Source organism: Wolbachia endosymbiont (group B) of Melanargia galathea (assembly GCF_964030625.1).
In the GTDB taxonomy this organism is placed as follows: domain Bacteria; phylum Pseudomonadota; class Alphaproteobacteria; order Rickettsiales; family Anaplasmataceae; genus Wolbachia.
Genome location: NZ_OZ034910.1, coordinates 1,153,430 through 1,550,695, shown reverse-complemented (window position 1 = coordinate 1,550,695; position 397,266 = coordinate 1,153,430). Strand labels below are relative to the sequence as shown.

Below are 397,266 nucleotides of genomic sequence, written 5' to 3'. Positions count from 1 at the left end.
AAAATGCGAGTTTCCAATTTTTCTTTTCTCTCACTATTATTCATAAAAACCTCCAAGGTCAACATTATATACAAATTCAGCGCCAGCTTTCTGACGCAATAGTTCTCGAGGAATAACCCTTTTGAACTCTAAATTTGCAATGTTGTCCTTGTTGCTTTTACAACAGATTTACTACAATCCGAACTCCTCATTGATTTTATCGACTATCGTCTGTGGTGGATCATCTCCCCATCCTGAATATAAAATCTCTCCATAATCTGCAACATCTATAGAGCCAGTTCTACTTTTTGCCAGAAACATTTCTCTTTTATCTTTATCAACTAATACATAGTGCCAAGCTGATCTTCCTCGATCTTTACCACGAACTAGATATATGAGATCTGATCTACTTCTTCTTGTTGCATCAGCAAAGGATCTTTCATTGATAGTTCTGCTTTTACTCTTTATGCCGCCACTTTCAGAAAAAGCTTCCTTGGCTTCAGCTTTTTTGTTTGCCAATTCAGAAATTTTTCCTTTTGCTCCTAGTGCATGTTCTTTGGTATTTTGAGATGAATACTTACTGGAAAAACCTCCTCTTGTCTCATTAGAAGTCCTATTTGTAAAACGCTTAGTAAACGAGTTATCGTTATCATTTTCTGCCATAAAAGTCTCCAAATTTTAGATTGTAGAATCCAAATTTTTACTACACCCTATCATAGGTTAGTTAAATTAATATAAATGAAAGATAATATAGTAATTATTACAGGAATTACAGCCTCAGGTAAATCAGAATTATGCGATAACTTGATAAAAAAGTATAAAAACATTAGCATAATAAACTGTGACTCAAAGCAGTTATACAAAGAGATTCCCGTAATTACTGCTCAACCACCAAAGCAGAAAGAATTTTATAGGCTATACGGTTATGTTTCAGCAAGAGAAAATTATTCCGTAGGTTTATGGCTAGAGGATTTAAAGAGGGAAGTTAACAACGCGCTGAAAAATTCACGAATACCCATCATCACTGGAGGAAGTGGGCTTTACATTAGCAGCTTAATCAAGGGATTATCATCGATTCCACAAATAAGCCAGGAAGTGAGAGAAAACGTAAATGAACTTAGGAAAAATTTAAGTAAAGAGGAATTCTACAAATTAGTGCTAAGCAAAGATCCAAGGATTCAAGGTAAAATATTTATTAATGACTCACATCGCCTCTCAAGAGCACTTGAAGTTATCACTGAAACTGGCAAGACAATCTTTGTATGGCAAGAAAATAGACAGCCTCCTTTGTTCAATAATTTTAAGGTATATACAATTCTACCTAAACGTGAAGATATATACCGAAAAATAAATTCTCGTTTTATTGAAATGGTTGAAAATGGAGCAATTGATGAAGTAAAAAACCTACTTAGCATGAACCCATCTCCACATTTGCCAGCTATGAAAGCACATGGAGTACCAGAAATTATAAGATACTTAAAAGGGGAGATTACTTTAGACGAAGCAATACAGATTGCTCAAACAAACACAAGGCATTATGCAAAACGCCAGTACACTTGGTTTAAAAATCAATTTCCGAATTCTCAAGTGATTGACTGTGCAAATAAATTGACAGAATTTGGAATATTTTGATTATTATGTATTATATTGCTATGCCTATGCAAACTTTTCTTGATAGTATTAAACTTTTTTCTTAAAGAACTTTCATCATTGCCTAAATTGTGATTATTAAATTCTTTGTAAAAATATTCTTACTTATGAAGCGCTACTATACCTGTAAGAGCCTTTATCACTAAATGAACTATATCACGCAATATTTCATCCTAAATTTTTCTATATTCTCTCACTAATCTTGTAACCACAATCTCCACTTTCATATCCTTGTATAGCTCTTCTCATAATAGTAGGAACAAGATAAGATAGTGATTTAGTGTAACAAGAAGGTAAAAATGCCAGCAGCGTACAGTTATGACTTAAGGAAAAAAGCCATTCAGGCGTTGGATGAAGGAGAGAGCAAAACAGCAGTAGCAAATTTTTGGCCCTCTCTAATAACTTCAACATCACTAAATTCAAGGGATTGGCCTTCTATTATTTGGAATCTTTCATGTCCTTTTCCTGCAACTAGCAGAATCATATTTTCATCATGTGCTATATTTATACCTTTCTCTATAGCTTTTTTTCTATCTCCTATCTCCAGTGCATCAGGGCAATGTAACAAAATATCGTGACGAATTTTCCCCGGATCTTCATCGCGCGGATTGTCATCTGTGACTATAACTTTACCTGCAAGCATTTGTGCTATTTTACCCATCTCTGCACGTTTTGTTTGATCACGATTCCCGCCACAACCGAACACTAGAACTATCTTTTTATTGAAGTGCCATTTTAAAGACAACAGAGCTTGTTTGAGTGCACTTGGAGTATGAGCGTAATCGACAAATGCAAAAGTGTTCACTTTTTCCATTCTTCCAGATGGAGAAGCGAGTTTATCTATACACATTCTTTGATAGTCCATACCAGATGAAATAACTATACCGATTGCACACAACAAATTATATGCTTGAAATTGCCCAAAAATCGGAAAAAATGCGTTATAAATTTCATCACCGATTTGAATTGTCAGGTATTGACCATTGGCAGTGGGTATCTGCTTTAATAAAGTAATGTCAGAGTTTTTTTTTCCATAGGTTATAACTTTGTTGCCACGCTTTTCAGCTATGTTGAGCAACTCTCCATATTCGCCTATATCTGCATTTAAAATCGCTGTTTTTTCTTTTGGCAATACCTCATCAAACAACCTTTTCTTGGCCTCAAAATACTCATCGATACTTTTGTGATAGTCCAAATGATCTTGAGAGAAATTAGTAAAAGCTGCAGCATTGAGCCTGAGTCCATGGATTCTGTATTGATCGATTCCATGGCTTGAAGCTTCTAATGCTAAGTGTTCTACGTTCTTATTATTTATGTCACGCAATGTGGAATAAAGATCATCTGCACTTGGCGTTGTAAGGCTATTATCTTTTCTATTATTATTGACACATGTTCCCAGTGTTCCTATAGACGCTACATTATCTTGCCAAATCTGGCGACAAAATTCCACCACTGAAGTTTTACCATTCGTACCAGTTACAGCAGCAACATATTTAGGTTGTTTGAATTGATAAAACCTGCTGACTATTTCACTGTATATTCCTTGAGGGTCCGAGTGGTAAAGCACTGCAAAACTTGGAGTACTTGTCATTCGAGTAGCGGACACTGGAATCCAGTTTTCATTATACAATTGTCTAGTATGCTTGTTTACAATTAAATTTTCTGGATCCCAGTGTCTGAGCACTGGGATGACATCTTTCTTGGCCCCTTGTATTACAACGTCTACACAGTTGTGTACACATCCATTAGGAAGACATGTTACGTGTTCTTTACTCCTTTCTGACACACAAACAAAAAGGTAACCTTCTTTAACTCTCTTAGGATTACATGTGACGCCTTTGATTTCAATATCAAAGTCAGCATTTACAATGTTATGCAGTAGCTCTTTCAGTCTCACAATCATCTTTAACACTTGAACATGGCAGTCTTATTAATGCAGTATTCAAGTCAAAAATCAAATCTTCAGGATCTTCTAGTCCGCAAAATATTCGCACAAAACTTCCACCATAATCTGAATTCATTACAGATCTTGACATAGATCTATGTTCTATTGGTAATATCAAACTGTCACATCCTCCCCAAGAAGCACCGATGCCAAAAATTTTCATGTGATCAACCATGCAGCTTAGTTCCTCACATGAATATTCTCTATCGAGTACTATACTAAATACGCTACTTGCCCCTTTGAAATAACTTTTCCATAAATCATGCTGAGAATAGGAAAAAAGTGCGGGGTATAAGACTTTTTTGATTTTTGGATGTTTTTCCAGCCACTTTGCTACTTGCATTGCTGTACTTTGATGCTTCCTCATGCGTGTTTGCAGTGTTCTAAGTCCCCTGTGTGCAAGGTAACAGTCATGCGATTGAATGGTGACTCCATAATTTTTATAGCTCTCATAAAGCAATTTAAAAATTTTACCTTCAGCAACCATAGCTCCCATCACTAAATCTGAGTGACCGGCTAGATACTTTGTCACCGCATATAGTGCAATATCAATTCCATAATCAAGCGGCTTAAACAACAAAGGAGTGGCCCATGAATTGTCACAAACGGTTACAATTCCACGTTCTTTAGCAACTTTTACTATATGCTCTACATTCGAAATCTCAAACGTTATAGAACCAGGCGTCTCAATCATGATGAGTGAAGTGTTACTCTGAACTAAATCAGTTATATCCTGTGTCGGATCATAAAAAGTTACTTCTACTCCTCTTTTTGGTAGTTCATTTTCGGCAAATCTCTTTAGCCTATAATAACTATTATCTTGTATCAGAACATGCGAACCTGCTGTAGTGAAAGTCAAAATAGCAAAAGTAAGTGCAAATAATCCAGAAGGGTAGATGAGTGCTTGTCCCCTACCCTCAATTTCAGCCAGTGCATTTGAAAAATAATGAACAGTAGGCGTACCAACATTACTATAGCTGTAATCCCTTGCAACACCATCATTGATCACATCATATATACTCTCCCCATTCGCTGCACTTAAGTAATCCTTGTAAGTAGGAAATAATATGGTAGAAGAATGATAAACTGGTGGGTTCATCGATCCTTTATAATCATTAAATTTTCTTCCTGCTTTAACTAATAAAGACTCTTCTCTCACGTTTCTACTATTTATTTTTTAGATTGTATTCGCTTTGCATATACAAGTGAAGAGAAATCGCATGTAATCGCTCTATTTCACTCTTTAATAATTCATAGATCAATTTATGCCTCTTTAAAGAGCTCATTCCAGAAAAGTCGTTAGATATTAATACTAATTTGATATGTGAAGGTAGTGTCGAAGAAGAAACAAAATAATGATCTACATGCTTTGCTGATTCATCGATAATATTAATATCAATTACACCTATTGAATCGCGTAATTTTTCTTCTATTGTCTTAATAATATCCACAATAGTTCCTTTAAGCAACAATACGCTCCTCTTGTCATCCCACAGTATCTGGGCACTGGGATGACAATCGAATTACTTATTCTCTTCTTTATTATCCATGTCTTGATAATCAGAATCTACTACTTTTTCTTCCTCATTATTTGTTGTGGATGAGCTTTCTCCACCTTGTTGTTGTTGAGATTCCTTATACATAGCTTCTCCAAGCTTCATAGAAAGTTGAGAAAGATTAGTAACCTTCTGTTGTATTGAATCAGCATCATCAATATTATCAGACTTACTAACTTCCTTTAATTCATTAACTGCATTCTCAATAGCAGATTTATCTTCTGGAGAAATTTTATCACCATATTCTGTCAAAGATTTTTCTGTAGAATGAACTAAACTATCCGCTTGATTCTTCACTTCAATAAATTTCTTACGCTTTTCATCTTCTTGTGCTTTTTCCTCAGCTTCTCTCACCATCCGATTTATTTCATCCTCCGATAAACCACCTGAAGACTGAATACGTATTTTTTGCTCTTTTCCAGTAGCTTTATCCTTTGCAGAAACATGCGCTATTCCATTTGCATCTATATCAAATGTCACCTCAATTTGAGGAACCCCGCGAGGAGCAGGTGGTATTCCTTCTAAACTAAACTGACCAAGCAGCTTATTATCAATCGCCAATTTTCTTTCACCTTGATGTACCTTAATTGTAACGGCTGTTTGGTTATCTTCTGCAGTTGAAAACACCTGAGATTTTTTTGTGGGAATAGTAGTATTACGTTCAATAAGTGGAGTGAATACTCCACCTAGAGTTTCAATACCAAGAGAAAGTGGAGTTACGTCAAGTAGTAATACATCTCTTACATCACCTTGAATGATTCCCGCCTGTATTGCAGCTCCAATTGCTACAACTTCATCAGGGTTAACCCCTCTGTGTGGATCTTTGCCAAAGAATTCTTTAACTTTCTCTATGACTTTTGGCATACGAGTCATGCCACCAACAAGAACTACTTCACCAATTTGACTAGCAGACAAACCAGCATCTTCAAGAGCTTTTTTGCAAGGAATTATAGTCCTTTCAATTAAATCATTCACTAAACTTTCAAGCTTTGCTCTTGTTAGCTTCATATTTAAGTGTTTTGGGCCACTTGCATCAGCTGTAACAAACGGTAGATTTACTTCTGTTTCCATTGCACTTGACAATTCTACCTTTGCTTTTTCTGCAGCTTCTTTGATTCTTTGCATAGCCATTGGATCGTTTTTCAAATCAATGCCATTACTTTTCTTGAATTCACCCAGTAAATAATTTACTACTGCATTATCGAAGTCTTCCCCTCCAAGGTGAGTATCACCATTTGTAGCCTTTACTTCAAAAACTCCGTCACCTATTTCAAGAACTGAAACATCAAATGTACCACCACCAAGATCATACACTACTATTGTGTGTCCGTGCTTTTTATCAAGACCATAAGCAAGTGCTGCAGCAGTTGGTTCGTTAATTATTCTGAGGACATTTAATCCAGCAATTTTTCCTGCATCTTTTGTTGCTTGACGTTGAGAATCATTGAAGTACGCCGGCACTGTTATCACAGCATCCTTTACTTCTTCCCCAAGATAAGCCTCAGCTGCTTCTTTCAGGTTTTGTAGTATAAATGCACCAATTTGACTAGGAGAGTATTCTTTACCATCAGTTGTTTTAACCCATGCATCACCATTTTTTGCTGCAAATACCTTATACGGTACACCTAGATTCTTCATTTCAGGATCGCTATATTGGCGACCTATCAATCTCTTAGTTGCAAAAAAAGTATTATTTGCATTGGTAGTTGCTTGCCTTTTTGCTGGAGCGCCAATCAACCTTTCTCCAGATGAAGTAAATGCAACTATAGATGGAGTAGTTCTTGCTCCTTCTTTATTCTCAATTACTTTTGTATCCTTGCCTTGCATTATTGCAACACAAGAATTTGTTGTTCCAAGATCTATACCTATTGCTCTTCCCATAATGAATACTCCCTTTTAAATATTATCTGATGTAAAATATATAAGTATAAAACTCGTTAATTACAAGTCCCGTTTAGTTGTTAGAGCCCAAAAGGCGCGAAAGCCATTTAGTTAACCAAAAGTTGCCCGGTAGTTTACCAGCTTCTTTATCCCTGCTATTCACAATTTGACATCCAGAATTCTGCAATGGCTTATAATCATTAAAATTAATATGGTCTCCTTGCTTTAAAATAAATGTATCTGCATCTAAACTATTATCAATACTAACATTTAATGTAATATTGAACTCTTTTTCGATTGTAGAAACCATATCACGCTTATTATTAAAAATGTGCGCTATAACTGCACTGCGTGCTATTAAATCAAAGGACTTATTTTGATTTTTATTAGCAATATGTTGCAAATCCCTTAGTATCGATGCAACAACCACTTCGTTTGATTTCACTCTTCCAATACCTTTACAGCGTAAGCACTCTGTAGTATTAATTTCCTGTATATTTGGTTTAATTCTTTGTCTTGAAAAGACCATTAAACCAAAGTCATTGATAAAGCTAAATTGAACTTTAGCTTTATCATCTTTAAACGCCTGCTTGATAGCAAATTCAACATTTTTGCAATACTCAAGTTTCAACATGTCAATAAAATCAACAACTATTAACCCTGATAAGCCCCTGAGATTCGCTTGCCTTGATATTTCAGATAATGCCTCCATATTAGTTCTATAAGCTGTTTCTTCTATGTTATCTTCTCCTGTCATTTTCCCTGAATTTACGTCTATTGAAACAAATGCCTCAGTTAAGGTTATCACCAAAGACCCACCAGATGGCAATTCTACTCTATTGCTATATAATTCAGAAATTTGATCTTCGACTCGATAGTAAGTAAAGATTGGAACAGAACCTCTATATAATCTAGGACGCAATTTTCCTTGTAACACATTTTTAGTGTATTTTCTTACCGCTTCACAAACTTCTCTATCAGATACTATAATTTCTGTATCATTACTACAAAAGTCACGTACAGATCTCATAACTACATCTGCTTCGTTGTAAATTAATGATGGAACATTTAAAGAAGAGAAGTTTTGCTGGATATTTTGCCATAATAAGGTCAAATTATTGTAATCTTGCTCAATTTCTTTCTTACTTTTTCCTGCACCAACAGTTCTTACTATTAAACCTGAGCCTTTTGGTAAATTTATTGAATTTAATATATCCTTTAACTGTTTTCTAACGTTGGTATCTTCAATTCTGCGAGATACTCCACCCCTACTTATGGAATTGGGCATGAAAACACAGTATCTACCGACCAAAGTTACGTATGTTGTAAATGAAGCTCCTTTATTTCCTCGTTCTTCTTTAGTTAATTGAACCAATAACTTTTGATTTACTGAAATCACATCTTGTAACTTATATTTTCTATGTAAAGGTACCTCCCTCACAAAACCACTGCTGGATTCATTACTAGCTGTAGAATCTAGGCCTTCTTCTGTGCAATTATCATTTGAACAGTCCACACCGCTCGAATAGTCTTCATCAGGGAAAATTTCCTTCTCTTTTTCTGGAATATTAAAATAATTTAGAGATATCTCAGAAAAAGACAAAAAACCTTGCTTATTTTTTCCATACTCAATGAACACGGCCTGCAAAGCAGGCTCTATACGCTTTACATAAGCAACGTATATATTACCTCTTAATTGTTTTTTTTCCTTGAATTCTTGTTCAAACTCTACAACCCTACCATTAACTAGTAGGGCAACCCTTACCTCGTTAGAACAGGTAGTACTTTCTATCAACAATAACCTTTTGCCATCACTCACCACTTATTTACCGTCTACTTTTCATTCTGAAATGTTCTTATACTACTTAATATATTATTGATTGTCAAGAATTTTGCGATCTGCATTATTGGGTTGACTTTCAGTGTTTTGCGTAATAAACTTGCATAGAGTTTATTATGTCACTAACAATTATGGCGAAAAAAAATGCTTCTTTGCTTGTCAAGCTAGTTAGCACTGCAACTAAAACAACAAAAACTGGAGAAGAGAAACTAACAGGCTATTTTTGTGTAAAAAAACGTAATCCTAAGAACCTTCCCAAGAAGCTCGAGTTTAGGAAGTATGACCCAGTGGTCAGAAGACACGTATTATTTAAAGAAGAAAAATTAAAGTAAGTATATTATCATGCAAAGCTTACAGCTAAAAGGAGTGTAGCTTATTGCTCACTAGTTATACTGTTTTGCATTAGAGAAAGTCTGTTTGAGGTTTTGAAAGATTACGGTAACTTATATAAGTTACGGGAAATTGAGCCACCTGAATAAGGGCTGAAAATGGTAGCGTTTTTGTCCTGATCTGGTCTTTTTATTGCTTAAATGGGACTTGATCTGACACTTTAAATGATCCAGATAGTCTATATACCATCACACTCTGGGACCATACACTTAGAGGTTGTTCACAAACTTTTGAATTCTTTTGTTAAACTTTTACAGAAAAAAATTGCTTGCGCATATTTTAAATCTGACTATAATCATAGTAAAAGATATTTTAAGAGCTCAAAATTTATCTTTATCTGCAGACTTTTTTCATTAAATTCATTAAAAAATGTGGCGTATCTTCTTCAGCGTACGTAGGTGCACACACATACTTAATCTCTGTCGTATGTGCGCCGCACTTTTTTTCTAATCTTTTTTACACAGGAGGATTTTATGTCCAGAATTCCAGATACTTGATCTTTACTTTAGCTAAAAACCAATAGGCGCCTATGGTTTTTATAAAGAAAGTTTAGAAAATAACCAAAAACCACTTGCCATAAAAAGTAACTATATTAGTATAATATTCACATTTATATGTTAATATAGATATAATAAGATTAAGGATTATATTATGGTAAAATTTACACAAGATTCTGCTTCATTGACATTGCATGGTGTTGATTTACTTAATTTGTGCCACAGACAGTGTGAAAATAAATACGAGGGTAATGATTTATTGACAAAAATTAATAGATCTTGGTGTAAGGCTGACTGTAATAGAAATATTAAAGCTCCTGAACACCATTCACCAGAAAAAGTAACACTTAGTGAACAGTTAACAGATATTGCAAGTAATCTCCGTTTTGAGAGCATAAAATTATCGCTTATATCAGATGAAATAGACAATTACAATTCAATGTCTTTTTAATTAGAGTAAAAGAAGATATTGGTTATCTTCTTTTTTTTGTTTCTATGATTAACTACTTGAATTTAAGTTCGTTCAGGCAAGATAATTATGAGTAAAAATAGCAGATGCAAGTAGCTGGCACACAGCTGTACGAGCATTCATTTTTGAGGGCATAGCAAATGGTGTCATTCAAGTAGCTGACATTGGCTTGCCCTAATCTCATCAAGAACGTTGTGCTTTAACATAATATTTTTATGCTTACCAACTTAACTGAATCCCAGACTGGGATGATATACTTCTGGTAGATAATGTCGGTATAGTTGTGATTGGAATAGAAAGCACTAAGTTTGCAATGCTATCTGAATAGATAAAAGAACTCATTACTCAGTGAAACAAGACTTGAAATTTTGTGCAATGCTGCTGATTATATCTAGATATGCATCCTTTCCAGGCTCTACATCTGATCCAATAGGATCAAGAATCACCATTTTTACGTCACTAGAAAAGACATTAGGCTTTATGCTATCCTCTCGTGAATGAGAAACAATACATTTAACGTTTTCCTCTTTCATTACCTTTTTTAATTTCATTAAACTCTTCATACCTATGTAAGAATCTTCTTCTATAGAAAGAATGGCGCTTGGGTAACTTAAATCAAAATATTTTTCGAAATATTGATAAGCATCGTGAGTAACTATGTATTTTTGATTTTTTAACTCATCCAATTCTTTCGTAATTTTTTCTACTTCTTGGTCTATCTTTCTTATAGCCTCCTCTGCGTTAGTATTGTATCGATAGGCATTTTCTTTATCTATATTAGATAATGTTGCACTGATAGAAAGTATCATACTTTTTGCATTTTCAGGATTCAGCCAAATATGCAAATCTTTTTCATCTTGAATGTGACTAGAAAATGAATGTGTTCGAGCAGGAAGTAGATCGATTGCACTTGATAGCGGTATTAACTTCTTATTTTCTTTAGCGAAAGTTTTAATGAATGTTTCCAAAGAATCATCGATATAAAATATAATATTGCTAGATTCTAATTTACTTGCGTCTGAAGGCCTGAGCATGTAGTTATGTTCAGACACTACTTCGTACATTAGTAGTTCTGGCTTTGAAATTCCATCTGTAACAGAAGCTACAAGTGAGTGTATAGGTTTGATTGTAGCTACAATTTTTAAATTGGATGAAAAGGCACTATTGTAGTATAATGTAAATGAAAGTAATAGAAAAAAAAACAGTAAATGTCTCATATAAATGTTGAGAAGAAGTCAATTTTTGCCAAAAAATTAAGTAGTGTCAATAACTGCATTCTAAAAATAGAAAACCTTACTCTTTCATACGGTAACAAAAAAGTTCTTGATAATATCAACATATCAGTACAAAGAGGAGATATAGTTACAATACTTGGTCCAAATGGCGGAGGTAAAACCTCTTTAGTGAAAGCAGTTGCTGGTATAAATAAAGGTTTTATTGGCAGTATTGTATTCGCTGACAATATAAAAATTAGCTATATGCCACAAAATTTTAGTATTGGTAATTTGATGCCAATAACAGTTGAGTCTTTCCTTTTCAATAGCTCCTCGAAGAAATTGAAGAAAAATCAACCCATTGTTACAGAAGCAATAGAATTGGTTGGTATCGGTAACATCCTAAAAAATCAAGTATTAGAAATCTCTGCAGGACAAACACAATTACTGCTGCTTGCACGCTGTTTAATTTCAGAATCTGATTTGATCATTTTAGATGAGCCAGTCAGTGCAATGGATATTAACGCACGATCTAAATTTTATGATATTATAAATAAAATCGCAAAAGAACGATCAGTGTCGATTCTCATGACTTCTCATGACCTTAACTCTGCTCTACCATCCTCAGATTACATAATTTGCATAAATAATACTATCTATTATCAAGGTAAACCTGATGAAATTATGGAGATAAATGAAATATTTGGCAGTTACGCAGCGAAATGATTCAAAATATTCTACGTCTTCTGCAAATAACTACAGTGCTAACACGCTACAATGTGTTACCTTATTTACTTCCACCATCAAAAAAATCAATAAATAAAATACAAGGTCATAAACTAAAGCGTGCTCTTGAAAGATTAGGTCCGGTGTTCATTAAATTTGGGCAATCCATTTCATCACGCACTGATATTTTAAATGAGGACATAACAAATAACTTGCTATTGATATGTGATAGATTGCCATCATTTTCGTATAAAATAGCAGTTAAAACTATAGAAAGTGAGTTTAATTGTAAATTAAGCGATATTTTTTCAAGTTTTTCTGAAAAGCCAATTGCAGCAGCATCAATTTCTCAGGTGCATAGAGCAGTTACAATTGAGGGTAAGGAAGTTGCTGTAAAGGTTTTGAGGCCAAATATTGAGAAAACATTCTCAAGGGATATAAAAATGCTTTCTTGGCTTGCAGAAATTGCAGAAAAATTTAGTGAACAATCAAAAAGGCTGAAGCCAGTTGAATTAGTCAAAACTTTTGCTGAAATTTGCCGATTAGAGTTAGATCTACGCTTTGAGGCTGCCCACTCTTCGGAACTGAAGGAAAATACTAAACATGACAGAGGTTTCTACGTACCTGAAATAGATTGGAGTAGAACTTCAAAAAAGGTTTTAACATTAGAATGGATGGAAGCTATACCAATATACGAAGTTGAAAAGCTGAATAACCGAAAGCAAATAGCTATCAATCTTATAGAATCTTTTTGTAATCAGGTATATAGGGATTGTTTTTTTCATGCTGATATGCATCCTGGAAATTTAATGATCGATAGTAATAACAATATTATTGCCCTGGATTGTGGAATCATGGGTAGAATAGATCGTGAGACATGCTATTACGTTATAGAGATACTCAAAGGCTTTTTAAATAGGGATTATGATCACGTTGCAAAAATGCACTTTAGAGCCGGTTATGTTCCATCACAGCATAGAAATTTTGTTACAGCTTGCAGAGCAATAGGTGAACCCATTGTTGGACAGCCTATACAGAAGATTTCATTTGCTCGATTACTTACTCAGCTACTAAAAATAACTGGTGATTTTGATATGAAAGTTCAAACACAATTGTTATTGCTGCAGAAAACTATGATTTTATTAGAAGGAACATGTAGGAAAGTCTATCCAGAAATCAATATGTGGAAAGTAGTTGAAACATGGATAAACAATCAACATGAAAGTAAAATAGGGTATAGGGAAAAAATTAAAAGCTCTTATCCCATAAAAGCAATTCAGGGAATATTTAGCCTTATAGAAAAATTAAACCTAATAGCTGACAAAAAATTACAGGTGAAAAATAAATCAAATGGAAAAGCCTACTTTTTACTTTGGTCTGTAATTATAATTCTCATCGTTAAACTTTTAATTTCTTGAACTAAAAGATAATAGAAGCAAGTTTACAACAACTATTTCAGTCTTGAAACCACTCAGGTTTACATTCACTCGAATTATCAAGGTATTTTCAGGATGTACAAAAATTTTCAGAAGAGTTTAGACAAGAAGTAAAAACCTTAACTCTATCTTAAACTGATAACATTACCAAATTCAGTGCTTATCACATCACTCAGTACTGTACTTGCTTTATATGAACAGTAGCATCCAATTGTAAGGAAGACAAATGCAGCTACAGCAAGTGAAATACATATTTCTAAATTCGATATTGTTAAACATGCACCAATAGCAAACGCTCCAGATAACACAAAAGAGGCAGAGGCATAGTTACTTTGCCTTCTATTATAAATGCTTGCTTCTGAAAGTTTTCTGTTTTTGTTATTTAAGTCTTGATTTTGAGTTTGAAGTTCTGATCTCTGTTGACTAAAATCCCTTTTTAACTGTGAAATTTTGTTAGTGTCTCTTTCACTTACAACCCTATCCAACTCTTGCTCTTTTTTTCTAAGTTGAGTTTTTGTTCTTTCAAGCTCATCTCTAAGGTTTTTAAGTTGACTTTTTTCTCTAGTAAGTCGAGCTACTTGATCAGTGAGAGTGTGAATTCTTTCCTGATTACCCTGCCTTACTTGTCTCAACTCCTTTTCTAACTGTGAAATTTTGTCAGTGTCTCTTGTTCTTTCATCTACGGTCCTATTCAACTCTTGCTCTTTTTCTGCAAGTTGAGCCTTTGTTCTTTCAAGTTCACCTTCCAGGTTTTCAAGTCGCTGCAATTCTTGAGCAATAAACTCATCGTTTATTTCTGATTGAACATTATGTGTATTTGCTACAGGTTGCTCTGCACTTGCAGGAAATTTCTCATTGAGATAATTTTTAATAGATTCACTTGGATTATTAACATTCCCCAACACAGCGTTGACAATTGCACGATTTATGAAGCAGTGATCTTCTACTAATTCTTTTACATCACCCAAATCTTTTCTATTAATAGCATCAGTTAATCGCTCTTTCATAGCTTGTTCAATGATTTGCTTCAATCTTGAATTTTGCTCTATAGCTGGTATTGGTTTTATTTGACTAAAATCTAGCTCTTTATGTTTTAAAAGTTTAGTCAATACTTCCTCGTTATCTTCTGTTATTCCTTGTAAACATGATTTGATAATCAGGCTAAGTGGTGTTTCTATTTCTTCATTTGAATTTCTTTTCCAACAATTAGGGTTGAGTTCTTGATTTAATAGTCTTTTTGCTCGGTCAATATTTCTGTTAGAAAGAACATCTAATAATTCTTTTCCTGTTTGTGCTTTTTGTATTTCTATCGTAAGGTGCGAAAAATTTTTATCCTGTACATACTGTAATTGCTATTGAATGATGGAGAGACATACTCCATTATTTTAGCACGAAGTAACAAATTCAATGAATTAGTTCTTCAAGAATAATTTAAACTTTTACAGTAGGAGTAGTCTCATGAAACATTATAGCGGGTTAGATGTCTCACTCAAAGAAACTTTTATTAGTATCATTGATGAGAAAGGAAAAATTGTTAAAGAAGGGGTTGTTGCAAGTGAAAGCAGTGCAATAGCTGAGTTTCTGCTTGGTCAAAACAAAAAATACGAGTCCATAGGAATAGAAAGCGGGCAATTATCAATATCGATGTGCAAAGAGTTGAGGAATCTTGGATTACCAGTAACTTGTGTAGATGCAAGGCATATGGCAGCAGCATTATCTGCGAGAATCAATAAGAATGATAAAAATGATGCAAGAGGCATAGCACAAATGATGAGAGTTGGGCTATTTAAGGAGGTATTAGTAAAATCAGACGAAGCTTGTCAGGTTAAAATAATACTTGGAAGCAGAAGACAATTAATACGTTGCAGAGAGCAAATTGCGGGAACAATAAGGGGATTACTGAAAATATACGGGATAAAAGTTAATCAACGTCTTAGTTCTGCAAACTTTGCTTTAAAAGTGCAAGAAATGGTTAATAATCTAGATGAAATTAGCCAAACCTCAATTGAATCATTAGTACATAGTTTAGAAATAATAGAAGAATCAATAAGAAAACTTGATAAAATGCTCTCAGAACAAAGCAAAAAAGATGAGGATTGTAAATTATTAACTACTGTTCCAGGAGTTGGTATTATAGTAGCAATGACATATAAAGCTGCAATAGATGATCTGCATAGGTTTGAAACATCTTATACAGTTGGAGCCTATATGGGATTAAGTCCAAGACAGTACGCTTCTGGTGAGATTGATCGACACGGAAGTATATCAAAAATGGGACCAGTGGACTGTAGGAATATGTTATATGAAGCCGCGCAGGTCTTACTGGTAAAATGTAAAAGGATATTTAAATTAAGAAGCTGGGGATTGAAGCTTAAAAAGAAAAAGGGCATGAAAAAAGCAATTGTTGCAGTAGCAAGAAAATTAGCCGTGATTATGCATAAGATGCTAATCGATAGAAAAGAGTTTTGCTATCAATAAACACTAAAGAAGTATAAAACAATAATTTTACTGAAAGTAAAGATAGCAATGCCGATGGAAGGGATAAGCAAGAGGATAAGTTGAAGCATAGACTTCGTGGCGTACATGTTGCCGTCCACTTCCGCCTAACAAGTATAGTGCGGCTTGGCTACAATATGAATTAGCCATATTAGACCGCGGAGAGAACAATGGAAGCATGCTACTTTTAACTTATGTAAAATCATTAAGACTATAGAGGAAAAGAATGATACCTTAGTTTTTATAAGCTTAATGAATATGTGGATAAATACTTTAAGTTTGTGTGGACGTATTTATCCACATATTCATTGGCTACATAGTTTAAAAGAGATTAATTGGAAATTAGTGTTGATGTTTTTATTGCCAATAAAACCTCTTTTGATTGAATAAGATAATACAATAATAAATAAAAGGTTGTATTAGAGCTGAATTTTACATCAAAAAATATTTTTCATGATACAAAAAATTATTGTTGACTTTTATGCAATTAGAGAACTTGTCCAATTTTTCTAATATATTCTTCAGGAGTATGAGAGAAATTACCTTGAAAATCTATACGATGAATATTTTTAATATTCACATTCAAACCAGTATGTCTAAGTAAAATCTGTACAAAATTTCTATTTTCCATGCGCAAGGCTAGATGTAGAGCTGTATTGTTTTCTTTAGTTTCTTGAGCATTAATCTTTAAACTTTGATGTTGCAAAAGCAACGTCATCATTTTCAAGTGTGTAGGACTATCATCACCATTCATGATAATAGTCATTAATGGTGTATATCCCTTATCAAACGCATTAACATTCGCACCTTCTGCTAGAGCTCGCTCAAAATCTCCTAGATTTTCATCATCAATAGCTTCAAATAATTTTGTTGTTGATTGTCCTGAAGTTGTTTGGTTTTGAGCTCGTCCATTAACAAACCTTCTTTCAAAAGTTACATTACTTCCCGAAAGCATACTAAATTCTCCAATTTATTGACATAATTATAAAAAAAACAAAGAAAATTGCAAGTAGTTTAGTTAAAAATTTTAGAATTAATTATGATTCCAAAAACTTTTCCGCATCAAGTGCAGCCATGCACCCTGTTCCTGCAGCAACTACTGCCTGGCGATATACCTTATCTTGAACATCACCAGCAGCAAATACCCCTGCCCTACTGGTTAGAGTTGTTCCAGGTTTCGTAATTATATAACCTTGCTGATCCATTTCAACAAAGCCCTTAAAAATACCTGTATTTGGTGCATGCCCAATTGCAATGAACACTCCATCTACTTTCAATTCCTGGGTTTTATTGATGTCTGTCGATTTAATTGTAATGCCAGTAACTTTTTTAGGATTTTCTTCTCCAAGAATCTGCTCTACGGTATGATTCCATATTACCTTTATCTTATCATTTTTAAAGAGCCTGTCTTGCATTACTTTCTCTGCTCTTAACTTATCACGCCTGTGTATCAGTATAACTTCCTTAGCAAATCGAGTTAAAAATATTGCTTCTTCAACAGCAGTATTTCCACCACCAACCACAGCTACAACTTTATTTCTAAAAAATGCACCATCACAAGTTGCGCATGCCGAAACTCCGTAACCTTGAAATTTCTTTTCACTCTCCAGGCCAAGCCACTTCGCTTGCGCACCAGCTGCGATTATAATTGCATTCGAATAGTAGTCACTAGCATTACCACAAGATCTAAATCTATACTCATTAGAATCCTCAAGTTGTTCTACACTTTTTATCTCATCGTCTATTATTCTTGCTCCCGCCTTCTCTGCATGCAACCTCTTTTGTTCCATGAGTTCTGGACCTTGTATAGAAATAAAACCTGGATAGTTTTCAACATCCGTAGTAATTGTAAGCTGACCACCAGGTTGCATTCCTGTTACTACAATTGGCTCTAAATTTGCACGTGCTGCATATATAGCAGCAGCATAACCCGCTGCTCCAGATCCAATAATAAGAACTTTTGTACTCAATTTATAATTCTGCACTGTGTGAGTTTAGATAATCAGCCACTCCTTCATCGCTTGCCTGCATCGCAGGCTTGCCTTTTTTCCACCCTGCTGGACATACTTCACCATGCTCTTCATTATGTTTTATTGCATCAATGATTCTAATGAATTCATCGATATTACGCCCTAAAGGAAAATCATTTATCGATTGATGACGTACAACAAATTTATCATCAATAACAAAAGTTGCTCTTAGTGCAATTGAGTCATCATATAAGACCCCATAGTCTCTTGATATAGACTTTTTGATATCAGACACTAAATTGTAGCTAACCTCTCCAATACCACCATCATTAACTGGAGTGTTTCGCCATTTATAGTGTGAAAATTTTGAATCTATACTTATTCCTATCACTTCAACATCACGTTTTGAAAAATCTTCTATTTTGTTGCTAAATGATATCAACTCAGTTGGACAGACAAAAGTAAAATCAAGTGGATAGAAAAAAAGGACAGCATACTTATCCTTTATATGTTTACTTAAACAGAAATCATCAACTATTTTTCCACTAGCAAGAACAGCCGAAGCAGTAAAATCGATAGCGGATTTTGTTACAAGATTCATAACTAACCTATTCATTCTTAATATTTATAATTTTATACCTTGATACATTTACATGCAAGTTTTCTTTAGCCCCAATCTTATAAAAACTTCCTCTTATGGCTGTGAAAATGTTATGATAAGAGCTAATTTTCATGAGTAGGGAAATACCCAAATATTACTATCTTTCACCTTTTCTCCCTTCAAATTTTTTAACCATTTCTTTTACACTTACATTCGTGGAAGGTAAATTTTTGCTGGCAAGATGGTTGATCGAAGATTTTTTATTCCCTACTGGAAATGAACGAGATTGTTTTCTCTTCACACTGATATCCGTTTGTGTTACTGAAGCAGTTTTGTTTTCAGCAGGCAACACGTTCTTTACTTGATTTCGCTCAAATCTTTCTTTTAATGCCTTTACTTTACTACTCTCGCGAGTCACTTCTTTTTTCATAGCAACTACTAGTACTTTTGGTCCATCAGCTTTTTTTGCTGATTCTTTACCATCTTGATTTTCAGATTTTAGTGGTAGTGTAGGGTTACTCTCAGCTGATTTTTCCACTACTATTTTTTGCTCTGTGCTTACTTTTTCGCCTAAATCTTTAGGCTTTGGTGGTACTGCAGGTTTATCTTTTTTCGGTTCTTGTCTAATTTTTTGATTGATAGTAAACATTTTCTCTGGTACTGGTGGTACTCTTGGTGGTTTTGGTGGTGCAAGAGATTGAAGTTGTTGTTTCTTCCTATTTTCTCTTTTTGCTTCTATATGTTCTTTAGGAATTGTTGCATAAATCGGCTCCTCTTTAATTGATTGTAGATTACGCAAATCTTTTGTTAAAGATTTGCTCTTTTCCTCTTGATAATTTGATATTTCTTCATACTCAGGATCTTCGTTTAATGAACCTCCATAACCTGAATCTTCTCGCTCATATAAGAGATTTTTCTTTTGCTGTCTATTTTCTAAATTTATTCCATATGACCTATATTTATCTTGACTTCTTTCTATTCGCTCTAAATCTGAAATTTTTTGAATAACATCTGTATATTCGATTGCTGTTCTAGCAGTTGAAGGAGGCAATTTATCTTTTATAAAATTACTTATATTCCTAATCGAAACATCTCTTCCTAATATTCTATTGAATATCCTAAGAATTAATGGCTTTTTATTTGCCTTCTTTACACAATTATTCAAGTCATCACGTATAACAAGTTTAGCTACATCTTCTGCCTTATCTGTAAAACCCTCTAAAGCATGAGATAAATCTGTTACTGTTTTACCATATTGTTTCTCTGAATTCCCTAGCTTTATAGCTTTGATCAGAGAATCGAGATTTTTTTTATAATCCTCACTTTTAAATGGATCATTCATACTAATTGTAATATTTTATTGAAATATAGATCTAAAATATTAAGATCTAGTGAATATTACTTTTTTAGTTCATATATAGCTATAGTTATACGGCGATAATGCGTAGCAGAATAACGATTTCGTCATTCTAGTATCTGCTTTTACCCCTTATCTAGGTGTGTAAAAGTGAAATCTAGTTTCGCTATATAACACAGTCTCATACAAGTAGCTTCTCGATTGAGAGTTGTCTTCTGCATTGAGCTCAACATTATTTACTACTTTTTCAGTAATAATTTCGGCAAACTCAGGAGAAAGTTCTTTTGCAGAAAATGCAGCATGTACATCATTTTTAACAAAGAAACACGTAGCAAGTGCAAATACTGCTGTTGGTACATAGCACCAATATACTAAAAAAAGTTGTAGAAGCTACTAAAGTAAATATTGCTTGAAGCATAATATACTGTTTATCAATGCCAACATATTCAGCCATCAATTTTCTAACTTTGTTATTGCTGCCATATGGCAAAAAATATCTTAATAAAAGCTGTTACACTATTACTAGCAAGATATCAATCACGCTCTATTGGATCTACATTTTGATTTAAAATCGCCTATTTTCTTGCACCTTTTTGCCATTCATAGAATGTTAACTTTAAACCTCTTGGCTACAAATGCTCTACTTTCCCCTACATCCAATGCTTTTTTCCTTAAATCATAACTATATGCTGCTGGCATTCACATCTCCTCACTACTTTACCTATTCCATCATGTTCCGACTATTAGGAAAAGAGCTATAATTTTCAACACTAACAAAACTACTTCCTAATCTTTTACACAGCAACCTATAAAACTTAATGCTGTGAATATATGATCAACAAAAAAAACTTTGAGAAAAGGAAGAATAGACTTCTTCCTTTTACTTAACTACGCTGTTATACTTGACCCTATACTAACTCCTTGCTCTACATTAGCTCCATCTAGATTCTTACTAGAATTTGACATTACATATGTAATACCACCAGCAACAAGTCCAGTGAGTACAGCAGCAGCCATAGCTATGCCAATCATAGTCAATACCGGTAATGCAGCACCAAAATACAATCCTAACCCAACTGCCAATGCAGCTATGGCACCACAAACACTACCAATGATTATTGGTTTATTAGTAGTTTTTACTGTATCTTTAGTTATATTTCCTTCAGTTTTAGGAACGATGCTTTCAGCCATTGAAGACTGTTCATTATTTTCACAATCGGACATAATACTTATTTCAGATGTACTACTTTCATCAGTTATATTTCCTTCAGTTTTAGGAACGATGCTTTCAGCCATTGAAGACTGTTCACTACTTTCACAATCGGGCATAATACTTTTAAACATTATACTTTTTAACATTTGTACCACATCATCATCGTGCTGTGGATTTTTTGATATTGAGTATAAAATCGCTCCAATTATGCTGTTACTATCTTTACTTTCCCAATTAGGTACGACCCTTTTAAGTGTTGTTAGAACATCATCACTAGAACTTATGCTCTTTTTAAGTATATCTAGCCAACCACTAATTTTAGTTTTTTCCTTTTCATCTTGTTCTTGATTTTTTAATATTTCTAAAATCTTACTGGTTTCGTTAAGATAATCTTTTCTTACACTAGCGAAAACTTTTTCTAACATATTATTCTTTTCAGCTACATCTAGAATATTTTTAATAGCTTCCTGATTACAAAGAATTGTAGCATGGGCAAGCAGTGTTATATCATGTTCCGCACCGTTTTTGAACTTCAAACTTATATTCGCAGTAGTAAGAACTTCTTCTAATATCGCTTTATCTTTAATTACATCTAAAATATTTTTAATAACTTCCTGGTTACTAAAACCCATAGCATAGGCAAGCGGTGTTAGAGTATGTTCTTCACCATCCTCGAACTCTATACATCTCACAGTAGTAAAAATTTCCAGCAAATCCTCTTTTGACGATCTTGGAAGATCAATAATATTATCAAATTATTATATATTTAAGCAAACAAGTCAATAAATTAATAAAATGCTGTGGTGCCAAAAACACTCAAACAAGAAAAAGTGCTCTGGTGCTCATTCTTTGTTTATAAATAATATTCTTGATTCAATCCTTTGCTTTCTTCTCAATATATCTACATATCAGAATAGACAGCTCATATAATACCAACATTGGAATTGCAAGCCCTACTTGGCTTAGTACATCAGGTGGAGTTAAGATTGCAGCAATAATGAAAATTACCACTATCGCAATTCTCCGTTTATTTGACAAACTTTGTGCAGTGATTAGCCCTACTCTCACCATTAAGGTTAGTATGACTGGAATTTGAAATGCAGTACCAAAAGCGAACGCGAATTGAAGAACAAGGTCTAAATATTCACTAACTGATGGCATAAACTCTATTGGTATACCGAAAGATTTACCGCTATGTTCAAAAGCAATAAAAAATTTCCAGGCTAAGGGAAATATGTAGTAGTAAACTACAGCGGCTCCCGTTACAAACAAAACCGGTGTTGCAATTAAGTATGGCAATAACACCGCCCTTTCTCTTTTATATAAGCCAGGTGCTAGAAACATATAGAATTGCCATGCAAACACAGGAAAAGAAAACAACAGTGCACTCATTATTGCAACCCTGAGATATACAAAAAACGCTTCTGTTAAGTCTGTATAGATTAGAGAAAAATCATTGCTATCTTTTGTAACTTCTATTAAAGGTGCAAGTAAAAAGCGGTATATATTTTCTTTAAAGTAGTAACAAAACCCGAAGGTAACACAAAAAAATAGAAAGCAAAAAATAACCCTTTTTCTAAGTTCCGCAAAGTGCTCATAAAATGAAGCATATTTTTGTGAGTTTTCGTTCATACTTTACAATAAAGCTATATCTAACATTCTCAGTGAAAAAGCCCATTCATTATCGTACCACGCTGCAACTCTACAGATATCACCTGTGACATATGTACCAGCTAAATCCACAATTGCACTATAAGGGTTATGGACAAAGTCTATTGAAACTAAAGGCTCGTTACATACGGAAAGCACATGATTTGCTGAATTCTTAAACATTTCATTTATTTCTCCAGCTGTTACCTTCTTATCAGTCGTAAATTTAAAATCAACCATAGAAACGTTGCTAACCGGAACTCTAATAGCAGTACCATCTAGCTTACCCTTTAACTGAGGAATGACAGAACCAATTGTTTTTGCTGCTCCAGTTGTAGTTGGCACCATAGAAAGGCCACAAGCTCTTGCCCTACGTAAGTCTCTATGGTTGCCATCAAGAATATTTTGATCATTCGTATAGGCATGTATAGTGGTCATAAAACCGCTTTTTATACCTAAATTGGAGTGTAAAACGTGTACAATCGGAGCCAGACAGTTTGTAGTACAAGAACCTGCTGAGATCACTTTATGCTCCTTTTTTAGCATATCGTTATTTACGCCGTAAACTACAGTTACATCAGCATCTGAAACTGGAGCAGAGACAATTACTCTCTCTGCATTATGCTTTGCTGCTTCCGCACGCTTGTTGAATGCACCAGTGCATTCAAGCACTACATCAACATTCCAAGGAATATTTTCAGGGCTACGTTCTCTATATAAAGAAAATTTCCTGCCATTTATAGATAGCCAATTTTCAGACTCGTTAAAATCAATATCGCCGTTAAATTTGCCATGAACAGAGTCATATTTAATCAAATGTGCATGCTGCTCAGCACTGAGCGACCCATTTACCGCCACAACTTCTATTTGCTCGCTATAGTTTTCTACTTCAAAAATAGCACGCAATACACTTCTGCCTATTCTACCAAGACCATTAATTCCTACACGAATTGTCATTTTTCCATCTTAAAAGTTTAATTATACGGAATATTGCCTGATATTTCATTCTATTCTTTTAGTTGTTAATCCTAATGTTATAATATATTGATTGACTAAAGAAACTGTATCACTTAATTAATAATGTCTAAATTTTAACTTGGAGTAGGTTATGCATGGATTACCAATGACAAATTCAGATAATCAGTATCAGCAAAGAAAAATAGAAGCATTGCAAAAAGAAAATAAAGGACTGTCAGAAAAAGTGAAAACACTACAGAAAATGTCAGTGCTGCAAAATGAAATGCTAGTAATGCTACAGTGGAAATCAATAACAGAGAAACTGCGCACAGAAATATTAAAAAAACTGCTAGAAGCACCTCAAGAAGCAGCAGCATTTCAATTAGAAGAAAGAGATGAAGATCAGCAAGTAATAGAAGACATACTGGATATGCAAGAAGAATTTGAATCTTTACAAAATTTGGAAAGTACTACTATTGAACAAACAAATATTCAAGGACAGAGCATATAAACTTGTAATAGTTTTAAACTATTACATATAACTTTCTCTACTTCCTTCTTTATCGTTATCCAGTGTTGTGGCACTGGGTGCTCCGCTCTTTTTGTATTTTACGACTAAGGATATCATTTTTTAGTGCTTATTTCTTAATATATTAATATAAATCTTAATTAAGTAATTATAGTACTATATTATTTAACTCAATATTAATGATAATTATTATGGATTTAAAAAACTTACAACTAGAGTTGCTTAGAATAATTTTTCTCATACTTGCACCAGCTAGTGCAGAAGAAGAAAGAGATATGAAGGAGCGAGCATTAGAGATTATAAGTATATTAAAAGATCATATTAATGATGATATAGAAATGAATAATCTGAGAATGACAATTTTAGACTACATTGTCTTTTGTGATAGTCAAGATAACGTAAGGTTAAATAACAGATCGTTATTAGACTTAGAAGATGCCGTCAAAAGTATTGGAGGGAAAACTTCACAAGAGTTAGGGCGAGTAAATCAGATTCCACAGCAACCAAATAGTATTGGGTTAGCGGTAGCAGAAGCTACAATACAATATGAGGCGCATGTGAGAGAAATGGAAGAGAGAAATGTAAGGATTATCACCTCAATTGGAGTATTAGGTATAACAGCCTTAGGAGTTAATCTAGGAGTTAATCTTGGAAAATCAAAAGTGAGTGAAATTATTGGTGCAACACTTGGAGGACTATTATCCATGCCAATAATGGTCATGTTACCAGCATCAATAGCAGTAGCGTTAAAAAACAGTAATTCAGAGCTTAGAGAAGTAGTACAATATTCTCTTGATGCAACAAGTAAACCGTCAAGGATTGGGTTAGTAGCAGCTTTAGGAGCAGGCGCGATGATGTTAATTAACAATATAACTAGCAGCAGCACTGAAACAAATATGGAATTATTAGGCCCTGGTTTTATAGCTGCAACTGGAGCTGGAATTGGTGCTGCATTGTCAACGGCTTTAGCGAGAAGGATGTTTGCTACTATCTCCACAAATTTGGAAAGTACTACTATTGAACAAACAAATATTCAAGGACAGAGCATATAAACTTGTAATAGCTTCAAACTATTATAAATAACTTTCCCTACTTCCTTCTTTATCGTTACCCCGGGTGTTGTAAAACTGGGGTAATACCTTCCGCTACGCAAATCACCTACAAAACACAATCTTTTTATTCCCCCAAATAATTAGTTGTGAATTTAAGCAATCATATTAATATAGTAAATATTTACTTAATATACTAGTATTTACCTTGACTAAACAATTATAGTGCTGTATAATTTGTACTTAAGCTTTAATAGTGAGGTGTTGATGGACGCACAAGAATTAGAAAACTTACAGAAAAGTTCATCAACAAAATCCCAAGATGCTGGGGAGAAAACATCAGAAGAGTTGGGAAGAAATTTAAACCCGAATGAAGCCAATAATGATATATTCTAAAATCTATCAAGAATACGAGGGAGAAACATGGACAGAGTCATTAATGAATGGTTTTATAGCCGCTGTTTCATTGGGATTTGGCTTCCTTCTAGGAAAAGCTACAAACGAAGCTGTTTCTACAAATCTGGAAAACGCTGCTGTTGAACAACCCAATGTGCAACAAACCCTACCCTTATGTATATAAAATGACAAATTTTATAACTAAAAAAGTACTTCCACATTTTCAAAGCACTGCATACAATAGAATTATATTGTAGTGCCTTATACTCATCCTGAGATATAGGAAAACAATCTATACAACATTTTAAGCTGGCTCAGAGCGCTGGCAAACCCAATACCATAATTTACAAGGAGGACTTATGAATAAGAAATTTCTCTATTCACCATTATCAATAAAAAGCATAGAAGAAAACGGAGTATTTTCTGGCTATGCGAGCGTTTTTAATATAGTTGATAAGCAAAATGATCTGATATTACCAGGAGCATTTAAGAATAACTTAAATAAAAGTCAGATAAAACTTCTTTGGCAGCACAATCCGAGCGAGCCTATAGGTAATATTACGGATATTTGCGAAAATGATATTGGCCTATATATAACTGCACATTTGCTTTTTGGTATTCAAAAAGCAGAGGAAGCATATTTAATGCTCAAAACTGGAACTATTAACGGGCTTTCGATTGGCTATATACCAATAGAGTATGATGTTGATCATGAAAGCGGAGCTCGAGTGTTAAAACAAGTGGAGCTATGGGAAGTTAGTTTGGTCACTTTCCCTGCAAATTTGGCAGCTCAGGTAATCAACGTGAAAAATCAGCACAATGAACAAGAAATGTTAGCAAGAGCAATAGAAAAAGCAAATTCTGTGCTTACGAACATGTGTATTTCTACTTAAAATCTATAAAAATTTTCACACAATTTAACATTTATATTATTATTTATTTAATAATTATATTAATATATATAACTTCAATACTTTAAAAATTAGGTAATTTTATGCTAAATGCTAACAATAAGGTTAATTACGAACCTAAACAAAAGGAAAAAAAATATAGCTTATCCACTGTGCTTGCTTGGCTATATCTAAAAACAATTGGACGAATGTTGCCAGAAAAGTGGAATCAATGGGCAAAGAGTATCCTACATTACAATATTGCAGATAATGTGGTTCAGACTGATGATCTTTTAAATTCTAACAGAGAAAAGGAATTGAAGGATGAAAATGAGAGATTAAAAGAAAAGTTGAAAGAAGGTAGTAAGAAGGAGGAAAATCAGTCAAATTTAAATCAGGAATTAACTAAAAAAGAGAAAGAAATTACTAAACTTAAAGAACAAGTAAAATCATTAGGAGAGGAAAAAGAAATATTTGCTAAATTTTTTGCAGCACAAGCACAGCAGATTGAAGACTTAGAATTAGAAAATGAAGAGTTAAAGTCTAAACTTGCAGGACTTAAAAAGAACTATAGTGAATTGGTAAAAATTGCACAAAAAAGAGGAGAAGAATTTTTAGCACAGTTCAAGGAAAAGTCTGAGGAGATATTACATTTGCAGAAAGAATTAATTGAGTGCAGCAAAGAATTTGCAAATAAAATAGAAATGCTCTCAGTAAGGATAGAAGAAAAAGATGGGGAAATAGGTAGTTTAACGGAATTAAATAAAACATTAGAACAAGAGAAAAAGGAAATGGAGAATAAAAATAATGCACAACAGCAAACTATATTTACAAAAGACCAAAAAATAAAAGAGCAAGACGATTTGATAAATTCATTTCGTGAAAATAAAGATATAAATCAAACTGTGAAGAAAGAGAATAAAAGCCTAAGAGCGCAAAACACAGAACTTAAGAGTAAATTTAGTAAGTTAAACAACGAGTCTGATACTAAAATAAAGGAATTAAAAAATCAACTTGAGGAGAAACAAGCAGAATTAGAACAAGCTAAGAAAAAAAATACTGAATTAGAGGATCTTAAACAACAATTAGAGCAAAACAAAAGTGATTCAAGTAATAAACTAAGTGCTGCTGAAATAAAGAAAAAAGACTTAGAAAGTGAAGTTACTAAGTTACAAGAACAAGCTAAGGAAAAAGGTGCTGAATTACAGAGTCTTAAACAACAATTAGAGAAAGAAAAGACTAATCTAAATACCATTGAAAAAGAGAAAAAAGAATTAGAAAGTGAAGTTGACAAATTGCAGGAAAAATCACAGAAATTAGAAAAAAGTAACGTTGAAATAAAGAAACAAAAGGCAGATTTGGAGGGAAAATTAAAATCTTCACAAGAAGAGAATAAAAAGTTACAAGAACAAGTTGAACATCTGAGTCAAGAACGAGAAAAAGCAACAAGTATCGCAATATCTTCTGTTGAAAATAATGTAGAAACACTTAGTGAAACATTAAAAAATCAACAGATTGAAAGTTCAATAGCTGAAGGTGGACAACAAAAGTTAAAAAATGAGCTAAAAGATGCTGGTAAAAAGTCAGAAGGTATGAATAAAAAAACTAAAGCAGATACAAAGAGTATTTTTTCTACTTCTGGTTCTGTGAAGTCAAAATTTTCAAATACTTTATCTAAGCTTCGCGGGAATGACAGTCTCGATAAATTTTTATCTGATCAAAATACAAAGTTGAAAAAAAGTTTTCCTGAATTTAAAGGAGAACACTTTTGCCATAACGTGCTTAAGGAAACTATACAATCTCTAGTATATCAAAATGGTTATAAATTTAAAAGTGATAAGTTACTTGCACTGTTGAAAGAGAATTTGGTTCAATCTGGAAGAGCGATCATAGAAACTAATGTTAACAAAGTTGTTACAGAAGTTGGTAAAAAACATTCCATTAAAAATGGAGATTTTGTTAAAAATTGTGTAAACAAGTTGTATTTCAATGAAAAAGATAGTGAAGCAATAATAAGTTCTTTCACAAAATTTTTGGCTCAGGGAAATGATAGCAATAATGATTCAGTCAAAAAATTTGTTGTGCAGAAGTTAACGGAAGCTCAAATAAAATGTTTTTCAGATAAGGTTCAACAACTGGCATCAAGTATAAGAGATAAATTTTTATCCCCAGATCAGGGAATGTGTAATCAGACTCAAGGAGGAGTAAACGAGTATCAATTAACAGATAAAGCTAAAAAAGAATACAAATTAACACTTAATTCTTCCATGAGTCACACTACTACATCAAACATTCAGGAATTAGTTAGATAACTAGAGTAGGCTCTTAGCATAAAGTATCAGCTCCTCTTTTGTTAAACTGTAGGAGCTGTCTTCCCAGTGTTGTCGTAGCAATTCTAAGTTTCTACCTAAACTTTTTCCTGGTTGGTGACCTATGATTATTAAATCATCCCCAGATAAAGGAAATTTTGGAACATTGAATATATTGGCAAATAAAATATACTCATCAACATTTGTTCCAGACTCAATACCACAAATCTTCATTAAGTCACAATATAATTCCTTACCAAATAAAGATATGTATTTCTTTTGCTCTTTTTCTGAAAGCTCTGTTTTAATATTGTTTGATAATAAAAATAATAGCTTTTTCTTTTGCTTATTTGAAAGACGTAAAAACTTGCTCACTTCTTCTCCAAGACTAACTCTATCTTCGGCAGTCCTAAGAAGCAAAGCTAATTTTGTTAGTGCATCGATTGTGGGATCTAGGAAAGGCGTATGGACATACGCTGAGGGTTTTATAGGAGGTTTAGTGTTGATAAGAAGTGGTGAAGATAAAATTTCGCATTTTACTTCTTTTGGAATAATTTTTTGTAAAACATCAGATTTTTGCATGCTCTTAAGTGTTGGAGCAGGATCATTGCATTCCAAGAGTTTAAATATTTCTTCTCTTATTCTCTCTCCAGAGAGGTTTTGAATCATGTGCGAATGCTTTTTGCACACATCCAATATTTCATCACTTAAATCTCCTATGCATATTTTAGCGTGAAAACGAAACGCTCTTAAAATACGTAGATAGTCTTCCTTAATCCTATCTTCAGCGTTACCTATAAAGTTTAACTTTCGTGTTTTTAAGTCCTGAATGCCACCAAAGTAGTCGTATATATGGCCATGCTTGTCCGCATAAAGAGCATTAAACGTAAAGTCGCGCCTTGAAGCATCAGCTTGCCAATCATTAGTAAATTCTACCTTCGCATGTCTACCGTCACACTTTACATCATGCCTTAGCGTTGTAATCTCAAAGGATCTTTTATTTAAAATCGCAGTAATAGTTCCATGTTTTAAGCCAGTTGGAATAGTTTTTATATTACGGAGTTTTAACGCTTTAACTGCTTGATTAGGCAGCAGATTAGTAGCAAGATCAATGTCGTGAATTTCACGCTGCAAAATTGAATCTCTAACACATCCACCAACAAGTCTTGCCTCACCACCAAATTTCTCTATGGCCTCAATAATTACACTAGTTTCGTGATCAATTTGCATTTAGGTTACACATACTGAAAATCATGTTACAAAAAATGCGAAACTTTTGCAAAAATCCTCATATAAAAATATATAGGCAGGAGAGTGGTAAAATAAGAGGGTAAAGTGATAGAGTAAGTCTACAACAAATCCAGTGCCTAGAAACTTATAAGTATAAAAGTAATGTTAAAATACAATGTTTTCGATGATTATAAAAAAGCTGGATGAGCCACTTGCATGACACCTTTGTAGCCTTCTCTTGTCATCCCAATACCTGCTCAAGTAACTGACACTGGTTCCCTTTATGATGGTGTTATCCGAGTAGCTCATCCAGATTTTTATCAGGAACGTTGATTACTCTTTATTCTTCGCCCTTCCTGCACGTTTACGTTCATTTGGATCGAGGAACTTCTTACGCAAACGTATAGATTTTGGAGTTACTTCTACCAATTCATCATCGTCTATATATGCTATCATATCCTCCAGTGTCATTATTTTTGGTGGAGTAAGCTTTATAGCTTCATCGCTACCTGAAGCTCTTACGTTTGTTAATTGCTTACCTTTAAGTACATTTATTTCTAAATCATTGTCACGACTATGCTGACCGACAATCATACCACAATATACCTTATCTTGTGGCTTAACAAACATAATTCCCCTATCTTGCAGATTGAAAATTGCATACGCTACTGCTTCGCCTTTGTCTGTTGAAATTAAAACCCCATTACGCCTTCCGGAAATTGAACCTTTATGTGGAGCATAACTGTGAAATAAACGGTTGATTATACCAGTGCCGCGAGAATCAGTTAAAAATTCTCCTTGATAGCCAATTAATCCCCTTGATGGCACTAAAAATGTCAACCTAGTTCTGCCACTACCAGAAGGTCTCATGTCAGTTACTTCACCTTTTCGAAAGCTAAGTTTTTCCATGATGATTCCACTATACTCATCATCTACATCAATTACTACTTCCTCTATAGGTTCAAGTTTTTTGCCATCTTCTTCTTTAAACAGCACTCGAGGCCGTGAAACTGAAAGTTCAAAACCTTCCCTTCTCATATTTTCAATCAGTACCCCAAGCTGCAACTCACCACGTCCACCTACTTCAAATGCTTCACCACTTGGAGCCAAAGTTACAGTAATTGCAACGTTTGTTTCTGCTTCTGCATATAAACGATCTTTTATAACAGTTGAGGTAAGTTTTGTTCCCTCTTGCCCAGCAAAAGGTGAGTCATTCACGCTTATAGTAATCGCCATTGTTGGCGGGTCAACTGGAGTTGAGCTGATCGCAGTTGTAACTTCTGGTGCTGCTATAGTGTCTGAAACTGAAGCTTTCTCAAGTCCTGCAATGGCAATGATATCACCAGCTACAGCTTGCTCTACTGGAACGCGTTTTAAGCCAGAAAATGAGAGTAACTTAGTTAATCTCCCTCGCTCAACCACTTGACCATCAAGATCAATTACCTTAAGATCTGAGTTAACTTGCGCGATTCCTTGGTAAATCTTTCCTGTCAATATTCTGCCAAGAAATTTATCAGATTCAAGTAAAGTAACTAGCATAGCAAAAGGTGCATTTTGATCATAAACGGAAGGTTTTATGTAATCTATCACCGTTGAAAATAATGGGCTTAAATCTTTTCTCTCATCAGATAGCTCCTTAGCACACCAACCATTTCTACCTGAAGCATAGAGTACTGGAAAATCTAGTTGCTCGTTGGTTGCATCAAGGTTAAAAAATAACTCATATATTTCATTTAGTACTTCATCAATTCTGCTGTCTGGTCGATCAACCTTATTGATTATCACAATCGGTTTTAAATTTGCCTTTAGTGCTTTTGACAACACAAACTTAGTCTGTGGCATTGGACCTTCTGCAGCATCAACCAGTAGTAATACACCATCTGCCATGCAGAGCACCCTTTCCACTTCTCCACCAAAATCCGCATGTCCTGGTGTATCAATGATATTGATTTTCTCATCACCCCACATTATTGACGTACATTTTGCAAGTATTGTAATCCCACGTTCACGTTCTTGATCACCACTATCCATCACTCGTTCTTGAACTTCTTGATTCTCACGAAACGTGCCACTTTGTTTTAACATGTTATCAAGTAAAGTAGTTTTTCCGTGGTCAACGTGTGCAATTATTGCAATATTGCGGATTGATTTAAATTCACTCATTTCTTATCATTTCAAATTTAATTTAATAACAAGTATACGTATAATATATTTAGAGTAAATAACTAAAGCCGTGCTTTCAGAGTATTTTAGGCAGATCATGGAACTCTAACAAAAAGGTTTCATGTTCGCTGTACTTTGTAGCAACTAACACCAAGACAAAGAAGAATCTTGCTTTAGCAGTACATTTATATAAAATTAAAATAAACTAAAGTAATCATTTAAATGCTAACAAGATTCGCTCCAAGCCCAACTGGCTACCTACATGTAGGAAACATACGCACTGCACTCATTTGTTGGATGTACACACGTAATCAAAATGGAAAATTTTTACTACGTTTTGATGATACTGATCTTGAGCGTTCAGATATCAAATATGTAGATAATATCATAGAAGACCTAAAATGGATTGGCATAAATTGGAATTCAAGTTTTAAGCAATCAGAGCGTTTTGAGCGCTATAACGAGGTGTTCTTACAGTTAATGAAAGAAGGTCATATTTATGCATGTTATGAAACAAGAGAAGAATTAGACACTAAACGAAAATTGCAATTAAAACAAGGTCTTCCCCCTGTTTACGATAAAGGTGCGTTGCTTTTAACTGAGCAAGAGAAAATTCGTTATGAGCAAGAAGGACGAAAACCACATTTCAGATTTAAATTGGATAGAAATAAAACTGTAAAATGGAATGATGAAGTTAAAGGCGAAATAAATATTGCAACAATTCATATCAGCGATCCTGTAGTAAAAAGAGAAGATGGAATTTATACGTACATGCTACCTTCTGTTATTGATGACATTGACTTTAATGTAACCCATGTTGTACGTGGGGAAGATCATGTAACTAATACCGCAGTTCAGATTCAAATGATTCAAGCATTAAAAGCGAAAATTCCTATCTTTGCCCACCTTCCCTTACTACACTTTGATGATAGCAAAATATCGAAACGGAAAGGCGGGCTGGATATTAAGTCCATAAGAGAAGATGAGATTGAATCAATGGCGCTAACTAGCTATTTAGCAAAGCTTGGAACATCTGATCCGATAGAAGCTTATATTGATATGCAGTCTTTAATTGACTCATTTGATATCAAAAAATTTAGTTCAGCATCTTTACAATTCAGCTTGAGTGAAATGTATAAGCTAAATAGCAAAGTGCTACAACAAATGCCATTTGAAATGGTGCAAGATCGTTTAAGTCAAATTGGCTCAGAGTTTTGGTATTTTATAAGGAGTAATATAGAAAAGTTTTCTGAAGTGGCCAAATGGTGGAAAATATGCAAATTTGGTATAGAACCTGTGGTTCTTAATAAAGAGTTTATAAAAATAGCGCTAAGCACATTACCTCAAGGTGATTGTAATGAAAACACATTATCAGAGTGGGTTAAAAATATTCGACAGACAATTGATATAAAGGCAAAAGATCTATTTATGCAGTTGCGCCTCGCTTTAACAGGAACAGAAACAGGTCCAGAACTCGCTAAATTATTAATTTTTATCGGTAGAGAGAGCATTATTGCAAGGTTAGAAGAAAGCCAAAGAATTATACAAAAGGTTTAAATGCACCGAATGTATTTTGAATGACACCAATAAGCATTGTTCAGGAAATGTGAAAATATTAGATTTCTTGTCATTCCAGTTTCTGCTCCTGTCATTCAAGTAGCTAACACTGGAATCCATAATCTCGCCAAAACGTTGTATTTTAAAATAACTTCTATACATATCCCATATTTCTGGATCCCAGTGGGCTTTGTTGCATAACACTTCATGTAGTGGTGATTTACGACAAATTCATGTAACTATTTCAAATTTAGCCATACCAAAATCAGTAAATTTGTTAAGCAAATAACACTTGAGTAGCAGTTCCTTTTCACGATTAACCTCAGATTTGTTACGAAAATTAAATCCGAATATTTGTTTCAGTCGCGAGAAAAAACTTTCTATATAAGATCTTTTTCCGTAGTTTATTTGCCTTTTCCACATCTTTATATTATCTTTATCATATGACTTTATTAGTCTAATTGCAGCATTTCTCTCTGCCATATAGTCTAACTTTGGATGCTCTACTGCATTATTTTGCAGAGGAATTTTTGTCTTTATCCCAAGTTCATTGCACAATTTATATAATTTCTTTCGGTTATATGCCCTATCTCCATACAGTGTGCTTATATTGAGCTTCAACTCTTTCAATAAGATCACAGGTTCCGTAATGATCAGAATAAACTCCTCTACTATATTTTGCAGCTATGACTTTTTTGCTACCTATCTCCAGCATTACATGCAGCTTTCTTACCTGTTTATAACTGCGATACTTCGCTATTTTCCTTACTGTGACCAGGGGTATTATCTGATACTTGTACTATCTATGGCAATTTCAATACCTTCCGTATCATTTTTGTTAACTCTACAGTCACTGATCTTAATATTGAGTTTTCTAAACCTCCTTGAAGCTTGTGAATAGCTGATAATCTGCAAATTTTTTCCTATTTGCTGCAAATACCCTTCTATAAACCCTACCGTTTGTCTTAAGCCAATTCTAAAGAGATTAGCGACTATATGCACTAAAATCACAACTTTATCGCTATAAATATAGTTGCCACCAGCCATTTTTGGACCTTTTTCGTACCAATTCTCAATTGCTTCATTAATAAAATGAAAAATATTTCCCCTCTCTTGGAGAAATTTGTTATATTCATGGCAGTTACTGACTCTCATTTTTTGTGACATATTTTTCTTTCGTAGGTTAAATGCTTGTCTTATAGTGAATTTTGTCAGTAACTGCTAGCTCTTTTTACTTGAGTGATGCAACAAAGCCATCCCAGTGTCAGCTACTTTCATGACAACATTTAGTTGTTTTTTCTCGTCTACCTTATTTTACTACTCTGCTGAACGAATAACACCAATAGTTAATCTCATGCTGAAAGATCATTTTATGGTCCAAGTCAGTTCTTTTACAAGTCACTTCCAAGCTCATCAAATTTTCTAAGATCTTCTTAAGTTCTGAAAGTTGCAAACTTTTCAAATGAGATTTAAAACTCTGCAATTGTTTGAAGAACAATGGAGGACTCAGCTGGTCAATTGCAGCTTGTTCATTCATTCCATTTTGTATTAACAGCAAAACGCTTTCTAGCCGTAGAAAATAATTTGATATAATACGGATTAATGCTATCGGTGAAAAATTCTCTTGTAATATCAATACATCGGAAATTTTGATGAATTGTCCCATGTCTTTACTCACTATTGCAGAGCACAGATTATCAAGTGTAACATAATCATTGCCGGAGGTTGAAAAGCATAGATCTATATCAGCAAGTTTAAGATCTTTTCTTTTTCCTAGATATAAAACTAATTTTTCAAGCTCTGAATATATAGGCAGTTTGCTATGATTAAAATAAGACTGCAAGTGGTAGATTATCTCACTTGTGCACTCTATATCATTTTGTTTCAAGTAACTTGATATAATATCACAAAGATTACTACCGCTGTCCTTATAGCAGGTAATGACACCGAAAATTTTTGAGCTTTCCATATAACTTTTAGTTGTAGAACTATATGGAAGATCATTTGCTATCATTACTATATAATGATCGCCTATATTATGATCCAATATGTTTCTTAACTCTTTAGATATACTTCCACTGACATTTATCAGCTTAACTAACCTTTTTTTAGTAAACATCGAAATGTTTGCCAACTCGGAAAATAACAAGCCAGGCGACTTATTCACTACTGCAAAATCCATCACCTGAACTGAATACTCATTCAAGTTGGCAATTATTTCCTGTACAAAAATATCGACCTTACTATTGTCACTCCCATGAATTAATACACCACTTAAAGTATCGGGTTTCTCAAGGAATTTTTTAACTTTAGATGGCGTGATTCTCATGCCATCTATATTATATTATCACTATTTGGTGGTACATCATTTGATTGCACATCAGTTTCCAACAATTCTGAGCTTTCTTGATTTGCTGTATTCTGCATATCATCAGACACTTCTTTCTTTCCCGTAACATAATTATAAAAATTTTTTATAGGCTGTCCTATATATCTAGAAAAAAATCCTTCGGCCATATCTTTCACTCCACAAATTAACAATTAGCACATAAAAACAACGTAGCAAAAACTACTTTACGCTCAGATAGTTACACTCATTTGTTAATGAATTATGAACTTCCGAGACCAAAATTAAGTCAATCTACTTAACACCAATCTTATAAAATAAGCAATGATTAAATACACAGCTGCGATAAGTATAATTGCAGGTCCAGTTAATAAGTCAAAACTTGCAGATAATATCAAACCTGATACTCCAGAAATCACAGAAAAAACTGTTGCAACAATAATCATTTGCATTGGAGTTTTTGAAATGAGTCTTGCTGATGCAGCAGGTATTAACAAAAATGCAGCAATGAGTAATATTCCTATTAATTGAGCAGAAATTGCAATAAAGATAGCGAGTATAATCAAAAATTCTAGCCTAACAAAATTAACATTTACTTTCTCAACTGTTGCCAAATCTTGATTAATCGAAATCATCAGCCAATAGCGCCATCTAAATATTAATATCAAAGTAACTATTACGGAGGTTAGAAAAATTGATATTATATTACTTTGGTCAATCATTAATATGTCACCAAAAAGTGAGCTAATAATACTATTATTACCTGATGGAAGAAAAGACATAAGTATTAAACTCGATGATAAAACTACATTGGTAACTATGTTCAATATCGTATCAGCAGAGTATAATTTATTAAAATTAAGAGAAAGTAGTATAGCAAACATAATTGCAATGAGCATTATACTTACCGATGGGCTGATATTAAAGATCAAAGCAAGTGCAATACCAAGCAATGAAGAATGGGACAAACTATCACCCAAATACGATAACCTTTGCCATATCATAAATGACCCTAGAGCTCCTGTGACTAGGCTAATCATAATTACCGCAATTAGACTGTTTATAAAAAAACTCTGTGTAAATATCTCTAACATGCTATCAGATAACTGACAACAAATCTATCTTCAGATATTAAAACGTTATGGGTTCTGCATGCAGAACCCGTCGTCATAAATTCAAAATTTAAATTCTTTTGCTCCATAAGATAAGACTTCATTGAACAATCGCGTATCTTACCAGTACCTATTATCAAAATCTCTATTTCCTCTGTTAAAAAAGATTTAAAATACTCCTTGTTATTTATATCACTTTCTTTCAATTCAATCACCTTTTCAGGAAAAATTATAATTGAGCCATGATATTCTTGATTATTTACCCAAAATCTTTCTTCCCTGTAACCATCTATAAGATTTTTCTTCTTGGAAATTAAGGGCATAAATCAAACCATTAATTCCGTGTCGCACACCCACCATTCTGGATATTCCTTTTTGATATTTGCCGCTGCAGCTTTTGCACTTTCTTCACTATCAAACATTCCAAAACACCCTACACCACTACCTGACATACGAGAAAGTATAGAGCCTTCTTGTGACTCTAGTGTTGATATTACATTCTGAATTTCAGGTACAAGACTTATTGCTGCTTCTTGCAGGTCATTTTTTGTCTCTTTAAGAAGCTCTAACAAATTCTCCTCAGTGTTATCACTCCACTTAATTGGCTGAGAGAAATCCTCTTTATACTTGGAAAATACTTCTGATGTATTCAAAAACTTTTTTTTCGGTTTCACAAGTACCAGACTTGTGGGTAAAGAGCATTGTTTAATGGGGCATAATTCCTCACCAACACCTCTGACAAAAACTGGCTTACTATCTATACTTGCAGGTACATCAGCACCAACGCTTAAAGCTATATCATTTAAAAATTGCCTATCAATGTTCCAAAGCTCTCCCAGCATGCGTATCACAGCTCCAGCATCTGAGGAACCACTACCAAATCCCGCAGCAATTGGTACATTTTTTACAACCTTCACAGTGACTTTAGTGCGTACAGGAGCATGCCTAAGCAGTAGACTCACTGCTCTCGTTATAGTATTATATCGATAATTTATTCTAAACTCAGAATTTACAAATTCAACTGTAGAGTTATCATATCTAAAGTTTTTTTCTCCTACTTTTATCTCTAAAAAATTAGAAAGTTTAGCAAAGACAACCAAACTTTCAATTAAATGATACCCTCTTTCTTCTCTATTTATAATATGTAAAAAAAGATTGATCTTTGCAGGAGCCTTTACACAAAAACTTTCCATCTGTATATCTTCACTAACACTATCTTATTTACTATACTTGAAATGCCACTTCAGTCAAACTTTATACACTCCTAATGAGATCAAATGCCATAAATCCTAACTTCTCTGTATGGGTAAGTGCATCAGCTGGTACAGGTAAAACAAAGATCTTAATAGACAGAGTATTAAGACTTCTATTAGAGAATAAGAGAAATATTCTCTGCTTAACATTCACCAATGCTGCAGCAAATGAAATGGAGGATCGCATTTACAGTACACTTAGTAAGTGGGCAATATATCCAGAGGGTATATTGGTCGCAGATTTAGAACAATTAGCCCAGTGTGTAACCAGAGAAAATAAAGATTATTTAACAAGAGCAAGAAGGCTTTTTTCTGAACTGGAAAATCTTGGTCTTAATATTCAAACTATACACGCCTTTTGTTACAAATTAATCTCCAGCTTTCCTACAGAAGCTGGTATCGCTCCAAATTGTACGTTGAGCGAATGTAAAGAATTGCATTCCATCATATTTGAAAAAACGCTTCATAATGAAACTGTGCAGGACGATATAAATATCATTGCAGCTGAATTTGATGAAAACAAGCTGAGTGATTTGCTCTATACCTTATGTATAAAGAGATCAGCTCTAGAAAATAATTTAGGGTATATCAAAGATAAACTAAGTGCCCCAGATAAGATTCACGATTTACAGAGTGAAACGATTGAGCAGATAAAAAGATTAGCTAAAATATTAAGTGAGGGCAGCAAAAGAGATCAGAGTTACAGTGCGATACTTTATGATTGGTGTAATAGCAGAAAATCGTCCGTACCAAATGTTGTCATCCAAGTAGCTGACACTGGGATCCAGAAAAAAAGAAATATGGATCCCAGTGTCAGCTACTTGGATGACAACAAGATAGAGAACTTAGCTAAAGTATTTCTCAAATCAGAATCGTACGAAAAAAAGAGCATATCATCCATTATAACAAAGGGTGCTTTGGAAAAATTTGAAGACGTAGAGCAAATGATAGAAAGCATTCAAAATGCATTGTTTACCCATGTAAAGGACATAAATTCTTATCAAATATTCGCAAGAACCAGTAGTTTACTTAGTATATTTAAAGTATATGTTGATCTATATAATAGTGAAAAATCAAAGAATGCACTGCTTGATTATGATGATATCATCAATTTAGCAACAAATCTCCTTAGCAATCCAGGCTATAAAGATTGGATATTGTTTAATCTAGATCAAAAAATAGACCACATTCTTGTTGATGAGGCGCAAGACAATAGTATCAGTCAATGGAAAATTATAACAAATCTCTGCAATGAATTTTTTACCGGTGGTGACGAAAAGAGAACTTTATTCGTTGTTGGGGATGTAAAACAATCCATTTACAGATTTCAAGGAGCAAATCCCCATCTATTTAATTACATGCAGCAATATTTTCACACGAAAACCGGTGGCAGAGATTGGGTATCATGTCAACTTGAAAAGTCATTTCGCTCAACTCCAGAAGTTTTGATGCTTGTAGACAGAATATTTAACAATTTTCGTGAAGAAATATCTTTCAATGATAACAAGATAAAACATATTCCATATAGAGAAAACGATCAAGGATACATTGAAATTTGGCCGTTACTGCCAGGATATGAAGAGGAAGAGCAGCAAGCCTTACAAATTCATTTAACACAGAGGAAAGATTATGTAGTAAAGGATCGATTACTTGCTCAGGCAATAGCCCAAAGAATTCACAATTGGTTAAACGAAGGGCGGATTTTAGTCGCCAAAGATCGTCATATAGAACCAAGGGATATTATGATTTTGGTACGGCAGCGAAATGTGTTAGTTGATTACATAATAAGTGAACTAAAAAAAGTAAATGTACCAGTTATAGGCCGAGATTATTTTAGAATTATGGATTACATAGCTGTGCAGGACTTAATAGCTTTAGCTGAATTTTTGCTCCTCCAGGCAAATGATCTTGCTCTTGCAAATGTTTTAAAATCACCGCTATTTAACTTCACTGAGGATGATTTATTCAATATTGCATACGATCGTAAAGAACAGTCGTTGTGGGAAAAACTTCAAGATTATCAGGAGATTATCTCTAATGAATTAAACTATCTAATTAATTTATCTCAGACAAAATCCCCCCTTACACTATTCACTCATATATTGCGCACAGGCAGGAAGAAATTTGCTGCAAGGCTAGGTCTTGAGTGCTTCGAGATTCTAGACGAATTTATGAACCTCGTATTGCAATTTGAGCACCCATCTCTTCAAGCATTTGTTCAGTGGATCAAAGAAAATAATCCTGAGATTAAAAACGATATGCAATCAAAACTCAATGCTGTACGAATAATGACAATTCATAAATCAAAAGGTCTACAAGCTCCAATAGTGTTTTTAGTTGACACAAATACGGTACCAAGAAACAGCGAAAATATTTTGTTTGATGCAACGGAAGCACCATTTTGGTGTGGCAAAAATAGTAATGCTTATTGTAATCAAGTAAAAAGAGAGAAAAAACTAGAGGATTATAACGAATATTTGCGTTTGCTGTACGTGGCACTTACGCGTGCTGAAGATGAGTTATACATTTTAGGCAAAGAGCCAGTGCAAAAGGGCTCTTGGTATGATCTAGTTATTCAATATGGAGCATTATATGAGAGGAAAAAACTATACTTACAGCCGATATTTAAAGAAAAAGTTGAAGTGCTATGCATGAATGCAAACTACCCTTCTATTTATAAAAAACGTGATTATTTTGATGTTCCAGTGATTTCACCTCCATCAAACCTATCAATGTCATTGCAGCACGTAACGCTGGAACCTGGAGAAAAAAAGCCAGTGTCAAGCACTGGGATAACAGATGAGAATGCTGGAATGACAAAAAGGAGCATTGGGACGACAGACAGCTATGCAAGAGGCTTAATAATTCACAGTATATTGCAATATATGCCCAAGATAGAGAAAGACAGGAGAAAAAATTGGGTTAGGAAATATCTTGATAGCATAAACACTAGTGAAGATAAGGATGAAATTTACAGCAAAATATTAACCTTTAATGAAAAATATGATTACCTGTTCGACTTGGAGGGCAAATCAGAAATTCCACTTAGTGGAACAATTGACGGAAAACCAGTATTAGTGCGGCTAGACAGACTGTGCATAACAGAAGACAAAGCAATCATAATTGACTATAAATCACACCATAACGTTTCTATTTCCTCATCAAATGAAATAAAAAAGCAAATGTTGATCTATAAAACCTTAGTGCAAGAAGTCTACCCAGATAAGCAGGTAGAGTGCGTGGTTATTTGGATGGAAGATTTAACCTTACAATCTTTGATCTAAACTCAAATGTTCGTATAGTAGCTACTTGCATTTGTTGTAAACTCACTTTTACTCTATAGTTATCTTTTTACTACTTTATCTATTTTCTGAACTGATTTTCGTACTAGAAAACATCCAATAAGAAGAATTATAAAAGGAGTAAACCATAAAATGTAGGTACTAGATTTTACAGGTGGTACAATGATAATTGAATCTCCATAAGAATTTTTTAACTCTGAAACTATTTGCTCGTTAGTATATCCATCACTGATCTTCTTGCGAATTGTCTTACGCACACCATATGCAACTTGAGACTCAGATTCGGATAATAATTCACCAGAGCATACTGGACACTTTATTACTGCAAATAAGCTACTTGCTCGCTCTTCCATGCTTTCGTCTCTTAGTTTATCATCCAAAGTAAAAGCATTTATGCTTAAATGGAATATCAATGTAAAAAGTAAGCTAATTACTATTCTCATTCTTGGTGAATTGAGTGATAAAATCAGTAGTGGATAATTTTCCAATAAAGCCTGAACCTACATTATTGTCGTACTTTATTGAAAATTGAATGTCGTTATTAGTGATTTTTTCTGATAAGGAAGATATTGATTTTTCCAATTTATCTGCAGTCTTTGAATCATTAGTCACAAACGAAATTAATTCTTTATAATTTGATATGGCTACATTGATTTTATCTTCAAATGAAGATGTAACTAAATTGTAATTACTTACTCCACCATTCGCAGCAATAGAAAAGTTATTACTCTCAATCAAAAATTTTTCTATGTTGAAATTAATCTTAGAAGCTGAAATATGGTTTACAAATTCATAATCTAATTTAGCGTCGACACTAAGGTAATTTTCAGGACTTGCAGTATGTTTATAACGGTAAGTATAAAAATCAAATTCTAGTTTAGTATTTTCATTCAGTTCTTTATCAAAGTGAAATTGAATGTAATTACTTTTATCATTCACTTCAGTTATAACACTTTGCTGATTTTCTAAAACATCACATTTTAATCCATAATCTTCGTAACGAAATGTATCTATATAGTCTATTACAGTGCTATTTCTGTTGAATTTTAATGAAGATAGTAAATCATTTAGTTTAACAACAAAGTGGCTACTCACGTGTGTGTGACACTTTATATTCTTTTTCTCATCACTACGGACAGCAATGTTTACTTTATTGCTTGGTATATAGATATATACTGACTTATCAAATAATCTGTTTTTTATCATTAAAGCTTCAGATGAAACAGTTAATTGCTCATTAGAAAATTTTGGATTCGTTACACGAAAAACTAGGTTAAAAGGAAACCCCTTAAAATCATGTGAAATATCAACTTTTTCGTCATTAATGTAATCAGTTAAAAGACTTTTTACCTTAAATGCAGAAAAATACCAAAAACCACTATAAGCTAGAGGAATAAACAAAGGTAAGGAGATAAGAATATAGATAAAAATTTTACGCATTATCCTCTTATTTATCTAATGATATATTTCTTGTACCTCTGGGCACGGTTACGCACAAACCGTCAATATCTTTTGTGATTTTTATTTGGCATCCAAGCCTCGATGTCTCTGTTAAACCGAAAGCTAGGTCCAGCATATCATTTTCCTCATCAGATATAGGGTTATGTGTTTCTACAACATCATAAAATTTTGAATCAACAATCACATGGCATGTAGAACAAGCAAGAGAGCCTTCACATGCACCTTCAAGCAGATCTGGATCACTTCTGTGGGCTAAATTAAGCAGAGTTTCTCCTTCTGCAGCTTCATAGCTTTTCTTACTTCCATCAGGTAAAATAAAAGTAACGGATGGCATACTATTAAAATCTCTATTAACTTTTCTATATTCTACAAATAATAACTATTATTTGCAAACTCTTTGAAATTCCATCGCCTATCTCTTGTAATCTGTATTCCTATCAAGAAAGTAAGATAGATACCACCAGCATCTCACAGAGTTGCAAGTATAGAATTTTCTTAGTTTTAGATTTTACTAAATATATTACTGAATTAACATTATTAAACTTGATCTGCCATTTCTTCTGATCTTAAGTTATAATTTTACTAATGCCATTTGATTAATTGCAACTTCAGCATTGCTATCTTTCAATAAATTTGCAGGACTATTACAATGGTATGTGATTGCAGCAACAACAAGACAACAAACTCCAATTCCTATCCCTAACGCTAACATTCCTGAGTAGACTGCAATAGCTACTTCTAAAGCAACTCCTACTACTGCTAACGTAGAAGCAACTATGATAGAAGTATTACGACACTTAATACGAAGCTCATTTAGTTTATCTAATGCAGGAGTACCATCTTTATATTTTAGCTCTCTTAGTACATCTTTATTTTCACATTTGTTAAACAACTTCCAAGCATAACTTAACCTTGACGCTTGACCATAAAACCCCTTCTCAACATATTCAACCAAGAGATCAAACGGAGTTTCACCTTGGTCATTGTTAACATCAAATCTCGCACCTGCACTCACAAGTGATTCAACTTTGCGAAGCATTGACGTATAGGGCTGTAAGTTTCTTAAAGCATGATGTAGAGGTGTATTCCCATTTTCATCCTGAAAATTATATTTCTTTCTATGTAAAAAGCAATCAAAAATCTCTTTTTTCCAATTGTGTTTAACAATACCTTCTAAAATAGTACTTGAAATCTTTATGTTATTTTCAACTAGAAGATCTAGAGCTTTTTTATGCTTATATCTAACAATAGTATCTACTAGTTCATTCAACGCAGAAGTACCTTCTAGCTTCTTTAGCTCATCGGTTTTACAACCACTAAGCACCACCGAAAGATTATTTAATTTTTCTACTACTTTTTCCTTACGAGAGAAGTATGTAGCATAATTGACCAAGAGATCAAATGGAGTTTCATCTTTGCTATTTTTAACATCAAGCCTTGCACCTTTACTAAGAAGTGACTTGACAAAACCTTGGTATTTCGATTTACCCAAATCCAACCATTTTAATGTATGATGTAAAGCTGTATTTCCTTCTTTATCTCTATAGTTGATATCTAATTTATCTAAGTACTTATTAAAAAAATAATCCAAAAACTCTTCAGATTGGTATTCATAAGCATAGCTTAAGATTTCATTTCGTGATATTTCTATCCTTCCTTCAAAGAGCTTGAAAAATGCCACACGATCGTACATAATAGCAATTTGCACTAGAAATGTAATGTCACCAGCATCAATTGTAACTTTCTTTATTATATCATCACACTCTTCATACTTATTTGACTGGATATGTAACAACAATCCCAGAATAGTTCTTACATATTCGGATTCAGTTGGTTCTTCAGTCTCTTTAGCTTTGCCCATCTTGCCTATTTCTTTTAAACTCTTCTTTAGCCTTTCTATTTTCTCTTCGATTAATTTTTGACTTTTCGAACAATACATAATATATATTTCATTAAAAAATTTTTCTCTTTTCTCTTCTTGTTTAAGTTTACTCATCTCTTCCCGCAACAACTCCAGTTCATCACTACAATCCCCATACTCATACTTTCCTCTATCGTACTGGCTTTTTTTTGTTGGGTCAGATAACACTTTGCGTGCTACTGATATTTCCTTGAACTTTGTCAATTTCTCTTCAAGTTGAGCCCGTTGATCTTCTTCCGACTGTGATAGTAGCCTTCCGTCCTTCTTCTTTCCTTCTAGCCTATCTAGCTCTTTCACTTCCTCAAGCAATTTATCTGGATGAAGCTTCAATGCTAATTTGCGATATGCTTTTTTTATCTCACCATGAGTAGCATCTCTTTTTACTCCTAATATTTCATAATAATCAGGCATTTTTTTCTCCACTATTTTGATACATTTTTTATAACATTAGTAATACTATGTCTTTAAAAGAATTGGTACTATATAAGTATTTTAGCAAAGATTATAATATTTGTTAATTTATCAACAAATTGAGTGAAAATTTAAAGAGTTGTTTATGGTAATTGAGGAGCTACAACCGCATGACGTCTGCCATTAATCACTATTTCACTTATTGCAACTGCTGCAAAAACAAAACAATAATATACTTTTGTTAGTACGATGATAGGTGACAGAGAGGCAATGCTGCTTGCTAGTAATACGTGAGAACCATAAGGTAAGATACTTTTTGTGATAGAAGTAAATATTTCTAATAAATACGCACTACGGTGTGGTGCAATGTTATATCTTTGTGCAAGTCTTTTCGCAATATTACTAGTTAATAAAATAGCAACAACATTGCTGGAAACTAAAATAGTAAACAGAGATGATATTCCCGCAATCATAAATTCAGCTTGAGTTTTTGTCATATTCACCTTATCGGTGAATATATCTATCTTTTTCTGACTGTATTCGTACATTAAGTGGCTTAATCCACTACTGAAGAGAATAAATATCATTACTTCATTCATCTTATAAAAACCCCTATATATGTCACGAGAATATTCAATAAGAGAATAATCAAAAAAAGCTATTCCTAATATCCCAGCAATAACCATATTAATAGCTAATGTTACTAGAGTGTTTATTTCAAATAAACCCATAATTATTAAAGATATATAAGGGATAATTTTGACTATGGATAAATAATTCAGACTTGAGATAGAAACAACTTCTGTACTATTTGAAATTATTACTAGATAAATAAGTATTATAAGACCTGTAACAGATCCTGTCTTGAAAGTGAGTTTTATTTTATCCTTTACTGAAGCTCCTTGTGAAGAAGTAGCAGCAATAGTAGTGTCAGATATCATTGAAAGGTTGCTGCCAAACATAGACCCACCTATCACAGCTCCAACACCCACTGCACAATCAAAAGCTCCATTTTGTGCTAAATTAACAGCTATTGGTGTTATAAGTGCAATAACTCCGATTGATGTGCCGATTGCACTTGAAATAAAAGTAGAAAGTAAAAACATTCCAGGAAGTAATAATCTTGCTGGAAGAAATCGAATAGTTAAGTTAGTAATAACATTTATACTACCAAGCGATTCAGTAACAGTAGAAAATGCTCCAGCAAATAGAAAAATCAAACATACGGTAAGAGTAGTTTTATTACCCATACCTTTTATAAGAGTATCAATACTATGTTGAATTTTGTTTTTATTGAATAGAACAGCAAAAAATAATGCTGGTAATAAGCAAACTAACGGTGAAATTTGATGAAGAGGATTACCAAGTCCGATAAAAGAAAAATAAATACCACTTCCAAGGTATAAGGCTAGAAAGATAATAAGAGGAAGAAATGAAAACACTTATCGTAGTTGAACAAACCAGAAATATACTAGAATAAGCTATTTTAAGCAAATACTAATACAGTGTTTTTCTAATAATTTTGAACATCTTAAGCCATCTACTTTTGAATAAATTCCATTTGCATTTCTTGTATACTATCCTCTATTTGCTTTATTTGTTCTATTAGCCTTTCCTCTAAGTCAAAATTACCGCCCAGCCTTGCTTTAATTTTTTCTTCTTGTAATACATTTAATTCTTTCCGTAATACTATGTTATTCCAGACAGTTTCTGCCGATCTCTTCTCACTTAATTGACTATTTAGTACGCTAGTTTTTTCAAATATAAACTTTATAACACTAGACTCCTGTAGCAGAATTTCTTTATTAAAGTTGCTCTCATTAGTTACCATATTAATTACGCACTGTTGTAATTTTTTCATCTCATTAGTAAATTCGAAATGAGAAAATTGCTCAAAAAATATAGGACGGTTCAAGATTTCAGGAAATTCTACGGCTATACGCAAAATTATGGCCTGATTTTGCTCTGCTTCAATTAGCTCTGGAGATTTATTGTAAAGATACTCACCTTTTGTTGCTTTGCTATTAAAAATCAGCTTTTTAAAGTTTCTTCTTAATTCACTGACCTTATTGTAAAAATAATCTCTATAATACCTTCTAATACTGCTGTTACCGATAGCATTGACATATTTCATGAACTTGTGCTCAAGAATTGAATATTTTTCCGGAGCAAATTTTTCATAATTTTGCAAATTGCTACCAATTATGTGATGCCATAAATATTCAGAGTGCAGTTCTGTTGAGTGGTTAAAAGCAGAGAGTACGTCTTCTGTCTTATATTCTAGCTCATTGCATATATCGTATGGGTCCTTATTGTTTGGCAAAGTTACGAACTTCAATGTGTATCCAGGCTCCAGTATCGGTAGAACAAGTTCTGCAATTCGAATAGCAGCATGACGTCCGGCACTATCGCCATCCATACAGATGGAAATTTCTTTAGCAAATTTCCATAGATTTTTTATCTGCTCTGCAGAAATTGCGGTACCAAGCGGAGCAACTGTATTGCTAATTCCCGCTTGATGTAGTGCTATTACATCCATATATCCTTCAACAACAAATAGATGCTGTTTTTTGCGTATTTCACTCAAAGCAAAGTTTAATCCATATAAATTTTCTCTTTTCTTAAAGAGCTGACTCTCTGGGCTGTTTAGATACTTCGGCTGTTGCTCAGAGTTCAGCGCACGTCCGCCAAAACCAATAACTTTGCCCGTGATGTTGTGTATAGGAAATATCAGCCGATCATAGAAATAATCACGAGAATTCTTATTTATTAACCCAACATCGATCAAAATCTCGTCTTTAATACCAGAGGAGTTCAAATATTCCTTCAAGCCAGAACTTGGTGCATAACCTATTCTAAATTTATCTATGATTTTGAGTGAGATCTTGCGCTGCCTTAAATAAGCCATAACACCTCGATTTTTCTGCGCGAACCAACTTGCAGCTAAATTCAGTGCTGAAAACAGTTTGTCATTTTCTTTAGCAAAGCTGAGGTTTTTGGGTAACTCAACACCTGCAACAGATGCCAAATTTTCCAACGCTTCCTTAAAACTTAAGCCCTCAGTTTGTGAAATAAATTCAAACGCATCACCATGAGCTGAGCAACCGAAACAGTAATATAAGCCCTTAACATTGCTGACCGAAAAAGATGGAGTTTTTTCGTTATGAAATGGGCAGAGTCCAACAAAACTATCTCCTCTTTTTATTAACCTAACTTTTTTTCCTACTATGTCGGACAACAATAATTTTGACTTTATAATATCTATATGATCCATTTTACCGAATGAGTAGTGGTAGGATAAAAATTATATAGAATTTATGCATATCTGACTCGAAATTTATTCAGAAAGATCAGGAGAGCTTGACAAAAAGCTCAAAATAAATTACCCATATAAATACCCTTAAGTTGCAATTTCTTATATGTCAGATGTGATATCAGTTGCTTCAGACCACGCAGGTTATGAACTAAAATCAGAAATAAAGGCTTACTTGGAAACTTTAGATTATACAGTGATAGACCGTGGCTGCACTGCTGAACAAAAGAGTGTAGACTACCCTGACTATGCTGCTGAAGTTGTAGAAGATATAACAAACAAAAAAGCAAATTATGGAATATTAATTTGCGGTACAGGTTTGGGCATGAGTACTGTGGCAAATCGTTTTGAAGGAATCTACGCTGCTTTATGTAATAGTGTTGAGATCGCAAAATTAGCTCGCGAGCATGGCAACGCGAATATACTTTGTCTTGGTGCAGGGTTTACTGCGAGTGGATTAGCAAAAGACATAGTCAAACAATTCCTCGAAACAGAATTTTCAAAAGAAAGTAGACATAAAGAACGCCTTGATAAACTTAGCAATATTAGCAAGAAAAAAACCACAAAAACTTATAACGAAGATGAAATATCAAAATTCGCTAAAATAGCAGGTGAATGGTGGAATGAGAATGGCAAATTCAAGCCATTGCACATGATGAATCCTGTGAGAGTATCATACATCGTTGAGAAAATAAAAGAATTAAAAAAATGCGATTTAAAAGAACTATCATTGCTCGATGTTGGTTGTGGTGGTGGCATTTTGTCAGAGTCAATGGCGCGTATTGGTATTAGCGTTGCAGGAATAGATGTATGTGAGGAAAACATAAAAGTGGCACAGTTGCATGCGAAGAAAGTAGGGTTAAATATAGAATACACACACACTAGCATTGAAGAGCTAAGCAATGACAAGAAGTATGACGTGGTTTTGTTGATGGAAGTGGTTGAACATGTCGATAATTTAGAGTTTTTCATGAAAAAAGCAATAGAGCTGTTGAAGCCAGAAGGGCTAATTTTTATATCGACGATAAATAGAACTATTAAATCCTTCTGTCTTGCAATAGTCGGCGCAGAGTACATATTAAACTGGCTGCCAAAAGGCACACATAATTGGAATAAATTTCTCAAGCCATCAGAAATTGCAAATCATCTAAGAGAGAACAATGTAACACTACAAGATATGACTGGTATGGAATATAATGTAATAAAGCGTGAATGGAACTTGACCAAAGGTGTGGATGTTAATTATATACTTTGTGGAAACGTTGTAATTTGAAATCTCATTCAAGTACTAGAAGGTAATGCAAATATTCTAGGCAGTTTTACTTTACTTAGCAGCTAATTTATCATATGTATTTCCATAGGGTATCGCTATATTAGAATATGTTACAATTACTAACCTTACTTGCTGTTATCACTTCGGTTGTATTCTTTGGTCATCTAGTTCCAATGGAAGTGAAAACCTTCTTGTATTCAATAAGCCTTAGTATAAAAGAGATCTTACTATTTATAATGCCTTTTATTGTTTTTGCATTAATCTTTAGTAGTGTTAACAATCTTAAGCAGTCGGCTATAAAGTTTATATTGTTACTTATTATAACGATTTTCTTGTCGAATCTAGCTTCAAGTTTAATAGCTTATTCTGTTGGGCATTTCATCACACAAAACACTTATTCAATACAAGATATAACATATGAAGAAACAATTGTTCCTTTATGGTCATTTAGGATACCTGCATTGCTTTCTAATTTTTATGCCCTTGCTTGTGGATTTGTGTTAAGCATATTAGTGTCCACAATATTACCAAAAAAAAGCAAAGAGCTCTCGAACAAAATGTTAGATTTAACTCTCTTTATTTTGAAGACATTTTTGACGCCAATTATTCCAATGTTTGTACTTGGTCTTGCTTTAAAAATGGAACATGATCAGGTTTTACCCATAATATTTAAGGATTACTCAATAATTTTTATTATTATATCATCTGCAACCTACCTTTATGTTTTTCTCTTATATGGAGCAGCAAATTCGTTCAAGATCACAAGCTGGATAGCTAGTATAGGTAATATGATACCAGCATTTATTACTGCAATGAGCACAATGTCTAGTAATGCAGCTATGCCGCTTACTCTTGAAGGAAGCAAAAAAAATGTAAAGCAGCATGATATAGCATCGTCTGTTGTGCCAATAACCGCTAGCTTTCATTTAGTAGGTGATTGCTTTTTTATTATAATACTATCAATGATAATGACTTTTGGTGGTGCATTGTCTGCAACAGACTATGTGACTTTCCTTCTCTACTTTCTGTTATTTAAATTTGCTATTGTTGCAGTTCCAGCGGGAGGGATTATGGTAATGTTGCCCGTTCTTGAGAAGTATCTTAAATTCTCCCCAGAGATGCTTTCATTAATTACAGCATTGTATATAGTGTTTGACCCAATAATAACTTCAGCAAATGTTATGGGTAACGGTGCGTTCACTATGATGTTTACAAAGCTCTATGATAAGCTTAAGTGATGTCCATTCTAGCAATTAATACTGTAGGTGCTGGTAGTTCAATAGCAGTAATTGATTACGATGGTAATTGTTTTGTAGAACGCAATTCTGCAAACAATAGTCATGCAGAATCATTTTTTCAAATACTGAATACTTTGTTTGATAAGCATAATTACAGCTACGATAAAATAGACCATTTAGCAGTGATAGTTGGACCAGGAAGTTTTACTGGAATCAGAGTTGGTATATCAACTGCACAAGGTATAAATCTTGCTACAAATAAGCCGTTATATGGGGTTAGTGCCCTGGAAGCTCAAGCATATGCAATATCGCTACTTTGTACAAATAGCAAAAAAAATATTAAAGCTATAATCGAAGATGATCAAAAGTTTTATACGCAGTTATTTGATTTCAATTTGTTACCGCTATCAAATCCTGCTGTAGTAAGTGAACTCCAGCCTGAAACGCACTGCATTACATATATGGATTGCAGTTTACCAAAGTTGGATGCTAGCCATGCAGGGCTATTAGTCCGTTATAGACTAAAAAATAAACAAAAATTAAATGGAGTTGAGGCTCTATATTTAAATGAGCCTCAGTATATGAAATCGTTGCCTATTGCGTAAACACTATTAATTTGGCCAAGTTTGTACATCTGACTTACTATTTCTTCTGCTACTTCTTTTATACTCATATTTGAATTTTCTACCTCTATAGCATTTTGTGGTACAAATAAATCTTCCTCCCTAAATTTAATACTATTTATATTAGTAACCTTCCTATTTTTTCTTTGCTTTTTTGATATAGTACGCTCTTGTAATATCAATGGATTGGTGCGACCTGAAAGTCTTCGGTCATATTGTTTAAAAGGAGAGGAATTCATTCAGAAAGAAACTGAAAGGATTCTAAAACTTATTAAACCAGATGTTTTGCCGTCTGAGTCTACGCATCAGTGCGAATCGGGCAACCGGTTGGTGCCAAGCGATGCGGACAATGAACCTCCTCTTGAAAAAGAAGATGCTCAATCGTGAGAGGGGCATAAACTGCAAGCATCATGTGGTTGGAGGGCTAGGCTAGTGGTATGGTGAACGTAAGTGAAGCTTTATAAGTACCGATACGATGAAAGAGCTAAAGATGCTGATAAGCTCTGACCAAAAGGTAATGTGGATAAGTTACATTTTTCATTTCTAGATGTACGCAAATAATAACTCCACCGGTATAGAGAAGCCACCTAACCCACTGTTGTATGACTGGAGAAACAGGGTAAGCCTGTATTTTCGCCTACATGGCAAGCAAACCGCAAGGAATGCTGATGGAAGTGCAGGTAAAGGAGAATGGAGAAAGCGAATGCCATTTTGTAACGAAATGGATAGAATTTGTAACATTAATTCGCGTGAAAACGAGCAGACTTCCATTTGGTCCCTCGTGACAAGAAACTTTGTTAACCACTTAAGGTAGGAAAGCAGATGATTACAAGTAAACCTGTAAGTGCATCTACCGAAAGCTTTGAAGCATGGAAGCAATTGCCATGGAAGAAATGCCAGAAAGTTATTGTGAGGCTACAAAGACGTATTGTTAAGGCTGTCCAAGAAGGAAGATGGGGTAAGGTAAAAGCTTTACAACATCTTCTCACACGCTCTTTTAGCGGAAAAGCTTTGGCTGTTAAGAGAGTAACTGAAAACCAAGGAAAAACCACAGCAGGTGTAGATCGTCAACTATGGTCAACTTGCAATGCTAAATTTCAAGGAATAAAGCTGTTAAAACAAAGAGGATATAAACCTTCTCCGCTCAAACGAATTTATATCAGTAAATCTAATGGCAAAAGAAGGCCTCTCGGTATACCCACGATAAAAGATAGAGCGATGCAAGCATTATATCTGTTTGCTCTGGAACCGATAGCTGAAACGATCAGTGATCGTCACTCCTATGGCTTTAGACCTAAAAGATCCTGCGCGGATGCTATTGCTGCTTGTCACTTATTACTGGCAAGACGCAATCGACCACAATGGATACTAGAAGGTGATATCAAAGGGTGCTTTGACAACATTAACCATGAATGGCTTATGAAGCATATTCCTATGGAAAAGAAAATTCTTCATAGATGGTTAAAAGCTGGTTTCCTAGAATCGAAAACTCTGTATCCCACAACTGCTGGCACTCCGCAAGGAAGTATAATTTCTCCAATACTAGCTAACTTTACCTTAGATGGTCTTGAACAGTTATTAGAAAGTCGCTTTGGTAAATTAGGTAGCAAAAGAAGAGGAAAAATCAGAAGTGGAGTGAATGTAATCAGGTACGCAGACGACTTTATTATTTCAGGTTTCACACATGAAGTACTGGAAAAGGAAGTTAAGCCTTTAGTATCATCTTTTCTTCATGAGCGAGGTTTAATTCTGTCAGAAGAGAAGACAAAGATTACATCTATTACAACAGGGTTTGACTTTCTTGGTTGTAATGTACGTAGATATAATAAGAAGTTAATTATTAAACCTTCGAAAGAAAGTATTAAAAGACTTCTTAATAAAGCACGTACATTGATAAAAGCAAATATAGCGAACACTCAGGCTATAGTAATTAAGTCACTCAACTCTCTACTGAGAGGATGGGGAAATTACTATCACCATGTGTGTGCTAAAAAAGCGTTTAGAAAGATCGACAATGAAATTTGGCATAGTTTATGGAAATGGGCAAAGAAAAGACATCCTCGTAAAGGATTACGTTGGATAAAGAATCGTTACTTCAAAGTAATGGGTCAACGCCAATGGGTTTTTGCTGCACCCATATGCAAGAACAAACCAAAAGAGATACGATATTTAAGACTGCTTAAGCTGATTGATATACCTATCAGACGACATGTTAAAATCAGAGCGGATGCAAATCCCCTTGACTTAAAATGGAAAAAGTATTTTGATGAGAGAGTGAAACGAACAAGAATGTTAGCAAGCTCCTTTTCAAGAGAAGGTTCTCTACTGTTGGTGTCACCATTAAGAATGATGTTTCCTGAGGAATCATGAAGGACAAGCCGGTTCTAGAAAAGAAGAACTTAGATAAGGGGCTCAAGCGTAGTGTGGGGAAACCTGCATGCTGCGTTTCTAAGGGAGGGGGTAGTAGTAATACTGCTTCCTTACCTGACCACCTAAGTACTATAGGGAGGATTTTTGTGCTCATTTTTTTACTAAGTTCTACTACTGAGTTATATATTCTTATGTTGTAATCATTATTTTTAATTAATTCATCAACAAATATATAATTTTTTGAGTCAATAGGATAGGCTTCTATTGCCTGAAACATAACATGTGTAGTGTTATATATTCTATCTCGAGCTTCTTTGGAAGTTTGATTATATTCAAGTCCACTTACAATTACTGCATTTATCATACTAGATAATACTATTGCTGTAGAAAGTTTACCACTTCCTGGAAGACCAGTGATATATATGAAAAATTTTGTTAGCTGTTTTTTTATCTCAACGTTTATCATATTATTTTTAATATTAAAACCTACAATTATAATAACATAAAAACAAGGCTTTAAAACATATGAAACATTACATAAAAAGTCGCTTTTATAGTTAAAATACTATGTAATCTAGAAATGTAAACTCTAATCACCTAAGGCAAGTAAAAGTGCTTAGTATTTTAACGTAGGTTCACCTTTTAGTTTGTAATAAACTTTTTTTTACGTATAAATCTTTAGAAAATTTTAGTCAAGAGCTATGTTATTAACAAATAGTGAGTTGAAAAGAGACCTAGTTAACGCCTATCAAATTTTATCTTATCTTAAATTAGATGATCATACGTATACTCATCTCTCTGTACGTTCTGAAGATAAAAAGTCATTTTATGTTTATCCGTTTGGTATACGTTTTTATGAAGTAGATGAAAGTTCATTGATGAAAGTATCGTTTGATGGGAATATAATTGAAGGCAAAGAATATCAATATAATAAAACTGGCTATGTAATCCATGGCTTCATTTATCAAGCAAGGAAAGATATTCAAGCAATTTTTCATCTACATACACCTTCTATTGTAGCAGTTTCTTCTCTCAAGGATGGATTACTCCCAATAAGTCAGTGGGCGCTGCACTTTTATAATAAGGTATCTTACCATGATTATAATTCCCTGGCACTTGATGATACAGAAGGAAAAAGATTAATAGCTGATTTGAAAGAAAATTTTGTGATGTTAATGCGCAATCATGGATCTATAACATGTGGTCAGACTATACAAGAAGCAATGTTTTATACGTATCACTTAGAACAAGCTTGTAAAACTCAATGCCTGATGCTAGCAATGAATAGGGAGTTGTCAATTCCAAGTGAAGAAATTTGCTCAAAAGCCGTAAAGGATCTTCTGTCTTTCGAAAGCAATCTTGGTGAGAGAGATTGGCACGCATGGGTTAGGTTGATTAAAGGTAAGTTATAAAAGTTTCTGACTCTTCGATAGATATTAGATTTCTTGCATAACCAGCCAGTCTGAAATCCAATAATGGTTTCACACGCTGTAATTCATGCAAGAAGTCTAATGTCTCCATCTCTACTTAAGTTAACACCCTTAACTAAGCAGATACAAGTAAATATAGCCCTTCCCATAATAGTCCAAAAAGGTCATAAGAAAGAAGAATCGACAGCATGACGAAAAGATTTGAATAAAGGAATGTTTTTTCTGGTTCTGTTTTTTATAGCAAACCAATAATGCTCAATTTTGTTGAAATCTGGAGAATATGGAGGAAGATATAAAATTTCTGCACCAACTCCTTTAGCAAATCTTATTAGACTTATGAAAAGTAGCATTATCAAGGATAACAGTTTGTCCAGGTTCCAAAATCGGTGTCAGAAACTGCTCAAACCATTTATTAAAGATATCCATATTGCAGTGGCCTTTAAAGGTTAACGGAGCAATTATTTTTCTTCCACTTAAGGCTGCAACCATGCTAATTCGTTGAGTTTTCTTTCCAGATTTTAGGGCATAAAACCGCTGTCCTTTCTGGCAATACCCATAGGTTCAGTGTTATCAATGCCAGACTCATCTATATACACTAATTCTTTAGGTTCTTTTGTTGCTATAACCTTTGAAAATTGAGCTCGCTTTTCTTCATTTCTTTCTTTATATCCGTAGGTCTTTTTTTTCTTGTGAATCCTATATTTTTAAGTGCTCGATGAATTGTTTGTCTACTAATATTGCCCCAGCATCTCTGACTGAGTTTTGCCACCTTGCTCATTTGCAAATTCGGCAAATGCATTCCAGTCGGTAATTTTATGCCACGCTTCCAAGCTTTTTTGATTGAAAATCTCCCGTTTTCTCACGTCTTTTCTTCCACTCATATAAAGTTGTTTTTCCGATCTTAAATCTCTTGGCAACAGTTTCTCCACTCTCTCCTTCATCCAATGCTTCCATTACCTTTTTTCTTAAGTCATCACTATTTGCTACTGGCATCCTTACCTTCCACTACTATCAATCCATATCTTACTCTTTTTGGACTATTATGAGAAGGGCTATAACTAGTAAGTTTTTTCAATCCTGCTCCACAGCAAATTTTAATGCTATGTGAGTAGTTATAGTGCTGTTAACAATTAAAATGACAAAAACTAAGATGGTGATTAGTAGTGTATAAATATTCAAGGATAAATTTTCAAATTGAGTTAGCAATTTGAAATATACAAAAGTTGGCATTATCATTGGCAAAACAAGAATTTGCGACACTCCTGATGCTAAGTTATTTCGACCAATCATCAATGCATTTCCAGTAGCTGAAATATTAATGATTATCAGCGTATTAAATAATAAAGACACTCCAACTGCTATTGAATGTTCAATATTATTGCCTAGAATTGCAAAGCTGAACATGAAAGAAATCACTGAAATCGGTAACCCAAATAACAACCAGTGAGCGAAGATTTTATAAGCAACTATCAGCCTAGAAGAGAGTGGCTGTAAAAAGATTTGCTCTAATATTCCATCATGATAATCAGATGTAAATAAATTATTTGTAGAGATCTGCAAAACAAATGTAGCACATATCCATGTTAATGTTAATATGACTTCTTGTTTACTGTTGTTTTCAAGTGTATATGAAGATAAACTTAACATTATAATAAAAATACATACTATATAAGTAAGATTATTATCATTTATTACTAATTTTTTTACCAAACTAATCATACCAGGATTTTAAATGTTTATTATAAATTATAGTGTTTACTTTGAGGGTAGTATAATTTTTTGTGTTTACAAGTTATATAAGTTTTAATATATTTTATTGATAATGCTATGGAAAAATTAATAAAAATAAAGTTACCGGAAGATTACGTTCCTTCAGAAAATGAAGAATATATGAACGTAAAACAACTGGAATACTTTAGCTTAAAGTTACAATCAATACTCTCTGAACTGGAGAAACAAGATCTAGAAGATAGTAGTATTTATTCTGATAGTGAAAATGGAGAATTAATTAAGCGCCGAAAAGATAGAAAAGAAAAAATTAAGGAGGCGTTGGAAAAAATAAAATTAGGCATTTATGGTTACTGCGATGGAACGGGAGAAGAAATAGGAGTCGAAAGACTTAAAGCTAATCCGCTTGCTATGTATTGTATTGAAGAACAAGAGAGAATAGAAAAAGAAAAGAACGTGTATAACATTAATGATTAGAACTTGTTCGCGAATTCAAGCATATTTCTCTCCTTAACATAACTCTACTCATAGCCAGATATATGAAATTTTCAGTGAGTAAATCTTATTCTTTCGATAGTCTTCTATTCCTAAAGCAAAAGTCCTTTCTACAACCCACCTTCTTGGCTGTACTTTAAACCCCTCATTGGTAGTAGCTAAGGCGGTGTGTCTTTGTTGACTTAGAACCTACATGAAGGCCTTTTGACAATCTCAATATCCATACCATATTCTTCCTTTATATGATTTTTAAATTTTCTCCTTGGTATCCCATCACATTTTTTTAACTATAGTATATTTTTTTCTTACTTTCCTGTATGATACTCTGGAATAGCTTTCTATTCTTGTCCATTCCCTTTGACTTAGGTCTGCTGGGTGCTTTTTTCTCGTCTTTACCCAGTACTAAAACTTTAGATATTATAGCCTCTTTTACTAATCTCTGGACAAGCTCTAGCTTCGGTAAACTCAGTAGAAGGTTCTTTTGCAAAAAATGCAGCATGTACAGCATTTTTAATAAAAAAACATGCAGCAAGTGCAAATATTGCTGTCGGTACATAGCGCACAGGAGAAGCTATACTAAAAAAAGTAGCAGAAGCGACTATTAAGCAACAACAAGTCAGTATCGTTTGATCACGTAGATAACGTCTATCAACTCCACCGTACTCAGCCATCAACCTTTTAACTTTATCATTGTTACCGTATGGCAGAGTAAGCGTTTTAATCAAATTCATTACACCATTATTAGTGAAATATGGAGCACACTCTATAACTCTGGAGCCATTAACCTTCTGATTAGGATCAGCACCATACTTTAGAAGCAACTCTACATATTTTTCGCGTTTATCGTTGTCACAATTGATTGCTTGATATAATGGAACTCGACCATTTTTATCTAACATATTAGGATTAGCACCATATTTCAAAAGTATTTCCATAGTATGATCATCATCACACAAAAACGCTTTAAACAACGGATTTTTACCATTTTTATCTAACATATTAGGATCAGCACCATATTGTAACAATAACTCTACAATTCTGCTGTCATCGATAACCCTACAATAGTATAACGAAGCTTCATTATGTAATAGCTTTATATTAGGATCAGCACCATTTTCTAAAAGAAGTTTCAAAATACTATAATTTCTTGAATCTTTAGCTTGCATTAAAGCAATAGATAATGGAAAGTAAATATAAATAAGTTTTTCATTGATGTAATCACCAAATCTTCCATCTTTACTGCTTTTGAATTTGGAAAAAAGCTTTTCAAGAAACTTTATATCCTGATTATATAGAGCCCTACTTAAGTAAAACCTCAAATCTCCAGGCGAATTAATTTCATTTAAATTTTCGTCAGTTAGATTTGTAACCTCTTCTATGCTTTCCTTAGTAAGAAATTCATATGCAGAACCTAGCTGCTTAAATTTTTCTTCATTTTGTTTCTTCACAACCTCATTTTTACCTGAATGTTTATCAGGATGATATTTCAAGGCTAATTTTCTATACGCTGATTTAATTTCTTGTTCACTGGGCGCATCGCTTGATTGAAAACCTAATATTTTTAAAGCTTCCTTTCTACCTACAATAAATTCCCCACTGAAATATGTTAAATTAAACGTAACCCAAAATTTCAAAAAGTAAAGCTTTTTATGTCAAATTACGTCTATTTCATAACTGTACAAATATTGTAGATCAGGAAACTTCAGTCCTTGATACTGGAATAACATCTCTATACTACTTAGAGTCAATCTCAATATTAAAAAATTTCTCAAATAGAAAAAAGGCAAAAGGAACCCTGTCAGATACTATCTAGTTTTTAAATTGGCGTTCTTTATTGTCTAATTTGACATCCACTCAATAGATACCATTTTTGCATTTAATTTACAGAATGTAGTCTAAGTACAAACTTGTGAAAGGCTTATGTGTAATGCTTCTCCACATAATCACTAATAATTTCCTTAAATTCTTCAAAAATATTATCACCTTGTAAAGTTTTGAAATATTTGCCGTCTTTGTAGACTGCTGAAACAGGTTTTTCTCCATACCCAGGCAGGCTGATCCCCAGATTTGCATGTTTGCTCTCTCCAGGACCATTTACTATGCATCCCATAACAGCAACGTTCATATACTCTACACCAGGATTCTTTTTCTTCCATACCGGCATATGAGTTTTTATGTAGCCATTTACTTCCTCAGTTAATATACGAAAACGATCGCTACTTGTGCGTCCACAACCAGGACATGAACTCACCTGAGGGTTAAAGTAGCGCAAACCTATAGACTGCAGTATTTCCTGACATACTACCACCTCATTAGTGCGTGATTCACCAGGGCGCTGAGTTAAAGAAGCCCGGATAGTGTCTCCAATACCATTTTGCAATAAATAAGTAAGCCCTGCTGTGGTATTTACTACGCCTTTGTTACCCATACCAGCTTCGGTTAAACCCAAATGCAGCGCATAATTGGAAGATTGTGCAAGTGCCGTATAAACTAAAATTAAATCTTGCACTCTACTGACTTTACATGAAATGATTATTTTCTCTGCATTAAGGCCAATCTTTTCAGCTTTTTTTGCACTACCAAGAGCAGACATTACAAGCGTCTTACGTAATATAACATCAGAAGTTTTTGGATTACTAGATAAGGAGTTTTCATCCATTAATTTTTGTGAAAGGTACTTATCAAGACTACCCCAATTTACTCCAATTCTGACAGGAAGATCATGCGTTATTGCATACTCTATAATTTTTTCGAATTTTTCATCACGTTTATCACCAAAGCCTATATTACCTGGATTTATCCTAATTTTACCCAGAATTTTAATGTTGTCTGGATAATCCTGAATCAGCCTGTAGAGCTCATATTGTCCACAGCCTACTAATATCTTACCATCAAAGCCTTCTTTATTTATTTCCTCTACTATATAAGGTATTGCTTTTGCTACTTCCTCTGAGTTCAAAGCAATTCGCACCAATTCTGAACCTGCATGCGCTAGTTCTATTACTTCTTTTGCATATTTCTGAGCACTGCTTTTTATGTTGTCAGAATCTATATGTGCACCAAGTGCCATGGATTGAACAACTATAGGATTATTTCCACCTATCTTCACTTGTCCAACTTTTACAGTATGAGTTTTATGCCTGGAAACCGGCGATGACTCATATGCATCATCACTCAATGTCAGGTCTCTATCTAGCATATTATTAATCGTGACACTATTTTACTGTGTCAACTACACTGCCAAATGAACTTGAACCATTTAAACTATGCTGTGGTGTTCTATTTAGATCAGTAATAGAATCATGAGAGCACGTTCTTCTTGATGGAGTTTCTTTTATAGTAACATTTATAGGGGAAACTTTTTTTTCTCGTGTTGAAGTAACTTTTTTCCCTTTTTGTTGTTCACTTTTTTTATGCTGCTTACTTTCATACTGAGAAACTGGCTCTTGATCTATAAATACAGCACCCTTTAAACGTGCAAGATTAATACCATGCTGATTGATCATAGCATCCTCCCCATCTTCAACTATGCAAGCTCCCACGTTGTTTGGCTCGTTATCAAGGCTAGCAATTTTTTTTTCTTTTAATTTTTTGATTAGATCTTCTTTATTCATAGCTAGATCTTGTAACTTTTTTTTCTTGAGGAGCTCCCTACGCTTCTCATACAGTTTATATGACTCAGCAAAATCCTCGTCTGCATGAAAGTTTGCACCACCAGGGTTACCAGGAGGTATGTACCTCTTACTGAACTTTACCTTAGACTTCGCTTCAACATTATGTACAGTAAAGAAACTAGAAACCAAAAGTATTAATATAAATAAAACTTTAGAAAAGATCTTAAGCATACTATAGTGAATATTGTGCTTTAAAAGATACCAATTAACAAACTTCAAGTAAATCAGAATCTCTACCAACTTTATAATACAAACATCTTTCTAAAAAATTTACTACCAAAACCTACATAATCTAAAGGAAATTTAAGGTGTTACAAATTTTACGTAACACCCTTTCAAGAAGAGCATTACACTCTTCCTTGCTGTAAGTTATTCTTCAGTTTTTCGGTATCATTCACATTATTAAACTTTCCGCTTGGCATATCTTGAGACAAGTCGTTTTTCTTCTCTTTATCAAGCTTAACTCCCTGATAGATACAGAATGCAACAAAACTAGTTACAGCTATTGCAGCAACAGCACTGACTATGGCACAAGTTAGTATTGCTTGTTCTTGTCCCCCTACCATGTCTGCAAATGTTTCTACTTTTTCTTCTAAGCCTGTAAATTTTTCTTGCAAGCCGCTTAAGTGCTCTTGCATAGCTTGAAACTGCTCAGTACCAATCTTGTCTTCTAATGCACCAAAAACTTTTTCAAACTGCTCAACATCTATCTTTTGAGCTTCTTGCCACTCTTTTAATGCACTAAATACCTCTTCAAACTGTTTAGCATCTATCTTTTGAGCTTCTTGCCATTCTTTTAATGCGCTAAATACTTCTTGAAACTTTTTAGCATCAATATTTTGACTTTCCTGCAATGCTGTTACATCCGATTTATCAAAACCGAATACAAATTTGGTTATACCCATTTTTAACCCCCTAGCTAATTAATATATTACTATTGTACGTTTTTAGTAGTTAATTTAGTATTAAACACTATACAACTGGGATCCAATAAGAAATATCTGGTCATGCGCTGGAACTTTTGAATTCCAGTTATGCAAGAGATCTATTGATCTTAAAATAACTTTCTTTGGTTTAAGTTAAGGGTTATTCTACCAATATCTCTCTCTTTCCTGAGTAACTCGGAGCACTGACAATACCTTCTTTCTCCATTCTTTCAACAATATTTGCAGCTCTGTTATAGCCTATTCTAAGTTGCCTTTGAATGTAACTAGTTGAAACCTTTTGATCTCTCTGAATGATGGCCACTGCTTGCTTGTATAGATCGTTCTCTTCATCTTCTGTTTCACCTTCTGATTCCGCGAAAGAATTTTCATCTTCTTGAGTGATTTCCTCCATGTAGTTTGGCTCACCTTGCGTTTTCAGATGATCAACTATATTTTGCACCTCATCATCACTTACAAATGGACCGTGCACTCGAATAATCTTACCACCAGAGGCCATATAAAGCATATCACCCATACCGAGTAACTGTTCGGCCCCTTGTTCACCAAGTATTGTACGGCTATCTATCTTAGAAGTAACAGCAAAACTAATTCTCGTTGGAAAGTTTGCTTTTATCACACCTGTTATCACATCTACAGATGGGCGTTGTGTTGCCATTATGATGTGTATTCCTGCAGCACGAGCCATCTGAGCTAAACGTTGAATAGAGCATTCTATATCTTTGCCAGCAACAAGCATTAAATCTGCCATTTCATCTACGATCACCACAATATACGGAAATGTCTCCATTTTAAGTGGTATTTTTTCAAATAAAGGTTTACCCGTTGTTGAGTTAAAGCCAATCTGTACAACGCGCTCCAACTCTATTCCGCTATTCATCGCTTCTGTAATTTTTTGATTATAGTTTATTACATTGCGCACATTTAAATATGACATCATGCGATAGCGATTTTCCATCTCTTTCACTATCCACTTAAGAGCAATAACAGCTTTTTTTGGCTCTGTTACCACTGGCGTTATTAGATGCGGTATTGCATCATATATTGAAAGCTCGAGCATTTTGGGGTCGATCATTATCATCTTGCATTCATCAGGACTTAGTCGATAAACAAGCGACAGAATCATCGTGTTAATTGCAACCGACTTACCTGACCCTGTAGTTCCGGCAACAAGCAAGTGGGGCATTTTAGTCAGATCTGCAATAACTGGTTTTCCGCTTATTTCCTTGCCAAGCGCAATTGGAAGATTTAAGTTTGCATTTTGGTATTCTGGCGATTCAAGTAAATCACGCAGCATTACAATCTCTCGCTCCTTGTTTGGCAATTCTATTCCCATGGCATTTTGTCCACGAATTATTGAAATACGTGCAGAAAGTGCACTCATTGAACGTGCAATATCATCTGCAAGACCAATCACTCTTGCAGATTTTGTACCTGCTTGTGGTTCAAGTTTGTATAAAGTCACAACCGGTCCATAACATACACTTATAATTTTTCCTTGCACGCCAAAATCACTCAGAACCTGTTCGAGCAGAGATAAATTCTTATTGCTCTCTAATGCATTCAACTGTTTTCTCTGCAAAGATTCTTCTGCTTTGGAAAGTAAGTGAATGCTTGGAAACTCAAACTCGCTAGAAGGTGGTTTAACAATTTCTTCGGCAGCTTTTTTCTTTCTTTCTTTCGGTTGTTGTTTAGTGGTTATATATTTTTCCTCTACTACTAATGGTGCTATTGAATAATCAGTAGTTTTACGTAACCTGAAAAACAGAACCTTTGTAAAAAGGGAAAATATTTTTTTACATAGGAAAAGCAAAGAATAAACCGTTCTCTTCCAACCAATCAATCCTACAATACCTATTGATGCTACTACTGTGAATATGTAAAACGGGCAGTGGTCAATTAGAGCATTACCGACTATTCCACCGTGCATGTATCTAGCAGTAATGCCAAGCGAAAGTTGCGACAATATAGCATATATTGCTACATTGATTAACGTTAGGTAGATAATTTTCAGCAATGATGCTCTGAAAATTAAAAAGTAAACTATGGTTGTAGCTATTGTAATACTAGCGAGTCCAAGAAATTGAACCAATATATCAGCTAAATATGAACCTACTACTCCGCCCAAATTTGTTACTTCCTGATTTGTAGCTGTATTTAAGGATGGATCTTTATAATTATAGCTAAAAACCGATATATATATATACATTAATAGTGACAAGTATATCGCTGATTTTAGCTGTTTTTTTAACATCTACTTAAAGTAATAAGTAATTGTATATTTTACAAAGTGAATTGCTATTATCAATATCATCACGGATAAATCTAATCCATTGAATGGTTGTATATACCTTCTGATAACCTTTAGTGGAGGATAAGTGAGTCTGTTTAAAGTTTGCATTATGCTGCTTACAATCTCATTATACATGTTAACTACATTCAATTTAATCAACAAATCGAGAGCAATTGAGCATATTAGAACGAAGCTGTAAAGATCAAGTAACAGGTTAAGTAAGTATATGATTGGATGCATATTACTAATTTACACTAAAACCTATTATGTGTAGTGATATGTATAAAATCAAGCCCCACAATAATTTTTATGCTGAAATAGGTGTAAACAATAAGCTATAAGATATTATACCCTTTGATTCCACGTGGATAAAAAACTTATTGATAAATTAACGGAGAGATGTGTACTGTATGAATAGCTTTTTGATCATGTTTATTACATGCAGGATAAGTGTTCAGGTACGTATGAAACCAGCGCTTCTTTTCTTGTCACCTCTTGTTACCTAAATAGCCTCTGTTCAAGTAGCCCCTTTGTTGTCATCCCAGTGCCCAGACACTGGGATCCAGATTGGCACTAAGTTGGTAAACATGAAAGCGCTTTATAACGTTTTTTATGTGAAAGCTAATGTCAGCTACTCAAATGATACCATTTGTTATAAACTCACTTTTACTCTATGGTCTTGTCGATATCCTGAACAGATACAATATTTTTTATTTATAAAATTAAGCAACTACTTATCGTAAAGTTGATCTATAGATATAATACTACCATTTGATGATTTTTCAGCACATTTTTCACTTTCGTATTCTTTATCAGAATCAACGCTAAATACTAAAATATCTCCTGAAATTTTATCATGAAACTCACTAATAGCAAAAAACGGTACAGTGACTTGTTCTTGTTTTCCACGAAAGCTCAAACTGACGCTAAACTTATCTTCAAGAACTTTTAGACCAAAAAATTGATGCTGTAATATAATAAGCATTTGAGTAGGGTATGATTCTTTCAAGTAGTCTGGTATGACAACACCATTAAAGCGCGTAAAAAATACTATTTCTAAGTGAGGAGTAAAAACATTATCTAATATAGTATTCAAAGCCTTTTTGATAACTTGAAATTTAGCATAACTAAGCGACTTCTGATAATCTGTTTTATCCATATAACCCTTACATGTTTGGGGGAACTTCTGTTACCCGGCGTTCCCTAAACCGTGCTTATAGCAATGAAGTTATAGTGCCTAAATTAAGCAGCTAATGCAACATTGTCTTCGGCAGCAAAGTTATCGTTTGCATCTAAATTATGAACTCTTAGCGGTGGTATCTAACCGAGCAAAGGTACCATCTTTACTATGCATGTCGATCCTTATTCGCCCCCGTATCAAAAATATGGTGGAGGCGCCGAGTACTGCCCTCGGGTCCAATACACCTATTACAAGGTAATTTTATTGCCATAGTGTATAAAAAATACACATGTTTATTATACAGTAGTATTGAATAAATGTCAAGTTATTGAACTCCAAATTGATTGGCAACTAAAAAACTAATATAAAAATTACTTCGCCTATTTATCTAATCTTAGTATAATCAAAGTAGAGGTATTTTTAGAGCTCAAAATCTATCTTCGTCTGCAGACTTTTCTATCAAATAATCAAACTAAGTAAAGAATGTAGCGTATCTTCTTCAGCGCAAATGGGTGCACACATATGCTTAATCTCTGTCGCATGTGCGTTACATTTTTTCTGTTCTTTATTAATAAATATGGGGGATTCTATGCCTAATTCTTAACAAAAAACTACTCAAATGCTTTTGTAGCTATTGAATTTCTGAGTTCAAGAAAGCAAGAGACAGTGTGAGAAATGGCACAAGCCGAAAAAAAGATAAGTTGTGGAACAAAAAATGCAGACAAATGTGGAAAATTACCCACTGGAATCCAGACTTTGATTGTCAAATAAAAAATTCACATCTTAAAAGGATCATATACATTAATTTCCTTAATTTTCACTTTTTCATTTAATAATCTTAAGATGGGCTGTAAATCATCGTCGATTGATAAGCACAGTACTTCTCTATCAAGATAATTGGCTAAATGATTCTTCTTCTCAAGAATTTCTGTTTCTTCCAATAAGTCACATTTATTTAACACTACAATTTCCTCTTTTTCAACAAGATCGCTATTGTAAAGCTTCAGTTCATTATGCGTACAATTATAAGCTGAAATAATGTCATCGTGAGTTACATCAATTAAATGCAGTAAAATTTTGCACCTTTCTATGTGCTTTAAAAATTTGTGTCCGAGCCCAACTCCAAGATGAGCATCAGAGATTATTCCAGGAATATCTGCTATTACAATTTCGCTATAATCCACTTTTGCTACACCTAAATGTGGTCTTATAGTAGTAAATTCATAATCGCCTACTTTCGTATCAGAATTCGAGCAGCGGGTTAAAAATTTAGATTTACCTACATTTGGCATACCAATAATGCCAACATCAGATAAAACTTTTAGCTTCAATACTATGTTTCTTTCCTCACCAGGCTGACCATGAGTAAAATGCCTTGGTGCCCTATTGGTGGAAGATTTAAAGTTAGTATTTCCAAGTCCACCTTTTCCACCTTGTACTACTTGAAATTCCATGTCGGGTTTATCAAGATCTACTATCACTTCCTCACTTTCTTCATCGATTATTTGTGTACCAACTGGAACTTTAAGTATAATATCTTTTCCTGCCGTGCCAGATCTATCTCTACTCGTACCACTTTTTCCACTACTTGCTTTAATATGTCTTCGACAACGAAAATTAAGCAAAGTGTTGAGATTTGCATCACTGATGAAAATTATGTCTCCTCCCTTGCCCCCATTACCACCGTTTGGGCCACCAAATTCAACGAATTTTTCTCGACGAAAACTTGCGCAGCCATCGCCACCATCACCTGCTTTTAAATATAATTTAACTTCGTCTATGAAGTCCATGCTAACCCACAATAATATTTAGCATTTTCTCCTAATGAACTTTCTATTCTCATTAATTCATTATACTTTGCAAGCCTATCAGAACGCGACAGCGAGCCAGTCTTGATTTGTCCACAATTCGATGCAACCGCTATGTGGGATATCGTTGTATCTTCTGTTTCACCTGAGCGATGCGAAATAATAGCCCTGTAGCCATTTAATTTTGCCATTTCAATAGCAGCAAAAGTTTCCGTAAGTGTTCCTATCTGATTTGGCTTGATTAGTACAGCATTTGCCATTTTCTCCTCTATTCCTTTACTTATTAGTTTACAATTTGTAACAAATAAATCATCTCCAACCAATTGAACTTTATTCCCAAGTTTTACAGTAAGTAATTTCCAACCTTCATAGTCGTCTTCATTCATTGCATCTTCTATAGAAATTATTGGATATTTGCCTACAAGGTCAAAATAATACTGAACCAATTCCTCTGAAGTGAGTTCTCTGTTTTCAAATTTATAAACTCCATCTTCATAAAAAGTAGATGCAGCAACATCAAGACCCAGTGCAAAGTGATTTTTCATCGAATAACCGGCAGATTCAACAGCCTGAATTATCAAATTAAGAGCTTCTTCAGTGCTTCCAATGTTTGGTGCAAAACCACCTTCATCTCCTACGTTTGTACTATAACCTTTTTTCTTAAGAATGCTGCGCAAGTTATGAAATACCTCTGCAGATATTCTTATTGCTTCACTGAAAGTTTCAGCACCAACAGGAAGAATCATAAATTCTTGAAAATCGAGTTTATTATCCGCATGTACTCCACCATTAATGACGTTAATTAGCGGAACTGGCATCTGCTTCTCCCCTACGCCCAAATATTTATATAACGGTGTTTTGAAACTGTTTGCTGCTGCTTTTGCAACAGCAAGAGACACACCCAAAGTTGCATTTGCTCCAAGTTTAGATTTATTTTTTGTTCCATCTAGTTCAATTAAAACTTTATCAATTGCACTCTGGTTTGCTGCATCCATGCCAATGATTTTATTTGCTATCACTTCACTCACAGATTGAACAGCTTTCAGCACTCCTTTACCACAATACCTTTTTTCATCTTGATCTCTCAGCTCCAATGCTTCTAGTTTACCGGTCGAAGCCCCAGAAGGGACAGCCGCTCTACCTGTTGCTCCATCACATAGTTCTATTTCTACCTCAATTGTTGGGTAACCCCTGCTATCTAAAATTTCTCTTGCAAATACACTGCTGATCGTCTTTTTCATCATGCTAAACCTCCACTAGATTCACAATTGTGTTCACGTTCGGGAAATGTCACCCCAGCGCTGTAACATTTCAGTGTACGAACATTGTAACCTACAGATAAACAGATAATTTGAGTAGCAGATGGTGTCATTCCAGTGCTTGACACTGGAATCCAGTTTTTATTATACAGCCACTTATTTAAAGTTAAGTCTTCTGGATCCCAGTGTCTGGGCACTGGGATGACACCATTCTTAATGGAAGCTATCCCCATATCGCAATGTCTGTACAGTTGTTTGCCTAGACACTGGGATCCAGTTTTACTACACAATTTTATCATATAAATCACCAATGCTTAAGTTTATTTTACTAGCAGCAGCTTTGCAGTTTCTTTCGCTAGTTTAGCTATATTACTACCAGCACCAATAAATAATACTACATCTCCTGAACTTGTCGAATTACTAATAAAATGTGAAATGAGTAAAGCATCATTCATAATCTTCACATCATTAAACCCATTACTGATCAAGGCTTTTTGTATATCATCAATTCCACAGCCAGAAATAGGCCTATCTTCTGGAGGATGGACAGGAGTGAGAATTACATAATCAAACATCATGAAAATTCGTACGAACTCATCAAAAAAATTACGAATACGAGCAAAACGAAGCGGCTCGATAATTCCTGTTACCTTTCCTTTAGTGGTCAAACGTGCTGCTGCCAGGGTTGCTTGTATTTCATTTGGATGATGAGCATAGTCCTCAATTAACTTAACACCTTTAATATCGGCAATTAAAGAAAATCTCCTTGCTACTCCTTTAAATTCCAAAAGACCTTTTTTAATCTCTTCATCACTAATTCCAAGTTTCACTGCAACTGATATTGCAGCCAGGGCATTGCTAACTTTATGCATTCCTATTGCATTTGATAGCACTACATTCTTTATAATTCTGGTACAAGGTTGAATATCTTCTTTTTGTCTTTCGAGAGCGAGTTCTTTTAATCGAAACACTATATGTACATTATCATCATCAATTTCAATGCGTTGAACTAATTTTCTAATTATATTAAGTTTAGTCTCCCAATCTGCCTCTGATAAATCACACTTTTCCTTCGTTATGTGCTCTCTTACCATCTTAACTTCTTCCCATACTACCTCTTCTAGTATATCCGCGCGTATTGATTTGCTGTTACATTCACCAAAACGTTTTCCAGGACAACGATAGTAACTTCTTCCTCCCTTAGCATTACTCATTCCATAATAAACGGATTTGCAACACTGACATATCACTAACCCTTGTAATAAGTATTTTCTTCCACTTTGTTGCATTTTTTCTATTTGTAGCTTTTCTTTTTCCACACTGTATCTCTACGACTTATATATATTTTGCCTATAGTAAAATACGCACATAATGAGCCAAATCAAGGAAAGTGCAAACCAAGTAATTGCGTATTCAAGATGCTTTATTGGCTGTATAGTCAATTTGCCACCAAAATTATCTTGCCACAATATACATTTCTCTAGCTTAATACCTAGATCATTGGAGATTTCTTCTGTACTTAAGGTAAACCATGTATTTGAAGCAATATCATTTTTGATAAACCAATTTTTGCTACCATCACAATACAAAACGCCATCAGCAGCTACTTTTTCAATTTTTGCTTTTTCTTCTTTTTTTTCTCTGACTATTCCTTTATTTATTAACATGTAATGTCCATTGATAAGCAACATAGGAGACAGCACATGATAGCCACGTTGACCTGCGAAAACATATAGTTCTATATCACTTAAAATTCCGTCGATTTTAACGTTTCTGTAGTTAAACTTTGAAAGATTATCACTAGGCAGTAGATGAATAACTGGAAGATCCATATTTTTGATAATATTATTCTTCCAGCTCAATCTAAATAACTGCCATAACCCGAGTGAAAAAAGAAGTAAAAAAGGTATAATGAAAATAAATACTGTTTTTCTTAACACTCTATATTTGTGTTCTCAAGTAATTTTCAATACCCATAAGCTCAATAAGGTCAATCTGTTCTTTGATCCAATGTAAGTGCTCTTCCTCATTTTTCAGTAGTCCTTCTAATAACATTACACTCACGAAATCCTTTTCTTTTTCAGCAACGGAAATTGCCTCTTTGATGCCCTTAATACCTTCTTCTTCTAAGTTAGAATTATCTTCTAAGATTTTCTGCATTGTATCTTTTGTGAACTTTCCTTCATACTTTGAGATTTTATTTGTATCTTGAAAATTTGGCATGCCCTTAAGCAGTAAAATTCTTTCTGCTAGCCTATTTGCATGCTCAAGTTCTTCATTAAGCTCGTTTTTCATCTTTTCTGCAAGTTTATTAATTCCGCTATCTTTAAGAATCGCAAAATGCAAAAGATACTGGCGTACAGAAGTCAGCTCATTTGTAAGTAATTTATTTAAATGTTCTACTATTTCTTTATTCATAACCTTTCTTTAGCTAATATACCAATGTAATCTACATAACAATCAAGGTCACATCAATTTATTTTTCTCACAACAATCGTATCAAATAGCACATCATGAAATGCCTGTTTCCTCTGAGAGAAGCAAGCAACTAAATACCAACTGAAGGTAAGCATCACTATAATCACTTCTAGTGTACTTAAAGCATTTACTGATGTTTGAAAAAGTTTGATAAAGGTGATAATTGAATTATTTAGCATAGGAAGAAAAAACTGAGAGATAGTGCGATCAAATGCTAAGCTCAAACCTATTTTAGAACTATCTAAAGTGATAGTATATATATTCATTAACTGTTGACCAGGAGTTGCTTGAGCTGTTGAAGATATAAAATATGTAAAGTAGCCACAATTTATACACATGTATGACAGGTGTAAAATTAATGGAAAATCCCCTAATGACAACACAATTAGTAAGGTTGGAATTAATAAAATTGCTACATCTATTAAATATGCGCAAAAGCGCCTGTGTACACTAGCGATCTCTGTCATTACCACCTATCTTTCAAATACTTTACTATGAATTCTGTAAGTTTATTAAAATGTTGAAAATATAACAAATCTTCATAACCTCTTATTGATTGTCCGTATACAATAGGTAAGCAATTTGCATTTTGTGCACATAGAATGTCTGTGATGCTGTCACCAACAAAAAACACATTTTCTCTATTTACAGGTAGCGTACTCTCCTCTAGTGCAAATAGCAGTGGAGTTGCAGATGGTTTATCTTCTGCAGTATCACATGATCCAACTATTCTTTCAAAGTAAGAATCTAGTTTAAAGTAGGCAACTTCTTGACGTAAATTAGTATTTTTCTTATTGCTAACTATCGCTAGGTAAATATTGTGGCTTTTCAGCGTCTGGAGCATTCCCTCTACTCCCTCGTTCAGAGTAATATTTTGTAACAGTGCACTATCTAGGTATTTTTGATATATCTGGTTCGCTTTTTTCCACTGATCACCAAACAAATTGACCATGTAGCTCTTTCTTGATTCATGAGAATTTCTATCAACAACTTTACTGCCAGATCCCATCAAATCTAAAGTATGCTTAATAGCATTAGAAATATTATCTTGAGTGTCAACTAAGGTATTATCCCAATCGAATACTACTGCTAACGGGCTATTTTTCATTTTTATATTGTGACGTATTTTAAGTTAATAAGTAAATGATATTTTGATGAAAAAAGCATAAATGAGGTGCTCCTTGTGTCTTAACCATTTTTACATAATTAACTAATATACTGATTTTAGTATAAGCTTTTATTTAGTTGGGTATGACACAGCTTAAAGATACACAAGATATTGAGAAGAAATTCAAGGATGTCTTTGCTGGTGCTTTTCCAGAAGGTACGTCGCTGGAAGATAAAGTGAAGATTATCAATGATTTCCGCCAGGAACTTAAAGCTTACAAAAGGCAAGTAACCAAAGAAAATCCCGGGAAAAGGTTAAAAGATATTTCTGCAGCAGATAATTCTTCACTGGGAGATAAAATCAAGACTATTGCAAAATTAAATCGTAGTCTTAGAGATCGAATGAACCGTGCAGCTAAAAAAGTAGCTAAAGATTTTGAAAAGATCGTCGAATTGAATCGGGAACTTAAAGATGTTTTTCCAGAAAATTCTTCATTGGAAGATAAAGTAAAAATTATTGTTGAATTGCACCGGGAGCTTAAAGCTCAAAAAGGGCGTAAAGATGAAGTGAAGATTATTAAAAAATTGATTCATAATCTTGAAGGTCGAATGGATCGTGCAGCCAAAAAAATAGCTGAAGATTTTAAAAAGATTGCTGGATTTAAACAAAAATTCGAAGGAAAAGACGTTTTTACAAGTAAAAAAGTTGCAGAGTTTGAAAGTAATAAAAAATCTCAAACTACATTAGAAGGCAAAATTTCTGATCAAAATAAACAAGAAAAGATTTCTGTGCAAACAGACAAAATTCGTGACTCAGTTAGCGAAATAAATACTTCTGGAAGATCTGTTTCAGAAGATAGAAACTTTCAACAAGAAAAGATTTCTGTTCAAACAGATACAGTAACTAAGTTACAACCTTCAGTAAGCAAAGATCCTATAAAAGATAAACCGAGCGATAAAAAGCCTAAAATTTCGTTAAAACAAGTCTCAGTGGATAGGAATGCTACAGAAAAAAAATCTAATAATAAAAAATCTCAGTTGAGTGAAAAGAAAAATATAGCTCAACCGAAAGAAAATCAAAAAGAAGAAGGCTTTTTGGTACGTTTTCTGAAGAAAATATTCAAAAAACTTTTTGGTGAAGATAAAAAGAGTGTAGAGGATATAAAAGGAACTACTCAAAAAAGCACTTCAAATGATGAAGGGCAACAACAAAATAAGCTCCTTTCAAATCAAGACCAAAGCGCAAGTGAAGGTTTAAAGCAAATTGATAATCCATTGGTAACTCCTGTCACGAAAGTAGAACAAACAAAGACAGACCATGAAAGATAATTCGCCTTAGATTTCTTGCATAGTCTGGGGTCTAATTTGTCATCCTATGGCTTGACCATAGCTAAAAATCTGGATTCCAGTGGGCTTTGTTGCACAGCTCTTCGGATAGTGGGTAATGTATAATAAATTCATGAAGCTATATCAAACTTAGCCATGCCTATTTCAGTAAATTTGTTAAGCAAATAACACTTGAGTAGCAGTTCCTTCTCACGATTAATCTCAGATTTATTCCTAAAACTAAATCCAAATATTTGCTTCAGTCGCGAGAAAAAACTTTCTATATAAGATCTCTTCCAATAATTTATCTCTTTTTTCCACCTCTTCATACCATCTTCATCATATGACTTTATGAGCTTGATTGTAGAATTTCTCTCATTCATATAATCCAACTTTGGATGCTCTACTGCATTATTTTGCGGAGGAATCCTTGTCTTTATGTCAAGCTCATCGCACAGTTTGTATAACTTCTTTCGATTATATGCCCTATCTGCATATATCGTGCTTATGTTATACTTGGTATCCACTCTTTCAATAAGATCACAGGCTCCATAGTGGTCGGAATAAACTCCACTACTGTATTTTGCAGCTATAACTTTTTTACTACCTATCTCTAGCATTACATGTAGCTTTCTTGTTTGCTCATAGCGGCGATACTTTCTATCTGTACCATTTGCCTTACTATGGCCTGGAATATTATTGTAGATGCTGATACCTGTACTATCTATAGCAATTTCAATATCTTCCATATCGTTCTTATCAACTCTGCAGTCGTTGATTTTGATATTAAGCTTTTTAAACCTTCTTGAAGCCTGCGAATAGCTGATAATTTGCAAAATTTTCCCTATTTGCTCAAGATATTTCTCTATAAATCCCACTGTTTGCCTAAGACCAATCCTGAATAGATAGGTTATTATGTGAATTAGAATCACTACTTTGTCGCTGTAGACATTGTTGCCACCTGCTACTTTTGGACTATTTTCGTACCAATTTTCAATGGCATCGTTGATATAATGAAAAACATTTCCCCTTTCTTGAAGAAATTTGTTATATTCATTGCAGTTACTGACTTTCATTCTTATTGGCATATTTTTCCTTTGTCGGCTAAATATCTATTTTATAACAAATTCCATCAGTAACTGCCTGTTCTTTCCTTGAGTGGTGCAACAAAGCCATTCCAGCTTCACGCGCTAACTTAAATTATTTATAAAATTTGTTCCGGTAAACCTAATTTGGGTTAGCTATAGAAAGCAAAACAGACACAAATCAGGAAAAAAATTAATAGAATTCCTGTTTTTATAATAAAAATAATTAATTTTTAAAAATTTTATATTGATTTTATCATTAAATCTCATATAATATTAATATATTAACTTTGATGGTGGTAAAGAAATGCATGGTAGTATAAGCAACGAAGTGGTGAAAAATTTAAACAAGTTAATTAACTCTCACCAAACAAATAAACTTAGAAAGGCATTTAATAACCTTAGCACTAACCATAAAATGAATATATAGAGCATGTTAAAGCAAAGCCTCAAGGCTCTAAAGCTATGTCCGGCATACTAAATGCACTAGACAAGGAAGAAGCACCTTCTATCTTTAATCAGTTACCTCAAGAGTTTGCTTTCAATACACTCGATTGTATTAATCCCACATCGACTTTATTTAAAATTCTATTTAATCAACTGAATCCCCAACAAAAAGAAGATTATAAAGTAAATTTAGAGACAAAATCAACTGTCAAAGCTAAGCTTGTCCTAAAGAATTTTTACTTAAGCAATAAAGAGAGTTCAAGCAACTTAAGTACTGAAAACTCCAATGAACCGTTAGTACAAAACAGAGATGATTTGCCAGCAGCACATTTCTCTCTTATATCTCCTGCGTTCGAGGAAACAGTTGTTGAACATACATTTGATACTAGACTAGAACTTTCTTCTGACAAAGAGAATCAATCATGTAGCCAAACAGTAATTCCATTTCTGGGTTTTGCTGAATTCGATAATCAATTCTGCAATACTGTAACAGAAAATTCGACAGTTAGTAGTAGTTTAACGTCGAATGAGCATATATCAGATAGCCTAGAAGGTGAGCAATTATCCCCAGAGTATTATAACTATTTGATAAATGGAGTAACTAGTCTGCAATCCTCAAATGTGAATCCATTGCCAGAGTTCAGTTTCTCTCTAAGCTCTGTTACGCTAGATGAGATGGTTAAGAGATATGGCTTTAATCACAATGACCACGCTCTAAGTGATTTAGAAGAGGTATATGTAGAGCAACCAGCAAAGTTCCATACATATTACCACAATTAACTAGGGACAAAAAAAGGTGGTAGTTTAACCTACCATCTCCTCTGGTTTCACTATCCTTTCAAACTCCTCCTCAGTGAGCAGTTGAAGTTTTGCTGCTGCTTCCTTTAGAGTGATATTTTCTTTATAAGCAAGCTTCGCTATTTTTGCTGCATTGTCATATCCTATATGCGTATTTAATATAGTAACTAGCATTAACGACTGATTTAGTAAATCCTTTATTCTTTCTTCGTTTGCTTTAATATCAACTACGCATTTCTCTGCAAAATTTAAACTTGTATCAGCTAAAAGTCTTATAGACTGCAAAACATTGTAAATTATCACCGGCTTAAACACGTTCAATTCAAAGTGACCATTTGAGCCACCAATTGTCACGGCAACATGATTTCCCATAACTTGAGCACATACCATAGTCACTGCTTCGCATTGAGTTGGATTCACCTTACCCGGCATGATTGAAGAGCCAGGCTCATTTTCTGGTAACATTATTTCTCCAATCCCGCATCTTGGACCAGAACCAAGTAGCCTTATATCATTTGCAATTTTCATCAAGCTTACTGCTACTGTATTGAGTGCTCCACTGAGCTCAACTAAAGCATCATTTGCTGCTAGTGCTTCAAACTTATTTTTTGCTGAAATAAATGGAAAATTAGTGATTTTTGCCACTTCTTTAGCAAAATCCTCAGCAAAACCCTTTTTAGTATTGATTCCCGTGCCAACCGCGGTACCACCTTGTGCAAGTTCATATACATTGCTTAGAGTTGACTTTACTCTCTCTATTCCCTTTTTAATCTGAACTGCATAGCCAGAAAATTCCTGCCCAAGTGTTAGAGGAGTTGCATCTTGCAGATGAGTACGCCCTACTTTTATTATATCTTTAAATTCATGAACCTTATTATTTAGCGCTTTATATAATTCTTCAAGATTGGGAATAAGCAAGCGGTTTATTTGCTCTGCTACTGCTATATGCATTGCTGTTGGAAAAGTGTCATTTGATGACTGACCACAGTTTACATGATCATTTGGATGCACTGGAGACTTACTACCTAAATCACCGCCCAAAATTTCTATTGCACGATTGCTGATCACTTCATTCACATTCATATTGGTCTGCGTTCCAGAACCGGTTTGCCAAACAACAAGCGGAAATTGATTATTAAATTTACCGTCTATTACCTCCTGTGCCGCTGTGCAGATTGCATCCCCTACTCTATTATCTATGCTACCCTGTTTCATGTTAACACGTGCTGCTGCAAGTTTTACTATTGCTAGCGCTTTAATCAGGGGCTCTGGCATTTTCTCTGTACCAATTTTGAAATTTTCCAAAGAACGCTGAGTCTGAGCTCCCCAGTAACGTTCACTTGGTACTTTTACTTCTCCTAAGCTATCTGATTCTATCCTAATTTTTTTATCCATATTTCCTCCTTCTAGTGCTTGACGTTACCTACATATATGAATTAATTAAATCAAATTGTATTTCAGTGTCAAGTTGAGACATTTTTAGTGAAGACCTTAGAAAATTTTCAAGCCATATCTTTTGCTTCTATTATTTTTTTATTGTTATTAAGGCAATCATGCAACCTTAAGCATTCAACCACTATGGATTAAAATCCAAAGATTGAGAGAGAGCATAGAATGCTAACTTTCGACTTGAAAGTCACCAAATTTATCTTCTTTTTTAGAGTGATTTTCAATATAATTTTTTATCATTTCGTCAGTTACATTTCCGCTAGTCCTGACAAAGTAGCCTACTGCCCACAACCCAATATCTCTTTTTTAGCTCTGGAAAGTTTTGCTGGATTTTTCTGGAACTTTTTCCTTTTATTAACTGCACTAACTTACTAATACTTAAGTATGGGGGTACAGAAACGTATACGTGTACATGACTTGACGCAACTCTACCTCTGATAATTTCTACTTGATTATTTGCACATACTTCTTGTACAACTTCTTTAGCTTTCTTTCCAATATCTCCAACTAGTACTGGATATCGATATTTTGTTATCCACACTATGTGATATATATACAGAGTGACTGCTTTTTCTATAATATTCCACATTCTTTCAGATTTTTCACCTTAAAATTATATTCTTAAAAAGATGGACTTCAAGTCCAGGGTTTTTCTCCCAAATTTGGGACAATAAACCTACTTTCACTCTCTATAAGGCTATTCTACTTAGAGCTTGAATAGTGAAAACATCTTTAAGCGCAGAAGCTATACCTTTGTTTGCTTTCTCTTTTTTTACTTCTACAATCATATAACCCAACATTGCACCTAACGCTAGACTAACGGTCGCTGATGCTGCACAAACTGTAATCACTGCTCCCGCAGAACATGATATTGTCATACCTGCAACATAACCTACTATACCACTAACACCAATGCAGACGTATTTCTTCCGTAGCTCTTTTTGTATATGACTTTTCAGATATTCTTTTACATCTAAATGCCCGTTTCTAGTAGCATAATTCAGAGCAGTGTTTTCATAGCCATCTTTCACATTAACATTTGCTTTTGCTGTTTCTATCAGGTACTTTACTACCTCTAAATAGCCACTTCCAGCAGCCCACATTAGAGCAGTTCTTCCATAGTGATCTGTTGAATTAATATCTTCTTTCTGTTTTTCTATCAGGTATCTTACTGTTTCTAATTGACCATTTTTGGCAGCTGAAAATAATCCTGCATGATTGTTAATCATTTGTGCAAATGATAATGTTTTTAGTTTAGGGGGTTGTAACTCTTGAGTATTAAAGTTTAATTGTGCTGGAACAATTTCTACTTCAAGCTCTACATGTTCTCTTGTGAAACGATCAAGTAGCCTTTTTACCTGATCAATTGTTTGAATTCTTACCTTATAATACCACGATAAAGAATTGATTATTTCCCTGTTGTTAAGAAAAAATATCACTAATTCTATTTTACCTGTTAAATCTTTAGCATAGATTGAGTATTCTATATTTAATCTATCTTGTGCAATATTTCGTATTGTCTCACTCTCTGTCCAAATTCTTACCTGTTCATTAATTCTCTTACTTACAAGAAAATTATATAATTCACTATCTTCTTCCTTCATTTTATTGAGCTTATCCTTACAGTCATACCAATAAGATGATAACTCTGGTATACAAGTAGGAAGAGGCAAGCGAGGTATTGACATATCAAGATTAGCTATTAAATGATATCTAGTTAGAAGCTTTGCTATCTCCGTATGGCCATTTACAATAGCATATGTTAGGGCAGAGAATTGACCTTTACGTTTCACATTTAAATCAGCTCCATTTGCTATTAGAAGTTGTACTACCTCAAGATGACCATGGGCAGCAGCATGAATTAGAGCAGTTATGTTTCCCGGAGATTCTGCATTAACATTTGCTCCCTCTTCTATCAAGTATTGTAATATCTCTAGTTGACCATTGTCAGCAGCCCATATTAAAGCAGTTCTCCCATAATCATCATCTATTGTATTAATAATTGCTCCACCCTGTATAGCTTGCTGAACAAAATCTAGCTGTCCTTTTTTAGCAGCATCAATTAGCTGCGCATTTAGCTGTTTTTGTGATGGCATATACCCCTCTAAAAAAATATACAATTTAAAGCTATTTTAGCCACTATTCAAGTTTTAATGGCTAAAATTGATTGAATCACTTTTTAGTGTTTTTTTATGGTTGTTTGAGTCTAGCAAAGATGAGTCTATATCACAATCTAGTAATTCTCCTACTGCACTTAGTAAACCATCTGTACAACCAGCTATTTTGATCTGGATGAGAGGAGATATAATTTATAACCACTCCCCTATCCTTTCTAGTTGTTTGTAGATGTTAAATCTCAGGAATTTATCAAAATAAGGAGAGGCAATGAAGGGAGTAGTATCTCTTAAATAATTAGATAAGAAATCTGGTAGAATATTCTGAAATTCATGCATTTTTTGTCTATAATCTTTCAAAGCAATAACCTTTATTTTATCATAATCAAGTTTCCAATAAGCAAGCTCCGAGACTTCTTTTTTTGTTGTGTATTCCACTGCTAAAGCTTGTAAAATTAATTGCGGGAAAAATCCTGACATAACTTCCTCATTGGAAGGTGGTGAACCAAGTTTATAGTCTATAATTGCTACTTGCCCACCTGGTAGATACTCAACTCTATCACATCTTGCTGTCAATAAAATTTCCTCTGTCATTCGAGTATCTGACCAGCTCTTATTACACAATTGTCTGGTGTGTTCATTTGCAATCAAATTTTCTGGATCCAAGTAGTCAAGCACTGGGATGACACCCTTATTCTTAGTGGAAGTTGTACAGCATCCGCGCAGTTGTGTGTCACGCGCTGGAATATGAAATATCGGATAGGAAAAGCTCTTCTCCAACTCAACTTGATTGTTTCCAGTCCTATCAAACTCAACAAAAGATTGAATTATCCTCTGCAACCTTACCCACCACATATTTGAAAAGTGGAATCGATTAGACGAGAATATTTCTCGTGCAATACTCATCAGCGACTTTTCGTTGCGTAAATATCTTGCAAGAATATTGTGTACCATAGTGCCAAACTCCAATATCGATGGCTTAAAATTTAAGTCTTTCAACTGTCTAAGGTTCAGTATGTATTCAACATAAAATGAATAAGGGTTACGAATCAGTTTTTCTACCGCACTGCAAGACATCACTTGCATTTTTTCTTCTCTGACTTTGGCTTGAGGTTTTGGCATAGGCTGAGTACATGAAACAATGCACTCAGGTGTATTTAATATTCTTAGCCAATTGCGATAAGGATATTTTGGTTCTTGTAACAGAACTTCCAAACGGCGCAATAGAATTGATTTTCTATCACTCACTAGCCTCGTAATATAAACCTTGCCGGCACCAAATAAATTGCGCAAAGTATACAAAAAGTACCCTTGCTCTTCTTGCACAGAAGGAAGGTTAAATTTTTCCCTATTCAGTGCACTCAAAAACGGATTCTGAAAATTTGGTATATCATTAAATCCAGCAAGTATTACAACTTTATTTTGATATAAGCTAAATTTATCAAAGTTATTTTCTGGAGAAAAAAACTTCCTTTTTAAAAATAATATCAGGATTTGGCTATATAACTCTAAGGAGCATTTTATTGCTACATCTTCACATGCATTTAAGAAATCACGAGTAAAATTACCTATTTCACCATTTAGCTCTAAAAAATTGATATTAGAAAGGACATTAACACACTGCAAATGAGCTGATGCCACATCAAAAATGGGATAATTTACAAGATACAGTAAAGGATTAAATATAATCTTTAACTTACTGATAATAATTAATATATCTTCTTTATGTCTTAGCTTTTTACAAGTATTAATAGCGTTAATAATATCCTTAAGACCATTTGTATTAAAGCTACGCAATACTTCTATCTCAAACTCAGATAAAATACGAGTGTACTCTTCTTGAGCGTAACCAAAAGTCACTAGCCTATGTTTAAGAAGAGAAAGCAATGCCACACCGTTCCATTTTGAGTTCAAAATCTCAATACTATAAAGCAGAAGCGTCACATAAGAATAGTTTTCCGATATGGTACACGCCATACGATCTGCAAGTAATTTATCAAAGACAAACAAAGAAGCGTTTTCATAACCTTCATTCTTTATAATTAGTGACGTCACTTGTGCTTCTTCCTCCCTTGAATCACAAGTGATGACTTCAATATTTTCAATTGATCCGCCACCAACTTCACTTAGATCAGCAGTTGTATCGAAGATATAATCAAGATATTCCTCAGGACTTCCTGTTATCCCAGCCCTTTCTTCTGTCATCCCAGTGCTTGACACTGGGATGACACCAGAACACGCTTCTGACAGAAAACTAACATCCCTTCTATCCACTTTTAAATAATCGAGTAAATCTTTCAGGCAATGTTGATAGTGTTTTTTATCAAGTGATTTCCAATCTTTTTCGTTCATTTTCAAATTCAGGTTAGGTAGAATTATCTTTCCAAATGGCAGGTCATATATAGCCTTAATCAATAACTTGTAGATTTCACCCTTTCCAATTCCAATAAAGATCATATGCTGATCTTTCTGCAGGAAGTTTATCATATTGTTTATGTAGTCATTCTTATGCTTTAGTATATCTATTACTCCCAAACCTTTTAAAGTTTTACTCCAAGTTTTGATAAGTAAATTTATGAAATTCCCTACTTTTTTTGAGTGCTCATCAAGTTGATAATCACCCTCTATTTGGGTATATTGAAGCAATGACGGCAAACTGTAAACCAGATCGATTGGAAAATTATCATTGTTTTTTTTATTCCACTCCAATATAAATTGAATGAGTAGCAGTGTTCTTTTTGTTGGGTTGATAACTTTAACTCTATCAAGATTTAATATTAAATCTTCTTCATCAATGTTTTCTAGTGAAACTATCTCTGGCAAAATTATAGTTCTGTAATTCTTGAATGCACTCAGCAATGCTATAACATCCCTCTTGCAGGGAAGTATGATCTTTATCTCGGGAATTTTTTCTCTTTCATATTCAGAAAATATGTGCTGAACCAGCACATCAAAAAGGGACTCATTCACATTAACAGTAAAAACTCTTCCCACTAACAGTAACAATTAATACAACACTTTTATTGTATAGAAATTATTTAAAATATAAATGTGCTCGCAGTTTCTTATGCTATGATATATTAAAGTCTTTCACAATATTACATGGCAAACATCAGAATAGAAGTTTTTAATAAATGTGAACAAGTTAGCCGCAGAAGGGTAGTTAATGTTTACTTGATTTACATAAGCAAAGAATTACCATCAAAATTACATGAAGAAATTTGTGGGCTATTTTATAATAAAGCCATACAAAACTGCCGTTATTATTCCTACAATGAAAACCTTGAAGAAGTTCAATATAACTTCATAGAATCACAAGCAAAGTGGGGCTTGGAGATAAGCTTTTTACCTGGCATGACCGATAACGTAGGAAACACGGCAAAACAAATTGTTAGAGAATATCTAATGAGCAAACGCCACATTGATGAAAGTGTTTCTATCAAGGCAAGAAGTTCAAAATTGATTCTAAGTCAAGGAGGTTTTCCAACCGAAGATGACATAAAACAGGAATTCAATCCTATTACTGAATATTGCACACTTTTCCATAAAGAAAACGGCAATTGCCATTGGAAGTATTACAGTAAACAAAATACCCCAGTTGGTGTCATTACAGCGCGTGACCAGGAAAAAAAAGAATGGATTCCAGTGTCAAGCACTGGGATGACACCAGGTAATAATGGAGCAAAATCTGTCAAACTCAATGTAAGTGACCAAGAGCTTGAAAAAATCAGCAGAGATGGAATCGATGGTAATGGCACTTTAGGGCTCTCGCTGGCAGCAATGAAAGCTATAAAGGATTACTTTAAAAAACTCGGTAGAAATCCATATGATATTGAACTTGAGTCTCTGGCACAGACTTGGTCTGAACATTGTAAACACAATATTTTTTGCTCCCCTATTGATGAAATAAAAGATGGTCTATATGCTCATTATATTAAGCGTGCAACGCGTGAGATAAATTCTAACATATGCGTGTCAGTTTTCTCCGACAACGCAGGAGGAATAATTTTTGATGACGATTACTTGATTGTAGATAAAGTTGAAACTCACAATAGTCCTTCAGCTCTCGATCCGTTCGGTGGAGCAATGACTGGAGTGCTTGGAGTTAATCGAGATATAGTCGGTTTTGGCAAAGGTGCAGAACCTATCATGAATACTTATTACTTTTGCTTTGCCAAAGAATCAAAAGGCAAACTTTATAGAGATAAAGAGCGTACTGATGAGATCTTACCACCAAAATATATAATGAAAGAAGTGATTCACGGTGTTAATGTTGCTGGTAATTGCTCCGGTATTCCAACGCAACTTGGATCGGTATACTTTGACGATAGATTCTGTGGAAAGCCATTAGTTTTTGTTGGAAGCATCGGAATTATTCCACGGAATATAAATAATGCACCTTCACACATAAAAGAACCCAAAAACGGTGATAAAATCGTAATTATTGGTGGAAGAGTTGGAAGGGACGGAATTCACGGTGCAACTTTTTCTTCAGAGGCATTGTCGGGAAACAGCCCTTCAACAATTGTGCAAATTGGTGATCCTATAACACAAAAAAAATTATCCAACGCCGTCGTAAAAGCAAGAGATCTTGGTCTTTATAATGCAATAACGGATAATGGAGCAGGCGGTCTATCATCGTCCATTGGTGAAATGGGAAAAGACGGATTTGAAGTTGATTTGAGCAAGGTTCTCCTTAAAAACGATGGTATGGCTCCGTGGGAAATATGGATATCAGAATCACAAGAGAGAATGACCTTAGCAGTGCCAGAAGAAAATCTTCCTGCGTTTAAGCAAATCATGAAAACACATGATGTGGAGGTCTGTGTAATTGGAGAATTCAACAAAAGTGGCAAAGCCGTTGTTAAATGTCCCCCAGGAGAAGTAATAATGGACATCGAAACTGAATTTCTGCATGACGGTAATCCCAAAGTGCATTTACAGACGAAACCGTGGTCTAAGGAGTCTGCTGTATCCTTTCCTGTCATCCCAGTGCTTGACACTGGGATCCAGCAGGTAAAGCCTGCAAACATTTTACGCCAAAACCCATACGATGGTAGAGCTGAGCGTGAAATGGATTCCAGTCTCAGCTACTTGCATGACACCTTTGAACTAAAAGAAATGCTAAGCAGACCAAACATACGCAGCAAAGAGTTTATAGTGGTGCAATATGACCATGAGGTTCAAGGATCGTCAATACTGAAACCACTGCAAGGCAAGGGAAGAGTGTGCAGCGAAGCTGTTGTCTCGAGGCCAGTCCTTTCTTCAAACAAAGGTGTTGTAAAATCGCAGGGATTTGGCTCAAGTTATGGAGAAATTGACACTTATCACATGGCAGCATGTGCGATTGACACTGCCATACGCAACTACGTAGCTGCAGGAGGAAATATAAATCATCTAGCGTTGCTCGATAATTTTTGCTGGTGTGATGCTTATAATCCAGAAAGATTGTGGCAACTAAAGAGAGCTGCAGAGGCTTGTTACGACTTTGCAACTGCATTTAAAACACCATTCATATCCGGAAAAGACAGTATGTTCAATGACTTCAAGGGATATGATGAAAATGGCGAGAAAGTGATGATATCTGCACCACCTTCACTACTCATTTCAGCAATTGGAATTATAGACAATATTGAAAATGCGGTATCGCTTGATGTGAAAATGCCAGGGGACTTGATATATGTGCTTGGTACAACCCACGATGAGCTTGGTAGATCTGAATATCAGTTATATAGTGGAATAGATAATAACAACGTGCCAAAAGTTAATGCAAAGAGCGCTAGGAAGTTGTATGAACGTTACAACCAGGCAATAAAAGATGGCATAATTGTCTCTGCAATTGCACCAAACTTAGGCGGCTTAATTATTGCTTTGGCAAAATCGCTAATTGCAGGAGACCTTGGTGCTGAAATTGATCTTTCACTAGTACCAATAGGAAAAACACAAAATACAGACATAATAAACAAGATAATAATGTTTTCTGAATCGCAAAGTAGAATATTAGTAACCATTGCCCCGCAAAATCAGCGGAAGTTTGAAGAATTGTTTAAAGGTATAGTTTTTTCATGTATTGGAAAAGTGACAGAGGAGAAAGCTCTCAATATAAAGGATATTATAAGAATAGATTTGAAAGACTTAGGTACTAGTTTAAATAACTTTTGATTACGCTAGACAAATTTTTCATTATGTGTAATGTCTGATTAAAATAAATGCATATTATTAAATTTGGGTAGGTGATTATGTCCATTTTATCAATACTCTTGCTTATCAGTCTTTCTTTACTTAACACTTCAAATAAATTAATGATATGTGCTGCCTTATTTGTGGGAGCTACTTTAGTTGTAAACTCAATGGTTGAGTTTTATGGTAGAAGCAAAGCTACTTACAGCTTAATAGTGTGTACAGTGATATGCTGTCTTTTTAAATTGCAAAATTTTAGTTTTATGATACTGGTTCTATATACTCCAATTTTAATCTCTCTTCTCTCAAGCATAGTTGTTTTTGAAGAATTAAAGTCGAAATTGAATTTTCATATGGCAAATTTCATCACTTTAATTATAGCATCGGTCATTGATAGTACGATTATTTGTGTTGGACTACTATACAAAATTTCTGCAGGTAAATGCTTATCAATATATATTAAAGATTTAATTTTCAAGTTTTCCTATGCATCGATATTGAGTATCTGCTTGTTTGTAGGAATGTATTTATTCTCCTTGGCAAGCAAGAAGTATTTTAAGGTTTCTGCATAACCCGTCTTCTGATATAGCCAAAATAGTTTAGATTTAACTATAACCGTCATTCCGCTATTTGTTAGCAGCTTGGCAGTATAATGTGAAAAGCTCTTATTCGGATAGCGGTTCTAAAATCAAAGTAATTGGAAACTGTTAACTTAAGTTATCCTTTAAGAGAGCTAGTACAATTTTTTACAGGTTTCATACATGATAAGAGTTTTATTTTTAGCTAAACCAATTGAAATAAGCTATAAAATCTGTTAAAGTCAGCTTTGTGCAAGCACCCTTAGCTCAGTTGGATTAGAGCATTTGACTACGGATCAAAAGGTCGGGCGTTCAAGTCGCTCAGGGTGCACCATATTTTATAGGAAATAGAGGTCATACTTGAAATTCATATATGTAATACCTATCTTTAAAGGTAAAATACTGAGCTATTATATATGAACAAAAAAGACTACTATGATCTGCTAGAAGTGAGCAGAAATGCTAGTACTGACGAGATAAAAAAAGCATATAAAAAACTAGCATTAAAATATCATCCTGACAGAAATCCTGGTAATAAGGAAGCAGAGGAAAAATTTAAAGAAGTAACAGCTGCATATGAAGTTCTATCTGACTCTGAAAAAAGAGCAGGTTATGATCGTTATGGTCACGATGGTGCTTCCGGTGGATTTGATTTCAGCCAAGCTGGAGGGGATTTTAGTGATATATTTAACGATTTTTTTGGTGGAGGATTCGGCGGCAGTACAAGTAGGTCAAGAACAAAAAGAAATACAACAGGAGTATCTGGAGCAGATCTGCGCTACGACCTTAAAATTACCTTGGAAGATGCATTTAAAGGAATACAAGCACCTATACATTATGTGACAAATATAAAATGTAATACATGCCAAGGCACAGGTAGCGAAGGAGCAATCAAACCAGTTCAGTGCAACACATGCCAGGGAAGCGGTAGAATTAGAACTCAACAGGGCTTTTTTACCATTGAAAGAACGTGTACTACATGCTATGGGGAAGGAGAAATAATACAAAATAAATGTAAGAAATGCGGTGGAAGTGGACGTAAAAGAGATGAAGTAAATATCTCCGTTTCAATTCCAAAAGGCATAGAAGAAGGAGCTAAGGTAAGGGTCAGTGGTAAAGGAGAAGCTGGAGCAAGAGGTGGAAAAAGCGGAGATTTATACGTATGTGTGAAAATAGCTACTCATCAGATCTTCACTCGCAATAGAGCAGATTTACACTGTAAAGTGCCTATAAGAATGACACTAGCAGTACTTGGTGGTGAAATCGATATTCAATCAATTGATGGAGCTAAAATAAAAGTAAAGGTCCCTGAAGGCACTCAAACTGGTACCAAACTACGTTGTAGGGAAAAGGGTATGCCATATATGAACTCACATGCTCGTGGTGATTTATACGTACAGGTAATAGTTGAGACTTTAAATCCAAAGAATTTAACCCAAAAGCAGATTGAGCTATTAAAAGCGCTTGAGGAAGAGGAACATGAAAGTGTAGAGCAGAAATCTGAAGGATTCTTTGGAAAAGTAAAAAAAAAGTGAGAAATTTGCTAAGTGATATAAAGAGGTAGCTGTCTACATTTAATTCTTTTTACCAATTTGAAAGCCTTCTCTTTTAGTGAAAAGATTTTTTAAGTTATGCAAAAGTGATAAATTCCTTTATTTAAGGTCGAAGTTTTGCTATTCTCACATTTTAATAATTTAAAATTAATGAACATAAACAAAAATGAGTTTTTATTTCTTCCTCTTGGAGGAGTAGGAAGAATTGGGATGAACGTTAGCCTATATCATTATCAAGGTAAGTGGATTATGATCGACCTTGGTATCGGTTTTGCAGATGAAACTATGCCAGGTGTTGAGCTGCTCATTGCTGATGTAGATTTTATTGCTCAAAGAAAAAAAGATTTGCTTGGAATAATAATTACACATGCACATGAAGACCACTGCGGTGCAGTGCCTCATCTGTGGGAAGAATTAGAATGTCCCATATATACAACAAAGTTTACGGTTAATTTTCTCAAAGAAAAATTGAAGGAATTTCGATTAGAAGGTATAGTACCTGTGAAAGAGGTTGACATAAATGGCAGTATAAATTTGGGTCCTTTTACCGTTGAGTTTATAAATGTAACTCACTCAATTCCTGAAGCAAATTCAATATTAATTAGCACTGAAGTAGGTAGTGCACTTCATACTGGAGACTGGAAATTTGATCCAAAACCTGTTGTTGGATTAATTTCTAATATAGAGCGTTTAAAAGAAATTGGCGATAAAGGTGATCTACTTGCAGCAATTTGCGATTCAACTAATATATTAAGCAAGCATCACCCTGAGTCAGAAAGTGCAATTTATAATAATATTTACAATATAATAAAGCGGTCTAAAAAATTGGTTGCTGTCTCGCTATTTGCCTCGAATGTGGCGCGAATTGAAACAATAAGCCAAGCTGCAAAAGCACTAAATAGAAAAGTGGTTTTACTTGGCAGATCTTTATGGAGAATAGTGAAAGTTGCTCAGGATAGTGGTTATTTAACTGATTCTCCTGAGTTTCTAGAAGCAAAGGAGGCAGTAAATTTTCCAAGGGAAAAGCTGGTGCTACTTTGCACAGGTTGTCAAGGTGAGCCACTGGCAGCTACCGCAAGACTTGCCGCTAAGAGTCATCAAGCATTTAAAATGCAGCAAGGTGATACCATGATCTTTTCATCAAAAATCATTCCTGGCAATGAAACTCGTGCACATAACATGCTCAATGCCTTTATTGAGATGGGAGTGGAAGTTATTACTGAAAAAACAGAGAATGTTCATGCTTCCGGTCATCCAGTAAAAGCAGAGCTAAGGGAAATGTATTCTTTGATAAAACCTAAGATGTCTATTCCGGTTCATGGTGAGTATATTCATACGGATGCACATGTAAAGTTTGCTAAAGAGTGCGGTGTGAAAAAAGCAATAATGATTGCACCAGGTGATATTGTTAATTTGGAAAATGGGGAAAAAGTTAGCTCCATTGATGTCGACTACTTTGGTATTGATGGTATGTTACTCCGTCATCCAGAATGCAGCGTTATAAAAATGCGTGAGAGAATGAGAGATGCCGGAGCTATCGTAGTGACAGCAATTGTAAACAAGAAAAATAAACTGCTTGCTAAGCCAAAAGTATTTGCACCTGGTGTTTTCGAAGCGCAAAAAGATGCAGCCATTATGCAAAAGATCATAGAGAAGGTTGAGTCAGCATTTAGTCCACAACCGATAAAAAAAATAAGAAATAAGATTGAAAGTTCAATATTTAGTATCTTAAAGGAATATTTACTAAAAAGACCTATAATTGAAGTCCAAATAGAACAGGTATAGAAATATACCTCTTTTTATTAACCATTATTTGAGTAAGAAGTTAACAATGTATTCTTTGATGTTATTTCAGCATGCAATACTGGAATCCGTAAAAAAAAATCAGTGTCAGATCACACAACTATACAAACATTGTGATTTGAATCTACCAGAAGGGTGCCATCTCAACGCCCAGGCAAACATTGTAGTTTTAGAGCAATCTCCACCAGTAGAGTGTCATCCCAGTGCTCTGACACTGGAATCCAGTTTTTCATGCAACCTTGTCAAAGACGTTTATTTTAGAATAAAACAGCTACTTTTATGCTTGCCACCTCAGTGCACTTACTTGCAGTCAAATTTCTGGATTCCAGTGTCAAGTACTGCAGAAATTGATTTACTCTACTGTCATGCAGTTTAACTTCAAAAGTAAGCTATTTGCTGAGATGAAAGGAGGTAATGCAAGAAATCTAATGAAGCTATTCGTTCAACTGGTGTTATTTATTTCGTTATTTATTCCTTATTCCACAAAAGCTGTTTTATATGTTGATATAAAAAAAAGCAATATTGGTAATATTGATCTTGTTGTATCTAAATGTGCATGCAAGACAGAAGTGGAAAATGAGCTAAGTGAAAGCATCACAAAAGTAATTGAAACAAATCTATCTAATTGTGGCTTATTTAATGTGAAACGTGACGCGAAAGTTGAGTCTTGGAAAAGCGATACTGTAGTCACAATAAGTTTAAGTGAAGTATCAAACAGAAATTTAGAGCTATCTTTTCGTTTATCTGACAGCTTTACAAACAGAGAATTACTTACTCAGTCGGTTGTTTTTCTAGCAAAAGACTGGAGGAAAATTAGTCATCTTGTTTCAGATGTGATACATGATAGATTGATTGGTGAGAAAGGGCATTTCAATACAAAAATTACATATATCGCTGAAGAAAAAGATAGCAATTACAAATCCGTCCGTAAAATTGCTGTGATGAATCAAGATGGAAGTAATATAAAGTACTTAACAAATGGTGAGAAATTTGTGTCAACACCAAGATTTTCACCAAATGGAAAGGGTATTGTTTATATCTCATACACAAATGGTAAAAGTTATATAATATTAAAAAATTTAAAAGATAACACTGAATCAATAATCAGCGCATTTGAAGGAGTTATTTCTGCACCAAGATTTTCTCCTGATGGTAAATCTCTTTTTATTTCCCACTCATTGAGTGGTGAAACAAATATATTATCTCTAGACTTAAGCAGTAAACGAACAAAAAAAATTACTAAAGGTTCAGCTATAAGTACTTCTCCCTCTTTGTCTCCAGATCAAAAGTACATGGTTTTTAGTTCTGATATAAGTGGAAGTCAGCAACTATATATCATAGATTTCACTAAAAAAAGCAAAAAACCCAAGAGAATTAGTTTTGGAAATGGAAGATATGCTACACCTGTTTGGTCGCCAAAAGGAGATCTGATAGCTTTTACAAAAATTCAGTCAGGAAAATTTTACATAGGAGTTATGAAGCCAGATGGCAAAGAAGAGCGCTTGCTTTCAGAGGGACATAAAATTGAATCTCCGGCATGGCTACCAAATGGCAGAGAAATTATCTTTACTAACGCAGAATCACCAAGCAACTCTAAATTATATTTAGTAGATTTAGTAAAGAAAAATCAAAAAATGGTTTTTACTCCAACGAATGCTTCTTTACCAGATTGGTCTTATTTCTGAAAGTAGATCTATAAAATCGTTATAAATCTTGCTTTATCTTAATCGTTTATAACCTTCGGTACTACGAAATACCCATGCTCTGATTTTGTATTGGATAATATTTCTTCTTTAATGTTTTGAGAATTTATAATATCATCGCGTACATGGACATCCTTATCTATAGTTCCATAACGCATAGGAGAAACACCTTCAGTATTAACTTTCAACAAAGTATCATGTATCCAATCCAGCATTGTCAGTTCTTTTGAGTAGTATTTAATCTCATCATCGGATAACTTAATCCTCACAAGCTGTGCAGTTTTAAGCATTTCTTCCTTAGTAATTGTTATTTTTCTCTTATTTGCAAATTCTATTAACGAAGTGATAACATCTTCTGTTGATCTAGCTGGCACTTTTACCTCCTTGCATAAAGCAAATTAAAATATTTGCAATTGAAACAACCTCTATCTTATCATTTTTTTCAAATTTGTGAAATACGGTGTCCGTAATTACTAATTTATCCAGAGAAGAGGAAGAGATTTTCTCAACTGCATTTCCTGAAAGTATTCCATGTGTAATGCACGAAACTACAGACTTTGCTCCTCGGTTTTTTAAAGCAAGAGCTGCATTACATAATGTTCCGCCAGAGTCAACTATATCATCAACAATGACGCAATTTTTGTTTGCAACTTCTCCGATTACATTCATTACCTCAGATGTACCTGCTTTTTCTCTATATTTATCTACTACAACAATATCATTATCCAACTTGTGTTTTTCCTCTAAAATCTTTGCAAAAGCACGAGCTCTGCCAATTGCTCCAACATCAGGCGCAACTATTGCCAAATTCTCCTTGTATATAGAGTTAACAAATACTTTAAAACAGTTTAAATTAGTAACTGGTATATCAAAAAAACCTTCAATTTGACTTGAATGCAAATCAATAGCAGCAACGCTATTTGCACCAGCTGTTTGAATAAGATTTGCAGTTAATTTAGCACTTAAAGCAGATTGCATATTATTGTTTTTAATAACCCTATCCTGCCTACTGTATCCGTAATAAGGAATAATAGCTGTTATTCTCTTGGCTCCAGATCTCTTTGCTGCATCAATTGTAAGCAGAAGCTCCATAAGGTTATCATTTACAGGGGAAGAAAGAGATTGTACTATATATACTTCTTGATTACGTAGATCATTTGCTACTTCTACATTTACCTCACCATCGGCAAATCTTGACACCTGATTGGGGAATAGCTGAGCATTTAGCCCACTTGCTATTGAATCTCCTAATCGTTTACTAGCGCTACCTATTATTACCTTCATATATACCAATTAAGTTTTGAAAATTATACAGAAACCATGGAATGATTAAAACTTTATTCTTGCCGTCAAGTAGCTCATAGAAAAGAAAAAGTTATTCGAAACATTTCACTAGCTTTCTTATCATAATAACGGTACTGGCTGAGTTCATTAAGTAATTTTATGCGCAGCGTAATGACAAAAAGTGTTATTCACAAACACATTTTACTACATAATCAGCGCTAATATTAAAATGCTTATAAAGAGCTTCATAAGGTGCTGATTCTCCAAAATTTTTCATGCCAATAAATATACCGTTTGAGCCTACATATTTATGCCAACCCATTTCACTTCCAGCCTCAATTGCAACTTTAATGCTGTCATTATTTAATATTGCCCCTTTATATTCATCACTTTGCTCGTCAAAAAGCCTCCAACACGGCATAGAAATGACCCTTGTACCTACACCTTTTTCCTGTAATTTTTCTCTTGCCTCAACTGCAATTTCAACTTCAGATCCGGTAGCAAATATCGTCACTTCTAGCTTCCCTGAATATTCGCATAGTATATATGCACCAAATTTTGATAGGTTGGCCAATTGGTCAGTATAAGAGTGCATGTAATTAATATTTTGCCTTGAAAGTGCAAATAACGATGGAGATTCTTTTTTTTCCAATGCAATGCTAATGCACTCCAAAGTTTCAATTGCATCTGCTGGCCTAAAAACATACAGATTTGGTATAGCTCTCAGAGAAGCTAAATGCTCTATTGGCTGGTGAGTTGGACCATCCTCCCCTACTCCAATTGAGTCATGAGTCATTACATATATAACCTGCTGTTTCATCAAAGCTGAAAGACGTATAGCAGGGCGGCAGTAATCGGAAAATACTAAAAAAGTTCCACCATAAGGAATAATTCCACCATGAAGAGCCATACCATTCATACAAGCTGCCATAGCGTGCTCTCTCACTCCATAGTGTACATAAGAGCCACTATAATTATTACTATCTATTGCCTGCATGTGCTTATATTTAGTACAATTTGAACCGGTAAGATCAGCAGAGCCACCAATTAGTTCTGGCATAGACTTAGTCAATAGTTCCATTACTCTGCCGAAAGAAGACCTAGTCGCTTCTTTTGGCATTAGCTCACATATTTGTTTCTTCAGGTTAGCTAAGTCATTTTCGATATTGTCTGGCAAACGTTTCTCAAGTCTTCTTTGTAGTTCTTCATTGATCAAGGATGTATAGTTTTGCTTTGCCCTCTTAACTGTTTCTATCCAAGCGTTTCTCACATCTTCTGGTACATGAAATGGTTCATAGTCCCAATTTAATTTTTCTCTCATCTGTTTTACATCTTCCTCTGTAAAGGTACCACTATGAGCAGAAGATGTGCCAGCACGGCTCGAAAATTTTCCGATAATAGTTTTGCAACAGATTAGTGTAGGTTTATCAGACTTTTGTGCCTGTTCTATTGCAAGGGATATGGAATCAAAATCATGCCCATCGATTTTGTCAACATTCCATCCATACGCTGAAAAACGCTTTTCTACATCATCAGAACAAGAGAGGCTAGTAGAGCCGTCTATAGAGATGTCATTGTCGTCAAAAAGTGCTATCAGCTTATTTAATTTAAGATGCCCAGCAAGGGACGCTGCTTCATGGCTTATACCTTCCATAAGACAGCCATCTCCTAGCATTACATAAGTGTAGTGACTGATTTCAAACTGCTTTTCAAGAATCGATTCAGCAAGTGCCATGCCAACAGCAGTGGCAAATCCTTGACCAAGCGGGCCTGTTGTTGCTTCTATACCAGAAGTTAAGCCAAATTCTGGGTGACCTGGAGTTTTTGATGTAAGTTGCCTGAAGTTTTTTAGTTCATCTATACTAATGTAGCCTGTCAGATATAATATAGAGTATTGCAACATTGAACCGTGACCATTTGATAGGACGAAACGATCTCTACTGATCCATTGAGAATCATCAGGGTTATGGTTTAGGTATTTAGCAAATAATACAGTGGCAACATCTGCCATGCCAAGTGGCATACCTGGATGTCCAGAATTTGCTTTTTGTACTGCATCAATTGATAAAAAGCGGACAGCATTTGCCATGGATTTTAGTAGTAGATGATTCATGTATTAATAGGAAAACTTAAAAGTGAAGTATACTATATCATAGTGGCAAAAACAAGTTGACACTTAATGTTAAAATCATTAATAATTTATAGTTAGATTGTGAGAATTTTTGTATGACAACTGTTATCAATAGAAAGTATAGAATCAGTCGCAGGCTTGGTGTAAACTTATGGGGTAGAGCAAAAGATTCGGTCAATAAAAGAAAATACCCTCCAGGTCAGCATGGTATTCTTGGATTTAAGAAGTTATCTGATTTTGGTAAGCAGTTTGCTGCACATAAAAAATTTAAGTTCTACTATGCAATTTCAAGTAAGCAGCTTAGACGTACATTTTTAGATGCCTACAAAAGAAAGGGTTATACGGCTGATAATTTTATTGGTGCCTTAGAATCAAGGTTAAGCTCTGTTTTATATCACTCTGGTTTTGTGCCAACAATTTACTCGGCAAAACAGCTTATATCTCATAAACATGTTACAGTTAATGATAAGGTGGTTAACATATCAAGTTATAGAGTGAAGCCTGGTGATATAGTAAAAATAAGGGAAAGAGCAGCAAAAATTCCTATATTAATAGAGGCTGAACAAAAACAAGAACGTAAGGCTCCAGATTATTTAGAGGCAGATAGCAAAGCACTTTCAGTGAAGTATTTGAGAGCGCCTCAATATTCCGAAGTCCCCTATTCAGCAGACATGGAAGTCAATTTAGTAGTAGAATTTTACTCTAGATAAACAACATAAGGCCCGTGTGGCGGAATCGGTAGACGCAGCGGACTTAAAATCCGTGGGTTTTGCGACCTTGGGAGTTCAAGTCTCCCCATGGGCACCAGTTTAATTTATCAAAAAAGTATGAAATGGCTTGATATAGAAGATATTGCAGAAGCTCTAGAAGAGAAGTTTCCCAATAAGGATATAATTAGTATTAGATTCACTGAACTTAAGAAAAAGATCTTGGGTTTGAAGGAGTTTGATGATGATGAAAAGTATTGTAATGAAAAAATATTAGAGGCCATTCAAGCAGCTTGGATTGCAGAAAGATCTTAAAAAACAGATAGCTATAAGAAAATTACTGCATACAGTAAAAAGATAATTTTCTTGGAAATACTATACTTTACCCGAATTTTAATTAGCTTCATAATAATTTAACAAATTAAAATTAAAAATGATTACAAGGTAGGAAACACAAAATTCTGGCAAATGCTAGATATACAAATACTGCTTTTTATGTGTGAGGCCGAGGATCATGAAAACAATAAGTTAGTTTTTTGTATAAGAAAGTTGTAATATAATTTAATTTTAAGCACTGGAAAGATGTTTAAATATAGCGGGCCAAAGAAATTAAAATCTATAATAGAAAACTATGCATTAAAATGCATGAAAAATAAGATCAGCAAAAATGAAATACGTCTTATTTTAAACTGGAAAAGTATAGTTGGAGAGGAATTAGCAGAATGTACAAAACCACAAAAGATCTCATACGCACAAAACGTAAATTCTGGTGTTCTGCATCTGTTAGTAACAAATGGCAGTAAAGCATTAGAAATGCAGCATATGGTTTCTCTTGTAATAGAAAAAATTACAGTGTTTTTTGGCTATAAAGCAGTATACGGTATAAAAATCAAGCAAGGGAGTTGACTATTTAACTATATCAGGTTAACCTGGTTGAATAGGATAAATTGGTATATTGAAGTGAGTAGAATTTGTGAATTAACAAATAGAAAAAAGTCTTTTGGTAATAAGGTATCGCATTCAAATCGTAAAACAAAGCGTACCTTTCTCTTAAATTTACATAAAGTTACATTGACGAGTAATATATTAGAAAAAAAGTTTAGCTTTCGTATAGCAACAAGAACTTTAAGAACTATAGACTATAAAGGTGATCTTGATGCTTTCTTGCTCAATACAAAAACAATTAAACTAAGCAAAGAAGCGCAAAAGATAAAAAGAAGATTAAAGAAAGTTTTAGCAAAACAAGAGGTAGAGCTAGCTGTTTCAAATGCATAGTAAGCCTACATGGCTCAGAGCAAAAGCTCCAGCTGGTAAAGTATTCAATGAAACCTTAAATACTGTTAAGCTACATAACTTACATACAGTATGCGAAGAAGCTGCGTGTCCAAATATTGGTGAATGTTGGAATAAACGTCATGCTACTGTGATGATTCTCGGTTCTGTTTGTACTCGTGCTTGTGCGTTTTGCAACGTTGCAACTGGCATTCCTGATAAGCTCGATCCTCATGAACCAGAAAATTTAGCAAAAGCAATAAAAAAGTTAAATTTAAAGCACGTTGTCATTACCTCTGTTGACCGTGACGATTTACCAGATGGTGGTGCAAATCAGTTTATAAGGTGTATAGAAGAAATTAGAAAGATAACTTCGGAAACAACAATAGAGATCCTCACTCCTGATTTTTTAAATAAGAAAGGAGCGTTTGAAGCAATAGCTATTGCATCACCTGATGTTTATAACCACAACATCGAAACAGTGCCAAGGCTGTATGCAAAAATAAGACCAAGAGCTCGTTATTTTCATTCACTATATTTGCTAAAGATGGTGAAACAGATTAATTCTAAACTTTTCACGAAGTCAGGGCTTATGGTTGGTCTTGGAGAAACAAAAGAAGAAATCTTTCAGGTTATGGATGATTTACGTAGCGCCGAAGTTGACTTCATTACAATTGGTCAATATTTGCAACCAACTCCAAAGCATGCAAAAATTGATAGATATGTTACTCCAGAAGAGTTTGAGCATTATAAATATATTGCTTATTCTAAAGGCTTCTTGGTAGTTGCATCAAGTCCATTAACCCGTTCATCATATCACGCTGAAGAAGATTTTAACAGGCTCAAGTCCTGTAATTGACATCTCGATTTTATTGTCCCAAATTTGGGACAATAAATCAGAAAAGCTTAGTGAGTTGCCCTAGGCTTGACTTTTTACTTAGCTGATCACAAAAAGTATGAATTTTACAGCACCTAAACCAGCTGTTTAAGATCTTATATAAGCAATTGACAGCTACTGAGATGCCAGTTAAAATATTTACATAGTATATTAACAGAGGGTAAGGTGGGTTTTAGTGGATATGTACATGATAAAGCTTTAACAATATCAGATGTAAGTGCTAAAATTGATATAAGAGAGCTAGCAAACTTTCTACAGAGTAAAAAAGGCATTAACGAGCTTAATTTAATAAATGTAGAGATTGATAGTAAAGATGTAAAAGAGTTAAGTAAACTTACACATCTTACTTCGCTCACTCTAAGGAACAATAAACTCGGTTTTGAAAGTGCAGGATATATAGGTCAAGGCAATCTAAAAAACCTTACTTTACTTGAAATAAGTAATAACAATATTGGAGACAGAGGTTTTGCATTTTTGATTGGCAGCAAACGTCTCCCAAATCTTACTTTATTAAATGTAGAAAACAACAACATTGTTGGAGTGTGGCGCCACCACTATGGAGGAGATATAGCACTCAAAAATCTCACCTCACTTTATGTAGAAGGTAACGGTAAAAAATTCTTAAATGATAAAGAAGTTATCCTTGATAGTATAAAAAAAAGCTCAATAACCGAAGCGCCTGGACACTCTAGAGTAAAAGATGGTGAAGGTGCTACAAAAAAATTAGTAGCTAAAAGAAAAAAAACGATACAAGCTGCCAATAGTCAGTCAGATCCTAGTAGTAGGTTAAGTATAGAACTTTCCAAACAAGATGGGCTGCGTGAAATAGTACTTTACACTGAAACTACAGGTCTTGATGTCAATAGCCATCGAATTATCGAAATAGGGTGTGTAGAACTAATTAATCATATTCCAACAGGCAAAGTATTCCATCGATACATCAACCCAGAAAGGAGCATAGACAAAGGTGCATTTAAAGTTCACGGTATCAGCGAAGAATTTCTAAAGGATAAGCCATTATTTTCAGAGATTGCATCTGAATTTCTTAATTTTATATCTAGCGATACTTTGGTAATTCACAATGCTGGATTTGACATTAAATTTTTGAACATGGAACTTGGTAAACTGAATGCCAAATTAATCTCTTCAGACAGAGTGTTAGATACATTACCGCTTGCAAGAAAGAAATTTGGACCACCGGCTTCTTTAAGTGCATTGTGTGAGCGTTTTGGTATATCACTAGAGAGTAGGGAGTTACATGGAGCGCTAATTGACGCTGAGTTGCTAGCAAAAGTATATGTTGAGCGATTACAAACTCCTTTGGATCGATGTCAGCATGCAGTACGTAACTTATCTCTTAGAGGACACTTGCCAAGTAATGAAGAAGTTAGTGAGCAGTTAGATGAGATTAACGTATCTGTTCATGAGGGAGTAGTAGATAGAAGATTATAAAAACGCCTTTTGCTTTCAGTAGCGAAATTATTCTCTCAATGAATGTGTTTTCTAGCTTTAAAAATGCGAATCTCAATATCTTATCTTGAATTACTTAACTGTTGGTTCAAGTTTAAGTTCTTATCATGGTATGTATTTACATCTTTTAACACTTTAAGTGGTTCACCTAGACTATGTTCCACTTTTGTCTCAAATTTAAATCCCAAATTTCCAAAAAATTCTTGAAAATACTCAATAGTAATGTCACACAAACTTCTACCACTTGCTTTATAATTTTTCAGCTCTTTCGGAATAATAAGAGACACTTTACCATCTTCATATGTTACATTTCTACCCTTACAGTTCAGTTTAAATTCTACTGAACTGTAAAAACCTGGTGTTTTGATATCACTAGCAAGATCACTGCTAAGTACCCTTATACATTCCATGCTAAAACTGAGTTTTAGACAATTGGAACTATGGCAATCCATACTATAAGTTATTATTATATCAGAATCTAACACAAGCAAGCCAAGTGGAAAAAGAGCCTTTAATAAATGCAGAAACAAAAAATGATTATATCCTTCTTGATGATAACTAGTTATCAATTCTTCTATAATAGAGTCATTTGGAACTGTTGCACCAACACGTATAAACATTTCCATAAAGACTACTTTAAGAAACAAACAATAGTTTCTTTTCCCTTTTTCATTCCCTAAAATGAGATCTTTATGTTTTGAATATAGCTCCTCGATAAGCTCATTGGTTATTTTTTGTTTGTTGATAGTAAGGTTGTGTGATCTATCAAGGTCAATATATGTGTTGTAACCAGAGTTTATGCTACTCCAACCACCTGATTTCATTGGTATAGATTTTAAATCAGAATACTTGAGCTTTTTTACTTCAGATTTCAATGCGTTAACTATTTTTTTTGACATATCACAATCTTATATTATATACGTATTACGTACTTTTCATCATAAGTAAAGGTTTTCTGTAAAACTTGATTTACTTTTTATTATACTCACCTTATTAAAAAAAGCGGAGATTTCAATATCTTATTTTAAATTCTTCAAGTTTAGATTCTTGTCTTTGGTTGTATTTATATCACTTAATACTCCAAGTGGCTTATCCAGATTATACTCAAAATTTTCCTCAAAAAAGTGAAATCCAAATTTTTCGCAAAATTTCTGAAAATACTCAATAATAACGTCAAACAAATTCTTATCATTTGCTTTGTAATTTTTCAGCTCCTTAGGAATAGTGAGAGAAACCTTACCTTCTTCATATATCACATTTTCACCTTCACATTTTAGTTTAAACTCCACTGAGTTTTGTAAATCACATACTAAAATTTTATTACCGTTATATATACCATCATTTACGCTAAAACTGAACTTCAGATAATTTGGATCTTCACAACTTATATAGGTCCTTTCTCTGTAAGAAGGAATTAAATAGTGGAATGAATACATGCACAATCCAAAAGAACGAAGTGCTTGACTTTGAGAAGAAAAGAATTGCTTGTACCCAGACCTGTTATAATAAGTTATCAATTCTTCCATAATAGAGTCATTTGGAACTGCTGTACCGGCGTGTACAAATATTTCCGTGAAGATTTGCTTAAGAAACAGACGATAACTCCCTTTTTTGTCCTTATCTTCTGTAATGAGATTTTCATGTTTTAAATATAAATTTTTAATGAGATCATTAGTTATTGCCTTCCCATTAATAACAAGGTCACAAACAAATTCATATTCACTATTGAAGTCCATATCTAAATCCTTATATGTTCTATAATCAGAACTTTCTGTAGACTTCAAATCAGCATATCTCCTCTCCCTCGCCTTATCTTTCAACTCATTAATCATTTTTTTTGACATATATACTATTAATAGCTCTTATACTATAATATATATATAACTATTAACCTTTTAATAATATAGACTATCAACTGTAACCTGAGTTACTTTCCGGTTTACACTTGATTACTCTAACGATAGATTTTCCAATTCCATCTGATCTACTTGTACTTTTTCTAACTCACTTTTTACCTGTTTATGGTATAAGTTTGCTCCTCTAGCCCAAGATAGGTCACCATTTATTGTACAAACGTAATTGCCATTGTCCTCTTCGAAGCAAAACAGCTTCAGTTTACTTTCGTCTTGACCAATTAATTCACTACGAATTACTTCTACAGTATAAAATTGACCCAAATTCATACTTACTTCAGGATGTTGCATATACCTTAACACCCGTGGCTCATATAATTTTCTTATCTCACCATTTTTGAGATCACCTATTGTACACTCTATCTTCTTTAATCCGTATTTAATAACTCTCACTAATCTCTTCGTCTCATAATCCCACAGCTGTTCTTCTTCCAATCTTTTACATGCGGTAAAAAATTGTGATTCTTCTCTTTGCATAAACCGAGATAAACGTTCTGCCAACTCATAGCACATTTTTTCTTGACTCAGTATTTCTCTTTTATATTGAGCTAAAATATTAATCGCTATACTTGGACAACTTACTGCAATCAAGTCATTATTTAAATCCGTTTTAATAATTTTGCCGCTCTCTTGATTAACATGTACAGTAACTTGCCCTAACAAAATTCCCTTAGAAATCGTTATGTCTTTTCCTATATGAGTGTCAATGGCTTTTAAAGAATCAAAGTCTATATATATTGCACCTTTCTCTCCTGTCATTTTTTCTGAAAGAGCAAGAGCAATCAATCTAAAGGTATCTATTTCAACAGCAAAATACATCCTTTGCTCCTCTGACATATTATACATATTCTTAAAGAAATCCTTTATGCTAATGTCTTCACCATCTACCTTCCATCCTGTATCTATTTCGCTCCAGTCGTATTGGTGTAAATCTACAACATGCACTCCTTCCATTCCTTTCAGTTCACGCTTTAAATCATCTATTTGATTTTCTTCAAATCCAGGACCGTTGATAATCAAATATATATCCCTCTCTTCTTTATTTATTAATTTATGATTTTTTATTATATCTAAGTAATTAAAGTCACTGTTTTTACCATCAGGTAAAGATGCACCATATACTCTTGGTACCCATTGTTAGTATTATTGGCGCTTCATTTGATAATTTTTTTACATTACCGATCATTATTTTACCTCAACACATTAACATACTCATATTATAATGAAATTTTAGCGGCGTACAAATAAAATCTCCTAGGGGCTTAAACATTCTCGTTTCTATATGTAGGTGACTGTTTCGAAGAAAATTATTTTTCAGCTAATATTTTAACTACTTTACTGAATTTTCTAGCACCGAATCGACGATACTAGAAAGTTCTTTAATCAATGCTATATAAGTGATAGCTCTCCCATTGCTACCCTGTCTACTTCTGCTCCTTCCAGCTTATTATCTACTCGTTCACGGTATAGATCTTTTCCTTTCATCCAGGATACATCACTATTTACTAGACCCATAGAATAGTTACCATTGTTCTCTCCAAAAGCAAATGACTTCCATTTGCTTTCTTCTTGACCAATTAATTTATCATGCACTATCCTCACAACATTTCGTTGACCTAAATTTTCTCCAAATTGGGTAAGGAAGGGAAAAAAAGCTTGTTCATATAACGTCGCTATTCTACCATTGCTTAAATCTTCTACACACCTTTCTGCATACTCTTTCTGATTCTTCACTTCTTTGATAATCCTTTTTATTTCATCTTTCTCTTCTTCCTTTTTCATCTCTTCCTCTTTTTCAAGCATACTGATGCAATCACCTAGTTTAATTATAGCTGAAGGTAAATACTCTACTAATTTACCGCACATTTCTTTTTGACTTAGTATTTCACTTTTATACTTAGATAAGATATCAACTGCTATGCTTAAATCATTTATCGCAATTAAGTCATTATTTAACTGTGTATAAACGATTTTTCCACTATCGTTAATACCTACAACAATCGGTCCCAACAATATTCCCTCAGGGATTGTTATATCCTTCCCTATATGAGTGTCAATGGCTTTTAAAGAATCAAAGTCTATATATATTCCACCTTCATGTTCCGTAAACTGCTTTAAGAGTGCCAGAGCAACTAATCTAAAAGTATCTATTTCAACAGCAAAGTATGTTCTTTGTTCACCTGTCATGTTATACATATCTCTAAAGAAATCTTTGATACTAGTATCTTTACCATCTATCTTCCATCCTTGATCTATTTCGCTCCAGTCATACTGATGCAAGTCTATAACATGTACTCCTTCAATTCCTTTCAGTTCACATTTTAAATCATCTATTTGATTTTCTTTGAATCCAGGACCGTTGATAATCAAATATATATCCCTCTCTTCTTTATTTATTAATTTATGATTTTTTATTATATCTAAGTAATTAAGGTCACTGTTTTTACCATCAGGTAAAGATGCACCATGTACTCTTGGCACCCATGTTAGTATTATTGGCGCTTCATTTGATAATTTTTTTACATTACCGATCATTATTTTACCTTACTATATTGCTATATTTATAATATAGTGGATTTTTTAATAAAATGCAAGTAGACATTAAGATTTCACTTACGCTCTCTCAGTTTACAATTTTTGTTTCCGTATTATCTAATGAATCACCGTAAGTGACTGCCTTAAGATAAAACTTTCTCCCTTTTTGCACTTCAAAAGAAATTATTGAATCATCAAGTAGAATAAATTTTTCACCTGCAGTGTGTTCATATTTCTTAGTCCCTTCTTGACCTCTAATTAGGTTGCTAAGCTTATATTTATTTTTATCTATAAGCTTGGCATCTTGGAATTTTATTACCTCTTTTCCAACCAGCGCTAACACAGTTGGATTCATGACGTCTAGCTTACCAAAACGTAGCACTACTGTAATTCCCTCATCGGTAGATTCGATTACATATCCGTAAGTAGATTGTATATTTGCGCTCGCGATGGGCTTATAATTTTTATCATCATACGAAATAAAAAGTGTTGCTCCTTTCCAACCTTCCTCTTCACTAATTAAAGTAAAACTTGCGATATTACCTTTAATATGCGGTAAATCTATCATTTCTACGATAGATTTACTGATGTGAGAAGGAGGGTATTCTTTAAGCATAAGTGATCTTGTTGAAGGAAAGGAGAGCTTGTATATAGAGGGATCATAACCAACTCCCATTACTTGAATGGACATGCTTTCAAACTTTGTTTTTATAATTCTCATCGTATGTCTTTTCTCGCCATCTGAAATTGCTATGACATCACTTGGTAAAAGCCATGCATATTTTATCGGGAGCTTAAAGTTGTATACATTTCTCTCTTGCCACGAAGAATAAAGTAAAACTTCAGCTATATTTTGCGCCTCCCCTTCCTCCATAATGAGAGGTATTTCAACTGTTGCAGCATTGCCCTGCTTTGGCAGTTCAGCATATTTCACATCAATTGGATAGCCAAAATTGCGGTTAAAATAAACGATGTTAATCCTATTGTTTAAATCTAATTGACTAAGCTGTATCAGCTTGGGATTGTGATTGAAAACAGTTTCGTCAACTGGTATACCAGTTGTCACTCCCCTGCCCTTTTGAATAAATTTCAGTTTTGAGTTCTGTTCAACCACATCAAAAAAATAGCACCTTCGCAGCATTTTAATAATTGAGCGTACGGGTTGCTGATCATTTATTACATACCCAGATAGTAATCCTTTAACATCACTTGTATCAAACTGATCGCCTTTGAGACCTACCTTTTGCAACAGATCAGACAAAACATCGGAAACATTAAGTTGTGAAATTTTTCCCTGAATCCAGTGCCCGGTCTGCCAGTTATGGCAGTCAGCCCACATGTCACATAAATTGGGGAAATAAGGAAATGGCCTTGCATCCCACGCCCAGAGGAACATTTTCTCCACCATTTCTGAGCTTTGCCACTTTTTTAATGTTCCTTCGATTGCAGTTTTCTGCAAAAGAAAGCTCACCTCTCCGTTTGAGTATCGTGGATATTTACTCTCTATACTACCTTTATCAACAAACACATTGGGCTCATTAGTGCAGCCGTTCATACTGGGAAATCCATATTCGGTAAACCATATTTTCTTCATTTTTGGTTGCCATTTTGTTTTACTACCACCTGGATTTACATGAACTTCACTCCACCATTTCTCGATATTTTTCCACGCATATTCGCTGTCATTATACTTTATTTTCTCAGGATCACTTTTTGAGTAATCGTAAAAATAATCATACCCTACCCCACTGCTCCAACCACCCGTTACATCTTTCGCGGAATAGCCAAAAGGAGGTTCTGGGCCATCGGTGAGTGGAAAGTAAGCATCTATGCCAACAACATCGATAAACTCTGAAGACCATAGTTCATCCATATTATACCAACCATCATATGAATGATACTCACTCCAATCGGCAGCGTAAGTTACGTTTACTTCTTTTCCAAGCTGAAATTTTACTTGCTTTGCAACTTTAACTAGCTCTGCTACTGCAGGATAATTGCCTTTCGCATCTTTTACTCTGGTAAGCTGAGCAAACTCAGAACCAATAATAAACCCTTCCACTTTAGTTTGTTTGGCAATGCTTGTGTAATGCTCTATGAATTTGCTATACTGATTCTCAAAAAAATCACTTATATCCTGAGGAGTACCGCTCAATTTTCCTCGCCACTCTTTGTTTTTTGTGTCAAGCAAGAGCATTGGATAGAGCATCACCTTATAACCTCTGCTATGCAGCTCTTCTATATATCTTATTAGTGCTGCATCGCTAACTGTACCACCATATCTTGGATTGCCATGATTATCTTTTGAAATGAGCTGGGCATTATCCCTGGTTATATTTCCCACTTGCCAATCATCAGGCACTATAGCAGAATCGTCTTGAAATTCAACTGCAGGATATATTTTACAATCTTTGATATTCAAACTGCTTGCAAACCAATTAACCACTACCGATGCCCATTCAACATTTGGTAAACTTTCCTTCAATTGGTCCAAAGAAAGCATAGCATCGCTCTTTTTTGTGTGATTATTGTGATTTACTCTTTGTACCGGTCCATAGGGAATATATTGACTACTGCTTATTTTTTCTCGTGCAATTTTCTTCTGTATTTTCGTATCATACACAAACTCCCCTGAACCTGGTATGATATTGATATTTTTAATGTTTTCTGCTACTGAGAATCCATTGAGCTTCAGTGCAGTTTGCACTTCAAATGTAAACACCGGAACACGATTACTATAGTCTGCCAAAGGGAAATTTTTGATGACTATGTAAGATATTCCTCTATAAGCTGGTACATTCTTCTCACCTTCGATTGATAACATAAACGGATCAGGGTTTTGGTCTTCTCTGCCGTGGTAAAAAGTATAATCTATTTCATCAAAACTAAGCGATTTTATATCCGCCCAGATTCTATTTAATTTTTCTACTTTCCCCTTGCAAATTGCAATTGCGAGTGTTGCATAGTAGTTATATGTAATATTTATACCTCTTCCTGTTTTATTTTGAGTGGTTATCGCCTCCTCTTTTATTGGCTGTGACCAAATAATGTTTCCAGCAATGCGAGCAGTGCCATAGATAATTGGAATTGCTTTGCCATAAGTTGAGGTTTGAACTTGCAGATTTTTCAGCCTCGCCCCATGCGTTATCTTTTGGTCGGCATCAAGACCAAATATTGCATTATCAAGCTGTGCACCAAGCAGAGCACCGAGTTCTGAGCCAACAATCTGGCCAATTGGCCCAAAAATACTGCCCGCTTTACTTAAAATTGATGATAAAATTATTGTAGACATAATATTCTCCTTTTTAATAGATTGTTTTGAATTTTTGAAAGAAGATCCCAGACTGGGATAAAATTGGGACCTACTATATAGTAGTGTCATGCGACTGGTATCCAGGAAAAAAAGGATGTAATCCGAGTAGCCCTTTTCCTGTCATCCGAGTAGCTGACACTGGGATCCATTGTTCTTTATTTCTGAATTCCAGCGGGCTTTGTTGCACCACTCAAGGAAAGAACAGGCAGTTACTGATGGAATTTGTTATAAAATAGATATTTAGCCGACAAAGGAAAAATATGCCAATAAGAATGAAAGTCAGTAACTGCAATGAATATAACAAATTTCTTCAAGAAAGGGGAAATGTTTTTCATTATATCAACGATGCCATTGAAAATTGGTACGAAAATAGTCCAAAAGTAGCAGGTGGCAACAATGTCTACAGCGACAAAGTAGTGATTCTAATTCACATAATAACCTATCTATTCAGGATTGGTCTTAGGCAAACAGTGGGATTTATAGAGAAATATCTTGAGCAAATAGGGAAAATTTTGCAAATTATCAGCTATTCGCAGGCTTCAAGAAGGTTTAAAAAGCTTAATATCAAAATCAACGACTGCAGAGTTGATAAGAACGATATGGAAGATATTGAAATTGCTATAGATAGTACAGGTATCAGCATCTACAATAATATTCCAGGCCATAGTAAGGCAAATGGTACAGATAGAAAGTATCGCCGCTATGAGCAAACAAGAAAGCTACATGTAATGCTAGAGATAGGTAGTAAAAAAGTTATAGCTGCAAAATACAGTAGTGGAGTTTATTCCGACCACTATGGAGCCTGTGATCTTATTGAAAGAGTGGATACCAAGTATAACATAAGCACGATATATGCAGATAGGGCATATAATCGAAAGAAGTTATACAAACTGTGCGATGAGCTTGACATAAAGACAAGGATTCCTCCGCAAAATAATGCAGTAGAGCATCCAAAGTTGGATTATATGAATGAGAGAAATTCTACAATCAAGCTCATAAAGTCATATGATGAAGATGGTATGAAGAGGTGGAAAAAAGAGATAAATTATTGGAAGAGATCTTATATAGAAAGTTTTTTCTCGCGACTGAAGCAAATATTTGGATTTAGTTTTAGGAATAAATCTGAGATTAATCGTGAGAAGGAACTGCTACTCAAGTGTTATTTGCTTAACAAATTTACTGAAATAGGCATGGCTAAGTTTGATATAGCTTCATGAATTTATTATACATTACCCACTATCCGAAGAGCTGTGCAACAAAGCCATTCCAGCGTCACGCGCTGGAATGACATTAAATGATTTTTCTTTGAATTTGAGTTATGCAAGCAAGCCCCTTTGTTGTCATGCAAGTAGCCCCTTCGATGTCACCCGAGTAGCCCTCTTCCTGTCATCCCAGTACTGGGATCCAGCCTTTCTTACCAACAAAAAACTTGGCATAACTTGCGTGCTCAAAAAATTCCTGGATTTCAGTACTGGAATGACACCCTTTTAGAAGTTCCTTCTGGATAAAAACTATTGTCAAGCAATGGAATGACATGATTCGACTTGCATGACCAGACTGTGTAGTAATTCTCTTTATTCCTCGATTTGCCACTTACTTCCTCGAGAAGATACATCACTCAATGAAGAGCTTACTGATGAACTTCTAGATAAGCTTCCAGATGATAGCCTTGTATCCTTGTTTTTAGTTTTTCCGTTACTATGTTTCTCATTCTTCTTATCTTCAATGTTATGTTCCTTCTTAAATCTTTCACATAAAGTGAAAATAGGAGTGCTTTTGCCTTTACTTTTCTCCTCTCGTATATACTTGGCTAAACCAATCAGATTTGCTGGTGAAAAACCATTAGTACTCTTTACAATAGTTTCAATATTTAGAGGGCTTAATTCTTTGAGATATTCTTTTAGTATTCCCCTACGCGTACTTTCTTTATCCAGCCCAGGAACCTCAATACACTCCAAACGACCACCCCTAGTAAACGCAGGATCTAAATGATCCTTATGATTAGTTGCAGCAATCACCATTATATTTTTTGAGGATAAAAACTCTTTATCCAATTTAGTGAGTAAATAAGTTAAAGGCCCTGCATCCTCATTAACAGTTCGCTTTTTACCAACTCCGTCAATCTCATCTATAAAAATCATACAAGGACTGTTTGTCTCTGCTTTCTCAAAAACTTGATCTATATTCCTTTGACTAGACAAGCAAGACGCAGAAACAGACATAAACGCAAACAGAGATTTAGTTTGATTTGCAATTGCCTTACTAATACTAGTCTTACCAGTTCCTGGTGGACCGTACAAGAGATATCCTCCGCTTTTTGACTCACAAATTCCTCTCAACTTTTCTTTTATGTCATTTGGTAATATAATATCACTAAATGTTGTATTCCACCCTTGTATCTTGTAAAAAGCATCTAATGTTTTAAGCTTAAGCATTAGGTGGAGGAGGGAAGAACTCTGTTTCCCCTCTTAGATATAAAATCTGTAAGAAAGATAAGAGTTCCCTCCTCAAAAGTATAGGCTGGACGGTATCGTAGAAAGACCTAAATGGCTCTAATTCTGTATCCACAAGGTTAGCCTTACTTTTCGTTTTAAATGGTAACGTATGGGGTTATATATGATCAACAACTTTCTTGGAATTGATGTATCAAAAGATCGCTTTGATGTTTTTCTTTCATTCATAAGTAAAAAAGAAAAGCGTGAAACTAGGAAAAGAAGCTTTAAGAACGATGATCTTGGGTTTCAAGGTCTGCTGAGTTTTCTACAAAAGCATAATGTGGAAGAAGTAAAGTCATGCATGGAGGCTACTGGTTGTTATAGCGAAGCTTTGGCTGAATTTCTGCACAATGCTGGACATTTTGTTAGTGTTGTAAATCCTTATTGTATTAAATCTTATACAAGGAGTAAACTCGTAAGACAAAAGAATGATCAGACTGATGCAGAAATTATTGCTGATTATTGCCAAAGACAGGAACCAACTCGTTGGACACCACCTTCTTCTGAAATGAAAAAATTAAAACATCTTTATCGTTGCTCAGTTGCGTTAAAAGATGAATTAGCATTAGTAAATAACCACCTAGAAAAAAAAGAGAGACTGCCTAAAGAAGTTGCAAATGCTTGGGAAGACCTTGCAATGAATATAGCTCAAAAAATAGAAACAATAAAAAACTCCGTACGTGAACTATTAAAGCAACACAAAGAGTTGTTGGAAAATTTTCAACTTCTACTGACTATTCCAGGCATAGGAGAGGAATCAGCAGTAGCTATTTTAGCTGAAATCCCTGACATAAAAGCTTTTAGAGATGCCAGGCAATTGGCAGCATATACAGGAGTTATACCGAAAAATATAACATCAGGTTCATCTGTACATTCTAAACCAAGATTAAGTAAATCAGGTTCACAAACATTACGTAAGGCCCTTTTCTTTCCTGCCATAGTAGCCAAGAATCACAATCCTATCATTGTGAGTTTTTGCCAAAGACTAAAGAAGAAGGGTAAGCATAATATGGCAATTGTGGGAGCTGCAATGCGTAAGCTACTCCATATCATTTTCGGTATCCTGACATCCAAAAGTGCTTTTGATCCAAATCATATCAAGAATTACAGAACTAGGATGTTGACTGTAGTTTAAAATCAAAAAATGCTTCCAATCCATTCAACATATTCACTAACTGTAATCTGTGTACTGTTACACAATCAGAAGTATTTTTTGATTTTATGATACAGCTTGAGTAATTTTTTTGTTGACTAGCAAGACAGTATCTTTCTTCATCTTTTGCGTAAAATTCCATATTCAGCTTTGCTTCTACTTCATTTTTTGTTGCAGGACTATTAATTAACCTTGCAGAAAGATCACTAACCTCTTTTTTTAACCCATTCACTTCATCTTTCGTTACAAAATTCTCTAAAATTCTATGAACTTTTTCTTCTAGACCACTAAACCCGTATTTATTTTCTTTATCCTTTCCATCTTCTAATTCTTCTTTAATTGGAGTTAGCTTATTTTCTTCTTTCCTTAACCCTTTATTCGGCTCTTCGACTTCAGCTTTCGAGTTTTCTTGAGATTTTTTATTTTGTTTAATCATTTTATATGAAAACACAATTACTACTGCAGAAAGCGCAAATAAAATAAAAATAACAGGGGGAGCTATATTTAAAGCTGCAACTGAAGATAAAAATGCAACGTAAGGAGCTACAGCAAAAACTCCAGATGTAATTAATGTAAGGGAAGCAATAGCACCAGCTATAAAAAAAGTTATATTAGCTCTATTAGACATATTTTAGCTTATAAACAGTTAATTTATAAATAATACATTTAAAGAGTACAAGCTTTTCATAGTAAAGCAAGACTAATTAAAGAGATAACTCAAGGTGTCCTTAATCAATCTATGATCGAGGTATTATGCAGTATTAAGATATAAGATGGTATGTTGTATTTTTAATTCAGTGTTCTTTTTCTGTCATTCCAGGGTACTGGAATGACAGATGCTATGATAAGAAATTCAATAACTTAAAGTAGGTAATTAAAGCCTCTAATTAAAATATGAATCTATAGTTATCATAAGCAACACTAAAGAAGTGCGGAAGTAAAAATTTACGAAAGAGCATTATGTATACGTATGCTTTGTAGATCTACACTTTGCCACCCTTCTGTTAAGCTTTGCCTCCCTTCCATTACGTTTTGTCGCTCTTTTATTTCTTTTATTTCGTTATCGAATTTTGACATTAGATATTTAACATAACCAGATGTTAATGCTGTTGATGCAGATACAGCTATTGCTGCCGTAACAGATGTTAATGTAATTTCCATTGTCTCGGTTATAAAAAGCGTCGATGTTACAAAATTCCCTAACATGGCAACTAAGCCACCAACAACTACACTACCTTGAACTACTTTATTTTTTAAAAACCCTTTTATACTCTCTACCGTATCTTCTTGGTGATTTATAATGGCATAATACAAAGGAGTTTTCTGCAAACTATCTTTTTTATAAACATCTGCACCTCTGTCTAGTAGAGCATCTACTATCTCTAAATAGCCATTTTTAGCAGCATAATGCAAAGGAGTACTACCATTTCTATCTTTTACATGAACACTTGCGCCTTCAGCTAACAGAGCATCTACTACCTCTACATGGTTACTTAAAGTAGCATAATGCAAAGGAGCACTACCATTTTCATCTTTTACATTAATATCTGCACCTGTTTTTAGTAGAACATTTACTACATCTATGAATTTATATATAGTAGCATAATGTAAAGGAGTACGACCATTTCCATCTTTTATATTAACACCTGCACCTCTCTTTAGTAGAGCATTTACTACATCTATGAGTTCATATATAGTAGCATAATGCAAAGGAGTACTACCACTTCTGTCTTTTACATTAACATCAGCACCTTTTTTTAGTAGAGCATTTACTACACCTACACATCTACTATAAACGGCATGATGCAAAGCAGTCTCTCTATTTTCATCTTCTACATGAACATCCGCATGCCTATCTAATAAAACATTCACTAAATCCTTACAGCTAGATGCTGCAGCTGCAATTAATAATGTAAATTCGGCATCAGGATCACTTTGGATGAATGTATGATTTATACTAAAATTTTTATTTTCCCACTCTTGATACGCTATTGTATCTTCCCTTCGCAATACCTCTTTTATTTTATTAATTACGTTATCTTTATTTACACTTGCATCTTTATCAATTGCACTTAATATCTTTTTCAGATTTTCAAAATTCATCTTTACCTCCTATAACTTTACGTTGCAGTTACTACACAATTACAAACAAAAGTAAACACATTTTTGTAAATTATTTAGAAAAAGAATCCATTAAAAAAGTCAGTGATTTGCAATAAATAACTGATCCATTTAATTGAAAGAAATATGTGATGTAACTATAGTCATTATAAACAACAATAGAAAAAACACGGAAGTAAAAAATTTATACTGATCTTATCATATTTATTATTAGCATAATTATAAACATGGGAAAGCAAATACAAGTCAACTTATCTAAAAAAATAGTGAGAGGGTCTTATCTGGCGCAAAATGGATGGCCAACCTTAGTGAAAATTATTTTGCATCATTGAATAATAACAGCATTAAACCAGCCAGCTCTATAAGAAAACTAATAGAGGCTTTTTTACTTGTTCCAATTATTACATCCAGTGCTATTACACTAGCATGTACCTATTTTTTTCTGAATGCAGTGAGTATTCAAAAATATGATTGCAGCTTTGAATAAGGGAAAAATTATGGCGCCTATGATTTTTGAAGGCTATTGCGATACAGACGTTTTTAATAGCTAGTTCAAGCTTTTTGCTGGGTGATTTTGGATAATGCAACTTTTCATAGAAAATAAGTGACTTTGTTAAAAGTGTCGGTGCTGAAGTTATATATCTGCCTCCATATTCTCCTGATTTTAATCAAACCATTGGTTTGTTATAAAAAATTTAGCCAGAAAGAATATTCAGCTATTCGAACTATTAGAAAAAGAGCTATAATTATAGACTCCGTATACACTATAACTAGACTTTTTTTTAAGAGGAATGATACACAAGTTAGTACTAAGACACTAAACAGTTTTCAAAAATGAAAATTATACCTTAAAGCTGATTTTCATACAGTTCTTGCAAGCGATAGCACTCTCACTTCTCTGGCACCAGAGTTTAAAATTTCCTGAGAGCAAGACCTTGCGGTTGCGCCAGTTGTTACTACATCATCAACCAATATCACGATTTTGTTTTTGATAATTTCGCTGTTACTTACTTTAAAAGTATTTTTCAAATTTTTTTCACGCTGTTTAAGTGAAAGACCAGCTTGAGGTTTGGTGTGACGAATACGTTTTATTGCAAATGGTGTATAAGATAAATTAGATAACTTACTTAATTCCTTCGCGAGCAATGCTGCTTGATTATATTTACGTTTAAATAAGCGTATTTTATGTAGCGGTATAGGAACTATGACCTCTGCATTTTGAAACATGTCTTTGTTAGCTTTGTACATCCACTTTGCATAGACTTTCACATAATTTAAATTATCAAAAAATTTAAAATTTATAATCATATTTTTGCTATGTTCATCATAAGCAAAAACTGATCTTAATACTTTAAATGGTGAAGGGTTACTGATGCATTTACCACATGTATCAATGTTATCTGGAATTACTACACCACAAACATTACAGTAATGCTTAGTTAAAAAATTGATTTTTTTATTGCATTCACTACATAAATCATAACTTTTATCAATTATACGTTCACAACTTACGCATACGTTTGGAAATATGAGATCTGTAGCTTTTTTTAATAAGAGAAGATTCATGAATTAAATATGTTAGGTATACCTTTTAAAATGCTCCTCATAACCTAATTATTAAGAAATAGTCGATACTTGATCCAATAAATATGTTTTAAGATACTTGCCTGTAACGCTTTTTGGAGTCTGTGCAACTTTTTCTGGAGTTCCTACAGCAACCACTTCGCCACCTTTTACTCCACCCTCTGGACCAATATCTATTATGTAATCAGCAGTTTTTATAACATGTAAATTGTGCTCAATAACTATAACAGTATTTCCTAAATCAACTAGCCTATGGAGTATTTTCAGTAAATTATTTACATCTTCAAAATGTAACCCAGTTGTTGGCTCATCGAGAATATACAATGTTTTCCCGGTAAATCGCTTTGATAGTTCCTTAGACAGCTTTATTCGTTGTGCTTCACCCCCGGACAACGTTGTTGACGACTGTCCAAGCGTTATATAGCCAAGCCCTACTTCCTGTAAAGAAATCAACTTTTCCTTTATCATTGGAAGATTTTCAAAAAAGTCACATGCTTGATCTATTGTCATATCAAGCACATCAGAAATTGATTTTCCCTTGTAAGTAACTTCCAATGTTTCTCGGTTATACCTCTGTCCTCTACATTGCTCACATTTCACATAAACATCCGGTAGGAAATGCATCTCGATCTTTAAATGCCCATCACCTTTACAAGCTTCACATCTTCCTCCCCTGGTATTAAATGAAAATCGGCCTATATTGTAACCTCGTGCCTTCGACTCTGGGAGACCTGCAAACCAATTTCTGATGTGAGTAAACATACCAACATATGTTGCTGGATTTGATGCTGGGGTCCTACCAATTGGCGATTGATCAACTTCTATAATTTTATCTATATACTCAAGGCCTTCTATTTTGTCGCATTGACCATGCCTTGCAGATGAATGATTTATCTTGTGTGCTGAGTATTTATATAATGTTTCTATCACTAAACTTGATTTCCCTCCTCCTGATATTCCAGTAACACAAATAAAATTCCCTATAGGAAATTCAACATTTATATTTTTTAAGTTGTTCTCACAAGCATTAACTACCTTTATGAACTGAGTTGTTTGCTTTCTTCTTTTTGAAATTGAAATTTCCTTCTTTCCACTTAAATACTGTCCTGTTATGCTCTCTGAATTTTTTTGTAACTGATCTGGTGTTCCTTCTGCAACAACTTTTCCTCCGTTTACACCAGCTCCAGGACCAATATCAATCACATAATCAGCAGCCATTATTGTGTCTTCATCATGTTCAACAACAATCACAGTATTACCCATGTCTCTCAGATTTTTAAGTGTGGCAATTAATCGATCATTATCACATTGATGAAGGCCAATTGAGGGTTCGTCAAGCACGTATAGCACTCCTGTTAAACCAGAGCCAATTTGCGAAGCAAGCCTGATCCTCTGGCTTTCACCACCAGAGAGAGTGCTAGATTCACGGTCAAGTGTAAGGTAATTTAGCCCTACATTCTTTAAAAATGTCAGCCTTTTGATTATTTCGTTTAATATTTTATTTGAAATTTGCTTATGTTGTTCTGTGAGCTTGTCTGGCAAATTTTCAAACCAATCAAGGGATTCATCGACGCTGAGCCCTGATATTTCACCTATGTGTTTTTCATCAATTTTCACTGTAAGTGCTTCTTTTCTCAATCTATAGCCAGCACATTCTTTGCAGTCAGTAACAGAACAATACCTATCAATAAGTGATGCATCGTAATCCATCTGGCGTTCTAGGATACTGACCAAACCTTGAAATTTCATTTCTCTAGAGCCAAAAAGTATTAAATCCTTCACTTTTTGGTCTATATTCTTCCACGGAACATCAAGACTAAATTTGCAATTTTCAGCCAGTGACAGAATTGCATTTTTTAGCAATCCATAGTTTGTATGCACTTGACGGAATATTGATCCAATTGGCTTTAAAGCACCTTCAGATATCGAGAGCGTTTCATCTGGCACTATTAGCTTTGCATCAACACTTAGCTTTTTACCGAGCCCATTGCATGAACTGCATGCACCGTAGGGGCTGTTAAAAGAAAACAATCTTGGCTCTATTTCTTCAAGAGTAAAGCCAGACTCAGGACATGCAAAATTCTCTGAGAAAGTTAAAGTTTGACCATTTTTATACTCGGAATTGTGGTTATCAGGTAAGTTAACTATTTCTGCATACATTAAGCCATGGGCAAGTCTCAATGCTGATTCTATACTGCTTGGTAGTCGATTTCCTATATCATCTGATATGGACACTCTATCTGCAATCACAAAAATATCATGTTTCTTGTTTTTATCGAGCTTAGGCAAGTCATCTATATCACATATTTCACCGTTTATTTTTAGTCTTACGTAACCCTGCTTTTTAATTTCCAGTATCTCTTTTAGATGCTCTCCCTTTCTACCACGTACAATAGGAGCAATTATATATACTTTAGTTTCTAAAGGTAATGCTGTAATAGTATCTACAATTTGAGATACAGTCTGTTTCGTTATTGGCAATCCAGTTGCGGGTGAGTAAGGAATGCCTATTCGCGCATATATTAAGCGTAGATAGTCATAAATTTCAGTAACGGTTCCAACAGTTGATCTTGGATTTTTTGAGATCGATTTTTGGTTAATTGATATTGCAGGAGAGAGGCCTGTGATCGATTCAACGTCAGGTTTATCTTGAATATTAAGAAATTGACGTGCATAAGCCGATAGACTTTCGACGTATCGGCGTTGGCCTTCTGCATAAATCGTATCGAATGCGAGGCTAGACTTACCAGAACCACTTAGTCCAGTTATAACAACTAACTTATTTTTTGGTATATTGACATCAATACCCTGCAAATTATGCTCTCTTGCACCTTTAACTCTGATCATACTTCATGTACCTTTGACCATTACAGCCTCAAAATACATAAACTTACAACAACTTTCTACTAATTTTTTCAACTATTACGGAAAACGAAGTAGCACAACTAGTGCAAAACATTTTGCCATACAACTATATAAACATCTGTTTTCGCCAAGTTAGTTCGTACAACAAATGGTGTCATAAAAGTATGTTTTCTACAATCTCATCAAAAACATGCTTACCAATTTTTGGAAACAGGAAATTTTATTTTATATAAAATATAGAATTTTGATAAATTTAACTTTTTTGTGAGATTATGCAGCGATAAAAATAAATTTAGAGGGAAAGGTTATGGTAATAGAGAAGGAGAAGTTTTTTGAAATAATAAATGAGGTAAGTGAAAGTAGCGATTTGGATGAAGATAATTTACTTGAAAAAATAAAGAATGAGTTAAAAGGAAAAGATGCAGGAGAGTACAACAAGTTTAGTAAAAATTTTAGTAAAGAACATCAATTTAGTATAAAAATTTCAGAAGAAGCTGCAGAAGATTGGACGTTGTTACATCTTGCTACAGCATGCAACAATATGTTAATAGTGGAACTTTTACTAAAAAAGAAAGCAAGTGTTAACGCTCGAGTAAAAGATGGTTCTAAAAATGATGGGCCAACTGCTTTGCATATTGCTACTTCTTGTAGACATGAAAGCATGGTAAAACAACTACTAAGTGATGATCGAGTGAATCCTTCATTAAAAAGCAAAAATAAGACTCCAAGAGAGGTGGTAGGCAATACAGAAAATAAGGAAGCAATATTACAAATGTTAGAGGAAGCAGAAGAAAATTTTTATGCAAAGCATAAGAAAAAAACTGATATATCAGCAGATGTTATAAATTCTGTGAAACAATATAATACCATACGTAGTGGTGAACAGGCTCCTGTTACGTGCGAAAGTAGTGACAGTATAGTAAGTGAGCAATACTTACATGCTGGTGTTAAGAATATGGTAGAAAAATTTGAGTCACCGCAAAGAGGAAGTGTTACATGTAGTGGTAAACAGACTCCTATTGGTGAAAGCGTTAGTAGTGACGACAGCGGTCTAGAGTCTGAGGCTACATTTGATACTTCTTTCTGCTCCGAAATAAATCACGACGGGACAGCTAATGAAGTTGATGACCAAATTTTAGAAAGTCTGCAACCTCAAATTCAGCTGCAAGATAGACAAATTCGGAAGTTAGAAAAGCCAGGTAAAGAATTAAAACATGTTGAGAAAGAACTAGAAAAGTTAAAGAGTGACTTAGCTGGACATGAGACTCGGTTAGAAATAGTTGATAAGCTCAGTAAAGAGAATCAATCACTAAAGCAAAAAATAAAAGATCTGGAAAACGAGAATACAACACTTAATAGTGAATTAAGCAAAACCAAAGCAAATAAAGTATTACTAGAAAAAACAGAAAAAAGACAACTGTCTTTCTTAAAAATTGCTTCTGTAAACTTTACAATCATGTTGACAGTAGGTGTTGCCTTTAGTATAGCCTTCCAATTACCAATTCTATTGATGATTGCAACTTCTGTGATGTCTTCATTGATAGTCGGTGGAGTTACATACGCACTATCACCGCAACCTACTGAATTAAAAGAAGTAAGTATTCAATGCTCAGTGCAACATGATGCTTGTAAAACTTAACTTGTGCGCTTCCTGGTAATTTTGATATAGTTATTTCAGTTGAAATCTACAGGTTTACAAATGGCAATCTTAAGTGTAAGAGAAGCTTTATGCACAGCGATCAGAGAAGAAATGCAAAATGACCCTGATATATTTATCATGGGTGAAGAAGTTGCAGAGTATGATGGTGCTTATAAAGTAACGAAAGGATTACTGAAAGAGTTTGGAGAAAATAGGGTAGTTGATATACCCATTACTGAACATGGATTTGCTGGTCTTGCTGTTGGAGCAGCATTTGCTGGACTGAGGCCAATAGTCGAGTTTATGACTTTTAATTTTTCTATGCAGGCTATCGACCAAATTGTGAATTCCGCAGCAAAAACAAATTATATGTCGGGTGGACAACTTGGATGCCCTATAGTATTTCGTGGACCAAATGGAGCTGCAGCAAGAGTTGCCGCACAACATTCTCAGTGCTTTGCATCTTGGTATTCGCATGTTCCAGGTTTGAAAGTAATAGCACCTTACTTTGCCTCCGATTGCAGAGGTCTGCTTAAAGCTGCAATTCGTGACCCTAATCCGGTAATATTTCTAGAAAACGAGATCGCTTATGGACATGAGCATGAAGTTCCTGACTCTGAGCTATCAAATAAAGATTATCTACTTGAGATAGGCAAAGCTGCTGTTATACGGGAAGGAAAGGATGTAACTATCACTGCTTTTTCATTGAAACTAATGGATGCGTTAAATGCGGCAGATTTACTCTCTAGTGAAGGAATAGAAGCTGAAGTTATCGACCTCAGAACCTTAAGACCACTTGACACTGAAACAGTTATTAACTCTATTAAGAAGACCAATAGATTAGTAAGCATAGAAGAAGGTTGGCCATTTGCAGGAATAGGAGCAGAACTCTCAGCCATGATTATGGAACAAGGATTTGACTACCTTGACGCTCCGGTTGTACGGGTAACCGGCAAGGATGTCCCCTTACCTTATGCTGCAAACCTAGAAAAGAAAGCATTACCACAAGTGGAAGATATAGTTGAAGCTGTGCACCAAGTCTGCTTTAGAAAGAAATAGTCCTATTGACTCTTTTTTTTATCTCCCGTTCCACATTCTTCCATAAAAGAGGCATTTGTAGAGTTTATACCACCCATTACTTTTATGACAATAGTTTTAGCGCCAAAAAACACAGCGCAAAATACACCGAGGGCGAAAAGAGCAGGCCACGGCATTCTACCAAATATTGCAAGTAAAGCTGCTCCTATTATCACTACGGTCATAAGCGGTCCACCTATTCCCCAAACGTAGCCAATAATATTACATATTACTTGAGCAGTTGTATCGTCATTAGAGTTAGCAGCACTTCCAACATGAGAAAAAGAAATAAATAATACTATAAGTAGAATACAAAAAACCTTTCTAATTGTAGGGTTCATCCCTATACCTTAAGTTTAAATACTATAATTATATCTAAAATAGTATAATTTTTAGTAAAACTAGCATTGTGATTTATACAATATTGCATAGCAAATGATGTCTATTGGTTATCAATCACTGTCAATTACTTGAGAGCTTATTTCGACTTTCGAAAAAGAGCAATAACACCCATGAGTAAAATTTCACATTACCACTTTTATGTGTTATGATAAGCTTAAATTTATAAAGAAAATAAAATTGAAAGAATTGAGAGAGAACCGGATAGCAAGAACGAGAAAGTTTTTATCTTCACTGTTTTTTTTGCTACTAATTGCGCTATCAATACGTAGTTTTTTATTTGAGCCATTTCATATTCCTTCTGGTTCAATGAAAAGCACTCTACTTGAGGGAGATTATATTTTTACTAGTAAATATTCATATGGTTATAGTAAACACTCTTTTCCATTTTCTCCAAACATCTTTAGCGGTAGAATCTTTTATACCCCTCCGGAGCGTGGTGATATAATAGTTTTCAAGCCTACAAGAAATGACAGCATTAGATTTGTTAAGCGGGTAATAGGAATACCGGGCGATAAAGTGCAAATGATAGAGGGGGAGTTATATTTAAATGATCAGAAAGTAAAACGAAGACAAATTGAAAATTTTTTTGATTATGAGTCAAAGCGTAATATAGCAAGATACATCGAAACACTCCCGAGCGGCAAGGAGCATGAAATTCTAATAGATAATCTTTCTAATAAGTTATCATACAATACTCCAGTTTATTATGTGCCTGATGATCAATTTTTTGTTATGGGAGACAATAGAAATAATTCTTTTGATAGCAGGTTTTCTGAAATTGGGTTAATACCAACTGAAAATATAGTTGGACGCGTAAGCATGGTTGGTTTATCGTTTAAATTAGGCAAAGTTGATTGGTTGCCGTTTGATTTTAGGTTACCTATTGCTCTGAGATTTGACAGGGTACTTCACAAAGTTGTATGAACTCTATCTGTCTGCTGATTCGCATAATTCTAAAGCAGAGTTTTCTAACTCAGAGATAGCATTATTAATGTTGTCTAAGTCATTTTCCTGTAAAGCGTCTTTTGCGTTCTGTAGTAAAATTTTTAACTTTTGCTCAGTGGAAACATTTTCAACTAGATGTATGAGCTTGTTACCGTTAATTTTAGCCTCTGCAAGGGAACGAGCCTTCATGTCTTCATCAAAGTTACTTACTGACTGATTGACCATATCTTGAATATCTTCTTCATTTAAGCCAGAGCTTGAATTTATTTTAACTGTCTGTTCGACTCCAGTAGTTTTTTCTCTTGCAGTGACAGTCAATATTCCATCAATGCTAACTGTAAATCCTATTTCAACTTTTGCAGAACCTGCAGGCAATTGTGGTATACCTTTGAGTTCAAATCGTGCTAGAGATTTATTATCTTTTATCATTTCACGTTCTCCTTGACAAACGTGAATTTTCATTGCTGTTTGCCCGTTAGCGTAAGTTGTAAACTCTTTTATTTCTGAAACTGGTAGTGGTGTATTTCTTGGTATAATTTTTTCAACTATTCCCCCCATAGTTTCTATGCCAAGTGATAAAGGCAGCACATCAAGGAGAATATTCCTATCTTTTGAGTTTGAAGTTAAATAATGAGCCTGCAAAGCTGCCCCATTGGCAACTGCTTTGTCCGGATCCACATCATTCAGCACTTTATTGCCAAAGAGTTTGATTAGTGAATTTTGCACTAATGGCACTCTAGTTGCGCCACCAACTAAAATTACCCCTTTTATATCATCGATTTTAAGATCTATGTTGCTTATAGTACGAGTAACTATATTTATAGTCTTATTAACCAAAGGACTGATTGCTTGCTCGAATTCTTCTTTGGTAATTTTGCACTTAAATAATTCACCATTGATGCTGAATTCAAAAGTGCCAGAGGTATCTTCACTTAGGTACTCTTTTATAGCACGTATATTGCAGATACCAGTTTTAGTGTATGAATGTTGTAATTTGTAGGTAGTTGTATCAGATGGTGCAGTGCTTGACACTGGAATCCAGTTCTTATTATATAACTTTCTGGTGTGTTCACTTGCAATCAAACTTTCTGGATCCCAGTGTCGGAGCACTGGGATGACACTAGAGCATTTTTTATTTAAACCTACCTGTTCTCTATACTTTTCAAGCACGATTAAACTAAGTAGATGATCAAAATCATCACCACCAAGTTTAGTATCACCACCAACTGCAAGAACTTGAAACACTCCTTGATGTAATTTTAATATTGAAATGTCAAATGTTCCACCACCGAGGTCATAAACTGCATATATGCCACTGTTATTGTTCTTTTCAATGGAGTAAGAAAGTGCTGCAGCGGTTGGTTCATTAATGAGGCGAAGAACATCTATGCCAGCTAATTTTGCTGCATATTTGGTTGCGTTACGTGCTGAATCATCAAAATAAGCTGGTACAGTAATCACTGCTTTGTTAACTTTCATCCCTGTGAATTTTTTTACCCTCTTGCATAGAGTTTTTAGTATCTCAGCAGAGATCTCAATAGGAGTGAGATACTTTTCTTCTGAGCATTTTACCCTAATAACTTTTTCACTTTCGTTATCTATTTCACAATTGATACCTTCTTTATGCAAGTCTTTAACACTTTTACCCATTAAGCGTTTTATAGAGCAGATAGCGTTTTCGCCAACATCGTAGCCTACTTTTAGTACATCCTTTTCATATGAAATGACAGAAGGTAATAGTTCACGACCTTGCTCATCTTTAAATATTTCTACATTGCCAGCTTTATTTACCATGGCAATTAAAGAGTTAGTAGTTCCAAGATCTATACCAAAAACTACCTCATTTAAACTTGGTTCAGAAATTTGAACTGGCCGCATTTTCCTTTATCTCCTCAAATGACTTATATAAATATCTCAATCTAAAAACTTGCGTAGCAGCTTCATCAAAATTTTTTGTAGCAAAAGCATTAATTAGGTTTTTAGTACAATCTTTTACCTTTTCATCAATCATCCTACTTGCAAATTGTAAATCATCGCAGTCTAGAAAGTATTCTCTTATTTCCATTGATTCATTTAATATTTCAGGATCAAGATGCTCTTTTTTGCTTTTTACGTCAAAAAGATCCAACAAATGTTCGGCACGCTTTAGCGGTGACTTCAGTACCTGATAAGCTTTGTTGATATTTTCCATACTTTTGGACTCTCTTTCATTTATATCAGTTTTGCTTAGCTCAATATATTTTTTCTCCAGCTCATCAAAGCTGATGTTAAAAGCCGGTTCAATTCCAAATAATGTGAAATGGTTGCTAGACATGAAAACTCTCTCCACAACCACATTTTCCTTTCTCATTAGGATTTTTGAAAATAAAACCTGATGAGAATTTTTCCTCTACATAATCCATTTCAGAGCCAAGGATAAACATGATAGATTTTGGATCGATCAGCACCTTGACTTTTTGATCATCACTGCAGCTTTCTTCAATTACCGACTCCAAAGGACGAACATCATATGCATACTCAATATCATATTTTAAACCAGAGCATCCTTTTTGCTTAATTAGAACTCTTATTCCTATTGCTTCTTCAAGGTTAGCATGCTTCTTTTTGTCCAATAAAAACCTTACCCTCTCTACTGCATTTGCAGTTAGAGTGATAGGTTTTTTAACAGAATTTACTCCTTGAAATTCACTCATATTCCTCAATGTTTTTGTTTATTTTGATAATCATGAATAGCAGCTTTTATAGCATCCTCAGCAAGTACTGAACAGTGTATCTTTACTGGCGGCAAAGACAATTCTTCCACTATTTGAGTATTCTTTATCTTTGTTACATTCTCAATAGTTTTTCCTTTGATCATTTCTGTAAGCAAAGAACTTGAAGCTATAGCAGAACCACAACCAAAAGTTTTAAATTTTGCGTCTTCAATAACACCTTTATCGTTGACCTTTATTTGCAGTTTCATTACATCTCCGCATGATGGTGCACCAACTAAACCAGTACCAACATTTGGATCATTTTTATCCAGAGAACCAACATTCCTTGGATTTTCGTAATGATCTAAAATTTTCTCATTATAACTCATAGATTACCCGTAAACCATTACTTACATTATAACATATTTAGGTTAAAAACTAAAGTAAAATACACTAGCAAGCAGTACATTTTACTCACAAAATATATAGGTTACGAGTGTATTTACTTTACAAATACATATAGTGCATGTCATTCTTTATATGGTAATTTTGAAAGGAGTATTTCTTGAGTTTATTCAGTAATCTTTATCAAGGACTATTAAAAACCTCCTCCCGTTTTAGTGATGGAGTAAAAAATATTTTTTCTGGCAAAAAAAAATTAGATCAGTCGCTTTTAGATGATCTGGAAGAGCTGCTGATTAGCATGGATATAGGTCATAAAACTTCTAGATTGCTTATTGATAAGCTCGCAAGTATCAAATTTGAATCAGAAGTTGAACATAACATTATCACACAGCAGTTAATGAGCGAAATAGAAACAATATTAAACCCTGTTGTGCAGCCGCTCATTTTGAATAAAAAACCACACATAATAATGGTGTGCGGAGTGAATGGTAATGGAAAAACTACAACTATAGGTAAACTTGCCTATAAATATAAGGAAAAAGGAAAATCCGTTATGCTTGTTGCGTGCGACACATTCAGAGCTGCTGCGAGTGAGCAATTAAATATTTGGGCAGAACGTTCTGATTGCTCTATTGTTACTGGAGAACACGGTAGCGATTCTGCAAGTGTGGCATATAGAGCTGTAAATCAAGCGATAAAAGATAGCGTTGATGTTGTTTTAATTGATACAGCAGGAAGGCTACAAAACAATGTAAATCTCATGCAAGAGCTGTCAAAAATACATAGAACGATAAAGAAATTGGATGATACTGCTCCTCATGATGTTATTTTGGTTCTTGATGCAACTACTGGCCAAAATGCTTATAGCCAATTAGAGGCCTTTAGTAAAATGGTTGGTGTTACCGGGTTAATTGTAACAAAGCTAGATGGTACTGCCAAAGGTGGAGTAGTGATTGGGCTTGCAGAAGCTTATAAGGTGAAATTACACGCTATAGGAATTGGTGAAAGTATAGAAGACCTGAGGGAATTTACTGGCAAAGAGTTTGCTGAAGCGCTGTTTAAATGTGATTGAAGATCTCTTTAATTTTCTCATATGACCAAGCTTAATTATCATGAGAAGCCGTTTTTAGATGGTCTCATTCCAGCATGTGACGCTGGTTGCAAGTGATTATTGGGTTGGGTGAGCCGTTAACGTATAAAAATTACTTCCGCATATTTTCAATCTCATTATAATTACAAATAGAGATATTTTAAGAGCTCAAAATCTATCTTTAGTCTGCAGACTTTTTAATCAAACTTATTAAAAAATGTATTCTTCAGTGTATATCTGTCGTATGTGCACTGCATTTTTTTTCTAACTCTTTTTTACACAGGAGGATTTTATGTCCAGAATTCCAGATACTTGACCTTTACTTTAGCTAATAATGGGCGCCTATGGTTTTAGAAAGTGTAGGAAATAGAAACGTTTCTGTTTTTTGAGTAATTAAAAACCACTTCAGCTTGTCACTCATGCCTAAAAAGCAATTATATTAATGTAATATTGATACTTGTATACCAACATAAATATATTTTAAAAATTTAAGGAGTATATTATGACAATGTCTACCACAAATTAGTGAGAAATTAGCAGCTAGCGCAAAAAGTCTCTTTGATGAGAGCGAAAAATTATTGCTTATAGCAGAGGAAATATATAATCAAGATCCAATGAATTTTTAATTACAGTAAAAACAGTAAAAAAAGAAGCCAGTGTCACCTACTCAGATGACATTATGGAAGCTGGGATGACACCCTTCCCACAAGCAAAATGTTCATGCAGATAATATTTAATTGTGATTGAAGACCTCTTTTAACTCTTTTATATGACCAAGCTTAATTATCTCAATATCATGAGAAGAATAATTGCCATTTTTAGGCATAATCGCTTTTTTAAATCCTAACTTTTGTGCTTCCCTTAGTCTGAGATCAGCATGCGAAACATTTCTAATTTCTCCTGAAAGTGCAACTTCACCGCAGATTATTGAAGAAGTTAGTAGCGGTAAATTTACTAAACTTGAAATAAGGGAAGCAGCAACAGCAAGATCAGCTGATGGTTCCTGTATTTTGAGTCCTCCCGCAATGTTTAGGTATACTTCTTTATCATGCAAAAACATTTTACAACGAGCACTTAGAACCGCGATTATCATAGCTAATCTATTAATATCCCAACCAACTACTGCTCTTCTTGGAGTTGCCATATTAGTCCTTGCTATTAATGCTTGCACTTCCATTAAGATTGGTCTTGAGCCTTCAACTCCTGCAAATACGGCGCTGCCAACTACTTCTCTATCATGTACGGTCAAGAATAATGATGATGGATTATCAACAGGCATGAGTCCTGCTTCAGACATCTCAAAAACACCAATTTCATTTGCAGGGCCAAATCTATTTTTAATAGTGCGTAAAATGCGATATTGATTACTATTTTCACCCTCAAAATATAGTACTGTATCTACCATATGCTCCAGGGTTTTAGGTCCTGCTATTTGTCCATCTTTCGTTATATGGCCAACTATTAAGAGAGAAACACTATATTGCTTTGCAAGAACAGTCAATTCATGAGCGCAGGTACGGACTTGAGTTACAGTTCCTGGTGCTGATGTGACTTTGCTATCATACATAGTTTGTATAGAATCAATTATCAAGAACTTAATACTTTTATTTTTCCTTATTGTTGCTACTACATCAGTTAAAGATACTGTAGATAAAAGCTTAATTTTAGGTTCATTTATCTTAAGACGCTTTGCTCTGAGGCTCACTTGCTCTAAAGATTCCTCGCCAGATACATAAAGACATTCAAAAGAGGAAAGTTGTACAACATTAGCTGCAATCCTAAGCAAAAGAGTAGATTTGCCAATTCCAGGTTCACCACCAATTAAAATGCTAGCACCTTGAACGATACCTCCACCAAAAACTCTATCTAACTCTTCTATTCCTGTTAAAAAACGATCGGGGGTAATAATTTCACTATCTGATAACGCTTTTATTGAAATTGGTGCAGATGTACTTCTCGTTTCTGTTTTTAGTACTATTTCTTCGACAACCGTATCCCAACTGTCACATGCAATACACCTTCCTACCCACCTTCCAGTGCTATGACCGCAGAATTGACATACGTATGCAGTTTTCATAAAAGCCAAAATTATAATTCTAATAAAAATTAGCTAAATAAGTGAAATAAATTTAAATAGAGAAAATTACCAATCACACTTTTTATCTTGTGGTTTTATTTGCAATATTGCTACTAAGCTGACTAATAAGCAAAAAATTACATAAAGCCCAGCAGCAAAGTCTATTTTAGGAAACATTATAGTAAACCCAGTGCATATCATAGGAGTAAATCCACCATGCAGGGCATAAGAAATGTTACGTGATAAACTCACACCACTAAATCTAACATTAGTAGGAAAAAGCTCAGCAGTAACTATCCCTATAGGATTAATACCCCTCTCGATTATAGAAAGAGCCATAACACTCAACATGATTATAAGATAGCTTTTATAGTAATATGCAATAGATAACATAGGACAACATAATACCATTGTTATCACTATAAATAAGATTGCAGTGCGTTCTCTTCCTGTTTTATCAGCTAAAATTCCAAGCATTATTGAAGATATCGGCATTAATATACTGGTTATAATGAGTACAACTTCGTTGACATACGTTGTTACATAAGTTTCAACAGACACTATTTCTTTTGCAATTGTTCTAAGAAATATGGTAAATCCAACAGCAACATTAACAGGTACAGATATTAAAATGGCAAGTATCAGGGCTCTTTTATAGCGTTTTGTAAGCTCTATTATTGGTAAATTAGGTAAATTTCTTTGTTCTCGATTTTTTTCATACACTGGAGTTTCTCCTAGTGTATATATACTATATGCGCTTATTAATCCTAAAATGGCTGAAAAAATAAACGGCAGCCTCCAACCCCAAGCGTTAAAATCAGTGGTTTTTTTACAGATGATCACTGCAACCACAGAGAGCAATATGCCAATAGAGCGACCAAAACTTATTATTCCAAAAAACATTCCTAGTTTTTTCTTATTAGGTAAATGCTCTATGAGATAAACAGAGCTACCTCCTTGCTCAGCGCCAAGTGCAACCCCTTGTATCAGATGGATTGTAAGAAGCAACATAGTAGAGGTTATTCCTATTTTACTATAACTTGGAATAAACGCAACGAGACTAGAAGGAATCGATATTAGCAAGATAGCAATCGTTAACGCCATTCTCCTTCCATACCTATCACCAATGTGACCAAATACAGATGCACCAAGTGGTCTTACCATTGCACCCAGTCCTGCAATTCCAAACAATTGCAATATGCTGTAGTAGATATCTTTTGCATAACAAAATTCTCTACTAATTATATTAACCAGATCAATAAAGAGCATATGGTCATACCATATTGCGATTCTACAGAGTATTGTTGCAATCAATACTCTTGTTTGTTGATTGTACACTTAGTTTAATTTGTAAATGTCTACTTATTTTTATTTTGGCTGCTTTTTAGAACTTTGCAACTCAAGCGTATGGCTTATATGTAAATATTATTAAAATTGGAACTTGCATAACCAGCCAGTCTGGGATCAAATAAAAAAATCTGGTCATCCGCTGGAATGACATGGTGGAATGTGTCATTCCAGTACTCCTTTTCTTGTCATCCCAGTGCTCCGACACTGGGATGACACCTCTCTTAAATTACTTTAGCTACAAATATCAAGAAATTTACCAAGTAGAAAAAAGACAAAAGAAACCCCCTATTAGCTAGCTCTAATCCTGAAAATTGGCCTGTCTTAAACAGCCCGTTTCAGCTTATATGGTTAAAAAACTGGAAGTTTTGTAAAGAAATAAGATGCACATAGTGCAAAAAATTAAAAATAAGACGACAACTGCGTTATGCTTTTGTCGTTTAATCTGCACAGACGAAGATAAATAGTATAGCGTTATCCTTATGGTAAGGGAGTTGAAAAAATTTATAAAGCAGGTTCTTTCATTAGTTTTTTTGCGAACATCAAACAATTACTTAGAAAAATTGGAAAGACCATTAAAATATTTTTTTACTTTTTATTCTATATATTTCAACATATTACCTTTAAGTACTAATAATTATGGCATTATTAATAGTTGAGTCGCCAGCAAAGGCAAAGACGATAGGTAAATATTTGAGTAAAGAATTCAAAGTAGCTGCATCTTTTGGCCACGTCAGAGATCTGCCAGCGAAGAATGGTTCTGTTGATCCTGATAATGACTTTGCCATGAAGTATGAGATTATTGAAAAAGCAGAAAAGTATGTAAAAGAGTTAGTCAAGGAAGCTAGTAAAACATCAGATATATACCTTGCAACAGATCCAGACAGAGAAGGGGAAGCAATAGCTTGGAATGTGATAGAGGCACTAAAGGAAAGAAAAGCAATCAATGATGAAAGTAACATTCATAGAGTAGTCTTTAACGAAATAACAAAAAGAGCAGTGCAAGAAGCTATAAAAAATCCACGTGAAATTAATATGGACTTAGTGCGTGCACAGCAAGCACGCAGAGCTTTGGATTATCTAGTTGGATTTAGCTTGTCACCGCTGCTGTGGACAAAATTGTCGGGAAGCAAATCTGCAGGGCGAGTGCAGTCTGTTGCATTAAAGCTTATATGCGAACGAGAAGATGAAATTAGTAAATTTATAACACAGGAGTATTGGAGCATAAAGGCAGAAATGCAAAATAGCAAAGATGAGGCTTTTTTTGCTATGCTAAGCCACTATGACAATAAAAAGCTAGAAAAATTTGATATTAAGAATGAAGAAGAGGCAAAGAACTTAGTCAGGGAGATCGAGTCAAGGCAGTATGCTGTAAGCACAGTAGAACGCAAGCAAGTTAAGAGAAACCCGCTTCCTCCATTTATCACCTCAAGTCTTCAGCAAGATGCAGTGAATAAACTGTATTTTAATGTGAAAAATGTTATGCGAGTAGCGCAAAATTTATATGAAGGTATCAATATTGGTGGTGAAACCGTAGGGTTGATAACTTACATGCGTACAGATGGGTTTCATATTGCAGATGAGGCTATAAACTCAATCAGGGGATCAATTAAGTCATTATATGGTGATAAATATTTACCGCATTCTCCTCGTAAATATGTAAAAAAGGTCAAAAATGCTCAAGAAGCACATGAAGCAATCCGGCCAACTGATATTAATAGAACACCGGGTAGTATTAAGGATTACTTAACGCCAGAGCAATTTAAATTATACGATTTAATCTGGAAAAGAACCATCGCAAGTCAAATGGAATCGGCGATTCTTGATCAAGTGGTAGTTGAAATTAGTTCTATTGACCAGAAAGTGATTCTGCGAGCAAGTGGATCAAGTATATTCTTTGATGGTTTTTATAAAGTTTATCAAGATAACATAGAAGCCGAAAATGAAGGCCTGCTACCTGCCATGAAGGAAGAGGAAGCGTGCAAGTTGATTTCTGTTGATCCGAAACAGCATTTTACTCAACCGCCACCTCGTTATAGTGAAGCGAGTATAGTAAAAAAAATGGAAGAAGTCGGTATAGGTCGCCCATCAACTTATGCAACAATTATTTCGGTATTACAAGATCGTGAATATGTTTCATTGGATAACAAAAGATTTATTCCAAGCAGCCGCGGTAAGATCGTGACTATATTTTTGGAAACTTTTTTTCAGCGTTGTGTAGAGTATGACTTTACAGCACAAATGGAAGAAAGGCTTGATTCAATCTCAAATGGACATGGAGATTGGAAAAAAGAACTAGGCTATTTTTGGGTGCCATTTTTTAATCATGTAAATTCTGTTAAGCAAATGACACATGATGAGATTTTTAGTGGTATTCATGATTTGGTAGTCAATTGGTTTTGCTCAGAGGAAGGAAAGGAAGAAATAGGTAAAAAATGTCCTAATTGCTCTGGTGGTATATTGAAATTAAATTTTGGAAAAGCCGGTGTGTTTCTTGGATGTTCTAACTATCCTGCATGCAATCATACAAAAGAAATTACGGGCAGTAATGACAATTCAGAATATCCAAAAAGTTTGGGTATAGATGATGTGACAGGCCAAGAGATAATGATCAAAAAAGGTCCTTTTGGACTTTATCTGGAGTTTAATAGTGAGTCAGAAAAGAAAAAAAAGATTTCTGTACCAAAAGATATAAATGTTAATGATATTGATCTAAATACCGCCACTCGATTACTTTCCCTGCCGAAAATAATCGGAGAACACCCAGAAACTGGAAAGGAAGTAAAAATAGGTCTTGGACGATTTGGGTACTATATTCTCTATGATGGTCGATACTTTTCTCTTAAAAAAAGCTCTAAGGAGGTATTAGACACACAATTAAACGAAGCTATACAAATTATTGAGAGCAGCCCACGCAAAGAGCTAAAATCTCTTGGTTTTAATGAAAAGGGAAAAGAAGTTTTTATCTGCAACGGTAGGTACGGATTCTATATAAAATGCGGTAAAACAAACGTTGCTTTGGGCAAGAATGCAGATATTGAAAGTATAGATCTGAAGAAGGCTTTAGAGTTAATTAAGAATAAAAAGTAGACTTCTTGCATAACCATTCTTTATATGTTCTTTATTGTTGTTCCAGCCCTACACGCTGGAACTGAGAAAAAAAGAGACTGAATGACAGGAAAGAAGTTACTGCGGCCGCTACTAAGTCAGCAGCTGCAGTAGTGTGACGCAGACGTGCTACCAGGAAAATAGTCTCTATCAGAGTTAAGCTTTGCTTGCAAAATGAAAAGTAAGACCAGCTTCTATACCGTGTGTGTGAAACACTTGATTGCCTATACTGATACTTTCTTTGTGTAACTTCTGGTCCGATGGTTTTTGACTTTTATTCAATTCTAATATCTTTTTTCCATCTGGGTTTACCGGTTGCTTTGCTTTCATTTCTCCTAACACCTCTGCTTCAAAATCAACATTACTACCAAGAACACCAAAACCTCTATATCCGATGTGCATATTTACATCTTCGTTTATACGATAATCAAAGCCAGCTTTCAATTGACCTGCAGGTCTTATTGACGATTTTTCAAACATTGTCATTCTTGTTGCACCGACTCCAACCCCAACATAAGGAGAAAAAGATAAACTATCACTTTTCCAATAATGATAAACATTTGCCATTACAGATGCGTTTTCTACTTGGTCATGATTAATTACAGTTTTATACATATAAGTTTTTTTATTAGCACTCTCACTAACGTCTTTTAGATACGAAACAGTTACTTGATTACTTGATAAACCAATATTATCTACTTTTACAGAAGAGTACATCCCTTCCAATTCAGCTCTATAGCTATTATTGCCTAGTTCTCCTGTGTAACCAAACGTTACATTTGCAGCAAAAGGTGGGTTATAATCTCCTTTATACTTACTTATTAACTGACCTTCTGTTCTCTGAGCGTCTATGTCATTTATAGATACACGGTTATCATCTTTAGCATCTTTGCCTCCAATTTTTGCTTTCAACTTACCCAAGTTCAAATATTGACCGTAATATCCACCACCAAAGTAAAATCCTTCTGTTTCACTTGCAAAAGATTGTTGTGACAACAATAAAGCAAGTGCTGTAACTGCTAATGTTTTTTTACTCATCATGACTATTCCTCTAGTTAAAATAGCTAATCTAGTACTAATTAATTAAAAATGATTTAATATGAAAAAACTAATTATTTTCTAAGCTAAAAATAGGTAAAATTAACCTCTATCCTCGATTTTATTGCCGTCTAGTTTGTCCTCATCTTCAAATTCATCATCATCGTCAAATTCATCCTTACTGTCTTCATCATCAAACCCATCATCGTCTTCCTCATCATCAAACCCATTACCACCTTCAAACTTATCATCAATATCCTCGTCTTCAAATCCATCTTCAATCTCTGGCTCATCGTATATTGCATCTTCAGTTTTAGCTTCAACAGGATAATCAGCAGCTTCAATAGCATTACTCTCTTCTTCATTACTAATCTTATCTTTGTTAGCAGCAGAAAAGACCTTGTTTGGATCATATGGCTCTTGTGTAGGCACACGTGTTGGTTTAATCAGCCTTCTTGTGAATGTGCTATCACTATAGTACAAAATTTTCTTTGACTTAATTGGATAAGTCGATTCTATCAAAATTATCTGATCATCACGTGGCAGCATAATAATTTCTTGAGGTAAGAGCAATGCTCTCTGTGTTTCAGAGATATGCAATGATCTTGATGCAGGATTCAAGTCTAAAAATTTAGGTTTGTTTAATGATTCTTGTTGTACAGTTTTGTTTCCTATAAGCTGAGATATCAAATTAGCCGTTTCAATATTATTGGCTGCAAAAGTTATTCTATAGGTTGAGTTTGATAAAAAGGAGTTCATTCCTGCTTCTTCATATATTCCTTTAAGCTGTTCAGTATCTTGAACAATTAAAAATAACCTTACTCGATAGCCACGAAAGTATGCGATGCCCGTTTGAAATTGCTCCATTTTTCCAAGTGTTGGAAACTCATCCATTAAAAATAATACGCCGTAAGGCTCGTCATCCGATGGCAATTTTCTACATAAAAACTCAGTTGCCTGTTGGTAAAACACCTGCATTAAAGGCCTGAGCCTAGTTAAGTTATCAGGAGTTAAACCAACATAAACTGTAGTTTTCTTCTTTTTAAAATCCAAAATATTAAAATCACTTGATGCAGTTGCAGTATCGATCAATGGGTTTGCCCACAATTCAAGCGACGAGTTCATAGTTGACACAACACCTGATCTTTCTTTGTCAGCCTTTTGCAAAAAAGCTGCAATGTTCATATACGCTACCGGATGTATTATTTTACCCATTGTGTCCAAAACTACAGCAAGATTGTAAACTACGTCATCGCTACGCATCGTACGCACAACCTCACCAAAAGATTTAACTTTCTCTGGTGCAGCAAGTAAATATAGTACCACCCCAACAAATAAGCTTCTTGCTTCGTTTTGCCAAAAATCTTGTTCAGGCATGATTAGGTTAGCTATTTTTTGCACATCGTCAACCATCTGTCCAGGTTTTTCACTAATCCATTCCAGTGGATTATAACAATGGCTTACCCCATCTGGCTGAGCTGGGTTCCATACATATACTTTTTGTCCTTGTCGCTCTCGCCAACCACTTGTTATTTCATAGTTTTCTAATTTTATATCATGCACAATTACCGAATCATTCCAAAATAACAAATTAGGAATTACAAAACCAACACCTTTACCAGAGCCTGTAGGTGCAAAGAGCAATGCATGCTGAAACCCATCAGCAATAAAATATCCTCTCTTATCTTTACCAAGCAATAGACCTTTTTTGCTTCTTAATCCCGCTTTTCGTATGTCTTTCTCTGATGCCCACTGTGAATCTCCATGAAGTGATTCTTTCTTTTTAAATGGCCGCCACTCAATTAGTCTTTCTCTCACATTCCACAAAATAATCATCAAAACAATTTTAGGCAGTACAGAAGATACAACTAATTTAATTTTGAGCTCAAAGCTATATAGCTCTGGATGATGCCAACAATATTGTATATGATCAAAAATTGTCGGCCAGAGAGCTTGAGGAAAAGGTGTCAAGCTAGGATTAATTGCTCTAAAATCTACACCATCTGGACCGTCAACAAACAGGTAGAATAATATACCAGACAAATAGAAGCAAAATTCAAGTATGCTAAAAGATACTACACCTCCTATGAGAATATTGCGTAGGTGATTTCCATTACTCATAAACTACTTTTTCTTAACTTACGTATAAATTTAAGTATTTTCATTTGAAGATCTAGTAAATAATATTTCAGAAATGCTTCTTTTTCCACCACTGGTCCTTTTGAGTTGAATAACAATGTCAATTACATTTCTAATGTATGGTATGATCTGATCTGGGGGAATTCCAAGATTTGCTTGCATAACCATAAGTTTTATTTGCTCAAGAGCCATTGCCGGACTATCCGCATGAAGAGTTGATATTGACCCTGGGTGGCCAGTGTTTATTGCTCTAAGAAAACTAAAAGCTTCTGCTCCACGCAGCTCACCAACTATTATTCTATCTGGTCTTAAACGTAAACATGCCTCTATCAAATCTTGAGTGGTCACTTTTGCCCTACCCTGACCTCCTTTAGAAGCAATAAGATGTACTCTATTCGGATGATCATTCAAAACTATCTCTCTTGCATCTTCAACAGTAATAATTCTTTCTTCAGATGGAATAGCACGCAAAGTAGCATTAGTAAAAGTGGTTTTACCAGTGGAAGTTCCACCACTAATTATGATATTTTTCTTACTTATTACAGCATATTCTAAAAACTCTTTTATTTTTTTTTGTTTCAGTAGCAAATCTAGGTGACGATCTACTGAATTATCGGTCACTCCTATAACAGTTTCAGAAAAAGCCCCCATTTTTTCATAATCATCCAATGCCAATTGCATAGAAGAAGGTTTACGAATTGAAATGACTACTTTATCAGGCTCACATGCTGGAGGAAACACTATCTGTATACGATAACCATTTGGTAATGTAGCTGAAAGCAGCGGTGTCTCTTCGCTCAGTTTTTGTTCTGTAGCTTGAGCAATCAACCTGCTAAGAGATTTTAAATGATTAAGATCAAATATTTCTAACTTTTCGCATCTTATTTCACCGCGATTTTCAATCCATACTTCCTTCGGTTTATTTATTGATATTTCATTTACACCTTCCTCTTGAAATATCCCTTGTAATGGCTCCAAGTATGTATCAAGTGCAGCATAGTTCATTTCAGTTATTTAATATTGACTGTGGAGGAAATACTATATCTTGGTTAACAAATACTTTCAATGCAGTTCCTTGATTAACATAAATAGTTGGTTTTTTATCTACACTCCTATCAACTATATCTCGCATGTCTTTGGAAAAATCATTGATTGACTTCCCGATTGCTTCATCATAAACAGATTTGCTTCTTTTCTGAGTTTGCCTCAACAGTTGACGTACATCGTCTAAAGTTATACCGATATTGTCACTAGTAATTGTATCAACTCCACTAGCTCCAGAACTTTTTATCACACTTACTATTTCTTCCTTTATTATTCTCAGCAAATCCTGATCACTTTTAGCATTTCGAATTTTTTCAATAGCCCTAATACCCAATTTCCATTTTTCGTCTCCTACCTTCCCAACTTCAGTTTTTATAGAATTCTCCAATCTCTCAACAATAGCCCCTTTGAGAGAAGAAATATCTATTTCAGTTGCAGTAATAGACTTCACTGCATCCATGGCAGTTAGCGCATCGATAAGATTAGAGGCTTTTTGTCCTACAACAGCTGAACCAATCGAAACACCAGCAAGTGCCACTGAAGAGAATAATGCACTTGCTATTTTATTATCAACTATTCCAGCTATCCCTGCCCTTCCAAGCTCATCGGTACCAGATGATGCAATAGCAACATCTATACCATGAGGAAGAATGATCCTATTCCAATTTATGTTCACGCGGGCTTTTGCAACATTTGAGTCGAATGAATAACCACCTATTAACCTTGAACCTTTTGGTATTAAAATTGTATCACCAGTTTCTGCATAAACGTCTCTACTAACAACAGCACGGAGCATTCCTTTTAAGTCAGAACTTATTGCAGTTTCAAGAATAGCGTCAATAACTTTACCTTGAATAATCATTAAACCAAGCTTTCCAGCTTTGGTAGCTTTGCTCGACTGTGCTGAGGTATTGGATAAAACAGCATCTGTAGCTTTACCTTCCCCACTACTACCTGAAATTGCTAACATTTGTGCACTACGTCTGTCTCTAGGATAACCGCCACCCCCTATTGTAGGAAATGAAGTAGGCAAATTGCTAATAACATTACCAGAAGGAAAATTTTGCTTTGGTAAAACAGGTATATTTGACAAGGGAATTTCTTTTAGTTGCTCTTCTTTTTTTGTCACTTCCTCTTTTTTGATTTGTTTTACTTCTGGTATGACTTGTGGGATAGGAAGAGGAGGTAAGGGTGGCAAGAGATCAGTTGCTATCCTCTCGGAAACTACTACATTATCTGGAACTTGTTCTAACTTTCCTTTCAATTCTTGAATGTTTTGCTTTGTTTCCTCTTTTTTAACAATCTCTGGACCCTCTTTATTAGAAGGACTAAAATAAAGATAGTACACTCCACCAACTAAGAGCGCTACCATAACTATCATCAATGCCTTATAACCTTGATTAGAGCCAACTGTTACTACCTTGCTTTCTATCTCTGATTCATCTTCTACACTATTATGCCTTTCTTTACTCATATTATATGTACCAGAACTAAAGTGACCTATTTATAACTTCAACTTCACTACCTTCATAACGCATTAATAGCTTTTTATGTACTCCTTTTATTACAACATAATCATCAAATAACAGCCTTTTACAGGATTCGCCTTCTATAAAAATCTGAGGAATTTTATTACTATTTCTAAACTTTAAATAGGTTAAATAACCATCATCGAATAACTCAATTGGAACTATATCTATGTTACCACCTTCATCAATATATGTATAGTTGTACCTCGTATTATTTTCTTGTATTATTTTTTCTGGCTTTTCTGTAATGTATTGCATTTGAGTAGGTAAAGAAACCTCATCTAAATCAACATCAAATTCATCTTCTTCTTGAGGATAATAAAAACGTATTACGTAAGATATATCCTTTTCAACGGAATAATCATGATCCACTTTTTTAGCATCAGTATCTGGGTATTTATCGTAATTTGGTCTTGAAATTAGATCAAAAATGTAATTTCTCTTTTTAGTTGTCGTAATAATCATGTTAGTGCGACTACTGACTTCAAATGGCATGACAAGCAGTTTATTATCATAAGGATTAATTTTCCAACTTGATGCATCACCAACAGCAATATTTTTGACTTTTTCCCCTTCTGCAAACTCAATATAAGAATAGTAACCTTGACTAAAAATTACTGTAAACACCTCATTAGGGCTATATACAAAAGTCTTTATTCTACTATCTACAGAAATAGGTTTATTATTAATAGATGCATTTAAGTTGCCACTTATTAGTAAAGCTAAAACTAACAATATCCTACACATATTCATCATCTACTCTATATGAAATAACTTGAAACCCTAACGGGTTAATATATCTTTGCTGATCATTCATTTCAAGCGATGCATATTTATACGACATCACAACTATCTTATTTTTCCTTGAGGAATTTCCATCTTTTCGTGTAAATTCTATAGAAAATCTCACTTGAAGAGCATCATTACCTAATTTTTGAATTGAACGAATTTTCAACTCACCTTTAGCATCTGAATATAAATTAAAAAGGTCATTCATATTCTGCGATTTTATATAATTGCTAAATTCACTATATACACTAGGCGAAGAAAACAACCTTACTTTTGTATAATAATTATAATTATAATTATATGGGTCAAAAACCTCCCTTGCTTTTATATACTCTGAAATAAAATAATCGTTCAGCGTTTCATTTGCAGAATATTGTTTTACTGTAACAGGATCAACCAATTGCACTATTCCTGACTTTTTATCAATTTCTATAACGAATGGCTCAATAGTGCTACTTGTGCTAATTTTAAATATAGCTAATATGCTTATAGAAATTGCAACTAGTAATATTAATGTAAATAAAAGTAAAGTATTTCTCTGAGCAACAACTGTGCTATAGCGACTTGAATTCCAATTTATATCCTTATCCAATGACTCATTACTTTTTTCTTGTTTTAAAAATTTCAGCATCTCAATATTCTTAAAAATCTTAACTTATATTAATTAACATAGCAAGCTAACAAAGTAGTTATAACAAAAAAGCTAATAAACCCTTAATCCATGGCCTAACTTGCCAAATTTTGTTTCCATATATGAATCATTATATTCATTGCGTTCCATAATAAGTGGTATACACTTTGTAACTTCTATACCGTTATTTTTCAACTCTGATAACTTTCTACCATTGTTTGTAAGTAATTGTATTTTGTTAATGTTCAATTTCTTAAGTATTTTAGCTGCAACAGCAAAGCTCCTTTCATCATCTTCAAAACCCAATACTCTATTTGCATCAACAGTATCAAGATTATATTTTCTTTGCATACTGTATGCTCTTAACTTATTAGTTAAACCAATGCCTCTCCCATCTTGCATCAAGTATAATATAATGCCATTCCCAAAGTCGGTCATTATTTGAATCGCTTGATGTAACTGGCTTCTGCAATCACATGATAAGCTGTCTAATAAGTCTCCTGTATAGCATGAAGAATGAATTCTCACTAATGGCTCATTATCTTCATCTGGATTGCCAATGATAATTGCATAATGTTCTCTTCCGCCACTTTTGGTTCTATAAGATATGATATCTACTTCTTGAGTCTGTTTTAAAAATAATGATGTTTTGCACACTTCATACACACTATGATTTTGTTGAAAATCATTCACAAGTAACGTATTTAGTGCAATAATGTCATTTTCTTCACACCAATTTCGCATTTCATGTTTATTCTCAAAAGTCATATCAGCCACTAACGCGTATGGCAATAATTCTGAGAACTTAAGCAAGGCAACAGCATACGCATCTATTGTCTTTGAGCATTGCAACTCTTTTATCCAATCTTCCTTTGAACAGTTTATTAAATGGAGCAGTTCATCAAAATTGCTTATCAACAGACGTTTGCTACTATGTTCTTTACTCTGACATATGTATTTTACCTTACTTGCAGTCAAAGTAACATACACATTACCTGATATAAGCTTATATTGACTAAATAAATTTTTTTCTAAAGTTTCAGCAGCAGCAAGCAATAGATAGTTATTTTCATCATCATATATTAAAATTGGAAGACCACGCCTGACTTCACTGATGGCCCTTTCTACTTTATTTCTACTTTGATTTCCTATAAACATTTCACCTACACCAAACAACTTGGTGCGGTCGAGAAGACTTGAACTTCCAAGGCTTTGTGAGCCACAGCGACCTCAACGCTGCGTGTCTACCAATTCCACCACGACCGCACTTTATTCTAGTTTCTATATAATTACTTTAAATTACTTAATCATTTTAGGGTTTTTCATCTAAAGTGTCAATCTGATACTAGGATAATTTAGGAAATGCCTGTATAATTTAGCTATGAATTTTATGGTTACAAACTTTAATCATTTAAGATAATCTTAATACTAATTCTTAATTTAGGTCTTTATACAAATGAAAGTAGCTAATATCTTCATTTTTTTAATTCTATCTCTTACAATTAGCTTTCACTCCACTCATGCACAAATATTGTACACATGGTCTCAAATCATTCCAGAAAATAAATTAAGCATACGTGCGATTATAGACAATAACATGTGTCCCATTGCTTACGTCGATAATAAGGAAGTAGAAATGCTAAGTCGCAGCTCAATTAACAATACCGAAACAGTTTGTGAACTGATAGTAGAAACAAATGCTCAAAACATTAGTATTGACAATATAAAAGTTCCCGTATTAGCGGAAAAGATCAGCAAAATTGCCTTCATTGGCGATACAGGATGTAGAATAAATATGTTATTTCAGCAAGAATGTAATTCTGTAGATAGCTGGCCTTTGAAAAAAAATTTAGATTCAATCGCTTTTCATAAACCAGATTTAATTATCCATGTTGGTGATTATCATTATAGACAAACAAAATGTAGAAACACAAAAAAGTGCGGCGATATTTATGGATATAGCAAAGAAGCTTGGTACGCTGATTGGTTTGAGCCTGCAAAAGATATTTTAACACAATCTCCTTTTCTTTTTGTTCGTGGAAATCATGAGAGTTGTAATAGAGCTTATGAAGGATGGTTCAGATATTTAGATTCATACCCCTTTTCCCCTCAAAAATGTGAAGATCTTATTTCCAGTTGGTTCTTAGATGCTGGGCCGATGAAGTTTTTTATCTTCGACTCTTCATCCGGTGAGGAAATTTTTACAACCCAAAGCACAGTTGATGCTTTTGAGAGGCAGTTTGATAAATTGATACAAGATAAGCCCACGTGGTTTTTGACTCATAAACCACTTTGGAGATCTCCAAAAAAAGAATTTTTGACATTAAAAAGCCATGGTAATCTTACACAAATTGAAGCTTTTGGAGATAAATTTCCAAGCAATGTTACTACCATAGTTTCTGGCCACATTCATATAGCCCAGATTTTATTAATGGATAATGTTCCAGATCAGATTATAGTTGGAAACGGCGGTGCATTATTACACGCTCAAGATCAAGAACCTGTTTATCAAAACGTAGAATTTAACTATCCAAATAGTAGAAATTACTTAGCACACGAAGTTAGAAACTTTTTCGGCTTTGGCTTTGCAATATTAGGTTTAGACGATCACAAATTTACTTTCTATAACCAAGATAATAAGGAAATGTATTCTGCAAACCTAACGAAAGACTTTAAACTTAAAACAAATTAAAATTAGGACTATTTGTTGTTATCGATTACTGACCTTACCGAGAAAAAGTAGAGAAGTAGAAATGTGAGTTGACAAAATAAGAGAAATATAGTATATTAATGGTAGTAAGAGTATTTAAAATTAATTATGCCAGTAGCAGTAAATACACCAGATAACATACAAAGAATGTCGAAATTTAAAAAGGCAAGAGATATTTTACTAGCCCCTGTGAGATGGCTAGTCATTGGTTTAGCTGTAGTATTACTCATAGCATTTATTGTTTTTGTCATAGCGTTAATTCTAGTTGCTCAAGCATTGGGTAAGCTATATCTTCTTGCAGGAAGCAAATTACCAGAATGGTTAGAGCAAAGAACTGAAGCATTTATGGAGGCAGTGCGTGTCCCACAAACAACGCATGATACTAATGTAAATGATGCAATTAATATTAACGTTCAAAAGCTAAAAGAAAACTATGGCGAGCCTGATGTTGATGATAAGTTTATAGAGGAAATAGAAGGATTTATTGATCAGTTAGAGTGTATAGCAAATGGTACACAAAAAGCTGTGGATAAAGATCAACTCACAGAAGATGAGAAAAAACATGCACTTAAGTGCTTGGAGCGTATAAAAAACAACCCTGATACACATAGTGGAAGCGGATTAACATTGAAGCAAGTTTTTAATTTGGTTTGGAAAGCTTGTAAAGATGAAAATAAAAAAAGTGCTGATGATAATATAGATATTAATACCCGCATATCACAGAGAAAATATCAACTGGTTAAACATTTAGTAGAATCGCAAACAGAATATGGAGTACTTGTTGGCAGTGCATGTTTTACTGGTACCTTTAACAGTATTGTCTCTTCCTTGTACACTTTTGAAGAATTTTTCTTCTTGCAAAGAGCGGATAAGGCTACTGTAAAACAAGAGTTTGAAAATGATCTACAAAAAAAAGGTGAAGAATTATTTAATCGGCTTTCCAATGATAAAGAAAAAAAAGAAGTTGCAGAAGCTTTAAGTAATCCTTCTACAAATTTCTTTATTAGATTTATAGAATCATTTAAAAATCACTCTGCACGTGCAGTTTTAGGCGATAAAAGATGTGATGAACTAATAAAAGAGCATTTTGGTAATCTTCAATATAAACCAACAATATCTTGCTTTATAAAGTAATCACTTAACTAACGGCAAAGTGATACCATGTTGATTCATATATTTTCCTTTCATATCATCATATGACTTCTCACACTCACTTTCGCCGCTTAAAAACACAAATTGGCATGCTCCTTCATTAGCGTAAATTTTTGCAGGAAGTGGAGTAGTGTTAGAGAATTCAAGTGTGACGTGACCTTCCCATCCAGGTTCTAAAGGTGTGACGTTCACTATGATACCACATCTTGCATAAGTTGATTTGCCAACACAAATTACTAGTACATTCCTTGGTATACGAAAATACTCCACTGTGCTGGCAAGCACAAAACTATTTGGTGGAATTATACATACATCTGTTTCCTTATCTATGAAACTATTCTCAGAAAAATTCTTTGGGTCTACAATAGCTGAATTAACATTAGTAAAAATCTTAAACTTATTACTAACTCTTGCATCATAGCCATAAGATGATAATCCGAAAGATACAACACCCTTACTGCTTTTATGATTCACAAAAGGCTCTATCATTCTAGAGTTTTCAGCCTTTTCCCTTATCCATTTATCTGGCATAACTGCCATAATTGTCCTTTAAAGTTTTGTAATACTTATAATAATATGTAATAGAATTTAAATGTAAACCTGAATTAGCGTTACACTCTGGAATGGCAAAGTTTCCAGTATAAACTACCTATACAAAAATAAATTGGCAATATTTCAAGCCTGCCAAGCAGCATCAAAAACGATAGAAATAGCTTTACTCCACCACTAAAGGAGGAATAATTACCTGAAGGACCTATTAGGTTACTAAATCCTGGGCCAGAATTTGTAAGCATTGCAGAAACAGAGCTGATGCTAGTTATAAAGTCCGCATTGCTCAAGTAAGACATCACTATTGATGATATAGTGAACGTTAACATGTAAATCGCAAAAAACGTAAAGACGGATTGAACTTCATCATTTTCCAGTATTTTACCATTGAGTTTTACTCTATCGCTTTCACTTGGATTTAATAAAGAGCTAAAGTAATTCCTTATAGATTTTAGAAAAATGACTAAACGGAAGATTTTGATTCCACCACTAGCAGAACCACCACATCCACCAATAAAGGCTAAAAAGAAAGCTAAGACTGAAATAAAGCTCCAATTCAAGTAGTTGCACATTATATAGCCAGTTGATGTGATAAAGGAGGTAATGGTGAATGTGCTGTACCTAAATAATAAAAATACTCCTAAGTCAAAATTTTTATATAACCAAAAACAAGCAAGCAAAGATGAAATAACAACTATCTTAATAAAGTAAGAGACCTGTTCATCATAACAAACGTCTAATCGTCTTACAATTTTTAAATAGCTCAGAAAAGGTAAAGAGCCTAAAATCATAAAGATAATTGTTATTACCTCCAATATAGGGTTATTGTAGTAGCCTATAGAATCGTTATAGTTAGCAAATCCACCAGTTGATACAGCGGACATTCCGTGACATACTGCGTCAAATAATGGCATGCCAGCTAGATAGTAGGAAAATATGCACAATAAAATTAGGCAGTAATATATTTCTGCAATATGTATTACTACGCTTCGCGTATGTGGTAACTTTCTTTTAAGAGCATCTGAGTACTCAGAATAGAGTAAATTATTTAAGCTCAAAACCTTAAATATGGGAAAAATTGCAATTCCTACTGTAATTACTCCAAAACCACCTATACCGTGCAGCATTGCTCTCCACAGTAGCATCCCCGGAGATTGTTGCTCGATGTAACTTAGAACAGTTGCTCCTGTGGTTGTAATCCCAGATACTGCTTCAAACAGTGCATCAATGTAGCTTAAACTATCAAGATAAAATGGAATAGCTGCAAATAGAGATAATGCAATCCAGGTACAACTGGTAATCGCAAAAATTGCCGGCATTCCATGTACCCTATTTAGTTTACCCAGTAGAATAAAAATCGCACTAAATGTGCAGGTAACTATAAATCCAACCAGAAAATTTTTCCATTCGTAACCTAGATAATTATTAGTAATAGCAGGAATAAGCATTGCTACGCCAAACAACAATAGAAAAATTCCCACAATAAACGCAATTGAACGTAAAACTTGCAGACTTTCCATAGACAGTACTGTGAAAGCTATATGTTATTAAAACTTCAACCGCTTTGCTAATTTTTTCTCTTGACTTGATTATAAATACGTATAATTATAGCGCTAAATTTGCCATAAGAGATAGAGGTAAGGTATGTTATTAACTGACAGACAAAAAAACATTCGAGATTCATTAATTAGTGAAGCTATACAAGGCAACTTTGAGAATATAAAAAATAATTACGATAGCGATATACAAGAAGTTTTGAAAAGCGAATTACCTAGTAATATACAAAAAGAGTTTAAAGACGATCTACCTAACCCTTGTACCACTTCACAGTTGATTATATTCAAAAAAAATCAAAAGGAAATTAATCAATGTATACAGAAAATGGAGCAAAAAATTGAGAGTATTTCGTGTGATATAGCTATGCAAGAAGCGAAAGGAAATGATGATTCGCATATGCAAAAAGTGAAAAACTTAAAGAGAACAAGTGATCTTCACCACAAATTACGTCAAGCAATAGATTATTTAGATGTTAAAAAAGTTAAAGCAGTATTAGAAGATTGTGATACAAATCTAGCAATGATTTTAAATAGACCTATACATTCACAGAGCAAAACTACCCTTTTACTTTATCCTCTGCAAGTTGGTCTTAATAAACGATATATAGGTGATGGTAAAAGATTGAAACAAGAAGATCTGAGAAATATAAAAGAAATTACTAAACTTCTTTGGGATAAAGCTTCTCCTGATATTCGCAATTTCTGGTTTAAATTCCATCAAGATCAACAAGAAGAAAGTACAAAAGACACAAAAGCAACCTTTGAAGCTCATTTGAAAAAAGCTCCTCCTGATATTCGTGACTTGTGGCTTAAATATCAAAGAGTGCCTGAAAATCAAGATGCAGCTGTAATAAAACTTCTTAAAGGTGAGCAACAACGACATGCCAAGATAGGTAGTGAGAAGTGGCTTGAAGATTTCATTCAAGAAGTTAAAGATTACAGAGAACAAAAAACCATAGAAGAAAACCTTGAAATAGCTACAGAGAAACCTACAACAAAATCTGTTCTACAAGACGCACAACTTTCTCAAATAAATAGAACTTGTTGTATTTTGTAGTAAATAAGTTCTTAGGAAATCTAAGTATGATAACAATAAAAACAAGAAATTTAAACGTTCTATTTTTAACCTAGTATCCAGAATAAAAAAATATCAAAGTCATCATATTATATCACGAACCTTTTCCAAGACTTTTTTTATATTTTCGCTTGAAAGTGGAATTAAGCCAAGCCTAGATAAATATCCACCTTCAGTACTAATAGAGTCTACAACTTCTCTAATGAATTCCCTTAATCCATCAACAGTATCTAAGTGTTCTTTCTTTATATAAAGATATAAAGGCCTTGCTAACATATACTCCCCCGATGATATATTTTTATAAGTTGGCTCAATTCCTGCGATTGTGCTTCCTTGAATCTCATCTTGGTTTTTCGCTAAAAAGCTGAAGCTAAATATTCCTAAAGCATTTTTATTGCTCTTCAATTTTTGTATTATTATGTTTTCATTAATTCCAACTTCTATATATCTTCCATCATCTCTGATATTACTACATGCTTTCTTTCTTTTTTCTTGGTCTTGATAATTCTCTTTGAAAATCCTTGAGTTCATACATGAATATTGATCAAGCATAATAAAATTAATCAAAGTTTCATGTGTACCTGTATTTTGATGTGGGCCATAGATTTTAATTTCTGTTTTTGGTAGAGCTTGATTTACATCAGACCAAAATTTCTTGTTATTCTTTACTAATCTATCATTGTCTTCAGAATATGAAGATAAAGTTTCAAACAGGTCATTTTTTGTAAAATCAAATCTATGGCTTTGATTTGAATTTGCAATAACAATTCCATCATAGCCAATTATTATCTCTATTACTTCATTCACTTTATTTCTTTTACATAATTCTCTCTCTACTTCCTTCATAGGGCGAGATGAAGTAGTGATATCTGGTGTGCCTTCCCCTATTCCTGAACAAAACATTTTGAACCCTGATCCACTTCCTATCGATTCTACAACTGGAGTTTTAAAGGAAAATATACGGCTGAATTCTTCAGATATAAATGAGATAAAAGGAAAAACAGTTGAAGATCCAACAATTCTGATATATCTTCTGGCATCAACATTTGACAGTGGGATGAGTAATACAAATGCAAAAATAAGGAAAAGGCGTTTCAGCATCGTTTTCGCTCAAGAGTGTAAACTTAATTATCGTAATAAAAAATCAAACTGAAAAGCTTTTTTTCTAGATTTCAAAAGGTATAACGATCAAATGTGTGCGTAATGATGAGATCTGAATCACAGCATTCATACAACTGTATCTATATCGAATCCTCTTATGTTTTTCAATACTGAAAAATTCTTTCATATTAACTTAATGATGCAATATATCCTTTTCTTTAATAGATAAGTCATCATCGACTTTTTTTACATTATCATCAGTAATGTTTTGTATTTCCTTTTTGGCAACATGAAAATCATCTTCTGAGATTTCCTTATTTTTCTTCATTTCCTCTATTTCTTCCATAACATCTCTGCGTATATTTCTAATTGCAACTCGTGCATTTTCAGAAAATTGATGCAATAGTTTCACTAATTTTTCACGAGTTTCTTGTGTTAAGTCTGGAAGAACTATACGTATAGTATTTCCTTCAACAACAGGATTTAAATTTAGGTTAGCATTGATTATCGCATTTTTCACTTCACCGACAACAGTAGCATCCCAAACTTTAACTGATAGAGTTTTGTTATCTATAGCTGAAACGCCTGCAACTTGGTTCAGTTTTTGATGTCCACCATAGATATTTACAACTATACCATCAAGTAATGATGAGTTAGCTCTACCAGTACGTACACCTTTCATATCATCATGAAAAGACTGAATAGTTTTTAGCATTCTTTCTTTTGTTTTAGCTTTTATTTCGTTTAACATAAATTACCTAATGTTTATAATCTGAGACTATAGTATAAGTACCTTGACCTTTAATAATATTGACCATTTTTTCACTTTTCAAAGAAAAAACTACAATTGGAATAGAATTTTCACGAGCAAGTGAAATTGCTGACGCATCCATAACCTTCAAATCACGAGTTAACAAATCTGTGTAAGAAAGCCTATCGTACATTACAGCATTCTCATTTTTTTTTGGATCAGCAGAATACACGCCACTTACTTGCGTACCTTTTAAAATAACATTACAATTCATTTCAACAGCGCGTAAAGCTGCAGCTGTATCCGTAGTAAAAAATGGATTACCCGTTCCTGCTGCAAAAATTATCACCCTGCCCTCTTCTAAATGATGAATAGCCTTCCTTCTTATATAAGGTTCACATATAGTAGTCATAGGTATAGCAGACAACACCCTAGAGACTATAGAGCTTTTTTCTAAAAAATTTTGCAAAATTAAAGCATTAATAACAGTACCAAGCATTCCAATATAATCACTGCTTGCTCTTTCACAGCCACTTAAAGATGCTGATGCACCACGAAAAATATTCCCACCACCAACAACAATACAAACTTGAACTCCGAGATTACAAACTTCAACTATGTCTTTGGATAGTTTATCTATAACTTCCATATCATGGCCAAATAGCTTTGATCCCATCAAAGCCTCCCCAGAGATTTTGAATAACACTCTGGGGTACTTTACTTCTGAAGTTTTGTTACTTATTTGCACCATCCAAAGTAAGTAACTTATAATTAGCTAATTTAACAGCACTTGATTCTATAAAATCAGCAATCTTCATTTTATCATCTTTTATAAACTTCTGCTCTAGTAGAACAACTTCTTCATAGTATTTAGCCATTCGTCCATCTACTATTTTTTTCGCTACCTCTTCAGGTTTATTTAAGCTCTTTACTTGCTCCTCAATTATAGAACGCTCATTGTTTAATTTTTCTTGATCTAAATCATCTATAGATAAAGCTTCAGGTTTCATAGCAACTACATGCATAGCTATTTGCTTTCCAATCTCTTGTTTATCACCAGATGATTGCAATGCTACTAAAGCACCAATCTTACCTAAGCCATGCATATCACCATGTACATAGCCAGCAATAATCCCATCCTTAGTCTCTAGGTAGCAAAGATTGCTTAACTCTAACTTCTCACCAAGAACCGATGTACCACTCATAATAGCTTCCTGTACTGTACCAACATCTTCATATTTGGCATTTTTTAACTCATCAAGACTAGTACAACGTTCTTGACAAGCAATTGATGCTAAATTTGAAACTAATGCTATGAACTTCTCATTTCTAGCAACAAAATCAGTTTCACAATTGACTTTAACCAATACACCATAATTTTTAGCCAAGCACATAGCAATAAGCCCATCTGAAGCTACTCTATCAGACTTTTTGTCAGCTTTAGCAAATCCTATTGTACGTAACCTATCAACGGCTTTCTTAATATCACCATCACACTCTTCTAACGCTTTCTTACAATCGCTTAAGCCAAGCCCTGTTCTATCGCGTAATTCCCTTATACTACTTGAATCCATCTTCATTTACTTACTATTACCTCCCTTTCTGTTTCATCCTTCATACGCTTCTTTTTAGTTTGCACAATACCCCCTTCTTTTTCTTGAATAAGCTCATCATCCTTAACTCTAGACCTTGTCAAACTAGACTCTATTCCAGCTAATATAGAATCAGCAGCTAATTTACAGTAGAGCTCTATTGATTTTCTTGAATCATCATTTCCTGATATAGGATAGGCAATATCATCTGGGTCAGAATTGGTATCAAGTACTCCAACTACAGGAATACCCAGTTTTTTAGCCTCTTTAACCGCTATATGCTCTTTGTTAGTATCAATAATGAATAAAATATCAGGAACTGCTCCCATTTCTCTAATGCCACCCAATTCTTTATCAAGCTTTTTTCTTTTCTTTTCAATATTTCCTAATTCTTTTTTTGTTAAGATACTATCTTCATCATTTAATATTTTCTCATATTGTATCAAAGTTTTTATCGAAGAAGAAACAGTGTTCCAATTAGTAAGCATACCACCAAGCCATCGATCATTTACATAATATTGACCACAACGAACCGCTTCACTTGCAACAATATCTAAAGCTTGAAATTTCGTACCAACAAATAAAATGCGACCATCTTGAGATGCAACATCGTATAAAGCTTTCATTGCCGCCTCTAACAATGGTAATGTTTTTCGTAAGTCTATTATGTGTATACGATTCTGTTGATGTACACCATATATATATGGGGCCATTTTCGCATTCCAGCGACTAACTTTATGGCCAAAATGCACACCAGATTCAGCTAAATCACGTATAGTGACTTTAGGCAAATTTGTCATATTTACTCCTCCAAATAGTTTATCCTCCATGGCATAACCCTAACGGGACTACTTGCATAAGCCATGTGTGAAATTAAGTTATTTACATAGTAATAAAAAAGACAAAAAAGCGCAAACAAAAAATATTGACAAGTAGCAACACGTTGATTAGCTTTAAGATTGCAAACGTTAAAAAGCAATGGGGGGTGTAGCTCAGTTGGTTAGAGCGCATGCCTGTCACGCATGAGGTCGTGAGTTCAAGTCTCATCACTCCCGCCATTACAGCAGAAACACCTTAAAATTCCTTAAGTTTCTTATTAATTTGAATTAATTTCTTTCAGAGACTTGACATGATATTGTAATTGCTGCTTAATCTATTTAACTTTATCGTTAATAATTGGGATTAAATATGTTCATTTCTGAGGTTTTTGCGGCAGATGCGACTAACAATGTATCAGCATCTGTTGCTAGCTTTATTCCACTCATTTTAATATTTGTAGTATTTTATTTTCTCATTATTCGTCCCAATCACAAAAAACTAAAAGAACATAGAAGGATGATAGATCAAATAAAACGTGGTGATACGGTTATTACTTCTAGTGGAATAATAGGTGAAGTAAACAAAGTTGACGAAGTAAATGCACAACTAATACTAGAAATAGCACCAAAAATTGAAATAAAAATCCTAAAGTCTGCTATATCTGAAATCTTAAATAAAGAAATTCAAAAGCCAGTAGCTAAATCTATTGAAAAAAGCAAAGTTGAAAAGAATGGCAAGAAAAATAAACTAGAGGAAAGTAAAAAAGACAAAAATGCTTCATAATTTAAGAAGTGTGTGGAATATTAGGTATAGTAAGTAGCGGTGATTCAGTAATACCAACTTTACTAACCGCGTTGCAAAAATTGGAATACAGAGGTTATGACTCTTCAGGTATAGCAATTATAAATAATAGAGGTAAGATAGAAGTAAAAAAATCAGAAGGTAAAGTTGAAAGATTGTGTGAAGTTGTTCATGAGAGCAAGATATCTAGTAGCAAAGTTGGTATAGCACATACTCGTTGGGCTACACATGGAGCTCCAAATCTTAAAAATGCTCATCCCATTTATATAAATAATGTTGTTGTTGCTCATAATGGCATAATTGAAAATTACAATATATTAAAAAAGGATCTGGAAGAAAAGGGAGTATCTTTCCACACCGATACTGATACAGAAGTGATACCAAACATATTAACTTCATATCTTGATGAAGGGTTATCACCAATTGATTCTATATTACAGTGTCTAAACAATTTACAAGGTTCACTTGCTTTGGCTTTATTATTTGCAGAATATCCAGATACTTTATTTGTTGCAAAAAGAAATTTGCCTTTAGCAATAGGATATAACTGTAATAAAGTGTTTGCTGCTTCTGATACTAATACTTTGAATTCATTTGTAGAAAAAATATTGCATTTAGAAGATAATGATATTGCAGTAATAAAATCTAACGAATTCAGTATATATAATAATGGTATACAAGTTAAACGCAGAACAGAAAATAGCAGTCCAAGAAATTTTCTAATTAGTAAAAATGGTTACCCTAGCTTTATGCTAAAAGAAATTTTTGAGCAACCGTATGCATTAAACAAAACAATAAATCAATTTTATAAACAATATAAAGAAATCAACAAAGAATTATTTTCTGAACTAGGTTACATTACTATAGTTGGATGCGGTTCATCCTATTTTGCTGGACTAATAGCAAAGTGTTGGCTGGAAAGTATTGCTCAAATTCGGGTATATCTAGAAATCTCGTCAGAATTTAGGTATAGCAGCGTCAAGCTCGAAGAAGGTAGTATTGGCTTATTCATTTCTCAATCTGGTGAAACTGCAGATACTATGGAAGCACTACGTTATGCGAGATTGCAGAAACAAATGATCATTAGCATAATTAATACATTTAATAGCAGCATAGAAAAAGCCTCAGATATTGTATTGCATACTCTTGCTGGACCTGAGATTGGTGTTGCTTCGACAAAAACCTTTTCTACGCAGCTTGCAATTTTAGCATGCTTTGCTGTAGAGCTTGGAAAAATAAAAGGTATACTGGGTAGAGAGAGGATAAAGGAACTAAGCGGTGCTATTAATTCCATTCCCGAACATGTAGAGCATGTTTTGAATGTGATGGAAATACAACATATATCAGGCAGTATATTAGAGCACAATAATATAATTATAATTGGGAGAGGAAGCTCATATGGAGTTGCAATGGAAGGTGCATTGAAGATAAAAGAGCTTTCATATATCAACACAATTGGTATTGCAGCGGGAGAAATGAAGCACGGTTCTATCGCCTTGATAGACTCTACTGTACTTGTTATCGCAATTATTCCTTACGATAATTTATTCTTTAAAACGCTATCCAATATACAAGAGATTATTGCAAGAAAAGGTAAAGTAATTGCCTTTAGTGATAAGCAAGGAGCACCGCTCTTAAAGGGAATTTGCATAGATGTGGTGCAACTTCCAGAAGTTGACAATTTTGTTTCTCCAATTATCTACAGTGTTGCTATGCAATTTCTTGCTTATTCTATTGCAGAAAAAAAAGGGTTAGATGTAGATTGTCCGAGAAATTTAGCTAAATCTGTCACAGTTGAGTAACTTATTTAAAGTGAGTTGCTAATTAACAGCTCTAATTGTCAGTTATAAATTACTGAATTTTACTAATAAATTCATTGCTATCATTAGCCCTCTGCGAAAGAATATGTAACTAATGTAAGGATGAGAGAGGCTAAAATCCACGCCTCAAATTAACAAGATTTGCCATTATGGTTACCAGACACAACTTAACCTAGCAAGCAAGAATTAACTAACAGAAAAATTGAAAACTAATATCAGTCTCTTATGTAATGCTACTAATATTTTTCTAATATGTTTTCTATTCAGGAAAGTCTACATCGCCATAACAATATTTACTAGAATGAGGTCTTGTCTCATTGTAAAAACACAACCAATGATCAACGTCTATCTGAAGATCTTCTAATGAATTGTAGATTGTTTTACAAAAAAAGAGGAGTAAATGAGAGTTCAGTAACTTGATTATAGAGTTGTACTGCCTTTCCATATTTGAAGCAAGTTGTTATTCTATCTCAAACCGTAGCACAAAGTAAATATGGCAATTTACACTAAAATTTTCTGTTTATGATTTATATTATGTAAAGATACTATTTGACCTTGAGCTTTAAAGATATTATGTAATAGCATTATTTAATATGCGAGGTTTATTATGGCTAAAGTAAGTGCTGGTGAAAACTCAAAAAAGCTTAAAGATGGTAAAAATCAGCCCATATCACCAAAAAAGTTCAAAGGCAGTCAGTCTATGTCACCAAAACGGAGTCAGAATTCTGGTGAAAAGCTATGGAATGCATTAGAATCATTAGAAGAAGCAAAATCAGAGTTGAAAAAAAGAAAATTTGAAATAGAACTAAAAAAAGACACTGAAATATCAGACGAAGGAATAGAAAAAGTAGTGGAATTGGAAAGGAAAACAGAAAAAGAGATAGAAGAAATAGCAATGCCAATATCAACGTTACTACTTAAGGAAACAATAATAAAATTACAAGGAACAAAAATAATAAATTTTTTAAAAAAATTAGAAAAACAAGTAAAAGAAATGCAAGAATTATGTAAGAAACTAGAATTAAATGCTAAAATAGAAGAAGAAGATCTAAATAAGCTCGAGGATATAAAGAAAGAATCAGAAAAGTGTTGCAGAGAGTTAGTGAGCTATATGCCTAATTCAAATAATCCTAGAATGTTGTACACTGCTGTTATTGGTGTTGGTCTTGCTGTTGGGCTGGTAGCAAGTACTATACTTGAACATACAACTAGACTAAGTATATTAGCAATAATTGGCATAGCTACAGCATCTGCACTCGTAGCTGGTGGTGCTACATATGAAGCACTAAGACCTAATACTAAAATAGATGAATCAAAAGAAGTCCAAATAAAGAGTTCTCATCACTCACTTTCCTAATCACACTTTAATTCAAACTTTATCAGTTTTATTCAAGTTGCTTCTAAAAGGAGAATATCAATGGTGTTCTCCTTACTGATTTGGTTAAAATGCAGAAAACGCCTATGTCAAAATTTACACAGATGTTAAGTGCTGCCACTAATTCCCAGTTAGTACAATTTGTGTATCTTATTGACATATTTAATTTATTCTGTTACAATTTTTAGTAATTAGGTTGGGGTAAAACAATGAAGAGTTTTAAATGGCTACTTAATCAAGTCAGACTTTCATGGATTAGCTTAATATCAAAAGTAAAGAGCTTTTTTCAAACTAACGATACACATCATCAAACAACTGCTAGCAATGGAAATGATCATACAAGAAAAATAAGTGTAGAAAATACAATAGAGGAGAAAGTTAATGAAGAGGATGTATGGTATGATTCTCTGAAAGAACAAGAGCCAGGTGAAAAAGAAAGAGATCTGGATGAAGAAGAATTTTTTGATGCTATTGAAAATTTGGATGAAGAGGAAGTGAGTGCTAACATAGAAGGAAAAGAGTATGAAAAAAATAAGTACTATAGTCTACAAGATGGTCTACAAGAAAAAAATGAACTTGATCACACAACGCACACTCTTACACTTGCTTTTGAAATTGAAAAGCCATTTCCAGACTCTGACCTTAGTAAATTTAAGTTATGCGAACTTAAGCAAAATGGTGATAAATATACGTTTATCTTAGAAAATGATCAGAAAAGTCGAATAGAATTACACTCTGAATATCTCAATATTTATTTTCCTAAGTATTTTGAGAAACACAGTAAAAAAGGAGCTTACACCGAACTTTTTTCTCAAGAAGAAAATAGAATTAGCAATGATATTATAATACCGCTACAAGTTCCAAAAGAAGCAAGCATATTTACCAAAGAGTGCAATTGGTTAATAAGAAAGGTTGTAGGTGAAATACCAGATTATCCAGTGGGCAAATCGCTTGAATACTGCAGGAGTCGTGTAAATTTCTTTCTTAACTCAAACAATACTATATCTCTTTTTCTAACGTCAGCATGGACAAAATGTGCAGCTAAATCATCAGGTACTCAGATAGAAACAAACTGGCCAGTAAAGGATATTCTAGTCAGAGGTAGTTTTATTAATCAGCATATTCCTAGAGTTGAAGAAGCTTATATTGATAAGCATTATATAGTTGAAGAAACTTTTGAAGTAGTTAACGTAGAATGTGCATCAGAGCTGAAGATTTCTCAACCTAGCATATAGCCTTATATTCTTTCATCAGCATGATATAATTTTGTGCAGATTGTGTAATATGTTTTATTTCCTCATCTGACATTTTTTTGAAGAATTGTGCTGGCCTGCCAGCCCATACTTCACCACTTTTTATCACTTTTCCATGTGTCACCAGTGAGCCAGCAGCTACCATAGCTCCAGACTCGACAATCGCATGATCCATTATAACAGAGCCCATACCAATAAATGCTTTATCATGTATCGTGCATGCATGTAACACACAAAAATGTCCAACCGTCACTATACTACCAATAATCGTGTCACCGCCTGGATTTCTATCTACATGAATTACGGTGCCATCTTGAATATTCGTTTCATCACCTATTTTGATTGATCCAACATCTCCTCTGATCACACAATTAAACCAGATACTCGCATTCCTTCCTATTTCAACGTTACCTATGATACGCACACCATCTGCGATAAAAGAACTTTCATCCATTTTTGGTTCATAATCTTTGTATTTTAAAATTTGATAGCTCATAATTTAAATAAGGTTTAATACATACTTGGGTTCCAGTAGTCAAGTTACTCGGGTAAAGATATTCTTGACTTATGATCCTTATGCTCCTAAAATCTTTATTTTTAGCTCTATTCATAATGTCAGTAACAGTACTTAGTGTACTTCAAATAATATTAGTTGTTGTATTGGTAATTTTAGTACTCCTGCAGCCACCTGGAAGTAGTTCATTAAGTGGCTTTAGTAATTCACAACAGCAAATGAATTCAATAATTCCGGTAAAGTCTTCTGAAAATCCACTCAGTAGAATAACTTCTATAGTTGCTGGATTGTTCATTATAAATACACTGTTACTATCAGGATTATGTTCAAAAGATGTACATAAAAAATCAATTGCAGAGAAGATTATATCAGAAAAGAAGCAAGAAGGCCAATCAACTTCTGTTCCATTTGAAAATTAATGAAAGAAACCAAGTTTATCTTTGTTACAGGTGGAGTTGTTTCATCACTTGGTAAGGGTTTAGTTGCTTCAAGTGTGGGAGCACTTCTTCAAGCTCATGGATTCAATGTTCGCATCAGAAAGCTTGACCCATATCTCAACATTGATCCTGGAACAATGAGCCCAGCTCAGCACGGGGAAGTATTTGTTACTGAGGATGGTGCTGAAACTGATTTAGACCTTGGACATTACGAGCGTTTTACTAAAATTAAAGCAACCAAGGACGACAATATAACAACTGGTAAAGTATATAATAAATTATTAAAGAAGGAAAGGTGTGGTGATTATCTAGGCAAAACTGTGCAAATCATTCCTCATGTGACAGATTTAATCAAATCTTTCATTTTTAATGGTACAGAAGATTTAGATTTTGTAATATGCGAAATAGGCGGAACCGTAGGTGATATTGAAAGCCAACCGTTTTTGGAAGCTATACGCCAAGTTAATTATAAACTAGGAAAGCAAAAAGTTATCCTTATTCACTTAACTTTAATACCATATCTCACTGCAGCACAAGAATTAAAGACAAAACCGACACAGCATTCAGTTCGAGAGTTAAACTCTGCGGGGTTACAACCAGATATTATATTATGTCGCAGTGAAAAAGAAATTTCCGATAATCAAAAAGAAAAGATAGCCAATCTTTGCAATGTTTCTTTATCTAACGTAATACCTGCTCCTGATGTAAACCATATATACGAGTTACCGTCCTTGTATAATCAATGTGGGCTCGGGGCACAAATTTTGGATCACTTTCACTTAAGTAAGCCAAAACCAAGCTTACCTGAATGGGACCAAATAGTACACTCTATGAAACATCCAACACAAGAAGTTATCGTTTCCATAGTAGGAAAATATACTGAATTTCCTGACGCATATAAATCACTGATTGAAGCATTAAACCATGGTGCAATTAGTAATAAAGCTAGAGTGAAGATAAATTGGGTCAACTCAAGAGAAGAGAATGGAAAATCTATAGATGCAAAGTTTATCAGAGAAAAATTACAAAGCTCTAATTCAGTCCTTGTTCCAGGAGGATTTGGTGATAATGGAATAGAAGGTAAAATATTAGCAATAAACTATGCCCGTGTAAATAACATTCCTTTTTTAGGAATATGTCTTGGTATGCAGCTTGCAGTGATTGAATTTGCTCGTAACGTTATTAAGCTTGAAGATGTACACTCTGAAGAATTTTATACTTGCAAACACCCAATCATCAAGCTCGCTGATGGTAAGAACGTTGATCTTGGTGGAACCATGAGACTTGGAACATACAAGTGTAATGTAAATCCAAATTCAAAAATGGCAAATGTGTATAGTAGTGTCACTATTTCAGAAAGACACAGACACAGATATATAGTTAATTTAGATTATAAAAATAACTTAGAAGAGAATGGAATGATATGCAGTGGTATATCAGAAGATAAAACATGCATAGAGGCAGTGGAGCTAAAAAATCACTCATGGTTTATTGGTGTGCAATTTCATCCAGAATTTCAATCAAGACCATTTTCTCCTCATCCTCTCTTTACATCATTTATTAAGGCAACTATTGACAATAGAGTTTAATAGAACTTAATAAACTCTATTCTAATAGAGAGGTAAAAATGTTACTAAGAAATAGTAAAGATAGCATTACATATGGATCTGCGACCTTCGAGGAATTGAATAGGCATGTAGAACAAATAATATATAAATTAGAGGAGGATCAAATTATAGAGGATATAATGGAAGAAGTAGTTGTAGCTATAAACGAACTAAAATCGGTAGAAGAAATAAAAAAATATTTAAAGCGAGAAATAGATAGCCTTGTAAAAAGGACAATAGTCCTTAGTGAATTCTATAACCTAGAAAAAATAGAAAAGCCAAGAAAAGAAAATTATATTTACCCAAGCACCTAATGTTTAAGTACCAATACATGGAACTTGCCATAGAGCAAGCAAAACTTGCTCAGAAAGATGGCGAAGTGCCAATAGGCGCTGTAATAGTTAATGGAAACAATATCATCTCCTCTGCACACAATATATCTAATGATCCAACTGCACATGCAGAAATGTTAACAATTAGACAAGCATTTTCAACTTCCACGCTTTATGAAGCTGAAATGTACGTAACGTTAGAGCCGTGCCCGATGTGCGCTCAAGCTATCTCTTTTGCAAAAATTAAACGTCTGTACTTCGGGGCTTACAATCCCAAAGGTGGAGGAGTTGAAAACGGCACTAGAATATTTCAATTCTGTAACCACATACCTGAAGTTTATGGTGGAATATTAGAAACAAAATGTTCTCTTTTATTAAAAGATTTCTTTGAGAAATTGAGAACTTAGTTTAAGATGTGTGAGATTGTTTCAATATTTTTTGAGTAAAATCTGTATTATAACTCTTTCGTATATTTGACCAATCTGCTCATGCAACGTACATAAGGGATGTTATTACGATAACTCCGTTGCAGAAAAGTTTACTCAAAAGGGAGCTTCTTATTGATACTTCTCAACGTTCTGTTCAGCAAACTAGAACTTCCATATTTGAATACGTAGAAATTAGATTTCTTGCACTACTGGAATTTAAAGAGTTTCAGCGCGTAACGCTGGAATCTAGATTTTCTTGCTAAATCCCAGACTGGCTGGTTATGCAAAAAATCTATTTTTTATCATAAATAACTTAAATATTATATTATAAACTCTGCTAAATTTATTCTCACAACAAAAACTTCTTCTCTACTTTTTTTTGAGTAAGGTCACCAACTCTATTTTTCTACAAAAGTGTTCTCTGAACTAAAAAATCCAGAGAACATTCTCTCTTATATCAACTCATTATCAATGGGAAAAGAACCAACCTCATTATCATAAGAGTAAGGAGTTGTTCTTTGCACATTATTAAAGACAGCTTTTAATAGTACTTCCTTATCACTATCCCATGCAACTTTCTCCATAATTGCATTATAATCTTTACACTTTTGATCATTTCCACAGTCCCTGATTTTACCATTAAGCTTTAGATAAGGCTTTAATGAATTATAGTGTACTTGAGTATTATTGCCCTCTTTATCTATCATATTCCCTGCGTTATTAACAATTATCAATGGTGCAACTTGTTTCGCTTTCACAATACTTGCTCCACCGGGGTCTTTGATGAGATCAGGACATGATTCTCTAGAAAAAAAATTCTTGTTTAATTCTTTATTAGCATAATCATTGCCAGATTGGCAGAAACTCTTAACCTTCTCGTCCTGACAAGCTAACTCTCGTGGACTATCAATACATTTAAGACATTTCGTATTACCAAAGTTGGCTGCTGAACTAATAGTATCAGTAAAGGCAAATTTAAAATTTACTACACTATAAATACCCTCTGATCCCTTTTCTATATATGGCAAAATTTTAGAATTACTATACATCTCAGGATAGAGTTCTTTTAATAAATCAGATGTATTAAAACCTTGACAACCTATCTTATTATTCGATTTATACAAAGTAGCCTTAGGCCCACAAATTCCTGGCAGGCTAAGATCTGGTGTTATTTCTCGAGATGTAATTTCTCCACTTTCATTCCCTACTTCATTGGTAACATGTTTGCCTCTATCATTTTCATTCCCTACTTCATTGGTAACATGTTTGCCTCTATCATTTTCATTCCCTACTTCATTGGTAACATGTTTGCCTCTATCATTTTCATTCCCTACTTCATTGGTAACATGTTTGCCTCTATCATTTTCATTCCCTACCTTAATACTAGGTTTATCTGTACCGATTCTTTTCTCATTTTTACATTCTTCAGCTGCTTTTTTATACCACTCAGTCTCTGCTTTTGCCATGTTAATTTTACACTTTAAAAGTTCTTCTTTTACTCCTTCAATCTTACTCTGCATCACTTCTTCTTTCTCCTGTTCAATTTTGTACCTCAAAACTTCCTCTTTTGCTGCCTCAGCTTCATTCTTAGTTTGTTCTACCTTCTCTCTTTCTTCTTGAACCTGTAATTTTAACTCATCAACTTCTGCTTTTGCTGCCTCAGCTTCATTCTTAGTTTGTTCTACCTTCTCTCTTTCTTCTTGAACCTGTAATTTTAACTTATCAACTTCTGCTTTTGCTTCATTCTTAGTTTGTTCTACCTTCTCTCTTTCTTCTTGAACCTGTAATTTTAACTTATCAACTTCTGCTTTTGCTTCATTCTTAGTTTGTTCTACCTTCTCTCTTTCTTCTTGAACCTGTAATTTTAACTCATCAACTTCTGCTTTTGCTGCCTCAGCTTCATTCTTAGTTTGTTCTACCTTCCCTTTCTCTTCTTGAATCTGTAATTTTAACTTATCAACTTCTGCTTTTGCTTCATTCTTAGTTTGTTCTACCTTCCCTTTCTCTTCTTGAATCTGTAATTTTAACTCATCAACTTCTGCTTTTGCTGCCTCAGCTTCATTCTTAGTTTGTTCTACCTTCCCTTTCTCTTCTTGAATCTGTAATTTTAACTCATCAACTTCTGCTTTTGCTTCATTCTTAGTTTGTTCTACCTTCTCTCTTTCTTCTTGAACCTGTAATTTTAACTCATCAACTTCTGCTTTTGCTGCCTCAGCTTCATTCTTAGTTTGTTCTACCTTCCCTTTCTCTTCTTGAATCTGTAATTTTAACTCATCAACTTCTGCTTTTGCTTCATTCTTAGTTTGTTCTACCTTCCCTTTCTCTTCTTGAACCTGTAATTTTAACTTATCAACTTTTGCCTCAGCTTCATTCTTAGTTTGTTCTACCTTCTCTCTTTCTTCTTGAACCTGTGACTTTAATTCACTAGCTTCTGCTTCTAATTTTGTAATTTCTCTTTGTGATTCCACAGCATCTTTTTTACACTGTATTAACTTATCTTTTGCCTTCTTAGTTTCATCTCTACAGTCACGAAGTAAATCTTCTTCTGATTTATCATCCTCTTTTTCCGCAACCTGATCTCCTAGATTTTCGACTTGCTCACCCTCTTCACCATAAAAAAGTTTGTTGGCATATAAATTACTATTATTAACTTGATCGCTATAGATATTGTTTGACATTGTGACCTCCTATATAGTCAAAACTGGAATTAAATTAGAGTATAAAAGCTAGGAATTCAACATGGGTAAAAGAAACCACAGCTCAGGAAATCTAAGGTTAACTCAGAAATTATTATAAGCCAAAATGATTAAAAATTTTATAACTTATATTGTAGATCTAGCATGATAACCAACAATTATTCAATTTCCACCTTACTCACCAGCTTGACACAGTCCATCTTTATTCATTAGAGAGCCGTGATTCCTCTACTCTCCAATGATTAATCACTTGTCAGTTTTGAGTGTAGTAGTTGATAGCCTGTACGTAAATACGTTGCTTTTGTCCTTTAGAAATTTTTAGTCTACTATCTTTATCCAGAAAAAAATTGTAAAATTTCTATAGTTATGGTATAATTGTAAATACCGCTTGCCAATAAGCTGAGTATAAAAATGCCGTTCGGACAAATCATTACATATAGCACGATATTACTTGCTATAATTGCAGTATCTCTCTTTTTGAGAAAAATATACAAAAATCATATTAGGAAAATTATATTTCCTCTAAAAGTTCTCAAAGAAGAGTGGGAAGAAAATAGAAGATTTAATGAATTGTATCAAAAAAATAAGCAAAAAGAGTTGATGAAACAACAGGAAATGCTAAGGGAGAAACAAAAGAATATGCAAGTTTACAAAGAAGATCTAGAAATAGTTGATATAGCAAAACCGTTAGGTAAATGGACAAAGATGGTTATGATGGGTAATAGTTTAATGAAACATTTTGCACAATTGATACACAGAGAAGGTGATAAGAAAGGATTTTGGGAGCTATTTATAAAAGCTCAGTCTTCAACTAAGGGTAAATATAAAGGAAAAGGCAGATAATCCATGCTTGAATGTAAAAATCTATCCTGTGCTCGTAATAACAAAGTATTATTTAAAAACCTCAATTTTAAAGCTGAGCCAAAATCAAAAATCTTAATCACTGGTCCAAATGGTAGCGGCAAAACCAGCTTAATCAGAAGTTTATCTGGACTCTTACCGCCAGTATCAGGCAATATAAGATACTACGGAAAAGACATATATGATGATCCAAAATCCTTTATATCTTCCATGGTTTACGTAGGACATAAAAACGCCTGTAAAGATAGCTTAACAATTGGTGAAAACATAGAATTCTGGGCAAGAATACGGAACACTAGAGAATCAGTTATGGCAGCTGCTTATTGTTTAGAGTTGCAACCTGTATTTAACATTAGATATGGTGAACTTTCTGCAGGCTGGAAAAGAAGAGTTGCGCTTGCCCGCCTTTTAATTTCTAATGCAAATATCTGGCTGATAGATGAACCTTTCTGTAATCTTGATAGCACAACATGTGAATTAGTATTGAACCTAATCTCAATACGCTCTGAGCAGAACGGTACAGTAATTATTACAGGACATAGCTCTACAGAACAATTGTGTGACTTCAAGACAATCGACATACGTGATTTTAACAGACCTCTTGTATAATTTTTGGCCTTATTGTACTTACATCAATAATTTATTATCACATTTAATATTACGCATTAAAATTAACTCATCTCTTTCAAAGGCTCTATATTAAAAATCGAAAGTCCAGAAGCAATGACGTGTGCTAAGGCTTGGACGAGAAACATTCTTGCAGCGGTGAGATTTAAGTTATTCTCCAGTATAAACCTCATATTTAAATCACTTTTGCCATATCCCCATAAAACGTGAAACGCTTCTGCAACTTCAAGTAAGTAGAAAGTAATTCTATGTGGCTCACAAAGCCTTGCCGCTATTTCTACCACATCTGGCCACTTTGCTAAGATTTTTATGAGGAAGAGCTCCCCATCGGTCTTTAAAAGTGAAGGATCTGCTGTTGGGAGCTCTTTTGGAGCATTACGCATTAACGAATGAGCACGGGCGTGCGCATATTGCACATAAAAAATAGGGTTGTCTTTTGATTGTTCTTTAACTTTAGCAAAATCAAAGTCCAAGACCATATCATTCTTGCGTGTCAGCATTATAAAACGAGTGATATCCCTGCCAACTTCCTCCACTACATCTCTTGCTGTTAGGAAGTTTCCTGATCTTTTGGACATCTTAACAGGTTTTTCATTCTCGAAAAAATTCACAATATTATGCAGTTTTACCTCTATTTTTGCTTGATCATCACTGAGCGCAGAGACGACTGCTTTTAGCCTTTTGACATAACCACCGTGGTCACTACCAAGCTCTACGATCATATTGTTAAAACCACGCGATATCTTATCAAAATGGTAAGCGATATCTGAGGCAAAATAAGTCCAACTGCCGTCCTCTTTCTTCAATGCGCGGTCAACATCATCGCCAAATTTTGTAGAGCGAAATAACATTTCTTTTCTGGAAGTCCAATTTTCACTTTCTTTGCCTTTTGGTTTCTCCAGGTACCCTTCATACACTAGACCCTTGTCAGATAATATCTTTATACTCTCTTCGATTTTGCCACGTAGCTCATACTCTGAAGTAAAGACATCATGATTTACTCCAAGCAAGCTCATGTCCTCCTTTATGAGTTCTAAAATAGAACTTAAAGTATATTCTCTAATTATCTGGTTATCTTCCTCTGCTCTAAGCTCCTTGCCATATTTTTTAGCTAATCCCTCTCCTATTGGCTTTAAATATTCACCTGGGTATAAACCCTTTTCAATGCTAATTTTTTCTCCCAGAGCTTCCTTATACCGCAAATATACTGACCGAATTAGCGTATCTATCTGTGCTCCAGCATCATTGATATAGTACTCCTTAGTAACATTATAGCCAACTTTCTTTAGTAAATTTGCCAGAACATCACCAAACACTGCTCCTCTTGCATGACCAATATGCAGAGGGCCTGTTGGATTTGCCGATACAAATTCAACATTGACAGCTTGATTATTTCCAATATTTAGAGTGCCAAACTCTGTTTTTAGCTCATTTATTTGTTTCAAAATCCCATGCCACACTTCTATTTTTAAGTGCATATTGATAAAACCGGGGCTTGCTATTTCCACTTCTGCAACTTCATCAAAAGGTTTAAATTCTCTTGCTAAGATCCCTGCAATCTCAATTGGATTCTTTTTTTCATGCTTTGCAAGCACCATAGCAACATTTGTGTAAATATCACCATGTGCTCTATTGCTTGGAGGTTCCACAATAAAATTTTCTGCACTTGTATTTATGACACCCCTTTGTTTCAACTCATTTAATTTGCTGGAAATTAGAGAGGAAATCTGCTTGAAAATGTTCATTCACTATACTGCTATAAAATCTATAGCAGTATAGCAAATAAGTGGGGCTAGTTGAAGTTATGATTTTCTCTCTACTCTTTGTTTGGTGTAAGGCAACCTTTTCTGGGTCTTTTGAAACCCAGAAAAATTATAGTTTACATTAAGTCGTTGCTGTCACTATAGTGACGGAAAGCCATACTTTCGCTTTCACTAAAATAAGCATTCCCTGTACCTTCATTCCCTGTACCTCCATTTTTCTCTTTCTCCAGTTCATTCTTAATACTTTCTTTTAGCTCATTCTTAGTCTTACCACTAATCTCAAACTTAAGACCTTTTTCTAGTTCATTCTTAATATTTTCTATCAGTTCATTTTTAGTCTTATCATCAATCTCAAACTTAAGACTTTTCTCTAGTTCATTCTTAATACTTTCTTTTAGATCATTCTTAGTCTTATCACTAATCTCAAACTTAATACTTTTCTCTAGTTCATTCTTAATATTTTCTTTCAGTTCATTTTTAGTCTTATCATCAATCTCAAACTTAAAACATTTTTTCAGTTCATTCATAGTCCTGTCATTAATCTTACACTTAAGATCTTTACCACATTTATCATGAATCAACTTACTCTTATTGACTTTACAATCATCCAACTTTGTAAACAAATTAACTCTTACCATATCATTTACAAAACATGTATTAGTTGGCATTGGATGAGCATAGGCGCTTTTAAACATAAAATAACTCCATCAATAAATAAATTTATCAAACAATTAAACATAGAATAATGTGTGTACTAACAATACACACATTATATTACTTTTATAGAAAATAAATATTCGAGTCTGCCGCTTGTGTATTGTGATCAGTAGCAAGAACCATGATTATGCTAGAGTTCAATGCATCCACACATTTATCACATTCAGTATTGTCGTAACATTTACCCACAATTTTGCCATCTGAAATCCTAAGGTCATTTCTAGTACTCGCAATAATTTCCCCACATTCCTTAGAACTCATACCTGTTTCATCAGAGGTTTTCAAATTGAGAATCTTATCCGTTCCTGGCAAGGTTGATATTGCAAGCTTTTTTATGTCAAATGGTATCGATTTATCATCATCTTTAGATTCAGGCTTAGGTTCAGGCTTAAGTTCCGGACAAGGTGGACAAGCAGGAGCAGGTGGACAATATGATATTATTATAAGTTAAAATAATTAAAGATTTAATAGTTTTAGTTATCAATCTAGCATAACAACCAACAAGTATGACTCAAATTTTCTTTCAACTTCTACTATATCTTCACCAATTTTGCATACAGCCCATCTTTACTCATTAGAGAGTCATGAGTTCCTACTTCCTCTACTCTTCCATGATTGATCACTATAATCTTGTCAGTTTTGAGTGCGGTTGATAGTCTGTGTGTGATTATAATTGTTGTTCTGTTTTGCATCAACTTGCTAAGTGCTTTTTGCACTAGGCTTTCACTTTTATAGTCGAGGGCGGAAGTTGCTTCATCCAGTATTAAAACCTGAGGATTTTTCAGTATTGCTCTTGCTATTATAATACGTTGTTTTTGTCCTTCAGAAAGTTTCAGTCCTCTTTTTCCTACAAATGTATCAAATTTATCCGGTAGCTTATCAATAAATTCCATCGCATAAGCGCTGATAGCAGCTCGCCTGACTTCCTCATATTCAGCACCCGGTTTGCCGTATAGTATATTTTCCATTATTGAGCAAGAAAATATCATGTGATCTTGTGGTACTAAGCCAAACAGCGATCTTAGATCATTTAGCGCAATTGTCTTAATATTCTGTCCATCGATAGTAATACTGCCTTCACTTGGATCGTGAAAACGGAGCAAAAGCTTTAAAATGGTGCTCTTGCCACTGCCAGATGGTCCAACAATTGATACTGATTGGCCTGCCTCTATAGAAAATGATACGTTATTTAATGCTGGCTTATCAGCATAAAAAAATGTTACATCGTTAAACGAAATTCCTTTTTGAACACTATTGATCCTTATAGGATTATCATTATCTAATATAGAGCTTTTCATGTTCATAAATTCAAATAAACGCTCTACAATTCCAAGACCTCGTTGCAAATCACTGATGTTATCGCTTAGATTGTTTACAGCCCCTGCAGCAAGTGCTGAATAAAACACAAATGAGGAGAGTTCTCCAATGGTCATATTATTACTTAAGACTTCTTTTATTCCCAAAAAAAGCAAAACAACTAGCGAACCTATCACACACGTGATAACTAGAGTTACTAAAATAGCACGCAAGAGTACTAATTTTACGTATGATTTTGATACTGAGTTTAGATGTTTCTGAAAATGGATTTTTTCATTTTCTTCGAGTACAAACGATTTGATAGTTACTATAGATCTAAAATTTTCCTCACTAAATGATGCAAGCTCACTTAATTTATCCTGAGCAAAGCGTGCATAATTGCGTACTTTTTTCCCAAGTGAAGTCATGACAATGAGCAGTATAGGTATTATTGCAGCTGCATATGCGGTTAAATGTAGATTTGTGTATAACAGCATTGCAACACTACCAGTTAGTACCACTGCATTCCTCAATATTGTCAATAAGCTGCTGTTTATTATCGATTGCAATGCAGAGGTATCAGTAATGAGTGCTGAGATAACATCTTGCACACCTGTATTCTCAAAGAAACTTGGTTGTAAATCAGTAATACTGCTATATAAGTCATATCTGATTCTTGCGATAACTTTTTCGCTTCCAATGCCAATGAAATATAACCGAATAAATGCAGTGAGAGAGATGCCTAAAACTATCAGTATTGCAACTAATAGATTAGTAGTAAAATTATGCTCTGCGCCAGAATCAATTATGTTGCTTAAGCCCCTACCAAAAAGAAGAATCGTTAAAGCTGAAAATAGAACTGCAATAAACGCTACGGTAAAATAATGTAAACTAGGTTTTATATAGTAAAATAACTGCTTAATGTTAGATTGCATTTTATTTTAAAGTTAAGTATTTAGCTTCAGGAAAAAGTTACAGCATTAGTCTACAGTGTACTTCCTTAGAACAATACGTTCAAGAAACTTTAGCTTCTGAAGGAAAAACGCTGCGAAATTACAGAAAGTTAGCAAAAAAACTACTGAATAGACCAGAGTTTATTTTGTTCCAATATGTAATGCTACTATTCCATAACTCATATTGTGGAACTCAACATTCTTAAAGCCTACCTCTTCAATTTCCATTTTAAAGTTAGTCTGAGTTGGAAATTCTCTTATGCTTTTTACTAGATATTCATAAGAACCCTTATCTTTAGCAACTATGCTGCCAATTTTAGGAATTACTTTAAATGAGTATAAGTCATAAAATTTGGTGAATATCTCATTTTGATAATGCATAGGGGCAAATTCCAAGCAGACAAATTGTCCATTTTGCTTCAATACCCTATATGCTTCACTTAAAGCCTTTTTACGGTCAGAAAAGTTTCGAATACCAAAAGCTACTGTATAATAATCAAATTCAGAATCTTCAAATGGTAAGCTCTCTGCATTTGCACATACCCAATTGAAATTTAGCTGATTTGAATTTATTGCTTTATCACGCCCTTTGTCCAGCATGTTTTGATTTATATCACATACTGTAACTTGAGCACTTGGTTCACCTCTTGCTATTCTTATAGCTATATCTCCGGTTCCTCCAGCAATATCCAAAACCTTGGAGTTCTTTTTAAAATGCACACTACTTACCATCTTCTCTTTCCATAGCCTGTGCATTCCAAGACTCATTATATCATTCATGATGTCGTAGCAATTTGCTACAGAATCGAAAACCTCTTTAACTAGTTGTGATTTATCCATATTTTATATAGAGATTGCTTACATAATTATTTTAAACTTTAGCAGTTAAATTAATATACTAATGAGAAAAATATACTACAATTAAACATATTTAATCCAGTAAATCATTAGTGTCGACAGCTTTTTCACAAAATATCATCTCTCTTATTATGATATTATCTGTAGCAGTTGTTGATATGGCAACAGACTTATACTCAGTTGCATTGCCAAGTATTGCCAACTATTTTAAGGTGAAAGGTAATATAGCGCAGCTTACGATCAGTTTAAATTTATTAGGAATTGCAATATCTGGATTAATTTATGGCCCATTGTCAGACTATTATGGTAGGCGCCTAATAATGCTTATTGGTATGACAATTTTTACTTTGGCAAGTATTGTATGTTGCATAGCTGATAATATTATACTTTTAATATTAATCCGTTTTATACAAGGAGCTGGAGCTGGTGTTGCAGGCGTTGTCGGATATGCAGCAATCAGGGATATGTACTCAGGTAGTGAATACTCAAGAGTAATCTCAAAGTTAAATATGGTAGTAGCGCTTTCACCTGGAATAGCTCCAGTGGTAGGCAGTTATATAATTTCACATGGTTATAGTTGGAAATTTTTGTTTTTTATCATATCACTTGCTGCAATTATTATGCTCATTTTTATTTACTCGAAACTACAAGAAACGGTGACCGTAAATAAAAGTAAAGCCAGCATTAATATCTTCAAGCAGTATATATTAATATTTAAGAATTATCGTTTTCTTGGGTTTTCAGCCATTCATGGATTAACTTTCATGTGGCTTTGGGCATACATTGCTAACTATCCGTTCATATTTGAATCAATGGGTATTGAAGTACAATATTTTGGCTATCTCATATCAATCATAGTCATATTTTACGTAATCGGCACTTTAATTAACAGAAGGTACGTACCAAAAATAGGAGTGAGCAAGATGCTAATCATAGGTTTGGTATTACCAATAATATCTGATGGTTTATTGGTATATTTTTATTTCATGAACAAATTGAACGTACTTATTCTTCAAGTTCTTTGGATTCCAAGCAATATAGGACTTGCACTCGTAATCAGCAATAACGTAACTTCTGCTTTAGAAACGGTCAAAAGTATAGGGCTTGGTAGTGCAGTTCTCTCATTTTGCAATATGATGTTTGGGGCTGTTGGAATATACATAGTAGGAAAATTCTTTTCTTATGGCATTTTACCAAATTTACTATTAACAGTTGTATGTTCTATAATTGCAATTCTTATATATAGTTTACTTAAATATACTGAAAAACACGAAGGATAATCATTATTTCTACAACCCAGATTTCATGAATTATTAATTACCTTACTATAGTAATGCAATTTTATAGAGAAGTGTTAAATGAATTATTCAATCAGAAATATAGATGCTGCTTTACTTGATGCTGCTAAAAGAGGTGATCTTAATGAAGCAAAGCGCCTAATAATTGAAGAAGCTGATGTTAATGCATATGATGGATCTCAAGGTAATTCTCTATATTGGGCTGTTAAAAATAATCATTCTTATATAGCAAAAGTTCTATTAGATAATGGAGCAGATTTTATTGCTTATGACTCTTCTCGAGAACGCCACGTGTTAAATAAATACGAAGAAGTAAAAGCTGAGCATTGTAAGGTTTCTCTACATCTGGCTGCCAGACTTGGCGACTTGAAAGCAGTAGAAGACCTATTAAAGAAAGAAGCAAATGTTAATACAAAAAATGATAAAGGACAGACTCCTTTAGATTTAGCTAAGACAGAAGAAATAAAAAATCTATTACAAAGCATAAAAGATGCCAATGACAAATTGCTTGAAGCTGCTAAAAGCGGTAATATTGATGATGTAGAAAATCTGTTAAATAGAGAAGAAAAAGTACAGGTTAACGCAGAAAATGAATTTGAAGAGACCCCTCTACACTTATCTGCTCAAAATGGACATAAAGACGTAGTGGAATTTCTACTCAGCAAAGGAGCAAAAATTGATGCAAAAAATGAATTTGAAGAGACTCCTCTACATTTGGCTGCTCAAAATGGACATAAAGGTGTAGTAGAATTTCTATTCAGTAAAGGAGCAAAGGTTGATGCACAAAGTGATGATCTAAGCACCCCTTTACATTTTGCTGCTAAATATGGACATAAAGACGTAGTAGAATTTCTACTCAGCAAAGGAGCAAAGGTTGATGCACAAAGTGATGATCTAAGTACCCCTTTACATTTTGCTGCTAAAAGTAGATATAAAGATACAGAAAAGATAGTAAAATTTCTACTTGATAAAGGAGCAGACGTTAATGCACAAAATAATGCAGGAGAAACCCCTTTACATTTAATTCTTCAAAAAATAGACCTAGATATAGATACAGATAAATTCTATACTCTACTGAACAAAAAAGGCATCAATGTTAATCTAACAGATAAAAATAAAGAGACTCCTTTGCATTTTTTTTTAAAAAAGAAAGCGATGGAGATACCTGAATTGGACGATCTACTGAAAGTAGAAAGTATCAATGTTAATTTACAAAATATAGATGGAAAGACTCCTTTACACCTGGTAATTGAAAAAAACAACTGGAATACATTGCCTAATGTATCGTGGAGCCGTGAAAAGATGGTCGATATTCTAATAGGAATGAAGGCAAATGTTAATGCAGTAGATAAGGATGAGAGGACTCCTTTACATTGGGCTGCAGGATATGGTAGAAAAGAGATAGTAAAAGCTCTAATAAACGCAGAAGTAAATGTTAACGCAGTAGATAAGGATGAGAGGACTCCTTTACATTGGGCTGCAAACTATGATAGAAAAGAGATAGTAGAAGCTCTAATAAACGCAGAAGCAAATGTTAATGCACAAGATAAATATGGAAAGACTCCTTTAGATTTAGCTAGCACAGAAGAAATAAAAACTCTATTACTAAAACCCCCCAAAAAAATTGATGACAGTATAGCATCAAAAGATAATGAAGTAGGTCAAGAGGAAGATGCTGAGCAAGAAGGTAATGCCCAACTAAGTTTACAAGAACAAGAGGAAGAATCACAGGAGATCAGTGCAGAAGAAGAAAGTGATGTAAAAATTGAAGCTGCTGATAATGGACATCTTCCTTATGCAGAACCTACACAAAATAGAGTATCGACAAATGAAGAGCAACCGAGCTCTTTTTTCGATAATTTGCTTAATATAATTATGAAGCCCTTTTCTTTAATTGCATCATTTTTTGGTGGCTTTTTTTCATGGTTGTTTGGATCTGATGAACCATCAACTGAATATGATCAAATAATTGCACCAAGTAACTCAGGAGGAGAGGAGCTAACAAACTATCAAGAGGGTGACAATAATATTATATAATAGATTTCTTGCATAACTGGCATTCAAAGGAAAATCAGTTGATGTCATGAAAGTAGCTGACACTGGCACCCAGTTAAATTTACGGAGTATAATGGATTCCAGTGTCAAGCACTGGAATGACAAGAAAGGGAGCACTGACTTGAACATTCCCCTGAACAGATACCTTGATACATTAAAGTTTCTAGGTTTGAGTAGTGAAATCCGATTCAGTGTGAAAATTAGCAAACTCCTTTTTAAGCTGTAGAATAAAATTTTTTATTTTAATGAAAAAATTGCTTCCGCATACTCAAGATGCCATTATAATGATGGTAGAGATATTTAGAGAGCTCAAAATTTATCTTGGTCTGCAGACCTTTTAACCAATTTTTCAATAAAAATTCAGCTACATCTGTTGTGTGTACATTCTGAATCTTTTTTATACAGGAGGATTTTATGTCCAGAATTCCAGATATTTGACCTTTACTTTAGCTAACAACAGGCGCCTGTAGTTTTTAGAATTAGTGTTAACACGGTTTTTCTACTTTTTTTTTCTTAATGTTTTAACTCAATACACACCATCATCATTTACTGCTTCTAAATATATCATTGCTAAACACACGCCGCTGTGTATTTCTATAGATAACTCATTGCCTAGACTTCGATTAAAGCAAGAATTCTTTCCTGGAAAAGCAAGGTTACTATGGCATAGTTCCCATTGTAATCCTTTAGTTGATATTTGAGCTTTCGGTATACCAAGTAAGGATATTTTAGTATTTTTTAGCAAAGAGGAAAAATAGCTAATACCTTTTTGTAAGGCGTACCCCACCATGGAAGGCGAAGGCATATAAAAGATACTATCTGTACTTGAAAAAATGTTGATATTTTGTAGTATATGATCAATTGCTCCTCCAGTAATACCCGTTACTATTGATGGCAATAACTTTACTGTTTTTAAGTGAGCCATTGCTTTAGAAAAGTCGCAATAATCTTGATCAGGTAGATATACTGTATTTAAGTTAGCACGTAAATTCGGATTTATACTATCCAAATCTCCTATTACAAGATCAGGTTTTACGCCAATTGATAGAAGCTTATTTGCTCCTCCATCTACAGCAATAACAGGTATATCTTGTTTAAAAAACGATGAATCAGGTATTTCTCCATTTAGTACTACAATAGAACGATATTCTTGCTCCACGCTACAATGTAGCATATGGTTATAAAACGCTTCGTGCAGTTTTTGCATCGTAGTAACATTTTTGAACAATTGATATTATACTGATCACTAATCCAGCAATATTACTGAGTATCATAAAAGTTAAACCCTGACAAATACCGTAAATAAGCCAAGATGATGAAAAAATAAGATAATTCACCAACATTAGCATCGATACGTCACGAGTAAGTTTTGTGATATATGCTCTATATACTTGAGGCAATAACCCAATGAGAGATGTAATGAACGCGATGAAGCCAAAGCATTCTTCAATATTTATATACATACATTTTCCTACGTTTGTTTTAACAAGATCAGGTTCAAAGGGTTGTACTTTATGTACTCTCAGCTTTTTTAGAGCACCCCTAATGCGTGTAATTTATAACATCATTTAGTCTATTAATCAAGAAATTAACAGTGACTTGCATTCATGAAACCCAATCGGCTTCTATGCTAATTATTATCCAAACTAATAGTCGGCTGTGCATCCTGCTCAGAGATCAGAGCAACTAGCAAATTGTTTATCAATTGAACCTTTTGTTTTCCATCCAATTGTAAGCTTTTATTTTTTTCAAAATGGGCTATTACTTCTTCGATAATTCCTATTGCATTTTGCACTATATGCTTTCTTGCAGAGGTGATGGCATGTGCTTGTTGACGCCTCAGCATTGCTTGTGCAATCTCAGATGAATAGGCCAAATGCGATATTCTTGCTTCTGCAATTTCAATTCCAGCAATATTCAATCTTTGTTGTAGCATTGACCGCAATTCATTTGAAATTTTGTCAGAGTTTTTACGCAAAGATTCTTCATCGTTTTCGCTATCATACGGATAATTACTTGCCAGTTCTCTAATTACCGAGTCACTTTGCACAAAAACAAAATCATGATAATTATTAACATTATAATATGCCTTCGCAGGACTGCTCACTCTCCAAACAATTACTACTGAAATCTCTATCGGACTTCCATTAGCATCATTAACTTTAATTTTTTCTGTATTGATATTCTGAAATTTCAAAGAAACTCTATATTTACTCGAAAACGGAAGCGTTACGCATATTCCAGACTTAAAATAAGTTCCAATATAATGACCAAAAAACTCTATCACTCTTGCTTCATTAGGATCATTAACGAAAAATCCTTGAGAAAAAGTCAATATTGAAACAGCAGCAACTCCAAGTGCAATTGTGCTGTCATACACAAAAAGTACCAATAAAATTAACCCTAGCGCTATTAGTACAGGAAAAGCCCGAATTTTACTTAGATTTCTATCATTTATTGTATTTTTATCTGTACTGTCTTCATCAGATTGCTTTTTCACTTGCACCCTCTCTGCTGATTATTTCATCTACCTTACTTACAAATAATTTAAACTCTCTTAATTCACAATCAGGCAACTTTATCTCATTGCCATGAGCTATCGTAAGCGGATCAATATGTTTACCATTATATATAACTTCATAATGTAAATGAGGTCCTGTTGCAACACCAGTGCTGCCAACATAAGCAATGATTTGTCCCTGCTTTACTTTAGAGCCTAACTTTACATCGCTACTAAATTTGCTTATATGTGCGTAACAAGTTGAATATTTATTGTTGTGCTTTATTTTGATGTAATTCCCATAGCCACCATTCTTTCCTATATATTCTATTACACCTTCTGCAGTGGCGTGTATAGGAGTGCCAAGTTTAGCTGCATAATCTACTCCTTTATGAAAAGCAATTTTACCATGAATGGGATGCTTTCTATTACCAAAATTCGAGGATATACGAAAATCTCCGTTTAAAGGACTTACGAAACTCTTTAAGCTTATCCCCTCTTTATTAAAATACTCTTCTTTGCCGTTTTGTGACTCATAATAATATAAACTTATAGCTTTATTGCTTGTTGTTAGTGAAGTATATAAAATTTTTTCTTCAGCCTTCTGATCACTCTCACACAGAACTTCCAACTTGCTTTTGGGCACAATGTCTTTTTTAAAATCTACACCATAACCTTTATATATGTCGATTAATCTCATTACTGTATTTGGCGCCAAACCTTCTGCGTCAAAAAAAGAGGATTTTATGTCACTGGATATGAATAACAACTTTCTATCACTTTCTGTCACCAAAGCAGCTTTTTTTTTTCTGATCCCGTGCTGAAGTAACGCTGGAAAGTGGTTTAGGTTGCTTTCTGTTATTCCAGTGCTTGAACAGTTTTTTAATCGAAAATGTTGTATAGCGTGCTGTTTACAATCAATTTCCAGTGTCTGGGCACTGGAATGACAATAGTATTTCTGCGCAAATGTTTCAGTTGCATATGCTGGTAAAATACAAAGCAGTGGAAGTATTACCAGCCTCATAGTTTATCAGCAAAAATAAAATTACCTTCAACATACTGCACATCATCATTATCTTCTAGCTCTTCAACTAATATAGATAATTTATCAATTAATTCTTTGTCGCTAACTTCAATCAGGTCCTTTGGTTGCCATGAAAGACGAGCAAGTTCTGGTTCTCCAAATTTTGTATAGAAAGCATCACGCACTCTACCAAAATCTTTCACTTCACAAGTTATAACATATAATTCTTCCTTGTTATTTTCCTCAACATTCAATACTTCTAATTCAATTCCATAGTTAAATAAATCTTCAAAATTTATACCCTCTGCTTTATAGACAATTAAGCCTACATGATCGAAAAGGTAACTCACACATCCTGTTTCTCCCAAATTACCGCCTTTGCGAGAAAAGATATAACGTATCTCAGAAGCAGTTCGGTTGCGATTATTTGTCAGAGCATGGACAATAAGTGCAGCACCAGAAGGTCCGCAGCCTTCATATTGTATTTCTTCATAACTTTCTCCAGCAACGTTACCAGCTGCATTTTTTATTGCTGTTTCTATTTTATCTTTTGGTAGATTTTCCTTTCGCGCAGAAAAGATAGCAGAGCGAAGACGTGGATTAAGCTCGGGATCAGTTAGCCCTTGTTTTGCAGCAACTGTTATTTCCCTAATGAGCTTCGTAAATTTTTGCGAGCGCTTTGCATCCTGAGCACCTTTTCGATGTTTTATATTTGAAAACTGTGAATGACCAGCCATAAGAAAACTAATTCACCCCTTCTACTAACATATTTTCATACTGCTCAGCTTCTAAGTCAAGGCCAAGAGCTAAGTGAGCTGTTATTAAATAACTAATAACTCTAGAAGAATATTTAGAATCTTTATTGCTTATCATATCTTGAAAACGCTTAATTGCTGCTAAATATTCACCACGCTTTAGGTAAAATTCACCAATAGAATACTCTTTTTTTGATATATGTTCTGTGATTAATTTTTCTTTTTCTTTGATCTCTTCTATATATTCGCTATTCGGAAAAAGATTAATATATTCAGTAGCTAGCTCTAAAGTTTTATATGCAATTTGTTGCCCAAGCTGCACTTTATTAATTTGCATGTAATAAGATAATACTCTTAAGTAATATACATATGGCAAATCTTCACCATTTGGATAAACGTATATATAATCATCTATATCACTTGCAGCACTGCTGTAGTTACCCATATTATAGTAAGAAACTCCAGATAATAATTTTGCTTTCATTGCCCAATAAGATAAAGGATACAAATCCTCTATCTTTTGAAATGCTCTAATAGCTTGCTTATATTTTTTCTGATCATAAAGCTTAACTGCCTCCTCATATAGTTCAGTTTCAGTGTGTTCAAGATCATTCGCATATAACTGCGTGAAGGGGCAAGTCAGAAGAAAAAAGCATATGATTAAAGTCTTATACATAAGATTTTTTTTGATCAAAATAAAGTATAGACTAAATATTACCTAAATAAACAAATTTTTGGCATTATCATCGAACGAAAAGCGTCTCTTGGCCACCATTACCTATATTGCTCGCACCACCACCTATTGCAACACCCTTTCCACTCACTTCTACGTTCTCTAGCTTTCTACTATAAGAATGTGTGATCAATCCACTTCCTACCATCAAAAGAGCAATACCTACCAGACCTAAAGCAGGCCCAACAGCAGATGATGCTAATGCTACTCCAGAAATCAATATTATTTTCCTGATTAGTAATAAAGAAGAACCAGCGAGCATTAACTTAGCTGAAGACATATTGCTTGTCTTTTTTTCAAACTTCTCATCAAAGTCTTGCTCTTTTTCTACTTCATATTTTTTACTTTTCTTGTACTCGCGATAGCAGAAAGTAGCACTCGCTACAAAGTAAAATAGACTAGAAATTGAAAAAGCTACGTCTCCTATTATTCCTTGCTCCAATGCTTCACCTACTATGCTAGCCACAATAACTAATGTAACTAAAGCAGCATCAGCATAGTTAAAGTAATCATCAACGGTACAAGGAAGGTCTCTCTTTTCTTTTTCTACTGTTTTCCCACTTTCAATATTCTCCAATTCTCGTTCTTTTTGTGCTATTTTTCTATTATTATAAATTAAATATAGCGTGCAAATAAGGGATAAGACTGTGAAAGGTAATATAGTATGGCCTAATGAGCTGCTTATAAGGCCAAGTAATACCTGATCGCTACATGTTTTTTCGAGCTCAATTGCCATCAATAATGCAAATGGAACCATTGTTACCAATGATACACATTTCCTATGTAGCTCTCTTTTTTTTAGTGTTAATAGTTCTTGTTCGAGCTTTTTGCTTTTTTCTTCCTCTCTTGTATCTTGTAAAAAGCATCTAATGTTTTAAGCTTAAGCATTAGGTGGAGGAGGGAAGAACTCTGTTTCCCCTCTTAGATATAAAATCTGTAAGAAAGATAAGAGTTCCCTCCTCAAAAGTATAGGCTGGACGGTATCGTAGAAAGACCTAAATGGCTCTAATTCTGTATCCACAAGGTTAGCCTTACTTTTCGTTTTAAATGGTAACGTATGGGGTTATATATGATCAACAACTTTCTTGGAATTGATGTATCAAAAGATCGCTTTGATGTTTTTCTTTCATTCATAAGTAAAAAAGAAAAGCGTGAAACTAGGAAAAGAAGCTTTAAGAACGATGATCTTGGGTTTCAAGGTCTGCTGAGTTTTCTACAAAAGCATAATGTGGAAGAAGTAAAGTCATGCATGGAGGCTACTGGTTGTTATAGCGAAGCTTTGGCTGAATTTCTGCACAATGCTGGACATTTTGTTAGTGTTGTAAATCCTTATTGTATTAAATCTTATACAAGGAGTAAACTCGTAAGACAAAAGAATGATCAGACTGATGCAGAAATTATTGCTGATTATTGCCAAAGACAGGAACCAACTCGTTGGACACCACCTTCTTCTGAAATGAAAAAATTAAAACATCTTTATCGTTGCTCAGTTGCGTTAAAAGATGAATTAGCATTAGTAAATAACCACCTAGAAAAAAAAGAGAGACTGCCTAAAGAAGTTGCAAATGCTTGGGAAGACCTTGCAATGAATATAGCTCAAAAAATAGAAACAATAAAAAACTCCGTACGTGAACTATTAAAGCAACACAAAGAGTTGTTGGAAAATTTTCAACTTCTACTGACTATTCCAGGCATAGGAGAGGAATCAGCAGTAGCTATTTTAGCTGAAATCCCTGACATAAAAGCTTTTAGAGATGCCAGGCAATTGGCAGCATATACAGGAGTTATACCGAAAAATATAACATCAGGTTCATCTGTACATTCTAAACCAAGATTAAGTAAATCAGGTTCACAAACATTACGTAAGGCCCTTTTCTTTCCTGCCATAGTAGCCAAGAATCACAATCCTATCATTGTGAGTTTTTGCCAAAGACTAAAGAAGAAGGGTAAGCATAATATGGCAATTGTGGGAGCTGCAATGCGTAAGCTACTCCATATCATTTTCGGTATCCTGACATCCAAAAGTGCTTTTGATCCAAATCATATCAAGAATTACAGAACTAGGATGTTGACTGTAGTTTAAAATCAAAAAATGCTTCCAATCCATTCAACATATTCACTAACTGTAATCTGTGTACTGTTACACAATCAGAAGTATTTTTTGATTTTATGATACAGCTTGAGTAATTTTTTTGTTGACTAGCAAGACAGTATCTTTCTTTTCTGACTTCTTCATCAACTGTTGGCCAAAAATCCCAGAAAAAATCTTCCATTTTAGCACCTTTTTTACCTTTGGATCTTTTTAAAAAAAACTTAGTGCCTGTAATACTAGTCATATGAACAGACCAACTTATGAACTAATACATTATATAGGATTTTAATTACTAAGTCAATGTTATGAAATTATTAACTTTCTTTGTATACTCTTAAGCAATTTAGTCAATCTGTTTGATGCCAGCTAGAACGTAATTATAGCCTGACCACATAGTCATAACAGCCGCAGCCCATAAGCAAACCACACCTATATATTTAGTTGCTTCATAATCACTCATTATTAACGCTACTATAGCAACCATCTGCAAAAATGTTTTAATTTTCCCAGCCTTACTCACAGGTAAACTAACGTTTGTAGCTATCAAGAACTCCCGCAAGCCTGAAACTAATATCTCCCTACAAACAATTATAACTGACGGTATAATTGTAATATCATCTATCTTATGCTTATAAACTAGCATGATTATTGTTGAAGCTACTACTAACTTGTCGGCAATTGGATCAAATAATTTGCCAAAATTCGATTGGACTTTCCATGCACGCGCTAAATAACCATCAAAAAAATCTGTAATGCACGCAAACATAAAGATCAATATTGTTATTAGACTTGCATACTTACTCTCTATATAAAAGCTTGATATTATTGCCGGTATTGCGAGCGCACGAGAAATTGTTAGCAAATTAGGCACGTTTTTCTTAAGCATGTCACATCACCCTACGTAGTAGATAAATTTATACAGAAGTACAATAGAGTTCACAAGCTAATAGTTGAACATTCATAAAAACCCCATATACTTAGGAAATTACTAACAATAAGCTCAAAGCATGAATAATGATTTAGATAACACCACAAAACAAGAAGCACTTAAGTACCATAATAAAAGTGGTAAACCTGGTAAGGTATCAGTTATACCAACAAAACCCTTATCCACACAGCATGACCTATCACTTGCTTATTCCCCTGGTGTTGCAGCCCCATGCCTTGCAATAGCTAAAAATCCTAAAGCTGTTTATGATTACACGGCAAAAAGCAATTATGTGGCTGTCATTTCAAATGGCACCGCAGTGCTGGGACTTGGCAATATCGGTCCTCTTGCTTCAAAACCCGTCATGGAAGGCAAAGCTGTTTTATTTAAGCGTTTTGCTGACATTGATGCAATTGATATAGAAGTTGACACAGAAAACATAGAAGATTTCATCAATGCAGTAAGGTATCTTGGTCCAAGTTGGGGGGGAATAAATCTAGAAGATATAAGATCTCCTGATTGTTTTATAATAGAGAAACGTCTAAATGAGTTGATGGATATTCCGGTGTTCCACGATGATCAACATGGCACTGCAGTAGTTGTTGCAGCTGGTATAGAAAATGCCCTCGATATTGCTGAAAAGAAATTAGAGAATGTCAAGATCATCATGAATGGTGCTGGAGCAGCTGGTATTGCGTGTTTGGAAATACTAAAGTCCATGGGCGCTAAGAACATAGTGCTATGTGACAAACAAGGAGTAATACACAAAGACAGAAAAGAGGACATGAATAAGTGGAAGGAAAAATATGCAATTGACACTAAAGAACGTTCTCTACTTGATGCCATAAAAGGCGCTGATGTATTCATCGGACTCTCTGCAAAGGATGTGCTCAGCGAAGAGATGTTAAAAAGCATGGGTAAAGACCCGATCATTTTTGCTCTTGCTAATCCTGATCCAGAAATAAGGCCTGAGTTTGCAAAGTCTGTAAGGCCAGATGCAATAATTGCAACTGGTAGGTCAGACTATAACAACCAAGTCAATAACGTAATGGGGTTTCCTTATATATTCAGAGGAGCACTTGATGTACATGCAACGACAATAAATGAAGAAATGAAAATTGCAGCTGCAGATGCAATAGCGAAGCTTGCCCGTGAGCCAGTGCCAAATGAGATATCTGCAGCCTATGGCGGTCGTAAAATGAGCTATGGACGTGAATATATAATACCTACTCCATTTGATCCAAGATTAATTTCTATGGTATCTCCTGCTGTTGCAAAAGCTGCCGTTACCTCAGGTGTGGCAAGAAAGGAAATAGAGGACTGGAATGAGTATGCAAGTCAATTAAAATCTCGCCTCGCTAAGGCTCTCAGCACGCTCAATTTATTGTCTTCACATACGTAATTGGATAAATTTAAAAGCGATAAACCAATCCAAACTCTAAGCCATATATGCCAAACCTATTGGTAATTGTTGTAGTTGTTGATTGCATACGTGCAGTTTCATCAACTTCATTGCTTTTACCAGCAGGAATATATTTTTCGCCAGCTAGTATCTTTGCTACTGGCAGAATACCTTTAAATTCGTTACCAAGAATACCAAAATAGCGTAAACCAGCAAACGCTTGAGTGTTTGTTGTAAGTGGATAATTAACACCAAGCTTTGCTTGGTAAGCCAAAGCATATCTGGTTTTTCCTAAAAATTTAACCTTAGTTACACCTGCACCAACTCCAAAATATGGAATGCAGAGCATTTCTCCGACGTTAAAATCATTATACACATTGATCATTCCAGCCAAATTATTAAAACCTTCATTTTTCATCTTAAATGCAGCTTTGAACTTTACTTGAACATTAGGCGGCTTTTCTTGAATTTCAATATCAACTTTTCCACTTCTCCAAGGTGATTTACGTTCTGTTCCAACAGAAACATCATCATTACGACGAAGTTCAATATATCTTGCTTTTCCTTTATCTGAGTAATCTTCATCATCTAAGTTAGTCTGAGAATATAGAACTTCAAGATCAACTCTCATATTTTTGAATACATATCCTATTGAAGCACCACCTGCAAGTCCTGGAACGTATTTAGGACTATATCCAGCCTCAATCCTCTCCTCCTCATTAAAGCTAAAAACACCTTCCGTTACATTTTCACCTGCATCTTCTTTTCCTTTTAGAGAACCTATTGCATTGAAAAATGCTCCAAAATAGTTAGCTTGAATATAAAAATTCTTTAAATTATTTATTTCACTATCATAAGATAAGCACCTAAATGAAAAAGTGAGCAAAGTTAGTAGGTATGTAAATTTAAATCTTTTATTCGCCATATAAACCTCACATAATTTCACTTTTATGCTAACATACTTCTATTTTTTATGTAGCAATTTTTTATTGCGCTCAGTTGTTTTAGATTTAGAATAAGAGTATTGTAATTTAAAGTGAATCAATGGTTGTTGCAGTTCATGAATTAGAGAAAATTATCAAACAGTCATTCCCTGGTGCCGATATAAAGATTAAGGATCTTGCTGGAGATGATGATCACTACCATTTAAAAATAACTTCCCAGTGTTTTTCTGGAAGGACAAAAATAGAACAACATAGAATGGTATATAAGGCTCTTGAAGGTCAATCTATACATGCATTGCAACTAGAAACTGGAGCTTAAAATTAAGGTGATATTTATGAACAACTTTGAACAAATAAAAAAAGACATAGCAGAAAACGATGTAGTGCTGTATATGAAAGGCACCTCTGACTTTCCTCAATGCGGATTCTCTGGGCTCGTCGTATCAATTCTCAAAAATTTGAATGTAAAGTTTAAATGCATCAACGTACTTGAGAATGATGAAATACGTCAGTCCATAAAAAGTTTTTCTGATTGGCCAACAATTCCACAAATATATATAAAGGGAGAGTTTATTGGTGGCTGTGACATAATCCGCGAGATGTATGAAAAAGGTGAATTACAGAGTTTATTGAAAGAAAAACAGATTGTTTAGTAAGGAAATAAGCAAGAAAAAAATAGGCGTGCCTCACACCTAGCCTGATTAAAAACTTTAGTTTTTTGACTTTTGTACACTATTTGTACATAAGACATTCTCTTTAAGAAATGTACCAGGCCAAGTAATATTTGCCTGTACATCACTAATAGCGCGTGCCATATTTACATTTTGTTTAGCCTTTTTTATTAGAGAACTTAATGACGTACTGATTTTATCAATAATGCGCAGATCAGCTTTAGGAACACTTGCTTCAATTGCTTTCAGACCACTTTGCACTTTATCAAGACTATCACTTCTTATGGCAGCAGCAATATCTATAAACAATCGCTTTAGCTCTCGAGGTTGATCTTTTATAGTAAAAAGATAGTCTGGAACGATTTCGTAATCACCATTATCATTTTTTGTGCAATATTCTTCAATAGCCTCTTTTGCATCGTAGTAATCTTGTGGATTATCAGAACAAGAATATGCTGCACAAGATTCATTTCTATAATAAGGGCTCCCATTACTCTCAATGTTTTCTATTCTCTTCTTTACACTAGAAACTAAACCTTTTCCAGATACGATAGTATCGTCTCTGTCTGATTTTGAAACAGCCTCTAATAGAGTAGGTATTGCGTCTTGTCTGTAACTAAAGATAAATTCTATGTATGGAATATTACCCAAACTATTTCTAGGGCCTTCTCCACACAAAAATTTACTTGGAACATGTTGTATAAAAAAGTTAACTACATCACTTGAACTACTGTCTCCTAGCATAAGTAAAAATTTGGGAAAGCTAGGATATTTATTCAAAAATAATGCACCATATATTTCATCGTCAATTGACTCCAATTCATTGTCAAAAATAATACTCCTTATCTTATTATAATCTAGCTCATTTATAGCTTCTTTTAACTTTTTATTTAAGTCAAGGTTATTCAACTCACGATAACGCTTATACTTTTCTTCACTAATACGTGGCATATAATACACTCTTTTTTTATAAAACATTTATACAACTAGCTTTCTTGTTAATAATTGTCAATACTTAGATAAGTATATTAGTAAGTATTTTTATAATTATTGCTAACACGGAATTTTATCTGATTTTTACTAAAAGTGTATATACAAGCTAAACCTTATCACCAGGCTTAACAAATAGATGACCCAATGTTATTAACTTTATAGGCTTACTTTCATTATTTGCGACTACCCAAACTCCATCGTCTTCATAATCAACAATTTCTATTGCTGTAAATACTACATAATTATTATCATCAACAATCTTTATTCCAAGAATACCATCGTCATTTAAGCTTAAGGCCGAAGAAGGAATTTTATATGCAAATCTTTCACCTGAAGGGAGGCTTACACTAGCAGTCAGTCCTTGCAAAGATATAATCTCATTATCAGTTACCTTTACCTCCACTCTATAAGATCCAGTTTTAGGCTCAGCAATTTTACTAATAAAACTCACTTCACCTACTAATTCCCTTCCGTCTAGCAAATTAATTTGCGCTGTGCTACCTAGCTTTATTTTATTTACTTCATTTTCTGAAACATATAACACCACAAGAACCTGATCAAAATTAACTATGTCAGTTATCTTATGTCCAAGATTAACAAAATCCCCTTCATTTACGTTGATCTTATCTACATAACCATCAATAGGGGATTTAATCGCAGTATTTTCTAAATCCAACTCTAGCCTTTTTAGGTCAGCTTTTGCACTCTGCAATGCAGTAAAAGCTGATTCCACTCTTATCTGTGCTCCATACCCTTTTGTATTCAATTTTCGAGAGGAATCATACTCAATTTCACGCTGATTTAATAAAGCTTTGGCTTTTTCAACTTGCTCAACTCTGTCATAATCTTCTATCTTTAAAATTACATCGCCTCTTTTTACTTTTTCACCATCAGACAAATAAATAGCAATAACTTGACCACTTGTTCTTGAGACAAGGCTGACCCTATGCAAGGGATTTACCGTACCAGAAAAATTTAAATATACAGTGCGATTTTGTGGAGTATAATCCTGAGTTTTTAATGAAAAACTACTAATTGGATTATCACTATGAACCGCCTGATCTTTTTTTAAAAATGTACTGTTGATAAAAAACAGTAGAATAAGAGCAATACCGGAAACGATGATTACTTTGTTTCTCATCCTTAAACAGTAAAATTTATTGACCAATCTTGTTAGAAATAACTGCATAAATTTTCGAATCAGAAGTGTAAGTATAACACAGCTATTGTCACTCTATAAATAGTTTTATATGAGCAAGTTTTCTTACAATAAATAAGTTTTTATTGCAAAAATGCAATTTTTAATCAAATAAAAAAGTTGTGCATAAAATTTCCATCATATTATATGATGAAAATAAGAATATTGTAACAAAACTAAATATATATTTAAACAGAGCTTTAGCCCATCACTAAACCAACACCCAATTGCTCAACACTATCAATTTTAATTTGTAAAGTGCCCTTTATAAATTTATTAGCCTGGTCTGTACTCATAAAAACTGCATGTTTATTGGGCATTAATTTTTCCATATCTGCTCTATTTTTTTTATCTTGCAAATGAGGTTCGCAAATATAGCTATACTTTTTAAAATCTAGAAGTTTAGCAAAGCCATCACGATCATTCTCATGGTGAAAAGCAACATTTATACCTACTATTTCGTCCGTTTCTTGCAGCTTTCCATCTTTATCTATTACCTGTGCCTTAGCAAGCGCAACTGTAGGCTTATGGCCATAATTTGCTCCAATAACCCTTCTTATTGAATGTTCTATTGCTATTTTTTGCACTTCAGGACTTTCATCAAACTCTTTCAAAAAATTAAGGTGTAAGTTAATATATTCAGAGTATTTCAATCTGTGTTTTTTATGTATAGTTGGTTTGTAGGACAGTTCATTTGTAGGTGACTTATAGTTTGCAAGAAGGAATTTTTGTTCATATTGCTCATTAAATTTCTTTATCTTTTCAAAATGTCTTTTATATTGAGTCAATCCATCTTTCCCTTTTTTCTCCATCCTTTTCAAGAATTCCTCTACTGGCTCTCGTTTGGCTAGATTAATTTTGCGTATAAGCGGAATTTGTTTTTTCAAGCTAATCCAATATGGTAAGCAAACAACTTTCGCATCTTTCGAAAATAGACCTTCTAACTTTTTCACTGCATTGTATAAGTTTGCTGATTCTGGTTTATAATGCCCGCTATTATTGTCTATATAAGTTATTTTACCATTTACCACTTTCATTAAACCAGAACATAAAATCGGCTTACCGCCTGCAAGAGTTGAATGACGATAAGCCCATTCGCTTTTGTTAACATTAATATGTTCATGAGTTACTAATTTTCCATCAAGCGTGATAACATAAGCTACACAACCTTTTTTACCCTTACTAATTTTATCAGTTGTATCATATAATTTGCCCTCTAAGTTGTATAACTTAAGTTCCCCATCTTGCTCGCCAATAAATTTTCTTTGATCAAATTGTTCATCAGAGTTAAAATACTTAACCCTTGTATTAGTTCCAGGAATTTTTCTTCCTTCAACTCCAACTTCTGGAAACAAATTATATCGTGGAAAAAAATAAGTAAAATTATTCTCTATCCAATACAGAATCTTATTTATGATACCAAAAACTTTTCTATTACCTAAATCAATAGAGAGTTGCTGTTCCTTTGGTACTGCTAGATGATTGGACTTTGTACCAGACTTGCCAAATTCTTTGGCAGCATATTTAAACTTTTCTAGTAAATATTCCTTACGTTCTTTTGATATTGACATTTTTACCTCACTCACTATTATTTTATCCTATATTTATTATTTTAGACAAAAAGTCAATCTTTCTTAAGATATTAAGAAAAGAAAAAGCAGCAGCAAAATAGCTAAACTGACTTAGATTTATCGACAATTTGAAAAATCATCATTCCGCTACTTGTTAGCCGAATCTATGTTCGCACAGTTAGTTATCGCTATTTACCCAACAAACTTATGCTAAGCTGTGCTGCCACTAATTTTGCAACCAGTACTCTATAAGGCGAGCATGACACATAATCAACCCCTGATTTGATGAAAAACTCTATGGACTGTGGATTCGCTCCATGCTCTCCACATATACCAAGTTTAATTTCTTTTCTGGTTTTTTTGCCCCTTTCGATAGCTATTCTGATTAATTCCCCTACCCCTTCGACATCTAGCACCTCAAAGGGATCGTTTTTGAATATGTTGTTTTCCTTATAAGAATCGAGGAAATTAACTGAATCATCTCGTGAAAGTCCCATAGTTGTTTGTGTTAAATCATTAGTGCCAAAACTAAAAAATTCTGCGTGTTTTGCGAGTTTGTCAGCAATAAGTGCTGCTCTTGGCAGTTCTATCATCGTTCCAATTGAATAGTTCACATCGAAATTTTCGGCTTCTTTCTTTATTAACTCGCATATCAGAATAAACTCTTTCTCACTCATGATAAAAGGAATCATGATTTCAGGTTTCACTTCTATCTTCTTTTCTTTCCTTAATTCACTTGCAGCACTGAGTATTGCCCTAATTTGCATGCCATATATTTCAGGATGAGAAATAGCAAGTCTACAACCTCGATGGCCAAGCATTGGATTTTTTTCTGATAACTGTGCTATTTTATTTTTTACTGATTCAACTGACTTATTCAGTGATTTGGCAATTTTCTCTATAATAGATTGATTGTGGGGCAAAAACTCATGTAGAGGTGGATCAAGTAAACGTATAGTAACCTCCCTGCCCTCCATAATAGAAAATATTTCTTTGAAATCAGACTTTTGCATTTCTTCGAGTTTATTTAATGCATTTGTCCTTTCATTTTCATCATCAGCTATTATCAACTTTTGAATGAATTCGATTCTATCACTAGCAAAAAACATATGTTCTGTGCGACATAATCCTATACCTTCTGAACCGAATTCTTTTGCAATTTTTGCATCTTTTGGAGTATCAGCATTCGCTCTCACCTTCACTGTTTTGATTTCATCTACCCAGTTAATTATCGTTTTGAATTCTTGAGATAATTCAGGCAAAATTGTAGGAAGAATACCAAGCATAACCTCTCCTGTTCCTCCATTGATGGTGATTGATTCACCTTTATTTACTTTTATATCCCCCATAGAAAGAAATTTTTCATCTTTATCAATATAAAGTCCATTTAGACTACAAATGCATGGTTTACCCATTCCACGAGTTACAACAGCGGCATGCGAGGTCATACCTCCTCGCGCTGTTACTATTCCACTTGCAGCATTCATTCCATTAATATCTTCAGGGCTCGTCTCTGATCTTACCAAAATTACTTTTTTACCCTGCTCTGCAGCTTTTTCAGCATCACTTGCACTGAATACTACATATCCAGAAGCAACACCTGGAGAAGCTGGCAGTCCTTTGCCTATTACTTCTTGATCGATTTTAACATCAAGAACTGGATGCAATAAATTGTCAAAAGTTTTTGGATCAATTCTCAATATTCCTTCCTCTTTTGTAATCACTCCTTCGTTTACCATATCAACTATTATGCGAATAGCAGCTTCGGCTGTGCGCTTGCCAGACCTAGTCTGCAAAATCCATAACTTACCGTCCTGTACAGTAAATTCGATATCCTGCATGTCCTTATTATGCCTTTCAAGTTTTTCACATACCGCGCATAATTCTCGGTAGACACTTGGTAGCAACTTCTCCATGGTACTTTCTTGCTCCCCGTCAATTGGCATAGGAGTATAAACACCAGAAACCACATCCTCACCCTGAGCATTAACTAAAAACTCACCGAAAAGCTTTTTTTCTCCAGTTGAAGGATTACGTGTAAATATCACGCCGGTTGCAGAATTATCATTTAAATTACCAAAAACCATTGCTTGCACGTTGACCGCTGTTCCAAGGTTTTCAGGAATATTATGTATTCTTCTATAGGAAACAGCCCTATCATTTTTCCAAGAGGCAAATACTGCATTAACTGAGTTTAACAATTGCTCTTCAACGTTCTGCGGGAAATTTTTTCCTACTTTCTCACATACTATCTCTTTAAAATCATTAACAATTTTCTTTAAAACATTAATATCAAGATCAGCTAAGCTTTTTGCTCCACTCTTTTGCTGCTCATTATCAATAACATCTTGAAATAGGTGATGATCAAGCTGTAGTACAACATTGGAGTACATCATGATGAAACGGCAGTAGCTATCGTAAGCAAAACGTTCGCCACTTTTTTTTGCAAGACCAACAACGGTTTCATCATTGAGACCAACATTTAAAATAGTATCAAGCATGCCCGGCATTGAACTAACACTACCAGAGCGTATGGAAACTAATAAGGGATTATTTAAATCCCCAAATTTACAACCGATGTCATTTTCGAGCATCGTCATGTAGTTTTTTATCTCGTTACGTAGATCACAAGACAATTCATTATCCTGACAATAGGCCTGACAAACAGCAGTGGAAATTGTAAAACCAGGTGGAACAGGAATGCCAATGTTACACATCTCTGCCAGATTTGCTCCCTTCCCTCCTAGTAGATTTCTCATTGCTGCATTACCTTCACAGTTGCTTTGGCTAAAGTAATATATTAACTTTTCTTGCATTTTTTTCGGATTTTCACTAATAAACATACTATACATACTATTCTAATAAATTTGTCAGGCAGGAGTAATAAATTTTGTAAAATTCAGCACAATTAAATAGCCTCTTTTCCTTTCATTCCAGTACTCTTTTCTGTCATCTCAATGACCTCTATGATGTCATTCCAGCGCATGACGCTGGAATCCAGTTCGTCCATAATCTCAACAAAAACGTTGTGTTTTAGCATAATTTTGTGCTCAATATGCTTATTTATAGTAAAGACTTCTGGATTCCAGCAGGCTTTGTTGCACAGCTCTTCGGATAGTGGGTAATGTATAATAAATTCATGAAGCTATATCAAACTTAGCCATGCCTATTTCAGTAAATTTGTTAAGCAAATAACACTTGAGTAGCAGTTCCTTCTCACGATTAATCTCAGATTTATTCCTAAAACTAAATCCAAATATTTGCTTCAGTCGCGAGAAAAAACTTTCTATATAAGATCTCTTCCAATAATTTATCTCTTTTTTCCACCTCTTCATACCATCTTCATCATATGACTTTATGAGCTTGATTGTAGAATTTCTCTCATTCATATAATCCAACTTTGGATGCTCTACTGCATTATTTTGCGGAGGAATCCTTGTCTTTATGTCAAGCTCATCGCACAGTTTGTATAACTTCTTTCGATTATATGCCCTATCTGCATATATCGTGCTTATGTTATACTTGGTATCCACTCTTTCAATAAGATCACAGGCTCCATAGTGGTCGGAATAAACTCCACTACTGTATTTTGCAGCTATAACTTTTTTACTACCTATCTCTAGCATTACATGTAGCTTTCTTGTTTGCTCATAGCGGCGATACTTTCTATCTGTACCATTTGCCTTACTATGGCCTGGAATATTATTGTAGATGCTGATACCTGTACTATCTATAGCAATTTCAATATCTTCCATATCGTTCTTATCAACTCTGCAGTCGTTGATTTTGATATTAAGCTTTTTAAACCTTCTTGAAGCCTGCGAATAGCTGATAATTTGCAAAATTTTCCCTATTTGCTCAAGATATTTCTCTATAAATCCCACTGTTTGCCTAAGACCAATCCTGAATAGATAGGTTATTATGTGAATTAGAATCACTACTTTGTCGCTGTAGACATTGTTGCCACCTGCTACTTTTGGACTATTTTCGTACCAATTTTCAATGGCATCGTTGATATAATGAAAAACATTTCCCCTTTCTTGAAGAAATTTGTTATATTCATTGCAGTTACTGACTTTCATTCTTATTGGCATATTTTTCCTTTGTCGGCTAAATATCTATTTTATAACAAATTCCATCAGTAACTGCCTGTTCTTTCCTTGAGTGGTGCAACAAAGCCCACTGGGATCCAGAAAAATTTACAAGTAATAAGAACTAGTCACGCGCTGGCTCTCTTAAATTACTTTAGCTATAAGTGTTAAGAAATTTACCAATCAAAAAAAGGCAAAAGAATCCACATGGTGCTGATTTTATTACTGTAATTGATAATGTGCTAACGCTTAAACGAAGCGTGTTTAGGCTGAATAGAAAAAAATAAAAAAAGGCATGCAGCCGCCATAATTTCGCCAATAAACACAAGATTTATCAAGAAGCTTCTATTAAATGAAAGTTATGCAAAAAATCTATTGCAAGTCTTTTAATATTCTGTTAAGAGCTGGAACAAATAAAAATTATTATGTTTGGATTAGAGAATAAGAAATTTCTGATTACTGGTGCATCAGGCGGAATAGGCCAGGCAATTGTAGAAATTATGTATAAGGCCAGAGCAACTTTATGTATTTCTAGTACAAAAAAAGAAGTACTCGAAGAAGTTGCTAAAAAATATGAAAAAAACATTCACGTACTTCCTTGCGACTTATCAAATTCTGAAGAGGTAAATCAACTAATAAATAAAGCAAGTGAGTTGATGAAAGGCTTTGATGGACTCATATGCAATGCAGGCATTACACAAGACAGTTTGGCGTTGAGAATGACAGATGAAGAATGGCAAAAGGTGATTGATATTAATTTGACCTCCACATTTAAGCTAAATAGAGAAGCATGCAAGAAATTAATTAAAAATAATTGGGGAAGAATCATAAATATTTCTTCAATAGTAGGATTGACAGGAAATGCCGGGCAAGTAAATTATGCAGCATCAAAAGCTGGAATAATAGCTATGAGCAAATCTATAGCAAAAGAAGTTGCAAGTCGCGGTGTAACAGTAAATTGCATTGCTCCTGGATTTATAGATACTAAAATGACTGAAGTTTTAAATGAAGGACAAAAGGAAAAAATATTAGATCACATCCCAATGAAAAGAATGGGAACAGGAAAAGAAATAGCAGCAGGAGTATTGTTTTTAGCAAGCGATGAGGCAAAATATATAACGGGACATGTGCTTAACATCAATGGTGGGCTATTTATGTAGCAACACTTATTTATGGACAAATTATAAGTTTTACTTTACAATAAGTATATATATAAATTTATTTTCGCGTTAGTTTATTACTTGGAGGCAAAAGAATGAGCTATATAATAAAAAAATTTTTTAATGCTTTGTGTATAGTGCTGTTTCTCTCTTTTTCAGATTACGCAAATGCTGCTACTGATATAGATGATACAACTGCCCAAGTAATATGCAATATTATTGGTTATATTTGGGGAATAGGTGGGCCACTTATGACTGTAGTCATAATAGGTGCAGCTTTGCTTGCAATATTTGGTAGAATGCCATGGCCAGCTCTCTTTGCCCTAGGTATGTTTTGTGGTGTATTTTTTGGTGCCAAAGCGATTATAATGAAAATTATACCCGATAGCATTAAACAAGATAGTATGTTGAGCAAGTGTGGGGAAAAATAACTTAAAAATCAGGATGTTTTTGTGTGTATTGTTCCTTCATGTCTTCAATCTGTAACAAATAATGACTGTCTTTCGGTAAAGTTTTAATAGCTAACTCAGCGTACTTCATAAATTTGTCTAAATTACCTTCAATACAAGCCTTTTTCGTCAAAGCAAAATAATACATTGCCATATCAGCGCTACGTTTATATGCAATACTTAAATACTTCCAGACAAAGGCGTTATTTGTTTCTACGTTTGCAACCTGCTCTAGGTAAAAAATTGCCTTCTCTATTTCACCGTGTAATAATAAAGTATGAGATAACGCAAGTTTCACTAAATAGTTATTCTTCTCAGATAAATATCTAAGTGATTCTTCATACATTTTTATTGCTTCACTTAAATTTCCAGCTTTGTATAACATCTCCGCTTTTAATTCATATAAATAAGGATCATTGCGTGACTCTTGAATCAATGAATTAACTTTAGTAATAGCCTCTTCTATCTTTCCTTGCCTATAGTGAATTACAGCATTTACATACTTAGAACTACCTTCATATTTATTAGATAACACATGAATAGGAGCAAAAAAAGAGTCTAGCTTTGCAACCATACGCTCAAACTTCAGCAATTTATCTGCAAGGATTGGTTTTATATTGTTTTTAACCTTATAATTCTGTACAGCAAATATACGCTTATCACTAAGTGGGTGAGTGCGGAAATACTCTTCAGTGTTTTCATGCTCAATACTCTTAAAATAGTCAAAAATCTCTTTCATACCCAAATTATCATAGCCAGATTCATCTAGGTATCTTAAAGCATAGCTATCTGCTACACTCTCTTGCTCTTGAGAATAGTTAAAAAACAACCTTGAACTAAGCGTTACACCACTAAGCAAGATTGCACTCGCAACCTGAGGGTTAATGACAATACTAGAAACTAATCCTACCATATAACTAATCATTGCTATTGATTGAAAATAACCTACAGCACTACTCATTTGTAATACATGACCAGCAGATATATGAGCAATTTCATGTGCTAATATACCAAGTAAGACATAAGGTTCAGTCGAATATTGTAAAAGCCCTAAATGAATGAAAATGCTATTATTGTTAATTACAAAAGCATTAATCGATCTATCATCAACTATAAAAACTTTTATTTTATCATTATCAATATCCGCAGCAGAAAATAAAGGTTGCGCTAGATCCTTAACTACCGCTTCCACTTCACTATCTCTAATAATACTAACAGAGTAAGCGCTATTACAGTATACGAAAAAAAATAGTAAAACAAAAAGCTTAGACATGGAAATTCCTTGTTTGTATAACTTTGAGGAATTTTGTATTTTAACACTTAAACTATACGAATCTATAAACGCTAGTTTAAATTTTGAACGTAACTGATAAGTTTATCAATGGTAGTTAACTTAATATTATGTTGTTCAGCAAATTCAAGCAACTGGGGTAAGCGCATCATAGAGCCATCATCATTCACTAATTCACAAATAACTGCAGAATGATTACATCCCACTAACTTAGCTATCTCAACACTTGCTTCAGTATGACCAGCACGTTGCTCTACTCCACCCTCATGTGCAATCACAGGAAAAATATGACCGGGAGTTATAATGTCATCCTGAGTTCTATTTTTATCAATAGCAACATGTATAGTTTTTGTTCTATCCTCAGCTGAAACACCCGTAGTAATACCATAACGTGCATCAATTGATGTAGTAAAAGCAGTATGATTTTCACCAACATTTTTTTTTTCCATGAAACTAAGGCCTAACCTTTTCATGTGAACTTTAGTCATTGCTAAACAAACAATCCCTGTACCGTATCTAACCATAAAAGCCACATGTTCTGGCTCTAATTTCTCAGCTAATACAATCAGATCACCTTCATTCTCTCTGTTTTCATCGTCAACTAAAATGAATAATTTACCAGAACTAGCATCCCTCAATACATCTTCCACAGAAGAAATACCGGGTAGACTAATTGAAGGATAAGTTACTTGTACCATGATTTACTTAAACTCAATCTTAACTATTTTATACAATTTCTCTCCATTTGGCACTATCACTTCCACATACTCACCAACTTTTTTGCCAATTAAAGCACTACCGAGTGGTGAATCCGTAGAGATCAATTGCTTTGAAGCATCAGCTTCATATCCACCTACAATCTTATAAACATATTCAATTTCACTGTTATCATCACCGAGCATGCTTACCGTAACAGTTGCACCAAACATTACTGTATCACCAGACAAATTTTTTACTTCTATCACTTCTGCATGTGAAAGTTTACTTTCTACCTCAATTATACGGCCTTCAATAAAACTTAATCTCTCCCGTGCTGCATGATATTCTGCATTTTCTGATAAATCGCCTTGATCACGAGCATCAGAAATAGCCTGTATGATAGAAGGTTTTTCTTCCTTTAATTTCTCAAGTTCGACTTGCATACTCTCAAAACCTTCCCTTGTAATAGGAAACTTGTTAACAATGGATGAAGTCATAATCACCGCCTAAACGCAATTAAATTGAGTGACAAAATCACTCACAATACCAAGAATATCATCTTTTATATCATCATTCATGTCACCTGACAACTTTTTTAAAACTCCAGGGTGAACAGTTTGAAAATAATTGATAAGATCACACTCGAACCTATTGATGTTGCTCACCTGTACCTTATTTAATTGACCATACAGATTAGAAAAGATATACATAAGCAATACTTGCTCTTCTATTTGCATAGGTGAATACTGTTTTTGCTTTAATAATTCAATAAGGTATTTACCTTTGTTTAAGGACAATTGAACAGTAGCATCAAGATCAGAACCAAATTTAGCAAAGTCTTCCAGTTCTCTATATTGGGCCAAACTCAGCTTTATAGAACCAGCAACTTTTTTCACAGATTTCAATTGTGCAGCAGAGCCAACCCGAGAAACCGATAAACCTATATTCACTGCAGGGCGAAATCCTTTGTGAAACAATTCAGACTCAAGAAAAATTTGTCCATCGGTAATTGAAATCACATTAGTTGGAACATATGCAGATACATCGCCAGCCTGAGTCTCAATAATCGGCAAAGCAGTCAAAGATCCCTGTCCTTTTTCATCAGACATTTTGGCAGCTCTTTCAAGCAAGCGAGAGTGTACATAGAATATATCTCCAGGATAAGCTTCACGACCAGGAGGACGTCTAAGCAATAAGGACATCTGCCTATATGCCACAGCATGCTTAGATAAATCATCATATACCACCAAGCAATGCATTCCATTATCACGGAAAAATTCTCCAATAGTGCAACCGGTATAAGGTGCTAAAAATTGCATAGGCGCGCAGTCAGATGCGCTAGCCACAACTACGGTTGTATACTCTAATGCTCCACTTTCTTTTAGCTTATTCACCACTTTTGCTACTGTCGAAATTTTTTGTCCAATAGCAACATAAACACAGTAAATTTTTTGATTTTCGTTTACCTCATCATTAATCTTCTTCTGATTGATAATAGTATCAATCGCAATAGTGGTTTTACCAATTTGTCTATCGCCAATAATTAATTCACGTTGCCCTCTACCTATAGGAATCAACAAATCTATAATTTTAATTCCTGTCTGCAGAGGTTCATGCACAGATTTACGGTCAATAATACCTGGCGCTTTAGATTCTATATACATTTTGTTCTTGGCTCTAATTTCTCCGCCATCGTCTATAGGATCGCCTAATGCATTTACAACTCTCCCTAATAATTCATGACCTACAGGCACCTGTACAACATCACCACTACATTTTACAACGTCCCCTTCTTTTACATCACGGTCATTGCCAAGCACAACTATTCCAGCTGTATCATGATCTAAATCAAGAACTATTCCTTCTACACCGCTTGCAAAAGATACCTTTTCACCAAACTTTGCTTTTTCCAGCCCATAGACCAATGTGATACCATCCGTTACTGAAATTACTTCACCTATATTTTCTCGTTTTATAGGATTATCAAATGTCTCAACCTTCTCTTTTATTATGTTTACTACTTCAGAGGCATTTATGCTATTCTTCATATACAATTCCTTATTTTCAACATTTCCATTTTACTCAAATCAACCAATCTATCCAAATAACTCTTAAGCGAAGCATCAATCACGTTAAAACCATACCTAACTACAAAGCCACCTAGTATAGAAGGATCAACCACATGACTGACTTTTATTATTTTACCAAGAAAGTTCAAAGATTCAGTAATTATTTTTATATCAGGTTTCTTTAAAATCTCTGCTGATTTTATAGTAATTTCCAATTCATTTTCACTTTCCCTTACAAGATTTAAGAATTTTTCTAATATAAGGATTAATAAACGGGAGCGCTTGTTTGCAAGTGTAACCATAATAAATTTGACTAAGTTTTCACTCAAGTTCTCCTTTATAGAAAGTATCGCTTCTTTTTTGTGCAAAAGAGAAACCATAGGATGAGATAGATACACAAAAACATCTTGATCTTTAAAAAAAGCTAACAAAAATTCTACTTCTTTTCTTATAATACCTAATCTGCTTCCTGAGACATGAAACAGTGCTCTAGCATAAGATGAAACTAAATTATTGTTTTTCATATTCAATTACCTGTTCTAGTAAATCTAAATTATTTTAGCTACCATTGTTCAATCCAAGCATTTTTTATATAAATAGGTCTTCTCCTTAAGGAAAGAAAACATAAATCATATCTGACTGAATAATCTAAAAAATCAAGATTTTTACTTAAGAAATATTTAGAAGAATTTATAATAGACTGACACTGAAAATGAGATATCGGTACTTCTTTTCCAAATAAACTTGTTTTAACTTCTATAAAAATCAGCTCCCTTTTTTTAGATACAATTAAGTCAATTTCACCCAACTTACAACGGAAGCGACGTTTTATAACATTATAGAATTTCAGCTTTAAATATATCGAAACTAACAATTCTCCAAAGTAACCTACAAAATAGCGTAACCTACTTACCATAAAAAGAATAATTAGCTTTGTGTAACTACTTTGCTTCCTTTTTTATTTTTACTATAAATCTCACCTTTTGCTGAAATATCTCTATCAACTAGCTCTATCACTGCCATTGGAGCGCAATCACCCTTTCGAGTACCAAATTTTATTATTCTAGAATATCCACCTTTACGGTCTTGATAACGATTAGCTAGAACGCTTAATAATTTATCAACTACTAACTTACTATTATGAAGACGTGAAAGCAAAAGCCTTCTACCATGTAAAGAATCGTTATTCTTAGCAATTGTAATAAACTTTTCCACATATGGACGAAGTGCTTTAGCCTTTGGTAAAGTAGTTACAATCTGCTCATGATTAATTAACGAGATAGATAGATTCTTTAACATTGATAACCTATGCTCGGTACAACGAGACAGTTTATTTTTCTTTATTCCATGTTTCATATACTACCTAATCCTCATCAGTATGTTGTTTAGCCAGTTCATCTATATCCTTAGGCGGCCAATTTGGTATATTCATACCCAAAGACAAACCTGAATTATTTAAAATTGCCTTGATTTCATTCAAAGACTTTCGGCCAAAATTAGCAGTTCTTAACATTTCAACTTCCGTCTTTTGCACAAGATCACCTATATAAGTGATATTTTCATTTTTCAGACAGTTATGAGATCTAACAGATAATTCCATTTCATCTACTTTACGCAATAGAACAGGATCATAGCCCAAATCTTTAGCACCACTAGACAAAGAAACTTGCGATTTTTTATAACTCATATCAGAACTAATAAAAGGCTGAAATTGCTCCTGTAATATTCTTGCAGCATAGTCAACAGCTTGACTTGGAGAGATTGTACCATCAGTTTCAATTGACAATATCAGCTTATCTTTATCAGTAACTTGACCAACACGACTATTCTCTACTCTATACGAAACCCTCTCAACAGGACTATATAAAGCATTAACTGGAATAAAACCAATTAAATCTTGTTCATTCATAGACTTTAAAAATTCATTTTCTTTATATTTATTTACAGAAAGATAACCTTTTCCACTAGCAATATATATAGTAATGTTAAGCTCCACATCTTGACCTAGTGTACATATCACCAAATCTTTATTAACAATAGAGCATTGGTCATCAGTTTCTATCATTCCAGCTAATACTTGACAAGGCCCTTTAGCGCTCAAATTTAAGCACTTATTAGACGTGTTATTTAACTTACATCTCAACATGCCCATATTTAATGCTATATCAGTTATGTCTTCCCTAACTCCTTGGATCGAAGTAAATTCATGATTCACGCCTTCAATTTTTATTCCATAAACAGCACTACCGCGAAGAGAAGACAACATTACACGCCTTAATGCATGACCCAACGTTAAAGCAAAACCACTTTCCAAAGGTTCTAGAACTATATCACTTTTTTTACTTGAATCACCTGATATTACCTTAATCGCATTAGGCTTAGTTAATCTATCTAAATTTCCACAGAAAGAGACATTATCACTATAATACATACAAAAACCTTCCAAATATCCTATACTCTTCTTTTTTTCCTTAGTCTACACCCATTATGAGGTATCGCCGTTTTATCTGCAATTGAAGTGACAGTCAATCCACAATTCCGAAGTGCTTTAACTGCAGCTTCTGCACCAAAACCAGGACCACGAATTATTACAGAAACAACCTTCATACCAAATCTCTCTATTACTTTCTTCGCAGCAGAATCGGCAACCTTACCTGCAGCATAAGGTGTGGATTTTCTCGAACCAGAAAAACCACATGCACCAACAGAAGTCTGGTAAAGCGTATTACCACAAACATCAGTCACATTTACAAAAGTATTATTAAAAGTTGCACGAATATGGACAATACCAGTAATAAACCTTTTTGTATTCTTACCAACCGTTTTAACTTTTTTCATAAAAACTCACGATAATAACAAATTTTATTTTTTTCCAGCAATAGGCAATTTAGATCTGCCTTTACGAGTTTTAGCATTAGTATGGGTTCTTTGTCCCCTCACAGGCAAACCTTTTCTATGCCTTAATCCTCTATAGCAACCGATTTCCATTAAAGATTTTATATCCATAGCTACTTTTTTTCTGAGCTCACCCTCTATGACATATTTTTGCCTAATAAAACTACTAATTTTCTCTATATCTTCATCTTGTAATTCTAAAACACGCTTACGCTCATCAATTTTACAGCTACGACAAATTATATTCGCAGTAGTAATACCTATACCATGTATATAAGTTAATGCAAAAGGAACACACTTCTTCACTGGAACATTTATGCCTGCAATACGTGCCACTGATACCTCGATACTTTATTAATAATAACTCTTAATTTATACCATAAAACAACTTATAGTCAAATCAAATTACAAGAAATTTTACTTTCAATCTCTTGCATTACTCTATCAACACTCAAATTAGCGTTAATTGTTAACAACTTGTCCTTATAATACTCGCGCAAACCCTCTATCTGAGAATGATATTCTCTTATCCTCTTATTAATTGCAAGCATATTAGCATCATCAATTCTCTTCTCCAATCTCGTACTTTTACATTTAGCACAAGTAGTATTCTTAAAAGAAGATATACTATATATACTTTTACAATCCAAACAAGTAAGACGATCTTTTAATCTATCAATTGCAATATTATCGTCAAGCTGCAACTCAATTACAAGATCAACATCCCTATTGCATCTTTTTTGCAAAACTTGAGTTAAAAAATGAGCTTGATTTAAATTTCTTGGAAAACCATCTAACAAAAAATCACCATCTATTAATGCAAGCTGGTCACACAATAATTTACATATAACTTCATCTTGAATTAAATTACCAGATTCAACAGTATCCTTTATTCCTTTACCTAATTTACTCCCACTAGATATAATATTCCTTAATAAGTCTCCTACTGAAACTAATTTAAAATTATACTTTGCTATTAACAAACTGGACTGAGTACCCTTACCAGAGCCAGGAGGACCAAAAATTGTAATAATCACTTTAGCTTCCTTGTTTTAGACTCATATTTCTTTATCCAACTATCGTACCTATTTGAAAAAACATAAGATTGTACTTGCATAATAGTATCAGTAATAACGTTAACTATAATCAGCAAGCTCGTCCCACCAAAAATAAATGGTATATCATAATGATACCTCATAATTTCAGGTATAGTACATATTACCACCAAATACGCAGACCCAATAAATGTTAATTTAAAAACTATATCTTGAAGATAATCAGAAGTATGTTTTCCAGGCCCTCTACCAGGAATAAAACCACCATTTTTCCTAAGAAAATCAGCATTTTCCTCTGGATTAAATATAAAATTGGTATAGAAAAAATTAAAAAGTACTATGAGTATTAAGTAAGTTATAATGTACATCACTTTATTTTCCATAAAGCAGTTTAAAATAAAATCAGCAATGGCATGACCCTTATAGAAATTTGCAATTGAAATAGGCGTTAATAAAATTGCGTTAGCAAAAATAGTTGGTATTACACCAGATAAATTGATCTTCAATGGAATGTAAGTAAAATCATCATTATGTAATTTTTTAAACTGTTTTTTGGGATATTGAACAATTACCTTTCTATAAGAAGATTCTGTAAAAATGACTAAAAGGAGCAGTAAAAAAAACAATGCTATAACAAAAAGGGTAATGAAAAACGACATACTACCATTTTTATTTAATGTTAGCAGAGATGATAAAGCATTATGTAATTCAGATGTTATGCCAGTAAAAATGATTAATGAGATACCATTGCCTATACCGCTCACACTGATCCGCTCACCAAGCCATATTAAAAATATAGTTCCACCTAAAAGGCTAAAGACACCTATAGTACGAAACATAATACCAGGTTGAACTACAACTAATACCCCTTCTATATTCATTCTTTCTAACCCTATTAAGATCGTAATTGATTGAAAGATACAAAACACTATAGTCATATAGCGTATATAAGAGTTCATCTTTCGACGTCCCAACTCTCCGTCATTTTTAATTTCATTGATTCCTTTAACGGCAGAAGATAATAATTGCATAACTATGGATGCAACTATGTATGGCATAACGTTTAACGCCAAGATCGTCATTCTAGCTAAAGCGCCACCAGAAAATAAATTAAATACTCCAAAAACACCAGAACTCTCTTTTGGAAATATATCATTGATTATATCAAGATTAATTCCAGGAATAGGAACATAAGTGCCTAAACGATAACAAACTAAAGCCATTAGAGTAAAAAATATACGCTTTAGTAAATCACTTTTATATAACAGCGTAGAATCCAAACTATTAAATGCAAATTTACTGTTCATGATTTACGATAGTATTTCTACACTACCACCAACTGAAGCTACAGATCTTTTTGCAGCTTCTGATGCAAAATCAACATGAAACACAAATTTTTCGCTTAATTTACCCTTATTAAGAAGTTTGATTTTACTTTTAACAGATCTGATAAAACCTAACTTATGCAGTAGCTCCTTATCTATGATAGAATCCTTGACTATTTTTTTAGCTTCCATTAAGCACTGTACATCCCCAACATTAAATATAGAGTATAAGTTTTTGCGTATAGGCTTAAAACCTCTTTTAGGTAAACGAGTATATATAGACTGCTGTCCACCTTCAAAACCATTTATAGAAACGCCACTTCTCGCTTTCTGCCCTTTATGCCCCCTACCGGATGTTTTACCTTTACCACAACCAATACCTCTACCTAATAATTTAGGCTTCTTTTTCTTAGATAATTTGGTAAATATAGAATTTAATTTTACAGCATCATTCATAGTTTACCTATTTCCAACTATCTCACTAATCTTTTTACCCCTCTTACCTGCCACTTGGCGAGGAGATAACATAACATCAAAAGCCTTAAATACTGCACATATAATATTATGAGGATCATTTGATCTAGTAGACTTAGCTACCACATCCTTTATACCTAATACCTCAAAAACCGACCTCATTGCTCCACCAGCAATAATACCTGTTCCAGCTCTTGCAGCTCTTAAAACTATCTCACCAGAACAGAATTTAGCTTTAATATCATGATGTAAAGTTCTACCTTCACGTAAGTACACCCTAATCATCGACTTCTTTGCAGCATTTAAAGCTTTCACTCTTGCTTCAGCAACCTCTGCGTGTTTACCTATTCCACATCCTACCCTACCCTTACCATCACCAACAACAACCAAAGTTGAAAATGAAAATCTTCTACCACCTTTAGTAACCGTTGTTACCCTTCGGACTGAAACCAAAAGTTCTGATAAATCATTATTATTTTGTAAATTCTTTACAGCCATACTTCAAACCTTCTAAAATTCAAATCCAGAGCTTCTTAAAGCTTCAGCAAATTGAGAAATCAATCCTGTATACTTATATGCCCCCCGATCAAAGACGAACCGCTGCTGCAATTTTGTACTAGGGAGACGCTCAATCAATAAAGAAGAAACCTGTTTTATAGTTTCAGCATTAACCCTACCTTTACATACATTCCTAATTTTATCATCCAAAGTAGAAGCAGAAGCTAGGGTTGTTCCTTTTGCATCGTTAATCAACTGAACATAGAAATGTTTATTAGACTTAAATATGGATATACGTAAACGCCCAGCGCTCTTATCGAGCTTCGCTCTATTACGAAGTTTCCTTTTTTCATAGCTACTTAAAAAATTATACAATCTTTTCATTTTAATTACTTCTTTTTATTTACAACCTTACGCAGCATAAATTTGCCTTTTATTACAATACCCTTACCTTTATAAGGATCATATTTTCTAATTTTGCATATATCAGAAGCCACCATATAGACTTTTTGCTTATCCATACCGCGAATCACTAAATGAGTTGGCTTTATACACTTAATCTCAACGTCTTTAGGCACTTTATACTTAATATTATGACTATAACCAAGATATAAAGTCAAATACTTATCATCACATTCTGCTTTATACCCCACACCATTGATCTCAAGATCAACAGAAAAATCATTAACCATACCGTTAATCATGTTATTAATATTACTTCTATAAGTGCCCCATATAGATTTTATTTTATCATAATCATCCCTGCCTTGATCAACAGAAAGTAACAATTGATTATCAACTATCTGACACAGAATGCCACTACACAAGTTCAGCTCTTTTTCTGCCCTAACACTTCTTATTAATACCCTACCATTATTATATTCAACTGAAAGATCAGCAGGAATATTGATAGGTGCGGCACCTATACGAGACATACATTTCTCCTATCATTTAAAATACACGACACAAAACTTCTCCACCAACTTTTAATCTACGTGCATTATAATCGGTCATCACTCCTTTCGGTGTAGATATAATAAAAATTCCAAGACCATTATACGCTTTAGAAATGTCCTTACACTTAGAATAATAACGACAACCGGGCTTTGATACCCTAGCTATATCATTAATCACAGGTGATTTATCATAATACTTCAACTGCACAACAAGGGAAGGGATACTATCACTCTCTTGCTTTTCATAATTAAGAATATACCCTTCCTCTTTTAAGATCTTCAATATAGAAGAATTCACTTTAGAGAATAGGACTCTTGTTTCCCTATGCATTGCCAATTGAGCATTACGTATTCTTGTTAAAAAATCACCAATACCATCAGATAACGACACTATTACACTCCTTATATCACATTTACCAACTAGATTTTGTAACCCCTGGAACTTGTCCAAAAGAACACAAATCACGTAAAACAATCCTACATAAACCAAATTTTCTATATACTCCTCTCGGCCTACCAGTTAAAGCGCATCTATTCCTAATTCTGATTTTAGAAGAATCTCTAGGCAATTTTTTAATCAGCTTACTTTGAGCTGCAAACCTTTTTGCAATAGATAAATCCTTATTATTCATTATAGATTTTAATTCTTCCCTTCTCTCCCTATATTGATCGCATAACTTTATTCTACGAAGATTCTTCTGTATCATGGATTTTTTTGCCATATATATTTTCTCTCAATTATCAAAAAAAGGGAATTTAAGAGCCAGTAATAATTCCTTTGCTTCCTTATCACTAACTGCACTTGTTATAATATTAATATCCATACCTCTAATTTTACTTATTTTATCATAGTCTATTTCTAAAAATGATATATGCTCCTTGATACCAAAGGAAAAATTACCATGACCATCAAATTGCTTCACACTAAACCCTCTAAAATCTTTTTCCCTTGGCAAAGCAATATATATTAATCTTTCTAAGAATTCATACATTTTATTTCTACGCAAAGTCACTTTACAACCTACAGTTGCACCTTTTCTAATTTTGAAACCAGAAATAGATTTTTTTGCAAAGGTTAACACAGGCTTTTGCCCAGCAATCAAATGTAGATTATCAAATGGCTCATTTATCGCTTTATTGTCCGTAGCAGCATCTCCAACGCCCATATTGATACACACCTTGACAAGTTTAGGCACTTGCATTACATTGCTGTAATTAAACTTATCCTTTAAGGATTTTACTATATTATCTTTATACAACTGTTTAAACATATCAACCTAATCTATCACTTCTCCAGAAACTTTTGCAAAACGCACTTTTCTACCATCTATAATCTTAAATCCTACTTTAGTTGGAGTTTTACACTTAGGATCCAATATTGCAACATTGGATACATCAATAGCTAACTCTTTATTCAATATACCACCACCACTACCAGCTCTTGGTTTAGTATGTCTCTTACACACATTTACGCCAGAAACAACTACTTTCTTTTTAGCATCACGTATTATAACTTTGATTACCTTACCAATTTTTCTCTTATCTTTACCAGTTAAAACTATAATATCATCACCACTTTTTATTTTAGCACTCATTATAAAACCTCATCAGCTAATGACATTATTTTCATAAAAGAACCAGATAACAACTTTTTTACTGGACCAAACACCCGAGTGCCAAGTGGTTCACCTTGATCATTAATTAAAACCACAGCATTGCTAGAAAAACGAATTACAGAACCATCAGATTTCTTAACACTATTTTTTACTCTAACAACAACTGCTTTATATACTTTTCCTTTTTCAACTTTACCTTTTGGATTAATAGACTTAGTAGATATAATAATCGTATCACCTACAGATGCAGATTTCCTACCACCTAACAAGCCAATACAAAGCACTGCACGCGCACCAGAATTATCAGCTACTTCTAACAATGTATTTTTTTGAATCATATAAATACCTATTCCTTTTTAGCTATTGATAACAACCCATTTTTTAGTAACAGAAATAGGCTTATGTTCCTGTATTAAAACCCTATCTCCCTTTTTGCAACTATTATTCTCATCATGTGCTGTATACTTCTTGTATTTTTTAATAACTTTTTTATACAGCCTATCCTTATACACTTGTAACACCGAAACCTTTACAGTCTTATCAGACTCAGCATTAGTTACGACACCACAAAAAACCTTCTTAGGCATTTTTTCCCTCTCTCTTTCTTCTATTTAATACAGTTAGACTACGAGCTATGCTCTTTCTTATTAAGCTAAAACGCGAAAAATTGTTGCACTGGCCCAGCTTTTTTTGAAAAGCCAAATTAACAAATTCTTTCCTCAAACTCACAAGAAGTTCATGTAATCCTTGTGAAGATTCTGATTCAAATTTAACTATATCCATTGCAACTCCATTCAATTATGATTAGATATAAATTTACACTTCATAGGAAGCTTAGCAGTCGCTTTTTCAAGCGCCAATCTTGCTAAATGCATGGGAACATCACTACTAATTTCAAACAAAATCCTACCGGGCTTAGCTTTAAATACCCAAAATTCAACACTACCTTTCCCTTTACCCATACGTACATCTGCTGGCTTTTTACTAACCGGAGTATCAGGAAAAATTCTTATCCATACTTTACCAGAGCGTTTTAACGTTCTAGATATTACGCGCCTTGCAGTTTCAATATGCTTGGACTGAACCTTACCTACTTCCATAGCTTTTAATCCATAATCTCCAAAAGACAGCGTGCTACCACCCTTAGCATTACCCTTTATTCTCCCCTTAAATACCTTTTTATATTTACTCTTTTTGGGAACAAACATCTCAATATACCTTAACTACCAACATAAACCCAAACTTTAACTCCTATAATACCACATATAGTCTTCGCTTCACAAAAAGCATAATCTATATTAGCACGCAAAGTGTGTAAAGGCAAACGACCTTCTTTGTACCATTCAGTACGAGCTATTTCAGCTCCGCCAAGACGCCCAGAGCAACTTACTTTAATACCCTCAGCACCCATCTTCAAACAATTTTGAATAGCTTTTTTCATCGCTCTTCTACATGAAATCCTTTTTTCTAGCTGATGTGTAATATTCCTTGATATTAAAACTGCATCTATTTCAGACTTTTTAACTCCTACTACATTCACTTCGACACTACTTTCTACTTTTTTAGCTATTTTTTGCTTTATCTTCTCAACATCCAAACCTTTCTTACCTATTATAACTCCAGGCTTAGAAGAATGTATTATTACAGACACTAAAGTAACTGTACGCTCTACAGTTACTTTAGAAATACCAGCATGCTTAAAGGATTCATTTATATAACTGCGAATAAATAGATCTTGATGCAATTTCTGTTTATAATCGTCCGTAGCACACCAAACAGAATCCCAGGTATTACTATTTATTTGCAATCTAAATACTTTAGGATTAACCTTCTGTCCCATATTTTTACACTTTCCTTATTAATTTTCCATTTCTATAAATCATACAATTTCTTTCAATTTTATAGTTATATTACTATAAAATTTGCTCATTCTATTAGCCCTACCCATAGCTTTTGGATATACTCTACGCAAAGTAAGTGACTTACCTATTAAAATTTCCTTTATATATAAATTATCAACGTTCAATCCATAATTATTTTGAGCATTAGCAATTGCAGAATTCAACACCTTCATTATAAAACCGGCAGCCTTTTTTTCACAAAATCTTAATTGTACATTAGCAAAAGAAACTTTTTTATTACGCACTAAATCAGCAACCAAATTTAATTTGCGAGGAGTTGATCTTAAAACCTTAGAACCAGCCTCAACTATTATATCCCTATTTTTCATATCAATTGCCTACCTTCTTGTTGCCTTTTTATCACCACCATGCCCAGTAAATTTACGAGTAGGTGAAAATTCACCGAATTTATGACCTATCATATTCTGATTATCAACACTAACAGGAATGTAATCTTTACCATTATAAACAGCAAATTTTAAACCCAAACAATTAGGAAGAATTACAGAAGCCCTGGAATGAATTTTTATCACCTTATTAATAGAACCCTCTTTTAAAGCCCTCTGAACTAATCTTAGTACAGATGGATGTAAAAAAGGTGGTTTCCATACAGATCTACTCATAAATTAACCTTTCAATTTTTTTATATACTTATCACTAGATTTATTTTTTTTCCTAGTTTTCTTTCCTTTTGTTGCAACACCCCAAGGAGTAACAGGATGACGACCGCCAGAAGTTTTTCCCTCTCCACCTCCATGAGGGTGATCAATCGGATTCATTGCAACTCCACGCACAGCAGGTCTAATTCCAAGCCACCTACTTCTCCCAGCCTTACCCAGCTTTCTATTTTTATGATCAAGATTAGACACTACACCAATAGTAGCTTTACAAGAAGATAAAATCAACCTAACTTGACCAGATCTAAGCCGCAATAAAACATATTGACCATCACGACCAACAATTTGCGCACAACAACCCGCAGCTCTAGCAATTACAGCACCACCACCTGGCTTCAATTCAACATTATGAACAAAAGAACCAACAGGTATATATTTCAACAACAAACAATTACCTGGCAGAATATCAGCATCATCTCCAGCTGTCACAACATCACCAGGCTTCATACCCTGAGGAGCTAATATATAAGATTTAGTATCATCTTCCTTATATGATATTAATGCTAAGAACCCACTTCTATTTGGATCATACTCTATTTTCTCAACCATACCCTGATCACTTCTATTACGTTTAAAATCTATAACTCTATACTTCTTCTTGTGACCACCACCCCTGTGACGAGTTGTAATTCTACCATGATTATTTCTTCCACCACTGGATTTCTTACCAAATACAAGAGACTTCTCCGGCTTATCTTTTGATAAACCAATTTTACTTATTAATATAGTCCCACGAGAAGACGGAGTAACAGGATTAAAAAATTTCATACCCATATTAAACGCTCATTATATCTAATTTTTGACCATCTATCAAAGAAAAATAGACCTTTTTTCTCTGTTTTTTACAACCAACCACACCCCTGAAACGTCTATATTTAGGTTTAACTCTAATAACATTTATAGAAGAAATTCTGACATTAAATAAAGACTCTATTGCCGATTTTATTTGACGCTTATTTACATTTACAAAAACATACAAAGAGTATTTATTAAACTTCTCTCTTAAAAGAGAAGCCTTTTCTGTGATTACAGGAGATTTTATTATATTATTATATTTAATCATAACAATCTACCTTCAAGATGCTTTAAAGTGTCTTTTGTTAACATCACGCATTCATGATTCAATATATCAAAAACATTTAACCCAATAGGTTTGATTAAATCTACATAATGCAAATTTTTAGCAGCACGTAACAAATCATCTCCATAATCACCAACTATTAAAAAAGAAGAAAATTTAAAATTTTTAATATATTCACACATTTTAGATGTTTTCTTCACATCAACATTTAAACTATCAAGAACAACAACTTGATTATTTAAATATTTTAGAGATAAAGCAATTTTCAAACCAAATTTACGTACTTTTTTATTAAGAGAATAAGCATGACTCCTCACAACAGGACCAAAAATAATTCCACCACCTCTAAACTGAGGAGATCGCAAGCTCCCCTGTCTCGCCCTACCGGTACGTTTTTGACCATACGGCTTAGCTGTTGTACCAGAAACATCACTGATACCCTTTGTTTTATGAGCACCAACTCTTCTCTTTGCTAATTGCCATCTCACTATATCATGCAAAATACTCAATTTTTGCTTGGCAGAAAATATCAAGGGATTAAGCTCAACACTACCTACATTATTATTAGATAGATCAACTAATTCACATTCCATAACTAACTCACCAAATTATTAGCATCATCACTCATATTCAACAGCAGACCTGCTGGAAAAGGAACATCTTTATGTAAAGGCTTTTTAACTGCATCTCTCACAAAAACATAAGAGTTTTTAAACCCAGGAACATTATTACCCTTTACAGCAATTATGCTATTTTCATAATCAATGGATAATATTTTCATATTCTGTACAGTCACTCTGCTATTACCTAAATGACCAGCCATTTTCTTCCCCTTGAATACTCTACCAGGATCTTGACATTGACCAGTAGAACCTTGTGATCTATGAGCAATAGAAACGCCATGAGATGCCCTAAGCCCACTGAAGTTATGCCGCTTCATCACACCAGCAAACCCTTTGCCTAAAGAATAACCCGTAATGTCAAGATATTGACCAACTACAAAATGATTAACCCCCACCTTTTTACCACATTCTATTCCGAATAGATCAGTTAATCTACTTTCGTATAATTTACATTTACTATTTATACCCTTTTTCTTTAAATATTCCAACTGAGGTTTTGCTATTTTTTTTAAATCCCCTGTGCCTAAAATGACTGAATTGTAGCCACATTTATCTTGTCCTTTTATATCGATAATATAAGTTTCGCTGAGATGCAATAAGGTTACAGCCATGCGACTATTATCAAAATACATAGCAGTATGGCCAACATTGGTCATTAACAAACCAATTCTCCTAAGCGAATTTATTCTCTTCATTTCCTTTTCCTAAATATTGACTTCCTTAACCTTTAAATCCACTTCTACACCAGCAGAAAAAGATAAATCTGCAAGCATCTTCATCATAGTAGAAGTAGGATTATGTACAATAATTAACCGCTTAGAAATTCTCATTTCAAATTGCTCACGAGATTTTTTATCAACATGAGGAGACCTATTAACAGTAAATTTAGAATCTTTTCTTGGCAACGCAATCGGACCAGATAAATCTGCATTAAACTGCTTTAATTGATCAATAAACTCGCGAATACACTTTTCCAACAAAGAACAATCGAAAGCTTTGATTCTAATATATATATCTTGCTTCATCTTAGTTATTATACTCATTCTAAAATTTCCGAAACAACGCCAGAACCAACAGTTCTACCACCTTCTCTTATCGCAAAACGTAATCCTTTATCCATTGCTATTGGTACTTGCAACTCCACTTCTATACTTACATTGTCCCCTGGCATTACCATCTCCTTTCCATCTAGCAATTTTATGCTCCCAGTTACATCCGTTGTCCTTAAATAAAACTGTGGCTGATAATTTCCAAAAAATGGTGTATGCCTTCCTCCTTCTTCTTTCTTCAATATATACACCTCCGCATTAAATTTCTTATGCGGGGTTATTGTCCCTGGTTTTGCCAATACTTGCCCTCTCTCCACTTCTTCTCTCTTTGTTCCTCTTAGTAGTATTCCTACATTGAGTCCTGCACTTCCCTTATCTAGCAACTTCTTAAACATCTCAACACCAGTACATATCGTCTTTTGCGTCGCTTTCAGACCTATTATCTCTATCTCATCCCCTGTCTTTATCTCCCCCTTCTCTATTCTTCCTGTTACTACCGTCCCTCGGCCCGATATTGAAAATACATCTTCTATTGGCAACAAAAACGGCAAATCTATAGGCCTTGGAGGTACTGCCACATACTCATCTAACTTCTCCATCAATTTATCTATTGATTTCTTTCCATACTCACTACTATCATCCTCTAATGCTTTTAACGCAGACCCAACTATCATAGGCACTTCATCACCTGGAAATCCATACTTACTCAGCAACTCTCTCACTTCCATCTCTACCAAATCTATCATATCAGCATCAGCAACATCAGCTTTATTTATATATACCACGATATATCCAACACCCACCTGTTTTGCCAGCAATATATGCTCTCTCGTTTGTGGCATCGGCCCATCAACCCCTGACACTACCAATATCGCTGCATCCATCTGTGCTGCACCTACTATCATATTCTTTACATAATCAGCATGTCCAGGGCAATCAACGTGTGCATAGTGTCTCTTTTCTGTTTGATATTCAACATGCGCTGTTGCTATTGTTATCCCTCTCTTTCTTTCTTCTGGCGCTTTATCTATTTGATCATATGCTACAAAATTACCATAATGCTTTGTTATCGCCGCTGTTAACGTTGTCTTCCCATGATCCACATGTCCTATCGTTCCCACGTTTACATGCGGCTTTCCAAATGCTTCTACTATCGCTGTCATAATTTTAACTCTTCTACCTAAAATATAAATACATCAACAAATAATATGTTGATTTTATATAAATACAACAAAAAAAAGAGCGGATAGTGGGAATCGAACCCACGTCACTAGCTTGGAAGGCTAGAGCTCTACCATTGAGCTATACCCGCACAATGGAGGAGGTAGGATTCGAACCTACGTACGCAATGCGGACAGATTTACAGTCTGTTACCTTTAACCACTCGGTCACTCCTCCACAAAAATCTGTTAAGAGAACACTACCTTAACTTAAGTTTTATTATTCCTAATATTAAACATCCAAATCCAAAAGATCAAGTAATAAAAGCTAATCTAACTGATTTCAGTTAGATTTTACTTTTATATAACAAAATATTGTCAATAAAACGCCCAAATAAGTAATGTGAATCATGTGTACCTGGCGCTTCTTCTGGATGGTATTGAGTAGAAAAGACTGGGTAATCCTTCATCATTATCCCCTCTACACTATTATCAAATAGAGAAATATGAGTAACTTCAACGTTACTTGGAAGAGAAGCTGAATCAACAACAAAACCATGATTTTGGCTAGTTATCTCAACTTTTTTACTCTCCAGATCATAAACTGGATGATTACTCCCTCGATGACCAATATCCATCTTGACAGTCTTTGCTCCCAAAGTAACTGCAAGTAATTGATGGCCCAGGCATATGCCAAAAACTGGTATTTTAGATTTCACAATAATTTCTATTTCTGAAGTTACACTCTCTCCTATCTCTTGTGGATCACCAGGGCCATTTGAAAGCACTATACCATCTGGATTCATGCTTAATATTTTGTGAGCAAAACCTGTATCTGGTTTGACTAATTCAACCGTACAATCAAGTTCTACTAAGCGTGAGATTATACTATTTTTTACACCGAAATCAACAATTACAACCCTATATTTTGCATTAAGAACGCTTTGAAAGTTATTACTTAAACTGACTTTCTTAGTTATTTCTATTCCATTTACAGATTTGTATTTCTTCAATTCATCTAATATATGTACCTCACTTGACGGACATATCATTCCATTTTGAGATCCATGTTTTCTCAAATATCTCGTCAAAGCTCTAGTATCAATTCCCGATATCCCAACTACATTATTTTTCTCCAACCAATCATTTAAACTAATATATGAAGAAGAGTGAGACATAGGAGAAAGTTCACGCATAACCACACCACTTGCAAAAACTTTTTCTCCTTCATTATCTTTGTGATTTATTCCAACATTACCAATATGAGGAAAAGTGAACGCTATTATTTGATCAGCAAAAGAAGGATCTGTTATAGTATGCTGATAACCTGTCATACCAGTGGTAAAACAAACTTCACCTATACATTTGCCTCTTTTACCTACCGATTTTCCCAAAAAGTACTTGCCATCTTGTAAAACTAAAGCTGCATCCTGCATTTAATTCTCTCAACTCATTTAAAATATTATATAAGAATTTTAAATTACAAGTAAGCAAATACTAAATTTCCCTTTAAGTTTATATAAAATTCAAAATTATAAGTAGCTTTCTTTTTTTATTATTTAGGAAAATTATAGCAAACTTAACTTGTGTGAATAGGCAATAGTCATTACATTCATACTTCATGTTATATAAATTCACATGGATAGAAAAACTTGTCTCATTACAGGAGCATCATCTGGCATTGGAGAAAGTCTAGCACGGTTGCTCATTAAAGATCGATGGTTTGTGGTTGGCATTGCAAGGCGCACTGAAAAACTGGAAAAATTAAAAGAAGAATTAGGTAGTAATTTTTTACCTATAACATGTGATGTAAGCAAAAGTGAAAATATTAAAAACTCGTCTGATTTTTTAAAAAAGCAAAATATTATACCAAATCTCTTTTTTCTTAATGCAGGATGTGGCGAAATAGAAGATAAGTTTCATACCAACATTCATAGAAAAACATTTGAAACCAATTATTTTGGCGTTATCAACTGGATTGAAGAATGGATTCATCATAATTCCTTGGCAACTTTTGCGGTTATATCTTCTCTTGTTGCTATGCATGCAACACCACATGCTTCTGCATACTGTGCCAGCAAAGCAGCACTAAAAAGTTGTTTTCAATCACTAAAAATCCAATATTCTAACAGTAGCACAAAGTTTATCACCATAATGCCAGGGCCAGTAAAAACAGATATGTTTAAGTCTAATAAACCACTTCCCTTCATATGGGAGCCAGAAAAAGCTGCAGCATATATTTTAAAAAGTATATTTAAAGGAAAGAAAGTTATAGCGTTTCCAATTTTCTGGCGGTTATTTTTTCATATTTTACAAATTCTTCCCACTAAAATGACTGCAAGAATCTTACGATAATCACCAAATCTACCATCTTGTAAAGCTAAAGCTCTTCAAAACTCAATCGCAAGCTTCTCCACACAAAAACATCTTGACTATCGCATGTTTCATATTATATGAATAAACTGTTAATGAAAGTGGAGGGTTGCAATGCCTAATAATACAGATCAGTCTAAAAAAATAAATGAGAAATGGTTATTTATAGGAGGTGCTTCACTGTTTCTTGTAATAATGCTACCATCAATTTTTCTCTTAGCAAAAATAGCTATGATGTTTGTTATAATCTCAACTACAGCAATAGCAATAAAAATTGCCTCAAAAGCAATATCAAACGTTTTAGAGGATAAAGAGAATCAATCAACACAAAATAAAATTATAAACCTAGCTATTGGAGCAGTGTCCATACTTGCAGGTGGGCTATCATTACTTATTACAGCAAAAGTTGGTTTCATCGCAATATGTTCAACTATAGCTATTTTAGCTCTGTATGAATATATTAAAGATGAAAAAATAGGTAAGGATATAAATGATAAATTCGATGAAATAGCTAATAATACAACTGAGTTTTGCGTCAACAGCATTGAAAAACTTATTCCATCACAAAGTTGTGAAGTGTAATCTTTTGTTTATAAATTTTTAGATGCATGGCTAACGTATAAACACTGAAATCAGCACTTCCTTTCTTGTTATACTAGTAATGGCTTCCATCATCAAAAATGTTGTATTACTTTTATACTCGCAAATCTAACTGGATTCCAATGCTGGAATAACATTACCTTGAATGGAAATCGGTGCGTGATGTACATCTGTATAGAGATTAAATATGTCATTCAGTTTGTTATCATTCTAGTACTGCCATTCTATAGGTAACAGCTGTACCTGGAGCTCCTCTCTTGTCATTCCAGCACTGGAATCCAGAAAACTTAATTTCAAACCAGTACTTTCCCTCTTTTCATCCCAATTTCCAAAATGTTACTCCAGTACTGAAATCCAGCTTTTTTATAACTATCGAAAACACTGTATTACTTTACAAATTTAACTAAATATAATTACTGGCATGGCACGTTCGTAAAATTACGATAAAAAATTACTTGACAAACTCTAATAGTTTTGTTACCATGCACGGTGAAGGTGTTCTAGAGCTCGGAATCTATCTTCGTCTGCAGACTTTTCAATTCAATTAATCTATAATCTTCAGTTAAAATATATTTTAGCTATACTTCGGTCGTAGCTGTATACATTTTTCTCAATCTTTTTTATTAGTGGAGGACTATCATGTTTAAAACACTGAATTACGCATATCATTGACCTACATGTCTTTAAAGGACAGATGGTACCTATGTCCTTTTTATATAAATTATTGTGTTTTTATGTCTTTTTTAGCAATGTCATTTATTGTTTTACGCCCCAGTCTTTTTCAAATATTGCGAGCCCTTGATCAGTAAGTGGATGATTAATTAACTGTCTAAGTATTTTTGCTGGCACAGTAATTGAATGAGCACCAAGCCGTGCAGCTTCTATTACATGTGCTGGACTTCTTACTGATGCAACAAGAACTTTTGTCTTAAAATTATAATTAGAATATATAGTGCATATATCTTCTATTAGCGATAAGCCATCATAGCTTATATCATCAAGGCGACCAACAAAGGGAGAAATAAAACAAGCACCGGCCTTAGCGGCAAACAGTGCTTGTCCAGGAGAAAAACATAATGTAATGTTAGCAGGTATTTTATGTTCTGTCCACAACTTTTTACAAGAAATTAATCCTTCATGTGTAAGAGGTAACTTTACTACGATATTACTAGCGATTTTCGCTAACTTAAGGCCTTCCTTAACCATATCTTCATGGCTATCTGCAACAACTTCAACACTAACAGGTCCTTTTATAATAGAACATATTTCGCTTACTAAATCTTCGTACTTATCTTTATGTCCAGATTTTGCTATTAAAGAAGGATTAGTTGTTATACCATCAATGAACTCTTTTAGCTCCTTAATTTCATTCAAATCAACACTATCAAGAAAAATTTCCATATTATTGTCCTATTAAAAACCTATTTTTACAAAATATTGTCATCTTTGAAAAGTATTAAATAAAATCGGATTTTTAACTCAACTCAATTTTCAGTCCGTTAGGAAAGAAAATATTGCACTGAGACACAGTATAGCGCTTTCCTTAATTGGTTGCATTTTATTAACAAAATTAGCATAACCAATTTCTGAAGTTTACTAGCTTTACGTTCAATAGAAATTCTTGCATAGCCTAAAACTTAGTGCTACTATTAGTATAGTAACACAAATAGATAGTGGGGAACAATAAACAAAATGACTAAGATCTAGTTTAACGCTCGCAATTAAATTCAACTAAAAAGGTTAATACAAAAGGAGTTAATCACTCCCAAAGTAAATATATTATCAAAACAATAGTAATAGGGGGTATACTATGTCAACAAATTTCCTGACATTGAAAAACATATTAGCAGAACTGAAAAGAAAAAATAGCATTACTGTTTTAGAAGAATACTATCAGGACAAATGGGAGATTTATGACTTGCTCATGGATTTGACAAATGATGAAAATTTTAAGCAAGCATATATAGATCTATCTTTCAACAAGAGCTTTAAAAAAAACTTTATAGAATTAGCAAATCAGGCAAAAAAAGCTGTAAGTAAGTATTTTAGAGACAAAGACATAGACCTTCAAGCTTTTTATGTAGAAACTAACAATTCTGATAAAGTGTTAAACATTAATCTTATTAATTACAATAGAAGTGAGCCAATAAGAATTAGTGATATCTTACAGCAAGAAAGGGATATTAGCACATTGAATATTTATTGCAATAAAAAGCATGACATATACGCTTACCGAAAAGGTAAGGAAAGACATTATGAATTTAAAGAGGGTGCATATTATGAAATGACAAGCACTTGGCCTGTGCAGGACAAGGATGGGAAAACTTTTACCTGTACTATGGTTATGAATGTAAGTAATTCTGGTATAACTAAAGTACTACAGTTTAATGGTAAAGATTTTGAATCGCCACCTGAGGAGTTTTGGGAATTAATAAGACAAAATGAGGAATTATATATTCAAGACCTCTCTCTACATGATGCTGTAAAAGCATTATTGAAAAAGAACAAAAATGCTAACATTGCACCGGCTGTTAGTAATCTGCAAAATAACGAACATATCGTAATCAATCAAGACGAAAAGATGAAAGATCTTGAAAATGATGCTAAAAGCAATCCTATTCTTTCTTTCACTAGCAACAATGTATCAGAGGTTAATCCACAGCAGATTGCAACTCAGGCAATTGCAACTCAAACAGAAGTTAATTCACAGCACACTGAAACTCAAACAGAGGTCTCTGTGCAACACGTTAAGACTCAAACAGAAATTGGCTCTCAACAGACTGAAACTCAGACAAAAGTTGATTTACAAGAGGTTGCAATTCAAACAGGAATTAGTTTACAGCACACTGAAACTCAAACGAAAATTGGCTCTCAACAGGCTGAAATTCAAAGTTTACAAGAAGTTGCAACTCAAACAGAAGTTAATTTACAGCACACTGAAACTCAAACAGAGGTCTCTGTGCAACACGTTAAGACTCAAACAGGAATTGGCTCTCAAGAAACTGAAACTCAGACAGAAGTTAATTTGCAAGAAGCTGCAGCGCAAACAGAAGTTAACTCACAACAACTAGATCAAAAGCTTACAAAAGCTGAACAAGAAATTAGAGAATTAAATGAGCAGAGGAACGAATTACGATATAGGTTCGACAAGGCTGAACAAGAACTTGAAGAGTTAGAAAAGCACAATAGTGACTTACAGAATGAACTTGGAGAAGAAAAGCAAGAAATTAGAGAATTAAACGAGCAAAAGAATAAATTACAATATAGGCTCGATGAGGCTGAGCAAGAAATTAGAGAGTTAAATCAGCAGAGAAACAACTTACAATGTAGACTCGAAGATGCTGAGCAAAAATTTGAAGAGTTAAAAAAGCATAATAGTGATTTACAGAATAAACTTGGAGAAGAAAAGCAAAAAAATGCAAAATTACAAACTGAACTGACACAAAAAGATGAAAAACTAGCAAATATGTCAACAGAGCTGCAAGAAAGAGCGCAAGAACTTGAAGGTGCATATGAAGAAAAGAAAGACCTGAAGAAAAAGCTGGAAGTTGCCAATGTAAAAAATAAGAAACTGGAAGATACATTGCAGATAGAGAGCGAGCAAGCAGAACGTATAATGATCGAAGAGAATGAGCGCTTAACGAATTTAAAATATAGGCTCGACAAGGCTGAGCAAGAATTTGAAAAGCATAATAGTGATTTACAGAATGAACTTGGAGAGGAAAAGCAAAAAAATGCAAAATTGCAAGCTGAACTGACACAAAAAAATGAAAAGCTAGCAAATATGTCAACAGAGCTGGAAGAAAGAGCGCAAAAACTTGAGAGTGTGTATGAAGAAGAAAAAGAAGATCTAAAGAAGAGGCTGGAAGTTGCTAATGCAGAAAAAGAAGAGTTGACAAGTGAGGTAAGAAAATTGCAAGAGGAATTAGACCAGCTGTTAAGTAATTGCATAATAAAGCAAAAAAAATCAGAACAGGAACTCATGGAGGCTAAGCAAGAAATTGAAGAATTAGAGAAGTGCAATAGTGATTTACAGAATAAACTTGAAGAAGAAAAGCAAAAAAACGTAAAATTGCAAATTGGACTAACACAAAAAGATGAGAAGCTAGAAAATATATCAACAGAGCTGCAAGAGAAAATACAAGAACTTGAAAGTGCACATGAAGGAAAGAAAGATCTAGAGAAAAAGTTAACAATTGCTAATGCAAAAAATGAAAAACTGGAAGATAAATTGAAACAGTTTAAAAAAGCGGAAGAGGAAGCAGGAGATATATTAGATGAAAATTGGAAAGATATACAGAATTTAAAATCTACAATTCAATGCTTAGATTATAAGTACAACACAAATCTGGAATCTTATAAACAAGAGGTAGATCAGCTAAAGTGGAAATATGAAGAGTTAAAGAACGAGGTAGAGCTTAAAAATAAGCAGATTAAGAGTCAAGAAGAACAGTTACGGCAGGATGAACGTTTAACGAATTTAAAACCTCAAATGCAAAATTTGCAAAGTGAGCATAACGCACATTTAGAATCTGATGAACAAGAGGTAAGTGAGCTAGAGTGGGATGAAAAGTGGGATTTTAAATCGTCAGAGGGAGAGCTAGAGACTAAAGATGAGCAAATTGAGAGGCAAAGAGAACAGTTACGGCAGGAGATGGAAGAAGAAATAATGGATCAATACCGTTCATTTATAGAACCAAAGTTTGAAGAGTATGAGAATGAGATTGAAATATTGAAAGAAAAGATTAAAGATATGGAAATTGAAAGAATAACGGGAGAAAGAGAAGAGCTAAACGGTAAAGAGCAACATCTAAATAACCAAGTAGAAATGTTAAGTACAGAGATTTCTCAACAGGAACCTTTGAACAATCGTGCAAAAATATCTGATCAGCTTGTAGGGGAAGTTGATAATGCAGAAAGAAAATCTAGATCTTCAAGCTCTGATAGTGCATTTTATAGTGATGATGATTGTTGTAATTCACTTCTAGACTTCATCAGCAGTCCCTCAAAGGTGTGTAGCCAAAGTCAGCACGGAAGTGTTTAATAAACATACTTATTTAGATGCATGTAAAATCAGTGCTTTTTTTCCTGTCATTCAACTCTTGTCATTCCAGTGCGTGACACTGGATAAAAACATTTGTGAATTACGCAATGGACAACAAATTCTAGGAACATATGTTAAAATAATATCCACGATTAAAATAAGATAGATCCCGTGTCACGCACTGGGATGACACTATTTTTTGTACTTTTACCTTCAAAGCTGCAACTTTTGCACAATTGTAGTCTTGACCATACGATCCTAGTTGTAAAAATTTCTAGATTTCAGTGTCTGAGCACTGGGATGATATCCTTCTAATGTTCGTACAGTTGTGTGTCAGCTACTTGAACGACAAACATTGAGATGACAAGAGTAAACCCATTTCTTGAACAAAAAAAGAGCCCCTAAAGAGATTTGACATCAAGATAACTTAAATATATACCAACTCTCTTATTTTTTAATGATTCCTCATCATGAGTCAAATGATCAAAAACCTGAATTTGATTTGTTACAATGTTACAATTATTATTTGCAACCTCCAATATACCATTATCAATTACAATTTTTTCCTTTGTCTGGTTACTCATTTGAGCAGTAATTATACCAGGCAATAAATAAATTAAATAAGGGGAATGGTAGGCTAAAATCATCAATTCCCCTTTAAGCCCGTTCACTGAAAGAGAAACTACTTCATCGAATGAAATTCGATTATCAGGAGAAAAAAATTGCACCTTAAAAGTGTTCATAATCTTTAATGTCCGGCTCCAACTTCAGCTTTTATTGATTCAGCCTTTTCTATTGCTTCACTTATACTTCCCACCATATAAAAAGCAGCTTCTGGCAGATGATCATATTTACCTTCAATAATTCCTTTAAAACTAGAAATAGTATCAGAAAGTGAAACAAATTTGCCAGACATGCCAGTAAATACCTCCGCAACATGAAAAGGTTGAGAAAGAAACTTCTGAATTTTACGAGCTCTATCAACAATAATTTTATCTTCATCAGATAGTTCATCCATACCAAGTATTGCGATAATATCTTGCAGCGACTTATAAGTTTGCAATATACGTTTCACCTCAGAAGCCACATTATAATGTTCTTCACCAATGATTTCAGCAGATAAAGACTGAGAAGTTGAGTCAAGTGGATCAACAGCAGGATATATACCCATTTCAGCTATCTGCCTTGACAACACTGTGGTTGCATCAAGATGAGAGAATGTCGTTGCTGGAGCTGGATCGGTCAAATCGTCTGCAGGAACATATATAGCCTGTACAGAAGTAATAGAACCAGCAGTAGTTGAGGCTATTCTCTCTTGCATAGCGCCCATATCAGTCGCAAGAGTTGGCTGATAACCAACAGCCGACGGTATTCTTCCAAGCAAAGCAGAAATTTCAGAGCCAGCTTGAGTAAAACGGAAGATATTATCTACAAAAAATAGAACATCTTGATTTTCATGATCACGAAAATACTCCGCCATAGTTAGTGCTGTTAAAGCAACCCTAGCCCTTGCTCCAGGAGGTTCATTCATTTGACCATAAACCAAAACGGCTTGAGATTTTTCGTGCTCACTTATATCTATTACATTCGAAGTAATCATCTCGTTATAAAGATCATTACCTTCACGCGTTCTCTCTCCTACTCCAGCAAACACAGAAAATCCTTTATGAGCTTTTGCTATGTTGTTAATCAGCTCCATTATCAGAACTGTTTTACCAACACCAGCTCCACCAAATAAGCCAATTTTTCCTCCTTTAAGATAAGGAGCAAGAAGATCTATAACCTTTATTCCTGTAACTAAAACTTCTTCCTGTATCTTCTGCTCAGTAAAGCTTGGAGGTGATCTATGTATAGGTTCTAAATCATACTTTCCTTTTAGCGGACCACACTCATCTATAAGCTCCCCTACAACATTAAAAATCCTTCCTAAAGTTGAGCGTCCAACCGGAACTGATATTGGTGCACCTGTATCAACAAACTCATCACCTCTTGACATACCATCTGTGCTATCCATAGCAATGCAACGAACTATATTGTCACCTATATGCTGTGAAACCTCTAAAACTAGCTCCTTGCCCTTATATTTTAGTTTGCTTTTTAAAGCATTAAATATCTTAGGCAACCCGTCTTCAAATTTTAAATCAACAACTGCTTGAGTTATTTTAACTACTTTACCTGTACTCATCTCTTTCATCACCTAACACTACAATTCTATAAAAGAACTTCTAAAGAAAATAAATCTTATATTATTAACAGAAATTTTGCAATATTAAAACACTTACTAGTTACGTTTCATTATAAACAATGCAAATGCATTCAATAGCCAAGTAATAACAAACAGCACCAAACTAAGCGCATAAGCAGCAAGAGTTTGCACACTATTGAAATCCTGATCTCCGGTAAGTAATGTAGCAATTTGTACAGTGATAGTAGTAACTGAATTGAGAGGATTAAAGGTCAAATTTGCATTGATTCCCACAGCCATTAGTACAATCATTGTTTCACCTATTACTCTTGAAATTGATAATAAAATTGCACTTAAAATTGTAGGCATTGCATAAGGTATTGTTATATGCCATATAGTTTCCGCTGGTGTTGCGCCAAGCGCCATAAAACCATAACGTAAACTTTTTGGAACAGATCTTATAGCATCTTCAAGCAAAGAAATAATAAAAGGAAGAATCATTACCCCGATCGATAAACCAGCAATCAAAGCACTTTCTGAGTGTATACTTAAATTAAAAAAATTTGCTACCTGCTTTATAAAAAAAGACAAAAATATAACTGAGAAGTATCCATATACAACAGTAGGAATAGCAGACAAAACCTGTAAGGCTGTATTAATAACATAACGCACTTTTTCACTCGCATACTCACTAATATATATTGCAGAAAATAAACCAAGCGGCACCGCAACTAACATTGCTACAATAGTTATAAGTAATGTCCCCACTAAAAGTGGCGCTATACCAAAACACCCCACCTCTCCTTCACCAATAATAGCTACATTATGCTTCCATTTTAAGCAAAATAAGAATTCTGAAATAGCTACTTTATTAAAAAAAGAAATGGACTGAACAAAAATAGATAGCATTATAAATAAAGTGATAAAAAGTGATATTGCTAAAGCCATAAATAACAAAAATTTTACCATCTTATTTCTTTTACCTTTAAGGATAAAAATCAGCATAAAAAAAAGTAACGCTATAGAAATAGAAGTTATAAAATAACCATCATAGAATGCTAACAAACAAGGTAGCATCCACATACAACTCAAATATATATAAGACTTAACTTTACTTACTGCTTGAAACTTACTCAAACAAAATAAAAGGACTAGTAAAACAAGTACGCCTATAATTAAATTCATTTTTCCATATATCAAATTTTATTCAACAAGAATGCCACAGAAGTTGACCATTATTTGACAATAGAGCAAAATAGTTTAAAATAAATAGTCATATTAATATAAAAACAATGAAAAGAACATTTCAACCAAAAAATTTTAAAAAAAAGCACAAACATGGATTTCGTTCACGTATGTCAACAAAAGCTGGAAGAAAAATTCTTAATAAGCGTCGCTCATTAGGGTGTAATAAATTATGCGCATAGTAAGCATAAAAAAAAAGAGTTTTCCTTTGCTTTTAAAAACAGATTAGCATCTTACAGTCTTTTTTATCGAGGGGTATATATATCACTATATGCTATAAAAGAAAGAGAACCTGAAAAGTATATTCATGTTATTAGAGTAGGTCTGGCTATCAGTAAAAAAGTCGGAAAAGCAGCAAAAAGAAATAAAATAAAAAGGCAATTACGAATGCTAGCTAAAGTTAGCATTTCTAATATAAGTAATGTAGGATACTATTACATAATACTAACCCATCAAAACATTATGCAAGCAGGCTATAAAAATTTACAAAAAGACCTCAATATTTGCTTAAAGAAAGATAAAATAAGAAGGAATTTTCACTAAAGTATTTACAGCTATATTTTTTATGATAAGATAAGTGAGGTTTTTAAAATAAATTAATAGATGTGGGTGCTTGAGGTAGAAAGTATAAAAAAACAAGATAAAAAGCTCGATACAAATAATGCTGAAGAGAGTTTTTATGAATATAGAAAGTCTAGCTATCGTACACAATGGGGAATGGCATTTGAACAAAGCCAATATTTAGAACAAAATAAAGATAATCCTAGAGGGAAATTGCTAAATTTTAATATAGAAGCAACTCATTACAATAAGAGAATAGTTTGATAAAAGTACCCGTTCAGGGAAGTGGTTGAAGAAACGATAGGTAGGAGATTGTATAGTTCTCTTTGTTTCCATGTTAAGTATAATGAAATTATCCTTTCAAGTTCCTAGCTCTGATTACGTAAAATATGAGCTTTTACAGTAAACGATATAATGCCTAATTTGCTGTTCAGCGTGATAGTGGAATACTTTCTGGTTTACTTAAAAAATTTCACATCATTCTTTCAGATTTTAAAATATTTTTCGCAACTTGAGAAGCTCCAGTTGCTTCAGATAGGTAGCTTCAAGTAATACCTTATACGTTTTGCAACTTTCTTACACTTCTGTTTCATTTTTTAATAAAGCTTTTTTTAGCATAAATAATTCAGTGGATGCGTTTTTTAAGTAACAGCCCAGAATTTTAACTTCAATAGTCCAGCTATGTTTCAAAGTACCTTTCAGCGACTATTACGATTGCAACATACACTGTCTTTTAAATCTTCTTTCCCTTTAAAACTTGCAGTATTGCTTCAGCACTAACCAAGTTTACCTTTATTATAACACGTTGATGCGCAAAACCTCACTTTTCTTATTCGATTTGCTCATACACCTTTTTGCATTTGAGGGAATTCTATATTCACTATTTGATACGCTTTCAATTCACATTAAAAACATCACTTATAATTTTCACGTTTTGAATTTTTATAAGATCCACTGAGTGCTACAATTATCACCTAACTATTGGACCAAATGTATCTGCTTTTTGGTAGTTTGCTACTTCTTCTTTCTCCTCATCTCCAACAACTTAATTAATATTCAATTATATAAAGTTTGATTTTCGGAAGATCAATTGTTTGATGATTTGTTAAATGTTGCTATCTCTCCTCCTAATTTGGAAATAAGTGACAAATTCTACTTTTAAATTTTCTACTTTTATCTTAAAGTTTTCGCAGAGTTCTAAAAGATCAGTTATATTACCTCACAGCTACTCTATGTTTACCTTGTTTCATCGCTCTACTGAAAAGATATAAATAAGAAGAAATTTTTATAAACTTGGCAACGACCTACTTTCCCTTTTTAAGTATCATCGGCGCTAAAAAGTTTCACTTCCGAGTTCGAAATGAGATCGGGTGGTTCATTTTTGCTATAGCCACCAAGTCAACAAAAATTTCTGACTTAATAAATTTTAATTTAATATTTAACACTGCATATGCACATATAGAAAGCAAATAAATCAATCAGGCTATTAGTACCAGTTAGCTTCACATGTTACCATGCTTCTACACCTAGCCTATCAACGTGGTAGTCTCCCACGGCCTTAATTGGGAAATTTTTTTGAAGAGGGTTTCTTGCTTATATGCTTTCAGCAATTATCCCATCTATACATAGCTACCCAGCGATGCTATTGGCATAACAGCTGGTACACCAGAGGTATATACATCTCGGTCCTCTCGTACTAGAGTCAGATCTTCTCAAATTTCCTTCACCCACGGCAGATAGAAACCGAACTGTCTCACGACGTTCTAAACCCAACTCACGTAACACTTTAATCGGCGAACAGCCGAACCCTTGGGACCTTCTCCAGCCCCAGGATGTGATGAGTCGACATCGAGGTGCCAAACGGTGTCGTCGATATGAACTCTCGAACACCATCAGCCTGTTATCCCCGGCGTACCTTTTATCCGTTGAGCGATAACCCTTCCATACAGAATTACCGGATCACTATGACCGACTTTCGTCTCTGCTTGGCTTGTCAGCCTCGCAGTCAGGCAAGCTTATGCCATTGTACTATCAAGCTGATTTCCGACCAGCTCTAGCTTACCTTCGCACGCCTCCGTTACTTTTTAGGAGGCGACCGCCCCAGTCAAACTACCCACCATACAATGTCCTAGTTCCAGATAATGAAACATAGTTAGATATCAAAAGTGTAAAGGGTGGTATCTCAAGGTTAACTCCATTATAGCTAGCGCCATAACTTCAAAGTCTCCCACCTATCCTGCACATCACACTTTTAATAGCAATGTAAAGCTATAGTAAAGGTGCACGGGGTCTCTTCGTCTAACCGCGGGTACCCCGCATCTGCACGGGGAATTCAATTTCGCTGAAGTGATGTTGGAGACAGTGGAGAAATCGTTACGCCATTCGTGCGGGTCGGAACTTACCCGACAAGGAATTTCGCTACCTTAGGACCGTCAGTGTTACGGCCGCCGTTTACTGGGGCTTCAATTCAGAGCTTGCACCCCTCCTATTAACCTTCCAGCACCGGGCAGGCGTCAGACCCTATACTTCCACTTACGTGTTTGCAGAGTCCTGTGTTTTTAGTAAACAGTCGCTACTCCCTATTTTGTGCCACCTACTTATAGTTGCCTAAAAGCAGGTTACCCTTCTTCCGAAGTTACAGGTATAATTTGCCGAGTTCCTTCAACATCATTCTTTCAACACCTTAGTATACTCTACTCATCCACCAGTGTCGGTTTACGGTACGGCCTCATAAATATAAGTGCTATTTCCTGGAGCTTCTTTTAAGCATAGATCAATCCAATCAGACCTATACGAATACAAAACCCGTCACACTTAAGAGGTTTAGGAATATTAACCTAATTGCCATCGACTACTCCTTTACGGACTCGCCTTAGGAACCGACTAACCCTACGTAGATTAACTTAACGTAGGAACCCTTAGATTTTTGGTGAGAGTGTTTTTCACACTCTTTTACGCTACTTATGTCAGCATTCTCACTTCCGATATCTCCAGCAGTTTTTACAAACCACCTTCACAGACTTACGGAACGCTCCGCTACCGCACCTATTAATCGAAATCAATAAGCACCCACACCTTCGGTATACAGCTTTAGCCCCGGTACATTTTCGGCGCAGAAAAACTTATTTAGACAAGTGAGCTGTTACGCTTTCTTTAAAGGATGGCTGCTTCCAAGCCAACCTCCTAGCTGTAATGGTTTTTCTACTTCCTTTCCCACTTAGCTGTAATTTTGGGACCTTAGATAGTGATCTGGGCTGTTTCCCTTTCCACCACGGACTTAGCACCCATAGTGTGTCTGCTGTATAATTAATTATTGGTATTCGGAGTTTGGTTAGATTTGGTAAGATGATGAATCCCCCTAGTCTATCCAGTGCTCTACCCCCAACAACATAAATACAACGCTCTACCTAAATAGATTTCGCGGAGAACCAGCTATTTCCAAGTTTGATTGGCCTTTCACCCCTAATCACAACTCATCCAATAATGTTGCAACATTAACTGGTTCGATCCTTCAGTATGTTTTACCATACCTTCAATCTGGTCATGACTAGATCACTTGGTTTCGGGTCTAATCCATAAAACTAAACGCCCTATTCAGACTTGCTTTCGCTACGCTTACACCTATCGGCTTAAGCTTGCTTCATAGATTAACTCGCTGACCCATTATGCAAAAGGTACGCTGTCACTCTAAATATCAATAAATTGATATAGAGCTCCAACTGTTTGTAAGCACTTGATTTCAGATTCTATTTCACTCCCCTCCCGGGGTTCTTTTCACCTTTCCCTCACGGTACTTGTTCACTATCGGTCGTTAAGGAGTATTTAGGCTTGGAGGATGGTCCCCCCATATTCAAACAGGATTTCACGTGCCCCGCTCTACTCAAGGATTTAAAAACTTTCTATTTGTACAGGACTATCACCTTCTATGGTTACCATTTCCAGAGTATTCTAATTCTTATTTTTAAATCACTAGCCTTTTCCGCTTTCGCTCGTCACTACTAACAGAATCTCGGTTGATTTCTTTTCCTTTGGCTACTTAGATATTTCAGTTCACCAAGTTTGCTTTATATACTTAGTATATAATAACTAGCTAAGCTAGTTGGGTTTCCCCATTCGGAAATCTGCGGATCAAAATTTGTTGACAATTTCCCACAGCTTATCGCAGCCTGCCACGTCCTTCATCGCCTCTTAACGCCAAGGCATCCATCAAGTGCTCTTAATAATTTATTTATCTGACTATATGTAGAATATGCAGAGTTAAATATTAACTTACAATTGAATTGAGATTAAATAATCTCTACCATAAAACTTTTCAAACATCTAAAAACTAATCTTTTATATGTTACAATCTGATAAATCATATGTCAACGCCTTTTTACACAAAACATTTACCTATTATTATCAACAACAATATACCAGCAATCTTAAACATTATAATCTAAGAAATATTTGACAAATTGATATGTACAGAAAAATTAATGAAAAAGATATTTTGTAAGATAAAATGTGTTAAAATTAGTTACCTAAAAATGAAAATGAACATTTGGAGTATTTCTAATGTATGAAAAGTAATCTATCTTTTATAAAAAACTTTGCTTTAAATTGTATATCCAAGCTCACTGGCTTATTAAATAGTAAAAAAGTAAAAAATTTCATTATGGATAAATACAGTACTCTCCATAAAGAAATTGTAGTGTTTCTTGAAAAATCTAAAAACCTGTTAAATACCAACACTGAAATCGGGTTATATCACTTCTATAAAGGTAATATATCAGATGCAAAGTTAAGATTTTGGTTAATTAGCATATTCTACCCTAATTTACCTCTAGTCTGGTATAATATCGGAAGATGTCATTTTGCAGTAGGCAATACTAACAAAGCTTATAATTATTTAACAAAAACCCTAAAATTAGATAGTAGTCATAAAGAAGCTTCTTACTATATAAAGAAAATAACAAACACATCAGATATTGTGGAATTGCCTGAAAATCTCATAAAACAATATTTTGATTACACAGGTGAATATTTTGTTGAGCATTGGCTAATTGCCAAACAATACAGAGGGCATGAACTCGTACACATGATAATTACAAAAGTCTTTAACAACTCCACTTCTAAACTGAATATACTCGACCTTGGTTGCGGTACTGGAATATGTGGTCACTTCCTAAAAATAAGTAATATTAGAAGTCGCATAACAGGAGTTGACATCTCAAATAGAATGCTCAATATTGCAAGAGGATGCCTTATAAAAGGTAAACCTGTTTACGATGAGTTAATACATACAGAAATGAAAGAGTTTCTTAAACAAGAGAAGAACCAGCAGTATGATGTAATTATCTTTGCTGAAGTGCTACACTATCTACATGATTTTCTAGCAGAATTGGAACTAGCAAAAGGATTGACAAACAAAAAAGGGGTTATTGTATGTTTAGTAAGAAGAAAGGAAGGTAAAGGTATTGACTTTGTAAACAAAGGAGATTATTTTCGTCACTCAGAAGATTATATTCAGCATGTTGCAAAAGAAACAAATATGCAAATAAGTCAAATGAGTTACTGTAAAATATATGGCAGCCAAGTTGATGGTATCTTGTTTGCATTACAGTATCCACAAAAAAATTTAACAACTTAATCGAGAAATCGCTCAAATAAATGTCTATATTATCATAAAGGGAGTCTTATGAATTACATTGCTATTAACTACGCAAAGGATAGTAAATTAACTGATTTTGGAAAAGCAGTTCTATTGGACAGGTATTTAATAGAAAATGAAAGTTATCAAGATCTCTTTATACGTATTGCCAATTACTACTCTGATAATAAAGAGCATGCACAGCGTCTTTATGATTACATGAGCAATTTATGGTTCATGCCTTCAACTCCAATACTTAGTAATGGTGGTACCAAGAGAGGATTGCCTATTTCCTGCTTTCTTAACGAAACTGAAGATAGCTTGCAGGGAATAGTTGATTTATGGAATGAAAATGTTTGGCTCGCTGCACGTGGTGGTGGAATAGGTAGTTATTGGGGAAATTTACGTTCAATTGGTGAAAGTGTCAAAGGTAGCGGTAAAACATCAGGAATTGTGCCATTTATCGTAGTACAAAATGCTCTGACGCTTGCAATCAGCCAAGGATCCTTAAGAAGAGGAAGCTCAGCAGTTTATCTTCCTGTATGGCATCCAGAAATAGAAGAGTTTCTAGATTTACGTAAGCCAACTGGTGGTGACCCAAATCGCAAAGCATTAAATATACATCATGCTGTAATAGTAACAGATAAGTTTATGCAAGCTGTTGAAGATGATCAAGAATGGGATTTAATAAGCCCTCATAACAATAAAGTTATTTCAACAGTAAAAGCACGGGATATATGGATTAAAATATTAACAGCAAGAGTTGAAACTGGAGAACCTTACATTATTTTCCTTGATGCAACAAATAACAATAAGCCAGAATCTTACAAAAAACTCAACTTAGACATCAAAATGTCAAACCTATGCAGTGAAATAACTTTAACTACAGGTTACGATCACCTGAAAAAGTCACGCACTGCTGTATGTTGTTTATCATCCGTAAATCTTGAATACTACGAAGAATGGAAAGATAATGAGCTTTTCATAGAAGATATAATGCGTTTTCTTGATAATGTATTAGAGGATTTCATAAACCAAGCACCAAATGAAATACAGCGAGCAAAATATTCCGCAATAAGAGAGCGTAGTATCGGTCTTGGCGTGATGGGTTTTCATTCATTTTTACAAAGTAAAATGGTTCCTTTTGAATCAGTAACAGCCCAACAATGGAATAAAAAAGTATTTAAGCATTTGCGCGAGCAAGCAGATGTAGTTTCTAAAAAATTAGCAGAAGAAAAAGGGCCATGTCTTGATGCTAAAGAAATCGATCTAATGGAAAGGTTTACACATAAGCTCGCTATTGCTCCAACTGCCTCAATTTCGATTATCGCAGGCAACACTTCCCCTGGAATAGAGCCATATGCAGCAAACGTATTTATACAGAAGACACTTACAGGTTCATTTGTAGTACGAAATAAATTCTTGCAAAAACTACTAGCAGAAAAAAATCAAGACAATGATGAAATATGGTCCTCAATTTCAACAAATGAGGGTTCTGTTCAGCATTTAGATTTTCTTAGCAAGCATGAAAAACTGACATTTAAAACAGCATACGAACTTGATCAACAATGGATCATAGAACATGCAAGTGATAGAACTCCTTATATTTGTCAATCTCAATCAGTAAATCTGTTCTTACCTGCCAATGTGCATAAACGTTACTTACACAAAATACATATGCTTGCTTGGAAAAAAGGATTAAAAAGCTTGTATTATTGCAGATCACAATCAATGCAGAGAGCTGACAAGGTCTCACATGACATATTCAAAAAAAGTGAAATATTGCAACAAAAAACAGATATTAATTATGATGAATGTCTATCATGCCAGTAGACTGTACATAACTTACTGTCACAAAAATACAATTGTACAAAAGTTATGTTTTCATAGATGCTACATAGAAATCCAGATGAATTTCTAAAGTCTATTCCAAGAGATAAACGTATAATGTGCCTTGATATGGGAGAAAAACAAATAGGCATAGCATTTAGTGATAAAACACAGCTTATAGCTACAGCTCATAGTATATATTATAGAAGAAATATGAGCAAAGATTTAGGTTATCTAAATAGAGTGCTTAAAGAAAATGAAGCTGGATCAATGGTAATAGGACTACCATTCAAAATAGATGACCAAGAGACTGAATGGTGTAAAGCAATAATCCAGTTTGCAAATAAAATAATAAAAAAATGTAAAGTACACATATACCTACAAGACGAAAGTCTATCAACATCTCTTGCAACTCACGCACTAAAAATTACTGGAATATCAATCACAAAATCAAAAAAAATAGATGATAAAATTGCTGCATGTATTATTCTGCAACGAACGTTAGATAAGATAAATACCATCAAATAGTTTTTTCAACTGAATTCATGTAAAACTATTCAATAAAACAAGAACTTCTCGTATAAGCATGACAAATTGCTGTAGCAAGAGCATCAGCAGTATGATGACATTTTATATTTAAGTTTTTAACTATTTGCTTCACCATAAATATAATCTGATCCTTATCAGCATGACCATTTCCAGTAATGCTCTTTTTTATATAGTTTGCATCATATTCATTCATGGGTAAATCCGTCATTCGTAATATTAAAATTGCAATCGCTCTTGCATATCCTAAAGTTAGCGAAGATTTTGGGTTCTTATTAACAAAAATTTTCTCTACTGCAGCTTCATTTGGAGAGTATAGAGAAATTACTTTCTTTAATTCTTCAAAAATTATATGTAAACGCTCACCTGTACCCAACTTACTATCAGTTGATATGGCACCACCACCCAAAAATTCAATACTATTTTTTTCTTCCAGATTGATAATTGCCCAACCAGTTTTGCTTATTCCTGGATCTAGACCTATTATCTTAATCACTTAATAAATGCTGAGCCAATAAACAAACAAAAATAAAAATATCCAAACTACATCAACGAAGTGCCAATACCAAGAAGCAAACTCAAAACATAAATGATCTTGAGGTGTAATCTGATTTTTTCGAGCTCTAAATAAACATACTGACAAGAATATTATCCCTATTATAACATGTACACAATGAAAACCAGTAATCATGTAAAAGTTGGATGTATAGATAAGTTTCTCTCCCGCTTCTTGTAGAGAAAAACTTGCTTCATAATACTCAATTGCTTGCACTATTATAAAGAACATCCCAAGCAATATAGTTATAGACAGCATTTTAATCATGCTCTTTTGATCATTTTCAAGTAAAAAATGATGTGCTGAAGTAATCGTTGTACCAGAAAGTAATAATATTAGTGTATTCATAAATGGTAACGACCACGGATCCGGTGGTAAAATCCCTTCAGGGGGCCATTCAACTTTTTTTGTAGGAGAAAACGCTTCAAATAAAAAAACCGGATCAAGCCAGGCTTTAAAGAATGAACAAAAGAACGCTATAAAAAACACAACTTCCGAGAGGATAAATAAGTACATTGCAAGCTTGAGTCCATGTTTTACAATGGCAGTATGGCATTTATCATAAATTGCTTCTCTTATTACATCTCTCCACCAATAAAACAGCACTCCTGATACCGCAGAGATTCCCAAAACTAAACCAAATATTCCAGAAATTTGTTTATGGAGTGTACCAACTAATCCAAGTGCAAGAACAAGAATTGCTGCTGATATAGCAATTGGCCAGGGACTTGGGTCCACTAAATGAAAATCATGTTCTTTACTTTTCATATCACCTTCAAAAATACATATCAAGCATACAAATTAGCTTAAAATTGTCAATATTTCTTAAAATCTTGATCAAATTTTGAAAAATTATATGCGCTATTCCAAAAGTCTAACTCAAATTGTGCAGTTATTTTAAATAATTCAAGCATTCTGGTTCTTTCACTTTCTCCTACTTTGTTACAATATTCGTCAACAATATCTTCCAAAGCAACACATCCAGATTCCATCAAACTACCGCCAAAAAAATCAAGCCAATCCTTATACCTATTATTTTTTTTAATTTTATTTCTCATATTATCAACAACAATTTTATATATGAAATGGCAAGAGTAAAGAACTGTTACAGCTTCATAAACATCGCTATATGAAGTAGACAAAAGAAAGTTAGTAAAATTGAAACACTCAAGCGACTTTTCTCCACGATTTATGGAATACACAGCAAAGTAGTGGTTGTATAACACTTTCATAATCTCTATTACCCCTTTAGCCACCTCAATAAATGGAACAATGTTGTTACAACTCTCCATTTTTGATGCAATCATTAAAACAGTACGAATATAATCAGCTAAAAAGAATGCATCTTGTTGTATATAAAATTTGAAGTTTTCTATGTTTAAAGTATTATTTGCTAATTCAACATTAAAAGGATGCTCAATAATATCCTTTAAAAGATTTGACCCATAATAGCTCTTAATTATACCACTGAACATCACATAAACTAGAATATAATTTAGTGTTAATACTACAGACTATGCTAGAGAATACATCTCATCCCAAAACAATATTTCTAGCTCTAAACCTCTCTTAAAAAACTCATGCATCCTTCTTTTTTCACAATCGCCAGCTTTCTCATAAAATTTATTCGTAACATTAGTAAACTCATCAATTGCAGCATTCATTGCTTTGCTATTGTAAATATTGACCCATCCTTCGTACTTGCTATTTTTAACCTCATCGGGTGTTAGCTCACTCATCATATTATGTAGAATGATTTGGTATATGTTAAAGCAAGGGTAAGATGCTGATAAAGCTTCAGCAACAGAACTGTGATATGCAGCGCGCATGAAAAAGTCAGTAAAGGCAGAACAGGATCTTGATTTTTTGTGATTATCAGATAAATCACAATCTCCAAAATGTTCTTTATATTGCCTCCGAACATCAAATGTTCCTCTTGCCACATTTATTAAGCTGCTCATTATTTCAATGTCATGAACTTTAGCTGCAATAATCAATAAAGCACGAGTACAGTCCACTAAATATAAAAAATCCTGCTGAAGATAAAATTTGAACTTTTCATAATCTAGCGTATTATTCATCAACTCAACATTGAAAGGATGTCCTTTTATTTTTTCAATAAGACCAGATGATTCTTTTATAGCAATATCATAAAATTCTTCTTTTGGTTTGTCGGACATCTTGTAAGCCTCATAAATATTAAAACTGGTATAATTACTAAAAAGTTACTTACAATTTAATAATAAGTTATTATATCAGTATCAAGCTAGAAATAAAAGAGTTTAATAGTTTAAAGAAATTCTCTCTTTTTTTCTTCTATATTAAATTCTTTACAAAAATCAGTAGATAAGTCCACACCTTCCCAAGAAAATCCACCATCACTTTCTAACTTTTTACCAAAATGCCCATAGCAGGCTGTACGTTTATATATAGGACGATTAAGTGATAAATGTCTTATTATGCCTTTAGTTGATAAATCTATGTTACCTTCAATAAACCCTTTAATCCTCTCTTCATCTATTGTATTCGTGCCAAATGTATCAATGTAAAATGAAGTAGGTTTTGAGACACCAATTGCATAAGAAAGCTGCACAAGACAACGTTCAGCTAAACCTGCAAAGACAATATTTTTAGCAAGGTATCTCGCCATATAAGCTGCGGATCTATCAACTTTTGTTGCATCTTTTCCAGAAAACGCTCCTCCACCGTGTGGAATATAGCCTCCATAAGTATCAACCATAACTTTTCGTCCGGTTAATCCACAATCACCAACTGGTCCACCAATAACAAATCTACCTGTTGGATTGACTAAGAGATTTTCTTTAGGGCACATCCACCCTTCAGGTAAAGATGAAGCTATGTAAGGATAAATTATTTCCTTCACTTTCGATTGACTCAGATCCTCAAGATGCTGTATTGAAACAACAATACTTTCAGCACGCACTGGAAGGTTATTCTCATACGCCAAAGTGATTTGCGATTTTGCATCCGGACCAAGCTTTACCTCTTTGACCATACTCATGATATTTCTCAGAATCGAGTGTGCATAAAAAATGGGTGCTGGCATGAGGCTTTCTGTCTCTATTGTTGCATAGCCATACATTATGCCCTGATCCCCAGCACCTTGATCCACACCTATTGCAATGTCATTTGATTGTTCATGTAGTAATATATTTACTTTCACTGTTTCCCAGTGGAAACCATCATGCTCATAACCAATATCTTTTATTGTATTCCGTACAATACTTTCAATCTTGCTATTTTCAATGTTCGGCCCAAATACTTCCCCAGCTATAATAACATTATCTTTAGTAACTAAAGTCTCTATTGCAGTACGAGAGGAAGAGTCATTAAAAAGGTATTCGTCAAGTATTGCATCTGAAATTTGGTCTGCTACTTTGTCTGGATGACCGGCTGCTACTGATTCACTGGTTACTGAATTCTTATGTAAAACCATCGCTTAGTTACACGATATCAAAACTATTGCAAATTTAAATGGTGGGTCTGGGAAGAGTTGAACCTCCGACCTCACGCTTATCAGGCGTGCGCTCTAACCACCTGAGCTACAGACCCGTATCTATTCAAGCCAAGGCTTGCATATCATCTGTAGGCACAACATCAATAAACGTCTTTTTATTTGCTGATTTTCTAAAACTCACCCAGCCTTTCGTTTTAGCAAAAATCGTATGATCTTTACCCATACCAACATTCTTTCCAGGATGAAATTTTGTACCTCTTTGACGTACAATTATGTTACCTGGAATAACCTCACCATTCTTCTTTATCCCGAGTCGACGCCCTGCCGAATCTCTACCATTACAGGAACTACCACCTGATTTTTTAGTTGCCATATCTTACCTCTTACTTTTGAAGACTAATTTCATTGATACGAAGAACAGTAATATACTGCCTATGACCATTTTTCCTACGGTAATTTTTTCTTCTCTTTTTCTTAAAGATTATAATTTTTTTATCTCTACACTGCTCCAGTACTTCAGCTTTAACAACAGCATTAGATGAACAAGATAAGCCATTGTTTGAAACACAAATCACTTTATTGATTTCCACTTCCTCTTTTTCTTCAGCTTGTAATCTTTCTACTTTAATTATGCTGCCTTTTTTTACTAAATACTGCTTTCCACCAGTTTCGATTACTGCAAACATGACAAATATCAATTATTGTTATTAACACTAATCGTAAATGATGTTACACATACTGTCAATATAAATAAAAACATGAAATACTTCTACCTTTATCTGCTTTTCCTCGTGGAGAGTAGTCAAGTTTTAAAACTTGACTACTCTCAAATTCTCTTAGTCTCATGAAAACTTTACGACGTTAACAAAAACTCAAGCTTTCACTAAAAACATTCAATCGGAGCTTATAAATTAAAACTCATTCCAAGTTCAAACCCATGAGAAAAATTACTGAACTTGTGAAGTTTATAGCCAGCGAAAACATTCGTTCTCTCAGAAAGTGGAAGATTAATACCAGCACCTATCTGGTAGGAAAAAAACTTTTTTACGTCTGGCTGTTGACCTTGCTGTGCTGGTTGAGATACTTTAGCTCCACCTCCTACACCAAAAGTAACATAAGGGGTAATATCCGTACTTTCAAATTGATGATGATAATGAAGCTTTGCCATAAGTCCCACCTCTAGTCCAGTAAGGTTATACTGACTATTGAGAGTAGGTTTAACTACAGAACCAACCGAAATTTTAACACTATCTGTATAATGATAGCCAAGATCATAATTAACACCAAGATTGCCATATGACGACGAAGTATAGATTCTATCTCTAATCCAATCAACTCCAAAAGACGGTGCTGACAGAGAACAGCAGACTACTAAAGTAAGTAATTTTTTCATTTTTACCCTCTAACCATGAATATACGCATATATACTCACAGAAAAGTTAAAAATTATATAACTTATATAATAAAATCGGAATCACTTTCTTAGCTACTTGCCTTTCTCTCGCAATTGCCAAACTTCTCTTTGTCACATTTTGTTACCTACTGCAATCATCATTTTAGCCTATATCACTTGCTTTTTTTCAACAAAAATTCAAACCAGACTTCACTAAAAACATTCAATCGGAGCTTACAAATTAAAACTCATTCCAAATTCAACCCCATGCGAAAGTTCATGAAACTTCTGCAGCTTGTAGCCAGCAAAAACACTTGTTCTCTCAGAAAGTGGAAGATTAATACCAGAACCTATTTGATAAGAAAAAAATTCTTCTACGTCTGGCCCTTGATTTTCTGAAAGAGGAATTTTAGCAACTCCTCCTATACCAAAAGTAACATAAGGAGTAATATCTGTATTTTCAAATTTATAATGATAATGAAGCTTTGTCATAAGTCCCGCGTCTAAAATCCCTTCACTCATAACAAGTTTAACTGCAGGACCAAATGAAATTTTAATGCTATCTGTACAATGATAGCCAAGATCATAATTAACACCAAGCATGCCATATGACGAAGAGGTGTAGGTTCTATCTTTAACCCAATCAACTCCAAAAGACGGTGCTGACAAAGAACAGCAAGCCAACAAAGTAAGTAACTTTTTCATTTTTATCCTCCAAAGATTAATATATGCATATACAAGCATATAAATATTAAAAATAGTATAAATTGCAAGTAAAAAATTGGAATTATTTTATTTTTTTTGTTATTTGTCTTTCTCTTGCAATTGCCAGACTTCCCTTTGGCACATCTTTGACTACAACGCTACCTGCTGCAACTAGAGAGTCATCATGAACATTAAGCGGTGCAATTAATGAACTATTGGCACCAATAAAACAATTGCTTCCAATATTTGTTCTATGTTTCTTTTTCCCATCATAATTACAAATAACGGTACCTGCACCTATGTTACTCCCCTGCCCTACCTGAGTATTTCCTATATAACTTAAATGCTTTATCTTAGTATTTATACCTATATCACTTGCTTTTGTTTCAACAAAATTACCTATGATTGCACCATCACCTATTGTTGTATTTTCACATTTGGCAAATGGACCAACCCTAACACCAGATCCTATTTTTACTCCAGGACCAAAAAAAACGTATGGGTAAACAATCGAATCCATACCAATTTGCGTATCAAGAGAGAAGAAAACAGTTTCTGGAGCAACAAGCGTTACTCCAGAGTTAGTGAAAAACTTTCTTTTTTCTTCTTGAAAGTAAAACTCGGCCGTTGCAAGGTCATTCCTATTATTTATGCCAGTTGCCTCCTCCTCATCAGCAATAACATAGCCGACATTTAAATTACTCTTTACTGCAATGGCAACGATATCGGTCAAGTAATATTCATGAGCTTGGTTATTACACTCTATTTTCTCCACCAATTCACGTAGATTCTTTTCACGTGCAACCATTATTCCGGCATTAGCAAGAAATTCCTCATCATTATTTCTACCATTTTGTGCTTCTACGATTTCTCTTAGGGAACCGTTCTCAATAATTAGTCTACCGTATCCTTTATTATTAGTTTTAAACCCAAGACAAACTAAAGCATTGCTCTCTCCTAAGCAGCTTATCATTTTAGTTATTGTGCTGCTTTTTATTAGTGGAGTATCCCCATACTGCACAACAACTATATCTGACAATTCTTTCAGGTTCCTCATTGCAATTTTGACTGCATCTCCCGTGCCGAGCGTTGACTCTTGTGTAATTAGTTTTATACCCTCAAAGCATTTCAGCCTTTGAGTTAAAGGCAAATCGACTACAATAACTATTTTTTCAGGATTCAGCTGCTTTGCATTGTAAATGACATGCTCAAGCATGGAGAAATTACCTATTTTGTGCAGAACCTTAGGCAAGCTTGAATTCATTCGTTCACTATGCCCAGCAGCAAGTACAACAAATGTATAAGATTTATTTGTCACTTATCTTAAAGACGAAAAATGAAAACCATAATGGTTGAGCCAACTAACTCTATTGTCGTAAAAGCTCCTTAGATCACTAATTTGATATTTCAGCATTGCTAGCCTTTCTATACCAATCCCAAATGCAAAGCCACTGTATTTAGTATGGTCTATTCCAACATTTTTAAAGACATTTGGATGCACCATACCACATCCAAGTACTTCAATCCATTTACTATCTTTATAGCTTATGTCCACTTCCGCAGAAGGTTCAGTAAAAGGGAAAAAACTATTACGAAAGCGTATTCTTAGACCCTTATCTCCGAAAAATTTACTAAGGAAGCAATGAATAGTAAATTTTAATTGGCCCATATTGACATTTTCATTAACATAAAGTCCTTCTATCTGATGAAACATAGGAGTGTGAGTTGCATCAAAGTCATTTCTGTATACCCTGCCTGCAGCCACTATTTTAATTGGAAAAGTTTTTGTCTTTTCCATGGTTCTAATCTGCACAGATGAGGTATGAGTGCGCAGCACCATTCTTTTATCATTTATTTTATTCCTTAAATAGAAGGTATCTTGCTCCTCTCGTGCAGGGTGGTGACTTGGAGTATTTAATGCATCAAATACGTGAAATTCATCTTCAATATCAGGACCATCAACTGCTTTAAAGCCCATATGCGCAAAAATGAGCTTCACTTCACTTATAACTTTACTGAGTGGATGAATCTTGCCAATTCTTTCTGGTCTGACAGGCAGTGTGATATCAACTGCTTCATTTTGCAGTTTTAACTTAACTTCTTTATCTTTCAGTTCATTTTCTTTGCTTGTTATAAGCTGGTCTATCTTATTGCGTAAAACATTAATCACTGCACCTAGGTCGCGTTTCTCTCCTGCATCATCTATATTCTTTAAGTCATCGAAATAAGCTTTTACTACACCCTTTCTCCCCAAGTATGACAACCTAACTTTTTCTAAATCCTTCAAAGAAGCAGCATTTTCAATCTCAGAAACTGCCTTATCTTCAAGTAAAGGTATTTCACTTATTAGCTCTTTATTCACCTTAAAAACGCTAGCTTAAACTTTCATTATAGTGCAATCTTTAATATCATCAATAAAACTATTTGGATAAAAAGTTGTCATCAGAGTAGCTGATCTCTATGATGGTATCATTAAAATTGCCCCTATCCGAGTGTTTCCTTCTTCTGTCATTCCAGTGCTCCGACACTGGAATGGCTTTGTTGCACAGCTCTTCGGATAGTGGGTAATGTATAATAAATTCATGAAGCTATATCAAACTTAGCCATGCCTATTTCAGTAAATTTGTTAAGCAAATAACACTTGAGTAGCAGTTCCTTCTCACGATTAATCTCAGATTTATTCCTAAAACTAAATCCAAATATTTGCTTCAGTCGCGAGAAAAAACTTTCTATATAAGATCTCTTCCAATAATTTATCTCTTTTTTCCACCTCTTCATACCATCTTCATCATATGACTTTATGAGCTTGATTGTAGAATTTCTCTCATTCATATAATCCAACTTTGGATGCTCTACTGCATTATTTTGCGGAGGAATCCTTGTCTTTATGTCAAGCTCATCGCACAGTTTGTATAACTTCTTTCGATTATATGCCCTATCTGCATATATCGTGCTTATGTTATACTTGGTATCCACTCTTTCAATAAGATCACAGGCTCCATAGTGGTCGGAATAAACTCCACTACTGTATTTTGCAGCTATAACTTTTTTACTACCTATCTCTAGCATTACATGTAGCTTTCTTGTTTGCTCATAGCGGCGATACTTTCTATCTGTACCATTTGCCTTACTATGGCCTGGAATATTATTGTAGATGCTGATACCTGTACTATCTATAGCAATTTCAATATCTTCCATATCGTTCTTATCAACTCTGCAGTCGTTGATTTTGATATTAAGCTTTTTAAACCTTCTTGAAGCCTGCGAATAGCTGATAATTTGCAAAATTTTCCCTATTTGCTCAAGATATTTCTCTATAAATCCCACTGTTTGCCTAAGACCAATCCTGAATAGATAGGTTATTATGTGAATTAGAATCACTACTTTGTCGCTGTAGACATTGTTGCCACCTGCTACTTTTGGACTATTTTCGTACCAATTTTCAATGGCATCGTTGATATAATGAAAAACATTTCCCCTTTCTTGAAGAAATTTGTTATATTCATTGCAGTTACTGACTTTCATTCTTATTGGCATATTTTTCCTTTGTCGGCTAAATATCTATTTTATAACAAATTCCATCAGTAACTGCCTGTTCTTTCCTTGAGTGGTGCAACAAAGCCCACTGGAATCCAGCCTTTACTTAACAATAAAAACTTAGCATAACTTTCGTGCTCAAAAAATTCCTGAATTCCAGCATCAAGTGCTATCTCTATAGGACTCCTAACTAATCCAGAATATTAAAAAATTCACCAAGCAAAAAAAAAGGCAAAAGAATCCCCCAGTAGTGAGTTTTGACCCTATAATAATGTAAATCGGCATTGTAATAATGTGCTAACGCTTATTTAAAGCGCGTTTTGGCTGAATGTAGAAAAAATAAAAAAGACATGCAGCCGCTATAATTTTATGTAATCTGCCAATATATACCTGAGTTTTTTACTGAATTTTGTTGTTAAATCTGCAGAGATTAAAAACAAGGATAAACACTCTTATTGTTATGATAAGAAGATTGATGAGATTTGTAAAGTAACTTTTTCTGCTCTTATTGAATCCAACACGCCGCTGTTATGCAAGGGTGCTATAATTATTAATTTATTGGCTAATTATATTTTTTTGTTAATATTATATTAATAAATTAAAAAATTAGAAACATGCACAGTAATGATACCACAACTCCGTGGGAGCAAAGAAAAAATTCATTTAAGTCTTTTATGGATAAGGCTAAAAAAACCATACATATAGCAGCTTCCGAAATTCAAAATAAGGTAACACATAAAATAGAAGATTTCTCTAAGTCCTTTAAAAAAGATTGTAAAAACATAAAGGAAGATGTTACTAACCTTAATACCACACTGCAGAAACAAGCAAAGAATTTATTTAAAAATAAAGCTCAAGACACAGAAAAAAATCTCACCAAAGTTGGAGCTGAGAAAAAATATGAGGTAGAAGATTTACCTAAATTTTTCAAAGATAAATCTAAAGAGATAGGCAAAGTATTTTCCGATGAAGTAGTAGAAATCAGCACTATTCGCTCAAGAAGTGTTACAAGTGACACACAAGAGTTTTCATTTAAGATCAAACTGCTGACAGAGGTAAACCCTAATACAATATTACCTCAAATAAAACATTTGATTGACTTTTTTGAAACCAGCCTTTCTCAGGAGAAAAACTTCACAGCCAATATAAAAGCAGCAAAAGAAAGCGAAGAACTATACAACAACTACCATAAAGCTAATAAAACTGTAGAAGAATTCATAAATAATGCTCCAATTCAAATCCTCATGCAGGGCATAACGATAACGCTACAAACAAACGTTAAAAACATCAACCTCAATAGCTTGCAAAAAATCGAGATATTCTTGAATAAGCAGCTAAAACATGTAGAAAAAGCCAAAAGTGAGGAGCAAAGTCAAGATACATTACAAATAGAAGAAACTGAAAATAAAAACGAAAATGTGATTGAAAAAAGAAACACGCAAGATAAACAAATTGTGCAAGGTCCGTTTGGCTACAATATAGCAAGTAACAGAAAGCAAATTACACGTGCACCAGTAATTGTTGCTGCAATGCATGAAAATATTTCCTGGTTTAGGTCTCTTTTTCAGCCATTCAATTTTTTTAATACGGCACAATTCTTTTTCCCACAACTGCCCAAATTTTCTATACAGAGTAACAATATGCCACCTGGTGTTATTCCAGCACTTGACCAAGAAGAGAAAGAACCAGTGTCAGCCACTCGGATAACAGAGGGTAGTATAGGAAATTTAGTCCCTCAAGAAACAGAGCGGGATATAGGTCAAACCAGGTCGCACACAGATTATTTTAAAACTAACAGAAAAAAGAAGTCAAAAAAGCAAGCTCAAGAACTATCAGAAGAAGAAAAACAATCTATCGTAAAACAAGCTCAAAATGATGCTAGAGTAGCTATGATAGATAACCAGATTGAGCGTAGAGAAAAAAAACTCGATGAAATATTTATTGAAGTGATGAATGGATATAAAAATCAAGACCCAGAGACATTTCACAATATTTTCAACTTAATATTTAATATTGTTTACTTTCAAGATAAACAATTACATGAAGTATTAGAATCAGATGAGATATCAGAAGTGCTAGAGGTACTCAAAAGGCCACAACCTCCTAATAACTCACTTCTAGGTAAAGAATACTTACAAAAGCAAGTATATAGAAAAACAGTGCAATTGCTCAAATTAGTTTCGGGCATTCCTATACAATCTTCTCCACAGCCTCGAAATATTTCTCATGAAATTTTGCCAAGCAAAGCTGTAGAACATTTACCAAAAACAAATGAAGCTAAAACTCGATTGCCTACTAATATTGGGCTCAAATCACCATTAAAAACTGTATTTTCCTCGAAAGAGACTTATCTTTGTCTATTTTTAGTAGCAGCTTCTATATCAGCACTCTGGCTATGGCACTTGCCGCTGGGAAAAGTGTCAATTTTAAAGGAATTGGTGCCAACAGAAAAAAGGAAAAGTATCGGTCTAACATTAAACATAGGGTTACCGATATTAATTACACTGTGCGTTTTGAACCTGGCTTACTTTCTATATTCTGAATATTCTGTAGAATCTATTGAGCAGATAAGTGAAAAAGATCTTCCTTTGCACATCTAACAAATAAGATCTTTTGTGATATAATTATTTATTTTATTGCATGTTTAAAGGAATTATCCAAGATATTGGCACTATAACTGATATCACTATCCACCCTAACTCTGATCAAATCTTCCATATTGAGACACAAAATTTATCCTCTATAAACAAAGGAGATTCAATATCCTGCTCCGGAGTGTGTTTAACTGTTGTCGACATAATGAGCAATGTATTCACAGTTCAAGTATCTCAAGAAACTATGAAGGTTTCTAACTTAAATATGTGGAAAATAGGAAAAAAAATAAACCTAGAACAAGCAATGAAACTGAGTGACAGAATTGACGGCCACTTGGTTCAGGGTCATGTGGATGACACAACAGAAATTTTAACAATCAATCAAAATTTAGAATCTCATGAAATCAGACTATCATGCCCACAAGAATTAATTAAATTTATTACAAAAAAAGGTTCTGTAACGCTAGATGGAGTTTCCCTTACAGTAAATTCAGTTGTCGATCAAGAATTCACTGTGAATATAATTCCCTATACATGGAAAAACACAACTTTTCAGCATAATAAAACAGGTAATTACCTAAATTTAGAAGTTGATATGATTGCCCGGTACTTAGACCAGCTGATAAAATATCAATACAATTAATTTTACAACTTTGTTATTTACAACTATTATATCTTGAAAATCATATAGATACAAAATATGTTTTTCGATAGCCTAATTATCTTTATTATTGTCTTGTGTGTAATAATATCGATAACTAGAGGTTTTATAAAAGAGCTATGTGCATTAATGTTCTTGCTCTTATCAGTCTTTTTGACAGCTAGTTACTATGATTTTTTTATTATAAATTATAGTAAGTATTTTAACTCTAAAGTTACACAAAACATACTTTCTACAATCTCTGTATTTATTATACTTAATCTTACATTCATGACAATGAATAACTGGCTAATGTACATATTATCACCTATAAGGTTGGGATTAATGGATAGAGTTACTGGAATCTTTGTCGGAGCACTCAGAGGAATATTGCTTTCTTATGTACTATTTTTTGCTGTGCACTTATATTGCCACACAGTATATGATAAAAAAGAGGGAGAGTCTAAAATAGACGCAGAAGACATATTGCCCAATTGGATAATAAATTCACACTCTTATCAGGCTTTATTTGTGACAACAGAAGAAGTAATTAACATGTATGTACCAGAGTCATTGATACTAAAAATAAAAGAGATTGGTGAGGAAATGGTTGATCAAGAAAAACCTCAAAACAATAAAGAAAAGTGAGTGTTGATTTTCTATAGCTAAACTAGCCTAGACAGCTATTATCCACAGCAGTGCGCCATAGGTTACCAATTCCTATTACTAATCAAACAAAACTGCAAACATTGACGAATAAGTAAATCATCAAAAAAATTTAAATGTATAATTTTAGTTCATCAATGTAATAAAACAAAACTTTTTTAGTGAGTTCAAAATCTTCTAAGGTATTTCCTTCACATCTTGCTGTTATGCAGTTTTGCGTATTTGATACTCTAAGAAGCCACCAACCTTTATCATCAGTTACCTTAATTCCATCAAGCTCTGAAAATACAATGTTTTGCTGCTTTAGTGTCTCCTTGATTGATTCAATTATTTGAAATTTTTTCTCATCCTTCACCACAATTTTCACTTCATGAGTGATATATAACTTTGGTAAATCTTCAATCGCCTCAGATAGGCTTTGGTTTTTCTTAAGTAAAATGTCAATGGCTTTAATAGCAGAATATAGTCCATCATCAAAACCCAGCTCAGAAAAGAAAAAATGCCCACTCAGTTCACCGGCAAACTTGGCCCCTTCTTCTACCATCTTTTTCTTAACTAGTGAGTGTCCAGTGGCACAGGTAATTATTTGTCCTCCTAATTTGCTAACGAAATCATGCACTTTCATACTCATTTTTACGTTGGCAATAACTTTGCTTTTTGGGTATTCCGCCAATACTTCACGTGAAAAAATCATAAACAAGTGATCATTGGAAACAACATTACCTTTATTATCAATCAAGCGTACCCTATCACCATCACCATCAAGTGCAATACCAAGATCACATTTATCTTTCTTGACAATACTGATTAACTGAGCAAGATTTTTTTCTTCTATGGGATCTGGGTCATGCAGTGGAAACGTCCCATCTATAGAGTTATTGGTTATGATGTGTATATGACTTGGTAAAACTTTTTCAATATACCTTACAATTGTTGGACTATTGCCAAAATCCCAAGCTATTTTTAGTTTTTGTGTAGCGTTATTCTTGAGCGCATTTTTTAATATGTTAACGTACTCACTATATATATTCGTGTTAATTAAGCTTCCAATTTTCGTGCTGTTTTTAATTGTATTGCCTATAATTTCCTTCATTTCTTGATCTGAGTAAACTTTTTTACTACTGAAAAATTTAAAGCCGTTATATTCTCTGGGATTATGAGAAGCAGTGATCATAATCCCAAGATCTGCCTGCATTGTTGCAGCGTAGAGCATAGGTGAAGAACAGAGCCCAACGCGTATAACATTCGCACCGGATAAAATCAAGCCTCTGATTAATTCTTTTTCTATGCTTGGTGAATCTATCCTGCTGTCATAGCCTACACAAACGTTAGCTGCAGTTTGACCGAATTTTCTACCTATTTCATACCCATCACTGATTTGCAGGTCTCTGCCTACCACACCTCTAATATCGTATTTTCTTATAATAGTATTGTCCATACTGCACTTCTTGGAGTGGTTAATATATAACATTCCCGCCAAATACTCAAGTTTATTTAACTATAAGATTAGTTGATTTTTTAAGAAAATATGCTAATATTATAATATAGTTCTCTAAAAATAGAAATTATGCTAAAAGAAAACTTATTTATAGCTGAAAATCAAGGTTTAGATGTAGATGAGCAAAAGAAAAATGATATTTTAAGTTTCATTAAATCTTGCAAAAATTTTCAGGATTTTATCAGAAAACTAGAAGAAGAAAATTTAATCTGGTACTTTATTGGTCCTTTACACAAAGATGAGAACATTAAAGAACAGGTAAGTTCAAAGTGGAAAGAGGAGTTTCAAAAGTTTGAGCAATCAATAAATGCAACACATAAAAAATTCGCAGAATCTCTACCAAGTGAAAATTTCTTAGTATATACAACACAAGATAATGAATTTAAAATTAGATTTGAAAATAAAGAAAAACCAATAGAGATTAGCACCCTTTTAAGAGCCAGTGACGAAGGCAAGGTTTATAACCTATCTTTAGGGAAAGATAGTCAAATAACTGCAACCAAAAAAGGCAGCGAAAGGCACTATGATTTTACTGGTTCAAGCTCATGTGAGATGACCATTAACTGGCAAGCTAAGGATTCTAAAGGCAATAGCATAGATTGTAGCATGACTGTAGAAGTAAATTCTAAGGGCATAAAAAGAGTGATTGATGAACCAAAATTTGGAGAAATAACTGACCCAGAAGAGGTATTAAAATTAGTTGAGCAGAATAAAGAAGTTTTTATCAATGGCAAAACTCTATATCAAACTTTCACTGACATGGTCAAAAGTGTGAACGAGCAGCAAACACCAGCAGATGAAACATTTACAAAAGATTCACCACAGTCAGCTACACCAAGTAGCAGTGGATATTCTTCTCTTAATACACCTTCTTCACGCAGAAGTTCTTTGTCTATTAGTAGTGAGGTTAGTGATGGAGATGAAGTATTTGAAAGTGATACGTTTAATGATGAAGAAGAGCATAAACAAGGAGGGAAAGGATTAGAAGATAGAGTAGCGGAATTAGAGAAAGAAAATACATATCTCAAGAAGGAAAATGCAGAGTTAAAAAGCCATAATACAAAGATAATACAAGAAGTTGATGAGGAACTAAGTAAATTAACTGAGGAAAAGCAAGATTTGGCAAAAGAAGTCACAAGACTTAAAGATGAATTGAAAAGAAAGGAAAAAGAGTTAGCTAAAAAAGATCAAGACATTAAGCAATTAGAACGAAAAGTAACCGTACTAGAACAAAGTCAAAAAGATAAAAATGTTAAAATAACACATTTAATGAGTCAATTGAACGATAAAGAAAGTGAGATTCAGTCAACAAATAGAATAAATGAGGAACTACAGGAAAAATTTAAGCAAAGTGAAGCTAAGTTAAGTACACTAGAAAAAAAGAATACAAATTTTGAAAATGATCTCAAGAAAATATTGGTAGAAGGTTCACAAGATAATCACGAAAAGCAGTTGGTAGAAGAATTGACGGAAGAAAAAGGGAAAAACAATACATTGGCTAAAAAGATGAAACAATTGTCTCAAGAATTCAATGAACTACAAAGAAAAAATGAAGATTTAGAGAGGAAAATTCGACAACTTGAACCCGGAAGATCACTTGCGGATGAGTTCAGTGAAGTAAATGCGAAAGTAGCTACTTCAACTGAAGCTGAATATGAAAGTAGAGGAATCGAGGCAAGTAATCACGAAACTACAGTTCCTAAAACACAAGACCAAGGTACACAAGCTGCGGATAAATCTTCAAGCAAAAGAATTAGTAAATTAGGAAAGGAAAATAAAAGTTTGGCTAGGGACAAACTAATGATATCTGAACAATTAAAGCAAAAAACAAAAGAGATTGGTGAGTTAAAGAAAAATTCAAAGCAATTACAAGAAGAAAATACACAACTAAGACAAAAAGCTACTAAAGATAAAGAAGTTAATGCATCATCTTCAACAGATCAAAAAAAGACTAATACAGTGGAAGTTCAAACTGATGTGCAAATGAATGATTTTCGCGATTTATATGATAAAGAAGGCAAATATGTCAGAACAGAACTATCAGATCCAAACACAGTTCCTGCTAAGACTACGGAAAAATCTACTCCTTCAAAAGGATGAGTTTTGCTTCAACTATAGCTAATCCAAACGAGATATTATATTGCAATAATCACTAATTTTCTGTGCTTTCAAAAAAACACATCAAGCAAAATCATTTGAGAGTAAGTGGACATTGTTAGATGAATTAACCCTAACTTAAGAATCAGATATATACAATATTAGTATGTTTAATTAATAGTGAGGTTAAAAATGTCACCTAGTGAAAAAAACTCTTCAAATTTTGTTGAAACTAAGCAAGATGATCTTAAAATGATTCAAGATTCTTCATTAAATTCAGATATCATTCACGATCCCAAGAAGCTAAAAGACAGAATTATGGATCTGTTAAAAGGAGATACAGAATTCTCCAAGATGAAGCAAGGAGATAAGGCCCTTGTAGTAGGTACAGCAAGTGGATTATTTGCAGCAGTGTTACCATTTTTGGCAGTTGGTGCAACACTTGCTATACCAAGTGCTATAGTTGGTCTTACTCTATTTTTCGCTGCGAAAGTTGCTGTAAAAGCAGTTCAATCTGGATATAAAGGGCTCAAATGGTCAGCAGAAAAAACAGTTGAAGGAGCGAAGCATATTGGCGGAAAAATCAAAGATGGTGCTGTATATGCCAAGAATTCGGTAAAAGAAACTGCAAGTTCTGTAAAACAGGCAACACAAGAGAGAGCTAGCTCTACATTAAGAAAAATGGGGGATAACATTCAAAACCTTGGAAGGAAGATGAGTGATAGTGGTGCAAGCGTGTCTAGTTTAGATGGCATCGCATATTCAATAGGTAATGAAGATCAAACTGTTATTTTGAAAACAAAAGAAAAAACGAGAAGTTTTAATAGTGTAAAGGAAATGTTTGTCAAGGAAGTTTTTGAAGACAAAGGTGTGAATAGCTCTGCTTTAACTAGGAAAATATTTTCTAAGCTGGGGGAAAAAATATTAGAGAAAGCTTATTCTGTTGATGGTCAACACAGTGCCAAAAAGGACCAGTTGATCAACCGATTGAAGCAGCAAATAGATTTTATCAATAAATTAGATGCTAAGAAGTTGCAACATTTGTTAGCTAAAGATAATAGCAGCCTATATGAAATTTTTTCTGAACATCATGATGAGATTAAGGAAGTTATTAAAGAATGCAAGGAAGAGCATACTCGTTTTAATACTTTAGAAAGGCTTAATAAGTCAGCAAAAAGGCATAAAGCAAGTTCTATGAATTCACTGGAAAATAGCTTATCAGGTAGTAGTTCAACGAGTTCTATAAGTACTGTTAGCAGCAAAGCAGAATTATTAAATCCTAATGAGCATAAGGAAGTAAAAGAACCTACTTCATTTTGGAGCAAGTTGTTACCATCACTAAAAGGTGGCAAAAAGCCAGAGGAAGCTACTTATATAAGATATCAAGATTCTGAGTTGGATCAGATACAATCTGCGGAGATAGGAAATAGCCGTTTTTATGTTGCTCCGGAGAAACCGCCAAGAAGCAATTCAACGGGTTCTTTAAGCACTGACAGTACTGCTACAACTTCTAGCTTTGCCAGTTACCGTCGTAATTCTGATAGTGGGTTCAATTCACCAAGTTCTTCTCCGCAACATGGTATGTTCACTGAGAAAAATGGCAAGCTAAAAACCCAAGCTGACTTAAGAAAGACAGGTTCTTTGGACAAATTGGTGGGACCTTCTTCAACAGTAACTGCTGAAGTCGATGTAGAGCATCAAGCTCCAAAAATGAAGATATAGAGAGTAAACAAAACTATCTATCTTCTTAAAAAAGATGTTACTCAGTGAGTAACATCTTTTTTTCATTTGATCAAAAACATTCGCTTATTTAAGATCAGTTTTCTAGCACTGGGCCAATTATGGAGTTTCTTTTGCCTTTTTTCTAGGTTATGCAAGAAACTTGAAAAATAAAATTTTTATTCAATAATTTGTGTATAAGGGATATCATTTTACTGCTAGCGAAATAAACCAGAATGAAGTCTATTTTATTGACAAGGCCTTTATTAGATTCGTTGAGCACAAGAAGCACGCTAAAAAAATATGGATACAAAGTTTTTATAGAGCCAGTATTCACAATAAAGTACTTAAATCCTGATATATCCGCGCACGAATTTGATGTTGTGATATCTACAAGTAAAAACAGTGTAAAGGCTTTCAGTCAAATATGCAAAGAGGATAACTTTTCGATTATTACAGTTGGTAATTCAACTATGCAGGCTGCAAAAAATTTGGGATTTTCCGATATAATCTCAGCAGACAGCAACGTTGATGGTCTGATATCATTCATAAAATCTCATTATTCAAATGCAATAAAGTTCTTATATATAAGGGGACAAGAAGTATCATGTGACCTAAAAAAAAGATTATCTGAAGAAGGTTTTAACGTAAGAGAAGTTGTACTCTATAAAACAATTACTAAAAGGAGTCTAACTAATAGGTGTAAAAATTTACTATTGGACGGTAAAATTGATAGCGTTGCTTTTTTTTCCTCACAAACTGCAAGGGTATTTTGTTCATTAGTTCTAAAAAGTGGGCTATCTCCTGTGATGAATAATACAATTGCATATACCATGAGTAAAAACATTGCTGATAGTTTAAAGTTAATCAAGTGGAAAAAAATTATAACATCGAGGTTGCCCACAGGGGAGAGTTTAATTGATATAATTAATAAGGATTGTTGATGCTAAAGATTGCAACTTGGAATGTAAACTCCATACGTAAAAGAATTAACCAACTTTGTAGTTTTATAGTTGATAGTCAGATAGATATAGTTTTGCTGCAAGAGATAAAATGTACAGAAGAGCAATTTCCTTATGCAGAGATAGAAAAGTTAGGATATGAATATGCTGTCTATGGACAGGTTGCAAGAAATGGTGTTTGTGTTTTATCTAAATATCTAATACTGGAAAAATTAAAAATTGATATTGTAGAGAGTCATCAAGAAGCACGTTATATAGAGTGTGTGATAAAACACACCAATAATAAGGTAAGGGTAGGAAGTGTATACGTTCCAAACGGTCAAAGCCCAGACTCTCATACTTTTGAGTATAAACTCAAGTTTTTTGATAACCTATATAAAAGGATGGGCACTTTGTTGAAAAATGAAGAGTTAACTATTATAGCTGGCGATTATAATGTTGCACTGGATGAAATTGATGTTTTTGATTCAAATTTATTAAATGGCCAAGTGTGCTTTCATATAAAAGAGCGTGAGAAATTAAGAGCGATCTTGAATCTTGGTTTTAAAGATGCATTTAGAATATCTCACCTCAACTTACAACAATTCACTTGGTGGCATTATCAAGGTAATTCACTCAGAAACAATCAAGGAATGCGAATAGATCATATGCTGCTATCGCCACAAGCTGCAGATAAATTGGAAACATGTTACATAGATGATAGGTTGCGTAAACTAGAAAACCCATCTGATCATACTCCTGTTGTATGTGTTATAAAACAATAAAAGACCTATTACACAATTCACCTTTGGCAAATAGGTCTTACTTGACTGCTGTCTTTTCTGTGCTTTTGGCTGGCTGATCTATAGTAATTTTTCCATCAAGCATAGTAAGCTGCTCACCCCCTTTATTTCCCACCTGAGGAGCTTGTTCCGGAGTAGGTTGTTTTTTACTCCCGTCAGCAATTGTTTCAAGAGAGCTTTCAATTGGGGTTTTTAAAATATCATCAATACCCTTGTAAATTTTTTCATTCAATTTTGCTCTCTTTTCTGTATCATCTTTATCTGGTGAGCTAGGGTCATATAAAGTACCTGGCCTATTATTTGAAAAAAGAACTTCAATTCCTCCCTTTACAGCAAATATTGTACCAATAACAGCAGCAACTATCGCAAGTGTAGTAGGACCAAAAATTAATATTGAAGCAATGGAAAAAAGAATAGGAAGAAAAACCTTACGTAAGCACTTTGTTACCATCTCTTGATCACTAAGTAGTGGTTCATCCTCTTCTTTTTTATCTCCACCTAAAAATGGTATTTTTTCTTTCACTCCATCCATAAAGGAGCCAGAAATATTTTTCGGGTCTATTTTTATTCCCAATGGGAACCCAACAAGTTTTATTAGTAAATCTTTAGCTTCTGTACCACGTACATCATCTAAGCATTCCTCTACTACTTGCTTTACTTTACTATCTTCCTCTCCAGCCAATTTTTTCTCTCTAACTTCTTTAAATATAGAAAGTAAAAACTGACAAAAATTCTCTTCACTGAGTGGTCTTATTTTTTCCGGATTGACATTAGTTAGTAGTATCTTCTTATAAGCTAATATAAAATAATCAGTTATTCCTTTGCTCTCCTTTAATTTGGCTTTAACTTCTAATACTTTTACAAAGTAATCGTAAATTTCCTTATGTTCCTTCTTGAAGAGCATCTCATTTTGCCCGGTCACCTGAGTAGATGACTCTAAAGGCTTATTTTTTGCTTTTGGAACTGTCATAACGATCTATTTGTACTAACCTATGCTATAATTATAGCATATTTTTCGCATTAATTCAAATTTCTTAGAACCTGTCTTGAAAGGGAAAAAAGAAAAGAATAAAGCAAGAAATAGAAAAGTAACAAATGATAAGGGAATGTAAAAAATTGCTTCCATATATTTTAAATCTGATTATAATTACAGTTAGAGATATTTTAAGAGCTCAAAATCTATCTTTGTCTGCAGACTTTTCAGTCAAATTTTTAATCAAAAAGCGTAGCGTATCTTCTTTAGTGCATGTAAATATGCTTAATCTCTGTTGTATGTGCGCTGCACTTTTTTCTAATCTTTTTTTTACACAGGGGGATTTTATGTCCAGAATTCCAGATATTTGACCCTTACTTTAGCTAAAAACCAATAGGCGCCTATTGTTTAACGCTAATTAAAATAAAAATTTTTCTAATATATAGAAAAATCACTGTTTACTGAAAACGGGGCAAGAAAGCTGCTAATGTCACAGAATTTTAGGTAAACGTTGTTTGCTTAACGTGCTCTCCTTACTTCAAGAACTCTTTAATATGACTACTATTATACTTGCGAAATTAACCACTCAAGGCATCCGTTCAGGGGTGTGGCAAAATAAGGTAAAAGTGAATTTACAACAATAAGGCAGTGCCCAGACACTGGAATCCAGCCTTTTGTAGTCTCATTGAAAGCGTTGCTTTTAATATCTATGATTAGGTTGCTTGTGAGCACCAGTGTCAAGCACTGGGATGACATTACTTTTGCTTCAATATTTACACATTAGCCATGCATCTGAACAGATACTACTTAAGTCCTTTCAAGACAGGTTCTTAGGGTATAATTAAGAAAAGCCCCAGTTGTCGCTAATTTTTATTTCTACTTCAAGTGGTATAGAAATTTCTACTGCATTTTCCATTATATCTTTCATAAGTTTTGCTGTTTCTTGCACTCTGCTCTCTTCCACTTCTACAAGTAATTCATCATGAACCTGGAGGATTATTTTACCTGACTTTAACTGATCAAAAAGCCGAATCATCGCGCGTTTTATTATATCAGCGGCAGTTCCCTGCAGTGGTGCATTTATTGCTGCCCTTTCTGCAAATTGTCTTAGATAAGGAATTTTATTGTTGATGTCTCTTACAAAACATCTTCTACCAAACAAAGTCTCTACATAACCATGATTTCTCGCGATAGATACTGCTTTTTCCATATAGACCTTTATTTCTGGGTAACAAGAAAAATAGTAATTAATGTATTCAGCAGCCTCTTGAAAGGTAATGCCAAGTCGCTTTGCAAGGCCAAATGGACTAATGCCATATATAATGCCAAAATTAATGGTTTTTGCTTTGCGTCTTAATTGCTCATCTATTTCTTGCACTCCAAAAACTTGTCTTGCAGTGATATCATGAATATCTTGCCTGTTTGCAAAAGCTTCTTTAAATGCGGTAACATTTGCAACGTGTGCCAGGAGTTTTAATTCTATTTGTGAATAGTCGGCAGAAATTATCTTGCAACCTTTTGGTGCAATAAATGCTTGTCTGATGAAATTTCCTTCTTCGCTCCTGATAGGAATATTCTGCAAGTTAGGGTTGCTCGAGCTCAGCCTTCCAGTTGCAGTCACAGTTGTTGAAAAACTTGTGTGTATTCTACCATCAATAGGATCAACTTGCTTTATTAGCGCATCAGTGTAGGTACCCTTTAATTTACTTAAATGTCGCCAATTTAAAATTTTACTTGCAATTTCTACTCCTTCTTCTTCAAGAGCCTCTAGAACTTCATAATTAGTGCTATACGACCCAGATTTTGACTTTTTCTTTTTACTTAGCTCCATTTTATTAAACAAAACATCACTTAATTGTTTTGGCGATGCAATGTTGAATTTTTCTCCTGCTAAATTATGTATATCGTTTTCAAGTACAGCAATTAGCTGCTCAAACTTATCAGACAATTCCTGTAGTTTTTGAATATTGAGCAGTATTCCATTTTTCTCCATATCAAATACTACTTTCATGAGAGGCCTGTCGAAGCGTTCGTAAATCGTAAAAAGTTTTTCCTGAAATAATCTTTGTGTCAGTTTCTCATGGATCGCCATTAAAGTTTTTGCCGAAAAATTTTCTACATTCTCACTCAAATTATGCGCAACTATGTTTGGAATGCTGTGATCATGCTTACCTGTGTCAAAACTATATGACATGATCATCAAGTCATCAATTGAGTCTAGCACTCTCTCTATTGTAGGAAATATTTCTCTGATCTTTCTAATATCATGTATTATTTTAAGCACCCCATTTGAAAATAAAGTTGAATTTATTATAGTGAGTGCATCTTGTAGGCAGCTTTGATCTATGTAGAAAATATTATCTTCACTGCAAGATAAGGAGATTTCGTTTAATGCATTGTTTTCAAAGTGGCAATGAATTGCAATTTTACCTTCATATCTGCAATACTCCAAAAATTTTTCTAATTCTTCACTACTATATTCTGTTTTCTCTTTTGTGCTAGATCCACTATAAGAAAAAAGCTTTTCTACTTTTCCTATCAATGAATTAAATTCATATTTCTTCAAAAAGGATAACAATTTTTCCATATTTGGAGGATGGACTTCATATTTTACAATATCATGTTGAAGATCTACTTTTTTGCATAGTGACAAAAGTTCTCTTGAAATTAGTGCTTTTTCCTTATGCTCAGTAAGAATATTACGAACTCTTGTTTGCTCAATGTTATTGATGTTTTCTATAATGTTATCCAATGAATCAAATTCATCTAGTAATTTAGCTGCAGTCTTTGGCCCTATTCCTGGAACGCCTGGAATGTTATCAGATGCATCTCCAGTTAGAGAAAATAAATCAAGAAGCTTATTTGAATTTACACCAAATTTTTCTATCACTTGTTTTTCATCTACGTATATATTTTTGATAGGATCAAATATTAGAATGTTGTAATTCAAAAGTTGAAATAAGTCTTTATCTGATGAGACTACTACTACTTTAAAGTCTTCGTAGTTGGCATATTTTGCAGCTAGTGTTGCAATTATGTCATCTGCTTCATAGCCTTCAATCTCTTCATAGCTGAAGTTAAAAGCTTCTACCGCTTCTCTCAGTATTGTAAATTGTGGAATTAGATCCTCAGGAGGTGTTACTCTGTTTGCTTTGTACTCAGAATATAAACTGTGCCTGAAATTTTTTTTGCCAGAATCAAGTGCTATAGTTAAGTAGTCCGAATGGGAAATATACTTCAGAACCATATTAAGAAAACCGTACACAGCACCTACTGGAATACCAGCTGTGGTAGTCAAATGATGCAAAACGTAATAAGCTCTGAAAAGAAAACCATAACCATCAATGATTGTGAAAGTTTTTTCTTTCATTGTAGATATTTATGTGTGCCTTTGATGGTCTGTTATTTAGCTATAAAAATCAAGCTCTTGTTTCCTATAGCCAAAATAATCATAATGCTATAGTTACTATAAGAAAACATATTACGTAAGGGAATTAACTATTCTGCCACAATTTTGCTCTATCACACTTGCCATATTTAATATTCCAGCTTCATCGTAATAATTTCCAATCACTTGCAAAGCAAGTGGTAAGCCTTCATTGGAAAGTCCAACAGGAACAGAAATAGCAGGTAACCCCGCTAAGCTTGCCGGCACGGTAAACACATCATTGATGCACATAATTAGCGGGTCTGGCTTTTCATTTAAACCAAAAGCTTCTGTTGGAGCAGATGGCACAAGTATGTAATCTATTTTTTCAAACGCTTTTATAAAATCATTTCTAATTAATGCCCTAATGCACTGTGCTTTTTCATAATACTCATTGTAATGACCTGAAGAAAGCGCATAAGCACCAATTAAAATTCTCCTTTTCACTTCTTTACCAAAACCTTCTGCTCTTGTTAGCGAATACATTTCTTCAAGGGTATCAGCATCAACCCTGAATCCGTAACGTACACCATCATAGCGAGCAAGGTTAGACGAAGTTTCAGCAGAACAAATTAGATAGTAAACCGGTATCGCATATTTAGTATGAGGCAGAGTAATGTCAACAACTTCAGCACCGTTTTCTTTTAAATAGGAAGCAATTTTTTCCCAATTATGAACTATTTTATCTGAAATTCCATCCATCTTATACTCTTTTGGTATACCAATGCGCTTACCCTTAATATCACCATTTATAAAACTGGAAAATTTAGGCACTGTCCTTTTGCTCGATGTTGAATCTTTTTCATCATAGCCACAAATTGTTTCCAGCATTAACGCTGAATCAGAAACGGAACGAGTAATTACTCCTGCTTGATCAAGAGAGCTCGCAAATGCAATCATACCAAAACGCGAACACCTTCCATAAGTTGGCTTTATTCCCACTACTCCGCAATAAGCTGCTGGTTGACGTACAGACCCACCAGTATCGCTTCCTAATGCTCCAGCACATAAAAACCCAGCAACTGATGCTGCAGATCCACCAGAGGACCCACCAGGAACAACTTTTTCTCCGTCACTTTTTCTAATCCACACATTTTCAACAGGACCAAAATAGCTGTTTGTGTTCGCAGAACCCATAGCAAACTCATCCATGTTAAGTTTACCAAGCATGGCTGCTCCATTTTTTAAAAGCAAGTTAGATACCGTAGATTCATAAGTCGGGATGAAATTTTCCAGCATTTTTGAGCATGCTGTTGTTTTTATTCCTTTTGTACAGAATAAATCTTTAACACCAACTGGTATGCCCATAAGTGGTGAAATATTATCTTTTTGTTTCAAGAAGTATTCATCTGCTATTTTAGCAGCTTTTATCGCGATTTCTGGGGTTTTTGTTACAAATGCATTTAGTTGCTCATTTTCGACTGCATTAACATGCGTCTCTACAAGCTCAACAGCAGAAAAATCTCCCCGCCTAAGTCCATCATGCATCTCTGTAATAGTGAGCCTTCTCAATTCATTCATTAATATTCAATTTTAGCGAGGTATTAATTATAACAACAATAGGGCAGAAAATCTATATATTTATGATCGAAAACGGGAATACAACCGAGATCAATTCAGATTTCTGAAATGGATTGGTTAGTAGTACGTTTTAAATAGCCGGTTTGGCACACAATGCTAAGCCATAAGGGTTTAGCGTTTCTAAAATCAAATATCAACATCATGCACGTTAAGTGCATTGTTATTTATAAAGTCACGACGTGGTTCAACTATATCACCCATTAGCACCGAGAATATACTATCTGCTTCTTCACAATCTTTTATTTCAACTTTTAACAGAGTTCTAGTTTCTGGATTGAGTGTAGTTTCCCAAAGCTGATCAGCATTCATTTCACCAAGGCCTTTAAATCTCTGCAGAGTTAAACCTTTTTTACCATAATCCATCACTATTTTTGCGAGTGCACTTGGAGACTTTATTTTTATTTCAGTTTCTTGCGACTGTAAAAATGAATCACCATTAAATAAGTCAATTATGTTATCAAGAGAACTCAATATATTCCGTATTTCTTTACTTTCAAGCATACTAAGCGAGAATACATATTTGTCTGCTAACCCTTGAAACAATTTAGCAATGTGAATTTCCTCATCTTTTACTTCTACTTCCCAATTATATTCACTATACATCAATTTTAAATATTTTAATATCTCATCAGCAGACAATAGAGCATTCTTTTTGCTTAAAATTAGCAATGATTCTAAGAGATCTTTTGGTATTTCCCTATCATAATTTTTGCTAATGTTTGAAATACTGAGGCACTTATTCAAAACGAAACGCAAATCTTTGCCTACACCATTTAATGTTAATCTTTTAATCGCTGAATTTACTATATACTCTTCAAAAGTTTCATCATCTTTGATATAAGTATCTTTAGCATTTTTTGTAACTTTATAGAGCGGTGGCTGCGCTATGTATAAATACCCTTTCTCAATTACTTCACGCATATGTCTAAAAAAGAAAGTTAGAATCAAAGTTCTTATATGCGAGCCATCAACGTCTGCGTCTGTCATAATGATAATTTTATGATACCTAGTTTTTTCAATATCGAAGTGCTCACTCCCTATTCCAGCCCCAATTGCCGTGATCAGAGAGCCAATTTCTGCAGATGAAAAAATACGATCCAGCCCTGCACGTTCTACGTTTAGAATTTTCCCTCTTAAAGCAAGTACCGCCTGTGTTTTACGATTACGTCCCTGCTTTGCAGTACCACCTGCGGAATTACCCTCTACTATAAACAATTCCGATAACTCAGGAACTTTTTCCTGACAATCGGCAAGCTTTCCCGGTAGAGTTGCAATATTAATATTGTTTTTATTTTTAACTAACTCTCGTGCTTTTCTTGCGGCTTCTCTTCCTTTTGCTGACCTAATCGCTCTTTCTACTATACTTGCTGCTAACTTGGGGTCAGTTTCAAGTATTGTACTCAACTTGTCAAAAACTATGCTCTCTACAACTGCCCGCGCTTCAGAACTGACCAATTTATCTTTTGTCTGTGAAGAAAATTTAGGATCAGGCATCTTGAGAGATAAAACACAAGTTAAGCCTTCTCTAACATCTTCTCCAGTCAAATTCACTTTTGCCTTCTTCAAAAAACCTTCATTGTTTGCATAGTTATTGATACATCTGGTTAGTGCAGATCTAAACCCTGCCAAATGCGTACCACCATCCCGTTGTCTTATATTATTTGTGAAGCATAGCATATTCTCATAGTAGGAATCATTCCACTCCATTGATATTTCTACACTGGTACCTAGATCTTTTACATTATCTCTAATGCTGGCAATTTTAGTAACATGTGTCTTATTCTTGTCTAAGTACCGTACAAAATTAGCTGTACCAAAATTATCTTCAGACTCTTTACTATCGTTAAAATGAGACTCTACATGTGGTTTATTACGGAGATCACGCAAAATGATCTCAATATTTGAGTTTAAAAATGCCAATTCTCTGATGCGACTCTCAAGAGTGGAGTAACTAAAATCAATACTACTAAAAGTCCCCGTTGATGGCATAAACGTTACTCTAGTTCCTCTTTTATTTGTGTTTTCATTAATTATCTTTAAAGATTCAATAGACTCACCATCTTCAAAGCGCATAAAATGTTCTTTTTTATTGCGCCAGATGGTTAATTCCAGCCAACTTGATAATGCATTCACAACTGAAATTCCAACACCATGTAATCCTCCGGAAACCTTATAGGTATTGCTGTCAAATTTACCTCCTGCATGCAATTGGGTCATTATTACTTCTGCTGCCGATATTCCTTCCTCTGGATGAATGTCTGTTGGAATGCCACGACCGTTGTCGGTTACAGAAACTGAACCATCTTCATTTATGCTAACTTCAATCTTACTACAATAACCAGCTAAAGACTCATCTATCGCATTATCAACAACCTCATACACCATATGGTGCAAGCCTGATCCATCATCAGTGTCACCAATATACATACCTGGACGCTTTCTTACAGCATCAAGACCTCTTAGGATTTTTATTGCGTCGGCGTTGTAGTTACTTTCCATGGAATTGCTTTATTTATAAATATTAATTAATATTACATTTGTATGTGCTGATTAGCAACATCTTTAAGTTGAGAGAAGGATCCTTGACATGTAGATAAAACATAACATATCACCTACACGAAGTGGTTTTACATGTTATTTCAATACATAAACTTAAGTTCAAATAATCATACAAAACTCTGCTTCATATTTTAAAATAAATGGCGACAATCAAATACAATTTACCTTCTCCTTTCAATTGGACTTTCTAGCTCAACACAGGATAAGTTGCTCATACACTCTTCTAATATTTCATTCTTTTTATCATTGTTTAATCTATTGCTGAACTCTTGACACCTTCTCTCAAGAGCTGAATGCGTAGTCATAATATACCTTACTGTTTCAGATGATAACTCTGGTAACTCGCTACGGATCCTTTCTTGTTCTGTTCCAGAGAAATTGGTGAAATTGGCTCTGGCCATTTCAGGGAATTTTTGTGTGATCGTTTCTTTTATCATTTCTCTAGCCTCTTCTCCATCGAGTGTAATAACCACTGATGGATGTAAGCCAGATAAAGACTCAAATAATTTATTGTATGTTCCACCTGCACAACTTTGACCTTGATTACCGTAAGTTGTTGCAGCGTCTACAAGACCTTTTACAAACATATCCTTTCTATTTTTTATGCCTGCATCACTCAAAGGAATTCTTTGATTCTCTGTTCCTGTATTTCTATCATTGCAGGCTTTCCAACATAAAATAGCTGCTTGCTTTAATGTTAACTTACTATGATTGTCTTTAAAATTATCTCCTGTTCTATTGATAAATCTTAAGCATTCAAGTGCATGAGATTTATCGCCTTCTGTAAATTCATTTGATTGTTTGATGTACTCTTCAATGTCGGTTGTGTTGCCTCTATTTAGCTGTACATAGAATTCATCTTTGCTTAAATTCTCTTTATACTTTTCTATGAGTCTATCAACACTCAAGTTTATACTAGCAACTGCACTTGGGTCATGAGTAGTTTGTGCCATAAAAGGAATGGCTGCTAAATCTTGAAAGAAAATAGGCCTTTCTTCCTCTGGAATTTGTTGTATTAAATCGTTAAACTGCTGTATTTCTTCAATGAGTGATTTGTTTAGCAAACATAAGCACAATATAGGCAGTACCAAAAGCACACAGGAATTAATAATGTGTATAATTAAAAAAATGCTTAATGTTATTCTAATAACATTTTTTGGCCACGCTGATAATCTTTTTTCATTTTCCCTTGGTTTGAAAAAATAATTTACTAATGATAAATACAAAGAGAGCTGTACAAGAAGAAAAAATGAAGGAATCATACTTACTAATAAAACTATATTAATGAATCTTTTAATTTTATTAGTGTTGTTGTAAGCATTTCGCACTCTTTCTATTAAAGCCTGTACTCTATTTCTATTCTGCTGTTGATTATTATTTTGACCTGCAAACATACCCTGTTCTAACATTAATATATCATGCTATAGAAAGAATGTAAAGAAAGCAAGAAATTTAGAGCTGCTTTTATTTTTGCTTGATTGGGGATATCACTTCTACACTTTCTGCTCCATCTAAGGTACTATTTGGTTTTTTTGCAGTAATCTTGTGAGTTACTTTATTCTCGATATCTGCTCCATATGAGCTAAGTACTTCAATGGCCTTTTCATTTCCACTATTGAGTGCAATATCCAAAGCATCTATTCCATCTTTATTTTTGTGGTTGATAAAATCCTTCAACTGATCTCTACCAAAGCTTTCTATATATTGTTTAATGATGAGTTCCACTACTTTTCCAGGACAATTATTAGCAGCAGGAAAAAGTATTGTGTTGTTATTATTATCTTTTTTCGTTATGTCTGCTTTGAGTTTATTTATCAAATACTCGATAACTTCTACTCTGCTATCATCCTTTGCTTCAGTGCATTGCCTAATAGCTAAAAATAAAGCTGTACGCCCATTATTATCAATATCTTCAATATTCTGTCCCTTGTCAACTAAGGCTTGTATTACACTTTTATTTCCATATAAAGTAGCAAGGTGAAAAGGTGTATGTCCTTCAGTGCTTTCTCTTTCATCAATTGACGCACCATTGCTAGCTAGCAATTCTATAAACTCTGGCGTGTTTGCAAAAATTGCAAGGTGCATTGGTGTTAAGTCATCTTTGCCATGATTTCCAGTTTTTGCGTTAACGTTTGCTCCGTTATTTATCAGCAATTTCGCTATTTCAAACTGCTTATACCCGATAGCAATATGTAGTGGTGTACGATTACGTTCATAATTATCATTGACATTTGCACCAAACTTTATTAGCAGCTCTGTAGCTTCAATATCACCCATCCGAATTGCAGAGTATAAGGAAGGAGATTCATCTTTTTCTATTTCCCCTGTCATACGAAATTAAGAACACAACAATTCATATATTATTAAGAATTATTATTAAGTTTTTATTAAAATAATATTAACAATAGCTAAGAAATTAAATTTTCATTAAAAATTAATCTCTATCAATGGTTATATAAGCAAATGTTTATATAACCATTCCAAAAGTGAAGAAGTGAAAAAAAGCTTTTCATGAGAAATTATAAATGATAAATTGTTAATAATGAATTATCGAGAATAAATTATGTGCTTTGGTTTACCTAACATAAACAGAGAAGGTTATTTATTTATAGTTGTTTCCTTTATCGTAACATGTATAGCATTCTCTATATCTTGGGGAGCTGGAATTACTTGCTTATTTCCAACGTTATTATGTACCTATTTTTTTCGTGATCCAGCAAGAGCTGTACCAAACAATAAGGACTTTATATTAAGTCCTGCTGATGGTGTAATTTCAAAGATAGAAGAAGTTAGTTACTCTTTATCAGAAGAGAATGAAGAAGAAAAGAAGTTTACGCTTGTTAGCATATTTCTAAGCGTTTTGAATGTCCATGTGAATCGTATACCAATATCTGGTACGATAAAGGAAATGAGCTACAAGAAAGGCAAGTTTGTTTCTGCAATGAGTAATAGGTCCAGTAATGAAAATGAAAAGCAGATTATTGTGATTGAATATGAAAAGGGAAAAGAAATCATTGTGGAACAAATAGCTGGATTTATTGCACGCCGCATTGTTTGTAATTTGAGGACATCTCAGAGCGTAAAAGCAGGTGAAAGATTTGGAATTATAAGATTTGGTAGCAGAGTAAATATTTATATTCCTATTGGTATAGAAGTAAGAGTTTCAGAAGGACAAACTGTTATTGGTGGTGAAACAATTATAGCAGATTTTAATAAACAAGAAAAGCTTACTTTTGATGTTATATGAATAACGATGAAAGTAACAGTAAATTTTTACCTATTACCAAGTTATTCCCAAACTTTATAACTTTATTAGGTTTATGTGCTGGCCTTACTTCACTTAAATTCACATTTAATGAACAATGGGAATTTTCAGCAATTTTTATTATCATTGCAGCAATAATAGATGGAATGGACGGCAGGATAGCCAGAATTTTAAAATCAACCAGCGATTTTGGAGCACAACTCGATTCTTTTGCAGATTTTCTAAATTTTGGTTCAGCACCTGCTTTTCTTTTATATTTTTGGAAGTTAAATGAAATTAAAGTTGTAGGATGGATTTTAGTAATGATATATGTAATCTGCATATCAATAAGACTTGCAAGATTCAATGTTTCGCTACATTTAGAGCAATTATACTGGAAAAAATTTTTCTTTTCTGGTGTTCCAGCCCCTGTATGCGCTTTACTTGTTCTGTTTCCAATAATTATTACCTTTCAATCTCATGAAAGTGAATATCTACTTCTTATAGAGCAATTTTTTAACGTAAAGAATACAGCTTGTTACTTTTTGACCATCTCATTTTTTTCGATAAGTCATATTCCAACTTTCTCTGCAAAATACATTTATGTCCCTAAAAGTTTATCCTATATATTTGTGTCATTTTTTGGAATATTGATCATACTGTTTATAAGCAAGCCCTGGATAACACTACCAATTTTAGGTGTAGTTTATATCTTGACTATTCCAATAAGTATCGGACTTTATATACATTACGCATATAAAACTAGTCAGCTACATAAAAAATAGTGAGCAGCATGATTATAAAAGTAACTGATCTATTAAACTCTTTTTTATATATAAAGATATTCAACATACCATTTATAATTATTTGGGTAATTGCAACTGGGGTTTTTTGTACGATTCGATTCAAATTCATTAACTTTAGGTTGTTCAAATATGGAATACAAACACTATTCAACCTAGAGAGCCATAATAATAACGGCATAATCACCCACATTCAGGCATTTGCAACGGTAATTTCAGGAACAGTTGGTCTTGGAACAATATCAGGAGTTGCAATAGCTATTACAATAGGGGGGCCAAGTGCAGTTTTTTGGATGATAATTACCGGAGTACTTGGCATGTCAATAAAATTTGCTGAAGTAGTGCTTGCATTTACTCATCGCTCTGAAAACACAACTGGTGGGGCTTTTTATTATATGGAACATGGACTTGCAAAGATTGGATTTATGAAGACTGGCAAATTCCTTGCATTTATCTACGCAGTTATGCTGCTTGTTGCAATGATTCTAGGCGGCATACCATTTCAGGCAAATCAAATTGCAGCGTTGTCAAGTAACTTATTTGAATACAACACATCTGTTATTATCTCGCTATTTGTATTAATTGTAATACTGGGAGGAATAAAGCGAATTGCTTTAGTTGCAACAGGTTTAGGGCCGATCATGATAATGTTATATATAGGCATGTGTATATATTTAATCTGTGTAAACGGAAATAATCTACTGAATGCTCTATCTATAATATTTCAAGATATCTTTAACAAATCAGCTATAGGAGGTGGAGTATTGAGTGGATTAATAGCAGGGGTAAGAAGGTCAGTGTTTGCTAATGAAGCAGGTACTGGAACAGCATCTATAGCACATTCGATTGTAAAAGAGAAAGACCCAGTTAAAGTTGGAAGTGTTGCAATGATTGCACCATTTGTAGACACAATATTAGTCTCATTTTTGACTGGTATTGTGATAATTATCACCGATATGCATAGCACTAATACCGTAGGTGATATTACGTTAGTTAGCTCAGCATTTTCAACAGCCTTGCCTTTATTGAGCAAGCTAGCTCTTCCGCTGATAATGTTTTCCTTTGCATTTTCCACAATAATAGCTTACTATTACTACTGTGAAGTTGCCCTGTTGTACTTATTTGGTAACAAAAAAGTACTGATATTGTTCCAAATTCTTATAGTGGGTTCAGTGTATATCAGTTGTATGTCAAAAAATATAGAATTTATATCTTATTTAGGCGATAGCCTGTTTATGTGCCTTATGATTCCAAATGCTGTTGCAATATATCTACTGAGAAGGGAAGTCTTAAATACAATAGATTCTTATTACAAAAGGTATTAAACATGATTTATAGATTGCTTTGCATGATGTTATTTTGCCTATCGTTTAACGATGTATACGCTGCTTCAGTTTTTCATAAAAGTTATGACACTGCATTAAATGGAGTAAGCAACTTCATGAATGAAGTGTTGTTTTTCAAGATCTTTCACGTACCATTTATAATTCTTTTATTGGCCTTTGGTTATATATTTCTAACACTACGTTTTAGATTTCTCAACATAAGGATGTTTAAGCATGCGTTCGCTATTTTATGTGGAAAATATGACACAGATCATCATGATGGTCACATTACGCATTTTCAGGCATTTGTAACCGCGCTATCAAGCACAGTAGGTCTTGGAACTGTTGCTGGTGTTGCAATTGCAATTTCAATGGGAGGGCCAGGAGCGGTACCTTGGATGATGATCACAGGCTTTTTTGGTATGTCTGCAAAATTCGCTGAAGTGACTTTAGCATTCAGGCACAGAACAGAAGGTCAAGAGCAGTTATTCAGTGGTCCCTTTCAATATATAAGAAATGGACTAGAGGAATTTGGATTTAAGAAGCTTGGTATTGTGATAGCTGCAATATATGCAGTGTTTTTTGTATTGTCAGGTCTTGGTGGAAGTGTAGCATTTCAGACTAATCAAATGGTTTCAATATTATCTGGCTATTCAAGCTGGATAGATAGTCATCCTTGGGTTCTTTCCTTCATAATTTCTACATTACTTGCTCTAGTGATTATCGGTGGAATCAGGAGAATAGCTAGAGTATCTTCTGCACTAGTGCCTATTATGTCACTCATATATATTTTGAGTTGTTTCACGATTATTGCATTCAATATTCACAATTTTAGCAATACATTAAAAATATTGTTTTCCAGTATGATAGACTTCAATGCTGTTGGTGGTGGAGTAGTAGGAGCATTTGTCGCTGGGATTCAAAGGGCAATTTTTGCCAGTGAAGCAGGTGTTGGTTCTGCTGCAATTACTCACGCTGTAGCTAAAGATGAGGAGCCGGTTAGGACTGGTCTAGTTGCCATGATAGAACCATGCTTCGATACAATGTTAATTTGTTGTTTGACAGGAATAACAATAGTAATAACAGGCGCATACCAGACTGGCATTGGCGAGGGAATATTGATCACCCAAAAAGCATTTGAAACAGTTTCTTCTTGGTTTCCTATACTTTTAACCATCGCTGCGCCTTTGTTTGCGTTTTCCTCAGTAATTTCATTTGTATATTGTTGTGAAATGGGATGGCTGTATTTGTTTGGTGTAAAAAGTGTAGTAATATATCGTATAGCGGTGGTGGTAGTTGCATTTTTGTCAGGTTTGTCTAAAGATATAATGGCTATTGCTAATATTGGTGGGGCTTTATTCTCTTGTTTAGCACTCATCAATATGACAGCACTTATACTGTTTAGCAATCAGATTAATGATGAAGTTCAATGCTATCTAAAAAGACTGAGGAATAACAAGATCAACTAGATTTTTAGTATAATGGAGAAATATATAATTCTTATATTATCTTACGTAATCGGTTCAATACCGTTTAGCTTAATTATTGCAAAAATAAATGGTATAAATTTAAGAGAAGTAGGTTCAGGAAACATTGGTGCTACAAATGTTGCAAGAACAGGAAATAAGAGACTTGCTGTCCTCGCATTATTTTTAGACTCTTTGAAAGGATTTGTCGCGGTTTATACAGCACAACAATTTTGTGATAATAACGATTTTTATATATATGTATCTGCAATTTTAGCAGTTCTAGGGCATATGTTTCCTATTTGGCTAAGGTTCAATGGAGGAAAGGGAGTTGCAACAACTTTGGGAGTTTTGATAGCACTTAACATTTCTATAGCATTAGCATTTGTATTTGTCTGGCTAATAGTATTTTTTATCTTTCGGTACTCCTCTCTTGCTTCCTTGGCTGCTACTGCAGCAGCTGTTATAGCATCTTTCTTTTTTCAAAAGGAGTTATTCCTTATACTACTCACTGTAGCGATATTAATTTTCTTGAAGCATTACAAAAATATTGCAAATCTTCTGCAAGGCAGAGAACGTAAGTTTTTATGAGCTATGTCTCATTCCTTCTACTACATTACTAGCGGATACTCCATGTGAGAGACGACTTGAGACTACTTCTTCTACTTCTTTTATTATTTCTTCCATGTTTTTTCCACTTTTTTTACATGCATCATCAAGTGCTAATTTTAGCTTACGTATATCATACTCTTCTAGCATCTTATTCATTTCTTCTTTCGTTATCTCTAATTTTTTTAGTAAGATGTTCTCCATTATTTCTCTTTTATCACCTTTATATTGTCCATTTAGTCTGTTATATGCAATGCAACACTTCCTTTCTCGTGGCAAGGCTGACAGATTTTGCAATGTAGCATCTATTTGAGCTTCTATAGGGTTAACTTTCCTAGCCTTTTCAGCAGTTTCTGACCTAAATTTCTCTACTTCTTCTTTTATTATTTCGTCAGCTATTCCCTTAGCTTCATTCAAAAATGAATCCTTAAGAGAAAAATCTATCCTAAGTAAATTTTGGTTTAAAAGCTTCAAAAAGACTTTTCCTTTGATGTTTTCGAGTTGATCGTCTAAACCATCCCCCTGTAGTTTATTTGTTATGTGCTGAGACAGCGCAAAGTGCTCTAATTTATTTAACTTTACAGAGTTAATATTTTTCATTAACGTCAGCACAATTTGTTCACTATATTGAGAAGTAAAACTCAGTAAATTTCTCATTAAGGAAATACTTACTTCTGCAATAAAATCATCAACTATTTTTTGACTTTTATCATCTTCATAATTATTTTGGGCGTTATACCAAGCCCTAAGAATTTCTTTACTGTTCTTCTTATTTTTTAGCCTGTCTAACATAAACTTACGTGCTTCATTTTCTGCTTCTGTAAGGAGCATTTGTCTAGGTGGTGTAAATTTAATCTCTGGATCGGAATGAATACCCTCTAATGTACTTAACATTCTGTAGATAACACCAGTAAAACATGTGTTAGGAATTCGTTCTTTTCTAGAGAAAGTTTGGCTATCTAGTAAATTTGCAATCAACGCGTCTTTTTTATTTTTTACAGCTTCTCTATCTCCATCATTGCAGGCTCTAAGAACTAACAGAAGAATTTGTCCACCAGTGAAGCCAGAGCTATGTTTCTCATTACCTTTGCAAAAATCTTGCAAAAACATTACTAATTTTCCCTTATTCTCATTACTAAATGGTTGGCCATCAAGCATATGTAAGTGATTTATATATTCAATAAATTCTTTAAATCCCTCATTATTAATAGTGTCTTCAGATACTTGTTCAGTATATTTATCTTTTAATTTGTCAATATTTTTAATGATATCATTATTTAATTGATGGGGTAGTAAATGTTCAAGCTTAATATCAAAGCTATTGACTAGCCCACGTGAGTTTTCTTTTATGCCTTCTAAAAAGAAACTAATAGCAGCTTTGAGTAACGTAAATGGATTAAAATCCTTTGGCCTTAATTCACTTTGTAATAGAATTAAAACCATTGCAAGTGGTATTGTTGCAAGTAACGAAACGAGCAGAAAAGTAGTTGTAAAGGTTAGATATGTTACAGAAGCAAAAAATAAAAGGAAAGATGCTATTTTAATTTTATTTTTCTCAAAAAATATTTCCCCATATTCCTTTTTACTTATTTTTTCCTGCTTTGCAGCTTTTATGTCTTTATAAACGTAAAAAGTTTTTATTTCAGATCTAAAAAACAATGTGGCAAAAGATAAAAAGACATTGGCAGGATTAACTAAAATGCTTAAAGAAACAAAAGCTGCGAAGTAACTTGCTGTCTTTAATCTGTAAGAATCCTTTCCAGGAAATTGTATTTGGGAAATACCTATCATAGCCTACTCTCTATAATATTATGATATTGTAGTAATAACAAATAGCCTATAGATGTCAATGCTTAAGTATTTTACTGTCTACGCACTCATCGTATTCAATTTCAACTGTAGAGTGCGCAATTTCGAACCTATTTAATAGTATTTTTTTTATCTCATACAAAATATTAGTGTGTTGTCCATTTTGCTTTATCTTGGCATGCATAGTAAGTATAAAATAATTATCAGATAGTGACCATGCATGTATATGATGCACATCTATCACTTCAGGTAACTTAGATACAATCTCACTTTTTATCTCCTCAGCAGATACACTCTCAGGTGTACCTTCAAGGAGTATATGGCAAGAATTCTTGAGAATTTTATAGCCACTGTTTAAGATTATTACACTGACAAATACTGACAAAATAGGGTCCACTATTTGCCATCCGGTAAACATGATAATTATGGATGCAAGTATAGCAGCTACAGAACCTAAAATATCTCCGATAACATGCAATACAGCACTTTTTATGTTTATATTACTTTCGCATTTACTATGTAATATAAAAAAGACTATAATGTTAGAGATCAGGCCAAGTGTGGCAATTATTAGCATTACTTTCCATTCAACATTGACCGGACAAATGAATCTCTTTATTGATTCAATTATAATGACCGCTGCAATGAAAAATAGAGTTAAACCATTAACAAATGCTGCAATTATCTGCAATCTGTGATACCCATATGACCTCTGTAAATCAGATTTCTTAGCTGAAAATTTGTGTGCTATCCAGCTTAAAACCAAGGCAAAAAGATCAGTGAGCATATGTCCTGCATCTGATAGTAGAGCAAGCGAATGTGAAATTACTCCACCTGCTATCTCCATAAGCATTGTTATTGCGACTATTATTATGGAATAAATTAAGCGCTTGGACTCTGCTATTGAGTGTTTGCCATTGTGCACTGCTGTCATATAAAATCTTTTTATGAGCAAAAAAACGTGGGTAACACTGGGCTCGAACCAGCGACCCCTTGCACGTCAAGCAAGTGCTCTACCAACTGAGCTAATTACCCATCGTAGCTTTAGTATAGTGCTTCAGTGAAATGAAAGTCAATTTGCTTTTAGACTTCTTGTTGAATGAAATTCCTTGACAAACCTTCCCACTTTCCTTATCATACCAATAAGAGTATTTATCCTTGTTTTTGATCCGCGCGGGTTCAACAACAAAAATTCAGTAAAAAACTCAGATATTTATTGGCAAATTACATAAAAATTATAGCGGCTGCATGTCTTTTTTATTTTTTCTACATTCAGCCAAATCGCGCTTGTTAGCACATTATTACAACGCCAATTTACATTGTTATAGGGTCAAAACTCGCTACATAGGGATTTTTTTGCCTTTTTTAAAATTGATAAATTTCTTAATATTTATAATTCCGTTACTTGTTAGCAGCCACCTAAGGTCAGCTATAGAATTTTAGCCACATTCTAAATGTTGCATATTAAGTTAACTATCTATACTTTTTTATTAAGATATAAATTATACCAATATGAGAATTTACGTTTTTTTCAGATGAGTCACTTTATGCTTGATATTGTAAAGGCTAATAAATTAGAGGTTAGAATTATGACAATCAATCAACAAGTAAACAAAAATATAACTAAAGAAGAATACTTTAATAATAAGCATATCATAGAAGTTAAAGATTTAAATATTAAAGTAGAAGTTTATTCTCATAATTTAAGAGCAAGTAAAGTTGCTCACATTGAAAGTGAGATAAGAGAAACAGCTACTAATTTTAAAGATGCATTTAAGTTGGAGCCTGGTAGCTCAGAACAAACATTCAAAATTTATGTGTTTGATGATAAGGCTGATTACACTCACCTTGGTGGAAGCGAACGTTTTGGTTCTTACCTTGGAGATGAAGGTGGTAAATGTTACTACAAAGGAGAAGCTGATATTTTTGCTGAGATGTATGTCTATCAGCAAGGTGGCGTTCATAACCTTCAGCATGAATTTGCACATGGTTTAACTTACTTGGCTACAGGAGGAAAATCTCTACCTACAGTATTAATGGAGGGAATTGCAGATTACTTTGAACATCATTCAGATCACAAGTTCAATGCTCAAGGGTCAAGCATTGATAAAACTGAAGCCACAAATTTGGATCTAGGTGGAATTTTAAATTTACAATACTCAGCCAATGGTGAAGAAAACAGTTTAGTGTATAAAACTGGTCATGCGTTGATAATGTACTTACAGGAAAAAGATCCTAGTTTATTAAGAGACTACCTAGATGCTTTACGTCAAGGTAACTCAGATGAATCAAAAAGTTTCTTGAAAGACATAAAAGGACATGATGCTAACTTCAAAAATTGGCTTGCTGAGAATGATACAGAAACTGCAATGGAACATCTCAACGCTTTGCAAGTTACAAAAGGAGATTTTATAGCAACTGGTCAAGAAATAGTGGGTGGAGAAATTAAAAACATATCCTACTATAAAGCAAATATAGAAAAGATAGATGGAGAAAACGTTGGAAGTTTTTCTCCTGTAGAACATGTTGCATTTTATGATGTTGCTCGTGCTATTAATAGGGCAACAAATGATAACCTCGATATATCAAAGGAATATCATTTTTTAAAGGTAGTAAAAACTCCTGATGGACAGGATAAACTAACTTACTCTGACCAACAAGGTAATGAATATCAAAACAGTCAAGAGTATAAAATGCAAGCTTTGAGGATATTATCAAAACATGGTAAAGATCTTAGAAAATCTTACTATGATGGGAAAGAAGACTTAGATAAGCAGAAGGATATAAAATATAATGATGTGTTGAAAAGCCTGCGTGAACAGGAAGAAACACAGCGTCATGATGCATACGAGCAATACAAAAGAGGAGAGATCTCTTATGAGAAATTTGTAGAAAAATGCAATTCAGCCAGCACTAATTATCATAATGAAGGTAAGAGATTATATAATGCTACACAGGACAAATATACACAACTGAAAGATGATTTGCTTGATAAAACCATAAACGCTGGCTTGAAACAAGTAAAAGAAACTCAGAACATTGACGTAGAAAAGATGTTAGAAGAGATGGTTAATATCGATCCAAACCTAATCAGAGGTGCTCATATTAATCTACAAGAAGGTAAAGTTTTCTCTATCAAAGCTCTTGGTCACGGAGATATGGGTGCACTATCTATATATGATGGGAATACAAAGCTTGGAGAGTTGTCGAGCGAATCGGGCTTTTTTAAGCAAGTTGAAGGTCAAACTAAAGAAACTTTTGTTTTTGAGGACATATTGCACAACTTGAATACTCAATATGACGGTGGTGCTTATATGGCTATTACAAAAGAAAATGGTCATTATAAAGCTTCTCTGATAGATGGCAGAACAGTTGAACGTGATGAATACTTTGATGAAGCACATTTACATGAAAATGAATTGTTGCATCCTAGCACTGGACACATTCAAAAAGATTTAGATTCTCTGCTTCTTAGAGGGACCAAAATTCTAAATCATCAGGATTCAAAGCATGCTCAATATTCTGATGAGCAAAGAGAAAGCGGTGTAATCGTAGAAAAAGGAACATTATTGGATGATAAAGGGACTGATAGAACAGACGACGATGTATACGAAGCGGTTGTAAAGCAAGGAGGCGAAAATCTACATGCATTCAAAAATATGGGCTTCTATATCACTGAAGAGATGAAAAATGAAAGAGGTGAAGTTGTAAATGGGAGTAACTTATTCATTCATGATCACGGAAAAAATGTACGCTATCAGTTACCTGAAGAAGTTACTCATCTAAAGTTAGTGCAAAAGGATGAAGGATACAAATTAGTGCCAGCTGATGAACGTGGTAATGAATATAGGTATGATGCTCAAGGTAATACTATACCAGAAGAATACAAATATATCAACCCAGTATTTGCACATGAATATGAAAAGAGAGATTATTCTCATAAACATATAAATGTGGGCCTTATAAACTTAGAAAAATATGCCCCTGGTAAACTTTTTACCATTAAACATGATCCAAATGATTATCAGATACAAAGAAACTCGAGTGGTGAAATAGTGAGAATCAACAATCAAAGATATTTCACTAAAGTAAAACTATTTGATGGTGATACTGATGAAGAAATAGGAATGTTATCTAATAATTTCCATAACTTCAAAGGAAAAATATTCTTTTCTGCTGATTATAACTACAGCTATAATGATTTCCTCGCATCTGTTTCTCCTCAAGTTGAAATTGAGAATATGGGAAATGGAAGCAAAAAAATAACTTTCGATCAAGGCAGTGGCGATATCGGCGATACTAACAGAGGCTACACGGACTATCAGAGAATATTCACAAAAGAGAAACAAACCGAAAGTCCAAAAGGGCAAGTAAGTGAAACTAAGACAGAAGTTCATAGTACTACTAATGTTGTTGCTGAAGAGAGAAACGACAACAGTGAAATACAGTCTGATCAACCACAAATTCCAACAAGGGCAAAAAGGTCAGCTTCAGTGGAGGAGAAAGAGCAGGTAGTGTTGAAAGACACAATCTTGAAAATAGAAAAGAGCTATGATAGAGATGTAGAAGGAAAGCATAAGGCAAATGTAATCATAGATTATAATGATGTGAAAGCCTTGTATAATAGAGCAGAAGGAGCAGATAAGCAATCTGTGTTAGATTTTTGGAACAAACTGCATACATCGGATTATAAGATTGGTGCTTTGCCGGAAGACAAGTATTACTTTAAAGATGGCAAATTTCTAATTCACGATAGTGACACGAAAAAGCTTATAGTGTTACCTGAAGATAAGGTATCCATCAAAATAATGAAGGATGGTGATAGTTATAGTTTGGCTATATCAAATGGTAATGGCAAAGTAATAAGCAGCATTAGTAAAATAGATAATCCAAATTACGAATTGCTATCAGATTCAAGTCACTTCAGCTTAGAAACACAAGATAACTTTGAGTTATTAGATCAACATCATGAATATAATCTCTATCTAGAGAATGGTTTTGTGAAAATGTTCGACTGCGCAAGCGATCACGTTTATCACGATCATAACTCAGCCTATATCTAATATATAAGGAGGGCCCTGCCCTCTTTTTGTTATTCCAATGCCCAGACACTGGCATCCAGTTAAATTTGCTAGTATAAAAGTAATCAACGTTTCTTATGATGGAAAAATGGATTCCAGTGGGCTTTGTTGCACCACTCAAGGAAAGAACAGGCAGTTACTGATGGAATTTGTTATAAAATAGATATTTAGCCGACAAAGGAAAAATATGCCAATAAGAATGAAAGTCAGTAACTGCAATGAATATAACAAATTTCTTCAAGAAAGGGGAAATGTTTTTCATTATATCAACGATGCCATTGAAAATTGGTACGAAAATAGTCCAAAAGTAGCAGGTGGCAACAATGTCTACAGCGACAAAGTAGTGATTCTAATTCACATAATAACCTATCTATTCAGGATTGGTCTTAGGCAAACAGTGGGATTTATAGAGAAATATCTTGAGCAAATAGGGAAAATTTTGCAAATTATCAGCTATTCGCAGGCTTCAAGAAGGTTTAAAAAGCTTAATATCAAAATCAACGACTGCAGAGTTGATAAGAACGATATGGAAGATATTGAAATTGCTATAGATAGTACAGGTATCAGCATCTACAATAATATTCCAGGCCATAGTAAGGCAAATGGTACAGATAGAAAGTATCGCCGCTATGAGCAAACAAGAAAGCTACATGTAATGCTAGAGATAGGTAGTAAAAAAGTTATAGCTGCAAAATACAGTAGTGGAGTTTATTCCGACCACTATGGAGCCTGTGATCTTATTGAAAGAGTGGATACCAAGTATAACATAAGCACGATATATGCAGATAGGGCATATAATCGAAAGAAGTTATACAAACTGTGCGATGAGCTTGACATAAAGACAAGGATTCCTCCGCAAAATAATGCAGTAGAGCATCCAAAGTTGGATTATATGAATGAGAGAAATTCTACAATCAAGCTCATAAAGTCATATGATGAAGATGGTATGAAGAGGTGGAAAAAAGAGATAAATTATTGGAAGAGATCTTATATAGAAAGTTTTTTCTCGCGACTGAAGCAAATATTTGGATTTAGTTTTAGGAATAAATCTGAGATTAATCGTGAGAAGGAACTGCTACTCAAGTGTTATTTGCTTAACAAATTTACTGAAATAGGCATGGCTAAGTTTGATATAGCTTCATGAATTTATTATACATTACCCACTATCCGAAGAGCTGTGCAACAAAGCCATTCCAGTGTCAAGCACTGGAATAACACCAAAGGGGCTACTAGGATGACATCGTCTGCTACATACTTAGATCACAAGAGAAGAATTCTGAAGCGAAAAGCTTCAAGGAAATCTTATGCAAAATCTAGTATTTACGGAATTTATATTATTTTCATGCACATTATGGTTTTTATAATTAACGGAAAGTGATATGGCTAGTTTAACTTTTAAAGACAACTCTGGAGCAAATGTACCATCCCCTAACATTAAAAGCATAATTTATGAAGATGCTGCACAGAATAAGTATACCTTTGGTGTAGACAATGCTACTAATGTTTTCAACACTTTTAAGTATGAACCTAATGGTGCTGCTGAAATAGATTACAGTGCTACAGCAACAAAGTTCATGACTGGAGGTGCAATTGCTACATTATTAGGTATTGGAACTAATGTAGATGCAATAAAAACTAAGACTGATTCTATTCCAGCTGACTTAAGCGCTGACTTAGTTACCATAAAAACTCAAGTCGGAACAGATCTGATATCAGGAATAAAGGCTAAGACTGATAAGATTACAGATACCTTAGGAGCTGATGTCACTGCTATAAAGGCTAAAACTGATACTATTCCAGCTGACTTAACAGCTAAAGTAACTGCTATAGAAACTGCTACAAATTCTGCTAATTTAGGAGATAAAGTTACTGCAATACAAACTAAGACTGATAAGATTACAGATACCTTAGGAGCTGATGTCACTGCTATAAAGGCTAAGACTGATAAGATGCCTGCTGATTTAGGAACTGAGTTAGGTAATTTAGCTAAATCTGCTGATGTTACTGCTATAAAGGCTAAAACTGATACTATTCCAGCTGACTTAACAGCTAAAGTAACTGCTATAGAAACTGCTACAAATTCTGCTAATTTAGGAGATAAGGTTACTGCAATACAAACTAAGACTGATAAGATTACAGATACCTTAGGAGCTGATGTCACTGCTATAAAGGCTAAGACTGATAAGATGCCTGCTGATTTAGGAACTGAGTTAGGTAATTTAGCTAAATCTGCTGAACTAGCTCCTTTAGCTAAATCTGCTGATGTTACTGCTATAAAGGCTAAAACTGATACTATTCCAGCTGACTTAACAGCTAAAGTAACTGCTATAGAAACTGCTACAAATTCTGCTAATTTAGGAGATAAGGTTACTACAATACAAACTAAGACTGATAAGATTACAGATACCTTAGGAGCTGATGTCACTGCTATAAAGGCTAAAACTGATACTATTCCAGCTGACTTAACAGCTAAAGTAACTGCTATAGAAACTGCTACAAATGCTGCTAATTTAGGAGACAAGGTTACTGCAATACAAACTAAAACTGATAAGATTACAGATACCTTAGGAGCTGATGTCACTGCTATAAAGGCTAAGACTGTATTTATTCCAGATACCTTTACTGCTGATGTTGCTGCTATAAAAGATGCTACAAGTGCTGCTAATTTAGGAAAGAAGGTTACTGCAATACAAACTAAGACTGATAAGATTACAGATACCTTAGGAGCTGATGTCACTGCTATAAAGGCTAAGACTGATAAGATGCCTGCTGATTTAGGAACTGAGTTAGGTAATTTAGCTAAATCTGCTGAACTAGCTCCTTTAGCTAAATCTGCCGATGTTACTGCTATAAAGGCTAAAACTGATACTATTCCAGCTGACTTAACAGCTAAAGTAACTGCTATAGAAACTGCTACAAATTCTGCTAATTTAGGAGATAAGGTTACTGCAATACAAACTAAGACTGATAAGATTACAGATACCTTAGGAGCTGATGTCACTGCTATAAAGGCTAAGACTGATAAGATGCCTGCTGACTTAAACGCTGAGTTAATTAAGTTAACTACAATAGGAAATGCTATAAATGGTAATGGTAACGTCACTGAAGCTGCTAAAGCTGTACTAGAGAGCAGTTTCAAGAAAGCTATTAAAGAAGCTGGAGAAGATGGTAGCGAATGGCTTAAAAATGAGATAAAAGAGATAGTGTCACAGCCATCCTTCGAGATTCCAACAGATTCAAGTTCACCTCTTTCTTGGGATTGGTAATGTAAGTGCTAGTGAATGACATCGCAAGATGTCATTCACTGTTGTCATTCCAGTATCACATGCTGGAATGACATCCTTGTTTTATTGCAACTAATTTGCAGTGATTTTTGTTTTAATGTAAATGGAATATAGTCCTATTGCTGCTGCGTTTGAAACATTTAGACTATCAATTACGTTTGACATTGGAATTTTTAAAAGATAATCACAACTTTCTTTCACTAATCTCCGCATTCCTTTCTCTTCAGAACCAAAAATAATTACTCTTTTTTGCCCAAAATTCTTTATTTCATCTATATTTTCCTTTGCATTGCAATCAAACCCATAACACCAGTAGCCTATCTTTTTTAAAGACTCCATCGTTTTTACTATGTTTGTAACGTATATTAGAGGAACAATATCCAGTGCTCCACTTGCTGCTTTTGCGATAGATGCATTTTCGCTCGGTGAATGGTGATGTGGTAAAACCAGTGCATCAATGTTGAAACAAGCTGAGGTTCTTAAAATCGACCCTATATTGTGTGTATCAGTAATTTGATCTAAAATGACTATAGTAGAGCTGTCACCTGAACCTTCAGCTATTTCTTCGATATTTAAGCTGTGAAAAATAGGAGCAACTTTTAAAGCAATTCCTTGATGATTGACACCTTTGGGTAAAACATCATTGAACATTTTGTTCTCTACCAGTCGAGGTTTAATGCCCTTACTATCTGCACATTGTTTAATTTCTTTCTCAAATTCTCTGTAGAAATTTTCTGTTACTAACAGTTCTATACACCGCCTATTTTTGTTTCTTAATGCTGAAATACAAGTGTGCTTTCCATATATCCAACAGTTTTCATTAGCTTTTGATGATTTCATCTCATTATTGAAAATCAGTTTTTTATAGAATAAGCAATATTTTACTGTGTTTATATATTGTTGTAAAATTATGCAGTTCAATTAATGAATTTATGTCAGATGATGAGTTAGATTGGCAAAAAAATGTTAAGCCAATAGAATGTGGAAAAGTTACTTTGAAAGTTGATCACAAAGTAAATATAAAATCTATGATTGATAAAGGTGCCTCTAGTTTACAAGAAAATTTTCTTAATACTGATAATGGTGATTCATCATTTTGTCTTGACTACAATACAAAATTAAAGATCGATAGGGGCAAATATTTTATAAGCGATAAACTCGATTTGCATGGCTATAGTATAGATAATGCTTATTGTAAATTGATAGATTTTATTATCAAAAATTATCAAGCAAGGAATAGGTGCTTATTGGTAATTACGGGGCATGGTAATAGTACAGATAAAATAGACACTATAAAGAATAGCTTAAATAAGTGGTTGAATGACACAAAAGTTCGAAATATGATCTTATACTATCAGCAAGCCATAAAAAAACATGGTGGCAAAGGAGCTTTTTATGTCTTATTAAGAAGAAATAAAGGTTAATTTTAGAGTACCTATTTAGGAGTACCTTTCTTAGAATTCACGTGTTGAAGAATGATTTCTGCTAAACCTTTACTAATTCCAGGTACGTTTTGAATTTCAGCTAGAGAAGCTTTGCTTATATTTTCTACAGAACCAAAATGAGACATGAGTGCCTTCTTTCTTTTACTGCCAACACCGGATATTTCACTTAATTGTGAAGCAAAAAACTGTTTATCGCGTTTTTTTCTATGCGAAGTTATCGCAAAACGGTGAGCTTCATTACGCAGCAATTGTAAATAAAGCATGACCTTACTGTCACTTGCTAGAGTAAATTCTTCTCTGTCCGGCACATAAAATCTTTCATTTCCTGCATTACGATCATGACCCTTTGCCATACAAGCAAAAGGAACTTTTATATTCAATATTTCCAACACATTCTGCACTATGGAAACATGTCCTGGACCGCCATCAATCAGTAAAAAATCAGGGATTATATCTTTTATATTGCCAGAGAAACGTCTAGTCAGCACTTCTCTCATCATTTTATAGTCATCACCTGAAATTTCTTCTTTTATAGTAAATTTTTTGTATTCACTTTTTAAAAAACCTTCCTGCCCTGCAACAATCATCACACCAACTTGTTGATTTCCAGATATATGGCTATTATCATAAACCTCGATACGCTTTGGAATATTTGGTAACGAGAAAATCTTCCTAAGCTCTTCGAGCTTTTCTAGGTTATTTCTATAATCAGTAAGCTTCTGTTCTAGACTATGCTGAGAATTATTGTAAATAAAATTCAACAAATCACGTTCTTTACTATTTTTCGCATGCAAAACTTTTATTGATTTTTGAGTAAGAGCATAAAGTGCTTGTTCTATAATTTCCTTATCCTTAATAAAATCGGGAACGTAAATTTGCGCTGGTGGTGTGTTAACTGGATTATACAAATTGACCAAAAAGGTGGATAAAATTTCATCATTTGAATGATCACTACAATTCTCAATGAAGTAAGGAATGCTTCCATAGTTACCTTTATCTCTGAAAGATAGTACACCAATGCATGCTAAGTCTGCCTCACGTACAACGCTAAAGAAATCTGCATCTTCTTCAAAAGAAAAATCCATTGGCTGCATTTGAATTTGCTGAAGAAATTTCAATCGATCTCTATAGACAGCAGCAAGCTCGTAGTTCATCTCCCTACTGCACTTTTCCATTGTAGAAAATAGCTGTCTTTGCACTTCTTTATTCCTTCCTAGCAGAGTATCTTGTGCTTGTTTTACTGATTTGCAGTAATCATCTTTTGTAATTTTATCTACGCATGGTGCTGAACAGCGCTTAACTTGATACTCAAGACATGGTCTTTTTGTTGAAGAGAAATATTGATCTGAACATACTCTTAAGAGAAAAGCTTTTTGCAATGATAATATAGTGTTCTTAACAGCAGCAGCAGATGGAAAAGGGCCGTAGTAATGAAACTCATTCTTCTTAAACTTACCTCTATATTTCGCTATTCTTGGATAATCATGCTTAGAAATTGTTATATAAGGATAAGATTTTCCATCCCTAAGCAAAATATTATAAGATGGTTTTAACGATTTTATTAACTGTGCTTCAAGAAGCAATGCTTCGATTTCATTCTCAGTGATGAATATTTCAACCTTAATAACCTGTGAGATCATTACTCTGATTCGTTCAGAAAGGTTTTCGAATTGAAGGTAGTCAGATAATCTCGACTTCAAGTTTTTTGCTTTACCAATGTATAAAACCTTACTCTTATCTCCAATCATCTTATAAACGCCACAGGATTGTGGAGATGATTTGATTTGTTCCTTATATTGCCTGAGCATTTATCAATTGTTTAACCTGTATAAGGTTAAACTCTGCTACTAAATGAAAGGTAGAAACAACATTTGCAAGCAAAGATAACCTGTTTATTCTAAGCTCATTAGAATCACAGTTAATCTTTACACTGTCCATAAATTGATTGATAAATGGAGCAAAACGAGCAAGTTCATCAAGCGCTGTATTAAAGTCGTTATTTTCTATCGCTTGTTTGATGTTTTTACAAGCAGCTATAGCACAATTTGATAGCGCAATCTCCTCATCTTCAATCAAAAACTTCTTACTGTAAGATGCATTATAAGTAGTGCCATCACTTTTTCTCACTTTGCTCATCATGTTACTGGCTCTTTTATAAGTGCTTAGAACCTGTTCACCTTCTTTTGTACTAAGATAACGATCCAATATCACAGTTTGCTTTTCCGCTTTCAGCAGATCATTAATATCGACTTTATATAGTATTGAATCTACAACATCTTGCCTTATATTTCTATTTTTTAAAATAATCTTGAACCTTTCTAAGCAGAATTTAAATACTAGTTCTAAAATTTGTTTTTCACTTGGCTTATCAACTGGAGTTATATTTTTATTCAATAGAAGCCTTGAACATAAAGATACTGACTTATCTATCAGCAATCTAATTGGAATATGCAAATTATTTTCAAGTATTGTTCTAATTATACCAATTGTCATTCTACGCAAACCAAACTGATCATACGAACCAGAGATTTTCTCACCTGCTGCAATTAAGCCAACCAAACTATCCATTTTGTCTGCAATAGCTACAGCAATCGCAGTAGGAGATCTAGGGCATTCTTGGTCCGATCCAATTGGCTTATAGTGCTCAGTTATAGCTTCCACTACTTCTTTATCCTCTTGAAAATAAGAAGCGTAGTATCCACTCATTACTCCTTGCAATCCCGGAAATTCTTTCACTATCAACGTTGCAAGATCTGCCTTTGCTAAATATGCAGCACGTTCAACTTTAATTAATGAAGCATGTGGAATAAATATCGCTATATACTTTGAAAGAGCGATAATACGCTTCACTTTTTCTTCTACGCTACCGAGCGAAGCATGAAATGAAATAGAGCTCAATTTTTTGACATAGTAATCTAGGTTTTCCTTCTTGTCTTGAGATATCAAAAACTGGGCATCAGCAAGACGTGCTTCTAATATTCTTTCATGGCCTTTGACAACTTCATTGTTGTTAACATTTACAACAGTAACAAAATGTGATATTTTCTGTCCATCACTTAAAGCAAGATACTTTTGCTGCGTATTAATTATACTAAGTATTACTTTCTTCGGTAATTCTGATGATTTTACTTTACCAAATAATACTATTGGCCACTCTATAAGCCCTGCCAATTCATTAAGTAAATAATCATTTTTTTCAAGTTGTAAGTTCTCCTCTTTTGTAAACTTATTAATCTGATCTAGTATAAATTGCTTTCTTTTGTCCAACTGGAGAATGACATTATTTTTTTCTAACAATTCAAAATAGTCTTTGGGTGTTTTAACAGTAAGTACTGCATCACCTGAAAGAAACCTATGACCATACGTCACGTTGCATGCTGTAACCCCTGCAAAAGATATAGGTATTATTTCGTCATTTAAAATACATAGAATATTTTTAATTGGCCTAACCCATCTCTCTTTTCTTTCACTCCATCTCATACTCTTTGGCCAAGAAAAGTTTTTTAGCATTTCCTCCAGTTGATTTTTGAGAAACCCGTTGATGTTAAATAAGCAGCTTTCTCTCTTAATGAAGTAAAAATCTTCATCATTTACTTTGCGAATGAGTAAATCTTCTTCACCTTTCCGATTTTTTCTCAAAAAACCTTCGATAGCACTTTTCGGTGCATTAACTCTTGGTCCTTTAATTTCATTGTTAGAATCTTTTAGCTCTAAAGCACTTATGCCATCAATAAAAAGAGCAATGCGACGTGCAGTCACATAAACTTCTATAGATGCAAATTTCACATTATTTTTACTAAAAGCATTAGTGATATAGCTCTTAACCTGAGCTGCAGATGAATTCTGCATTCTTGATGGAATTTCTTCTGAAAGACATTCAAACAATAATTGTGACAACATATTCTACTTTGCTCTATATAATTCACAGCATTTTTTTGTTAACTCTCTCACTCTACCAATATAGGCTGTACGTTCATTCACACCAAGCACACCTCTTGCATCAAGTAGATTAAGTAGATGGCTCGTTTTAATACATTGGTCATAAGCTGCTATCGGCAATTCTTTTTCAACAAGGAATTTACACAGTTTTTCTGTATCCTCAAACTGCTGTTGTACTACTTTAGTATCATAATAATCAAGTGCCAGGTAAGAAAACTCTCGCTCTCTTTGTTTAAAAATATCTCCATAAGTTACACCATTATCGTTCCACATTATGTCGTAAACATTATCTACACCCTGTATGCACATTGCTAAACGCTCTAACCCATATGCTACTTCACCAGGAATTATTCTGCAGTCAATACCTCCCACTTGCTGTATATAAGTAAGTTGTGTTACTTCCATTCCGTTGCATGTAACCTCCCAACCAAGACCGGATGCGCCAACACTTGGGTTTTCCCAATCATCTTCAATAAACTTAATATCATATTCTTTTGTCGATACACCAAGAGCTTTTAAGCTATTTAAGTAAATATCTTGCAAATTGCTGCCAGATGGTTTTATTATAACTTGGTATTGATGATGCTGATATAAACGATTAGGGTTGTCGCCATAGCGTCCGTCTGCAGGTCTGATTACTGGTTGTAGATACACAATTTTTGTTGATTTTTCGTCAATCGCTGACATGATTGTTGCGGGATGTAGTGTTCCAGCTCCAACTTCAGACGTATATGGATGAAGTATAGTACACCCTTCATCTGCCCAAAAATCTTGTAATCCCTTTATTATATCCTGTAGATTCACGCAAACTGTATATCTTTTAAACTGAATACATAAGCAAATAAGTACTATTCTATACTTATTTTTTTAATAGTGCCATGGAAATAGTCACTCAAGGCTATTGAACTTTCTTTTACATACTCAAATATGCTTTTATTTAAAACAATCGCATCATGCATAGTCAGATCGCAGAATATAAATGCAGTCAAGTACAATAAAATCACTGCATAAAACACATGAAAAATCCCTTCAAATGTGATTGATATTGCATTGTTATAACTAAGCTGTATCGTACTTATCGGCCATGGTTTTATTACTTCTACAATATTAAAAAATAAATAAGGTATTATAAAGAAAAAGAACAAATGCATAAGATCATTAAACCAAAATGGACATTGAAGTATTGCTTTACATATACTTAGATAGAATTTACTTACAATATAATAAATTGACATTATTGCCGGCATCGAAAGCGCAACAGTCAGCACCTGTCCTGATGCTATTTGTATTACTATATTCTCATCACTGCTAGCTGAAGGATCTTGAGTGTGAAAAATAGATATGCCAACTAATTGCAGCACTAACATAACTATTGCTAGCTTGGTAAAAATAGCAGCTACAACTATGCCTGAATTCGGCATTTTATATAGTATAAAATCACCTCCGTATGTAAGCATTAATATAATGTCGGTAATAAATAATATTAGAAAAGCAGACCAATAATGCTGCCAACCCGGTAAATATCCTACTCCTAAAAAAGAGCTTACTATTTTGGCAGGAAAAACCTTACCTAGCACCTTACCCAAAAATTGAAAAAAAATCCCCATGTCCTAACTAACACTTGACTTATATTTTTCACAATACTGAATTGTAATGGACTTATCAATACACTTCTTGCATAGAAAAAAGGCAAATAGTTAAAAACGATCTAAACCGTTGCCCCTTTATACTAGTAGCCTCCTTTTTTGTCATCCCAGTGCTATCCCCTTCTTGTCATCCAAGTAGCTGACACTGGTTTCTTACCAATAAAAACTTAGAATAAGATCTCCTTTGTGCTCAAAAAATTCCTGGATTCCAGTGGGCTTTGTTGCACAGCTCTTCGGATAGTGGGTAATGTATAATAAATTCATGAAGCTATATCAAACTTAGCCATGCCTATTTCAGTAAATTTGTTAAGCAAATAACACTTGAGTAGCAGTTCCTTCTCACGATTAATCTCAGATTTATTCCTAAAACTAAATCCAAATATTTGCTTCAGTCGCGAGAAAAAACTTTCTATATAAGATCTCTTCCAATAATTTATCTCTTTTTTCCACCTCTTCATACCATCTTCATCATATGACTTTATGAGCTTGATTGTAGAATTTCTCTCATTCATATAATCCAACTTTGGATGCTCTACTGCATTATTTTGCGGAGGAATCCTTGTCTTTATGTCAAGCTCATCGCACAGTTTGTATAACTTCTTTCGATTATATGCCCTATCTGCATATATCGTGCTTATGTTATACTTGGTATCCACTCTTTCAATAAGATCACAGGCTCCATAGTGGTCGGAATAAACTCCACTACTGTATTTTGCAGCTATAACTTTTTTACTACCTATCTCTAGCATTACATGTAGCTTTCTTGTTTGCTCATAGCGGCGATACTTTCTATCTGTACCATTTGCCTTACTATGGCCTGGAATATTATTGTAGATGCTGATACCTGTACTATCTATAGCAATTTCAATATCTTCCATATCGTTCTTATCAACTCTGCAGTCGTTGATTTTGATATTAAGCTTTTTAAACCTTCTTGAAGCCTGCGAATAGCTGATAATTTGCAAAATTTTCCCTATTTGCTCAAGATATTTCTCTATAAATCCCACTGTTTGCCTAAGACCAATCCTGAATAGATAGGTTATTATGTGAATTAGAATCACTACTTTGTCGCTGTAGACATTGTTGCCACCTGCTACTTTTGGACTATTTTCGTACCAATTTTCAATGGCATCGTTGATATAATGAAAAACATTTCCCCTTTCTTGAAGAAATTTGTTATATTCATTGCAGTTACTGACTTTCATTCTTATTGGCATATTTTTCCTTTGTCGGCTAAATATCTATTTTATAACAAATTCCATCAGTAACTGCCTGTTCTTTCCTTGAGTGGTGCAACAAAGCCATTCCAGTGTCAGCTACTTGAATGACATCTTTAATCTCCGTATAGCTATGCGTCACGCGCTGGCCTGAAGCTTTAACTATAAATATTAAAAAATTTACCAAGCGAGAAAAAGGCAAAAGAATCCCCTAGTAGTGAGTTTTGACCCTATAATAATGTAAATTGGCATTGTAATAATGTGCTAACGCTTATTTTAAGCGCATTTTGGCTGAATGTAGAAAAAATAAAAAAGACATGCAGCCGCTATAATTTTATGTAATCTGCCAATATATACCTGAGTTTTTTACTGAATTTTGTTGTTAAATCTGCAGAGATTAAAAACAAGGATAAATACTCTTATTGATATGATAAGGAAAGTGGGAAGGTTTGTCAAGTCACTTCGGCCAGCTACCTACTTAGATGTTCCACACTGCTAAGTAGATACCAAATTTTTTGCAACATCAAGTGCAGCATAGGTAAATATTGCACTTGCACCTGCACGTTTAAAACCAATTAAGGACTCATAAATCACTCTGTTATAATCCAGCCAGCCATTATTTGCTGCAGCTTTTATCATTGCGTATTCACCGCTTACTTGGTAAGCAAAAATCGGAAAATTAAACTTTTCACTTGCTGTTTTTATTACATCTAAGTATGGCATACCCGGCTTTATCATAATAAAATCTGCACCTTCATCTATATCCATTTCGATTTCGCAGATTGCTTCACGTGCATTTCTATAATCCATTTGATAACCACTTTTGTCGATGAAATTTGATGATGCGCACGAACCGACAACTTGCCTGAACGGCGTATAGAAGCTAGAACAGTACTTTACTGCATAGGACAATATTGACACATTCTGAAAGTTATTATCATCCAATGTTTTTCTTATTTTTCCTATCCTGCCATCCATCATATCAGAAGGAGCAACTATATCGCATCCTGCTTTTGCTAAAACAAGTGCTTGCTTACATAATGCTGACACAGTCTCGTCATTTTCTACATCTATCCTACTGCTTTTTAAAATGCCATCATGACCGTGAGTAGTGTATGGGTCTAGTGCAATGTCTGCAATAATGCCAATATCCGGTACATTTGATTTTACAGCACAAATTGCTTTACAGATTAAATTGTCAGGATTGTACGCTTCCTCGGCGTTTTCAGATTTTAGTTTACTATCAACTACAGGAAAAATTGCAACAGCATTAATCCCCGAGTCCTTAGCTTTCTGAATTATAGAAATTAATCCATCTATTGAATAACATTTGATATCAGGTAAGCCAGAAATTGGCTCAATTGTTTCTTCTCCGTCATGAACAAATAAGGGAAAAATCAAATCATTTACTGATAAAGTGCTTTCACTTGTTAAATTGCGAATCCACTTGCCTGAGCGCCTACGCCTTAACCTTGTATTTGGGAAATTAAACATTGGATCCAGGCAAATTCCCAGTAAAAAGCAACACTCCTGAAATGAGTATTACCCAAAGTACCGATATTGGCAAAAATACTTTCCAACCAAGACGCATTAATTGATCATAACGATAACGAGGTATTGTAGCTCTAATCCAAACAAATATAAACAAAAGTACAACTATCTTCAAAACAAACCAGATTAAACTAGGAATTTTATACAGCAAACTAAGCTCTAATGGAGGATACCACCCTCCTAGAAAGAATATTGTCATCATAGCGCTTGCTAAAATCATATTTGCATATTCTCCCAAGAAAAAGAGAGCAAAAGGCATTGATGAATACTCGACGTTATACCCAGAGACGAGCTCTGCTTCAGCTTCTGGTAAGTCAAATGGGTGACGATTAGTTTCGGCAAGCAAAGAAATAAAAAATATTATTCCTATAGGCATTAGTAATAAATCAATCCAAAATGGCATATTATGTTTCGCTACCACCATCTCTCCAAGATTTAATGTGCCAGTTGTAATAACAACTGTAGCAACTATTAGACCTATTGAAACTTCATATGAAATCATTTGAGCAGCTGACCTTATAGCGCCAAGAAATGCATAATTAGAATTACTAGACCAGCCTGCAATAATAATGCCATATATTCCCAAAGAGGATATAGCTAGCACATAAAGCACTCCAACATTAATATTTGATATTACCTTAGGGATTATTACCTGCTGTCCATTTTCTGTAATTATTTCAGCTCCAAATGGTATAACTGCCCAGGAAATTAATGCTAAAATAAAGGTGAGCATTGGAGCCATAATAAACAGTATGGTGTTTGCTCTAAATGGTATTATCGGCTCTTTAATTATCAATTTGATAGCATCTGCAAATGGCTGTAGTAGCCCAAATGGCCCTACTACACTTGGACCATGCCTTAGTTGAATTGCACCAATAACTTTACGCTCAAAGTACACTAAATATGCTACTGAAAGCAAAAGTGGAATAAGAAGAAAAAGAATATCAAATATCAAGTACATGCAACCCTAAATCAAAAAAATAGTTCATAATTGTGGCAATAAAAAATACAGCAAATGCTCTAGACACAAAAGACAATGTCCCTATTGAAATCAATAGGACAACACTTTTCTGTACAGCATTTAGCTTAATAGAATAGTAAAATGATATGCATATGAATGACACTAGTGACATCATAATTAAGATCATTGTGAGAGGCAAATAATTCCCTCTTCCCTCGGTAACTATAATAAATGTTATTGCCATCCATACATATCCTTCCGTAAATAGTGCAATAATATCATTGATAAAATCAACTAGCTTATAAACGAACTGTTTTTCTAATGTATTTTGTTCTTTACACAAAAATATAGAGTTTAATTTTCGTTGAAAATATACCAGAGTTATTAGTAATAATGGTGTTAGAATAAATAAAATATTAAGTAGAGTGTTCATAAAAATCCTTAGTACAATCTGCCATTATTTTTGAAGCACGACCTATTGAGTCTGTCATATAAAAATTACACTCCTTTAAAGTAAAAGGCGTATTACTTAAATTTATTTTACCATTGCTGATTGGTACCCATGTATTTTTTACCACTTGATCAACACTTCTAAACTGTGGACCGATAGTATCTAATTTTTTTCTCACATCAAATAAACTATCATATAACAAGGAAAGGCTCAAATATTGGGATAAATTTTTAATAATCAACCAATCTTCCTTTGCTTCACCAGGAGGAAAAACAGCTAAATTTGTTCTCTGTACTCGCCCTTCAGTATTTACATAAGTTGCATATTTTTCTGTGTATGCAGCTCCAGGTAGAATGACATCTGCTATATGCGCTCCCCTATCACCATGGTGGCCTTGATAAATTACAAATGTATTTTCTAATTTTGATGTATCAATTTCATCTGCACCAAGAAGATAAACAACTTCCACCTCGCCACTTTCTGCCTGTTTTAGCATCTGATTAATGTCTTTTCCACCTTTGCTAGGAACAAATCCAATATCGAGTCCACCAACCCTTGCTGCAGCCTTATGCAGTACGTTAAAGCCATTCCAGTCATCTCTGATCATGTTAAATTTTTCTGCAATTTTGCCAGCTAGAGCTAAAACTGATTCAGAATCATCTCTTATTAATGCATCTTGACCGATAATTAGCATAGGGTTCTGAGCCGCACTCAGTAACTCGCAGAATTTGTGATTTCCCTCTTCTATTTCTTTTAGAACGTTTGGACCATCACCTAATCTTTCAACATTATATAGATATTCAAGATTAGGACCAATATTTGCAATAGTGAAATTACCTTGTAAATATCTCTTTCTCAATCTTGCGTTAATTATTGGTGCTTCTATTCTTGGATTTGTATTTATAAGCAGACATAAATCTGCATTTTCTATACCCTCAATAGTGGTGTTGAATACATATGACCCACGATTATTTGGTATAAGCTTTGCTCCATCTTGCCTACAGTCTATATTCCCCGAGCCGAGCTTCTGCATCACTTCTTTGAGTAGAAGCATAGACTCACAATCTGCTAAATCACCTGCAATTGCAGCTATTTTATTTGATTTTGTATTCTTTAATTTCTTTGCAGCAACAGTTAGTGCTTCATTCCAATCAACTGGGGCTAATTTACCATCTTTTTTTACATAAGGTTGATCAAGACGCTGAACTTTTAGTCCATCATAGGCAAAACGGGTTTTATCTGATATCCATTCTTCATTTACCTCTTCGCTCAGCCTTGGTAATATTCGCATAACTTCCAGGCCACGATAATCAACTCTAATGCTACTTCCCACAGCATCTAGCACATCTATAGTCTCACAATGTGATAGCTCCCATGGACGCGCTGTAAAGGAGTAAGGCTTTGAAGTTAAAGCCCCTACCGGGCAGAGATCTATAATATTCCCAGATAATTCAGAGCTAATATGCCTTTTTATGTAAGTACTAATCTCTATATTTTCTCCCCTGCCAATTCCTCCAAGTTCATTTGTACCTGCAACATCGGACAAAAATCTAACACATCGAGTACAATGAATGCATCTATTCATTGCAGTTCCAATCAGTGGACCAAAATGTTTTTTTGGCACAGCTCTTTTATGCTCATCAAGTCTGCTTATTCCTTTCCCATAAGCCATTGTTATATCTTGCAAATCGCACTCACCACCTTGATCACAAATTGGACAATCAAGTGGATGATTAATTAGTAAAAATTCGAGCACTCCTTCACGTGCCTTTTTTACCTTGGGAGTATCCGTGTGAATAACCATACCCTCTGCAACTGGCATTGCACAAGAAGCTACTGGTTTTGGAGGGCCACCCTCAACTTCAACCAAACACATTCTGCAGTTACCAGCAATTGCTAAACGCTCATGATAACAAAACCGCGGAACTTCAACGCCCACAACTTCACAAGCTTGAATTATAGTGAGCCCATGCTCTACTTCACATTCCTTAGAATTAATAGTAACTTTAACCACAACTACTATACAGCTTCCCACTTTATAGGATTGCCGCTTACCTCATCTTCAACTAGATTGCCGTTATCGTATTGAGCAGACATATAGTTCATACGTGAATTACGGTCTATATATCTAACCGGCTTTACCGGTTTATCCTTATACATTTTTTGTTCTGCTTTCTTACGCTGAGTAGGGTTATTTTTACTAGCTGTTTTCGCTTTTCCGCCTGCTGCCATATAAACTCCTAAAAACTTCCTATTTTATTCTAACACTTAAGTATATACCGTCAATACCCAATAGCTTTAAAGTTTTAATAGTCCATCATTACAATCATCATTTGAACAAAATACTTTCTCTTGATGCTGCTCAAGTGTGTAACTTTAGAATCCCCAAAAAAGAAAATGTAAGTTACTTTGATGATATCATTTTCTACGTCTTATAAATAGACATTCATGTAGCCGTAAATTAAGCTATAAACTCAATACAAAGATCCTTAATTATTAATCTCATAGTACTTCTCAACCAACTTATTTAGCAACCTTACACCGAAACCTACTGCCCCTCTTGGAGAAATATCAGTGCCTTTTTCGTGCCAAGCAGTGCCTGCAATGTCTAAATGTGCCCAACAAGTGTCGTTTACAAAACGCTGTAGAAACTGTGCAGCCATTATACTATCTCCACCAGAACCTGCAGGAGCTATATTTTGCACATCAGCAATCGGCGAATCAATAATTTTGTTATAAGTTTCATTCATAGGAAAACGCCATAATTTCTCATTTACTTCATTTCCTACATCAATCAGATGATTCGCTAATTCATCGTTATTTGAAAAAAGACCAGCATATTCATTATTTCCCAGTGCAACCACTATAGCACCAGTTAAAGTTGCAAGGTCGATCATAAATTTCGGTGCAAATCTATCTTGTGTATACCATAAAGCATCTGCAAGTATGAGCCTTCCTTCTGCATCAGTGTTCAACACTTCTATCGTCTGTCCAGACATCGAAGTTACTACATCACTTGGTCTTTGAGCATTACCGTCCACTGCATTTTCTGCAAGTGCAACTACACCAACTGCATTTACCTTTGCTTTTCGTCCAGCTAGAGTACGCATCACCCCAACCACAGTAGCAGAACCCGCCATGTCATATTTCATTGACTCCATGCCACGCGAAGGCTTGAGTGACACTCCACCAGTATCAAACGTTATGCCTTTACCCACAAAAGCTACAGGCTTTTGTTCCTTGAAAGCTCCATTCCATTTGATCACTACTAATTTTGGCTCTTTACTACTTCCCTGTGCTACCCCAAGCAATGCTCCCATTTTTTTCTCTTCCATCTGCTTCTTACCAAGCACTTCGATTTCAAGGCCAAGCTTAGTAAGCTCGGTTTTTATATAATCAGCATAGGATTCTGGATATAAAACATTAGGTGGTTCAATGGTAAGAGTACGTGCAAGAAATATGCCTTCACCTTCTTGTCTTAAACGCTCAAATGATTTTTCAGCACTACTGAATTGCTCATCTTTCGTTAGCACTGTGATCTCCTCTACTTCTGTAACTTTTTCATCCTTTTTGGTTTTATACTTATCAAATTTAAAACTGCGCAAAAATGCACCGTATGCAACATTTGCTGCATTGCCTTCGATTGAGATTGCCGCTCGCTTGATTCTTAATCTGCTTAGCTCACAATATATTTTACCACCAATATTTAATCCTTTGCTTTCATCCCATTCATCTCTCATTCCAAGACCAGCAACTATAATATTTTTTCCCTCTGATGAAGTAATGGAGAAAAATTCACCAAAACCTCCATTAAAACCACTAAATTTCTTGATGTTATCTATAGCTTGCTTATCTTGTAGAACATTAGTTATAAACTTATCACCCTCAAACAAACCTACCACTAGCGTCTCAAAATCGGGTAAAGCTTTAGAAATTGTTATCTTCATCGTTGACATCTCCGTTGCAAATAATTGTAAGCTGCACATAAAATATAGTAAAAACATTAGTAAGATATTTTTCATATACATTTTAAGTACAATAGCGCTTAAGACTACTATGAACTCCCCTGATATGCAAGGGCTTTATCTTTTATCAGAAAATTTGTTATGCCCACCTAGGGTTATATTAAATGTGTAGGTCTTCATGGCCTGATTGTTATAAGTAAATGGTGCTATCAGAAGGCTTGCAAGTCCACTCTCAATAAGATTACCAAGAAGAAGATCATCACAGTTATCGCAATTATGATCAGCAAAAAACATTTGTGTTGTGAATTCTGGAAAATCTGGATGTTGGACCAAAAAGTTGATGTGTGGAGCCCTATCACCAATTTTACCTGGTACTATTGTAATAAAATTATAATAGCCAAGGTTATTTACTACAAATCTTCCTGATCCAGCAAAATTTGGATCAAGCTCCACATTTTCATCATAATAGCTCATGCCAAGTGAGTCTGCGTGCCATATAGAAACCACAGCATTTTGTATCGGTAAGCAATTTACATCAGTAACTCTACCCACTACATTTATTAATTCTCCTGCTGCATTATTTGGAGAGCCAGGTTTTCTTCTTAAATTATTTGAAGAGTTAAAGCTTTTTGGCCTTGTTTCAAGATCATAAATCCCTGGAGTTTCAATACAATTAAGCAAAATAGGATCAGCTGCAAATAATGACAAATCGAATATAAACTGTACTAAAAACGCTAATAAGATATTTTTTACATTCATTTTGTTTATAGTGCTTTTATCAGAATTATAGCAACCTTTTTCTTTTATTAAAGACAAGACTTTCTTTGAAGCCTCCTTAGAATCACAACTATCCTTTCAGTGTATGAGTTTTAGGTTTTAGTACTGCATACACAACTGCACGGACTTCCAATTTAGAAATTGCAAATCAATCCAAACACGCAAGTGTAATGTTACCGCCACATGCTGTAGTGTTTACACTTACAACCTTTTCTATAGAAAAACGTTGCAGATAATTAGGACCACCAGCTTTTGGTCCGGTACCTGACAGTCCTCTACCGCCAAATGGTTGTATTCCAACTGCTGCACCTATTTGATTGCGATTGATGTATACATTTCCAACTGATATTTTCTTGCTTATTAAATCGATCTGACTTTGTACACGGCTTTGCAAAGAAAACGTAAGTCCATATCCTGTATTGTTTATATCACTTATAACTTCATTTAACTGCGACTTATTAAAACGTATGATATGTAAAATAGGCCCAAACACTTCTTGCTTTAATTGCGAAATTTTTTGTATCTCATAAATGTACGGAGGAAAGAAATAACCATTATAAGAATTTGTATCCATTGGTACCTTGAACAAAAGGTTTGAATCTTCATCCCTTGATATTTTTTCCGTATGTTTAGTGAGCATATCAATAGATGCTTTGTCAATTATTGGACCAATATCTGTGCTCAGTTGTATTGGGTCACCTATCTTTAGTTCTTGAGCTGCATTGCATATCATTTTTACCTGTTTTTCTGCTATATCTTCTTGAATAAATAGCACTCTGAGAGCAGAACAACGTTGACCGCCACTGCGAAATGCAGAAATTAAAACATCCTTAGTTACCTGCTCTAAAAGAGCAGAACTATCAACAATCATAGCATTTAATCCACCAGTCTCAGCGATAAGTGGCACAATAGGACCATCTCTACTAGCAAGCATTCGATTAATTATTTGAGCAGTTTGTGTTGAACCAGTAAAAGCTACACCGGAAATTCTATTATCTGGTACTAATGTTTTACCTAAATACCAACCATCCCCTGGAATAAGGTGTAGCACATTTTTTGGTATTCCAGCTTCGTGTAGTATCTTAACGGCTTCATAGGCAATAATCGGCGTTTGCTCTGCCGGTTTTGCCAGCACTGCATTACCTGCTGCAAGTGCAGCTGAAACCTGTCCAATGAAGATAGCGAGTGGAAAATTCCACGGTGATATGCATAAGAAAACTCCTCTGCCTTCAAAAAAGATGAAGTTATCTTCACCTGTTGGACCTGGCAATTTTTTCCAGTCATTCAGTTCATTTTTTGCTATCATTGCATAATAGCGCAAAAAGTCGATTGCCTCTCTTACTTCTGCTATTGCATCGGATAAAATTTTTCCTGCTTCTACAATCAGAATATAAATTAACTCTTTCATCCTTTCCTCAAGCAAATCTGCAGCTTTTTCAAGGCATTTAGCGCGCTCTTCTGCTGAAACATTCTGCCACTTAGTAAAAGCACTATGTGCTATTTCAAGAGCATTTAAAGCATGAGCACTTGTTGCACTTGACACTTCCCCAATTACATTTTCCAAATGTGCAGGATTCACTACTTCGGTAAATTCCGCACTGTCAAGAAACGACTCTCCATCAATTATTGGGCCAACCTGCCATTTCTTTTCACTAAATTCCCTTACATCATTTGCAAATTGTGAAACTGCAATTGAATCGCTAATATCCATTCCCAAGGAGTTTTTTCTTTCCTCTCCAAAAATATCTCGTGGCAACGGAATGCTTGGATGAGGCTCATATTCTAAGCTTTTTACTTTTTCTAATGGATCTGAGACTAATTCTTCAATTTTAACGTCAGAATCATTTACTTGATTGACAAACGAGCTATTAGCTCCATTTTCAAGAAGACGCCTAATAAGGTATGGCAATAAATCACTATGTTTACCAACTGGTGCATATATACGACAATTGATGCTTGTTGCAAGTTCTGAAATTGCATAATCATACAAACTTTTACCCATTCCATGTAAGCGCTGAAACTCAAACCCAGGATGATTTTTATCGGCAAGCTCTATTATAGTAGCAAAAGTATAAGCATTATGAGTTCCAAAACATGGATAAAAGTGATTCTCTTTGCTTAAAAGTTTCTGCGCACAGGCAAGGTAGCATACATCTGTGTGGCTTTTTCTAGTAAACACCGGATAACCAATTAACCCTAATTCTTGTGTGCGCTTGATTTCCGAGTCCCAATATGCTCCTTTCACAAGTCTCACCATAACCTTATGCTTTGATCGAATGGCAACATCTTCAACAAAATCAAGAACAGACAAAGCACGTTTTTGATACGCTTGCACAGCTAGACCAAGCCCTTCCCACTCAGAAAGTGACTCATCAAGACGCAACTGTTCAAATAACACGAGCGACATCTCAAGCCTTTCTGATTCTTCTGCATCTATACACAATGAAATATTATACTTTTTTGCTTCATGACAAAGTTCCAGTACTTTAGTTCTCAGTTCTTCAGCCATATTATCAAATTGGCTAAATTCATAACGTGAGTGCAGCGAAGACAATTTGATTGAAACCCCCTGAGATTTAAAGCAATCATTTATGTCAGCAGATTCACCTATGGCTTTTATTGCATGCATGTATAAATTAAAATACTCTTCCGCATCCTCAACTGTGCAAGCAGATTCACCAAGCATATCAAAAGAGCATAAATACTTACTGTAGTCATCTGATTTCACACTTTCCAATGCTTTTTCTATAGTTTCTCCAACAATAAAATGCTTGCCAAGAATGGATATTGCTTGTTTTACCGCTTTGCGAATTATTGGCTCTCCTAAATTTTTCAATAACCTGGAAATTATGTGATAGAATTTTGAATCCTCTTCATTGTTTCTTAATATACTGCTTCCTATAATTAAACTCCATGTAGAAGCATTAACAAACAATGAAGAGGAACGCCCCAAGTGTTTATTCCATTCTTGGTTGGCAATTTTATCTTTGATCAATTCATCTATTGTGTAATCGTCTGGTATTCTAAGTAATGATTCAGCAAGACACATTAGTGCTACTCCTTCATCATTAGAAAGTGAGTACTGTTGTATAAAAGAATCTATAATGCCTAATTTACTACCTCTAATCTTTTCGACAATTTGTTTTGCAATATTGTAAATTCTGTTTTTCGAATCAACCGAAAGTTCTACTTTTTCTACAAGATAACGTACACAGCTTTTTTCATCAGTACGATAAAATCCTTGTAAACGTTTTCTGAGTTCATTAGGTTCTTGTATAGAGCTAATCATAATTATCTATAAAACACCTTTACTATATGTAAGGTAAAATTATATCATAACTTCGCATAGAACAAATCATTATTTAAAAGGACCAGGGCTGGAGCTAAAAGAAGTCTAGTACTTACTTTTACTAAGTCGAAAGAAGTATGTAGCTTAACACTCCACCACTCATTAAGTATTTAATCTCAGTTACGGTTTGTACACAGCATTTGAGTTGTATTGATTGCTTTGAATTATCCTGTCTTTTAATGATACATTCTAGATTTCCATTTGATACTATTTCACCTTTTATGCTTATTATCTCACTACCATCAAATATCTTTCTGGTTATTCCATTTTGGAATATAAGTGGAAGAACACCCATGCCGACCAAGTTGGACCTATGTATGCGTTCAAAACTTTCTGCAATCACAGCTTTAATTCCCAGTAATGCAGTACCCTTTGCTGCCCAATCCCTACTTGAACCTGTACCATATTCTTTTCCTGCAATGACAACTAATGGAACAGCTTCTCTTTTATATTGCATTGCTGCATCAAAAATTGACATAGTTTCTTGAGAAGGAATATGTTTTGTATAGCCACCCTCAGCGCTCACCATTTTATTTCTTATTCTGATATTAGCAAAGGTTCCACGCATCATTACGTTGTGGTTACCGCGGCGAGATCCATATGAATTGAAATCTTGCGGTTCAACTCCAAGACCTTTTAAATATATGCCTGCAGGACTATTTGAGGCAATATTTCCAGCAGGGGAAATGTGGTCGGTAGTGACGCTATCGCCAAACATCGCTAGTATTTGCGCATTCTTTATATCAACTATGTTGCTTCCATTGTTCTTAGTCGATAAATTATCAAAATAGGGAGGGTTTTGTATATAAGTGCTTTTCGTGTCCCAATCATAGATTTCACCTTTCTCACACTTTATCTTTTGCCAATGCTCATCACCAGAAAAAACATCCTTATACTTTTGTATGAACATTTCACGCGTCACAACACTTTTAACACAGCTCTCAACTTCATTATTTGTTGGCCATATATCTTTGAGATAGACATCATTTCCATTCTTATCTTTGCATATTGAATCTTTTGTCAAATCAATTTGCACAGTGCCTGCAAGTGCATATGCAACAATAAGTGGCGGAGATGCCAAGTAATTAGCTTTGACTAACGGATGAATTCTTCCTTCAAAGTTACGATTGCCAGACAAAACTGCAGCAACAGTTAAGTTTTTGTTTTTTATATCATCCTCTATATCCTTATTAAGTGGACCAGAATTTCCAATGCAAGTTGTGCAGCCATATCCAACTAGATTAAAACCCAAAGCATTTAGATCTACCTGCAATCCAGACTTTTCTAAATATTCTGTCACAACTTGTGACCCTGGAGCAAGAGAAGTTTTAACCCAAGGCTTTGATTTTAATCCAAGTTTAATTGCATTACGAGCTACAAGACCTGCAGCAATCATCACACTTGGATTTGAGGTGTTAGTGCAGCTTGTTATTGCTGCAATCACTACGCTGCCACTCTGGAGCTGATCGCCATAGATAGGTTCCAACGGAGGTCTGTTTGTCTCATTAATAGGAAAAGATGTAGAAAAAGATTCCGCTACTTCTGAAAGGAAAATCTTATCCTGTGGTCTTTTAGGACCAGCCATCACTGGCTTTACGCTTGATAAATCAAGCTTCAGTGTGTCAAAGAACGCCAATTCTTCATTACTACGCCACAGCCCTTGTTCTTTTGCATAGACTTCAGCTAATTTAACCAACTCTTTTGGCCTTCCGGTTAAGTTTAAATAATCTAGTGTCTTCTGATCAATTGGAAAGAATCCACAAGTTGCACCATACTCTGGAGCCATATTAGCTATGGTTGCTCTATCTGCCAAAGATAAACAATCTAAGCCATCACCATAAAATTCCACAAATCTGCCAACAACGCCTTTTGTTCTCAGGATATTAGTAATCGTTAGCACTAGATCAGTTGCTGTTACTCCCTCTGAAAGTCTTCCTATTAATTTAAATCCTACTACTTCTGGAATTACCATACTAATTGGTTGACCAAGCATCACAGACTCAGCTTCTATTCCACCAACACCCCAACCAAGAACCGATAAACCATTTACCATAGTAGTGTGACTATCTGTACCGACTAAGGTATCTGGATATAGAACTCCGCTATCGTTACATACAACTTGCGCTAAATATTCAAGATTCACTTGGTGGCAAATTCCAGTACCTGGTGGCACTACTCTAAAATTTGTGAAGGATGACTCTCCCCATTTTAAGAATTGATACCTCTCCAAATTTCTTTTTACTTCCAGTGCAACGTTTTTACCAAATGCAGAAGTGCTTCCGTAACTATCTACTTGAACAGAGTGATCGATCACAAGATCAACAGGTACAGATGGATTTATTTTGCTGGGGTTACCTCCGTTTTTCTTCACATAATTACGCATTGAAGCTAAGTCAACGACAGCAGGAACTCCTGTGAAATCCTGCATCAAAACCCTTGCTGGCTTGTAGCTAATTTCGTGATTAATGTGTTTCTTGACGCAATTTGCTAATATCTTTATGTCATCTAATTTAACGCTTACTCCATCTTCGTTGCGCAATAAATTTTCAAGCAATACCTTGAGTGAACAAGGCAATTTTGTTAAATTTACTCCTAAAAATTTACCAGCGTTACTTAGGTTAAAGTAGTTATATAACCTTCCATCAATATTTAAAGTCGTCTTTGCATTTAAAGAATTGTTCATCCTGTATTAGTTAAAATTGGAATTACTAGCGCTACTTTTTTGTTGTTGACTTTGCTGCTGATACATAGTTTCAAAATCTATAGGATCTAGCATAAGTGGAGGAAACCCACCACTACTTGTAGTTCTTGCAATTATTTCTCTTGCAAAAGGGAAAAGAAAAGTAGGTCCACCAATAAATAAAGCTTGTCTCACCTCTTCCTCACTTAGCTCTGTAAAATTTTCTATTGAAAAAATACCGCAATACTTTACCTCGCAAATGAAAGCTATATCATCTTTTACATCTTCATCTTTTACCGTTGCTTTGGCTTCTATATGCAAAGTAATTTCATGAAAAGGCTTTTCTTCACTTATTCCTTTTTTATTTTCTGTTCCTTCTAATTTTGCTGAATTAATATTAACCATTACATTAATATCAGGAGCTTTACTAGAAGGAAGGAATGGCGAATTTGGATTCTCAAACGAAAAATCTTTGACATACTGACCATGAATTTTCATTTTGTGTTGTGACATTTCTTACGTCTCCTTTAATTAAGTTGAGATGTTTAATACTTTCTTATATAATATATTCATTTACAAATGAATAGTAAACCTAACTATAGGTTAATATGAAAAACATATTTTTATCAATAATTAATAATATTTAGATACTTTATATATCAAGGAGTTAAGTTACCATGATAGAGCTTGTAATATATGCTTTACTAGCGGCGTTTATTTTTTCACGCTTATATAATTCTTTAGGAAGATCAGCCAGTCTCAACCTAAAAAAGCTAACAGGTGTATTGGATGTAAGTCAAAGTAAAGAAGATGTGGTAGAAAATATCGAAGATTATATTTATAGCAACGACAAAAGTTCAATAGAAACTACTTATGAACAAATATTACAAAAAAACAAAGAGTTTTCTATTTCCAATTTTATAGAAGGTTCAAGCATAGCTTTTGAATTAATAATAAAATATTTTAACCAAGGAAATTTACCTCAATTAAAATCCCTTCTGGACAAAGACTTATATAACAGTTTTGTGGATAAGATTAAACATCGTAAAGAGACACATGAGTCCATAATTGTTTCTATCGTTTCACAAAAGATCTTAGAAATAAAGTTAGTAAAAAACGTAATATTTATTGCAGTATATTTCCTTTCAGAGCAAATTAACTTCGTTAAGAATAACGAAGGAAACATCACATCAGGTAGCATGTCTACTATTAACAAAGTTGAAGATGTATGGCAATTCAAAAAAAATATTAATTCATCAGATCTAACTTGGTTACTTGTTTCTATTAACTATAAGAAGGCAAGTACTGATAAAAATTTAACAACAAATGACAACTGATGAAAAGTAGGCTACGAGAAATAGTACTTGATACTGAAACTACAGGTCTTGATACTAAATCTGGACATCGAATTATTGAGATAGGATGTGTAGAACTAATTAATCGTATTCCAACAGGTAAAACATTTCATCGATATCTCAATCCAGAAAGAGATATACCTTACCACTCATTTAAGATTCATGGTATTAGTGAGGAATTTTTGGAAGATAAACCACTATTCTCAGATGTTGCACTTGAATTTCTTGACTTCATATCCAATGACATTTTGGTGATTCATAATGCTGAATTCGATGTTAAGTTCCTTAATATGGAGTTAGGCAAGTTAAATGCTGGGTTAATTTCCTCAGATAGAGTGCTAGATACATTACCACTTGCAAGAAAAAAGTTTGTAGGATCACCTGCTTCTTTAAATGCATTATGCAAGCGTTTTGATATATCGCTAGAAGGTAGAGAGTTACACGGAGCATTAGTTGATGCTCAATTGCTTGCAAAGGTCTATGTTGAGCTTACAGGAGGATTGCAAACCTTTTTATTTAATAATGAATGTGCTCAGGACAATAACTCTACGTTTATTCAACATAAAGTGCGTAATTTAGCTCGCAGAGAACATTCACCAAGTATTAAAGAAATTGATGAGCATAAGAAATTGTTAGATAAAATTAACAACCCACTTTGGAAGGAATATATTGAATCAATCAACTAATCAATATATGATTTAACTTTATTGGAAACGCTTTAATGATAAAGTTTATAAGGTTATTGTCTAGTTTGCTAATAACAGTAGCAGCTATCTTCTTAGGTTATTGTTATTTTACTAAGCAAGGCATATTTGTTTCACAAAATACAGAAATTAAAATAGGTGGGGATTTTTCTTTGATTAACCAAAACGGGCAAATAGTACGCAGTAGTGATTTCAAAGATAAGTATATGATGATTTTTTTTGGATTTTCCTCATGTAAAAGAATTTGCCCTATGAACCTTGGAATAATTTCAGAAACACTTGCAAAGTTAGACGAGAAAACTGACAACAAGCTACAAACATTTTTTATCACAGTTGATCCTGAGCGCGATAATACAGAAAGGCTTAAAGAATTTCAGCAGCAATTTGACCATAGAATACAAATGCTCACTGGTGAAAGACAAAAAATAGATGAAGTAGTTGCAAAGTATAAAGTATATGCAAGTAAAGTAGATGGAGAAGAGGAAATTAACCATTCTTCAATGATATACCTTATTAGCCCTGAAGGAAAATATGTCACACACTTTGTAGCTGATTTAAATTCAGATGAAAGTCAATCTGATAAGATTCTGGCTGAGATAAAAAAATATGTAAGCTGAACTAAAGAGCTTAGCTTACTTTAAATTTATGCTAACAGCTATTTTGATTAAACTAAGTCGTTTTTTTAATTTTTTCTAGGATCAACTCAGCAGCTTTTTGTTCAGCAATTTTCTTACTAGGAGCGCATGCAGAAACTTTGTCATAACTCTCTATGCAAACTGATATAGTAAATTCAGGATTGTGTGCTGGTCCAGTTTGTTTTACAAGCTCATACTTCGGTAAAGGTAATTTATTTCTCTGAGTCCATTCTTGCAGTGAAGTTTTAGGATCTTGAGGAGGATCGAGGATGTCCTTAGCTAGCTTTTCCCAATGTCGGATAATAAATTTCTCAACACTCTCAAGTCCGCCGTCAATATAAATTGCACCTATTAGTGCTTCAAGCGAATTTTCTAAATTTTTTAAGTTACATTTTCCTCCGTTACAACGTTCACTATTATTCATGATAATAAAGTTACCTAACTCTATTTCTTTAGCAACATTAGCAATGGTACTGCCACAAACTAAATCCGTTTTTCTTTTTGCCAATGCTCCTTCTTTTTCTTCAGGAAACATTTTAAACAGCATAACAGACACAACCATATTCAAAACACTATCGCCCAAAAACTCTAGCCTTTCGTAGCTTACAACCTGGTCTTCGCTATTTCTCTTATTTACGCTTGGGTGGGTTAATGCCTCTTCTAATATTGCATAATCTGTAAATTTATAATTAATAACTTTAGATATTGTATCGTTCAAAACTCTCATATTAATCATTCAATAGAAAAGCACTCTCTATCATACCTCTACACTAAAAAGTTAGCTCTACTTTACTAAAACAATATCAATAACTTCCAAAATTAATGTATACAACCCACTGCTTCAGTAATGTTACTAAATCCATCTCTTTTTACCAATTCTGCAAGCTCCAGATTGATTTTGTTCACAACTTGATGCCCCTGGTATACAAGAGCAGTGTACAGTTGTACTAAAGAGGCTCCTGCCTTTATTTTTTCATATGCATCAACACCACTTGAAATTCCTCCGCATCCTATCAATAGAATTCTGCTTTTAGTAAGCTTGTACATGTCACTCAATAACTCGGTTGAAAGTTGAAATAATGGCCTGCCGCTCAACCCACCACTCTCATTATAGTAAGAATCTCGACTTATCGTAGTGTTGCTTACTATTAAGCCGTCAATTTTATATTCTAGTGTAAGCTCAGCGATATTTTCTTTTGTTTGCTGATCTATATCTGGAGAAATTTTTAATATTATCGGTATGGATTCAGAGCTATCGATTGATTTCCGGGTTAGAGTGATAGATTTCAACAATTTGGATAATTCTTGTTTATTGTGCAAATCGCGCAAGTTAGGTGTGTTTGGGGATGAGATGTTCAGTACTATATAATTGCTCTTTCCATATACTATCTTTATTAAGTCAACATAATCGCTGATTTGGTCCTTTGATGTACTGTTTCTTCCTATATTTATACCAAAAATACAATTACCAAGTTTAGTTTCACTTATCTGTTTAAGAAAATAGTCTACTCCTTTATTATTAAATCCCAATCTATTAATTATTCCTTCATCTTTAATTAATCGAAAAATTCTCGGTTTTTTGTTTCCATATTGGGGATGTTTAGTTACAGTACCAGCCTCAATAAATCCAAAACCAAATGAGAGCATCGGCTTTACAACTTCCGCATTTTTATCAAAACCTGCAGCAAGACCTACAGGACTCCTAATTTTATTACCAAAAAAGTTTACATTTAAAGACTTAGGTAGTTCTATAGGTTTCCTACAGGGCATCTTTTTTAACGCCGTTATTACCAAGGAGTGAGCGATTTCAGGCGGCAGTAAAAACAATAAATTACGTAATATCATTTTGTAAAACACTTTGCTTATTTTTAGTTTATTTTTTACCATGCAACAAGAATAACTTAGAAAGCTTGAGGTTTATCAAAATAGTAAGTATATAGTTTCTATGGGTAGTAAAAACTAATTTTTCTGAAGGGAAACCAGAACTTGATCAGTATTTTCATCTACTAATTCGAGGTAGCCAAATTTGTTAATTTGAGATTTTATTAGTATAGGAATCTTATTTCGATTTAAATAAAATCCCTGTTTTGATTGTTTATTAATCCGCAACCTTACATCCCCATTTTTCCAAGCAAGCATCTTATTTATTCCAGATTTTTCTTTACAATTATCTTCATTTACAAATCCTAAGTATTCATCTTCTGAAGAAGATATTGCAATCTCGCATATTCTATACCCTACCCAATTCCCTAGATATGGATCAGTATCGTCTTTTTCGTGAAGCTTGAACTCTCCTTTGACATATTCCCATGGAGCTTTTGCATCACCTACCTTTTTTAGAAAGAGTACGTCCTGATCAAAGTTTATAATGGTCCTTGTATGAAATGTTGTTAAGCTTGTGTCCCATAATAGTTTTTCTGTGATGCTAAAATGCTCTTTATCCTTTTGCATATTTTGAAATGATACGATTATCACATCTGCTCCAACTTCTCTTCCATAGTTAACATATTGACTAGCACGCCCATGTTTGGCTGTGAATGATGACTTACCTATTAACAGAAAGTCATTAAATAACGCATTATATATAGTCTGTGCACTGTAAGCTGTACCGACGTAAACCGGCTGTTTGTTGGATGAAGGGTACTTTTCTGGTGCAAGATGAGTATACGAGCTCTTTAATAAATAGTGAAAAGTGCAACTGGTAAGCAAGAAGGGCAAACCAATCAATAATAAAACTTCTGTTAATCTCTTTGGCATTTTACTGCTTATATTTTGAATATAGTATCTTATTTTTTTAAATATTTCATTAAAAGCCACACTTCTTGTTAAAATTTGAGAAGAAAAAACGATCTAATTGGAGTAAGAGGCCGGGACCGGAATTGAACCGGTATAAAAGGATTTGCAGTCCTCCGCATAAGCCATTCTGCCACCCAGCCGTTTTTTATGCGTAGATATTAATTATATCTTTTAGCATAGATAAAGCATCCTCTTTTTTTCTTTGAAAAGTGTTGCGCCCGATAATTGAACCATTACCACCACCTTGCTTAATTTCTTTTGCCTCATTGTATATATCATCCACTGACTTTGACTCACCACCAGAGAAAACTACTATTCTTTTTCCTGCAAAGCAAGACTTTTTAATATATTCAATTCTTTTAGATAATGATTCAATATTTTCTATTTTTTCTCTTTCCAGATGATTGGTTGGAAGTTTTACTTTTATTATGTTGGCACCGAGCAAAGCCGCTATATGCGCAGCATAGGCAATCACATCAACTGCTGTTTCACCTTCTTTGGAAACCCCTTCACCACGTGGATAAGACCATAGCACTACAACAAGGCCACAAGATTTAGCCTCAGCTATAATTTTGCGAGCTTCTTCCATCATATCAAAACACTTAGCAGAACCAGGATATATAGTAAACCCAACAGCCATGCAGCCCAAACGCAGCGCATCTTTTACAGAGGCAGTTATTGCTTGATCTGAAGTTAAGCTTTTTGAGTGCAAAGAGTTAGCGCTATTAAGCTTCAAAATAAGTGGTAGCATTCCAGCATAAGTTGAAGCACCAGCTTCGATCATACCAAGCGGAGCAGCGTATGCACTTACTCCTGAATCAACTGCAAGCTGAAAATGATAATGTGGATCGTAAGCATTAGGGTTAACTTCAAAACTTTTTATTGGTCCGTGCTCAAATCCCTGGTCTACAGGGAGAATTACTAACTTGCCAGTTCCACCAAGTTTCCCATGCATAAGAATGCGAGTAAGATTCGCTTTTACTCCAGGGTTTTCACTTTCGTAGTAACTTAGGATTTGTTTTACTTCTTCACTCATTAATATCTTCAAATTTACTCAAAGTGTAGCAAAAACTATAGTTGAAGCAAAGACCTTTTTATGCTCTTGTTCCTACGCCTATATTTAAAGGTGTAACTTTAGGATCAGTAGTATGCTGTTGTGGTTTTTCTTGAACTAAATCTTCAAAATACATTTTAACAATAGGAAGAACGAGCGGCATAAGTACTAATTTGTAGTCATACCATGCAAATTTTTCTTTATAACTAAATTCCGCATCTTCTTCATATAAACACTGGATACAGTATTCACCATATAGTTCAAAAGCTTTCACAAAAGTCCTAAGTAAAGCAATAAGTAATAAATCTAATGCTAAATTAGCTATTAGCATCGTTCCATATTGAACAGGCCAGCCATTTTGTGCAACTTCCGACATTAAACTGCATACAGCAAACGCTGCTGATATACATATTACATAATTATCAGCAGCAATAAGTAGATTGTATCTTCTATTTAACCTATCTAGATTTCCTTCTTGTGAGCCTCTTTGTTTACTTGCTGCATAGATAATACTACAAAAGGATATAATAAATAACCATGGCCAAACTCCAATGCTGAATGCATAAAATTTATAAGCAATATTTTGCACTTTGCCACTGTTAGCAAGTTGTGATAAGCAATATTTGACTTGAGGCGACGGACCAAGTACCACATTTGCTAATATAAAAAATAAACATGCTCTATTCACAGCTTTCTCTCTACGCAATAGAATCTCATTGATTCTCCTTTGTTTTTCCTGCACTTCTCGCTGTAATGTTATAGATATGCCAGCTGCTTTTAAGTCGTTAAGATATTTCTCTAGCTTATCTTTATCTGCACTAAGTTTTTTAAACTTTTCTTCAGCTATTTTTTTCTCTTTCTCTCCTACTACTTTATCAGGGTGACATTTTAATGAAGCTCTTCTAAAGCGCCGCTCAACTAACTTAAGTACATCATCAAACTCCTGGCTTATTACTTCTTCCGCTTTTATTCCCAGCCTTGAAAATAAATTCCGTAAATCTTGATTACTGTAATATTGATTTCTGGTTAAACTTGCCACTATAGCCTCATTAAAAAATAGTGACTATACTACAAATTTAATACTCAAGCAAGAATTTAAACTATATCAAAAGCAATTCCGTGTTTACCAATATAAATCCTTAATTTCTTTCCTTTAATTAATCGACGATTCAGTATTTCTTCAGCCAAATGACTTTTTATCTCTTTTTCAATCAGCCTCTCTATTGGGCGTGCTCCCATTTCTTTGCTATAACCTGTTTGCGCAAGATAAGACTTTACTTCTTCTTCCACTGAGCAGCTTATACCCTTTTGCACAAGTTGTTTTTTTAATTCCTGAATAAATTTATCCACAATGTGCAAAATGACATCCGCATCCAAATCAGAAAAGGAAATGACTGCATCAAGACGATTACGAAATTCGGGGCTAAAAACCCGTTCCATTGCTTTTTCGCTGTCACTGATGTTAAAGTTTTTATACCCAAAGCCAATAGAACTTTTGTTACGTTCAAATGCCCCTGCATTGGTTGTCATAATTAAAATCGTATTGGAAAAATTAACCTTACGTCCGTAAGTGTCTGTAACACAACCATAATCCATGATTTGTAGTAATATATTATAAATATCACTATGAGCTTTCTCAATTTCATCAAGAAGTACTACGCTATATTGATTATTAGATACAGATTCTGTAAGCAATCCACCTTGGTCGTAACCCACATATCCAGGAGGGGAACCAATCATTCTAGATATTGTGTGAGGTTCCATATACTCAGACATATCAAACCGAATAAGGTTCATACCCATATTTTGTGCTAGCTGCTTCGCAAGCTCAGTCTTACCTACACCAGTTGGCCCTGCAAAAAGATACTTTGCCAAGGGTTTATTGTAACTTCTCAGACCAGATTTAGCAATTTTAATAGAATTAACGAGAAACTCTATCGCTTGCTCTTGACCAAAAATGGCCCTATTGAGATTTTCTTTCAAAGATTTTACTCTTTGCATATCATCAAACCCGCAAGGTACGTTTGTAATCCTAGCGATAGTACTCTTAATGTCTCTACTGTTTATAATTTTTCGCCTGCTTTTTTGTAACTTACAATATGCCCCTGCTTCATCTATAACATCAACTGCTTTATCAGGTAATATTCGCCCAGTAATATACTTGTGTGAAAGTTCAGCTGCAGATTTAATGGCATGTTTCGTGTAATATACTCCATGATACCTTTCATAGTAATGCTTTATACCATCTAGTATCTTTACTGTATCATTAATAGAAGACTCTTTTACATTAATTTTTTGAAACCTCCTTGCTAATGCTTTATCCTTTTCAAAGCTATTGCTATATTCTCTATATGTAGTTGCACCTATACAACGCAACGCACCTCTTGCAAGTGCAGGTTTGAGCAGATTGCCAGCATCAAGAAAGCTGCCACTTGTTGAACCTGCTCCAATAATAGTGTGTATTTCATCAATGAAAAGAATAGCGCCAGGTTTTGCCTCAATTACTTTTATTATAGATTTTATTCTCTCTTCGAAGTCACCTCTATAGCGTGTTCCTGCAAGAAGTGATCCTAAATCCAAAGCATAAATTATGCTGGATCTCAGTGCACTCGGAACACTACCTTCAATAATTTTCAATACCAAGCCTTCAACTATTGTTGTTTTACCAACACCTGGTTCTCCGACATATAAAGGGTTATTTTTTCTGCGTCTTAGCAAGATTTCTATAGTGCGATTTAATTCATAATCACGACCAATGACATAATCTATTTTTTTGCTTCTTGCATAATCATTTAAATTTCTACAATAATTTTGTAGAACTTCTTCATCTTTTAATAATTCACCTTTATTTGCTACAGTAGAGATATCGTTATTCTTATCAAGTTTTATCTTGCGATTAGTTACATATTCTTCTATATCACCTGAATATTTTATATTGGATATGTTATAAATCAAATTAGAATCCTTTGCATTCTGTTTGCATAATAGCTCTTCAATGTATAAATCTTGCTCAGACAGAATCTCTAATAGAATACTTGCTCCATTTATTTCTTTTCTTCCCAGACGATGAGCTCGTATCATGGCTTTATGTATTATGCGTTGAAATAGCACATCAGGCTCAACTTTATTGACAGTTAATTCGGAGTTGTCTTGTAAAAAACCTTTTGCATTATTACCACGATCATTCCTTAATATAATATTATCTATATTTATGATTTCACCAGCTCTGATGTTACATCTTGATAAAACATAATTTACATCCACATCTTTGGTTAATGCTAGCAACAAATGTTCCACTTTTGCATATTTAAGCTTACAATCAGAAGCAATCTGTAACGCTCTATTTAAACTTGCCTCTAAATTTTTAGAAATCATCTATTCTCTTTAAAAGTGTAAATTTATATATAATTAGTAGCACACAATTATTAAAAAAACTGAAATCTAGCAGCTCGTTGTAGCCAAATTGAATTAAGCTACAGATTATAGTCCACACAGCCTAACATTATACCGTTGTGATAATCTCAAAACGTTATAAGCAGCAGAATTAAGATTATCAAATTGTAGGTAAATCTAATTTGGGCTAGCTATATATTCTTTCTACCATCCTCCAATCACTTCACTTTGCAGCAAGTTTACTGGAGCTTTTAAAGAATAGAAGAATAGTTAAGTACATTAATACGCTTTTTCTAGTACTCTGCTTTTCTTCTTAAATACATTGATCTTTTTTCTACCGTATTTAGCCTTTAACGTACTTGGCCTTTTAAAGATCTTTTTGCTGTTACGTTTTTGAGATTGCATACTACAATCAAAATTTGGCTCTCCTTCTTTATCTGCTAGTGCAGGCAGTCTTCTCTTATCTTGAGGTGTAACAAAAGATAATGCAAATCCTTCAGCTCCCGCACGTGCAGTTCTACCTATACGATGAACATAATCAGCTTGCGATTGTGGTACATCATAATTGATAACATGTTGAATGTGCGGAATATCAAGACCGCGAGAAGCAACATCTGTTGCAACCATGATTTGATTGCGGCCACGACGAAAAGAATCAATGACTCTTTCACGCTTGTGCTGCCTTAAATCACCATGAATTGCCAAAGCGCTATAGTCATCTTTGTGCAATTTGTCAGCTAGCTGATCCGCTCCTCGCTTTGTTTTGACAAAAATAATGATTGATCCTTTGCGCTGACATAATTGTGTAACAAGCTTGCCATATTTTTCTGATTCTGATGCATAAACAACTTCTTGTTTAATTTTTACAGAAGTTGTAGCCTGGCAATCGACAGAAACACGCTCTGGTTGATTAAGATATTTTTCAGTAAGTTTTACTATTTCTCCAGGAAGAGTTGCAGAAAACATAAGAGTTTGCCTTATTTTAGGCAAATGCTTCATAATTTCTTCAATCTGAATTCCAAAGCCCATATCAAACATACGATCCGTCTCATCAAGCACAAGAATACCAACATTCCGAGTAACTAAAGTTTTACGCTCAATATGGTCTATAATACGACCAGGAGTACCTATTATAATTTGTGGTTTTTTCTGAAGCTGATTTAGCTGCCTAAAAATAGGCTCGCCTCCGATCAACAAAGCAACTCTTAGTAAAGAACTTTGAGATAAGAGTTTTCTTATCTCACTTGTTACCTGATGAGCAAGCTCTCTGGTTGGCACGATGACTAAAGCTGAACCAATGCTTGGCTCATTCATCAATTTAGCAACCAGTGGAATAGCAAACGCTAAGGTTTTTCCAGTTCCCGTTTGAGCAGACCCAAGAATATCTTTGCCCTGAAGAGCTAGAGGAATCGCTTGCACCTGAATCGGGGTTGGAACACAAAGATTATTTTTACTTAGAGCTTGCCTAAGCAAAGTTGGAAGCCCCATTTCATGAAAATTACTCACAATACATTACCCTATTAAAAAGCTTCACGATAGACTAATCTTCCAATCTTAAATTTATTGCAGACTTTTTATCTTCTCCGTTCCTACCACGCTCTTCTTTAAGCTCATAACTTACTCTTTCCCCTTTCATTCCTCTCTTTTTATCCTCTCCTCGAAGTTCATCAGGTCTTATTCCTGAACGTTCTAATGTACTAACATGTACAAAAACGTCCTCACCTTTACCTTCTGGCTTGATGAAACCATAGCCTTTTTCAACATTAAACCATTTTATATTACCAAATTCCATATGGATAACTCCTAAACTACTAACTAACATTATTAATGTGATGAAAAACTTTGAAATTACGATTTAGAATGCTTTAAGCTTAGTTACTGCAACTAAACTTCTATACTCCATAGTCTATTCTTAACATTACATAGTAATAGTACACAATTATTGTACTTAATGCAACTAAAATTTTTAATCACTAAGTGAACCTGCTACTGTCATTTCGCTAACTTTAATCGTTGGTGAATTAAACTGCCCACAGAAAGTTAGGTCATTTGCAACAACTAAATTGCTAAACATATTTTTCAAATTGTCGGCAACAGTAATCTCGTGTATTGGATACGTTATTTTACCATTTTCTATAAAAAATCCGCATGCACCTTGACTATAATCGCCATTGATTAAATTAACACCAAAACCAAATAAATCAGTTACATATATTCCTTCTTTTACTTCCTCAATTAATTCCTTAAACGATCTATTACCATTTTTAAAATAGAAATTACTAGCTGAAGGAATAATTGCAGCATTACTTGCACGAGTTGCATTTGCGGTCGTTTCCAAGTTTAATTTCCTAGCCGAATATAGATCTAAAATCCAGTTTTGCAGTACTCCATTTTTTACAAATTCATTTCTTCTGCTCATTATTCCTTCCCCGTCAAACGGTCTTGATGTTATACCCCTTGGTAACAATGGGTCATCAATAATGCTAATCTCAGTATTAAAAATTTGATTATTTAAACTATTTCTCAAAAAAGAGCTATTATTTACAATATTGCTACCATTTATGGCAGAAGCAAAGCTCTTTACTAGCTCTTTTGCTGCTCTTTTTTCAAAAACAACCGGAAATTTGCCTGTCCTGATTGTACATGAACCCAATTGATCTATTGCTCTTTTTGCTGCTTCTTTCCCTATTGACTCCGGTGTTTTTAAATCACTGAAGTTGCATGCTACATCGTAATCGTAGCCTATTTTCATTTCATTCTTTTCTCCAGCAACAACAGAAACCTGATTAACAAAAGTTGACTTACTAAATGAACCAACAAAACCAGAAACGGTTGATAATACTGTATTTACTGAAGTATGTGAAGATGAAGCTCCTTCGGAATTAATAATATTTTTATGTGCAAGAGCTGAATTTTCTGTAGCTTCAGTAATTTCTTTTAAGTTATCAATTGTTACAACATTATTATCTGAGATATTTAAATCTGCAGAAGAGATATAATTACTGCCATCTACAGCAAAACTAATATAAGGATCTTCCTGGGCATTCTTTGCCATTTCCACCACTTGGCTCACTGCACTACTAAGATTATTCAAATCGTTTGTGGAAATATACGCAGCTTTGTTCTTACCTGCTATAGCTCTAATTCCGACAGTACAGTTTTTAGATTGTGATATTTGTTCAATTTTTGATAGACGCTGAGAAACCGAGGTCTTATTAGTTTCATATATTGTAACTTCTGCGTCTTGATTCTGCTTTTTTATTAGTTTAGTGATATCTGCTGCAATATTTAATATATTCATTTTTCATTCCTTGAGTTTCTATAAAGATTCTGCACCACCTATAACTTCAATCAAATCAGTTGTAATTGCTGCTTGACGAGAACGATTATAAAGTAATGCTAGTTTATTTAGCATTTCTTTTGTATTTCTGTTTGCTGATTCCATAGCAACCATCCTAGCACTATTTTCACTTGCTGCACTTTCAAGTAAAGCAGAATAAAGAGAAGCTGTAACATAATCTTGAGTCAAAGATTTTAAAATAAACTCAATATTTTGTGGTTCATACTCATAGCTGTAATCTGTTAGAGGACTAACTACAGAATTATCAATTAATAATGAGTCTTTACTCCATGGTTTTATTGTTTCTAATATTGGCTTTTGCATGAAGGTATTATAGAATTTACTGTAAAAAACCTTAACTTTATTGTATTTACTTAGATCTATATCACTAACCAAGGCTTCCACACGCTTTAGTGTGATTCCCTTACTATTTTCAACCTTCAAGATATTTTTAGAATTAAATCTATTTTTGCCTGTCTCAAAAGCTTTCTTACCAAAAAAAACAATGTCTACTTTCTTATCATTTGCAATTAATTTGTTTATATGCTCCTGACTAAATTTAACAACAGAGGAGTTGAAGCTGCCACATAAACCACGATCAGATGCAATAATAAATACTAGGAAAGAATCTTCATTATTGATATTTAGAATTCTTGCTAGTAACTCTTGATCCGCTGATAGCGCTAGTGAAGAAATAATGCTATGCAGCTTAGATATATGCAATTTTGAATTTGATAATTTCTTTTGGCTTTGTAATAATTTTGCTGCAGAAACCATTTGCATTATTTTCGTGATTTTCTGCACAGACTTAATATTTTTAATTCTTAAGGATAATTCCTTTAAGCTCTTCATTTTATATATAATTCTAATTTATTAAAATATATAACTGGTAATGTCTAAAAACAAGTTTTTTTGACATTGGAATCAAACCTAACTAAGAAACTCACAGATTTACTGTTTTGAGATAAAGATTATATTAAAGCAATCTCGATGTAAAAGTATCACACCTTATGGAGTCTTATAATATAAGGTAAATACAATTAAGACTATTGCAACTTGAGCACTTATAATCCCATTGCTTTAGCTCTTTATTACAATCAACACATTTCCAACCTGGATCAGGCACAGCTTCTGAGTTCATCTTATTTAGCCAGTAAATTGCTTGATCATACTCTTGTAGCATAATCTTGAGCTGTACCATAACAAGGTAGATTGATATGTAATTAGCTTTTTTCATAGCAATATCTAAATGCTGACTTGCAAGATCATATTTCCCTAAGCTAATTGAAGACAAAGCAAGCAAGCAATAACTAAAATAATAATCAGGGCGTAAGTTATATAGTCTTTCAGCGCCTTTATTATTTAACTTGATATACATTCTAGCTGATTGAGGAGTAGGATTTACTCTATACTCTTCCTCTAATACTGTGGAAGCTTTTCTGATTTTTTCAAGCTTGATATATAATTCTGCCTTTAAATAATTGATGGGCTGAAAAGTTGCATAATAACTTTGTGCTTTAGCTAAATAATCTATAGCTTTGCAAAAACTTCCTTTACTTTCGTATTGCTTTGCTAAAGCGCAATAAAAAACCGCTAACATCTTTTTACGATCAAAGGGAAGAAAAATATTGAATTTGATAGCTTCCTTTAACTTTGAAATTGCATTTATCCAATCTTCTTGCAATATACAATGCTCTATTTGAAAGGGAATAGACAAAATTTTATCATTAATTGAACTAGAGCAATATTCTATAAATTTTTGAAAGACTAACCTTTCTTGCTTTAGGTGAATAATCAGTTTATTGATCAGAAGTAGAGCTAAGTTGCGATTTTTACTTGCAATACTCGTTAAATTATGGCTGAAAAAGCTGTAATTTCCCGTTTTACCTGAATTAAAGAGCTTTACTAAAGATAATTTATCACTTTCTTCATTTAGATTTTTAATTAGCTTATTGGTGTTCTCTATATTACCTAAATCTAAGCTAAAGAAAGCTTCAAAGAGAAGCAATTCTTCCCTACTTCTTCTTCTATTTTTTATGTTAGCAAATGTTGATGAAATAGAAGAACAAAAACGTGCAACTGCAATCAATAAAAATAATAAGACTACGCAAGCAAGAATAACGAAATATAGATCAATACTTATAGTGTAATTGCCTAATTCCAATTTTATTACTTCACCACTTACCTTGATCCATATGCCAAATAAAAACGAAAAAGCAAAAATTATAAAATAAATCATGAGATGTATTGTAATAAGTGACGATATATTATTGAAGTATTCTTGAAAGCTACAATAAAATCATTCAATTTATTAAGCCATGGTTTGAATTCTGGGTATGTTAAGTCACTTATTGCGGTGGCTATGCTCTGCCAATCATTATCGCTTATTAATTCTTCAATTTCCGCAAGCTTTAACCTGAGTGGATCACTACGATCATCTATCTTGATCCAATTTGAAATGATTTTTTTAAACAAGTTACTTTTATTGTAGTTAATAACAGTCATGTTCTTCTCAAAAGACAATTTCAACCCGCATAAAGTATCTACCTCTTTCAAATTTTCCAATTCATTGACTGCATTTTCTATTTCTGGATCGTCAAGCTCTGATATCAAAGGCTTTATTGAATTTATATGATTATCAAACTTGGCTTCTTGCAATAACGAATTCTTCATCTTAATCACAAGTAGCAGCAACTTTGCGAGGTTCTTATGTCTTGAACTACCGTCACCTTGCTCACATTGAGTGTGCAGATTTCTCTTTAAATCAAATATCTTTTTCTCTACCTTAATTTGATTAACTTCAAGCAACATTTTAAGTTCATCTATCTTTTCCGTTACAATACTTATACTATTTTCACTCTCTTGCTGATTTATTTTAAAAAATATTATGTTATTTATTGTAATATAGCTAACAAACAACAATATAATTAAGAACCAACCTATGCATTTTCTCCAAGTATCATTCATAACGTAATATCTCCACAGGATCTTGAGCAGCTGCTTGTAATGCAGGAGGAATTGTCGCTAAAAATGATAAGAACAATGCAAGTGCAGAAATGTTAATCACATCTTGAGAGACTAATATCACTGGCAAACTTGAAAAAAAGTATATCATAGGATCAAACAGTTTGATGTTGGTAATGTTTTCTAAAAACACTCTAATACTTTCAATATTGAGAGAAAAAACAACCCCTATAATAGAGCCAAGACAAGTTCCTGTAAAACCAATCAGCAATCCACAAGCACAAAATATGCGCATAATGCTTCCGCTTGTTGCACCAAACGTACGCATAATTGCAATTGCAGATTTCTTTTCTTGCACTATCATCATCAAATTTGAAACAATATTAAATGCTGCTACAACTATAATTAAAGTGAGAATTAAAAACATCACATTTCTTTCAGTCTTTAAAGCATTAACATAATGGCTTTGCTGAGACTGCCAACTTTCAGCTCTCATTCCTGTTTCTTTTGCTATAGCGTTTGCTAGCTTATTAGCCATAGCAATATCATCTACAAACACTTCTATATTTCTCACATTATCTTTATAATTAAAAAAAGCTTTAGCTGACTTTATGGGCATATACATTAAGGTATTGTCGTACTCAAACATACCCATATCAAATATTGCTACAACTTTATATTCTTTCATTTTTGGTATTTCACCAGACAGTGCATCAAATCCTTCAGGTGATATAAGCATAATGTTATCACCATAATCAATATTCAAAGCTTCTGCTAATCTTGCCCCTATTATGATACCTTCATCGAATTTTTCCACGTTACCCATAATTACATTATTCTTAACGATAGTATTATTAAGTAAGTCTTTAGTTGACACACCACGGACTACGCTACCCACAATTCCACTATTTGCTGCAACGATCACTTGATCATTGGTCATAGAAGTAGCTTTTAATACACCTGGGATTTTCTCAATAGATTTTAACACTGCGTGGTAATCTGAATTTATGCTTCTATCAAAGTAAACATTAATATGACCATTAATGCCAAGTACAGAGTCGAGCAGCTTTGCTCTGAACCCATTCATTACAGACATTACTACTATTAGCGTTGCAACTCCAAGAGCAATACCAATAATAGAAAACAAGGCCATTATAGAGCAAAATCTAGAATTCTTTGCTCGCAAATAGCGAATAGCCATAGTAAATTCAAAGGCAATAGACATTATACTAAGATTTAAATATCATACTTTTTATGCTTCATATAACTGTAATTTTTCCTTTACCTCAAATGAGGTTGTCTAAATTTAGCAAGCTTATAGAATATATTCAATGTTCTATATTAAGACCTTCCATATATATCGTCCAATCTTACTATATCATTATCAGATAAAAACTTTCCTACCTGAAACTCAACTATCTCAAGAGGAAATCTTGTACTTTTATTCTCAATTTTATGAAACACCTTCCTTGGAATCTCTACTACATGATTTTTTGTTATAGCATATGTTTTGTCATCTAAACTCACGCATCCAACCCCTGATAGTATTATATGGTACTCATCTCTATAGTGGTGAAATTGCTTAGAAGTGCAGCTCAGTGGATTTATAAAAAGGTATTTTATAAGAAAATCCTTGCCCATTAAAACTACACTATAAAATCCCCATGGCTTAACCTCTTTCCTTATTGGCTTTACTTCCTTAACTTTATTAATGAACAACATTAGGCTCTTACTTGGCCGTTTATAAACTCTACCTAGTAAATTTTTTGCATCATTTTCTGTCATCAAAACTGGCTCTCTTCCTTTGATTACAGCTTGAAACGACTCAAAATTCTTATTAAATCTCTTACTTAACTCTAAAACTGAACCCCAAGTGCCAACATCCATCCAATCGAAATTGGCTTCTATCATTACAATATTTTCTGCTTTTTCTATCACTAGGTGATCAATAGATGTATCACCCATTCCTGCACAATTTTGCTGTTCTAAATACAGAAATCTCTCTCGTGATACAAAATGCTTCATACTTTCACAACATAAATTATAGAGAGTCGGAGCAATTTTTTTTATCTCATCTATATAGCGTTTTGCTCTAAACACAAATATTCCAGAGTTCCAATAATGATCGTTACTTACCTTACGCTCGGGTTTTTCTGTAAAATCTTTTACTATATGACATTTTTCTTTCTGACCATATACTGCATTTATATAGCCGTATTCAGAATTGAATTCATGAGGCTTTACCCCAAAAGTGACTATAGAGTCAGTTTCAGAGGCTAGCTTAGACGCTTTCTCAATAGAAACATAAAAACTATTCAAATCACCTATAAAATGGTCTGAAGGCAGAACTAAGATTGTCTCGTTCCTATCGCAGAGAAGCACAGCAATTAGTATTGCTGCCGCTGTCCCAATTTTAACTGGTTCAAAAACTACTTTACATTCCTGTAATGCATGTAATTCCTGCATCAATAATGACTCATATTGTATATTTGTGGTAATGATGGGTGGCATATAATCGCCTTTTAGCCTCAACAAAGTGTTGTGAAACATAGTATTCTGACTAAATATTTTCTGAAATTGCTTTGGCTTAGATAGAGGCCAAAGTCTGCTGCCACTACCACCACACAGTATTACAGGGCGCATTTAATTAAGATATTAATTATTTGATTAATATCTTATACTAACGGCAAAATGCATGCAAGTTTTTATTGTGAGATGATTAAAGTAAAAAGTAATTTAAAGTGATGGTTGACTACGAGCATTATGGAATCCCTACATTTCGTGATGAGTCTTGTCTTCTTTCTATCTCTCTATCAATATGAGGAGTGCTGCTTTTTTGATTAACGGCTGCAGCTATTTTTTTATCAGTTTTGTTTTGCGGCTTCTCCTTTAAGCTTTCTCCAACACCTGATTCTCTGGATTTATCTATACTTTCACTACTTTTATTCAGCGCCTTTTCCAATTCTCTTTCAATACCTGGACTTCTAGCGTCAAGCTCATCCCATGTGCCCACTATACTGAGTGGCTTATGATCCTTCTTCTTCGGCTTTGGCCTTTCCCCATTTGTAACAACATTAAAGTCGCTTTTTATTTCTTTCCAACATTCTTTCAATTGGTGTTTCCACATAGTAAGATAAGCATCACCATACTTTTTCTCATTTGCTACAAATAATAAAATTGGAACCTTAAGTATTGTAGCTCCCATATTTACTAAATTTCTTACTACCACTGCAGAAGTGAAAAAAAGATAACCAAAAGATTTTGCAACTCGATTTTTTCTAGCTATCAAATTCTCTCCTAATTTTATAGGAATGAAAGTCAGGAGTCTAGCACAAATCTTAGCTAAACCCGCAGCAAAAACAATAGGAACAGATATCAGACTTTTATCTAGCTCTAGACTACCATTTTGATCTCTAATTTCTGAAAAATTAGTGCTTAATTTTTTATAATTACTAGTGTATAGTAATTCTTCATTTCTTCCCTTTTCATCAACAACTCCCTGAACTTTACCCTCTCCATTTTTTACCTTTTTCATTAGCACAGAAGAGTGAGTTAATTCAAACGGATATTTAGGATCATTAGTTTTTTTAGCTTCAAAAATTGGAATATGTTTTTCAAGATCGATTTTTGAAAACTCAAATGGTTTATAGTAGCCATCATAATGCTTAACATCTTTGTTTTTTTCCCGATTAACTAAAAAGTCAATGGTAAAATAGGACCTATCATCCATTTTCTCGACAAAAGCTAATTCAAAAATTTTCTTGCCATACAAAAGTTTATATATAGTCTCATCATTACTATTCTTACTTTCTACAACTTTCCCAGATTTTACAATCTGATCGTAATTCTTTGGATATTTGCATTTTCTTCCATCTGTATATGTCATTACCTTTCTAAGATCCTTGACATAAATTTGAGATTCAGATGAAGCAAATAAACCTTTTGCTTTAAGCGTAAAGTCTGCTACTCCTTTTTTTAACACTCCAAACATGTTGTCAAACCAAAATCACTATAGCTCAATAATAAAATTAGTAAACTAATAATATACTAACACAGAACTAACAATTTTACAAGAAAATATGCCTATAAAAGAAAAAAGTCGTAAAAGCAAGGACTATATAAGTAATGCTTGATAAGTATTTTATGCATGTAATTGTAAAAATCCTTAGAGGTACGCTGTCTATATAATCTTCACACACTACCTGCATTCCAAGAACTGCATGCCAAAAAATGCAAAACACCAGTATAACAAAAAACAAAAGCTCTAGTGGATGATTAATAGCCTGAAATAATTTTTCATTAAAAGATAAAGGGCTATCAACATAAAATGTGCAAGAAAATGAGTAAATAAACCAAGGAAATAAAAATAACAAAATCACCGCAGAAACACGCTGGATCCACCAATGATGTACTGAATTTACAGATTGACTCATATAAATATAAATAAAAAAGCCATAGTAGAAAGAAATAGCATTATTGTTAGTAATATAGCACTTTTTAAAACACTAGCAATTTCTAAATTAAGCCCAGCATCCCACAATAAATGACGAATACCATTGAGAAAATGATACATAAAGCTTACAAAGCATAAGATATAAGCTAATTTAGCAACAGGAGTGAACAATAATGCATTTAAGCACCTTACTATAATTAACTTAGGGGAGTAAACATATAATATAAAATACCAAGAAAGTATGATTAATAAAAGAAACAGCAAGATACCAGTCAATCTATGCATAATAGAAAAAAAACTAGTAACTTGTACTTTATATATTTGTAAATGTGGGGAAAGAGGCCTGTTACTCATAAAATTTCGTTATCGAGAAATTAAAAAATAAAGTAGAAGTAAAGACAGCAGTATAGTACATAATGACACTATTATTTGAAATGGTGAATTACGTACAAAGCCTAAGGAGGTAATCCAGCTGCAGATTCCCCTACTGCTACCTTGTTACGACTTCACCCCAGTCACTGATCCCACTTTAAATAACTCCTTCCTTGCGGTTAGGCCATTAGCTTCGAGTGAAACCAATTCCCATGGCGTGACGGGCAGTGTGTACAAGACCCGAGAACGTATTCACCGTGGCATGCTGATCCACGATTACTAGCGATTCCAACTTCATGTACTCGAGTTGCAGAGTACAATCCGAACTGAGATGTCTTTTAGGGATTAGCTTAGGCTTGCGCACCTTGCAGCCCATTGTAGACACCATTGTAGCACGTGTGTAGCCCACTCCATAAAGGCCATGATGACTTGACATCATCCCCACCTTCCTCCAGCTTATCACTGGCAGTTTCCTTAAAGTACTCAGCATTACCTGATAGCAACTAAGGATGAGGGTTGCGCTCGTTGCGGGACTTAACCCAACATCTCACGACACGAGCTGACGACAGCCATGCAACACTTGTGTAAAATCCGGCCGAACCGACCCTATCCCTTCGAATAGGTATGATTTCCATGTCAAGAAGTGGTAAGGTTTTTCGCGTTGCATCGAATTAAACCACATGCTCCACCGCTTGTGCGGGTCCCCGTCAATTCCTTTGAGTTTTAATCTTGCGACCGTAGTCCCCAGGCGGAATGTTTAACGCGTTAGCTGTAATACAGAAAGTAAACTTCCCATATTTAACATTCATCGTTTACAGCGTGGACTACCAGGGTATCTAATCCTGTTTGCTCCCCACGCCTTCGCGCTTCAGCGTCAGATTTGAACCAGATAGACGCCTTCGCCACTGGTGTTCCTCCTAATATTTACGAATTTTACCTCTACATCAGGAATTCCTCTATCCTCTTTCAATCTCTAGATTAATAGTTTTAAAAGCAATTCCAAGGTTAAGCCTCGGGATTTCACTTTTAACTTATTAACCAGCCTACGCGCCCTTTACGCCCAATAATTCCGAATAACGCTAGCCCTCTCCGTATTACCGCGGCTGCTGGCACGGAGTTAGCCAGGACTTCTTCTGTGAGTACCGTCATTATCTTCCTCACTAAAAGAGCTTTACAACCCAAAGGCCTTCTTCACTCATGCGGCATGGCTGGATCAGGCTTTCGCCCATTGTCCAATATTCCCCACTGCTGCCTCCCGTAGGAGTCTGGACCGTATCTCAGTTCCAGTGTGGCTGATCATCCTCTCAGATCAGCTATAGATCATTGCCTTGGTAGGCTATTACTCCACCAACTAGCTAATCTAATATAGGCTCATCCAATAGCAATAAATTTTTCCCCCGTAGGGCGTATACGGTATTAGTTGCCGTTTCCAACAATTATTCCATACTACTAGGTAGATTCCTATACATTACTCACCCGTCTGCCACTAAGTTATACCATAGCAAGCTACAATATAACTCCGTTCGACTTGCATGTGTTAGGCCTGCCGCCAGCGTTCATTCTGAGCCAGGATCAAACTCTCAAATTTAGACTTCAACCTATAAAAGGTTGAGGGTACATCGGATAAATCCGACAAAAAATAATTTAGCTTAATACTGCTGTCTTTATTTCTACTTTAGAAATATTTTAATCTCCAACTATTCAAACAACTCTAAGAATATTATTATGTGATATAATCACTATGTCAATATGTTTTTGCAAATCAAAAGCATTAATGTATAAATATATAACTATTTGGAATATTACCATGAAAAAATACATCTTTCTGCTTGCACTCGCGCCAATGTTAGTTGGCATCACATTATACTTATTGCGCAACATTGATAACACAAAACAATCTATAACTGCAGGTGACAAGTTTTACGAAGTATTATTCTTAAAAAAAGATAATAAGTCACTGCTAGAAGAAATAGATTCAAATTGGGAGTATTTAGCAAATTTTGAACGCGCATTCAATCATATCTCAGATTCAATGCCAACAGACACAGCATCTATTATTTATAATGATTTGGCAGACGATAAAGATGCTCCTGATGTTTTGCGTGAGTTAGCACAATACTTAGAAGTAATGAGCTTACTTCACTCCAGCGGTGAAAAAACAAATAGAGATAAAATTAGTAATTTAGAATCAAATGCAGTGTACCCTTATTCAAGCCAAGAAGCTATCGCTATAGTAAAGATACACAGTAACGACATTAAAGGTGCAATTGAAATATTGCATTCATTATTAAATGATAGAGAATGTCCGACTCTAATCAAGGCCAATGCACAAGAATTACTTCGGATATACGAAAACTAAAAAACTTGCTTGCATAACAATTTGGCAGCGCATCTAATGAAATAAAGAACTTTACTTGACAAACCTCCCTATTTTATTATGACACTAAAAGTATTTATGACTCAAAATTTGTTTTTGACTGTAGGATCAATCACAAAATCCAGTAAAAACTTAGGTGTTTATTGGTAGATTACATAAAATTATAGCGGTTTTTTAAATTTTTTCTATATTCAGCCAAGTCGCGCTTGTTAGAACATTATTACAGCACCACTTACAGCAATATAGAGTCAAAATTTCACTACTCAGAGGTTCCTTTTACCTTTTTATTTAGTAAGACTTCTCTATATTTATAGTTAATATATCAAAGAATAAACTTCACTAGCAGAATGTCATTCTAGCACTAAAATGACAAAAAGAGGATAAAATCGCAATAGTATGTATCAAGCACCGTTGTATTTTCTCTATATTTTAGATTATTTTGTTTACCCCCCTCCCTTTACCATTCAGCTACGCAGATAGTTACTACAAACCGTAAAGATGTTTAAAAGAAATCTAATTTTTTATCAACTCATACATTTCATTACCAACTTCACAACAAGGTTCTGCAGTTGGATAAAAATAATCAAAAAAGAAATAATCCTTTAGTATTTCTGTGCTGCATCCAGAATTATAGTAAGTATCAAGCCTTCCTTTAAATATCAACAAGAGTATCTTTATACTTTTTCCAAATCACCCTACCCTAAACTGGTCTACGATGTTTGATAGGTATGCATCTCGATCATTTAACCCTTTGCTCTTATATTTACCAAGCATACTTTTCATTTTAGAGTTAAGATCGAATGCTTTTATTTCAAGATCTGCACCTTTCTTCATATAATCTAAATTATTAGCTAATTTTGTATTAAAACTCTGTGTAAGCTGTTGCAGCCAGCTCTCTTGCTTTTCGTCTTTATTAAAGCTAGTATCAAACCAACCTCAGTCACATTTGCAACAATCACATGCTTTACACCATATTCATTTAGAACCAAATGCATTACATATTTCACTAACCGCTTTATTTCAATACTTTTTCTGCTTTAACATTGTTATAAGCAGTGGCACCCATAATATTATTTCCTCGATTATAATGAAAAATAAAATCTCCTTTACCTACGTCTGGATGATGTTTAATTACTGCGTTTAGTTAATCAGCTAAACGAAATTTATTGAGGAAATAAGAAAAAATAGGGTTAAGAATTTCAGATGCTGTTGCATATAAAATCGCATAGTTATGACCTTGCTGTTCATAGTATCGATCAAAAAATGAGCATCTCCATGATGACTTAAATTCTTCTAAACCTAAATACTTTGATACATATTCAACAACAGTAAGGCCATTGCTAAAAATCCTCCTTAATAAAAAGGGGCATTAAGTTTCACGTTTCTTACAAAGGATAAGTTATTAAAATTTCAATAATTACACCATTATCAGATAAACTATCACCCAGAACACAAAAATTTTTACACTTTGAATTAGAGTTATTATTTTTATTTGCCATAACATTCAATATCTAATCATACTGCTCTATAAAGCCTATAAAAAAAGAAAAATAGGGTGAAATTATAGAACTTTGGCTGAATTTTACCTATTTTTTGAGCAGCCCTTCTGCCTTAAAAGAAACCTCTAAGTTTTTTAGCACGGCTTGGATGTTTCAACTTACGTAGTGCTTTTGCCTCTATTTGCCTAATTCTTTCACGTGTAACATTAAAAATTTTTCCTACTTCTTCTAAGGTATGCTCCTTTCCATCTTTACCAAGGCCAAAGCGCATCCTTAGAATTCTTTCTTCTTTTGGTGTTAAAGTTGCAAGAACATTGGTCGTAATACCACGCAAGTCGGCAAGTATTGCAGCATCCTCTGGTTTAGAAACTCGCTTATCTTCTATACAATCACCGAAGGTACTACTATCATCCTTTCCTGTTGGAGCTTCAAGACTTACCGGATCTCTTGCTATCTTCATAACTTTGCGTATTCTTTCTAGCGGCATCGCCAATTCTATACTCAATTCCTCTAATGTAGGCTCTCTACCCATTTCATGAGTCATCTTTCTTAATGCTTTGTTGATTTTACTGATAATTTCCACCATATGTACTGGTATTCTAACTACTTTAGACTGTTCAGGTATTGCCCTAGTGATTGATTGTTTTACCCACCAAGTACCATAAGTCGAAAATTTATACCCACGTTTGTAATCAAACTTATCCACAGCCTTCATAAGACCAATATTACCTTCTTGTATCAAATCAAGCAGATCAAGGCCTCTTTTTGAATACTTTTTAGCAATCGAAACCACCAGCCTTAAATTAGCCTTAATCATTTCTTGCTTTGCTTGAGAGACTTCTTGTTCATGTTTCTGTATTCTCTTGATTACCTTCTTAAACTCCTGAACTCTATCTCCTTGTACATAACTCTTAATATTGCTTAAGGCACTAGCTATATACTCACAGCTATCGTTTATAAACCTTAAGAATTTATTTTTTAATTCACCTGTAAAAAGAGATTGATTTTCATTAATCTTGAGAAAACTTATTTCACTAAACTCGTGCTCTAAAAGCACATCATCATAAACATTATAAAAACTTTCTCTATCAATATCGTACTTTCTAGCTTCAGTAATAAGATTAGCTTCTTCAAACGTGATTAGTCTATTTATTTCGTAAAGTTTTTGTGTAATTCTGGTAATAGCAGCATCACTAAACTGAATTTGTAATGCTACAGACCATATTTGATTATATAAATTTTCTAGCTCATTAGAGAAATCTTTAGAATTTTTTTTCAATACCAATGCTTCATTTGTTAAAGCAATGATCTCATCCAATGCCGTGATAACCTTTGGCAATAAATCACTTTCCATTTCAAGAACAGAAATATTTAAGTTAGCTGAACTTATGTCTTCACTCTCATTTCCCTTTTCATCATTACCTTTTTCCTCATCATTAACACAATCTCTAACATCTTCAGCTTCACTTTCTTCTTTGTCTACCATATTGAAATCAGAGTTATAAATTGCATCCAGATTTATAATTTCTCTCAGTAAAAAAGTTCCACCACTTAAATCATCACGCCATGTTTTGATTATTTTGAATGCCACTGATGTTTCAATTATTGCACGTAACATGTTATGCTTTTCAGATTCAATTTTTTTTGCTATCTTAATTTCATCTGCTCGTGACAAAAGCTTTACAGAGCTCATATCCTGTAAATAAATCCTTACTGGATCATCGTTTTGCACTAAAGTTGTAGTAGTATTCAACGATGTCTCATCATCATCAAGCTTATTACCATCATTATTAGAAGGAGCTTCTTCCTCATCTTCACTACTTTCGAGTATGTTAATTCCAGAGTCTTGCAATAAAGCTATAGTGTCATCTATAAAATCAGTTGAAAAATTTTCATCTGACAACTTATCATTTATATCATCAAAAGTGATAAAACCGCCCTTTCTTATACTTTTGGTTACAAGATCTTTGATGATCTTTTTCCTATCTTCCGTACCATTAATAGTTGACATCATTACCTTTACAGTTTATAATTTTATTTCTTATTTATCAAATAAACTTACAATTAGCAAGCTTATAGTTTTATTCTTAATTTATAGTTACTTGCTACTTCATATAGTTTAAGATACTATCAATTTATTCACATTCTTCTTAATCAACTAATCTCTCTATTCTTACTAATATGGACAATCCAACTGAAAATGTTGCAATTCCAACCACTATAGCAGTAAGCATTAAGACGTGAGGTATAGGATTGGTATATAAGTGAAAATTTGAAGTCAATATAGGAGGTAAAGAATTTTTTACATACCCTAAAGATATGTAAAACAACAAAACAGATGATTGTAAGACACTTAATCCCATCATTTTTTTGATTAAGTTTTTATCATTTACAATGATATAGAAAGCTAGCACCATTAATATAGTAATGCCTACATAATTATATAGAGTCATTGTTTTTTCTTGCGAGCAAAATTTATATATATGATTAACATGGAAGAAGAGACGGTAAGCAATACACCCAGCTCCACTAAGAAAATACCCAATTTTTGACCTGTTCTACTATCAGCTGACAATATACTATAGGATAAAAAATTTTGGCCAAATAAAACTGTTATAATACCAGCTCCTCCATAGGTTAAAATACCTAGTACGTTAGTAAATTTGATAATAGAGTAAGGTATTGCTTTTAAAGTTGTAGGTATATCAAATAACATAGAATATAATATTATCCCAGAAGCAATAATTATTCCCGCCTGAAAACCTCCACCTGGAGTATAGTCACCATGAAACTGTATGTATAAACCAAAAAAAATGATAAAAGGTATCATCAAAAATGTTACTGCACTTAATACCGGATCTTTAATCACTTTCTTTCTCTTCTAATATTAACATTATACAAAGTGCAGCAGTAAAAACTACTATAGTTTCTCCAAATGTGTCATAGCCACGAAAGCTTGCTAAAACAGCTGTCACTATATTAGGAATACCAATAGCTTTTTCAGTATTTTCTACATAATAAGGAGCAACGTGCAAGTGAACTGGAGCATTATGACTGCCAAAATCTGGTAATTGAATCATAAAGTATGATAAACATGCAGTCAAAAATAACATAAAAAAAAGTGTTGTGGGGCTATGAGATAAATTTGCTTTGTAATTCTTTACCAAAGAGAGTGCTGCAAACGTAAAGACTGTGCTCAATCCTGCACCAACAGAAGCTTCAGTAATTGCAACATCTGGCGCATTCATAATCAAGTACATAAGTGCAATAAGTGAACTAAATACACACATTAGAACAGCACTTACAACCAAATGTTTCGAAAGAACTATAAAAACTGTAACCGTGAGTAACAGCAAAAGTAATATTAGATTCAGTATTTCTAGCATCTTAACCTTCTTTAATAGTCTTTACTTTTATAATAAGTACGCGCTAAAATATAACTGTTAGTTGAATTGGCTATCCATATTATAAAAATCAATAATATAACTTTAATAGTATTGATTGAAAATTCATTTTGCCAAGCAAAACCAATCAACAACAACATTGCGCCACTAGAATCTGCAATACCTGCAGCATGTAGTCTAGTATAGAAATCAGGAAATACTACTACTCCTACGCTTGAAATGACTATTAAACAAACACCTAAAAATATGAGAATGGATGCTACCATAAATTATCAAAACAACATTAATCTCATTAGCGCTATAGTTGATATAAAGCTGATGCTAGCATATAGTAATGCTATATCAATTAAAAAAAAATCATTAAGAACAATCGATATTGCTGTTATGAGTAAAACTAATTGTGTTGATAAATTATTGAATGCTAAAATCTTATTGTAAACGTCACTTGACCTAAATACTATACAACATAACATTACACTCATACAGAACAAAAGCACATAGATAGCAATACTAATCATTTATAAACTATTATAACCTCTGTAGATTTCTAAATCGGTACTTCTTCACCACTATCTTGATCATCTATTTCATCATCGTGGCTTTCTTGACTTACATCCAGACTTGTGTTAAGTTGATGATCAGAAAAATTTAACAAATTTGCTAGCTTACTTGGACTATTAATATAAGTATTATCTGTGTTTCCTTTCATGTGCTCCTTGCACCTTTTCACCAAAAGGTTAAACAACTCATGAGTATTCACCTTCTTTTCTGCTATTTCATATAAAGAAACTATCGTATCCTTATGATCTTTAAACTTAACCATTTCAACGGGATCGCTTGCCCCTGTACTCAAATCATGCGTTCTTTGACTTGCTAGCAGAACCAATTTAAAACGGTTGTGTACCTGTTCTACACACTTTTCTACAATAGACTCAACCATAAAATACCACCTTGATAAGCTTTATACTATATCACAAAAAATAAGATGTCAACTTCAGATCTATTGAGATCCAATTCTACATTCTACTTTTTCTTCTTTAGCTTTTACTGATTGATTTTCTGTTATTGTAATTGTTATCTCATGATCAAGCTTTTTCAAAAAACCTAACAGTCTCTCTAAAGAAAAACCACTTATCTTACCACTTTTAATTTGTGACACCTTTGGTTGATCAATACCAAGTTTCTCAGCCGCACAAGCTTGAGTCCAAGTATTTTTTCCTATAATTTTACTTATTATGCTCAGCAATTTTTTTTTTATTGCTTCACTATCCAGATTGTTTAATGATATTGTTTCCATAATTTTTACTCTCACATACCAACTAGCTTTATTAAATATTATATCATAATATTTAATATACCAATATATTAATAGTATATAACTTGTCAATAACTATCTGATACTCAAAATTTTAAATTGACTATAATTTTTATCAAAATACTAGTAATTTCAAACTATTATTTTGTAAAAAACTTACTATTAAAGAGAATAAGTTGAAATTGCAAAGTTTAAAATACAGAAATAATCATTTTACAAACTCGTTTTAGAGACTGTACATGATCTCAAGAAAGGAATAAACCGGAGATAGAGTATGTAAATTATGAAAACAGAGCAAGATGAGTAGGAGAAAAACTGAGTAGAGTTCTGTAGAAAGAAACAAAATCAAGAAGATTTAGGATATATTTTACATAGTGTTACAGGTCCTAAAAAGTGGCTTCAGTGAATCAACAATGTTTTCAAAATGGCAAGATTATTTTAATAAATGAAGTAAAAAACATAGCGGAAGTAAAGAAAGTGTTTTGAAATATATATAAAAAAGTAATTGCAAAGAAACAAATAAAAGGATGTAACTGTAGAAATCTTTGCCGTATTGTCAAAAGGTAAGTCTCTAATACTCTTATAGAAAAGTGTAGACAATTGTGATAAGCAAAATTCAATACTAGCTTACAAATCGTCTTCTTGCTTCCACCGCTTTGCTTCTAAAAAGATTATGAATAGACCCTTATATCCGAAATTTATACCTCTATATTTTAATATAGGGATTCATTTCAATTTTTAAAGTTTCTATTTAATAAGAATGCTATATCATATTCGTAATTTAATTTAAATATCTGTTGCTTCTGAAATACTATTTGGTTAGTAAATAAAATCATGTCTAATACAGAAAAAATGAAAAAGGATGTTGCTGTAATTATGGGAAGCGAGTCGGATTATGGCACTATGGTGCATGCTATTAACCTATTAAAAGAATTGGAAATTTCACATGATGTATTTATAATATCCGCACACAGAACACCAGAGAGACTCTTTAATTTTACTAAGTCTGCTCAAGAAAAAGGCTTTAAGGTTATTATAGCTGGTGCAGGAGGAGCGGCTCATTTACCTGGTATGACTGCATCGCTTACTTATTTACCTGTTATCGGTATTCCTGTGCATAGCAAGCAATTAAATGGGCTAGATAGTCTATTATCTATAGTGCAGATGCCAAAAGGTGTTCCAGTTGCAACAATGTCTATAGGAGAGAGTGGAGCATGCAATGCCGCTATTACTGCTGCATCTATATTGTCGATTTCTAATAGTGAAATTGCAGATAGATTAAAAAAATGGAGAGAGGGGCAAACTAAAGCAGTAAAAGAAAAACCAACATTATAATGGCAATAGTTCTTTTAGATACAAAAACCATAAATCGTATAGCAGCAGGAGAGGTAATAGAAAGGCCTGCAAGTGTGGTAAAGGAATTAGTGGAAAATGCAATAGATGCCAGAAGCTCAGAGATAGAAATTAAGATAGAAAGTGGTGGGCGTAACCTCATTACTGTAATCGATGATGGTAGCGGAGTAAAAAAGGATGATTTAGAACTTGCGTTTATGCGCCATGCTACTTCAAAATTGAGTGACAGTGAATTGATAGAGATCAAGCATCTTGGCTTTAGAGGAGAAGCTTTGCCTTCAATTGCAGCAGTAAGCAGAATAAAATTATCATCTAAGGCAAGCAAAGCAGATCAAGCATGGTCTATAAGGTATGAGGGGGGAGAAAAAATAGGAGAGCTTGTTCCTTATCCTTTATCGATAGGAACATATATTGAAGTACGAGATTTATTTTTTGCCACACCAAATAGACTAAAATTTCTCAAAACCGAAAGGGCAGAAACACAAAGCATTGTTGATATTGTAAACAACTTAGCAATGATCAATTATGGAATTGAGTTTACTCTTATCTCCGATAATAAGAAGCTTCTTAAGTATGCTAAGCAGAACTCATTATTTAGCAGGCTATGCGAAGTAGAAGAAGAATTTCATGAAAACTCTTTGCAAATTAGTGAAGAAGAAGATGGCATTAGACTTACAGGATACATCTGTAAACCTACTGTCAATCGTAGCAATTCAACTCAGATCTATACATTTGTTAATGGTAGACCAATTAAAGATAATCTACTTATTGGTGCAATTCGTTATGCGTATCACGACCTTATTCCAAGCAATAGATATCCTTTTGCAGCGCTGCACTTAGAGATACCGTATGATCAAGTTGATGTAAATGTGCATCCAAATAAATCAGAGGTAAGGTTTCAGAACAAGAGGCTAATATATGAAATAGTGAGAAGAGGGCTAATAAAAGTGCTATCAAAGAGAATAGATCTTGCAGAAACTGTATTGGCTCAGAATGGAACAAAAACGAATCATCTATCATCAGATCCTTTTAGTAGGTCTAGTCTTAAAAATGAATTTTATGGAAGAAGGTCGGATCCTTTTGAAAACCAGTTAATGAGAAAATTTACTTCTCCAAATATAGAGACAAAAAGCTTATCAGAACATTCAAAATCGTTTGATTATACTGGTATGCAAAAATCTCCTCCACGAGCAGAAACTACAATTTTGGAAAGGAAACAAACCGATCTAATAAGGGACTATCCACTTGGGTTTGCACACTGTCAAATCTACAATACTTATATTATTGCCGAGGTAAGAGACAAACTAATTATAGTAGATCAGCATGCAGCCCATGAAAGACTAGTATACGAGTGCTTAAAGGAGAAATCAAGTATAAAAAGACAAAAACTTCTTTTGCCTGAAATGGTTGAAATCAAAAGTCAAGCCGGTATGGAAATGATAGAAGTTTATAAGGATAAGCTTTTCGAAATGGGCTTTGATATCGAAATTAAATCAGAAAATGCGATCATAGTAAAAGAAATACCTGCAATCTTAGGGTCAATAGATGTGAAGAAAATGCTAATTGATATAGTGGATAGATTAATAGAAATAGAAGATACTCTACCTATAGAGGATAAAATAAATAAAATACTAGCTACAATTGCTTGTCATGGATCAATTAGAGCAGGTAGAAAGATGAAATTAGAGGAGATGAATGAGTTGTTGAGGCAAATAGAAAAAACACCATATTCTGGACAATGCAATCACGGAAGACCAACCTATATAGAAATGAAATTAAGCGATATTGAAAAGTTATTTGAGCGAAGGTAAGAAATTGTCACAAATGTGTATAGATTATACAACCCTAGTTTCGTCATCTCAAAACTCAGATACACAATTGTTCGAACATTGCAATTTGCAGGTAATTTGTATAGTAGATAATGTCATTCTATTACTTGACGATGATTTATTATGCAGCTACTTGATTAAAATTAAGTTTCCTAAATCCCAGGCATTGTCTTTTATGTTAATAATTAATATACAACTAAAGATACTTATCAAAAACGACAATAAAGAATTCAAAAAAAGCCAGAAATTCTGTAGAATTGACCATATCATATAGAGAAAAAGGAAGTGTATGATCACATCCTTCACTCCGATCATTAATCTGCAAACAAAATAGTTTTGCATTTTTTGATAAGATTAAGTAATATCAGCGTATTAGTTATACAATTAATAATTTTTATGGATGAGCGTAATCCTTGGAATCTTGGAAAGAAACCGTCAGGTTCAAGTAATGAAGATATTTTAAGTAAAGCTGTGTCTGATATAAGATGCTTTTTTAATGGCTTAACCAGAAATAGAGGGAAAAAACCTTATTTCATCATTTTTATTGTTTTGTTGTTTTATCTTTGTACTGGTTTCTATATTGTCCATCCGAGTGAGGAAGGTATAGAACTTACTTTTGGCAAATATTCCAATACAGAAACATCTGGTTTGCGTTATCACTTTCCCTACCCTATTGGTAAGGTTTTTAAAGTGAATGTTAAAGAAGTAAATCGTGAAGAAATTGGGATAAGCAGCTCTTATGGGCGAGATACAGATCGTGGTGAAGGAGTGATGCTTACCGGAGATGAGAATATAGTCAACGTTAACTTTGAGGTCCAGTGGCGAGTTAGAGATGCCAAAGATTATTTATTCAAAGTGCGGGATTATAAACCTGGTTTCAGCGTTAAAAATGCTGCTGAAAGTGCTATGAGAGAAATAATAGGTAAAAATACGATCTCTTTTGCACTCGAAGGTCAAGGTAGGGCTGAAATCTCCAGAGATACTAGAATTTTATTGCAACAGATTCTTGATGGATATCAAATGGGTATAGAAATTTTATCTGTTCAAATGAAAAAAATTGACCCACCAGAAAAAGTGATTAGCTCATTTAGGGATGTACAAAGTGCTCGTGCAGATAAGGAGCGTACTATAAACGAAGCATATGCTTACAGTAATGATATTATACCTCGTGCAAAAGGTGAAGCAATAAAGATAAAATTAGATGCAGAAGCATATGAGAACGAAATAATAAATGAAGCGAAAGGTAATGCAAATCGCTTTTTATCTCTTTATGAAGAATATAGACAAAATCCTTCTCTTGTTAAGAATCGTATTTATCTTGAAACTATGGAAAATATTTTTAGCAAGGTAGATAAATTTGTTATAACAGACGATCTGAAAGGTATGTTCTCTTATTTACCTCTTACAAATCTAGGAAAATAGTCATGAGTAGTAATATTAAAATTGTTTTTGCTTTTGTATTTGTTGCATTATTGATTGCATTATCTAATTCAATCTTTGTTGTTCAAGAAACAAAACAAGCAATAGTTATACAACTCGGTAAAGTCGTAAAAGATGTTAGGGACAGTGGTTTATATTTTAAATTGCCATTTATAAATAACGTAGAATTTCTTGATAAGAGAATTTTAGATCTAAGTCCTGATAAAACTCCAAGGGAAGTGATAACTGCAGATCAAAAGCGTATTATAGTAGATGCTTATGCAAAATATAAAATAATAGATCCTATCACTTTTTATCAGACTGTGAAAAATGAATCAGGGCTAGTTAGAAGATTATATCCTGTCATAGAAGCTCACATAAGGGAGAATATAGGAAGATTTTCATTAATTAGTTTATTGAATGAAAAGAGATCAGAAGTTATGCAATTAATTCAACGTGGAGTTTATTCTGAAGCTGGAAAATTTGGCATAGAGATAATAGATGTAAGAATTAAGAGAGCAGATCTACCAGAAGAAAATAGTTCTGCAATATTCCGCCGCATGCAAACTGAAAGAGAAAAGGAAGCAAAAGAAATTAGAGCAGAAGGAGAACAAGCTGGACAAGAAATTAGATCAAAAGCTGATAAATTAAAAAGGGGAATTGTCTCTAGTGCAGTAAAAGAATCACATGAAATAAGAGGCCGTGGTTATGCTGAAGCAACTAGAATCTATAATGAGGCATTCAAGGTTGATGAAGAGTTTTTTAACTTTTATCGCTCTATGAAAGCTTACAGTAAATCATTTGCTGAGGGTAATACTAAATTTGTGCTTTCACCAAATAATAATTTCTTAGATATTTTGAACAAGGGATGGAAATAGTTTATGAAAAGTAAAGCATTTATTTTATCTATATTTGCATATTTTTTAATTTCATTTGCTTCATATGCTAATCTGTTTGCAAAAACAGTTGCAGATCCTGTATGTAGTTGTAATAAAGGGCTTGCTGATATAGTGGAAGAACTTATTCCCGCAGTTGTAAATATTTCAAGTGAGCAAATAGTTAAGCAAGAAAATAACAGTAGAACTAAAATTCCCTTTACGCCAAGAAATAATTTCTTTGATGACTTTAGAGAATTTTTCGAGCATTTTGATCAATTTTTCGATAGAGCTCCTAGCATTAATAGAGAAGTGACGTTACTTGGGTCTGGATTTATTATAGATAAAAGTGGAACCATAGTAACCAACTATCACGTTATTAAAAATGCCCAAGATATTACAGTTACTATGAACGATAATACTTATTTCAAAGCAGAAGTTTTAGGCTATGATGCAAAAACTGATCTTGCTGTGCTTAAGATTAATTCTGATAAAGATCTTCCTTTTGTTGAATTTGGTAATTCTGATAAAGCAAGAGTTGGTGATACAGTTATTGCAATAGGCAACCCTTTTGGTTTAGGTGGCTCTGTAAGTACAGGAATTGTGTCTGCAAGATCTAGAGACATTAGTATTGGTACTATGAATGAATTTATTCAAACTGATGCTGCAATTAATAGAGGTAACTCAGGGGGACCACTATTTCATCTAAATGGAAAAGTTATAGGCATTAATACTGCTATTTATTCCCCATCTGAATCTGGCGGTAACGTGGGTATAGGCTTTGCTATACCATCTAATCTAGCTATTTCAATTATTGACACATTAAAAAGTGGTAAAAAAATAAAACATGGTTGGCTTGGCGTGCAAGTTCAGCCTATAACAAAAGAATTTGCTGAATCCTTGGGTTTAAAAGATATCAAAGGTGCATTAGTTGCAAGCGTAGTAAAGGGCAGTCCTGCAGAGAAAGGAGGAATCAAAGTAGGTGATATACTATTAGAGTTTGACGGCAAAAAAATTGATAGAATGACGCAATTACCTCATATGGTTTCACGAACTGAGCCCGGAAAGAAAGTACAGGTTAAGTTACTTAGAAAAGGTAAAGAAGTCAATATCAAGGTTGCAATCGAGGAATCTACAAATGATGATTCAGGTAATAATCAAGAAGAAAATAAATCAACATCTAGTTATATAAGTGGTTTAACCGTTTCAAATTTGCCAAAAGAACTAAAAAACAATGCACCCACAAAGGGTGTAGTAGTTACTAGTGTAGATAGTAGTAGTAATTCTACACTACGTGTTATTAAGAAAGGTGATATAATTATTCAACTAGATGGAATCGATATTGAAAATACTAATGATTTTCAAAAACAAATTGATTCAGCAGTAAAAAAAGACGGCAAAGATTCAGTAATGCTGCTTATTTACCGCAACGGCAATCAATTTTTCACCTCAATCAAATTGAAGAAGTAGCTATTTATCTAGCTGGTCATGAAAAATTGCTTGACAAATTTAACTAGCTTCTTTACCCTGAGGGTAAGGGTGTTTCTGTAGATTAATAAAATTTGTCCCTATACTGAAAACCTTTCCAACGAGGTTATGGAAGAACTAGATTTCAGTATCAAGCACTGGAACGATATCATCCATAAGATGAAAGAGCTGGAGTGGTAAGAAGTTCGATAATACAAAGCATTTTTATGCTCAGTTGTAAAAAAACAACTTTCTTTCACAAGTTAATTTATAACTAAATTAGTGTAAAATATAATTATATTTACTGATCATCAGTATTAATCAATAATTAATACCCATAAATTAATTATATCTAATCGCAAAGGGAGGTGGAGATGCGTTTTAAACTAGAAAAGGAAGATATTCCACAAAAAGATTGTAATAATAGAACTGGTCGTAGGATACCTGCACAAATAAGATTAAATAACAAAACAACATTTAGCCTGCCTAGTGTATCTTACATTATTCAGGATGACGCTACTGGTCAGCGTTTTGAAATTTGGGATTTCAAGCATGACGTGGGAAGTATATTAAACGACTTATCTCAAGGGCTACAACTAAAGCTAGAAAGCGTAAGAAATGATTACAAATTCGCTTTAGTTACTACCTCTGATCAACCTTATTATTATTACTATGATGGCAAAGATACTATGATAAATACTATTGATCGTATACCTCATGGTTACACAAATGGTTTCTATGTTAACGCATATAATCGTGAAAGCTGTAGTATTTATTATGAATTGCTAGAAAACAGGAAGGTTTTAATAGATCCAAAAGACATAATTAGTAGCGAAAATGTCAGTCTTATTTTGGAAGATCTTAAAAGTTCACCTGATAAAAGACTCAAAATAAAAATAGGAGACTATTTGTTTAAAGAATCAAGAAATATATACAAATTATATAGGAGCGCTCAGGTATATAATTTAACTGGTGGAAAAGTTGGCATATTGAATGATATCCTTTCAGCATTTACTCGTATAAGCAATACATTCCAGTTATTCCCTTTTCATGAAATGGAGAGCTTGAAAGCACAAGATACCTATTTCGCAGTAAAAAAGTTAGGCAATAGTTATGTTGGTTGCATATCGTATGAAAATAGCACATGCAAAAATTTTTATAATTTTAACCCTAATTCTTTTGGGTATGAGCACGACAATAGACCAGGTCCATATCCTTATTATTATAACTTAGAAAATTTTGATAACTTTTTGGAGGTTGATGTGAATATTCAAGAACATATAAATTTAGAAACAGAAATTGAACTTTTAAAACGCAGAATAGACAGATTAGAACGTACTGGTGTACAAGGTCCTAAAGGTGAGCCAGGTGAAAGGGGACAAAAAGGTGATAGAGGCTTCGATGGAGCGCCTGGTCCTCAAGGTAACAAGGGGGATACTGGATCGTCAGGTGCGCATGGATCAAAAGGTGATCAAGGACCTAAAGGAGAAAAAGGGAATCAAGGCACTAATGGAATAACTCCAAGTATTAGTCAAGTTGTTACCGAATTTTCTTCTAACAGAGCCCATCTATATCCTTTAGCAGCAGCTATAATGGAAGAAGATCAGAGTAATTCCATGGGATTTTCAGAAAGAATAGCACATCTTTTTGGTGAGCGTGTAAAGCGAGAAGATTCTTTAAAAGCGTTAGTTAAAGGCGTACAAGGTCCTCCAGGCCAAAAGGGCGAACCAGGTCGTAACGGTCAACGGGGGTTAAAGGGCGAACAAGGTCCCAAAGGTAATAAGGGTGACCGAGGTTTTCCTGGTCCAGAAGGTTCTAAAGGAAATACTGGCTCAAAAGGTGAGAAGGGAGATACCTCAAGTGCTATAGAAATTGCAACTGAATTAGTTACCAGTAAAAAAGCTGAGCTAGGAGAAGCAGTTCTTAACGCAAATGGTATCAAAGGTGAAAATCTTGCAACTCAGATTGCCGGTAAAATTAATCTTAATTCGCAGGAACTTGTGAATAAAATTGATGTAGCAAAACTTACTGAAGGAGTAGTAAGTAAACTTTCTTTAGAGGAAGCAAAAAACATTATAAAAGATACTGTGAGTAAGATAACAAGCGATGCCACAAAGAAAAATAATCCCGATCCTATAGCCTTCCAAAAATATGAAAAATTTGCAGAAAAGCTTGCTAAACTACTTGTTGATAGAAGCAGTATGAGCGAGATAGAAGCTCACAATCTTATAAAAGGTAAGGTGAGCGATTGGGCACTTGCTAAGTATCTTCTGCTTCATAGTGATTTAAATAATCAGCCAAAGGCTCTAGAAATCGTGAAGCAAGAAATAGACAAGGAAAAATTAGTTGAGTATTTGCTTGAGTATGCCAAATTAAAAGGCGATGTGAATGCAGCAAAAACAATAGTTGAAAATATTGTTCATCAGTTCTTTGACACTCAAAAAGTAGGTGAATTAGGAAGAGCAGTACTAGAAGCAAAAGATGATCAAGATAAAAAAGTGCTGGTAAATGATCCAGTCTTACGTGAAGGAATAGCAGAAGAATTGAGACAAAATCCAGGAAAGATAAAAGGTCCCAAAGGAGATACTGGTTCTAAAGGTGATAAAGGAGATACCGGAACAGATGGATTGCCAGGTGCACAAGGTCCTAAGGGAGAGCCAGGCATAAAAGGTGAGCCAGGCATAAAAGGTGAGCCAGGCATAAAAGGTGAGCCAGGTATAAATGGAACAAAGGGAGATATTGGTCCTAAAGGATTAGACGGAGCCATGGGAATAAAAGGTGATATGGGTGAGAAAGGAAAGATAGGTTCTAAAGGTGACAAAGGAGATACTGGGTCTAAAGGTGATAAAGGTAGAGATGCAAGTCCTGAAGAAGTTGCACAAAAATTAATTAATAATGGCACTATTGCTAATCAGGTGCTTGAATATCGTGACCAAGGCGGAGATTTAGTATTAGAGAAGCAAGTTGCAGGAAGAATTATTAGTAATCAAGATATTCAAACAGGAATAGCCATTGCATTAGCTGATAACAGAATGGAAGAGCTAGCAGATGTGTTACTAAGTGATTCTAATCATACATTAGTAGAAAACCTTGCAAATAATACCGAGCTAACACAAAGCATTGCAGAAGAACTAAGGAAAAATCCAGGAGAAGTCCAAGGTCCAAAGGGAGAAAAAGGAGATATAGGTCCTAAAGGATTAGACGGAGCCATGGGAATAAAAGGTGATATGGGTGAGAAAGGAGAGATAGGTTCCAAAGGTGACAAAGGAAAACCAGGCACGAATGGGTTGCAAGGTCCAGAAGGTCCTAAGGGAGAGCCAGGTATGAGGGGCTTCAATGGTACACAAGGTCTTACAGGCAACAAGGGTGAGCCCGGTATAGAAGGATTAAAAGGAGATATAGGACCTCAAGGTATAAAAGGTGAGCCAGGTATAAATGGAACAAAGGGAGATATAGGTCCTAAAGGATTAGACGGAGCCATGGGAATAAAAGGTGATATGGGTGAGAAAGGAGAACCAGGTGCAAATGGATTGCAAGGTCCAGAAGGTCCTAAGGGAGAGCCAGGTCTGAGGGGCTTCAATGGTACGCAAGGTCTTACAGGTAACAAGGGTGAGCCGGGTATAGAAGGATTAAAAGGAGATATAGGACCTCAAGGTATAAAAGGTGAGCCAGGTATAAATGGAACAAAGGGAGATATAGGTCCTAAAGGATTAGACGGAGCCATGGGAATAAAAGGTGATATGGGTGAGAAAGGAGAACCAGGTGCAAATGGATTGCAAGGTCCAGAAGGTCCTAAGGGAGAGCCAGGTATGAGGGGCTTCAATGGTACACAAGGTCTTACAGGTAACAAGGGTGAGCCGGGTATAGAAGGATTAAAAGGAGATATAGGACCTCAAGGTATAAAAGGTGAGCCAGGTATAAATGGAACAAAGGGAGATATAGGTCCTAAAGGATTAGACGGAGCCATGGGAATAAAAGGTGATATGGGTGAGAAAGGAGAGATAGGTTCTAAAGGTGACAAAGGAGAACCAGGTGCGAATGGGTTGCAAGGACCTAAGGGAGAGATAGGTTTGCAAGGACCTAAAGGTCAAGTTGGTAGATCTGGTCTTAAGGGTATGCCAGGTCCACAAGGTCCAAAAGGAGATACCGGAGCTCCAGGTGCGAATGGATTGCCAGGTTCCAAGGGAGAAGATGGAATAGGTGCTACATTAGCTGATCAGTTTTTACGTGAGATAAGAAAAGCAAAAAATGAAACTCTGGATGCTAAAAAAGCAGCAGAGGCAGCTAAAAATGCTTCAGAAGGTTTTGCCAAACAAGCTAAAGATACGGAAGATAAGGTTAAAATACTACACAATCAAACAGTGAATCTTACAGGAGAAGCTGAAGATTCTGCTGATCAAGCACTTCAATCCGCAGAAAATGCGGAAGCATTGCATAGTAGCGTAAGAGATATGTTTTGTACAACAAATCCTGCAGATCAAGTTTGTAGTGCACGCAGAAGAAGGAGGGAAACTAAAAAATCATCAGTGACAAGCGGAGCAAGCAGACCAACTTCATTTATATCTCAAGTAATAAATTTCTTTTACCCTGCGGTAGGACAGGACAAATATAAAGTAAAAAATGAAATAGAGGAGCTTAATCGAGTGACAAAAATAATAGATGCAGTAGATATTGTAAAAAAATTTGAAGAAGTATTAGGAGAAACAGCTGTGAAATGCGGCATTTCAAAGAAAAGTCTAAATTTTAATCCAGTAGAACTGCAGTCAACCATTATCAATAAGTCATTACTTAATGATGAAAATCATAATGAGTTGTTGAAGTTCTTGTGTGTAGCTGCGAAAAAATCATTACCTGATTACAAACAAACTAGTAAATGTTTGGCTACTTTCAAAGATCATATGGAAAAAAGATTAAATGAGCAGCAAAGAGCTTTCGTTAATACTGAAAAAATAGTGGCAGATAATGAGCAGCCAAGGAGTTTTATGAGTTATGTCTCTCCTCCTAGTAGCCTAAGTGCCATTAATCAGCAAGTTGTTGGTTATTTAAGGTAATATCATGGAAAAACATATATTTAAAATAGAGGATAAAAATCCGCTCTATAAAAAATTGATTAAACTTCCTGCTGAATATTATATATTAAACAAAAATAGTAAGGTTATCAATTCACATATTGGTACAATTAAAGTAGAGAATATTAATGGTTTGAAGTTAAAGAAGCAGGGAGATAAAATATCTTTATATGAAGGAAACTTACCCCTGCAGGCAGAAAGATCTGATGAAAGTGGAAACTCTATTAAAGAGGATCTTATTGTAGAACAAGAAGCTATAATAAGTACAAATAGAAACAATATTATAGAAAAGCTTGAATCAAAACCTATCTTGATTTCGCTTTACAACATAAAAGATAGTCCTAACTTTGGCCTCAAATTGTCTGGTAGAGATATAACTGGAGTACTCAATTTTATCAATTTTAACGATGAAAATGACCCAGTACTACAAAAAATTCAAGAAGAAAAAGGTGGACTTTATTTTACAATAGAAGGTGATTATATCTATATATCAGATGAAGAAGGAAAATGTCTTCCAGTATGTGAAGATGGTAGTTGCTATAAGTATCAATACACAAAAAATGAGCATGATATATTAGAAATTAGTGAGATATCAACAATAATAAAAAACTTAACTAAAACTGAGCAATGCAGTGCACCAGCTAAGGCAGGGCAGAATTTTACTTTGCAAAAGGGAAAAGAATTATCGGATAATATCTATCAAGCAGATATCATGTTAAACGGTAAGCTTGTAGCTACTTTACCAAAAATAGGTTACTGCATGCTTGATGACCAATTGGTCATACATAATCACGTTACAGAAGAAGAGATAAAAATTCCTAGAAACTTTCATTATCTTAAAGTCGTTAAGTCTAGTAATAATGATGATTATAAATTAACATTTTGTAATTTCTTAGGTAATGAGTTTTTTGAACATAAAAAGTATGATTCTCAATACTCAAATGTTCCAGATGAATACCAGTATACAAGTTTAAACTATATGAAAAAGGGATATAAGCCAAATTTCTGCAAGTTACTTAACGATAAACCATCTTTTTTTATTGCAAAAGGAACTACTAATCAAGATTCTTCAGGCCACTGCCCAGCTGATGTATTTGAATTAGCAAAACGTGAGAAAATGGCTACATTAATTGATCAATTTGGCTTTTTCAATAAAGATACTGTCTTGCTAGTCAACAAAAAAATTACTCAAGCTGTATCATAAAATCAAAAAATACTTCTGATTGTGTAACAGTACACAGATTACAGTTAGTGAATATGTTGAATGGATTGGAAGCATTTTTTGATTTTAAACTACAGTCAACATCCTAGTTCTGTAATTCTTGATATGATTTGGATCAAAAGCACTTTTGGATGTCAGGATACCGAAAATGATATGGAGTAGCTTACGCATTGCAGCTCCCACAATTGCCATATTATGCTTACCCTTCTTCTTTAGTCTTTGGCAAAAACTCACAATGATAGGATTGTGATTCTTGGCTACTATGGCAGGAAAGAAAAGGGCCTTACGTAATGTTTGTGAACCTGATTTACTTAATCTTGGTTTAGAATGTACAGATGAACCTGATGTTATATTTTTCGGTATAACTCCTGTATATGCTGCCAATTGCCTGGCATCTCTAAAAGCTTTTATGTCAGGGATTTCAGCTAAAATAGCTACTGCTGATTCCTCTCCTATGCCTGGAATAGTCAGTAGAAGTTGAAAATTTTCCAACAACTCTTTGTGTTGCTTTAATAGTTCACGTACGGAGTTTTTTATTGTTTCTATTTTTTGAGCTATATTCATTGCAAGGTCTTCCCAAGCATTTGCAACTTCTTTAGGCAGTCTCTCTTTTTTTTCTAGGTGGTTATTTACTAATGCTAATTCATCTTTTAACGCAACTGAGCAACGATAAAGATGTTTTAATTTTTTCATTTCAGAAGAAGGTGGTGTCCAACGAGTTGGTTCCTGTCTTTGGCAATAATCAGCAATAATTTCTGCATCAGTCTGATCATTCTTTTGTCTTACGAGTTTACTCCTTGTATAAGATTTAATACAATAAGGATTTACAACACTAACAAAATGTCCAGCATTGTGCAGAAATTCAGCCAAAGCTTCGCTATAACAACCAGTAGCCTCCATGCATGACTTTACTTCTTCCACATTATGCTTTTGTAGAAAACTCAGCAGACCTTGAAACCCAAGATCATCGTTCTTAAAGCTTCTTTTCCTAGTTTCACGCTTTTCTTTTTTACTTATGAATGAAAGAAAAACATCAAAGCGATCTTTTGATACATCAATTCCAAGAAAGTTGTTGATCATATATAACCCCATACGTTACCATTTAAAACGAAAAGTAAGGCTAACCTTGTGGATACAGAATTAGAGCCATTTAGGTCTTTCTACGATACCGTCCAGCCTATACTTTTGAGGAGGGAACTCTTATCTTTCTTACAGATTTTATATCTAAGAGGGGAAACAGAGTTCTTCCCTCCTCCACCTAATGCTTAAGCTTAAAACATTAGATGCTTTTTACAAGATACAAGGGAGAATAACATTAGCTTCATGTCAGACACAGACGACAGAAGCCCATTTTGTACAATAAAAACTGGAAGTGTAGCAAGATGTGCCAAATTTCGTTATTGAAAATAAAATTTAAAACTTGCTATCATTTTGCCACTCGTTAGTACCACGGTGGTTTTGTAATAGAACGCAAGCTGCAAAAACTTAAGGAAAAAATGGTCAGTGCTTGACACTGGCATCTAGTTCTTTCTATCAAAAATGCTGTAAAGTGTTCACCAATTTAGTTGGATCCCAGTACTGGAATGATATTATGAAGACCTAGCAGTTTATGACGGTGTCATTCCAGCGCGTGGCGCTGGAATCTAGTTCTTATTACCTGAGTCTTCTGGGTCCCAGTACTCGTATGACAAGAAAAGGGAGTATTGGTTTCAGCATTAGCCATGCATCTGGATCCCAGTATCAAGTACTGGGATGATAAGAGAAAGAGGACACTGGGATGAAATTATGAAGGCCGGGATAAACACTATGAGGACTGGAATGACATTATGAAGGCCTAGCAGTTTATGACGGTGTCATTCCAGTGTGGAATCCAGCTTTTTTGTAACTTCATTGAAAATATCGTATAGCTATTTGTTCACAATTAATTCTTCTGGATCCCAGTACTCGGATGACAAGAAAAGAAACACTGGTTTCAATATTTGCATGCATCTGAACAGATACAGATGGCTAAAATGTTGAAAAAAGCATATGCGTCAAAAGTTTAAAGCTCGCTACCCTAGACTTCTTTGACTTGTTAAGAAAGGTCTTTTTTCCCCAGATTCTATTGTCACATGCTGAAATGACATCTCTTGCTTCTTCATGTAATTATGCAAAAAGTCCTTTGAATTTTTACAGCTTGAAAAATCTTTATAAAATTTACTTTCTTTAAATGCTTTAACTTTCTCTTCATTATTTAGTGAGCCATGTTTAGAAAAATATTCATCTGTCGCTTGAATATATAAATTAATCAGCTCAGGAAAAGTGTAATCAGTTTTGTTGGAAGATTTTAAGCACGTAATTGGCAATTTATGTATATCTTTCTCAGCTTTTTTAGGATCAATATATTCATCATTTTTTCTTAATATTGTATACTGCTTGAAAAATTCTTCATATTCCTCAAAATCTTCAAATACTTCTTTTTTTTGGTAATCTTTTCTTCTACCGCTTTGATCTATTTTTTCTATTTCTGTTGCAAGTTGCGCTGGCTGTTTTATCGTTTTATCTCCCTCTCGATTAAAGTACATTGTATAAGGAGTAATTGAATTTACGATTTTATATGTCTTCCAGTGGCAGCCAAAAATCTTTAGTACCAATTTGATTATCGGAGCAAGAAAAATTTTTAATTTTGCTATGAATCCAAAATAATAAAGAGAAGCTCGTTTAAGTGAACTTGCAGCATTGCTAACGATGCATCTTAAATGTATATCCTTATACTTAAAATTTTTATGAACCTCTGCAGCCACATGTCCACCTAGGCAGTCTCCAAACAATATGATATCATCTGGCTTTATACCTTTTTCCAATAAGTTAGTTACAACTGCTATACCAGATTTAACTCTATTGCTACGTATCAATGAACTGTTTTTACTTAAACCAAGTCCAGGATAATTAAAAAGATGTACAGTTATCCCTTGCTCTGTGGCCCAATTCCAATTTTGGGAATAATCTTTACCAGGGCTTAACGCTCTATTTCCACCAATAAAGTATATCAGATGTTTTTCACCTCGATTATTGTTTTGATTTTTACCAAGAAGCGTAATTGTCTCTATTTTTATCCCGTTTTGAGTTTTTATAAATTCTCTCTCAGTTTGCTCTCTTGTTTCTTTCATATTTTAACTCTCACTATAATTATACAAAAAAATCTTAAAAAATCAACAAAATCTCAATTTTATGAACAATATAAACTTTTTAAAATTCATTGAATTATGCTTTCAAACGGTAGTACCGGGGTGTGAGTATAATGATTATCAATATATAAAAGTCATAGCGGATAGGCTTGAAGCGGCAAGTTCAGGTGAAGTGAAAAGAATAATATTCAATATGCCTCCGCGTTCAATGAAGTCTATTTGTGTAAGTGTTGCATGGCCCGCATGGATACTCGGAAATCAGCCAACTGCAAGAATAATAGTTGCAAGTTATTCTCGGCTCCTCAGCGAAAAGCACTCACTCGATACCAGGTGCATAATGCAATCTGATTGGTATAGAGAGCTATTTCCGAAAGTAGAATTATGCAAAGATCAAAACACTAAATATAAATTTCAAACAGTGCAAAGAGGATGTAGGATTGCAACATCAGTTGGGGGAACATTAACCGGTGAAGGTGGAGATTTCATTATCGTGGATGATCCACTAAGTCCCGCACAAGCTTTGAGCGAAACATTTAGAAAGCGTGCTGCAAACTGGTTTGATCAGGCTTTAGTAACCAGGCTCAACGACAGAAAAAAAGGAGTTATCGTTCTTGTGATGCACAGACTCCATTTAGAAGATTTAACTGGTCACCTCCTCTGTAAACCAAGAAACATATGGCATCATGTCTGTTTACCAATAATAGCTGAAGATAAGGAGATTATTTATTCAGTTAATAATCATATTCCAGAGCATGAACAGGAAATATACTCAAGAAAAGAAGGTCAATTGTTGTATTCCCTAACTGAAGGAAAAGAAGAAATTGAGATGATAAAAGCTGAACTTGGGAGTTATGGTTTTGCTGCTCAATACCAACAAAACCCTCTACCACTTTCAAGTGCTATAATTAAACGAGAGTGGTTGAAGCGCTATAAAAATTTTCCTGATAGCCTCTTGCATGTAACACAAAGTTGGGATACTGCAATTTCAACAAACAATACAAGTGACTTTAGTGTCTGCACTACCTGGACAAAAGTAGATAATACATTCTATTTACTCGATGTATATCGCGCAAAACTTGAATATCCAAAACTTAAAGAGAAAGTTCTGTCGCTGGCTGCAAGGTGGAAGCCACACGCAATTTTAATCGAAGCAAAAGCAAGCGGTCAGCAATTGGTTCAGGAGCTCAGGAAAAACAGTGATTTACCTATTATTCAAATAGTACCACATGATGACAAATTAACTCGATTTCACCGAATTGTCCCAATTATAGAATCTGAGCGGGTTTTTCTCCCTAACCAAGCAGTATGGCTTAGCGACTTTGAGTATGAGATTTTAATGTTTCCAGAAATCCGTCACGACGATCAAGTAGACAGTACCGTGCAATATCTTCAGTGGGTGAGAAATAATATTGCTAGAGTGGTAGCTATACGTTCATTGTAGCTTGAAAAGGTTCCTCGGAATTGTGTATAATTTTTTTAACTGAGTTTTATCCATTTTCTGAATGATATTTTAGGGTTTATTGAAATAAATACTACGCAAAAATTCTATCTCTGGGTGCTTAGATGAATATCTTTATATTAGACGAAAATCCTGTAACTGCAGCACAAATGTTATGCGATAAGCACATAGTAAAAATGCCGCTAGAAACTGCTCAATTGCTTAGCAGTGTTTTTTCAATAGCATTAAAAGAGCCAAATCCTTTAGTCAGCATTACAAACCAGAATATAGAAGTTCCATATAAACTTACTCACAAAAACCATCCTTGTTCTTTATGGGCTAGACAATCAAAAGGAAACTTTGATTGGTTAATAAAACATGGAAAAGAATTGTGTATAGAATATAGCTTGCGATACAAAAGAACGCATAAATCCGAAGAAGTTATAGATTGGTGCGATAATAACAAGGATTTGCTAATATTTCGATCAGCTGATATACAAGCTTTTACACAAGCGTTACCTGATCGATATAAATGTAATAACCCAATAGAAGCATATAGAGAATATTACCTAAAAGAAAAGATGAGATTTGCTAAGTGGGAAAAAGGTAGAGAAGCACCAGATTGGTTGCTAGACAAAATGCTATAGGTTATAAAATTATCCAAACCGATCATAAAAAAGGTAGAATTGAAGTTGCAAAAGCAATGCTGGCTGATAATGTTGATGTTTATCAAGTTTATTGATCTTTCTATTTGTAAGATTAAAGAATTCAGTAAACTGTTATTCCCAGTATATGGTAGGCTACTTGCACTATAGAGTGTCATGTACACATCTGTACTAACAAGCAGAGGTAAATCTAAGTCAGTTTAGATATAACATTTACTTTAAAAAACTTTATTTTACGCTGATATTCTAGCGCTTTTCTGTGGTATTTTGTTGGGGTATAATTTGCAAAACTATCTTCCTTATAGGTTAAAAAATTACACTGCTTTATATGTAACTCTATCCACTCTGCATAATCCTGATGATCAGTTGCAATAAATATTTCACCTGTGACAAGTATTTTTTTTGCTAATAAATTTAAAAATTCCGTATTAATTAACCGTCTTTTGTTGTGACTTCTTTTTGGCCATGGATCTGGAAAGAGAATAAAGAATTTTTCAACACTGTTGTCAGGAAAATTGGCAATTAATTCTCTTGCATCTTCTGTCCATATTAAAATATTTTTTATGCTGTGTGCTTCTATGCTTTTTAGCAAGGAAGAGACCCCCTTTAAATAAGGCTCACATCCTATAAATAATAGATCAAATTCATTGAATGCCTGATGGAGCATATTTTCACCATTACCGAAACCTATTTCTACTCGTATTCTTTTTTGTAAGTCTACGATCTTTTTTATAGATTCCTTGCTGTTTTTAATAGAATACTTCTCCAAAACATTCAACTTCAACCTAGATCTTCTGGAAAATGACCTAATCCAATTATTATTCCTAGATAACATATCTTACATAACTTAATCTTTTATAGCTTAAACAATTCTCGAAATGAATTAATGAGAATTTACTTGTCACTAATTATTAATATTATATAATATATGAGTTCTAATGAAGTTAAAATTAAAAGGTATGGAAAGTACAGTTGCTATCAAGAGGCTATCATCAAATAGGTTCATAGAAGAGATATTTCAAGATCAATTTGATAATCAAGACAATGACTTTTGTGAAGATTCTTTTGCTAACAAAATCAAAGAAGGAGATGTGGTAGAAGGTATAATCACAAGAAGAAATTCTAATGATATTGTGGTTGATGTTGGTTTAAAGTCAGACGGAAGAATTCTGATTAAGGAGCTCAGTTGTAATGATGATATCACTGTTGGCTCGAAAATTAGAGTTTATGTTGAAAGAATTGAAGATTACCATGGTAATGTTGTTCTTAGTCGTGAGAAAGCAATCAGAGACGAAAAATGGAATAAATTGGAAGAAAGCGCAATTACAAAAGATGAAGTAACAGGAATCATTAAACGCTCAATTAAATGCGGTTTTATTGTTGATCTTGGTGATGGAATAAGTGCGTTTTTACCTCTGAGTCATGTGGATTTGAAGCAAATAAAAGATGCTAATCACCTTATTGAAACTGAACAAAAATTCATCGTTCTTAAAATGGATAAGAAGCAGGGGAATATTGTAGTATCAAGAAAGCTGGTATTAGAGAAGTTGCATGCTGGTGAAAAAATTAAGTTTTTAGAATCTTTAAATGAAGGTGATGTAGTAGAAGGCAAAATAAAAAGCATCACTCACTACGGTGCATTTGTTGGCATTCATGAATCAGATACAGTGGGAGTTATAGATGGACTGCTACATATTACAGATATCTCTTGGAGTAATGTAAGTCATCCATCTGCAATTTTTTCTTGTGGTCAGCATATAAAAACTAAAATTATAAAAATAGATAGAGAAAATGGAAAAATCTCCCTGGGTGTAAAACAATTAGGAGACAATCCTTGGCAAGATCTAGAGTCAAAATGCCCAATTAACAGCGTACACAAAGGATGCGTAACGGGTATAAAAGATTGTGGATTCATTGTTGAGATTAAACCTGGGATTGCGGGTTTGGTACACTCATCAGAAATAACTTGGAGCAAGAGTAATTTACCAATTAGTAGTTTTGTAACAATAGGACAAGAAGTGGATGTAAAAATTCTCGGTATTGACATTATTAAAAATAAGATGAGTTTAAGCACAAAAAGGTGCGTAGAGAATCCTTGGCAAGTATTTATTGATAAATATCCTCTTGGTTCTATTGTTTCTGGTAAAGTTAAAAGCAACAATGGTTCACAAATATCTGTGACTTTTGATAATTCTGAGATATCTGAGGACGTAGAAGGAACAATTTATATGCAAAATCTAAGTTGGTCGAAAAACAATTCAGATGAGATAAAAAAGTATAATGTAGGTGATGAAATAGAAGCAAAAGTGATAAGGGCTAACGTAGATCGGACAAGAATTTATCTTGGAGTAAAACAAATAGAGTATGATCCTCTTGAAGAACTGATAGAGAAAGTTAAAGTAGGGGATAAAATTCAGGTTACTGTAAGTAAGAGAGAGGAAAATGGTCTAATCGTTGAAATTGAGAACAATGTAACCCTTTTAGTAGATCAAGAGCATTTACCAGAAAATAAAAAGTTTTCTATATCAGAAAAAATACAAGTTGAAGTAGTAGGTGTTGAAAAATATAATATAATATTATCTGCCAAATAACTTCTTGTGCTTCATATAAATGGCAACGAAATCTGATATAATAGCAAAAGTGGCAAAAAAAAACCTTTTGTTAGATAAGGTTATTATAGCAGCCATAGTTGATAGTTTTTTTCGAGTGTTTTCAAACACGTTAAAATATCATAATAGAGTTGAAATCAGGGGGTTTGGTTCTTTTTCAATTAGAAGCTATAACTTGAAAGAAGCAAGTAATTTGACGTCACAGAAGGTTGCAAAACATCAATACTTTAAAACTTATTTTCGTAGCAGTAAAAAGTTATCCCTCTTGATAAATGAATGAAAATCTATATTGTAAATTTGAAAGTTGTACAATATAGCATCATATGCAAGTAGTAGAAATAGTTATACATAATAACACATATAAAATATCTTGCGAAAGTAAAAAGAAGGACCATTTATTACAACTTGCTAATAGCTTCAACAAGCTAGTTAGCTCCATATCTCAAAGAACTGGAGGTAAGGGCTCAGATGCATTAAATTTCTTACTTGCAGCATTGACTCTCGAAGACAAAATTTTAGAATTAACAAAGCGATTAGACGAAATAAATCAAGAATGCAAAAAGTATAAGGAGGAAAAAAGAGTAGAATATGCTGAAGTATTAGATAGGGTAAACAAGATTATTGGGTGCATAAGTGATTAAAGGAAGCAATCAAATCGACTACCTCACTACTCAAATCAGGGGGGAGAAGTCTCTTACGAGTTATGTAACAATATAATTCGCAATCATCAAGATCAACTATTTTTTCGTATTCAATTAGTTCACTTAAGGAAAATTTATCAAGATATTTCAATGCAAAATGCCCTAAAAGTATATCAGTTTCTTTACAACCCCTATGCCAACTCCTATACATCAGTTTTCTTCTTAATAAGGAGATATCTATCATTGTCATTAAACTTTTTTTTAATTTAAAGACTAAACTAAATACTTGTCAAGCAAGGCGCATTTTAATATACTCAACGTTTGATTAAGATTTAAAACATAGGTGGAATTAATTTCTCATCAACTTAGCGCTGGAATATATTATTTTTTATCGTTTTCTTTAATAATTTCTATCATAGTATTCGTGCATGAATGTGGGCATTATATTGTCGCTAAAGCATGCAAGGTTAAAGTTGAATCTTTTTCTATAGGCTTTGGTCCTGAAATTTTTGGTTTTAACGACAAGTCTGGAACTAGATGGAAATTAAGTGCCTTTCCATTGGGTGGTTACGTTAAAATGTTAGGGGATACTAATGCAGCAAGCGTTCCTGTTGATCAACAAAAATTAACTGAAGAAGAAAAATTATACTCATTCCATACAAAACCTCGATATCAAAAAGCAGCAATAGTTTTTGCAGGGCCTTTTGCAAACATGATATTTACCGTTATAGCCTTCACAATATTTTTCAGCGTGGCAGGTTATTATCGTACTCCACCAGTAATTGGTAATGTAATTGAAGAAAGTGCAGCAAAGCAAGCTGGCCTATTACCAGGTGACACTATTACACAGATCAATGAGTACAAAATAAAATACTTTGAAGATATTTCACGCGTGATAATGTCCAACCCTGAAACAAGAATAGAAATTAAGTATAGCAGAAATAACGAAGAGTACAGAACTATTCTAACTCCGTTTACAGTTGAGGATAGAGATGTCTTTGGTAACATAATAGAAAGAAAAACTATAGGAATTACCTCAATTAATATGATAGGGTTAAAACAGTCATCTTTTCTTGGAGCTGCTAGCCTATCAGTGAATGAAACCTACCACACTATGTGTTTAACAATCAAAGCACTCTTTCAAATTGTTGTTGGTAAAAGGAGTATAAATGAAATAGGTGGGCCAATAAAAATTGCAAAATATTCAGGGCAATCAGCTAAAAAGGGACTTATTATGGTTCTATATTTTATGGCAATTATTTCAGCGAATTTAGCTGCAATTAACTTGCTGCCAATACCACTACTAGATGGTGGGCATTTATTTCATTATATTATAGAAGCAGTTATACGTAGAGATTTGAGTTTGAAATATCAAAAATATGCAGCCACTTTTGGTGCTACCATACTGTTTTTGTTGATGGCAGTTGCAATCACAAATGATATTAGGCATCTTTTTTAAGATACATATGAAAAAGTTATTTCACATACTAATAATAATATTTATTTCTTTTCCCACTCTACTTGTTGCTCTAGAAAATAAGGAAAAAGTACAGATAAAAAATATTAAGTATATTGGCAATGAGCGAGTAAGTGATCAAACAATAAGGTTTTATACAAAATTAGAACCAGGTAATCATATAAATGATGATGATGTAGATTCAGTTATAAAAGATTTATATAAAACAAAGTTATTTGCTAGTATTAACGCCTATATCGATGATGAAAAAAACTTAGTAGTAAAAATTCATGAGAATCCATTGATTAACAAAGTAATATTGAAAGGCAATAAGTTATTTAACAGTAAAGAGTTGCTAAATAACGTTATCCAGTCAAAATCACTAACTATTTTCACTGAAACAAAATTACAAAACGATTTAATAAATCTAGCTACTCTTTATAGGAACAGTGGTAAAATTGGTGTTAAAATTGCATATGAGCTAGATAAGCTTGGTAGCAATAGGATAAACCTAATTTTTAAGATAAAAGAAGGAAGAACTTCTAAAATTAAGGGTTTACGATTTATAGGTAATAAAAACTTTTCAGCAAATGAGTTAGAGCAAGTTATCAAAAGGCATAGCAATGATATATTTAGTAAGTTATTTAGAGCCATTTTTAAAAGCGGAACTCATTATTCACCTCAATATCTACTGATTAACACAGAACTGCTTGATCGCTTCTATTCATCTAAGGGATATATTCAAAATAATATCCAACCAATTGTTGAGGTTGATAATAATAACCAAATAGAGTTAACTTTTTTGATTGATGAAAAGCAGCAATACTTATTTGGAAATAATGAAGTTGATATTGAAACTGAGATTCAGGATTTAAGTTTAAGGGAAGAAATATTAGAATTTATCAAAGAGGAAAATAATCAAATATTTAATAGAGTTAAAATTAACAATACAGCAGAAAAAATAAGTAAACATTTAAGCGAAAAAGGATATATATTTGCAAAAGTTAATCCAGAATATACACAACATAACAATATTGTGGATGTAACTTACAAAGTGCTACCAGGTAAAAAGATTTATATAAACCAAATTACTATTGATGGCAATGACCGCACTTTAGATAAAGTAATTAGAAGAAAACTTAGCATGGCAGAAGGTGACGCATATAACACATCTGAGATCCAAAAATCACGTAGAAAATTGATATATAGTGATTTCTTTGAAACAGTAAAAATAAATAGTTATACAGTGGATGACAATGCAGTGAATCTTGATTTAAATGTTAAAGAAAAAAGAACTGCCTCGTTATCTTTAACAGGTGGTATGTCTCTTCCTGGTGGAGTATTTGTTAAAACCGATTTCACAGATCGTAATTTATTTGGTAGTGGTAAAGAAGTATCTTTTGCTCTTGAAAAAAGTCAATATGTTCTTTCTACTAGTATAGACGCTGTTGAAAATAATTTTAACGACTCTGATACTTCACTAGGCATGGGTGTTTTTTATGAAAAACAAGACAAACCAAACACTACTTTCGATACCTGCAACTGGGGAGGAATAGCAAAAGTATCATATAAAATCTCAGAAAATCTAACCAATTCCTTTCAATATTCTTATAAGTATAATCACATACACATGGACAATAAGGGTGGAAAAGATGAGGATATCTCTGAGATAATAAGAGATCAAGAAGGTGAGTATCAGGTTTCATCAGTGGGATACACGTTAGCGTACAATAAACTGGATAACCTCTATACTCCTAAAGAGGGATATTTATTGCGTTTAAGTCAGGATATTTCAGGATTATGGGGAAATGTAAATTTCCTAAAATCTGAATTCTTATCTTTTTATACACATCCTATATTAAGCAAAATTGATGATGATATAACACTGCGCTTTAAAGTAGCAGCAGGTCATATTTTTTCTTATACCGATGAAGATCTAAACATTGGCCAGCACTTCTTTAAAGGTGGCAATGAGATTAGAGGATTTGACCTTTCCGGCATTGGACCAAGAGCAGAAGACAAAAATCAAAGCTCATTGGGAGGCAAAACTTATTTTAATTTAACACAGCAAGTAGATTTTCCACTATCTAAATTATACGACTATGCTGGTATCAAAGGCTCACTATTTGTTGACTATGCAACACTTTTTGGTTTAGATGAAAAGAAGGGATATAGTGGGAAATATTACGATAGTAAGCTTATAAGAGTATCACCAGGTTTTGGCTTTTCAATGCCTTCTCCTTTTGGTAGAATTAGATTAGATTTTGGGTTTCCTTTAGTAAAGGAAGCTTATGACATAATACCATCGACAAACGTTAAAATTTCTATTGAAGCGGGGATTTAAATGAAATATATACAGTTATTTACATCAGTTATTGCCTTAATTATTTCCTTATTTGTGGGGTATAAGTTTGTAGGGTATCAACCTCAGAGCACGCTTAATACAAAGGCTGCCATTATTGATAGTGATAAGGTTATCAATGAATCTCTGGCTCTGCAAAATATACAACAACAAATAAAGGAGCAGAATTCTAGATTACAGAAGGAATTTGAAAATGAGTTAGAAAAATTTAAGCCATCGAAAGAAGAATTTGACCTTTTGTCAGAAGAAGCAAAAAAAGAAAAGACAGAACAATTTAGTAAGCATACTGTAAGTGTTAGGGATAATTACGCTAAGAAAATGTCACATTTAGAAGAAAATTATAGAGAAGCAGTAGAAAGTGTCTTTAACAAGATAAAAGAAGTTGCTAAAAAAACAGCAGAAAAAAACAACATAGATTTGGTACTATTTATTTCAAAAAAGAATCAAGTTTTATACTCTATGGATGAAGTAGATTTATCGGATGTAGTATTAAAAAATGTAAACAAGGAAATACCCGAATTTGCTTTGCAAAACATTGAATAGACTTATGCAATGTAATATCAGTGATATTATAAAAATACTACCACATTCTTATCCTTTTCTCTTAGTAGATAGGGTTATAGAATGCGAACCTGGTGAAAGTATAAAAGCAATCAAAAATGTGACTTTCAACGAGCAATTTTTTATTGGTCATTTTCCTGGCCATCCGATAATGCCAGGAGTTTTGATAATTGAGTCTTTAGCTCAGGCATCTGCTATATGTGTCCTCGGTAAAGAAACAATAGAAAATAAAGTTGTTTACTTGAGATCCATTGAAAATGCAAAATTCACAAAGCCAGTTACTCCAGGAGACGTATTGATTCTTCAAGCTAATATTCAAAGTGTGCGTTTAGGTCTACACAAATTTGAGTGTGTTGCATATGTTAAGGAAGAAAAAGTTGCAGAAGCAATAATCTCAGCAGCATTAAAAAATAAATAAAATCTTCATTTGTAAGAAACAGTATGTACACTGTATAGTATAAAGATGCAACTGAATTTCAAAATCTCATTTTCAAACTTATACACTCGTAGTGAATTAATAAAGTTAGATAAGGCGTTTTTGGATTACATAAAATCGTGCGATGAAAGCTTGTTTTATTCATTAGTTGAAGCAAGAGAAAAAGCAGCTTCTTCTTCGATGTCATCCCAGTGTTCATCCCAGTGCTTGACACTGGGATCCAGAAAACAAGAAGGATGGATTCCAGCTTGGATGAAAGATGGTTGTAATAGCCAGTTAATAATGGATCTCTCACATTTACTTGATGAATTTATTGCAAAATTTTTCAATATTGAAAAAGAAGTAGAAGAGTTAAAGGAAAAACACAATGACTTTGCTGTAATATACAGATGCAAAAGATTATTTGTTCAGCGTTATGCATTGAAGAAATACACTGATGTAGCAAATATTGATTATGTCACTAACAAATTAAATAGTTTCATTACTTTACCGACAACAGAAAAAAACTTTTCTGAGCAGGTAATGAGTTGGCTTGAAAATAAAGAGGATCACAAAGAAGAAATAGAACTTGCGGCTCAATATGCAGTTTGGAGAGTAAAAAATAAACAGAGTATACTATTTAGCATACATAAGAAAATTGATTACGAAAATCTCGTATCATTCTTGAAAAAAGAAGTAGACGAGGTTGAGGTTCTGTATTCAAATGAGGTGAAAAGAAGATATGGTTTTGATCTAACAAGCAAAAAGGTGAGTTTGAATAAAGCACTAGATAATGCTCACTACTGCATATTTTGTCATAAGCAAAGTAAGGACAGCTGCTCAAAGGGGCTAATCAATGATGACAACACTTTCAAAAAGTCTCCACTTAGAGTTGAGCTGCACGGCTGCCCACTAGAGCAGAAAATATCAGAAATGAATCTGGTAAAAAGCGAAGGATATAGCATAGCAAGTCTTGCAATTGTGATGATAGATAACCCATTATGTGCAGCTACTGGGAATAGAATATGCAATGATTGCATAAACTCATGCATATATCAGAAACAAGAGCCTGTAAATGTGCCAGTGGTTGAAACAAGGATTTTGGACGACGTACTCAATTTGCCGTACGGATTTGAAATATATTCTCTGCTTAGCCGTTGGAATCCTTTAAATTTTCAGCGTCCATTGCCAAAAGAAAATACTGGAAAAAACGTTCTAGTTGTAGGACTTGGTCCTGCGGGTTTTAATTTAGCTCATCATTTATTAAACGATGGGCATAACGTTATCGCCATTGATGGACTAAAGATTGAACCTTTGATCGATAATTTTCAGCTAATTAAAGATTTCAAACACGAAAAATTGAGTGAACGCATGGCAGATGGGTTTGGTGGGGTGGCAGAATATGGCATTACTTCCCGATGGGATAAAAATTACTTAAAGATTATTAGATTACTACTGGAAAGGCGTGAGAATTTCGCACTTTATGGAGGCATTCGTTTTGATGGCACGATTAATGTTGATGATGCCTTCAACTTGGGTTTTGATCACATCGCACTAGCACTTGGCTCTGGCAAGCCACGAATGATCAAAATAAAGAATATGCTGGCTCGCGGAGTGCGCATGGCATCTGATTTTCTGATGTCATTACAACTTACCGGTGCTCTTAAGTTCGACTCCATAGCAAATCTGCAAGTTCGCATGCCGATAGTTGTCATAGGTGCAGGACTCACTGCAATTGATACTGCCACTGAAGCTTTAGCATATTATCCAATTCAAGTAGAAAAATTTCTTCTTCGTTATGAGATATTAGTTGATAAGTATGGAAAGAAATATGTTGAAAAAGATTGGACGGAAGAAGAATATGAAATTGCAAATGAGCTTATATCGCACGCAAAATTGATCCAAGCAGAGCAAGAGTTAGCAAAAAAAGAGAATAGAGAAGCAAAAATATTGGAACTAACTAAGAGCTTCGGGGGAGTGAAAATTATATACAGAAAAGAGCTAAAAGATTCACCGAGCTATCGATTAAATAGCGAAGAGGTGCAAAATGCATTGTCAGAAGGAATCTACTTCATTGAAAACTTAGAGCCTATTGAAATTGTTACAGACAAATATAATCATGCTGAGTTGATAAAACTGATTGATACAAAATCCCACGAAATTAAATGTATCAAAGCACGCTCTATTCTCATAGCAGCAGGCACTGAACCAAACACGGCTATTGCAACAGAAGATAAAAAGCATTTTCAACTAAGTAATGGATATTTTATTCATTTAAACTCATTAGGAAAAGAAATAGATCCAGTATTTTCTCCTAAGATGCAGGATAAAGACAGGATATTGGTATATAAGCAAGACAATAAAACAATTAGCTTTTTTGGTGATCTTCACCCTTCGTATAGCGGCAGCGTCGTGAAAGCTATGGCAAGTGCTAAGAACGGCTACCCTATCATTTCTCAGCTTTTGAATAGAGTTAGCTTCATTTCTCCCACTCCAGCTAGAATCTCGGAGTCATATGCACACTTGTATGAATGTTGTAATGTAAGAGTAACTTTCACCAAAAAAGATGTCATTCCAGTGCCCAGACACTGGGATCCAGAAAACTTAATTTTGAATGAGTACATCAGATGGTTGTATAGTCAGAACTGGATTCCAGTGTCAGCTACTTGCATAACACCACCTACTATGCGAATTACCTACAAATTGCAGCATTTGTACACTAAAGCGTCACGCGCTGGAATAATATCAGAACACCTGGCTAACGAAAAATTTTTTAATAGAATCAAAGAGCAATTCACCGCAAAGATTATAAAAATTCAATATTTAACTGACAAAGTTGTGGAAATAGTGATCAAAGCACCACTTGCGGCAAAAAATTTTAAACCCGGACAATTCTTTAGGTTGCAAAATTTTGCAATCAATAGCAGAAAAGTCAATAATACAACCCTTGCTATGGAAGGTATAGCTGTAACCGGCACTGAAGTAGACAAAAAAAAAGGAATTATTTCCACTATTGTGCTTGAAACTGGCGGTTCCACTAATTTATGTAAATGTTTTAAAGAAGGTGAACAAGTAATTCTTATGGGTCCAACTGGCAGCCCTACTGAGGTTTACTAAGTCTGGATATTAAAGTGATGCCAAATTTTATTTCAAAAAGTAAATAATTTACTAACGCTCGTGCACAAATTAAAAATAAATTATGCACGAGTGTAGCACTGTGAATTAGGAGTGCTATATTAAAGCTTACCTCACTATTAAAGCTATCGGTCAGATTAGATTAAAAACCTAATCTGACCGGTTTCTCTATAACCTTCTAAACCCTGATATAATTATATGGTAATTAGCTTAACTAGTGGTTAATATGCAAATTGATTTTATTTGTATGTTGAGGTAGCATAAACCATACTGTTTTACATCATTGTGCAACTTTATAAATTTTTATTGCTATTTCTGTTGACTACATTAATAGTGATAGTCCTAATATTACCTGAAAATTTAGGTACTACACTGAATTGCTCTCATCCAGTTCTAAATTTTGATTTATCTTTTCGTATCGTACTAATATCTTTTTTATCAGTTGCATTTTTAGCTGTTCTACCAACACAAAATTTGACTTTTTCAGAGATGCTATCTTTTTTTGCTTATACTACCTGCTCACTCTGTGCAATTTTATCCAAGCAGATAATGTTGGTTATAATATTCTTTGAATTAATGACCATCAGTGCATTTTTTATTATCGCAGCTAGCTGTAGAGATAGTGGATCTGCAATAAGGTACGCTTGTGTACACTTTTTGGTTGGAGTTATATTGACAGCAGGATTGGCACTTCAAAGCACTAACCTGATAATTTTGGGTTTATTGATAAACTGCGCTTGTTTTCCTTTTTCGTTTTGGGTTGTTGATGCATATCCTGCTGCATCACTACATGGCACTACATATCTCTCTTTATTTACCACTAAAGTCTCTTTTTTAGTGATGCTTTTACACACTTACACCCTATGGCAAGATTGTACTGAAATATTAGCACTTGTAGGCGCCATCACTGTAATTTACAGCATTATATTTGCTTCTCTTGAGCAAAATATTCGTAGATTTCTATGCTATAATGTTGTAGGACAAATGGGCTTGCTGATTATTGCAGGAGGTTTACTCAGCCCTTCGGAAAAGGCAATACCAATTTTGATGCTACACATAATTTTCTCTCTTGTTTATCAATCATTATTGTTTGTGGTTAGCAATGCGATTATTTCGCGGACAAAAACAATTAGTTTTAATGGAGTGGGTAAATTGATGTCAGTCGAAGGCATGTGTGCTATAATTGCGATATTCACAGTGGCTGCATTTCCTGGAACCGTTGGATTTATTAGCAAATCATACATTACAGCCGAGATTGAAGCAAGTGGTGCTAATTTAGAAGTGTATAAAAATTTATACAAGATTCTAAATTTACTGCTTTATTTAAGCGTGGGGCTCAAGTTTTTCTATTACATATTTATCGCTAAAAGCAAGTCCAAACCTTCAGAAGGGAAAGAAGGTAGAATAACAATGATTATTTTAGCATTCATATGTATAATTGCTGGCAACCCTTACTTGCCTATTTACAATAACCCTTCGATTTTCGATTTTGTGTACAACACAAAAAATATTTTGTCGCAATTTAATTTGTTATTATGTACCACTTTATTGTTTATTCCTTTACGCAAGTTATTTTACCCAAGAATAAATTTTAAAATGGATATTGATTGGATTTTTAGAGCTTTCGTACCCTATATTGTCTTGCTGTTCAATCAATTGGTCTTTAAAGTGAGAGAAATGTCTGCCAACGTACTGCAAAACTTGACTAATTCACTTACTAATTTATACTTTAATAATATTACTAAACTTAAAGAAGTGCTAAGTTATAACTCAGTGAGTTTTGTTTCAGCTTCTTCTCTCTTTTTAATGAGTATTCTACTAATGCTATTATGTTTAAATCGTTAACTGAAAGTTTAAATTCTGTATTTAGTAAACTGAGAGGAAAGTCGATCATTTCTGAAGATGATTTTAATCTTGCCATGCGTGAAATACGTATAGCTTTAATTGAAGCTGACGTTTCACTTGAAGTTGCAAAAAAATTCATCAACGACATTAAAGATAAAGTGATTGGGGAAAAAGTCATAAAAAGTGTTTCTCCAGCACAAATGATAATTAAAATTGTGCAGGATAATTTAGTTGCAGTTCTCGGATCAGAGAAAAGTGACTTAAATCTAGCAGTTAAACCCCCTGCTGTGATTATGATGGTGGGCTTACAAGGTGCAGGTAAAACAACTACCTCAGGAAAGCTTGCTTTCAAGCTAAAAAAGCAAAAGAAAAAAGTGATGCTTGCCTCTTTAGACATTTATAGGCCGGCTGCCCAGAAACAACTTGAGGTGCTAGGTAAACAGATAGACGTACAAACTTTATCTATAGTAATAAATGAGGAGCCTATTGCAATTACAAAAAGGGCACTGGCAGCAGCAAAGAACGATAATTATGATGTATTAATACTAGACACCGCAGGCAGGCTTCATATTGACAATAATATGATGAATGAGTTGAAAGCCGTAAAGGAAATAGCTTCACCTGCAGAAGTTATTTTAGTAGCCGACGCAATGATAGGCCAGGATGCGGTCAACATTGCCAAATCATTCAATGAGGTAATAGGTGTAACCGGCATTATTCTCACCCGTGTTGATGGTGATGCACGTGGTGGTGCTGCTCTTTCTATGAAAATGATCACCGATTGTCCAATTAAATTTATTGCTTGTGGTGAAAAATTAAGTGACCTCGATGATTTTTATCCCGATAGAATTGCAAAAAGGATACTTAGCATGGGTGATGTTGTATCATTGGTTGAAAAAGCTGCTGAGATTGTTGGTCAGGAAAAAATTGATAAGTTACAAAAGAAAGTAAAAAAGGGTAAATTCGATCTAAACGACCTAGTGGGAATGTTAAAAACTCTGAGTAAAATGGATGGCATTAGCAACATAATGAAATTCATCCCTAGTTCATTCACAAAAAAGCTAAGTAGCAGTGTGCCAGACGACAATAAAGTGAAAAAATATATAGCCATCATAAACTCAATGACCGAAAAAGAAAGGCAAAATCCAGATATTTTAAATGGCAAAAGAAGACTTAGAATTTCTAAGGGGTCCGGAACAAGTGTAACTGACGTTAATCTTCTAATTAAGCAGTATAATCAAATGAGCTCTATGGTGAATAAATTCAGTAAAGTTGATCATAATAAACTCAAAGAATCTGATTTAATGGATATGCTGAGCAGAAAATAAATCAGCAGGTAGTAGAATGAAATAAAATCATCAGTTGTAATTGCTGTTGAGTAGTGAAGTAACAAATTCAATAAATTTCCGCAGTTGGAATTGGCATAATAATAAAAATTGATATAAGTTACTTTAGCTATATTTAATGCGTTGTTTTATAGCTAACACACCATACCACCGTGGCACTACACTAGTAACAGAACGACAATTGTCAGTAGCTCAAGTTATGCTAGATGTGGCATTCACAATATCGTTTGTAAACCTATAGCTATATATAATGAATGAATTTTTTTATATATTCGTTATTAGTATTTTGTATTTCTTGGACAGTTCCGTGGTAGATAATATTCCCTTCGTATAATACTGCTATTTTATCAGCTATTTTAAATGCACTATGAATATCATGTGTAATCGTGATAATTGTAGGGTTAAAGTCTTTAGATAATTTTATTATTATCTCGTTTACCATATCTGACATAATTGGGTCCAATCCTGAAGTTGGCTCATCCAATACAATAATTTCTGGATTGTGCGCAATCGCCCTTGCAAGTGCTACTCTTTTTTTCATTCCGCCTGATAGCTCGATTGGAAACATATCTGCTATGCTTTCCTCCAGTCCAACATCATTTAACTTCTCGATTGCTAGCTGTTTTGCCTCCTTTTCGCTGATATTAAAGCGCTTTTTATAATTAAAAGATATATTTTCCCACACTGTAACGTAGTCAAATAAAGCAGAATTTTGAAATAAGACTCCAAATTTATTTTTGCTTTCACTATTTATTTTAATAGACCCTGAGTCTGGTTTTAGCAATCCAATGATTATTTTTGTTAATACAGATTTACCACTTCCTGAGCCGCCAAGTATGACTAATGATTCCCCCTTCGATATATTAAAACTTATGTTGTTTAATATCGTTCTATCATCAAAAGACAAGCTTAGGTTCAATATTGATATTATGGGGCTATACATGTATCAAAGTAATCAAGTAGTTTGCTAAAATGATCAATATGGACGAAAAAACAACAGTTGATGTTGTAGCAACACCTACTCCTCGTGCACCTTCCCTACAATGGTAACCGTAATAACAACTTGAAACAGAAATTATGGCTCCAAAAGCAGTCGCTTTCATTAGCCCAACAATAAAATCGTACATATTAAAGAATTGAGCTGTATATTTTATGTATATATTTAAATTGTGGTTAAATTCAAAGACTGCGGTGACATACCCTCCAAATATTCCTATTAGATCTGCACATACTGTAAGTATTGGAAATACTATAACTGACGCTAGAATTCTTGGTACAATTAAATATTTGAAAGGATTGATGTCCAAAGTTGTAAGTGCATCTATTTGTTCAGTGATGCGCATCGTGCCAATTTCTGCTGCAATTGAGGACCCAACCTTTCCTACCATTATTAAGCTGATCAAAACTGGCCCTAACTCTTTAATGATAGTGATCGTAACAAGTTTAGGTACTACTTGTTCTTGATTAATCAATATACCACTTAAGCTACTCTGTAAAACTATCACTGCTCCTATAAAAACTCCAGTGAGCCCAACAATTGGCAAAGAGAAAAAGCCTATCTCTATAATTTGTCTTGCCACATTGCTAAAATAATATGGAGGAATAAAGCAGTGGTATAGAGATTGAATAAAAAATACAAATGCGTTACCAATCCTCAACAGAAAGTTCATAAAGCATCTACCGATTATTCTAACGCTGTCTATATTAAAGGAACTCACTTTACATTTATCTTAGCTAAAATTAGTTTTACTGATTTTATTAAAATTTTTATTAACTTCGCCAGAGTATAGTCAAGATATGTCTTAAGTTCAATATACTTTGATCAAAATGCTTGAGTTTAAGTTTATAAGACTGAATTGTATAAGAAAACCTTATTTATTTTGCTATTTACTCCTTGTAAAAAACATGCTACTAATAAATTGTGTTATATAATTGAATTGGAGTAAGTTTTGGCAGTTCCGAAGAGAAAAAAGTCAAAGTCAAGGCGTAATATGCATCGTTCTCATCATGCTATTAAGCCTAAGAATATTGTAGTATGTGCAACAACTGGAGAATTCATGTTGCCTCACAACATAGCAGTTGACAATAGTTACAAAGGAAAACGTGTTTTCATTAAACAAAAGGCGGAGTAACTCATGATATGTTACCCACGGTCAACAACAACATAGTTATCGCACTTGATGCTATGGGAGGGGATTTTGCACCTCTTTCCGTAATTCAAGGTGCTAGTTTTTTCTTGGATAATCTTGTTGACCCAGGTGTTGAAGTTTTTTTTCATATTTATGGAGATCAGAAAGAAATATCTCCTTTGCTTTCAAAATACAAAAAAGTAAGCGATAACTCCGAATTTACCCATTGCTCTGATAATGTTCTTCCAAATGATAAACCCTCTTTTGCACTTAGACATCGCAAAGATTCAAGTATGAAGGCAGCTGTTGAAGCAGTGAAAAAAGGTAAAGCTTTTGGGATGGTGTCTTCAGGCAACACTGGAGCATTGATGGCTATCTCCAGATTTATTTTAGGAACATTACCCAATATCTATCGTCCTGCTATTGCATCTGTCTGTCCAACTAAGACAAAAAGCTTTGCATTGCTTGATCTTGGTGCAAATGTTGACTGTAATACTGACTCATTATTTCAATTTGCATTAATGGGGAGTATATTTGCAAAAATAGCATTAAAAGTTGAAAATCCTGAAGTCGCTTTGCTAAACATTGGTACAGAGGAAGTGAAAGGTACTGACTCAGTAAGAGGAGCTTTTGAGTTACTCAAAAATGCTCCAAGTATTAACTTCAAAGGATATATAGAGGCAAGTGAATTTTTAGATGGTAATATAGACGTAATTGTTGCTGATGGTTTTGTTGGTAATGTAATGCTCAAGACAGCTGAGGCAACTGCTGGTACTTTTATCAGTCTAATAAAACAGGAAGTATTTAATTCATGGATGACAAAAATGCTTGTCGGCATATTGTTAAAACCCAAGCTAAATAAAGCATTAGAGCGTTTTAATCCTAAAATTAGAAGTGGAGCTATGTTTTTAGGGCTAAATGGTATCATTATAAAGAGCCACGGAAATTCTGATGCTATTTCTTTTGCTCACGCTATAAAATTTGCAGTAAATGCAATCAGTGAAAATTTGAACCAGAAGATAATTAACGGGGTAAGTCATATTGAATAAAAGTTTCATATTGAGCACTGGTTCTTACCTACCAAAAAAAATTTTGAGTAATAACGAAATTGCATTGATAGTTGAAACAAACGATGAATGGATACGGCAAAGAACAGGAATAGTTCAAAGACATATAGCAGATGAAGGAGAACTAACGTCAGATTTAGCTGTTAATGCAGCAAAAAATGCTATAGAAAAAGCGAAAATTTCAATAGATGAAATTGGTTTGATCATAGTTGCAACAACAACACCTGACAAAACTTTGCCTAGCTGTGCAACGATTGTACAAAGTAAGTTAAAATGTAAAAATGCATTTTCTTTTGATGTACAAGCAGCATGCTCTGGTTTTATATATGCAGTTACAGTTGCTGATTCGCTCATAAAATCTCACAATAGAATAAAATATGCGCTCGTTATTGGTGCTGAAATAATGTCTAGGATTGTTGACTGGGAAGATAGGTCAACTTGTGTACTCTTTGGTGATAGTGCTGGTGCAGTGATAATAAAATCAGAAATGGGTAGCAGCGGCATCATATCAACAAACTTACACTCTGATGGCAATGTGGACATACTATGTACGAACGGAGGGGTATCCTCTACTCGTGATTCTGGAAAGATACTTATGAATGGAAGAGAAGTGTTTAAACATGCAGTGGATAAGTTAACAGCCTCAGTAGAGGAAACTCTGAAATGCAATAATTTGAAAATCATTGATATTGACTGGTTAATTCCCCATCAAGCAAACATTCGTATTATTGAAGCAGTAGTAAAGAAATTAGATTTTCCTATAGAGAAAGTGATTAATACCGTTGATAAGCATGCAAACACCTCAGCAGCATCAATTCCACTGGCCTTAGACTATGCAATACAAGAATCAAAAATAAAATCAGGAAATCTGGTACTGCTGATTTCAATAGGTGCAGGCCTGACCTGGGGTTCTGTGTTACTGCGCTATTAGACTTCCTATTACCCACGCTTCTTTTTTCTCAGTTTTATCGTTACATGCTGTACTGACAAAGTTTTGAGATATTATCACAAACATTATATTCACAAGAAATACTTGACTTCACGTGTACTAAGAAGCATTTTATATATGATGTGTGCCCGTAGCTCAGTTGGATAGAGCAACAGCCTTCTAAGCTGTGGGTCGTAGGTTCGAATCCTACCGGGCACATTCTTCTATCAATGCTTTCTATAAATTTTCAAGTATTCTGGTACCACATTTTCAATTGCTAGTGGTCTAATTTTCATTGTTCCGAGATCATCTGACTTTTCGATTGAACTACTCATCATAACTTTCACCTGATCTCGAGTAAGTATAGGGCTTGCATCTCCGGTTATAGGTTTTAACAGTACAGAAACAACTTTACTTTCTAAGAAAAAGGCTATCAATCTTGCCATTGGAAAAGGTACATTGATCAGTAGACACTTTCTGTTAGTCACATTCAGAATAAACTTTAATAAGCTTTTAAAAGAGTAAACTTTTGGTCCACCTATATTATAAATTTTTTTATCTTGCTTATTAAAGCTGATAATACGGTATACCACTTCAGCTAAGTTTGTTACACATATCGGCTGAAACTTCGTTATTCCACTACCGATTAACGGCAAAAAAGGAAGAATTGTTGCTAATCTTGCAAATTTATTGAAGAAACTATCTTCTTTACCGAATACAAGACTTGGCTTAATTATTATTGCTCCCTGAAATGCTGAAGTTACAGCTTTTTCACCTTCTAATTTACTGTGGGCGTATCTTGACAGCTTACTATTTTCTATTCCCATGGCAGAAAAATGTATCATCATGTATACACTTTTTATTTGCGCAGCTTTTGCTATTCTTTCAGCTACTCTAACATGAACGTCATAGAAATCGTATTTTCTTTTTTCATATAATATTCCTACTAAATTTATAACAACATCACACCCCTCCATACTTTCTAAAATTGATCTTTCATTAAAAAAATCTCCTTCAATTATTGATATTTGTCCTAAATTTCCACATAACTTCAGACAAGCAGCTTTTTCCTGATCACGAGTAAATATTCTTATTAAATACCCCGCCGCTGCCAAGCGTCTTACGATGTGTTTTCCTATAAATCCCGTTCCACCAAAAATAATTATACGTTTTATCACAGTTAAAACTTCCAATAACTTAACTTTAAATTAATACAATAGTTTTATTTAATATTCTATTGTGAATTCCTGCACTATAAGGTCCATTCTCATTCCATGAGAACCTTTAACTAAAATTACATCATTACCTTGAACAATATTAGCTAAATTACTTTTCAATTGGTTAGAATCATCGAAATGCATGCCTTTTATATTCTCCGGTAAAAGTTTATTCAATTCTAACATAAATTTACCAACTGTATGAACTTTATTCACATTTTGTTCTACTATAGAGTCAAGCAATTCTGTATGAAATACTATGCTTTCATTACCAAGTCCTAACATATCGCCAAGTAGTGCCACTTTTCTTAAATTAGAATATGTACCTAAAGTTCTTATTGCAGCCTTCATTGAAGTAGGGTTAGCATTATAGGAGTCGTTAATCAAATGTACTAATTTTCCATTGTATTTAGCTTGATGAACATTACCTCTACCTTCTGTTACAGTAAAATTCTCAAGTGCTAGTGGTAATTTAGATAAATCAAGTTCGAGACTTTGCAAAACTGCTGTAACAACTAATGCAGAGTATGCAAAATGTTCGCCTTTTACAGGTAAATTACAGTTCATAATTTGACCACTGTTCAGTTTGATTTTTAAATTTAGACCGTTATCGTCTCTTATTAGTTCTAACAAACAAACAGTAGCACTTTCATTCTTACCAAAGCTTACTACATTTCTGTTAGCATTTGATAAGAGATAATCATAATGTTCATTATCCTTATTCAAAACCAAAGTACCATTATTTTTCATACCATGTAGAATTTCTAATTTCGCTTGCGCAATATCAAGTAGAGATGAAAAGTTTTCAACATGCGCAGGTTCAATGTTGGTAATAACTGCAATATCCGGATTGCTAATCTTCGATAACTCTTTTATTTCACCAGCTCTACTCATTCCTATTTCAAGGATTAAATACTGGCAGTCTTCTGACGCTTTTAGAATCGTAAAAGGCAATCCTATATTATTATTCAAGTTACCTTCATTTACATGAGATACTCCATAATGCAACAAAACAGTGTTAAGCATATCTTTTGTAGTGGTTTTCCCAACACTACCTGTAATTGTGATAACTTTAGCATTAACAAGAATATTTCTAATGTAATATGATGCCATATTATGCAAAGCTTTTAGAGTATCTTGCACAATAATTAGAGGAAAATTTCTATATTTATCTTCGCTTACTACCGCAGCAACAGCTCCTTTTAAAAATGCTTCATGTAGAAAATCATGCCCATCAAATTTCTTTCCCTTGAGAGCAATAAATAAATCACCTTTTTTTATGCTTCTTGTATCCGTTGAAATATTTGAGCTATACACCGAATTACAAACACCCTCCCCTCTTCCGCCAGTAGCATCTATAATATTATTTGCGTTCCATTTTAACATAATTTATCTTTAAAGGTAATTTGAACAAGAAAAGCAGCAAAAATACTACATACTTTGGTAATGTACAAATAATGATTGCTATTTCTATAATTTCATCTTATAATAGATATACAAGCTTAAATATTTTCGTCTATAATTGAGTGTGTTTTACTATCTGATTGTAGAAAGTGACTTGGAGGTATGTATGGCAAAAGATGAGTCAAATAAAAAGTCTATTTTGGCTAAGATAAAAGGCGTGTTTTTTCTTGTGCCTAAAGCACTTATTTATCCTATAAAGAAACCGTTTGCTTCAATTGATGAAATGAAGCATGATGCTAAAGTTTCATTAAAAAACGCTGTGAGTGATTTACCTAAAGAAGAAGAGAAATATGACCCACCTATAAAAACCACAGAAGCTAGTAAGTACCTCGGCATACAAATAACAAAACAAGAAAAAGGTAAGGTAAGTTTTTTAGCGTCAAGAACTTTAACGGGGGATATACCTTACTTGAGTCCAGAGAAATTAGATGAAATAAGGGAAGATCTGCCCAATATAACTATTTTTAGAGAAGAAAACAAAATTGTAATTGAAGTTGATGTTGAAAAAATTATCCAAGAAATAAAAGATAAAAATCTAGGTATGGATGAAAAAGTAATGAAAAAGTACGCTCTTGAAGGAATTTATAATAAGATTGATTGTGATCTTAAAAATTTGGCAAAAATTACTGGTGGAGAGTTTAAAGTTCACACAGATCGGAAATTGCTGTATGGTATTGCAGAAAAGTTGTATAGTGGATATGATAGTAAAAAGCAGAAGTCACAGGAAGTTGTAAGGCCTATGGATAAAGAAAAGTCATCAGAGAAAATTTTAAATAATTGGCAAAAAGCTATTAAACAAGATTTTGAAAGTTGCGAAAGCATAAGAGGTAGGGGGAAATAAATTATGGAGAGTGTTATGAAAGAAGTTCAAATAGAGGAAAGGTATCATAGCCTAACTGTTCCTGGAGATATGTATCATTTACAACCAGAAGTTATTGCTGCAAGAAGGGCAAATAGAATAGAAACTTTTTCAAAAAGACACCAAATGGACTATGGGTCAATTTTGCGTGGACAAGATATACAGCTAAAAGACGACGTTTCAAGTCTTGAAGATGCTTCTAGCGAAGCAGCAATAAGCCCACCTTCTACACCAAATCATAAGCAAAATAGAAGAGGACCAGGAATTTAATAAAGTATGGGTAGTACAGCTTATGATGACACTAATATCTTTGCTAAGATATTAAGAGGTGAGTTGTCTTATGAGGAAATACATAAAAATGAAAATGTGCTGGCTTTTCGTGATAAGTATCCTGATGCACCAGTTCATATTCTAGTTATACCAAAAGCTCAATACGTTTCATACGATGATTTTGTTCTGAAAGCTTCCGAAGAGGAAATAGTAAGTTTTTTTAAAACTGTTAGAGAAATAGCACATAAATATAACTTAGAAAAAACAGGATATAGATTAGTTACTAATCACGGTAAAGATGGAGAGCAAGTTATACCGCACTTTCACATACATATTTTAGGTGGTAAAAGATTAGGAAAGCATGTAAATTCATAGTGTTATATGTTTTTTAAATGAGTGAATATTTAACCATATTAATTTTTATCTGTGTATCAATTGTAGTATCCTTTACTTTAGGTGTATTACCTATGTTTCTTGCAGTCAGTAACCCAGATGGTGAAAAGCTTTCTACATATGAGTGTGGCTTTAATCCTTTATCAAGAGCCAGAAAAAGTTTCGACATAAAATTTTACTTAGTTGCAATATTGTTCATAATATTCGATTTAGAAATTGCTTTTCTTTTCCCTTGGGCCGTTTCTTTATCTAAAATAAGCTATTGCGGATTTTGGTCTATGATGATATTCCTTGCAATACTTACTATAGGCTTTATTTATGAGTGGTGTAAAGGTGCGTTGGAATGGGAATAAATTTATCTAATGGCGACTGGAATCGTTACAAAAAAGAAGGTTTTCTTATCACTAAATTTGGTGATTTAATAGATTATATAATGAACTGGGCAAGGTCTGGTTCATTGTGGCCAATGACATTTGGTCTTGCATGTTGCGCAGTAGAGATGATGCACACTGCATCCAGTCGTTATGATCTTGATAGATATGGCATAATCTTTCGTGCAAGCCCAAGGCAAGCAGATGTTATGATTGTTGCTGGCACGTTAACTAATAAAATGGCAGCAGCATTGCGTAAAGTTTATGATCAAATGGCAGATCCCAAATACGTCGTTTCTATGGGAAGTTGTGCAAATGGCGGTGGCTATTATCATTATTCTTACTCAGTAGTCCGTGGTTGCGATAGAATTGTGCCAGTTGATGTATATGTTCCTGGATGCCCTCCAACTGCTGAGGCGTTGCTATATGGAATGCTATGTCTACAAAATAAAATAAAACGAACTAAGAATATATAGCATGGATAAAACTGCAAAATACATACAAAAAAAGACTAAATGTGAATGTATTCAGAAAAATGATGGCACTATTGTAATATATTCAGCTTTGAATGACATTGAAAATCACTTACTCTTTCTACGTGATGATGAAAAGTGTAGGCTTGAGTTATTAGTTGACGTTTTTGGAGTTGATTACCCAGATAGAAAAAAACGTTTCGAGCTAATATACAATTTGCTCAGCCTTGTGCACAATATCAGAGTGCACATAAAGCTTCAGTTATGTGAAGGTGATATACCTCTAAGTGCAGCAAAGATATTTAACGCAGCTTCGTGGTTTGAGCGTGAAGTATTTGATATGTATGGAATAGAGTTTTCTAATCACCCAGATTTACGTAGGATTTTAACGGATTATGGATTCAAAGGTCATCCAATGTTAAAAGATTTTCCTCTCACTGGCTACGAGGAAGTAAGATACGATATAGAGGCAAAAAAGGTTGTATATAATCCTATAGACTTACCGCAAGATTTTCGTATGTTTGACAGCTTATCCCCTTGGGAAGGTAGTAAAGCCACAAAAGTAAATATAAAGGAGTAGAAAATGACAGCACAAAGAAAAAAAATATCTTTGATTGGTGCAGGAAATATCGGTGGGACTCTTGCCCATATGATTGCACTAAGAGAGCTAGGAGATGTTATTTTGCTTGATGTAAGCGATGGAATACCACAAGGTAAAGCACTTGACATTACAGAATCATCTCCTATTGATCGATCTAATGTCAATATTACTGGTACAAATAGGTATGAAGATATAAAAAACTCTGACGCAATTATAATAACTGCTGGCATTGCCAGAAAACCTGGAATGAGCAGAGATGACCTTCTGCAAACTAATGCTGCAGTAATGAAAGAGGTTGGGGAAAATATTAAAAAACATTCTCCAAACGCATTTGTAATAGTGGTTACCAATCCTTTAGATGCTATGGTTTCAGTAGTATACAAATCTTCAAGCCTGCCAACTAATATGATTGTTGGTATGGCAGGAGTGCTTGACTCTGCTCGTTTTCGTTATTTTCTTGCAAGTGAGTTAAATATTTCTGTCGAAGATGTATCTGCTTTTGTGCTTGGAGGACATGGTGACACTATGGTACCACTAATCAATTATGCTTCAATTGCTGGCATTCCACTTACCCAAATCATTGAGATGGGTGTGATTACGCGAGGAAAAGTTGATGAAATAGTTGAGCGCACTCGTAATGGTGGAAAAGAAATAGTTGATCTACTTAAATCTGGATCTGCATACTATGCTCCTGCATCTTCAGCCATAAGCATGCTAGAATCATACTTAAAAGATAAAAGGCGTATATTACCATGCGCTGCTTATCTTAATGGTGAATATGGTGTGAAAGACTTATTCATTGGTGTTCCTACTATTATTGGCAAAAATGGAGTTGAGAAAGTTCTAGAAGTTAAAATGAACGATAGTGAACAAGAGATGTTTTATAAATCTGTAAGTGCAGTAAAAGAGCTCTGTCAGCTAAATTAATTGCCCTATAGAATTTCTTTGAGCTCAAGCTTCGAAAACAGTCTAAAAAAATTATTTGTAGTTATTTTTGCTACTTCTTCTGGCGATTCATTCCATAATTTCGCTAAACAATTCACAACGTATTTCACCATTGCTGGTTCATTTTTTTTTCCTCTGTAAGGCTCAGGTGACAGGTAAGGTGCATCAGTTTCAACTAAAACACGCTCACGTGGCACATTTTGTGCAATTTCTCTTAGTAAGTTCGCATTTTTAAAAGTAATAATTCCAGAAAATGAAATGTATAATCCCAAGTCCATAGCCTTATAAGCAAGCTCTTTAGAAGAAGCAAAGCAATGCATTACTCCACTAAAAGCGTCCTTCTTCATTTCTGAATTTAACATATCAATCATCTCACTATCAGCACTTCTAGTGTGAATAACTAAAGGTAATCCTGTTACTTTTGCCGCTTCTATGTGTGATGCAAAACTTTTTTTTTGATTGCTTTTGTTATCAGATTTATAAAAATCTAATCCGGTTTCACCGATACTAATTACCTTTTTGCCCTTAGTAAATTCAATCAATTCATCAGCATTTATACACTCACCTTTTTCCACAGTAGTATCAAGCGGATGTATACCAACGGAGCAGTAGACTTGATCATAGGATGAAGAGATTTTTAATAATTTAGGGATATCATTAATGCTTATACATATGTTATGCAAAATTCTCACACCATTTTGCTCTGCTCTTGAAATTACCTTTGGTATTTCATCATCAGAAAAATAAATTAGATGACAATGAGAATCAACTATCATAAATAGATCCTTTTATGATAGAAGAAAACTCTTCTATCACTTTTTTATAAACTTCTTTTTTGAACGGTATAGCACTGGCTACCAAATCATCCACATTTTGCCAACGCCACTCTTTGAACTCTGGATGATCAGTATAGTTAATATTAATATCCTTATCCTTCCCACAAAATTTCATTAAGAACCACCTTTGCTTTTGGCCAGAATATCTCCCATTCCAGCATATCGGTATAACTTCCTCGGGTAAGTTGTAATATATCCACTCTTTATTTTGAGCCACAACTTCTGCTTCATCAGTACCAACTTCCTCCAATAGCTCACGTAGCGCTGCCTGCTCTAGCTCTTCACCTTCATCAACTCCTCCTTGTGGCATCTGCCAATAAGAGTCACTATCAAAACGTTTTCCAATAAAAATATTTCCCTGTTTGTTAAATAACATTATGCCAACACAAGGGCGATACTCTTTCTCCTCACTAATCACAAATACTCTCTGTTGCTAAATTATCTATCATAGAAGTTCCAACTACTTTTTTACTATTCATTTTTTCAACAATTTTTTTTGCAACTTCTTTTGCGCTTAAGTTTGAGCTATCAATTTCAAGTGAACCTTGAGGGACAAATAGTTTCTTTCCTTTAATTCTTCTCATAGCAAAATCTGAATCAGTAATTTTTCTCTCCTGCTCTCTTTCCTTTAATTGAACGCGCTTTACTAGTTCTCCACTATTACAATATAACACCACAGGGAGAATCTCCACGTTCATTTTTTTACTTAAATTCACCACTGAGTTGTATACTTTTTGATCATAGGAATCACCTTTTATCAATTCGTTTGTAAATATATAATGCTTTGATTCTATATGGTATTTTTCCAATATTGCTAACATATTCTCTCTAATCACAAAAATTTTTTCCCATATTTCACTTGTAACCTCAGCATTTCTGAAGTCAATCATATCAAATATAATATTATTAAACAGGTTATTGTCTACTATCACCCCATCAATAATATTACACAGCTCTTTTGCAATCGTAAGTTTGCCACTACCCGGAAATCCGATTAAGTAAATGATCATACCATCAGAAAACTATCATATATTACAAATATATGTATTATAAACGTTACACTAGAAACATATCAAAAATAGTTCATATTCAGAAATTTTGAGTGTATCATTACAGATAAATTATATAATTTAGAATAATGAATGGTGATACAGAATCAATAAAAAATACAATTGTAGATGTAATAGATCAAAACAAAGGTCAAGATATAGTTACTTTTGATGTACAGAATAAAACTGTCATTGCAAAATATATGATCATTGCATCCGGTGATTCGAGCCGCCATGTAAAAGCATTAGCTGAGCACGTGATGAAAAATCTCAAGCAATATGATAAAATAGATGTAGAAGGTATGGATGAAGGTAACTGGGTGATTGTGAATTTTCAAGGTATAATGGTTCACCTATTCAGGCCAGAAGTAAGAGAATATTATAAGATAGAAGAGTTATGGAATTGATTATCCAGGTAGCTGGTATACACTTTCAAATGTTGTAATTTTGAAGGCAACCCTTATGAAGTTGGTGGTGTCATTCCAGTGCTTGACGCTGGAATCTAGAAAACTTAATCATAAACGAGCACACTATACAACATTTTTGATGAAATTTCATAATAAACTGGATTCCAGCGTCAAGCACTGGAATGACACCATCGTTAACAACACCGTTTACACACAAAATAACATATTATGAAACATAAATCCGAGTTTTTAAACTTCATTCAAGAAAGAGGATACCTATATCAATGTACAAACATTGATAGGTTAGACCAGCTATTATCACAAGATAATTATATAATTGCATACATTGGGTTTGATTGTACGGCACCAAGTTTGCATATTGGCAGTCTCATTCAAATCATGATGCTCCGTCACCTACAAAAATTCGGTTATAAGCCAATAGTTCTACTTGGAGGTGGCACAACAAAAATTGGTGACCCATCTGGTAAAGACAAAGCAAGAAGCGTCTTGCCGATAGAAGATATCAATCAAAATATACTTGGTATAAAGAAAACCCTCGAGAAGATGATATCTTTCGATTATGGAAAAACTGGTGCAATCATAGTAAACAACGCAGATTGGTTAGATAACATAAAATATATAGACTTTTTGCGTGATATAGGGACACATTTTTCTGTAAATCGCATGTTAGGCTTTGATAGTGTGAAAATTAGGCTAGATAGGGAGCAAAATCTAAGCTTTCTCGAGTTTAATTACATGTTGTTACAAGCCTATGATTTTGTCGAGTTGAATAAAAAGTATGGCTGTCGTTTCCAGATTGGAGGGTCAGACCAATGGGGAAATATAGTAAACGGAATTGAACTTAGCAAAAAGTTAAATTTACCTGAGCTGTTTGGTCTTACCACACCTCTTTTATTAAACGCACAAGGAAAAAAGATGGGCAAAACTGAAAGTGGGGCAGTATGGCTTGATGGCAGCATGCTAAATTCTTATGATTACTGGCAATATTTTCGCAATGTTGATGATCAAGATGTTGGTCGTTTCTTGAGACTTTTCACTGATTTACCAACTGATGAAATTAAAAAACTAGAGTCCTTGAAGGATCAAGAAACAAACGAAGCAAAAAAGGTTTTGGCAACAGAAGTGACGAAAATATGTCACGGTTGCAAAGAAGCCGAACTTGCACGATCTGCTGCAATCTCTGCTTTTGAAAATGAAGACAGTTCATTGCTTTCTGGTTACACTATTACAAAAGAACAAATTGCAAATGGTATACCCTTGATAGACCTGCTGTATGACACCGGTTTTGAACCTTCAAAAGGTGCGGCAAAGCGTTTAATACAAGGCAATGGATGCAAAGTTAATGATAATACTATAAACGATGTTAACTATACAATAAACTCTGAAAGCTTTAAAGGTCAGCCATTTATAAAATTATCTGCAGGAAAGAAACGACATATTAAAATTTTAGTGAGTGAAGTAAGAAAGTAAATTTGTCTCTGTTCAGCAGAATAGCAAAATAAGGTAGCCAAGAAAAGACAATTATAGGAACAAATGGATATCATTAAAGCAGCTGACACTGTGGCAGAATCGCTAGGCAACCCTACTATCGCTAGCAGTTTCTTGCTGTCGATTTGCTGAGATTGGTTTATCAACTTGAGTGTCAGGCTTTGACAATTTATATATAGCATTGCCAACTATTAATGCTGTTGCTGTAATTGCAACTACTGCTATAACTATAGGTATTAACTCAGCTGTAATTGCTCCGGCTGTAAAAAGTGCTATAGATATAGCAGTACCTAATAATGCAGTTACTCCACCGGCAATCCACCCTTTCTTAATTGCTGGACAATTAAGATAGTATAAAGGAGTCTCTCCCCACATATCTACTGCATTAACATTGACACCTCTTTCTACAAGAGCATCTATTATGGCCATACTGCGAAATAAAGCAGCATAGTGTAAAGGAGTCCTTCTCCATATATTTATTGCATTAACATCTGCACCTTTTTCTATGAGAGCGTTTGCTATGTTTATACTATCAAGATAAGTAGTATTATGTAAAGGAGTATCTCCTTTTACATCTTTTTCATTAACATTTGCCCTTTTTTCCATGAGAGCCTTCGCTATATTTTCTAGGTTAAAGGAAGCCACCAAGTGCAAAAGAGTCGCTTTTTCACCATCTTTAAACACATAATTTATATCAAAGCCAGACTTTTCCCACTCTTCATATTCCTTTGAATATCTTTTCAGCTCATTTTGTATTTTTTCAATTACGTTATCTTTGCTTAAATCTTTGTCAACATTAACTAAACTCAATAATTCGTGCCAATTTGAAATTTCCATTGCTATAACCTTACCTTTAATTTTCAATAATGTATTTAATTATATGATAAGAAGTCAATTTAAATAAATTACACATACATGGAACTTATCAGATAAATATATAATATGAACTAGATTCCAGCGGGCTTTGTTGCATCACTATCTATGAAAGGCTAACTATACAAGCAGCTTATTGAAAATCTTATTTTTTGCAATCTATCTGATTAAATTTAAGAATAGTAATTTATTGTTTGTACTAGTAAATTTAATTCTACTTAAAATAGCTAAAGCATTGAAATTCTTGAATTCTAGCTAGATTAGTGAATGATAGTAAAACTTCTTTTACTTAAATTTAGATATTTACTGATTGTCCTTACTATAAATGCTAGAATAATAAGCTACTGATATTCTACATTTTATCTTTTATTCATCGTAGATAGCGATGCAACAAAGCCCAATAGCGTCAACTTAAGAAAAGATGTTAAGGAATAAAATACTGTAAAAAATAGGACCTTTGGTTTCTATTTTATTTCAATAAAGAAGATATCAGTAAAGCTTATCTATTAAGTGTCACATAGAGGAGTGCTATAAACGACTCAAAGTAGAAGCAGAATTAGAGAATTTTTCTGGGATAAATTTAGAAACAAGAATTTTGTGCAAACTTGGTCATGTGCAATACTTCATATGTGTAATGCACAAGAGCCTTGGAACCCAGATCAAATTGCTGAGTATCGTTTAAATTTTTCAGTTTTATTTGGTGTAATGAGACAGAAACTTTATCAGGTGCTTATTAGCACCAAAAAACTTTCAAGCCCTTTTTAAAATACGCACTAAAGTTAACGTGAAGATTGTATAGCCGCAATAAAGTAGATAAGCCTAAACGCCATAATGTCTTTAGGAGAGCTTGCTAATTCATTCTCTTAAGTTAACGCCATTGCCTGAACAGATACATAAAAAAGTAGTACTTGCAAGAAAGAGTTACTTAAGAAATTAATTAACTTTGCTATTTTCTCTAACATACCTAGAAGAAATAGATACATTATCTAATGCAGTCCTAATACTAGCATTGTTCTCATTAACAACTACAGCTAGCTCACAAGCATTCAAAGTATATCTACCATATGGAAACAGTACAGTACTTACTTCAGTAAATGCATCTTGTAGCATGCTACTATTTTTAGCTCGTATTAAAGTAGAATTGACACATTCATTATTACCTTTATATATAGCAAAGGCAAATGGTTTAATGACATACGTCACGCCTGGAAACTGCACAATATCTTTAGAAGTAAGGATATTTCGTAGTGTATCACTATTTTGAACTCGTATTAAAATAGAATTGATACATTCGTTATTGCCTTTATATATAGCAAAGTTAAGTGGCGTTAAAGTACACGCTATAATACTTAAATACTGTACAATATTTCTAGAAGAAAGAATATCTTGTAATATACCATTTTCTTGGGCTGTTGTTAAAATAACATTAATATACCTTCCCTTATTATGATGTATGGCAAAGCCAAGCGATGTTAAGGTGTACATCAAACCATTTTGATAGTTTATAATATTTGGAGCAGTAAGAATATCTTGTAGTATACCATTGTTTTGAGCTTGTTCTAAATAGAATTAACACATTCATTATTGTCTCTATGTATAGCTAGGCTAAGTAGTGTTAAAGTGCGTTCCCCACCTCTTGGAAATTGTGTAGTATATCAAGTGATAAGAACTTTAGTAAATCATTTCCTGAAACTGCTTCCAAGATATCGCTGATGCTCCTTCCATTCCATATAGATCTTTTTAGCTAAAAATACAAATCTTTTTGTTTTCGTGTTAAATTTTGATGATTTAGCATATTCTTGTAACCTCGTTTTAAAGTCAGTGCAGTTTAATTATTCTATGTTAGTATACACCAATAGAAAAAATTTCATCATATGTTCTGGAAAAATTTTACACAGGTTAATGAGGAAATCGTAAGAGAGAGCCTAAAAAAGGTTATAGAGAAGAAAAGTGGTAAGAATGTTGGTGTAGTATCCTCAATTGTTATTAAGGGTAAAGATGTTGCTTTTGCTCTTGAAGTTACTGAGCCAAATGAAGAATTAAGAAAAAATTGTGAGCAAGCTGTTAAGGCGATACCGGGAGTAGGAAAGGTTACTGTAGTTGCTACTGGTCAAAAACAAGCTAGGCAACAAAAAGCTAAACTTCATATCGAAGGAGTGAAAAATATAATTGTCGTTGCTTCTGGTAAAGGAGGTGTGGGTAAGTCGACAGTTGCACTAAATCTAGCTCTTTCGTTAGCAGAATTAAAACATAAAGTTGCGCTAGTTGATGCAGATATATATGGTCCTTCGATTCCTAAAATGTTGGGCACTGAGAAATTAAAACCAGAAATACAGAGTGGTAAAGCAATGCCTATAGAGAAACATGGTCTCTATACTATTTCAATTGGCTATTTTATTGATAAGGACCGCGCAGTAATATGGCGTGGACCTATGATCACAAAAGCACTTTACAATTTGCTAATGGGAACAAGGTGGTCTGATATAGAATATTTAATCATTGATACACCGCCTGGCACTGGCGATGTACATTTAAGTCTGATGGAGAATTTTAGTTTAACTGGAGCAATAATAGTTTCAACTCCACAGGAGCTTGCTTTAATCGATGCACAAAAAATTTATGATATGTTCACAAAGCTCAGCGTGCCAATTATCGGCATTGTGGAAAATATGAGCTATTTTGTTCAAGATAATTCAAAAATACACATATTTGGAAAAGGTGGTGCAAAAAAAATGTCTGAAGAGCTGGGAGTCAAACTCTTGAGCAGAGTTCCTCTAGATCCGCAAATATGTAGTGCTTCTGATTGTGGAAATCCTTCAATACTAAGTGAGGATTTAGTAAGGATTTATGAAGGCATTGCTAAAGATGTTAGGTCTTTTGTATGCAGTCTATAAAGTTTTTTTAAACTACTTTTAAAATAGGTAGAATGTAATTTTAGGTGAATAAAATATTTCAAATGGCAGCAGCTACCTCGTATCTGAACAGACAATAGACTTCTTGGATAACTTAAGAAACAAGTAGTAGAAGCAATATTAGGGAAGGTATAAATTTTGAGCAGATAAGTAAACTTGATGAAGAGAAGCTTCGAAGACTAAGAGGAGTAAAAAGAAAAACATTGGAAAAATAATAGAAATTTTAATAGAGGAAGAGGCCAAGAAAAAGGCAAGAGGAGGAAAACCAAATATATTTATTAATAGCACTCGAATATTTGTGTAAATACCGTACATATTTCCATATAGTGCAAAGCTATGGAATAAGTGAAAGTTCTTGCTAACGGCTGAATAGAAGATGCATTGATAAAACATCCAGATTTCAGGAAGATAAAGAGCTATTAAAGTTAAATAGGAGTATGCAAAAGTTTTATAAAAAGGGAATGTTTAACTCCCCCATAGAAGATCAAAAAATATCCTTAGGTTATCCAAGAAGTCTATTGTTGGTAAACATAAAAGGCTATTTGCCTTTTTATCTAGTTTATGCAGGAGATCTATATTTATTGTTGAGTGTGATTTTAGGCATTTCTGCTAAAACGCAACTTTTAAATCGCCAAAATTTCTCCTTGCCTTTACTAATTCCGATTCTTGGAGTGCACACATAATCTGGTTTGAGGTGATATTCATAGAGACAAAATTCATGACTTATAGTAAGGTCTTGTTTATTATGTTCTTTTGTAATGTTTAATTTTTTGCACAGTATGCCTGGCCCGCCTAAATTTGCTTCAAGCGGTTCAGTGAGCTTTAATCCTCGTATTAACACTGCTGCTGGGAATCCTTCTGCTTCTGTTACAATATTTAGACAATAGTACATTCCATATATAAAATATACGTACGAAAACCCTGGCGTACCAAACATTACTGAGGTTCGATTAGTATAGCCTCTTGCTGCATGACAAGCTGGATCATCCATTCCTATATACGCTTCAACTTCAGTTATTATTCCACTAAAATTAGAAAATTTCAGCATCTTCCCTAGCAGCTCCCCAGCTACGGTTAAAGTTGGCCGTTCATAGAAATTTCTTGGTAATATTGTGTTATTCATCATAGAAGTACAAGTTACTTACATTTGCAAGCAACTCATACTATTTTCGCTTTTCCTTATTTAGATAAGAGGATACCTACATCTCTGAGAAGTAGAAGTTGTTGTTACATCTTCCATATCTGTTGTAGGCTGTTGTAAAACTTTGACTGATTCAGAGCTTCTTTGTTGCAGCTGCGGTGCTAACGCTTCATATAAAGATTTTGGTTCACGTCTCTTACCTATTTTGACTTCTTTATTTGCACGCAACTGCTCTGCAGTAACACCGTTGCCTTCAAGGAGAGTTACACCATTATTACCATCAATGTTAACTTTAATTTTGCATTCTCTTCCATCAACATACCACTTTAAAGTCATTTCATATAACCCACTAATTATTTCATAAACTCTTTCCTCATTATCACTATCATTATTAATATAGCAACATGCCCCTCTCTTTTTTTCTTGATTAGGATGACAAAATGTAATTGTTCTTACACCATACTCTTTACATATACTACCGCCTAGAAGTTTAGCTATATCTACTCCTTCTTTATTGGCATGTAGCACAACTCTCACAGTAGGATAAACAATATTCTCTTCCCTTTTGCCTTCTTTTATCATTATGGACTCTATGGTATATACCTTCGATATCTCTGCCTTAATTTGGTCAGCAATCTTGCCTACAATCTCTTTACCATGATAGTGAGATTCTCCTTTCTTCGGAGAAAAAGGTTCTTTGTTTGTAGTATTAGTGTCTGGATCATTCTGTAACTTAAAGAATTTATCCCATTCTTCATCACTGTCTAATTTAATATATTCACGCTTGTTCTTGCCTGATACTGCATTCTGAATACTAGACGATCCTTCTGTTACAGTTGTACCAGAGCTATTGCCTTTACCTTTTAGAAGAACAAGATGCTCTTCTGACCTTTCTTCCTTACTCAACTTTGAAGCTGCATCACCAAAAGAAGGTTTCTCTACTATATGCGTGTAAGAACTTTTAACTCTACTCTCATTATCAGGTACTGTAGTAGCCCACAAAAGCTTTTTAATATAATCTAACATATGCTACCTCTTACCATTAACTAAATATCAGTATGTAAACTTTGCTATAGCTAATCAATAACTAAATTTACTCCAAATAAAATGAGCTGATAAAAAGGTATAAATTGAGATTAGGTAAAGCTTTTGGTATAATATCTAGTTAATTTTGAATAGGCAGGTGATCTTAGCTACAAAGACGTTTTTTATCTCATTTATTTTTGGGTTTATTCTCTTTCCCTATTTTATAAAACTTCTAAAAAAGATAAGTAAAGATGGACAACCAATCAGATCATATGGACCAGAAAGTCATTTAATAACAAAAAAGAATATACCACCTATGGGTGGAATAATAATACTAACTTCTGCTTTATTACCAATCCTGCTTTGGACTCAATTCACACCAGAAATTTCATTGCTGGTATTTATAACTCTATTTTTTGCTCTACTTGGATTTATTGATGACTATTTAAAATTGAAGACAAATCACCACCGAGGTTTAAGTGCAAAAACCAAAATACTTATTCAGTTTGTCGTTACTCTGGTCTGTATGTTTATACTTAAGCTACAATCTGCTGAAGGTTTTACAAAAATTTCTCTATTTAGAGAAGTAGCAATCGACCTTGGCTATCTATATCTTCCGTTTGCTGCATTTGTAATTGTCGGCTCTTCTAATGCTGTGAATCTTACAGATGGCCTAGATGGCCTTGCTGCAACTCAAGCCATTACTTCCTTTGCTTTTTTGGGGCTAATTGCATACATCACTCAGACAGATGTAAACATTACTTTATTCTGCATTGCATTTATAGGAGCTATTTTAAGTTTCTTGTGGTTTAACACACATCCAGCAAAAATATTTATGGGTGATGTTGGAAGCCTATCAATCGGTGCAGCTTTAGGACTCACTAGTGTTCTAATTAAAAAAGAAATGCTTTTTGCCGTTATTGGAATAATCTTTGTAATAGAGACTTTATCTGTGATTATTCAGGTATCATATTTTAAATATACAAAATTTAGATATGGAGCAGGAAGAAGAGTTTTCCTTATGACACCAATACATCATCACTTTGAAAAGAAAGGGTGGTCAGAAAATACAATAGTTATAAAATTTTGGATAATTTCTATTGCTTGTTCGATTTTTGCTTTAACTTTCTTATTATAGGAACTATGAAATATCCAGATTTCACATTAGAAGATACATTATCAGGAATTATAGCAGGAGTAGATGAAGTTGGAAGAGGTCCGCTTGCCGGTCCAGTGATATCTGCAGCTGTAATATTTACTGATAGAGATACGGTTATTGATGGAATAAACGACTCAAAAAAGCTAACCCCTAAGTGTAGGCAAGTTCTATACGAAAAAATAACGTCTGTTGCAAAATTTGGTATAGGAATGGCAAGCGTAGAAGAAATAAACTCATACAATATTTTGCAAGCAACAAAGCTTTCAATGAAACGTGCGTTGGCAAACTTGAATCTAGAACTAGATTATGTGCTAGTTGATGGTAATCAACCACCTGAAGTAAAATGGCAAGTAAAATCTATAGTGAATGGTGATAGCTTAAGTATATCAATCGCAGCTGCTTCAATCGTTGCAAAAGTTACAAGAGATCGGCTTATGGAAGAATTGCATAATAAACATCCTCAATATAATTGGTATAAAAATAAGGGATATGGAACAAAAGAACACCTCAGCGCTATTGGCCTTCATGGAATTACGAAGCACCATAGAAAGAATTTTGCACCTATAAGAATACTATAGCCTTTAATCACTTACCTTTTTTGAAAGGTATGTTTTCATTAAACAGGCAGACTGTGCTTGATCCGTTTCTTAAGGTAAATACCGAGCTTACTCTTTCAATTATCAGGTAGTCATCAACTGTACGAAAATTTATCAAGGATTCATATCCTGCAGAATCAACCATAAAAACTGCCGGGAAATCAGAGTTTATTTTATTAAATTGTAGATATGTAAATTTTCCGTCATCAAAAACCTTAATTGGTATTATTGATTGACTGCCTTTAACGTGCGAGATGGAATAGTTAAAATTCAAGCCTTTCTTTATAACCTCAATATCACTTATATCAGGGATAGTGGTATGACTAGCTTGCTCTAGAATATCACCGTTACTCGTTGAATAAATTTCATCACTGTTGAACAGTGGATAAAGAAACCTTACTTCATATGCTAACCTTGGATCATCTAGCCCGTTTGCTTCTTCAGCATGAAACTCGAAATAATAAACTCTTTTGTTGGTAATTATAGTTGCATTAGTATCGGCAATATCATCTATAGGCTTAATAAATAATCTATTACCTTGAGGAAGGAGTTGCCAACCGGTTGCATCACCCATTGAAAGACTCTCTATTACCTCCCCTGGCTCAAACAATATGCTGGATTGATAACCATAAAAGCCCGTGTACTTATGTATAGCCTGTGGATTATAATTCATTACCTTTATGTGGTTATCACCAGCTATTGGTCTTGGTTCCTGTTTTGCAAGTGCATAACCACCACAAAAAAATAATAGTGCAACAAAGAGTACCCTAATCATAGTATCAAAATAAACTGATCTTCATTTTATCATTGATAGACATGTACTGCAACTGTTAAGCTATCCCAGTAGTAAGCGACAGAAAATGCAAGCTTCATAATAATTCATTACTGCAGGAAAAAGGGGAGTGTTAAATAAACTGTGTCAAACCTCCATTTTTTGTTTCTATTTTATTTTTACTTCTCGGTTTGACACAGTTTATTTAACACTCCCTGCAAAGAAATTAACTACAGATTTTATGTCTAAGTTACTCCACAAAATTTTTCCTTTCCTTATCCAAGATTCAAATTTATAGTATCGATTCCCTTTTATGAAATATGAAGCCATCTCAAGTTATAGTTAAGCCTATATTCAGTGAATTACTTTCACAAGTGCAATTGATTTTAGTGTTATACTGTTCTAACAGTAAAGAAGTCATATAGATAATAATGTCTTTTGTATCCAAACGAATATCATTTTTTTTTGTTAATTTGCTCACTAATAATGTACTTATTGATTTATGTTCATTTACTACTTTTATAGTGAGTAGTGTTTTATCTTCTGTTTTAGTCAGTAAAATAGACACTAATTCAATTTGTGCCACTGCACTGATTATAGTTATCACCATATTGGAAATTATCTTATTTATTTTTTCAATTAAGTTTTCTGTAGGACATTCACTTACTCTCCACTGAAGCTTTACTTTTTTTTTAATAAATAATTTTCTATATTGGACTTAGTCTTAACAAAGCTGCAATTATCTGATGAATGAGAATACGCTTGCTTCATAACTTTATATTTATATATTAAATCATCGGAGCTTTCTTTAAGCAATGACAATGCTTCGTTTTGCATATTAGGGTTGTTTTCTTCAAGCTCTTCCAATCCACCCACTATTCCTTGCATAGAACTAGCAAAATCATGAAGAATTCGTCCTGATAGGCACTCTGTTATTAACATTATGTTTTTATTCATCGGATAAAAGTATAAATGATTTAAGTTAACCCTATATTGGTAGGCATGTAGTAGTCAATTTAAGAGAAAGTTTCGTTGCGCTTTTTGTGTCAAAGCATTAATGTAGTATTAATAATTATAAGATTTGTGAAGGCGTTATGAATACTTATGCTAAATCTGGAATAGACCTTAAACTATATAATGAACTAATAAAAAAAGTTAAACCTATTATTGAAAAGACTAAAGGAGAAGAAGTAATTAGTGAAGTAGGATCATTTTCTGCATTGTTTGACTTTTCTTCGCTGAGTAAGAAATACGACCATCCAGTACTTGTTTCCTCAACTGATGGAGTGGGCACAAAACTATTAATAGCTCAAGAGGTGAATAAGCATGATACTATAGGTATAGACTTAGTTGCAATGTGTGTAAATGATCTACTTGCACAAGGAGCAACACCTTTATTTTTCCTTGATTACTTTGCAACAGGCGTTTTAAACAAAAACGTTTTATTGTCTGTAATCCAGGGCATTGCAGAAGGGTGCAAGGAATCTAAAATAGCATTAGTTGGTGGAGAAACTGCAGAAATGCCTGGAATGTATGGTAACAATCACTATGACCTTGCAGGGTTTGTGGTTGGTGTTGTTGATCGAAAGCAAATTCTTCCAAATTGTAGTATAATGAAAGCAGGTGACTGTGTAGTTGGTTTAGAATCAAATGGAATTCACTCAAATGGATTTTCTTTGGTGCGCCATATTTTTAAAAGCTTAGATATAAATTATAATGATATATCTCCATGGAATAATAAATCTTGGGGTGAAATATTACTTAAGCCAACAAAGATATATGTTGATTCTTTGTTGCCTATTATGCCAAAGGTAAAAGGCATTGCGCATATAACAGGTGGCGGGTTAATAGACAATATTCCAAGAATTCTCTCAGGAAATTTATTTGTAGACATAAATATTAATTCTTGGAAATGGCCAGATATATTTTTATGGCTGAAAGAAGAAGGCAAAATAGAAAAGAGAGAAATGTTAAAAACATTTAATTGCGGCATAGGTATAGTACTGATTGTAGATCCCGATAATATGAAGGATGTGGAAAGCCATTTCCAAAAGCGTGGAGAAAAAATTGAGATTATTGGAAAACTTGATGAAGCATGTCAGCCTCCACTTGATAGAGTAGTATTTAGTTAGTCTAACTTTACCGACAGTCTTTTTGCAACTTCTGAGTATGCTTCCTTTAAGTTTCCTAGATTTAAACGGAAAACATCTTTGTCTAGCTTTTTATGAGTATTTTTATCCCATAGCCTACAATTATCAGGGCTGATTTCATCGGCTAAAATGATTTTAGTGCTGTTGTTTATCAATTTGCCAAATTCTAACTTGAGATCAACTAAATATATATTTGCATTTGAAAATAGGTCGACTAAGATTTTGTTGATCTTTAAAGTTGTAGTTTTAACTTCTTCCATTTCTTTATGGGATAACCAACCAAAATATAATATGTGATTTTCATTCACCATTGGGTCGGCTAGGTCATCATTTTTGTAAAAAAACTCGATTATAGGAGATGTAAGTGCCTCACCTTCTTTGATATTAAAACGTTTGCAAAAGCTGCCAGCTGCAATGTTTCTAACCACTACCTCAAGAGGTATTATCTTGAGCTTTTTGACTAGCTGTTCTCTTTCGTTTAGAGTGTTTATAAAGTGCGTGCTAATTCCTGCTTCTTCAAGCTTTTCCATGATAAAAGCACTAACATGATTATTAATTATTCCTTTGCCCTCAATAATTTCATATTTTTCCTTGTTGAACGCTGTAACATCATCTTTAAAGTACTGTATAACAGTTGATGAGTCTTCAGTTTCAATAATGACTTTGGCTTTACCTTCGTATATCGTTTTATTCAGTGACATGATTAATTTAGCTGTATACTATAAGATAATATCAAATTGCTGCTTAGTTTACTACAAATTTGCTAATGACGTTTAGTGTTACAATATTAACCATATTTCCAGAAATGTTCCCCGGATTTTTGAACTATTCTCTTGCTGGAAGAGCGTTGGAAAAAAAAATATGGAATCTTGAAATAGTAAATATTCGTTCTTTTGCTAAAGATAAACATTCAACTGTGGATGATGTTCCATATGGAGGTGGAGCAGGGATGGTTATGCGCCCAGATGTGATTGGTAATGCAGTTGATAATGTGCTTTCTGCTCATAAAAATACTAGATTTATTTATATGACTCCATCTGGTACAAAATTTAATCAGAGAATTGCGAAGGAGTTAACAGAAATTCCTCATGTAACAATATTGTGTGGTCGATTTGAAGGTGTTGACCAAAGAGTAATTGATGTGTATACTCCTTATGAGTTAAGTATTGGAGATTATATACTTTCGGGAGGTGAGCCAGCTGCGATGGTGGTTCTTGATGCATGTATTAGGCTTCTTCCAGGTGTAGTAAATAATTTCGATAGCGTTGCTGAAGAAAGTTTTAGTTATAGTGGTGGTATACTTGAATATCCTCAATATACTAGACCTGAGCAGTGGAGTAGGTACAAAGTTCCTGAGGTTCTGTTGTCTGGCAATCACAGAAAAATAAGTGATTGGAGAAGGGAACAGTCATATGTTAGAACAAAGGAACGTCGACCTGAATTGTTGAATGGAGATGATAAATGACAAACTTACTTGAAAAATTTAACGAACAACAAATACAAAGGTTAGCCAAAGAGATGCCAGCTTTTTGTCCTGGCGATGATTTGAAGGTCACTTTTAAGGTAGTTGATAGTACGGGTGAGCGTATACAGATATTTGAGGGCGTATGTATATCAAAAAGAAATCGTGGATTACACTCTTCTTTTTCAGTTAGAAAGGTAAGTCATGGAGAAAGTATAGTATCACAATTTTTTGTTTACTCTCCTGCATTAATTTCAGTACAAGTGATGAGAAAGGGAAAGGTCCGTAGAGCAAAATTATATTATCTGTGCAAGCTATTTGGGAAAGCTGCAAGGATCAAAGAACGTACTACTTATGTTAAAAAAAAATCTAAGTAGATACAATAGGGAGTGATGTCAATTGTATCATCTCAAAACTCTCTCTTATTATCCCAGTGTGTGGCGCACAACTACTTTCCCTCCTGCTGTGGTGTCATCCCAATGTTTGACACTGGGATCCAGATTCTCCTTTTGGTTTGTGCTTTCATGGAAAATATAAAAATTATTTGCAGGCAAAGCCTGTTAGATCTCAGTTCAAGCACTGGAAAAAGGGGAAAGTCTTTTCAAATCCTCATGTAAAGAAAAGTAAATGGGTATAATAAAGAAAAACTTTCTTAAGTTACTTCAATCTAAGCGCGTACATGCTCGTGTAAAAAGAAAAAATAAAAAGAACAACATTTTATGCTTTTGCTCTTTTACAGCACTGATTGTCTCAATTGGGTGTCCTATATGTATATTACTAAGTATATTAGTTAACTCTTACAGTGCTTTAACAGTAACGAAAATTTTATTACCAGTTGAAATAAATGCTGATCTTATTTTAACTAATAATCCTGGTGATTTACGATATAAGTCCATTGGCTTACTCAACAATTCTTTACGTAAGGTGTTTGAAGGAACTGATTTTAAAGACGGTGACGAAATTTTAAGTCGTAATTCTTACAAAGAACTAGAGAAATTTTTTCATAAGAAAGTAAAAGATAGTGGTGAATATGAGATCTGGTTTACCGCGTCAAGTATAATTAATTCAATAAATAAATATAAACATTTGAATGATCATTATGCTAAATTACTTGATTGGTTAAAAGAGAAGGGAAGAGTAAGAAAATTTTTTAATAAGTCTCTGTTTCTTAAGTCTGATTCTTGTGAGCCTGAGAATGCAGGGATTTTAGGGGCATTTATCGGTTCATTAATGACAATTATAGTATGCTTAGCGTTGGCATTGCCAATAGGAATTATGTCAGGTATCTGTCTTTATGAATTTATGCCTAGAAATAGGCTAATAACCAGTATTGTAGAAATTAGCATGAATAACCTTGCTGCAGTGCCTTCGATAATATTTGGTGTGGTAGGACTGACTCTCTACTTGGGCATATTTGGTTTACCCCGTTCTTCACCGCTTGTTGGCGGGATGACTCTTTCATTTATGATGCTGCCTAATATTATTATTGCAACAAAAAATGCCTTTACAAACGTTCCTATTGCAATAAAAGATGCAGCGTTTGCGCTAGGTGCACCTCACATCAAGGTGATATTGGATCACTCTTTACCGATTGCGTTGCCACGGATAATACATGGTGCAGTGCTTGCAATTGCAAGGATTTTAGGCGAATCTTCCCCTTTACTTATGATAGGCATGGTAGCATTTATTGCTGATACACCTACATCCTTCTTCGATCCGGCAACTGTTTTACCTGTACAAATATACATATGGTCAAGTAGTCCTGAAATTGCATTTATTGAGCTTGCTGCCATTGCAATTATAGCTTTATTGTTAATGCTATTTGCTTTGAATTTAATAGCAAATTTTGTAAAAAGAAAGTTCGAGTTTTTTGATTCATGAAAATTACAATCCTATCTGGTTATGGCTTAAATTGCGAAAAAGAAACTGCATTTGCATTTATGGAATGTAGCAGAAAGCTTGGTATTAATAATATTGAAGTAAAAATCGTTCACATTAATGATATTATAGATAATCCAAGTGAACTGAAATTAAGCAATATACTTGCAATTCCAGGAGGTTTTTCCTATGGTGATGACACTGGTGCTGGTAATGCGTTTGCTTTGCGTATAAAAAACAACTTGTTAGACGAATTTCAAAATTTCTTATCTCAGGATAAGCTTATTATAGGGATATGTAATGGTTGCCAGATATTAGTAAAGTTAGTTCCAGAATTCTCTAATCTAGCTTTAACCTCTAATGATATAGGTAATTACCAATGTCGTTGGATTAGAGTGAGAGTTAATCCGCAGAGTAATTCTGTTTGGCTACGGGGCCTGAGTGAACTATATCTCCCTATTGCTCATGGGGAAGGCAAATTTTTTATGGATCAAGATACTTTGAATCAATTGATTGAAAATAATTCCGTTGCACTGCGTTACGTTGATGAAAATGGTGACTATGCAAATTTACAATTTCCTTACAATCCAAACGGATCTATATACGACCTGGCAGCTTTGTCAGACAAAAGTGGTAGAGTTTTAGCTTTAATGCCTCACCCAGAGAGAGGAATATTTTTTACTCAGCAGGACAACTGGCCTCTTGAAAAAGAAAAATGTAAACGTTCAGGAGTGGCTATGCCAAAATATGGTGATGGAATGCTCATATTTGAGAATGCACTAAAATATTTTGCGTAAGTATTACAATACGTTACATACAACAAGTTTTTAAACCATAAAAAGTTACTTGATCAGGATGACAATAAATCTTTATTTTTGATCTGCAGAGTAGCTTTCTCTAACGTTAGGGATATAATTGTTCCACTTTCCAATTGCTTTTCTCAACAAGAGTATATCTAAATCTAGTGTGTCTCCTATATTCACCTTCTTGCCAAAATTCAATTACCTTTGGGATTACGCAAAATCCCACCCAAAAGTCAGGACGAGAAACTTGTGTATTGTGAAATTCTTTCTCTTTCAATTCTATAGCCTGCTCAAAATCTTGCCAATTTTTCAGAACTCTTGATTGTTTTGAGCACCACGCGCTAATTTGACTATCACGTGCTCGAGAAGAGAAATATTCGTCAGCCTTTTTGCCGCTTAGAAGCCTAACTTCTCCTTCAATTCGTACTTGTCTAGAAAATTCTGTCCAATGAAATACGAGTGCAGCTTTGGGGTTCTCAGTCAATTCTTTTCCTTTTCTACTGTTTGCGTTAGTAAAGAACACAAAACCTTCTTTACTATATTCCTTTAGTAATACCACTCTTGCAGATGGAATGCAGTCTTTGCTACACGTTGCTAGCGTCATTGCAGTTGGCTCCTTACACGGAGAATTAAGTACTTCTTGATACCACTTTGAAAACAAATCAAAAGGATCTTTTTCAGGTAAGAGTGTCATATGCAAAAATAAAATTTAATTCTGACATGCATTGCAAAAATAAGTGCTACGACCATTTTGTCGTATAAGTGTTATGATATTGTTGCAGATTCTGCAAGGTTTTTGCACTTTACCATATACGTAAAAGTTATTTTGAAAGTATCCAGCAGATCCAGATGGCTGTGCATAATCTTTCAGTGTTGAACCACCAGCAGCAATTGCATCACTCAGAGTATTTTTTATTTCGATAGCAAGTTTTTCGCACTCTATATATGTTAAATCTTGTGCTAGCCTAAGTGGTGATATGCGAGCTCTAAATAAGCTCTCAGAAGCATATATGTTACCTACGCCAACTATTAGCTTATTATTCATTAATACTGATTTGATATTTGCTTTTCTGCTCTGTAGCAACTTCTGTAAATAATTTCCATTAAATTCATCTGTGAGGGGTTCTATTCCTAGGTTATTAAAAAAATTTAGTTCTTGCTCTCTGTTTAAAACAATCACTAATCCAAACCTTCTTGGGTCATTAAAGATTAGTGAAGTGTTGTCAGAAAATAAGAATATCACATGATCATGTTTGTTCTGTGCTTGATTGTCTTCAGCATATATAAGCTTTCCGCTCATGCCGAGGTGTATGATTACAGCCATACTAGCATCTATATTCGAGATTATATATTTACCTCTACGCTTGATATCATTTATAACTTTGCCCTTTAGCAAATCATCAATATTCTTCGTTATTGGTACACGCAAATTCCAATTATTGACTGTAACATTACTTATTTTCTTATTTTTGATTTTATCAAATAAGAAGTTAGAGATGACTTCCACTTCTGGCAGCTCTGGCATGATACCTCCTTCAAAACTTAAGTTTCTGATGGTAATTTTGTTGTTAAAGCTTCCTCAAATACGTTTGGGTATTCTGCGGCGCTTTCTCCTAAAAATTCCTCACCACAAACAAATTTTGAAAGGGGTCTGCTTTGTCTACTCTGTTGCTGTTTTTTTCTTTTTAGAATATTTTGCTTTAAAGCTTTTGCCAATCTTTTTCTCTCTTCTTCTTTTTCCTTATTTTTTTTCATGTTATTCATTATCATAATACGTGAACTTGCCGTTGTAGCTCAGGTGGTAGAGTACGTCATTGGTAATGACGAGGTCCCAAGTTCGAATCTTGGTAACGGCAGTTTAGAGGACGATATTCATAAAGTCAATCCTCTAGATGCTAATTAGATTATAGAAAAACGTCTAGTAAATACCTTTTATACACTACCATTAAGCTGCTTTTTCAGTATTACTATTCAATAATACCTGCCGTAATTTTTCTTTAGAAAATCCATGCATTAAAAGAAATTGTATAATCCTTTGCCAAAAATCCCTCACAATATACTGAAGGATTATTAAAACTTACGTTGGCAGGGTTAAACCTGTTACCATAACTTCCCCCACCACAAATATTTTCATAACAACACTGCTTACAATCGTCAGGCCTGTTTTCCATATCACTCAAAAAGTTATTAAAAAATTTATCTGATGAGAACTTAGCCCAACTAGTATTGCTTATGTTATATTCAACAAACTTATGAGGGACACATGTTCTCAAATCATCTAGTGGGCCGAGATTACCATTATTGGAAACACATATTAACGGTAATACAAAAGGACTTCTTTTGCCAAATCCTTCAACTCTTGAATAATTACCGTAAAATAGCTCTAATGAAAAGTTATATAGAAATTTCTCTATCCTTTTTATGATAGTTCTCAGTCAGGTCTTCTTTTATCTTATCTGCCCAGCATATATTACCATGCCCTCCACCATCTCTATCAAACTGACAATGGCTATTGTGATTATTTCTACCATGAAAATTATCTGAAAGCTTTTCTATTCTTTTAAGTATGACACTACTACTAACTTGACCGATATTAGCGCTAAGAAGCTCTAATAATAAATCCACTTGTTTTTCTTTATTGTTTACCATAATTATTTTGCCTTAAAATAGCAAAGTCTAGGTTTACTATAGCTTTTGTCAAGCATTTATCTGAGCTATTTATATATTGGAATGCTACTCGTCATTTTATTTGCTTTCAAATGTATAACTTTCGGTATCTTGTTTTCAAGGACTTTTAACTTAATATTACCACTATTAAAGTCAATACTATAACACTTTAGTTCTTGACCATCCTTGAGTCCCATATTATGGCAATCACTACCTAATTTAACCCCACGTATCTTTTGTAGCTCTAGACTTCTGGTTAAGTTAAAGCATATATCACTATACTTATCAGTATCTTGGAAAGTTAAATTTTTATTGAGTAATCTACTAGGTAACAAACTGAGAAGTATGCTAGAATCTCTTATAGAGGCTATGATATCTTTTATAAAGGACTCTGATAAGTAATGTTTTAAATGACTTGCAAATAAGTCAACATTAAAATTAACTTTCTTTGAAGTTATTTCACTTATTATATTATTTATAGTAGTCAATAAGTTATACCTTCCATTACTAACCTCATTTAATTTCTCATCTATTATCATTGCAAGAATAAAACCTTTGTTATAACTCAACATGCTTATGTTTTGATCAAGTAAATGCTTTTGATTTGTTTTTTCGAAATCAATATTAGGTATTAAAGAATTAAAATACTCTTTTAAAGTAATATTAATTATTTTTAAGTACTCATCTTTATTAATAAATTTCGTGTCAAGTAAGGTTTTCACTCCATAAAATTCCGTAAATCCTTCAAAAAACCACTTATATTTTACTTCATTTTCCTCATCCTCATCTTGCTCTATTATACGCCCTATGTATCTATGAATTAATTCATGTGATATCACTCTAGTATAATCTTTGATATTTTTTTTAAGCTTCCCTCAATAATTACATAGTCCTTTCCTGCAGCACCTGTAGTTCTAATAAGATTGGGATTATCAACAAGTACTATATTATACGGCTTACTTTCTAGTATGAATAAGTTATCTTGAGCTAAGATAATTTTATTAATAATATTTACAAAACTGATACTATTATGAGCATTGGTATAAAGCTTATTTCTTTTATCAAGATCAAAACTTCTAAAATTGTCAGTTCTAATAATTTTTTCTATATTATCAAAAGGTTTTCTAAAAGGTAAAAAATTAGGTAAGTTTTTTAAATGTGATGAAGAGTTACCTAAAGCAATAGCAGAATGCATATACTGAATGTATATAAGGAAAAAACAAATAATATAATTTAATAGACTGTGTACATTTTTAAGCTTAATGTTTGCCATAAATAAAACAGGACATTGAGAAGTGTAAGTAATTACGATTAAGCAAATATAATTTATTGCTAAGTAGGTGATAAGGATAATTTTAATTATCTCTTTAAAACTTTACTCTTCCCATATTATTGAACACCTTATAATAAAGA

The 397,266-nt window shown here is 34.0% G+C and carries 362 protein-coding genes, 11 tRNA genes, 3 rRNA genes, 1 other RNA gene, 12 pseudogenes and 1 riboswitch; of the genes and pseudogenes, 139 read left to right on the top strand and 250 right to left on the bottom strand.

Translation table 11 applies throughout. The annotated features are described in order from the left end of the window. Positions 1-171: 171 nt before the first annotated feature. Positions 172-642 (bottom strand): hypothetical protein, encoded by a 471-nt coding sequence (locus AAHF52_RS07185; RefSeq protein ID WP_019236353.1) that lies wholly within the window; start codon positions 640-642, stop codon positions 172-174. Positions 643-717: 75 nt separating this feature from the next. On the opposite strand from AAHF52_RS07185, the gene miaA reads away from it, so the two are divergent. Continuing rightward, positions 718-1,611: a tRNA (adenosine(37)-N6)-dimethylallyltransferase MiaA gene (gene miaA, locus AAHF52_RS07180; RefSeq protein ID WP_214303411.1), complete on the top strand. Its 894-nt coding sequence runs from the start codon at positions 718-720 to the stop codon at positions 1,609-1,611. A gap of 358 nt (positions 1,612-1,969) precedes the next feature. On the opposite strand, the gene AAHF52_RS07175 is transcribed toward miaA, so the two are convergent. From AAHF52_RS07175 to AAHF52_RS07155, 5 genes are all read right to left on the bottom strand, one after another. Continuing rightward, positions 1,970-3,532, bottom strand: coding sequence for a Mur ligase family protein (locus AAHF52_RS07175; protein WP_007302714.1), 1,563 nt, complete (start codon positions 3,530-3,532; stop codon positions 1,970-1,972). Further along, on the bottom strand, positions 3,501-4,733 hold the full coding sequence (gene metC, locus AAHF52_RS07170; RefSeq protein WP_264376785.1) for a cystathionine beta-lyase: 1,233 nt from the start codon (positions 4,731-4,733) through the stop codon (positions 3,501-3,503). Before metC ends, AAHF52_RS07175 begins: the two co-directional genes overlap by 32 nt. A gap of 7 nt (positions 4,734-4,740) precedes the next feature. After that, positions 4,741-5,025, bottom strand: coding sequence for a BolA family protein (locus tag AAHF52_RS07165; RefSeq protein ID WP_342068411.1), 285 nt, complete (start codon positions 5,023-5,025; stop codon positions 4,741-4,743). A 72-nt stretch (positions 5,026-5,097) separates the two neighbouring features. Then, the gene (dnaK, locus tag AAHF52_RS07160) at positions 5,098-7,011 is read right to left on the bottom strand and encodes a molecular chaperone DnaK (protein ID WP_052264747.1); all 1,914 of its coding nucleotides are present in this window, start codon (positions 7,009-7,011) and stop codon (positions 5,098-5,100) included. A 73-nt stretch (positions 7,012-7,084) separates the two neighbouring features. Next, positions 7,085-8,833, bottom strand: coding sequence for an Rne/Rng family ribonuclease (locus AAHF52_RS07155; RefSeq protein WP_052264748.1), 1,749 nt, complete (start codon positions 8,831-8,833; stop codon positions 7,085-7,087). Between the two features lie 149 nt (positions 8,834-8,982). Between AAHF52_RS07155 and rpmG the strand changes: the two genes are divergently transcribed. Both rpmG and AAHF52_RS07145 read left to right on the top strand, forming a co-directional pair. Continuing rightward, complete coding sequence (rpmG, locus tag AAHF52_RS07150) at positions 8,983-9,183, top strand: 50S ribosomal protein L33 (RefSeq protein WP_012481745.1); 201 nt, start codon at positions 8,983-8,985, stop codon at positions 9,181-9,183. A gap of 709 nt (positions 9,184-9,892) precedes the next feature. Further along, positions 9,893-10,189 carry a hypothetical protein gene (locus AAHF52_RS07145; protein WP_007302708.1) on the top strand — a complete coding sequence of 99 codons (297 nt, stop codon included), beginning with the start codon at positions 9,893-9,895 and terminating at the stop codon, positions 10,187-10,189. 359 nt (positions 10,190-10,548) lie between these two features. On the opposite strand, the gene AAHF52_RS07140 is transcribed toward AAHF52_RS07145, so the two are convergent. Beyond that, a complete protein-coding gene (locus AAHF52_RS07140; RefSeq protein ID WP_127464163.1) occupies positions 10,549-11,424 on the bottom strand; it encodes a zinc ABC transporter substrate-binding protein in 876 nt (291 codons plus the stop codon). Here AAHF52_RS07140 and AAHF52_RS07135 point away from each other — a divergent pair. Beyond that, positions 11,416-12,147, top strand: coding sequence for a metal ABC transporter ATP-binding protein (locus AAHF52_RS07135; RefSeq protein WP_007302706.1), 732 nt, complete (start codon positions 11,416-11,418; stop codon positions 12,145-12,147). The genes AAHF52_RS07140 and AAHF52_RS07135 overlap by 9 nt on opposite strands. Next, positions 12,144-13,565, top strand: coding sequence for a 2-polyprenylphenol 6-hydroxylase (gene ubiB, locus AAHF52_RS07130; protein ID WP_012481747.1), 1,422 nt, complete (start codon positions 12,144-12,146; stop codon positions 13,563-13,565). The genes AAHF52_RS07135 and ubiB overlap by 4 nt, the downstream gene beginning before the upstream one ends. A gap of 143 nt (positions 13,566-13,708) precedes the next feature. On the opposite strand, the gene AAHF52_RS07125 is transcribed toward ubiB, so the two are convergent. Next, positions 13,709-14,692: a hypothetical protein gene (locus AAHF52_RS07125; protein ID WP_264376783.1), complete on the bottom strand. Its 984-nt coding sequence runs from the start codon at positions 14,690-14,692 to the stop codon at positions 13,709-13,711. A 349-nt stretch (positions 14,693-15,041) separates the two neighbouring features. On the opposite strand from AAHF52_RS07125, the gene AAHF52_RS07120 reads away from it, so the two are divergent. Then, a complete protein-coding gene (locus AAHF52_RS07120; RefSeq protein WP_342068410.1) occupies positions 15,042-16,061 on the top strand; it encodes an IS110 family transposase in 1,020 nt (339 codons plus the stop codon). Between the two features lie 505 nt (positions 16,062-16,566). Here AAHF52_RS07120 and AAHF52_RS07115 read toward each other — a convergent pair. From AAHF52_RS07115 to AAHF52_RS07100, 4 genes are all read right to left on the bottom strand, one after another. Next, on the bottom strand, positions 16,567-17,034 hold the full coding sequence (locus tag AAHF52_RS07115) for an ankyrin repeat domain-containing protein (protein WP_264376782.1): 468 nt from the start codon (positions 17,032-17,034) through the stop codon (positions 16,567-16,569). Positions 17,035-17,116: 82 nt separating this feature from the next. Then, complete coding sequence (gene trxB, locus AAHF52_RS07110; RefSeq protein WP_017532617.1) at positions 17,117-18,064, bottom strand: thioredoxin-disulfide reductase; 948 nt, start codon at positions 18,062-18,064, stop codon at positions 17,117-17,119. Beyond that, positions 18,051-18,650: a peroxiredoxin gene (locus AAHF52_RS07105; protein WP_007302702.1), complete on the bottom strand. Its 600-nt coding sequence runs from the start codon at positions 18,648-18,650 to the stop codon at positions 18,051-18,053. The genes trxB and AAHF52_RS07105 overlap by 14 nt, the downstream gene beginning before the upstream one ends. A 157-nt stretch (positions 18,651-18,807) precedes the next feature. Next, a complete protein-coding gene (locus AAHF52_RS07100; protein WP_007302701.1) occupies positions 18,808-19,992 on the bottom strand; it encodes a hypothetical protein in 1,185 nt (394 codons plus the stop codon). Between the two features lie 235 nt (positions 19,993-20,227). On the opposite strand from AAHF52_RS07100, the gene AAHF52_RS07095 reads away from it, so the two are divergent. Next, the gene (locus AAHF52_RS07095) at positions 20,228-20,368 is read left to right on the top strand and encodes a hypothetical protein (RefSeq protein ID WP_264336140.1); all 141 of its coding nucleotides are present in this window, start codon (positions 20,228-20,230) and stop codon (positions 20,366-20,368) included. A 185-nt stretch (positions 20,369-20,553) separates the two neighbouring features. Here AAHF52_RS07095 and AAHF52_RS07230 read toward each other — a convergent pair. The 4 genes and pseudogenes from AAHF52_RS07230 to gap form a co-directional block, all read right to left on the bottom strand. Beyond that, positions 20,554-20,706, bottom strand: a pseudogene (locus tag AAHF52_RS07230) (IS630 family transposase); the annotation flags it as partial. A gap of 189 nt (positions 20,707-20,895) precedes the next feature. Next, a complete protein-coding gene (locus tag AAHF52_RS07085; protein ID WP_264376781.1) occupies positions 20,896-21,912 on the bottom strand; it encodes a magnesium transporter in 1,017 nt (338 codons plus the stop codon). 181 nt (positions 21,913-22,093) lie between these two features. After that, positions 22,094-22,852: a twin-arginine translocase subunit TatC gene (tatC, locus tag AAHF52_RS07080; protein ID WP_007302699.1), complete on the bottom strand. Its 759-nt coding sequence runs from the start codon at positions 22,850-22,852 to the stop codon at positions 22,094-22,096. A gap of 3 nt (positions 22,853-22,855) precedes the next feature. Beyond that, positions 22,856-23,827: a type I glyceraldehyde-3-phosphate dehydrogenase gene (gene gap, locus AAHF52_RS07075; RefSeq protein WP_019236363.1), complete on the bottom strand. Its 972-nt coding sequence runs from the start codon at positions 23,825-23,827 to the stop codon at positions 22,856-22,858. A gap of 151 nt (positions 23,828-23,978) precedes the next feature. Here gap and AAHF52_RS07070 point away from each other — a divergent pair, with 151 nt between their 5' ends. The 6 genes from AAHF52_RS07070 (at position 23,979) to AAHF52_RS07045 (ending at position 29,003) form a co-directional block, all read left to right on the top strand. Continuing rightward, positions 23,979-24,338, top strand: a complete 360-nt coding sequence (locus AAHF52_RS07070) for a hypothetical protein (protein ID WP_019236364.1) — start codon at positions 23,979-23,981, stop codon at positions 24,336-24,338. 209 nt (positions 24,339-24,547) lie between these two features. After that, positions 24,548-25,408, top strand: a complete 861-nt coding sequence (locus tag AAHF52_RS07065; RefSeq protein ID WP_213863723.1) for a hypothetical protein — start codon at positions 24,548-24,550, stop codon at positions 25,406-25,408. Between the two features lie 264 nt (positions 25,409-25,672). Next, positions 25,673-25,801 carry a hypothetical protein gene (locus tag AAHF52_RS07060; RefSeq protein WP_019078577.1) on the top strand — a complete coding sequence of 43 codons (129 nt, stop codon included), beginning with the start codon at positions 25,673-25,675 and terminating at the stop codon, positions 25,799-25,801. Continuing rightward, a complete protein-coding gene (locus AAHF52_RS07055; RefSeq protein WP_012481750.1) occupies positions 25,776-25,985 on the top strand; it encodes a hypothetical protein in 210 nt (69 codons plus the stop codon). The genes AAHF52_RS07060 and AAHF52_RS07055 overlap by 26 nt, the downstream gene beginning before the upstream one ends. 175 nt (positions 25,986-26,160) lie before the next feature. Then, positions 26,161-26,694 carry an HK97 family phage prohead protease gene (locus AAHF52_RS07050; protein ID WP_007302694.1) on the top strand — a complete coding sequence of 178 codons (534 nt, stop codon included), beginning with the start codon at positions 26,161-26,163 and terminating at the stop codon, positions 26,692-26,694. Between the two features lie 101 nt (positions 26,695-26,795). Continuing rightward, positions 26,796-29,003, top strand: a complete 2,208-nt coding sequence (locus AAHF52_RS07045; protein WP_264686138.1) for a hypothetical protein — start codon at positions 26,796-26,798, stop codon at positions 29,001-29,003. On the opposite strand, the gene AAHF52_RS07040 is transcribed toward AAHF52_RS07045, so the two are convergent. After that, positions 29,004-30,230 (bottom strand): CCA tRNA nucleotidyltransferase, encoded by a 1,227-nt coding sequence (locus AAHF52_RS07040; RefSeq protein WP_264376778.1) that lies wholly within the window; start codon positions 30,228-30,230, stop codon positions 29,004-29,006. It lies immediately after the preceding gene. A 333-nt stretch (positions 30,231-30,563) separates the two neighbouring features. Further along, positions 30,564-32,393 carry a translational GTPase TypA gene (typA, locus tag AAHF52_RS07035; protein WP_007302691.1) on the bottom strand — a complete coding sequence of 610 codons (1,830 nt, stop codon included), beginning with the start codon at positions 32,391-32,393 and terminating at the stop codon, positions 30,564-30,566. 222 nt (positions 32,394-32,615) lie between these two features. Here typA and gltX point away from each other — a divergent pair, with 222 nt between their 5' ends. Continuing rightward, a complete protein-coding gene (gene gltX / locus AAHF52_RS07030) occupies positions 32,616-33,950 on the top strand; it encodes a glutamate--tRNA ligase (protein ID WP_052264733.1) in 1,335 nt (444 codons plus the stop codon). 231 nt (positions 33,951-34,181) lie between these two features. Here the strand turns inward: gltX and AAHF52_RS07025 are convergent, their stop codons facing one another. The 7 genes from AAHF52_RS07025 to AAHF52_RS06995 form a co-directional block, all read right to left on the bottom strand. Further along, positions 34,182-34,589 (bottom strand): transposase, encoded by a 408-nt coding sequence (locus AAHF52_RS07025; protein ID WP_019236369.1) that lies wholly within the window; start codon positions 34,587-34,589, stop codon positions 34,182-34,184. A 144-nt stretch (positions 34,590-34,733) separates the two neighbouring features. Further along, positions 34,734-35,117, bottom strand: coding sequence for a transposase (locus tag AAHF52_RS07020; protein WP_012481752.1), 384 nt, complete (start codon positions 35,115-35,117; stop codon positions 34,734-34,736). Positions 35,118-35,259: 142 nt separating this feature from the next. Continuing rightward, positions 35,260-36,279 (bottom strand): DNA polymerase III subunit delta, encoded by a 1,020-nt coding sequence (gene holA, locus AAHF52_RS07015; protein ID WP_007302689.1) that lies wholly within the window; start codon positions 36,277-36,279, stop codon positions 35,260-35,262. 5 nt (positions 36,280-36,284) lie between these two features. Continuing rightward, the gene (locus tag AAHF52_RS07010; protein ID WP_007302688.1) at positions 36,285-36,467 is read right to left on the bottom strand and encodes a hypothetical protein; all 183 of its coding nucleotides are present in this window, start codon (positions 36,465-36,467) and stop codon (positions 36,285-36,287) included. A gap of 114 nt (positions 36,468-36,581) precedes the next feature. After that, positions 36,582-37,391: a metal ABC transporter permease gene (locus AAHF52_RS07005; RefSeq protein ID WP_052264732.1), complete on the bottom strand. Its 810-nt coding sequence runs from the start codon at positions 37,389-37,391 to the stop codon at positions 36,582-36,584. Next, positions 37,385-37,732, bottom strand: a complete 348-nt coding sequence (locus tag AAHF52_RS07000) for an Mth938-like domain-containing protein (RefSeq protein WP_007302686.1) — start codon at positions 37,730-37,732, stop codon at positions 37,385-37,387. The genes AAHF52_RS07005 and AAHF52_RS07000 overlap by 7 nt, the downstream gene beginning before the upstream one ends. A 3-nt stretch (positions 37,733-37,735) precedes the next feature. Continuing rightward, positions 37,736-38,602 (bottom strand): 4-(cytidine 5'-diphospho)-2-C-methyl-D-erythritol kinase, encoded by an 867-nt coding sequence (locus AAHF52_RS06995; RefSeq protein ID WP_007302685.1) that lies wholly within the window; start codon positions 38,600-38,602, stop codon positions 37,736-37,738. Between the two features lie 74 nt (positions 38,603-38,676). Between AAHF52_RS06995 and AAHF52_RS06990 the strand changes: the two genes are divergently transcribed. After that, on the top strand, positions 38,677-41,946 hold the full coding sequence (locus tag AAHF52_RS06990) for a UvrD-helicase domain-containing protein (RefSeq protein WP_342068409.1): 3,270 nt from the start codon (positions 38,677-38,679) through the stop codon (positions 41,944-41,946). A 59-nt stretch (positions 41,947-42,005) separates the two neighbouring features. Here AAHF52_RS06990 and AAHF52_RS06985 read toward each other — a convergent pair whose 3' ends face one another. The 6 genes from AAHF52_RS06985 to dnaG form a co-directional block, all read right to left on the bottom strand. Further along, the gene (locus AAHF52_RS06985) at positions 42,006-42,407 is read right to left on the bottom strand and encodes a cytochrome c-type biogenesis protein CcmH (protein ID WP_012481753.1); all 402 of its coding nucleotides are present in this window, start codon (positions 42,405-42,407) and stop codon (positions 42,006-42,008) included. Further along, positions 42,391-43,404 (bottom strand): hypothetical protein, encoded by a 1,014-nt coding sequence (locus tag AAHF52_RS06980; protein ID WP_007302682.1) that lies wholly within the window; start codon positions 43,402-43,404, stop codon positions 42,391-42,393. Before AAHF52_RS06980 ends, AAHF52_RS06985 begins: the two co-directional genes overlap by 17 nt. 7 nt (positions 43,405-43,411) lie before the next feature. Beyond that, a complete protein-coding gene (locus AAHF52_RS06975) occupies positions 43,412-43,759 on the bottom strand; it encodes a ferredoxin family 2Fe-2S iron-sulfur cluster binding protein (protein WP_007302681.1) in 348 nt (115 codons plus the stop codon). A gap of 237 nt (positions 43,760-43,996) precedes the next feature. Further along, a complete protein-coding gene (locus AAHF52_RS06970; protein WP_319606772.1) occupies positions 43,997-45,757 on the bottom strand; it encodes a DnaJ domain-containing protein in 1,761 nt (586 codons plus the stop codon). Positions 45,758-45,900: 143 nt separating this feature from the next. Beyond that, the gene (locus AAHF52_RS06965; RefSeq protein ID WP_007302679.1) at positions 45,901-47,199 is read right to left on the bottom strand and encodes a Na+/H+ antiporter NhaC family protein; all 1,299 of its coding nucleotides are present in this window, start codon (positions 47,197-47,199) and stop codon (positions 45,901-45,903) included. Positions 47,200-47,297: 98 nt separating this feature from the next. Further along, a complete protein-coding gene (gene dnaG / locus AAHF52_RS06960; RefSeq protein ID WP_019236374.1) occupies positions 47,298-49,031 on the bottom strand; it encodes a DNA primase in 1,734 nt (577 codons plus the stop codon). A gap of 145 nt (positions 49,032-49,176) precedes the next feature. Here dnaG and ubiG point away from each other — a divergent pair, with 145 nt between their 5' ends. From ubiG to tsaB, 3 genes are all read left to right on the top strand, one after another. Next, a complete protein-coding gene (gene ubiG / locus AAHF52_RS06955) occupies positions 49,177-50,343 on the top strand; it encodes a bifunctional 2-polyprenyl-6-hydroxyphenol methylase/3-demethylubiquinol 3-O-methyltransferase UbiG (protein WP_052264730.1) in 1,167 nt (388 codons plus the stop codon). 107 nt (positions 50,344-50,450) lie between these two features. After that, positions 50,451-51,581 carry a cation:dicarboxylate symporter family transporter gene (locus AAHF52_RS06950; RefSeq protein WP_007302676.1) on the top strand — a complete coding sequence of 377 codons (1,131 nt, stop codon included), beginning with the start codon at positions 50,451-50,453 and terminating at the stop codon, positions 51,579-51,581. Beyond that, entirely contained in the window at positions 51,581-52,186 is a 606-nt protein-coding gene (gene tsaB / locus AAHF52_RS06945) for a tRNA (adenosine(37)-N6)-threonylcarbamoyltransferase complex dimerization subunit type 1 TsaB (RefSeq protein ID WP_007302675.1), read from the top strand. Before AAHF52_RS06950 ends, tsaB begins: the two co-directional genes overlap by 1 nt. Here the strand turns inward: tsaB and AAHF52_RS06940 are convergent. Beyond that, positions 52,156-52,398: pseudogene (locus AAHF52_RS06940) on the bottom strand (hypothetical protein); the annotation flags it as partial. The gene tsaB and the pseudogene AAHF52_RS06940 overlap by 31 nt on opposite strands. Before the next feature lie 628 nt (positions 52,399-53,026). On the opposite strand from AAHF52_RS06940, the gene ltrA reads away from it, so the two are divergent. Together ltrA and AAHF52_RS06930 are read left to right on the top strand one after the other, a co-directional pair. Beyond that, positions 53,027-54,574, top strand: a complete 1,548-nt coding sequence (ltrA, locus tag AAHF52_RS06935; RefSeq protein ID WP_019236826.1) for a group II intron reverse transcriptase/maturase — start codon at positions 53,027-53,029, stop codon at positions 54,572-54,574. Next, a pseudogene (locus tag AAHF52_RS06930) lies at positions 54,571-54,702 on the top strand (transposase); the annotation flags it as partial. The gene ltrA and the pseudogene AAHF52_RS06930, both read left to right, overlap by 4 nt. On the opposite strand, the pseudogene AAHF52_RS06925 reads toward AAHF52_RS06930, so the two are convergent. Next, positions 54,696-55,040: pseudogene (locus AAHF52_RS06925) on the bottom strand (hypothetical protein); the annotation flags it as partial. The pseudogenes AAHF52_RS06930 and AAHF52_RS06925 overlap by 7 nt on opposite strands. 235 nt (positions 55,041-55,275) lie before the next feature. Here AAHF52_RS06925 and AAHF52_RS06920 point away from each other — a divergent pair. Beyond that, a complete protein-coding gene (locus tag AAHF52_RS06920) occupies positions 55,276-55,986 on the top strand; it encodes a class II aldolase/adducin family protein (RefSeq protein WP_007302673.1) in 711 nt (236 codons plus the stop codon). Between the two features lie 182 nt (positions 55,987-56,168). Here the strand turns inward: AAHF52_RS06920 and AAHF52_RS06915 are convergent. Next, positions 56,169-56,997 (bottom strand): annotated as a pseudogene (locus AAHF52_RS06915) (IS630 family transposase). A 78-nt stretch (positions 56,998-57,075) separates the two neighbouring features. Then, positions 57,076-57,723, bottom strand: coding sequence for a heme exporter protein CcmB (locus AAHF52_RS06910; RefSeq protein WP_007302672.1), 648 nt, complete (start codon positions 57,721-57,723; stop codon positions 57,076-57,078). A gap of 108 nt (positions 57,724-57,831) precedes the next feature. Here AAHF52_RS06910 and AAHF52_RS06905 point away from each other — a divergent pair, with 108 nt between their 5' ends. Then, complete coding sequence (locus tag AAHF52_RS06905) at positions 57,832-58,209, top strand: TraR/DksA family transcriptional regulator (protein ID WP_007302671.1); 378 nt, start codon at positions 57,832-57,834, stop codon at positions 58,207-58,209. Here AAHF52_RS06905 and AAHF52_RS06900 read toward each other — a convergent pair. The 17 genes and pseudogenes from AAHF52_RS06900 to AAHF52_RS06820 form a co-directional block, all read right to left on the bottom strand. Beyond that, positions 58,199-58,533, bottom strand: a pseudogene (locus AAHF52_RS06900) (IS5 family transposase); the annotation flags it as partial. The gene AAHF52_RS06905 and the pseudogene AAHF52_RS06900 overlap by 11 nt on opposite strands. Positions 58,534-58,637: 104 nt before the next feature. Further along, positions 58,638-59,813, bottom strand: a complete 1,176-nt coding sequence (locus AAHF52_RS07225; protein ID WP_405054865.1) for an ankyrin repeat domain-containing protein — start codon at positions 59,811-59,813, stop codon at positions 58,638-58,640. Between the two features lie 332 nt (positions 59,814-60,145). Beyond that, positions 60,146-61,426, bottom strand: a complete 1,281-nt coding sequence (gene ispG, locus AAHF52_RS06890) for a flavodoxin-dependent (E)-4-hydroxy-3-methylbut-2-enyl-diphosphate synthase (protein ID WP_063631130.1) — start codon at positions 61,424-61,426, stop codon at positions 60,146-60,148. Positions 61,427-61,442: 16 nt separating this feature from the next. Next, positions 61,443-62,072: a TRP75-related protein gene (locus tag AAHF52_RS06885; protein ID WP_012481754.1), complete on the bottom strand. Its 630-nt coding sequence runs from the start codon at positions 62,070-62,072 to the stop codon at positions 61,443-61,445. A 176-nt stretch (positions 62,073-62,248) separates the two neighbouring features. After that, positions 62,249-62,806, bottom strand: coding sequence for a hypothetical protein (locus AAHF52_RS06880; RefSeq protein WP_007302667.1), 558 nt, complete (start codon positions 62,804-62,806; stop codon positions 62,249-62,251). A 181-nt stretch (positions 62,807-62,987) separates the two neighbouring features. Further along, the gene (locus AAHF52_RS06875; RefSeq protein ID WP_012481755.1) at positions 62,988-65,099 is read right to left on the bottom strand and encodes a DNA translocase FtsK; all 2,112 of its coding nucleotides are present in this window, start codon (positions 65,097-65,099) and stop codon (positions 62,988-62,990) included. Next, entirely contained in the window at positions 65,100-65,378 is a 279-nt protein-coding gene (locus AAHF52_RS06870; protein WP_012481756.1) for a YggT family protein, read from the bottom strand. A gap of 490 nt (positions 65,379-65,868) precedes the next feature. After that, positions 65,869-66,297 (bottom strand): ClpXP protease specificity-enhancing factor SspB, encoded by a 429-nt coding sequence (locus tag AAHF52_RS06865; RefSeq protein WP_213863728.1) that lies wholly within the window; start codon positions 66,295-66,297, stop codon positions 65,869-65,871. A gap of 14 nt (positions 66,298-66,311) precedes the next feature. Beyond that, positions 66,312-66,646: a transfer-messenger RNA gene (gene ssrA / locus AAHF52_RS06860) on the bottom strand. Positions 66,647-67,094: 448 nt separating this feature from the next. Further along, positions 67,095-68,108 carry an Obg family GTPase CgtA gene (gene cgtA, locus AAHF52_RS06855; RefSeq protein WP_264376777.1) on the bottom strand — a complete coding sequence of 338 codons (1,014 nt, stop codon included), beginning with the start codon at positions 68,106-68,108 and terminating at the stop codon, positions 67,095-67,097. After that, positions 68,096-69,370: a phosphopyruvate hydratase gene (gene eno / locus AAHF52_RS06850; RefSeq protein WP_264376776.1), complete on the bottom strand. Its 1,275-nt coding sequence runs from the start codon at positions 69,368-69,370 to the stop codon at positions 68,096-68,098. The genes cgtA and eno overlap by 13 nt, the downstream gene beginning before the upstream one ends. Further along, on the bottom strand, positions 69,367-69,618 hold the full coding sequence (locus tag AAHF52_RS06845) for a WPE palindromic element domain-containing protein (protein ID WP_264376775.1): 252 nt from the start codon (positions 69,616-69,618) through the stop codon (positions 69,367-69,369). The genes eno and AAHF52_RS06845 overlap by 4 nt, the downstream gene beginning before the upstream one ends. An 87-nt stretch (positions 69,619-69,705) precedes the next feature. Beyond that, a complete protein-coding gene (locus tag AAHF52_RS06840) occupies positions 69,706-70,704 on the bottom strand; it encodes a recombinase zinc beta ribbon domain-containing protein (protein ID WP_264376774.1) in 999 nt (332 codons plus the stop codon). A 9-nt stretch (positions 70,705-70,713) separates the two neighbouring features. Continuing rightward, positions 70,714-71,325 carry an SURF1 family protein gene (locus tag AAHF52_RS06835; RefSeq protein ID WP_052264983.1) on the bottom strand — a complete coding sequence of 204 codons (612 nt, stop codon included), beginning with the start codon at positions 71,323-71,325 and terminating at the stop codon, positions 70,714-70,716. Position 71,326: 1 nt separating this feature from the next. Continuing rightward, complete coding sequence (gene bfr / locus AAHF52_RS06830; protein ID WP_007302660.1) at positions 71,327-71,803, bottom strand: bacterioferritin; 477 nt, start codon at positions 71,801-71,803, stop codon at positions 71,327-71,329. Between the two features lie 53 nt (positions 71,804-71,856). Beyond that, positions 71,857-72,330, bottom strand: coding sequence for an RDD family protein (locus AAHF52_RS06825; RefSeq protein WP_007302659.1), 474 nt, complete (start codon positions 72,328-72,330; stop codon positions 71,857-71,859). Next, a complete protein-coding gene (locus tag AAHF52_RS06820) occupies positions 72,330-72,971 on the bottom strand; it encodes an HAD family hydrolase (protein ID WP_007302658.1) in 642 nt (213 codons plus the stop codon). The genes AAHF52_RS06825 and AAHF52_RS06820 overlap by 1 nt, the downstream gene beginning before the upstream one ends. Positions 72,972-73,114: 143 nt before the next feature. Here AAHF52_RS06820 and AAHF52_RS06815 point away from each other — a divergent pair, with 143 nt between their 5' ends. After that, positions 73,115-74,299 carry a hypothetical protein gene (locus AAHF52_RS06815; RefSeq protein WP_019236380.1) on the top strand — a complete coding sequence of 395 codons (1,185 nt, stop codon included), beginning with the start codon at positions 73,115-73,117 and terminating at the stop codon, positions 74,297-74,299. 128 nt (positions 74,300-74,427) lie between these two features. Here the strand turns inward: AAHF52_RS06815 and AAHF52_RS06810 are convergent, their stop codons facing one another. Next, positions 74,428-75,384 carry an IS5 family transposase gene (locus AAHF52_RS06810; protein ID WP_213863789.1) on the bottom strand — a complete coding sequence of 319 codons (957 nt, stop codon included), beginning with the start codon at positions 75,382-75,384 and terminating at the stop codon, positions 74,428-74,430. 462 nt (positions 75,385-75,846) lie between these two features. Here AAHF52_RS06810 and AAHF52_RS06805 point away from each other — a divergent pair, with 462 nt between their 5' ends. Further along, complete coding sequence (locus AAHF52_RS06805) at positions 75,847-76,608, top strand: hypothetical protein (protein ID WP_019236381.1); 762 nt, start codon at positions 75,847-75,849, stop codon at positions 76,606-76,608. A 24-nt stretch (positions 76,609-76,632) separates the two neighbouring features. Here AAHF52_RS06805 and fumC read toward each other — a convergent pair whose 3' ends face one another. The 4 genes and pseudogenes from fumC to AAHF52_RS06785 form a co-directional block, all read right to left on the bottom strand. Beyond that, positions 76,633-78,021, bottom strand: a complete 1,389-nt coding sequence (gene fumC, locus AAHF52_RS06800; protein WP_007302656.1) for a class II fumarate hydratase — start codon at positions 78,019-78,021, stop codon at positions 76,633-76,635. A gap of 222 nt (positions 78,022-78,243) precedes the next feature. Then, positions 78,244-78,662: pseudogene (gene tnpA / locus AAHF52_RS06795) on the bottom strand (IS200/IS605 family transposase). A gap of 102 nt (positions 78,663-78,764) precedes the next feature. Beyond that, positions 78,765-80,171: an ankyrin repeat domain-containing protein gene (locus AAHF52_RS06790; protein ID WP_019236382.1), complete on the bottom strand. Its 1,407-nt coding sequence runs from the start codon at positions 80,169-80,171 to the stop codon at positions 78,765-78,767. A 213-nt stretch (positions 80,172-80,384) separates the two neighbouring features. Next, on the bottom strand, positions 80,385-83,183 hold the full coding sequence (locus tag AAHF52_RS06785) for a PD-(D/E)XK nuclease family protein (protein WP_019236383.1): 2,799 nt from the start codon (positions 83,181-83,183) through the stop codon (positions 80,385-80,387). A gap of 108 nt (positions 83,184-83,291) precedes the next feature. Between AAHF52_RS06785 and AAHF52_RS06780 the strand changes: the two genes are divergently transcribed. From AAHF52_RS06780 to AAHF52_RS06760, 5 genes are all read left to right on the top strand, one after another. After that, the gene (locus AAHF52_RS06780; RefSeq protein WP_342068408.1) at positions 83,292-86,351 is read left to right on the top strand and encodes a phosphoribosylformylglycinamidine synthase subunit PurL; all 3,060 of its coding nucleotides are present in this window, start codon (positions 83,292-83,294) and stop codon (positions 86,349-86,351) included. A gap of 852 nt (positions 86,352-87,203) precedes the next feature. Next, positions 87,204-87,281: transfer RNA gene (locus tag AAHF52_RS06775), tRNA-Arg, on the top strand. 82 nt (positions 87,282-87,363) lie between these two features. After that, positions 87,364-88,482 (top strand): molecular chaperone DnaJ, encoded by a 1,119-nt coding sequence (gene dnaJ, locus AAHF52_RS06770; RefSeq protein ID WP_214303429.1) that lies wholly within the window; start codon positions 87,364-87,366, stop codon positions 88,480-88,482. Between the two features lie 168 nt (positions 88,483-88,650). Further along, complete coding sequence (locus tag AAHF52_RS06765; RefSeq protein ID WP_264376772.1) at positions 88,651-90,285, top strand: ribonuclease J; 1,635 nt, start codon at positions 88,651-88,653, stop codon at positions 90,283-90,285. 446 nt (positions 90,286-90,731) lie between these two features. Further along, on the top strand, positions 90,732-91,988 hold the full coding sequence (locus AAHF52_RS06760) for a Tol-Pal system protein TolB (RefSeq protein WP_264376885.1): 1,257 nt from the start codon (positions 90,732-90,734) through the stop codon (positions 91,986-91,988). A 38-nt stretch (positions 91,989-92,026) separates the two neighbouring features. Here AAHF52_RS06760 and gatC read toward each other — a convergent pair whose 3' ends face one another. The 3 genes from gatC to tkt all read right to left on the bottom strand — a co-directional run bounded on the left by gatC (position 92,027) and on the right by tkt (position 95,403). Next, positions 92,027-92,380, bottom strand: coding sequence for an Asp-tRNA(Asn)/Glu-tRNA(Gln) amidotransferase subunit GatC (gene gatC / locus AAHF52_RS06755; protein ID WP_052264736.1), 354 nt, complete (start codon positions 92,378-92,380; stop codon positions 92,027-92,029). Further along, a complete protein-coding gene (locus tag AAHF52_RS06750) occupies positions 92,370-93,290 on the bottom strand; it encodes a ribose-phosphate diphosphokinase (protein ID WP_264376771.1) in 921 nt (306 codons plus the stop codon). The genes gatC and AAHF52_RS06750 overlap by 11 nt, the downstream gene beginning before the upstream one ends. Positions 93,291-93,474: 184 nt before the next feature. Beyond that, positions 93,475-95,403: a transketolase gene (gene tkt, locus AAHF52_RS06745; protein WP_264376770.1), complete on the bottom strand. Its 1,929-nt coding sequence runs from the start codon at positions 95,401-95,403 to the stop codon at positions 93,475-93,477. 113 nt (positions 95,404-95,516) lie between these two features. Between tkt and rpsD the strand changes: the two genes are divergently transcribed. The 7 genes from rpsD to dnaQ (AAHF52_RS06710) all read left to right on the top strand — a co-directional run bounded on the left by rpsD (position 95,517) and on the right by dnaQ (AAHF52_RS06710) (position 99,750). Beyond that, positions 95,517-96,131, top strand: a complete 615-nt coding sequence (gene rpsD / locus AAHF52_RS06740; protein ID WP_006012690.1) for a 30S ribosomal protein S4 — start codon at positions 95,517-95,519, stop codon at positions 96,129-96,131. Between the two features lie 10 nt (positions 96,132-96,141). Next, positions 96,142-96,228, top strand: a tRNA-Leu gene (locus AAHF52_RS06735). Positions 96,229-96,248: 20 nt separating this feature from the next. After that, the gene (gene iscX, locus AAHF52_RS06730) at positions 96,249-96,443 is read left to right on the top strand and encodes a Fe-S cluster assembly protein IscX (RefSeq protein WP_026097274.1); all 195 of its coding nucleotides are present in this window, start codon (positions 96,249-96,251) and stop codon (positions 96,441-96,443) included. 267 nt (positions 96,444-96,710) lie between these two features. Beyond that, complete coding sequence (locus AAHF52_RS06725; RefSeq protein WP_006012687.1) at positions 96,711-97,034, top strand: DUF721 domain-containing protein; 324 nt, start codon at positions 96,711-96,713, stop codon at positions 97,032-97,034. Between the two features lie 54 nt (positions 97,035-97,088). Continuing rightward, the gene (gene rpmB, locus AAHF52_RS06720; protein ID WP_149168840.1) at positions 97,089-97,403 is read left to right on the top strand and encodes a 50S ribosomal protein L28; all 315 of its coding nucleotides are present in this window, start codon (positions 97,089-97,091) and stop codon (positions 97,401-97,403) included. Continuing rightward, complete coding sequence (gene lipA / locus AAHF52_RS06715) at positions 97,396-98,259, top strand: lipoyl synthase (RefSeq protein ID WP_149168839.1); 864 nt, start codon at positions 97,396-97,398, stop codon at positions 98,257-98,259. Before rpmB ends, lipA begins: the two co-directional genes overlap by 8 nt. A gap of 831 nt (positions 98,260-99,090) precedes the next feature. Beyond that, positions 99,091-99,750 (top strand): DNA polymerase III subunit epsilon, encoded by a 660-nt coding sequence (gene dnaQ / locus AAHF52_RS06710; protein ID WP_410541893.1) that lies wholly within the window; start codon positions 99,091-99,093, stop codon positions 99,748-99,750. Between the two features lie 80 nt (positions 99,751-99,830). Here the strand turns inward: dnaQ (AAHF52_RS06710) and AAHF52_RS06705 are convergent, their stop codons facing one another. The 5 genes from AAHF52_RS06705 to AAHF52_RS06685 all read right to left on the bottom strand — a co-directional run bounded on the left by AAHF52_RS06705 (position 99,831) and on the right by AAHF52_RS06685 (position 107,508). Next, positions 99,831-100,667, bottom strand: coding sequence for a hypothetical protein (locus tag AAHF52_RS06705; RefSeq protein WP_149168838.1), 837 nt, complete (start codon positions 100,665-100,667; stop codon positions 99,831-99,833). A gap of 120 nt (positions 100,668-100,787) precedes the next feature. Continuing rightward, positions 100,788-101,612 carry a hypothetical protein gene (locus AAHF52_RS06700; RefSeq protein ID WP_264376768.1) on the bottom strand — a complete coding sequence of 275 codons (825 nt, stop codon included), beginning with the start codon at positions 101,610-101,612 and terminating at the stop codon, positions 100,788-100,790. A 105-nt stretch (positions 101,613-101,717) separates the two neighbouring features. Beyond that, complete coding sequence (locus AAHF52_RS06695; protein ID WP_264376767.1) at positions 101,718-102,701, bottom strand: hypothetical protein; 984 nt, start codon at positions 102,699-102,701, stop codon at positions 101,718-101,720. A 369-nt stretch (positions 102,702-103,070) separates the two neighbouring features. Next, positions 103,071-104,216 carry a hypothetical protein gene (locus AAHF52_RS06690; protein ID WP_264376766.1) on the bottom strand — a complete coding sequence of 382 codons (1,146 nt, stop codon included), beginning with the start codon at positions 104,214-104,216 and terminating at the stop codon, positions 103,071-103,073. 88 nt (positions 104,217-104,304) lie between these two features. Beyond that, on the bottom strand, positions 104,305-107,508 hold the full coding sequence (locus tag AAHF52_RS06685; RefSeq protein ID WP_342068407.1) for a glycoside hydrolase TIM-barrel-like domain-containing protein: 3,204 nt from the start codon (positions 107,506-107,508) through the stop codon (positions 104,305-104,307). 281 nt (positions 107,509-107,789) lie between these two features. Here AAHF52_RS06685 and AAHF52_RS06680 point away from each other — a divergent pair, with 281 nt between their 5' ends. Continuing rightward, complete coding sequence (locus tag AAHF52_RS06680) at positions 107,790-108,746, top strand: IS5 family transposase (RefSeq protein ID WP_213863789.1); 957 nt, start codon at positions 107,790-107,792, stop codon at positions 108,744-108,746. Between the two features lie 357 nt (positions 108,747-109,103). Here AAHF52_RS06680 and AAHF52_RS06675 read toward each other — a convergent pair whose 3' ends face one another. Then, positions 109,104-109,964, bottom strand: coding sequence for an AAA family ATPase (locus tag AAHF52_RS06675; protein ID WP_264687667.1), 861 nt, complete (start codon positions 109,962-109,964; stop codon positions 109,104-109,106). Between the two features lie 181 nt (positions 109,965-110,145). Between AAHF52_RS06675 and AAHF52_RS06670 the strand changes: the two genes are divergently transcribed. Next, positions 110,146-111,159, top strand: coding sequence for an IS110 family transposase (locus AAHF52_RS06670; RefSeq protein WP_264376686.1), 1,014 nt, complete (start codon positions 110,146-110,148; stop codon positions 111,157-111,159). On the opposite strand, the gene AAHF52_RS06665 is transcribed toward AAHF52_RS06670, so the two are convergent. Both AAHF52_RS06665 and AAHF52_RS06660 read right to left on the bottom strand, forming a co-directional pair. Beyond that, on the bottom strand, positions 111,137-111,805 hold the full coding sequence (locus AAHF52_RS06665; protein ID WP_342068406.1) for a hypothetical protein: 669 nt from the start codon (positions 111,803-111,805) through the stop codon (positions 111,137-111,139). The two genes, AAHF52_RS06670 and AAHF52_RS06665, sit on opposite strands and share 23 nt — an antisense overlap. A 317-nt stretch (positions 111,806-112,122) precedes the next feature. After that, positions 112,123-113,280, bottom strand: a complete 1,158-nt coding sequence (locus AAHF52_RS06660) for an ankyrin repeat domain-containing protein (RefSeq protein ID WP_052264780.1) — start codon at positions 113,278-113,280, stop codon at positions 112,123-112,125. A 482-nt stretch (positions 113,281-113,762) separates the two neighbouring features. Between AAHF52_RS06660 and AAHF52_RS06655 the strand changes: the two are divergent. Beyond that, positions 113,763-114,044 (top strand): annotated as a pseudogene (locus AAHF52_RS06655) (transposase); the annotation flags it as partial. Positions 114,045-114,159: 115 nt separating this feature from the next. Here the strand turns inward: AAHF52_RS06655 and AAHF52_RS06650 are convergent. Next, entirely contained in the window at positions 114,160-114,864 is a 705-nt protein-coding gene (locus AAHF52_RS06650; RefSeq protein ID WP_010405036.1) for a ComF family protein, read from the bottom strand. A 51-nt stretch (positions 114,865-114,915) separates the two neighbouring features. Continuing rightward, entirely contained in the window at positions 114,916-117,729 is a 2,814-nt protein-coding gene (gene uvrA, locus AAHF52_RS06645; RefSeq protein WP_019236961.1) for an excinuclease ABC subunit UvrA, read from the bottom strand. A 325-nt stretch (positions 117,730-118,054) separates the two neighbouring features. Between uvrA and AAHF52_RS06640 the strand changes: the two genes are divergently transcribed. Beyond that, positions 118,055-119,386, top strand: coding sequence for an ankyrin repeat domain-containing protein (locus AAHF52_RS06640; protein WP_264376763.1), 1,332 nt, complete (start codon positions 118,055-118,057; stop codon positions 119,384-119,386). 60 nt (positions 119,387-119,446) lie between these two features. Beyond that, positions 119,447-120,445, top strand: a complete 999-nt coding sequence (locus AAHF52_RS06635) for a pyruvate dehydrogenase complex E1 component subunit beta (RefSeq protein WP_264376762.1) — start codon at positions 119,447-119,449, stop codon at positions 120,443-120,445. Positions 120,446-120,447: 2 nt separating this feature from the next. Here AAHF52_RS06635 and AAHF52_RS06630 read toward each other — a convergent pair whose 3' ends face one another. Then, positions 120,448-120,804: a TrbC/VirB2 family protein gene (locus AAHF52_RS06630; RefSeq protein WP_007302624.1), complete on the bottom strand. Its 357-nt coding sequence runs from the start codon at positions 120,802-120,804 to the stop codon at positions 120,448-120,450. A gap of 199 nt (positions 120,805-121,003) precedes the next feature. On the opposite strand from AAHF52_RS06630, the gene lepB reads away from it, so the two are divergent. Next, the gene (gene lepB / locus AAHF52_RS06625) at positions 121,004-121,789 is read left to right on the top strand and encodes a signal peptidase I (protein WP_007302623.1); all 786 of its coding nucleotides are present in this window, start codon (positions 121,004-121,006) and stop codon (positions 121,787-121,789) included. Between the two features lie 3 nt (positions 121,790-121,792). On the opposite strand, the gene AAHF52_RS06620 is transcribed toward lepB, so the two are convergent. The 4 genes from AAHF52_RS06620 to iscU are packed head-to-tail and all read right to left on the bottom strand — an operon-like array spanning position 121,793 to position 124,892. Beyond that, a complete protein-coding gene (locus AAHF52_RS06620; RefSeq protein ID WP_019236960.1) occupies positions 121,793-123,688 on the bottom strand; it encodes an Hsp70 family protein in 1,896 nt (631 codons plus the stop codon). Then, a complete protein-coding gene (locus AAHF52_RS06615; RefSeq protein WP_007302621.1) occupies positions 123,666-124,124 on the bottom strand; it encodes an iron-sulfur cluster co-chaperone HscB C-terminal domain-containing protein in 459 nt (152 codons plus the stop codon). The genes AAHF52_RS06620 and AAHF52_RS06615 overlap by 23 nt, the downstream gene beginning before the upstream one ends. Then, complete coding sequence (locus AAHF52_RS06610; RefSeq protein WP_006012614.1) at positions 124,117-124,503, bottom strand: HesB/IscA family protein; 387 nt, start codon at positions 124,501-124,503, stop codon at positions 124,117-124,119. The genes AAHF52_RS06615 and AAHF52_RS06610 overlap by 8 nt, the downstream gene beginning before the upstream one ends. 5 nt (positions 124,504-124,508) lie before the next feature. Next, entirely contained in the window at positions 124,509-124,892 is a 384-nt protein-coding gene (gene iscU, locus AAHF52_RS06605; RefSeq protein ID WP_007302620.1) for a Fe-S cluster assembly scaffold IscU, read from the bottom strand. 176 nt (positions 124,893-125,068) lie between these two features. Here iscU and ftsY point away from each other — a divergent pair, with 176 nt between their 5' ends. Continuing rightward, on the top strand, positions 125,069-125,980 hold the full coding sequence (ftsY, locus tag AAHF52_RS06600; protein WP_019236959.1) for a signal recognition particle-docking protein FtsY: 912 nt from the start codon (positions 125,069-125,071) through the stop codon (positions 125,978-125,980). 751 nt (positions 125,981-126,731) lie between these two features. Here ftsY and radA read toward each other — a convergent pair. Together radA and AAHF52_RS06590 are read right to left on the bottom strand one after the other, a co-directional pair. Beyond that, the gene (radA, locus tag AAHF52_RS06595; RefSeq protein ID WP_019236958.1) at positions 126,732-128,075 is read right to left on the bottom strand and encodes a DNA repair protein RadA; all 1,344 of its coding nucleotides are present in this window, start codon (positions 128,073-128,075) and stop codon (positions 126,732-126,734) included. Between the two features lie 66 nt (positions 128,076-128,141). Continuing rightward, positions 128,142-129,413 carry an MFS transporter gene (locus tag AAHF52_RS06590; protein WP_052264750.1) on the bottom strand — a complete coding sequence of 424 codons (1,272 nt, stop codon included), beginning with the start codon at positions 129,411-129,413 and terminating at the stop codon, positions 128,142-128,144. 648 nt (positions 129,414-130,061) lie between these two features. Here AAHF52_RS06590 and topA point away from each other — a divergent pair. Beyond that, the gene (gene topA / locus AAHF52_RS06585) at positions 130,062-132,512 is read left to right on the top strand and encodes a type I DNA topoisomerase (protein WP_264376761.1); all 2,451 of its coding nucleotides are present in this window, start codon (positions 130,062-130,064) and stop codon (positions 132,510-132,512) included. A gap of 174 nt (positions 132,513-132,686) precedes the next feature. On the opposite strand, the gene AAHF52_RS06580 is transcribed toward topA, so the two are convergent. From AAHF52_RS06580 to AAHF52_RS06545, 8 genes are all read right to left on the bottom strand, one after another. Next, positions 132,687-133,571 carry a P44/Msp2 family outer membrane protein gene (locus AAHF52_RS06580; protein ID WP_213863946.1) on the bottom strand — a complete coding sequence of 295 codons (885 nt, stop codon included), beginning with the start codon at positions 133,569-133,571 and terminating at the stop codon, positions 132,687-132,689. A gap of 99 nt (positions 133,572-133,670) precedes the next feature. Then, the gene (locus tag AAHF52_RS06575) at positions 133,671-135,689 is read right to left on the bottom strand and encodes a type IV secretory system conjugative DNA transfer family protein (protein ID WP_264376760.1); all 2,019 of its coding nucleotides are present in this window, start codon (positions 135,687-135,689) and stop codon (positions 133,671-133,673) included. A gap of 30 nt (positions 135,690-135,719) precedes the next feature. Next, the gene (virB11, locus tag AAHF52_RS06570) at positions 135,720-136,712 is read right to left on the bottom strand and encodes a P-type DNA transfer ATPase VirB11 (RefSeq protein ID WP_342068405.1); all 993 of its coding nucleotides are present in this window, start codon (positions 136,710-136,712) and stop codon (positions 135,720-135,722) included. Position 136,713: 1 nt separating this feature from the next. Then, positions 136,714-138,225: a TrbI/VirB10 family protein gene (locus AAHF52_RS06565; RefSeq protein ID WP_007302611.1), complete on the bottom strand. Its 1,512-nt coding sequence runs from the start codon at positions 138,223-138,225 to the stop codon at positions 136,714-136,716. 16 nt (positions 138,226-138,241) lie between these two features. Further along, a complete protein-coding gene (gene virB9 / locus AAHF52_RS06560) occupies positions 138,242-139,033 on the bottom strand; it encodes a P-type conjugative transfer protein VirB9 (protein ID WP_029237539.1) in 792 nt (263 codons plus the stop codon). Beyond that, entirely contained in the window at positions 139,020-139,700 is a 681-nt protein-coding gene (locus AAHF52_RS06555) for a virB8 family protein (protein WP_007302609.1), read from the bottom strand. The genes virB9 (AAHF52_RS06560) and AAHF52_RS06555 overlap by 14 nt, the downstream gene beginning before the upstream one ends. Positions 139,701-139,772: 72 nt before the next feature. Beyond that, a complete protein-coding gene (locus tag AAHF52_RS06550; protein ID WP_149168819.1) occupies positions 139,773-140,858 on the bottom strand; it encodes a GTP cyclohydrolase II in 1,086 nt (361 codons plus the stop codon). 20 nt (positions 140,859-140,878) lie between these two features. Then, positions 140,879-140,966: transfer RNA gene (locus AAHF52_RS06545), tRNA-Leu, on the bottom strand. Positions 140,967-141,156: 190 nt separating this feature from the next. On the opposite strand from AAHF52_RS06545, the gene AAHF52_RS06540 reads away from it, so the two are divergent. After that, positions 141,157-142,392, top strand: a complete 1,236-nt coding sequence (locus tag AAHF52_RS06540) for a metallophosphoesterase family protein (RefSeq protein WP_007302607.1) — start codon at positions 141,157-141,159, stop codon at positions 142,390-142,392. Between the two features lie 126 nt (positions 142,393-142,518). Beyond that, positions 142,519-143,544, top strand: coding sequence for a hypothetical protein (locus AAHF52_RS06535; protein ID WP_342068404.1), 1,026 nt, complete (start codon positions 142,519-142,521; stop codon positions 143,542-143,544). Here AAHF52_RS06535 and dcd read toward each other — a convergent pair whose 3' ends face one another. Both dcd and AAHF52_RS06525 read right to left on the bottom strand, forming a co-directional pair. After that, positions 143,545-144,102, bottom strand: coding sequence for a dCTP deaminase (gene dcd, locus AAHF52_RS06530; protein WP_006012513.1), 558 nt, complete (start codon positions 144,100-144,102; stop codon positions 143,545-143,547). Between the two features lie 71 nt (positions 144,103-144,173). Next, positions 144,174-145,631 (bottom strand): TrkH family potassium uptake protein, encoded by a 1,458-nt coding sequence (locus tag AAHF52_RS06525; protein ID WP_264376758.1) that lies wholly within the window; start codon positions 145,629-145,631, stop codon positions 144,174-144,176. A 124-nt stretch (positions 145,632-145,755) separates the two neighbouring features. On the opposite strand from AAHF52_RS06525, the gene AAHF52_RS06520 reads away from it, so the two are divergent. Then, positions 145,756-146,724: a hypothetical protein gene (locus tag AAHF52_RS06520; protein WP_007302603.1), complete on the top strand. Its 969-nt coding sequence runs from the start codon at positions 145,756-145,758 to the stop codon at positions 146,722-146,724. Positions 146,725-146,826: 102 nt separating this feature from the next. Here the strand turns inward: AAHF52_RS06520 and AAHF52_RS06515 are convergent, their stop codons facing one another. From AAHF52_RS06515 to rpsB, 5 genes are all read right to left on the bottom strand, one after another. After that, the gene (locus AAHF52_RS06515) at positions 146,827-147,843 is read right to left on the bottom strand and encodes a substrate-binding domain-containing protein (RefSeq protein ID WP_012482020.1); all 1,017 of its coding nucleotides are present in this window, start codon (positions 147,841-147,843) and stop codon (positions 146,827-146,829) included. Between the two features lie 193 nt (positions 147,844-148,036). Continuing rightward, complete coding sequence (gene frr / locus AAHF52_RS06510) at positions 148,037-148,594, bottom strand: ribosome recycling factor (protein ID WP_214303504.1); 558 nt, start codon at positions 148,592-148,594, stop codon at positions 148,037-148,039. Between the two features lie 7 nt (positions 148,595-148,601). Beyond that, positions 148,602-149,345 carry a UMP kinase gene (gene pyrH, locus AAHF52_RS06505; RefSeq protein ID WP_015588403.1) on the bottom strand — a complete coding sequence of 248 codons (744 nt, stop codon included), beginning with the start codon at positions 149,343-149,345 and terminating at the stop codon, positions 148,602-148,604. Further along, entirely contained in the window at positions 149,329-150,174 is an 846-nt protein-coding gene (gene tsf / locus AAHF52_RS06500; RefSeq protein ID WP_108784350.1) for a translation elongation factor Ts, read from the bottom strand. Before tsf ends, pyrH begins: the two co-directional genes overlap by 17 nt. Further along, complete coding sequence (rpsB, locus tag AAHF52_RS06495) at positions 150,171-150,986, bottom strand: 30S ribosomal protein S2 (RefSeq protein WP_012482019.1); 816 nt, start codon at positions 150,984-150,986, stop codon at positions 150,171-150,173. The genes tsf and rpsB overlap by 4 nt, the downstream gene beginning before the upstream one ends. Before the next feature lie 181 nt (positions 150,987-151,167). On the opposite strand from rpsB, the gene AAHF52_RS06490 reads away from it, so the two are divergent. From AAHF52_RS06490 to glmS, 3 genes are all read left to right on the top strand, one after another. After that, positions 151,168-151,244, top strand: a tRNA-Asp gene (locus tag AAHF52_RS06490). A 130-nt stretch (positions 151,245-151,374) separates the two neighbouring features. Beyond that, a complete protein-coding gene (yajC, locus tag AAHF52_RS06485) occupies positions 151,375-151,788 on the top strand; it encodes a preprotein translocase subunit YajC (protein ID WP_006012489.1) in 414 nt (137 codons plus the stop codon). An 8-nt stretch (positions 151,789-151,796) separates the two neighbouring features. After that, complete coding sequence (gene glmS, locus AAHF52_RS06480) at positions 151,797-153,608, top strand: glutamine--fructose-6-phosphate transaminase (isomerizing) (protein ID WP_007302597.1); 1,812 nt, start codon at positions 151,797-151,799, stop codon at positions 153,606-153,608. Between the two features lie 298 nt (positions 153,609-153,906). Here glmS and AAHF52_RS07220 read toward each other — a convergent pair. Further along, positions 153,907-154,020: pseudogene (locus tag AAHF52_RS07220) on the bottom strand (IS481 family transposase); the annotation flags it as partial. 213 nt (positions 154,021-154,233) lie between these two features. On the opposite strand from AAHF52_RS07220, the gene AAHF52_RS06475 reads away from it, so the two are divergent. Further along, positions 154,234-154,983: a hypothetical protein gene (locus tag AAHF52_RS06475; protein WP_007302596.1), complete on the top strand. Its 750-nt coding sequence runs from the start codon at positions 154,234-154,236 to the stop codon at positions 154,981-154,983. 227 nt (positions 154,984-155,210) lie between these two features. Then, positions 155,211-156,236, top strand: a complete 1,026-nt coding sequence (locus AAHF52_RS06470) for a hypothetical protein (protein WP_342068403.1) — start codon at positions 155,211-155,213, stop codon at positions 156,234-156,236. On the opposite strand, the gene AAHF52_RS06465 is transcribed toward AAHF52_RS06470, so the two are convergent. Then, positions 156,226-156,750, bottom strand: a complete 525-nt coding sequence (locus tag AAHF52_RS06465; RefSeq protein WP_213863939.1) for a gamma carbonic anhydrase family protein — start codon at positions 156,748-156,750, stop codon at positions 156,226-156,228. The two genes, AAHF52_RS06470 and AAHF52_RS06465, sit on opposite strands and share 11 nt — an antisense overlap. Positions 156,751-156,866: 116 nt before the next feature. Between AAHF52_RS06465 and secG the strand changes: the two genes are divergently transcribed. The 4 genes from secG to AAHF52_RS06445 are packed head-to-tail and all read left to right on the top strand — an operon-like array spanning position 156,867 to position 159,551. Continuing rightward, positions 156,867-157,187: a preprotein translocase subunit SecG gene (secG, locus tag AAHF52_RS06460; protein ID WP_213863938.1), complete on the top strand. Its 321-nt coding sequence runs from the start codon at positions 156,867-156,869 to the stop codon at positions 157,185-157,187. Beyond that, positions 157,187-158,794, top strand: a complete 1,608-nt coding sequence (locus tag AAHF52_RS06455; protein ID WP_007302592.1) for a CTP synthase — start codon at positions 157,187-157,189, stop codon at positions 158,792-158,794. The genes secG and AAHF52_RS06455 overlap by 1 nt, the downstream gene beginning before the upstream one ends. Positions 158,795-158,832: 38 nt before the next feature. Further along, positions 158,833-159,126 carry a hypothetical protein gene (locus tag AAHF52_RS06450; RefSeq protein WP_007302591.1) on the top strand — a complete coding sequence of 98 codons (294 nt, stop codon included), beginning with the start codon at positions 158,833-158,835 and terminating at the stop codon, positions 159,124-159,126. A gap of 17 nt (positions 159,127-159,143) precedes the next feature. After that, the gene (locus AAHF52_RS06445) at positions 159,144-159,551 is read left to right on the top strand and encodes a nucleoside deaminase (RefSeq protein ID WP_010404879.1); all 408 of its coding nucleotides are present in this window, start codon (positions 159,144-159,146) and stop codon (positions 159,549-159,551) included. 473 nt (positions 159,552-160,024) lie between these two features. Here AAHF52_RS06445 and AAHF52_RS06440 read toward each other — a convergent pair whose 3' ends face one another. Further along, positions 160,025-162,250 carry a hypothetical protein gene (locus tag AAHF52_RS06440; protein ID WP_342068402.1) on the bottom strand — a complete coding sequence of 742 codons (2,226 nt, stop codon included), beginning with the start codon at positions 162,248-162,250 and terminating at the stop codon, positions 160,025-160,027. Positions 162,251-162,679: 429 nt separating this feature from the next. Between AAHF52_RS06440 and AAHF52_RS06435 the strand changes: the two genes are divergently transcribed. Together AAHF52_RS06435 and ccmA are read left to right on the top strand one after the other, a co-directional pair. Further along, on the top strand, positions 162,680-163,111 hold the full coding sequence (locus AAHF52_RS06435; protein WP_052265043.1) for a hypothetical protein: 432 nt from the start codon (positions 162,680-162,682) through the stop codon (positions 163,109-163,111). Between the two features lie 3 nt (positions 163,112-163,114). Continuing rightward, complete coding sequence (gene ccmA, locus AAHF52_RS06430; RefSeq protein ID WP_007302587.1) at positions 163,115-163,738, top strand: heme ABC exporter ATP-binding protein CcmA; 624 nt, start codon at positions 163,115-163,117, stop codon at positions 163,736-163,738. 62 nt (positions 163,739-163,800) lie between these two features. Here ccmA and argS read toward each other — a convergent pair whose 3' ends face one another. The 3 genes from argS to AAHF52_RS06415 all read right to left on the bottom strand — a co-directional run bounded on the left by argS (position 163,801) and on the right by AAHF52_RS06415 (position 166,497). Beyond that, a complete protein-coding gene (argS, locus tag AAHF52_RS06425; protein WP_264376755.1) occupies positions 163,801-165,501 on the bottom strand; it encodes an arginine--tRNA ligase in 1,701 nt (566 codons plus the stop codon). Between the two features lie 134 nt (positions 165,502-165,635). Further along, positions 165,636-166,214, bottom strand: coding sequence for a hypothetical protein (locus AAHF52_RS06420; protein ID WP_149168816.1), 579 nt, complete (start codon positions 166,212-166,214; stop codon positions 165,636-165,638). 85 nt (positions 166,215-166,299) lie between these two features. Then, positions 166,300-166,497 (bottom strand): hypothetical protein, encoded by a 198-nt coding sequence (locus tag AAHF52_RS06415; RefSeq protein ID WP_230609140.1) that lies wholly within the window; start codon positions 166,495-166,497, stop codon positions 166,300-166,302. Between the two features lie 25 nt (positions 166,498-166,522). Here AAHF52_RS06415 and AAHF52_RS06410 point away from each other — a divergent pair, with 25 nt between their 5' ends. Then, positions 166,523-166,687, top strand: a complete 165-nt coding sequence (locus AAHF52_RS06410; protein ID WP_167470124.1) for a hypothetical protein — start codon at positions 166,523-166,525, stop codon at positions 166,685-166,687. 82 nt (positions 166,688-166,769) lie between these two features. Here AAHF52_RS06410 and AAHF52_RS06405 read toward each other — a convergent pair whose 3' ends face one another. Then, a complete protein-coding gene (locus AAHF52_RS06405; protein ID WP_264376754.1) occupies positions 166,770-168,467 on the bottom strand; it encodes an ABC transporter ATP-binding protein in 1,698 nt (565 codons plus the stop codon). A 159-nt stretch (positions 168,468-168,626) separates the two neighbouring features. After that, positions 168,627-169,325, bottom strand: a complete 699-nt coding sequence (gene ubiE / locus AAHF52_RS06400; protein ID WP_006012444.1) for a bifunctional demethylmenaquinone methyltransferase/2-methoxy-6-polyprenyl-1,4-benzoquinol methylase UbiE — start codon at positions 169,323-169,325, stop codon at positions 168,627-168,629. A 149-nt stretch (positions 169,326-169,474) separates the two neighbouring features. On the opposite strand from ubiE, the gene AAHF52_RS06395 reads away from it, so the two are divergent. Further along, positions 169,475-170,623, top strand: coding sequence for a Bcr/CflA family efflux MFS transporter (locus AAHF52_RS06395; protein WP_214303343.1), 1,149 nt, complete (start codon positions 169,475-169,477; stop codon positions 170,621-170,623). 78 nt (positions 170,624-170,701) lie between these two features. Then, positions 170,702-172,678 (top strand): ankyrin repeat domain-containing protein, encoded by a 1,977-nt coding sequence (locus AAHF52_RS06390; RefSeq protein WP_007302582.1) that lies wholly within the window; start codon positions 170,702-170,704, stop codon positions 172,676-172,678. A gap of 544 nt (positions 172,679-173,222) precedes the next feature. Here the strand turns inward: AAHF52_RS06390 and AAHF52_RS06385 are convergent. The 7 genes from AAHF52_RS06385 to AAHF52_RS06355 form a co-directional block, all read right to left on the bottom strand. Next, positions 173,223-173,903, bottom strand: coding sequence for a thiamine diphosphokinase (locus tag AAHF52_RS06385; RefSeq protein ID WP_213863930.1), 681 nt, complete (start codon positions 173,901-173,903; stop codon positions 173,223-173,225). Beyond that, entirely contained in the window at positions 173,875-174,159 is a 285-nt protein-coding gene (locus AAHF52_RS06380; protein WP_026097271.1) for a SemiSWEET family sugar transporter, read from the bottom strand. The genes AAHF52_RS06385 and AAHF52_RS06380 overlap by 29 nt, the downstream gene beginning before the upstream one ends. After that, a riboswitch (TPP riboswitch) is annotated at positions 174,148-174,250 on the bottom strand. It overlaps the preceding gene by 12 nt. Positions 174,251-174,326: 76 nt before the next feature. Next, complete coding sequence (locus AAHF52_RS06375) at positions 174,327-175,196, bottom strand: SPFH domain-containing protein (protein WP_019236939.1); 870 nt, start codon at positions 175,194-175,196, stop codon at positions 174,327-174,329. Beyond that, positions 175,180-176,220, bottom strand: a complete 1,041-nt coding sequence (locus AAHF52_RS06370; protein ID WP_019236938.1) for a M23 family metallopeptidase — start codon at positions 176,218-176,220, stop codon at positions 175,180-175,182. The genes AAHF52_RS06375 and AAHF52_RS06370 overlap by 17 nt, the downstream gene beginning before the upstream one ends. After that, positions 176,217-176,957 (bottom strand): YebC/PmpR family DNA-binding transcriptional regulator, encoded by a 741-nt coding sequence (locus AAHF52_RS06365; RefSeq protein ID WP_019236937.1) that lies wholly within the window; start codon positions 176,955-176,957, stop codon positions 176,217-176,219. The genes AAHF52_RS06370 and AAHF52_RS06365 overlap by 4 nt, the downstream gene beginning before the upstream one ends. A gap of 7 nt (positions 176,958-176,964) precedes the next feature. After that, positions 176,965-177,651 carry an outer membrane protein assembly factor BamD gene (gene bamD, locus AAHF52_RS06360; RefSeq protein ID WP_019236936.1) on the bottom strand — a complete coding sequence of 229 codons (687 nt, stop codon included), beginning with the start codon at positions 177,649-177,651 and terminating at the stop codon, positions 176,965-176,967. A gap of 67 nt (positions 177,652-177,718) precedes the next feature. After that, positions 177,719-178,465 carry a hypothetical protein gene (locus AAHF52_RS06355; protein WP_231834406.1) on the bottom strand — a complete coding sequence of 249 codons (747 nt, stop codon included), beginning with the start codon at positions 178,463-178,465 and terminating at the stop codon, positions 177,719-177,721. A 312-nt stretch (positions 178,466-178,777) separates the two neighbouring features. Here AAHF52_RS06355 and AAHF52_RS06350 point away from each other — a divergent pair, with 312 nt between their 5' ends. Further along, positions 178,778-179,791, top strand: a complete 1,014-nt coding sequence (locus tag AAHF52_RS06350; protein WP_264376686.1) for an IS110 family transposase — start codon at positions 178,778-178,780, stop codon at positions 179,789-179,791. Here the strand turns inward: AAHF52_RS06350 and AAHF52_RS06345 are convergent. Continuing rightward, a complete protein-coding gene (locus AAHF52_RS06345; protein ID WP_264376751.1) occupies positions 179,769-180,044 on the bottom strand; it encodes a hypothetical protein in 276 nt (91 codons plus the stop codon). The genes AAHF52_RS06350 and AAHF52_RS06345 overlap by 23 nt on opposite strands. 99 nt (positions 180,045-180,143) lie before the next feature. Then, positions 180,144-180,686 (bottom strand): CDP-diacylglycerol--glycerol-3-phosphate 3-phosphatidyltransferase, encoded by a 543-nt coding sequence (pgsA, locus tag AAHF52_RS06340; RefSeq protein ID WP_006012406.1) that lies wholly within the window; start codon positions 180,684-180,686, stop codon positions 180,144-180,146. A gap of 121 nt (positions 180,687-180,807) precedes the next feature. Here pgsA and AAHF52_RS06335 point away from each other — a divergent pair, with 121 nt between their 5' ends. Next, entirely contained in the window at positions 180,808-182,130 is a 1,323-nt protein-coding gene (locus AAHF52_RS06335) for a malic enzyme-like NAD(P)-binding protein (protein ID WP_082241867.1), read from the top strand. Between the two features lie 10 nt (positions 182,131-182,140). Here AAHF52_RS06335 and AAHF52_RS06330 read toward each other — a convergent pair whose 3' ends face one another. After that, positions 182,141-183,055 (bottom strand): P44/Msp2 family outer membrane protein, encoded by a 915-nt coding sequence (locus tag AAHF52_RS06330; RefSeq protein WP_019236934.1) that lies wholly within the window; start codon positions 183,053-183,055, stop codon positions 182,141-182,143. 119 nt (positions 183,056-183,174) lie between these two features. On the opposite strand from AAHF52_RS06330, the gene AAHF52_RS06325 reads away from it, so the two are divergent. Both AAHF52_RS06325 and grxD read left to right on the top strand, forming a co-directional pair. Next, positions 183,175-183,393: a BolA/IbaG family iron-sulfur metabolism protein gene (locus AAHF52_RS06325; protein ID WP_007302571.1), complete on the top strand. Its 219-nt coding sequence runs from the start codon at positions 183,175-183,177 to the stop codon at positions 183,391-183,393. Between the two features lie 16 nt (positions 183,394-183,409). Further along, positions 183,410-183,727 carry a Grx4 family monothiol glutaredoxin gene (gene grxD, locus AAHF52_RS06320; protein WP_007302570.1) on the top strand — a complete coding sequence of 106 codons (318 nt, stop codon included), beginning with the start codon at positions 183,410-183,412 and terminating at the stop codon, positions 183,725-183,727. A 57-nt stretch (positions 183,728-183,784) separates the two neighbouring features. On the opposite strand, the gene AAHF52_RS06315 is transcribed toward grxD, so the two are convergent. The 5 genes from AAHF52_RS06315 to AAHF52_RS06295 all read right to left on the bottom strand — a co-directional run bounded on the left by AAHF52_RS06315 (position 183,785) and on the right by AAHF52_RS06295 (position 191,601). Then, positions 183,785-184,696 carry a hypothetical protein gene (locus AAHF52_RS06315; protein WP_264376750.1) on the bottom strand — a complete coding sequence of 304 codons (912 nt, stop codon included), beginning with the start codon at positions 184,694-184,696 and terminating at the stop codon, positions 183,785-183,787. A 148-nt stretch (positions 184,697-184,844) separates the two neighbouring features. Then, on the bottom strand, positions 184,845-185,879 hold the full coding sequence (locus AAHF52_RS06310) for an efflux RND transporter periplasmic adaptor subunit (protein ID WP_250147227.1): 1,035 nt from the start codon (positions 185,877-185,879) through the stop codon (positions 184,845-184,847). 257 nt (positions 185,880-186,136) lie between these two features. Beyond that, positions 186,137-187,507: a hypothetical protein gene (locus AAHF52_RS06305; protein ID WP_264685495.1), complete on the bottom strand. Its 1,371-nt coding sequence runs from the start codon at positions 187,505-187,507 to the stop codon at positions 186,137-186,139. A 188-nt stretch (positions 187,508-187,695) separates the two neighbouring features. After that, positions 187,696-190,323, bottom strand: coding sequence for a pyruvate, phosphate dikinase (gene ppdK / locus AAHF52_RS06300; RefSeq protein WP_265034237.1), 2,628 nt, complete (start codon positions 190,321-190,323; stop codon positions 187,696-187,698). 321 nt (positions 190,324-190,644) lie between these two features. Continuing rightward, positions 190,645-191,601 carry an IS5 family transposase gene (locus tag AAHF52_RS06295; protein ID WP_213863789.1) on the bottom strand — a complete coding sequence of 319 codons (957 nt, stop codon included), beginning with the start codon at positions 191,599-191,601 and terminating at the stop codon, positions 190,645-190,647. 422 nt (positions 191,602-192,023) lie between these two features. Here AAHF52_RS06295 and fabG point away from each other — a divergent pair, with 422 nt between their 5' ends. Together fabG and AAHF52_RS06285 are read left to right on the top strand one after the other, a co-directional pair. Continuing rightward, the gene (gene fabG / locus AAHF52_RS06290; protein ID WP_264376747.1) at positions 192,024-192,758 is read left to right on the top strand and encodes a 3-oxoacyl-[acyl-carrier-protein] reductase; all 735 of its coding nucleotides are present in this window, start codon (positions 192,024-192,026) and stop codon (positions 192,756-192,758) included. A 95-nt stretch (positions 192,759-192,853) separates the two neighbouring features. Next, a complete protein-coding gene (locus AAHF52_RS06285) occupies positions 192,854-193,189 on the top strand; it encodes a TrbC/VirB2 family protein (RefSeq protein WP_007302562.1) in 336 nt (111 codons plus the stop codon). A gap of 1 nt (position 193,190) precedes the next feature. On the opposite strand, the gene AAHF52_RS06280 is transcribed toward AAHF52_RS06285, so the two are convergent. The 36 genes from AAHF52_RS06280 to carA form a co-directional block, all read right to left on the bottom strand. Next, positions 193,191-194,480: a M48 family metalloprotease gene (locus tag AAHF52_RS06280; RefSeq protein WP_149168807.1), complete on the bottom strand. Its 1,290-nt coding sequence runs from the start codon at positions 194,478-194,480 to the stop codon at positions 193,191-193,193. Between the two features lie 71 nt (positions 194,481-194,551). Further along, positions 194,552-195,196, bottom strand: a complete 645-nt coding sequence (ribB, locus tag AAHF52_RS06275) for a 3,4-dihydroxy-2-butanone-4-phosphate synthase (RefSeq protein ID WP_007302560.1) — start codon at positions 195,194-195,196, stop codon at positions 194,552-194,554. Between the two features lie 3 nt (positions 195,197-195,199). Next, complete coding sequence (gene greA, locus AAHF52_RS06270) at positions 195,200-195,694, bottom strand: transcription elongation factor GreA (protein ID WP_007302559.1); 495 nt, start codon at positions 195,692-195,694, stop codon at positions 195,200-195,202. Between the two features lie 9 nt (positions 195,695-195,703). Continuing rightward, the gene (gene atpA, locus AAHF52_RS06265; protein WP_007302558.1) at positions 195,704-197,245 is read right to left on the bottom strand and encodes a F0F1 ATP synthase subunit alpha; all 1,542 of its coding nucleotides are present in this window, start codon (positions 197,243-197,245) and stop codon (positions 195,704-195,706) included. Continuing rightward, positions 197,242-197,790, bottom strand: coding sequence for an ATP synthase F1 subunit delta (gene atpH, locus AAHF52_RS06260; protein ID WP_007302557.1), 549 nt, complete (start codon positions 197,788-197,790; stop codon positions 197,242-197,244). Before atpH ends, atpA begins: the two co-directional genes overlap by 4 nt. A gap of 38 nt (positions 197,791-197,828) precedes the next feature. Beyond that, positions 197,829-198,182, bottom strand: coding sequence for a YraN family protein (locus AAHF52_RS06255; RefSeq protein WP_010404733.1), 354 nt, complete (start codon positions 198,180-198,182; stop codon positions 197,829-197,831). A gap of 11 nt (positions 198,183-198,193) precedes the next feature. Further along, entirely contained in the window at positions 198,194-198,622 is a 429-nt protein-coding gene (gene rplQ / locus AAHF52_RS06250) for a 50S ribosomal protein L17 (protein ID WP_010404731.1), read from the bottom strand. A 7-nt stretch (positions 198,623-198,629) separates the two neighbouring features. After that, entirely contained in the window at positions 198,630-199,697 is a 1,068-nt protein-coding gene (locus AAHF52_RS06245) for a DNA-directed RNA polymerase subunit alpha (protein WP_007302554.1), read from the bottom strand. Positions 199,698-199,717: 20 nt separating this feature from the next. Further along, entirely contained in the window at positions 199,718-200,104 is a 387-nt protein-coding gene (gene rpsK, locus AAHF52_RS06240) for a 30S ribosomal protein S11 (protein ID WP_006012273.1), read from the bottom strand. A gap of 24 nt (positions 200,105-200,128) precedes the next feature. Beyond that, the gene (gene rpsM / locus AAHF52_RS06235) at positions 200,129-200,497 is read right to left on the bottom strand and encodes a 30S ribosomal protein S13 (protein ID WP_007302553.1); all 369 of its coding nucleotides are present in this window, start codon (positions 200,495-200,497) and stop codon (positions 200,129-200,131) included. Between the two features lie 59 nt (positions 200,498-200,556). Next, positions 200,557-201,198 (bottom strand): adenylate kinase family protein, encoded by a 642-nt coding sequence (locus AAHF52_RS06230; protein ID WP_052265056.1) that lies wholly within the window; start codon positions 201,196-201,198, stop codon positions 200,557-200,559. After that, positions 201,195-202,523 carry a preprotein translocase subunit SecY gene (gene secY, locus AAHF52_RS06225; protein WP_264376745.1) on the bottom strand — a complete coding sequence of 443 codons (1,329 nt, stop codon included), beginning with the start codon at positions 202,521-202,523 and terminating at the stop codon, positions 201,195-201,197. Before secY ends, AAHF52_RS06230 begins: the two co-directional genes overlap by 4 nt. A 3-nt stretch (positions 202,524-202,526) precedes the next feature. Next, positions 202,527-202,997: a 50S ribosomal protein L15 gene (rplO, locus tag AAHF52_RS06220; RefSeq protein ID WP_019236927.1), complete on the bottom strand. Its 471-nt coding sequence runs from the start codon at positions 202,995-202,997 to the stop codon at positions 202,527-202,529. A 3-nt stretch (positions 202,998-203,000) separates the two neighbouring features. Further along, positions 203,001-203,513 carry a 30S ribosomal protein S5 gene (gene rpsE / locus AAHF52_RS06215; RefSeq protein WP_007302549.1) on the bottom strand — a complete coding sequence of 171 codons (513 nt, stop codon included), beginning with the start codon at positions 203,511-203,513 and terminating at the stop codon, positions 203,001-203,003. Positions 203,514-203,525: 12 nt separating this feature from the next. Beyond that, positions 203,526-203,897 carry a 50S ribosomal protein L18 gene (gene rplR, locus AAHF52_RS06210; RefSeq protein ID WP_213863922.1) on the bottom strand — a complete coding sequence of 124 codons (372 nt, stop codon included), beginning with the start codon at positions 203,895-203,897 and terminating at the stop codon, positions 203,526-203,528. A 5-nt stretch (positions 203,898-203,902) separates the two neighbouring features. Then, positions 203,903-204,448, bottom strand: coding sequence for a 50S ribosomal protein L6 (gene rplF, locus AAHF52_RS06205; protein ID WP_007302547.1), 546 nt, complete (start codon positions 204,446-204,448; stop codon positions 203,903-203,905). Positions 204,449-204,464: 16 nt separating this feature from the next. Beyond that, positions 204,465-204,860: a 30S ribosomal protein S8 gene (gene rpsH, locus AAHF52_RS06200; RefSeq protein ID WP_007302546.1), complete on the bottom strand. Its 396-nt coding sequence runs from the start codon at positions 204,858-204,860 to the stop codon at positions 204,465-204,467. Positions 204,861-204,882: 22 nt separating this feature from the next. After that, the gene (rpsN, locus tag AAHF52_RS06195) at positions 204,883-205,191 is read right to left on the bottom strand and encodes a 30S ribosomal protein S14 (protein WP_007302545.1); all 309 of its coding nucleotides are present in this window, start codon (positions 205,189-205,191) and stop codon (positions 204,883-204,885) included. A gap of 12 nt (positions 205,192-205,203) precedes the next feature. After that, positions 205,204-205,740 carry a 50S ribosomal protein L5 gene (gene rplE, locus AAHF52_RS06190; protein WP_019236924.1) on the bottom strand — a complete coding sequence of 179 codons (537 nt, stop codon included), beginning with the start codon at positions 205,738-205,740 and terminating at the stop codon, positions 205,204-205,206. 6 nt (positions 205,741-205,746) lie between these two features. Further along, entirely contained in the window at positions 205,747-206,064 is a 318-nt protein-coding gene (gene rplX, locus AAHF52_RS06185) for a 50S ribosomal protein L24 (protein WP_010404700.1), read from the bottom strand. Then, on the bottom strand, positions 206,064-206,423 hold the full coding sequence (gene rplN / locus AAHF52_RS06180) for a 50S ribosomal protein L14 (RefSeq protein ID WP_007302542.1): 360 nt from the start codon (positions 206,421-206,423) through the stop codon (positions 206,064-206,066). Before rplN ends, rplX begins: the two co-directional genes overlap by 1 nt. A gap of 18 nt (positions 206,424-206,441) precedes the next feature. Further along, positions 206,442-206,672 (bottom strand): 30S ribosomal protein S17, encoded by a 231-nt coding sequence (gene rpsQ / locus AAHF52_RS06175; RefSeq protein WP_010404696.1) that lies wholly within the window; start codon positions 206,670-206,672, stop codon positions 206,442-206,444. Next, a complete protein-coding gene (gene rpmC, locus AAHF52_RS06170; RefSeq protein WP_038198186.1) occupies positions 206,665-206,868 on the bottom strand; it encodes a 50S ribosomal protein L29 in 204 nt (67 codons plus the stop codon). Before rpmC ends, rpsQ begins: the two co-directional genes overlap by 8 nt. Positions 206,869-206,879: 11 nt before the next feature. Beyond that, positions 206,880-207,293 (bottom strand): 50S ribosomal protein L16, encoded by a 414-nt coding sequence (rplP, locus tag AAHF52_RS06165; RefSeq protein ID WP_019236922.1) that lies wholly within the window; start codon positions 207,291-207,293, stop codon positions 206,880-206,882. 11 nt (positions 207,294-207,304) lie between these two features. Then, a complete protein-coding gene (gene rpsC, locus AAHF52_RS06160) occupies positions 207,305-207,925 on the bottom strand; it encodes a 30S ribosomal protein S3 (protein ID WP_019236921.1) in 621 nt (206 codons plus the stop codon). 39 nt (positions 207,926-207,964) lie between these two features. Beyond that, positions 207,965-208,315, bottom strand: a complete 351-nt coding sequence (gene rplV / locus AAHF52_RS06155) for a 50S ribosomal protein L22 (RefSeq protein ID WP_007302537.1) — start codon at positions 208,313-208,315, stop codon at positions 207,965-207,967. 9 nt (positions 208,316-208,324) lie between these two features. Then, complete coding sequence (gene rpsS, locus AAHF52_RS06150) at positions 208,325-208,609, bottom strand: 30S ribosomal protein S19 (RefSeq protein ID WP_010404687.1); 285 nt, start codon at positions 208,607-208,609, stop codon at positions 208,325-208,327. Positions 208,610-208,612: 3 nt separating this feature from the next. Next, positions 208,613-209,437, bottom strand: a complete 825-nt coding sequence (gene rplB / locus AAHF52_RS06145; RefSeq protein ID WP_214303489.1) for a 50S ribosomal protein L2 — start codon at positions 209,435-209,437, stop codon at positions 208,613-208,615. Between the two features lies 1 nt (position 209,438). Further along, positions 209,439-209,726 (bottom strand): 50S ribosomal protein L23, encoded by a 288-nt coding sequence (locus AAHF52_RS06140; RefSeq protein WP_010404680.1) that lies wholly within the window; start codon positions 209,724-209,726, stop codon positions 209,439-209,441. Further along, complete coding sequence (gene rplD / locus AAHF52_RS06135; protein WP_007302533.1) at positions 209,723-210,337, bottom strand: 50S ribosomal protein L4; 615 nt, start codon at positions 210,335-210,337, stop codon at positions 209,723-209,725. The genes AAHF52_RS06140 and rplD overlap by 4 nt, the downstream gene beginning before the upstream one ends. Positions 210,338-210,339: 2 nt before the next feature. Then, positions 210,340-211,062, bottom strand: coding sequence for a 50S ribosomal protein L3 (rplC, locus tag AAHF52_RS06130; RefSeq protein ID WP_029237662.1), 723 nt, complete (start codon positions 211,060-211,062; stop codon positions 210,340-210,342). Positions 211,063-211,071: 9 nt separating this feature from the next. Further along, a complete protein-coding gene (gene rpsJ / locus AAHF52_RS06125) occupies positions 211,072-211,392 on the bottom strand; it encodes a 30S ribosomal protein S10 (protein WP_012482004.1) in 321 nt (106 codons plus the stop codon). Between the two features lie 14 nt (positions 211,393-211,406). Then, positions 211,407-212,579: an elongation factor Tu gene (tuf, locus tag AAHF52_RS06120; protein ID WP_007301992.1), complete on the bottom strand. Its 1,173-nt coding sequence runs from the start codon at positions 212,577-212,579 to the stop codon at positions 211,407-211,409. A gap of 78 nt (positions 212,580-212,657) precedes the next feature. Next, positions 212,658-212,728 (bottom strand) — tRNA-Gly (locus AAHF52_RS06115). 4 nt (positions 212,729-212,732) lie between these two features. Then, positions 212,733-212,814: transfer RNA gene (locus tag AAHF52_RS06110), tRNA-Tyr, on the bottom strand. Positions 212,815-212,923: 109 nt separating this feature from the next. Beyond that, on the bottom strand, positions 212,924-214,012 hold the full coding sequence (carA, locus tag AAHF52_RS06105; protein WP_052265062.1) for a glutamine-hydrolyzing carbamoyl-phosphate synthase small subunit: 1,089 nt from the start codon (positions 214,010-214,012) through the stop codon (positions 212,924-212,926). A 202-nt stretch (positions 214,013-214,214) separates the two neighbouring features. Between carA and AAHF52_RS06100 the strand changes: the two genes are divergently transcribed. Together AAHF52_RS06100 and AAHF52_RS06095 are read left to right on the top strand one after the other, a co-directional pair. After that, positions 214,215-214,931, top strand: a complete 717-nt coding sequence (locus AAHF52_RS06100) for an SDR family NAD(P)-dependent oxidoreductase (protein ID WP_007302529.1) — start codon at positions 214,215-214,217, stop codon at positions 214,929-214,931. Between the two features lie 132 nt (positions 214,932-215,063). Then, a complete protein-coding gene (locus AAHF52_RS06095) occupies positions 215,064-215,531 on the top strand; it encodes a hypothetical protein (RefSeq protein WP_007302528.1) in 468 nt (155 codons plus the stop codon). 774 nt (positions 215,532-216,305) lie between these two features. On the opposite strand, the gene fsa is transcribed toward AAHF52_RS06095, so the two are convergent. Next, positions 216,306-216,950: a fructose-6-phosphate aldolase gene (gene fsa / locus AAHF52_RS06090; protein WP_007302527.1), complete on the bottom strand. Its 645-nt coding sequence runs from the start codon at positions 216,948-216,950 to the stop codon at positions 216,306-216,308. Between the two features lie 409 nt (positions 216,951-217,359). Between fsa and AAHF52_RS06085 the strand changes: the two genes are divergently transcribed. Further along, positions 217,360-220,593, top strand: coding sequence for a hypothetical protein (locus tag AAHF52_RS06085; protein ID WP_264336139.1), 3,234 nt, complete (start codon positions 217,360-217,362; stop codon positions 220,591-220,593). A gap of 401 nt (positions 220,594-220,994) precedes the next feature. Here AAHF52_RS06085 and AAHF52_RS06080 read toward each other — a convergent pair whose 3' ends face one another. The 3 genes from AAHF52_RS06080 to pstC all read right to left on the bottom strand — a co-directional run bounded on the left by AAHF52_RS06080 (position 220,995) and on the right by pstC (position 223,963). Further along, positions 220,995-221,336, bottom strand: coding sequence for a hypothetical protein (locus AAHF52_RS06080; protein ID WP_019236916.1), 342 nt, complete (start codon positions 221,334-221,336; stop codon positions 220,995-220,997). Positions 221,337-221,341: 5 nt separating this feature from the next. Further along, on the bottom strand, positions 221,342-222,778 hold the full coding sequence (gene atpD, locus AAHF52_RS06075) for a F0F1 ATP synthase subunit beta (RefSeq protein WP_026097268.1): 1,437 nt from the start codon (positions 222,776-222,778) through the stop codon (positions 221,342-221,344). Between the two features lie 96 nt (positions 222,779-222,874). Beyond that, a complete protein-coding gene (gene pstC / locus AAHF52_RS06070; RefSeq protein ID WP_012482001.1) occupies positions 222,875-223,963 on the bottom strand; it encodes a phosphate ABC transporter permease subunit PstC in 1,089 nt (362 codons plus the stop codon). Positions 223,964-224,070: 107 nt separating this feature from the next. Here pstC and rpmH point away from each other — a divergent pair, with 107 nt between their 5' ends. From rpmH to AAHF52_RS06055, 3 genes are read left to right on the top strand one after another with little or no spacing between them, the layout of a single operon-like run. Further along, the gene (gene rpmH, locus AAHF52_RS06065) at positions 224,071-224,205 is read left to right on the top strand and encodes a 50S ribosomal protein L34 (RefSeq protein WP_080600798.1); all 135 of its coding nucleotides are present in this window, start codon (positions 224,071-224,073) and stop codon (positions 224,203-224,205) included. Beyond that, positions 224,189-224,566 (top strand): ribonuclease P protein component, encoded by a 378-nt coding sequence (gene rnpA / locus AAHF52_RS06060; RefSeq protein WP_081439702.1) that lies wholly within the window; start codon positions 224,189-224,191, stop codon positions 224,564-224,566. Before rpmH ends, rnpA begins: the two co-directional genes overlap by 17 nt. A 60-nt stretch (positions 224,567-224,626) precedes the next feature. Next, complete coding sequence (locus AAHF52_RS06055) at positions 224,627-224,848, top strand: hypothetical protein (protein ID WP_007302521.1); 222 nt, start codon at positions 224,627-224,629, stop codon at positions 224,846-224,848. Here AAHF52_RS06055 and AAHF52_RS06050 read toward each other — a convergent pair. The 3 genes and pseudogenes from AAHF52_RS06050 to AAHF52_RS06040 all read right to left on the bottom strand — a co-directional run. After that, positions 224,827-225,684: pseudogene (locus AAHF52_RS06050) on the bottom strand (IS66 family transposase); the annotation flags it as partial. The gene AAHF52_RS06055 and the pseudogene AAHF52_RS06050 overlap by 22 nt on opposite strands. Before the next feature lie 191 nt (positions 225,685-225,875). Then, positions 225,876-225,982 (bottom strand): 5S ribosomal RNA (rrf, locus tag AAHF52_RS06045). A 67-nt stretch (positions 225,983-226,049) separates the two neighbouring features. After that, positions 226,050-228,814: ribosomal RNA gene (locus AAHF52_RS06040) — 23S ribosomal RNA — on the bottom strand. A gap of 331 nt (positions 228,815-229,145) precedes the next feature. Between AAHF52_RS06040 and AAHF52_RS06035 the strand changes: the two genes are divergently transcribed. From AAHF52_RS06035 to ruvX, 3 genes are read left to right on the top strand one after another with little or no spacing between them, the layout of a single operon-like run. After that, entirely contained in the window at positions 229,146-230,216 is a 1,071-nt protein-coding gene (locus AAHF52_RS06035; protein WP_007302520.1) for a methyltransferase domain-containing protein, read from the top strand. 48 nt (positions 230,217-230,264) lie between these two features. Then, positions 230,265-232,049: a ribonucleoside-diphosphate reductase subunit alpha gene (locus tag AAHF52_RS06030; RefSeq protein ID WP_007302519.1), complete on the top strand. Its 1,785-nt coding sequence runs from the start codon at positions 230,265-230,267 to the stop codon at positions 232,047-232,049. Positions 232,050-232,106: 57 nt separating this feature from the next. Next, on the top strand, positions 232,107-232,574 hold the full coding sequence (gene ruvX, locus AAHF52_RS06025; protein WP_143689150.1) for a Holliday junction resolvase RuvX: 468 nt from the start codon (positions 232,107-232,109) through the stop codon (positions 232,572-232,574). Positions 232,575-232,599: 25 nt separating this feature from the next. Here the strand turns inward: ruvX and ruvC are convergent, their stop codons facing one another. The 13 genes from ruvC to AAHF52_RS05960 all read right to left on the bottom strand — a co-directional run bounded on the left by ruvC (position 232,600) and on the right by AAHF52_RS05960 (position 242,261). Further along, complete coding sequence (ruvC, locus tag AAHF52_RS06020) at positions 232,600-233,088, bottom strand: crossover junction endodeoxyribonuclease RuvC (RefSeq protein ID WP_019236913.1); 489 nt, start codon at positions 233,086-233,088, stop codon at positions 232,600-232,602. Then, on the bottom strand, positions 233,089-233,916 hold the full coding sequence (locus tag AAHF52_RS06015) for a cytochrome c oxidase subunit 3 (protein WP_019236912.1): 828 nt from the start codon (positions 233,914-233,916) through the stop codon (positions 233,089-233,091). It lies immediately after the preceding gene. A 47-nt stretch (positions 233,917-233,963) separates the two neighbouring features. Next, on the bottom strand, positions 233,964-234,623 hold the full coding sequence (locus AAHF52_RS06010) for a TenA family protein (RefSeq protein ID WP_264376741.1): 660 nt from the start codon (positions 234,621-234,623) through the stop codon (positions 233,964-233,966). Positions 234,624-234,662: 39 nt separating this feature from the next. Beyond that, positions 234,663-235,328 (bottom strand): TenA family protein, encoded by a 666-nt coding sequence (locus AAHF52_RS06005; protein ID WP_265030544.1) that lies wholly within the window; start codon positions 235,326-235,328, stop codon positions 234,663-234,665. Between the two features lie 110 nt (positions 235,329-235,438). After that, positions 235,439-236,605, bottom strand: a complete 1,167-nt coding sequence (gene metK, locus AAHF52_RS06000; protein ID WP_264376739.1) for a methionine adenosyltransferase — start codon at positions 236,603-236,605, stop codon at positions 235,439-235,441. Between the two features lie 39 nt (positions 236,606-236,644). Next, a tRNA-Ile gene (locus tag AAHF52_RS05995) sits at positions 236,645-236,721 on the bottom strand. An 8-nt stretch (positions 236,722-236,729) separates the two neighbouring features. After that, positions 236,730-236,999: a 50S ribosomal protein L27 gene (gene rpmA, locus AAHF52_RS05990; RefSeq protein ID WP_006012184.1), complete on the bottom strand. Its 270-nt coding sequence runs from the start codon at positions 236,997-236,999 to the stop codon at positions 236,730-236,732. Positions 237,000-237,009: 10 nt separating this feature from the next. Then, positions 237,010-237,312 (bottom strand): 50S ribosomal protein L21, encoded by a 303-nt coding sequence (rplU, locus tag AAHF52_RS05985; protein WP_007302510.1) that lies wholly within the window; start codon positions 237,310-237,312, stop codon positions 237,010-237,012. A gap of 218 nt (positions 237,313-237,530) precedes the next feature. Beyond that, the gene (locus AAHF52_RS05980) at positions 237,531-238,019 is read right to left on the bottom strand and encodes an outer membrane protein (RefSeq protein WP_264376738.1); all 489 of its coding nucleotides are present in this window, start codon (positions 238,017-238,019) and stop codon (positions 237,531-237,533) included. Between the two features lie 234 nt (positions 238,020-238,253). Then, positions 238,254-238,724: a P44/Msp2 family outer membrane protein gene (locus tag AAHF52_RS05975; protein ID WP_052264904.1), complete on the bottom strand. Its 471-nt coding sequence runs from the start codon at positions 238,722-238,724 to the stop codon at positions 238,254-238,256. Positions 238,725-238,806: 82 nt separating this feature from the next. After that, positions 238,807-240,042 (bottom strand): NTP transferase domain-containing protein, encoded by a 1,236-nt coding sequence (locus AAHF52_RS05970; protein WP_019236908.1) that lies wholly within the window; start codon positions 240,040-240,042, stop codon positions 238,807-238,809. Further along, positions 240,043-241,086 (bottom strand): phenylalanine--tRNA ligase subunit alpha, encoded by a 1,044-nt coding sequence (gene pheS, locus AAHF52_RS05965; RefSeq protein WP_007302505.1) that lies wholly within the window; start codon positions 241,084-241,086, stop codon positions 240,043-240,045. It lies immediately after the preceding gene. A gap of 218 nt (positions 241,087-241,304) precedes the next feature. Next, on the bottom strand, positions 241,305-242,261 hold the full coding sequence (locus tag AAHF52_RS05960) for an IS5 family transposase (RefSeq protein WP_213863789.1): 957 nt from the start codon (positions 242,259-242,261) through the stop codon (positions 241,305-241,307). A gap of 614 nt (positions 242,262-242,875) precedes the next feature. On the opposite strand from AAHF52_RS05960, the gene AAHF52_RS05955 reads away from it, so the two are divergent. The 3 genes from AAHF52_RS05955 to AAHF52_RS05945 are packed head-to-tail and all read left to right on the top strand — an operon-like array spanning position 242,876 to position 246,143. Continuing rightward, positions 242,876-244,861: a hypothetical protein gene (locus tag AAHF52_RS05955; protein WP_264376737.1), complete on the top strand. Its 1,986-nt coding sequence runs from the start codon at positions 242,876-242,878 to the stop codon at positions 244,859-244,861. 40 nt (positions 244,862-244,901) lie between these two features. Next, positions 244,902-245,498, top strand: a complete 597-nt coding sequence (locus tag AAHF52_RS05950; RefSeq protein WP_007302503.1) for a riboflavin synthase — start codon at positions 244,902-244,904, stop codon at positions 245,496-245,498. Between the two features lie 57 nt (positions 245,499-245,555). Continuing rightward, positions 245,556-246,143 carry a CvpA family protein gene (locus tag AAHF52_RS05945; RefSeq protein WP_007302502.1) on the top strand — a complete coding sequence of 196 codons (588 nt, stop codon included), beginning with the start codon at positions 245,556-245,558 and terminating at the stop codon, positions 246,141-246,143. A 130-nt stretch (positions 246,144-246,273) separates the two neighbouring features. On the opposite strand, the gene AAHF52_RS05940 is transcribed toward AAHF52_RS05945, so the two are convergent. Then, positions 246,274-247,599, bottom strand: coding sequence for a phosphomannomutase/phosphoglucomutase (locus AAHF52_RS05940; protein ID WP_029237536.1), 1,326 nt, complete (start codon positions 247,597-247,599; stop codon positions 246,274-246,276). A gap of 129 nt (positions 247,600-247,728) precedes the next feature. Between AAHF52_RS05940 and AAHF52_RS05935 the strand changes: the two genes are divergently transcribed. The 4 genes from AAHF52_RS05935 to AAHF52_RS05920 all read left to right on the top strand — a co-directional run bounded on the left by AAHF52_RS05935 (position 247,729) and on the right by AAHF52_RS05920 (position 253,201). Beyond that, on the top strand, positions 247,729-249,759 hold the full coding sequence (locus tag AAHF52_RS05935) for a hypothetical protein (protein WP_096097186.1): 2,031 nt from the start codon (positions 247,729-247,731) through the stop codon (positions 249,757-249,759). Between the two features lie 189 nt (positions 249,760-249,948). After that, positions 249,949-251,478: a hypothetical protein gene (locus AAHF52_RS05930; protein ID WP_052264853.1), complete on the top strand. Its 1,530-nt coding sequence runs from the start codon at positions 249,949-249,951 to the stop codon at positions 251,476-251,478. A 233-nt stretch (positions 251,479-251,711) separates the two neighbouring features. Further along, entirely contained in the window at positions 251,712-252,419 is a 708-nt protein-coding gene (locus tag AAHF52_RS05925) for a uroporphyrinogen-III synthase (RefSeq protein WP_264376735.1), read from the top strand. Continuing rightward, positions 252,419-253,201 (top strand): exodeoxyribonuclease III, encoded by a 783-nt coding sequence (locus AAHF52_RS05920; protein ID WP_213863914.1) that lies wholly within the window; start codon positions 252,419-252,421, stop codon positions 253,199-253,201. Before AAHF52_RS05925 ends, AAHF52_RS05920 begins: the two co-directional genes overlap by 1 nt. Before the next feature lie 37 nt (positions 253,202-253,238). Here AAHF52_RS05920 and AAHF52_RS05915 read toward each other — a convergent pair whose 3' ends face one another. The 6 genes from AAHF52_RS05915 to AAHF52_RS05890 all read right to left on the bottom strand — a co-directional run bounded on the left by AAHF52_RS05915 (position 253,239) and on the right by AAHF52_RS05890 (position 264,090). Continuing rightward, complete coding sequence (locus tag AAHF52_RS05915; RefSeq protein ID WP_264376734.1) at positions 253,239-254,189, bottom strand: hypothetical protein; 951 nt, start codon at positions 254,187-254,189, stop codon at positions 253,239-253,241. Between the two features lie 844 nt (positions 254,190-255,033). Further along, positions 255,034-257,562 carry a DNA polymerase I gene (polA, locus tag AAHF52_RS05910; RefSeq protein WP_342068401.1) on the bottom strand — a complete coding sequence of 843 codons (2,529 nt, stop codon included), beginning with the start codon at positions 257,560-257,562 and terminating at the stop codon, positions 255,034-255,036. Between the two features lie 111 nt (positions 257,563-257,673). Beyond that, the gene (gatA, locus tag AAHF52_RS05905) at positions 257,674-259,140 is read right to left on the bottom strand and encodes an Asp-tRNA(Asn)/Glu-tRNA(Gln) amidotransferase subunit GatA (protein ID WP_264376732.1); all 1,467 of its coding nucleotides are present in this window, start codon (positions 259,138-259,140) and stop codon (positions 257,674-257,676) included. Between the two features lie 186 nt (positions 259,141-259,326). Continuing rightward, entirely contained in the window at positions 259,327-261,699 is a 2,373-nt protein-coding gene (gene gyrB / locus AAHF52_RS05900; protein ID WP_052264704.1) for a DNA topoisomerase (ATP-hydrolyzing) subunit B, read from the bottom strand. 221 nt (positions 261,700-261,920) lie between these two features. Then, positions 261,921-263,153, bottom strand: a complete 1,233-nt coding sequence (locus AAHF52_RS05895) for a hypothetical protein (RefSeq protein ID WP_264376731.1) — start codon at positions 263,151-263,153, stop codon at positions 261,921-261,923. Positions 263,154-263,223: 70 nt separating this feature from the next. Then, on the bottom strand, positions 263,224-264,090 hold the full coding sequence (locus AAHF52_RS05890; RefSeq protein ID WP_264376730.1) for an ankyrin repeat domain-containing protein: 867 nt from the start codon (positions 264,088-264,090) through the stop codon (positions 263,224-263,226). A gap of 232 nt (positions 264,091-264,322) precedes the next feature. Between AAHF52_RS05890 and AAHF52_RS05885 the strand changes: the two genes are divergently transcribed. From AAHF52_RS05885 to plsY, 5 genes are read left to right on the top strand one after another with little or no spacing between them, the layout of a single operon-like run. Continuing rightward, positions 264,323-265,006, top strand: a complete 684-nt coding sequence (locus tag AAHF52_RS05885; RefSeq protein ID WP_264376729.1) for a phosphatidylserine decarboxylase — start codon at positions 264,323-264,325, stop codon at positions 265,004-265,006. Then, complete coding sequence (locus AAHF52_RS05880) at positions 265,003-265,788, top strand: CDP-alcohol phosphatidyltransferase family protein (protein ID WP_254229922.1); 786 nt, start codon at positions 265,003-265,005, stop codon at positions 265,786-265,788. Before AAHF52_RS05885 ends, AAHF52_RS05880 begins: the two co-directional genes overlap by 4 nt. Before the next feature lie 8 nt (positions 265,789-265,796). Further along, the gene (locus AAHF52_RS05875; RefSeq protein ID WP_342068400.1) at positions 265,797-267,131 is read left to right on the top strand and encodes an amino acid carrier protein; all 1,335 of its coding nucleotides are present in this window, start codon (positions 265,797-265,799) and stop codon (positions 267,129-267,131) included. Between the two features lie 2 nt (positions 267,132-267,133). Then, the gene (locus AAHF52_RS05870) at positions 267,134-268,600 is read left to right on the top strand and encodes an alanine/glycine:cation symporter family protein (protein WP_052264702.1); all 1,467 of its coding nucleotides are present in this window, start codon (positions 267,134-267,136) and stop codon (positions 268,598-268,600) included. 12 nt (positions 268,601-268,612) lie between these two features. Next, the gene (plsY, locus tag AAHF52_RS05865) at positions 268,613-269,188 is read left to right on the top strand and encodes a glycerol-3-phosphate 1-O-acyltransferase PlsY (protein WP_052264701.1); all 576 of its coding nucleotides are present in this window, start codon (positions 268,613-268,615) and stop codon (positions 269,186-269,188) included. Here the strand turns inward: plsY and AAHF52_RS05860 are convergent. The 3 genes from AAHF52_RS05860 to AAHF52_RS05850 form a co-directional block, all read right to left on the bottom strand. Next, positions 269,183-270,997 (bottom strand): hypothetical protein, encoded by a 1,815-nt coding sequence (locus AAHF52_RS05860; RefSeq protein WP_264376727.1) that lies wholly within the window; start codon positions 270,995-270,997, stop codon positions 269,183-269,185. The genes plsY and AAHF52_RS05860 overlap by 6 nt on opposite strands. A gap of 55 nt (positions 270,998-271,052) precedes the next feature. Continuing rightward, complete coding sequence (locus AAHF52_RS05855) at positions 271,053-271,949, bottom strand: cation diffusion facilitator family transporter (protein ID WP_007302486.1); 897 nt, start codon at positions 271,947-271,949, stop codon at positions 271,053-271,055. Positions 271,950-271,977: 28 nt separating this feature from the next. Next, positions 271,978-272,050 (bottom strand) — tRNA-Val (locus AAHF52_RS05850). A gap of 554 nt (positions 272,051-272,604) precedes the next feature. Between AAHF52_RS05850 and AAHF52_RS05845 the strand changes: the two genes are divergently transcribed. The 3 genes from AAHF52_RS05845 (at position 272,605) to AAHF52_RS05835 (ending at position 279,362) form a co-directional block, all read left to right on the top strand. Next, positions 272,605-276,078, top strand: a complete 3,474-nt coding sequence (locus AAHF52_RS05845; protein WP_342068399.1) for a peptidase M2 — start codon at positions 272,605-272,607, stop codon at positions 276,076-276,078. A 205-nt stretch (positions 276,079-276,283) separates the two neighbouring features. After that, positions 276,284-277,240 (top strand): IS5 family transposase, encoded by a 957-nt coding sequence (locus AAHF52_RS05840; protein WP_213863789.1) that lies wholly within the window; start codon positions 276,284-276,286, stop codon positions 277,238-277,240. Positions 277,241-277,475: 235 nt separating this feature from the next. Beyond that, positions 277,476-279,362: a hypothetical protein gene (locus tag AAHF52_RS05835; protein ID WP_264376724.1), complete on the top strand. Its 1,887-nt coding sequence runs from the start codon at positions 277,476-277,478 to the stop codon at positions 279,360-279,362. A gap of 90 nt (positions 279,363-279,452) precedes the next feature. On the opposite strand, the gene rlmB is transcribed toward AAHF52_RS05835, so the two are convergent. Beyond that, positions 279,453-280,220: a 23S rRNA (guanosine(2251)-2'-O)-methyltransferase RlmB gene (gene rlmB / locus AAHF52_RS05830; protein WP_007302490.1), complete on the bottom strand. Its 768-nt coding sequence runs from the start codon at positions 280,218-280,220 to the stop codon at positions 279,453-279,455. Between the two features lie 92 nt (positions 280,221-280,312). Here rlmB and AAHF52_RS05825 point away from each other — a divergent pair, with 92 nt between their 5' ends. Beyond that, positions 280,313-280,804, top strand: coding sequence for a Smr/MutS family protein (locus AAHF52_RS05825; protein WP_007302491.1), 492 nt, complete (start codon positions 280,313-280,315; stop codon positions 280,802-280,804). Between the two features lie 11 nt (positions 280,805-280,815). Here AAHF52_RS05825 and uvrC read toward each other — a convergent pair whose 3' ends face one another. From uvrC to secB, 15 genes are all read right to left on the bottom strand, one after another. Continuing rightward, entirely contained in the window at positions 280,816-282,633 is a 1,818-nt protein-coding gene (uvrC, locus tag AAHF52_RS05820) for an excinuclease ABC subunit UvrC (protein ID WP_012481994.1), read from the bottom strand. Further along, the gene (glyS, locus tag AAHF52_RS05815) at positions 282,617-284,725 is read right to left on the bottom strand and encodes a glycine--tRNA ligase subunit beta (protein WP_007302493.1); all 2,109 of its coding nucleotides are present in this window, start codon (positions 284,723-284,725) and stop codon (positions 282,617-282,619) included. Before glyS ends, uvrC begins: the two co-directional genes overlap by 17 nt. A 3-nt stretch (positions 284,726-284,728) precedes the next feature. Then, the gene (locus AAHF52_RS05810; protein WP_007302494.1) at positions 284,729-285,568 is read right to left on the bottom strand and encodes a glycine--tRNA ligase subunit alpha; all 840 of its coding nucleotides are present in this window, start codon (positions 285,566-285,568) and stop codon (positions 284,729-284,731) included. A 44-nt stretch (positions 285,569-285,612) separates the two neighbouring features. Beyond that, positions 285,613-286,371: a phosphatidylglycerophosphatase gene (locus AAHF52_RS05805; RefSeq protein WP_264376723.1), complete on the bottom strand. Its 759-nt coding sequence runs from the start codon at positions 286,369-286,371 to the stop codon at positions 285,613-285,615. A gap of 299 nt (positions 286,372-286,670) precedes the next feature. Beyond that, positions 286,671-287,627 (bottom strand): IS5 family transposase, encoded by a 957-nt coding sequence (locus tag AAHF52_RS05800; RefSeq protein ID WP_213863789.1) that lies wholly within the window; start codon positions 287,625-287,627, stop codon positions 286,671-286,673. A gap of 495 nt (positions 287,628-288,122) precedes the next feature. Beyond that, a complete protein-coding gene (gene hemB / locus AAHF52_RS05795) occupies positions 288,123-289,121 on the bottom strand; it encodes a porphobilinogen synthase (RefSeq protein ID WP_264376722.1) in 999 nt (332 codons plus the stop codon). Then, positions 289,114-290,139 (bottom strand): NADH-quinone oxidoreductase subunit NuoH, encoded by a 1,026-nt coding sequence (nuoH, locus tag AAHF52_RS05790; RefSeq protein WP_010404403.1) that lies wholly within the window; start codon positions 290,137-290,139, stop codon positions 289,114-289,116. Before nuoH ends, hemB begins: the two co-directional genes overlap by 8 nt. Continuing rightward, on the bottom strand, positions 290,123-290,572 hold the full coding sequence (locus tag AAHF52_RS05785; RefSeq protein WP_010404400.1) for a hypothetical protein: 450 nt from the start codon (positions 290,570-290,572) through the stop codon (positions 290,123-290,125). Before AAHF52_RS05785 ends, nuoH begins: the two co-directional genes overlap by 17 nt. Next, a complete protein-coding gene (gene nuoG / locus AAHF52_RS05780; RefSeq protein ID WP_264376721.1) occupies positions 290,556-292,604 on the bottom strand; it encodes an NADH-quinone oxidoreductase subunit NuoG in 2,049 nt (682 codons plus the stop codon). The genes AAHF52_RS05785 and nuoG overlap by 17 nt, the downstream gene beginning before the upstream one ends. Positions 292,605-292,609: 5 nt before the next feature. Further along, on the bottom strand, positions 292,610-292,822 hold the full coding sequence (locus AAHF52_RS05775) for a hypothetical protein (protein WP_342068398.1): 213 nt from the start codon (positions 292,820-292,822) through the stop codon (positions 292,610-292,612). Between the two features lie 257 nt (positions 292,823-293,079). After that, entirely contained in the window at positions 293,080-294,576 is a 1,497-nt protein-coding gene (locus AAHF52_RS05770; protein WP_264376720.1) for a leucyl aminopeptidase, read from the bottom strand. Positions 294,577-294,672: 96 nt separating this feature from the next. Further along, entirely contained in the window at positions 294,673-295,314 is a 642-nt protein-coding gene (locus AAHF52_RS05765; protein ID WP_064085711.1) for a protocatechuate 3,4-dioxygenase, read from the bottom strand. 166 nt (positions 295,315-295,480) lie between these two features. Beyond that, complete coding sequence (putA, locus tag AAHF52_RS05760) at positions 295,481-298,621, bottom strand: bifunctional proline dehydrogenase/L-glutamate gamma-semialdehyde dehydrogenase PutA (RefSeq protein ID WP_264376719.1); 3,141 nt, start codon at positions 298,619-298,621, stop codon at positions 295,481-295,483. A gap of 121 nt (positions 298,622-298,742) precedes the next feature. After that, a complete protein-coding gene (acnA, locus tag AAHF52_RS05755; protein WP_342068397.1) occupies positions 298,743-301,364 on the bottom strand; it encodes an aconitate hydratase AcnA in 2,622 nt (873 codons plus the stop codon). Positions 301,365-301,370: 6 nt separating this feature from the next. Next, positions 301,371-301,874 (bottom strand): protein-export chaperone SecB, encoded by a 504-nt coding sequence (secB, locus tag AAHF52_RS05750; protein WP_007302467.1) that lies wholly within the window; start codon positions 301,872-301,874, stop codon positions 301,371-301,373. Between the two features lie 164 nt (positions 301,875-302,038). Here secB and AAHF52_RS05745 point away from each other — a divergent pair, with 164 nt between their 5' ends. From AAHF52_RS05745 to AAHF52_RS05735, 3 genes are read left to right on the top strand one after another with little or no spacing between them, the layout of a single operon-like run. Continuing rightward, complete coding sequence (locus tag AAHF52_RS05745; RefSeq protein ID WP_007302466.1) at positions 302,039-302,698, top strand: Tim44/TimA family putative adaptor protein; 660 nt, start codon at positions 302,039-302,041, stop codon at positions 302,696-302,698. Continuing rightward, positions 302,698-303,402 carry a DNA polymerase III subunit epsilon gene (gene dnaQ, locus AAHF52_RS05740; RefSeq protein WP_007302465.1) on the top strand — a complete coding sequence of 235 codons (705 nt, stop codon included), beginning with the start codon at positions 302,698-302,700 and terminating at the stop codon, positions 303,400-303,402. The genes AAHF52_RS05745 and dnaQ (AAHF52_RS05740) overlap by 1 nt, the downstream gene beginning before the upstream one ends. A gap of 35 nt (positions 303,403-303,437) precedes the next feature. Beyond that, the gene (locus tag AAHF52_RS05735; RefSeq protein ID WP_007302464.1) at positions 303,438-304,037 is read left to right on the top strand and encodes an SCO family protein; all 600 of its coding nucleotides are present in this window, start codon (positions 303,438-303,440) and stop codon (positions 304,035-304,037) included. Positions 304,038-304,089: 52 nt separating this feature from the next. Here AAHF52_RS05735 and rnc read toward each other — a convergent pair whose 3' ends face one another. From rnc to AAHF52_RS05640, 19 genes are all read right to left on the bottom strand, one after another. After that, positions 304,090-304,782, bottom strand: coding sequence for a ribonuclease III (rnc, locus tag AAHF52_RS05730; RefSeq protein WP_012481989.1), 693 nt, complete (start codon positions 304,780-304,782; stop codon positions 304,090-304,092). Positions 304,783-304,874: 92 nt separating this feature from the next. Continuing rightward, positions 304,875-305,942 (bottom strand): quinone-dependent dihydroorotate dehydrogenase, encoded by a 1,068-nt coding sequence (locus tag AAHF52_RS05725; protein ID WP_007302462.1) that lies wholly within the window; start codon positions 305,940-305,942, stop codon positions 304,875-304,877. A gap of 72 nt (positions 305,943-306,014) precedes the next feature. Continuing rightward, positions 306,015-306,812, bottom strand: a complete 798-nt coding sequence (locus AAHF52_RS05720) for a hypothetical protein (RefSeq protein WP_052264760.1) — start codon at positions 306,810-306,812, stop codon at positions 306,015-306,017. Positions 306,813-306,919: 107 nt separating this feature from the next. After that, positions 306,920-306,991, bottom strand: a tRNA-Cys gene (locus tag AAHF52_RS05715). Positions 306,992-306,996: 5 nt separating this feature from the next. Next, entirely contained in the window at positions 306,997-307,887 is an 891-nt protein-coding gene (locus AAHF52_RS05710) for a class I fructose-bisphosphate aldolase (RefSeq protein ID WP_213863897.1), read from the bottom strand. A 58-nt stretch (positions 307,888-307,945) separates the two neighbouring features. Beyond that, complete coding sequence (locus tag AAHF52_RS05705; protein WP_264376718.1) at positions 307,946-308,944, bottom strand: molecular chaperone DnaJ; 999 nt, start codon at positions 308,942-308,944, stop codon at positions 307,946-307,948. A gap of 56 nt (positions 308,945-309,000) precedes the next feature. Then, positions 309,001-311,280, bottom strand: coding sequence for an AAA family ATPase (locus tag AAHF52_RS05700; RefSeq protein ID WP_007302458.1), 2,280 nt, complete (start codon positions 311,278-311,280; stop codon positions 309,001-309,003). 297 nt (positions 311,281-311,577) lie between these two features. Then, positions 311,578-312,804, bottom strand: coding sequence for a DEAD/DEAH box helicase (locus tag AAHF52_RS05695; RefSeq protein WP_012481988.1), 1,227 nt, complete (start codon positions 312,802-312,804; stop codon positions 311,578-311,580). 34 nt (positions 312,805-312,838) lie between these two features. Then, positions 312,839-313,090: a cold-shock protein gene (locus AAHF52_RS05690; RefSeq protein ID WP_007302456.1), complete on the bottom strand. Its 252-nt coding sequence runs from the start codon at positions 313,088-313,090 to the stop codon at positions 312,839-312,841. Positions 313,091-313,264: 174 nt separating this feature from the next. After that, the gene (locus AAHF52_RS05685) at positions 313,265-314,599 is read right to left on the bottom strand and encodes a TldD/PmbA family protein (RefSeq protein WP_007302455.1); all 1,335 of its coding nucleotides are present in this window, start codon (positions 314,597-314,599) and stop codon (positions 313,265-313,267) included. An 18-nt stretch (positions 314,600-314,617) separates the two neighbouring features. Then, on the bottom strand, positions 314,618-315,490 hold the full coding sequence (gene atpG, locus AAHF52_RS05680; RefSeq protein ID WP_007302454.1) for an ATP synthase F1 subunit gamma: 873 nt from the start codon (positions 315,488-315,490) through the stop codon (positions 314,618-314,620). A 166-nt stretch (positions 315,491-315,656) separates the two neighbouring features. Beyond that, positions 315,657-316,877 carry a tetratricopeptide repeat protein gene (locus AAHF52_RS05675; protein WP_019236883.1) on the bottom strand — a complete coding sequence of 407 codons (1,221 nt, stop codon included), beginning with the start codon at positions 316,875-316,877 and terminating at the stop codon, positions 315,657-315,659. After that, entirely contained in the window at positions 316,874-317,605 is a 732-nt protein-coding gene (locus AAHF52_RS05670; RefSeq protein ID WP_007302451.1) for a hypothetical protein, read from the bottom strand. The genes AAHF52_RS05675 and AAHF52_RS05670 overlap by 4 nt, the downstream gene beginning before the upstream one ends. Beyond that, positions 317,598-318,827 carry a lipoprotein-releasing ABC transporter permease subunit gene (locus tag AAHF52_RS05665; RefSeq protein ID WP_007302450.1) on the bottom strand — a complete coding sequence of 410 codons (1,230 nt, stop codon included), beginning with the start codon at positions 318,825-318,827 and terminating at the stop codon, positions 317,598-317,600. The genes AAHF52_RS05670 and AAHF52_RS05665 overlap by 8 nt, the downstream gene beginning before the upstream one ends. A gap of 116 nt (positions 318,828-318,943) precedes the next feature. Then, on the bottom strand, positions 318,944-320,245 hold the full coding sequence (locus tag AAHF52_RS05660; protein WP_012481987.1) for a sugar phosphate nucleotidyltransferase: 1,302 nt from the start codon (positions 320,243-320,245) through the stop codon (positions 318,944-318,946). Between the two features lie 118 nt (positions 320,246-320,363). Continuing rightward, complete coding sequence (locus AAHF52_RS05655) at positions 320,364-321,593, bottom strand: hypothetical protein (protein ID WP_264376717.1); 1,230 nt, start codon at positions 321,591-321,593, stop codon at positions 320,364-320,366. Between the two features lie 76 nt (positions 321,594-321,669). Then, positions 321,670-322,035 carry a succinate dehydrogenase, hydrophobic membrane anchor protein gene (gene sdhD / locus AAHF52_RS05650; protein ID WP_052264670.1) on the bottom strand — a complete coding sequence of 122 codons (366 nt, stop codon included), beginning with the start codon at positions 322,033-322,035 and terminating at the stop codon, positions 321,670-321,672. Then, positions 322,032-322,409: a succinate dehydrogenase, cytochrome b556 subunit gene (gene sdhC, locus AAHF52_RS05645; RefSeq protein WP_010407125.1), complete on the bottom strand. Its 378-nt coding sequence runs from the start codon at positions 322,407-322,409 to the stop codon at positions 322,032-322,034. Before sdhC ends, sdhD begins: the two co-directional genes overlap by 4 nt. Positions 322,410-322,511: 102 nt before the next feature. After that, positions 322,512-324,015, bottom strand: a 16S ribosomal RNA gene (locus tag AAHF52_RS05640). A gap of 153 nt (positions 324,016-324,168) precedes the next feature. Between AAHF52_RS05640 and AAHF52_RS05635 the strand changes: the two genes are divergently transcribed. Continuing rightward, positions 324,169-324,786: a hypothetical protein gene (locus tag AAHF52_RS05635; RefSeq protein WP_029237695.1), complete on the top strand. Its 618-nt coding sequence runs from the start codon at positions 324,169-324,171 to the stop codon at positions 324,784-324,786. 708 nt (positions 324,787-325,494) lie between these two features. Here the strand turns inward: AAHF52_RS05635 and AAHF52_RS05630 are convergent. The 9 genes from AAHF52_RS05630 to AAHF52_RS05590 all read right to left on the bottom strand — a co-directional run bounded on the left by AAHF52_RS05630 (position 325,495) and on the right by AAHF52_RS05590 (position 331,004). Further along, positions 325,495-325,638: a hypothetical protein gene (locus AAHF52_RS05630; protein ID WP_007302443.1), complete on the bottom strand. Its 144-nt coding sequence runs from the start codon at positions 325,636-325,638 to the stop codon at positions 325,495-325,497. Positions 325,639-326,415: 777 nt separating this feature from the next. Further along, on the bottom strand, positions 326,416-328,314 hold the full coding sequence (gene rpoD / locus AAHF52_RS05625) for an RNA polymerase sigma factor RpoD (RefSeq protein ID WP_052264669.1): 1,899 nt from the start codon (positions 328,312-328,314) through the stop codon (positions 326,416-326,418). A 139-nt stretch (positions 328,315-328,453) separates the two neighbouring features. Next, a complete protein-coding gene (locus tag AAHF52_RS05620; protein WP_052264668.1) occupies positions 328,454-328,756 on the bottom strand; it encodes a cation:proton antiporter subunit C in 303 nt (100 codons plus the stop codon). Beyond that, positions 328,753-329,172 carry a Na(+)/H(+) antiporter subunit B gene (locus AAHF52_RS05615; RefSeq protein ID WP_007302439.1) on the bottom strand — a complete coding sequence of 140 codons (420 nt, stop codon included), beginning with the start codon at positions 329,170-329,172 and terminating at the stop codon, positions 328,753-328,755. The genes AAHF52_RS05620 and AAHF52_RS05615 overlap by 4 nt, the downstream gene beginning before the upstream one ends. Beyond that, complete coding sequence (locus AAHF52_RS05610; RefSeq protein WP_010404272.1) at positions 329,165-329,689, bottom strand: DUF4040 domain-containing protein; 525 nt, start codon at positions 329,687-329,689, stop codon at positions 329,165-329,167. Before AAHF52_RS05610 ends, AAHF52_RS05615 begins: the two co-directional genes overlap by 8 nt. 11 nt (positions 329,690-329,700) lie before the next feature. Next, a complete protein-coding gene (gene mnhG / locus AAHF52_RS05605) occupies positions 329,701-329,973 on the bottom strand; it encodes a monovalent cation/H(+) antiporter subunit G (protein ID WP_012481981.1) in 273 nt (90 codons plus the stop codon). A gap of 6 nt (positions 329,974-329,979) precedes the next feature. After that, positions 329,980-330,225, bottom strand: coding sequence for a monovalent cation/H+ antiporter complex subunit F (locus AAHF52_RS05600; RefSeq protein ID WP_012481980.1), 246 nt, complete (start codon positions 330,223-330,225; stop codon positions 329,980-329,982). A 29-nt stretch (positions 330,226-330,254) separates the two neighbouring features. Further along, complete coding sequence (rpoZ, locus tag AAHF52_RS05595) at positions 330,255-330,647, bottom strand: DNA-directed RNA polymerase subunit omega (RefSeq protein ID WP_007302435.1); 393 nt, start codon at positions 330,645-330,647, stop codon at positions 330,255-330,257. A gap of 60 nt (positions 330,648-330,707) precedes the next feature. Then, entirely contained in the window at positions 330,708-331,004 is a 297-nt protein-coding gene (locus AAHF52_RS05590) for a helix-turn-helix domain-containing protein (RefSeq protein ID WP_007302434.1), read from the bottom strand. An 852-nt stretch (positions 331,005-331,856) separates the two neighbouring features. On the opposite strand from AAHF52_RS05590, the gene purE reads away from it, so the two are divergent. The 7 genes from purE to AAHF52_RS05555 all read left to right on the top strand — a co-directional run bounded on the left by purE (position 331,857) and on the right by AAHF52_RS05555 (position 344,238). Beyond that, the gene (purE, locus tag AAHF52_RS05585) at positions 331,857-332,357 is read left to right on the top strand and encodes a 5-(carboxyamino)imidazole ribonucleotide mutase (protein ID WP_007302433.1); all 501 of its coding nucleotides are present in this window, start codon (positions 331,857-331,859) and stop codon (positions 332,355-332,357) included. After that, complete coding sequence (gene mutL / locus AAHF52_RS05580) at positions 332,357-334,186, top strand: DNA mismatch repair endonuclease MutL (RefSeq protein ID WP_264376716.1); 1,830 nt, start codon at positions 332,357-332,359, stop codon at positions 334,184-334,186. Before purE ends, mutL begins: the two co-directional genes overlap by 1 nt. 414 nt (positions 334,187-334,600) lie before the next feature. Beyond that, positions 334,601-335,626 (top strand): FtsH protease activity modulator HflK, encoded by a 1,026-nt coding sequence (hflK, locus tag AAHF52_RS05575; RefSeq protein WP_007302431.1) that lies wholly within the window; start codon positions 334,601-334,603, stop codon positions 335,624-335,626. Between the two features lie 2 nt (positions 335,627-335,628). Then, positions 335,629-336,501 (top strand): protease modulator HflC, encoded by an 873-nt coding sequence (gene hflC, locus AAHF52_RS05570; protein ID WP_007302430.1) that lies wholly within the window; start codon positions 335,629-335,631, stop codon positions 336,499-336,501. A 3-nt stretch (positions 336,502-336,504) separates the two neighbouring features. Next, the gene (locus AAHF52_RS05565) at positions 336,505-337,968 is read left to right on the top strand and encodes a DegQ family serine endoprotease (RefSeq protein WP_007302429.1); all 1,464 of its coding nucleotides are present in this window, start codon (positions 336,505-336,507) and stop codon (positions 337,966-337,968) included. A gap of 371 nt (positions 337,969-338,339) precedes the next feature. Further along, positions 338,340-343,016 (top strand): collagen-like protein, encoded by a 4,677-nt coding sequence (locus AAHF52_RS05560; RefSeq protein WP_264376715.1) that lies wholly within the window; start codon positions 338,340-338,342, stop codon positions 343,014-343,016. A gap of 4 nt (positions 343,017-343,020) precedes the next feature. Then, positions 343,021-344,238 (top strand): hypothetical protein, encoded by a 1,218-nt coding sequence (locus tag AAHF52_RS05555; RefSeq protein WP_264376714.1) that lies wholly within the window; start codon positions 343,021-343,023, stop codon positions 344,236-344,238. An 84-nt stretch (positions 344,239-344,322) separates the two neighbouring features. Here AAHF52_RS05555 and AAHF52_RS05550 read toward each other — a convergent pair whose 3' ends face one another. Further along, on the bottom strand, positions 344,323-345,336 hold the full coding sequence (locus AAHF52_RS05550) for an IS110 family transposase (protein ID WP_264376686.1): 1,014 nt from the start codon (positions 345,334-345,336) through the stop codon (positions 344,323-344,325). Between the two features lie 971 nt (positions 345,337-346,307). Then, positions 346,308-347,405, bottom strand: a complete 1,098-nt coding sequence (locus AAHF52_RS05545; RefSeq protein ID WP_342068396.1) for an alpha/beta hydrolase — start codon at positions 347,403-347,405, stop codon at positions 346,308-346,310. 61 nt (positions 347,406-347,466) lie between these two features. Here AAHF52_RS05545 and terL point away from each other — a divergent pair, with 61 nt between their 5' ends. Both terL and AAHF52_RS05535 read left to right on the top strand, forming a co-directional pair. Further along, positions 347,467-348,864, top strand: coding sequence for a phage terminase large subunit (gene terL / locus AAHF52_RS05540; protein WP_012481978.1), 1,398 nt, complete (start codon positions 347,467-347,469; stop codon positions 348,862-348,864). Between the two features lie 122 nt (positions 348,865-348,986). Continuing rightward, positions 348,987-349,508, top strand: coding sequence for a pyrimidine dimer DNA glycosylase/endonuclease V (locus tag AAHF52_RS05535; protein ID WP_007302421.1), 522 nt, complete (start codon positions 348,987-348,989; stop codon positions 349,506-349,508). Between the two features lie 208 nt (positions 349,509-349,716). Here the strand turns inward: AAHF52_RS05535 and trmB are convergent, their stop codons facing one another. After that, positions 349,717-350,361, bottom strand: a complete 645-nt coding sequence (gene trmB, locus AAHF52_RS05530) for a tRNA (guanosine(46)-N7)-methyltransferase TrmB (RefSeq protein WP_342068395.1) — start codon at positions 350,359-350,361, stop codon at positions 349,717-349,719. Positions 350,362-350,464: 103 nt separating this feature from the next. On the opposite strand from trmB, the gene AAHF52_RS05525 reads away from it, so the two are divergent. The 3 genes from AAHF52_RS05525 to AAHF52_RS05515 are packed head-to-tail and all read left to right on the top strand — an operon-like array spanning position 350,465 to position 352,776. Next, positions 350,465-352,117: a 30S ribosomal protein S1 gene (locus AAHF52_RS05525; RefSeq protein WP_052264995.1), complete on the top strand. Its 1,653-nt coding sequence runs from the start codon at positions 350,465-350,467 to the stop codon at positions 352,115-352,117. Positions 352,118-352,136: 19 nt separating this feature from the next. Further along, a complete protein-coding gene (locus AAHF52_RS05520; protein ID WP_007302418.1) occupies positions 352,137-352,415 on the top strand; it encodes an HU family DNA-binding protein in 279 nt (92 codons plus the stop codon). A gap of 43 nt (positions 352,416-352,458) precedes the next feature. Then, positions 352,459-352,776 carry a cell division protein ZapA gene (locus tag AAHF52_RS05515; protein WP_007302417.1) on the top strand — a complete coding sequence of 106 codons (318 nt, stop codon included), beginning with the start codon at positions 352,459-352,461 and terminating at the stop codon, positions 352,774-352,776. Here the strand turns inward: AAHF52_RS05515 and AAHF52_RS05510 are convergent. Beyond that, on the bottom strand, positions 352,754-353,020 hold the full coding sequence (locus AAHF52_RS05510; RefSeq protein ID WP_019236875.1) for a succinate dehydrogenase assembly factor 2: 267 nt from the start codon (positions 353,018-353,020) through the stop codon (positions 352,754-352,756). The two genes, AAHF52_RS05515 and AAHF52_RS05510, sit on opposite strands and share 23 nt — an antisense overlap. A 99-nt stretch (positions 353,021-353,119) precedes the next feature. Between AAHF52_RS05510 and rseP the strand changes: the two genes are divergently transcribed. From rseP to ffh, 7 genes are all read left to right on the top strand, one after another. After that, entirely contained in the window at positions 353,120-354,235 is a 1,116-nt protein-coding gene (gene rseP, locus AAHF52_RS05505; RefSeq protein ID WP_007302416.1) for an RIP metalloprotease RseP, read from the top strand. 7 nt (positions 354,236-354,242) lie between these two features. Then, on the top strand, positions 354,243-356,576 hold the full coding sequence (gene bamA, locus AAHF52_RS05500; RefSeq protein ID WP_264376687.1) for an outer membrane protein assembly factor BamA: 2,334 nt from the start codon (positions 354,243-354,245) through the stop codon (positions 356,574-356,576). Then, positions 356,577-357,137: an OmpH family outer membrane protein gene (locus AAHF52_RS05495; RefSeq protein WP_052264996.1), complete on the top strand. Its 561-nt coding sequence runs from the start codon at positions 356,577-356,579 to the stop codon at positions 357,135-357,137. A 4-nt stretch (positions 357,138-357,141) separates the two neighbouring features. After that, positions 357,142-357,573, top strand: coding sequence for a 3-hydroxyacyl-ACP dehydratase FabZ (gene fabZ / locus AAHF52_RS05490; protein WP_052265001.1), 432 nt, complete (start codon positions 357,142-357,144; stop codon positions 357,571-357,573). A gap of 45 nt (positions 357,574-357,618) precedes the next feature. Then, entirely contained in the window at positions 357,619-360,687 is a 3,069-nt protein-coding gene (locus tag AAHF52_RS05485) for a WPE palindromic element domain-containing protein (protein ID WP_052264997.1), read from the top strand. A 303-nt stretch (positions 360,688-360,990) separates the two neighbouring features. Further along, a complete protein-coding gene (locus AAHF52_RS05480; RefSeq protein WP_052264998.1) occupies positions 360,991-362,550 on the top strand; it encodes a proton-conducting transporter membrane subunit in 1,560 nt (519 codons plus the stop codon). Beyond that, positions 362,535-363,878: a signal recognition particle protein gene (gene ffh / locus AAHF52_RS05475; RefSeq protein WP_342068394.1), complete on the top strand. Its 1,344-nt coding sequence runs from the start codon at positions 362,535-362,537 to the stop codon at positions 363,876-363,878. The genes AAHF52_RS05480 and ffh overlap by 16 nt, the downstream gene beginning before the upstream one ends. Positions 363,879-364,137: 259 nt before the next feature. Here the strand turns inward: ffh and AAHF52_RS05470 are convergent, their stop codons facing one another. Next, positions 364,138-364,839: an ABC transporter ATP-binding protein gene (locus tag AAHF52_RS05470; RefSeq protein ID WP_010405332.1), complete on the bottom strand. Its 702-nt coding sequence runs from the start codon at positions 364,837-364,839 to the stop codon at positions 364,138-364,140. Continuing rightward, complete coding sequence (locus tag AAHF52_RS05465; protein WP_264376688.1) at positions 364,832-365,614, bottom strand: MlaE family ABC transporter permease; 783 nt, start codon at positions 365,612-365,614, stop codon at positions 364,832-364,834. Before AAHF52_RS05465 ends, AAHF52_RS05470 begins: the two co-directional genes overlap by 8 nt. A gap of 231 nt (positions 365,615-365,845) precedes the next feature. Here AAHF52_RS05465 and rpmF point away from each other — a divergent pair, with 231 nt between their 5' ends. The 4 genes from rpmF to AAHF52_RS05445 all read left to right on the top strand — a co-directional run bounded on the left by rpmF (position 365,846) and on the right by AAHF52_RS05445 (position 368,239). Beyond that, a complete protein-coding gene (rpmF, locus tag AAHF52_RS05460) occupies positions 365,846-366,028 on the top strand; it encodes a 50S ribosomal protein L32 (RefSeq protein ID WP_006014434.1) in 183 nt (60 codons plus the stop codon). An 8-nt stretch (positions 366,029-366,036) separates the two neighbouring features. Further along, positions 366,037-367,074, top strand: coding sequence for a phosphate acyltransferase PlsX (gene plsX / locus AAHF52_RS05455; protein ID WP_006014431.1), 1,038 nt, complete (start codon positions 366,037-366,039; stop codon positions 367,072-367,074). Beyond that, on the top strand, positions 367,067-368,023 hold the full coding sequence (locus AAHF52_RS05450; protein ID WP_213863884.1) for a beta-ketoacyl-ACP synthase III: 957 nt from the start codon (positions 367,067-367,069) through the stop codon (positions 368,021-368,023). Before plsX ends, AAHF52_RS05450 begins: the two co-directional genes overlap by 8 nt. Before the next feature lie 142 nt (positions 368,024-368,165). After that, positions 368,166-368,239, top strand: a tRNA-Arg gene (locus tag AAHF52_RS05445). An 8-nt stretch (positions 368,240-368,247) separates the two neighbouring features. On the opposite strand, the gene AAHF52_RS05440 is transcribed toward AAHF52_RS05445, so the two are convergent. After that, complete coding sequence (locus AAHF52_RS05440) at positions 368,248-369,213, bottom strand: complex I NDUFA9 subunit family protein (protein ID WP_250147213.1); 966 nt, start codon at positions 369,211-369,213, stop codon at positions 368,248-368,250. A 33-nt stretch (positions 369,214-369,246) separates the two neighbouring features. After that, on the bottom strand, positions 369,247-370,623 hold the full coding sequence (locus AAHF52_RS05435) for a UDP-N-acetylmuramoyl-tripeptide--D-alanyl-D-alanine ligase (protein ID WP_342068393.1): 1,377 nt from the start codon (positions 370,621-370,623) through the stop codon (positions 369,247-369,249). Positions 370,624-370,807: 184 nt separating this feature from the next. Here AAHF52_RS05435 and AAHF52_RS05430 point away from each other — a divergent pair, with 184 nt between their 5' ends. From AAHF52_RS05430 to mdh, 7 genes are read left to right on the top strand one after another with little or no spacing between them, the layout of a single operon-like run. Then, a complete protein-coding gene (locus tag AAHF52_RS05430) occupies positions 370,808-371,542 on the top strand; it encodes a hypothetical protein (protein ID WP_254229885.1) in 735 nt (244 codons plus the stop codon). Positions 371,543-371,545: 3 nt separating this feature from the next. Beyond that, on the top strand, positions 371,546-371,830 hold the full coding sequence (locus tag AAHF52_RS05425) for a hypothetical protein (RefSeq protein ID WP_019236871.1): 285 nt from the start codon (positions 371,546-371,548) through the stop codon (positions 371,828-371,830). Positions 371,831-371,836: 6 nt separating this feature from the next. Then, positions 371,837-372,205, top strand: a complete 369-nt coding sequence (locus AAHF52_RS05420) for an HIT domain-containing protein (protein WP_006014413.1) — start codon at positions 371,837-371,839, stop codon at positions 372,203-372,205. A gap of 17 nt (positions 372,206-372,222) precedes the next feature. Next, positions 372,223-372,576 carry an NADH-quinone oxidoreductase subunit A gene (locus AAHF52_RS05415; RefSeq protein ID WP_064085468.1) on the top strand — a complete coding sequence of 118 codons (354 nt, stop codon included), beginning with the start codon at positions 372,223-372,225 and terminating at the stop codon, positions 372,574-372,576. Beyond that, positions 372,567-373,070, top strand: a complete 504-nt coding sequence (locus tag AAHF52_RS05410) for a NuoB/complex I 20 kDa subunit family protein (protein WP_007302257.1) — start codon at positions 372,567-372,569, stop codon at positions 373,068-373,070. The genes AAHF52_RS05415 and AAHF52_RS05410 overlap by 10 nt, the downstream gene beginning before the upstream one ends. Before the next feature lies 1 nt (position 373,071). Beyond that, on the top strand, positions 373,072-373,647 hold the full coding sequence (locus tag AAHF52_RS05405) for an NADH-quinone oxidoreductase subunit C (protein ID WP_214249946.1): 576 nt from the start codon (positions 373,072-373,074) through the stop codon (positions 373,645-373,647). Between the two features lie 3 nt (positions 373,648-373,650). Beyond that, positions 373,651-374,595, top strand: a complete 945-nt coding sequence (mdh, locus tag AAHF52_RS05400; protein ID WP_007302259.1) for a malate dehydrogenase — start codon at positions 373,651-373,653, stop codon at positions 374,593-374,595. A 5-nt stretch (positions 374,596-374,600) separates the two neighbouring features. On the opposite strand, the gene AAHF52_RS05395 is transcribed toward mdh, so the two are convergent. Genes AAHF52_RS05395 through AAHF52_RS05385 form a run of 3 tightly spaced genes read right to left on the bottom strand, consistent with a single transcriptional unit; the run spans position 374,601 to position 376,459 of the window. After that, entirely contained in the window at positions 374,601-375,389 is a 789-nt protein-coding gene (locus tag AAHF52_RS05395) for a TatD family hydrolase (protein ID WP_007302260.1), read from the bottom strand. Beyond that, positions 375,379-375,867: an RNA pyrophosphohydrolase gene (locus AAHF52_RS05390; protein ID WP_007302261.1), complete on the bottom strand. Its 489-nt coding sequence runs from the start codon at positions 375,865-375,867 to the stop codon at positions 375,379-375,381. The genes AAHF52_RS05395 and AAHF52_RS05390 overlap by 11 nt, the downstream gene beginning before the upstream one ends. Further along, positions 375,860-376,459 (bottom strand): AAA family ATPase, encoded by a 600-nt coding sequence (locus tag AAHF52_RS05385; RefSeq protein WP_052264674.1) that lies wholly within the window; start codon positions 376,457-376,459, stop codon positions 375,860-375,862. The genes AAHF52_RS05390 and AAHF52_RS05385 overlap by 8 nt, the downstream gene beginning before the upstream one ends. A 128-nt stretch (positions 376,460-376,587) precedes the next feature. Between AAHF52_RS05385 and rsfS the strand changes: the two genes are divergently transcribed. Beyond that, entirely contained in the window at positions 376,588-376,905 is a 318-nt protein-coding gene (gene rsfS, locus AAHF52_RS05380) for a ribosome silencing factor (protein WP_007302263.1), read from the top strand. A 228-nt stretch (positions 376,906-377,133) separates the two neighbouring features. Beyond that, positions 377,134-378,396: a tyrosine--tRNA ligase gene (gene tyrS, locus AAHF52_RS05375; RefSeq protein WP_052264675.1), complete on the top strand. Its 1,263-nt coding sequence runs from the start codon at positions 377,134-377,136 to the stop codon at positions 378,394-378,396. Positions 378,397-378,498: 102 nt separating this feature from the next. Here tyrS and AAHF52_RS05370 read toward each other — a convergent pair whose 3' ends face one another. After that, the gene (locus tag AAHF52_RS05370) at positions 378,499-379,251 is read right to left on the bottom strand and encodes an ankyrin repeat domain-containing protein (RefSeq protein ID WP_007302265.1); all 753 of its coding nucleotides are present in this window, start codon (positions 379,249-379,251) and stop codon (positions 378,499-378,501) included. A 509-nt stretch (positions 379,252-379,760) separates the two neighbouring features. Here AAHF52_RS05370 and AAHF52_RS05365 point away from each other — a divergent pair. Continuing rightward, positions 379,761-380,141, top strand: a pseudogene (locus AAHF52_RS05365) (IS4 family transposase); the annotation flags it as partial. Positions 380,142-380,220: 79 nt separating this feature from the next. Here AAHF52_RS05365 and AAHF52_RS05360 read toward each other — a convergent pair. Beyond that, positions 380,221-380,772: a hypothetical protein gene (locus AAHF52_RS05360; RefSeq protein WP_007302267.1), complete on the bottom strand. Its 552-nt coding sequence runs from the start codon at positions 380,770-380,772 to the stop codon at positions 380,221-380,223. Between the two features lie 389 nt (positions 380,773-381,161). On the opposite strand from AAHF52_RS05360, the gene AAHF52_RS05355 reads away from it, so the two are divergent. Then, on the top strand, positions 381,162-382,181 hold the full coding sequence (locus tag AAHF52_RS05355; protein WP_019236868.1) for an Mrp/NBP35 family ATP-binding protein: 1,020 nt from the start codon (positions 381,162-381,164) through the stop codon (positions 382,179-382,181). Between the two features lie 149 nt (positions 382,182-382,330). Then, positions 382,331-382,558, top strand: a pseudogene (locus tag AAHF52_RS05350) (IS5/IS1182 family transposase); the annotation flags it as partial. 200 nt (positions 382,559-382,758) lie between these two features. Here the strand turns inward: AAHF52_RS05350 and AAHF52_RS05345 are convergent. Next, the gene (locus tag AAHF52_RS05345; protein WP_264331007.1) at positions 382,759-383,322 is read right to left on the bottom strand and encodes a DNA-3-methyladenine glycosylase; all 564 of its coding nucleotides are present in this window, start codon (positions 383,320-383,322) and stop codon (positions 382,759-382,761) included. 60 nt (positions 383,323-383,382) lie between these two features. Then, positions 383,383-384,366, bottom strand: coding sequence for a hypothetical protein (locus AAHF52_RS05340; protein ID WP_264376691.1), 984 nt, complete (start codon positions 384,364-384,366; stop codon positions 383,383-383,385). A gap of 157 nt (positions 384,367-384,523) precedes the next feature. Here AAHF52_RS05340 and mraY point away from each other — a divergent pair, with 157 nt between their 5' ends. Both mraY and AAHF52_RS05330 read left to right on the top strand, forming a co-directional pair. Further along, positions 384,524-385,504 (top strand): phospho-N-acetylmuramoyl-pentapeptide-transferase, encoded by a 981-nt coding sequence (gene mraY, locus AAHF52_RS05335; RefSeq protein ID WP_264376692.1) that lies wholly within the window; start codon positions 384,524-384,526, stop codon positions 385,502-385,504. 5 nt (positions 385,505-385,509) lie between these two features. Next, positions 385,510-386,103: a ribonuclease HII gene (locus tag AAHF52_RS05330; protein WP_213863879.1), complete on the top strand. Its 594-nt coding sequence runs from the start codon at positions 385,510-385,512 to the stop codon at positions 386,101-386,103. A 7-nt stretch (positions 386,104-386,110) separates the two neighbouring features. Here the strand turns inward: AAHF52_RS05330 and virB9 (AAHF52_RS05325) are convergent, their stop codons facing one another. The 3 genes from virB9 (AAHF52_RS05325) to AAHF52_RS05315 all read right to left on the bottom strand — a co-directional run bounded on the left by virB9 (AAHF52_RS05325) (position 386,111) and on the right by AAHF52_RS05315 (position 387,850). Further along, positions 386,111-386,896, bottom strand: coding sequence for a P-type conjugative transfer protein VirB9 (gene virB9, locus AAHF52_RS05325; RefSeq protein ID WP_007302273.1), 786 nt, complete (start codon positions 386,894-386,896; stop codon positions 386,111-386,113). Between the two features lie 328 nt (positions 386,897-387,224). Next, on the bottom strand, positions 387,225-387,590 hold the full coding sequence (locus AAHF52_RS05320) for a histidine phosphotransferase family protein (RefSeq protein WP_125855783.1): 366 nt from the start codon (positions 387,588-387,590) through the stop codon (positions 387,225-387,227). Continuing rightward, positions 387,575-387,850, bottom strand: a complete 276-nt coding sequence (locus AAHF52_RS05315) for a hypothetical protein (protein ID WP_012481935.1) — start codon at positions 387,848-387,850, stop codon at positions 387,575-387,577. The genes AAHF52_RS05320 and AAHF52_RS05315 overlap by 16 nt, the downstream gene beginning before the upstream one ends. Before the next feature lie 137 nt (positions 387,851-387,987). Between AAHF52_RS05315 and purM the strand changes: the two genes are divergently transcribed. Next, the gene (gene purM / locus AAHF52_RS05310; RefSeq protein WP_007302275.1) at positions 387,988-389,025 is read left to right on the top strand and encodes a phosphoribosylformylglycinamidine cyclo-ligase; all 1,038 of its coding nucleotides are present in this window, start codon (positions 387,988-387,990) and stop codon (positions 389,023-389,025) included. On the opposite strand, the gene purC is transcribed toward purM, so the two are convergent. Then, positions 389,022-389,744, bottom strand: coding sequence for a phosphoribosylaminoimidazolesuccinocarboxamide synthase (gene purC, locus AAHF52_RS05305; protein ID WP_007302276.1), 723 nt, complete (start codon positions 389,742-389,744; stop codon positions 389,022-389,024). The genes purM and purC overlap by 4 nt on opposite strands. Before the next feature lie 65 nt (positions 389,745-389,809). On the opposite strand from purC, the gene trmD reads away from it, so the two are divergent. The 4 genes from trmD (at position 389,810) to AAHF52_RS05285 (ending at position 393,180) form a co-directional block, all read left to right on the top strand. Then, entirely contained in the window at positions 389,810-390,508 is a 699-nt protein-coding gene (trmD, locus tag AAHF52_RS05300) for a tRNA (guanosine(37)-N1)-methyltransferase TrmD (RefSeq protein ID WP_264376693.1), read from the top strand. Further along, the gene (rplS, locus tag AAHF52_RS05295) at positions 390,505-390,882 is read left to right on the top strand and encodes a 50S ribosomal protein L19 (protein ID WP_007302278.1); all 378 of its coding nucleotides are present in this window, start codon (positions 390,505-390,507) and stop codon (positions 390,880-390,882) included. The genes trmD and rplS overlap by 4 nt, the downstream gene beginning before the upstream one ends. Before the next feature lie 250 nt (positions 390,883-391,132). Then, entirely contained in the window at positions 391,133-392,386 is a 1,254-nt protein-coding gene (locus AAHF52_RS05290) for a PstA family ABC transporter permease (RefSeq protein WP_007302279.1), read from the top strand. Continuing rightward, on the top strand, positions 392,383-393,180 hold the full coding sequence (locus AAHF52_RS05285) for a phosphoribosylformylglycinamidine synthase subunit PurQ (protein ID WP_019236865.1): 798 nt from the start codon (positions 392,383-392,385) through the stop codon (positions 393,178-393,180). Before AAHF52_RS05290 ends, AAHF52_RS05285 begins: the two co-directional genes overlap by 4 nt. 106 nt (positions 393,181-393,286) lie before the next feature. On the opposite strand, the gene pdxH is transcribed toward AAHF52_RS05285, so the two are convergent. From pdxH to AAHF52_RS05270, 3 genes are read right to left on the bottom strand one after another with little or no spacing between them, the layout of a single operon-like run. After that, positions 393,287-393,880 (bottom strand): pyridoxamine 5'-phosphate oxidase, encoded by a 594-nt coding sequence (gene pdxH, locus AAHF52_RS05280; RefSeq protein ID WP_264376694.1) that lies wholly within the window; start codon positions 393,878-393,880, stop codon positions 393,287-393,289. 15 nt (positions 393,881-393,895) lie between these two features. After that, positions 393,896-394,711 (bottom strand): bifunctional DNA-formamidopyrimidine glycosylase/DNA-(apurinic or apyrimidinic site) lyase, encoded by an 816-nt coding sequence (mutM, locus tag AAHF52_RS05275; RefSeq protein ID WP_019236864.1) that lies wholly within the window; start codon positions 394,709-394,711, stop codon positions 393,896-393,898. Between the two features lie 17 nt (positions 394,712-394,728). Continuing rightward, positions 394,729-394,941 (bottom strand): hypothetical protein, encoded by a 213-nt coding sequence (locus tag AAHF52_RS05270; RefSeq protein ID WP_264686168.1) that lies wholly within the window; start codon positions 394,939-394,941, stop codon positions 394,729-394,731. A 28-nt stretch (positions 394,942-394,969) separates the two neighbouring features. Between AAHF52_RS05270 and AAHF52_RS05265 the strand changes: the two genes are divergently transcribed. Further along, positions 394,970-395,042 (top strand) — tRNA-Thr (locus tag AAHF52_RS05265). A gap of 538 nt (positions 395,043-395,580) precedes the next feature. Here AAHF52_RS05265 and AAHF52_RS05260 read toward each other — a convergent pair. The 3 genes from AAHF52_RS05260 to AAHF52_RS05250 form a co-directional block, all read right to left on the bottom strand. Beyond that, entirely contained in the window at positions 395,581-395,835 is a 255-nt protein-coding gene (locus AAHF52_RS05260; RefSeq protein WP_019236861.1) for a hypothetical protein, read from the bottom strand. 65 nt (positions 395,836-395,900) lie between these two features. Further along, positions 395,901-396,692: a peptidase M61 gene (locus AAHF52_RS05255; protein ID WP_264376697.1), complete on the bottom strand. Its 792-nt coding sequence runs from the start codon at positions 396,690-396,692 to the stop codon at positions 395,901-395,903. Next, entirely contained in the window at positions 396,689-397,048 is a 360-nt protein-coding gene (locus AAHF52_RS05250; RefSeq protein ID WP_262986262.1) for a hypothetical protein, read from the bottom strand. Before AAHF52_RS05250 ends, AAHF52_RS05255 begins: the two co-directional genes overlap by 4 nt. Positions 397,049-397,266 lie beyond the last annotated feature (218 nt).

Bases quoted from the DNA above. Each gene is read 5' to 3' on its own strand.
- AAHF52_RS07185 (WP_019236353.1), bottom strand. From the start codon at position 642: ATGGCAGAAAATGATAACGATAACTCGTTTACTAAGCGTTTTACAAAT.
- miaA (WP_214303411.1), top strand. From the start codon at position 718: ATGAAAGATAATATAGTAATTATTACAGGAATTACAGCCTCAGGTAAA.
- AAHF52_RS07175 (WP_007302714.1), bottom strand. From the start codon at position 3,532: ATGATTGTGAGACTGAAAGAGCTACTGCATAACATTGTAAATGCTGAC.
- dnaK (WP_052264747.1), bottom strand. From the start codon at position 7,011: ATGGGAAGAGCAATAGGTATAGATCTTGGAACAACAAATTCTTGTGTT.
- rpmG (WP_012481745.1), top strand. From the start codon at position 8,983: ATGGCGAAAAAAAATGCTTCTTTGCTTGTCAAGCTAGTTAGCACTGCA.
- AAHF52_RS07145 (WP_007302708.1), top strand. From the start codon at position 9,893: ATGGTAAAATTTACACAAGATTCTGCTTCATTGACATTGCATGGTGTT.
- AAHF52_RS07135 (WP_007302706.1), top strand. From the start codon at position 11,416: ATGTCTCATATAAATGTTGAGAAGAAGTCAATTTTTGCCAAAAAATTA.
- AAHF52_RS07140 (WP_127464163.1), bottom strand. From the start codon at position 11,424: ATGAGACATTTACTGTTTTTTTTTCTATTACTTTCATTTACATTATAC.
- ubiB (WP_012481747.1), top strand. From the start codon at position 12,144: ATGATTCAAAATATTCTACGTCTTCTGCAAATAACTACAGTGCTAACA.
- AAHF52_RS07120 (WP_342068410.1), top strand. From the start codon at position 15,042: ATGAAACATTATAGCGGGTTAGATGTCTCACTCAAAGAAACTTTTATT.
- AAHF52_RS07115 (WP_264376782.1), bottom strand. From the start codon at position 17,034: ATGCTTTCGGGAAGTAATGTAACTTTTGAAAGAAGGTTTGTTAATGGA.
- AAHF52_RS07105 (WP_007302702.1), bottom strand. From the start codon at position 18,650: ATGAATCTTGTAACAAAATCCGCTATCGATTTTACTGCTTCGGCTGTT.
- AAHF52_RS07100 (WP_007302701.1), bottom strand. From the start codon at position 19,992: ATGAATGATCCATTTAAAAGTGAGGATTATAAAAAAAATCTCGATTCT.
- tatC (WP_007302699.1), bottom strand. From the start codon at position 22,852: ATGAACGAAAACTCACAAAAATATGCTTCATTTTATGAGCACTTTGCG.
- gap (WP_019236363.1), bottom strand. From the start codon at position 23,827: ATGACAATTCGTGTAGGAATTAATGGTCTTGGTAGAATAGGCAGAAGT.
- AAHF52_RS07070 (WP_019236364.1), top strand. From the start codon at position 23,979: ATGCATGGATTACCAATGACAAATTCAGATAATCAGTATCAGCAAAGA.
- AAHF52_RS07065 (WP_213863723.1), top strand. From the start codon at position 24,548: ATGGATTTAAAAAACTTACAACTAGAGTTGCTTAGAATAATTTTTCTC.
- AAHF52_RS07060 (WP_019078577.1), top strand. From the start codon at position 25,673: ATGGACGCACAAGAATTAGAAAACTTACAGAAAAGTTCATCAACAAAA.
- AAHF52_RS07055 (WP_012481750.1), top strand. From the start codon at position 25,776: ATGAAGCCAATAATGATATATTCTAAAATCTATCAAGAATACGAGGGA.
- AAHF52_RS07050 (WP_007302694.1), top strand. From the start codon at position 26,161: ATGAATAAGAAATTTCTCTATTCACCATTATCAATAAAAAGCATAGAA.
- AAHF52_RS07045 (WP_264686138.1), top strand. From the start codon at position 26,796: ATGCTAAATGCTAACAATAAGGTTAATTACGAACCTAAACAAAAGGAA.
- AAHF52_RS07040 (WP_264376778.1), bottom strand. From the start codon at position 30,230: ATGCAAATTGATCACGAAACTAGTGTAATTATTGAGGCCATAGAGAAA.
- typA (WP_007302691.1), bottom strand. From the start codon at position 32,393: ATGAGTGAATTTAAATCAATCCGCAATATTGCAATAATTGCACACGTT.
- gltX (WP_052264733.1), top strand. From the start codon at position 32,616: ATGCTAACAAGATTCGCTCCAAGCCCAACTGGCTACCTACATGTAGGA.
- AAHF52_RS07020 (WP_012481752.1), bottom strand. From the start codon at position 35,117: ATGTCACAAAAAATGAGAGTCAGTAACTGCCATGAATATAACAAATTT.
- holA (WP_007302689.1), bottom strand. From the start codon at position 36,279: ATGAGAATCACGCCATCTAAAGTTAAAAAATTCCTTGAGAAACCCGAT.
- AAHF52_RS07010 (WP_007302688.1), bottom strand. From the start codon at position 36,467: ATGGCCGAAGGATTTTTTTCTAGATATATAGGACAGCCTATAAAAAAT.
- AAHF52_RS07005 (WP_052264732.1), bottom strand. From the start codon at position 37,391: ATGTTAGAGATATTTACACAGAGTTTTTTTATAAACAGTCTAATTGCG.
- AAHF52_RS07000 (WP_007302686.1), bottom strand. From the start codon at position 37,732: ATGCCCTTAATTTCCAAGAAGAAAAATCTTATAGATGGTTACAGGGAA.
- AAHF52_RS06995 (WP_007302685.1), bottom strand. From the start codon at position 38,602: ATGGAAAGTTTTTGTGTAAAGGCTCCTGCAAAGATCAATCTTTTTTTA.
- AAHF52_RS06990 (WP_342068409.1), top strand. From the start codon at position 38,677: ATGAGATCAAATGCCATAAATCCTAACTTCTCTGTATGGGTAAGTGCA.
- AAHF52_RS06985 (WP_012481753.1), bottom strand. From the start codon at position 42,407: ATGAGAATAGTAATTAGCTTACTTTTTACATTGATATTCCATTTAAGC.
- AAHF52_RS06980 (WP_007302682.1), bottom strand. From the start codon at position 43,404: ATGCGTAAAATTTTTATCTATATTCTTATCTCCTTACCTTTGTTTATT.
- AAHF52_RS06975 (WP_007302681.1), bottom strand. From the start codon at position 43,759: ATGCCATCCGTTACTTTTATTTTACCTGATGGAAGTAAGAAAAGCTAT.
- AAHF52_RS06970 (WP_319606772.1), bottom strand. From the start codon at position 45,757: ATGCCTGATTATTATGAAATATTAGGAGTAAAAAGAGATGCTACTCAT.
- dnaG (WP_019236374.1), bottom strand. From the start codon at position 49,031: ATGGATCATATAGATATTATAAAGTCAAAATTATTGTTGTCCGACATA.
- ubiG (WP_052264730.1), top strand. From the start codon at position 49,177: ATGTCAGATGTGATATCAGTTGCTTCAGACCACGCAGGTTATGAACTA.
- AAHF52_RS06950 (WP_007302676.1), top strand. From the start codon at position 50,451: ATGTTACAATTACTAACCTTACTTGCTGTTATCACTTCGGTTGTATTC.
- tsaB (WP_007302675.1), top strand. From the start codon at position 51,581: ATGTCCATTCTAGCAATTAATACTGTAGGTGCTGGTAGTTCAATAGCA.
- ltrA (WP_019236826.1), top strand. From the start codon at position 53,027: ATGATTACAAGTAAACCTGTAAGTGCATCTACCGAAAGCTTTGAAGCA.
- AAHF52_RS06920 (WP_007302673.1), top strand. From the start codon at position 55,276: ATGTTATTAACAAATAGTGAGTTGAAAAGAGACCTAGTTAACGCCTAT.
- AAHF52_RS06910 (WP_007302672.1), bottom strand. From the start codon at position 57,723: ATGATTAGTTTGGTAAAAAAATTAGTAATAAATGATAATAATCTTACT.
- AAHF52_RS06905 (WP_007302671.1), top strand. From the start codon at position 57,832: ATGGAAAAATTAATAAAAATAAAGTTACCGGAAGATTACGTTCCTTCA.
- ispG (WP_063631130.1), bottom strand. From the start codon at position 61,426: ATGCTAGATAGAGACCTGACATTGAGTGATGATGCATATGAGTCATCG.
- AAHF52_RS06885 (WP_012481754.1), bottom strand. From the start codon at position 62,072: ATGCTTAAGATCTTTTCTAAAGTTTTATTTATATTAATACTTTTGGTT.
- AAHF52_RS06880 (WP_007302667.1), bottom strand. From the start codon at position 62,806: ATGGGTATAACCAAATTTGTATTCGGTTTTGATAAATCGGATGTAACA.
- AAHF52_RS06875 (WP_012481755.1), bottom strand. From the start codon at position 65,099: ATGTTAAAAAAACAGCTAAAATCAGCGATATACTTGTCACTATTAATG.
- AAHF52_RS06870 (WP_012481756.1), bottom strand. From the start codon at position 65,378: ATGCATCCAATCATATACTTACTTAACCTGTTACTTGATCTTTACAGC.
- AAHF52_RS06865 (WP_213863728.1), bottom strand. From the start codon at position 66,297: ATGGATAAAACAGATTATCAGAAGTCGCTTAGTTATGCTAAATTTCAA.
- cgtA (WP_264376777.1), bottom strand. From the start codon at position 68,108: ATGGACTTCATAGACGAAGTTAAATTATATTTAAAAGCAGGTGATGGT.
- eno (WP_264376776.1), bottom strand. From the start codon at position 69,370: ATGATGAAAAAGACGATCAGCAGTGTATTTGCAAGAGAAATTTTAGAT.
- AAHF52_RS06845 (WP_264376775.1), bottom strand. From the start codon at position 69,618: ATGGGGATAGCTTCCATTAAGAATGGTGTCATCCCAGTGCCCAGACAC.
- bfr (WP_007302660.1), bottom strand. From the start codon at position 71,803: ATGAATAAAGAAATAGTAGAACATTTAAATAAATTACTTACAAATGAG.
- AAHF52_RS06825 (WP_007302659.1), bottom strand. From the start codon at position 72,330: ATGACAGAGATCGCTAGTGTACACAGGCGCTTTTGCGCATATTTAATA.
- AAHF52_RS06820 (WP_007302658.1), bottom strand. From the start codon at position 72,971: ATGAAAAATAGCCCGTTAGCAGTAGTATTCGATTGGGATAATACCTTA.
- AAHF52_RS06815 (WP_019236380.1), top strand. From the start codon at position 73,115: ATGACACAGCTTAAAGATACACAAGATATTGAGAAGAAATTCAAGGAT.
- AAHF52_RS06810 (WP_213863789.1), bottom strand. From the start codon at position 75,384: ATGCCAATAAGAATGAAAGTCAGTAACTGCAATGAATATAACAAATTT.
- AAHF52_RS06805 (WP_019236381.1), top strand. From the start codon at position 75,847: ATGTCCGGCATACTAAATGCACTAGACAAGGAAGAAGCACCTTCTATC.
- fumC (WP_007302656.1), bottom strand. From the start codon at position 78,021: ATGGATAAAAAAATTAGGATAGAATCAGATAGCTTAGGAGAAGTAAAA.
- AAHF52_RS06790 (WP_019236382.1), bottom strand. From the start codon at position 80,171: ATGCCATCACAAAAACAGCTAAATGCGCAGCTAATTGATGCTGCTAAA.
- AAHF52_RS06780 (WP_342068408.1), top strand. From the start codon at position 83,292: ATGGCAAACATCAGAATAGAAGTTTTTAATAAATGTGAACAAGTTAGC.
- dnaJ (WP_214303429.1), top strand. From the start codon at position 87,364: ATGAACAAAAAAGACTACTATGATCTGCTAGAAGTGAGCAGAAATGCT.
- AAHF52_RS06765 (WP_264376772.1), top strand. From the start codon at position 88,651: ATGAACATAAACAAAAATGAGTTTTTATTTCTTCCTCTTGGAGGAGTA.
- AAHF52_RS06760 (WP_264376885.1), top strand. From the start codon at position 90,732: ATGAAGCTATTCGTTCAACTGGTGTTATTTATTTCGTTATTTATTCCT.
- AAHF52_RS06750 (WP_264376771.1), bottom strand. From the start codon at position 93,290: ATGAAGGTAATAATAGGTAGCGCTAGTAAACGATTAGGAGATTCAATA.
- tkt (WP_264376770.1), bottom strand. From the start codon at position 95,403: ATGAATCATCTACTACTAAAATCCATGGCAAATGCTGTCCGCTTTTTA.
- rpsD (WP_006012690.1), top strand. From the start codon at position 95,517: ATGACAACTGTTATCAATAGAAAGTATAGAATCAGTCGCAGGCTTGGT.
- iscX (WP_026097274.1), top strand. From the start codon at position 96,249: ATGAAATGGCTTGATATAGAAGATATTGCAGAAGCTCTAGAAGAGAAG.
- AAHF52_RS06725 (WP_006012687.1), top strand. From the start codon at position 96,711: ATGTTTAAATATAGCGGGCCAAAGAAATTAAAATCTATAATAGAAAAC.
- lipA (WP_149168839.1), top strand. From the start codon at position 97,396: ATGCATAGTAAGCCTACATGGCTCAGAGCAAAAGCTCCAGCTGGTAAA.
- AAHF52_RS06705 (WP_149168838.1), bottom strand. From the start codon at position 100,667: ATGTCAAAAAAAATAGTTAACGCATTGAAATCTGAAGTAAAAAAGCTC.
- AAHF52_RS06700 (WP_264376768.1), bottom strand. From the start codon at position 101,612: ATGTCAAAAAAAATGATTAATGAGTTGAAAGATAAGGCGAGGGAGAGG.
- AAHF52_RS06690 (WP_264376766.1), bottom strand. From the start codon at position 104,216: ATGATCGGTAATGTAAAAAAATTATCAAATGAAGCGCCAATAATACTA.
- AAHF52_RS06685 (WP_342068407.1), bottom strand. From the start codon at position 107,508: ATGTCTACAATAATTTTATCATCAATTTTAAGTAAAGCGGGCAGTATT.
- AAHF52_RS06680 (WP_213863789.1), top strand. From the start codon at position 107,790: ATGCCAATAAGAATGAAAGTCAGTAACTGCAATGAATATAACAAATTT.
- AAHF52_RS06675 (WP_264687667.1), bottom strand. From the start codon at position 109,964: ATGCTTAAGCTTAAAACATTAGATGCTTTTTACAAGATACAAGGGTGG.
- AAHF52_RS06670 (WP_264376686.1), top strand. From the start codon at position 110,146: ATGATCAACAACTTTCTTGGAATTGATGTATCAAAAGATCGCTTTGAT.
- AAHF52_RS06665 (WP_342068406.1), bottom strand. From the start codon at position 111,805: ATGTCTAATAGAGCTAATATAACTTTTTTTATAGCTGGTGCTATTGCT.
- AAHF52_RS06660 (WP_052264780.1), bottom strand. From the start codon at position 113,280: ATGAATTTTGAAAATCTGAAAAAGATATTAAGTGCAATTGATAAAGAT.
- AAHF52_RS06650 (WP_010405036.1), bottom strand. From the start codon at position 114,864: ATGAATCTTCTCTTATTAAAAAAAGCTACAGATCTCATATTTCCAAAC.
- uvrA (WP_019236961.1), bottom strand. From the start codon at position 117,729: ATGATCAGAGTTAAAGGTGCAAGAGAGCATAATTTGCAGGGTATTGAT.
- AAHF52_RS06640 (WP_264376763.1), top strand. From the start codon at position 118,055: ATGGTAATAGAGAAGGAGAAGTTTTTTGAAATAATAAATGAGGTAAGT.
- AAHF52_RS06635 (WP_264376762.1), top strand. From the start codon at position 119,447: ATGGCAATCTTAAGTGTAAGAGAAGCTTTATGCACAGCGATCAGAGAA.
- AAHF52_RS06630 (WP_007302624.1), bottom strand. From the start codon at position 120,804: ATGAACCCTACAATTAGAAAGGTTTTTTGTATTCTACTTATAGTATTA.
- lepB (WP_007302623.1), top strand. From the start codon at position 121,004: ATGTGTTATGATAAGCTTAAATTTATAAAGAAAATAAAATTGAAAGAA.
- AAHF52_RS06620 (WP_019236960.1), bottom strand. From the start codon at position 123,688: ATGCGGCCAGTTCAAATTTCTGAACCAAGTTTAAATGAGGTAGTTTTT.
- AAHF52_RS06615 (WP_007302621.1), bottom strand. From the start codon at position 124,124: ATGTCTAGCAACCATTTCACATTATTTGGAATTGAACCGGCTTTTAAC.
- AAHF52_RS06610 (WP_006012614.1), bottom strand. From the start codon at position 124,503: ATGAGTGAATTTCAAGGAGTAAATTCTGTTAAAAAACCTATCACTCTA.
- iscU (WP_007302620.1), bottom strand. From the start codon at position 124,892: ATGAGTTATAATGAGAAAATTTTAGATCATTACGAAAATCCAAGGAAT.
- radA (WP_019236958.1), bottom strand. From the start codon at position 128,075: ATGAAAACTGCATACGTATGTCAATTCTGCGGTCATAGCACTGGAAGG.
- topA (WP_264376761.1), top strand. From the start codon at position 130,062: ATGGCATTATTAATAGTTGAGTCGCCAGCAAAGGCAAAGACGATAGGT.
- AAHF52_RS06580 (WP_213863946.1), bottom strand. From the start codon at position 133,571: ATGATGAGTAAAAAAACATTAGCAGTTACAGCACTTGCTTTATTGTTG.
- AAHF52_RS06575 (WP_264376760.1), bottom strand. From the start codon at position 135,689: ATGAGTAATGGAAATCACCTACGCAATATTCTCATAGGAGGTGTAGTA.
- virB11 (WP_342068405.1), bottom strand. From the start codon at position 136,712: ATGAACTATGCTGCACTTGATACATACTTGGAGCCATTACAAGGGATA.
- AAHF52_RS06565 (WP_007302611.1), bottom strand. From the start codon at position 138,225: ATGAGTAAAGAAAGGCATAATAGTGTAGAAGATGAATCAGAGATAGAA.
- virB9 (WP_029237539.1), bottom strand. From the start codon at position 139,033: ATGAATATGTGTAGGATATTGTTAGTTTTAGCTTTACTAATAAGTGGC.
- AAHF52_RS06555 (WP_007302609.1), bottom strand. From the start codon at position 139,700: ATGCTGAAATTTTTAAAACAAGAAAAAAGTAATGAGTCATTGGATAAG.
- AAHF52_RS06550 (WP_149168819.1), bottom strand. From the start codon at position 140,858: ATGTTTATAGGAAATCAAAGTAGAAATAAAGTAGAAAGGGCCATCAGT.
- AAHF52_RS06540 (WP_007302607.1), top strand. From the start codon at position 141,157: ATGAAAGTAGCTAATATCTTCATTTTTTTAATTCTATCTCTTACAATT.
- AAHF52_RS06535 (WP_342068404.1), top strand. From the start codon at position 142,519: ATGCCAGTAGCAGTAAATACACCAGATAACATACAAAGAATGTCGAAA.
- dcd (WP_006012513.1), bottom strand. From the start codon at position 144,102: ATGGCAGTTATGCCAGATAAATGGATAAGGGAAAAGGCTGAAAACTCT.
- AAHF52_RS06525 (WP_264376758.1), bottom strand. From the start codon at position 145,631: ATGGAAAGTCTGCAAGTTTTACGTTCAATTGCGTTTATTGTGGGAATT.
- AAHF52_RS06520 (WP_007302603.1), top strand. From the start codon at position 145,756: ATGTTATTAACTGACAGACAAAAAAACATTCGAGATTCATTAATTAGT.
- AAHF52_RS06515 (WP_012482020.1), bottom strand. From the start codon at position 147,843: ATGCTGAAACGCCTTTTCCTTATTTTTGCATTTGTATTACTCATCCCA.
- frr (WP_214303504.1), bottom strand. From the start codon at position 148,594: ATGTTAAACGAAATAAAAGCTAAAACAAAAGAAAGAATGCTAAAAACT.
- pyrH (WP_015588403.1), bottom strand. From the start codon at position 149,345: ATGGTGCAAATAAGTAACAAAACTTCAGAAGTAAAGTACCCCAGAGTG.
- tsf (WP_108784350.1), bottom strand. From the start codon at position 150,174: ATGAAGATGGATTCAAGTAGTATAAGGGAATTACGCGATAGAACAGGG.
- rpsB (WP_012482019.1), bottom strand. From the start codon at position 150,986: ATGACAAATTTGCCTAAAGTCACTATACGTGATTTAGCTGAATCTGGT.
- yajC (WP_006012489.1), top strand. From the start codon at position 151,375: ATGTTCATTTCTGAGGTTTTTGCGGCAGATGCGACTAACAATGTATCA.
- AAHF52_RS06475 (WP_007302596.1), top strand. From the start codon at position 154,234: ATGGCTAAAGTAAGTGCTGGTGAAAACTCAAAAAAGCTTAAAGATGGT.
- AAHF52_RS06470 (WP_342068403.1), top strand. From the start codon at position 155,211: ATGAAGAGTTTTAAATGGCTACTTAATCAAGTCAGACTTTCATGGATT.
- AAHF52_RS06465 (WP_213863939.1), bottom strand. From the start codon at position 156,750: ATGAGCTATCAAATTTTAAAATACAAAGATTATGAACCAAAAATGGAT.
- secG (WP_213863938.1), top strand. From the start codon at position 156,867: ATGTCAGTAACAGTACTTAGTGTACTTCAAATAATATTAGTTGTTGTA.
- AAHF52_RS06455 (WP_007302592.1), top strand. From the start codon at position 157,187: ATGAAAGAAACCAAGTTTATCTTTGTTACAGGTGGAGTTGTTTCATCA.
- AAHF52_RS06450 (WP_007302591.1), top strand. From the start codon at position 158,833: ATGTTACTAAGAAATAGTAAAGATAGCATTACATATGGATCTGCGACC.
- AAHF52_RS06445 (WP_010404879.1), top strand. From the start codon at position 159,144: ATGGAACTTGCCATAGAGCAAGCAAAACTTGCTCAGAAAGATGGCGAA.
- AAHF52_RS06440 (WP_342068402.1), bottom strand. From the start codon at position 162,250: ATGTCAAACAATATCTATAGCGATCAAGTTAATAATAGTAATTTATAT.
- AAHF52_RS06435 (WP_052265043.1), top strand. From the start codon at position 162,680: ATGCCGTTCGGACAAATCATTACATATAGCACGATATTACTTGCTATA.
- ccmA (WP_007302587.1), top strand. From the start codon at position 163,115: ATGCTTGAATGTAAAAATCTATCCTGTGCTCGTAATAACAAAGTATTA.
- argS (WP_264376755.1), bottom strand. From the start codon at position 165,501: ATGAACATTTTCAAGCAGATTTCCTCTCTAATTTCCAGCAAATTAAAT.
- AAHF52_RS06420 (WP_149168816.1), bottom strand. From the start codon at position 166,214: ATGTTTAAAAGCGCCTATGCTCATCCAATGCCAACTAATACATGTTTT.
- AAHF52_RS06415 (WP_230609140.1), bottom strand. From the start codon at position 166,497: ATGAGTTCTAAGGAATGTGGGGAAATTATTGCGAGTACTAGAAATGAC.
- AAHF52_RS06405 (WP_264376754.1), bottom strand. From the start codon at position 168,467: ATGCAATCTAACATTAAGCAGTTATTTTACTATATAAAACCTAGTTTA.
- ubiE (WP_006012444.1), bottom strand. From the start codon at position 169,325: ATGGATAAATCACAACTAGTTAAAGAGGTTTTCGATTCTGTAGCAAAT.
- AAHF52_RS06395 (WP_214303343.1), top strand. From the start codon at position 169,475: ATGATATTATCTGTAGCAGTTGTTGATATGGCAACAGACTTATACTCA.
- AAHF52_RS06390 (WP_007302582.1), top strand. From the start codon at position 170,702: ATGAATTATTCAATCAGAAATATAGATGCTGCTTTACTTGATGCTGCT.
- AAHF52_RS06385 (WP_213863930.1), bottom strand. From the start codon at position 173,903: ATGCAAAAACTGCACGAAGCGTTTTATAACCATATGCTACATTGTAGC.
- AAHF52_RS06380 (WP_026097271.1), bottom strand. From the start codon at position 174,159: ATGTATATAAATATTGAAGAATGCTTTGGCTTCATCGCGTTCATTACA.
- AAHF52_RS06370 (WP_019236938.1), bottom strand. From the start codon at position 176,220: ATGAGGCTGGTAATACTTCCACTGCTTTGTATTTTACCAGCATATGCA.
- AAHF52_RS06365 (WP_019236937.1), bottom strand. From the start codon at position 176,957: ATGGCTGGTCATTCACAGTTTTCAAATATAAAACATCGAAAAGGTGCT.
- bamD (WP_019236936.1), bottom strand. From the start codon at position 177,651: ATGTATAAGACTTTAATCATATGCTTTTTTCTTCTGACTTGCCCCTTC.
- AAHF52_RS06355 (WP_231834406.1), bottom strand. From the start codon at position 178,465: ATGGTTCCATTTGCATTATTGATGGCAATTGAGCTCGAAAAAACATGT.
- AAHF52_RS06350 (WP_264376686.1), top strand. From the start codon at position 178,778: ATGATCAACAACTTTCTTGGAATTGATGTATCAAAAGATCGCTTTGAT.
- AAHF52_RS06345 (WP_264376751.1), bottom strand. From the start codon at position 180,044: ATGACTAGTATTACAGGCACTAAGTTTTTTTTAAAAAGATCCAAAGGT.
- pgsA (WP_006012406.1), bottom strand. From the start codon at position 180,686: ATGCTTAAGAAAAACGTGCCTAATTTGCTAACAATTTCTCGTGCGCTC.
- AAHF52_RS06335 (WP_082241867.1), top strand. From the start codon at position 180,808: ATGAATAATGATTTAGATAACACCACAAAACAAGAAGCACTTAAGTAC.
- AAHF52_RS06330 (WP_019236934.1), bottom strand. From the start codon at position 183,055: ATGGCGAATAAAAGATTTAAATTTACATACCTACTAACTTTGCTCACT.
- AAHF52_RS06325 (WP_007302571.1), top strand. From the start codon at position 183,175: ATGGTTGTTGCAGTTCATGAATTAGAGAAAATTATCAAACAGTCATTC.
- grxD (WP_007302570.1), top strand. From the start codon at position 183,410: ATGAACAACTTTGAACAAATAAAAAAAGACATAGCAGAAAACGATGTA.
- AAHF52_RS06315 (WP_264376750.1), bottom strand. From the start codon at position 184,696: ATGCCACGTATTAGTGAAGAAAAGTATAAGCGTTATCGTGAGTTGAAT.
- AAHF52_RS06310 (WP_250147227.1), bottom strand. From the start codon at position 185,879: ATGAGAAACAAAGTAATCATCGTTTCCGGTATTGCTCTTATTCTACTG.
- AAHF52_RS06305 (WP_264685495.1), bottom strand. From the start codon at position 187,507: ATGTCAATATCAAAAGAACGTAAGGAATATTTACTAGAAAAGTTTAAA.
- ppdK (WP_265034237.1), bottom strand. From the start codon at position 190,323: ATGCAAGAAAAGTTAATATATTACTTTAGCCAAAGCAACTGTGAAGGT.
- AAHF52_RS06295 (WP_213863789.1), bottom strand. From the start codon at position 191,601: ATGCCAATAAGAATGAAAGTCAGTAACTGCAATGAATATAACAAATTT.
- fabG (WP_264376747.1), top strand. From the start codon at position 192,024: ATGTTTGGATTAGAGAATAAGAAATTTCTGATTACTGGTGCATCAGGC.
- AAHF52_RS06285 (WP_007302562.1), top strand. From the start codon at position 192,854: ATGAGCTATATAATAAAAAAATTTTTTAATGCTTTGTGTATAGTGCTG.
- AAHF52_RS06280 (WP_149168807.1), bottom strand. From the start codon at position 194,480: ATGTCTAAGCTTTTTGTTTTACTATTTTTTTTCGTATACTGTAATAGC.
- ribB (WP_007302560.1), bottom strand. From the start codon at position 195,196: ATGGTACAAGTAACTTATCCTTCAATTAGTCTACCCGGTATTTCTTCT.
- greA (WP_007302559.1), bottom strand. From the start codon at position 195,694: ATGACTTCATCCATTGTTAACAAGTTTCCTATTACAAGGGAAGGTTTT.
- atpA (WP_007302558.1), bottom strand. From the start codon at position 197,245: ATGAAGAATAGCATAAATGCCTCTGAAGTAGTAAACATAATAAAAGAG.
- atpH (WP_007302557.1), bottom strand. From the start codon at position 197,790: ATGAAAAACAATAATTTAGTTTCATCTTATGCTAGAGCACTGTTTCAT.
- AAHF52_RS06255 (WP_010404733.1), bottom strand. From the start codon at position 198,182: ATGGTAAGTAGGTTACGCTATTTTGTAGGTTACTTTGGAGAATTGTTA.
- rplQ (WP_010404731.1), bottom strand. From the start codon at position 198,622: ATGAAACATGGAATAAAGAAAAATAAACTGTCTCGTTGTACCGAGCAT.
- AAHF52_RS06245 (WP_007302554.1), bottom strand. From the start codon at position 199,697: ATGTATTATAGTGATAATGTCTCTTTCTGTGGAAATTTAGATAGATTA.
- rpsK (WP_006012273.1), bottom strand. From the start codon at position 200,104: ATGAAAAAAGTTAAAACGGTTGGTAAGAATACAAAAAGGTTTATTACT.
- secY (WP_264376745.1), bottom strand. From the start codon at position 202,523: ATGAACAGTAAATTTGCATTTAATAGTTTGGATTCTACGCTGTTATAT.
- rplO (WP_019236927.1), bottom strand. From the start codon at position 202,997: ATGAATGATGCTGTAAAATTAAATTCTATATTTACCAAATTATCTAAG.
- rpsE (WP_007302549.1), bottom strand. From the start codon at position 203,513: ATGGCTGTAAAGAATTTACAAAATAATAATGATTTATCAGAACTTTTG.
- rplR (WP_213863922.1), bottom strand. From the start codon at position 203,897: ATGAAAAGATTGTATAATTTTTTAAGTAGCTATGAAAAAAGGAAACTT.
- rplF (WP_007302547.1), bottom strand. From the start codon at position 204,448: ATGTCTCGTATAGGTGCCGCACCTATCAATATTCCTGCTGATCTTTCA.
- rpsN (WP_007302545.1), bottom strand. From the start codon at position 205,191: ATGGCAAAAAAATCCATGATACAGAAGAATCTTCGTAGAATAAAGTTA.
- rplE (WP_019236924.1), bottom strand. From the start codon at position 205,740: ATGTTTAAACAGTTGTATAAAGATAATATAGTAAAATCCTTAAAGGAT.
- rplX (WP_010404700.1), bottom strand. From the start codon at position 206,064: ATGAGTGCTAAAATAAAAAGTGGTGATGATATTATAGTTTTAACTGGT.
- rplN (WP_007302542.1), bottom strand. From the start codon at position 206,423: ATGATTCAAAAAAATACATTGTTAGAAGTAGCTGATAATTCTGGTGCG.
- rpsQ (WP_010404696.1), bottom strand. From the start codon at position 206,672: ATGCCTAAGAAGGTTTTTTGTGGTGTCGTAACTAATGCTGAGTCTGAT.
- rpmC (WP_038198186.1), bottom strand. From the start codon at position 206,868: ATGGATATAGTTAAATTTGAATCAGAATCTTCACAAGGATTACATGAA.
- rplP (WP_019236922.1), bottom strand. From the start codon at position 207,293: ATGTTTGTTCCCAAAAAGAGTAAATATAAAAAGGTATTTAAGGGGAGA.
- rpsC (WP_019236921.1), bottom strand. From the start codon at position 207,925: ATGGGACAGAAGGTTAATCCTAAAGTATTTAGATTGCAAATAAATAGT.
- rplV (WP_007302537.1), bottom strand. From the start codon at position 208,315: ATGAAAAATAGGGATATAATAGTTGAGGCTGGTTCTAAGGTTTTAAGA.
- rpsS (WP_010404687.1), bottom strand. From the start codon at position 208,609: ATGAGTAGATCTGTATGGAAACCACCTTTTTTACATCCATCTGTACTA.
- rplB (WP_214303489.1), bottom strand. From the start codon at position 209,437: ATGGGTATGAAATTTTTTAATCCTGTTACTCCGTCTTCTCGTGGGACT.
- AAHF52_RS06140 (WP_010404680.1), bottom strand. From the start codon at position 209,726: ATGATTAAATATAATAATATAATAAAATCTCCTGTAATCACAGAAAAG.
- rplD (WP_007302533.1), bottom strand. From the start codon at position 210,337: ATGGAATGTGAATTAGTTGATCTATCTAATAATAATGTAGGTAGTGTT.
- rplC (WP_029237662.1), bottom strand. From the start codon at position 211,062: ATGAAGAGAATAAATTCGCTTAGGAGAATTGGTTTGTTAATGACCAAT.
- rpsJ (WP_012482004.1), bottom strand. From the start codon at position 211,392: ATGAAGCAAGATATATATATTAGAATCAAAGCTTTCGATTGTTCTTTG.
- tuf (WP_007301992.1), bottom strand. From the start codon at position 212,579: ATGACAGCGATAGTAGAAGCATTTGGAAAGCCGCATGTAAACGTGGGA.
- carA (WP_052265062.1), bottom strand. From the start codon at position 214,012: ATGCAGGATGCAGCTTTAGTTTTACAAGATGGCAAGTACTTTTTGGGA.
- AAHF52_RS06100 (WP_007302529.1), top strand. From the start codon at position 214,215: ATGGATAGAAAAACTTGTCTCATTACAGGAGCATCATCTGGCATTGGA.
- AAHF52_RS06095 (WP_007302528.1), top strand. From the start codon at position 215,064: ATGCCTAATAATACAGATCAGTCTAAAAAAATAAATGAGAAATGGTTA.
- fsa (WP_007302527.1), bottom strand. From the start codon at position 216,950: ATGGAAATTTTTCTTGATAGTGTTGATTTGAATGAAATTAAGGAGCTA.
- AAHF52_RS06085 (WP_264336139.1), top strand. From the start codon at position 217,360: ATGTCAACAAATTTCCTGACATTGAAAAACATATTAGCAGAACTGAAA.
- AAHF52_RS06080 (WP_019236916.1), bottom strand. From the start codon at position 221,336: ATGAACACTTTTAAGGTGCAATTTTTTTCTCCTGATAATCGAATTTCA.
- atpD (WP_026097268.1), bottom strand. From the start codon at position 222,778: ATGAGTACAGGTAAAGTAGTTAAAATAACTCAAGCAGTTGTTGATTTA.
- pstC (WP_012482001.1), bottom strand. From the start codon at position 223,963: ATGAATTTAATTATAGGCGTACTTGTTTTACTAGTCCTTTTATTTTGT.
- rpmH (WP_080600798.1), top strand. From the start codon at position 224,071: ATGAAAAGAACATTTCAACCAAAAAATTTTAAAAAAAAGCACAAACAT.
- AAHF52_RS06055 (WP_007302521.1), top strand. From the start codon at position 224,627: ATGTGGGTGCTTGAGGTAGAAAGTATAAAAAAACAAGATAAAAAGCTC.
- AAHF52_RS06035 (WP_007302520.1), top strand. From the start codon at position 229,146: ATGAAAAGTAATCTATCTTTTATAAAAAACTTTGCTTTAAATTGTATA.
- AAHF52_RS06030 (WP_007302519.1), top strand. From the start codon at position 230,265: ATGAATTACATTGCTATTAACTACGCAAAGGATAGTAAATTAACTGAT.
- ruvX (WP_143689150.1), top strand. From the start codon at position 232,107: ATGCTACATAGAAATCCAGATGAATTTCTAAAGTCTATTCCAAGAGAT.
- AAHF52_RS06015 (WP_019236912.1), bottom strand. From the start codon at position 233,916: ATGAAAAGTAAAGAACATGATTTTCATTTAGTGGACCCAAGTCCCTGG.
- AAHF52_RS06010 (WP_264376741.1), bottom strand. From the start codon at position 234,623: ATGTTCAGTGGTATAATTAAGAGCTATTATGGGTCAAATCTTTTAAAG.
- AAHF52_RS06005 (WP_265030544.1), bottom strand. From the start codon at position 235,328: ATGTCCGACAAACCAAAAGAAGAATTTTATGATATTGCTATAAAAGAA.
- metK (WP_264376739.1), bottom strand. From the start codon at position 236,605: ATGGTTTTACATAAGAATTCAGTAACCAGTGAATCAGTAGCAGCCGGT.
- rpmA (WP_006012184.1), bottom strand. From the start codon at position 236,999: ATGGCAACTAAAAAATCAGGTGGTAGTTCCTGTAATGGTAGAGATTCG.
- rplU (WP_007302510.1), bottom strand. From the start codon at position 237,312: ATGTTTGCAGTAATCGAAACTGGTGGAAAGCAGTATTTAGTAAAAAAA.
- AAHF52_RS05980 (WP_264376738.1), bottom strand. From the start codon at position 238,019: ATGAAAAAATTACTTACTTTAGTAGTCTGCTGTTCTCTGTCAGCACCG.
- AAHF52_RS05975 (WP_052264904.1), bottom strand. From the start codon at position 238,724: ATGAAAAAGTTACTTACTTTGTTGGCTTGCTGTTCTTTGTCAGCACCG.
- AAHF52_RS05960 (WP_213863789.1), bottom strand. From the start codon at position 242,261: ATGCCAATAAGAATGAAAGTCAGTAACTGCAATGAATATAACAAATTT.
- AAHF52_RS05955 (WP_264376737.1), top strand. From the start codon at position 242,876: ATGCACAGTAATGATACCACAACTCCGTGGGAGCAAAGAAAAAATTCA.
- AAHF52_RS05950 (WP_007302503.1), top strand. From the start codon at position 244,902: ATGTTTAAAGGAATTATCCAAGATATTGGCACTATAACTGATATCACT.
- AAHF52_RS05945 (WP_007302502.1), top strand. From the start codon at position 245,556: ATGTTTTTCGATAGCCTAATTATCTTTATTATTGTCTTGTGTGTAATA.
- AAHF52_RS05940 (WP_029237536.1), bottom strand. From the start codon at position 247,599: ATGGACAATACTATTATAAGAAAATACGATATTAGAGGTGTGGTAGGC.
- AAHF52_RS05935 (WP_096097186.1), top strand. From the start codon at position 247,729: ATGCTAAAAGAAAACTTATTTATAGCTGAAAATCAAGGTTTAGATGTA.
- AAHF52_RS05930 (WP_052264853.1), top strand. From the start codon at position 249,949: ATGTCACCTAGTGAAAAAAACTCTTCAAATTTTGTTGAAACTAAGCAA.
- AAHF52_RS05925 (WP_264376735.1), top strand. From the start codon at position 251,712: ATGAAGTCTATTTTATTGACAAGGCCTTTATTAGATTCGTTGAGCACA.
- AAHF52_RS05920 (WP_213863914.1), top strand. From the start codon at position 252,419: ATGCTAAAGATTGCAACTTGGAATGTAAACTCCATACGTAAAAGAATT.
- AAHF52_RS05915 (WP_264376734.1), bottom strand. From the start codon at position 254,189: ATGACAGTTCCAAAAGCAAAAAATAAGCCTTTAGAGTCATCTACTCAG.
- polA (WP_342068401.1), bottom strand. From the start codon at position 257,562: ATGAAAGAAAAAACTTTCACAATCATTGATGGTTATGGTTTTCTTTTC.
- gatA (WP_264376732.1), bottom strand. From the start codon at position 259,140: ATGAATGAATTGAGAAGGCTCACTATTACAGAGATGCATGATGGACTT.
- gyrB (WP_052264704.1), bottom strand. From the start codon at position 261,699: ATGGAAAGTAACTACAACGCCGACGCAATAAAAATCCTAAGAGGTCTT.
- AAHF52_RS05895 (WP_264376731.1), bottom strand. From the start codon at position 263,153: ATGTTTGCAGGTCAAAATAATAATCAACAGCAGAATAGAAATAGAGTA.
- AAHF52_RS05890 (WP_264376730.1), bottom strand. From the start codon at position 264,090: ATGACAGGGGAAATAGAAAAAGATGAATCTCCTTCCTTATACTCTGCA.
- AAHF52_RS05885 (WP_264376729.1), top strand. From the start codon at position 264,323: ATGTGCTTTGGTTTACCTAACATAAACAGAGAAGGTTATTTATTTATA.
- AAHF52_RS05880 (WP_254229922.1), top strand. From the start codon at position 265,003: ATGAATAACGATGAAAGTAACAGTAAATTTTTACCTATTACCAAGTTA.
- AAHF52_RS05875 (WP_342068400.1), top strand. From the start codon at position 265,797: ATGATTATAAAAGTAACTGATCTATTAAACTCTTTTTTATATATAAAG.
- AAHF52_RS05870 (WP_052264702.1), top strand. From the start codon at position 267,134: ATGATTTATAGATTGCTTTGCATGATGTTATTTTGCCTATCGTTTAAC.
- plsY (WP_052264701.1), top strand. From the start codon at position 268,613: ATGGAGAAATATATAATTCTTATATTATCTTACGTAATCGGTTCAATA.
- AAHF52_RS05860 (WP_264376727.1), bottom strand. From the start codon at position 270,997: ATGATAGGTATTTCCCAAATACAATTTCCTGGAAAGGATTCTTACAGA.
- AAHF52_RS05855 (WP_007302486.1), bottom strand. From the start codon at position 271,949: ATGACAGCAGTGCACAATGGCAAACACTCAATAGCAGAGTCCAAGCGC.
- AAHF52_RS05845 (WP_342068399.1), top strand. From the start codon at position 272,605: ATGACAATCAATCAACAAGTAAACAAAAATATAACTAAAGAAGAATAC.
- AAHF52_RS05840 (WP_213863789.1), top strand. From the start codon at position 276,284: ATGCCAATAAGAATGAAAGTCAGTAACTGCAATGAATATAACAAATTT.
- AAHF52_RS05835 (WP_264376724.1), top strand. From the start codon at position 277,476: ATGGCTAGTTTAACTTTTAAAGACAACTCTGGAGCAAATGTACCATCC.
- rlmB (WP_007302490.1), bottom strand. From the start codon at position 280,220: ATGAAATCATCAAAAGCTAATGAAAACTGTTGGATATATGGAAAGCAC.
- AAHF52_RS05825 (WP_007302491.1), top strand. From the start codon at position 280,313: ATGTCAGATGATGAGTTAGATTGGCAAAAAAATGTTAAGCCAATAGAA.
- uvrC (WP_012481994.1), bottom strand. From the start codon at position 282,633: ATGCTCAGGCAATATAAGGAACAAATCAAATCATCTCCACAATCCTGT.
- glyS (WP_007302493.1), bottom strand. From the start codon at position 284,725: ATGTTGTCACAATTATTGTTTGAATGTCTTTCAGAAGAAATTCCATCA.
- AAHF52_RS05805 (WP_264376723.1), bottom strand. From the start codon at position 286,371: ATGGGGATTTTTTTTCAATTTTTGGGTAAGGTGCTAGGTAAGGTTTTT.
- AAHF52_RS05800 (WP_213863789.1), bottom strand. From the start codon at position 287,627: ATGCCAATAAGAATGAAAGTCAGTAACTGCAATGAATATAACAAATTT.
- hemB (WP_264376722.1), bottom strand. From the start codon at position 289,121: ATGTTTAATTTCCCAAATACAAGGTTAAGGCGTAGGCGCTCAGGCAAG.
- nuoH (WP_010404403.1), bottom strand. From the start codon at position 290,139: ATGTACTTGATATTTGATATTCTTTTTCTTCTTATTCCACTTTTGCTT.
- AAHF52_RS05785 (WP_010404400.1), bottom strand. From the start codon at position 290,572: ATGAACACTCTACTTAATATTTTATTTATTCTAACACCATTATTACTA.
- AAHF52_RS05775 (WP_342068398.1), bottom strand. From the start codon at position 292,822: ATGGCAGCAGGCGGAAAAGCGAAAACAGCTAGTAAAAATAACCCTACT.
- AAHF52_RS05770 (WP_264376720.1), bottom strand. From the start codon at position 294,576: ATGTGCAGCTTACAATTATTTGCAACGGAGATGTCAACGATGAAGATA.
- AAHF52_RS05765 (WP_064085711.1), bottom strand. From the start codon at position 295,314: ATGAATGTAAAAAATATCTTATTAGCGTTTTTAGTACAGTTTATATTC.
- putA (WP_264376719.1), bottom strand. From the start codon at position 298,621: ATGATTAGCTCTATACAAGAACCTAATGAACTCAGAAAACGTTTACAA.
- acnA (WP_342068397.1), bottom strand. From the start codon at position 301,364: ATGAACAATTCTTTAAATGCAAAGACGACTTTAAATATTGATGGAAGG.
- secB (WP_007302467.1), bottom strand. From the start codon at position 301,874: ATGTCACAACACAAAATGAAAATTCATGGTCAGTATGTCAAAGATTTT.
- AAHF52_RS05745 (WP_007302466.1), top strand. From the start codon at position 302,039: ATGATAGAGCTTGTAATATATGCTTTACTAGCGGCGTTTATTTTTTCA.
- dnaQ (WP_007302465.1), top strand. From the start codon at position 302,698: ATGAAAAGTAGGCTACGAGAAATAGTACTTGATACTGAAACTACAGGT.
- AAHF52_RS05735 (WP_007302464.1), top strand. From the start codon at position 303,438: ATGATAAAGTTTATAAGGTTATTGTCTAGTTTGCTAATAACAGTAGCA.
- rnc (WP_012481989.1), bottom strand. From the start codon at position 304,782: ATGAGAGTTTTGAACGATACAATATCTAAAGTTATTAATTATAAATTT.
- AAHF52_RS05725 (WP_007302462.1), bottom strand. From the start codon at position 305,942: ATGGTAAAAAATAAACTAAAAATAAGCAAAGTGTTTTACAAAATGATA.
- AAHF52_RS05720 (WP_052264760.1), bottom strand. From the start codon at position 306,812: ATGCCAAAGAGATTAACAGAAGTTTTATTATTGATTGGTTTGCCCTTC.
- AAHF52_RS05710 (WP_213863897.1), bottom strand. From the start codon at position 307,887: ATGAGTGAAGAAGTAAAACAAATCCTAAGTTACTACGAAAGTGAAAAC.
- AAHF52_RS05700 (WP_007302458.1), bottom strand. From the start codon at position 311,280: ATGATTTCTAAAAATTTAGAGGCAAGTTTAAATAGAGCGTTACAGATT.
- AAHF52_RS05690 (WP_007302456.1), bottom strand. From the start codon at position 313,090: ATGGAATTTGGTAATATAAAATGGTTTAATGTTGAAAAAGGCTATGGT.
- AAHF52_RS05685 (WP_007302455.1), bottom strand. From the start codon at position 314,599: ATGAATATATTAAATATTGCAGCAGATATCACTAAACTAATAAAAAAG.
- atpG (WP_007302454.1), bottom strand. From the start codon at position 315,490: ATGAAGAGCTTAAAGGAATTATCCTTAAGAATTAAAAATATTAAGTCT.
- AAHF52_RS05675 (WP_019236883.1), bottom strand. From the start codon at position 316,877: ATGATTTATTTTATAATTTTTGCTTTTTCGTTTTTATTTGGCATATGG.
- AAHF52_RS05670 (WP_007302451.1), bottom strand. From the start codon at position 317,605: ATGAATGATACTTGGAGAAAATGCATAGGTTGGTTCTTAATTATATTG.
- AAHF52_RS05665 (WP_007302450.1), bottom strand. From the start codon at position 318,827: ATGTCTATTGCCTTTGAATTTACTATGGCTATTCGCTATTTGCGAGCA.
- AAHF52_RS05660 (WP_012481987.1), bottom strand. From the start codon at position 320,245: ATGCGCCCTGTAATACTGTGTGGTGGTAGTGGCAGCAGACTTTGGCCT.
- AAHF52_RS05655 (WP_264376717.1), bottom strand. From the start codon at position 321,593: ATGTTTGGAGTGTTAAAAAAAGGAGTAGCAGACTTTACGCTTAAAGCA.
- sdhD (WP_052264670.1), bottom strand. From the start codon at position 322,035: ATGAGTCAATCTGTAAATTCAGTACATCATTGGTGGATCCAGCGTGTT.
- sdhC (WP_010407125.1), bottom strand. From the start codon at position 322,409: ATGAGTAACAGGCCTCTTTCCCCACATTTACAAATATATAAAGTACAA.
- AAHF52_RS05635 (WP_029237695.1), top strand. From the start codon at position 324,169: ATGTCAATATGTTTTTGCAAATCAAAAGCATTAATGTATAAATATATA.
- AAHF52_RS05630 (WP_007302443.1), bottom strand. From the start codon at position 325,638: ATGAAGAAAGGTGCAGATCTTGAAATAAAAGCATTCGATCTTAACTCT.
- rpoD (WP_052264669.1), bottom strand. From the start codon at position 328,314: ATGTCAACTATTAATGGTACGGAAGATAGGAAAAAGATCATCAAAGAT.
- AAHF52_RS05620 (WP_052264668.1), bottom strand. From the start codon at position 328,756: ATGACTCTATATAATTATGTAGGCATTACTATATTAATGGTGCTAGCT.
- AAHF52_RS05610 (WP_010404272.1), bottom strand. From the start codon at position 329,689: ATGCTAGAAATACTGAATCTAATATTACTTTTGCTGTTACTCACGGTT.
- mnhG (WP_012481981.1), bottom strand. From the start codon at position 329,973: ATGGTAGCATCCATTCTCATATTTTTAGGTGTTTGTTTAATAGTCATT.
- AAHF52_RS05600 (WP_012481980.1), bottom strand. From the start codon at position 330,225: ATGATTAGTATTGCTATCTATGTGCTTTTGTTCTGTATGAGTGTAATG.
- rpoZ (WP_007302435.1), bottom strand. From the start codon at position 330,647: ATGGTTGAGTCTATTGTAGAAAAGTGTGTAGAACAGGTACACAACCGT.
- AAHF52_RS05590 (WP_007302434.1), bottom strand. From the start codon at position 331,004: ATGGAAACAATATCATTAAACAATCTGGATAGTGAAGCAATAAAAAAA.
- purE (WP_007302433.1), top strand. From the start codon at position 331,857: ATGTCTAATACAGAAAAAATGAAAAAGGATGTTGCTGTAATTATGGGA.
- mutL (WP_264376716.1), top strand. From the start codon at position 332,357: ATGGCAATAGTTCTTTTAGATACAAAAACCATAAATCGTATAGCAGCA.
- hflK (WP_007302431.1), top strand. From the start codon at position 334,601: ATGGATGAGCGTAATCCTTGGAATCTTGGAAAGAAACCGTCAGGTTCA.
- hflC (WP_007302430.1), top strand. From the start codon at position 335,629: ATGAGTAGTAATATTAAAATTGTTTTTGCTTTTGTATTTGTTGCATTA.
- AAHF52_RS05565 (WP_007302429.1), top strand. From the start codon at position 336,505: ATGAAAAGTAAAGCATTTATTTTATCTATATTTGCATATTTTTTAATT.
- AAHF52_RS05560 (WP_264376715.1), top strand. From the start codon at position 338,340: ATGCGTTTTAAACTAGAAAAGGAAGATATTCCACAAAAAGATTGTAAT.
- AAHF52_RS05555 (WP_264376714.1), top strand. From the start codon at position 343,021: ATGGAAAAACATATATTTAAAATAGAGGATAAAAATCCGCTCTATAAA.
- AAHF52_RS05550 (WP_264376686.1), bottom strand. From the start codon at position 345,336: ATGATCAACAACTTTCTTGGAATTGATGTATCAAAAGATCGCTTTGAT.
- AAHF52_RS05545 (WP_342068396.1), bottom strand. From the start codon at position 347,405: ATGAAAGAAACAAGAGAGCAAACTGAGAGAGAATTTATAAAAACTCAA.
- terL (WP_012481978.1), top strand. From the start codon at position 347,467: ATGAACAATATAAACTTTTTAAAATTCATTGAATTATGCTTTCAAACG.
- AAHF52_RS05535 (WP_007302421.1), top strand. From the start codon at position 348,987: ATGAATATCTTTATATTAGACGAAAATCCTGTAACTGCAGCACAAATG.
- trmB (WP_342068395.1), bottom strand. From the start codon at position 350,361: ATGTTATCTAGGAATAATAATTGGATTAGGTCATTTTCCAGAAGATCT.
- AAHF52_RS05525 (WP_052264995.1), top strand. From the start codon at position 350,465: ATGAAGTTAAAATTAAAAGGTATGGAAAGTACAGTTGCTATCAAGAGG.
- AAHF52_RS05520 (WP_007302418.1), top strand. From the start codon at position 352,137: ATGGCAACGAAATCTGATATAATAGCAAAAGTGGCAAAAAAAAACCTT.
- AAHF52_RS05515 (WP_007302417.1), top strand. From the start codon at position 352,459: ATGCAAGTAGTAGAAATAGTTATACATAATAACACATATAAAATATCT.
- AAHF52_RS05510 (WP_019236875.1), bottom strand. From the start codon at position 353,020: ATGATAGATATCTCCTTATTAAGAAGAAAACTGATGTATAGGAGTTGG.
- bamA (WP_264376687.1), top strand. From the start codon at position 354,243: ATGAAAAAGTTATTTCACATACTAATAATAATATTTATTTCTTTTCCC.
- AAHF52_RS05495 (WP_052264996.1), top strand. From the start codon at position 356,577: ATGAAATATATACAGTTATTTACATCAGTTATTGCCTTAATTATTTCC.
- fabZ (WP_052265001.1), top strand. From the start codon at position 357,142: ATGCAATGTAATATCAGTGATATTATAAAAATACTACCACATTCTTAT.
- AAHF52_RS05485 (WP_052264997.1), top strand. From the start codon at position 357,619: ATGCAACTGAATTTCAAAATCTCATTTTCAAACTTATACACTCGTAGT.
- ffh (WP_342068394.1), top strand. From the start codon at position 362,535: ATGTTTAAATCGTTAACTGAAAGTTTAAATTCTGTATTTAGTAAACTG.
- AAHF52_RS05470 (WP_010405332.1), bottom strand. From the start codon at position 364,839: ATGTATAGCCCCATAATATCAATATTGAACCTAAGCTTGTCTTTTGAT.
- plsX (WP_006014431.1), top strand. From the start codon at position 366,037: ATGTTACCCACGGTCAACAACAACATAGTTATCGCACTTGATGCTATG.
- AAHF52_RS05435 (WP_342068393.1), bottom strand. From the start codon at position 370,623: ATGTTAAAATGGAACGCAAATAATATTATAGATGCTACTGGCGGAAGA.
- AAHF52_RS05430 (WP_254229885.1), top strand. From the start codon at position 370,808: ATGGCAAAAGATGAGTCAAATAAAAAGTCTATTTTGGCTAAGATAAAA.
- AAHF52_RS05425 (WP_019236871.1), top strand. From the start codon at position 371,546: ATGGAGAGTGTTATGAAAGAAGTTCAAATAGAGGAAAGGTATCATAGC.
- AAHF52_RS05420 (WP_006014413.1), top strand. From the start codon at position 371,837: ATGGGTAGTACAGCTTATGATGACACTAATATCTTTGCTAAGATATTA.
- AAHF52_RS05415 (WP_064085468.1), top strand. From the start codon at position 372,223: ATGAGTGAATATTTAACCATATTAATTTTTATCTGTGTATCAATTGTA.
- AAHF52_RS05410 (WP_007302257.1), top strand. From the start codon at position 372,567: ATGGGAATAAATTTATCTAATGGCGACTGGAATCGTTACAAAAAAGAA.
- AAHF52_RS05405 (WP_214249946.1), top strand. From the start codon at position 373,072: ATGGATAAAACTGCAAAATACATACAAAAAAAGACTAAATGTGAATGT.
- mdh (WP_007302259.1), top strand. From the start codon at position 373,651: ATGACAGCACAAAGAAAAAAAATATCTTTGATTGGTGCAGGAAATATC.
- AAHF52_RS05395 (WP_007302260.1), bottom strand. From the start codon at position 375,389: ATGATAGTTGATTCTCATTGTCATCTAATTTATTTTTCTGATGATGAA.
- AAHF52_RS05385 (WP_052264674.1), bottom strand. From the start codon at position 376,459: ATGATCATTTACTTAATCGGATTTCCGGGTAGTGGCAAACTTACGATT.
- rsfS (WP_007302263.1), top strand. From the start codon at position 376,588: ATGAATGGTGATACAGAATCAATAAAAAATACAATTGTAGATGTAATA.
- tyrS (WP_052264675.1), top strand. From the start codon at position 377,134: ATGAAACATAAATCCGAGTTTTTAAACTTCATTCAAGAAAGAGGATAC.
- AAHF52_RS05370 (WP_007302265.1), bottom strand. From the start codon at position 379,251: ATGGAAATTTCAAATTGGCACGAATTATTGAGTTTAGTTAATGTTGAC.
- AAHF52_RS05360 (WP_007302267.1), bottom strand. From the start codon at position 380,772: ATGTACACCTTAACATCGCTTGGCTTTGCCATACATCATAATAAGGGA.
- AAHF52_RS05355 (WP_019236868.1), top strand. From the start codon at position 381,162: ATGTTCTGGAAAAATTTTACACAGGTTAATGAGGAAATCGTAAGAGAG.
- AAHF52_RS05345 (WP_264331007.1), bottom strand. From the start codon at position 383,322: ATGAATAACACAATATTACCAAGAAATTTCTATGAACGGCCAACTTTA.
- AAHF52_RS05340 (WP_264376691.1), bottom strand. From the start codon at position 384,366: ATGTTAGATTATATTAAAAAGCTTTTGTGGGCTACTACAGTACCTGAT.
- AAHF52_RS05330 (WP_213863879.1), top strand. From the start codon at position 385,510: ATGAAATATCCAGATTTCACATTAGAAGATACATTATCAGGAATTATA.
- virB9 (WP_007302273.1), bottom strand. From the start codon at position 386,896: ATGATTAGGGTACTCTTTGTTGCACTATTATTTTTTTGTGGTGGTTAT.
- AAHF52_RS05315 (WP_012481935.1), bottom strand. From the start codon at position 387,850: ATGAATAAAAACATAATGTTAATAACAGAGTGCCTATCAGGACGAATT.
- purM (WP_007302275.1), top strand. From the start codon at position 387,988: ATGAATACTTATGCTAAATCTGGAATAGACCTTAAACTATATAATGAA.
- purC (WP_007302276.1), bottom strand. From the start codon at position 389,744: ATGTCACTGAATAAAACGATATACGAAGGTAAAGCCAAAGTCATTATT.
- trmD (WP_264376693.1), top strand. From the start codon at position 389,810: ATGACGTTTAGTGTTACAATATTAACCATATTTCCAGAAATGTTCCCC.
- rplS (WP_007302278.1), top strand. From the start codon at position 390,505: ATGACAAACTTACTTGAAAAATTTAACGAACAACAAATACAAAGGTTA.
- AAHF52_RS05290 (WP_007302279.1), top strand. From the start codon at position 391,133: ATGGGTATAATAAAGAAAAACTTTCTTAAGTTACTTCAATCTAAGCGC.
- AAHF52_RS05285 (WP_019236865.1), top strand. From the start codon at position 392,383: ATGAAAATTACAATCCTATCTGGTTATGGCTTAAATTGCGAAAAAGAA.
- pdxH (WP_264376694.1), bottom strand. From the start codon at position 393,880: ATGACACTCTTACCTGAAAAAGATCCTTTTGATTTGTTTTCAAAGTGG.
- mutM (WP_019236864.1), bottom strand. From the start codon at position 394,711: ATGCCAGAGCTGCCAGAAGTGGAAGTCATCTCTAACTTCTTATTTGAT.
- AAHF52_RS05270 (WP_264686168.1), bottom strand. From the start codon at position 394,941: ATGAAAAAAAATAAGGAAAAAGAAGAAGAGAGAAAAAGATTGGCAAAA.
- AAHF52_RS05260 (WP_019236861.1), bottom strand. From the start codon at position 395,835: ATGGTAAACAATAAAGAAAAACAAGTGGATTTATTATTAGAGCTTCTT.
- AAHF52_RS05250 (WP_262986262.1), bottom strand. From the start codon at position 397,048: ATGCATTCTGCTATTGCTTTAGGTAACTCTTCATCACATTTAAAAAAC.